This is a genomic window from Aureimonas sp. SA4125, assembly GCF_019973775.1.
Taxonomy (GTDB): domain Bacteria; phylum Pseudomonadota; class Alphaproteobacteria; order Rhizobiales; family Rhizobiaceae; genus Plantimonas.
On the sequence record NZ_AP025032.1, the window covers coordinates 3106422 to 3556764 of the forward strand.

The following is a 450343-nucleotide window of genomic DNA, read 5'->3' on the forward strand; positions in this document are numbered from 1 at the left end:
GAACGCCGGGATCCGCAACGCCTATGGTCTGAGCCACGGCGACTTCGGCGGGCTGTACATGCTGGCGACCCTTGGCAGTGCCTTGACGCTGCCCTTCCTCGGCCGCATCCTCGACCGATACCGGACGGCGACCGTCGCCGTCTGCACCCTGCTGATGCTGGCGCTGGCGACGGTGTCGATGGGCTTGTCGACCTCGATTCCCGCCCTCGTCGTCTCGCTCTACATGCTGCGCCTGTTCGGCCAGGGAATGATGACGCAGACCGCCTTCACCGCGACCGGGCGCTGGTTCTCGGCCAACCGCGGGCGGGCGGTCTCGCTGGTGACGCTTGGCCATCAGGCGGGCGAGGCGCTGCTGCCGATCCTCTTCGTGATCGTGGCCGGCGCGATCGGCTGGCGGGCATCCTGGTTCACGGCGACGGGTGCCCTCGTCCTCGTCGCGCTTCCCGTCGTGACGCTGCTCCTGCGCCGGGACCGTGTGCCGCAGAACGACCCGGAAACGATCCTCCGGGCGCCCGTCCGGCATTGGACCTTGTCGGAGGTCCTTCGCGATCCGAAATTCTACCTGATCTCGGCGGGCGTCCTCGCTCCGCCCTTCGTCGCCACGACGATCTTCTTCCACCAGGTCTACCTCACCGAGCTGCGCGGCTGGCCCCTGACGCTGTTTGCCGCGGGTTTTGCCGTCATGTCGATAGCGAACCTCGCCTTCACGCTGCTGGCGGGCTGGTTGATCGATCGCACCTCGGCGGCAAGGGTGCTGCCGCTCTTCCTGCTTCCCCTCGCGGCGGCCTCTTTCGTCGCCGCCTTCGTGACGGCGCCTTGGGCGATCTTCCTGTTCATGGCGCTGATGGGCGTCAGCAACGGTTTTTCGTCGACGCTCTCGGGCGCGATGTGGCCCGAACTCTACGGCACCGCTCATCTCGGCGCGATCCGCTCCGTCGTCGTCGCCACGATGGTGTTCGCCAGCGCCGCGGGGCCGGGGCTGACCGGGTATCTCATCGACGCCGGGGTCGACTATGACCTCCAGCTTGCAACCATGGGCCTGTACGCCGTCGCCGCGGCGGTCGGGATGTGGATCGTGTCGGCAAGCCTCGTCAGAACACGCGAACTGGACGTGTGCGAACGATCCTGAAGCCTTGTGGCTCCAATGGAAACCGATCCTGACTGCCGCGCCCCTCCGCTGTCCTGGCGTCCTGGGGCGCGACAAATTCATCCTCGAGCGCTGGCGCGAACCCAATCGCACCAGACAAATGCTGGATCGAACCGCATCGCGTCGCAGATACTCGAACCATGCGTCTTCACGATCCTCAGGAGAGTTTGAGGAGGCACAGGACCTAAAATGAAAATATCGCTCCAGACCCTCGGCACGCGCGGGGACGTCCAGCCTTTCCTGGCGTTGGCGATCGGTCTGCGGAACGCCGGCCACGAGGTCTCCCTCGCCGCTTCCAAGGAGTATGGGAACTGGATCACCGGGCACGGGATCCATCATGTGCCCCTGCTCTCGGATATCACCTCCCTTCTGCGAACCCCCGACGGAAAGGAGGCAGTGTCGGGAAGGCTTGCTTTCCTGCCGAAGGCGCGCCTCTTCCGCTCTTTCTCCGACACGTTGCCGGATCTCCTCGAGGCGCAGCGCGGGGCTGCGGCGGGCGCCGACGCCATCGTGTTTCATCCCAAGGCCCTCGGCGGAAGGCATATCGCCGAGGCTTTCGGGATCCCGGGTTTCGAGGCCCTCCCCCTGCCGGCGCTGACGCCGACCTCCGCATTCCCGACGCCCGTCGCTCCTTTCGAGAATCTCGGCCCGTTGAACCGCTTCAGCCACCGGGTCGCCGCTTCCGCTCCGGAAGTCCTCTTCGCGAAGGCGGTCCGTCGCTTCAGGAATTCGCTCGGCCTTCGGCCGGGCAGATGCACCGCACGGATCGTTCAGCTCCACGCCTACAGCGAGCACGTCGTGCCCCGTCCGGCAGACTTCGGCGACGAGGCGATCATCTGCGGCTTCTGGACGCTTGGCGAGGGGGCGGATTGGACGCCACCGGCGGATCTCGCGGAGTTCCTCGAAGCCGGGCTCGCCCCGGTCTATGTCGGCTTCGGAAGCATCCCCTCCATCGACCCCGCCCACGTCACCAGAATGGTCTGCGCGGCGCTCGAACGCACCGGTCAGCGAGGCATCATCTCGACGGGCGGAGGCGGGCTCGAGGCATGCGCCGTGTCGGATGCGATCTTGTGCATCGAGGAGGCGCCGCATGAGTGGCTGTTTCCGCGCGTGGCGGCCGTGGTTCATCACGGGGGATCGGGCACCGTCGCCGCGAGCCTTTGCGCCGGCAAGGCGAGCGTCGTTTGCCCGAAGTTCGGCGACCAACCTTTCTGGGCCCGCCGGCTGCAGGCCTTGGGCGCCGCACCCGAACCGTTGCCGTTTCGTTTGCTGTCCGCGGAAAGCCTGGCGGTCAGGCTTGAAACCGTGGCTGCGCAACCAGAATACGCGCGCCGAGCAGGCAGCATCGGCCAACTGCTGAGACGCGAGGACGGCGTCGCACGGGCGGTGTTGGAGATCGAGAGGGTTTTGGCCGATCGTTCGGCGCCGAGATAATCCCTGATCTCTCCTTGAACCGCTGCCTTCCATCCAGGCCGGGATCAATGGCAGCGACGCCATGATGGCCTGGCCCTGCCGCGTCGGTGTCCTGCCGACGCGGCCGGCCGCGCACATCCTTCCGATCGGCATCCCGCTTTACGACGACCGGTCCGACAGGTTCGGCTCCCCCGCACGAGGCCCCCGGGCACCTTGCTGCTCACCGTGGCGTCAAAGCGCTCCCGCGTCATGATCGCAGACGGCGCACGCCGGCGGACCGTTTCGCCAGTCCTGCGGCTTGGCGCATCGGGGCTATCTCACCCCCGCAAGCGGCAGGGGTCGAGCCGGAGATTACGCCTCTTGAACATTAGAAATAGCTATATGAGATATATCTCATATTAAATGGGCGGCGCATAATGGGTGAGATACAGGATTTCGAGGCAAAAGCGGCCGAAGTGGCGGCCGTCCTGAAGGCGGTCGCGAACGAACGCCGGCTCATGCTTCTGTGCAAGCTCCTCGACCTTGGGGAGGCCAGTGTCGGTTCGCTGGCAGAAGCCGTCGGCCTTTCGCAATCGGCTCTGTCGCAGCATCTGACCGTCCTGAAGGAGCAGGGAATCGTCGCCTACCGCCGCGAGAGCCAGACCCTCTACTACCGGATCGCCGACCCGCGCATCGTCGCGCTTTTCTCGACCCTGCAAGGGCTGTTCTGCCCACCCAGGAATGAAAGCCCCCCCGCGGTGGAAGCCTTGGATCACGCCGCCCCCCGGGAGACGTCGATTGACTGAGTTGGCGCCCTACTTCGAGATCAGGACGTAGCGCGACCTCGATCCCCGCCTTCTGCCGGGCGCCGCGATCTTCGGCATCGGCTACGTGGTCATACCGATCTGTCGGCTGCAGCCATAAGCTTCTTGATATGGCAAGCAAAAGCCCATGTCGCGGGGACACCCAGAACCGCACCGCCCAGCACGGACTGTACCGGCGTGAGCACCGGCCAGCCGACCCAGGATCCGATCAGTGAAGCGAAGAACAGATTGACGGCCATCGCCCCGGCCCCGAACGGATAAAGGATCAGGGTCAAGCGCCTTAACGTCATCGGCGGCTGACGAGCCATTGCACCGCGGCCAGTGAGGCGAGCATCAGGATCGAGGCGACCAAGTAGGAGAGTTCGGCCTCAGCTGTCTGTGGCTGGGGGATCGGGCGCTGGAAGGCTTCCGCCACGGCGACGGCTGGTGTGAACAGAAAAAGGAGGCAGAGGGGAAGGCGCATGTCAGGTCTCCTGTGTCAGCGAACGGTAGATATCGGGTAGAGCGCGGCCCAGCCGTGCAGGGTCGGGCAGCAGCGTGAAACCGCCACGCCCGAAGATGCGGGCGAACCAGTCCTGCCCGTCGGCATCGACGATCACGCCGTGGACGACGAGACCCGAACGGCGGTAGTGTCCGCGCTCGTGGTGGAAATTCCGACATTGAAAGGTGTGGCTGAGGCGGTCACCGGATAGGGCGGCTAAGGTGGAGTTGCGAGACTTCAACCTGACCGGAGAACCCGATGACCGAGGACAGACTACCGCTTGCCGAGCTTTTTGCGAAAGCCGGGGACGGCGATTTCCTGAGAACGATAGCCGAGAGCGTGATGCAGCTCCTTATGGAGGTCGACGTTGAAGGCATGATCGGCGCCGGGCGCCACGAACGGACGCAGGAACGGGCGACTTATCGCAATGGCTACCGCGACCGCTCGCTCGACACGCGGCTCGGCTCGTTGCAGCTTCGGATACCCAAGCTTCGGCAGGGCAGCTACTTCCCGCCGTTCCTGGAGCCGAGAAAGCTCTCGGAGAAGGCCTTGGTTGCCGTCATTCAGGAAGCTTGGATCAGCGGCGTTTCCACCCGGCGGGTCGACGATCTGGTACAGGCCATGGGGCTGTCGGGGATCGGCAAGAGCACCGTATCGAAGCTGTGCAAAGACATCGACGAACGCGTCGGCGGCTTCCTCGACCGTCCTCTCACTGGCGACTGGCCCTACCTCTGGCTGGATGCGACCTACCTGAAGCAGCGCGAGGGTGGACGCATCGTTTCGGTCGCCGCCATAATCGCCGTGGCCGTGAACACGGACGGCAAGCGCGAGATCGTCGGCCTTCACATCGGCCCCTCGGAAGCGGAGACGTTTTGGTCGAGCTTCCTCAAGAGCCTCGTGCGCCGCGGCCTGTCCGGCGTGAAGCTCGTGATCTCGGATGCTCACGAAGGGCTGAAAGCCGCCATTCGCCGGGTGTTCAGCGCCTCCTGGCAGCGCTGCCGGGTGCATTGGATGCGCAACGCCCTGTCGTATGTCCCGAAGGCGCAGCAGAGCATGGCGGCGGCCGCGCTGCGCCAAGCCTTCGCCCAGCCCGATCGTGCTAGCGCCAGCCAGGCGCTGCGCCACGTCGCCGACCAGCTTCGGGGAAAGTGTCCAAAGCTCGGGGCCTTCATCGACAACAGCGAGACCGACGTGCTGGCGCACATGGATTTTCCCAGTCAGCACCGGACCCGGATCCATTCGACGAATTCCCTGGAGCGCCTGAACAAGGAGGTGAAGCGGCGTGCCGACGTCGTCGGAATCTTCCCGAACGAGGGATCCATCATCCGGCTCATCGGCGCCGTCCTTCTCGAGGCCAACGACGAATGGCAGATCCAGAACCGCTACATGCAGACCGAACCCATGGCCGACCTCATGGCCATGGGCAACACTGCAAAACCCGAACAGATTTCCACCGAAGTCGCCTGAAACGGAGCCGCTTCAGCTACACTCAATTTCCACCACGTTGACGGACACGACCCGAACGGCGGGCTTCGCGAACGGCCATGTGGCTGTCTTCGATGCCGTGGATGCCCTCGTAGTGATCGAGGTCGTTGGGCTTTCCATCCGTCAGCACCAGCAACAGCTTGCGCGCCGATGTCTCCTTCGCCAGTTGGGCCGAGACATGCCGGATGGCTGTCCCGAGGCGCGTATAGTGGCCAGGCTGGAGACCACCGATGCGCGCGGTGACGTCGGGTGTCATACGCCCGTCAAAGCCCTTGCAGCGGGTCAGGAAGACCCGATCGCGCTTCAGCGACGAGAAGCCCCAGATCCCCAGCCGGTCGCCCGCAGCGTCGATGCCGCCCGCCAGCGCGGCCATCGCCTCGCGCATGGTGTCGATGATGCTGCGAAGGCCGACCACCGATTCGGTGGACCGTGAACAGTCCATCAGGATCGCCACCGACAGGTCGCGCTCGACATGGCGCAGGTCGCGGTAGATGCGGTCGCTGCCCTGGCCCGTCACGCGAAGCGAGACCTGCGCCTCGATCAAGGCGTCGAGATCCAGTTCCGGGCCGTCCACCTGCCGGGGCAGGAGGACGCGTCTGGGATGCAGCGTCTCGAACTGGCGACGGACGCGCGCCATCAGACGGGGATCGGGCGTGAATTCGGCGCCGGGCTTGGCATCGGCCTCCAGCACGACGCAGTGGTCCGGCATGTAGGCGCGTGAGCGGTGATTCCATTCGGGATAGGTGAAGCGGGCCGACAGACGTTCATGCTCGGCGTCCTGCGGCGCCAGATCCAGATGCAGGCGCAGCCGGGTGGCGGCACGCTTGTGGTGCTTGCTCAGCGTGATGTTGTCCTGGTCCTCGGCAGCCTTTTGAGCATTTTCGAGGTCGTCGTCGTCTGTCGCGCGGTTGAGGCCCATGCTCTCGACCCAGGACAGGATCGATTCAAACCGGTGCATGATGAAGCTGTCGGTGCGGTTGGCCTGCTCGTTGTCCTTGCGCTCGCCCTGCTTGCGCGTGGCGGTCGACAGACCCGGCGGGGCGCTGATCGCATCCTCGGCGGGACTGGCACCGTCCCCGCGGCTCGGGCCGTCGAGGCGCAGCCAGATCGGCAGCGGCAGCAGCGGGGCGTAGCCGCGCGGAGCCGGCAGGCAGATCGGCACGGTCGACGGCGGCGGCCCGCCCGCCAAACTCGCCCTGGCACGGCTCGCCACGGCACGTTCCGATGCAGACCCTGCCAGACCGCCCCAGACCGTCAACAGATGGGCGCACATTGCCGCGTGAGATTCCCGCAGACCGGGACAGAGCGCCAAGGCGCGAGCGGATGCTTCTTCCATCGCGGCCAGATGAGCAAAGTCGGCGGCCAGCAGGTCCTCATGCCTGGGAGCCGGCTTGGCGCAGGCGGCAAGTGCCGCCAGCCAGAGATAGGCCGCGCGGTTCATCGTCACGGTCGGGAATGCAGCCATGGCCGGCGGCAGGCGCAGCGTCGCGCCATCGAAACTGCCGACATGCTCAAGGATCCGCGAGTCGGCGAGCTGCGCCCCGACGCCGCGCCGATGGCGCGAAGCCGTGGCGGGGCTGGCCGCGATCTCCGTCCCCGGCGCGCCGCCGAGCGCACGAAACAGCAAGGCGACGCTCGGCCGCATGGAATCGAGCGTCACGACGCTCGCCGCATGGTCGGTCGTGGGAGCAAGGCGCAAGGCGACGCCGTGCCACAGATTGCCGACGGTCTCCTCGGGATCCATCAGATCCATCGGGTGGAGGGCCATGGATCTATCCGTAGACGCTGGCGATCATGTCGCGCAGCGCCTGCGCCACCTCGGGCTCGTCCGTCAGCGGCTCGACGACGGCCGCCTGCAGCGCACGCTCGATGGGCATTCCCGCGGCGATCAGGGTGGCGGCGTAGATCAGGAGGCGGGTCGACACTCCCTCCTCCAGATCCATGCCGGAGAGAAGACGGATATGCCCGGCGAGGCGCACCAGCGGCGCCACCCGCGCCGTATCGAGCCCGCTTTCGCGGGCCACGACCGCGGTCTCGGTCGCGGCATCGGGAAAGCCGAAACTGATCGACAGAAAGCGCTGCCGGGTCGACGGCTTCAGCCGCTTGAGGATGTTCTGGTAGCCCGGATTGTAACTCGCCACCAGCATGAAGCCCGGCGGCGCGACGAGTTCCTCGCCGGTGCGGTCGATCATCAGGGTGCGGCGGTTGTCCGTCAGAGGATGCAGAACGACCGTGACGTCCTTGCGGGCCTCGATGACCTCGTCGAGGTAGCAGATGGCCCCTTCCCGCACGGCGCGGGTCAAGGGGCCGTCGATCCATTCAGTCGCCCCGCCGCGCAACAGGTAGCGCCCGATCAGATCGGCGGCGGACAGGTCGTCATGGCAGGCGACGGTGTACAGGGGACGGCCGAGACGGGCCGCCATATGCTCCACGAAGCGCGTCTTGCCGCAGCCGGTCGGCCCCTTCAGGAGAAGGGGCAGACCTTTGGCATGGGCGGTCTCGAACAGCGCGCATTCATGCGCGACGGGTCGGTAGTAAGGAAGCGCGTTTTGCGCTTCCAGGGACAGCGCGCTCATGGGGTGTCCCCGACGAGCGGTGCGGTGTTGGGCGCGATGATCTCGCGGCGCACCACGACCTGGCTGTAGATGAACAGCACGGCGCCGAGAACCACGGCGATGCCCGCCCCGAACCGCATGACGTAGAACAGGCTGAGCTGATCCTGCACGTCCATGTAGCTGTCCCCGACGATCCGCTGCATGTGGGTCTGGATCGTGCCGGCGAAGGTCAGGACGAAGGTCATGAACGCCATGCCGCCGGTCATCAGCCAGAACGAGACCATGTTCAGCACCTGGTTGTAGGGCGCACGGCCCCGCAGCAGCGGCATCGCATAGGTGATGATCGCGAGATTCATCGCCACATAGGCGCCGTAGAACGACAGATGGCCGTGGGCCGCCGTGATCTGGGTGCCGTGGGTGTAGAAGTTCACCCCGTGGAAGGTGTGCAGGAAGCCCCAGACGCCAGCCCCGAAGAAGGCCACCGTCGCCGAGCCGAGCGCCCACAGGAGCGCCGCCTTGTTGGGATGGTTGCGCCTTCCCTTCCAGACCATGATGAAGGCGAAGGACATCATCGCAAAGAACGGCACGACCTCGAAAGCGGAGAAGATCGAGCCTGTCCACTGCCAGTAGCTCGGCAGGCCGATCCAGTAGAAGTGGTGGCCGGTGCCCAGAATGCCGGAAAACAGTGCCGTCGCGACGATGACGTAGAGCCACTTCTCGACGACTTCCCGGTCGACGCCGGTCAGCTTCAGCATCAGGAAGGCCAGGATCGCGGCCATCACCAGCTCCCAGGTGCCCTCGACCCACAGATGGACGACGAACCACCAGTACATCTTGTCCAGGCTGAGATTGTCGGGGTTGATGAAGGCGAAGATCCACAGCAGCGACAGCAGCCAAAGGCCGGTCAACAGCACGCCCGTGATGGCGGTCTTCCGTCCCGCGAGTACCGTCATCGAGATGTTGATGAGGAAGATCACCGCCGCGACGAGAATGCCGCCCTTGACCCAGAGCGGCTGCTCCAGGAATTCACGTCCGCCGTGGATGCCGACGAGGTAGCCGATCACCGCCCCGAGCGTGCCGACGACGAGAATGATCAACTGGAGATAGGCCAGCTTCACCGACCAGATTTCCCGCTCCGATTCCTCGGGCACCAGGAAATACGCCGCACCGAAGAAGCCCAGCAGAAGCCAGACGATCAGCGCGTTGGTGTGGATCATGCGAATGATGTTGAACGGCAAGACCTCGGACAAGGTATTGGGCGAAATGTAGATCCAGCCTGCCAGCAAACCGCCGGCGACCTGGATGCCGAAGAGTCCCATCGCCACCAGGAAATAGGCGTAGGCTACTTTTTGTGATTGATATTTCATGGTCTTCTCTATCCGGCGTTCGTCGGCGGCCAGCCCTGGGTATCCGTCTGATCGGCCCAGCGCAGGAACTCGGCGAGACCGCGTAATTCTTCGGGAGTAAGATTGAACTGCGGCATCTGGCGGCGACCTTCGATGCCGCTGGGTTGCGCTTCCATCCAGCCGGTCAGCACCTCGTAGGCAGCCTCCGGATCGTCGTTTACGCCCCACCGGGTCATCACATTGCCAAGCTCCGGCGCGAAATAGGCGCCTTCGCCATGCAGCGTGTGACAGTTGATGCAGCTATTGCGTTCCCAGACATGCTTGCCGAGGACGACCTCCTTCGACAGAGGCATGCCTGCTGTCGAGACATTCACGACATATTGGTGGGAATGAATGGTCATGCCGATGAACACGACGATGAAGAAGATCGAACCGCCGTAGAATATGTTCCTGGCCCGCGACTTCGTAAGTATTTCTGACATTAAGACGGTCCAGGCGATTGTTGCGGATCAAATCACCCTAGGCGGCGCCTCCGGGGCGGACTTTGTTGAAACGCAAAGACGCGACCCAATGTGACCGAGCTCCTGGCGGGATGTCGGCCTTGGGACGGGCGGCGCACCCGCCTTCATCGGAGCCCCGCCCCCCATCGAAGCGCGTGCCACGCTGAATGGTGTCCAACGGGCGGAAAGCCGTATCCTCCGGCCTCCGTCGCTGCCCATCCGCTCGCACGTTGGGCGAGACGCCTATATCGCGGGTCGTGGCTGGGACGGATGAGGGCGGGGTAGAGCAGGTGTCGTCATAAGATCGCGCGCGGCGACGACGTCGAAGTAGGGCTTTCCACGATGTCCATCCCACCGGTCTGGTTGCGGGACGCCGATGCTGGCAGCCACCCCGCCCATCACGGACAGGCGGTCGGCGTCCGTCACCACGATGCGGCAGCGCCGGCTTTCCACCAGCCCGCGCTTTTCCCAGTCACTCAGCAATCGGCTGACGGTGTGGAGCGTGGTTCCGGTCATGTCGGCAACGTTCTGCCGGGTGATCGGAAAGCCGATCTCGACGCCCCCGGCAACCGCACGTCCCGATTGGCCGATCATGCGCACCAGGGCGCAGGCGATGCGTTGTTCGACCAGCTTGGTGGACAACTCGACGAGCCGGTCGCTCATCTCGTCGGCCCGGTTCCCGAAAGGGTCGTGTCCGTCAACGTGGTGGAAATTGAGTGTAGCTGAAGCGGCTCCGTTTCAGGCGACTTCGGTGGAAATCTGTTCGGGTTTTGCAGTGTTGCCCATGGCCATGAGGTCGGCCATGGGTTCGGTCTGCATGTAGCGGTTCTGGATCTGCCATTCGTCGTTGGCCTCGAGAAGGACGGCGCCGATGAGCCGGATGATGGATCCCTCGTTCGGGAAGATTCCGACGACGTCGGCACGCCGCTTCACCTCCTTGTTCAGGCGCTCCAGGGAATTCGTCGAATGGATCCGGGTCCGGTGCTGACTGGGAAAATCCATGTGCGCCAGCACGTCGGTCTCGCTGTTGTCGATGAAGGCCCCGAGCTTTGGACACTTTCCCCGAAGCTGGTCGGCGACGTGGCGCAGCGCCTGGCTGGCGCTAGCACGATCGGGCTGGGCGAAGGCTTGGCGCAGCGCGGCCGCCGCCATGCTCTGCTGCGCCTTCGGGACATACGACAGGGCGTTGCGCATCCAATGCACCCGGCAGCGCTGCCAGGAGGCGCTGAACACCCGGCGAATGGCGGCTTTCAGCCCTTCGTGAGCATCCGAGATCACGAGCTTCACGCCGGACAGGCCGCGGCGCACGAGGCTCTTGAGGAAGCTCGACCAAAACGTCTCCGCTTCCGAGGGGCCGATGTGAAGGCCGACGATCTCGCGCTTGCCGTCCGTGTTCACGGCCACGGCGATTATGGCGGCGACCGAAACGATGCGTCCACCCTCGCGCTGCTTCAGGTAGGTCGCATCCAGCCAGAGGTAGGGCCAGTCGCCAGTGAGAGGACGGTCGAGGAAGCCGCCGACGCGTTCGTCGATGTCTTTGCACAGCTTCGATACGGTGCTCTTGCCGATCCCCGACAGCCCCATGGCCTGTACCAGATCGTCGACCCGCCGGGTGGAAACGCCGCTGATCCAAGCTTCCTGAATGACGGCAACCAAGGCCTTCTCCGAGAGCTTTCTCGGCTCCAGGAACGGCGGGAAGTAGCTGCCCTGCCGAAGCTTGGGTATCCGAAGCTGCAACGAGCCGAGCCGCGTGTCGAGCGAGCGGTCGCGGTAGCCATTGCGATAAGTCGCCCGTTCCTGCGTCCGTTCGTGGCGCCCGGCGCCGATCATGCCTTCAACGTCGACCTCCATAAGGAGCTGCATCACGCTCTCGGCTATCGTTCTCAGGAAATCGCCGTCCCCGGCTTTCGCAAAAAGCTCGGCAAGCGGTAGTCTGTCCTCGGTCATCGGGTTCTCCGGTCAGGTTGAAGTCTCGCAACTCCACCTTAGCCGCCCTATCCGGTGACCGCCTCAGCCACACCTTTCAATGTCGGAATTTCCACCACGAGCGCGGACACTACCCCCGAAAGTGCGAAACGCTTCGGCCGCAAATCCGAGATAGGTGCCGGAGAAGGTCGGCCAGAGAGCGTTGGGCCAGGACAGGACAACGGAATCGTCCGCCGCGACGGCCGTGACCTGATGGGTAATCTGCCCGAGAGCCGTCCCGATACCGAACATCTGGCCCGCGGGAATGTGCAGGACGATGATCTGGCTGCCGTCGGCCGTCAGCCTGACAAAGCGGATGCTGCCGGACAGAAGGAGATGGAAACGCCGGACCGGTTGCCCTTCGTCGAAGACGACAGCGCCGCCGCGCAAGCGTCTGACCTCGGACAGATCCAAAGTCGCTTGCAGTTGCCGCTGGTCGAGGCGGACAAAAGGCGGCGAACGGCCCAATTGGGCGATATCCAACATTTTCATCGAGGCTTCCGTTCGGTTCAGCACAACGACGCTGGTGCCTCTGATACGCCATGGCCTTGCGGTGAGAGATGATGCAGATCAGCGACGAGCGATTATCTTCATCTTGTCGGCGATCTGAAATTCCCGACGGCCAGAAAAATGCTGGCCTCAGCGCTGCAGGGTCGTCGAACACGCCGGCGGCCAAGATCGGTCATCGGGGTCAAACCCGAGACCTCTCGTCGCATTCGGCTGGAGCATTCCTGGAATGTTCGCCCGGGCCGTCTCCACCGCCTGACAACGCGACATGTCATCGACGATCATGTCTCTTTCTCCCTTTCCTGGCGTCTGTCGCAACTGGCGCGAACATCAAATCGGATACAGACGCGGCGCGGGCCAGGCGGCCCCGTTCCCGACCCGCCCGGACATTCCTCCCGGAGGAAGATGCATCAAGGCCGACCGTCTCAAAGGAAGGTGGCTGGTGCCGGGGTTTCCCAACTGCCGCCGGCAGTTCGGCTCAGAGGCGCCGACCGTAGCGGACGGACGCGCCGGTGAGGGCAACGAGATCGACGCTGATGTCCGGCCACCGCTCCACCTGCCTGCCGATCTCGTCCTCGGACATCAGACTGAAGGCCGTCGACAGGGCGTCGGCGGTCATCGCGTCGTCGGCCACCACGGTCATCCGGGCGAACCGCTCCGGCATGGCGCCATGCCGGGGGTCGAGAATGTGGCCAAAACGCTGGCCGGCATCGAAATGGAAGCCGGCGGCGCTCGATGTCGCGACGGCCCTGTCCCTGATCGTCACAACCCTATCAGGCGACGTCGCCATCTCGGTGGATGCCAGCCCGATCCGCCAGCCGCTGCCGTCGAGCCTCGCGCCGATGGCACGATTCTCACCCATGTTGACGAGGCAACTGGTGATGCCTTCGCTTCGCAAGAGATCGACGATCCGGTCGGTGACATAGCCCTGCGCGATGCCGTTCAGGGTCAGCGCCATGCCCGGCCGGGCAAAGGCGATGCGGTCGGCGTCGACGAGGACGCCGTCAAATCCGACTTGCGCCAGCACGCTCTCCAGTGCCGGTGCCAAGGGTCCGGCGGGATCGGCGGCGGGCGCGGAGAAATGCCGGGCGTAGAGGGAGAAGAGCGGCTGGATCGTCGGATCGAACAGGCCGCCGCTGGCCTCGAAGAAGATCCGGCTGGCTCCCAGCAGGGCGACGAGATCGGCCGGCGGCGCGGCGATCGCGCCGTCGCGGTTCAGGACGCTCAGCGCCGAATGGCTGCGGTAGAGGCTGAAGACGTCCTCCAGTCGGGCAATCTCGGCGACCACCTGCCGGATCAGCCGCTCTGGCTTGGTCCTGTCTTCGAGATTGAGGATGAGCGTGGCGGGCGCGCCGAGAGCCTGCCCGGTCCAGACGACGGGCGCCTCACTGGCATGCGCCTTTCCGGCAAGACCAAGGAGGGGAAGCCCGGCAGCGGCTGCCATGATGCAGATCGCCCGGCGACGATCGATGCGCTCAGCCATGGTCCGGGCCTTTCATGTCATGATTGGCCGGATCGCGGTCCGCGCCGTGGTCCATCGGCACGGCGTCGCTGCCCAGAATGTAGCTCTCGGGCATCTCGCCAAATCCGACGACCTGCCCACTGTTCTTGGCCGCGAAGGCCGCGGCGTCGTCCTTGCTGGAAAACGGCACGGCTTCCTGCACGCCCATGCCGCCGCGCAGCGCGCTGCCGATGACGTAGAAGGCGGTGCGGGCATCGATGAAGTTCTCCGGCCCGGGCTTCTCCCAGCTCGGCGCCTTGCCCATGTCCGAGACGTAGATCGCGGCGATGTTCTTGGGCTCTTCCGGCAGCATGGTGAAGGCGATGGTGTCGCGGGCCGAGGAAAACCAGATCGGCTCCGGGCTCTTGTCGAGAATGACCTGACCCTTGGGGCCTGAATGTTCCAGAACGTCCATGCCACAATAGCGGCCCATGGCTTCCGCCGTCAGCGCATAGGGCGCGGGCATGCTCGTCTGTTCTTCTCCCTGGCAGCCCGTCATCAGCAAGGCGGCAACCAGAAGGGCGGCCAGTCCAGTGTGGCTCATAGCTCTCTCCTCGAGAAAATCGCGGTGGCCAGCGCGAGCGGCGCGACGACCCAGACGGCCAGTGCCGCCAAAAGGACCGGCGGGCTGAGTGCGGTGTTGCCGGCGAGACCTCCCATGCCGGAAAGCGCGCTGGCGCCTCCGGATCCCAAATTGAGAAGCCGGTAGGCATCCGTCGGATTGACGACCAGCAAAAGGTCCAGAAGTCCGGCCGGCAGGGCCTGGCCCTGTGCCGCGACGAGCGCCCCCAGCAAGGCCATGTCGTAGATCAGCACGAAGAACAGCCAGATGCCGATGGCGATGCCGCCGGCGGTGCTGCGCTCGGCCGCGATGGTGCTGACGAGATAGCCGATGGCGATGAACACGGCGCCCAGCAGCACCGAGGAGGCGATCATGGCGGCGAAGGCGACGAGACTGGCGCCGCCGATGGCGGTTCCGGTCAAAGCCAGGGCCAGAGCCGCCGCGCCGTAGCCGAACAGGGTGGCGAAGGACAGGATGATCAGATGGCCGAGGAATTTTCCGAAGATGACCTGGCGGCGGCCGAGCGGATAGCTCAGCAGCAGGAGCATGGTGCCGCGCTCCAGCTCGCCGACGATGGCGTCGTGCGAGAGCAGGAGCGCGATCAGCGGCACCAGGAAGATGGTGAGACTGGACAGGCTGACGATGACGATATCCAGCGGGGCGACGCCGACATTTCCGGTCGGCGCGCTGCCGAGAAAGGACAGCGTCAGCGCCAGAGCCGCCAGAAGCAGGGTCGTCGCCAGCACCCAGCGGTTGCGCAGGCCCTCCTGGATTTCCTTGCGGGCCATGATCCAGATGTTGTTCATGACCGTGCCTGCTGCAGGGTTAGAAAGTGGGCGTAGAGATCGTCCAGCGTCGGCTCGATGACGACGAGGCTGGTCAGCGCCGAGGGATCGGCGGTGATCGCGTGCAGCAGGGCGATCTTGCAGTTCGCCGCCACCTCGGCCTCCATCGTGCCGTCGGGGGCCAGCCTCCATCGTGTGCCGGTCTCACTCCAGCTCGGCGCCGTGCCCTCTTTGGCCAGACGCACGCTGACGCGGGTCGGCAGGTTGGCGATGCCGCGCAGATCGGCGAGCGTGCCGTCGGCGATCTTGCGCCCGCCGGTGACGATGACGACGCGGTCGGTACGGTCCTCCAGCTCGGTGAGAGCATGCGAGGACAGAAGCACGGTGGTTCCGCCGGCGCGCAGCTCGGTGATCAGGTCGTAGAAATGCCGGCGCAGGGCCGGATCGAGGCCGCTGGTCGGCTCGTCGAGCAGCAGCACCCGCGGGTGACCCAGCAGCGCCTGGGCGAGGCCGAGGCGCTGGCGCATGCCCTTGGAATAGGTTCGCACCGGCCGATCCGCGGCTTCCGCGGCCAGTCCGACCCGCTCGAACAGATCGGCCCCACCGGCGATCTCCACCCGTTTCAGCCGGGCGTAGAAGGCCAGCGTCTCGCGCCCCGTCAGCGCCATGTGGAACGACACGCTCTCCGGCAGGTAGCCGAGCCGCTGGCGCACGGCGAAATCGCCGGTTGCCGGATCCTCGCCGAGAACGCGGACACGGCCTTCGCTCGGGCGGATCAGGCCCAGCATCAGCTTGATCAGCGTGGTCTTGCCCGCGCCGTTATGGCCGACGAGGGCAACCACTTCGCCTTCGTCGAGGGTGAGGGAGACGTCCTTGACGGCCTCGATCCTGCCGTAGCGCTTGCTGGCGCCGATGATGCTGACGGTCGCCGTCATGGCTTTGCCTCGCTCGGGCGGGGGGGCGCCATCAGCGGGTGACTGTCGACGACGCCGCCCGGCAGGAGAGCCGGAAACTGCGCCTGCGCCCAGCGAATGACCTGGACCGCCGGGCTGCTGGTCAGGACCTTGGCCTGCGGCGAGGTCCAGAGCACCCGGTCCATCAGATCGTTCGGGCGGTAGGGGCTGTCTGCGACGCCATCGCCGTTCAGGTCGAAGGCGGGATTGTCGCTCCAGTAATTGCCGCGACCGTCCGCCGACCAGTCCATGTTGCGCGTCCCGACATATTTGACCTGGTTGCGGTTGTCGATGAAAGCGTTGCCGGCCATGGCGTTGCCTTCCGATCCCGCGGTGAAGTGGATGCCGATGGCGCAGTTCTCGAACCGGTTCCGGGAAAAGCGGTTCTTGTTGGCGTTGTAGATGAAGACGCATTTCTCCGGACCGAGACGCAGCCCGCCGGCATCGCCGGGGATCGCCGCACCGTCGTCGGCTTTCGGCATATCGGGATCGCGGGCGGCGGTCGTCAGCCAGCGATCGACGGGCTGCATCAGACCGATCACGCTGTTGCCGGTGATGGTCGAGCCGTTGGCGGAGTTCAGCAGCAGGCCGTGATCGCGGTCGCCATCCGAACGGTTTCCGGTGATCGTCAACCGATTGGAAAACATGATGGCGAAACCGACGGCGTTGCCGATCGAGACGTTGTCGGCGACCTCGCTGTCGTTGGTGTACATGTAGTGTATGCCGAAGCGCAGGTCGCGGAAGCGGTTGCCGCGGAACACGTTGCGCTTGCTGGCCATGGTCGCGATGCCGTCGCGCCCGAAGCGGATGTCGTTGTCGAGCACCTTCGCGCCCGGCGCATTCCAGACAGTGACGCCGTTGCCCGCAGCGCTCCGGTGGCCATCCCTCAGCCCGGTGATGCGGTTGGCGCGGGCCAGGGAATCGACCGCGCCGTGCAGATAGATGCCGAAGAGATTGCCGGTGATGACGTTCTGCTCGACCACCGCGCCGGTGGCGGTCTTGTTGACCAGCACGCCGGAATCCAGCGTGGCGAGGTCCGAACCCGAGCCGGAAATGGCCAGATGGCTCACCGCGGCGCCCGGAGCATTGATCGTGACCACGCTGCCACGGCCGTTCCCGACGATGGCGGCGCCCGGCTTGCCCGTGAGCTTTACCGCCGTGTCGATCGTGATCGGCGCAGCGTAGGTCTCGGCATCCAGGGTGATGGTGTCGCCGGGCGAAGCGGCGTCGAGGAGGGCCTGCAGCAGGCCGCCCTCGGCCGCGGTGACACTGCGGTCGGCAGCCCGGGACGGGACCGGAATGGCCGCCCCGAGGGCGGCCATTCCAAGCATGAGGGCTGCAAGACGCAGGTGGATCATGCGGACTGCGGCTCGACGAGCATGCGGCCCTTCATTTCCATGTGCATGGCATGGCAGAACCACGAGCAGTAATACCAATACACGCCGGCCTTGGTCGCCTTGAAGGTGACGGAGGCCGTGGCCTGCGGCGCCACTTCCATGTTGATGCCGTAGTTGACGATGGCAAAGCCGTGGGTGAGGTCTTCGACCTCGTCGATATTGGTGACGTAGACCGTCACCTCCTCGCCCTGCTTGACCGTGAAGCTATCCAGACCGAAGGCGGGTGCTGCCGACGTCATGTAGACGCGCACCTTGTTGCCCTCGCGGATCACTTCCGAATCCACCATGAGATCGATGTTGTCCTTCTTGGCCTGCTCGACCGCATCGGCGAAGAACGCGTCGTCGCGGCTCCACACGTTGACCGGATTGATCTTCGAGGCGTGCACGATGGTCGCGTCATGCGGTTCGGCGAAGGTCGGGTTGTCGTGCACCAGCACCATCTGGTCGCCGGAGATATCGATGAGCTGATCGCTCTCCGGCTTCAGCGGACCGACGTTGAGATAGCGGTCCTTGGAGAACTTGTTCAGCGAGATCAGCCATTTGCCATCGGCCTCCTTGGTCTGGCCCATGGAGGTGTGGTTGTGGCCCGGCTGGTAGTGGACGTCGATCTTCTGGCGGATCGGATCGACCTTCTCGCCCGCGAAGGCCCGGACGGCGTCGTCGATGTTCCACTTGCAGATCTGGCTGTCGATGAACAGCGTCGTGTAGGCGTTGCCGCGACCGTCATAGGCAGTGTGCAGCGGCCCGAGGCCGATTTCCGGCTCGGCGACGATGGTGTCGCGGGGCTGGATCTTGTCGGCGAAGAGGTCGTCGAACTTGCGCACGTCGAACACGGTGACGGTCGGGGACAGCTTGCCGGCAACGACGACATGGATGCCGTCGGGGGCCGTGTTGCAGCCGTGCGGGCTGTTGGAGACCGGGACGTAGCGCGTGTATTTCGAGCCCTTGCGGCCGTCGAGCACGGGCACGCCGCCCATGGTCTGGAAGTCGCCGTTCTTCACCCCTTCCTCGATCCGCTTCAGATCAAAGATCACCATCCAATCCTGCTCGCTCGCCATCATCTCGGCGAGGTTCACGCCGCCTTCCGAATTGTAGCAGGTGGCGAAGGCATACTTGCCCTGGTAGTCGGCATCGACATTGTCGAGGTTGCCGTCGACGATGACCTGCCAGGCGACCTTCATCGTGTCGCCGTCGAGGGCAGTGAAGATCGCGTGGTACTGCTTGGGATCGTCGAGGATCTTGCCGTCATTGGGCAGGGGAACGCCGTCCTCGCCATTGGCGAAGACATAGCCGGTCCGGGGATACTTCTGGACGCGCAGGCCGTGGACGGTGTGCTGGTTCGGCAGTTCGGTGATCTTGTCGCATTTCATCACGTCGAGGCGGATGCGGCAGACGCGGGTATTGGCCTTGTCGTTGGCATAGAGGTAGCGGCCGTCATAGGTGCCGTCGGTGAACGACAGATGCGGGTGGTGCAGATCGCCATTGCTGTAGACGCCGCCCTTGTCGGCGAGGAATTCGATGGTCTCCGGCAGGAGACCCTCGGTCATGATCTTGCGGCTCTCGTTGGTCTGCCCCCAGCCGGTCGCGCTGCAGCGGTTGAACACCGGAATGCGCATCAGCTCGCGCATCGACGGCACGCCGACGATGCGGACTTCGCCGCTCTGGCCGCTCGAAAAGAACGTGTAGTACTCGTCGAGCTCGCCGGGCTTGACCTCGTAGTTGGCAGCGCCGGTGGCCGCCCGCGCCGTCGTGACCGCGCCGCCGGGCAGGCTCAGGACGCCCCCGACCGTCGCGGCACCGGCGGCTGCCACGAACGCCGTGGACCCCAGCATCTGGCGTCTGTTCAGGCGGCTCTGGTTTTCTTCAGACATGGTCTCTCTCCTTGGTAGGTCGCAATACCGCCGGGTCGCCCGCCGCCAATTCAGCGGATTTGAGGGGCGCACCGTTGTGGGTGATGAGGGTTTTCGGCGCTGCGGCCCGTGCGGGGACGGGCGTGGACAGGGCCGTGAATTTCTCGCGCTTCAGACGCACCTGGATCATGTGCGGACAGCGGTGATCGTCGTGGTAGAGTTCCTGGCAGTGCATGCAGTAGATGCACTCGTTGACGTTGATCTGCCCCTCGGGATGGATCGACTGCACCGGGCATTCCTTGGCGCAGCGCTGGCAGGGCGTGCCGCATTCGGGATAGCGCTTCAGCCATTCGAACATGCGGATGCGGCCGGGAATGGCGAGCGCCGCGCCGAGCGGGCAGAGATAGCGGCAATAGAAGCGCTCGACGAAGAGGCCCGCGGTCAGCAGCGTCAGCGCGAACAGCACGAAGGGCCATTCGCGCGCGAATTTGAGCACGATCGCGGTCTTGAACGGCTCGACCTCCGAAAACACCTCGGCCAGCGCTACCGAGTAGAAGGACAGGCCGAACAGGCCGAGGAAGATCACGTATTTGATCGGCCACAGGCGCTCGTGCAGCCCCCAGGGCAGGCGGATCTGCGGCACCTTCAGCCACTGCGCGACGTTGTTGGTCAGCTCCTGCAGGGCGCCGAAGGGGCACAGCCAGCCGCAGAACGGGCCGCGGCCCCAGAACAGCAGGCCTGCGGCGACCGCTGCCCAGAGAATGAAGATCAGCGGCGCGGCCAGGAAGAACTCCCAGTTGAAACCGGTGATGAGCGAGTTGACGAAGGTCAGGACGTTGACGACCGAGAGCTGGGCGTTGGCGTACCAGCCGAGCCAGACCAGCGTGAAAAGCAGGTAGCCGCGGCGGATCCAGCCGAACATGACGGGCCGTTTGACCAGCCAATCCTGGAAGAAGAAGATCGCGGTGAGAACGAGCAGCGCGGCGACGGTGATGGCGATCGACACCCGGTTCATCTGCCAGATGCTGATCCAGAGCGCCTGGTCTTCCATCGGCACCAGCGCGGCCGACGGCGATGCCGCGGACGCCGCTTCCGCGGCCGGCGCTTCCACGGCCGGCGCGGCATCGGGGATCGGCGCAAGGGCTGCGACCGGGGCCTTTTGGACCGTCACATAGGCAGGAGGCAGGCTGTAGCCGAGCGTATAGGGGATGACCGCCTTGTCGTGCGTATCGACGCTGCGTTGAACCAGCAATTGCAGCTCGAAGGGCTCGGCAACATCGAAGGCGAATTCGGCCGGCACGGTGAAGAGGGCGATGTCGCGAAGCCGCGGCGCGCCTTTGGCCGCCAGCGTCGGCAGCCGCGTGTGATTGCGGTCGCGAAAGCGCAGGCCCTGGCCGTCCTGCAGAAGCTCGATGCGGTCGAAGATGCCGCCGCGGACATAGCCCGACCCCTTGAACGAATAGGCCCCCTCGCCCGCGACGACCACGGCTGCCTGACCGGGCTTGAGGCGGCTGACCAGCCGTTCGTAGCCCGCCTCGCCAAGGAGGCTCCGGCCGATGGCCGGGACGCTGACGGGGGCGATGTAGAGATCGATGAAGCGATCGTCGGCCTGCGGCGTTTCCGGCCTGTCGGCGGCTTCGGGATGGTTGGCCTGCCGGAATCCCTCCGATACCTCGCCCACGGTCATCCGCAGGCTGCGGACCGAGCCGTCGCCGATCAGCGTTTCCCAGTCCTGGATGTCGGTCTTCGACAGGTCGACCGTCTTGACGTCGGCGGCCACGGCAACGGGAGCGTCGGCCCCGGCCGTCAGCCGGTTCGTGCGGATCAGCTTGACCGCCGAGCGGATGATGCTGTCGCCCATGACCAGCACGGTCACGGTGGCGCCGCTGACGATGTCGACCTGCGGGGGCCGCTCGGCGCCCGTCGCGACGCGCGCCATGTTCCTGTCGATGATCGAATTCAGCGCGGCGACGACCCTGGCCTGCGGGATGCCGATCAGGACGATCGGCTCCTTGTGGTCGATCAGCTTGAAGCCGCGAACCACGCCCTCGGCGTCGATGCCGACGATGATGTGGATGGGCTTGCCGGAATAGCCGACGGAGCTGGTGACGTCGGAATTGAGGTAGGCATGGCCGACCAGATCGCTGCCCCGGTAGACCGGCGCCATCGGCGGCTCACCCTCAGGCCCGCCGAAACGGTCGGCGCCCTCGAACAACTCGCCCGGGCTGACCTTCTCCAGATACTCGGTCAATTGCCCGGCGGCGAAGGCCGGGGATGCCATCGATACGGCAATCCAGACGACCGCCAGAAAGGACAGGAGCCTGCGAAGTCTCTGGAAATGCAGGTTACTGGGCATCAGGTTTCCGGGCATCAAGTTCCGTCTGTTCGGCAGATCGTTGCGATCTGGCGGACAGGTACAGAGCCAATCCCGATATCTCTTTGATGTAGAACAAAGAGCCGAGCGTTTGTGTGTGACGATGTCCATCAGCGGCCCGGCCTCTCATCGCCATCGCGCCGCTCAAAATTCAGGAGCCCCCATGCCGAAGACGACGATGGAGCCCTGGCTGGTGAAATCGATGCCGGAGTTGATCGCGCTCGCGGCAGCCATGGAACAGGACGCGGTCGACGGATATCTGGCACTGGCCGTGCGGATGCGGGCGGAAAACCGCCCGGACCTTGCGGCCGTGTTCGACTCCCTGGTGGCGGAAGAACAGGGCCATCTGGACAATGTCGACCGCTGGCGTTCCGCGAGCGGGGGCGAGATGGTCACCGTGCCCGTTCTGGTGCCCGAAGCGTCCTTCGACGACGAGGGAGCCGGCGTCGTCGCGCCCGAACGCCTGAGTGCCTACCGGGCCTTCTCCATGGCCGTCCGCAACGAGGAACGGGCCTTCGTCTTCTGGTCCTACATCGCCGCGCACGCGCCGACGCCCGAGATCCGCGTTTCGGCGGAACGGATGGCGAAGGAAGAATTGGGGCATGTCGCCACGCTGCGCCGGGAACGACGATTGGCTTTTCATGCGGAACGCCGATCCGCGTCTCGAGCGACGAAAGGCGATCTGCCGGCGCTCGAGGCCCAGCTGGCCGAGCATCTCATGCAGAGGGCGGCCGGGCCTCAGGCTGACTCTCCGGGAAGATCTCACGGGCTGGCGACCGCGGCGGGAGCGCGTGCCGATCGGATGACGGCCCTTGCATTCATCGCCACGCCGCTTCTCGAAAACCTTCCAGAGGCGGTATCCGGGCACCCGATATCGCTCAGCGAGTTCCTCCTCGACTGCTATCTCGATCTGGCCGAGCGCGAGAAGCAGGAAGAGCCGCGCCTGCGGGCTCAGGCCTTCGCCGGCGAGCTGATCGCCTGTCTGCAGGTGTTGCGCGCCTCTCCGCACGCCTGACCGGCACTTCGGCGCGCGACCGGTGCGGCGCTCCTAGAGCATGATCCCGAAAGGTGGCTTCCGGCCTTCGGAAAGAGATCATGCGGAAACAAAGAACGAAAGCGGGACCGCGATTCGAAGAAAAGCCGTCCCGCTTTAGTGCGGCAGGGCGAGGAGCAGCGGATCGGCGCCGAACAGCAGCAGATGGCCGCCCGACAGCAGCCACAGCGTCGAAAGCGCCGTCGAGACGGCGGCGGCAACCATCACCCGGTCGACCCCCAGCCGGGCGCGGCCCGAAGCGAGGGCGGCAAAGAGCACGATTGAAGTCCCCGCCGCCAGCCTTGCCCAGTCGCGCCCGAGCCGCTTGCGGCTGCGCCTTTCTGTCATCGCGATGCCGCCCGCGGCAAACAGGGCAAGGCTGCCGAACAGAACGAAGGCGCGCAGGTCGCCGTTCGGCACCATATGGCCGACCGCCCACAGCCAGAAGCCCCAGAGCACCGGATGGCGCGTCAGGGCCGTGATCGCGCCCAGGGCCCCCTCGCCCGAGCGCACCGTGATCGACAGCGGGTTGATGCTGAACAGCCCCGCCAGGACCAGGAACAGGCCGACGGGCGCCGTCACCAGGGTGACCCAGCCCTGCCAGGCGGAGGGCTCCCATAGCGCCACGAACTCCATCGTCAGCGCGGCCTGGAACATCCAGGCCAGCGCCCCCACCGACGCGAGCGAATAGCCAGCAAGATAGGTCTTGCGGCCGAGACGGGTGACCAGTTCGGCACGGATACCGGGCAAGGCCGGCACGCTGTGCAGCAGCAGGAAGACGCCAAGCGCCAGAAGAAACATGCCCATCGGTTCATCCAGGCGTTTGTACGAAGTCAGGATCCGACGCCCTGACGAGAATCCCCGCGGTTCGCCTTCCCTTCGCCGTCGACCGGCCTTTCGGGGACGGGCGCGTCGGGGTCGGCAAGGCTGCAGCGTGGCTGGAAAAGCCAGCGCTCGCGCGCCCCCGGCTATGCCGCCCGACTGTGCGTGCGTCCGGACTGGTCGAGATAGGCGTCGAAACATGCGGCGACCGCCCGGATGACGAAGCGCTGCTCCTGGCGCACGCGGATGACGCCGCCGTCGATGTCGATGACGCCGTCGTCCTCCAGCATCGAGAGCCCCACATTGCCGGCCAGCAGCAGTTCGGGGTCGAACCCGTGGCGCCGACAGAGGGCGGAGACGTCGACGGCGAAATCGCACATCAGCCGTTCGATGACCGCCGCGCGCAGCCTGTCCTCGTCGGTCAGCCTGTAGCCCTTGACGGTCGCGAGACTGCCCGAGCCGATCCGTCTGGCGTAACCGCCCGGCGCTACCTCGTTCTGCACATAGCCTTCGCGCGTGCGGCCGATGGCCGAGGCGCCGAGCCCGATCAGGGTCTCGCAGTCATCCGTCGTATAGCCCTGAAAATTGCGACGAAGCGAACCGTCCTCGAGCGCCCGGACCATGTCGTCGTCGGCCAGCGCATAGTGGTCGAGGCCGATGCGGCGGTAGCCGGCGGCCAGCAGCGTCGCGGCAATCGCCTCGGCCTGCTCGTCGCGCCCGCGGCTGTCGGCCAGCGTCGCCTCGTCGATCATCCGCTGGTGCTTCTTGAACGAGGGGATGTGGGCGTAGCCGAACACGGCAAGACGATCGGGCTTCAGCGCGATCGCCTGCTCCGCGGTGTCGATGCAGGAGGCGACGGACTGGTGCGGAAGGCCGTAGATCAGGTCGAAATTGATGCTCTGCGTGCCGGCGGCGCGCAGGTTGGCGACGGCGTCTGCCGTCTGCTCGACGCTCTGCATCCGGTTGATCGCCTTCTGCACGACGGGATCGAAGCTCTGGACGCCGAGGCTGGCCCGCTGCACGCCGCTGTCGCCGAGCGCTGCGGCCATCTCCGCCGACAGCGTGCGAGGGTCGATTTCGACCGCGATCTCGGAACGGCCGGAGAAGGCGAAGTGCTCGCGCAGAAGCCCCATCAGGCCGATGAATTCCTGTGGCTGCATGATCGTCGGCGTGCCGCCGCCGAAATGCACGTGGTCGATGGCAAGCTCCTTGCCGGCGGTGGCAGAGACGAGGCGAATCTCGGCCCGCAAGACGTCGAGATAATCGAGGATCGGCTGGTCCTGCTGGCTGATCAGGGTGTGACAGCCGCAATACCAGCACATCGAGCGGCAGAAGGGGATGTGCAGGTAGAGCGAGGCACCGGCGTCGGCAGGCGCCGCGCGCAGCCATCCGGCATAGGTCGAGGCATCCGTCTCGGCCGAGAAGCGCGGCGCGGTCGGATAGCTGGTGTAGCGCGGAAGCCGGGCTTCGCCGTATTTTTCCAGGATGGCCGTTTTCATTGAGAATCCAGATCTCTGTTGCGTTGGAAGACGTCACCCTAGACCGCGCTTCTGCCCGGCTCTTTGCGATAAGTCATGGACGACCCCCTTGGAACGCGTTCGGACATTTGTTTGCGCTTTCACAAATTGGCAGGCGCCGCTCTGCCCTAGGGTCGAATCTTCCCGGCCCCGATTTCGGCCGCGCCCCGTCGGGAATTGACGTCCTGCGGCCAGATGAGAGCTGCCATGCCCGAGACTGCCGTCCTGAACTCCGTCATCGATGTGCGGACCCTTCCGCCGCTTGAGCGCCACTCGACCATCTTCGGGAGGATCGATGGGCTCGCCCCGGGTGCCTCCCTCGTCATCGTCGTCGATCACGCCCCGCGCCCGCTGCACCATCAGCTGGAAGCCCGCCATCCCGGTCAGTTCTGGTCGTGTCCGTCAACGTGGTGGAAATTGAGTGTAGCTGAAGCGGCTCCGTTTCAGGCGACTTCGGTGGAAATCTGTTCGGGTTTTGCAGTGTTGCCCATGGCCATGAGGTCGGCCATGGGTTCGGTCTGCATGTAGCGGTTCTGGATCTGCCATTCGTCGTTGGCCTCGAGAAGGACGGCGCCGATGAGCCGGATGATGGATCCCTCGTTCGGGAAGATTCCGACGACGTCGGCACGCCGCTTCACCTCCTTGTTCAGGCGCTCCAGGGAATTCGTCGAATGGATCCGGGTCCGGTGCTGACTGGGAAAATCCATGTGCGCCAGCACGTCGGTCTCGCTGTTGTCGATGAAGGCCCCGAGCTTTGGACACTTTCCCCGAAGCTGGTCGGCGACGTGGCGCAGCGCCTGGCTGGCGCTAGCACGATCGGGCTGGGCGAAGGCTTGGCGCAGCGCGGCCGCCGCCATGCTCTGCTGCGCCTTCGGGACATACGACAGGGCGTTGCGCATCCAATGCACCCGGCAGCGCTGCCAGGAGGCGCTGAACACCCGGCGAATGGCGGCTTTCAGCCCTTCGTGAGCATCCGAGATCACGAGCTTCACGCCGGACAGGCCGCGGCGCACGAGGCTCTTGAGGAAGCTCGACCAAAACGTCTCCGCTTCCGAGGGGCCGATGTGAAGGCCGACGATCTCGCGCTTGCCGTCCGTGTTCACGGCCACGGCGATTATGGCGGCGACCGAAACGATGCGTCCACCCTCGCGCTGCTTCAGGTAGGTCGCATCCAGCCAGAGGTAGGGCCAGTCGCCAGTGAGAGGACGGTCGAGGAAGCCGCCGACGCGTTCGTCGATGTCTTTGCACAGCTTCGATACGGTGCTCTTGCCGATCCCCGACAGCCCCATGGCCTGTACCAGATCGTCGACCCGCCGGGTGGAAACGCCGCTGATCCAAGCTTCCTGAATGACGGCAACCAAGGCCTTCTCCGAGAGCTTTCTCGGCTCCAGGAACGGCGGGAAGTAGCTGCCCTGCCGAAGCTTGGGTATCCGAAGCTGCAACGAGCCGAGCCGCGTGTCGAGCGAGCGGTCGCGGTAGCCATTGCGATAAGTCGCCCGTTCCTGCGTCCGTTCGTGGCGCCCGGCGCCGATCATGCCTTCAACGTCGACCTCCATAAGGAGCTGCATCACGCTCTCGGCTATCGTTCTCAGGAAATCGCCGTCCCCGGCTTTCGCAAAAAGCTCGGCAAGCGGTAGTCTGTCCTCGGTCATCGGGTTCTCCGGTCAGGTTGAAGTCTCGCAACTCCACCTTAGCCGCCCTATCCGGTGACCGCCTCAGCCACACCTTTCAATGTCGGAATTTCCACCACGAGCGCGGACACTACCTCAGTTCTCCTGGACATACCTCGAGGAAGGCCCTGACATCTGGCGGGTGGAGATCGGCCGGCCTGTCGGCGGCACGTCCGAGGAGCATGTCTGCACCTGCGGCGGACACTGATGCCGGCGCCGATGCCGGCGCCGATGCCGGCGGGAGCAAGCTGAGGTGTCGGGCGCCACGCTTTCCCGCTGGACGATGTCCTCCTTCGCCGTCGCCCTGGCCTTCCTGGTCGGGGGACAGGCGATGATGGTGCTGGGTTTCGGCTATCCCATGGCGGCTCTGCGCGCCCCCGAAACCCTGATCCTCGTTCATACCGTCACCATCGGCTGGCTTGGCCTTTTGATGAGCGGGGCCCTGCTGCAGTTCGTGCCGGTCCTGGTGGCGCGCCCGCTTTGCGGTGGGCGTCTGGCCATGCCGGCACTGGTGATGATCATCGCCGGGCTGCTGTGCCTGCTGTCCGGATTTGCCGCCCTGGCGAGTGGAAGCGAATGGGCGGGCTATGCGCTGCCGGCCGGGGCCGTGCTCCTCAGCGCCGGTTTTTCGCTGCTGATCGCCATTGTCGCCGCAACGCTGTGGCGGGCGCGGCCCCTGCCCCTGCCGGCGCGCTTCGTCGCCGTCGGCCTCGCCTCGCTCGCCGGTACGGTGGCCCTCGGCACCAGCTTCGCCTTGACGCATTCGGGCTGGCCCCAGGGCGGCGCTGCCATGCCTCTTTTGGCGAACGGCGTTTCCCTGCATGCCAGTCTCGGTCTCGGCGGCTGGATGACGTTCACGGCGATGGGCGTCAGCTACCGTCTGCTGGCGATGTTCATGCTGTCGCCGGAAAGCGAGCACGCGACGCAGAAGCTCGTCTGGTGGTCAGGTGCTCTGGCGCTGGCAGTCGTGGCCAGTGCCGCGCCGGTCGTCGTCTTCCGCGATGCGGGCGCGCCGCAGATGCTGCTCCTGGCGGCAGCCCTCGGCATTGTCGCCATGGCCGTCTACGGCGCCGACGTGCTGCGGATCTACCGCCGGCGCAAGCGCCGGCTGATGGAGGTCAACAGCCGCGTCAGCCTCGGCGCCTTTGCCGCCCTTGCCGCCACGATCGCTCTCCTCGCCTTCGTCGCGCTGACCGGCCCCGGCGAGGCGGGCGTCGCGGCGCTGGCCTACCTGACAGTCTTCGGCTGGCTGACCGGCCTCGGCCTTGCCCAGCTCTACAAGATCGTCCCCTTCCTGACCTGGCTCGAATGCTATGGTCCGATCCTCGGGCGGGTGCCGACGCCGCGCGTCCAGGACCTCGTCGACGAGAGCAAGGCGATGCGTTGGTTCATGCTGTTCTTTGCGGCCGTCGCGGTCGCGACGACTGCGCTGCTGGCGCGTCAGCCAACGCTCTTCCGCCTGGCGGCGTTCTGCCAACTGGTGGCGACTCTTTGTCTGATCGTCGAGTTTGCCCGGGCCCGACGGCTGGCGCATGTTCCTCTTCCCTTGCGGCTGCCCGACGGCGCGCTGCGCCCGCATCTTTTCCTTCCCCCCTTTCCGACCAGGAGGTCGCCATGACGGTGCCGCCCCTCGAACTCGATGTCCGCCCGCTGTTGAAGAAAGGCGGCGAGCCCTTCCAGGCGATCATGGAAGCGGTCAGGCAACTGGAGCCCGGACAGGATCTCAGGCTGTACGCTCCGTTCTGCCCGACGCCCCTGTTCGACGTCATGGCCAATCGCGGCTTCGCCCATCAGGCACGCGAGATCGCGGGCGGCGACTGGGAAGTGGTCTTCACGCCGGCCCCGCTCGCCGACGACACCGCCGTATCCGGCAATGCGGGCGCAGCGCAGGGCTGGCCGGAGCCGGAGCGCCAGCTCGATCTCGTCGATCTCGACCCGCCGGAGCCGATGGTGCGCATCCTGGCGGCGGCGGAGAAGATGCAGCCGGGCACGGTAATGTTCGTGCTGCTGGCGCGCGAGCCGCTGTTCCTGTTTCCCGAACTGGTCAAGCGCGGGCACGAATGGGCCGGCAATTTCGACGAGGCCGGCGAAACCTTCCGGATGTTGATTCGCATCGGCACGGCGGGGGATGGGTCGCATGTCTGACGCCGGCGATCCGGCCGCCCGCGTCGAGAATCGCCTGCGGCGTGTGATCGATCCCGAATTGGGCGAGAACGTCGTCGACCTTGGTCTGATCTACGCCATTGCCGTGGCGCCGGACGGTGCGGCGCGGGTGACGATGACGACGACGATGAAGGGTTGCCCGGCCACCGTCATCCTCAGGGACGCGGTCGAAGCGTGCGTTCTCGCGGTGGAGGGCGTGACATCCGTCGATGTCGACCTGGTCTACGACCCGCCGTGGTCGCCCGGCATGATGGCGGCCGGGACGGCGGCGCGGTTCTGAACCGGCAGCGGTTCGCCCGATCGGAGCCGAGGGATCGCACCGCCCCGCGCTTGACGGAACGGCGCCGCCCGTCACCCGCGGTCGCCGTCGGGCATCGCCACCCTCGTGCGCCAGCCTCGTGGCGCCTTAGAAAGCCGCTCAGCCGGGCGCGCTGTCCCCGTGGGCGACGCGTCGTACCTTGATCAGCATCGGGCCGCATTCCCAGCAGAACAGGGAGAAGGCGAGAACCCAGGACAGGCCGGCGGCAACGATCAGCGGCTCGTAGAAATCCGGCAGCACGTTGGCCATCGGCCGCAGCACGGCGGATAGGAGGATGGCGGCATAGGAAACGGCCGCCATCGGCGAGGCCGTCAGCACGCGCCCCGTATGGCCTCGGCTGACGCGGCTCATCACGGCGATCATCATCGAGGCGACGGCACCGACCGAGAGGAGGTGAAGCACCGAGAATGCGTCGATCATGCCCAGCGCGCCGAGGGCGATGCCGAACAGGCCAAGGGCGACGAAGGCATAAGCGAGGTGCAGGATCAGCAGCAGCTTTTCAGGCCATGTGCTCCAGCCACGCCAGCGGTAAAGCCGGATCGCATGCAGCAAGCCCGCGATTGTCGCCAGGACGGCGGTAGCGGGATGCTCCGGCCTGATGACCCAGGCGCCCAGCGCGATCAATCCGCTGGCGATGGCGATCTCGTCGAAGCGGTTGTGCGGTACCGGGAAAACCTTGTGGCCGAACTTCTTCATCCAGTTGCGGGTAAAGCTCGGGATGATGCGGCCGCCGATGATCGTGATCAGCATGACATAGGCCGATATCCCCAGACGGTTGAACGCGCCCGAATGATCCTCGCCGATGACGGCATGGTGAAAGAGGATATTGGCCAGCGACAGCGCCGCCAGACCGGCCATGACCTTCAGATCGCTCCATTTCCGGCCGGCGATCACCTCGCGGGCGCAAATGAACAGCAGCGCGGGCAGAAACAGCGCATCGACGGCGGCCGCGGCCGTGACGCCGATCAGGGCCGGAGACAGCATCGCCAGCCGGCCGGCCGCCCAGATCGCGACGAGCACCATCAGCGGCGGGCCGGAGACCGGCAGCCGGCCTGTCCAGTTCGGAACCGCCGTCAGGAGGAAGCCGGCGAGGACGGCAGGCGTGAAGCCGAACAGCATTTCATGGGCGTGCCAGGCAGCCGCGCCATAGTCGCCGCCGATCGGCCAGCCGAACACCAGCGCCAGGATCCACAGCAGCATGGCAATGACGGCCCAGGATCCGCCGGCGAGAAAGAAGGGCCGGAAGCCGTAGGAAAAGACGATCGGTCCCGTGGTCGCCAGTCCACGTGGGATCGCCTTGCTCGTCCGTTTGGCGAGAGGTTCCTCAAGCTGGTTGATGGTTGGCTCGTTCTGCATCGACTTTGTATCCCCTCAAGACAGAGGGGACTACAGCCAAGTCACTGTCATCTCTTTGCGAAACCGCAAGCCCAGGCGTTCTTCCAAGACCCGGCGCAAAGGGCCATCGCGCGCAAGTTCGGGTCTGCTCCTTCCGGGGATGGCAATGGGCTGTTCCTTCGCAATCGTGCCATCCTCGAACCTCTTTGCTGCGGCGCAAAGTGGTGCCCATCGCGGCGGCCTAAACCAAGGTCATGGTCGGCAAACGTTCGACCGCTCCCTTGGAGGCAGAGATGTCCAGCCAGTTTCAGATTTCCCGTCGCACCATTCTTGCCGGTGCGGCATTTTCCGGTGCCCTGGGCGCCATCATGACAGGGAGCGCCGCGCAGGCGGAAGACACCCTGCCAAAGACCCTCGCGCCCGACGTCAGCACCCTGCCGCGCGTCAAGGTCGAACTTGCCACGCCACCCTTCGTGCACCCCCACACGCAGAAGGCCGTGGGTGGCCCGAAGATCGTCGAGTTCACCATGGTGATCGAGGAAAAGAAGCTGGTCGTCGACGGCGAGGGCACCGAGGTGCACGCCATGACCTTCAACGGATCGGTCCCCGGCCCCTTGATGGTCGTGCATCAGGGCGATTACGTGGAACTCACCCTCGTCAATCCCGCAACCAACACCCTGCAGCACAACATCGATTTCCACGCCGCGACCGGCGCGCTGGGCGGCGGTTCCTTGACCGAGGTCAATCCCGGTGAAAGCACGGTCCTGCGCTTCAAGGCGACGCGCGCCGGCGTCTTCGTCTACCATTGCGCCCCTCCCGGAATGGTCCCGTGGCATGTGGTTTCCGGCATGAACGGCGCCATCATGGTGCTGCCGCGCGAGGGATTGACCGACGGCAAGGGCAAGGAACTCGTCTACGACCGCGTCTACTATGTCGGCGAACAGGACTTCTACATTCCCAGGGACGAGAACGGCGTCTTCAAGAAATACGAGGCACCCGGCGATGCCTTCGAGGACACCGTCAAGGTCATGCGAACGCTGACCCCGACCCACATCGTCTTCAACGGCTCCGTCGGCGCGCTGACCGGCGACAACGCCCTCACCGCCGAGGTCGGCGACCGGGTGCTGATCATCCATTCGCAGGCCAATCGCGACACCCGTCCGCATCTCATCGGCGGCCACGGCGATTATGTCTGGGCTCATGGCAAGTTCAACAATCCGCCGGCCGTGGACCAGGAGACCTGGTTCATTCCGGGCGGCACGGCGGGAGCGGCCTACTACACCTTCCTGCAGCCGGGCATCTACGCCTATGTCAACCACAACCTCATCGAAGCCTTCGAGCTCGGGGCGGCCGGCCACTTCAAGGTCACCGGAGAGTGGAACGACGATCTGATGACGTCGGTCAAGGCGGCTGGCCTCATCTGAGACGGGGTCGGCTGCGCCGGTAGAAACCGTGCCGGCGCAGCCTTCACAAGCAAAAGGGAGGCGACCGTGGCGACCATTGCAGAAGAACGCAGGACTTCGGCGCTCTCCGTCGTTTTGCCGGTGATGCTTCTCGCCGGGCTCATCGGCGGACTGGCCCTGACGACGGGCCTGATCGATACGGGCGGCATCGGCGGGGCCCTTCCCGGCCCGCCGACGGTGACCGTCCCGCCACGGACTTTCACCTATCGCAGCGATGGTGATTTCGTGAGAGCCGGCATCCCCGTCGATGCGCCGCTCGAGACGGTCGCGGTCGCCTCGCCGCTTCACGTCATGAAGTTCCAGGTGACGGTGGCGGATTATGCGCTCTGTGTTGCCGACAGAGCCTGCGCCGCGGCCGAAAGTAGGCCCGCCAGCATCCAGACCGTCCCGGTGACGGGCGTCAGCTATGACGACGCCCGGGCCTATGCCGATTGGCTGTCGACGAGGACGCGTCAGGTCTGGCGGTTGCCGAGCGATGCGGAATGGGCTTTCGCGGCCGGTACGCGCTTCGCTGACGATGCGCTGGGGATCGCCCTGAACAACAAGAACCCGGCCATTCGCTGGATCGCGAACTACGAACGGGAATCGGCCCGCAAGGCGGGGAGTCTGCAGGCGGCGCAACCACAGGGGAACTTCGGCGAGAATGAATACGGCATCGCCGATATCGGCGGCAATGTCTGGGAATGGACCGGAACCTGCCACCGGCGCGTCGTGATGGACGGGGACGGCAGGATCATCAGCCAGGCGCCGGCCTGCGGGGTCTATGTGCTGGAGGGAAAGCACCGGGCGCCGATGAGCTTTTTCATCCGCGATGCCAAGGGCGGCGGCTGCTCGGTCGGCACGCCTCCCGACAATCTCGGCTTCCGCCTGGTGCGCGACAGCCGCTGGTACGCCCCGCTCATCCGCGCTTTCGAGACCAGTCGGCTCCGGCCTGCCTGATTGGTCCCGGCCCGCCGAGGCACCGACAACCGGCGCCTTCGCCGGACAGAGCGGCGGGGGTCCGGTACGATAGCACCTTGCGCTCGCGCGGGAATGCTGGTGCAACGGCCCTTGCTTCACCCTTCGAGGATCAGCCGTGGCGGGAATAGACCGGACTCTCGTCAGATCGCTCACCCTGTTCGACAAGACGAGCGACGCCGACCTGGACGCGCTGCTGGGCTCGGCCACCTCGCGCCGAGTTCCGCGCGGGGAAGCGGTCTTCGAGCAGGGCGCCTCCGCCACCCATTTCTACCTGTTGCTGCACGGCCGCCTGAAGGTGATGCAGGTCACTGCCGACGGCCAGCAGATCATCGTCCGCGTGGTTCATCCCGGCGATCTGTTCGGCTTTGCGCGAGCCCTGCAGCGGATCGACTATCCCGGCACCGCGATCGCCGCGGCCGAAAGCATCGTGCTCGTCTGGGCGACCGAGATGTGGCCGGTCTTCGTCGAGCAGAATCCGGCACTGGCGATCGGTGCCATGCAGACGATCGGACAGCGGCTGGAAGAAGCCCATACCCGCATCCGGGAGATGTCGACGGAGGAGGTCGAGCGCCGCGTCGCGCATGCCGTGCTGAGACTCATCAAGCAGGCGGGCAAGACGGAGGAAAACGGCATCCGCATCGATTTTCAGATCTCCCGCCAGGACATCGCCGAAATGACCGGCACGACGCTGCACACGGTTTCGCGCATTTTCAGTGCCTGGGAGGGCAAGGGGCTGGTCGAGGGTGGCCGGCAGAAACTGCTGGTGCTGGATCCCGAAGGTCTATCGAAGCTGGCTGACGGCAATCGCGACTGACGGCTTGAGGCCGTGCATTATCCGTGGCGCTGTTTGCGTTTTCTCAACGATCGCCCCGGCGATCGCGCCTATCTCTCCGGCAACGATCGGACAGGATCGTCTGTCCCCAAGGAGAATGACCATGACCATCGCTTCCAAGTTCCTCACGAGCATCGCGCTGCTCGCCTGCCTGAGCGCCCCTGCCCTTGCCGCCGATTTCGAAGTCCAGATGCTGAACAAGGGCGCCGATGGCATCATGGTCTTCGAGCCGGTGCTGACCAAGGTCAGTCCGGGTGACACCGTCACCTTCCTTCCGACCGACAAGAGCCACAATGCGGAAAGCGTCAAGGACATGTTTCCGGACGGCGCCGAGGCCTTCAAGGGCAAGGTCAACGAGGCGATCAAGGTGACGTTCACCGTCCCCGGCGCCTACGTCGTCAAGTGCACGCCGCATTATTCGATGGGCATGGCCGCGGTCATCGTCGTCGGCGATCCGGCCGTCAACATCGAAAAGATCAAGACGGCAAAATATCCGAAAAAGGCAAGCGAACGCGTGCTTGGAGCACTTTCGGCTCTCTAATCTGATCAATCAAAGTCAGCGAAACGACGTTACGCCCCCATCTGGGGGCGTTTTCTTATGAAAAGCGATATGCGAGCGGCGTAAGCCTGCGGCGGATGCCGCCAGCGCGCTGGTTCAGTGGATCTGGTTGCGGCTTTCGGCCAAGGCTGCTCTGCCGAGGGTCCGGGCGCCGCGCGAGTTCTGCACGGCAAGCGGCTGAACCAATTGTTGCCGATCGGGATCCGCAGGACGGAGCATGCCGGAGACTTCTCAGTGTCGCGACGGCAAAGAGACGTCCGAAAGCACGAGATGCCCCGGAGCGACCTCGCGATAGACCCGGGACGGAGCGACGTAGTCTAAGCGACGCAAAGGGCTCTTGAGCTCTTCGGTCAGGGCCAAAGGCAGGCTGCCACGGGTCGTGGGATCGGGCACCGGCACCGCCGAAAGAAGCCGGCGCGTATAGGGGTGTTGCGGGTTGCCGAAGACCGCCCGGCGCGGACCGATCTCGACGATCTCGCCGAGATACATCACCGCCACGCGGTGGCTGAGTCGTTCCACCACCGCCATGTCATGCGAGATGAACAGGAAGGCGAGGCCCATCTCCTCCTGCAAATCGAGCAGGAGGTTGGCGACCTGCGCCTTTACCGTGACGTCGAGGGCAGAGACCGCCTCGTCAGCGATGATCAGCTTCGGCTCCAGTGCAAGGGCCCGGGCGATCGAGATGCGCTGGCGCTGGCCGCCTGAGAACTCGTGCGGATGTCGATCTGAAACGGCGGCGGAGAGGCCAACCTTCTCCAGCAGGTAAGAGACGCGCTCGCGCGCTTGCCGCTTGCCCATCATCTTGTGTGCCAGGATCGGCTCGGCGATGGCTGCACCGATCGTCATGCGCGGATTGAGCGAGGCGAAGGGATCCTGGAAGATCATCTGGGCGGTTCGCCGCATTGCCCGCATGCCGCCGGCACTGGCTGACAGGACATCCTCTCCGTCGACCGTGATCGAACCCGATGTCGGCTGAATGAGCCGCATGATCGACCGCCCAGTCGTGGACTTGCCGCAACCAGACTCTCCGACGAGCGCCAGCGTTTCGCCGGGGTGAACCTGGAACGATACGTCCTCCACGGCATGAATGCGCCCGCCACCAACGGTAAAGCGCATCACCAGGTTGGAGACATCGAGCACGGGCGCGGTCGACGCCGGAAGGGGACGCGTCTGGCTTCCGTCGGTGCTGGCGCCCGTGGCCGGATCGACCGAGGGAAAGCGCCGGGGGCCCGGTGCGGTGCCCATCGTCCCGAGGCGCGGGATCGAGGCGAGCAGCGCCTTGGTGTAAGGCTGCACGGGCGACGCGAAGATGCGGTCCGTCGCACCAGTTTCGACCATGTCGCCGCGCAGCATGACCACGGTGCGGTCGGCGACCTCCGCCACGACGCCCATGTCATGGGTGATGAAGAGGACGGCCATCGTCTCTTCGCGCTGCAACTCGCGGATGAGATGCAGGATCTCGGACTGGATGGTGACGTCGAGCGCCGTCGTCGGTTCGTCGGCGATGAGGAGTTTCGGGCGGCAGGCGAGCGCCATGGCGATCATCACGCGCTGGCGCATGCCGCCGGAAAACTTGTGCGGGTATTCCTCGAGGCGCGAGCGGGCAGCGGGGATCCGCACGCGGTCCATCAGCCGAAGCGTCTCGGCCTTCGCCTGCGCCCACGACATGTCGCGGTGGAGGACAAGCGCCTCGGCGACCTGGTTGCCGATCGTGAACACTGGGTTCAGCGAGGTCATCGGCTCCTGGAAGATCATGCCGATCTGCCCGCCGCGCACCCCCCGCATCTCCTTCTCCGAAACCGTCAGCAGGTCTCGTCCATCGAGCCGGATGCGGCCTTCGCAGCGGGCCTTGCCCTCCGGCAGAAGGCGCATGATCGACAGCGCCGTGACGCTCTTGCCCGAGCCGGACTCGCCGACGACGGCGACGGTCTCACCGGCATCGACGGTGAAGGAGATGTCGCGGATGACACTCTGCCATCCTCCTTTCGTACGGAAAGCGGTGGTGAGGTTTTCGACCGCGAGAACGGGTGCGCGCACGCTTTTTGATGCTGCGTCCATGGTCAGACTTCCTTGGCGAGGCGCGGATCGACGAGGTCGCGCAGGCCGTCGCCGACCAGTTGCAGCGACAAGACGGCCAGCACGATGGCGAGGCCGGGAAACAGCATCAGCCACGAGGCGCCGTTCATGTATTCGCGTCCGGAGGCGAGCATCGTCCCCCAGGTCGGCATGTCTGTCGATACGCCAACGCCGAGGAAGGATAGGCTCGCCTCCGCAAGCATGGCGGAGGCGAAGATGAATGTCGCCTGGACGAGGATCGGCGAGGCGAGATTGATGAGGATGTGCCGTGTCAGAATCTGCCAGGTCGGCAGGCCCAGCGCGACGGCGGACTCGATATAGGGAAGCCGCACCAGCACCAGCGTCGAGCCGCGCACGATGCGGGCGAGACGCGGCGCGTAGGTGATTCCAAGCGCCAGGATGACGTTAAGGAGCGACGGCCCGAGGGCGGCGACCAACGCGATGGCGAGAAGGATGTCGGGAAAGGACATCATCGCGTCGAGCAGACGCGAGATCGGCGCGTCGAGACGCCGGAAATAGCCGGCGATGACGCCTAGGAAGATGCCGAGCACCGAGGCGATGCAGACAACGCCGAGGCTGACCAGCAACGACACCCGCCCGGCGAAGATCGCGCGGGAGAAGACGTCGCGGCCGAACTCGTCGGTGCCGAAGAGATGCTGCAGCGACGGGGGTTTCAGCTTGTTGACGATCGAGAGCTTGTTCGGCGCATAGGGCGCGATGAACGGGGCGAGCAACGCGGCGAGGACGATCAGCGTCAGGATGACCGCGCCGAAGACGATGGCACGGTTGCCGAGCAGGCGACGAAGGCCAGCGCCGCGGGTGGGGACGACGGAAACCATGCTCATGACCGCACCCGGGCATCGACGAGGAGATAGAGCATGTCGACCGCGAAGTTGATGAGGACATAGATCGCGGCAACGACGAGAAGCGCGCCCTGGATGACCGGATAGTCGCGGCGCAGCACGGCAGAGACGACAAGGTTTCCGATCCCCGGCAGGCCGAAGACCGTTTCCGTCACAACGGCGCCGGCGACGAGAAGCGCGATCGACAGGCCGATCACGGTGATGATCGGGATCAGGGCGTTCTTCAGCGCGTGCTTGAGAATGACGCGGGCGGGGCTCGCCCCCTTGGCGCGGGCGGTGCGCACATAGTCGTCGCCGAGGACGTCCAGCATGGCGGCGCGGGTGAAGCGGGTGATCAGCGCGGAGTTGACGATGCCGAGGGCCAGCGCCGGCAGGACGAGATGCCGGAGGCGCTCGAGGAAGGCGGTATCCGGTCCGCCATAGCCGGAAGCCGGAAACCAGCCGAGGCTGACGGCGAAGGTCTGGATCAGGATCAGCCCCAGCCAGAAGCTCGGCACGCTGGCCGCGATCATCGTCACGCCGACGACGACCTGGTCGAAGGCGGTTCCACGCTTGACGGCCGACAGGATGCCGACCGGCAGCGCGATTGCGACCGCAATGAGGATCGAGAACAAAGTGAGGAAGAAGGTCGGCTCGGCGCGCGCCGCCAAGGCCGTCGTCACCGGCTGGTTGAGGAAGATCGACTGGCCGAGATCGCCGCGGACGACGTCGAACAGGAACTGTCCATATTGCTGGAGAAGGGGCGCGTCCAGCCCCATTCTGGCCCTGAGATCCGCGATGTCGGCGGGCGTTGCGTCCGTTCCCAGCATCATCGCCGCGGGATCCCCCGGCGTGACGCGCACGATGACGAAGACGACCGTCACCACGAGGGCAAGCACGACGGCCATGCCGCCGAGCCGCCTGAGAAGAGCATTCAACAACCCCGACATCGCGGATCTTTCGGTTCGTGGATCAGGATTTTGGCGTGACGTTCCAGAAACGCGGCCAGTAGGCGGGCGTGTAGCCGCTGACGGCCTTCGAGATGCCGCCGAGGGCATTGAAGTTGCCGACCTTCACCAGCGGCGCGTCGTCGTAGATCACGCTCTGGATGCCTTCCCACGCCTTGAACTTCTCGTCCTGCGTGGTGGCGGCGAGGTAGACCGAGACCGCAGCGGCCTTGGCGTCCGAGACGTACCAGCCGGGATAGGTGTCGGTGATCGTGTTCAGCGTCGACGGATCACCCGGGAAGTTGGAATGGGTGATGAAGATGTCCCACTGCGCGGGATCGGCGCGGCGGGTGGTCAGCGTCGCCCAGTCCGCGACCTGCAGGTCGACCTTGAAGCCGGCCGCCTCGAGATAGGCCTTGGCCACCTCGCCGGTCTTGTAGTGGTATTCGTACTGGCGGCTGGTCAGGATCCGGATCGGCGTGCCGTCGTAGCCCGCTTCCTCCATCAGGGCCGCCGCGGCCTCGGGATCGCCCTCGCCATAGCGCGTGACGCCGGCTTCGGTGTGCCAGACGAAGCCCTTCGGGAAGAGCGCGCCGTCGACGCCGAAGAAGCGCTCGTCCGAGAAGGCGGCGAGCATCATGTCGGTCGGGTTGAGCGCCACCTGCACCGCCTGGCGGAGCGGCTTGGCGGTGAGGAGGCCCGCCTTCATGTTCATGTTGAGCGAGGTCCAGCCGGCATTCTCGTAGATCGCCGGCTTGGCGACGTCGCTCGCCTCGACCCGCTCATAGGCGCTGAACGGCAGGGAGTCGGCATAGTCGAACTGCCCGGCGATCAGGCCCTCGACGCGGGTATTGGCATCCGGCACCGGCACGAAGCGGATCTCGCCGGCGACGGCCTCGCGCTTGCCGGCATAGTTGCTGGCCTCGCCCTCGGGCGACTTGTAGCCGTCGAAGCGCACCAGCTGGGTGAACTGGTCGGGCCGGCGCTCCTTCAGGGAATAGGGACCGGTGCCGACGAATTCGGCCAGCGTATCGCCGGCCTTCTCGGACGGCAGGATGACCGACGCCTGTGAGAGCGTGGCGACGAGCGGCGAGTAGCGCGACTTCAGCTTGATGACGACGGCGTGCTCGCCGTCGTCCGCGATGCTCTCGACGACGGCGGCGACCTGCTTGCCCTTGGAGTTGATCTTCATCCAGCGGTTCAGCGAGGTGACGACGTCGGCAGCGTCGAAGGTCGTGCCGTCGTGGAAGGTCACGCCCTCGCGGAGCGCGATCTTGTATGTCAGGCCATCTTCCGAGATCTCCGGCAGCGCTGCGGCCAGAAGCGGCTGCGACTGCCATTCGGCATCGAAGGTGTAGAGCGTTTCAAAAATATGCTGGGTGATGGTGATGACGATGTCGGTCGGCGTCTGCATCTGGTCGAGCGTCGGCGGCTCGCCGATGGTTGCAACCGTAAGGACGCCGCCGGGGGCCTGCGCGAGCGCCGCGGTGGCGGTGCCGCAGAGGAGCGCCGCGATGCCGGCAGCGAGGAAACGTGAGGTCTTCATAACCGTTCTCCTTGTTGATGGGGTGCCGGTCCGGCTCGCGAGCGAGCGCGGCTCGGTGGGTCGTTCAGGCACCAAGGCCGAGTGGATCGGCGACCCGTGGCCAGAGGTTCAGGCTCGCCTTGACGTAAGGCGTCGTCGCGGGATCGGTGGGATAGGAGGTCGGCGCGGCGACGTAGACGATCTCGGATGCCACCGGCTGGAAGCCGGCATGGAAATGGTTGGTGGATTTCACCAGGAGGACGTCCTTGGCAGCAAAGTCGATGCCGAGGTTGGAGAAGATGTCGGGCTCATAGGTCTGGGTTCGGCTGGTGATGAGCACGACGTCGATTTCGGTGCCCACGAGACGCACGACGGCCGCGCGGCCGAGCGTTACCCGGCTGGCGCGAAAGCTCTGCCAACCTTCGGCGACCGTGCGCAGGACCGTCACACGGGCGTCGAAAGGCGCGCCGCCATGCCGGCTCGACTTGCCGCCGAAGCGTAGCTCGATCTCGGCGCCCTCGCCCGCCGCATGGCAGAAGGAAACGGCAATGGGATCCCAGATCGTGGCCACGGCGATCCGGTCCATGCCGCGCTCCACCATGCGGCAGAGGATGTGCGTCGCGTCCCCCGCGACGCCGCCGCCCGGATTGTCCCAGACGTCGGCAACGACGACAGGCTTGCCCGTGCCGCCGCGCACCAGCTCCGCCGCGCGGTCGAGACCGGTTTCGGTGTCGACGATCGGCATCGCCGTGGTGCCGCGCAGGGCATAGAGCTCGTGGCCGAGGGTTTCGGCCAGCCTTTCGCCCTTCTCCTTGTTGCCGTCGGTGACGACGACGATGCGCGTTCCCATCTCCGGCACGTCGCCGGCCATGAAGCCATGGATCACCGAGACCGAGAGGATCGTGTCCTTCTGCATCGCCTTGAGGCGATCGACGAAACCGCGCATCGGCTCGCGGCTTGTCGGATAGAGGCCGATCATCTTGCAGTCGAAGGTCGAGATGATCGGGCGGATCTCGCCGCGGATGGTGCGCAGCGCGAGGTCCACCACATGCTCGCCGCGCTCCTCGAAATCGGTATGCGGGAATTCGAGGAAGGTGGCGAGAATGTCGAGTTTTTCGACGCGCAGCGGCGACAGATGCGAATGCGGGTCGAACTCGGCGGCGACCGTGACGTCCGGCCCGACGATGGCGCGAACCCGGGCGAGGAAATCGCCCTCCGGATCGTCATATCCCTGCGCGACCATTGCACCATGAAGCCCCAGCACCACGCCGTGCACGGGCAGCGCGGCTTCAAGTTCCGCCAGGATCGTGTCGCGCAGCGCCTCGTAGGTCTGGCGCTGGATCAGGCCGGCTGGCTCCGCCCAGCAGGACGTGCCCTCGATCACCTCGAAGCCTTCGGCCCGACCCCGCCGCCGCAGAATCGGCACCGGGGAGGAGCAGAGCGTCGGTGTCTCCGGATGCGCGCCCGGACCTGCGTAGAAGGCGGCGCGAAAGGAATCGACATCCGTCGGCACGGGCGAAAACGTATTGGTTTCGGTAGCGAGCGACGCTGTGAAAATACGCATGGGACCCTTCAGGCTGGATCAGCCGGGTTTGGCGAAGAGGGGCGAGATCTGTGCGGCGGCCTGTTTCAGGCTGGCGAGGTAGGCGGCGTGATTGCGATAGGCGTCCTCGCGCGGCGCCACGATGCAGAGCGTCGCTTCCGCTCTGCCGAGCGCAGAGCGCACCGGTACCGCAAAGCAATGGGTGTAGCTGTCGAGGGCGCTGTCGAAGGTGAAATGCCCGACCACCCTCGCCGCCTCGACCTCGGCAAGGAAGGCGTTGCGGTCGATCGGGCGGCCGTCCGGAAGGGCGAAATCTTCCGGCGGCACGAAGGCCGCGATGCCGGCGGCATCGAGATGGCCGACCAGAAGACGACCGGAAGCCGTCCAGGTCAGGGGGACGCGGTGACCGATATTGGTGGTGATGCGGAAGGGGCGCGTGCCGTCGCGGGCGGTGGCGACGATGTACTTGTTGCCGTCGAGCCGGCAGAACTGAGCGGTCTCCTGCGTGTCTTCGACGATGCGGCCGAGGGCTGCCTCGATCGCCATCTGCCTGCTGGACAGGGCGGCATGGGCGGCGCCCAGGATATGCAGGCGGTCGCCCAGGAACAGGCGCCCGTCGCCGACTTCCTCGAGAAAGCCGCGACGGACGAGAAGCGCCGTGAGATCGTAGACGGTGGAGCGCGGCGCGCCCAGTTCCTGGGCGATCTCGTTCGGCCGCATGGCGCGGCGCGCACCGGCGAGAAAGTCGAGTATGTCGAAAGCCCGGTCGAGACCGCGCGAGCGACCGCCGCCCGCCTTGACCACACCACTCTCGGTCGCCGCGTCCGCCATCGTCACTTCTTCCGGAAGGCGACGCAGTCGATCTCGACCTTGCAGTCGACCATCATCGACGCCTGCACGCAGGCCCGCGCCGGGGGATGCGCGCCGAAATACTCGGCATAGACCCCGTTGAAGCTCCAGAAGTCGCGTGGATCGTCGAGCCATACGCCGACACGCACCACGTCCTCAAGGCCGTAGCCGGCCTCGTGAAGTATGGCGATCAGGTTTTCCATCGTCTTGCGCGTTTGGGCGACGATGCCGCCGGCGACAATCTCGCCCTTTTCCATCGCGACCTGGCCGGAAACATAGAGCCATCCATCGGCCTCGACGGCACGGGCGAAGGGTAGCCCCTGTTTCCCGGCCCCGGTCTCGCCGGCGCCATAGCGGATTAACGACATGCAGTGCTCCTCGGTCCAAAGTCATGTCCGCTATAACGGACACATATCCATGTTGCTGGATTGACCTGATAATGATCAAGATGCAATTGAAGTCAATCCAGTTCACCGACGGGACCCCCCATGGCCTCCATCCTGACCCGAGACGACATCGAAACACCCGCGGTCCTCGTCGACCTGGCAATCGCGGCGCGGAACATTCGCCGCTTTCAGGACCATGCGGATGCGGCCGGCCTGAAGGCGCGGCCACACATCAAGACGCACAAGCTACCGCACCTCGCGCGGCTGCAGATCGAGGCGGGAGCCGTTGGCATCACCTGCCAGAAGGTGAGCGAGGCTGAGGCGATGGCCGACGGCGACCCCGCGATCACCAACATCCTCATCACCTACAATATCGTCGGCACGGCCAAGCTCGCGCGGCTCCAACGGCTGGCGGAACGGGTAAAACTCGCCGTCGTCGCCGACAGCGAAGCGGTTGCGGGAGGGTTGTCTGCAGCCTTCGCCGATGCCGCAGCGCCGTTGACCGTCCTGGTTGAATGCGACACCGGCGCTCGGCGCTGCGGCGTCACAAGCCCGGAGGCGGCGCGCGATCTCGCTCTGGCCATCGATCGGCTTCCCGGCCTCGTCTTCGGCGGCCTGATGACCTACCCGCCGGCCGGCGGCGCCGCCGATGCCCACGTCTTCCTGAAGAGCGCGAAGGGATCCATCGAAGCGGCGGGCCTCGCGGTGCAGATCGTGACGTCGGGCGGCACGCCTGACATTTGGCAGGCCAAAACGGACGGCGTCGTCTCGGAGTATCGACCGGGCACCTACGTCTACAACGATCGCTCGCTCGTTGCGCGCGGCGTGGCAGGGCTCGAAGACTGCGCCCTGACGGTACTGGCCACCGTGGTATCCGTTCCGGGACCGGACCGCGCGATCGTTGACGCGGGCTCAAAGATTTTGACCTCGGATCTCCTCGGCCTCAGCGGCCACGGTACAGTGCTGGGACACCCGGAGATCATCATCGACCAGTTGTCCGAGGAACACGGACGCCTCGTGAGCAAGGGACCCATTGGCCTCTCAGTCGGCGATCGCATTTCGATCGTCCCGAACCACGCTTGCGTCGTCACCAATATGGTCGATGTCGTTCAAGTGAAAATGGAGAACGGACGATATGAACCCTGGCCGGTAGCCGCCAGGGGTTGCGTCACCTGAGTGCAGAGAGGCGTCTGCAAAAGGCGTCGTCGTCCTTCCCTCCGCCAAGCTGATCACCTGGTTCGAGAAGGAAGACGCCGGCGATGGTGCAGGAGAACACGGCTCTCCGAAGCCTCTTACAGATTCCGTTTCCGTTACCTGTCTATCAGCGCTGCTATTTGAGAGTTTTGGTGGGTGTGCACAGGTTCGAACTGTGGACCCGCTGATTAAGAGATAGCGGGTTGGCTATTAAGTAGGGAGCGCGGTGAGCGATACCGCTTAACAGAACCCCGTAATATCAGGCACTTGATGCATTATGTGTCGGCATGACTGGCCTTGTAAACTAATTTGGCCGTGACCTAGGGGTGACCTAAATGCCGGGCCGTGCTAACCGCTAGGTCACCGCCGCTCTCGCCATAGGTCACCGCATGCCAACCGAAACCCTCGACGGAAACTCGATCCGAAAGGCCACCAAGGTGGCCTCTGAGGGAGGCGACCTCATGCTCCGCGACAAGTCCGCAGCGGGACTTGCGATCCGCGTCCAAAAGGGCGGAGCGAGCTGGTACTTCATCACCCGCGAGCGGAAGATGGTCATCGGCCGGCTCGATGCCTTCGCCACCGCCGACATCCCCGAGCTTCGCAATCTGGTCACCCGTGCGCGGAGCATGCTCGCCGAGGGCAACGACCCGACTACAATGCTGAAGGCGGCCGTCGTCCATCGTTCGACCGAGGCCGCGTCCGCGCAGGCTGCCGCGACCTCCGGCTCGGTGATGCGTTGGGAGGCAATGCGCGATGCCTACCTCGCTTGGGCCAAGGGCCATCGGTCGCCGGACACCTACCGAGGCTACCGCTCCGCGCTAGGCGCCATCCCCGGATCGCCGCTGGAGGCGGACTTCAAGGCAATCGCAGGTCGGCCGCTCACGCTCATCACGACGCATGACCTTCGGCTCGTCCGGAACGCGGTTCTCGAGCGCGGCAAGATCGACGGGAAGCAGGTCTCGAACCAAGACCAGGCACGCCTCACTGTCGCGTCGCTGAAGGCGGCGTTCGGCTGGGCGGTGGAGAACACTGAGGTGACGGGCCTGACGACGAACCCGGCGACGGAACTGAAGCGGGCGCCTACGGCCTCGATCAGCCCTTACGCCGTCGACCCCGAGGAGACAGAGGACAAGCGCGCTCTTACGCTGCTCGAACTCGGCATGCTCGTCACGGGCCTCGACAAGATCGACAACCATCCCGCTCGCCTCGGCGTGATGCTACAGCTCATGACGGGGCAACGCCGCATGACCGTTGCCCGCGCCCGGCGGCGCTCGTTCGCGTCCCATCCCGAGTACGGCATGATCTGGAAGGTCGGCCCCGACAAGAGCGGGAAATATCGCGTGCTGCCGTTGCCCGACCTCGCCGCGTCGGCGGTCGAAGGCGCGCTTGCGGCCGGGCGCTCCACGGATCTTTGGCTTCTGCCGCAACAGCGCCTTCGCAGGAGCGGCGACGCAGGCGGCAGCCACATCGCCGAGCGGACGCTCTCCGACGTCCTGCTGACCCTCCGGGCACCGGGCGGGCCGCTCTCTTCGGCCCCATGGGTTGCGACCCACGATCTGCGTCGCGCGTTCGTCACGCACATGCTGCCGCGAACCAAGGCTCTCGGCCTCGACTCGGGCGCCGTGCCCATGATCACGCGCGCTGACGAGGGACGATACGGCCTCGACGAGACCGTCTACGACCAAGACCCCGCCCTGCCTGCGAAGTCGGCCATGCTCACCGAGTGGGACCGCGTCGTGAAAGAGGGCTGCATGCAGGCGGAGAGACTGCTCGACGCGGCCGGCTAGTGCTTCGTGCTGTCGAAGGCCTCGAACACGGCGATGGCCTCGGCGACCGACATGGAGGGCTGATCACGCGCCTGCTCGACCGTCTCGCGAATGCGCTTCGCGACGTCGCCGACGGGGACCCATTCGTCCCGCCGACGCTCGTGCACCGCCTCGATCCCGCGGCGCGCCGTCTCGCGACAACGCTCCAGCTTGACGAGCAGCCGGGCGCGGGCCTCCGGGCAGTCGAGCGCCAGGATCGCCGCCTCGACGCCGCGCGGCTTGCGCGCGCTGCCGCTCACGTTCCGACCTCGACTACGAGCCGCGGATCCCAGCCGCTGTATTCGTGCCGGTAGCCGCACGGATTGCAGATCACCCGCGTGTCGCCGACGCGATAGTCGCACGCGCTGTGTACGTGTCCGTGGACCCACAACGCCGGGCGCCCAGTCTCGATCGTCGATGACAGGTCGGACGCGAACGCCGGGTTCAGCACGCTCTCGCGGTACTGCGGCGCGATGCTTCCCGCGTGCGGCGCGTGGTGCGTCACCACGACCGTCGCTCCGTCGAACGGTAGCGCGAGTTCGCCCTCGATGTACGCCCTCGACCGCTGGTGCACCCGCCGAGCGTCCGACGGTGTCCACCAGCGCGCCGCCCCGTCGCTGCCGACACGGATACGAGAGTGGTCGTTGATCAGTCGCCCGGCCACCTCCATGGCATTCGCGATCTCGACGTCCGCTGCCTTCGCCGACAGGCCGCCGGCATACAGCGCGTAGTCCGTCCAGAGCGTCGCGCCGACGAAGCGCACGCCGTCGATCGTGACGGTGTCGTCATCGAGAAGATGCACGCCTGGAACCGGGGTCGCCTTCGCCAGTGCACGGGCGCGGACGAACTCGTCGCCGTAGAACTCGTGGTTGCCGGCGACGAAGACGACGGGCATGCGACGGGCCACGCGGGTGCCGAGCAGCCGCAGGGATCCGAGCAGCGGCTGATAGACATCCCCGGCGCAGACGCAGACGTCCGCGTCGGGGATGTCGAGGTCGATGTCGTCCTCGTGACGTCCGAGGTGCAGGTCGGAGATGATCCAGATCTTCACGGCGCGCCCTCCTTCTTGGAGTCCTCTGTTGATTTCCACCCGGAACTGACCCGGGACAGCGCCTGATTTCCACTGAGATTTGACCCATGTGACCTTTCCCCGAGCGCGGCGAGCGAGGGGACAATGGAGTGATCTACATGGGACTTTTGAACGTCATCCGCCGCTTGGCTTTGCGAGAGAAGCTACCGATCCGAGAGATAGCCAGGCGGACCGGGCTCTCGCGGAACACCATCAAGAAGTATCTGAAGGCCGGCACGATCGAGCCGAAGTTCTCGGTGCCGGAGCGGCCGAGCAAGCTCGACCCGTTCTCCGACAAGCTTGCAGCCTGGCTGAAGGCCGAAGCATCAAAGTCACGTAAGCAGCGCCGGCCTTTGACGCACTTGCATGCAGATCTCGTCGCTCTCGGGTTCACCGGTTCCTACAACCGTGTGGCCGCGTTCGCCCGCGAATGGCTTGCGGAGCGGCAGCGCGAGCAGCAAACGACAGGGCGCGGCATCTTCGTTCCCCTGTCTTTCCGCCCCGGCGAAGCCTTCCAGTTCGACTGGAGCGAGGACCATGCGGTGATCGGCGGCGACCGCACCAGGCTTCAGGTCGCGCATATCAAGCTGGCGCACAGCCGAGTGTTCCTCGTCCGTGCCTATCTGCTCCAGACCCACGAGATGCTGTTTGACGCTCATTGGCACGCCTTCCGCGTCTTCGGCGGCGTGCCTGAGCGCGGCATCTACGACAACATGAGAACGGCGGTAGACCGCGTCGGACGCGGCAAGGAACGCCAGATCAACCTGCGTTTCCTCGCCATGACAAACCACTATGTCTTCAAGCCGGAGTTCTGCAATCCGGCCTCTGGTTGGGAGAAAGGGCAAGTCGAGAAGAACGTGCAGGATGCGCGGCCGCGTCTGTGGCAGCCGATGCCGAACTTTCCCGATCTCGCCACGCTGAATGCCTGGCTCGAGCAGCGTTGTCTGGAGCTCTGGCGGGAGATCCCACATGGCCGTCTTGCCGGGACCGTCGCCGATGTCTGGGCCGAAGAGCAGCCCACCTTGATGTCGCTACCGCCTGCCTTCGACGGGTTCGTCGAGCAGAGCAAGCGCGTCTCGCCTACTTGCCTGATCAGCTTCGAACGCAACCGCTACAGCGTGCCGGCTTCTTTTGCGAACAGGCCCGTCAGCCTCCGTGTCTACCCGGATCGTCTGGTCATTGCGGCCGAGGGGCAAATCTTGTGCGAGCATGAACGGCGGATCGAGCGATCGCATCATCTGCCGCCGCGAACGATCTACGACTGGCATCATTATCTGGCGGTGATCCAGCGCAAGCCCGGCGCGCTGCGCAACGGTGCTCCTTTCGCTGAACTGCCGTCAGGCTTCCGGCGATTGCAGGATCAGATGTTGCGACGGCCCGGTGGCGATCGCGAGATGGTCGATATCCTTGCCCTGGTCCTGCACCATGATGAGCAGGCGGTGCTGGCCGCAGTGGAGCTGGCACTGTCAGAGGGGGTCGCCACCAAGACCCACGTGCTCAACATCCTGCACCGTCTGATCGACGGAAAGACGATCGACGGCCCGGCCATCGACACGCCGCAAACGCTGCTGCTGCGCCGAGAGCCCAAGGCCAATGTCGAGCGCTACGACGATTTGCGCGCCCGCAGGAGTGGAGGCCGCCATGCGTCATGATCCCGCCAGCGGCGCCGTCGTCATCATGCTGCGCAGCCTCAAGATGTATGGCATGGCCCAGGCCGTCACCGACCTGATTGAGCAAGGCGCGCCTGCCTTCGAAGCCGCCGTGCCGATCCTGACGCAGCTCCTCAAGGCCGAGATGGCGGAACGCGAGGTGCGCTCGATCGCCTATCACATGAAGGCAGCACGCTTCCCGGCCTACAAGGATCTGGCGGGCTTCGACTTCTCAGCCAGCGAGATCAACGAGGCCACGGTGCGCCAGCTCCATCGCTGCGAGTTCATCGAAGGAATGGAGAATGTCGTGCTGATCGGCGGGCCGGGCACGGGCAAAACCCATGTCGCGACCGCCCTTGGCGTTCAGGCCGTCGAGCATTATCGCCGGAAAGTTCGGTTCTTCTCGACCATCGAACTCGTCAACATGCTCGAACAGGAGAAAGCCAAGGGCAAAGCCGGCCAACTGGCCGAGACCCTCGTCCGTCTCGATCTCGTGATCCTGGACGAGCTTGGATACCTGCCATTCAGTGCCTCAGGCGGTGCGCTGCTCTTCCACCTGCTGAGCAAGCTCTACGAGCGCACCAGCGTCGTCATCACGACCAATCTGAGCTTCAGCGAATGGGCCACCGTCTTCGGCGATGCCAAGATGACCACCGCGCTGCTCGATCGCCTCACACATCGTTGCCACATCCTGGAGACTGGAAATGACAGCTTCCGCTTCAGAGCCAGCACCGACGCCGCCACCCGCAAGAGGAAGGAAAGCGCACATGCCTTGACCCACACATGACCCACTCAGCATAACTCAGAGCCGGGTCAATTCTCGATGGAAAACCCGGGTCAGTTCCGGGTGGAAATCAACATTCCATGACTGAGAGAACGCGCCAAGCCCTTTTGGCGCAAGGGTTTCGGGAAAGCTCGGGTCGAAGACTCAAGATGGAAGATGACTCCAGCTAGCGCGTGCGATCTCCAGGCTCCGCCGGCGGATGCCGAAGGTGGGTTTCAACGTCAGGCTCTCTATGCTGGTAAAAGCGTGACGAAAAGAAATCGTGCTCGGTAAAACCGTGACGGAGAGATGAGGGAAAACCCTTGCTCCGCAGGGGCTTTCACGTCCCGAGAGGACAAGACTCAAGATGGAAGATAACTCCGCTCGCGCGCTCGGTCGTCTCCTGCTCGCGCTGTTGGGAATCCGGACTCGCGCGAGCGGAGTCAGCGGCTAGCGCAGTGTGGATCCCGAGCCAGTTCGCCGACTCCACTCGCGCGAGCGGCCTCGACTTCAGCCGGCCCGCTTCGCGGATCTTCGCGGAGCGTGTGATGACCGCCCCGCCCCGCCCCTCCCACATCGCGCCATGCTCCGCTCGGTCGTCTCTTGAGGACGTGCTGGTGGATATCCCGTTCGTCCGTTGTCGACGCTGCCGCGAGGAGGCCTCCCGCTCCGCGAGGGGAAACCCATGGCCCGTGGCCCCGGAGGGATCCCGACAGATCTTCTGCCGACCGTCCGACAGAGGGCCTCCCACGAAGCCCGAAACCCTGTTTGGGGCAAAAGTTTTTCGTGTTTGACATGTCAAACATCGTTCTTGCGTATGGCGCGCCGGCGACCCATCATCGTAGGCGAAGGAGATGATTGACATGTCAAACACGCATTCGAACGACAAGCAGACCGAGGCCCTGGCGGCTGTCTACAAGGCCGTCGCCGCGGCGACGGCGAAGAAGCCAAAGACCGTGCGAGAGCGGTCTCCGGAGGACCGTGCGGCCTACATGCGGGAGGCAAAGCGGCGGCAGAGGGAGCGCGCTCGGGCCGCCAAGCAGGCCGGCCGTCCCGAGGCCTTGGACGAGGCGATCCGCACCGCTCTCGCCGACGCGGCTATCTTGCTGCTCGCAACTGGCGGCCCCGGCGCGGACGCCCTCCAGCGCGCCGTCTCGCTGGCCTTCCCCGGGCGGCCAGCGGTCGCGTCTACGGTCCGTGCCAGGTGTCGGGTGGGTACGCTGCGGCCTCGCGTGCTGACCGTCGAGAGTCTGTCGACGAAGGGCTGATCGTCCCTTGCAGCACCGTCCGACATCATCACGAGGTGACGGGGCATAGGGGGCGAAAGGCTATGGCAAACAAGCGAATGATCAACGTGCGGCATGCTGAGCAGATGCGCCGCTATCGTGAGCGCCTGAAGGCCAAGGCAACTCCGACGACGGAGGGGGCGGAACACTCGCGCGGCGCGCCGGAGACGAGGGTCATCGTGCAATCCTTGGCAACTGCGGTCCGGAAGATGGCGGCGGCCGTCCGGAGGAACCCGACATGCCCAGAGGCCGAGGCCTACCAGCGGCTAATGAACACGGCGAAAAAGGCGCTCCTGCGCGCCGGATATGACCGCGAGGAGTCGATCAAGCGGCTGACTTTCTACGTGCTACCGCCGGCGGCGAAGTCCAAGCGTCGCAAGGCAGATATCGAACAGAGGTATTGGGAGCAGCCGCCCGTCGCCGGCATCCCGCGCGTGACGCAGCCGGAATCCTAAAGTGGCCATACACCGCCATGACTCCGTTCTTCCGGCGATCGCCATCCAGCTCACGCGGTGTATGGAATCTTGCGCCGCCGGCGAGCCTCCTAGGTGTCATCCTAGGAGGCTCGCCCATGTTCATCCCCGCTCTCTACACCCTCGCCCTCGCAGTATGCCCTACGCCCCCGGCAACGGGGTCCGCGCCGCCCTGCATCGGCGTAGTCGTCGCGGGATTCGTATCGGACGAGTCCTGCCAGTCGGCCGCCCGCGCGATCGCCAGCGCATTCCGGCCGGCCGGCGGCGGGCAGGCATTGGGGTCCTGCACTGCCGTACCCGCGCCGCAGGAGGCATGACCATGGACACCCGCTCCGACCGCCAAATCGCCGCCGCCGCCGACCGCTCGGAGCAAGCCCGCCTCGATGCCGACCTCGCCGCGGCGCTGCGCAACGGCAGCGTGCTCGTCGTCGAGGCTCCGCGCCCCGGGTTCGCCGCGCGCCGGCGCGATCGCATGCTCCGCGTCCAGCAGACGCGGGAGGGCTGATCCGTGACATTCGAGATGCCGACCTCGCGCACCGCCGACGCGGCCAAGCTCGCCGTCCTCTGGCGCGACAAGGGCGGCGCCGGCGGCGGAGGCGGTCTCGATCGAATCCTGTTCGAGATGCTCTTCGGCGCGTTCGTCGAAATCGGCGACGGCACGAACCTCGCCAATCGCGAGACCGTTTTCAAGCAGGGCACGTCGCCGCTTTCGCTCTACACCGCGATCTTCGGCGGGGCGACCGGGGTGCAGATCATCGATGCGCTGAAGTACGGCGCGCAGAACGGCAGCGGCCTGACGTCGATCTACGGCATGATCTCCGACATCCGGTCGATCCTGGTGCCCACGGAGCCCGGCTCGCCGGGCGGCGTGCAGACGACCGAGCCGCTGAAGAACGGCACGGACCAAGAGGTGCTCATCGGCGGGTCGTTCTACAGCACCATCGTGGCGATGCAGGGGATCATCGAGGAGCAGCAGCAGGCGATCGAGGAGCTGTCCGACCGCGTGCGCGAGCTGGCGGCCGAGCGATGACCCGCCGCCTCATCGGCGCCGCCGTTCTCGCGACGTCGGCGGCCGCCCTCTTCACGGCCGGCCCCGCCGTCGCAGTCTCGATCGCTCTCTTGGCCGCCCTCCTCCGCGAGCACGCGCTGCGCACGGGCGGCGAGCGTCGCCTCCGCGCGGCCCTCGCCGAGATGGAAGGCGTCGCCCGTTCCGCCGGCGAGGTACGCTCGGTCAAGATCCATCCGGACAGCCTCGCCGACTTCCGTGACCTGATGTTCGAGGATGATGACGAGGAACCCACGATGGCGCGGGATCTCCGCGTCCTGCACTGAGGACCAACCGCATGCGCACCGTCGACCAGACCATCCGCCGGATCGAGGCGGGAGAGGACGTCTCCCCGGCCGATGTCAGGCTGGCGGTCGCAGTGCTGCATCAGGCCTATCTCGAACTCGCGCATGGCGTGGAGAAGGCCGTTGCCGAGGTCGGAACGGACGAGTGGGCAATGGCCCGGCTCGGCGGCTACGCCTACGAGAGCGACATCATGCTAAAGGACCCGGTCGGCATGTATCGCCCCGCCGGCGGCATGCTCGACGCCTTCCTCGCGCGCGAAAAATATTCCGAAGGCACCGCCTAGCCCGGTCAACGCATTTGGCCGATCCGCACCGCCGGCGGTTTGCCTCGCGCTCCGCCGGCACCCAGCATTTCAGGTGCCGGGTGTGGTGCTCCTTCCCCGCCCGGCGCTCCCCCGTCCGGTCGGCGTCGTGCCCGACCGGACACCCCGGGGCGAGCTGGCGAGGGAGGGGAACGGGGAGAGCGAAGATGGGGAATGAAATCAAGATTGGGCTTCAGGGCATCGAGGTCAACGACGAAGGCGTGACGGTCACCGTCGTTTCGGGCGACACCGAATTCACGATTTCGCGCTGCGACATCGATACCGTCGTCGGCCTCGAAGACATCGTCGAGGAGATGGTCGCGCAGGCATCGGGCCACCTTCGCGAGCTGATCGTGCGCCAGGATGCCCTCAACGAGATGGACGAGGGGCTGCGAGAGGGCGCCGTCGTCGCAGGTCCGCTCGCTGGCTTCATGTCACGCGCCGATGCGGAATCCGCGTTCGCGACATCGCCCGAGGGCTCCGTGGTGGTGCCATCGGTCGCAGAGCTGAAGCGCCGCAAGGCCTTCGCCGAGGCGGTCATCGCCGAGTGCAAGGCCGCCGAGCTGACGGGCGACACAATCCGGATCCCGAACAGCGAGTACGCCGACCTCCTCGCCGCCAAGCGCAAGGGCGAGCGCGCCGCTGAGCGTCTCGCGGCCATCGAGAATCAGTTCCCCAAACCGTTCGGTCTTTTCCTGAAGTCGGGACTCGTGAAGTTCCGCGCGACGCAGGAGGTCTACGACGAGATCGATGCCGCGTTGCCCGCCAGTGCTTTCTGGAGCCTGGCTTCCGGCGCAGGCGAGACGGCATCGGACATGTCCGACAGCGCACCCAACGGCGGCGGTCCGGTGGAGCCGGAACTCGACATCGACGGCCTCATCGTGGGGAAGGTCAAATCGTCGATCTTCAACAGCGCCGTATACAGCGCCCTCGAGGCCGAGAAGGCCGAGGCCATCGCGTCCTTCGCCGGCGACGAGTCTTTGCCGGACGACCTTCTCGCCGCCCGCCGCGAGGCCGTCGCAGCCCGCGACAAGAACGACGGCGGTCAGGTCGAGCCGGAGCTGGACATCGATGCTCTCGTTGCGGCAGCCGCACCGACGGAGAAGGGCAATACCGCCGCCTGTGACTACGTCAACGTGATGTCGTTGAGCGGCATGCCTCGCCGTTTCTACGACCCGAAGCGGTCGAGCCAGATTAGGCCCGTGAAGTGCGAGGTCACAGAATACACCGAGGGCCTTTGCGGAGACGGCGCGGCCATCCTCAAGGACGGTTCGCTGATGCGGATCACGGAGATCCTTGCGGAGTTGGCGCAAGGTGCCGAGGACCGCGATTTTATTTTTCGGTTGTGCGGTGTTGGAGACACCCCGATTGACGACGGCGGTCAGGTCGAGCCGGAGCTCAACATCGACGCCCTTGTCGCGAAGGCGGCAGCCTGATGCCCGCCCCGTCGACCATCCGCCGAGCGGCTGCCTACGCCGCGCGCTTCGGCATCCCGCCCGTACCGGCGCCGACATCTCTGCCGGTCTACCCCATCCTCGTCGACGACGAGACGCAGCGCCGGGCGGCGAGCGAGAACCTCGGGCGGCGGCTGGCGTCGCGGGACCGCACGCCGCAGGACGTCCTTGAGGCGCTGGACTTCGGAGCGGCTCGATGATCCCCGCCCAGTACACCGAGATCGTCGCCGCGCTGAACTTCGAGTTCTTCGCAGCGATCACCCCGGCGCAGGCCGAGGCCATGCGCGAGGCCTCCGCGTCGCGGGACGGGCAGCCGTTCGAGATCGCCACCGGCGTGTTTGTCCACACCTGGGCGACAGCAGACATCTTGCCGTCCATCATCACTGATCCCGGCGTGCCAGCAGACCTCGACGACGGCGACCTTGCCGAAGCCGCCGAGGAGGGCGCCTACATCCCCGGCCTCCTCGACGAGATCCGGCGCCGCGCGGCCCTGCTGACGGCCGACGAGCTTTTGTCCGTCGAGCCGTTCGAGGGCGACGACGGCGATGTCCGCGTGCTGTCGTCGAAGGTCGTGCGTGGCCGGAAAGAGCACCGAGACCACTGGTCGGGGATGCCCATTGCCGCAGGCGAGCTGCACGTCTTCCGCAAGGAACTGATGGACGGCGAGTTCCTGACGACCCGACATTCACGGGAGACGCTGTGGCTGGCGTGGGTCGGAGGGTTCGGCGCGTCGGCGCTGGCGAAGCAGGTGTCGCCATGACCATCGTCGTCATCGAACCCGGCGAGTGGATTGGCCTCGCTGACGATCCGGTTCGCGGCACGTTCGGTGACGGCCGTGGCGGCAAGTGGGACCCCGACATGTGGGATCACGTCGTGACGGCTGCCGACCCGGTCTTGCCGGACGTCGGCACAATCGCGAACGCCATCTGGCTTGCGACCCGCGACCGCGAGGACCGCAGCGACATGGCCCTCAAGGACATGCCGCGCGACTGCACTGCCTGGGTCGCGGCCCGCGCGGTTCTCAAGCTTCTGACGAAGGAACGGTCATGACGCGGACACCAACGACCACCCGCACGATATCCCACGCCGAGGCCCGCGACGCCTCATCCCGCCTCATTGCCGGCGCGTTCCGGCGCGACGGCGAGCGCCTCGAGGACGACGTCCGGCCCCGGTTCGGGATCCCGACGCGGGTAGACTACGACGACGACTGCCTCATCGTGGCGTACATCGAGCAGCGGGAGGCGGCGGACCTCGTTGCCGCCCATGAGGTGGAGGGTGCGAAGCTTGCCGTCGCCCAGCTCACGCGCGAGCTGACTTGCCGCGACGCCATGATCTCCGAGCACCTCGGGACGATCATGCGCCTGAAGAACCGGATTGAGGCATGCGCCGCTTTCCCGGACGAGCTTCCTCACGACATCGCGCAGGAAGCGGGTCAATTCTACGAGCAGGCGGCTGTGTTGCATCCCGGCCGTCGCAAGGCCGAGCCGATGCGTCATGCGTGGCGCGAGGTGATCCGTCCCCGCGTCCAGAAGCTGGAGCCGACGTCGTGAAGCGCCTCGTCCTCAACCCGGCCGGCTGGACCTGCCCGCTCGGCGAATGCCCGCCCGGCCCGCTCGTCCACGACGGCGAGCTGTTCTTCAAGGACGACTACGGCCAGCACTTTCTCGACAACGGGGACTCGTGGGCGACGGCGCGCGGCGACATCGTCGTGCAGCCCGTCGTCGCCGAATGGGAGGACTGGGAGCTATGACCCCCGAGCTGTCCAAGAAGATCGGTGACGCCCTGCGACGCGAGGCCGACACGAATGTCCGCGTCAGCCATTGCGCGGCGCCCGGTTGCCACTGGTCGACCCACGGCGACTCTGACAGCCTGCGCTGCATCCGCAAGGGTTGCCCCGGGGCGGCCGGCAAACACGTAAAGGCCAACCGCGCCATCGCCGCCGACCTCTCCTATTCCGACCCCGGCCGCGCCGCCGACGTCTGGCGCAAGCGCGCCGAGGCCCTCGCCGAGCTGGCCGACGCGCACGAGCGCAGCCTCGCCGACGCGATGTCGGCGACCATGCTGCTCGCGGATCAGGTGCTGGCGGTCCGCGGGATCGTCGCGCCGAGGGCGGTCTGATGATCCTCCCCGTCGCCGACATGCATGGCCGCCCCTTCGAGATCACGCCCGGCGTTCCGCGCGGCACGCACGAATGGCGCGTCGACTACGCCGGCGCCGTCGACCAGTGGTTCTGCCGACGTTGCGGCGAGAACTGGTGGGAGCTGTCCGAGGACAAACCCCTCACCCCATGCCGGAAGGCGGCGACATGATGTTCTACGCTGACCGCGCTTTCCCGAGCCACGACCCCGAGGTCATCAACCGCCCGGTCCACTACGGCCACGCCCGTACCCCGGAGGCGCACTGGCGCGCGATCGTGAACTCGGTTGCCGGCGCCGTCGCCGCGTTCGGCCCGACGCTCGATCTCGAACAGGCGTCCGACCTCGCCAACAAGCTGATGGGCTGCCTCGAGTGGCAGGGGCTGCACGTCGTCCCGACGAAGCCCACAAAGGAGATGGTGCAGGCGTCCCTCGCAGCGCTGCGCCGCCACAACCGCGTCATCGGCGGCGAGATGAACGTTGAGGAGAAGCATAAATGGCGGCTCGAGCAAGCGGTCGCCGCCGGGTCGGACTGGCGCGCGGCACGGGACGGCTGGAAGACGTCGCGGTCGAACGGTGCCGGCCGTGCTTGAGGTCTTCGCGCTCCTCGTCGCCGCGCATGCCGTCGCGGACTACCCGCTCCAAGGCGACTTCCTGTCCCGAGCGAAGAACCGCGTCTCCCCGGTCGTCGGCGTGCCCTGGTATCAGGCCCTCGGCGCGCATGCGGCAATCCACGCCGGCGCCGTCGGGATCGTGACGGGCAGCCTCGCGCTGGGCCTCGCCGAGTTCGTGGCCCACGCGGTGATCGACGACCTGAAGTGCAGGGGCCGGATCTCCTACATTACGGATCAGGCGCTGCACGTCGCGTGCAAGGCGGCGTGGGTCGGCGTCATGGTGGCCGCAGCCTAGCATCTTGCACGAGGAGTCTCACTCTGACGGAGACTCCTCCGTTCACGGTGTCCCCACATGCCCACCACCCCCGGCCTCGGCTTCGGCCTGTCGATCGACTACGCGGCGTTCTCCCGCGACATGAACGCGATCGCGCGCAAGGCGCTGCCCCGCGCCGCCGCCGCCGTCATGAACCGGGCGGCCCGCGAAGCGAAGGTCGCCCTCGCCGAGCACGCGGTCGAGGTCTTCGACCGCCCTAAGCCGATGACGCTCCAAGCCTTTGTCGTCCGGAAGGCCCGCGTCGGCGACGCCGGGGCCGCGACGATGTCGGTCAGCATCAAGGAGCCAACCGCCTCTTACCTTTATCGTCAGATCGTCGGCGGCGTCCGACGCACGGGCGAGGACGGCGGGTCCGGCCGTCACGACCTCTTCACATACGCGATCCGGCCGGACCGCTACGGTGGCGTCCCGCGCGGGGCGTCGCGGAAGCTGGCGGCGACGAACAAGGCGGAGAAGGCCGCGCGGAAGGCTGCTCGCGCCACGGGCAAGCGCTACGGCAAGACAGGCGGGATTTTCTTTGGGGAGATCCATGGCACCAAGGGGTACTGGCGTCGGCCGCGAGGGCGCGATGGCAGCCCGACCCTGCTGCTGAAAGTGCAGGAGACGTCCCGGTACAGGAAACAGTTCCGGTTCGAGGAAACCGTGAAGCGGAGCTACCGCAAGTTCGTCACGCAGCGCGAGTTCGGCTACGAACTCGATCGCCAGATCGCCCGTGCGCTGGCGACGAGCGGCGGCAGGCGCTGACGAGGCGCTTGCGCAGATGCGCGGCGGATGGGAGGAGTCTCCGTATGACAGAGACTCCTGCAAGACCGCCGCGTACCGCTCCCGCGCCGAAGTCCGTGGCTCCCGCCCATCGTGATGCTCTTGGTGTCATCGATGAGGCCACCGCCCTCGTCCTGCGGGCGACATGGCCGAACCGGAGCATCGAGGCTGCGGACTTCGTGCGCCTCGGGCTGGAGATCTACGGCACGGAGGAGCGCTGGAAGCGCGAGATCGCCGAGGACCTGGTTCGCTTTCGGCCGAAGGGCAAGGGGAGCATGCCCTCCAGCGGGAAGCTGGACCGCAACCTGATCCGCCGCTGGGCGTCAGGTGAGAAGCCCATCCCGCCATGGGTCGGCCCTGCCCTTCTGAAGCTGCCGTCCATTGCCATCGCCCGGATGCGTGCGCACATCGTGTTCCTTCGCTCGCAGGTGGCCGAGTTCGAGGACGGCCTCGTGATCGAGGAGCGCCGCATCGACGCCGTCTTGCGCGGCTGGGTCGCTCGGTATGCCGAGGCGCCGCCTCTCGTTGACCCGCCCCAAGCGAAGACACTCGAGGCCGGCGAATGGCCAACGGTCAATTCCGAAAATCTCGATCAAGCACATGACGATGGCAGTGGGGCGTACGATGTCGCCGCCGACCTGTCCGACGACGACGCGACTGCGCGACCGGAGCACCCGGACCTCAGGAAGGCATGGGACGCCGGATGGCGGGAGGCCAACGAGAGGCACCGCGCGGCGCATGTAAGTGTCGCGGAGCAGGCCAAGCGCTCGAAGCCCTAGGTTACTACCAGCCTCGTTCGGCCTCGTCCCGCGCTAGGGCATCGAACCCGTCACGCATCATCGCCGCGAAGTCCGTGAGGTCGTCCCAGCCGCCGAGCGCGTCGACGCATGTTGGGTGGACCACCACGCCCATGGCAACAAGCGCCTCGGGATCGTCGTCGATGACCTGCTTGCCAATGGCGTTGCCGACAAACGGCAGCCGGGCGTCCCGCCCGGTTTTCGGTGGGTCGCGGCGGGTCGCCGGGATCCAGCCGTCAACGACCCGTGCGGCGCTCATGGCGACGTAGAGCGGGTGCTTCCCGGCCAGCCTGACAGTGACTTCCGATCCATCTGGCGGCACGTAGGCGATGAGGCCGAGCGAATGCAGCCGGGCCTCGTCGATGGGCGCGGGGCCGACCATCAGCCGGCCCGATCTGTGTCGGCGAGGTCGCGCAACGCCCGTTCGCGGAGGAGCGCCGCCAGCCTGTCGATGGCGGCGGCTGGGGGCTGAAGCGCGCTCTCGCCCGAGTGACCCCAGCGGTTGACGTAGCCCAGGCTGTATCCGGTGGCGACGGCGATCTCGGGCTTCGTGAGGCGGAGACGACGGCGGAGATTTTGGTAGCGGTCGGCGTTCATGGCGGCTCCCCTTGGTCAGTTCACAATCATGCGGCGTCGCATACGCTTGTGGCAAACCTCATCTTCTTCGCCGGCGATTTGACGCCAGCGCGCCGGCGCCTCACCATTTTTGTATGCCGGATCGCATAGCGCGGTCCGCCGGGATGGAGAGATGAAGATGGTTTCGATGAATGCACTCAAGGCGGTTCTGGTTGGTCTCTTCGGAGACGATATCGAACTGAGGGCGGAAAGCTTCGCCGCCGAGCACCCGGGCAACCCCAAGTTCGCTGGCGTGCACTCGACCGAGGTCGATGGGATATCGCTGAACGTCACGGCGGAGTTGGTTCGCGGCACCCCGGTCAAGCTTCTCATGGTCACGACCGTGGAGAGCCGGGATCAGGTCGCCTACGGGCGCGTCGGGATGGCGGCACAGCGAGCCATCGAGGCTGAGGCCGAGGCCAAGCGGGTCGCCGATGAGATCGCCGCCGCCGCACTCGCTGCGCGTCGTCTGCGTTCCACTCCCGCCGAGTTCGAGATCACCTTGTCGGGGACGGCATACGACAAGAAACACCTGGATGCGGACGTTGCCACGTACATCGCAGGCGACATCGTGATTTGGGAGCATCCACGTTTCGGAACGCAGCGCTGGGTTGTCACGGGCACGGGCAAGGAGTTCGCAGCGAGGGACGGCAAGCCTCAGCAGCGCGCCTACGGGATGCCGGAAGAGGAGTTCGCGAAGCTCAACGACGCGGGCCGCGACGCCCTTCCCGCGACTGCGGAAGAGGCATCGGCGCAGCGCGTCGAGCGCGCCGCCGTGAACGCCAAGGAGACCCGGAAGGCGGCTTCCGCGCTTGGCGGCAAAGCCCTCAAGGGTACTCCGAAGCAGAAAGAGTGGGCCGAGAAGATCCGCAAGGAGTGCCTCGGCAGGGTGACGGAAGAGGTCGGCGCCAAGCTTCTGTCGGCTGCCGCCGCGCAGACATCGAAGTTCTGGATCGAGAACCGGACGGCGCTCGCCGCTGGGAAGACGGCAGGTCTCCTGTGAAGCTGCGCCCGTATCAGTCCGAACTGAGCGAGCGGGTCCGGTCGGTCCGTTCGAACGTGCTTGTGCAGGCCGACACGGGCGCCGGGAAGACCGCGATCCTCGCCGACGTCGCGAAGCGAGAACAGTACGTCGTTGCGTTGGCACACCGGAACATTCTCATCCGGCAGATGTCGTCCACGCTGGCGCGGCATGGCGTGCGCCACACGACGGTATGCTCGGACCACACCCGCCGACTCTGCCTCCTCGAGCACCGGAGGGCCGTCGGGCAGGAAATGCTCACGGGAACGAGAGCGAACAAGGTCGTCTCGTCTGTCGACCGACTTCTGTCGATGCACCGACGCTGCACGCTGCGCCTCGACAGGTCAAAGCCGTGGACGGTGCTCGTCGACGAGGCGCACCACATGCTCGACTCGAACAAGTGGGGCCGCGTCCAGGAGGTCCTGCCGAACGCAAGGTTTGTCGGGTTCACCGCGACGCCGTGCCGTGCCGACGGCGCGTCTCTCGCGCGCGGCCGCGGCGGCGTCTTCGATGAACTGATGCAGGCAGAGGAGCTGCGCGCCGACAGCGTGCGCAAGCTGATCTCGTGGGGCTATCTTTCCGACTTCGCATGCTACTCGGTCCCGGCTCCGGCCGACTTCAACGAGGACGCCCTCGTCGTCGGCGCCGACGGGGACTACACGCCGCAATCCCAGCTCGGCGCGTTCGACGGCGCGGCGTGGACGTTCGCGGGAGACGCAGTCCGGCACTACCGCCGCCTCGCCGACGGCAAGCAAGCCATCGTGTTCTGCGTCGGCATCGGGATTGCTCAGATAACGGCGAAGATGTTCCGCGACGCGGGGCACTCCGCCGCCGCGATCTCCTCGCAGATGTCGCCCGCCGAGGTCGCCCGCGTGTTCGACCTGTTCCGCTCGAAAGCCGTGAACGTCATCTGCCACGTCGACATGCTCGGCGAAGGCGTCGACGTTCCCGCGATCGAGGCGCTGATCATGCTGCGCAAGACCGCCAGCCTCGCGAACTTCCGGCAGTGGGTTGGCCGCGCCTTGCGACCCGAGCCGGGCAAGGCGCGCGCGATCATCATCGACCACGTCGGCAACGTGCTGACGCATGGCATGCCCGACGAGCACATCGCGTGGTCGCTTGAGGACCCGCCGCGTTCCGGAAAGAGCAACCTCGTCGCCTGCGCGGAATGCGCGGCTTCGTACAAGGGATGGCTATCGCGCTGCCCCGAATGCGGCGAGGCGAACCCGCTCTGGAAGCGTCGGGGTGGAGTCGCCCCCGTCACCGACGTCCGTCACCTCGACATGCAGCTCGTCGAGCGCGAGCGCGTCCGGGTCGAGAAGGAATGGCGAGAGGCGAGCGAGATCATCGTTCCCGACACCCTCGCCGGGCGCGGCGCTCTCTCGGCGGCGGCGGGCAAGCTGGCGATCTGGTTCGCGGAGAGCGTCGCTCCGAAACACGGCTTCACCGCCGTGAACGAGTTCCTCCGTTCGGAGGCCGACGACATCGACTGGTGGATCGACCGCTTCGCCGTTGCTGACATCGCGGCCGGCCGGACGGCCAAATGCGAGAAGGAGATGTCGAGATGGCTGCGGTCACGCTGATCAACGGCAACGCCGCCGACTTTCGCGGGGACGCTGACCTCATCATGACGGACCCGCCGTACGACCTCCCCGGCGCCGAGCTCGCGCGGATCCTCGGCGGCATTCGGTCCGACCACCTGGTGCTCGTCACGTCGATGCGACAGCTCATGGAGTTCGCGGCAGCCTCGGACTGGCGACTGTCCTTCGACTTCGTGTTGGACGCGGTCGTCCCGAAGGACTCGAAGGCCCGGCACATGCCGCACTACACCCACCAGACCGGGGTCTACATGACCCGCAACGGGGCAAAATCGCGCTTCGACCGCCGACGCCGGGAGCGGAGCGACACGTTCGACGGCAAGGGGTTCTGGCCGACGGTCCTGCGCAGCCCGCGCAACCGCAACCGCGAGCACGGGATGGCGAAGAACCTGACGGCGTGGACGGACATCCTCGGGTCCTTCAACGTCGCTAGCGTCGTCGACCCGTTCGCCGGGTCCGGGACGACCGGGTTCGCTGCGCTGGATCTCGGCATCGACGCGACGCTCGTGGAGATCGACAAGGCTCATTGCGACAGGATCGAGCGGAGCTTGGGTTTCGCGGGACTCCCCGTGCGCAGGGCAGCGTAGATCCTACATTGCGGTCGCACTGGCGGCTCGGTCAGCATATGGTCGGTGCAACGACTGTATGAGCAGAAGGATTTACAGTGACACGCTTTGTCATTTCAGACCCCATCGGCAAGGTTGCAGTGGGAGTGCCGTTCGAGGCGTTCCTTGACATCGTCAGGAGCAGCGCGATCCGGTCAGCCGCGACGGGCGACAACTTTTTTGAGTTCGGCACTTCTGAGAACGTCAACGTGCGCTTCGAAGCGACCGCCGACGGCGACATTCAAATCACGATGTTCTCGACGTTGAACAAGGACGACAATCCTCCCCTCCGACTTCAGATCGCGGATGGGGATGAGCCAGTTTCCGCCGCCGATGTCGAACGCCGCATCCGCTCGCTGCGACAGGCATACGCGATCGCCTACATGGTCGACGCGCGCCGCACAGTGGAGTTGGCTCGGGTCCTTGAGGAGGAGCCGGACGCCGATATCGAAGAGACCTGCTTGGCTCCGCAAGAACGTCTCTACATCGGCACGCTGACGCCAGGCTCGATGTGGCTCACGTTGCTGACCAAATCGAAGAAGGCCTACTCGGTAGCTCGGTATGGTCTTGCCCTAACGTTCGCAGAAGGTCGTATGGCTTTTCTCGATCGCTTAAAAGCCGACACCAAGCTGAAGCAGCTCGATGTCGAGGAGAGGGAGAACGAGATCCACCGCAAGCGACACGCCGGGGCGATCGACACCGTTCGGAACATCGAGAAAATCAAGGACCCGGTGGTCAAGCAGGCGATAATGAACGCCTACGTCGGGCAGATCGCTGGGGTGACGGGCACCACGCCTGAAGCGTTATCCACGGGCCTCGCGCAGATCAACGGAAAGGCGGACACGCCCGGGCTGACCGCAACACTTCCCACGCCGAAAACCTCTGTCGATTTAGGACGTCGCAATGGCGCGAAACGGTTGGCGATCACAAAGAAGGAAGCCGACTCGCCGCCGGAGTAGCGCCGTCGTCGATTTTACCCCGCTCGAGAAGCCGCGTCGTCGCGAACGAAGGGATCGCTCCCATCTGCAACCTCTACTCGATCACCAAGGGCCAGTCGGCCATCCTCCATTTCACCCGCGCCATGCATGACCGCACGGGCAACCTGCCGTCTCTGCCCGGCGTGTTCCCGGACACGATGGCGCCCATCGTGCGCAACGTCGACGGCGAACGCGAGCTGACGATGGCGCGGTGGGGCATGCCATCGCCCGCCTTCGCGCTGAAGGACCGCAAGACTGATCCCGGCGTCACCAACATCCGGAACACCAAGTCGCCGCACTGGCGCCGCTGGCTCGGGCCGGAACACCGATGCCTCGTGCCACTGACCAGCTTCTCGGAATACGACACCGTCGACGGCAAGAAAGTGCCGGCCTGGTTCGCCCTCGACGAGGACCGTCCCCTCGCCGTCTTCGCCGGCATCTGGTGCAACTGGACGTCGACGAGGAAGGTGAAGGAGGGCGAGGTGAATGCCGACCTCTACGGGTTCCTGACGACCGAGCCGAACGACGTCGTGCGCCCGATCCATCCGAAAGCCATGCCCGTCATCCTGACCGAGCCCGAAGAGATGGACGTCTGGCTGCGCGCGCCGTGGGTGGAGGCGGCGGCGCTTCAGCGGCCGCTGCCGGACGGGGTGCTGACCATCGTGGCGAGGGGGAAGCGCAGCGACGGGGGCGACGACTGATGTTCGAATGGCTGACTACAGGTTCAGCTCTTTGATGAGGTCCTCGGCGCTCATGTTCGCGCCCGGACGCATGCTGGCGATGGCCTTCCACTCGGACTCACCGGGCAACTGGGCCTCCCAGTAGTTCCAGCCGTCGAGACGAGTCTTCCCGCCGCCTTTCGTCCGCCCGACGTCGCTCGCCGCGCCCGATGGGCTGTCGTACACCTTCCCCTCGACCGCCCACCTGCCGTCGACGATCTCCCCGACGTGCTGGCGCTTGTTGTAGCTCATGCGGAGCGCTGTCGCGTGTGGCAGCGTCATGCCTTCACCAACCCACGGCCTGCCCTGCGCGGCCGGCGCGACGCGTTCGCCTTCGGAGGGAGCCGACCTTTCCGCTAGCCCGAGGAGACGGCGCAAGGCGTCGTTTGGCTTCTCCCCGAAGCTGCGTCGTTCGGTCTCAATCAGCTTGTGGACATCGAAATCGATCTCAATGGCTCGCAGGTCACTCATCGCCGTCTCCTCATCCCGGTTTTGAGTAGTAATGAGTAGTAGAGTAGCCGTCAACCTGTTTTGCGATCGCATCTCTGAGGGTTGCGAATGGACTTTGACGCCCGCTCCGCCGGCAACCACGCTTTCTCCCTAGCCCTCGGGCGCATGGGAGAAGACGCATGAGCGAGTTCGTGAAGTGGCCGTCGATCGAGGCCTTCCACACGGTCTACCGACACAACGCCAAGATGATGCTCGGGACCGAGGTCGTCGACTACCGGGCCAAGATCAAGCTGCACGGCACGAACGCCGCCATCCGGATCGACGCCGATGGCACAGTCACCGCGCAGAAGCGCTCGTCCGATGCCACGCCGGAAGCCGACAACTACGACTTCGCCGCTTGGGTGCGAGACACGGCTTGGCACTGGTCGAGCCGTGTCGGACGCCTGTTCGACCCGCAGACGATGGTCGTCTTTGGCGAATGGGCCGGGCCGGGCGTCCAGAAGCTCGTGTCGGTGTCCGACATCCCGAAGCGGTGCTTTTTCGCCTTCGCCGTCTACCTTCCGGAGCGCGACCTCTTGATCTCAGATCCGGCGACGATCCGAGCGATCACGGGTTTCCTGCTCGACCGCACTTTCGACGTGCTGCCCTACCATGGCGACGCCCACCGCATGGACTTCGGCGACGAGGTCGGCGTGCGCATGGTCGTGGAACAGATCAACGCCGACGTGTCCGCGATCGACCGCTGCGACCCGTACATCGCCGAGCTCTTCGACATCGAGGGACCGGGTGAAGGACTCGTCTTCTTCCCGGCGGCCGAGTGCACGCTCGAGCGCTTCGCCACGATGGCCTTCAAGGTGAAGGGCGGCAGCCACAAGGTGACGAAGGACGCCAAGCCAGCGCGCATCAACTCGTGGGCGACGTCCAGCCACCGCGAGTTCGTCGACCATTACATGACCGACGCGCGCCTCGAGCAGGGGCTGGCCGAGGCATGCGGCGGGGTCACCGACATGCGCCGCGCTGGGGACTTCCTGAAGTGGGTCGGCAACGACGTCCGGAAGGAGAGCGTCGCCGACCTCGATGCCTCGGGACTGGAATGGTCCGACATTGCCAAGATGGTCAACCTCCAGGCGATCACGTGGTTCAAGCAGCGTGCGCTCGGGCCGTCGGTGTTGCGCGAGGCGGCGTAGCCTGATCGTGCCGGCGGTTTGACGCCCGCGCCGCCGGCAACCACGCTTCTCTCCATGCACTTGAGGGAGAGCACCATGGCCTACACCCGCTACACGCCGACGGGCATCCGCGTCAGCCGCACGCCACCGACCGAGCCGCCACCGGCTGTCCAGCGCAAGGCGCGCAACGACGTCATTCTGCGCAACTGGTTGGCGGTGACGGGCGAGGCCCGCGCCAAGCGAATCCTCCTCGCCATCCAGCCGACGTCCGCGAAAATCGGGCGCCGCTCCCGCGAGGGCCTGCGCGCCGCCATCAGGATCATCGGCACCGACCCCGTCGACGTCCGCCACGTCGGCGGCATCCTCCGCAGTATGGGCAGCATCCCGCACCTCGGCAACGCGCGGCTCGGCTACGTCGACGACGAGGCGCTGTGGGAAGACGCGCGGGCCGCCATGGGCATCGCCGAGGTTGCGGCGACGCGTCGGCGTGCGGCGTCGCGCACGGCGGGGCTGCTGGGCCAGAGCCTAGCAGTCGTTGAAGCGCTGCTGGGGGTGCCGGAAGGCGAGCGGGCGGTGCTCATGGAAAGGGAGATGGCGTGATGGACTGGGACGACAGTCGAATTGCTGAGGTACGCGATTATCCGAACGACACCTACATGGTCCTCTTCGACAAAGCCGCGGGATGGAGATGGTCGGCCGGCGGGCTGACTGGTTCGGCAGAATGGGATGATGACCCATTCGTTGGCGTAGGCTTCGATACGCTCGGCGCCGCGATGGATCATGCCGCGCGGCAGCTCGATCTCCGCGAGGGAGCGGCCAGCGGGTGGGTTCCTGATGCCCTTCCGACACCGGAGGTCGCGTGATGGGCAACGCCTTCGGCACCACCGCCCTCACGCCGCCTGTCCTCGATTACGGTGGCCCCGTCATGACGAACACGGTCGAGGTCGCGCCCGCAGCTCCCCTCGGCATCAACCAGGTGCTCGACGAAGTCCGCGCCTTCCGGGCAGCCGAGGCAGCGGAGAGACGACGCTTCGTCCAAGCAGCCACCGATACGGTCGCAGGGCTGTTCGCGCGCGGCCAGAACGATCAGGCGATGGCGATCCTGTGGTCGCTTACCCGTCCGGAGCCGTTCTGGGCGACGCGGTACTTGCCGCCCGACAGGAGGCATTCGTGGCCGACAGCGACGTGATCCGCAAGCTTATCGCCCGCTTGCCTTCCGCGCCAACGCCGCGCGGTCACGCCCCGTACCGATGCGGTTGCCGATAAGCCCAAGGACGACAGCCCCCGCGACGAAGCCCCACACGCCGATGGCGTCGCCCCGGCCGGCGATCCCGATGCCGCCGAAGATGAAGCCTACGACCATGCCGAAGACGATGCCCGCGAGCGTCCAGTCGAGTTCGGCCCTCCGGTTCAGTGCCGTCGCCCGCACTGCGGCCTTCGCGTAAATCTCGCGCATAATTCCCCCTGCCTCTGGTCACCAGCTTCGACGTTGATTCAACGACGTGCCTTGCGAACGAGGTAGCCGTCAACGCGGGTCTCATGAACCTCGATATTCATCAGTTCAACCCGACTCTGGACACGGTTCTTAATGTCGGGTTGCATACGCGCGCCCAGCCAGACATGGCGAACGGCGCCCGGCTCATATCCTGCTTGTCCACGGCTAGTCACGAATAGCCGCCATTCCCGCTCGTAGACCCACTTCAGGCTTTTCGTAGAGAGTATCGCCCGCGCATGCTCCCCTTCGTCCCTGCCGGACACCTCCACGGTTTGGGGCTGTTCACCGTAAGCCATCCGAGCAAGCGTGGCAGTCTGGTCCTCTAGGCCATCAAGGAGACTTTCGACGTCATAGGCGATGCAGATGCCCCGGAAGCCATCCGCATAGTGCGCCCACATCAGCTCGTTATCCCAACTCTCTGAAAACGCCGCGATACCTAAACTAAGCTTCTGATGCCGAACGGATTCGACAAACCTCCGGTATTGGTGCCTTTCGTTCCCGCCGTACGCGGCATCGTACAAGCCTTCCATTGCGTCGTTCATTTCCGGATATGTTGGGCAGAAGACGTAATGCTCTTCGATGGCCCGGATCTCCATCTCGAACTTATCCGGCATTAGGTAGCAAAGACCACAAAACGCTGATTAACGGGCTGGCGACGCTCGATGTTTCTTGCCGGAGTGTCGGCCGCACCGAGGTGCGCTTGCTGTCCGCTATGGCAAGGGATACATTCTGGGCTAGTCGGCAGAGGTCACGAAAATGATGTCAGTTCACGATGCGCTGGAAGCATGGCAGCAGGGTGAGATCACTGCCTCGCGCGCGATGGCGCTATCCGGGGCCGTGGATGTCTTGGAGTTGTACGGCTTGGCCGCAGCGTGTGGGGTCGATATCAATCTAGACATGGCCGACGGCGAGCTTCGCGTCTCATCAGCCGTGACGAAGGCGGTGGAAAATGCCATTGCCAAGAACACCAGCAACGACCCGATTGCTTCGTCGGGAACTCGTGCCGCTTGAACGAGAGTCGCATTCCGGTCACGCTGGTGATCGTCGATACTGGTCCTCTCATCAGCTTGGCTGCCTGCGACCGTCTGGACTTGCTCGATCAGTTCTCGTTGCGAGTGCGCGTTACCGATGTCGTGAAGTCGGAATGCCTTCGATACCCCAATAAGGTCGGGGGTAACGTCCTTGGATCTTGGTTCGGCCAGTTCGACGGGAAGATTTGCCACGTAGTGAAAACCCCTTTCCTCGAGACTTGGCAGGATGCCGTCCGCCAAGAGGAAGCTGGAGACGAAACGCACCCTTCGAAGGGCATAGGCGACGCGTCGATCGCATGGCTTCTTCAGCGCATCAACGCGTCGCCGCCTCAAGAGGAGATCGTTCTCCTTCTTTCTGAAGATGCTCCGTTTGGCAATGGCGCTGTCTTGGCGACCCATCCCGAGGTCTACATGCTGTCGACCCGCATGTTTTTGAAGGTTTTGGAAAATTTCGAGATCATCGAGTCTGCAAGCCAGATTATATCTGATATTGCCGATGCCGGAAGGACGGTCTCCCGTTATGCTTCCGACCGCCCGGGGAAGATTGCGCCAGGGCTAAAGTCGCAGTGGACCGACCCGCTGAAGCGGACGTAAGCCGCATTCTGAAACCCTCGTTGACGGCATCGCGGGAATACGATCGACATCCGTCGGGGTTCCTGGTACGAGACCCACTATGCTCTATCGGCTCATAGCACAGCGCTGACATCCACCCGCCGCGACCCCTGTCGCGCGTCGTCATCGTTCGTCACGAGACCGACCTCCAGCCGGAGCCCGAGCATGATCCCGTCGTCCCCCATCTTCATCGAGCGCATCGTCCCGACCGTCGTCCGGAGCTGTAAAATACCGCGCCAGTCTCGCCTCGTTCCGAGGGAGGCGCTGAGCCATGGGGCAGCACTTCCTCCTCTCCCCGGACTGCCGGACGCTGACGGTCATGGACCTTGCGCGGATCACGGAGGCGAAGGCGTACGCTTGGTTCAAGCAGGCACGCTGGTTCAAGACGGAAGGCAAACCGTACTGTCCTGACTGCGGGACGCTGCGCTGCTACGGGATGACACGGTCGCGCTTCAAGTGCTCCGACGGCGCCTGCAAGAAGGTCTTCACGGTCACCTCCGGCACGGCCTTTGCCTTCCGCAAGTTGTCCTTCAAGAAGATGCTTATCGCGATCTGGTTCGCCGCGAACTCCGTGAAGGGCAAGGCCGCGCTCCAGCTCTCCCGCGAGATCGGCGTGCAGTTCAAGACGGCCTGGGTGCTCCTGATGAAGCTGCGCGAAGTCGTGGCGGCACGGCGGGAGACAATGCGCATCGACAGCGAGGTCGAGATCGACGGCAAATACATCGGCGGTCATGTGCGCAAGAAGAACAAGGCCGAGGACCGCGTCGACAGGCGCTTGAAGGAGAACCGCAGCCCAGACCGTCTCTGCGCTCTCGCCATCCGCGGCCGCGCACCAGGCAGCCCGACGTTCACGCGGGTAATCCAGAACGAGGACGGCGAGGCGGCGTGGGCGGCCGTGCGTGACCACGTGTCGAGGGATGTCACCGTCTACGCCGATGAGCATTCCAGCTACGACGACCTCCTCGGGCTCAACCGCATGAAGCGGGTGAACCATTCCGAGGCCTACGCCACGAAGGAAGGCTACAACACGAACCTCGTCGAGAGCTTCTTCAGTCGCCTCGAGCGCTCTTATGTCGGCATCCACCACCGCTTCTCGATGAAGTATCTCGACTGGTACGTTGCAGATGTCGCCTGGCGCGAGGACTTCCGAGGCCGGGCGAACGGCTTCCAGACGAAGACGCTCCTCGGTCTAGCCCTTAACCGCCCCACCTCACGGTTTCTTTGCGGCTACTGGCAGGGCAACTGCCCGCCGGACCTCATCTGGGAGAAGCCGAAGAAGGACGATCCAGAGCCATCTTAGGCTGCGATCTCCCAAAGGTTCTTGATTCCGTCCGCCGCCCGCACCTGGCGCACGCGATCGCGCTTCATCAGGCCACTGAGCGTCGCGGAGACGTTGCTGGAGAAGCGTTTCAGTGCGGGATCTGCCGGATCAACACCGTGGCGGATGCCGATGGCTTCAGCACACTCGCCCGTCGAGATCGGCCGCCCAGCCTCGCGCAGTGTCTGGAACACTGCCTCGGTTTTGTTGATCTGCTGGAGTTGAAGCGGCAATGGATGCCGAGAGATCTTTGCTTTCGGTAACGGTGCCGCTACGGCCGCCGACGGGTCGTAGAAGTGGATGATGCCGTCAAAGGACAACAGCACGCCTTCCAGCACCGAAATCCTCGAGCGCAACTCGGCAATCTCGGCCGCCACACCCGCCCTGCGGGCCTTGAGATCGTCCTCGAAACCCATTGCCCGAACTCCCGCGAATGTTGCGGATTCGTACCCGGAAACGGGATGCCGATCTTGTGGCTTTTGCTACCTAATGCCGAACTTATCTACTCTCCCCGCACTGCTATCCTTGGATGGATGCGGGGAAAGGGATCTGTAGCGATAGAGCAACTTCGGCTTAGCATGAGTTTTAATGGTGGCCACTTGGCAGCTCCCAGTCCGTGGTCAAAGCGAACGCGATCCCGTCGTTGAACGTGCCACCATGGCCTCGCAGAGGCCCCGTTAGCACCACGGGTTCCCCAAGTTTGGCCAAGGCTGCGCCAGCCCTTCGTCGATGAGCACCTGCCCGGCGTCCCTCCCGTCAGCTAGCGTCACGGTGACGAGCCGCCGCCCGTGCCTGTCCGTGCTCCCGCCCGACATCGTGTAGCCCCCCGACATCAGCGACTGGAGCCGCCGCGTGGCGCGGTCTCCTACCGTGCGCTCGGCGGCGCATTCCGGCCGGCCGACTTCAGGTGCGTCGACGCCGCCGGACCTGGTCGTCAGCCGCCACGGCTCGCCGTTCGCCACACCGGAGTCGCCGTCAGTGATGCATGTGACGCCGCCTCCCCCGCGTCGGAACTTGGGCGGGCAGAGGGGAAGGCTGCGGGCGGCGTTGGGCTTTGCCGCAGAGCCGGATGCCGTCGTGCGTTGGGCGTCGGCGCCGTCGATCGATCCGAACCAGCCCTGACCTTCGGTCGCCGCCACGACGAAGGCCACGAGGGCCATGGCGACGCCGACAGCGAGGTTTCGGATGAGCTTGCGCGGTGCCCGGGAGCGGCGGCGTGCAGGCGGGGTGCTGGCACGGTTGCTTCGGTCAAACGGCTGACGAGGTCGGGGATTAGGAGGAGGAATGTGGCGCGAGCTCACGTGGTTTCGCCTCCCCCGTCGATTCGCCCGAGAAGCCGTTCGACGAGTTGCTCCAGTCCGTCCAACCGCTGGAAGCCGCTTCCCCGCAGCCGAACGTGGTTCTTGCGATCCGGCCGCACGCCCTCCGCGGTTCGCCCGATACGCCTCGCCGGCCGATAGCCTTCAAGCGACGGCATCGGCTCTCCGGGTTCGGCGCCGAAGTACCAGTAGGCGCGAACCTCGAGTGCATCGTCGACGTCGAGATAGACGACGCAGCCGGACGGCTTGTCTGCCAGCGATGTGGCGATGTCGAAGTTGCCAGGGTTCTTGAGGCGCCCGGCCTTGAGCTGCACGTGCCGGACGACGACGCCCCAAGCGATGACAAGGTCGTAGCCGTAGCCATCGAACTCGGACCGCAGGATCTCGACGTCGGTGATCCCGGCACTCCACAGAAGCCGCCAGATGTCGGCGACGAGGGAGTGCTCTAGGATACGTTCGCGGAGGCTGGACGCCGTGGCGTGCTGGGTGCGCATATCAATCATCAACGGCTTCCTCGGCAACGGTGGGGGCTGCGTCGATGGTTCGAGGGGCAACCTCAAGCAGGAGGTACCCGAGACCGCCGCCCGACGGCGCGGCGGTCCATCTGAACTCGTAGTCCGAGCCAAGTGTGATCGCATCTCCGTACGGCATCGCAGTTTTGTAGGTCAGCGGCGTCCCGGCGCGGTAGGACGCCCCGTCGCGGAAGTCGAAGGCCTTGGTGTCGTCGCTGTAGCCGGGATGCACATGGTAGTGCGTGTGATCCGTCGCGATCAGCGAGAAGCCCACGTCGGCGACATCGGCGCACCGTTCTAACCGTGAGATGTCGGAGAAGGCGTCGTACCTGTTGTTGGGCTCGCGGTGGTTGGCTCGTTTGAAGAACTTTAGCTCGATCGCGCAACGGGCCTTGGATCCATCTCCTTTCCCGATCCGGAACCAGATGTCGATACGACCGCGCGACGTCTTTCTGCCCGAGCGTCCCGACGCGTCAATCAAGGGCTTTTCCAGCTCGATCGAGATCGTCTCCCGGCTGTCGACGAGTTCGAGGTCAGCCACCGTCGAGATGATCCGGCCAAGGTGAAGCTGGAGGGTTGCCTCGCTCTCGCAGCGGATCCGGCCGCCTGCGATCTGAGCGAAGAGCTTCTGGGTCGCCGTCGTCACGATGTGGCGGAGGCGTTCGATGTCGGCGCCCGTGGCGCGCGGGGCGTTATGCCCTTCTTCGGTGTCGACGAATGCCATGCTGCCTCCAGGTGCGCTCTCGTATCTTGCATAGCGGTCGCCGAGCGTTTCGTCAGGGTTGCCCGAGCCGGCTGAAATGGAGGCGCCCCGCCGCTGCGTGTGCAGCCCCGTCCACACTGGGGGTACAGGCAGTCTCCGCGGTATGCAGGGATGTCGAAGAGCGCGCTGGAGAGAACCGTGACCGCACCGTGCGGTCATCGTGTGTGCATGAGGGGTCGCGCTTCCGGGTGGCGACCAGCCCATCCGCCGCCGACGGGCTGCGGATGGCGAGCATGAAGCGCCCTAGGCGCAACCAGGGCGGCTTTCGAGTCGCCCTATACGTGGAGGGGTCGGCGTCCTGACGGGCGTCGGCCCCTTCTCACATTCTGAAAAGTCCGTCTGGTGGACTTTTCGGAATGTGAGGCCCGTCGCTCCTGCGTCCGTCAACGGATTGCACTAAGGGGCCGCCGCGCCGCCCGTTGTGTCCGGCTCCGCCGGCAAGCACGCTTCTAGGTCAACGATGACATGGAGCGCTGAGATGGGTGATACCCCCAAAGACACCACCGAGCCGGACGGCATCGTCGTCCTCGGGCCTTACAGCACCCGCCTCCGCGAGGTTCGCCTCGGACCCGTCGTGTCGGTTGGCGACTGGACGAGGGCGAAGAACCCGGACGCCGTCCGCACCTTCGGCGCCGGCGAAAACGACGTCGCGATGCCTCCCGTGTACGTCCTGCGGGACGGGTGGGTGGATCAGGCTGCCGAGGCCATCCTCGACGACCTGGGCAGCCGCAGCGGAATCGGAGACTCACTGGATGCGGTCGACGACGAGATCCGTGCCGAGATCATGCAGGACATCAGGCAGTCCATCATGACCGCGATGTCGGCAAAGGGCCGCGAGTTCGACACTGGCTGTCCGAAGATCGATTGGATGGCCCTCTCGCGTAAGTGGGCCAACGACGGCATCGAGGAGCCAGGCGGCATCATGGCCGGCGGATACCTCATGCGCCTGACCCCCGAGGAGCGCGCGGCCGAGATGGCGTGGCACCATCGGGTAACCAGCCTCGCGGACGCGACGCCCGAGGAGCGGCAGGCGGTCGAGAGCGAGTGGGGCAACCGGGTGAACGCGTTCAACGGCACGGACCAAGGGGCTGCGTGATGTCCGACTGGCGCAACCGCTACATCAACGAGTTCCGCACGATGGTCGGCGGGGACGAATACGTCTTCACCCGCCAGCGGCCGCCCGGGTATGCCATCCACACGTACAGCACCTGGGACGTCCGCCGCGTGGGTCGTGACACGCCTCGCGAGTTCGAAGTCTCGGCGGGCGCCGAGGAGGATCCGCACGCTCTCGCCGAGCTCGCGGCTGACAAGGCCCGAGAGCTCGACCGCGAGGAGGCCGAGGACTTCGCGGACGTGAGCGCCAAAGCGTACCGCGTGCTCCGCGCCCAACTGACGGGCGACCGGACGCACCTGTGCGAACGGGACTACATCGACGTCTACACCGCGTTGGGCGTCCCGCACTTGCTGTACCTGCTGCACTGGACTTGCCCCGGAAAAGTGGAGAGTTCTCAATGAGGCATGAGGAACTCCATGGCGAAGACACAGCGACGATTTACGAAGGAATTCGAGGAGGAAGCCGTCCGTCTGGTTGAGACGAGCGGCCGGACGCAGCGCGAGATCGCGGAGGACCTTGGCGTTGGGCTATCGACACTGCGGCGCTGGATCGACAAGCGGCGCGACGCCTTGATAGAAAGCCCGCCTCCCGACCGCGTCGAGGACATGGCTGCGGAGATGAAGCGGCTGCGGCGGGAGAATGAGATCCTTCGTCAGGAGCGTGGCATCCTGAAGAAGGCGATGGCTTTTTTCGCCCGGGAGGGAAGTCGGTGAGGTTCGAACTCATCGATGCGGCGAAAGAAGAATTCCCCGTCCAGCGTCTCTGCAAGGTCCTCGGCGTCAGCTCGAGCGGCTATTTTGCATGGAAGGATCGACCGGCCTGCCGCCGGCAGCAGCGCGACATGGTGCTTCTGGCGCATGTCCGCTCGGCGTTTCGGTTGTCGAACGGCACCTATGGGAGTCCTCGCATGCGGCATGAACTCCAGGCCGAGGGGATCGCTATCGGGCGCCGTCGGACAGCGCGCCTGATGCGCGAGAACGGCCTCAAGGCCCGGCAGAAGCGGCGGTTCAAGCGAACGACGGACAGCCTGCACGCCTTCCCGATCGCGCCGAACCTCCTTGATCAGGACTTCGCGACCGAACGCCGGGACGAGAAGTGGGGAGCCGACATCTCCTATGTTTGGACGCGAGAGGGCTGGCTGTATCTCGCCGTCGTCATCGACCTGTTCGCCCGGCGCGTCGTCGGCTGGGCCGTCAGCGATCGTCTACACAAGGAGTTGGCTCTCGAGGCGCTCCGCAAGGCCCTCGTCCTGCGCCGCCCGAAAACCGGCCTGATCCATCATTCTGACCGCGGCAGCCAATATTGCTCGATCGACTATCAGGCCGAGCTACGCAGGTACGACGTGCTGATCTCGATGTCCGGCAAGGGCAACTGCTATGATAATGCGATGGTCGAGACCTTCTTCAAGACGTTGAAATCCGAGCTGGTCTGGCGCACCGTCTTCCAGACCAGGACCGAGGCGAAGGCGGCCATCGGCCGCTACATCGACAGCTTCTACAACCCCGTCCGGCGCCATTCCGCGCTCGACTTCATCAGCCCCGTCCAGTTCGAACGACTGGCCGCCGCGTAATCAAAACGCTCTCCACTAAAAGGGGGCAAGTCCACACCCCAGGTTCGTGCGCGGAGGTGAGGCATGATGACCGAGACCGAAACGATCACCGCCCCGCTGCCCACCGTCGACCTGATCGACGACTACCTCTGGGAAGCCGTGATCACTGACCACGGCCGGCCGAAGTGGGCGCTTCAGCGGTGGGAAGAGGCGCCCAAGTCATGGGCCACCGTCGGCAGCGTCGCCTTCGATGAGTTCGGCAAGTGGTGGTCGTGGAAACCGGAGCACGTGATTCAACGCGTCTTGCCGACCGACACCCCCTTCGTCTTCGGCAAGTCAGACTGCTTCGGCAGCATCGTCGACGCAGCCGAGCACCTGGCAGTTCTCTGCGACGCGAAAGCGGGAACGTGGCACGACCAGAGGCGGCGAACGGCTGCGTGTGTCAGCAAGGCCGACAAGGCGATGCCTCGTTCGTCGATCCCGCGCCTCTACGTCCAGCACAGCGACGATCAGCAGGTCGCGCTCGAGACGGGCGAGGCCTACGACCCGAGAGGACGCTGGGAGGACTGGCTCGCCTTCGCAAAAGCCATCATCGCGGCGGAGCGCGAGACCGCCCGACTGGAGGGCAGCGTGCGCCCGGAAATCGACTGGTGGCAGCGCTTCTGTGCCATCCAGCGCAACAGCTTCATCCCCATCGAGGACGTCGTCCGACGGGTCGATGACCGATGCGGTCGGTGGATCGACCAGCATGAGGCGGCCGAGATCGTGGACGGGATGCTGGACGAGATCCAGAAGCTGCGGGCGGCGCGGGACGGCGCACCGGGATAGGCGCCGGGGTCCCTGGACGGGGGTGCCGGGTGCGGGGTTATTTGCGGCCGCACCGGGTCTCCGTCTACAAAATTTTGAAATCGATGCCAGCATCATCGCCGAGGTCCGAGAGGCTTCCGCGACGCCGCGCCATCTGTAGAGTGCCCCTCTCATGAGAGGAGTGACGAATGGGCGACGCGACCGAGCGGCTGATCGAGTTCTGGAAAGGCTTTGCGGGCGGCCCCCACTGGGTCCACCCCGCCGACGAAGAGGTCCTGTCCGCGACGCGTTACCGAGACCGCGTCCGCTGGGACGCTCCCACCAACCAAGCCGATGTCATCGCCGAACTTCGTCGTGAACGTTCCCGGCTACAAGCGTCGCTGATCCCACAGCCGTTCGTCGGCGACCTGCGCCGGGCCGACATCGTCATGTGCCTACTTAACCCCGGTCTCGATCCCGGCAACTGGCTGGACGAAGGCGACGGCACGATCGCGCGCGGCTTGAAGCTGGCCGGCCTTCGACAGGATACCGGTCGGTCGCCGTTCTGGTCCATCGATCCGGGGATCGCGAACACAGGCGCCTTTCGCTGGTGGTGGCCGAAGTTCGCCGCGCTCGCCGAAGGCCTGGTTGGCGAGGGCTGGACGTTCGACGAAGCGATGTCGTCTCTCGCGCAGCGCGTCGCTTGCGTCGAGATCGTACCGTACCACTCGCGGGCATCCGGTCTCATTACGAGCGACCTCATCAAGGCACTGCCGTCGTCGCGTCTCGCCATCGATTTCGTGTGCGAGCGGGCCGCCGAGGGCGCGCAGGTCATCTTGTTCCGCAGCCACGCCGCTTGGGGTCTCGCGGACGACGGCGGCTTGGTCCGGCTGGTGACCGACTCGATGCGGTCCATCAACGTCGGCCCCGACACCGAGGCGGGCCGGATCACCCGGCAACGGATGAACCCGGACCTGCCCGCCCTCGCCTCGTTCGCGGAGACGTTCGGGGCCGAAGGCTTCTCTTGCGGCGAGTGGGGCGGCGGCCAGCCGATGGAAAGCGGCGCGGTCCAGTTCCCGTACTTTTCGATGTCGGAACAGGCGCTAGCCTTCGTTCAAGCCGCCTACGACGGCGGCTGGGTGCTGTCGGATTTCACTTGGAGCGAGTGGCACGGCGGCGAGGAAGCGGCCCGGCTTCAGCATGATCCCGGCGCCGTGGAGGCGGCAAGCGTCCGCCAGCTCGCGAAGCTGATGACGACGCTCGTACGGGGCGATCGCTTTTCGGAAGGGAAGCTGGCGGGGGCGTTCGAGAGCGGCCTTATCCTGCGTATCGTCCGCCGCGTCGCCGAGCTGGCTGCCTTGACCGGACGGCAGCCTGTCAAGCTGCCGGATACCTGGTTCACGCTGACCCTCCACGAGGGGGCGTCCCTCGATCTGCCGGGCATCTATGAGTGGGTCATCGAGGGCATCGGCTCCTACGTCGGGCGCTACACGCGCGGCACCCGCCCGACGAAAGAGTACAGCCGCAACGTCGGCAACCTGTTGAGCGGTCGAGGATACCGTGCGGGCAACGCGGCCGGGTTCCGGCGCATCCATGTCGCGCTCGCGGACGCCGTGCGCGCCAGGCGGGGCATCGAGCTGCACATCTTGGAGAACCCGGCTGCGGCAGACGTCGGGGCACGGGAGACGGCGTTGATAGCGGAGCGCGGTACGCTGAACGGCGCCGGGAAGGCCGTCGGCGGCGTCGACTAACGGCAACCAACACTATGGGGATGCCGGAAGGCCGCATCCCGCCCCTGTCAACAATCTGCCAAACCGCCGTCCAACATCAACATTCCGGTCGTCACTTGCCGTCGAATGTTGCGCTCAAACCTGCGGGAGTCTTTGCAACAAAAGGATTCCGAACGGATGGCTAGACGGCCGAGCAAGGTTGCGGAGGTGCTGGGCGCGGGCGACGACGACGCGCCGCGTGGCAAGAACTCGTCCGTGCGCCGGATGTCGCTCGCCGCCGTCGCCGCGATGCTGAACCGCGACCGGAACACCGTCATGAAGTGGACCGAGCAAGGCTGTCCGGCGATCACGCGGGGCAACCGGGCGACGGGCACGCCATGGGAACTGGACGTCGCCGACGTCGTCGAGTGGCTCGAGAAGCGCAGCGCCGCCGCCGTGGCCGCGCGCTTCGGCGACGGCGACTCCGAGCGCATCGAGAAGGAAGAGGCGGACCGTCGGCGGGCGATCGCCCTCATGGTGCAGGACGAGGCTGACGCGGCCGAGCGCATGAAGGAGGTCGTCGCGATCTCCCTCGTGTCCCGGTCGGTCTCGCGCGACTACGCCAACGTCCGGAAGTCGCTTCTCGGTCTCGGCGCCAAGGCGGGCATGCGGTGCGTCGGGCAGCCTGCGGTAACCATCCAGGAGACGGTCGACGGCCTGATCTCGGAGTCCCTGTCGAACCTTGTCTACGACAAAGAGCTCACCGCTCTTTCGGGGGCTTGATGCTCCACGTCACGCCCGGCCGTCTCGACTTCACCGCTGGTCTCGACCTGCTTGAGGAGGAACTCCGCTTCCTCCTTGGGTCGTCGGTGCTTCAGCCACCGAAGCCCATGCGCGGCTCCGCTTGGATCAACGAGTTCGGGCGCATCTCGGCGGAGACTTCCGGGCAGCCGGGCAAGGTGACGCTGTGGGGTTACCAGCGCGAGCCGGCGGACGTCATGTGCGGCAACGGCCACGACCAGGTCACCGTCATGAAGGGGACCCGCGTCGGGTATTCCAACCTCGTCAAGCAGTGCATCGCCTTCAACTTGGTCCACGAGGCGACCAGCGTCTTCGTCGTGCAGCCGACGGACCGCGAGGCCGAGAACTTCTGGCGTCAGGAACTCGCGCCGATGTTCCGAGACATCAAGGAGCTGGCGGCCCTGCGCCGTCGCCCCGTTCGCGGCGAGCCGGCCGACACGATCTCCGACATCATGCTGTCGAACCACGGCATGCTTTACCTGCGCGGCGCCGACAGCGACGCGAACCTGCGTGGCAAGGCGGCGCGGCGTCGGTATGGCGACGAGTTCGACGCGCCCGGCTGGCGGCCGAAGGCAAAGGGCGACGGCAACAAGCTCGACCTCATGCGCGCCCGCGGCGAGGGCTTCGCCGACGGTTGCGACGTCGTCGGGTCGACGCCGCTCGATATCGACAGTTCCAACGTCTACGCCGAGTGGTTGCGCTCTGACCAACGTCACCTGAATTTCACGTGCCCCTGTTGTGGTAAGTTCCAGCGCCTCGTTTGGGGCGGACGGAAGGAAGGCCGGGGCATCTGGTACGACCTCGTGCCGGGCACCCAGCGCGTCGCGCGCGTCTACTACAAGTGCGAGCACAGCGGCTGCGAGATCGACGAGAGCAAGAAGTTCGAGATGGTCGAGGGCGGCGTGTGGGTCCCCGACCGCCCCGACGTCGAGCGGCATGCCGGGTACCACATGTGGCAGGGCATGTCCTACCACCCGAAGGCATCGTGGACGCGCATCGTCCAGCGCTGGCTCGATGCTCAGGGCGACGCGGCCAAGCTAAAGGTGTTCTGGAACAACACGCTCGGCCTCCCGTGGACCCCCATCGAAGGCAAGACTGTCTCCGCGTCGTCGCTCGTCGAGCGGTGCGAGCCGTACCCGGCCGCCTGCCCGGACGACGTCGTCGTCATCACGCTCGGGGCCGACACGCAGAAGGGCTCCGAAGACCAGTCCCTTGTCGGGGCTATGAAGGAGCGCGTCGAGATCGCCGTCTGGGGTTGGGGCCGCGGGAAGGAATGCTGGCTGCTGGGTTACTGGGTTCTCGACCAGCACGAGCCGTGGTCGGACGAGTGCGCCGCGCAGGTCGACGCGATCCTCAAGCGGCCATTCGCCAAGCGGAACGGCGCCGAGATGTTCGTGCAGGCCGCCGCCTTCGACATTCAGGGCGGCTTCGGCGACGCCGTGAAGAACTTCTGTGCCAACCGCCCCCGCCGGAACCTCTGGCCCGTGCAGGGCGCGAACATCCCGAAGGGTTTGCGGCGCGGCTTCATCTGGCCGAAGGCGGCCTCGAAGGCTGCGAAGGCGGCACGGACGCAGTGGTTCAGGCTCGACACTGGGTTGGCGAAGGACCAGCTCGAGGTCACGATGAAGCGTGGCGGACGCGGCCCCGGCACCGTCCATTTCCCGTCGTGGTGCGCGACGACCGACTTCTTCGAGGGCCTCACCGCCGAGCACAAGGTCTTCATCAAGGCGAACTCCGGCTGGCACTGGGATCACAAGAACAAGAAGGCCAACTCGGGCGAGGAATGGGACTGCTGGGTCTACGCCCTGTCAGCGCTGGAGGGCCTTCAGGTCTCCGACCGGAAGTGGACCAACTTGAATGTTGCGGCCGACAAAGCCGGAGTTGCACCATACGTGCCCCCGCACGACCCCGAGACCGGGGAAATCCTCGAGGAGCCGCTGGTGACCGTCCATGAAGTCGGACCGGACCGCTCGGCGCAGTCCGAGGAGCACCTCGACGTCGTCCAGATCGACGTCGCCCGCACCGTGGCGGCGGCAGAGCGTGCGGTGGCCGTCGCCGCGCCGAAGGCATCCCCGCCCGAAATCGCCCCGCCCCCGACCGCCGCGCTGCCGAAGCGCAAGGTCAAGCAGCCCATCCGTCGCGCCGGCGGCGGCCTCCTGAGGTCCGCATGGTAAACTCATCCCGCCCGCCCCTCCGCTACCGCTACTGGACGCGAGACGAACTCATCGCCGCCGTGCGCGGCATCGAGGAGGGCCTGTCCACGGGCGCGGCGAGCGTCGGCTACAGCGCCGCCGGCACCGTCTCGTATGTCACCCGCGACAACGCGATGGCGACGCTGCGCGACCTCTACAACCGCATCGACCAGCTCGAGGGCCTCGGGTCGGCGCCCGTCGTCCGCCGGGTGCGCATGCTCGCCGTGAAGGGCTACTGACATGGCGAAATCCCGCCGCTCGATGCCCGCCCCCGTCGCCGCCGCCGCCCCGCCCGCCACGGAACCCCGCCGGCTGACGCGGACGCTGCAACGCGCCGGCGTCGCAATGCGCTCCGCGTTCGGCCTCCGGGGGAAGTTCTCCCCGAAGTCGCAGTACGAGGCCGCGTCGCCGAGCGAGCGCGTGCAGCACGTCGCCGACACCGGGCCGAACGCCAGTGTTGGGGAGCTTGAGCGGATCCGCGCGCGGTCGCGCCATGCCGTCCGGAACAATCCGCACGCCAAACACGCATTGTGGGTCCTGATCAGCAATGTCGTCGGCTACGGCATCAAGCCGTTGACCCCGTACAAGGACCTCGGCGAGCTCTTCGAGGACTGGGCGGAGGAGACCGGGTTCTACCGCAAGCAGGCGCTCGTCTGCGGGACGTGGCTCCAGTCCGGTGAGGCGATCGCCCGCTTCCGCGCCCGGCTCGAGGGCGACCTCGACAGCGTGCCGCTGGACGTCCAGATCATGGAGCCTGACCACCTGCCGCTGCACAACAACGCGATGACGGGCGGCAACACGATCTTCGCGTCGATCGAGGAGGACCTCATCGGCCGGATTGTCGCCTACCATCTCTACCGCGACCACCCGACGGACTACGTCACCGGGCGCAGCCAGACATGGACGACCTCGCGTGTCCCGGCGAGCGAGGTGATGCACGTCTTCCTTCAGGATCGCCCCGGACAGAGGCGCGGCGTGCCTGTCTTCGCGACGGCCCTGAACACGCTAGACAACCTCTCGGTCTACGACGACGCCGAATTGGAGAGGAAGAAGGGCGCCGCGATGTTCGGCGGCTTCTACCGCAAGCCGCTCGACTCCGAGGGCTCCATCCCCGACGCCTTCGGGGAGATCGACGACGACGGCATCGTCCTCCAGCCACTCCAGCCCAACACCTGGCTCGAGCTTCCGGTCGGCTACGAGGTCGACATGGCGACGCCGCCGTCCGGCGACGCGAACTACGCGCCGTTCCGGAGAGAGCAGCTCGCCGCCGTCGCCGTGTCGCTGCACATGACGTATGAGCATTTGACCTGGAATTTCGAGAAGCTCGGCGACCGACAGTACCGGGCGGCCATGCTCGAGTTCGTGCGCTTGATCGAGATGTTCCAGTACCACGTGCTCATCGACCTCTTCTGCGGCCCGGTCTGGAAGCGTTTCGTGCAGACCGCGATCCTCTCCGGACGCTGGGTCCCGCCTGAGGGCGCTCGCCCGCGTGACTACCTCCGTGCGCAATGGACGCCGCCGGCGCGCGGGTACGTGCATCCGGTTCAGGACATTCAGGCCTACAGCGCCGCCATCCGTGCGGGCATCACGAGCCGCAAGCGCGTCGCCGGGCAGCTCGGCGAGGACGTTCGTCAGATCGATCTTGAGAACGCGCAGGATCAGGCAGCAGCCACCGAGCTGAAATTGCGCTACTCGACCTACGTCGGCCAGGACGCGGACCAGGTCGCGATGGCGGCTGCCGACACGGCGGCGTCGGAAGCGTTGGCGGCCGTGGTCGCGGCGGAGACAGAGGCGGACGTCGGGCGCTTCGCGGAGGCGGAAGCGGCATAGCCTATTTCTGATGCGAAATGCCAGCACACTGCATTTAACGCTTGCGCGGGCCGCAGGATTGTTTATGCAGGGTGCAGACATCTTGCATAGAGGACGAAATGGCAACGCTACACGAAATCAGAACTGAAGAGTTCGTCGACTCCTTCAACGGCAATCCTCCGCAGGACATGCTGCACATGATCGCCCAGACTGGAGAGTGGCTCGAGACGCTGACGGGTGAGCCACATGCGGCCAACGCGGCGATGCTCCAGCTTCTCGACAGTCTTCAGGCGCCACCGGAAGAGGCCTTCGGCAACGACCGCAACTGGCGCGAGGAATGGAACGAAGATGCCCAAAACCATGGGCACCTGATGAAGCGCGGCCAGGACATGACGGAGCTTCTGGCGTTCTCCGGCTTTGGACTTCGGCCCGACATTCGAGGTGAGCCGGACGACCTGACGGCCGCGATCGAAGAGACGGTTGCTGCCTTCCGGGCCTTTACCGACAGCATCCCCGCTCGGTGGGGTGAGATGAGGGAAGTGCATCAGGTCGCCTTGGCATCGGAGGCCCGCATCCGGCTCGACACCGGGAAATCGGTTTCGTCGGAGCAGCTCGCGGCGCTGGCGGGCATCGGACTGCGCAGCCTCCAGAACCTCCTCACAAAGAAGGGGTCGGGGCTGACGTCCGGGCCGGACGGCCGTATCGCTCCCGCGGTGGCTCTCGAGTGGCTCCGCAGCCGCGAATCCTTCAGGGAATCGATCTGGAAGGATTCCGGCCGCGAGACCGACGAGCCGGAAAGCGAAACACAGGAAGGCGATGCCGTCGGCGAGTTCCTGTTCGTCCCGGTCGCCGCTGACGGGACCGCGTTTACCCCCGACTGCCGCCGGGGTGCCGGCTACACGGTGGGCTTGAAGGGCGAGGAGCTACCGTTCGACGATTACCTTGCGGCACTCGCGCACGTGGCGGCAATGACCCGCCCCGCTTGGCGGCGCCCGAACCCGAACGGAAACTGGGGCATCGTCCGGGCCGACCGTTGGGAGCGCCGTTCCGTCGCCTCGCTTGGTCTCGAGCCGACGACATGAACGATCTTGTCGGCCTGACGAACCACGCCCGGAAGCGCCTTCAGCAACGCGCCATCCCCACGTTCATGCTCGACTACCTCGATACCTTCGGATCCTCGAAGCGGTGCGGCGGGTCCGAGCGCATGTTCTTCGACAAGGCGGCACGTCGCCGCCTTGCACATCACCTCGGGGGCGAAGCTGCCCTCAAGCCCGTCGAGCGCTGGCTCGGCGTTTATGCGGTCGTCGGTGATGACGGCTCCGTCGTCACCGTCGGCCACCGCACCAAGCGGCCTCGGCTGCACTAAGCCAAACCACCCTCCACAATCCCGCAATTCCTCACCGGAGACGCCACACCATGGCCTTCGCACGCTACCGCTCTGCCCTGCTTTCCGCCCGTGACGTCCACGACCCTGCCCTCATCATCGCCGAGGAAGGTCCCCTTGCTGTTCGGTACGCCCCGTTCGATCACGTGAACCCGGCCGCCAAGGTGGTCATCCTCGGCATCACGCCCGGCGAGGTGCAGGCGAACGAGGCGATCCGCACCGCGCGCGCCGCTCTCCAGCGCGGCCTGTCTGATGCCGAGGCCATGGATCTCGCCAAGGCAGCCGCAAGCTTCGCCGGACCGATGCGGGCCAACCTCGTTGCCATGCTCGACCAAATCGGCGTCGCCGGGGCGCTCGGCATCGCTTCTACGGCCTCGCTCTGGAGCGCGGACCTGCGGCTGGTCCAGTTCGCGTCCGCTCTTCGTCACCCGGTGTTCAAGGGCGGAAAGAACTACACGGGGAGCAATCCCGGCATCACGTCGTCGCCGCTGCTCCGTCAGCAGCTTTTGGATTTCACGGGAGCCGAGCTCGCGTCTCTTCCCGACGCGATCGTGGTGCCTCTCGGGCCTGCCGTCACGGAGGCATGCCGATGGATGGCGGCGCAGGGTTGCGTCACTCGGGACCGCCTGATCGAGGGCATGCCTCACCCGTCAGGCGCGAACGGCGAGCGCATCGCCTTCTTCCTTGGGCGCAAGGAGCGCGCCGCCCTGTCGAAGCAGACCGACCCGGCGAAGATCGACGCTGGCAGGGAGAGCGCGGTCCGGACGGTCACCGCTTGGAAGCACCGAAACCGGGCGGCTGCCTGACGCGCGCTCAAGAACCTGTGGGCGCCGTCGCGGTACGCGCTCGCAGGACTCCCGCCGGCGGTCGGCTCATGTCACCCTTCGGGTCACCCTCGAAGGATCCGTCGACATGCTTTCCGCCCCGCAGCCAGTTTCCAGCCAGCACGACGACGTCGATGCGATCATCGCGGTGTCAAACGGCGTTCAAATCTGACCCCGGATCGGCGTCCAATTTTGACCCCCTTGGCGTAAGGGCTGCGGTCGACCTGAGCGATTAAACCCGGTTCTTGAAGCGCCAGCTCTCGTTGCCGGTCTCCACGATATCGCAGTGATGCGTCAGGCGGTCGAGGAGCGCGGTGGTCATCTTGGCGTCGCCAAAGACCGAGGGCCACTCGCCGAAGGCCAGGTTGGTGGTAACGATCACCGAGGTTTGCTCGTAGAGCCGGCTCACCAGATGGAAGAGAAGTTGCCCTCCCGACTGGGCGAAGGGCAGATAGCCGAGTTCGTCGAGCACGATGAAGTCCATGCGGGTGAGGTAATCGGCCATTCGGCCCTGGCGGCCGGACCGCCCCTCCGCCTCGAGCTTGTTCACGAGATCGACGACGTTGAAGAACCGGCCGCGGGCGCCACCCCGGATGCAGGCCCTTGCGATCGCGATCGCCAAATGGGTCTTGCCCGTTCCGGTTCCGCCGATCAGCACGGCGTTGCGCTGATGGGCGATGAAGTTGCCGGAGGCGAGATCGCGCACCAGCGTCTCGTTGATCGGCGTCTCGTCGAAGACGAAGTCGTCGATGTCCCGGGCGAGAGGCAGCTTGGCAATGGTGATCTGGTACTTGATCGAGCGTGCCTGCTTCTCGGAGATCTCCGCCGACAGGAGATCGCCAACGACCCGCTGCGGTTCGTGCTGGCGCTTCACGGCGGTGGCGATGATCTCGTCGAAGGCGGCCTTCATGCCGTAGAGCTTGAGCTCGCCCATGGTGGCGAGGATCTCGGACCTTTCCATCACACTGCCCTCCTGAGGTTGTCGTAACGGGCGCAGTCGGCCGCTGGCTCATGGCGAAGGCGCAGCGCATCCGGCGTCATAATGGTGATCGTGCGCGTCGGCTCCCGGGCCCGCGCCAGGATGTTGAGAATGACATCGGCGGAGTGAACGCCTTCGCCGAGCGCTTCGGCACAGGCGGCCTCGACGGCGGGCAGTCCGTCACTCAATACCGCAGCGAGGATGCTGACCATTTGGCGGCCGCCGTCGGGCGTGGTGCCAAGCTTGCGACGCACACGCTCGAGATGGGCTGGCAGGATCCAGTCCTTGAACGGGGCACCGTTGCGAAGCGCGCCGGGCTTCCTCGCCAGCACCGGGACATAATGCCAGGGATCGTAGACCGTCTGATCACGGCCGAAGCAGCGGGGATGCTCTCCGACAATGCGCCCGTCCTGGCGCAGCTCGATCCGATCGGCATAGGCCCGGACCTCGGCAGGGCGTCCGACGGCGCTGGCGGCAACGGAGTAGCGGTTGTTGTCGAAGCGCACGAGGCAGGTCTTCGACACCGAGGCCGGCACGGCATGGAAGCCATCGAAGCGGCCGCGATAGGGCACAAGGCTTGGACGCTCTTGCTCGAACATCTCCCAGACCGTCCGGTCGCGGAACTCGGGATGGCGGTGTGCCTTGGCGAAGGCGATGGTGCGATCGAGCAGCCAGGCGTTCAGCTCCTCGTAGCTCTTGACCCGCAGCCGTGGCGTGAAGAAGCGCTCGCGTACCAGACCGACCTGGTTCTCAACCTGTCCCTTCTCCCAGCCCGACGCCGGCGTGCAGGCTACCGGGTCGACGAGGTAGTGGCCGCACATCTGGAGGAAACGCCTGTTATAGGCGCGCTCACGGCCAACGAAGATCGTCTCCACCGCCGTCTTCATGTTGTCGTAGATGCCCCGCGTGCAGGCGCCCTTGAAGAAAGCGAACGCCCGGTCGTGGGAGTCGAACACCATCTCCTGGCTCTCTCGCGGATAGGCTCGGACGAACAGCATGCGGGAATGGCAGAGCCGCACGTGGGCGACCTTCACCGTCACCGTCGTGCCATTGATCAGCACGACCTCGTGGCTCCAGTCGAACTGGTAGGCTTCGCCCGGATCGAAGCTCAGCGGCACGAAGGCCGATGCCGACAGCGAGGACTGATCGCGTTGCCAGCCCCGAGCATAGCGGCGTACGGCATCATAGCCGCCCTCGTAGCCCAGCCTACGCAACTCCTCGAACACCCGGATCAGTGTCAGGCGTTCCCGGGCCGGTCGGGCATTGTTCGTTGCCAGCATCCGGTCAAGCTCAGGCTTCCAGGCACCGAGCTTGGGTCTTGGCTGAACGGAGCGCTCATAGTCGAAGGCCGTCTCGTTCGAGCGGAGAACCTTCCGGACCGTGTTGCGAGAGACATGGAGCTCGCGGACAATCTCCTTGATCGTCCGGCCACGCACGAAAAACTCGCGCCGGATGCGCGCAACTGTATCCACGCCCTTCATCCCCCGCCCGCCCGTCTTCCAGAGGAAAACGCGGACTCTTCAGATCCATCGGATGGGGGTCAATTTTGGACGCCTATGACCCCGCCTAGGGGGTCAAAATTGCACGCCGAATGACAATCGCGGCGTTCGACGGCGACCCCCGGGCGGCGCTGCGAGCGGTCCTCGACGAGGCGGCGCGGGCACGAGCGGATCTCGGCCGGGTGCTTGAGCATGTGAGCGAGGGCTACGTGCGCGGTCGGCGCCGGGCAGTCTGAGCTGTGGACCTCATGTTCTCGCCGCAGACGATCGAGGCGCTCATCGACGTCGTGTCCGGCGGAAGTGGCATGGGCGCGAGCGACCCGTCCATCGGCATCTACAGAAGCGCGCGCGACATCGAGAGGTTTATGGGCGGGTGCGGAATCAGCATGCGCGTCGTCGGCTCCCGCCTTCCCTCGCTGGCCGACGCCCTGCGCGCCGCCAATGAACAGGGTAATGATGAGGCGCTGCGCAAGGTGGCCGAACTCTCAGCCGACCCGCGCGACTTCCGGAACGACGCGGAGCGGCATGCCACCGTCGTCGCCTATCTGAACGACTTCCTCCGGCCGGACGGGTTCGAGCTTCAGCAGCAGGGCGGCCGGATGCGCTTGGTGAAGGCCGGCACGTCGGCGTCGGTGGTGAGCGCCCTGTCGGCAGCGGCCGTTGTGCTCGACTTCGACACGGTCCGCCGGGATCTCGACCGGGCCACGGAGAACGCGGTGAACGACCCGGAGGACGCGGTGACGGCGGCATGCTCCATTGTCGAGAGCGTCTGCCGTTCGATCCTCGTCGAACTCGACGTTCCCCTGCCGGCCAAACGCGACGTGCAGAACCTTTACCGGGCGGTTCGAGATCCCCTTGGGCTGGACTTGCCCCCTTTTAGTGGAGAGCGTTTTGATTACGCGGCGGCCAGTCGTTCGAACTGGACGGGGCTGATGAAGTCGAGCGCGGAATGGCGCCGGACGGGGTTGTAGAAGCTGTCGATGTAGCGGCCGATGGCCGCCTTCGCCTCGGTCCTGGTCTGGAAGACGGTGCGCCAGACCAGCTCGGATTTCAACGTCTTGAAGAAGGTCTCGACCATCGCATTATCATAGCAGTTGCCCTTGCCGGACATCGAGATCAGCACGTCGTACCTGCGTAGCTCGGCCTGATAGTCGATCGAGCAATATTGGCTGCCGCGGTCAGAATGATGGATCAGGCCGGTTTTCGGGCGGCGCAGGACGAGGGCCTTGCGGAGCGCCTCGAGAGCCAACTCCTTGTGTAGACGATCGCTGACGGCCCAGCCGACGACGCGCCGGGCGAACAGGTCGATGACGACGGCGAGATACAGCCAGCCCTCTCGCGTCCAAACATAGGAGATGTCGGCTCCCCACTTCTCGTCCCGGCGTTCGGTCGCGAAGTCCTGATCAAGGAGGTTCGGCGCGATCGGGAAGGCGTGCAGGCTGTCCGTCGTTCGCTTGAACCGCCGCTTCTGCCGGGCCTTGAGGCCGTTCTCGCGCATCAGGCGCGCTGTCCGACGGCGCCCGATAGCGATCCCCTCGGCCTGGAGTTCATGCCGCATGCGAGGACTCCCATAGGTGCCGTTCGACAACCGAAACGCCGAGCGGACATGCGCCAGAAGCACCATGTCGCGCTGCTGCCGGCGGCAGGCCGGTCGATCCTTCCATGCAAAATAGCCGCTCGAGCTGACGCCGAGGACCTTGCAGAGACGCTGGACGGGGAATTCTTCTTTCGCCGCATCGATGAGTTCGAACCTCACCGACTTCCCTCCCGGGCGAAAAAAGCCATCGCCTTCTTCAGGATGCCACGCTCCTGACGAAGGATCTCATTCTCCCGCCGCAGCCGCTTCATCTCCGCAGCCATGTCCTCGACGCGGTCGGGAGGCGGGCTTTCTATCAAGGCGTCGCGCCGCTTGTCGATCCAGCGCCGCAGTGTCGATAGCCCAACGCCAAGGTCCTCCGCGATCTCGCGCTGCGTCCGGCCGCTCGTCTCAACCAGACGGACGGCTTCCTCCTCGAATTCCTTCGTAAATCGTCGCTGTGTCTTCGCCATGGAGTTCCTCATGCCTCATTGAGAACTCTCCACTTTTCCGGGGCAAGTCCAGGCTGGCGCCCGACAAGGTGTCGGTGCCGGACGAGATCGCCGAGGACGTTCGTGCGATCCTCGGCAACCTCGCGGCGACTGTTGGCGGCATCGGTGCGCTACGAACCCACGGCGGCGACGCTCACGGTCGAGAGCGGGGTGCCAAGAGAATCAACGCCCGCATCGCTAGGCTCGCGATCCACTCGGCCGGCGCGCTGACACTGTTCCTCATCGAGACCTGGCAGGAGAAGTACCCGCAGAAGGTGCTCCATCCGCACTGAGGAAGACGCGTATGCCGGCAACTTGAACGATTATCGGAACCTGAAGTTTCGAGGTTCAGTGGCACGGTTGGGCATCAATCGCTTCCGGAGCCTCCATGCGCGCAGCCATCCTTGCCATCGCCGTTCTCGCCACCGCCGTTCCCGCATCCGCTGCGTCCACCAAGTCGACCTACACCGACGTCTCGTCCTGCCGCTCGGTCGACTTCCAGCCCGACGAGTTCGCTCACTTCTGCCGCGGGCCGGCCGGGTTCGCGGCCGTGCTCTCGTACTTCGACGGCCGTGCCGCACCCATTTTCGGACCCGCCGCCAAGGGAAAGCGCGATGAAGTGCGTGACGGTGCCGGAGGCAGCGAGGAGGCGCTGATCATCGGTTCGGGCAAGCCTTATGGCGACAAGATCGAATGGGTGTCCATCGGCGGCGGCGCACCGTGCGCCACGGTCGTGCGCATGGACCTTGAGGCCGGAAGCCGCCTTGTGGTCACCAAGCTCGGGAAGTCGCCGGAACGCGTCGCCATCGTGAAAGGCAACAAGGAAGCGCAGGCGGCCGCGGCGAAGGCTTGCGGCGGTGCGGGCGGTGGTCAGCGTGTGGACGCGGCAGATCCATCGGAGAAGGCGGCCCCGATTGCTTATAAGCGGGTCGGTCTGGACGACCCGGTAGCGATGAAGCTTTGGGCCAACAGCATGTCCGAGATCAAGGCAATCGGCGGAAGCGCATCGGTTTACCGTGCCAGCTTCACTCGCGGCAGCGACGAGTATGTCGTCGCCCAAATCTGGTCCGGCCTTGTCTGCGGCATGCGATCCTGCGAGACGAAGCTGATGAAGAACGGCCGGGTCGTTGACCTCGGACTTCTTTGCAACGCGACGGACGCCCATATCTTGTCGGCCGACAAGAAGACGATCTCGTTTTGCGAGAACGACATTGAAGGCCAGTAGCCTGAGAAGGCGCGGTGCGTCGATTCCCCGTTAGTAGCTCGGGTGAACGAGTCGGCCAACGGAGATCACGGTCGTACAGTGATCGCCGTCGATCGCGGCTTTGTGATTGGGCTCCTGCCCGCCGGCGCCTGACGCTGTAAATGCGACAGGAGAGCGGACATGATCACGAGCACGAACACGGACAGCACCAAAATCGACATCGGACTCTTCCTCGACGGCGACGAGTTCGACGCGCACTTCGAGGAGATCGAAGATGAGTTCGCCGAGTTCACGCGCGGCGCCGAAAAGAGCCGTGACGTTCATTTCCACATCCCCGGCAACGAGGACGGGCAGACGGCCTGCAAGGCGCGGCTCGCCCATCACGGGGTGACGCTCGCCCAAGCCGACGAAGAGGCATCGGACTGGTCCGACACGCTCCGTGCTCTCCTGTTCAGCATTGTCGAGGACCTGCATGCCCGCCGCGCGTTCTCCAAGAGGTGGCAGCGCGTCGGCGAGGCGGTCACGCGGCTGCCGGCGGACGTCCGGTCGGCTCATCGGGGTTACGCGCAGGTGGCCTTCGAGGTCATGGAGTGCCACCGGAGCAAGCTGGTCGTGGAGCACCGTCGCGATCTGTACGCCCTCGGGATCTAGGATCCAAAGGCGCGGTCCAGGTCTCCGAGCGACCTCATGTCCAGCAAGGCCACTCCATTCGCTCGGGCAAGTTCATGAGCCGCGTTCGTGTATCCGCTCTTCGCGACGACGGCCGCGAAGTCTGCGGTGTAGAATCGAAGGGCGGCGCCGATCTCCTGTATGGCGGAGACTCCCGTGGGTCGGGCGGCCCACTTGCACTGTACGACGTACGTCAGGCCGTCCTTCATGGCTACGATGTCCGCGCCGTAGTCGCCAGTTCGACGCGTCTGCGCGACCTTGAAACCAGCCTCCGACAATGCCGCCGCGCAGTCGGCTTCGTAATTTGACCAGTCACCGACGCTCGGTGCGGGTGTCGCTGCCGCGCTTTCCCGTAGGAAGATGCCGACGTCGAAGGACGCCTCGTCATCGAATTCGAAGGTCGCCCGTCGCGCCGCGAGCTTGCCCAAGCTGGTCCATGCGAGATGTTCGCTGACCCTGCCAAACGAGTCGGTGACCGAGTTGCTAGCCATGAGGTTTCGGATCTCCACCTCGTTGGACGCAAAGAAGTCGTAGTTGCGACACATGCGGAACAATCGCTCCGCGCCCTTTCTCATGTAGATCTGCTGGAGTCCCCGGTTTTCGCCGTCTATGGTCCACATTCCATCGTTCAAGGCCCGCACCGACGTGTATGCCTTTGCAGCCTCCAAGGTCGTGAACAGCAAGTCCGGCCGCTCCTTGTAGAGCGAGGCGTTCGGCCCGAGAATCAACGTCATTCGGTCGTCGCCCGCACTCGCTCTGCCGATGATCATGAGTTCTTCGGCCGTCACGACCTCGATGACCGGAAAGGTCGCGCTGGACAGGTCGAGCGTTCGCGGCAGCGTAGTGCGCATCTTGGCCTGCCCCGTGTACACTCCGGTCGGATCGAAATCCGCGATCTCGATGCGGTCCGGCAACGTGTTTGTGACATCGACGAACGAGGGAACCGCGAGCGGCCGCGTGCGCAGCCATTGCCACAACGCGGCGCGCTTCTCCGCGAAGATGGCGTAGGCGATAGGTCGCAGGTCGTCGTCCTCGGTCATCCATCACTCCGTGTTGTCGAGCCACGCTGTTCATGTCCGAAGCAGGATTTGTCGGCTTCGGGCTCATTTGGGCAGAGCCTTCACCCGCTCCGGTCGATTTTGCAATAAGCGCCGTCGAATGTTGCACGCGCCCCCTGCTGACTGTCCTCACGATCCTCTCGTGAGACCTCCGCGCCGTGCCGCAGCCCACGTCCCCCACCGCCGCCATTATTTCGACCCGCGCCCTCTCGCGCGGGCCGTCGAGCGCCGTCGTGGAGGCCGGCACGTTCGAGGCCATTCTGACCTCGGAGCATCCGGTCCGCACGTGGGTCCCGTCCCCGTGTGGCGGGGATTACATCGAGGCTGACGAGGTTCTCCTGACGTCCGGCGTCGACCTCTCCCGCGCCCGCGGCATGCCGCTGCTCGACAGCCACTGTAGCTTCGGCCTTGAGCGCTACCTCGGACAGGTCGATGAGATCCGCGCCGAGCTCGTGGCGGACCTCGGCGAATGCCTCGTGATCTGCGCCCGAGTGAAGCTTAGCCACGCGGGCATCGTCGCGGAGATGGCAGAGGGTTTCCACCCGAACTTGTCGGTCGGCTATGTCGTCCACGAGTAGGAGCTCGTCGCCCGCGACGGCGACGTGCCGCTCGCCCGGGCGACCCGGTGGACGCTGCTCGAGGCGTCCCTCGTCCCCATCGGCGCCGCCCCGAACGCATCCGTCCGCTCCGGCGGCAAGGTCGCCCCCTCCCCGCCGGCCGTGCGCTTCCGCGCAGCCGACCCGGCCACCCATCCCAAGGAACCCACCGTGGATCTAGAAGCCCTCATCGCCGCGGCCGAAGCCGCTCAGACCGCAGCCGACGAGGCCATCGCGGCCATCCCGACGGACGTTCCGGCGAGCACGGATGCCGCCGTTTTGGTCCGCGCCGCTGCGTTCGCCTTCGCGCGCTCGGCGCGGCTGTCGAGCCGAAGACCGACGACGCGGATGCCGAGGCGAAGGCCAAGACAAAGACGGATGCCGAGAAGGCCAAGACTGAGGCTGACGAGAAGGCTGCGAAGGACAAGATCGACGCGGATGCCGAGGCCGAGAAGGCCAAGGTGAAGACCGAGACGGATGACGAGAAGTCCTAGCGCACCGCTTTCGCGGCAATCCGGCAAAGGCCGGCTCGGCGCGATGAGCTTGCTGGCTGGGTGCGCGACGACGGGCGGTAGCGCCTGCGACGGCTGGCGGCCCATCCGGCCGGCGGCGGCCGACGTCGCAGCGATGTCCGACGGCACGGTCGCGCAGGTGCTCCAGCACAATCGACATGGCGCCACCGTTTGCGGGTGGCGGCCCTGAAATGACAAAGGCCCCGGCGGTGATGCCGGGGCCTTTGTCATGATGGCTGACCTTTGAATGCGGATTCTACCGCCGCGACGAAGATCTCGTTGTCGGCAAGACAGGCTGCAAGCGGCACGACGCCTCCTCCGGCGAAATGGACGTCCAGATCGTTGACCTCCATGAACTGCTGGATTTCGGCTTTGTTAAACGGGTGCTCGCAAAACCACTCCGCGACTTCCCTAGCGCAGAGCGTGCCGTTCTCCGCATCGGTTGCCAGCCGACCTGAAGGGCTACCGCCATCGCACACATAGGCATCTGGGGATGCGTAGAACTCCTTGATCAGGATGATCGACAGTCCATAGATCGCCCTCGTGACGTACTCCTCGCGGGTGAGATCCGGGCGCGGCGGCATGAGGTGAGCGGACATGGCAACTCCAGTTTGCGTAGGTGATTTTGCTTGAGAACGGAGGCCCCGGCGGGCGATGCCGGGGCCTCTGTCGTTAATGTCTTGCTACCGTGCGTGATCACGCGGGCATGAGAAGCTCGAGGTCGTACTCCTCACCTTCCATCGAATGGAAGATCAGGTCGTTCGCGGCCTGCCAACGGAGGCCTTCGAGGGGCGCGGTGCTGAAGACCTCGGACCCGTGCCAGTTCAACTGAACCCACTCGGACAAGTGGTCTTGGCTTTCGAACGGCCCCTCCGCCAGCTCGACCACGAGCATCAGGAGCCAGTCATCAGCTTCCTCCAGCCATTCGTGTAGCAGCTCGAGGCGCTCGTCCTCGATCTGACGCTCTCGGTCAGGGAAGGCGCAGATTGCGTTGCCGTGTTCTTCGTTGCGCCGCGCGTCACTCTCGACGCGCGGCTTCGGATTCAGTTTCACGACTTCTGCCATCAGTCGTTCTCGAGGTCGAACGGGGGAAACCCAAGGAGCTCGTGGATGCGGTCGTCGTGCTCAAGCATCCAGTCCTCCAAGACCTCGTCGACCTGACGGCCATCCAGCCCGGCCGTCGGCATGAGCTTGCCGATGCTGGTCTGGCGGTGCTTGTCCACGATCATCTCTCGCAACTGCCGAAGCATGAGCGTGCAGGAAACCGTGGGCTTCGAGAACTTCTTGAGGATCTCGAACACCAGTCGGGTGCCGTGCTGCTCGAGGTAGCCGTACAGCTTCTCTTCGGCGATTGCCGACGGAGCGACGACGCCCTGGCAGCGGAAGGCGACCGCCGTCACGAACGGCTCGTGACGGGCGAGCGCAGAGATCACGAACGGCATCGCGTCCTTGGGGCGCTTGCTGGCGCCCGACGCCGTGATGATCTTAGGCAGGTGTTCCGCGAACGCCGTCTTCGTGCACGCCCATTCCGCGGCGTCGAAGGGCGAGAGGTGCTGGATGCAGGGGTTCTTGCTGTCCTGCTCCATCTCGGGTTCCCCGAGGAAGAGGGACGGGTCATTCACGAACTTCTCGTGGACCGCCGCGGCGACGACCGCGACCATGACGAGGTCGACCATGCGTCCGGCGCGGACCTCGATCAGTCCGTAGCCCGCCTGCGCCTTGTTCAGCGCGACGAGGTCGATGTTGTCGTTGCTGTTCTTGTAGACCATTCCGGCTTACTTTCCCTTGCGTGCGTGAGGGCGCACGTGTCCCGCGAGTCCGACGAGTTCGAGCCGCCTATGTGGCGGGTCTCGACTGCGTGCGCGGGGCGGAGGGAAAGGATGGCGGCGGCGGACATGATGGCCTCGTGGTCGTGGACGGGCTCGATCGCATGATCGCGGGCTGTCGGCCAGGGGAAGCCGTCAGGGGAGTCTACGAAACGTTAACGCCTTGTCCCCTGCGCCGCCGGCACCGAACCTCGACATCTAACCGAGGGAGATCAACACCATGCTTGCAGCCATCGCCGCAGCGCTCCGCAACGCCGCATCCGCCGTCGCCACCGGGTTCCGGTACTGCTGGTGGGCCATCGACTGGACCATCGGCCTCCCCGGCCGCCTCTTGGGCGGCGGATCCGCAGGTTCGATCCCGCACCCAACCTGTCAGCCGCCTGCCGGCGACCCTGCCGCCGAAATCGCGGACATGGTCGCCAATCGCGGCCGCACGCGCGCCGTCCGGGGCGCGCTGCCATTGGACCTTGAGCCGTCGCCAGACGGCACGGATCCGGTTTCGGCAACCGTTTATGCATACGCGCGCGCCACGCCAACCGACCGCCGGCAGGTGTCGCTGGAGGCGCTGTCGCCGGATCAGGTGTCGTGGCTCCTCCGCCTGCGGCCACACGATCTCGACCGACTCGCGGCGGCCAGCGGCCTCGTGTGCGGGCGGCTGGCGCGCGGGATGGGCGGCGGTGCGCTCGGTGTCGAGCCTTGTCGGCGTCGGGAGCCGGAGTTGTCCGAAGCCGAACTGGCCGGGCGCGAGGAGCCGTCGACCGTCGAGTCGTTCGCCGAGCGGGTGCGGCGCCGGAAGGGTGCCGTGCCCCGACTGGTGATGGGGTAACGGTCGACGGAGCTGGCTTGCTTTGAGAAAGCCAGCCGGCAAGACTGACATCACCCGGTCGGTGGCGACATTACGACGGAGCTTGCTCCCCATGCGGGATGCCGAAAGGGTCTAAACGAGGGGCAGTCCGGAGATGGACTGCCCCTTCCCATTTCAGGGCGCCGCGCTGGCGGCTGGCGGTCCGGTGGCGGCCGGAGTACGGAGGCCTCGGCGACCACTTCTCAGGACAGATGATGCTCATCGCTGGCAGCTTCCTCCTCGAATTGTTCTCCAACTGGTGGTGGCTGCCACTGCTCGGCAGCGTCGTCGGGGAGATCGCTCACCTCGCCAGCTCTCCGACTTACCGGAGGGCATCTCGCGGATGTGCCGGGCGCAAAGGTGGCGGCGGCGTTCGCGACCGGGCTGCTGACGATCCAGTGCGTCGCCGCGTACTTGGTGGGGGGCCTCATGGCGGCGGCGTTCTGAATGGGGCGCTAGGCCGCCAGTCTGGCTACCCTACCACCCGCGCTTCGTGCCCGACCTGTTCATATCCTTCCGCAGCGCGACCGCGTCCCGCAGCGCTTGGCGAGCATGCTCCAGGGTCCGTTCGGAGCGCCGGGCCAGTTCTTCCGGCGTTGCCCGGCGCGCTACGAGGTAGGTCGCCAGCCACTTCTCGGCCTCGGAGCCGAGGCTATCCACCGCCTCCTTCCGGATGTCAGCAACACGTTGTTCCGCCTGACGGGCCAGCCCCTGAGCCTTCTGCTCTTCCTGTCGGCGGACACGATCCTGCTCATCAGCGACTCGCTGAAGCCGGCGGGCGATCCCCTTCTCCATGGCCTCGTCGACGTACGGCATCCCGAGGTTCGGCGGTGCGGGGTCGGGCAGACCCTCGCGTATGCATTTCAGAATGGCAGACAGGTCGCGTTTGAGTTCGTCCCACGCAGGACCTCCGGCTTCGGCGATCGCGACGGGCGCAGAACCTCTGAACGGACTTTCCAGCCACGCGAGGTATCCGGCCTCGAAGGCTTCGGCGTCATGATCGAGCAGTTCGAGCCGGATAGCCTCCAACGATTCCACGAGGCTGACGAAACGGCGATCTCGAGCCCTCAGCTCGGAAGCCCTCGTCGCCTCGCGTGCGCCCTGCTGCTCGAGGAGGCGGTGAAACGAAGCGTCGAGAGTCCAATGGTCGCAGGAATCGTGCGCGGCGCCCGACCGCTCTAGGAACTTGAGATAGTCTTCAACCACTTCCGCCAACATTGGCAGGCCGGCGCGTTTCCCCACTTCGTAATCATCGAGCGTGCGGTCGGATAGCTTGCGGTCGACCAGCTTCTCGCTCGAAAGCGCGTCCGCGACCTCTTCGGCCGACTTCCCTCGGTGGACGCGCAGGATGGACGTCAGGATCTCCGACTTCCAACGGGCTGGGTGGACGTGGAATAGGCCGGGCGCGAGCGCGTCGAAGCCGTCGATCAGGTGCATCCAGCCGCCTTCTTCCGCCCGGCTTACGGTCGGATGCAGGTACGGGTCGTGCGACAGGGCCGCGCGCTCCGAGCGTCGGTAGGCGGCCTTAAGCTCGTCGGCTGCTTTCGTCAGGAGCCGCTCCTCCTCGGCAGCCTTCTCACGGCGATCCGCCTCCCTTTTGTCCGCGATCACAGCCTCAATCTCGGGCAGATGGCGGTTGTAGATCCAGTGCCGCGGGGCCTCGTGCAGGATCCAGTCGCCGAGCCCGGGCTGCGTGACGTCGCGTTCACCCTTCGAGAGGTCGATCTCGAGCATGGCGTGGCCGGCCGCGCGGACGGCCTCGATCTTTTCTGGCGGGCATGCGTGCGTGACGTAGACCTCGACGTGCAGGACGTTCGCCCCGGTCCACATGACTACGTCGGGCCGGATGGAGTCGACGGGCTGCTCCGAGGCGGCATGTTCGAACGTGCGGCTATGTTTCGCGAACCGCTGAATGCGCTCCTCTCCGTCGCCTGCGGCAACAACGGGTAGCGTCAGCGTCCTGCCCTCGACGAGCAGGCGCTGAGCGAACTGGTGCAGCGCCGTCATCTGCCCGGAGGCGCACGCCGGGTTCTGCTTGCCATCGCTCGGGGCGACCGCGTGGGCGAAGTGCGGACGTCGGCTGCCGGCCCTCGCGAAAACGCCACCGCCGCAGCCTGGGCAGGTGTACGGCCCGACGCCACCCTCGAGCACCCGGAGAACGTGGACGATGTCATCCGACGCGTCGCGCCCGAATGCGAGACGAACGCCGTCGGCTGCGAAAGGAGTATGTGGATCAGTGGTTCGGTTTCGTCGGGCCATGGGGTTCAGACGCGAGAGGAGCACGGTGCCGGCAGGGAGGCGAGGCACGCCCGAAGGTTGTCCACAGGTCGGGGGCGGCGGGCTGGCTGGACGCGCCAGGGTGTCGCGAGAAGCCGGAGACTCCTGCGACGCGCTCGCCCCTAAGGGATTGGCGTTCGCCTAGGAGTCTCCGCCGGACGGAGACTCCTGTAGCTCTGGACGGTGACTCGACCGAACCTCGACGCCGCATGCAGCGCAGAGTTCGATCAGCTCGGAAACTTCGCCCGCGCCGGCGAGGACCAACGCGGTCGTCGTCGGGATCTCGCCGAGTTGCCACGCTTCGAGTGCGTCGTGGACGGACATTGTCATTGAAAGTCTCTGATCCGTCGAGACTCAGTTGACGCTCTTCAGCGTCTGGCTTCCCCACGCCCATTCGGCCTCGTTCATCGCGTCCTCAGCGGTCGTGTCGAACACGGGGTAGTCGGCCAGTGCGTCTCGAGCCGCTCCGGTCTCCCGCGACCGGAGAAACTCGGCGACCTGATCCTGGGCCTCGGGCCAATCGTGCAGCGCGTCGAGGCCGTGCTTGATGAAGAGGTCGTCGGGCATCAGACGGCCAAGCTGCGGATGACATTGTCGCGCTGGTCGACGGCGCGGCGCAAGCGGGCGACCTCAGCACGAAGGGCCTCGGCCTCGTCCTGGGCATCGAGCGCGGCGCCGACGGCCGCCTTGGCGAGGTTCGTCATCTGGCCGGCGGAATGGCGTGCCTCACCGAGAGCATGGTCCCAAGCAGCCATCGCCGCGTTGTCGGCGCGCTGGGCGCGGGCGGCGCGCATGCCGTCGAGGAGGCCCATCGTGAGGTTGTGGCCGACGATAGCGGTGATGGCGCCGGTAGCGAGGAGGCTGCCGTTGACTTGGTTGGGATTGGTGAATGCCATGATCGCCTCCTCGGTTCGGGCGGCAACCTGGCGCCCGGCGGAGACGGCGTCAACGACGACCCGGGGGCGTGGCCGGCGAAGGGCTCACAGGACCAGAAGGATTTTAGATATCTGCTTCGAGATCGGTATCGCGCCAGTCGTCGTCCGGCAGCTCACCGAGGACGATGCGCTCAAGGCGGTCAAGTTCGGCTTCGATCTCGTCGTACAGGGTGTTGTCGTGCATCGGTTGGCCCTCCCACGAAACAGGAGAACTCGGCCGGCGGAATGGCGCAAGTTGGCCGGCAAGAAAGACATTTTCGGCCCGTTTTGCCGAGTTCTCCGTCCCTTGATTAAAAAGGTTAACGGATCGTTGAAGCCAGAACTGGTCCAAATTTCTACATCCATATGTTTTATGTTTGTTCTCAGTTCAAACATTTCCGAAGACCCCTTTTCTTACCCTCCAAATATCGCTCGAAGAACAGATTTAGCCAGCTACGTTGTCAACAATTACCAACGATCTCAGGCATTTGCGTCCCGCCGGCCGACATGAGACTTTCAATCAGCGCCGCACTAAACGGGCGCTGAGGAGAGAGAAATGAGCGTGAGACTGAAGACACTGTCGGTATGCAGCGGGATCTCCGCCGCGTCCTTCTCATGGAAGGAGCCGGCGTTCGAGTTCGTCGGGTTCGCCGATATCGATCCGTTTTCGGCGGAGTACTTGGCGCAGCGCAAGGGCTGCGGCCGCCCCCGGTACATGCCCGACGCGGACGAGCCGGAGATCTCCGCGAAGGAGGCAAAGGCCCGCCGCGTGGCGATCAAGGCGGTAAAGCACCTGCCCGAGATCAGCACGGCCATCAACTTTGGCGATTTCAGCCAGATCAGCGACGCCGACCTGCGCCGCCTCGGCCCGGTCGACCTCCTGGAAGGCGGGACGCCCTGCCAAGCCTTCTCGATCGCCGGCCTCCGCGCCGGCCTTAGTGACCGCCGTGGCGGCCTCATGCTCGAATTCATCAAGCTCGCGAAGCGAATGGAGAAGTGGAATGGCCTCAAGTATGTCGTCTGGGAAAACGTGCCCGGAGTCCTCAGCGACGCGGTTGCGTTCGGGAGTTTCCTGGGAGGTCTGTCCGGGGGCACCAGCGATCCGCTCGAGCCAGCAGGGCGAAGCTGGAGCGGTTGCGGTGTGGTGTATGGACCCGAAGCTTCAGTCGCGTGGAGAGTCTTGGACGCCCAATTTTTCGGCCTGGCCCAACGCCGCGCGCGTTGCTTTGCTCTCGGAGTGCTTGGAGGTGCTCCCGCTCTCGACCCTCTCGCGGTACTTGCTGAGTCCGAAGGCGTGCGGCGGGATTCTCCGCCGAGCCGCAGGGCGCGGGAAGTCTGTGCCAACGATACTGGCGAACGCGCTGCGGGCGATCGTCGGCTGATGTCGGCAAACGACCCGGTCGCCTTCGCGCAGAACAGCCGCGACGAGCTCCGGCTCATCGGCGGCGACGGCGAACTCGCCGGCGCTCTGGCGGCCCAGCCGGGGGTCAAGCAGCAGACCTACGTCACCTACGGTATCGCGGACTACAGCACGGTGTCAGAGGACGTCGCGCCGACCCTTCAGTCGCGTATGACAGCCGGCGGCCGGATGGATGCGGTGGCATATCCGGTGACCCTCACGGGCCACGCCGAGTACGTCGCCAGCAATGACAGCCTTCCGTCCCTCCGGGCATCCGGGGGCGACTGCGGTGGCGGCAGCGAGGCACTGGTCGTGACGACCCATTGCGCAGAGCGCCCCGTCGGGACCCTCCTCGCAAACGGCGCCGGGACTGCGCGCGCGGCCGGCCAAGGCAACGAATTGGACTACCTCGTCGTCCAGTCGGCGGGCTTCTCCGCCGGAAACAGCGAGAAGGCGCGCGGCATCGGCTACATCGAGGAGGCAACGCCGCCGCTGCGCGCAGGCGCCTCGGGCACCAATCAGGTGCCGACCGTCGTTGCCGGCCTCCAACACGCTGTCGAGGCGGTCCGCTGGATCGTGCGCCGTCTTACGCCGACAGAGTGCGAGCGCCTGATGGGGTTCGAAGACGGGCACACGGCCATCGTGATCCGAGGGAAGCCGGCAGCGGATGGCCCCCGATACCGGGCGCTGGGCAACTCAATGGCGACGCCTTGCATGGCCTTCATCGGCAACCGCTTGCACGCAGCGCATTCGAAAGTCTTGGCTGCGGCCAATCAGAACCGCGTGCCCTGAAGGCCACCCCGTCGCCGTTTCGGTGACCTCCAGCAGACCGCGTCGCCCCGGCAGCGCGGTCGCTTTCATTTCGGGGACCAGCCCATATGCCGGATGCCAACGAGTCTCGCCGTCGACGAGACTCGTGCTCGTCGCCTCATCCTTCGGCTCGGCGCCCGCTCTCATCGCGGGTGACCGGGCATGCGATGGGCGTCGCATCGGCTGCCCGCGTCGTCACTGCGATGGGGGCCCGGGGCGCAGGGGGATGCCGGGGTCCCTAGAGGGGGGTTCGGGGTGCGGGGTTATTTGCGGCCGCAGTCAGCCTCCGTCTGAAAATTTTGGAAATCGAAACCAGCATCATTGATCGCGAACGCCGCCTTCGAGGTCAACGCTGCGCGATCTCAAGGTGGCGGATGCCGCCTGCTTGCGACCTTCAGATCTCATCCAACGGGAAATCCACAACATACTGGCCGCACCTTTCGCCGTCTCGATCGCGCCTCGTTCATCACGTTGACAACTGAATCTTGCACCTTTTCCAGGTTCGTTTACGTTTCGTTCCGTGGTAAGCGCCGCTCGAGCGTTGCCGAGCATCTTGCTTGACGACTCGCGAATCGACGCTGGCCGTTGTTCTGTCGAATCAATTGGAGTGGTGTGCATGCGTTCAGTCGAGCTCTTTACCGGGTGCGGAGGCCTTTCGATGGGCTTGTCCCGCGCTGGGTACGAGTCGATGCGCATGGTGGAGTGGGACCGCCACTCCGTCGCCAACGTCCTCCATAACCGCGAGCTCGGCATTGAGCACGTCCGCGATTGGCCCATCCAGCAGGCCGATGTCCGGACCGTCGACTGGCGCGAGCACGCCGGAATCGACCTCGTTTCCGGTGGACCGCCATGTCAGCCCTTCTCTGTGGGCGGACGGCACAAGGGCAACGACGACAGCCGCGACATGTGGCCCGAAGCCATCCGCGCCGTTCGCGAAGCCATGCCGACGGCCTTCCTCTTCGAGAACGTGAGGGGCCTGACCCGCGTCGCGTTCGCCGACTATCTCGACTGGATCGTGCGCAGCCTATCGCGGCCACACGTCGAACGCCACGACGGGGAGACCCGCGCCGAGCACCTCGAGCGCATGCGCACCGTCGTCGACGGCCTCGAGTACCGGGTTTCCGTCCACTCGGTGAATGCGGCCGACTACGGAGCGGCGCAGAAGAGACACCGGGTCCTCTTCATGGGCGTCCGCGCCGACATCAACGCGCCGCATCCGCCGCTGCACGCGACGCACTCCCGGGAGCGCCTCCTGTTTGACCAGTGGGTCGACGGCACCTACTGGGAGAGCCATGGCATGAAGCGGCCCGCCGGGCCCGACCGCGTGGATGAGGCCGCCGTCCGTCGCCTCCGAGCGTCTGGGGAGCGTCCCGCTCTGCTGCCGTGGCGCACGCTGCGCGATGCCATCGCCGACCTCGGCGCACCCGGCACCGGCCGGTTATCCAATCACATCCTTCAGCCCGGTGCCCGCTCGTATGCCGGCCATACCGGGTCTCCGCTCGACATGCCGGCGAAGGCGCTGAAGGCGGGCGTGCATGGAGTGCCGGGCGGCGAGAACACCATCGACCTCGGGAACGGGGCCGTCCGCTACCTGACCGTCCGCGAGGCCGCGCGCCTGCAAGGCATGCCGGACGAATACGAGTTCGCGGGCTCGTGGTCGGAGAACATGAGACAGTTGGGTAACGCCGTTCCGACGCAGCTCGCCGAGGCGGCAGCGCGCGCGATGTCCGAGGTGCTGCCGGCGGCGCGGCGCCCACGGCGACGGGCGGCCTGATGCCGGAGGGCTACGCCGAGTTCGAGCTAGACATAGCGGCGATCATGAAGTCGTCGCTTCCGGCCTATTTCGCTGCCCTCGATCCCGTGCCGCTCCTTCCGGCGAACATCAATCAAATCCCTGCACAGGCGCAGGGAGCGTACATGCTGTATCTCAACGGCACGGTCATCTACATCGGCAAGACGGACGCGAAGGCGGGGTTCAGGTACAGGCTGAACAGGCATGCCAAAAACGTCCAACACCGAAAATCCCTGGATCCGGCCGAGGTGTCCTTCAAGGCGGTGAGGGTCTTCGTCTTCAACATGTTCGATCTTGAAGACATGCTCATCGACCAGTTCATCGAGACGACAGGGATGCGTCCGTTCTGGAATACGTCGGGGTTCGGATCCAACGACCCCGGACATAACCGGGAGAACCAGGAGTCGGCCGTCTTCGATCTGCGTCACCCGGTTCAGATTGACCGGGACATCACGGCCATAACGCCCGGCGCGCAGGAGATACTCCAGGTGTTCCTTCGCCTGAAGGACATGTTGCCGTACACGCTGCGCTACGAGGCTGACGGCCCCGGCAAGCAAGCATGGCGAAAGGGACACGCTGACATGCGAGGGAGCCAGGTCACGATAGCCGTAGGACCGCAGACGACACGCTCGATCCTGCAAGCATGCCTTGATGCGATGGGCCACGAGTGGCAGGCGACGGTCCTTCCAAATCGGGTCATCGTCTACAAAGAGAACACGACCTATCCCGAACAGGTGGAGGTACTCCGGGGCAACCCGTGACCGACACCGTCGACCCCGCGCGCAGCCGCCAGATGGCGCTCGTCCGGGGCAAGGATACCAAGCCCGAGATGGCCGTGCGCCGCCTCGCGCATGCTCTTGGCTACCGATTCCGGCTCCATCGCAAAGATCTCCCTGGCCGGCCGGATCTCGTCTTCCCATCGCGGCGCGCGGCCGTCCTCGTGCACGGATGCTTTTGGCATCGACACGACGATCAGGAATGTCGGCTGGCCCGTCTGCCCAAGAGCCGCCCCGAGTTTTGGATCCCGAAGCTCGAGGGCAACCGCCAGCGGGACTTCAGGAACGTCGCCGCGCTGGAGGCGGCCGGGTGGCGGGTCCTCATGGTATGGGAGTGCCAGCTTCGTGATACGGCGGCACTCGCCGATAGACTGAAGGATTTCCTCGGCCCGCCCGGAAGGAGTCTCGCTTGAACGGAGACTCCTACACGCGGTCCGGCACCTCTCGCCGCGCCGCCCATTCCCGGACGGCGTGAACGGCGTCCTCCGGAAGCGTCGGATGCGCCGCGAGGATCTCGAAATCAAGATCACCATCGCGGATGGCATCGAGCACGATCCGCGCCGGCACCGTGGTGCCCGACACGTGCGGCTCGCCGCCGAGTACGGCCGGATCCGTGAAAACGCGAGTGCTGTATCCGACCCCGGCAGCCGACGCCTCGCGGTTATCCTGCCACAGCCGGGCGAACGTCTCAGCCTGTGCATCGACGGTATCCGGCCCGGCGTACGGCACCACCTCGTCTCCCGAGTCAGGTGCGACATCGGGCACTCGCGCCAGGATCTCCAACGCCTTGGCCGGATCCCCCCTCGCCGCCCGCTCGCGGAACATCCGCGCGGCATCCCGCTCGCGCTCCAGCTCCTCGTGCTGCCGCTCGAGGATGGGGCGGAGCTCATCGAGCCCGACGGGCCGGAAGTGCCACACGTCGACGCCGACGTCGATGCTTCGCCCAAGGCCCGGCAGCGCACCGTGGGAGTGCCCGTACAGGTGCACGGCGCCGTAGTGGAGGCCGGGCCACGTCCTCATGGCGTAGTGGTCCAGCACGAGGGGCAGCGTCTCCCCCGGGTGCCGCAGAAGCAGGCGGTCGCGCGGGGCCGAGGCCCATGGCAGCGTGCGCACCTTCTCCCGGTCGTGGTTGCCGATGATGAGGTGCTTGCGGCCGTGCAGGCGGCCGAAGATCTCGGCCCCGCGCTCGGCCGACGCGCCCATGGTGAAATCCCCCAGGTGATACACGACGTCGCCTTTGCGGACGCGGGCGTTCCAACGGCGGATCAACTCCTCATCCATGTCGTCGACGGAGAGGAACGGGCGGTCGCATATCGCGATGATGCCGCGGTGGCCGAAGTGGTGGTCGCTCGTGAAGAAGATCTCAGCCACGGTCGAGGCCCTCCAGCGCTCGGGTCACGGCCTCGAGGATAGCCCGCACATGCGGTTCCGCCACGGCAACGTCCGGCGGCGCGACGGGCCCATCAAGCGCTTGGACGCGCAGCCAGTTCACGGCGCGGAAAGAAACTTTGAACGCCGAGGCGTTCGAGTAGGCCTTCGGCCAGTACGGGGCGAACTGGCGGGCCGCGTTCGCCAGCGCACTCGCGATCGCGAGACGGGCGCGCCCGCCCTCGTAGGTGTCGACCGCGAGATCCTCGGACTCGATCAATCGCAAGGCCATCTCGAGATGCCGCGCGGCGGTGCGCAGGCTCGGCTCGTAGTCGTCGGGTGGAGGTGTCTCGGGCATGGTAGTCTCGCTCTCGTGTCGGGGGTGCGCGTCGTCGCGGCCCCTGGAGAGGGCCGTCAGGCGGACGGGCGTATGAGGTGCGAGCGCGAGATCATCAGAGCCTTGTGCGGCGTCGCGGGGGTGGGCGTCAAGCCGGCGAGTGGGGGCAAACAAAAGCCCCGGCGCGGGGCCGGGGCTTGGGGGTCGTCGACGGGGTGGTTAGATCAGGCGGCGAGCAGCTCCGCTGCGCGAGTTTCGGCCTCGGCCTTCTCTCCTTCGGCCCTAGCGCGCGTCACCTCGGCCTCGTACGCGGCATCCGCCTCGTTGCAAGCCATCTCGTAGACGGCGTTCGCCTCTTCCAGCGCCTTCTGTGCTGCCCTCAGCGCCTTCTCGGCGACGATCTGCGGCTGGCGCGCCCGCCCATACGCTTCGATCCGTGCGCGATTGGCTTGGCTCACGATGTCGTGGAACACGATGCGGGCGATTTTGTCGGCGCGGATCTGGTTGGTCATTGTCTTTCTCCCTCAGTGGCGGACCCGCTCCCCAGCGGATGTCCTAAGAAGAGGGTCGTTGCCGGCGGAGCTGGCGTCAAAGGCAAGCGGGTCCGCTGGCGATCGCAACGGCGTGATCGAGCGCGGTGCCGACTTCAAAGCGGATGTCGTAGGTCATGCGTTCCACTTCCTGATCCGGGCGAGAAGCACCTCGGCCTTGGGCCATACGTCGGATGCCCAGGAATCGTGGTTGTTGCTCTCCTCGATCATGGTCTCGACGGCCTCGGTGAGCAGTCTGACCTGAAGCCGGGCGTCGTCGCGCTCGAGCAGAAGCGCCGTATGCCCGGCGGTCCTTGCGTTCTCGCGAAGAGCATCCCGGCTCATTTCGGCCGCATCGGCCCGACGACGTGCAGACGAGAGCTGGTTGGTCAGCTTGGCGTTCTCCGCCGTCAGTCTGCGGATCAGCTCCTTCAGGTTCGCGATCGCGTTCTCGTCCTCGTCGGCCATGGTGTCCTCCCTTGATGTTGAAGAACCAGCATGGGGCGCCCGGCAGCGGCGGCAAAACCGCCGGCGGACAGCGACTTGAATCTCGCAGGCACGAGGCAGACCGTCGGCGGAGACGGTGACCTAGATAGGTCACAGGACGATCCGGACGGCAGACTTGAAACGGCGTACAGGAGGTTTCGAGGCACCGCGCGGCCTCGTAAACTATTTTGACGGTGACCTAGGTGTGACCTACGCCGCCCAACGGCTAACCCCAAGGTCACCATTCACGGTTCTATGTAATTGTTTTTTCAGCGGAGAATTTGGTGGGTGTGCACAGGTTCGAACTGTGGACCCGCTGATTAAGAGTCAGCTGCTCTACCAACTGAGCTACACACCCATCCGGCGCTCGGCGCCGTCACCGCGGAGGCGACGGCTGCTTCTTAGCGAGGCTCCCCCGGGATGTCCACCCGCCATGGCACGGCGGGTCGATATTTTTATGTGCACCGTATCTTTGGTGGCGAGGACGGGACCGCCTGATCAGTTGCGCAGGCCGGACCAGGGATAATTGCGGACGATCGCCCGTGGCAGGATTTCGGCGACGATACGCTGGACATGGCCAAGGCCCTGGTCGAGCGTGTCGTGAACGACCGTGGAAGTCGCAACGGCCGGGGCCAGCGGAAAATGCGCCGCCTGCTCCTCGTCTTCCGAGACGACGTCGAGAAAGCGGATGCCGGCGAGCACGCCGCGGCGATAGACGAGGCGTGCCGGGCGCTCGGTCTTTTCGTCGCCGATCGTTATGTCGAAGGTCTTCGGCAGGTGCGCCGCCTCGTCGATCGTCAGAAGCGCGCCGGTGGACGAAATATTGCGGACGATGCAGTCGAAGGTCGAATAGCGGTTGTTGAAGAGAATCTTGGCGCGCTTCAGCGTCCGCACGCGGGGTGCGACGCGGCGTTCTGATCCGTCGGGTTCGGTTTCCGGCAGCGCGGCCATCACCTGCCTCCATAGAAAGGTTGGGTTACCCGATCATCCCACCGAAGACTTAAGCTCTTGTTAACGGATGGCCTGGGAGCGGCCGGAAAAAGCTGCGCGCAGCCCGGAGGGGCCGGCGGAATAGTCCGCCGGCCCCTTCGCCATCTGGAGTCAGTTCGAGGCCGAGATCAGTTGCGGGCCTTGTCGACCAGAGCGTTCGACTTGATCCAGGGCATCATGCCGCGAAGTTTCGCGCCGACTTCCTCGATCTGGTGGCTGTCGTTCATCCGGCGGATGCCCTTGAAGCGCGACTGGCCGGCCTTGTTCTCCATCATCCAGTCCGAAGTGAACTTGCCGGTCTGGATGTCGTGCAGCACGCGCTTCATCTCGGCCTTGGTCTCGGCGGTGATGATGCGCGGCCCGGTGACGTACTCGCCCCACTCGGCGGTGTTGGAGATCGAGTAGTTCATGTTGGCGATGCCGCCTTCATAGATCAGGTCGACGATCAGCTTGACCTCGTGCAGGCACTCGAAATAGGCCATTTCCGGGGCGTAGCCGCCCTCGACGAGGGTCTCGAAGCCGGCGCGGATGAGCTCGACGAGGCCGCCGCACAGGACGACCTGCTCGCCGAAGAGATCGGTCTCGCACTCTTCCTTGAAGGTCGTCTCGATGACGCCCGAACGCCCGCCGCCGACGCCGCAGGCGTAGGACAGGGCGAGATCCAGCGCGTTGCCGGAGGCGTCGTGGTCGATGGCGACGAGGCAGGGCACGCCGCCGCCCTTCTGGAACTCGCTGCGCACGGTGTGGCCCGGGCCCTTCGGCGCGATCATCACGACGTCGATGGTCTTCTTCGGCTCGATCAGATTGAAATGCACGTTGAGGCCGTGCGCGAAGGCGATGGCGGCGCCATCGCGGATGTTGGCCTCGATCTCGTTCTTCCAGATGTCGGCCTGCAGTTCGTCCGGGGTCGCCATCATCATCAGGTCGGCCCATTTGGCAGCGTCGGCGACGGACATGACCTTCAGGCCGTCGGCCTCGACCTTCTTGGCGGTCGCCGAGCCCGGACGCAGGGCGACGGCGAGGTCGGTGACGCCGGAATCCTTGAGGTTCAGCGCATGGGCGCGGCCCTGGCTGCCATAGCCGATGATCGCGACCTTCTTGGACTTGATGAGGTTCAGATCGGCGTCGCGATCGTAATAGACACGCATGGTGGTTTCCTTCCCTGGGGGTCGAAAGGGCCGTGGGCTTCCTGCCCCCGTTCCCGGTGAGATGAGCGCGGCATGCCGCGCCGGTGATGGGTCAGCGGCGCGCGGCCGCGGTCCCGTAGAGGACGAAAAATTGCTCCGTCGCGCGCGCCGCATCGGCGTCGACGTCGGATTGGCTCAGCACGAGCTTTTCGCCGAGCAGGAGCCGGATCTGGATATCGCGGACGACGAGACCGAAGAAGCTCTCATAGACCGTATCGACCGAATCGAAGGCCAGCAGTCCGCCCGCCCGGCCTGCCTCCAGCACCACGGACAGGCGCCGGCGCATCGCGAAAGGGCCGTTTTCGAGAACGATCGCACCGAGATCGTGCTTTTCCGAGCCGGCCTGTCCGACCGCCAGCCGGTTCAGCGCGACCGAGGTCTCGCTGGTCAGGACCGTCAGCCAGTCCCGCGCGAAGGAGCGAAGGCTCGTTGCGAGCGTCTCGCGGTCGAGACCCTCGCGCGGCAGCGCCGCCGCCCGCACCTTGGCAGCTTGCCACTGTACCGTCGCCGTCAACAGGCCATCGCGGCCACCAAACCATTTGTACAGGGTCTCCTTGGAGCAGCTGGCGCGCTGGGCGACCGCGCCCATGGTCAGCGTCTCGCCCGCCTCGACCAGCAGGGCAAGCGCCGCATCCAGCACCTCGCGCTGGCGCTCGGTCGGCGGCGCGGTTTCGGCCGGCGCCAAAGATTGAGAGCTTTCAGCCACCGATCGTCCTGACCCCGAGGAATAGTACCGTACGTTACGGTACTGCCATACGTCACCCGGCAAAGGTTTGCAAGCCACGGCGAAGTCGGAACCGTCGCCCGTCGGCGAAGGTGTGCTAGCCTTGCCCGGTCGGCACGGGGGACCGTCCCGCGCAGGCAGAGACAAAGCGACGGACGGTTTCCGCCATGCCGTATTCCAGCGCGTCGGCGGTCAGACCGTGGCCGATCGAGACCTCGGCGAGTTCCGGAATGTGGCTGACGAGGCGCGGCAGATTGGCGACGGTGAGATCATGGCCGGCATTCACGCCGAGGCCGAGTGAGGCGGCGGCACGGGCCGTCGCGCCGAGACGGGCGGCCTCCGCCTCGGCCGCCGCGGGATCGGCGAAGGTTGCGCCGTAGGGCCCGGTGTAGAGCTCGATGCGATCGCAGCCGGTGGCCGCCGCCGCCGCCATCGCACCCGGCTCGGCGTCGGCAAACAACGACACGCGGGCGCCCTGCCCCTTCAGCCGCGCCACTACATCCTTCAGAAGCGCCGCATCGGCGGAAAAATCCCAGCCATGATCGGATGTCGGCTGCGAGGGATCGTCCGGAACGAGGGTCACCTGCTCCGGACGGTGGGCGGCGACGAGGGCCAGAAACTCTTCGGTCGGGTAGCCTTCGATGTTGAATTCGGCGGCAGGAAACTCGGTATCGATCAGATGGCGGATGTCCGGCAAGTCGGAAAAGCGGATATGACGCTGGTCCGGCCGGGGATGGACGGTGAGGCCGTGGGCGCCGCTCCGGAGCGCGATCCGTCCGAAGTGGACGACATCGGGCCAGGGCAGGTCGCGGCGGTTGCGCAGCATGGCGACGGCATTGAGGTTGACGGAAAGCTCGGTCGGCATGGCACACCCGGACATTGAGAGGGTTTTTCTTTAGCCGCACAATCGGCCGAGTTCCAGTAGCCGGGCGTCCCGGCGTTTCCGCGTTTCCGGCGACGTCGAGGTTCCGGACATCGCAGCGCCGAAGCAGCGCGACATTGTCGGCGAGTTCTCTACCGGGCGTCGCCCCAAAAATGCCTGCGGTTGACATGAGGCTGCGTTGCACGTTCCCTCTGCCGATCGGCGAGGACCGATAAGGGAGAGGAATTCATGGGAAGCTCGAGGTTTTTGCCGCTGGTCGTTGCCGGCCTCATCGGACTGTTCGTCGGCTGGCTCTTCGGCCCCGATGTCGAGGATGTCACGGAGGCCGCCAATGCCCGGTTCGACCAGTTGGACACCAGGATAGCCGCGATCGAGGCACCAATCGTTTCCCTGCAACCGGCGCTCGCCGCCGTCGACCAGCGCACCAGCGCGATCGAGGCGGCGCTCCAGGCGATGGGCAATCCGGCCGAGGCCTCGACGGCGCTCCAGGCCAAGATCGATGCCGTCGCCGCGGCGGTCACGGAGAGCAAGGCTGCGACCGATGGTCTCGCTCCCGCGCTTGCGGCGCTTCAGGGCAAGCTCGACGCCTTGGCTGCAGCCCCTGCCCCCACTCCCACCGACAGCGGCGCGGCACTCGCCGGCCAGATCGGCAACACTGGCGCTATTCTGCTGCCGGGCCAGACCGCCGTCTTCGGCAGCAAGCGGCTGACGCTCGCAAGCCTTGCCGACGGCAAGGCCTCGATGGGTGCCGAAGGCGCTGCGCCGGCGGAGGTCGCGACCGGCGCGACGGTCGACCTCGGTGACGGTTGCAGCGTGGCGCTCGTCGGCGTGACCGCGTCGGCCGCCTATCTCGCGCCAACCGGCTGCGCGGCGCCGGCCGCCGCACCAGCCGCGTCTGCTGCTGACGCCGCACCGGCCGCGGACGCTCCGGCTGACGCACCTGCCGCGGCTGCACCGGCGCCGGCGGCTCCTGCCGCAGCACCTGCTGACGCCGCTCCGGCGCCTGCCGCCGCAGCACCTGCCGCTGCCCCTGCCGCTCCCGCCCCAGATGCTGCCGCCTCCTCGGACGGCCAGCCGCTGACGACGGGCCAGACCGGCACGTACGGCGACAAGCGCGCCTTCCTCTCGCGCATCTCGGCGAGCGACAACCGGGCCTTCCTGTTCGTGCCCGGCAAGGGCCAGGTTGCCGTCGGCAGCGGCGAAAAGGCCGATCTCGGCGACGGCTGCATGCTGACGCTCGCTGCCATCGACGGCACCACCGCCACGTTTACCGCCGAGGGCTGCGGTGGCACGGCGGCAGCGGCGCCAGCAGTTCCCGAAGCAGCCGCTCCGGCGTCAGAGCCTGCCGCGGCTGCTCCCGCAGCAGCAGAACCTGCGGCGCCAGAACCTGCGGCCGCAGAGCCTGCAGCGGCGGCGCCCGCTGCCGCTCCCGCCGCAGATGCTGCCGCCTCCTCGGACGGCCAGCCGCTGACCACGGGCCAGACCGGCACGTTCGGCGACAAGCGCGCCTTCCTCTCGCGCATTTCGGCGAGCGACAACCGGGTCTTCCTATTCGTCCCCGGCAAGGGCCAGGTTGCCGTCGGCAGCGGCGAAAAGGCCGATCTCGGCGATGGCTGCATGCTGACGCTCGGCGCCATCGACGGCACCACGGCTACCTTCACCTCCGAGGGCTGTGGCGGTGCCGCGGCGGCTTCCGCTCCGGCCGATGCGTCGGCTCCGGCAGCCCCGGCTGACCAGGCAACCCCGCCGGAGCCGGCGGCCGCAGCACCGGCGGCACCGGCAGCAGCACCTGCTGCCGCGCCGGCCGAGCCTGCTGCGGCGCCTGCGCCTGCAGCAGCACCCGCTCCCGCCGAACCTGCCGCACCCGCCGCGGCACCCGCTGGCGAAGCGCCCGCGCCAACGCAGGCAACGGCCGGCGGCCCTGCCCAGATCACCATCGGGCAGACTGCCATGTTCGGAGACAAGCGGGTCTTCCTCTCCCGCGTCTCTCCTGAAAAGGCCTTCGTGGTCGTCGTCGGCCAGGGCAATATGGAAGTCGCCGCCGGTGCCGCGCTCGATCTCGGCAATGGATGCAGCGCGACCTTTGACGGCCTGAACGACAAGACCGCGAGCTTCACGCCTTCGGGCTGCTAAAGCGGCGCGACACCAACGGCTCGCACCGGCGCTCCTCTGCGGAGAGCGCCGGCATTTGCTCCAATTCGCGGATGCACCAAGCGGTCGCAGTCGCCTGCCATCCTGAATCTTCAGATCGCACCAAGCTGTTGAAATACATATCAATTTTACGCCGCGCCGGACAGGATTACTCCATCCCCGTCGAGGCTCGGCTGCCTTCCCTTACGTCGTCGGCGGCCGCGCCAAAGCAGTGCTTGAGATGTCAGGCCAACATCCTATGAAATTGATTCAGTCCTGTGTCGATTCCGGCTTGCGCCGCAGAGCGGCCGAATGTCGGCAGGTCAACATCTTATCATTTTGATTCACATGACCTCGCCGCACGACGATGGCGGGTCGATCTCGATGAATTTCAAAGCAAGACCGCCTCGCGAATGCAGGGCAATACCAAACGAGCGATACGGAGCGAATAGGCGGAGACGTCAGGTCGGCCTCTTCGCGATCGCAGCCCGCCAAAGACGGCACGGGATCTGCCGAAAGACTTTCAGGGTGCATCGGTGGTCTCCGGCGACAAAGACCCGCGGCGGCAGTCCTGCCGCCTATTTGACGATCGTCAGCCGCTCCGCCGCCCGCGTGATCGCGGTGTAGAGCCAGCGTTCCCGCGAGTCCTTGAAGGCCCAGCTCTCGTCGAACAGCATCACGTCGTTCCACTGCGAACCCTGCGCCTTGTGCACGGTCAGGGCGTAGCCGTAGTCGAAATCGTCGTAGCGCTTCTTCGTCGCCCAGGCGATCTCCTCGTCCGGCGCCTCGAAGGCCGATTTCAGGAGCTTGATCTTCGCCGCACCCTGATCGACGTCGTCGTCATCGGGCCGCACGAGCAGGCTGATCCCGGGCTTCACCGTCTCGGGCGAGGCCGTCATCACCTGCCAGAGCGAACCGTTGAGAAGGCCCTTGGCCGGGTCGTTGCGCAGACACACCAGCTTGTCGCCGGCATAGGGCAGCGACCCCTGAAAACCTTTCAGCTCGCGCAGCCGGGCATTGTAGCGCCGCCGCGTGCGGTTGGTGCCGACGAGCACCTGGTCGGCGGCCAGCACCTTCTCGCGGTCGACGTCGTTCTTGGTGATGATCTGTGCCGCACCGTAGTCTCCCAGCATCAGCTGGCGTCCTTCGCGCACGTCCATAGCGAGCTTGATGATCGGGTTGTCGCGCGCCTGGCGATGGATCTCCGTCAGGAGAAAGTCCGGCTCGGCCTCGGTGAAGAAGCCCCCGCCCGAGACCGGCGGCAACTGGCCGGGATCGCCGAGGACGAGGACAGGCGTGCCGAAGGACAGGAGGTCGCGACCCAGCGCCTCGTCGACCATCGAGCACTCGTCGACGACGATGAGCTTGGCCTTGGCGACGGGGCTTTGCCGATTCAGCGAAAAGGTCGGCGCGATTCGCGACGTGCCGACGGTATCCCCGTCCACAGCTTCCTCGCCGCGGGGCCGGTAGATCAGAGAATGCAGGGTGCGCGCGTTCTTCGCGCCTTTCGAGCGCAGCACCTGCGCCGCCTTGCCGGTGAAGGCGGCGAACTGCACCTGGCCGTCGATGCCTTCGGCAAAGTGCTTGGCGAGCGTGGTCTTTCCCGTCCCGGCATAGCCGAAGAGACGGAAGATCGGCTGGCTGCCGTCGGCGAGCCATTCGGCCACGGCCTGCAGTGCCTGGTCCTGCTGGGGCGAGAATTTCATGGAGCCGACAGACAGGATTCTGGTGAACAGGGCAAGCGGCTGGCGATGGTTTATGCGGCGCCGGGCGCATGGGGATGCACGGACGCACCATGCGGCAAAACGCCGGGATCGTTTTCCAGCAGAATCGGTCGCCCGTGCGGCGTCGCATGGGCGGCGCGGTGCCAAGCCTCGGTGGTGGCGGCGATCACCCCGGGCGTGGCGACACCCTTTTCGACCAGCATTGCTTCCAGCGCCCTCACCCAGCCGACATAGTACTGGCTGCCGTCGGAGGCTTCCGGCGGAAGCCGCGCGAGCTCGGCGGAGAGCGTCGCCGCCCATTCCGGCCAGGTGAACAGGCCGGAAGCGTGGAGGCTGACCACCATGGCGAAGGCCTCGGCCTGCCAGGGCTCGGCGAAGACCGGGGCGTCGCCCTCGCCGAAGGGCAGGAAGTCAGGCGGGCTCAAGATAGCTCTCCCAGGCGTCGATGCTGATGCTGAGCGTGGGGTCGCCATCCCGCCCCCACAGCTCGGCCGCGGTGAAGACGACGGTGTAGACGCATTGAGGATTTTCGCCGGCGCCATGTGCGTTGCTGTCGGGAAAGACAAAGCCGCCGCGCACGGCCTCGACGACGCCGGTCTTGCCGACGGCATAGCGCGGCAGGCGCGTATGGCCGGCCGGATGGGCGACGATAGTGCGAACCGCATCGCCCACGGCAAAGCGCGGCGCGGCGGCCAGCGTCCGATCGCAGGGGGACCCTTTCGCCAGCATGGCCGGGACCGCGTCGGCTGCGACCACCCGCTTCGGGGTCGTGCCGTCGGAGAGCAGCTGGCCGACCGCAAGCTCCTCCTCCGTCACGAAACCATGGCGCTCAAGCAGCACCTCCAGCGCCTTGATCCAGATCTCGTAATAGCTCGAGCCGTAATAGTCCGCAGGGTGCAGGCTTTCGCGCGCGTGCCGGCTCTCGTCGATCGTCCAATGCCCCATCGCGCCGGAGAGGAGCGTCAGCGCCAGCGCGTGTTCTTCCCAGGCAGCATGGAACAGCGGCTCGTCCACCTCTGGCGCGACCGGCCCGAAACCCATCTGCCCGCCGAGATCCTGGGGACCGTTCATGGGCGCTTCACCCCGGCAAGTCCCGTGCCGATCATCGAATCGCGCGTGACGAGCGCAGCAAGTTCGTCTTCGCCAAGCCGCTCGGTGCCCTCCGGACGCTGCGGCACGACGAGGTAGCGCAGTTCCGCCGTGGAATCCCAGACCCGGATCGCCGTCTCCGGCGGCAGATCCAGACCGAACTCGCGCAGCACGCCGCGCGGATCGATCACCACGCGCGAGCGGTAGGCCGGCGCCTTGTACCAGACAGGCGGCAGGCCGAGCACGGACCAGGGATAGCAGGAGCACAGCGTGCAGACGACGAGGTTATGCGCGCGGTCCGTATTGAACACCGCCTGCATGTGCTTGCCCTGCCGCCCGGTGAAGCCGAGCGAGGCGATCGCCGCCGTCGCGTCCTCGCGCAGCCAATCGGCGAAGGCCGGGTCGCTCCAGGCCCTGGCCACCACGGCCGCCCCGTTGCGGGGTCCAACCTTGGTCTCGTAGGTGTCGACGATGACGCCGATCGCCTGGGGATCGATCAGCCCCTTGCCGACGAGGATCGTCTCCAATGCGCGCACCCGCGCCGCCATGGGATCGAGTTCACTGTCATGGGCGTGATCGTGACCATGGTCGTGTCCGTGCGTCATGAAATCCCTGGAACTAGAGTTGATCGGCCGCCCTGCTTGTCGTGGCTTTCGGCCACGGCACCATCAGGCCGTACCGTCGAGCCTCGACGCTGAGAAAAGATAGGTGACATCGCCGAAACCGTCGACCGGGAAGACGTAGAGGAATCGCGCCCGTGCGTCCGCGACGTTTCGAGCGCCGTGTTCGGCCATGCCGGGAATGAAGAGGCAGTCGCCTTGGGCGATATCGCGGTCGCTCCCGTCGATCGTCACCCGCATCTTTCCTTCGAGGACGAAATAGATCTCGACGGGCGCGTGTCGATGCGGCGCCAGGAAGCCGCCGGGCTCGAGCGTCGCGATGCCGCCCGTCAGGCCCGCGGACGGCGTCAGTCCGGCCGAGATGAGCGTCTGCCAGCCGATGACGCCGCGGCCGTCGGGCTCGTTCCACCCTTCGGGGCAGGCACCGCTGTCGGCGACGACGCAGGGCTCGATGCGCGCGATCTCATGGCTCATATCCGCTTCCCCCGGTCCGTGCACAGCGGCTCGATCTAGCCACAGATCGGGCCTGGAAGCGACGGCCCACCGATACGCCCGTCCGGGCAAACCCGCTGCCGTCGACCAGCCAGTCACATCAGCAAAGGCACCAGCGTCAGTGCCAGCAGCACGCCCATCGCCCGGTTGAACCAACGAAGCCGCTCCGGGTCCGACAGAAACTGCCGGAGCATCACGCCGAAGGCCGCCCAGACGGAGACGCTCGGCCAGTTGACGAGGGCGAAGGCGACCGCGACGAGAAGAACGGACAGAAAGGGCGCGGCCGGATCGGTATAGATCGCCATTGCCGTCACCGCGAGCACCCAGGCCTTGGGATTGACCCACTGGAACGCCGCGGCCTGGAGGAAGGTCAGCGGTTTCTCGCCGCCCTCCCGGTCCGACAGCGTCGTCGCGGTGGCGATCTTGTAGGCGAGATAGAGGAGATAGGTGCCGCCGGCGACCTTCAGCGCCAGATGCAGCGGCGGGTAGGCGACGAGCATCGCCCCGAGCCCGAAGCCGACGGCCAGCAGCAGGATGAAAAACCCGCCGGCAATGCCGAACATGTGCGGCAGCGTCCGCCGGAAGCCGAAATTCACACCCGAGGCGAGCAGCATGAAATTGTTCGGGCCCGGCGTCACCGACGAGACGAAGGCGAAGGCCAGCAAGGCAAGGAAAACGTCAGTCGTCATCGAACGGCTCCGACGGAAGGCCGCAAGTGACGGCGCCCGCAGAAAATGATCCCGCCAGGAGTGGCGAGCGTTTCGGCTACATGCCGTCCTTGCCGCGCGACAGCGCCGCGACGCCGGTGCGGCAGACCTCGACGAGGCCGAGCGGCGCCATCAGGCCGATGAACTGGTCGACCTCCCAGACCCGGCCGGTGATTTCGAAGACGAAGTGGCCGACCGAGGCGTCGACGATCGTCGCGCGGAGCGCGTCGGCAAGGCGCAGCGCCTCGGCCCGCTCGTCGCCGGAACAGGCGACCTTGACGATCGCGAGCTCCCGCTCGATCGGGCTGTCGAGCTGGCCGTTGCGGCCGAGAAGCGTGAGGTCGACGACGCGGTGCACCGGCACGATGCGATCGAGCTGGCTCTTCAGCTGCTCGATGACATGCGGCGCGCCGCGCGTCACGACGGTGATGCGCGACAGGTGCTTGTCATGCTCGGTTTCCGAGACGGTGAGGCTCTCGATGTTGTAGCCTCGGCCGGAGAAGAGGCCGATGACGCGGGCGAGAACGCCCGGCTCGTTGTCGACCAGGAGCGCCAGGGTACGCGTCTCGGACGTCTCCTTTTCCTCGGTGATGAAGTAGGCCGAGGCTGGTGGCTGGACTGCTTTGTTCATGTCGCTCTCGCTTCGGAAAAAGTGCTGGCGGCCATCGCCGTCATGGGTATGGAGGGACGGGGAGCCGGCTTCGATGGCACCCGTTCTGCCCGGTTTGCATTGAGTCTTGGCGCGGCTCGGGCCAAAGTGCCGCCCGACACACCGCACCGCCGTTCACCTGAGGAGCCGGTCGACATGGCCAACCCGATCAAACTCATGCTGGTGGCGAGCCTTGCCGTCCTCATGCCCTCCTCCGTCGTCGGCGCGCAAGAGGCCTGCAGCGGCGCCGAGGAGGGCATAGTCTTCGGCGAGGTTGTTCCCGTCGGCGGCGGCAAGGCCACGCTCGAGCTGCTTTGCCGGGACGGCCAGCTGACGGCGGTCCCCATCGACGCGCCTTCAGGCAGCGCCGGGATCGATCGCGGCGGTCCGCCGATCTCGCTCGACGGGACGTCGCCCGAGGCTGGAAGTGTCGAGGAGATTCCGGAGGGAAGCGAGAGCGCCGAGGCTCCTGCCGATCCCGACGCGACCGGGCGCCACGCCGCCGGCGTCGCCGGGCAGGCACCGACGGAGTCGATCACGCAGTCGCCGGCCGAACCGGCGATGGCACCCTCCACCCTGCCGCCTGTCGGCGAGCGCGGCGATGAGAACGCCAACAAGCCGGGCGTTTCGGCCGATGCCGCGGATGGCGGCCGCAAGCCCGGGGAGGCCAAGAGCGACGCCCGCATTGCGCCTGCGGACACGGGCGAACCTGCAGCAAGCGCCGCGTCACCCGCCACGTCGCCGGAAATGGTGCGGGTGCCTGGCGCCATTGCCAGTGCCGCGCGCAGCGTGGTTCCCGGTATCACCTTCAAGAACGTCGTCCTTTCCCGGGACGGCCCGTCGACCGTCTATGGCCTGGCCGGTGAAAATCAGTCCGGCCGCGGCGTCGCGGTCGACGTCGATCAGGCCGGCACGGTGCTTCGCGTCGATCGGCAGATCGGCATGAGCGAAATTCCGCCGGAGATCCTGCGGCTGTCCGAGGCGGTGCTGCCGGACGCCAGGACCGAGAAGGCGATGATGTCGCTGCGGCCGAACTTCCAGAGCTTCTTCGTCCTGTCGGGGCAGACCGCCCGGAACGAAGATTTCGCCCTCGAGATCCGCGCCGACGGTCGCAGCCTCAGCTTTCTCGACGAGCGCTAAAACCTCGGCGGCCCGCCCCGCCTTTCCCGGCAGGGCGGGCCAAGATCCTACACCAGTGCCGCGCCCTTGGCGTCGATCGCCTTGGAGACGGCATCGTCCGTCGCCTCGTCCGGCAGCATCATCTCGTTATGCGCCTTGCCCGAGGGGATCATCGGGAAGCAGTTGGCGAGATTGGCGACGCGACAATCGAAGATCACCGGGCCGGGCGTGTCGATCATCTGCAGGATCGCGGCGTCCAGATCCTCCGGGTTCTCGCAGCGCAGGCCGGTGCCGCCATAGGCTTCGGCAAGCTTCACGAAGTCCGGCAGCGCCTCCGAATAGGAGTTCGACAGGCGGTTGCCGTGCAGCAGCTGCTGCCACTGGCGCACCATGCCCATGTATTGGTTGTTCAGGATGAAGATCTTGATCGGTGCACCGTGCTGGATGGCGGTCGACATTTCCTGCATCATCATCTGGATCGAAGCGTCGCCGGCGATGTCGATGACGAGCGCATCCGGATGCGCGATCTGGACGCCCAGCGCCGCCGGCAGGCCGTAGCCCATGGTGCCGAGGCCGCCCGACGTCATCCAGCGGTTCGGCTCCTCGAAGCGGTAGAACTGCGCCGCCCACATCTGGTGCTGGCCGACCTCGGTGGTGATGTAGGTGTCGCGGTCCTTCGTCAGCACGTAGAGCCGCTGGATGGCGTATTGCGGCATGATCACCTTGTCGCCCTGGGCATAGGCCAGGCAGTCACGACCGCGCCAGGCGTCGATCCGCTCCCACCAGGCGCGCAGCGGCTCGGCATTGGGCTTGCGTCCCTCGGCCTTCCACAGCCGGACCATGTCGGACAGGACATGCGCGACGTCGCCGACGATCGGCAGTTGGACGTGCACGGTCTTGTTGATCGACGAGCGGTCGATGTCGATGTGGATCTTCGTCGAGTTCGGTGAGAAGGCGTCGAGCCGTCCGGTGATGCGGTCGTCGAAGCGCGCACCGATGCACAGCATGACGTCGCAGTCGTGCATGGCGAGATTGGCCTCGTAGGTCCCGTGCATGCCGAGCATGCCGAGCCAGTTGTCGCCCGAAGCCGGATAGGCGCCGAGACCGAGCAGCGTCGAGGTGATCGGCGCATTGGTCAGCGCGACGAGTTCGCGCAGCAGCCGGCTCGCCTCGGGCCCGGAATTGATGACGCCGCCGCCGGAGTAGATCACCGGACGCTTGGCATTGGCCATCAGCTCGATGGCCGCGCGAACGCGCCCTTCCTCGGCGTCGAGTTGCGGCCGATAGCTCTCGTGGCTCTGGATCGCCGCTGGCGGCGTATAGGTGCCGGTGGCGAACTGCACGTCCTTCGGCACGTCGACGACGACGGGGCCCGGACGGCCCGTGGTGGCGACATGGAATGCCTCGTGCAGGACGCGGGAGAGGTCCTCGACGTCCTTCACGAGCCAGTTGTGCTTCGTGCAGGGCCGCGTGATGCCGACGGTGTCGCATTCCTGGAAGGCGTCTGAGCCGATCAGCATGGTCGGCGCCTGGCCGGTGATGCAGACGAGCGGGATCGAGTCGGACAGGGCGTCCTGCAGCGGCGTGACCATGTTCGTCGCGCCGGGACCGGACGTGACGAGCACGACGCCGGGCTTGCCGGTCGAGCGGGCATAGCCTTCCGCGGCATGGCCGGCGCCCTGCTCGTGCCGAACGAGGATGTGCTTGATGGCGTCCTGCTGGAACAGCACGTCATAGATCGGCAGAACGGCGCCACCGGGATAGCCGAACAGGTGCTCGACGCCGTGATCGCGCATCGCCTGAACGACCATCTGGGCGCCCGTCATTTTGCGTGGTCCGTCAGTCCGTGGTCCGTCAGTCATCGTGTTACACCGCTCTGGAAGCCTCACCGCTGCTTCCGATCTTTCGGAAGGCTGCATGCGGATCGCTGATTATTCTGGAAGGAGCCCGAAATCCGGGCAATAAAAAAGGCCCCTGAAGGGCCTTGAGAAGCGTACACGTGGCTTTCGCCGGCCGGCCCTCAGACCGTCTCGCGTGTACGCCAACCTACTACAATAAGATTCTTGCTCATGAGCGAAAGACTATTCCGACTTCGCCCGCGCGTCAACGCAGAAACAGGAACACCTGTGCTGCACTGCGTCATCCGGTCAGGTCGGTGTTGATGCGCCGGTACCGCGCCTGCGCCAGCGCATAGAGACCGAAGGCCGCAAGACCCAGCCCCGTCGCGGCCAGGTAGACCCATCCGTAGCTCCACCCCGCCAGAGCGTCGAGAGCCGTCGCAAGCCCCGGCTTGTCCCCCTCGGCATAGGACGCTGCACCGGTGACGAGCAGGAAGGCGAGCAGCAGGAATGTCAGCCCGCGGGCGATCAAGCCGGCCTGGAAGACGGTCTTCATCCAGCGTTTGTCCTGGGGAAGTTGCATGTATTTCTCGAAGCCAGCCGTCACGCCCTTGGCGACGTGCGCCGCGCCGACGCCGGTCATCAGCGCCGCGATGGCATAGGTGGCGATCTGCCCGTAGCCGGCCGCGTAGGTCCTGGCGAGAGCCTCGTCGAGGAAGCCACCGCCCTCGGACCTGCTGCCGACGAGGAGAAGGGCGGCGAAGAGCGCGAGGGTACCGTAGGAGAATGCGCTGCCGACAAGCCCCGCCCGGACGGCCAGCCCCTTGGCGCCCGTGCCGTGATGGTCGAGATCGAACCCCGCCTGGAGAAGCCTCCAGACGACGAAGGCGACCAAGGCGGCGACGAGGACCAGGAGCAGGATGGACCCGCCGGTGGTGCCGAACACCGTCCGCACCGCATCCTTCGAATCCATCGTCCGCCCGGTCGCATAGGCCGCCTTGAAGGCGAAATAGCCGATCACGAGATAGACAAGCCCGCGCGCCGTATAGCCGATGCGCGCGGCGCCTTCGAGGAAGCCGCTGGCCCGATCGATCACCTGTTCGCCCATCATCGCACCTGCTCTCCGCGTCCGGCTCGATCGACCGAGCGACGTACAAGATGAGCAATAGGGCAGCGCTCCGGATTTGGCACCCCGGCGGTCGCGAGATCACGCGTGGATGCGATTGCGACCGGCTTGTTTGGCATTGTAGAGATTGACGTCGGCGCGCTTCAGCAGGTCCGCAGGATCGAAGGTTCCCCCGCCCTGCGCGATGGCGAGGCCGACCGACATGGTGATGCGGAGGCGGACATTGCCGACGTCCAGCCCGAGGCGCTCGACGGCCAATCGCAGGCGCTCGGCAAACGCCCAGAGCGCTTCCCGTTCCATGTTCGGAACGATCACGGCAAATTCCTCGCCACCAAGACGCGCCACGAAGTCATGGTGGCGCGTGTATTCGAGCAGGCACCGCGACACGGCGCGCAAAACCTCGTCGCCGACATCGTGACCATAGGTATCGTTGATGCTCTTGAAGTGGTCGAGATCGATGATCATCAGACCGACGGGCCGGCCAATTCGCGAAAACTCATCGAGATACTGCGCAAACGCCTCATCGAAATACCGCCGATTGTTGAGGCCGGTCATGCCATCGGTCAGTGCGGCGAGTTCCATCTCCGAAGATCGGCGACGCAAGTCGTCCGTCAGCATGTGAAGTTCGCCCTTTTCGCGCGACTGCGCCCGGATCATTGGGAGGACCAGAAACAGGCAGATCGCCACGGCCACGGCGAGCATCAACTCGGCACCAAGGCATAGCCTCTGGACGAAATCGGCGATCAGCAGATCCTCCGGGGAAGCGCCTGGCGGCATCTCGGAGAACTGGCTGAGGAGGACATAGACAAGCGCGACCGCGCCGGAGATCGGCAGCAGCAGCGCAAGAACCGCGATTTCTGCCTTCCTCGAACTCATGGGTTCCATTCGCCTGCCGCACTGGGAGTCAGCGTAGGCCAGTGAGCGTTTAACCAGCCTTAAGGCTCTCAATCAAATCTCGGCGATCTCTGTCGGAAAGTGCGGTCATTCTCAGCCAGTCGTCACCCAGTTGGTGCCGGAACCAGGTGTCCTGCCGCTTGGCATATTGCCGGCTTCGCGTGACGGCCCGATCCCGGGCTTGCGCGAGCGACATCTCGCCCCTCAGATGCGCGTTCAGTTCGGCGACGCCGATTGCCTTGCCGGCGGTCCCGGCAAGCGCATCGGGAATGGAAGCCAACGCCCTCGCCTCCTCGATGGCGCCTGCCGCGAGCATCATGTCGAAGCGCAGGGCAATGCTCTCGCGCAGCAAGGGGCGCGGCGGCGTCAAAAGGATCTTCATTGACTTCGTGGTGTCCAAAAGCGGCCGGCCGGCGCCCCGCTGCAGATCGGCCAGGCGACCACCAGACGCCTGTCCGATCTCGAGGGCCCTGAGAACGCGCTGCGAATCTCCCGGCCTGATCCGCTCCGCCGCCGCCGGATCGCGCCGCGCGAGGTCCTCGTGCAGACGTTCCGGGCCGACGTCGACGAGACGCTGGCGCCAGGCGGCGCGAATGGAAGGCGGAACGACCGGCATGTCGTCGATGCCCCCGAGAAGGGCACGAAAGTAGAGCCCGGTGCCACCGCAGACGATGGGCGTGCGCCCGGAACGGCGGAGATCGCAGAGGAGATCAGCCGCATCCCGTGCCCAGGCGCCGACGCTGTAGTTGGTGTCGGGATCGACATGGCCGTAGAGCCGGTGGTCTGCGTCCGCGCGGTCTTCTGCCGTCGGCTGCGCGCTGAGAATGGGGAGACCGGCATAGACCTGCATCGAATCGGCGTTGACCACGACGCCGTCGACAGCGCGGGCCAGATCGAGCGCCAGGCGCGACTTGCCGCTGGCGGTCGGCCCGGCTATCAGGACCGACTGTATTTCACCGCTTGCCAGAGACATTTGCCGCCATGGTCGTCGCTACGCTCATTTCCGCCCGTCGCGAGGCCTGCCTTAGCGAAAGCTTTGCCCGCCAGACCGCGACCCGCCTCGGCGGAGACCTGATCTGGCTGGAGCGCGGTGTCGCCTGCGACATCCACCTCGCCGTCCCGCCCGGCGAGTTCGCCCTCCGCGATCTCGAGGACAGCGCCCGCGAGGCTCGGGTCGACTGCGTCGTGCAGGAGGCAGTCGGACGGCGCAAGCGCTTTCTGATCGCCGACATGGATTCGACGATGATCGGCGAAGAATGCATCGACGAGCTCGCCGACGTCATCGGCCTGAAGGACACGGTGGCGGAGATCACCGCGCGGGCGATGAACGGCGAGATCGCCTTCGAACCGGCCCTGCGCGAGCGCGTCGCGCTTCTGGCCGGGTTGCCCGAGCGGATCATCGCCGAGGTCATCGACAGCCGCATCACTCTTGCCGAGGGCGGGCGCGAGCTGGTCGCGACCATGCGTGCGAACGGCGCCTACACGGCGCTCGTTTCGGGCGGGTTCACAGCCTTCACGAAGGTCGTCGCCGCCCGGCTCGGCTTCGACGAGACCCGCGCCAACCGTCTGGTGATCGAGGACGGACATCTCACCGGCACGGTCGCCGAGCCGATCCTCGGCCGGGAAGCGAAGATCGAAGCCCTCCGCGAGATCGCCGCGGCGCGCGGCCTCGGCGTGCGCGATGCGCTGGCGGTTGGCGACGGAGCCAACGATCTGGGAATGATCGGCATCGCCGGAACCGGCGTCGCGATCCACGCCAAGCCGAGCGTCGCGGCCGCGGCACCCTTCCGCATCGACCACGGCGACCTCACCGCGCTCCTGTTCATGCAAGGCTACGGCACCGCCGACATCGTCAGATGATCTTCCAGACCGCGAACAGGAACCTGCTCGTCCTTGGCTGACAGCCCCCGCAGGGGATGGCTGTGCCGAGGCGATCGGCGCCGATCACCGGCGTGACCGGATTGGAAAACTCAGCCGAGCGTCCCCCTTCCGACGATCGTCCTCAGTCGGAAGATCGTCCTCAGTCGATCGGGACGACGACGAATCGCAGCTCGCCGCCGGACGAGGCCAGAAGCAGGAGAGCGTTCTTGCGCCCGGCCGATTTCAGCTCGGCGATCTTCTTCTCGACGTCCGCGGCCTTGCCGACCTTTTCCTGCGCGACTTCCTTGATGACCGTGCCGGGCTCGATGCCCTTCTCGGCAGCGCCCGAAACCGGATTGACCGCGGTGACGACGACGCCGGCGACGTCTGCGCCGAGGGAATACGTGGTCCTTGCCTCCGCGTCGATATCGGCGATCGTCATCCCGAGAGTCTCGATGCCGGCGACCTTGGCGGCTCCGGGCTGCTCCGGCGTGGTCGGCGCTTCTTCCGACTCGGTCATCAGCTTCTCGCCGTCCTCCAGCCGCCCGAGCGTCACGTCGACATCGACCTCCTGCGTCGGATCGGTGGTCTTTGCTTCCTTGCGCAGCAGCTTGACCGCCACCTTCTTGCCGACCGGCGTCTCGGCGACGATGCGCGGCAGATCGCGCGACGTGGCGATCTCCTGGCCATCGAAGCTGACGATCACGTCCCCGACGCGCAGCAACCCGTTGTCGGACGGACCGCCCGGAACGACGCCCATGACCAGTGCGCCCTTGGCCGCGGGAAGACCGAGGCCCTCGGCGATCTCCTCGCTGACTTCCTGAAGCCGTATGCCCAGCCAGCCGCGGCGCGTCTCGCCGAATTCGCGCAGTTGATCGATGACGTTGGTCGCAATCTCGGACGGAATGGAAAAGCCGATGCCGATCGAGCCGCCGGTCGGCGAGATGATCGCCGTGTTGATGCCGACGACGTCGCCGTTCATGTCGAACAGCGGGCCGCCTGAATTGCCGCGATTGATGGCCGCGTCGGTCTGGATGAAATTGTCGTAGGGTCCGGCATTGATGTTGCGGCCACGCGCCGAGACGATGCCGACGGTGACCGAGCCGCCGAGGCCGAACGGATTGCCGATGGCCATGACCCAGTCGCCGATGCGCAGCTTTTCGGACTCGCCGAACTTTACCGACTTCAGCGGTGTTTTCGGCTCGACCTTGAGGACGGCGATATCCGTCTTCGTATCGACGCCGACGAGCTCGGCGGTCAACTTCGATCCATCGGCGAAATTGGCGGTGATCTCGTCGGCATCGGCGATGACGTGGTTGTTGGTGATGATGAAGCCGGCGGGGTCGATGACGAAGCCCGAACCCAGCGACTGCACCTTTCGAGACCCCGAACCGTTGTCGTCCTTCAGGAGATCGTCGAAGAAGTCCTGGAGAGGCGAGCCTTCCGGCGCCTCCAGCGGCGGGATCCCGCGCCCCGCAGCCTCGATCGTCTGCGAAGTCGAGATGTTCACGACCGCGTCGAGCAGGCCTTCGGCGACGTCGGCAACCGATGCCGGTCCGCGGGACGTCGGCCCGGATATCGCAGGCACGCCCGGCGCAGTCGGATCGACGGTCGTCGCCGGCGGAACCTGCGGCGCGATGACCTGGCCTTCCGGCGGCGGTTCGATCACCCCCTGGGCGGCGGCGGAGACAATCCCCATGAGGAGCATGCCACCGGCGACAGCGACGGACGACATTCGGCGGCGCGGAGCGGACATCATATTTTCCCGTGACTGAACGCCCGCGCAAACCGTGCGGGCAAGATGCCGTCGATCACGTCCCGGCTCCGCCAAGGCAAACCGAAAGCTGAGCCGAAATCAAGCAGATTGCGTTGCGCTGATGCGAAGGTGATCGCAACGCACAACAAAAAGGAGCACCGGCTTTCACCGGTGCTCCTCGATCGTGGCCTCTTTGTGCCGCGGGCCGAAAACGGCTTTACTGCGTTGGCGCGGGCACCGCGGCAGGTGTTTCCACCGGCGCGGCAGGCGCGGGTTCGGCGGTCGCCTCGGGCAGACCCGCGGGAGCGGCGGTGTCAGGCGTTGCCGGAGTCACCTCCTCCGCGGCGTCAGCCGGCGCAGGGGCTGCATCGGGTGCCGCGTCAGGCGCGGCAGGGGCCGCATCGACAGGCGTGGGCGATGCCACCGATGCCATGGCGCCGGCGGCTCCGTCGTTCTTGAAGTACTGGAAGAACTCCGAGTCCGGGCTCACCACCATCGTCGGCCCGCTTGCACCGAGCGCATTCTTGTAGGCCTGCATCGAGCGGAAGAACTCGAAGAACTCGCTGTTCCGGCCGTAGGAATTGGCCAGCGTCGCATTGCGTTCGGCCTGGCCCTCGCCCTGCAGCACCGCCGCATCGCGGCGCGCTCCGGCGACGAGTTCGGAAGCCTCGCGCTCGGTTGCCGCGCGGATCTGCCGCGCCGCGACCTGACCGTCGGCACGCAGTCTCTCCGCTTCGGTCAGACGCTCGGCGGCCATGCGCCGATAGGTATTCTCGGACACTTCCGACGTGAGATCCGTCCGGCTGATCCGAATATCTTCCAGACTGATGCCGAGAGCAGAGGCTTCCGGCCGCACCTGGTCACGGATCTCCACCATCATTTCCGCACGCGCCGCCGACAGCGCCGCATCGAAGCTGCGCTGGCCGTAGGTCGCACGAATGGCCGAGTTGAAGCGCGTCAGGAGACGCTGTTCAGCGACCTCGAGGCTGCCGCCCTGGACGCCATTCCGGAACTTCCGGGCGTCCTCGATGCGGTAGACCATGAAGGCATCGACCACATAGCGCGCGCCGCCCGAGACCTGGACTTCCAGATCGATGATGTCGGAACGCAGCAGCCGGTCCGGCAGCATCTGCACCGAATCGGCATTGGCGAAGGTGAAGGGCAGCTTCACGTAGAGGCCGGGCTCGGTCACCACGCGCTGGATCTGTCCGAACCTCAGCACCACGGCCTGTTCGCGTTCGTTGACGACGAAAAGCGAGTTCCAGATGAAGAACAGGGCGGCGACGGCGATGATTAGCACCGCATAGAAACGCTGGCTCATCAGTTGGTCCCCTGGTCTGCGGTGGGCGTCGTGACGGTGCGACCGGTCTGGTCGGCAGCACGGTTGGTAGCCGCGGTCGCGTTGGCGGCGGGCTGGCCCTGAAGGCTGCCGAGCGGCAGGTAGGGAACCACGCCCTGCTGACTGACGGCGCCGTCCACCAGAACCTTCTTGGAGTCGCCGTAGACACCTTCCATCGTCTCGAGGAAGAGTCGGCGACGGGTGATCTCGGGTGCCTTCTCGTACTCGTCGAGGATGTCGGCGAAGCGACGCGATTCACCCTCGGCGTCCTGGATCAGGCGGTTCTTCTCCGCCGCTGCGTCTTCGCGAATCTGCAGAGCCTCACCACGCGCCTGGCCGAGCTGCTGATTGCGGTAGAGGCTGGCTTCCTCGACGAACCGGATCTGGTCCTGTCCCGCACGCTGCACTTCCTCGAAGGCCGTCGCGACCTGCTCCGGCGGCGCCGCATCCTCGATCGAAACGCCGGAAATCCGGATGCCCGCGCCGTAGCGATCGAGCGCGTCCTGGATGATCGCCCGCACCGATTCGGCAATGCCGGCGCGGTTGTCGCGGAACACCTCGTCGACGGGACGACGACCGACGACCTCGCGCATGGCGCTCTCGGAGACCTGCCGCAGCATGCCCTGGGGGTCGTCGACGTTGAAGAGATAGTCCTGCGGCCGGTCGATGCGGTAGAGCACCGAGAACTGCACGTTGACGATGTTCTGGTCGCCCGAGAGCATCAGGCCGGCGGCGTTGCTTCCGCCAGCTTCACCGCCCGCGCGGCCGATGGCGAGCTGGTTTTCCACCGCCGGGACGGTGGCGAAGGTTTCGAGCGGCCAGAGGGTGAAGTTCAGTCCCTCGCTGGCCAGCTGCTCGCGCGGCTTGCCGAGAAATATCTTCACGCCGTATTCGCCGGGTTGTACCATATGGATGGCGTTGAAGGCCCAGATCACGGCCAGAAGAATAAGGACAAGTCCGCCGAGGGCAAAGCCGCCGCCGCTGCCCCCGCTGCCGGGACCACCGCGGCCGCCGCCGCCGCCCCCGCCTGGAATAGCCCGGCGCAGACGATCCTGGCCGCGCCTGAGGATTTCCTCCAGATCGGGTGACGTGTTGCCGCCGGGACGCGGGCCTTGTGGTCCTTGTCCCCAAGGCCCGCCGCCATTCCCGCCGCCGCCGCTTTTCCAGCCACCGCCGCCACCCGTCTGATTACTCCAGGGCATGCATGTCCTCTCGCCTGATATCATGAAGCGGGAAAGCGGCCACGTGTCGCGCTCGGTCCCCTAGGGTCCTCTTATAGGAATTGGGTTTCCGGCTTTCAACGCGTGCCAGGCAATTAGGCGCATCGCCGTCACATCTGCGGCGAATTTGCGCGGCTATGGATAAAATCCAGCCTCCGCGACGGCGCAACCGACGTTTTCTTTACGGCGTGCTGCGCCGGTCATAGGTGACGAAGCGGCTGGCTACGCTGTCGCGCTCCCCCGCCGGAACGGCCTGCGCGGCAACGACCTCCCAATCGGCGGGATCGATCGCCGGAAACCGGGCGTCGCCCAAGGGTTCACAGGCGGCATGCGTCACGTAGAGACGGTCGGTGCAGGGCAGGAACAGCGCATAGATTTCGGCACCGCCGGCAATCACGATTTCGGCGGCGCCCCGTGCTTCGGCAAAGTGGGTTGCCAGCGCCAACGCTTCCTGCGGCGACGACACGCGATGGGCGCCTGGCAGAGGCAGGGCGCTCGCGCGGGTCAAGACGATGGAATCGCGCCCGTCGAGAGCGCGCCCGATCGATTCGAACGTCTTGCGCCCCATGATCATCGGCTTACCCATGGTCAGCCGGCGATAGCGCCCGAGATCGGTCGACAGCGACCAGGGCATGGCGCCGTCCCGCCCGATTACCCGGTTCTCGGCCATGGCGACGACGCAGACCAGCCGCGTCACGAAGCGTGTCCGCGGCTCGAACGCCGGCAGGCTATCCCTCGTCTCCGCATTCTCGTGGTCGGACGAGCGTGCAAAAGACGATGCTGAACGGTTTTCGGATGCCGCATTCTGCTCCAGACGTCACACCGATGCACACCCTCACGGCATCACTCCCCATCCCATTTGTGCGATAGTCGGTCGCACAAGGAGGTCGCCGCAGAGGAACGTAAGGCGTGCGGATGTCAGGGGCAATGTTGCGAGAAGGCGGGCCAATCTGTCATCCGCTGCCATTCGTGCCCGAGTTTTCACGGCTTTTCTGTCGCTCGACCGAGCCGGTGATGCGCGGGCAGCCCTGCCCTCAACGATTGGATCGTCTGGCGCGGGCGAAGCGCGTACCCTTACAGGCGCTGCAGCGTAACGGGTGCGCGCAACCTGGCATGATTGACGCTGCGAGAATCTCTTCATTGCCGCTGCGGCTTTGCCGCGATGTCGGCCCCGCCCGCTTCCTCGGAAGGCTTGATTGCCGTAGAGAGCGGCGGCGGACATCTGCTCGCACACGCCCAGGGAGACAGCGCAATTGGATAGGTTCACTAGCGAGCAGCTCGCCGAGATCGAGGCCCTCCGCTCCATTCGGAACGCGACGTCCCGACCCGTTTCGGACGGCCTGGAAGAGGTCCTGCACACACCGTTCCCTGTCCTCGACCATGGGTTCGTGCGGGTCGTCGACTACATGGGCAACGACGACGCGGTCGTGCAGGCGGCTCGGGTCTCCTACGGTCGCGGCACGAAGCGGGTTTCCGAAGACCGCGGCCTCATCAACTACCTGCTCCGCCACTGGCACACGACGCCGTTCGAGATGGCCGAGATCAAGCTCCACGTGAAGCTGCCGATCTTCGTCGCGCGTCAGTGGATCCGCCACCGCATGGCGAGCGTGAACGAGTATTCCGCCCGCTACTCGGTCATGGACAGGGAATTCTACGTTCCCGAACGCGAGCACTTGGCGGCGCAGTCGTCCGTCAACAGGCAGGGACGCGGCGACGTTCTCGAAGGCGCCGAGGCCGACGAGGTCCTGGATCTGCTCCGGCGGGATGCAGAGCGGAACTACGATCACTACGCCGTGATGTTGAACGAGGAGGATGCCGGAACGCATCGGGCCGACCGGGCGGGCCTTGCTCGCGAGCTCGCGCGGATGAACCTCACGCTGAATTTCTATACCCAGTGGTACTGGAAGGCCGACCTGCACAACTTCATGAATTTCCTGCGCCTTCGTGCAGACCCGCACGCCCAGTACGAAATCAGAGCCTATGCGGACGTCATGCTGGGCATCATGGCCCGGTGGGTCCCGATCACCCATGAGGCCTTCCTCGAACACCGCATGGGCGCGGCGACCCTTTCAGCGTCGGCAGTTGCCTTGGTTCGCCGGATGATCGCCGGCGAACGGATCGATCAGTCCAACAGCGGCCTCAGCAAGCGGGAATGGGGCGAACTGGCATCTGTCCTGGGGTTTGACGCCTCGTAAAAGGTCACGCGATCCTGGCGATAGTCGCGATGGAGACGTTTCCTGATGCCCAGTGCGTTTGGGGCCGCGGATCCCGCGTCCGGTGAAGTCCACAGTGCCAGGGGATCGACGACCGCCGCCCAGTGACACGGTCGCCAATCACGAAAGCTGCGCGAGACTGAGAGTTGCAAATTCGAATCCGGCCAGCAATTAGGGAGGAAACGTTCTGGCATCATTCGCCCGGACCCCGCGTACGGAGATGAGATGACCAAGACCGCGACCGTGCCACCTATGTCCTCGGGCATCCCGGGCCTGGACGAAATTCTCCGCGGAGGACTGCCGCCGTCCAACCTGTACATGCTCCAGGGCGCCCCTGGAGCAGGCAAGACGACCGCCGCTCTCCAGTTCCTGCGCGCCGGCGTCGAAGCGGGCGAAAAATGCATCTATGTGAGCCTCTCGCAGACAAAGGCGGAGCTGGAGAGCATCGCCATCTCGCACGGATGGACACTCAAGGGCATCAGGGTCGAGGAGCTGTCCGCTTCGGACACGGTGAGCGGGGCCTCGGACCAGACGATCTTCCAGACGGCGGAACTGCGGCTCGACGAGACGAGGCAGGCGATCGAGCGAGCCATCGAGGAGCACAAGCCACGCCGCCTGGTCTATGATTCCCTGCTCGAGATCCGGCTGATTACGGGCGATTCACCGCGGTTCCGGCGCGAGCTGATCGGCTTCAAGGCTTTTCTTGCCAAGCGCAACGTGGTCGCGCTGCTTCTCGATACGCAGAACGGGGAGGCGATGAACGGCGAGGAGGTCGAGGGCATTGCCCACGGCGTCATCCGCTTCCACAAGTCGCTGGAGGATTACGGCGCCGTCCGGCGGCGCATCGAGGTCAGCAAGATGCGGGGCGTACCGATCGCCGACGGGTACCACGACATGGCGATTCGCGAGGGACACGGCGTCGTCGTCTTCCCGCGCATCATTCCCGGTTCGGCCATCGAGGAGTCCAAGCCGGAGCTCATCAAGTCCGGCGTTGCGATGCTTGATGACATGTTCGGTGGGGGGCAGGAGTCGGGAACCATCACGCTTGTGATCGGCCAATCCGGCACCGGCAAATCCACAATGGCCTCGCTGTATTCGAAGGCGGCCCTGGAACGAGGAGAGAGTGTCGCGCTCTTTCTGTTCGAGGAGCGCCTGGAGACTTTCTTCAGGAGATCCGAGGGCCTCGGCATGAGCCTGCGCCCCTTCCACGAAAGTGGAAAGCTGATCATCCGCGACTTCAATCCGAACGAGATTTCGCCGGGCGAATTCGCACAGGTCGTGCAGGGCATCGTGTCATCCGAAAAGTGCCGCGTGGTCGTGATCGACAGCTTCACCGGGTATCTAAACTCGCTTCCGAACCGCGAGAAGGCGGTGCGGGATATCCAGTCCCTGTTGAAGTATCTGGCGCGGGCCGGCGTTCTCACGATGCTCATCGTCGCCCAGCACGGCCTGTTGGGGCAGAATGTCGCGATCGACGTTGATGTCAGCTTCCTCGGTGACACCGTTTTGCTGTTGCGCATCGCCGAGCACGACGGACGGTTGCGCCGCAATATCACCGTCGTCAAAAAGCGACACGGCCCCCACGACCTCGACGTCCACGAGCTCTTCATCAAGAGCTCCGGCATCAGCGTCGTCCCATACAATCCGCTTCCGGAAACGTGAACGCTCCGGAAAGCGATGACGCTTCGGCGCTGGACCATGTTTTGGTCCTGGCGCCGTATCGCAGCGATTCGGCCTACCTCGCGACGATGCTCCGTGAGCACGACATTCGGGTCGAAACCGCTTCGGGGACCGGGGATCTGGCCAGTCGCCTCTCCGCGTCGCCCGGTGTCCTTCTCCTGACACACGAGGCTCTGACCCCCGCAGTGCTGGCAACCGTTGCCGCCCATCTGGGCAACCAGCAGGCCTGGTCCGAGATGCCGATCATCGTCCTCCTCGATCGCGGCTCGCCTGATACTCGGATCAAGGCCGAGCTCAGCCACGCATGGCCGAAGACGCGCCAGATGTTCTACAAGCGCCCGGTCATGACCGTCGAACTGGTCAGCGGCGTCCAGGCGGCGCTCCTTGCGCGACTCCGCCAGCGCGACGTCCGCGATCACATCTCGCGCGAGATCGAACTGCGGCGCGAACTGAACCACCGCGTCAAGAACATCTTGGCGAGCGTCGCATCGATCTTCGAGATGACCCGCCGCGGCGCCACGTCTCTGGAGGGATTTGCCGAGGATTTTCGCGGGCGGCTGGGGGCCCTGGACAAGGTTCATTCGGCCGTGTTTCACGCCGACGGCGAAGTCGTGTCGATCTCCGAAGTCGCCGACCTGACCTTCGATCCCTACCGCCACGGGGGACTCGATCGGATCGTGACGCGGGGGCCTGCTGTCCTGCTGAGCCGGGAGGCGGGAACCACCCTGGCCCTCTGCCTTCATGAGCTGGCGACGAACGCCATCAAGTATGGGGCGCTCTCGCAGCCCGGAGGCCAGGTCACGTTCGAGTGGTCCGTCACGGCGTACGAACCGCGCGAGCTCTGCATGACCTGGACCGAGAGCGGAGGACCGCCGGTAAAGGAACCCGGCCGCGCCGGTTACGGCACGCGCTATCTGAAAGCGGCGTTGAAGGGCATGCTGGGACAGAACCCGGACATCATTTTCGACCGCGAGGGTCTACGCTGCCGGGCCTGCGGCGCTCTTTCGCGCGTCGGAGGCAACCCGTGACCGCCGGATGCGTTGCCGTCACATGAACAACCTCCCCTCCCCGTCGACCGTCCCGCTGCGCATCCTTTACGTGGAGGACAACCCGCTGATTGTGTTTCACGTCGAACAGATGGTCGAGGACCTTGGCCATGTGTTCGTCGGCTCGTTCGACAGCTTCCAAGCTCTCAGGGCCGACAGCGAAGACCTGGCATTCGATGGCGCGTTGGTGGACATCGATCTGACGGACGGGCGAACCGGTCCCCTCGCGGCCGAGTGGCTGCAGGAACGCGGCATACCGTCCATCTTTCTGACAGGTCAGGCGGAGGTTGCAGCCAACTACAAGCACGTCGTTGTCGCCACCCTGGCGAAGCCGATCGAGATGCAGAGACTGCGAGAGGCTTTGGAACTGTTCCGCCTCAAGACGGAGGCTCCCCTCCACGATCCAGTCAATTGACGCCGGCCCGGCCTCTCCGTCCGTCACCCGCGGACATTGGGATGGCTGGCACAGCCACCCGCCCGATTTCAGGCGCGGACATCGCGCCGTCCCAGCGAAGCTCCCGCGACCTGCCCGGATGATCCCGTGACACGCAGAACAGTCTCTCTGTCCGTTCTGTGCGCGACATTTGCCCTGCTGCTTTGGCTCGCACCGACCGTGCTGCTGGTGGTGTTTGCGGGCATTCTCATGGCCGTGTTCCTGCGTGGCGGAGGAGAGTGGATCGCGGGGAAGCTCGGGCTGAAGGCAGGCTATGGCGTCGCCATCTTCTGCGTCGGCCTGACGGTCTGCGCTGTCGTGTTCCTGGGGCTGGCAGGGGCGGCTCTCGCAGACCAGGTGCAACAGCTCTGGGACAGGCTTCCCGAAGCCGTCAGGACCCTGCGCGGATACGTCGAAGACCACGCCTGGATCAATCAGGCGCTCGACAAGGTCGATCCCGGCGCCGTTGCCCCCTCTGGATCCGGCGCAGCATCTGCCTTGTCCTCAACGTTTGGCGCGTTCGGCAATCTGGTGATCATCGCGTTTGTCGGTATCTACGGCGCCGCCGCCCCATCGACCTACACCCGCGGCCTTGCGCTGCTCGTCGCGCCTTCGGCCCGGCCGAAAGCGCAGTCGATGCTGCGCGAGTCAGGCATCGCGCTTCGCGGCTGGTTGAAGGCGCAGTTCGTGTCGATGGCGGTGGTCGGCATCCTGACGGGGCTCGGCCTCTGGTTTCTCGGGGTGTCTCTGGCGCCGATCCTGGCAATCCTCGCCGCACTCCTCACTTTCATTCCCAATATCGGACCGGTGCTGGCGCTCGTCCCGGCCGTCCTGCTCGGGCTTGCAGACGGTGTTTCGACGGCGCTCTGGATTGTCGGTCTCTACGTGACGGTACAGGCCATCGAGAGCTACCTCGTCACCCCCCGGGTCCAGGAAAGCGCCGTTTCGCTCCCTCCCGCGCTGACCATCGCCGTTCAGCTTCTTTTCGGCGTTCTCTTCGGAATCCTCGGTCTGGCGCTGGCCACGCCCCTTGCGGCCGTCCTCCTGCGTGTCGGGCGCAGGTTCTACGTCGAGGACTATCTCGACAAGGAGGCACCGATTTTGGCAACCCTTCGATGAGCCTTGCGCATCGTTGAAGTGCGCTGGAGCGGCAGGAACGCCGAACTCCGCATCAGCGCCGCGAGCGGCGTCATCGCCAGCATCACCGCAGGGCGCCAGCGCTCTGGCGGCCGGCGACTGTCGCTGCGGCCGCTGTGACGGCGTTTGAGCGACGTCCGCGGCTGCCGCAAGCGAGCCGTCGCCTGCCCGAGCGTTCTGGCGCCGCAGGCCGCCGGGATGCCGGGGTCGACTGTCAGGGTCCCGGCGAAGGATGCACAGTTGCACAAGGGCGCCCCCCTGTCCGGGCCTTGGCAATAGACAGCCGCAGCCGCACGTCTCGACTGATGAACGGGACCGATGGATTGCCCTGGGCAAGTACCTACCAGAACAGACTGACAACTGCGTCGGCGGACGAAGTCTATGCCACGTGCTGGTCGGCCGTGCTCATCGCCAGCCCGAACTTGGCCGCAAAGGCCGCGGCTGGCATCGGCTTCCCGAACAGATAGCCCTGCCCCTCCTGGCAGTGAGACCGCATGAGGTCCGCCTGGCACGCGGTCTCGATGCCCTCCGCAATGACCTCCAGGCCGAAGCCTTGTGCAAGCCGTGCAATCGCCTCCACGATCAGCCGGTCGCCGTGGCCGCAGTCGGGCCCGCTGACGAAGGAGCGGTCGATTTTCAGACGCGTCACCGGAAAATCCTTCAGCATCGTCAGGGACGCGTATCCCGTGCCGAAATCGTCGAAGGCAATGCCCACGCCGATGTCACGCAAGTCCCGCAGTGCAGCGTCGATGCGCAGCTCATTGCGCAGGATCGTGTTCTCCGTGATCTCCAGCTCGAGCCCGTCGGGAGCGAGCCCCGTTTCGCGCAGGACGCTTTCGACCACGCTGGGCAGATCGCCGGACCTGAACTGCGCCGAGAAGAGGTTCACGCCGACCCGGAAGTCCGGCAGGCCGGCCGCGCGCCACTCGACCGCCTGGCGGCAGGCGGTGCGCAGAATCCATTCGGAGGCCGGAACGGCAAGAAGGCTCGTCTCGAGCGTCGACAGGAAGGCTGCCGGCGCCAGCACTCCCCGCTCCGGGTGGTTCCAGCGGATCAAGGCTTCCGCCCCGACCAGGGCGCCGTCGGCCAGACGGACCTGCGGTTGGTAGTAGAGCTCGAACTGTGTCCGCTCCCAGGCGCTTCGGATACCCGAGCTGACGGAGATGCGGGTCTGTGCCATCGGCCAGAGGTCATGGGTGAAGAGGCGCACCCGGCCCTTTCCGTCTGCCTTGGCACGATAGAGGGCAAGGTCCGCCTGCTCGAGCGGCAGGTCCACGTTCCATCCCGTCCCGGCCACAGTCGAGATGCCCGCGCTGGCCCCGACGTAGACGGATTGTTCCTCCACCTCCATCGGTCGCTCGATCGTCGCCACGATGCGTCTTGCCAGATCGACGGATGAAAGCGGGTCCGCCTCGTCCTCCAGCAGGACCACGAACTCATCGCCGCCCAATCGACAGGCAAGGCCGCCGTCTTCGACGATATCGCGCAGGCGTCCGGCAACCACCTTCAGGACCTCGTCGCCGACCGCGTGCCCAAGGCTGTCGTTAACGTCCTTGAAGCCGTCAAGGTCGACGAGCAACAGGGAAACGCTTCGACCCTCGGCGCACGCCGCCGCCAGATGGCGGCTGAGAACGGTGCGGTTGGCAAGGTTGGTCAGCGAGTCGTATTCGGCTGCGTGTTTCAGCTTCGCTTCCGCGTCCAGCCGTTCGGTGATGTCGCGGGCGATGGCGCCGAAGCGGTGTTCCCCGCCCTCGGCCCAATGGGAAAGCGAGAGTTCGATGGGGAATTCCGTCCCGTCACGCCGGAGAGCTGGAACGGTCACCAAGGAGCCGACGAGCTTGGTCTTCACTCCTGCCGCCGCTCGCTGCAAGCCCATCTGGTGGCTGTGCCGAAACCGCGGTGGCACGATGATGCTCAGGAGCTGGCCGATCGCCTCATCCGCGGTGTAGCCGAACATCCTCTCGGCGGCGCTGTTCCACGACAGGATCCGGTTATCTCCATTGGCGCAGACGATCGCGTCCACCGACGATCCCGCGACGGCTTCGAAGCGACGGCGACCGTCCTGTTCGACCTGAGACAGGCGTCTTGCGGTGAGCTTGTCCATAACCAGCTCGGCGAGGTCGGCAAGAGACTGCCGTTCGTCCGCAGACAATCCCTTCGGTCGCGGCACGACATCCTTGATGCAGAGGGCACCGATCACGAAACCGTCCGGCGTGATGAGCGGGGCGCCGGCGTAGAAGCGTACCCCCAGCTTGCCCGTTACGAGTTCGGAGTGCTTGAAACGCTCGTCGAGCGCCGCGTCCGGTACGACGATCACCTCCCGCCCCATGATGGCGTAAGTGCAAAATGAACCCTCACGCGCGAGTTCACAAAGGTCCAACCCGACATGCGCCTTGAAGAACTGCCGGTCTTCGGCGACGAAGGAGACAAGCGCGATCGGAACGTTGAAGATCCGGCGGGCATGACGGACTACTGTGTCGAACGCCTGCTCAGGGGCAGTGTCTAGGACCTCGTAGGAGACGAGCGAAACCAGTCGTTCGGACTCGTTTTCGCCGACGGGATAGGAAGAATGCTTCGCCATATGCTGAACCCTTCCGAACATGGCGTCCCGTACGCCTCCTGTCCGTTCTTTCGTCGTCCTGCGTCTTGCTCGTCTTCGATCGACGGACGATGACACTCAGACGTTACCGAGGTGTTCAAGGAAGAACTGGGATTTCTCTTCCCGGCGTCGGCCATGCCGCCGCGCTTCCAACAACGTCGACATCTGACGATGGGAGGCAAACCCTTGCCCCGTCACGTCTGACGCCATGTGCAGCAGCGCTGCCAGAGATATGGGATGCCCGCGGAACGATGGTGCGGATATCCCTATCCCGCTGCACCAGCGCCGCGGACGAGAGCGATGGGCACATCGAAGAGATGGGCAGCGAAGTCGAAGATGACATCGAGCGTCTGCTCCGGCGATGTGTTGATGATCGCCATCGAGGCGAGGGCCTCGAGCCGCGCTTGCTCGTCATAGGGTATCGGATAGGAAGCACGTTGGGTCATCGGATTGCTCGCATTGGCGTCCACCCCAATACCACTTTGAAGAGTGCTCGTACGGTGATCCACGTCGTTTCGTCCGACTTCCGCGCGCCGTCGTCAGCGAACAATTAAACCCATCGAGACAGTTTGCCGCGACGACCGCCTTCGGGCTGCCGATCGCACGACATCCGAACGGTTGGACGGCCCGTGTTCCCGATGCGTGTTCTTTGTTCATCGGAGTCCCGGCAGAGCTTCTGTTGAGTGGAGCGAAGCCGCCGCCTCGATTCCTGGCGGTTGACCAGGAGGGTTGGAAAAAGGACCCCCATCAGTCGTTGCGAGAACCCTTGGACAGGCGTTCTCCTCAACGTCGCGGGACTGCCGCCTGCTTCTCCGCTCGGGGCCTCGGCGTGCGCTTTTTGGCGCCTGGGCGTGACGCCGGATGGAGAAGCTTGCGGAAGTTCGGGCACTCGAGATGCGTCGGTGCCGGGCAGTCGGCAATATGCCGAAGCACATCCCGCAGCAGTCGCAGCTCGGCCATCTGCCGCTGCAAGGCGTCGGCCCTGGCGTGCAGCTCGGCACGCGGGAGCGCGAGCTGACCATCCTGTCCGAACACTCCCGCCACCTCGCCGAGGGTGAAACCCGCGGACTGACCGAGGCGGATCAGCGAGAGTTTCAGGAGAATGTCGGCGTCGAACTGTCGGCGCAGCCCATGCCGCCGCACCGAGCGGATCAACCCGATCTCTTCGTAATAGCGCAGTGTCGACGGCGGAATGCCGGAACGTTCGGCAACTTCGCCGATATCGAGAACATTCATGCTTGACCTCAAGTTGGCTTGAAGTGGCACACTTCGCGACGTCACCATTTTCCGCAAGAGGAACGGCCATGGAATTCTCAGAAAACACCGGAAGAAAATCCGTTTGGCGGGATCGACGTGCCATCGCGCTTCTCATGGCCGCCATGCTGACGACCATGGCGAACGCAACGATCAGTCCAGCGCTGCCAGGACTCCAGCGACTGTTCTCGGAGGATCCGTGGGCAGCAACGCTGACGCCCCTGCTCGTGGTCGCGCCGTCGCTTAGCGTTGCGATTTTCGCTCCGTTTGCCGGCCTCTGGGCTGATCGGTTCGGACGACGCCGATTGCTGCTCCTGGGGGTTGCCCTGTTCGCGATCGCCGGATCGGCTGGCCTCGTCCTGCCCTCCCTCTCGACGATTTTTGCCAGCCGTCTCGTTCTCGGCTTCGCCGTCGCTCTCGTCATGACGGCGCAAACCGCATTGATCGGAGACTACTTCTCCGGGAGTGACCGATCCGCGCTGACGGGTTTGCAGATCTCCGCGCGAAACTTCGGGGGCCTTCTGTTCATCTCGCTTGCCGGCTGGCTGGCAGCCGTCTCGCCGCGCTTCCCCTTCGCGATCTACGCCCTGGCTCTCGTGTTCCTGCCGCTGATGTACAAGGTCATCATCGACAGACCTCGTCCGATCCCGACACGGGAGCGAAGTGCTGTTGGTGCAGCAGCCGGACCCTCTGCATGGCGGTTGCCCTTCGCAGCGCTGGCGACTCTTCAGGCGCTGACGAACATGCTCTTCTTCGTCGTGCCGACGCAGTTGCCCTTCTTTCTCGACGCGCGGGGCTATGACAGCGCCGTCATGACCGGATCGGCGCTCGCTCTGCTGATGCTGACCGGAGGCTGTCTTGCACTCGTTTACGCAAGGATTCGCCCTGCGATCGGCTATGGCGGCATCTTTACCCTCGGCTACGGAGCCATGGCGCTGGGCTTTGCGCTCCTGGTCGCGGCAACAGCGGCACCCATGTTCTTTGCCGCAGCCGCCTTGATCGGTGCAGGCTACGCACTGGTCTCGCCGGCCTTTGTCGCCTTGGTGCTCGATGGCGTACCGGTCAGCCGTCGGGGAACAGCCGGCGGGATCCTCACCGCTTCGGTGTTCATCGGACAGTTCGGCTCGCCGTTTCTCAGCACGCCGACCATCTCGGCGTTCGGCTACGAAGGCCTCTATGGCGGCGTGGCCCTGCTTCTGTCAGCCATGGCCCTTGTTGCCGCCGGGATCGGCAGCGTCAACCGACTGCGCCTGGCGGCGTGATCGTCACGGACGATGATTGCGTGCACCCCGGCTGTCACCGTCATGCCGTTCGCAGATCCAGAGACATTCGTCAGGGGCGGTTGGCATCTCTGTGTCGGCATGGACGTCAAGTCTATGCGCGAGCCGCTGACATCGTGCCTTGCCGAGGTCTAGCCGCTCCCTGCGCCCAGACGCCATCATCGAAGAGGCGGCGCTCAGGGAAGATCCCGGGCTGCCCTTTCCGGCGCTTCTTGCCCAGACTGACGATCACGAGTGCGTGTAGATCCTGTGACGGGGCCGATCTTGGGCGACCGAGGTGTTGTAGCCATGGCCATGGCGGTTAATGAAAAGCGCAGAACCTAAGTCCTTGGCAGAGAATGATAGTGACCGTGTCGCAGGTCAGAGTATTCTGATCGCGGAGGGTGAACCGAGCATCGCGATGGCCGTGGGCGCGGCCGGAAGCACGGTCCTGCGGCTCGTGCCAGGCATCCAGGCCGCCTTGGACTCGACCGGGGGAGACGGCCGGTGCGGACCCTGGGCGGCGACCGGACACTGCGCCGCGCATGCGCCGCGAAGCCCATCGACACCGCGGGGCAGGTCGATCGCGCCTGCGGCACGTCCCGCTGTCGCACGCACGGGACGAAACGGCGCTTCCCCTCACATTTTGAAGGCCGCGACCGTTGCCTTTCCCCGCCGCTGCTCGACTTCCGGCTTATGACGAGGTTCGACGACATGAACGAGCTTGCACCCTTTCTGCGCGACGGCGGCGAGATGGGGGCGCGAATGCGGGACCACGACTGGTCGAATTCGCCTCTGGGTTTCCCCGGAGACTGGCCCCAGTGCCTGCGCTCGGTCGTCGGGGTGATGCTCGGCTCCAAGTTCCCGATGTTCCTGGCTTGGGGACCGGATCTCGGCCTGCTCTACAACGACGCCTATGCCGAGATCCTCGGCACCAAGCATCCGGAGGCGCTGGGCCGTCTCTTTCAAGATGTTTGGGGTGAGATCTGGAGCGACATCCTGCCCTTCATCGAGACGGCGCTGAGCGGCCATGCGACATGGCTCGAAAACCTGCCGCTTCGAATGAACCGCCGCGGTTACGTGGAGGACACGTTCTTCACGTTCTCCTACTCGCCCGCTTCCGACGACGAGGGGCACATCGTTGGCATGTTCTGTGTCTGCACCGAGACCACCGCGCAGGTTCTCGCCGAGCGGCGGCGCGAGGCGCTTCTCCAGCTTGACGCGCGCCTGCGCGCCTCATCCGGCACGTCCGACCTTTCGTTTGCGGCCTCTGAACTGCTCGGGGAGACCCTCGGTGCCTCCCGTGTGGGCTACGGGGTCTTCGATTCCGAGGTAGTGTCCGCGCTCGTGGTGGAAATTCCGACATTGAAAGGTGTGGCTGAGGCGGTCACCGGATAGGGCGGCTAAGGTGGAGTTGCGAGACTTCAACCTGACCGGAGAACCCGATGACCGAGGACAGACTACCGCTTGCCGAGCTTTTTGCGAAAGCCGGGGACGGCGATTTCCTGAGAACGATAGCCGAGAGCGTGATGCAGCTCCTTATGGAGGTCGACGTTGAAGGCATGATCGGCGCCGGGCGCCACGAACGGACGCAGGAACGGGCGACTTATCGCAATGGCTACCGCGACCGCTCGCTCGACACGCGGCTCGGCTCGTTGCAGCTTCGGATACCCAAGCTTCGGCAGGGCAGCTACTTCCCGCCGTTCCTGGAGCCGAGAAAGCTCTCGGAGAAGGCCTTGGTTGCCGTCATTCAGGAAGCTTGGATCAGCGGCGTTTCCACCCGGCGGGTCGACGATCTGGTACAGGCCATGGGGCTGTCGGGGATCGGCAAGAGCACCGTATCGAAGCTGTGCAAAGACATCGACGAACGCGTCGGCGGCTTCCTCGACCGTCCTCTCACTGGCGACTGGCCCTACCTCTGGCTGGATGCGACCTACCTGAAGCAGCGCGAGGGTGGACGCATCGTTTCGGTCGCCGCCATAATCGCCGTGGCCGTGAACACGGACGGCAAGCGCGAGATCGTCGGCCTTCACATCGGCCCCTCGGAAGCGGAGACGTTTTGGTCGAGCTTCCTCAAGAGCCTCGTGCGCCGCGGCCTGTCCGGCGTGAAGCTCGTGATCTCGGATGCTCACGAAGGGCTGAAAGCCGCCATTCGCCGGGTGTTCAGCGCCTCCTGGCAGCGCTGCCGGGTGCATTGGATGCGCAACGCCCTGTCGTATGTCCCGAAGGCGCAGCAGAGCATGGCGGCGGCCGCGCTGCGCCAAGCCTTCGCCCAGCCCGATCGTGCTAGCGCCAGCCAGGCGCTGCGCCACGTCGCCGACCAGCTTCGGGGAAAGTGTCCAAAGCTCGGGGCCTTCATCGACAACAGCGAGACCGACGTGCTGGCGCACATGGATTTTCCCAGTCAGCACCGGACCCGGATCCATTCGACGAATTCCCTGGAGCGCCTGAACAAGGAGGTGAAGCGGCGTGCCGACGTCGTCGGAATCTTCCCGAACGAGGGATCCATCATCCGGCTCATCGGCGCCGTCCTTCTCGAGGCCAACGACGAATGGCAGATCCAGAACCGCTACATGCAGACCGAACCCATGGCCGACCTCATGGCCATGGGCAACACTGCAAAACCCGAACAGATTTCCACCGAAGTCGCCTGAAACGGAGCCGCTTCAGCTACACTCAATTTCCACCACGTTGACGGACACGACCGATTCCGAGGCCGGCACCGTCACGATAGAGCGCAACTGGAGTGCGTCAGGGCTCGACAATCTCGCGGGCGTCCACCGCTTCAGCGACTACGGTTCCTACATCGACGACCTGCGACGGGGTGTTGCCGTGGCGATCATGGACGTGGAGATTGATCCGAGAACCGCCGACAACCTCGCATCCATGAGAGCCATCGGCGTGCGCGCCTTCCTCGACGTCCCGTTGGTCGATCAGGGGCAGACAGTCGCCCAGTTCTTCGTCCATTCAGCCCATCCGCGCGTCTGGACCGACGGAGAGATCGGATTTGTGCGCGATTTTGCAGAGCGGACGCGGGCTGCCATCGCAAGGCGGGTGGCGGAACAGGAACTGCGCGAGAGCAAGGCGCGCTTGGCAACCGCGATCGACGTCGCAAGAATCGGAACGTTCGAATGGGACTTCGCGAGCGATGCGGTCGTCCTCGGCGATCGCGCGCGCGAGATTCTCGGCTTTGGCGCCGATGAACGTGTCTCGGGACGGAGCGTGTTCGAGCGCATCGATCCGCTGGATCTGGCGCGGGTACAGGCGGCCGTGGGTGAGTCCAGGAAGGTGGCGGGTCGCCTTCAACTGGAGTTTCGAGTGAAGCTGGCGGACGGGACGAGGCGCTCGGTCGTCAGCATCAGCGACGGGGTGGTGGGCCTGGACGGCAGGGTCGTCCGCAAGGTCGGCGTCTTGGACGACGTCACGGCCCGCCGCAGTGCGGAGGTCCGGCGGGAGGCTCTGGTCGAGCTGGGCGACGCGATCCGCGACTTCGAGAACGCCGCCGAACTCAGTTTTGCCGCTGCGCAGATCCTCGGCCGGACGCTGGGCGTCAGCCGCGTCGGCTACGGCACGGTCGACCATGACGGCGAGACCTTGCATGTCGAGCGCGACTGGACTGCTCCCGGGGTTGTTTCGATGGCGGGAACGATACCGCTCAGGCGGTACGGATCCTTCGTCGCCGATCTCAAGCACGGCGTGACGACGGTGGTCCGGGATGCGCGCAGCGACGGCCGAACGATGGTTTCGACCGAGGAGCTCGAAGCTTTGAGTGGCATCTCGTTCGTCACCGTTCCGGTGATGGAGCACGGACGGCTCGTGGCGCTTCTCTACGCCAACAGCGCGCAACGCCGATTCTGGCACAAGGAGGATGTCGATCTCGTCCACGAATTCGCCGAGCGCCTTCGCGTCGCCATGGAGCGCGGACGAACCGCGGCGGCGTTGCGGGCCAGCGAAGCCAGGTTGCGGGAGCTGAACGAGACGCTGGAGAACCAGGTCGCGGAGCGTACCGCCGACCGCGACCGCATGTGGCGCCTGTCGACCGATCTCATGCTCGTGGCGCGCTTCGACGCCACGATAACCGCCGTGAACCCCGCCTGGACCAGCCTGCTCGGCTGGTCCGCGGATGAACTGGCGGGACGACAGTTCATGGACATGGTCCATCCGGACGACGTTGCGCCGACCCTGGAAGCCGTCGGGGACCTGTCGCACGGTCGAACCATCCTGCGCTTCGTGAACCGCTATCGGGGAAAGGACGGCACTCACTACTGGATCTCGTGGACGGCGGTGCCGGACTCCGGTTTCATCCATGCGGTCGGGCGCGACGTCTCCGCCGAGACCATGGCGGGGAAGGAACTCGAACGCGCCCACGAAGCGCTCCGCCAGAGCCAGAAAATGGAAGCGGTCGGCCAGCTCACGGGGGGCATCGCGCACGACTTCAACAACCTTCTGGCGGGCATCTCCGGCAGCCTTGAACTGTTGCAGACGCGAATGGCTCAGGGCCGCGTCAACGAGGTCGGCAAGTACATCGTCGGCGCTCAGGGAGCCGCCAAGCGCGCGGCCGCGCTCACCCATCGGCTGCTCGCCTTCTCACGTCGCCAGACGCTCGATCCGAAGCCAACCGACGTGAACCGTCTCGTGCGGGACATGGAGGAGCTTCTCAGCCGAACGGTCGGCCCGTCAATCCGGGTCGAGACGGTCGCAGAGGAAGATCTGTGGTCCACGCTGGTCGATCCGAACCAGCTCGAGAACGCGCTGTTGAACCTTTGCATCAACGCCCGCGACGCTATGCCGGAAGGTGGTGTCCTGACGATCGGGACAAGCAACAGATGGCTCGATGAACGAGCGGCACGCGAACGCGATCTCCCCCCCGGCCAGTACGTCTCGATGTGCGTCTCCGACAACGGGACGGGCATGACACCGGGTGTCGTCGAGCGTGCCTTCGATCCCTTCTTCACTACCAAGCCCATCGGCTCCGGGACCGGCCTCGGGCTTTCCATGATCTACGGGTTCGCGCGCCAGTCGGGAGGCCAGGTCCGCATCGATTCCGAAGTGCGGGTGGGCACCACGGTGTGCATCTACCTTCCCCGGCATCATCTGGCGGTCGAGGTGGAGAAGGAAGCACCCGGCCCCGTGGAGGCCCCGCGTGCCCAGCCGGGTGAAACCGTTCTCGTGATCGACGACGAGCCACTGGTCCGAATGCTGGTCGTGGATGTCCTGGAGGAGCTTGGCTACACCGCTCTCGAAGCAGGTGACGGCCCGGAGGGATTGGCGATCCTTCGGACGAACGTTCACCTTGACCTTCTGGTCACCGATGTCGGCCTTCCCAACGGCATGAACGGTCGCCATGTCGCAGAAGCCGCCCGGCAGATCCGGCCAAGGTTGAAGATCCTGTTCATCACCGGATATGCCGAGAACGCGGTGCTGAGCCATGGGCAACTCGATACCGGCATGCAGGTGATCCCCAAACCGTTCGACATGGTCCAACTCGCCCAGCGGATCCGGTCCATGGTCGAGAGAGAGCCTCGGAACGGCTGAGGCGTTTTGCCAGGCGCACCTTGTCGCCGGCCATAACCGTCAGCGCCGCCAGTATGAATGTCCAGGGCCCGCCGCGACGCTTCGGGACCCCGCGTGGCGACAGGCACCGGGTTGTCCGCGGGATCATGCGCACGAAAAAGGCGGGACCCTTTCGGATCCCGCCTTCCCGCGACTGTCGTCAGGCCACTTCAGAGGTTGCGATGGGCTGAGTCGGATACCTTGTCCGCCGCGTCCTTCACGGCGGACTTCGTCTCGCCGATTGCCTGCTGAGTCTCGCCTTTCAGCTCCTGCGCCTTGCCTTCAGCCTGCAGCCGCTCGTTGCCGGCGACCTTGCCGGCCGCCTGCTTGACATTGCCGGCGGCTTCGTTGGCGAGGCCCGAAACCTTGTCGGAAGTGCTTCCCATCGATCTTCTCCACTGAATGCGGACATTGATGTCCTCGACAGCATGAACGCAGTGCGATCCGTATTGTTCAGCCGCGCAAGGTGTTTTTGCGATTGCCCGCATGAGGCCGGTGCGCGGGGCCGACACAAGGCCGCGGATCCGTCGGTGCGCGGAGAAGGGGAACTGAAGAGACCGCGGGAGAGCGGCTTAGGCGACGATGGACGCCGCACGGTCATCCGCCGTGATGCTTCCGGTGCGCTGACCGAGGGAAAAACCGGGCTCTCTGACGCAAGACCGCTTTCCGGCCTTTTCAGATGACAGGGAACTGCCTATATTCCGATTTGCTGGCGCAAGCCGGCTATGGCGATAAACCGCCGATGAAATAAGCCATTCGGACCCGGGGGCGGTACCCGGCGCCTCCACCTGAACCCTTCCCGCGAAGGGCTGAGGCGGGGGCGAAATAGGATCGACGAGGGTGTAAAGATCGGAACTTTGCTCGGCATTGTACCACCGTTATCGGGCTGTATCAGTAGTTGCCAATGACAACTATGCGGAAGCCCGTCTCGCAGCCTAAGGCTGTGCGATAGCTTCAAATCAAGTCCTGAGGGTTCGCACTCTCGGGCGGGGTCCGGAGGCACCTGGCAACAGAAGCCTCCAACCAATCTTTCCCGACCGGCGTGTCGGGCCAATGCGGAAAGCAGTCAGAGACCTCACGATGGGCCAAGATTTAATCCGCTACGACATTCTCGCCCAGGACGCGCTGCGCGGCGTCATCCGCAAGGTGCTGAACGAGGTCATCAAGACCGGCCTTCCCGGCGAACATCATTTCTTCATCACCTTTTTGACCTCGGCGCCGGGCGTCCGGATCTCGTCACGGCTACGGGAGAAATATCCTGAGTTGATGACGATCGTGATCCAGCATCAGTATTGGGATCTTGCCGTGACCGACACGACCTTCGAGGTCGGGCTCTCCTTTTCCGACATTCCCGAGCGTCTGCTGATCCCCTTCGCGGCGATCCGTGGATTCTATGATCCCGCCGTGAATTTCGAGCTGGAATTTGACGTTCGGGACGTCGAGGCGGCCAATGGATCGGCCGAGGATGCGGCACTGCCGGTCGCTCCACAGTCGCTTCAGCAGGTGCCCAAGCCCCAGCGCGCGCCTGCGCCGTCGAAGCTGCCGGCCAAGCCGCGCGGCAAGGACAAGGCGGACGATGCCGCAGATGAGGGCGACAAGCCGGCGGCAACCGAGAAGAAGCCGGCGGATGTCGTCTCGCTGGACGCGTTCCGCAAGAAGACCTGAGTTTTGGCCGAGATCGTCAACCTCCGCATGGCCCGCAAGCGCGCCGTGCGACAGGCTGTGGAGGCGAAAGCCGAAGCGAACCGGACGGCTTTTGGACTGCCAAAGGCCGTTCGGATGGCCGCAAGATCAGCGCAAAGCCAGTCCGATCGCAAGCTCGACGGGCTGCGGCTCGAGCCGAATGCCACCGGCGGTGAGCCGGATGCCGGCTCGCCTGTGCCCTCCCCCGATCCTTCCTGATGCAAAGTCAGATGCGAGTGCGCCGAGCGGTGCGCTCGTGAGTTCCGGCGTCGTTCGCCCATGATCGTCAAGCGATCGATCACCATTCGCGGCCACCGAACGTCGATCAGCATCGAAGACGCTTTCTGGACGCGACTTCATGCCATCGCCGAAGCACGCGCACAGTCGATCGCGGGCCTCGTGGCGGTGATCGACTCCGGCCGGGAGCCAGGATCGAATCTCTCCTCGGCAATCCGCCTTTTCGTGCTCGACGAGGCGCTCAGCCGGCGTTCCTGAGACGCTGTCCGCGTCTGCAACAGACGTGAAGAGAACTGGCCCCCGCGCCAATGACCTGTGTGTCGCGTCGATCCGGCAACGCCCCGCATGGGCAAGGCGCAGCCCCTTCGACGTCAGAAGTCGAGGGGGTTGTTCACGCCCGGAAGTGACGGAAAATCCTGCGAGGGTCTGGGTGCGGCAGGCGCGACGGGCTGTTCCAGGCGGTAGGGCGGAGGACTGGGCGGCGACGGGGCTGTTTCCGCAGCGCGCCGATCCGCCTCTGCCGCCCCGCGCAGACGCAAGGCTTCCTGATCCTGGCGGGCGCGTGTCGTCTCAGCTTCGCGTGCCGACTCTTCCGCTCGGGCTTCCTCTGCCCTGGCCGCCTGCGCTGCGGCGGCTTCCCGTGCGGCTGCGGCACGGGCCTCGGCCTGGCGGGCCGCCTCCTTTGCGGCCGCGGCTGCTTGCGCGTCGCGCGCCGCCTGTTCCTGTCGCGCTGCTTCCGCCTCGCGGGCACGTGTCGCCTCTGCCGCAGCGGCGGCGGCCTCTGCGGCGGTGCGCTCTGCCTCACGCCTCAGACGGTCGAGACGCAACAACTCGGCGGCGTCCGTCGCAGCCCTTGTCGTTTCAGTCTCCACCCGCTCGGCCTCGCGCCAGCGATAGTAGCGGGCCTCGCGCCGCAGCCGCAGCCTCTCCTGCAGCGCCTCCTGCATCGCCTCCACCCGCGCCTGCTCGCGCTCGAACGCGCGGACGGACAGATAGCTGGCCAGAGGCTGCACGTCGGACGACAGGACCGGATCGGCCAGGGGCCCCGCCAGGGTGTAGAGGATCGACGGCTCGGCGCCCTCGACCGACTCGTCGCCGGGTTCGAGGTCAAGCCGAAGGCTGGCGTCGATGCCAAGTCGTTTCAGGTCGATGGCGGCCTCGCCGCTGAGCGTTTCGCCGGTTCCGGCCAGCCGCAGGCCGGCGAAACGGGCGGTGCCGCCGGCAACCGTAAACTCCGCCCGAACATTCGAGACGGGGTAGCGCGCCTCCCTGCCGAGCCCGGCGACGAGGCTTTCCGTCGCCGCCGTATCGGGCGAGAAGCCCTCGGCATCGGCAGCCTCCAGGATGGGTCCGAACATGCCCGGTCTGATCCCTGCAAAGCTGCCGTCCTCGATGCTGACCTCCCCTGCCCCGGTGAGCGACGACACGAGCGCGGCATAGGACTGGCCCGTCCCGTCCAGCGACAGGCTGGCATCCATGGTTCCGACGATACCCGGCGAGTCGTCGCGCTCCTGCGCCGCGTCGCCCTGTCCGGCGAGGGCCAGCGTGCCGAGGTCGAGGCCGCTGAACCTCGCCGCCAGGGCCAGGCCGCCGACACCGTTGGCGTTGCGCAACGCCGCCGATCCCGCGACGAAGCCTCCGGAATAAGTACCCTGGATCGACGACAGCTGCAGGCTGCCGTCGGCCACATCGATGGCGGACGTAAAATCTCCGACGGCCTGGCGGTTGCCAAGGCGAAGGATGTCGGCACTGACCTGCAAGGCCAGATCGACCGGTGGCAGCAGCGCGGGCCCAAAGCCATCGCTCGGCCAGTCTGCCCCAGGCTCGGCCGCCCGCCCATAGACGAGCGTCGCCAGCCAGGGAAGCGACAGGTCGGAGACATAGACCTCCCCCGTCAGCGGACCGGATGCCTGGCGCTGCAGTTCTGCCTCGACCGTGGCACCGGCAAGCGTGCCGTTGAAATTGCGCAGATCGAGCGTGTCGCCGGCGAAGGCGACGTGGCCGCCGAGATCGAACGGCAGGACGTCCAGCGCCGATTGGCCGAGAGCGACACCGGCCGTCATCAGGAGGGGGCTGATGTCGTCGCTCCTGGCCGTCACGCCGAAATCGCCCGCCGTGATGCCCGTCGCCGCGACCTCGAAGGTCCCCTCCGCGGTGATATCGGTGCCGGGCGCGCTGACGGCGGCACTGGCCGCGACGGACCCGGTGGCGCCGGCCGAGAGCGACACGCTCACCGACAGTGGCGACGGCGACGGGAGCGGTAGTGTGTCGACGCCGAGCTGCGCCAGGAGCGCCGCGGGATCCGGGCTCGTCAATCCAAGGTCGAGCCCGAAACGACCGCTGGTCCCTCGCGCATAGATGCCGTTGCCGAGCGCCAGATCCAGTTTGATGGCCGTCGCAGCGGCGTTGCCGGCGAGCTGGAGCGCCAGCGTCGGCTTTTCCCCCGGCCTTTCGACCACCGTCTTCAAGTTTCCGGCGAGCGCCAGGGGACCGAGCGTCGGGGCTTGCGCCCGGAGCGCGTCCAGCGCCGGGCTGGGCGGCACCTGCCCGGCCAGAAACTCGATCGCTTGCGCCGGATCGGCGGCGGCGAACTCGACAGCGACACTGCCCTCGACAGCGCTCACACCGCTGCCGAAGCCGCCGAGATTGCCCGAGAGCTTGACGTTGGCGCCGGCGAGATTGCCGAGATCGAGCCGCGCGATCCGCACACCGCTGCCGTCGTAATCGAGATCGGCATCGATCCGCTCGGCGGCGACACCGCGATAGGTCACCGGTCCGGCAGAAATCTTGACCGCCATCGTGCTGGCTTCCGCGATCGAATCGTCCTCGCCGGTGAAAAGCTTCGACAGGGCCAACAGCGCGTCGAGATCGACCCTGCCTGCATCGAGTGAGGTGCTGAGCGCCCGTGCATCGCGCGGTCCGGACCGCTGCAGGTGGCCCCTCAGCGTGTCGCCTGCGATGTTGACCTCGAGATCGCCGAACAGCTGCACGTCCGGCGTCAGCTCCACTTTCGCCGAGAAGCCGGCCTGCGGCAGCGTGCGGATGGCGGGGTCGACCGAGCCCGTCAGCCAGCCGGCAAAACCCGAGGGCTGGCGTGAGGCGACGAGAAGGTCGCCCTTGAAGCCGATCGAGGGGGCGAGCGTCACGACGCCCGACGCCTCCATGCTGGTGCGCCCCGGCAGTTCCGCCGCGAAACGCTCCAGCGACCAGCCCGTATCCGTCGGCGAGGCGGTAAAGGAGACGTCGCGGATCGTCGTGTCGCCCGCAACGACCACCGGCAGGGCGATCGTCACGCTTCCCGGCATGGCAGGCTTCGGCACCGCGGAGAGGACGGCCTGCATCGCCGTCAGCCGTTGCTCGAAGGTGACGGGCTGCGCCGGCGGCGCGGCTTCGCCCGTCGCCAGGCTGTCGACGTCGACCTGCTCGCCCTCGAGGGTCAGGGTGAAATGAGGCAAGCGCGCCAGGTTCATCGCGCCGGACCCGGTCAGAATGTAGGGCGTCTGTCCCGCACCGGCCGCGACCCGGATGTCGGTGAGTTCGATCGATCCGGGCGCGGCGACGAGCTTGCTGGTGGCATCCAGCGCAGGCAGCAGCCCTGCCGTCGCCTCGGCGGTCGCCGCAGTCGGATCTCGATCCGGCGCTTCGGCGCTGCTCGCCGCGGTTCTCGGCAGCGGACTGACGAGGCGCATCGACCCGGTGAAGCTGGGCAGGCTCTCGGCGACGACGGCCGAACCTTCGAAGAGAAGCTTGGCGTCGAGATAGGGCGCGTCGACGGTCAGCGTGAAGGGCAGGCCCGTCGTCTCCTGCAACGGTCCGCTGGAGAGTTGAAATCCGAGGGTCTGGCCGTCGGCGACGAGCGTGCCCATCCCGGCGAAGGGGCCTTGCAGCGAACGCGCCGACATCTTGGCCGTGATGTCCGTCAGCTCCTGCACGCGCCCGGTGATGCCGTTCTCGACCGTGATCGACCCGCCGCGGATGTCCACGTCGTCAAGAACGATCGTCGCATCGGTCGGCAACGCCGCCTTGGCACCAACGAAGGTCAACGCGCCCTCGGTCGTCAGCGGGATACGGACATGCGGCCGGTCGAGCTGCATCGAGAATATCTGGATGACGCCGGAGAGATAGGGCGCAAGTTCCGCGTCCATGCGAAAGCCGGCAACGGTCATCAGCGGCTTTTCGGAATTCGCCGCGTCCTCGACCACGACATCGGTGAAGGTCACCGAAGGAAAGGGCAGGATCCGCGCCGACGCCGTGCCGCGCACGACGACCTTGTGCCCGACGATGGCCGAGGCCTCGCGTTCGAAATCGGCGCGATAGGCGCTCCAGTCGATGAAATACGGGGCGATCAGCACGCCAAGCAGCGCGACGACCAAAAGTCCGCCGATCGCGACGAAGCCTCTGACCAGGGTACTCTCCTCTTCCTCTTGCGGGTCACTCCTCGCCGAACCGTCGCAACCCGATCCAGCCGAAGGCTGCTTTCATCGGAAGCAAAACGCTGGCGAGCTTAGCGCACTGCAGTAGGGATAGGCCAGAACATGGCGGTTTTGTCGATGCCGGCGGCGCATCCCGGGACCGCCCTATCAGGCCGGCATGAAGATTTTGCCGGGATTGAGGATGTTCTTCGGGTCGAGCACCTGCTTGATCTGGCGCATGACACCGAGCGCCTCGCCGAGTTCGTCTTCGAGATAGCCGCGCTTGCCCTGGCCGACGCCGTGCTCGCCCGTGCAGGTGCCGTCGAAGCGCAAGGCCCGCAGCGACAGCCGCGCGATGAAGGCCTCGGCCCGCTCGACCTCCTCCTCGTTGTCCTGGTCGAGCAGCAGCGTCACGTGGAAATTGCCATCGCCGACATGGCCGACGATCGGGCCGATCAGCCCGTTCTCGGCGATGTCGGCCTGCGTCTCGGCGATGCAGTCGGACAGCGACGACACGGGCACGCAGACATCCGTCGCGATCGCCTGGGCGCCCGGACGCAGCGTCAGGCTCGCCCAGTAGAAGTCGTGCCGCGCCTTCCAGAGTTTCGCCCGCTCCTCCGTCCGGGTCGAGCCGGCGAAGGGGCCGCCGCCATTCTCCTCGGCGATCGCGGCGAAGAACTCGGCCTGCTCGGCGACGGAGGCGGCCGAGCCGTGAAGTTCGACGAAGAGGCAGGGCGAGCGCGGCAGGTCGATCTTGGAATAGGCGATCGAGGCCTCGATCGCCTCGGCGTCGAGGAGCTCGATCCGCGCCACCGGAATGCCCGATTGCACCGTCTGGATCACCGCGTCGCAGGCTTGGCGCACGTCCGGAAACGGGCAGACGCCGGAGAGGATGGTGTCGGGAATGCCGTAGAGTTTCAGATTCAGCCGGGTGATGATGCCGAGCGTGCCTTCCGAGCCGACGAGGAGACGCGTCAGGTCGTAACCGGCGGAGGTCTTCTTGGCCCGGCGCGCGGTGCGGATGATCCGCCCGTCGGCCATGACGGCGGTGACGCCGATGACATTGTCGCGCATGGTGCCGTAGCGAACGGCGCTGGTGCCGCTCGCCCGCGTCGCCGCCATGCCGCCGAGGCTGGCATTGGCGCCGGGATCGATCGGGAAGAAAAGGCCGGTATCGCGCAACTGCGCGTTCAGCGCCTCGCGGGTGATTCCCGGCTCGACCGTGACATCGAAATCCTCCGCGTTCAGCTGCAGGATCCTGTCCATGCGGGAGAGGTCGAGCGACAGTCCGCCGGAGGGTGCGTTGACATGGCCTTCCAGCGAGGAGCCGACGCCGAAGGCGATGATCGGGCAGCCGTGCTCGTGGCAGACGAGGACGACGTCGCGGACCTCCTCCTCGGTCTCGGCGAAGAAGACGGCATCGGGCATCTGGTTCGGGATGTAGGTGCGGGTGTGACCGTGGGCGCGCCGTACGTCCTCCCCCGTCACCAGCCGCTCGCCGAAACGCTGCTTCAGAAGCGCGACCGCCGTCGCCGTCCCCGGCCGCGGCGCGGAAATCTCCCGCCTGATGTCCGCCAGCGTCATGGCTCGTCTCCCCGATGGCTTTTCCGTTCGACCGCAATGCCATAGACCGGCCGGGTTCCGCCAGTACCAACAGCTGAGGCCCGCCATGACCCAGAACCCGCCGCACCGATCTTCGCCGCTTCAGGTCAAGGCGGAATGGATCGACTTCAACGGCCACATGAACCTCGCCTACTATCACGTCCTCTTCGACCAGGGCGTCGACGAGGAATTCGCCGCGCTCGGTCTCGGTGCGGCCTATGCCAAGAGTCGCGGCATGACGACCTACGTTGCCGAAAATCACGTCTGCTACATCCGGGAAGTATTCGCCGGAGACATCGTTACCATCACCGGCCGGATCATCGACTTCGACGAAAAGCGGCTGCATGTCTTCCAGGAAATGCGCCATTGCGACGGCTGGCTCGCGGCGACACTGGAGGGTCTCGTGCTGTCGATCGACATGAGCGGCCCCAAAGTCGCGCCCTGGCCGGCGGACATCCTGGCCAACATCTCGGCCGCGGCGCAGAGCGACGCCGCGCTGCCGCGCCCGGACCAACTGGGCAGGTCGATCGGGATTGCCCGAAAATCCACCTGACAGACGTTCCGGATGCTGCCGAGCAGGGGAGCGCTGGGGCTGCAGGATCGCCTTGCCTTACGGATTACCGCGCCGGCCACCAGGCCGACAGGCGTCCTGGTCTTTCGCCGCTGAGCGGGTCGATATCGGGTACCGCCAGGGCGTCGATCGCACGGGACGCGGCTTCCACCGTCATGGCCCCGGCCCGCACGATCGTTCCATTCTGACCGGGGGGATAGGCGCCGACGACTTGGAAATCCGGCGAACCGGACAGGCGTCGATGCGCCACGCCGGCCGGAATGATGACGGCGTCGCCCGGCTCCATGGTCACCGCCGTGCCGCGGTCGCCGCCAAAGCCGATGCTGGCCTTGCCGGCGATGCACACGAGCACCTCGAACCCCGTGACGTGGAAGTGCCAGAAGTCGTAGACCGTGTAGGTCCACGTTCCCTGCCACCCGTTTTCCCGCAGCAGGAAGTGCACCGACGCCGCGGGCGTCGCCGGATCCAGGACTCCTGCCGCGACAAGGAGCGGCAGGGCATTGTTTGGAATTCCGGCCGCCGCGTCAGGCTGGAGAAAGACCTGCCGCGAGGTCCGGCCCGTCACGCGAGCTTGGTCCTCAGGAAGTCGACGGTCCGCTGCCATGCGAGATCGGCGGCCGCCTTGTCGTAGCGCGCGGCCGAGGTGTCGTTGTTGAAGGCGTGGTTGACGCCGTCATAGACATGGATCTGGTGCTCGACGCCTTCCTTCTCCAACGCCGTCTTGTAGGCGTCGATGCCGGCATTGATGCGGGTGTCGAGACCGGCATAGTGCAGCATCATCGCCGCCTTGATCTTGCCGACGTCTGCCTCCTTGGGTTGCCGGCCGTAATAGGCGACGCCGGCCTTGAGATCGGGACCGGCGATGGCGAGCTCGCTGACGAGCGCGCCGCCCCAGCAAAAGCCGATGGCGCCGACCTTTCCGTTCACGCCGTCAGCCTGCCGCAGCCAGACCTCGCTGCCGACGGCGAGCGCGACGGTCTTTGCCGGATCCAGGCCGCCGATCAGTTCGCGCGCCTTGTCCTCGTCGGGCGGCGTTCCGCCTTCGGTCGAGAGAAAGTCCGGTGCCAGCGCCACGAAGCCTTCCTTGGCGAGCCGCCGCGTGACGTCCTGGATGTGGCCGTTGAGGCCCCGGTTCTCGTGGATCACGATGACACCGGGAAAGGGACCATCCCCTTTGGCGGGCTTCACCAGATAGGACTTCATCTCCGTGCCGTCGGCGTTGTAGGTCGCCCAGACTGCCGTGATATCGGGATCGTCCGGGGCGACGACCGCCGCCTTCGCGCCGGAGGCCGCCAGCAACGGTGCCACCGCCGCAGCCGCAGCCGCCGAGCCGGCGAGCCCGCTCAGCTTCTGCATGAAGCCGCGGCGGTCGAGCGTCAGATGCGTATATTCGTCGTAGGCGTCGATCATCGCTTGGGTGATCTCCGTCTGGCTCATCCTGTCCTCCTTCATGATTGACCTTCCTGACGCCGAACGACGATGCCGCCGCGGCACGGTGGTCCGGCGAACATATTATTGCTTCGGTGCGCGGCGGTGGCTTGTGCCGCTGGGCATGCTCGGCTCGACCAGGACGAGCCATGCTGTGGGTCGCCGCGTTCCCCTAGTGTTCCCGCGGATATCGATTAGATAGGAAGCCATGAGCGATTCCAATGATCCGAGCCGGCGCGAGTCGAAAGAGGCAGTGCCACGCGGCGGCGGCATTGCCGCCCGAGCCCTCGCAGCCCGCGGCCAGCGCGCGCCAGACTATCTCGAGGGCCTCAACGCCGAGCAGCGCGCCGCCGTCGAGGCGACGGAGGGTCCGGTGCTCGTGCTCGCCGGCGCCGGCACCGGCAAGACGCGGGTGCTGACGACGCGAATCGCGCATATCCTGTCGACCGGCAAAGCCTATCCGAGCCAGATCCTTGCCGTCACCTTCACCAACCGCGCGGCGCGCGAGATGAAGACGCGCATCGCCCTCCTCGTCGGCGAACAGGTCGAGGGCATGCCCTGGCTCGGCACCTTCCACTCCATCGGCGTGAAGATCCTGCGCCGGCATGCCGAGCTCGTCGGCCTCAAATCCAACTTCACCATTCTCGACACCGACGACCAGATCCGCCTGATCAAGCAGCTGATCCAGGCCGCCAATCTCGACGACAAGCGCTGGCCGGCGCGCGCCTTCGCCGGCCTTGTCGACGGCTGGAAGAACAAGGGCCTGACGCCGAAGGACATCCCGGAGGGCGATGCGCGAGCGTTTGCCGACGGCAAGGGACGGATGCTCTACCAAGCCTATCAGGACCGGCTGGTCAGCCTCAACGCCACCGATTTCGGCGATCTGCTGATGCATCCGATCGCCATTTTCCGCGCCCATCCGGACGTGCTGGCCGAATACCACCGCCGCTTCCGCTACATCCTCGTCGACGAGTACCAGGACACCAATGTCGCGCAATATCTCTGGCTGCGGCTTCTGGCGCAGCGGCCGAAGGCACGGGCCCAACAAGCACAGCCGCATCCGGCACATCCGATCTCCCCCCTTGAGGGGAAGATGCCTGGCAAGGCAGAGGGGGGTGAGCGGGCCTCGATTTATTCCGGCGAGGACGGCGGCAGTTCGCCCCCCTCTGGCCTGCCGGCCATCTCCCCCTCGAGGGGGGAGATCGATGCGTCGGCCTTCGACGACCTTGTCGACGACGGCGAGAACATCCCGCCGCCTTGGGGCGACCCTACTTCAGACGGGCCAGTTGCCATCCCCGAGACCCCATCGCCCCGCCCCGCCCCGTCCTCCCGCGAACCCGCCGCCGATACCGTCAACATCTGCTGCGTCGGCGACGACGACCAGTCGATCTATGGCTGGCGCGGCGCCGAGGTCGACAACATCCTGCGCTTCGACAAGGATTTTCCCGGCGCCACCGTGATCCGGCTGGAGCGCAACTACCGCTCGACCGCGCACATCCTCGGCGCGGCGTCGCAGCTCATCGCGCATAACGAGGACCGGCTCGGTAAGACGCTGTTCACCGACCATGTCGACCCCAGCCACGACAAGGTCGAGGTCAATGCCGGTTGGGATTCGGAGGAGGAGGCGCGCGGCGTCGGCGAGGAGATCGAGCAGCTGCAGCGCAAGGGCCATCTCCTCAACGACATGGCGATCCTGGTGCGCGCCTCGTTCCAGATGCGCGAGTTCGAAGACCGCTTCGTCACCATGGGTCTGAACTACCGCGTCATCGGCGGCCCGCGCTTCTACGAGCGGCAGGAGATCCGCGACGCGCTCGCCTATTTCCGCTGCGTCGTGCAGCCGGCCGACGACCTCGCCTTCGAGCGCATCGTCAACACGCCGAAGCGCGGCCTCGGCGACGCGGCGCTTCGGATGCTGCACGACTATGCCCGCGCCAAGGGCATCCCGCTGATGGCGGCGGCGGAAGCGATCAGTGCCACCGAGGAGCTGAAGCCGAAGCCGCGGACGGCGCTGCGCACCGTCGTCGCCAATTTCCAGCGCTGGGCCGGGCTCGTCGCCACGATGAAGCACACCGATCTCGGCGAGATGATCCTGGAGGAGTCCGGCTATACCGAGATGTGGCAGAACGACCGCTCGGCCGAGGCGCCGGGACGGCTCGACAATCTGAAGGAGCTGATCCGCTCCATGGATCTCTACGACAACCTGCCCGGCTTTCTCGAGCATGTGTCGCTGGTCATGGATGTCGAGCAGAACGCGGCCATGGATGCCGTGTCGATCATGACGCTGCATTCGGCCAAGGGCCTGGAATTCGAGACGGTGTTCCTGCCCGGCTGGGAGGAAGGCCTCTTCCCGCACCAGCGCTCGCTCGACGAGGGCGGCCGCTCCGGCCTCGAGGAGGAGCGCCGGCTCGCCTATGTCGGCATCACCCGCGGCAAGAAGCGGGTGAAGATCTGGTTCGTCTCCAACCGGCGAATCCACGGGCTCTGGCAGTCGACCATCCCCTCGCGCTTTCTCGACGAACTGCCGGAGGCGCATGTCGAGGTGAAGGAGCCGTCGACCTCCTATGGCGGCTATGGCGGAACCCGCGGCTATGGCGCATCGCGCTGGGATGCCGACGCGTTTTCCACGACGAGCTACCAGACGCCCGGCTGGAAACGCGCCCAGGCCGCGCGTGCCGGGGAAGCAGGCGGCGGGGGCCGCGACACCGCCTGGGGCTCGCGCTCCGGGCCAAAAGATCACGGCATGCGCTATGGCGAGGGCGGCGTCAGCGGCCCCAATCCGCGCGCGCGCTCCGACGTCTCCGCCAAGGCCGACCGCTATGCCGCCGAAAGCGCCCGCAAGGCCGGCATGGACGAGTATTCGCAAATCCCCCCCGACGAGGACGCCTACGACACCCCGGCCCGCGACAACCCTGCCCGCGACAATCCGCGCGACGGCTTCGGCGGCCGCATGGACCGCAGCCACAACCAGGCCCCGCGCCGCGGCGCCGGCCTCTATTCCTCGGCCAAATCAGGCGGCCCGCGCGAGATCCAGGGCGAGCTCGTCGCCAAATCGGTGATGACGGAGGAAAGCCGCTTCGCCGTCGGCGACCGCGTCTTCCACCTCAAGTTCGGCCCGGGCTCCGTCGTCGCCGTCGAGGGCAACAAGCTGACAGTGGATTTCGACAAGGCCGGGCAGAAGCGCGTGCTGGAGGGGTTTTTGCAGGCGGCGTGAGGTCGTGGTGCGGGAGGGCCGCGTTTCAGCCGGAGCTGCGAGATTGAAAGCTCAACTCGGCACGAACAATCCTGTCTCAAGGGCTCTCAGGGTTTCTCGAGCGTCGGCATCGTAAGGTGGGTACCCCCAGTCTCGCAGTTGCTCCAAGACACGTCGCGCTTGAAGTGGAGCCACGGCCAAGGTCGCCATCGCGGCATTGAGCCGAACCCTGAGATTCTGATGCTCGTAGAGACTGGTCAGCAAAGCTCGATGGTCGCCCGGCCTGTTGCGCAGCAGATCGACGACGGCAATTTTTTGTTTAAACAGCTGATTGAAGGTAATTACCCACCCCCGCATTCCGTAGAATGTCAGGCGCCTACCGTCTCGAGAATTGTGTTGAAGACGTTGCCCCCTTGGCGCAGCCGGGCGGTATCGACGACGGTTCGGATGTCAGCTTCGCCTTCGGCGGCCCACATGGATCGATAGCCGTTGGTGACCTTGCGCTGGATCACGGCCGGTCGCAGGGCGCGCTCGCAGCCGTTGTTGGTGGCCTCGACCATCCCGGTCCAGAGAGTGAAGGTCAGGAGCTGGTCGCGCGCTCGCCTGAACTTGTGCTGGACCACTCGAGCGAAAGGGCAGGAGGTCGGTGCGGCGAGGATCTCGGAAAGACTTCGCTCCAGTGCACGGCGCTTGGCGACGATGGTCGATGCGGCGAAGGTCGTGATGCCGCTGGCCAAAGCGAAAGCCTTGGACAGCCAGATCCGCAGCCGCGACGGCAGCAGATCCTCGCCCGCCTGTTCGGCGTAGGCGACGTCGCGGGCCAGATGAGCCAGACAGGTCTGATGGGCGTCGGCATGTCCCTGCTGGGCAGAGTAGCGATCGGAACACCAGACCTTTGGCCGGTGCCCGTCCATCAGGGTCCTGACCACGATGGCACCACGGGTCGGAGCGGCACGATGGACGACTGCGTCATCGCAGCGAAACACCCATTGGAAGGCGTTGCTGCCTTCGATGCGAACGCCGGTCTCGTCCGAGGCCACCACCTTGGAGCGGCGCAGGGCGGCAATGGCGAGATCGCGGTCGGCGACGAAGGTGCCCTGCGCCCGGCGCAGCATGTTCATCAGCCCGCCCTGGCTGATCTGCAAGCCGAAGAGATCGGCCAGAGCTTTCTGAAGCCGTTCATAGGACAGGGCCTGGAAGGTCTTAAGATAGGTCGCCACCGCATGCAGCCGCGGCCCGAACGGCGTCCCCCTTGCCGCATCGGGCAATCCCGCTGAGACAAGCGTGCCGCAGGAAGGACAACAAACCGAAAGCCGGCGATGACGCGTCACGAACGGCTTGATCTCCGGCAGATCGACCGTCTCGTACGTGCCGCCGATCTCCGCGGGAAGGCTATCGGCCAGGGCTGCCTGGCAGCAGGAGCATTGCTCGGGACGGTGATCGACGAGCCGATCGAAATCCTCACCCATCGCTCGGCTGTGGCCTTCGTGACCGGGCTTGGCGCCGCCAGGTCTTGCCTGCTCACGGCGCTCCTTGCGGTCACTAGACGGAGGCTTCGAGGATGTGCGTGACGTCTTCTCCGGACGCTGAATCTTCAGCACCAGATCGATCAACTCTTCCTTCGTCAGACGCTGCAAATCACCGCGATCCATCCGTCCATGGATTCAGGGAATTCGGCCCGTGACAAGGGGGTGGGTAATTACGATTGAAGCGCATAGTGTTACTTTCGATTTCGGCTTGGTCTTGACTAATCGCAATTTCAACGAACCTCTCAACCAAATCGTCATCCGCCCAATCATCGGAAATTCGAGCGATCACTTTAGCACCCTCCTATCGCGTAGCCTCTGGAGGCCGACCTCGTAACGTTCCTGCCAGCTAGCACCCCAAAAATACTGGCGCGGCGTTATAAATCCGAAATTTTCATTAAGGCTATTGTACCACGCGGTAATCTCATGATGCTTGAATTTCGGTATCCGCACCAGATTCTCCGGTGACTCGATCATCGATTTGGGAAAGCCATCCTTGGCGGCAGATGTTTTCTCGACGATGTGGTGGATTTCGTAACCGGGCTGCGGATCCCGCACCAGGCGCTGCAGTTCGTCCAAAGATTTCAGCGCGTCAGAATAGCTCTGAATATCCGGGTAGATTTCATCGAGCCAGCCAATGACCTCCACGGCATCCAACAAGAGCCCGAGCGGCCCCGAGGCACGACGCGCAGCGGCCTTCACGACCCAGCGGGCAATCGCTTTGGCCACCTGATTTCGCTGTGGCGTTGTAGGAGGTCGCTCTGTTGAGAGCGCTGGCGGATTCTCCATAGGAGGCCCACCATTGTCGCCGATCCCCCGCTTCGGATGGGATTGCGGCGGCCTGAGCCGGGGACCTTTCCTGCCATTCGGAGAACGAGGAGGGATATCGACGTTTATCGCGACACGTCGGTCTGTCCAACGGCCACTCTCTTTACCATTGGCCCTCGGCGTGCGCGGCTGGTTCGGGTTAAAACCCGCTCGCAGGGTGAGATTCCGAAGATGAAGGGCCGCAGCAACAACCCGGAGACTTCTCAGATGAGCCCGGCGATCCAGGATATCAGACAGAGTGTCTTGCCGCGGATAGACTGGGAAAAAATTTCTGTGCATCGCGGCTCCTCCCTCGAGGAACCGATTTTAGTTGGGAGCACCACGGCGGGGATTAGATCCCGGATAATTCTTCTGCAAATGCATGACAGTCTATTATATATTTCAGAATCAATACAAAATTTTCCGTTCCATATCCTGCCGCTCCCGCCATGAAGATCCCAAGAGAAGATTTCTGCAGCCCTCCACACCATAGGACGCGCACGGGCCCGTCTCTTCCGCGCCGGCGCAATCCTGAACGCTGCGTCGCAGCAATAGTGACTGACCGCGGCGGCACATCGCGCTAAGTCGGGCTGACGAAGCTTCCACTGCCCCGTACCGGTGCCCCTCTCCGATCATGCGAGCCAGCCATGCCTGACACCGCCGCCGCCGCCCCGCGGCTTCGCCACGCCGTCGACGGCGCGGGCCTCGGGGCCGGGCTGACCGTGCTCTTCGCCTTCACCTGCGGGGCGCTGGCGGCCAATCTCTATTATGCGCAGCCGCTGGTCGGGCTGATCGGCGACAGCGTCGGGCTGGGTCCTTCGGCCGAGAGCTGGATCGTCACGGCCTCGCAGATCGGCTACTGCGCCGGGCTGATCGCGCTGGTGCCGCTCGGCGACGTCTTCGTCAGCCGCAGGGTGATCCTCGCCACCATGACGGCCAACGTCGCGAGCCTTCTCGGCCTTGCCCTCGCGCCCGGCCTGTTCGCGCTTTTCGCGCTGACGCTCATCGTCGGCATCACCTCCACGGCGGCGCAGATGCTGGTGCCGCTGGCCGCCTCCATGGCGCCGCCCGAGCGCCGCGGCTCCGTCGTCGGCAATGTCACGAGCGGGCTTCTCGGCGGCATCCTCCTGGCCCGGCCGCTGTCGAGCTTTCTTGCCGAATACATCGGCTGGCGCGGCGTCTTCGGCGCCTCCGCGGCGGTGATATCGATGCTGCTCGTCGCGGCCTTCTTCCTATTGCCCGAGCGAAGGCCGACGGCGACGAAATCCTACAGTGCGCTGATCGCCTCGCTCGGCCGGCTGTTCGTCGACCAGCCGCTGCTGCGGCGCCGGGCCCTGTATCATGCCGCGATGTTCGCCAGCTTCTCGCTGTTCTGGACCGGGGCGCCGCTGATTCTCCTCGCCGAACCCTACGGCTTCAGCCCGGGCGGCGTGGCGTTGTTCGCCCTGTCGGGCGTTCTCGGCGTCTTCGCGGCGCCCGTCGCCGGGCAGCTGGCCGACCGCGGTCACAGCCGCGTCGGCACGATCGGGGCGATGCTGGCGGCGATCGTCGGCTTCGGCCTCGCGCTGTTCGGCGAGACGTCTCTGGCCGCGCTCGTCGCCGCCGGCATCCTCGTCGATCTCGGCGTCCAGGCCAATCTCGTCATCGGCCAGCGCGAGATCTTTGCGCTCGACGAAAACATTCGCAGCCGGCTGAACGCCGTCTACATGGCGACCTTCTTCACCGGCGGGGCGATCGGCTCGGCACTCACCAGTCCGGTCCTGCACGCCTTTGGCTGGAAGGGCGTCTGCGTCCTCGGCCTCGGCTTTCCCGCTTTCGCGCTCGGCTACTTCCTTCTGGGCGAGCGTCGCCCGGCTTGAGTCGGCGCGGCTGGTGCAAGTTGCCGTCGGCGACTATGATCTGCTTATGGCGCGCCGCAACATACATCTTCCTTCCGCCCTTCCCGTCGTTGGCGCCCTGCTCGCCCTCGGTGCGGTGATGGCGCTGGCCGTCGCCGGCTGGTCGGCACAGGGCGAGGCGATCTTCGTGTCGATGCTCGAGGCCGGCTGGCGCAACTGCTTCTGACACCGATCGCCGCAGGCGCCGGCCGGGCGGGCATCAGGCTTTGCGTCGCGCCGACGGCTGTTGTATCGCCTGTCGCACCCCTCGCCAGAGACGCCCCTTCCAGCTGCGAACGGGCAGGAGAACGATAGCATGCGTGGCATGACGATATTTCGAATCGGCCTCTGGGCGGTGATCGCGCTGTGCGCGGGCGCGGCTGTTTCGCTTTATCTCGGCCGGGGTCTCGGCCCGGACGGCGAGCAGGCGGCGTACGGCACGCCGTTCAAGCTGACGGACCAGAACGGCGCCGAGATCACCGAGGCGGCCTTTCTCGGCAAGCCGTCGGCGGTCTTCTTCGGCTATACCCATTGCCCCGACGTCTGCCCGACGACCATGGCCGAGCTCGGCGGCTTTCAGAGCCAGCTGGCCGCCGAGGGCAAGCCGCTCAACGTCGTCTTCGTGACCGTCGATCCCGAGCGCGACACGGCCCCGCTCCTGAAGGACTACGTCGAAGCCGTCTCCCCCGCCGTCATCGCCATCACCGGCGATCCCGCGGGCATCGCGGCCATGCTGAAGGGCTGGGGCGTCTATGCCAAGCGGGTCGGCGAGGGACCGGACTATCTGATGGACCACACCGCGACGACCTTTCTCCTCGACTCCAAGGGCCGCTTTTCCGGCACCATCGCCTATGGCGAGGACCCGAAGACCGCCAAAGAGAAGCTCGACCGCCTCGCCGCCCTCTGACACCGGAAGTCCCTTGACCCAGACCCGCTATCACCTGCGCACGGCCAAGGCCGAGGCGAGCCGCATCTTCGCCGCCTGGGATCAGGCCTTCGAGGACGAGGACGCCCCCGTCGGCGTTGCCGAGATCGACGAGGCAGCCGACATCCACGAGGTTTCGGTCTATTTCGACAACGATGCGGGTGGCGCCACGCGGCTCGACGCGGTGACGGCAGCTCTGGCGGGAATGACGCATCCCGAAATCGAGGTCGAGACGATCCCCGACACCGACTGGATGAAGCAGGTTCTGGCGGAACTGAAGCCGGTGCGGGCCGGACGCTTCATCGTGCACGGGGCGCATGACCGCGCCATCATCCGCGCCAACGAGCTGTCGATCGAGATCGAGGCCGGCCAGGCTTTCGGCACGGGCCATCACGGCACGACGGCCGGCTGCCTGTCGATGATCGACGTTCTCGTGCGGCGCCGGCGGCCACAGAACGCGCTCGACCTCGGCACCGGCAGCGCCGTGCTCGCCATCGGCATCGCCAAGCTCGCGCGCATTCCGGTACTGGCGACGGACGTCGATCCGGTCGCCGTCGAGGTGGCGCAGGAGAACATCGAGAAGAACGGCGTGTCGGGCCTTGTGAAGACGGCCGTCGCGCTCGGCATGCAGTCGCCCGCCATCCGGCGCGCGGGACCCTACGAGCTCATCGTCGCCAATATCCTGGCGCGGCCGCTGATGGACCTCGCGCCCGCGGTCGAGGGACAACTCGCCGACGGCGGTGACATCGTCCTGTCGGGCATCCTGGAGAGACAGAGGCAGGCGGTGCTGGCAGCCTACCGCACCCAAGGGCTGTTCCATCGCCAGACGCTGAGGCGAGGCGACTGGGTGACCCTGCACCTCACGCGGTAGAGCTGACGCCACGGCATAGAGGCTTGGCGCACAGTGCCGACCTTCGCCCGGCCGGCGGGACCGCGATGGAGAAGAGCTGAATGCGCTCGCCCGGGCGGAGCGACAGGTCGCTCAGTTGCGCTCTGGCGCTGCAGCTTCGAACAGGGACCGGCGATTGATGTCGGCAAGATCGAGGCGGCCGATGCCCTGCGAGGAGACATTCGAAATGTAGCGTCTTGCCTGGAGATGGCGGGCTTCGATCAACCGGTCGAAGGCGCTGCGCAAGATGCCCTTGACATGCTGGCGTGGCAGGCTGGCCTGGCTGATGGCGACGGACGTCATGGTCTTAAACTCCTGGATCGGCTGCGAATCGAACCTCCTGATCGCAATATGGTCGCTGCGCGGATCCGCCGGTATCCCCGCATCCGCATAGGTCCCCCGCGTATGCTGCAATGCAATAATCCAGCTCCGGTCATATTTCCTTCATTTCCAGATCTTTCGCCCTCTGCTTTGCCGCTCGTCGGCAGATCGCTCGGACTGGCTGACCGGAAGGGCCCCGTTTATGGTCCCCCACCTGTCGAAGCGCCGAACTCTTTGCGGACGATGACGAACCGGAGACGCTATGTTCCAGAATTTCGATGACGTCGTGGATTTCAGCCAAAGTGCAGGGCGCGTCGAGCGGCTGCGGAGAATCCTTGCAGACCAAGGCCTCGACGGCTTCGTCGTGCCGCGGGCCGACGAACACCAGGGAGAGTACATCCCGGACTCGGCCGCGCGACTGGCCTGGTTGACCGGCTTTGCCGGCTCGGCGGGCCAGGCGCTGGTGCTGGCCGACAAGGCCTATGTCTTTGTCGATGGCCGCTACACGCTGCAGGTTCGTGACCAGGTCGATCTCTGCGTTTTCGAACCGGTCTCCTCGGTCGAAACGCCTCTGGCGGCCTTCCTCGCAAAGTTGGCCGGCCCTCTCAAGATCGGCATCGACCCGTGGCTGCATACGCTCGGCGACGCAAAGGCGCTGAGGGAGACGCTCGAGGCCAAGGGCGGCTCGCTAATCGCGCTTGCCGCCAATCCGATCGACCGGATCTGGAACGACCGGCCGATGCCGCCGAAAGGCACCGTGTCGCGGCATCCCGACAGTCTTGCAGGGCAGACGGCCGAGGCGAAGCTTGCGGCCATCGCAAGCACTCTTGCCGAGCAGGTCGCCGATGCGGTCGTCCTGACCGATCCGTCTTCCGTCGCCTGGACGTTCAATATTCGCGGGGCCGACGTTGCGCACACGCCCCTCCCCCTCTCCTTCGCCATCCTCCATCGCGCTGCGCGGCCGCAGCTTTTCATCGACCCGGACAAGCTGTCGCCGGCGACTGCCAGCTATCTCGGCGGGCTGGCAGATCTGCGCGACCCCGGAGATTTCGAGGCGAGCGTGTCGTCCCTCGGCGGAAGCGTGGTGATGCTCGATCCGACGCTTGCCGCCGCGCGGATCGCCACCCTGGTCGAGGAGGCCGGCGGCACGGTCAAGCAGCGCCCCGATCCCGCCCGCCTGCCCCGCGCCATCAAGAATGAAGCCGAAATCGCCGGCAGCCGGGCTGCCCATCGGCGCGACGGGGCGGCGATCGTCGCTTTCCTCAAATGGCTGGACGGCCGGACGCCCGGCACGGTCACGGAGATCGCCGCCGCCGAGAAGCTGGCCGCCATTCGCGCCGATGTCGGCCGGGCCGACGGAATGGACCTGCGCGACATCTCCTTCGACACGATCGCGGGCTCGGGTCCGAATGGCGCGATCGTGCACTACCGCGTCAACCGTGACAGCGACCGGCTGCTCGGCGAGGGAGAACTGTTCCTCCTCGATTCCGGCGCGCAGTACCAGGACGGCACGACGGACATCACCCGGACCGTCCCGATCGGCACCCCGACCGAGGATATGCGCCATAAATTCACGCTGGTGCTGAAGGGGATGATCGCGATCTCGGTAGCGCGTTTTCCCAAGGGGACACGTGGCGTCGACCTCGACCCGCTCGCCCGCATCGCTTTGTGGAAGGCCGGTGCCGACTATGCCCACGGCACGGGCCACGGCGTCGGCTCCTACCTCGCGGTGCATGAAGGCCCCCAGTCGATCTCGCGTCGCGGCATGGCCGTGCTGGAGCCGGGGATGATCCTCTCGAACGAGCCCGGATACTATCGCGAGGGAGAATTCGGCATCCGCATCGAGAACCTGGTTCTGGTCGAACCGGCCACGGAGATTGCGGGCGGCGACCTCAAGATGATGTCCTTCGAGACGCTGACCTTCGCGCCGATCGACCGGCGCCTGATCGTGCCGACCCTGCTCGGACGGGAGGAGATCGACTGGTTGAACGCCTACCACGCCTGGACGTTCGACATTCTCTCGCCCCTCCTCGATCCGGAGGCGTCTTCCTGGCTCGCGAAGGCGACATCGCCCCTCGCACTGCCTCCCGCAGGCTGAGCGGGGAATTCAGATCCTGATGAATTCCGCATGAAAAAGGGGATGGAGCACCGGCCCCATCCCCTTGAATTCCAGCACCGTCGCGATCAGCGGCAGAGGCGACGCGGGCCGTTGTAAGGCTGGTATGTCCCGCTGCGTGGATCGAACGACCGGTAGCGCGCCTCGCAGTAGCGATACCATGCCGGGCTGCGGAAAGCGTAGCCGTAGGAAGGCTCGCGATAATAGCGCGGGCCGGAATTGGCGATGGCAGCGCCGACACCGAGACCGATGATGGCCGCGCCGATCCCGATGCCGCTATCGCGGTAGCGACGGCCATAGTAGCGGCTACCATAGTGCCTGTTGCCGTAGTACCGGCTGCCATGATGACGTCCGTAGTGGCGCGCGTGCGATCGCCCGCCATAATAGGGCCCGCGCACATGTCGCCCGCCGCCGTAGAAGCCGCCGCGATGCCCGCCACCGCGATAGAACCGCGGCCCGTGGTCGCGCGCCTCGGCTTTGGTCACGCCGACGAACGGTACAGTCGACGGAATGGCGGCGGGCACGATGGTTATCGCCACAGCCAATGCCAAAACGCGGCATCGCAAAGACTTGAAAAACTGCATTGCTGCCTCCTCTCGCTATGTCCCTCTAACTGAAACGTCACATTGCGGGAATCGATGCCACCGTCAGGAGATAACGATTCCGTGAGCAATTTTACCGCGTGCTTGCGGCCACGGTCAGGGGCGTTCCCGGCTCCGATCCCGATCCCGATCCCGATTCAGGGGAAGGCGAGATCACTGGCTCAGTGGCGCGAGGCTTTCGGTCAGAGCCCCTACGAAAGAACTGCAGGAGCGGCCGCTCGATCAGCCTGTGAACCACGATGCCGACGGCCAGCGACGAACCGACGGCGAGAACCATGAAAAGGGTCTCGTACGCCGTGGTCGCCGGCAGCCCTAGGGTGTTCCAGAGTTTTGCCAGTACCGGCAGGACCAGGACGTGACAGAGGTAGATCGAATAGGACGCATCACCCAGTAGCATGGGCAGGCGAAACGCCGGCAAAGGCCGGCCGCGCTCGAAGAAGACCGCACCGCCCACGATCATCGCGGCCGGAATGCCGGAGGCGACGCTGCGCCAGATGCCCGTCCCGGCCATTGCCAGCAAGGCTGTCCAGCCGACGACGAAGGCAAGCGCCGCGATGGGCCGAGGCACGTTCAGGCCCGCGGCGTACAGCCTGGCGATGACGACGCCGGCGCCGAATTCGAGGATCAGCGGCATTGTGTAGAAGGCGGTGACGATACGATAGGGAATGAACTCGCGCAGCGCGACGGCGATGACGAGCACGGCCAGAACGGCGGGAATCTGGACCTTTTTGGGCAGAAACAGCGACAGAGCGAAGACGAGGTAGAACGCCATTTCGTAGTTCAGCGTCCAGCCGGGGATAAGGACCGGCAGCGTCCCCTCGATGACGGGATGGTCGATGGGCCAGAACAGTAGCGACGCTAGGAGATGTCCGCCGTCGTAGACGGTGCTGCTGAGAAGATCGGGGCGCAACAGCGCAACGGCTGCGACGAACAGTGTCAGAATCCAATATAGCGGAACGATCCGGAGAATCCGTTTCCAGATGAAGCCGAGCGGCGAGATCGTCCCCCGGGCACTCGACCAGGTGATGACGAAACCGGAAATGACGAAGAAGACGTCGACGCCGGCGACGCCGGCCGTGAAGGGGAAGCCGACCGGGCTGTTGCTGACCCGCGACATGTATTCGGCGGCATGGAAAGCGACCACCAGCATCGCAGCCACGCCCCGAAGATATTGCAGCGAATTGATCACGACGGCGCGCCTCGTAGCAGGCAGGACGAAAGTCCCTTTGAGCCATCCTGCATGGCCCCGCCTAAAGTACGCGGTTTCTTCCAGATCGATGCACTGAGCGAGTGCCTCGAGGCACAAAAGTTATCAATTGGTTAATCCTGACCGGGCCCCGGCCCCCGAAGCCAAGCCGAAACGGGAGGGCAAAACCTCCGCCGGCATGGTGATGCCGCGATCAGGAGACACCGCGGCAGGCGCGTCCCGGCGACTGCCGACAGCCACCGACGACCGCGCATCATCCATCCCCTGCAGGAAGGCCAAGCCGCCGCCGGCTACTTCGTGCAAGTCTCGAACACTTCGGGGATCGGCGTATCGATGGAGCAGAGGATGCCGCCCCATTGGTAGCCGGTCTTGCTGCCGTCATAGGTGATCTTCATCCAGGGAAAGCCGTTCTCTCTCGCCCCGGCGTCTTGAAGGAGCGTGACGCGGGCTCCCTCGGGCAGGGACGTCAGGCGCTTGTACTCCCGGCCGGGACCGCTGCGCACCACGCCGCCCCAGGAACCGGCATCGCGCGGGAAACTGTCGTCGTCGTCGGCGGCAGGCGCTGCCTCGGCCTTGTCACCGCTCTGGCAGACAGCCTCGGCCTTGAAGGATTCCTGCATCCACGCATCGCCCCGGGGATACTCGTGGATGAAGGTGGTGAGATCTTCGCTGTAGGTCCGGGCGAGGAAGTCCAGCGCGTCGCGCTTCAGGCTCCGCTCTTCGAATTCGTCCGCCATGCACGCGCAATAGGCTTCCGCTCGCGCGGCGGGCACCTCGGCCGAATTGCCCTGGCCGATATAGGTGGTGCAACTCTCGTCGAAGCGGGGGTTCGACGAGACGAGGATCACGCCCACTGACGCCGGCCAATCGCCGGCGATCCGGGTTCCGGCCTGCGCCGGCGCGCAGCAGAGGGCCGGTGCCAGCAGCCATACGGTCAAACGAGGCATCATGCCGCAAACTCCCAGCAGGCGTCAGGCTTAGTGAACATGACGCCTCGGCAAAGTCGACGAAATTTGCGGTGCCAGTTGGCGCTGCCCCTGGTCCCTAAGTTCGGCATCGGACGCTCGAACCAAACCTCGGCTGCCGCCCTTGCCCTCCCCGGCGCAGCCTCTATCCTGCCGGCATCATACGAAGGGGCGTCAGCATGCGGTTTGCCGGGACTGAGGATTATGTCGCTGGCAAGGACCTGATGGTCGCCGTCAACGCCGCCATCGCACTGGAGCGGCCGTTGCTGGTGAAGGGCGAGCCCGGCACCGGAAAGACCGAGCTCGCCTTCCAGGTTTCCGCCGCCCTTGGCCTGAGGCTCATCCAGTGGAACGTCAAGTCGACGACGCGCGCCGCGCAAGGCCTCTACGAATACGACGCCGTCTCGCGCCTGCGCGACAGCCAGCTCGGCGATCCCCGCGTCAACGACATCGCCAACTACATCCGCCGCGGCAAGCTGTGGGAGGCGTTCGCGGCGGACGAGAAGGTCGTTCTCCTCATCGACGAGATCGACAAGGCCGACATCGAATTCCCGAACGATCTCCTGCAGGAGCTCGATAAGATGGAGTTCTACGTCTACGAGACCGACGAGACCGTCCGCGCGCGCCACCGCCCGATCGTCATCATCACCTCCAACAACGAGAAGGAGCTGCCGGACGCCTTCCTGCGCCGCTGCTTCTTCCACTATATCCGCTTCCCCGAGCCCGAGACGCTGGCAGCCATTGTCGAGGTGCACCATCCCGGCATCAAGCAGGACCTCCTGCGCGCCGCGCTGACGCAGTTCTACGAGATCCGCGAACAGCCCGGCGTGAAGAAGAAGCCCTCGACCTCCGAGGCGCTCGACTGGATCCGCCTGCTCCTGGTCGAGGACGTCGAGGCCAAGGACCTGCGCGAGAGCTCGTCCAAGGTGCTGCCGAAACTCCACGGCGCGCTGTTGAAGAACGAGCAGGACGTGCACCTGTTCGAGCGGCTGGCGTTTCTGGCACGGGGGCGAGGTTGATGGCCGTCACCATCCGCCCCCTCGCCGCCTCGGACAAAGCCGAATGGCGCCGGCTGTGGACCGGCTATCTCGCCTTCTACGAGACGAGCGTCTCGGAAGAAGTCTATGCCACGACCTTCGCCCGCCTCCTCTCCGGCGCGGACAACGAATATCGCGGCCTGATCGCGGAGGCAGACGGCAAACCCATCGGCCTCGTGCATTTCCTCTTCCACCGCCATTGCTGGCGGGTCGAGAATGTCTGCTATCTCCAGGATCTCTATGCCGATCCGGCGGTGCGCGGCACCGGCGTCGGGCGAAAGCTGATCGAGGCGGTCTATGCCGCGGCAGACGAGGCGGGCTGTCCCAGCGTCTACTGGATGACGCAGGCGTTCAACACGACGGCCCGCACGCTCTACGACCGCATCGCGGCGGAAACGCCGTTCATCAAATACCAGCGAAAGCTCTGACATGACGACGCTCCCGATCTACCAGATCGACGCCTTCACAACCGCCGTCTTCGCCGGCAACCCGGCCGCCGTCGTGCCGCTCGACGCCTTCCTTCCCGACGCGCTCATGCAGAAGATTGCTCTGGAGAACAACCTGTCGGAGACGGCCTACATCGTCCCGGCCGGCGCCGACCGCTGGGAACTGCGCTGGTTCACGCCGACGATCGAGGTGCCGCTCTGCGGTCATGCGACGCTGGCGAGCGCCTTTTTGCTGGCCGACATTCTCGGTCAGGCCGGCGAGACGATGACCTTCGTCACCCGCGAGGCCGGCGATCTCGTGGTGACGCGGGAGAAGGACGGCGGCTTCGCCATGCGCTTGCCGCGCCGCAACGCCGATGGGACGGGCGACATCGACGCCGTGGCGGCAGTACTCGGTGCCAGGCCGCAGGAAGTCCACGTCATCCCGGCCACCGACGACGTGACGCTCCTCGCCATATTCGCGACCGAGGCCGAAGTGGCCACGCTGACGCCGGACTTTGCCGCCATGACGGGGCTACCCGCTCGCAACGTCATTGCCACGGCACCGGGCGATCACGTCGACTTCGTCTCGCGCATGTTCGCGCCGAGGGCGGGCATCGACGAGGATCCCGTCACGGGCTCGGCCCATTGCAGCCTTGCGCCCTACTGGTGCGGCCGCCTCGGCAAGTCGGACTTCGTCGCCCGCCAGATCTCCGCGCGCGGCGGCGACCTCACCTGCCGGCTGGAGGAAGACGCCGTCATCGTCGCCGGCCATGCCGTGCTGTATCTCAAGGGCGAGATCGTCGTGCCGGGCTGAGGGTCACAGCGGATCTTCAGTTCACCAGATCCGGCACCTCAGCAAGGCGGCTGGCATCGATGGCTGACATCACGAGGTGGGGCTGCTGCGCCAGCACGCCAAGAAGAACGCGCGCCGGACCGGTTGGATAGCGCCGCCCCTGCTCCCAATTGCGCACGGTCGCGACCGGGACGCCAATCTTGGCCGCGAAGTCGGGCTGCGTGAGTTTCAGCTTGCGGCGAATCTTGGCGACGTCGGGCACCGCGATCGTATAGCGATGCACGGTGACGTGGGTATCATCCCCCTCGAACCATTTCAGTGCCTGCTCCAGCGATTCCGCCAGATGCTCGGCTTCCTCTTCGGGGGTCTTCTTCGACTTCATCGCCTTCATCCTCAAATACCAAACAGGCGTTTGATCGCGTTGACGCGGTCAATCGTAGATAGGATCCGTTCGATCATCTTGCCCGGTACCTCGACATGCGGTCGCAGCTCCAAAAGCACCAGTTTCGAAAAGTCGCCGCTGATCGCGTAGATCACGTCATACCCTGCGTGCTGCCATGACCAAAGCGCGACATTGTCGACATACGGATGGCCCACTGCCGGATCTGCGACTAAAATTTCACGGGCTCGCAGAAGGGCTTCTTCAGTGAGACCATACAGCGCGCAATCCAGCTCGAAACGTCGAGTCATTGCGATCTGTAGGGTTAGGGTCGGCAACACAGCTCCACCCTTTTTGTACGCCATTGGCGTATTTCGATCAAGCACCCACATACGCTTGTCGGAGAAGAGTATTCTGCGAACGAAAGGGCTGACAAGCCGGGCAGATCGACTATCCTCCCTCCCATGTTCCTCTCCTTCTTCCTCCAGCTGAAAGCCGCGGGCGTCCCCGTCACGCTGCGCGAGCATCTCGGTTTTCTCGACGCCATGGCCGCCGATCTCGTCACCTTCGACGTCGAGGCCTTCTACTTCCTGGCGCGTGCCAGTCTGGTGAAGGACGAGCGCTTCATCGATCGCTTCGACCGGGTTTTTGCCGCGGTGTTCAAGGGCGTCGAGGCAGTCTCGGGCGAGACCGGCGTGAACGCCCGCGACCTGCCGGAGGAGTGGCTGCGGCGGCTGGCCGAAAAGCACCTGACGGACGAGGAAAAGCAGCTCGTCGAAAGCCTCGGCGGTTTCGACAGACTGATGGAGACGCTGAAGCAACGGCTGGAGGAGCAGAAGGGTCGGCACCAGGGCGGATCGAAGTGGATCGGCACCGGAGGGACCTCACCCTTCGGCGCGTACGGCTACAATCCCGAGGGCGTGCGCATCGGCCAGGCGGAAAGCCGCCACCGCCGTGCGGCAAAAGTCTGGGACAAGCGCGAGTTCCAGAACTTTGACGACGGCGTCGAGCTCGGCACGCGCACGATCAAGATCGCCCTGAAGCGCCTGCGACGCTGGGTGCGCGAGGGGGCGGCCGAAGAGTTCGACCTGTCCGGCACGATCCGCGCGACCGCCGAGCACGGCTATCTCGACGTGAAGACGCGGCCGGAGCGGCGAAACGCCGTGAAGCTGCTGCTCTTCCTCGACAGCGGCGGCTCGATGGACGACCACGTCCGCGACGTCGAGGAGCTGTTTTCGGCGGCGCGCGCCGAACTCCGACACCTCGAGATCTTCTATTTCCACAACTGCCCCTATGAACGGCTCTGGCGCGACAACCGTCGCCGCCACCAGGAAACGGTCCCGACCGTGGATGTCCTCAACACCTACGGTTCCGACTACAAGGCGATCTTCGTCGGCGATGCCTCGATGAGCCCCTACGAGATCGCTGTCCCCGGTGGCTCGGTCGAGCATTGGAACGTCGAGGCGGGTTCTGTGTGGCTGCACCGGCTGATGTCGAAATGGCCGAAATCGGCATGGCTCAATCCGGTTTCCCGGCGGGATTGGGATTTCGTGCAGTCGATTGGCATGGTGCGGGAGGCCGCCGGCGACCGGATGTTCCCGTTGACGCTGCAGGGCATCGACGCGGCAACGCGCATCCTGGCGCGATAAATTCAGATTTTTTCGATAAAAGACCGGCGGCGGCGCTGACATCCGGCTTTCGCCTCCCCACATGCTTTGGAAATACGTCGCAGCGAGGAAACAGATCATGCCCTTCAACCGAAATTTCCGGCTTGCCAGCCTCTTCACCATTGCCGTGATGGGCTTTTCATTGCTCGCGGTCGACTATGCCGACGCCCGCAGGGCTGGCGGCGGTGGCGGCTTCGGCAGCCGTGGCGCCCGCACCTACCAGTCGGCGCCCGCGACCGCGACGTCTCCGACATCGGCCGCCCCCGTGCAGCGCTCGATGACGCCGAATTCTCCGGCAGCGGGCGCCACGACTGGCGCGGCGGCACAGCGCGGCGGCGGCATGTTCGGCGGCTTCGCCGGATCAATGCTCGGCGGCCTCGCCCTTGGCGGCCTCTTCGGCATGATGCTCGGCAGCGGGTTTGGCGGCATGGGCGGTATGCTGAGCCTTCTCTTCCAGGTTCTCCTGATCGGCGGCGCCATCATGCTGGCCATGCGCTTCTTTCGCCGGTCCACGCCGGCCGGTGCGACGGCGGGCGCGGCACCCCGCATGAACACCGCGCCGGGGATGAACGGGGCGAATGCGAACAGCACCGCCTATCAAGCTGAAAAGCCGAACCTGCGCTCGATTCCCGGCATCGGCGCCGCGCTCGGCGGTGGCAATGCCGCACGTGCCGGCGGATCGCGCCGCACCGGCAATCCGGATGAGCTTGGCATTTCCGGCGATGATCTCTCGACCTTCGAGCGGATGCTCTCCGAGATCCAGGGCGCCTATGGCCGCGAGGACTATGCTGCGCTTCGTCGCCTGTCGACCCCGGAGATGGTCTCCTACTTTTCCGAGGAGCTTGGGCAGAATGCTTCCAACGGGCTGAAGAACGAGGTTTCCGACGTCCGTCTCCTCCAGGGCGACGTGGCGGAGAGCTGGCGCGAGGGCAACCGCGAATACGCGACCGTCGACATGCGCTACTCCTCGATCGACGCAACGGTCGAGCGCGCTACCGGAAAGGTCGTCGAGGGCGACAACACCGTTCCGAGCGAGAGCACGGAAACCTGGACGTTTACGCGCGAGCGCGGTGGCTCCTGGCTCCTGTCGGCCATTCAGGACGCCTAAATCCCCACTCTTTGACAAGCGATGCTGCTGCGGGCGCCGAAAGGCGCCCGCAGTCGTTTTGGGCCTGAGATCAGAGGCCCATGACGCGGGAGAGAGCGACCAGGGCCACGCCGATGGCGACCGTGGCGATCACCGGAAGTCTGAGGCAAAGAAACGCGCAGATGACGATGACGACGCGCTCGGGCCAGTCGCCGGTGACGAGGACGGGTGCGACGATGGTGGCGAGGACAGCCGCCGGCACCGCATCGAGCGCCGCCTCGACCCGCGGCGGAATGCGCTCGATCCGCGTCAGCACGACGTGGCCGGCAAAGCGCGTAACATAGGTCAGGACCGCGCCGAGAAGGATGATCTGCCAGACGTCGCTCACCGGTCGACCCCCCCGCCATCGGGCTCGGCAGTGGCACCGTTCGCCTTTGCCGGCCTCGCGAGAACGGCATAGAGAATACCGCCAAGCGCGCCGAGGGTGACATTCCAGGGTGGACCGAGGGTCATCAGCAGGACCAGCGAGGCAAGCCCGCTCGCCAATGCCACTGGCAGAAAATTCGTCCGACGGCGAAAATCCATCATCAGCGTCAGGAAATAGACCGGCAGGATGAAGTCGAGCGCCAGCGTCGCGGGGTCGCCGAGGAGGCTGCCGAAGACGGCGCCGGCGAGCGAGGACAGGAGCCAGCTGGCATAGAGGACGAGCGCATAGGCGAAGTAGAAGCGCTTCGTGATCCGCCCTTGCGCCGCGCGCAACTCGGCCTCGCCGAAAACGGGATCAACGAGGAAGAAGAAGGCCATGGCCTTCTGCAGGGGTGAGAAGCGCCTGAGATTGCGGCCGACCGAGGCCGAATAGAGGACGTGCCGGAAGTTCAGCGCGAAGATGGCGACGGCCACCGCCATGACCGGCGAGCCGAGCCCGATCATCTCCAGCGCCACGAACTGGCTGGCGCCGGCATAGACCAGGGCCGAAAAGCCCATGATCTCTGCCGTCGTCAGTCCTGCCTCATGCGCCACGGCGCCATAGACGAGACCGAAGGGAATGACTGCGGCAAGAACCGGAAAGACACGGCTGAGGCCGTCGCGGACTTCGGTGGCGGGGGACAATCAGAGACTCACGGCGGGAGCGTTCGGCCCCCCCTTCTAGAGCGCCGCGCGCGCTTACGCACGCGCAAAGGCCCGCTCTGGAGATTGACGTCCATGGTGATCGCCGGCTGCGCCGATTGGTCGAGACAGGCTCTCGCGAAGCGCCTTGTGACTTTCAAGTCGGCGGTCGTTCCGGTGTGACGGTGTTCATGTCCCATCCGGCGTAGAGGCTGACCGATCGACGGTCCTTGTCCCCGGTGCCGTGGTTAGAGATCGCACGCGAATGCACGGGGGCGCGCCATGAGACCCCCGCGGCGCCGCCGTCGGGCAGTCGTTCAGGCCGCGAAAAGCGCCGCGATCTTCCTGGCATCCTTGCGGTTGTCGGAGAGAAGGTCGGCGAGATTGCCAGCCTTCAACTGCTTCACGTGCCGGCACTCCACCCGAAACCGCGCGCCGACGCAGGAGCACAGGAGCTCGGCTGCCCTGCCCGGCTTCATGCGCAACCGGATCTCGTAGGGCGTGCCGCGCGAGCCGCGGACGACGAAGAGCGAGGCGTCGGCCGGCTGCGGCGTCAGCACCGTGTTCAGCGCCGCCAGCGCCCGCGCCGCGATCCCGTCCTGCACCAGCCCCGGCAGCGCCGCGTGGCTTTTCACCAGCTCGTAGCGCCGCGCGAGCGCATGGACATCCCTCGCCTTCGCGGCCCGGACGGCTTCCAGCGCGATATGGGCGCAGGCATAGGCGTCCTCGCCGGCATGATGGTGCTGGAAGCGCAGTCCGAAGCGGTTCGCCAGGGACGAAAGCTTGTGGTTCGGCTCGGCCGGCCAGATCCGGCGCGCCAGAGCAAGCGTACAGCTCGTCTCCAACGCCGGCCGCGGCAGACCGTAGGACTGGAGGCAGGCATTCAGCACCGAGAGATCGAAACTCGCATTGTGCGCCAGCACCAGCGCGCCGTCGATCGCGCCGACAAATTCCCGGAACACGGCCGGAAAGGTCGGCTGATCGCGCACATCCCTCTCCGTGATGCTGTGCACGCGGACATTGCCAGGATCGAAGCGAAGCTCGCGCGGACGGATCAGGCGATATTCCCGCCGTGTCACCTCGCCCGCTTCGATCCAGGCAAGGCCGATGGCGCAGGCGCTGTCGCGCCGGGACGTCGCCGTCTCGAAATCGATGGCGATGATCGTCATGCCGGATCTTTTGGGTCAGCTTCGGCTGCCGGAACCCCCGGCGCCTGGTCCGAAGGCGGCTCGGCCGCGGTTTGCGTCGGCGCCGCGTCGCGGCCGATGCGCACGAACCAGCCGGCCTCGTCGATCACCTCGACGCCGAGCGTTGTCGCCTGCTTCAGCTTCGACCCCGCACCGGGGCCGGCGACGACGAGATCGGTCTTCTTCGATACCGAGCCGGACACCTTGGCCCCGAGCGCCTCGGCCATCGCCTTCGCCTCGTCGCGCGTCATCTGTTCGAGCGTGCCGGTGAAGACCACCGTCTTGCCGGCGACTGGCGAGGAGGCGTCGACGACGGCTACCTCGTCGAGCACGGTGACCTGGTCGAGGAGGGCGGCCAGGGCCTCGCGGTTGTGTGCCTCGGCGAAGAACTCGACGACGGCTTCGGCGACGACGCCGCCGATGCCGTCGATGTCGTTCATCGCCTGCCAGGCCTCGTTGCCCCTGTCCTTCTTCTCCACCGGCAACACCGCGGTGGCCGCATCCGCGGCGAAGGCGGAGAGGCTGCCATAGTGCCGGGCGAAACGCTTGGCATTCGTCTCGCCAACATGGCGGATGCCGAGCGCAAAAAGGAAGCGCGAGAGCGGCACCGTGCGTCGTTCCTCGATCGCCGCGAAGAGCTTTGCCACCGAGACCGGGCCGAAACCGTCGATATTCTCGAGCTTCTTCAAGGTCGAGCGTGACTGGCGCTCCTTGAGGGTGAAAATGTCGGCGGGGCTGCGCACCTGCAGCGCATCGTCCTCGGCCTTGAAGAAGAACTCGACCTGCTTCTCGCCGAGTCCCTCGATGTCGAAGGCGTTGCGCGAGACGAAATGGCGGATGCGCTCGACCGCCTGCGCCGGGCAGATCAGGCCGCCGGTACAGCGCGTGACGACGCCGTCATCCTCGCGCACGGCATGGCTGTCGCAGATCGGGCAGCGCGCCGGAAAGAGGTAAGGCCCTGCATCGGCCGGCCGCTTGTCGAGGAGAACGTCCACCACCTGCGGAATGACGTCGCCGGCCCGCTGGACGATGACGGTATCGCCGATGCGGATGTCTCGGCCCTCGCGCAAGGTCACGCCGCCCTGCCCGACGCCCTTGATGTAGTCGGCATTGTGCAGCGTCGCATTGGAGACGACGACGCCGCCGACCGTCACGGGCGCGAGCTTGGCGACAGGCGTCAGCGCACCCGTGCGGCCGACCTGGATCTCGATGTCGCGCAGGACCGTCGTCGCCTGCTCGGCGGCGAACTTGTGCGCGATGGCCCAGCGGGGCGACCGGGAGACGAAGCCGAGCCGCTTCTGCAAGGCGAGATCGTCGACCTTGTAGACGACGCCGTCGATGTCGTAGCCGAGCGCCGAGCGCTGCTCCTCGATCGCATGATAATGCGCGACGAGGCCCGCGACATCGGAGAAGCGCTGCATGAGCGCGTTGACCTTGAAGCCGTAGCGGGCGATCGCGGCGACCACCTCCGTCTGCGTCTCGCCCGGCACCACGCTCGCCTCGCCCCAGGCATAGGCGAAGAAATGCAAGGGCCGGGATTTGGTGATCCGGGAGTCCAGCTGGCGCAGCGATCCCGCAGCTGCATTGCGCGGATTGGCAAAGAGCGGCTTGCCGGCCGCCAGCTGCCGCTCGTTCATGGCGGCGAAGTCGGCATGCGTCATGTAGACCTCGCCGCGCACCTCGAACACATCCGGCGCATCTCCCTTCAGCGTCCCCGGGATATCCTTGATCGTACGGGCGTTGCGGGTAACGTCTTCGCCGGTCGTGCCGTCGCCGCGTGTCGCCGCCGACACGAGCTTGCCGCCCTCGTAGCGCAGCGACAGCGACAGGCCGTCGATTTTCGGTTCGGCCGTGATGGCGAGCGGCGCCTCCTCCCCGAGCTTCAGGAAGCGGCGCAGGCGCGCGGCGAAATCCTCCACGTCCGCATCGGAAAAGGCGTTGTCGAGGGAGAGTATCGGCAAGGCATGGGTGATCTTGGCGAATTTCTCCGAGACCTCCGTGCCGACCTTGAGGGAGGGCGAGTCCGGCCGGACGAGATCGGGAAAGCGCTCCTCGATCGCGCGATTGCGTTGGCGCAGGGCATCGTATGCGGCGTCGGAGATCTCCGGCGCATCGTCCTGGTAATAGCGCCGGTCGTGCTCCGCCATCTCCCGCGCCAGCCGCTCCAGCTCGGCGGCGGCTTCGTCGAGGGTGAGGTCTTCGATCTCGGTCATGGGTCGGGCCGTTGCAAACTGAGGTCGAGAGATGAGGGGACGGAGCGATCGGCTTGGAGGCGTAGGGTTTTCCCAGGCGTGCCTCATCCTCTCCGCCGCGTCCTCCCGGATTTGACCCGGGATCCATGCCAAAACCTTGGCGGGGTCAAGCGCGACCCTTCGAGCCCCGCTCCTCCTCCCCCGATTTCGTAGCGAAACTGCTTCGGCATGGATCCCGGGTCAAGCCCGGGATGACGAAGCTGGGGGCACCGCTCGGAACGGGAATGTCCGCAACCCCACATGCCTTTCGCCCCGAGCGACACTTCCCTGGCCCTCACCCTTAGCCTGTCGAAGGGCGAGGGCAACGCACACGCCTTGATGCGGTGCCGATCCCTCGTGCTTCGACAGGCTCAGCATGAGGGATGACGCGCGCGCCTTCAGCGTCCAGCCCTAAACCGCTCCGATGAGCCTTGCAGCCGCGGCGCGGGCTTCCGCCGTGATGCTCTCGCCGGCGAGCATGCGCGCGATCTCCTCGGTACGGTGCTCGCCCTCGATCGCCTCGACGCGGGTGGCGAGGCGCTCGTCGTCGGGCCGGCTCTGGGCCTTGGAGATGAGGAGATGCGTCGTCGCTCGCGCCGCGACCTGGGGCGCATGGGTGACCGAGAGCACCTGGACCCGGCCGGCAAGGCGCGCGAGGCGGCGGCCGATGGCGTCGGCGACGGCCCCGCCGACGCCGGTGTCGATCTCGTCGAAGACCAGAGTCGGGGCCGAGCCCTTGTCGGCAAGCGCCACCTTCAGCGCCAGGAGAAAGCGCGAGAGCTCGCCGCCCGAGGCGACCTTCATCATCGGCCCTGCGCGGGTACCGGGGTTGGTGCGGACCCAGAACTCGACCGTGTCGATGCCGGCAGCGGTCGGGTTCGCCGGATCCTGCGCCATCTCCGTCAGGAAGGCGGCGCGCTCGAGCTTCATGTCCGGCAGTTCCGCCATGACGGCGCCTTCCAGAAGCGTGGCGGCGGCAATGCGCTTCATCGAGAGATCGGCCGCCAGCGCGTCGAGACAGGCGCGCTTCTCGCGCACCTCGACCTCGAGCCGCGCCAGCCGCTCCTCGCCGGCATCGACATCGGCGAGATCGCCGATCATCGCAGCCATGAGATCGGGCAGAGTGTCGACCGGGCGCGAAAATTTGCGGCCGGCGGCACGCAGCGCGAAAAGGCGCTCCTCCGCCTCCTCCAGGGCACGCGGGTCGAATTCGAGGCCGCGCAGTGCCGCCTGCAGGCTCATCTGCGCGTCCGACAGCGCGTCGAGGGCGGTGTCGAGCCGCTCCAGCGTATCGTCGAGAAGCCCCGGCACCTCGTCCTTGCGCCTGTCGAGCCGCTTCAGGAGGCCGGCGAGGCCGGGGATCGGCGAGGAGTGCCCGGAAAGTTCGTCATGCGCTTCGGCGACGTCGCTCGCGATCTTCTCCGACTTCATCATCAACTGGCGTCGAGCCGCCAGTTCCTCCTCCTCGCCCACGACCGGCGCCAGTTCCGAGAGTTCAGCGACCGCGGCACGCAGATAGTCGGCCTCGCGCGCGGCGGCCTCGATCTTGGCCCGGTGACGCAGCAGATCGCCTTCCGCCCGCTTCCAGTCGGCATGGGCCCGGGCAGTCGCCTCCGCCTCCGTACGCAGTCCGCCATAGTCGTCGAGGAGCAGCCGGTGCGCCTCGGGATCGACGAGCGCCCGGTCATCGTGCTGGCCGTGGATCTCGACGAGGCCGGCGCCGATCTCGCGCATCAGGGAGACGCTCGACGGCCGGTCGTTGATGAAGACGCGCGTGCGCCCGTCGGCACTCTGGATGCGTCGTAGGATCAGGTCGCCGTCGTCGTCGAAGCCGTTCTCCGTCAGGACGAGACGGGAGGGATGGCCGGCGGGCAGGTCGAACACCGCGGTGATCTCGCCATGCTTGGCGCCATGGCGCACCAGTGAGCCGTCGCCGCGTCCGCCGAGCGCCAGCGCCAAGGCGTCGAGAAGGATCGACTTGCCAGCACCCGTCTCGCCCGTGAGCACGGACAGGCCCTCGCCCAATGCGAGATCGAGGCGTTCGATGAGGACGATGTCGCGGATCGAAAGGTGAACAAGCATGCCGTCAGTCGCTAATCGCTGTCCGGCGGAATGGCAACCGGCGTGGCCAAGATATGGCTTTCTGCCGGAAGTCCAAGGACCGCCCGGCCGAAACATGAAAAAGGCCGGGACGCATCCGTCCCGGCCTTGTCGTCTCCGCAAAATCGACCGCTGCGCTCAGGAAGAGGCGCCGGTGATTGCCGCTGTCGCCTTGCCAAACCAGGAACTGCCGGAGCCGGCGCGCGGCTCGAGACCCTTGGATTGCAGCAGCGAGTAGGAATCCTTGTACCACTGCGATTCCGGGAAATTCTGCCCGAGCACCGAGGCGGCCGCCTGGGCCTCCTGCACCAGCCCCATCGCGTAATACGCCTCCGTCAGGCGTGCCAGCGCTTCCTCGACATGGCGCGTCTGCGGAAAGGCGTCGACGACGCGCTTGAACCGGTTGATCGCGGCGATGTACTCGCGGCGCTCGAGATAATAGCGGCCGACCTGCATCTCCTTGCCGGCAAGCTGGTCGCGCGAGAAGCGGATCTTCGTGCGGGCATCCTCGGCATATTCCGATTCCGGATAGCGATCGATCACCTCCTGCATAGCGGCAGCAGCGCGGGCCGAAGCCTTCTGGTCGCGCGTGACGTCCGGGATCTGGCGGTAGTAGGCAAGGCCGATGATGTACTGGGCGTAGGCCGCTTCGCTCGTACCGGGATAGGTATTGAGATAGCGCCGCGACGACGTGACGGCCTCCTCGTAGGCGCCGCTTCGATAGCTCGTGAAGGCGCTCATCACCAACGCCTTGCGGGCCCATTCCGAGTACGGGTACTGGCGATCGATGGCGTTGAACTTGGCCGAGGCTTCCTTCAGGCGGCCGCCCTCGAGATTGGCGAGGCCCTGATTGTAGAGAACGTCCGCAGGCTCGGTTTCGGCGGCAAGCGCCAGGACGTCGATATCGTTGTCCTTGCCGGACATGCAGCCCGGAAGCGCGAGAGCGGAAGCGCCGAGGACCAGGAGGACCGACATTCGTGCCAGCGAGGATCTCGCTCGCGTCGCGCGCGATGGCGTCATGGTGCGCATCTGTCGAATTCCCCTGGATTAACCCGAAGCCCAGCGTTGTCTAGATCAGACATCGGCTGCCAGCAACGTTTGAAGGCGATCCATCCCGCCTTTTTTAAGGCGTGAACCGGGATGGCGAGGCCGGATACCCCCCTGCGAAAGGTCGCTGCGAGTGGCTTGCGGCAGCGCCGCAGCTCCCGAAACTTCCCCGATGCCAAGCAGATTCGCCGCAGCGACGCCGCCAGCGGGCCCCCTGCAGGGGATCAGAGTGTCTGCGGTCCATGGGCGGGCGCCGCGACTGCAGCTGCGATCAGCGGCGAATGGCGGACGATGTCGCGGCGACGCTCCGGCATCTCGACGATCTCGTGCGCGGTTTCATCTGCCAGAAGCGCCTGCAGGGCCATTGCGTTCAGCTTGTGGCCGCCGCGATAGGACCGGTAGCAGCCGAGGATCCGGCCACCGGCAAGCGCCTGGTCACCGACGGCATCCAGCGCTTTGTGACGGACGAATTCGTCGACGAAGCGCAGCCCGTCCGGATTGATGATGCGGTCGTCGTCGCCGATGACCACTGAGTTGTCGAGCGACGAGCCCAGCGCATGGCCGGAGGCCCAGAGACGCTCGACATCCTTCATGAAGCCGAAGGTGCGGGCGCGAGCGAGTTCGTCGCGGAAGAGACCAGGTGTGAGGTCGGCCGCAAACGTCTGGCGGCCGATGGCCGGCGTCGGAAAATCGATCTCGATCTCAAAACGCGTGCCGGGATGGGGCAGGTACTCGGCGACGCAAGCGCCCATCTCGACGCGCACCGGCTTCAGAACGCGGATGTAGCGGCGGCGTGCCACCTGGCTGCGCAGGCCGACGGACTCAATCGCCGCGACGAAGGCCGCCGAACAACCATCCATGATGGGAATTTCGTTGCCATGGATCTCGATGGCGACGTTGTCGACGCCCATGGCATAAAGCGCGGCCATCAGGTGCTCGATCGTGGCGACGTGCTGGCCGGACGGGTCGCCGACGATGGTCGACAGGTCCGTGGCCGGAACGTTGGACGAGAGCGCCTTGATGCTGCGAAGGGTGGTGCCGTCGGCGTCGACGAGATGGAAGACGATGCCGCTATGGGCCTTGGCGGGGAGAAGCGTCAGTCGGACGGAAGTCCCAGCATGAACGCCGACGCCGTCGAAATCGATCCGCGCGTCGATCGTGTGCTGATGAATGATCACGTAAGAAAGCCCTTTCAGCCATCCGGCGCTTGCGTGAAGAACCCCCTCACACGCCAGAGAGACTTCTTCGTTGGGCGCCAAGTCTTCCTCCCCAGAAAGACGGCAACGTCGAAAAGTCCCATAAATTCCAAGGTCAACCTAGTGGTCGGCGCCGTCTGCGCCAAATCACGGATTCTTACCCTTTGTTACCATCAATTCTTTACCGGCCTGAAAACACGCAGCCAAATCAGTTAGATACAAAAACGGCCCGCCTCTGATGAAGGCGGGCCGTGTGGTCTCAGGGCAACGTCGTGCCGGTCAGTTCGACTGGCGGCGCAGGAAGGCCGGAATTTCCAGCTGCTCATCGTCGCTGATCGGCCGCTGGGCGGAGACCGGACGGGCTGCCGTTTCGGCCGCCTGGCGCCGCGGGGCGTAAGGGTTCGGCTCGACGGCGCGGCGCGGCTCGACCCGGGCCTGGCGCGCGGCCTCGGCGGTCGCTTCCTCGTCGCTGTGACGCGACAGGCCGGTCGTCAGGCGACGCAGAAGACCCATCGGACCCTTGTCGTCGGCCGATTCGGGGGCGGTCTTGCTCGAGTATTCGGCCTGAACCATCGGCGGGAAATCTTCGACCCGCGGCATGCGCAGCGCTGTCATCGGAGCCTCGCGGCGCTGATCGGCGACCGGCGCATGGACGGCGACTTCAGCGATCTCGGCCTGCAGCGCGGCGGTGAAGTCGTCCTCGATGTCGAGGCTCTCCAGGACCGGCTCTTCCTGATAGACGGGCGCCGGAGCCCGCGTCTCGGCCACCATCGGCATCGCCGGGACGGGTGCCGGCTGGTGCATCTGCGGGGCCGGCGCTGGCGCGGCGACGGGGCGCGGCATCATCGGCGCATGGCGGATTTCGATCGGACGGTCATAGGCTTCCTGCGCCGTCTTATCGATGCCGGTGGCGACGACCGAAACGCGGATGACACCTTCCAGGTTCTCGTCGAAGGTGGCGCCGAGGATGATGTTGGCGTCGGAATCGACTTCCTCGCGAATGCGGGTCGCCGCTTCGTCGACTTCGAAGAGGGTCAGATCGCGACCGCCGGTGATGGAGATCAGGAGGCCCTTGGCGCCCTTCATCGACGTCTCGTCGAGCAGCGGGTTGGCGATCGCAGCCTCGGCAGCGGCCATCGCACGGCCTTCGCCCGAGGCTTCGCCCGTGCCCATCATCGCCTTGCCCATCTCGCGCATGACCGACCGGACGTCGGCGAAGTCGAGGTTGATCAGGCCTTCCTTGACCATCAGGTCGGTGATGCAGGCGACGCCCGAGTAGAGCACCTGGTCGGCCATGCCGAAGGCGTCGGCGAAAGTGGTCTTGTCGTTGGCGATGCGGAAGAGGTTCTGGTTCGGAATGACGATCAGCGTGTCGACGTTCTTCTGCAGATCCTCGATGCCCTGCTCGGCGATGCGCAGGCGGCGCTGGCCTTCGAAGTGGAACGGCTTGGTGACGACGCCGACGGTCAGGATGCCCTTTTCGCGTGCCGCACGGGCGACGACGGGGGCAGCTCCGGTGCCGGTGCCGCCGCCCATGCCGGCGGTGACGAAGCACATGTGCGAGCCGAGGAGATGATCGCAGATCTCGTCGAGCGATTCTTCGGCGGCGGCGCGGCCGACTTCCGGCTGCGAGCCGGCGCCGAGGCCTTCGGTGACGGCGACACCCATCTGGATGACCCGCTCGGCGCGCGAGGAACGAAGCGCCTGGGCATCGGTGTTGGCGATGACGAACTCAACGCCCTCGAGACCGGCATTGATCATGTTGTTGACCGCGTTGCAGCCACCGCCGCCGACACCGAACACGGTGATCCGGGGCTTCAGTTCGGTGATGTCGGGCTTGGCGAGGTTGATAGACATGTCCTGGTTCCTCTTTCGCGATGGGGGCCGTATCGCCGCGTCGGCCTGATGGTCGGTGTGGTCTCAAGACGCGCGGCGCGCGACGTGAAGCTGCCGGCGGGACGTCCCGCCGGAATGTCAGAAACTCTTTCGCAACCAGGAGCCGAGGCGCCCGACGCGGGTCGTCTCGTCGAAAGCGAAACTGGTGGCCGAGGTGTCGGGAAAATGCTCCATCGTCGACACCTGCGGATAGATCAGAAGGCCGACCGCCGTTGCGAAGGCGGGGCTCTTGTTGGCCGCGGTCAGGCCGGCGACCCCGACGGGCCGCCCGAGCCGGACATTGCGCTGCATGATGATACGGGCCGTGTCGCTGAGACCGGCGAGCTGGCTGGCGCCGCCGGTGAGGACGACGCGCTTGCCGATGACATGGCCGAGGCCCGAGGCGGCGAGCCGGTCGCGAATGAGTTCCAGCGTCTCCTCGACGCGCGGCCGGATGATGCGGGCGACGAGCGAGCGAGCCACGTTGATCGGCGCCTCGAAGCCGTCCTCGCCCAGCGGCGCAACCTCGACCGTGTCGGAATCGGCCATCAGCTCGCTCATCGCCGAACCATGCATGACTTTCAGCCGCTCGGCGTCGTCGGGCCGGATCGACAGGCCGCGGGCAAGATCCATGGTGATGTGCTGACCGCCGAGGGCCACCGAATCGGCATAGACGAAACGGCCGTTCTGGAAGATGGCGATGGTCGTCGCGCCGCCGCCCATGTCGATGCAGGCCGAGCCCATCTCCGCCTCGTCGTCGACGAGCGAGGCGAGACCCGAAGCAAAGGGCGTCGCAACGAAAGCTTCGACGACGAGCCGGGCGCGGTTGATCGCCGCCTCGAGATTGCGCAGCGGCGTCTCTTCGGCGGTGAGGATGTGCATGTCGGCGCCAAGCCGCTGGCCGATCATGCCCTGCGGGTTCTCAAGACCGGTCTCGCCGTCGAGCGAGATGTCGAAGGGCACCGAATGCAGGGCCAGGCGCCCCGCCTCGATCGGCGCGCGGGCGGCCAGGTTGAGAACGCGCTTCAGGTCGGCGGGCGAGACTTCGGCGCCATGCGTTGAAATCCCGGCCGAGCCGCGCACGCTCTTCAGCCGTCCCGCGGTGAGCGAGACGATCAGGGAATCGATGGTGAGGCCCGCCATCCGCTCGGCCGCGTCGACGCAGTAGCGGATGGCCTTCTCGGCCGCATCGAGGTCGACGACGACGCCGGACTTGATGCCGTGCGAGCGCTGATGGCCGATGCCGATGACTTCGACTTCGTGGGTACGGCCGGGCAGGATCTCGCTCTCCTGCCGCGGCTTCAGCCGGGCGATCAGGCAGGTGACCTTGGTGGTGCCCACGTCGAGAATGGAAATGATGCGGGTGCGACGGCCAGGAAGGGCGCGCATGCGCGGCAGGTCGCGGGAGTTCCGGGACAGAAACGTCATACCGGCTTCGCCTTCTGGCTGCGTTTGATATTCTTCATGCGTTCTTTCATGGCCGCATCGCGGCGCACGAGGGCGTCAGGCGTCAGGCGAACGACCACCCGATCCTCGATACGCATGTCGACAACAAGGATGTCACGCGACAGCAAGCCCAGTTCCCTATCCATGCGGCTGACATCCGCCGCGGCCTCGATCGCGCCCTCTTCGGGCAGGCGGACCGTCATGCCGTTCTCGAGGCGAAGATCCCAACGCCTGTCCCCGACGCGAATGTATGCCTTCACCCTTGCGCGAAGCTCTGGCAGGACCTCCATCGCCTCGACGAATTCAGCCCCGTGCAAGGCGGCACCGGTTCCGACGACGAAAGGCAGGCCGGAGAAACGGCCGACGACGTAAGGCACGATCTCGCGGCCGTCGCGGTCGACGACGAAGAGCTCGCGTCCCTTCTGCCAGAGGGCAAAGGGCTTGCGCTCGGTCAGCGTGATCGCGACCCGGTCGGGATAGGTCTTGGCAACCGAGGCCTTCTCGATCCACGGCATGCCTTCGAGCGTCTGGCGCGCCGCGTCGGGATCGAGCGAGGGAAGGCTCTGCGCGCCGGTCTGCCAGAGGGCCTGCAGCACGTCGATCTCCGAGGTCTCGCTGTTGCCGGAGACGTCGATCTTGTCGATCGAGAAGCCGAGCGGCTGCGACACCGCGTCGATGACGGTCGTGGTATGCTGGCCAAGCGACATGCCGTAGAGGCCGGTGGAAGTCAGGAGCACCGTCGCGATGACCCCGAAGCGTGGCGCCGGGAAGTGCGACAGCCGCTCGCCGAGAGCCGCGAGGCGGCGCCCGGCGACCGACAGGCGAAAACCGAGCCGCGACGACGGGACGGCCACGGGGCGTCTTTCCGCATTCAGCGATCGCATGACGCGTCTCCCACGAGCCAGCTGAGCAGTTCGCCGAAAGAGTGCCCTGCGGCCTGGCCGATATCGGGCACCAGCGAGGTCGGCGTCATACCGGGCTGGGTATTGATCTCCAGCCAGATCAGCTCGCCGCCTTCGCCGAAACGGTCGTCATAGCGGAAATCCGACCGGCTGACGCCGCGGCAGCCGACGGCGGCATGGGCGGCCAGTGAATATTCCTGCACCCGGCGCGTGACATGCGCCGGAATCTGCGCCGGGATCACGTGCTGCGACCCACCCGGCAGGTATTTGGATTCGTAGTTGTAGAAGGCATGGCCCTCGGTGGTGATTTCGCAGACGCCGAGCGCGACATCGCCCATGACGGCGCAGGTCAGCTCGCGACCGTGCACGAAGCGCTCGACCATCACCATGTCGCCGAACGCCCATTCGGCGTCGAAGAGCTGCTGCGGCGGATGCGCCTGATCCTCGCGCACGATGAGGACGCCGAAACTCGACCCCTCCGCGATGGGCTTGACGACATAGGGCGTCGCCATCACGTGCTTCTCGGCGACGACGCGCCGGTCGAGCACCTTCGCCTCGGCCACCGGAATGCCGGCGGCCTTGGCAAGGATCTTGGCCTTGACCTTGTCCATCGCCAGCGCCGAGGCGAGGACGCCCGAATGCGTGTAGGGAATCTCGAGATATTCGAGGACGCCCTGGATCTTGCCGTCCTCGCCGAAAGGGCCGTGAAGGGCGTTGAAGGCAACGTCCGGTCTGAGATCGGCAAGCACCGTCATGATGTCGCGACCGACATCGACGCGCGTGACGCGGAAGCCCTCGGCCTCGAGCGCGTCGGCGCAGGCATTGCCCGAGGAGAGGCTGACCGGCCTCTCGCTCGAAAAACCGCCCATCAACACCGCCACATGCTTCGTCATGAAACCCTGATCCTCGCGCCGAAACGGCGTGTGGACCATTCATCGCCCGCCGATGGTTAAGCAGGCGTTAAGGCGCCGTGACCAATGCAACAAAATCGTAACGGCGTTGAAAAGAACGCGAAAACCAAGACTTGAGTGATGCAAGTCTGCACCGCCCCGCGATCGCGCTCGGACCCGCTTTCGCGAAAGCGGTCTCTGGAAAGGATTTGATTGGATCTGGCCGGCTCGATGCGGGAGACCACGCCCCCTCCGCGGCCGGCGGGCGCGGGGGCATCCGACAAATTCGGCGCAGCCGTCCGCAGGCGAAAGGGCGGTTGGGCCGGATCCAGCGTCTACGAAAGCCGGGACCCTCAGGGTGAGAAGGGTTCTACCACGCGATCCGGCAAGAAAGCGCCGATCCGCTTGATCTCCCAATGGAGATCGATGCCCGACGTCGCGAACACGCGCTCGCGCACGGTCTCGCCGAGAGTCTCCAGGTCGAAGCCGGTGGCCGAGCCGGTATTGATCATGAAGTTGCAGTGGAGTTCCGACATCTGCGCCCCGCCGACCGTCAGGCCACGGCAGCCGGCCCGGTCGATCTCCTTCCAGGCCGAGCTACCCTCGGGATTCTTGAAGGTCGAACCACCGGTCTTCTCGCGCACCGGCTGCACCGTCTCGCGGTGATGCCGGACCTCGTCCATTCGCGTGCGGATCTCGTCGCGGGATGCGGGCTCGCCCTCGAGTTCGACCGCGGTGAAGATCAAGTCGGCGGCAGCACCGGAATGGCGGTAGGCATAGCGCATCTCGGCGTTCGACAGCAGATGCAGTCGCCCCTGCCGGTCGACAGCGCGCACTTCGCGGACGCGCTCGCGCGTCTCGGCGCCGTTGGCACCGGCATTCATGCGCAGCGCGCCACCCATCGAGCCGGGGATGCCGTGGTAGAAATGGAAGCCGCCGATCCCCGCTTCCAGCGCGACAGCCGCAACCCGCTTGTCGGGCGCGGCCGCGCCGGCGCGGATGGTCGCCGGCCCCGAAGCTTCGGCCTGCCCGAAGCCCTTTGCCGACAGCCGGATGACGACGCCGGCGATGCCGCCGTCGCGCACCAGGAGATTGGAGCCGATGCCGACGGGGGTGACCGGAATATCTTCCGGCAGCGCCTGCAGGAAGGCGGAGAGGTCTTCCTCGTCGGCTGGCTGAAACAGGATCTCCGCCGCCCCTCCGGCACGAAACCAGGTGATCTTGTCCATGCCGGCATCGGCCGTCAGCCGGCCCCGGATGCCGGAAAACCGATCGCCCAGACGGGCGAGGAGGCCCGCGCCATCGATGGATCGCGTGCGCGCCGTCATCCCGTGTGCTTGGCCTGCAGCGCCGCCAGTTCCTTCGGCAGGGCATAGGCCCATTGCGTGATCGAGCCGGCGCCGAGGAAGACGACCATGTCGCCCGGCCGCGCCAGCTGGTCGATCAGCGGCGCGATCTCGGCCGGTCCGTCGATGAGGCGGGCATCGCGATGGCCGCCGAGCTTCATGCGCTCGACCAGCATTTCGGAATTGACGAACTCGATCGGCTCCTCGCCAGCGGCATAGACCGGGGCGAGGATGACGGTGTCGGCGTCGTTGAAGCAGGCGGCAAAGTCTGCAAACAGGCTCTGCAGCCGGGTGAAACGGTGTGGCTGCACGACGGCGACGACGCGGCCGCTCGTCGAGGACCGCGCGGCCGCGAGGACGGCCTTGATTTCCACGGGATGGTGGCCGTAGTCGTCATAGATGTCGACGCCGCCGACCGAACCGGTATGGGTGAACCGCCGCTTCACGCCGCCGAAGGCGGCAAGACCCGTCTTGATGGCCTCGGCCGGGATGCCGATGCGATAGGCGACGGCGACCGCAGCGGTGGCGTTGGACACGTTGTGCCGCCCCGGCATGGGCAGGACGAGGTCGCGGATCTGCGTGGTCGTTCCGGTGACGCGGTCGCGCAGCGTGACGTCGAAGACCGACCGTGGCCCCTCGACGCGCAGGTTCTCGAAGCGAACGTCGGCCTGCGGATTCTCGCCATAGGTAATGATGCGCCGGTCCTCGATCTTGGCGACGAGGGCCTGCACTTCCGGGTGATCGAGGCACATCACGGCAAAGCCGTAGAACGGCACGTTCTCGACGAACGCGCGGAAAGCCTCGCGCACCTTGTCGAAAGTGCCGTAGTGGTCGAGGTGCTCGGGGTCGATATTGGTGACGACGGCGATGTCGGCCGGCAGGCGCAGGAAGGTGCCGTCGGATTCGTCGGCCTCGACGACCATCCACGGGCCCTCGCCCATCCTCGCATTGGTGCCGTAGGCGTTGATGATGCCGCCGTTGACGACCGTCGGGTCGAGACCGCCGGCATCGAGGAGCGTCGCGACCATCGACGTGGTCGTCGTCTTGCCGTGCGTGCCGCCGATGGCGATGGCATGGCGGAAGCGCATCAGTTCGGCGAGCATCTCGGCGCGGCGCACGACCGGCAGCAGGCGCTCGCGCGCGGCGGCGAGTTCCGGGTTGCTGCGGCGAATGGCGGTCGACACGACGACGACTTCGGCGAGACCGAGATTGTCGGCATGGTGGCCGATGTGAACGGTGACGCCCTTCTCGCGCAGCCGCTGGACGTTGGCGTTCTCGCTCTGGTCGGATCCCTGCACCGTGTAGCCGAGCGTGACGAGCACCTCAGCGATTCCCGACATGCCGATGCCGCCGATGCCGATGAAATGCACCGGGCCGATATTGGGCGGCATCTTCATGAGGGTCTCCGTTCGCAAAAGTCAGTTGCTGTTGGCTGTGCCGGACATAGACTCCACGACATCGGCAAGCAACCGCGCCGCATGGGGAATCCCCGTCGATCGCGCGGCAGCGGCCATCGCCGTCGCGCGGCCCTGATCGGCGGCAAGCCCTGCGATCAGGCCGGCGAGACGCTCCGGCGACAGGTCAGCCTGCGGAACGACCAGGGCGCCTCCCGCAGCCTCGATCAGGGCCGCATTCGCCGCCTGGTCGTGGTCGAGCGCATAGGGGTAGGGCACCAGGATCGCCGGGCGGCCGATCACCGCGATCTCCGAGACGGTCGAAGCACCGGAGCGGCTGACGACGAGCTGCGCTCGCCCGATGCGCTTGGCCATGTCGGTGAAGAAGGGTGAGACATCGGCCTCGATGCCCTCGGCGGCGTAGAAGGTGCGCACCCGCTCTTCCTGCTCGGGGCGCGCCTGCTGCGTGACGTGCAGCTGACGGCGCAGGTCCGCCGGCAGGGCCCGGATCGTCTCCGGCATGACGTCGGCGAAGAACTGCGCCCCCTGGCTGCCGCCGAAAACGACGAGGCGAAAACGCCCGTCAGAATCGCGCGCCTTGTAGTCGTAGCCCGCGGCTTCCAGAATCGCCGGTCGCACCGGATTGCCGGTGACGGTGATCTTCCCGGCATAGGCCTTGTCGGCATGCTCCTGCGGAATGCCGGCGGCGATCCTCGTCACCCGCGGCGCGAGAAACTTGTTGGCGCGGCCCATGACGGCGTTCTGCTCGTGGATCAGCGTCGGCCGTCCGGCACGCGTCGCCGCCATCATCGGCGGCACCGTGGGATAGCCGCCGAAGCCGACGACCACGGCGGGCCGGATCGTGCGAACCACCTGGCTCGCCACCCTGAAGCCGCGCCAGAGCGTCATCAACGACGACGCGACATGCAGCGGGTTCTTGGAGCCGAAGGTCGCGGACGGCACGACATGGATGCTCTCGACCGGAAACCGCTCGGCGTAGCGCCCTGCCCGCTCGTCCGTCGCCAGATGCACGGTGAAGCCGCGCGCGACGAGTTCGTGCGCCAGCGCCTCGGCCGGAAAGAGATGCCCGCCGGTACCGCCGGCGGAGAGAAGGATGGGTCCGTTCATGCGTGTCGCCCCGTCAGCCGGTGAGTGTGCGTGGCGCCTGTTATCACGAGAGGGCGCCCGCCAGTTACCCCGACAGACGACGAAAGAACGAAATCAGGTCGATGTCATTCAGCCTTGGCGATTGTCTGCCAACCGGCGGCGCCGGCTCTGCTCGATGTCGCGGTCGAGACTCCTGCCGACATAGCGCGTAACGAGGATCGCGCCGATGAGCAAAGTCAGGGCAGCAAGCACATAGAAAATGATCTCAATCGTGCATCCAGTCCTCGCAAGCGTCGCCGGGCATGAAGGTGAATATCGGGGCTAAGAACTAAGCTGCAAAGGCTCAGGACTGCGGCGACACCGTTGAAGTAGCCCGCCGTCAGCTTGATCTGTTGCTTTTCCGCCTCGCTGAGTTTCCGGTTGTCCGATGGGATGTCCTGCTCCGACATATCGGCCTCACATCGCCCCGAGCGCCATCGTCCGATCCATCAGCCGGTCGGTCTGCGAAGCGTTTTCCGGCTTGCGGCGGGTCAGGGCGAGGACGAAGCCGGCGGCGATCGCCACCGCCATCATCGACGAGCCGCCATAGGAGATGAAGGGCAGCGTCATGCCCTTGGCCGGCATCAGTTGCAGATTCACCGCCATGTTGATGATCGACTGCAGCCCGAACAGGAAGACGAGGCCGGAGATCGCCAGCCGCGTGAACGCGTCGCGCTGCGCCAAGGCGACGCTGAGGCCGCGGATGACGATGAAGCAGAACAGCGAGGCGAGAAGCATGCATGCGACGATGCCGAACTCCTCGGCGATGACCGAGAAGGCGAAGTCGGTGTGGCTGTCGGGCAGCATCCGCTTGACCGTACCCTCGCCCGGCCCCCGTCCGAGCCAGCCGCCGTGTAGAATCGCCTCGCGCGCCGTGTCGATCTGGAAGGTGTCGCCCTCGCCGGTGACGAAGCGGTCGATGCGGCTCGCCACGTGCGGAAAGAAGGAATAGGCGGCGAAGAAGCCACCGGCGGCGATACCGCCGAGCCCGACGATCCAGAGCCAGGGCATGCCGGCCATGAAGAACAGCCCACCCCAGGCGCCCGCCGTCAAGATGGTCTGGCCGAGATCGGGCTGAGCGACGAGAAGGGCGCAGACGATGAAGAGGAGAATGATCGCGAAGAGGTTGCCGGGAATGTCGGCGCGCCGCGCCTTTTCGGCAAAGAGCCAGGCGCAGATGACGACGAAGGCCGGCTTCATGAACTCCGAGGGCTGCAGCGACAGCGGGCCGATGTCGACCCAGCGCCGCGCGCCCTTGACCTCGGTGCCGAAGAACAGCGCGACGATCATCAGCGCGATCGAGGCGCCGAGCATGATCACCGCGGTCCGCCTAATGCCGCGGGGGGAGAGCATCGAGGTGAGGAGCATCACGAGGATGGAGGGGATCAGGAAGACCCCGTGCCGCTTGACGAAGTGGAACGGCTCCAGACCGATCTTCTCGGCCACGGGCGGACTGGCCGCGAAGGACAGGACGAGACCGCCGACCATGAGGATCAGGAAGGCGGCGAGGAACCATCGATCGACGCCCCACCACCAGTCCGCCATCGTTCCTCGCTTGACGCGGTTGGACATCGATCAGCCCTTCTCGATCAATTGGATTCCCGGAAGGCGCCCGACCGCCTCGCGGAATGTATCGCCCCGAACCTCGAAATTGCGGAACTGGTCGAAGCTCGCGCAGGCGGGCGACAGCAGCACGACTTCCGGCTGACCGGTGGCGGCGGCATCGCGCGCCGCATGGGCGACGGCGTTTTCCAGCGTTCCGAATATCTCGTAGGCAATGCCTTCGCCGAGCGTCGCGGCGAAGGCCGGTGCCGCCTCGCCGATCAGATAGGCCTTGGCGATGCGCGAAAAGAACGGGGCGAGCTTGGCGATGCCGCCATCCTTGGCCAGGCCGCCGGCGATCCAGTGGATCCGCTCGAAGGCGGCGAGCGCCGGCGCCGCAGCCTCGGCATTGGTCGCCTTGGAATCGTTGACGAAGAGAACCGCGCCGTCCCGGCCGATCTCCTCCATGCGGTGGGCAAGGCCTGGAAAGGAACCGAGCCCCATCGAGATCTCCGCCGGGGTCAGGCCGCTCGCCGCAAGGGCAGCGACCGCCGCAGCCGCGTTCTGGCCATTATGGCGCCCGCGCAACGAGCCGATGGTGGTGAGGTCGAAGCGCGCGACTTCCGTGCCGCGATGCATCTGAACGACGCTGCCGCCGTCGAAATAGGCGCCGTGCGAAACCAGCTGGTGGTGCGAGATGCGCTGGGAATTGCGTCCCTTGGCTGCGAGATCGTCGGCGATGCTGCGCCCATCCCATTCATCGATCCCGACGATCGCGGTATTGGCGTCGGCAAGGAGCCGCGCCTTGACCGCGGCGTAGTTCTGCATCGTACCGTGCCGGTCGAGGTGATCGGGCGTCAGGTTGAGGAGAATGGCTACCGAGGGCGCGATCCCCGGTGAGAGGTCGATCTGGTACGACGAACACTCGACGACGTAGAAGCGGTCCGGCGTCGGCGGGTCGAGGGTCAGGATGGCGACGCCGATATTGCCGCCGAGCTGCGTGTCGCGCCCGGCGGCGCGCAGGCAGTGCGCGATCAGCGCCGTGGTGGTCGACTTGCCGTTCGTGCCGGTGATCGCGATGAAGGGCGCCGTCGGCGCGTGCCGGGCGCGCTCACGGCTGAAGATCTCGATGTCGCCGATGACCTCGATGCCGGCGGTCCGCGCGAGTTCCACGGTCCAGTGGGGCTTCGGATGGGTCAGCGGCACGCCGGGAGACAGGATCAGAGCCGAAAAGTCGCTCCAGTCGGCGGTGCGAAGGTCCGCACAGAAGATGCCGTCCTTCTCGGCCGCCGCGACGCTGGCGGGGTTGTCGTCGTAGGCCAGGACCTCGGCGCCGCCCGCCAGCAACGACAGCGCCGTCGCCCGGCCGGATCCGCCAAGGCCGAAGAGCGCAACCCGCTTGCCGTCGAAGGTGGTGGCCGGGATCATCTCGCCCCCTACCGCAGCTTCAGGGTGGACAGGCCGACGAAGGCCAGCATGAAGGCGATGATCCAGAAGCGCACGACGACCTGGCTCTCGGTCCAGCCGAGCTTCTCGAAGTGGTGGTGGATCGGGGCCATGAGGAAGACGCGCTTGCCGGTCAGCTTGAAGCTCGCCACCTGGATGATGACGCTCATCGCCTCGATGACGAAGAGGCCGCCGATGATCGCCAGCACCAGCTCATGTTTGGTCGCGACCGCGATGGTGCCGACCATGCCGCCCAGCGCCAGCGAGCCTGTGTCGCCCATGAAGATCGCCGCGGGCGGCGCGTTGAACCAGAGAAAGCCGAGGCCTGCGCCAATGACGGCGCCGCAGACCACGGCGAGCTCGCCCGTGCCGAAGACGTAGTGAATCTGCAGGTAATTGGCGAAGTTCACATTGCCCGAGAGATAGGCAATGAGGCCAAAGGCGCCACAGGCGATCATGATCGGAACGATGGCCAGGCCATCGAGCCCGTCGGTCAGATTCACCGCGTTGCCGGCGCCGACGACGACGAAGGCGGCGAAGACGATGTAGAACATGCCGAGATCGAGGAGCAGCGACTTGACGAAGGGAAAGGCCAGCGAAGTGGCGAAGCTGCCGGTGCCGGCATAGGCGATCAGCGTGCAGGCGATGCCGGCGATCAGGAATTCCAGGCCGAGCCGCGCCTTGCCGGAAAAGCCCTTGTGCGACTGTTTCGTCACCTTGAGATAATCGTCGTAGAAGCCGATGGCGCCGAAGCCTACAGTCACGAGGAGCACGGTCCAGACGTAGATATTGCTGAGGTCGGCCCAGAGCAGGGTCGCGCCGATGATGCCCGAGAGGATCATCAGGCCGCCCATGGTCGGCGTGCCCGCCTTCTTGAAATGCGTCTGCGGCCCGTCCGCGCGGATCGGCTGGCCGCGCCCCTGGCGAATCTTCAGGGCGGCGATGATCGCCGGTCCGAACAGGAACACCATGATGAAGGACGTGATCATCGCGCTTCCGGTCCGGAAGGTGATGTATCGAAAGACGTTGAACGCCGCGATGTCCTCAGAGAAATGACCGAGATATTCCAGCATCGATCAGTTTTCCTGCGAGGTCGCTGCGTCGACGCCGTCTGGCGCCGTCAAGGGGGGATGGCCGGCCAGAAGGCCGGATACGATCGTGGAGAGACCGATGCTGTTGGATGCCTTGACAATGACGACGTCGCCGGAGTGAAGCTGACGCATCAGGCTTGCCCGAAGCTCATCTGCGCTGGCGTGCCATTCGCAGGCGAGGTCCCCGTCCAGCGCTTCGTCGAGGGACTTCATGGCCTCGCCGACGAGGAAGACCTTGTCCGCGGACGCGGACCGCAGGTCGTCGGCGAGGGCCGAATGCATCGCCGCCGCATGGGCACCGAGTTCCAGCATGTCGCCGAGCACGGCAATTCGCCGACCACCGTCACCAGGCGGCGTCGCGGACAGAACCGCGATGGCGGCGCGCATCGAGGTCGGATTGGCGTTGTAGCTCTCGTCGATCAGGACGATCTTGCCACCGCCCTGCACGTCGAGAAAATGGCGTTCGCCGCGGCCCTTGCCAGCGTGCCAGCTGGCGAGCGACGCGGCGCAGGCAGCGACATCGGCGCCGACAAGCGAGGCGGCCCCGAGAACGGCGACGAGATTTTCCGCGATGTGGCGGCCGGATGCGGCGAGAGCGAGATCGATCTCGGTGCCGGCGATCCGCGCCTCGACCCGCGCGCCCTCGGCGGACGGAGCATAATCGATCAGCCGGTAGTCGCAGTCGGGCCCTGCGCCGAATGTCTTGATCTCGGTCACGCCGGCGGCGCGCGCCATTTCGGAGAGAGGCCCGCATTGCGGGTCGTCGGCGTTCAGGAGGGCGACGCCGTCCGCCACCAGTCCCTCGAAGATCTCCGCCTTGGCGACGGCGATTTCGTCGAGATCGCGGAAATGACCGAGATGGGCGGGGGCGATGAGCGTGACGATGGCGACATGCGGGCGCACGAGCTTGACGAGCGGCCGGATTTCGCCGGGATGGTTCATGCCGATCTCGAAAATGCCGAAGCGCGTCTCGGCCGGCATCCGCGCGAGGCTCAGCGGCACGCCCCAGTGATTGTTGAACGAGGCCGCGGACGCATGCACGGAGCCGCAGGCCGCCAGCGCATGGCGGAGTGCCTCCTTCGTCGTCGTCTTGCCGACGCTGCCGGTGACAGCAACGATGCGCGCCTTCGAACGGGCCCGCGACGCCTCGGCAAGGCGTTCCAGCGCCTTGAGGACGTCGTCGACGACGATGATCTGGGCCTGCACGCGCCCGAGGGCCGGGAGTTTGTGCTTGGCGACGACGAGCACCCCCGCCCCGGCGGCAACGGCTGCGGTCAGGAAGTTGTGGCCATCGAAATTCTCACCCTTGATGGCGAAGAAAGCCTCGCCCGGCTGAAGGGTGCGGGTGTCGATCGAAATGCCGGTGATGCCGTCGGGCATGGCGCCGATCGGACGACCACCGGTGGCCTCGACGAGGGCGTCGATCTCCCATAGGAAATCGGTCATTGTCCGGCCTCCCGGATCGCGGCGCGCACTTCCTGATGGTCGCTGAACGGGAACACGGTGGTTCCGACCGTCTGGCCGGTCTCGTGGCCCTTGCCGGCGATCACGACGGTGTCGCCGGCATCGGCCGCCGCCACGGCATGCCGGATGGCGGCGTGGCGGTCGGCGATCTCCTCGGCACCGGGCGCCGCGGCGAGGATCTCGCCACGGATGCTGGCCGGCACTTCGGAGCGCGGGTTGTCGTCGGTGACGATGGCGATGTCGGCAAGGCGCGCGGCGATCTCGCCCATGATCGGCCGCTTGCCACGGTCGCGGTCGCCACCACAGCCGAAGACGACGATGACACGCCCGGTGGTGAAGGGCCGGACGGCCCACAGGACGTTCTCCAGTGCCTCAGGCTTGTGCGCATAGTCGACGAAGACCGGCGCGCCGCTTGCCGTGGTGCCTGCAAGCTCCAGTCGGCCGGGCGCGCCCTTCAGGTCCTCGAGGCTCTGCAGCGCCTGTCCGGACTCGACGCCGGTGGCGATCGCAAGTCCTGCGGCCACCAGCGCGTTGGCCATCTGGAACTCGCCCGCAAGCGGCAGCACGACGCGATGGATGCGGCCCTCGGCTTCGATCTCCGCGATCTGGCGGTGGCGCTCGTGTTCGAGGCGCTTGAGGGCGAGGAACGTGCCCTTGCGACCGACGGTCAACACATTGGCGCCGGACTGCAAAGCGGTTGCCCTCGCCCGGTCGGACCAAATGTCGTCGGCGAAGATGACCGCCGGCGCACCGGTCGGCAGGAGCGTATCGAACAGGCGCATCTTGGCGGCGAAATAGGCCTCGACGGTCGGATGATAATCGAGATGATCGCGGCCGAGATTGATGAAGGCCGCGGCAGACAGGTGCACGCCGTCGAGCCGGCGCTGGTCGAGGCCGTGGCTGGACGCTTCCATGGCCGCGTGCGTGACGCCTTCGGCAGCAAGTTCGGCCATCAGGCGCGCCAGCGCGATCGGGTCGGGCGTCGTCAGCGAGCCGTACTCGTCACGTCCCGGCGCGGTGACGCCGGTCGTGCCGATCGAGGCGGCGGGATGGCCGGCGGCGCTCCAGATCTGCCGCGTGAAGGCGGCGATCGATGTCTTGCCGCTGGTTCCGGTCACCGCGACGATCGTGGGCGGCTGCGCGCCGAAGAAGCGTGCCGCCAGCAGAGCCAGGGCGCGGCGCGAATCCTCCGCACGAAGGACGGGAAGGTCGGTGGCGAGATCAGTCCCGGCTTCGACCAGGATCGCGACGGCACCTTTCGCCTCCGCCTCGCGCACGAAGCTCGCCCCGTCGGCTTTCGAGCCGGAGAGCGCGGCGAACAGCGATCCCGGCTGGATGGCGCGCGAATCCGAGGACAGTCCGGTCACCGCGATGGTCCGGCCCTCCCCGCCCCCGGCGATCCCCTGCGCAAGCTCCGATAAATTCATTAACCATAACCCGCGTTAAGCTGGAAAGCCGGCGGTTGCCCGCCGGCCCGGAAGGCCCATCCTGGCCCCCAACCCGTTCTAGCCGTTAGTAGGAGACGAGCAAGGACTTTCCCCGATCGCCGAAATCGGGCTTCACGCCGAGCAGCGCCGCGGAGCGGCGGATGATCGCGCCGGCCGCCGGTGCCGCGTTCGAGGCAGCCGTGGCGCCCTGTCCGGAGCCCGGGACGGGCTGCGGCTCGTCAATCACGACGAGCGTGACATAGCGCGGCGCGTCGATCGGGAAGGCAGCGAGATAACCGTTGAAGCGCTTGTTGCCGATGTAGCGGCCGTTGACCACCTTTTCAGCCGTGCCCGTCTTTCCGCCGACACGGTATCCCGGCACCAGGGCCTGGCGGCCGGAGCCGTGCTCGCCGTTCAGCTCGAACATGTAGCGCATCTCGTCGCTGGTCTGCTTGCTGATCACCGGCACGGCCAGCTTCTGCGCTTCCTCGACGCTGCGGGGAAGGAAGGTCGGCGGGATCAGGTAACCGCCGTTCATCAGCGCCGCGGCGGCGACGGCCGTCTGCAGCGGTGTCGTCGAAATGCCATGGCCGTAGGAGATCGTCATCGAATTGATCTTCTTCCACTGCTTGGGCTGGGTCGGCGTCGCCACTTCCGGCAGTTCCGTCTGTATCCGCGACAGGAGGCCCATCTTGGTCAGGAAGGCCTTGTGACCTTCGATGCCGACGATGTCGGCCTCTCGGGCCGAGCCGACATTGGACGAGTACTGGAAGATTTCCGGCACGGTCAGTGGCCGGTGCTTGCTGTGGAATTCCTTGATGGTGAAGCCGGAGACGCGGAAGGGCTCGGTGCTGAAGACGTCGGTGATCTTTACCAGACCCGAATCGAGGGCCATCGCCGTGGTGAAGCTCTTGAAGGTCGAGCCCATTTCGAACAGGCCCGCCGACATGCGGTTCAGATTTTCCTTCTTCAGCGCTTCGACCGGATTGTTCGGGTCGAAATCCGGCATCGACACCATGGCGACGACTTCGCCGGTGGTCACATCGAGGATGATCCCCGCGGCTGCGATCGCCCGGTAGCGCACGATCGCGGCCGCCAGTTCGTCGCGCATGATGTGCTGGACGCGCAGGTCGATCGACAGTTTCACCGGCTCGAGTTCGCTGCTCGCGGCCAGACCGAGGTTCTGGATCTCGCGCAGTCCCTGGTCGTCGACATACTTCTCCATGCCGGCAATGCCCTGGTTGTCGACATTGACGGCACCGACGATGTGCGAAGCCGTGTTGCCGCCGGGGTAGAAGCGGCGCTTTTCGGTACGGAATCCGATGCCGGGAATACCGAGAGCAAAGATCTCCTGCTGCTGGCGCGGCGTCAGCTCGCGACGCAGCCAGACGAAGCCGGCGTCGCTGGCCAGCCGCGTGTGCAGGTATTTGGCGTCGAGATCGGGCAGGACGGAGCGCAGGAGTTCGCCGGCCTCGTCCGGATCGACGATGCGGCGCGGCTCGGCAAACAGCGAGGCCGTCTTGATATCGGTGGCCAGCACCTGGCCATTGCGGTCGACGAGGTCAGGTCGGGCCGCGACGACCTGCGCCCTGGCCTGATAGGCGCCCCCGTCGTTCGGCAGACTGCCCCACATCACCAACCGACCGCCGATGATCGCGTAGACGGAGCAGAACAGGCCGATGGCGATGATGAAGCGTTGCCGGTTGCGGGGCGCCTCGATCGGCCGGCGCCGGGAGAAGCTACGGCCCTGCGGGGTCGCCTGTGCAGGCGCGGCGTCGCCTGAGCCGAGAGAAGAGAGGCGGCGGGGGAGCTTGGGAAGCTTGATCATTACCGTACCAGGCTCTTGGAATTGTCGGCGTAGCCACCGAGGGTGTCGGTCCCGTTCGGGACAAGATTGATTGGCTCGGCAGGAAGTTCATCGGGCTCGACGATCTGTTCGGGCCGTAGCGGCTCCAGCGCCAGATCGGCCTTGAAGGCCTCGGCGAGCTGTTGCAGCCGGTCCGGCTGGTTCAGCAGGCTCCAGTCGGCCTCCAGAAGCGCGATGGTCTCGCGCTCGAGAGACGCTTTCCTCTCGACGACGTGGACCTGATCCTCGATCAGCTCGGCTTCGTGCTTGATCTTGAAGGTCCAGGCGGCGGCCGAGATCATGATGGCGATGAGAACGATGTCGATCGTCTTCAGCATCTCTCAGGCTCCTGTATCGGGTAGGTCGGCAAGCGACGGCAGATCGGCAAAGAGGCTTGCTGAGCGGACGTCGCGCGGGGCGGCGTCCGTTCGCGTGCCGGCGCGCAGCTTGGCCGAGCGCGAGCGCGGATTGCCCTCGATCTCGGCATCGTCGGCCGTGACCGGCTTGTTGCGCGAAACGAATGTAAGAGGCTTGGCAGCCATGTCGGGCAGATGCCGCGAGCCCGAATCCTGCTCGGAGCGCTCGCGGAAGAAGCGCTTGACCAGCCGGTCCTCGAGCGAATGGAAGGTCACGACCGCCAGCCGCCCGCCGGGCTTCAACACGTTCTCGGCAGCGATGAGCGCCCGCACGAGTTCGCCGAGTTCGTCATTGACGAAGATCCGCAGCGCCTGGAAGGTGCGCGTCGCCGGATCGATGCGATCCTTCGGCGCGCGCCCGATGACCTTGAGGACGAGACCGGCAAGATCGAGCGTCCGCTCGAACGGCCGCTCGGCGCGCCGCGCCTCGATCGCCCGTGCGATCCGGCCGGCCTGGCGCTCTTCGCCAAGGAAGTTCAGCACCCGGGCGAGGTCACCGACCTTCAGCCGGTTGACGACGTCGGCAGCGCTCGGACCAGAACGGCTCATGCGCATGTCGAGCGGGCCGTCCTTCTGGAAAGAGAACCCCCTGTCCGCCTCGTCGATCTGCATGGAGGAGACGCCGATATCGAGAACCACGCCGTCCACGAGCCCGCCCGCCTGCTCGCGGGCGATCTCGTCGAGATCGCCGAACCGGCCGTGCACGGGCTTGAGCAGACCAGCCGAGGCCTCTGCCATGACGGTCGCCGTCTCGATGGCGCCGGGATCGCGGTCGATGCCGATGACGCCGGCTCCCCGGGCCAGCAAAGCGCGTGAATAACCGCCGGCGCCAAAGGTGCCGTCGACGATCCACTGGCCGGGCGCAGGGTCAAGCGCGGCGACGACGGCGTCGAGAAGCACCGGAATGTGGCGCAAGGGTCCGCCCTCGCCGTGGAGTTCTCCCTCGCCGACGTGCACCATCATTCCGGCGCCGCCTTCGACGCGGACGCACTGCCCCGCATCGCCAGCAGACGGGCGCGCGCCTCGGTCCTGTGCGCTTCGAACTGCGCCGGCTCCCAGAGCTGAAAGAACGTGTTGCGACCGACGAAGGTCACCTTGTCGGTGATGCCGGTATGGGCGCGGACGAAGTCGTTCACCGTGATCCGCCCTTCCTGGTCGAATTTCAGGAAGGCGCCGTCCCCGTAGGTGAAGAGCGACATGTCGGCATAGGCTTCGCTGAACGGGTCTTCCGCTTCCAGTCGCTGTTCGTATCGCTGCAGCAGGTCCATGCCGCCGACGTCGATCGCCGGACTGCCGAGCGACTGCATGGCGTAAAGCTCCTTGAAGCCGCGCTGCGCAAGAATCTGGCGGAAGGCGGCGGGTACCGACACCCTGCCCTTGGCGTCGATATTGTTGACGCTGTTGGACAGGAACCTGTCCATCACGCCATTCGTCCGCCAGCAACCATGTCATCTCGGCCCCCGCCGGTCCGGCCTAACGCCGACAAAAATTAACCATCCGCCACGCGCGTCTCTGCGTGTGGCGCACCCTCCGATCTCTTCGGAGTTGCATCGATAAGGACGTGATAAGGGCGCGAAAGAGCGCTGTTCTGACGGGTCGAGGGATAACATGGGACCATATGGGCGTCAATGGGATTGGGCCACACCAGGCATGGGATGGAGCACCTGATAATCATGGCCTGATAACCTTAACGGCCTATTAATATTCGGATATTTGGATTGGCGCACCCCTTGCGCCTGCCCGATCGACCGGAGCGTGCACTGCACTCGTCCGCGGGTGAGACCGTAAGTAGAACATCCGGAATCGCTTCGATAAAACAAGGAGGTGCCGCTGGCGTGCCGTTCACATGCGTGAACAGTCCCTGCAATTGAAGGTTGAAGATCGTAAGGGATGGCTGCAAATTATTTTGCCAGCCAAAGGCATCTGGACCCGCGTCCGACGAACAGGGGAGCGAAGGACAAAGGGAGATGCCAGTCGGCCTGTAAGCCGGGTTCTGTCGGCAGCGAACTGCCGGGCGACCATTCCTCTGGGACAGCGCTTGCGCGCCGCCTCGAGCAACCCACCCGGACGACCGGCCCGGAGAAAGGCTGGCGGTTTCCCGCCACGTCGTCCCTATTCGGTCTTGCTCCCGGTGGGGTTTGCCCTGCCACCCCTGTTGCCAGGGGTGCGGTGGGCTCTTACCCCACCGTTTCACCCTTACCCCGCCAGCGCTTCGCTCCTCTCCCATGTCAGCCCATGCGGGCGTCCGATGGCGGCGAGCGAACCGCAGGCGGGGCGGTTTATTTTCTGTGGCACTTTCCCTAGGGTCACCCCCGCCGGGCGTTACCCGGCACCGTTTCTCCGTGGAGCCCGGACTTTCCTCCCCCGTCGTCTTTCGACATGTGACGGCAGCGGTCGCCCAGCCGACTGGCGCGCGTTACCTGGGCGGGGGGGCCGGCGAAGTCAAGCCGTACGGATCGCGCCGCGACTGCCGCCCTGTGCCGCAAGCGGTGAGGAGGCGAGCGCACCCAGCAGCCTGTAAAGGGTGGTGATCGTCGACATGTCGGCGATCCCGTCGACCTTGCACGGCCTGAAGTGCTGCTGGAAGGCGATCGTGACCGCCCGCGTGCGCTCGTCGAAATCCCCTGTCGGGTCGATGCCGTAGCCGTAGGCGGCCAGCATCGACTGGAAGGCTGCGACGGGCTCGCCGGAGTCGCCGCGGCCAAAGAAACGACCGCCGCTCAGCCTCTCCGGCCGGACGAAATGGCCAAGGCCTGCGGCCGCAAGGTCCGCCCAGGGAAAGAGTTCGCCTGGATCCTGCTTGCGGCCCGGCGCGACGTCGGAATGGCCCAGCACGTTCTCGGGCGGGATCGCATGGCGCCCGACGATGTCCAGGCCGAGTGCGAGGACAGATGCCACCTGCGCCGGCGGATAGGCCCGGTACCCATGCTCATGACCGGGATTGACGATCTCGATGCCAATCGATCGGGAATTGATGTCGTCCCGGCCCCGCCAGTCGCCGGCTCCGGCGTGCCAGGCCCGATCGGCCTCGCAGACCAGTTGGACGACCCCCCCGTCCTCCTGGATGAGATAGTGGCTGGATACCTGGCTCCGTTCCATGCACATCCAGCGCAGCGCGCTTTCGCCGTCGGCCATGCCCGTATAATGCATGATCAGCATTTCTGGCCGGGAATGCCCGCGCCTCTCGCCGAAGTTCGGCGACGGGCGCAGTCCATCGACAAGCCCGCTATCGGCGATCATGGCGCGCGGCCCTTCGCGACGATGGCATAGGCAGCGTTGATCGCCTTCATCCGCTCGATGCCGATCGCCATGAATTCGTCGGGGACACCCCGCGCGGCAAGGCGGTCCGGATGATTTTCCTTGACGAGTTCTAGATAGCGGGCCCGCACCCGCTCCGTCCCCTCGCCCGGATCGAGACCCAGAACCGCGAACGGTCCGTCACTGCCGGTCGCGACATGGCGGTAGCGGATGGACGCGAACTCCGCTTCCGTCAGTCCGAAGACGACGGCGATCTGGCGAAGGAACGCCAACTCGCGCGGATGCACCATGCCGTCGGCCTTGGCGATATGGAAGAGACCGTCGAGCACGTCCGCCAGCAACGCGCAGCTCCGCTCGCCCTCGTCGCAGAGCGCCGCCATCTTCGCCGCATAGGCCTCGTAACCCGCGATATCACGCCTCGCGAGATCGTAGAGGCGGAAGACGTTGCGCATTTCGTCGGCGGGGATCGAAAAAATCTGCTGGAACGCCGCAATTTCGGCCTGACTGACGACGCCATCGGCCTTGGCCATCTTCGCCGACAAGGCGATCATGGCAACGGAAAACGCAACCTGACGCCGCTTTTCCTTGTCTGAGTCAAACAATGCGTGAATGCGTTCCAGGAGAGCATCCAGCGTCTGCATGCCCTGCGACGGCAGGGCCTGCACCAGCGCACCGAGACTCCATACGATCTGCATTGCGTCTTCCACGGCGCTACCCTACCCGGCCTTCTCGTGCCTAGAGACCGAAATCGACCAAAAGGTGATTCCGCCACTTTGCTGAAGGTTGGGCCCGCCTTGCGAAAAACGCGCCACATCGTCAAGCGACGCCCATAGTCGGGAGGCGATCGCCAAAAAGCAAGGCGCAGCGACGCGCGAGATCGTCGCGCGTCGGAGATCGCGCCTTAGTTGGCGGGTGCGGTCGTTGTGTCGGTGGCGGGCGGGGTGGTTGCCGGCGCCATGGTGTCGGTGGCAGGCGCGGTCGTTGTCGCCGGCGGCGGCGTGGTCGCGGCATTGTCGTCCGAACCGGAGCAGGCCGAGAGCGCGAGAACGACGCCAGCGAAGCTGACGAGCAGAAGCTTGTTCATGGATACACCTCGATTTGGGCCAAGTGGGCGGCAGACGGCGCCTTCGAGCGCCTTGCCAAAACAAATATAAGGCGCGCTCCGCCACGCCGCCCGTCGGGGCGATGACAAATTGTTGCGCAGCTGCATCATATGAGAGCCCTCATCTTCAGCAGCCGCCGCTTGGCAAGGCGGTGAAACTCGTTAACCATCCCGTGCAAGGCTGCCGCCACTCCAAGACAGTCCGCCACTCGACAGGTGCCGATTTTGACGATGTTTCCTATGCCAGCGCCGACCGATCCCCTGTCCGCCTCCCGCAGGCGGTCTTTCGCCGGCATGTGGGCAATCCCGTTGATCCTCCTGGTCGGCCTTGCCCTGGGTGGATGCACGTCGGCGAGCCTCGACGGACCGGATCTCGGCCTCTCCGACCCGACGGATCCCGACCCGCGGCGCTATCCGGTGCACGGCATCGATGTCTCCAAGTATCAGGGCGAGATCGACTGGGACGCAGCGGTGAAGGGCGGCGTCGCCTTTGCCTATATCAAGGCGACCGAGGGGGGCGACCGCGTCGATTCCAAGTTTGCGGCGAACTGGCGGGCGGCGAGTTCCGCCGGCATGCCCCGCGGCGCCTATCATTTCTTTTACCACTGCCGCAGCGGCGCCGAACAGGCGCGCTGGTTCATCGCCAACGTCCCGCGCGACCCCGAGGCGCTGCCGCCGGTGCTCGATGTCGAATGGACACCCGATTCGCCGACCTGCACCAAACGCCCGCCCCGCGAGGATCTCGTCGCAGAGATGAAGGACTTTCTCGACACGGTCGAAAACCACTACGGCGTTCGCCCGGTCATCTACGCCCCCATCGACGTGCACCGTGATCGCCTTGTCGGCACCTTCGCGGGCCACGAATTCTGGCTGCGCGCCGTCAAGGATTTCCCGGGCAATGTCTATACCGACCGCCCCTTCCGCTTCTGGCAGTACACGGCGACGGGGTCGGTGCCAGGCGTTCGCGGCGAGGTCGACCGCAACGCCTTCTCAGGGTCGCGGGCCGATTGGGCGAAATGGGTCAAGGCCCGCCGGCCGCGGGGGCGTTGATCGCGCCGGACACGCTCGCGTTCTTCAAACCGCCATCTTGTCTGGAGATAAGATCGCGCGATTTCCAACGACCGCCGTTCCCGAAGGACCGACCGCCCATGCCGTTTCCACGCCGCGCCGCCGCTGCCCTCGCACTGACCCTTGCCGTTCCCTCGCTCGCCTCCGCCCAGACCGCGGGCTGCGGGGGTGATTTCGGAAACTTTCTGGCGGGAGTCCAGCAGGAGGCTTTGGGTTCAGGCATCTCCGAGGACGCGGTGCGGCGCTCGATGGCGCGCATCGGCTCCGCGCCGGATGCAAAGGTTCTGAGCCGGGACCGGTCGCAGGGCGTCTTCAGCCAGACCTGGGGCGAATTTTCGGGCCGCATGGCCAACGCCTCGCGCCTGAAGCAGGGCAAGGCCAATCTGCAGAAATACGCCTCGACCTTCACCCGCATCGAGGCAGAGACGGGCGTCCCCGGCCCCGCCATCGCCGCCTTCTGGGGCCTTGAGACCGACTATGGCGCCGTCCTTGGCGACTTCAACACGTTGTCGGCGCTCGCGACCCTTGCCCATGACTGCCGCCGTCCGGAGCTTTTCCGGCCGCATCTCATCGCCGCGATGCGCGTCGTCGATGCCGGCTATCTCGCTCCCGAGCAGATGAAGGGTGCCTGGGCCGGCGAACTCGGCCAGACGCAGATCCTGCCCGAGGAATATCTGAAGTTTGGCACCGATGCCGACAACAACGGGACCGTCGATCTCCTCTCCGATACGCCCGACGTCTTGGCCACGACGGCGAAGTTCATGCAGTCACTCGGCTGGCGCGCCGGCGAGCCCTGGCTCGAAGCGGTGACGGTGCCGGAGAATTTCCCCTGGGAGCGCGCCGCTCTTGTCAACAAGGAGCCGCGCAGCGAATTCGCCGCGCTGGGGGTCACCAAGGCGGATGGCAGCGCGCTGGAGAGCGACGCCCTCCCGGCCGCGCTGGTGCTGCCGATGGGTCGCGGCGGGCCGGCCTTCCTCGCCTTCCCCAACTTCGACGTCTACCTCGCCTGGAACAACTCGCTCGTCTACTCGCTGACCGCCGGATACTTCTCGACCCGCCTCGCCGGCGCGCCGCCGGTCGACATGGGCTCGCCGCAGCCTGGCCTCTCCGTCGACGAGATGAAGGCGCTGCAGTCGAAACTTGCCGGGCGCGGCTACGAGGTCGGCAAGGTCGACGGCATTCTCGGCGGCAACACCCGCAATGCCGTCCGGCAGGAACAGATCCGGCTCGGCATGCCTGCCGATGGCTGGCCGACGGCCGACCTGCTGGCGGCCATCTAGTCTGACATCTGCCGCGTCAAGGTACGAGCGGACCGGCTGCGTTGTCTGCCGCCGGGGCCGGGGCGCCGATGCTGGTCCGGCACGGCCTCGGACCGCCGAGGCTGACGCCTCTCGATGACCCCACCACACCGTGATCGGCATCTGGATTGCGCCCCGCCCGCCGGGCGCCTACGCCCGTCCGGCGAACGGCAAGGAGACAATCGTCATGCGTTTGATTCTGGCAGCAATCATCGGCTCCGCGCTCTATATGGCCCCGGCTTGCGCCGCGGACCTCGCCCTCACCATCGAGGGCGCCCGCAGCACCGATGGTACGGTGGCGATCTGCCTCTGGTCGGACGGCCAGAACTTTCCCGACTGCGCCAAGTCGCGCACCGCGGAACGCCGCGAGATCCCCGCAGGTGCACTCGGCCGCTCGATCGTCTTCGAGGGGCTTAAGCCCGGCACCTTCGCCATCACCGCGCTTCACGACGAGAACGACAATGGCCGGCTCGACACGAACCTGATCGGTATCCCGAAGGAGGGTATCGCCGTTTCCAACGATGCCATGCCGAAATTCTCCGCGCCGCGCTTCGCCGAGACGTCCTTCGCGCTGACCGGCGATGCGAGCCAGCGCATCACTCTCGTCTACCGCTAGCGTTTCGGGCAATTTTCGGGGATCGCGCGAAACGTTGGCTCTCAAATTGCCGCGCCGGATACTGCGAAAAACCGATTCCCACTTCTTCGCCCGGCGCTCTGGGCAGGACTACGACCACTCGAAGCCGAGCGGCGCCTCCCTGAAGGCGAAGCGATCGAGATGCGTCGCGACGACCCCCTTCATGCGCTCCAGGACGGGCCGGATCGTCTGCCGTGATGCCGACCACCAGGGCCTCCGGCTCTGCCCGCATGACCCCAACGGCTTCTGGGAAGCGCACGGTACCTTCGTCCGGCGTGAGGGTGACATCGAGCTTGTCCGCCCAGTGCTTGCAGAGTTGCTGCAGGTATCGGCTGGCATTTGCGGTCGGAACGCGCGCGGCGGATTCGGCCATGGTCAAAGCCTCTCGATCTTGCGCGCGACCTCGTCGATCATGGCAGCGATGTCGAAGGCAATCTCCTTGTCGGCGCTCGCCGTTGCAAGCCGCTGCTGCAATGCCATTTTGAGGTTCTGCATCGCGCGGCGGATCGGCGCGGAATCGGTCCTTTCGCTGAACTGCGCGAGCGCCGCCAGCCGTGCCATGGCGACGTCGACCGCATCGCGGTTGTCCGCGAGATGCTGGCGCCCCTCCCCGGTGATGGCGAGCAGCTTTCGCGCGCCGTCCGACTTCTGCTCCTCGACCAGGCCCATATCGCCGAGCAGAGTGAGGGTCGGATAGACGACGCCGGGGCTGGGTGCATAGGCCTTGCCGCTGCGGGCCTCGATCTCGCGAATGAGATCGTAGCCATGCCGGGGCTGCTCCTCGATCAGCTTCAGCAGCACGAGCCGAAGCTCGCCGCCGTCGAAGACACGCTGACGGCGCCCCTCTCGACCAAATCCGCGCGGCGGCTCGTCCGCGCCCCGGCGGGGGCCATGAGGGCCGGCGTGCCGATCATCCCGGCAACCGCGGCTGAGGGGAGAATGGGAGTGATGATGATATCCAAACATGTACGATCGCTCCAATGTATCTTGGAGCTCTAAGATATATCTTAGATAGGGCGCGTCAAGTCCGCTTCCTGTCGATGCTGTTCCCGGTCTTCGGTCTATTCCGGCACCGTCACGACAACAGGTCCGGGGTCCGGGCGCCGCGCTCGCCGACATGTCGAGGCCATGTTTCGGCGTGCGCCGCCGGCTCCTTTGGCAAGGCCTCGCCTCGCCCGTCCATCGCGGACCGGCCGGCAGCCCGTCTCAGCCGCTGGCGGCGCCGTGCCCGCTTGATCGCCCGAACCCGCAGCCGCAGCCATTGCCAGACGTCCTCGGCGGCATCCCTGCCCCGCCCCATCTGGGACCGCGGGGCGGCGTAGACTTCGGCCAGCGCCTTGCGAAACTCGGTGATTCCGTAACGGGCCTCGCCCTCGATCCGCCGCATGATGAACATCCATGCCGGCGAGACCAGAAGCGTCACCGCCGTCACTGCGATGGCAAGGCGGTAGACGTCGTCGCCGATCGCCCCGGAAGCGAAGGCGGCGGCCGCGAGAATGAATGAGAACTCGCCGATCTGCGCCATCGCCAGCCCCGCCTCCACCGCCGTCTTGTGCGGTAGGCCGGCCAGCCTGATGAGGGCGATGTTGAACACCGTCTTGGCGACGACCACGAACAGCGAGGCGATCAGGACGAGGCGCCAGTTCTCGGCAATGAAGGTCAGATCGATCAGGAGGCCGATCGACAGGAAGAAGACGACGAGAAGAACGCTCTGGATCGGTTCGATCACCGGGATGACCCTGCCGCGCAGCGTCGACGAGCCGATCACGAGGCCTGCGATGAAGGCGCCATAGGCCGGCGACAGGCCAAGGACGCCCGAGATGGACGCGGCGGCAAAGCAGAAGGCGATAGAGCCGAGCGCCAGGATCTCGACATTGTTTTCGACCGCCGCGGCGAACGACCATCGCAACTTGGGGCGGCGCCCGAGATACCAGAGCAGCACCGCCAAGAGGCCGACGGCCACCGCGATCTTGACGACGATGCCGAGCCAGCTGGCCTCGCTGCTCCCGCCCAGAGACGTCGCCAGGATCAGCATCGGAACCACCGCGATGTCCTGCGCGATGAGGACGCCGACGGTGATCCGGCCGACATCGGTTCTCAGCTCGCCGATCTCCTCCAGCACCTTCATGGCCACCACCGTCGACGACAGAGCGATGATGAACCCGAGGATGATGGCCTCGGGATAGGTCGCGGAAGAGACGGCCTTCAGGCCGAAGGAGATCGCCATCGCCGCCAGAAGCTGGCCGCCCGCGATCTTCATCGCCGGCTTCAGCGTCTGCACGAAAGCTTTCAGCGACAACTCCATGCCGATGAAGAACAAGAGCATCAGGACGCCCATTTCGGCCAGGGCCGATACATTGGCGGAATCGCCGATCACGCCGAGACCCGTCGGCCCGAGAGCGACGCCTGCGAGAATGAAGCCGACCATCGGCGGCTGCTTCAGGCGCATCAGAAACAGCCCGGCCGTCACCGCGACGACGATGACGAAGGCCACCTGGACCAGACCTGTGCCGTGCGCCGCCGCTTCTTCCAAGACGCATCTCCCCGTAGCGGCCGACAGCCCCTGCCCCCGCAGCGAGGGTTAGGAACCAACACTGCGGCTCCATCATGGTGCGTTGCGGGATAAGGATTGGTTGCGTACGGCAGGAAGCGGAGAATGAACCTTCCAATCCCCGGCGAGTTGCATAACGCAAGCCAGGAGCAACAGATGATCGACAGGACCATGCCGAAGGACGACTTTGCAGATCTCGACCGGGAGGGGCGGCTGCGGAGGCTTCGACGCATCGCGAGGATCGCCCGGCTGATGGACACCGCGGTCGGCATTCCCTTCACCCGCATGCGCTTCGGACTGGATTCGGTGCTCGGCCTTGTTCCCGGTATCGGCGACGCCGCGGGCGGTCTGGTCGGCCTCTACATGATCAACGAGGCGCGCCGCCTGGGCCTGCCCACGCACAAGCTTCTCGCGATGGCAGGCAATGTCGGCGTCGACACGATCGTCGGCTCTGTGCCGCTTCTCGGCGACATCTTCGACGTCTACTTCAAATCGCACCGGCGCAATGCCAATCTCATCCTCGACCATTTTGGCGACGACGGCGCCGATCTCGGCCCGCGAGAGATGAAAGACATCACGCCCAAGCGCTGAACGTCAGGCGGTTAGGGAGAGGGCCGGCGTTCGCATGACGGGAGGCTCGCAGGGCGCGGGCTCGAGCTGTTCGGTAACCCGCACGAGAGCGAGATAGCAGAGGGGATCGATGGATGTGCCGATCTCCCGCGCCATGATCCCAAGAGCCGTCGATAAAGGGATCGCGGCGCGGTACGGCCGCTCCGCGGTCAAGGCATCGAAAATGTCGGCCGCAGTGACAATGCGCGTCTCGATCGAGATGTCCTCGCCTTTCAATCCCCGCGGATAGCCGCTCCCGTCGAGCTTCTCGTGGTGGCTGCCCGCAATCGAGGCCATCCCCGAGAAGACGGCGATGCGCGACAGAATTGCTTCGCCACGCGCCGAATGGTCCTTCATCAGCACCCACTCCTCGTCATCGAGCTTGGCTGGCTTGTCGAGGATCTCGTTGGAGACGCCGAGCTTGCCGATATCGTGCAGCAGGGCTGCGCGCACCAGCCAGCGACGGCGCGCGTCGGGCATATCCATCTCGCGGGCGATCAGATCCGTGAACAGCGCCACGCGCTTGCTGTGGCCACTGGTAAAGGGGCTCTTGGCGTCGATGACCTGGGCGAAACCGTCGGCGATGTCGTCAAGAAGATCATCGTCTACCGTCCGCATCTCGCCGCTCGGCTCCAGATCGTAGACACGTGCCTCGATATCGGGACTGCCGAGGGTCTCCCAGAAGGACGACCTGTCGCCCAACGATTGCAGCACGGCGACGAGCGCGGGGTCGAACCATGTTCCCGACCGCCGGGAAACTTCGCGCAGGGCCGCCTTCGCCCCAGCAGCGGTATGGAAGACGTCGACGACCTGTGCTAGAAGGGCAATTCGTGCCAGCAGCGAGATCCTGTCACCGGCAAGGCCGAGTGGCTGGCCGCCGCCGTTCCAGTGCTCGTCGAGAGCAAGGATCGCCTGCGAGACGGCGGCAGAGAACCCCATCTGGCGGGCGATGTCGGCGCCGCGGTGGCACCGCGTCTCGATCAGCTCGTGCTCGATGCCGCCGCCGTTCATCGCGAGGTTGAGAATGGTCTTCAACCGTGTCGCGAGCCCCGACTTCACCGCGGTGTTTGACACGACAAAGCGCAGGATCTGCGGCAGGCTGTCGTCGATGAGCTTGACGTTGCGCTTGAAGGTCTGGTCGTTGGAGACGTAGAGCTGGCATATCCGCGCGGCATTGCTGCTACAGCCCAGATCCTTGAGCAACAGCGCATAGTAGAGATCGGACAGGTCCGTAACGGTGAGGCCGAGGGCCTCGCCGACATGCATGCCGATCCAGCAGCAGCGCACGCTATGGCCCGCCGGCTGCCCGTCCGTCATATCCAGGGCGTGGCTGAGAGCACTGATGATCTCGGCCAGGCGGAGGGTCGAATCCCCCTGTTCGATCGTGTTCGCCGTTCGTCGCAAGGTGTCGTTCATGTCGCTAGCATTAGCATCCAATTGCTGACGTGCGGCTTACGCTAAGCCATCCCGGAACGGCCACTTCGCTGGTAGGGTTAACCGATTGACTTCATGCCTCCATTGCAGGCGACACGAAACACACCGCCCGCCAATGCACCTAGTCAACAAAACAAATATTAAAATTATCTTATCAATTCCTCCATTTGACGGCCAATGCTTCGTATTTATACTTTTAACTTCGCGCAGGAGTTTGCATGACCGACAATCGAAGCGTGATCGATCTCGGCTCAAGGGACGTGCTTGAGGCTAAAAAGCGGCTTGAGGCGATTGTCTCCAGTGCAATGGATGCCATCATTACTGTCGACGAGCGGCTGGAGATCATCCTGTTCAATCCGGCAGCGGAACTGATGTTCGGCATTGCGAGCAACAAGGCGGTCGGTCTGCCGATCTCGACCTTTATCCCACTCAGATTCCGCGACGGCCATGACCAGCATATCCGTCGCTTCCAAGACACCGGTGTCACCGGGCGGCGCATGGGTGCCCTCGGCGCGATCAGCGGGATGCGCTCGAACGGCGAAGAGTTTCGAGTGGAGGCGTCGATCTCGCAGATCGATGTCAGCGGCGAGCGGCTCTCGACTGTCATCCTGCGCGACATTACCGAGCGGCTCGCCAACGAGGAGGCGCGTATCCTCCTCGCCCGCGAGGTCGACCATCGCGCCAAGAACGCTCTTGCCGTCGTCCAGGCGATCATCGCCCTGACCACTGCAGACACCAAGGAGGAGTTCATCGCCGCCATCAGCGGACGCATGGACGCGCTCGCCCGCGCCCACAGTCTCCTGGCGCAGAACAGCTGGAAGGGCGGCGACCTGGTGAAGATCGTCGCCGACGAGACGGAGGCCTATCACAGGCCGGGTCAGATCGTCTTTCGCGGCGGCAACGTCGTCGTCACCGCCAATGCGGTCCAGCCGATCAGCCTTCTCGTCCACGAACTGGCGACCAATGCAGTGAAATACGGTGCCCTTTCGAGAGTTTCGGGCAGGGTCGAGGTCGCCTGGAACGTGATGCCGGGAGGAGACCTTGAAATGCGCTGGACCGAGTCGGGCGGTCCGGCTGTCAAGCGATCGGCGTCGACCGGTTTCGGCACGACGCTGATCAAGACCGTGCTGCGTCAGCTCGAAGGCGAGGTCAATACCGAGTGGTCCGAACAGGGCATCCTGGTTCGGATCCGTCTGCCCAAGGCGGTCTTCAAGCTTCTTCGCAAGGAGCCCGTGACGCAGCGGGACGATCCGGAAAACGGGGCGGACCCATCGAAACAGCTGCCGCAACTGATGATCGTCGAGGATGAACTGCTTGTCGCCATGGGCATGGCGACGGGACTGCGCTCTCAGGGCTGGGACATCATCGGCCCCGCAGGTTCGCTCGACGAAGCCTATCGCCTGCTCTCCGGCGAGATCCAACCCGACGTCGCCATGCTGGATATCAACCTCAATGGCACGCCCGTCTATCCCCTCGCCGGTCTCCTGCAGACGCGCGGCATCCCTTTCCTGTTCTGCAGCGGCTACGAGACTCCCGATCGCGAGCCGCGCTTCCAGCACTGCCCGCTCGTGCGCAAGCCTGCAAACCTGCGCATCCTGGACCAGGAATTGCGGCATCTCGTCAGCAACCATGCTGGCAGCAGAAGCGACATGGCGATTTAAGACGCGCTTACGGCGCCGATGGGTTGACGGTCGCGGCGCCTACTCGCCCATCGTCTCGAGGCTTGCATAGCCCTCCGGCTTGCCGCCGGCATCGAAGGGCGTCGTCACCTCGACGAAGGTGTCGGGATAGAAGCCGTTGAAGCGCGTGCGCAGCGACATCGAATAGGCGCCGATATGGCCGATCTCGATCCAGTCGCCGGTATCGACCGTCTCCGGCAGCCAGAACGGCCGTGACAGGATGTCGACGGAATCGCAGGTGGCGCCGCAGACGCGAAATGGCGCGATCACCTTGGCGTCGCCATTGCGGCGGGTGCGGGCCGGGTCGGGGATGAAGCGCGCCGGCAAGGTGATCTTGCCCGTCCAGGAATCCGACAGCGAGGCCCAGATGCCATCGTTGATGTAGAGCCGCCGCCCCTTGCGCAGGAGCACCCGGACGATCAGCGAAAAGGCGCGTGCCACGACGACGCGCCCCGGCTCGGCGACGAGCGGCGTTTCGGAAAAGCCCCAGCCGTCGATGTCGCCGCGCAGCCGCGACATGATCTGACCGATGCCGGGCATATCAGGCTTCTTCGATTTCGGATCATGGCCGTATTCGGCGGGAAACCCGCCGCCGACATCGAGACCGGCAAGCGGCACGCCGGCCCGCGAGCGCACCCAATGCGCCGAGCCGAGCGCCCGCTCATAGGTTTCGGGATCCTGGATCTGCGACCCCACATGGAAGCAGATGCCGACCTTGAAGCCGATCCTGTGGCAGCGCTGCAGGAGTTCGACAGCGTGCGCGGGCGCGGCGCCGAACTTCTTCGACAGCTCGTAGGCCGCGCTGCCCTTGGTCTGGATGCGGATGAAGAGGGTGATCGTCGCGGGATCGAGATCCAGCGCATGGACGATCCGGAGGATCTTGGCGACCTCGTCCTCGTGGTCGAGCGCCATCACGCGAATACCATAGGTCTCGAGCGCCAGGCGAATATCGGACTGCGCCTTGACCGGGTGCATGTAGAGCATCTCGGCATCCGGTGCGACGGCGCGCACGGCCGCGAACTCTCCGGGCGAGGCGACGTCGAAAATCTTCACGCCGGCCTTGGCGAGGGTCTCCAGCACCATCGGTTCGCCATTGGTCTTCACCGCATAGGCGGTGTCGCCGGGAAAGGCCGCCATGAAGCCGGTGACGTCCTCGACGAGCACGTCGGGCCGAAAACAATAAACCGGGACGTCCGGGCGCATGGACAGCGCCGCCGCCTTGGCGTTCTCGAATTTCTGCATGGCGGATCTCCCTGGCTGCCCCCGGTTTTCCCGGAAATTTCCGAGTCGCGCCGCCGGCCGTTTTCCGTGCGCGGAAACGGGTGGCATGCGAGGCCGTCATCTGCAACACCTCTGGCTCTCCCGAGGAAAGTCAGACCGTGGCCACCACACCCCCGCTCCCGTCACGCGCCGCAACGACCGCCAACCTTCCGGTACTGGCGATGAATGGCCGCCTCTGGACGCTGCTCCTGCTGCTCGGGCTTCTCTGGGGCGGCTCGTTCTTCTTCACGCAGATCGTCCTGCGCGAGATCCCCCCTCTGTCGCTGGTGGCCCTTCGGGTCGGGCTTGCGGCCCTTGCGCTGCTCGGCTTTCTTGCGCTGCGTCGCATAAAGCTGGCGCCCCTGCGGGAGCGGGCGGGCGCCTTCCTTCTGCTCGGGCTCCTCAACAACGCGATCCCTTTCCTGCTGCTCGCGATCGGCCAGAAGGCGATCGGTGCCGGGCTTGCCTCGATCCTGAACGCGACGACGCCACTCTGGACGATCCTCGTTGCCGGCATGGCGCTAAGCGACGAGCGGCTGGACGGGCGGAAACTTGCCGGCATCGTCCTCGGCATTCTCGGCGTCGCCGTCCTTGTCGGACCGGAAGCGTTCGGTGCCGGCCATCTGGCGCCGTTGCCGGCCATATCAGCGGTTCTCGGCGCGACCTTTTCCTATGCGCTGGCGGCCGTCTTCGCCCGGCGCTTTCGCGGCGTACCGCCGACGGTGGTGGCCACCGGCCAGCTTTGCGGCTCGAGCCTCGTCATGATCCCCCTTGCCCTCCTTCTCGGCGAATCGTCGGCCGCCGGCGGTCTCGGCCTCGGCGCGATGACGCCGGCCGGCATCGCCGCCATGCTGGCACTGGCGCTCGTCTCGACCGCCTTCGCCTACATCCTCTATTTCGAGATCGTGGCCCGGGCCGGCGCGACCAACGCTTCGCTGGTGACATTTCTCGTGCCGGCCGCGGCGATACTCCTCGGCATCCTGTTTCTGGGCGAGACCCTGACCTGGCGGGAAGTGGGCGGCTTCGGCTGCATCCTGGCCGGTCTTGCCGCCGTCGACGGACGCATCGCCGCAAATATCGCCAAGACGGCGCGATCACGCTAGATATCTCGGCATGAAGCCCATCCGTCTGACCCACCTCCTCGCCGGCCTCGATAGCGCCGCCCTGACACCAGAAGCCTCGATCGCGATCGCCCGCGAGGCGATCGCGGCAGGCGACGGGACTATCGGCGCCTTCGTGCGCCTGGCCCCCGCTTCGAGCCACGCCGAGGCCTTGGCCGCCACCGGACCGCTGAGGGGCGTGCCGCTCGGCGTCAAGGACATCTACGACACGGCGGACATGGCGACCGAATATGGCTCGCCGATCTACGCCGGGCATCGTCCCCGAGCCGACGCGGCGCTGGTGACGATGGCGCGGCGGCGCGGTGCCTATATCGCCGGCAAGACGGCAACGACGGAATTCGCGCACATGCAGCCCGCGGCAACGCGCAATCCGCGCGACCTGGCGCATACGCCCGGCGGCTCCTCCTCCGGCTCGGCCGCCGCCGTCGCCGCCGGGATGGTCGCGGGCGCCTTCGGCTCGCAGACCGCCGGCTCGATCATCCGCCCTGCCGCCTTCTGCGGCGTTGCCGGCTACAAGCCGAGCTTTCGCCTGCTGCCGACGGTCGGCATGAAGACCTTCGCCTGGTCGCTGGATACCGCCGGCCTCTTTGCTGCGGGCGTCGCCGACGTTGCGCTCCTCGCCGCGCTCTTGACCGGACGGGACCTCGCCGTCCCGGCCACCCCGCTCGGCAGTCTGAGGATCGGGCTCTACCGCTCGACCGCCGACGCAGGGCTGGCGCCCGATATGCGCAGCGCGGTGGCAACGGCGGCGGGGCGCCTGGAAGCGGCCGGTGCCGCCCTCGTCGACATGCCTGAACCAGACGCGCTCGCCGAGGCGCGCGATGCACAGAGGATGCTGCAGGATTTCGAGGCCGCGCTGGCGCTGGGTCACGAGCACGAGGCCCATGCCGACGCCCTCAGCCCCGGCCTGCGCGCCGCGCTCGATGCCGGGGCAGCGATCACGCCCGATGCCTATGATGCGGCCCGGCGAGTGGCGCGCCATGGACGAAAGGCCGCGACCGCACTGTTCGACGGGGTCGATGCCCTGCTCGTTCCCTCGGCCCTGGGCGCGGCGCCCCGCTCGCTGGAGACGACCGGCGACCCCGCGATGAACAGGCTATGGACGCTGACAGGAAACCCTTGCGTCAATGTTCCGGGTCTTGTCACCACGGCCGGAATGCCTTTGGGCCTGACGATCGTCACCCGGTTCGGACGTGATCGCGACGCTCTTGCCATCGGCGCCCATCTGGAAGAGCTGCTTGCCTGACTGCCAGCCTCACGAATTTATCCAGATTTTGTGGAAAATTTTTCTGAAAAGGTCTGTGCGTTCGCGGAGCCTGGGAAATTTTTTGCAGGCCAGCCGCGCCTGTAACGCCTTCGCTGCATACACTTTTTGCTTCAGTCTGAAAAACCTGTGCGCTGCCGCATCGATTCGGCCTTTACGATCGTCACGATAGGGTTAACTCTTCCGATCAAGTGGCCAGTGGAGGACGTCCAATGAACATGACGCGTTCGCTCAATCTCCTGATGATCTCGGCTGCCTTCGTTTTCGTCGGAGCCATGATTTTCGGAGTCATGCCTTAGTCTCGAACAGACCGGCTCGGCCGGCCACCCGATATGGCCAGCCGATACGAAAATGCTGAAAAGCCGGGGCGACGTCGCTCCGGCTTTTTTCGTTTCTGGATGTCATGGCGGCCCGGAGCAGGGGTCAGGCAGAGGCCACCGCTGGGTGAGCCGATGCCCCCGCGACGGGTCCGCCACGCAGGCCGAGAATATGGCAGATCGAATAGACGAGATCTGCCCGGTTCATCGTATAGAAGTGGAAATCGGACAGCCCACGCTGCACGAGGTCGAGGACCTGCTCGGCGCAGACGGCCGCAGCGACATGGCTGCGGGTCTGTGCGTCCTCCTCCAGCCCCTCGAAGCGCTGCGCGAGCCAGGCGGGAATGGTGGCGCCGGTCGCGGCGGAGAACCGGGCGATCTTGACGAAGTCGTGGATCGGCACGATGCCGGGGACGATCGGGATATAGATCCCGGCGCGGCGGACCCGCTCGACGTAACGTTCGAACAGGTCGTTATCGAAGAAGAACTGGGTGATCGCCCGCGTCGCGCCGTTGTCGACCTTGCGCTTCAGGAGGTCGATGTCGGTCGCGAAATCCGGGCTTTCCGGATGCTTTTCAGGATAGGCCGAGACGGAAATCTCGAAATCGTCGATCCGCTTCAGGCCCTCGACCAGTTCCGCACCGTTGCGGTAGCCGCCCGGATGCGGCTCGTAGCGGCCGCCGACGCCCGCCTGGCTGTCGCCGCGCAGCGCCACGAAATGCCTGACACCCGTGTCACGGTACTGCCGGATGACCTCGTCGACCTCCGCCGTCGTCGCATCGACGCAGGTAAGGTGGGCGGCGGGCGCGAGGTCTGTCTCCTCGATCAGCCGCTTCACGGTGTGGTGCGTACGCTCGCGGGTCGAACCGCCGGCGCCGTAAGTCACGGAAACGAAGCTCGGCGAAAGCGGCGCCAGGCGCGTCACCGCCGCCCAGAGCGACTCCTCCATCTTGTCGGACTTCGGCGGGAAGAACTCGAAAGAGACGTTGATCTTGCTGGTCGGCGAGGCGGTATTTGGCATGGGATGTTCTCCAGAAGGCGTCGGGGTCGGCGGGAGCCGGCGCCCCCGAGAAGTCGGGCGATGTCGAAGCAGCGGCATGTTCACGGCAGGTATGCCGTCAGTCCTCGAGAGCGGTCATTGCCGGCGCTCGGGCGGAAGCGCGAACGCGCCGCACCGGGCGTCGGTCCTGGGCAAGCCAGATCGAGACGGTGAGTTGGTCGATACCCTTGCCGGCGGGGCCGAGAACCTCGATGTCGACCACGTCGAGCCCCGCGTCGACGAGGTAACCGGCGACCGTCTCACGCTCGAAGCCGAGCCGCAGATGCGCCTGCTCCTCGCGCAGGAACTCCAGCCTGTGCGGAGCGAAGTCGACCACCACCAGCCGGCCCCCGGGCTGCAGCGTCGCGGCGGCCTCGCGGATGGCCGCGGCGGGATCGTCGAGAAAATGCAGCACCTGGTGGAGCATCACCAGATCGAAGGAGTCGCGCGGCACCGGCAGGCGATAACAGTCGCCTTGCCGAACCTGGGCATTGGACAGCCCCGCCGCGTCGAGCTTGGCGCGGGCGACCTGAAGCATCTCGCGCGAGGCGTCGACGCCGACGGCCCGCTTGGCGCGGCTGGCAAAAAGCTCGATCATTCGCCCCGTCCCCGTGCCGATGTCGAGAAAGCTGCCGAGCGGCGCCGTGCCGACGGCCGCCAGCAGAGCCTTTTCGACATCCGCATCGGGTACATGAAGCAGCCGGATCTTGTCCCAGTGTCCTGCATTTTCGGCGAAATAGCCCGCTGCACGCTCGGCCCGCGCGACACGCACCGCTTCCAGCCGCTCGTCGTCGCGCATCAGCGACGGCTCGCCCGTGGCGATCGTCGCCAGAACCGAGCGGACGAAGCGGGCGATGGTGGTGCTCTCCGTCAGTCGAAAATAGGCCCAGGCGCCCTCCTGATATCGGGTCAGGATCTGCGACTCGACCAGAAGCTTCAGATGGCGAGAGATCCGGGGCTGCGACTGGCCGAGGATCGTCGTCATGTCCGTCACCGTCAGGTCGTTGCGGGACAGGAGACGAACAAGGCGCAGGCGGGTCGGTTCGCCCAGCGCCTTGAGTGCGACGATCGTGGTGTCGAAGGAAAGGGTTGCGGCCGGCGGGCGGACGGAAACATTGCTGGACATAAAGATATGCTTATGTGGTTTTTTCAATGTCCGCAAGCGGTGATAGGGCCCACGGCGCGTTGACGCCACGCTTGCCGGCAAGGCTAATCGGGCCATGGAAAAGTCCGACACGATTCGCCCCGGCGAACAGACCCTCGCCATCGATCCGGCGACCCTCGCCGACGCGCAATTGGCCTTCATCGGCCAGATTGCTTCGCCCTGGTCGCGCCGTGAAGATTGCCCGAAGAACATGCGTGAAGCGCGGTTGCGCGCCCGTCCTGCCGCCATTCTCATCGCGGCGCCTTTCCGCCCAGCGCTCGCGGGGCTTGCCGCCGGCCAGTTTCTGCATGTCCTGACCTGGCTCGGCCAGGCGCGCCGCGACCTCGCACTCCAGATGCCGCGCCATGCCAGCCAGCCACGCGGGACCTTTGCGCTGCGCTCGCCGGTCCGGCCGAACCCGATCGGACTTCACCTCGTGCGCATCCTCGCGATCGATTCGGCGGAAGGCCGGATCGACATCGACGGCATCGACGTCCTCGACGCCACTGCCGTCGTCGACCTCAAGCCGTTCTTCGAGACCGCCGACATTCCGCCCGCCGGGCCCTTCTTCGGCGGTTCTCCGGGAGGCGAAGACGCTTAATGGCGACCGATCGGCAGAAGGCGATTGCCCGCGCGCTGACGCTGACCATCCCCGGAGCGCCCTATCTCGACGCGGAGGCGATCCGCGAGGCGGCGCGGGCGCGCCACATGCGCAGTCTCCCCCCGAGCACGGCGCTGTGGCTCGCGGCCGTTGCCCACATCCGGCACGTCCATACCGATTACGACGTCCTGTTGGGGGAAGGCTATGGCCGTGACGCCGCCCGCTTCTTCGTCCTTGACGCCATCAACGCGGTGCTCGACCGCTGGGGCGCCACCCGCCTTCTCGACCCCGACGCGACCGACGAAGAAGGCCCTGCCGAAGAATCCGCCGACGACACGCATTGAGACATCCCGGCCAGAGCGAAGCGTTAAACAAGCGCGCGTCCTTCGCCGGCTGTGAAATGATGCGCCGCCGCGCCTTGTGTTTCCAGCTCCAGCGCATACCTCCGCCTTGGGAGCCGCTGCAGCGGTGGCGGCAGGACAGGATGGCTGAATGAGCGAGCGCGGCCGGGAAACCTCCAGACGGGCGCTCCTGCTCCTCAACACCAAGGCCAGAAGCGGCGGATCGCCGATCTCGACGACGCTCGACATCCTCCGTCGGGGGGGCGTCGAGCTCATCGAGCCGGATGCCGGCGACCGGCCTTTTTCCGAGATCATCGCCGAGCATGCGGCGGCGGTCGACCTCGTCATCCTGGGCGGCGGGGACGGCACGTTGAATGCGGCCGCCTCGGCACTGGTGGAGGCGCAGCTGCCGCTCGGCATCCTGCCGCTCGGCACGGCGAACGACCTCGCGCGGACGCTCGGCATCCCACCGGTGGCGGACGAGGGGGCGAAGATCATCATCGCCGGCCATCGGCGCACCCTCGATCTCGGCGACGTGAACGGCCGGCTCTTCTTCAACGTGGCCAGCATCGGCTTTTCGGCAAAGCTCGCCAAGCATCTGACCTCGGAGGCAAAAAAGCGCTGGGGCAAGCTCGGCTACGCCATTGCCGCTTTCAACCTCCTGCGCCAGAGCCGTCCCTTCTCGGTCGACATCGATCATGACGGCATCGTGGAGCGTGTGAGAACGGTTCAGATTGCCGTCGGCAACGGTCGCTTCTACGGCGGCGGCATGGCGGTTTCGGCCGATGCCGAACCCGACGATGGCATGCTCGACATCTACAGCCTCGAGGTCGAGCACTGGTGGGAACTGCTGGCGCTTGTCCCGGCTCTGCGACAGGGCACGCAGGGTCGTTGGAAGAAGGTCCGCACGTTCAGGTCCACCAACCTGTCGCTGACGACCCGACGAGAGCACGACGTCAACACCGATGGTGATCTGTCGACAGTGACCCCGGCGCATTTCCGTATCCACAAGGAAGCGCTTCAGGTCTTCGCACCGCCGGCCGGGCGCGACGACCAGCCGGCCGGGCCGGCCAGATCCTAACCTCTGGCGTTCTTCCCCGGAAATCACCGCTCGGCGTCACCCAGCATGCCGCCATCGCAGGCCTCTCGAGCCTGATCGAGACGACGCGGCCGCCGGGTCAGTTGCCTTGCCGTCAGATCTCTAGGCTCAACGATCCAGGCTCTCGATATAGGCGATAATGGCCGACGCCTGCTCGGATGTCGCGATGAACTGCGGCATGTCCGGATGGCCCGTCATGATCCCCTCCACCAGGGCTTCCTGCAGGTCGGAGACGGGATAGCGATCCGACAGGCTGCGGAATGGCGGGGCTTCGGGATGCGAACTGGCGCCTTGCGTCTCGATGGAATGGCAGGCCGCGCAATTGGCCTCCACCAGGTGCCGTCCGCGGGCGAGCAGCGCGGCGTCCGAGGCGCTGGCCTCGTTCGCCATCAGGCACAGGAGCCCGATCAGGAAAAGCCGTCGATAATCCATCCGCATTTCCCCGCTGCCTGCCCCTTATCCCTACCGCGATGGGCTGCCCGGACACTTGATCTCGATCAATCGCCGGATCCCGATACAGTGCGATGGTCCGCCAGTTCACGCGGCGATGCGATCACGTCAATTCGCGCTGCGGCAAACGACGACGCGCTCGCGCCGCCGCCGCCGTGACGGTGTTCACCCCGGGGATGATGGCGGATGACGGCGACGATGATGGGGCGGAAAGCCACAGGCGGCAAGGCCGGCTCGTCCGCATCGATCGGGAACGGCCCGGCCTGCGTCTCCGCCGACTGCCGCGCCGAGATCACCGGGGCATGAGCCTTGCCGGGGACAATCCGTGATTCCGGATCAGGAACTCATCCTTCGTTTCGGGACGGCCGCCGCCATCGGCCTGATCGTCGGCATTGAGCGCGGCTGGCGCGAGAGGGACGCCGCTGCGGGCTCGAGAACCGCCGGCATCAGGACCTATGCCCTCGCAAGCCTCCTCGGCGCTGTCGTGGCGGCATTGAGCCAGTCGCTGTCGAGCCCTCTGGTACTGGCAGCCGGACTTGTCGTCTACGCCGGCATTTTTGCCGGCTTCAGCTTCGCCGAGGCCCGCGAGGAGGGAACGTTCAGCGTGACAGGGGCCGTGGCCGGGGTGACGGTCTTCTGTCTCGGCGCGCTCTGCGTGACAGGCAGCGTCACAGCCGCAGCCGCCGCCGGCGTCGGCATGGCAGGTCTCCTGGCCAGCCGGGAACGACTACATGGGCTGCTTTCCCGGCTGACTTGGCGGGAACTGCGCTCGGCCCTCCTCCTTCTGACGATGTCGGTCATCATCCTGCCCTTGCTTCCCGATCGCACCCTGGACCCTTTCGGTTCGGTCAATCCGCGCGAGATCTGGGTCTTCACCGTGCTGACGGGAGCGCTTTCCTATGCCGGCTACATCGCCATTCGGCTCGCGGGACCCGCCAGGGGCCTTGCCATCAGCAGTCTGGCGGGCGGGCTCATTTCGTCCACGGCGATCACCGTTGCGCTGGCGAGGCGAGCGACAGCTGACGCGCGTTCCGGCCCGCTCGCCGGAGGCGCAGCACTCGCTGGAATGGTATCGGCTCTGCGCGGGCTGACACTGGCGACGGTCGTTGCGCCCTCCCTCTTCGCTCAGCTGGCTGTGCCGGTACTGGTCGGGGCAACCATTTTCGGCGGCAGCGGCGCCTACCTTCTGTCCCGCTCGAAAGAGCACACGGGCTCCGGCGTTTCGGATCCCGGCAATCCCTTCGATCTTCTGCCGCTCCTGCTGTTTGCTGCCTTCCTCGCCGTCGTCGCCTTCCTTGGCGGGTGGATGACGTCGCAGTTTGGATCCGGCAGCATCTTCGCTACCGCCGCGGTCTTCGGTCTGGCCGATATCGACGTCGCCGTCCTGACGACGGCCCGGCTCGTCGGCGGTACGCTGACTTTAGACGACGGCGCCAAAGCGGTTCTGCTGTCGCTCGGCGTCAACGCTGCCGCACGATCCGTCTATTCTTTCGCCCTGGGATCTCGCGGCTTCGCCCTCCGTCTGGGGGGGATCACCCTTGCGGCAGTCGCCGCGGCAGCCCTTGCGGCGCTGCCCCTGCTCGCCACTTAGGACCGGTCTGGCCGACGCCCCCGCTCCTGGCCGCGTCGTCGCGGCGAACACCCGGCAACGCCCGCGTCAGTACAGCCACTGCTCCGGCAAGCGCGCCTCGAAGGCTTCGCCGGCTGCGATCCGGCCGGGCTTTTCGACCCAGGCAACGAGCCCCCGTCGATGGCGTGCCGCCTTGACGAAGCCGAGCTCGATGTCATCGCGCCCTACAACGTGCTGGGCGATGCTCCATCCGGCCGAGCGGCAAGGCAGATTGTCGCCGTCGACCTTGAGCGTCACGCCCCCTTTGAAGAAGAGAAGGGTTCGCGGCGGCAACCAGGAGAGGTCGGCAAGGCCCTCCACGAGGAGATTGCCACCGATCCATTCCGGCCGGATTTCGGGAATGCCGAGGGTGTCCGCCACGCTCTGCAACTCGTCCGGTGCCAGAAGCGACAATTGCCGCTCGTTGCGCATCTCGGTACGGCGCGGATACCAAGGCTCCCGCCCGCCCGACAGCCGGGTCGCTCCGCCATGGCGGTCACCCTCGATACCATCGAAGCCGAGGTCCAGCGTCTCGACGGCCGTGGTGGCGAAACCCTCGTCGAGGGTCCGGTAGAGGCCGGCGACGCGCCCCTTGATCCGCCGCGCCGGCAGGCGCCTTCGCTGCGACGGGAAGAGATCAGTCATGCCGGTGTGGCGCCTCGTCGGAACGAAGGTTGGCCGGCGGCGCCCCGGGGGGACGGCGGAAGGTGATGACGCGGTAGAGATAGATGAGGACGGCAAGGACGATGACCGCGTTCGAGACCGGACCGATATAGCCTTCGATCGAACTGAAATTGCGCCCGAGATAATAGCCGGCGAGCGCCAGGCCTGCCGTCCAGACGACGGTGCCGACGGCCGAGACGGCAAGAAACAGCCAGAAGGGCATGCGCGCCAGACCGGCCGGAACCGAGATCAGCGTCCTGACCGTCGGAACCAGGCGCCCGAACGAGACGGCCCAATAGCCGTAGCGACAGAACCAGCGATCGGCGGCGACGACGTCCTCCGGCGTCATCGTCAGCCAGCGGCCGTAGCGCTCGGCGAGCCACAAGACGCGCTTTTCGCCGAAGACGTAGCCGAGATAGTACCAGGGCACGATGCCGAGAAGCGATCCGATCGATCCGGCGACGATGACCGCGACGATCGACATCTCGCCGCTCTCGGCGCGATAGCCGGCGAGCGGCATGATGACTTCCGAGGGAATGGGCGGGAAGATGTTCTCCAGGAACATCAGCAGCGCGATCCCCGAGACGCCGAAGTTTTCCATCAGGCTTTGGACGAAGTGATCCATCGGTGTTCCGTTCGATTGGCGGCTCGAGAGAGGCAGGAAAAGGCAGGCTGCGGGAGGCCGCGGCAGCGATCGTCGATCGCAGACGTCATTCGTCTCCTGCCGTTGCAGGAGCCCGGCAGCAGTGTCAACCTGCCGGGATGGCGACCGGATTGTTGACCTTCGATTCCTTTTCCTGGGCGAGCCTCCTTGCCAAGCGCGAGGCGCTGGTGATCGACCGCCTGCGACCGCGCGGCATGGCTCTTACCGCGGCGCTGGAGGAAGCCGGCGCCGTCGTCACGCTTGCCCCCGGCCAAAGCATCGCCGCCGACCGGCTGGGCGAACGGAAATATTCGCTCATCGTTCTCTCCCTGTCCGTCGGCGAGCCGGTTCTGGATCGGATGGCCCCGTCCCTGGCGGCGGCCGGCGCCCCGCAAGTGGTGGTGCTCGTCGAGCCGCCGCGCCACGCGGAAATTCGCGCGATATGCCCGCATGCGCGGATCGGCGACCATCGGATGTCGGACCGTGAACTCGTCATGTTCATCATCGGCACGCCCGACGAATGAACCGGCTGGCTCGGCGACACGGCCGAACCGCTCCCGCCACGTCACCCGCCTCCGATCGTTGGCCGGGGCAATCGCGCCAGGCTCGCGTAGTCCCCCTTCGAGACCGCGCCTGCCCCTGCCGCCCGGATCCCGCCCCCGGCGGTGTCAGGACCGGGTCGCTCCTTCGCGGGCCAGGCCGACGGCGCTGGCGATCTGTTCCATCGTGTACGGCTTCTGGACGACCTCGCAGGACTGCCATGCCGCATCGACGCCGGCCCGGCCGTAGCCGGTGGCGAACACGATCGGCACATTGCGCTGCCGCAGTCTCTCGGCCACCGGATAGACCTTGTCGCCGCCGAGATTGACGTCGAGGATCGCGACGTCGATGGCGGCGATGACGTCCAGCATGTCGAGGGCACGGCTGAGCTTCATGGCGAGGCCGACACAGTCGCAGCCGAGATCCGCCACCATGTCCTCCGGTTGCATGGCGACAAGGCTCTCGTCCTCGACGAGGAAGACTTTCAGTCCGGGGGGAAGCATCGGCTCAAGCATGCGAGGATTCGACGCTCTCGACAGCGTCCGCGGCCACCTCGAGGCGACAGATCAGCCCGTTTGGATCGAGGTCCAGATCGAGGCGACCGTCCAGTTCTCCCTCGACGATGCGCTTCAACATTCGCATGCCCATCCCCTTTCGCAACGGCTGCGGCGGCGAACCGACACCCGTTTCGGTCCATTGCAAAGCCAGGAACGGCTTGTCGCCGGCGCCGGCCCGGCTCCAGGAAATTTGCAGCGAGCCGGCGACCAGTGACAGTGCGCCGAACTTTGCCGCATTGGTCGCCAACTCGTGGAACACCATGGCGAACGCGATGGCCGCCTTGGGGCTGAGATCGATATCGGGTCCCGACAGGGCGATGCGGGAGGGCTCGAAAGCAGCCAGTTCCTGCTCCAAAAGAACAGACAACTTCACCGTTTCCCAGTGCCGCTCGCTAAGAACATTGTGAGCTTTCGACAGGGCCATGATGCGGGCCTCGAAGGCCCGGCGGGCCGCCTCGGTCTCGGTGTCGCGAAAACTCTGCCGCGCGATCGACTGCACCGTTGCCAGCGTGTTCTTGACCCGGTGGTTGAGCTCGTCGACCAGAAGCCGCTGGCGCTGCAACGCGACGAAATGTCCGGTCCGGTCAGTCCCCTGGACGAGAATACCGGTGACGGCCCCCTGCACGTTTTGGATCGGATGGGCGGCGAAATCGAAATAAGCCTCGCGGACCCCCTCGCCGCCCGGCGCTGCCAGCACGATGCGCTTGTCCTCGGCATTGTGGGCGACGCCGTCGGCGAAGACGGCGTCCAGCATTTCGTAGAAGCCCTGCTCGCCGATATCGGGAAAGGCGGTGCGGACATCGCGCCCGATCAGCGGACGGTCCCCGACAAAGCGTTGAAAGGCGTCATTGGCGAAACTGAAAATGTGGAACGGGCCGTCCAATATGGCAACCATCGCCGGCGCTCGCTGAAACAGGCGCTTGAAATCGGCGCTGTCGGACATGCTGGAGCGATACGCGTCCTCGGCTTCGCGCGCACGTTGCAGCAGTTCGGTCTCGCCGCTCAGGGTGCGGAAGGGCAAGGCCGCGGTCGGCGGACGCTGCGCCAGTTCGGTCACGTCGACGGTATTCTGCATGACGTAGGCGACATTTCCGTCTTCGTCGAAGAGCGGAATGTGGACCGCCGACCAGAAGCGGGTTTCGAGGCCGCCCCCGTCGCGCTCGGGCCGAGGTATGTCGTAGCGGAGGTAGGCGATCGTATCGGCCTCGCCGTTCGAGAAGACCCGCAACAGCGAAGCGTGGACCCGCTTGCCGCTGTCGCCCTCATTGGGAAACAGCGCGAAGAGGTTGTGCCCGAGGAGTTCCTCTTTCGTGCGCCCGACGACCGCCTCGTAGGCGGCGTTCGTCGCGACATAGTCGAATCGTCGGTCGAGCACCATGTGGGGGCTCGGCAGCGCGGCGAAGAGACTTTGATAGTCGATCGGTTTCATTCAGCCTGCTGCACACTCATTCCATCGTCGGTGCGAATTCGGTCCCGCAATCGGTATAGGTCGCGGGGCTGAATTAACACCATCGAGCCGAATTTATCAGCCGAAGTGATTACTTTCTCCGGCAGGGATGGAGCGACAGTTCGGCCGGGTGCCCGAGGGCAAATCCCTCGGGAGCCTTTCCCCGGACGGGGCGACGGCGTCTGTTCTTCGATGGAGCGCCGCCGGTGAAGCGATCAGCGCGTCAGCCGCTTGTAGGTCGGGCGCTTGGGATTGACCGAGTCCGGGCCGAGGCGGCGGATCTTGTCCTGCTCGTAGTCCTCGAAGTTGCCCTCGAACCATTCGACATGGCTGTCGCCCTCGAAGGCGAGGATGTGCGTCGCGAGCCTATCGAGGAACATGCGGTCATGGCTGATGACGACGGCGCAGCCGGCGTATTCCTCCAGCGCATCCTCCAGCGCCGTCAACGTCTCGGTATCGAGATCGTTGGTCGGTTCGTCGAGGAGGATGACGTTGGAGCTCGACTTCAGCATCTTGGCGAGATGCACCCGGTTGCGCTGGCCGCCGGAGAGCGTGCCGACCTTCTGCTGCTGGTCGGTGCCCTTGAAATTGAAGTTGCCGACATAGGCTCGCGAGTTCATCTCGAACTTGCCGAGCTTCAGGATGTCGCTGCCGCCGGAGATTTCCTCCCAGACGTTCTTGTTGCCGTCGAGGCTGTCGCGGCTCTGGTCGACATAGCCGAGCTTGACCGTGTCGCCGATCTGGATCGAGCCGGAATCGGGCTGCTCCTGGCCGGTGATCATGCGGAACAGCGTCGTCTTGCCGGCGCCGTTCGGCCCGATGATGCCGACGATGCCGCCGGCCGGCAGCTTGAAGGAGAGGTTCTCGATCAGGACGCGGTCGCCATAGCTCTTGGTGACGCCGTCGAGTTCGATGACGCGGTTGCCGAGGCGCTCGCCGGCCGGAATGACGATCCGGCCATCGGCCGGCTTGCGGTTCTCCGACAGTTCGACGAGATCGGAATAGGCCTTGATGCGGGCCTTCGACTTCGTCTGGCGGGCTTTCGCGCCCTGCTGGATCCACTCGCGCTCGCGGGCGAGCGCCCGGGAGCGCGCGTCGTCCTCGCGTCCTTCCTGGATCATCCGCTTCTGCTTCTTCTCCAGATAGGTCGAATAGTTGCCCTCGTAGGGAACGCCGCGGCCACGGTCGAGCTCGAGGATCCAGCCGGTGACGTTGTCGAGGAAGTATCGATCATGCGTCACCATCAGCACGGAGCCGGTGTATTCGCGCAGGTGCTTTTCCAGCCAGTTGATGGTTTCGGCGTCGAGATGGTTGGTCGGCTCGTCGAGGAGGAGGATGTCGGGCTTCGACAGGAGCAGCTGGCAAAGCGCGACGCGGCGCTTCTCGCCACCCGACAGCGCCACGACATTGGCGTCGCCCGGCGGGCAGCGCAGCGCTTCCATCGCCATCTCGACCTGCGGCTCGAGATCCCAGAGGTTCTGCGCGTCGATCTCGTCCTGGAGACGGGCGCCCTCGTCGGCGGTCTCGTCGGAATAGTTCATCATCAGTTCGTTGTAGCGGTCGAGGATCGCCTGCTTTTCGGCAACGCCCAGCATGACGTTCTCGAACACAGTCTTCGTCTCGTCGAGATGCGGCTCCTGCGGGAGATAGCCGACCTTGGCACCCTCGGCCGCCCAGGCCTCACCGGTATAGTCGGTGTCGGTCCCGGCCATGATCTTCAGGAGCGTCGACTTGCCCGAACCGTTCGGCCCGAGGATGCCGATCTTGGCATCGGGGTAGAAGGACAGGTGGATGTCCTCGAGCACCTTCTTGTTGCCGTAGGACTTCTTCAGGCCGGACATGTGATAGATGAACTGGCGTGCCATGAGGGACGCGTCTCCGTCGTAAGATGGATAAAGAGGTTGCGCCGTCTCTAAGCCATCGGGCGCCGCGGAGCAACGCTGGTGAACCGGCGACGGCCCGTTCTTCGCCTCCGGGCGCTTGCCTCGACGCGCCCCCCTATGCCCTCGAAGTCGCGCCGGCGATCATTTCCCGCGGGCTCGGACGGGAGGCCGATCTCGGGGGATGGCCCCGGCCGCGATCAGGCCGTCGAGGGCACCGTTCCTATCCCGTCCATCGCTGCCACCGCCTCGTCCGTCGGCGCGCCCTCGGCGAGATCGTGACGGCGAAGCCGGACGGCCCGCACCGATGCTCGCGCCGTTATGGCTGGCATTGTCCGGCCCCTCCCCCTTCCCTGAGAGCTACTTCTTGCCGCTCCTTTGCGGGCCATCCGGAATTTCATCGCCGCGCAGCGGGAAGAGCGAGCGAAGCCCTCACTGCAGTCCGACCGCATCGACCACCCCGTCGGTACAGCCGCCGTCGGTCGGGGGCGCCGCGAGGATCAGCGCGCCGATATCAGCGTCGGGCGTGATTTCGCCGACAAGGCCAATGGTGATTTCGCCGATGAGGCGGCGGGAGCCGTCCTTGCTGCAGGCGATGCGGATACGCTCCCCGGCGCCGGCGCCAAAACCGTCGTCGAAGGCGGCACGGACCTCGTCGAGCGTGACGCTCTCGCCGATCCGGCCGGCGAACAGTGCGCTGACCGGCGAGGCGGCAATCGCCTCGACCAGCCGCACCGAATCGGCGAAGTAGGCTTCCGCCGATCCGTAGCAGGTGCCGTGGCGGATCCATTCGTGCCGGTCCAGCATGGACTGCGTCCCCGGCATCACCTTCTCGAGCGCCGCACGGGTGGGGGCACTGACCTCAGGGGCCGGCAACTCGTCCCAGTCCGATGCCTTGTCCGTCGCCTTGTCGGCCGCGCTGACGCCGCAGTATTCCTTGCCGCGCGGCTGCGGCCAGAGACCGTGCAGGGCGAAATGGGTGGCGTCGAAGCGGTCCGCCGTCTGGTTGCGGCACTCGGTCTTGTTCGAGCGCCCCTCGCAGAAGGCCGGCTGCCAGCTGATCGCCAGGAGATTGCGGGTCGAAGCCTTGCCTCCCGCCACCGATTGCGGCTCGCCCGGCGTAGCGGGCTCGTCGACGACCGGCACGTCGTCCACTGTCACGACGCGCGTGCCGCAGTCGATCTTCACCCAGCGCCGCTCCGGCGTCGCCCCGTCGACCCCGATCCAGTAATGCGTTCCCGGCACCTTGTTCTGCGCGAACAGGCGATAGGCACGGCCGACGTCGAGGCGGACATCGCCCGGATTGTCGGGCTTGCGGATCGCCGGTGTCGCTTCGCAGGCGCTCCTGGCGATGAAGAACCCGTCGATCGCCGGCTGTGCCCGCGCCGCGACGGGATGAAAAGCGGCGGCCATGAAAACGGAGAGAATGGCGACGCCGCAGAGACCGAACCGCATGCGCATGTCGATTTCCTTCCAGAAGCCGTAAGCAGCAGCTCCGTTCAGCATCGCCCATCGCATGCGGCACGACAAGATGGATCCCCTGCGGACAGGCAGTCTCATCGACTGTCGCCGCCTTCCGCCCAAGGGCGATCCGTGGGAAGTATGGCGTCCTTGGTCGCCTTCGCTCGCGCGGGCGCGTCCTGCCTGCAACGAGGTGTTCGCCTGTTCGACGAGAACTTCAGCCTGGAAAGCCCGACGGGAGCGCTGCTCAACGTCTACCATGCGCGGGCGCGCACGGTACCGCGCGGGTCCCTTCTCGTCCTGCACGGCCTGGCCGAGCATGCCGGCCGTTACGCCCGCTTTGCCGGCGAAATGGCCGAGCAGGGGTTTCATGTCTACGCCCACGATCATCGCGGCCATGGCTCGACCAGCGCACCGGACGCGCCGCTGAAGCGCTTTGCCAGTTCACGAGGCGGGCCGAAGCTCGTGGCCGACGCCTTCGCCGTTCAGGATCACGCCGACATCGAACATCACGGCCTCCCGGTGCTCGTCCTCGGCCATTCCATGGGCGGCCTCGTCGCCGTCAACTATGCCGCCGCGCATGGCCGCGACCTCGCGGGCCTTGCCGTCTGGAACAGCAACCTGACCCTCGGACTGGAGGAGCGTGTCGCGGTTCTCGCGCTCAAGGTGGAAAAGGCGCTGAAAGGCTCCGATGTGCCGAGTGCGCTGTTCATGCGGGCCACTATCGACGCCTGGAGCCAGGCGATAGAGCCGCGGCGCACGCCGTCGGACTGGCTGACCCACGACGCCGACGCGGTCGACCGCTACATCGCCGATCCGCTCTGCGGCTGGGCGCCGACCGTGTCGATGGCCGAGGATCTCGTCGCCCTGGTGAAGATCGGCAACCGCGCCGTCAACACGTCGGCACTGCCGCCGGCGCTGCCCGTGCACCTTCTCGGCGGCACCGCCGATCCCGCCACCGCAAACGGCGCAGCGCTCGAAACGCTCGCGGCCTTGCTGCGCGTTGCCGGCAGCCGCGACGTGACGACGACCATCGTTCCCGGCGCACGCCACGAGACACTGCATGAAACCGAGCCCTACCGGTCTCAGGGCCTTGCGAGTTTCCACGCCTGGGTCGACCGGATCTTGCCGCGGTAACGGGCATCGGTGTGCGCCCGAACAGAGGCGCGCAAGGGTGGCACCGAACGCCCTGAAGGGTGATGTCGCGTCGGCAATGCCCGAAGGACCGGCACGCAACGGCCGTCGGCAAATGCCGTAGGCGGCTGGACTGGATCAGCCCGCCGTGGACCGCGCGGCGACGGTCGACAGGCTCTGCAGCATCGACGGGGGCATCGGCGGCCCAAACGGCTCCGGGGTCACCATGGCATAGGTTCTGAGGTCTTCCGGCGTCAGCACGTAGAGCGCTTCCGGCGGCGTCTTCATCGCCTTGATCCAGACCTCGGGCTTCACGCCCATCTCGACGAGCAGTTCCTGGCATTCGGCGATGATCGCCTGGATGTCGGCGATCGAGACGTCGAGGTCGCGCGGCTGCGGCACGCCCGGCGTGTCGACCGCGAAGACCTGGTGCAGCCCGATCCAGGCGCTCGCCCCGGCGACACGCTCGACCCCGCCGGCAAACAGCAGCGGGCAGGCCGAGGCGCAGTAGCCATCCGGCGGAACCTCTGTGTCGATCCCCTTCTCGCGCACGAGCCGCGCCATCTTGATGGCGTCGACGACGGAGCCGCCGGGCGAATGCAGCACCAGTTCGCGCACCGTCGTTCCCGGCGTATCGAGCAGCGCCTGGAATTCGCCGGCCGTGCCGGCCTCGATGCGGCCGATCGCCGTCATCCGCCCGTCCCCGGCGGCGACGAAGCGCATCGGCGCAGCCATCGCCTCGCCGTCGACCGGGCCGTCATAGCCGGGCAGTTTCGGCTCGCCGCGGTCCGGCCCGACGGGGATGGCTTTCGGCAGATAGGGACGGATCTGGTCCCCGGGCGTCGGCGGCGCGACGCGCAGCGGCTCCGTGCGGCTCATCCGCTCGGCCGTCGCCCGTTCTTTCGACATCGACAGATAGTCGAGCCCGACGACGGCGACCGCCATGGTGAGGAGCGCGACGAAGACGCAGCGCAGGACCGCCCCCTCCGGAATGGAGCGGAACATCCGGTCGAACCGACCCGGCGAATACTCGGCACCGATCATCGCAGCCCCCTCACCTCAACGCGGTCTTCGGGAAAGGCCCCATCGGCCGGTTCTGCTGAACGATGTCGTCGTCCTCCGCCACCAGCACCTCGCCGTCCTCGGTCGCGCGCAGGCTTCTCTGGATGCGCAGGGCCCGCATCAGCTCGCCCGTGCTCATCTCGCCATGTTCCAACTCGTCGCCCTCCTCGCGGCGGATCACGTCCTGGACGATGCAGAGGATGAAGATCAACACGGCGGGCAGGAGGTCGATGGCGATCGCTCCAGCCCAGGACGGCAGAAAATCGCCGGCATAGCGGATGACGGCTTCGGGCGACGAAAGCGGCGTGAAGCGCAGCGGTTCGACGAGCGGGCGGGCCAGGATCTCGTCGGCGGCGCTGGCGAGCGCAAGACTCTGGGCCTGCACGGCCGTCTCGACCCGCCCGACGACCTCGCTCTGGCGGTTCTGCAGGTCGACATTGGCGCCGCCGGCGACGGGCGCGATGAAGCTCTTGCCGAGATCCTCGGCGGCCCGCTTCACCGATGGCGCGACCGAGGTCTGCTGCAGGGCCGAGATCAGGCCGGAAAGCTGCACCGCCTCCTCGGCATAGGCATTGGCCCGCTCGTCGATCGGCCCGCCCGACGAGACGAGCTCGCGCATGGCGGCGAGGCGCTTGCCGCCCTCGGCAAAAAGCGCATCGACGGCCGTGCGGGAATTGGTGACCTCGCCCTGGAGGCCGGACAGCTGCGCCGACATCTGCGACAGGAGCTGCACGACCGTGCCCGAACCCGACGTGCCGGTGAGCCCGCCGCTCTGGCGCTCGAGATCGGCAAGGCCTGAGAAGCGCTGCGCGGCAAGCTGGATGTCCGGCAGGAGGCTCTGGGCGGCGAGCGCGTTCTCGTTCGCCGCATTGAACTTCTGCTGGTACTCTTCGGTGGTGTTCGACAGGTGCTGTTCGAGGGCGGCGGAGCCCGCCAGCGCCGACGCATTCAGCCACGACGACATCGCCATGATCATCGCCGCGCCGATCAGCATGGCAAGATAGAGCATGCCGCGGCTGCCGGCCTGGCGCACATGCGGCATGAAGCGCATGAGGTAGGACCAGAAGGCGAAGATCGCGACCGACACGGCGGCGGAATAGATGATCGCACCGAGAAAGACGGTCGTCGCCGAGCCGTCGAGGAGTTGGCGCACACCCAGATAGGTGAAGACGCCACTGCCGAGCGCCAGCACCGCGAGCGTCACCTGCGTCGTCGTCTCCAGGCGGTTGATCTGCCCGCGCAGCGTGTAGGAATGCGATGCGCTCATCGGTCTCTCTCAACCCTTGCCGCCGGGCGAAAGCCCCGATCCGGCCGCGATGCCGGTCCGGCAGCGTTAAGAAGAGATTAAGGCTTTCGATAGGCTTGGCGATAGCCCGGAGAGCGCCCCAGGGCGCCCGCGAGAGGCGAAAGCTGGAATCGCGGTTAATTCCCGAAAGGCGATGCCATGCCGGTCGGGGCCTCCTCGGCCGGTCCCCTGGCGAGATCGGCTCGGACGCGCAGAACCGTCGCGGCGATACGCGTCAGCGATGATCCGGCGACGTCAGCCGTTTCCCGGCCGAACAATCCGGCATCGAGGCGGGCGATCGCCTCGGCAACCGCAGGCTCGCCCAGCCAGGCGCGGCCGGCCGTCCCGTCTTCGCGCGCCAGGCGGTAGATCGCCACGCGGAGCGCGGTTGCCTCTCCGCGCCAGGCTGCCGAGCGGACCGCAAGGGTCCGCCGGAAACCGTTCCAGGCCGGGACGAGCCGGCCCACCACCGGTTCGCGGTCGCGCTGCCCGGGCACGAGCAGCAGGGCGATTCCGAAGAGGAAGGCCATCGCACCGGCGAGGAGCCCTGCCAGCGCCGGCGAAAATCCCGTCGCGGCTGGGCTGTCGGTCAAAGGCGTGCCGGGAATGACCATCCCCTCGCCGACATTGGCACCCGGCACGATCGCCTGGCGCATCGCCCGCGAAGCCGTGTCGAACCAAGGCACCAGCACTTCGCGCAGGATCACGGGATCGCCGGTGTGCGGCCGGATGTCGTAGGTGTAGGCGGCATGGGCGACGGGCAGGCCGTCGACGATCTCGGTCCGCCGTTCGACGGGTCCGGGAAAGACCACGAGCCCCGGCGACTGCGTGTCGATCATCGGCGGCAATTGTTCGGCGAGTGTGCCGACCGCGGTGACGTCCACCCGCCGCCGGGTCGTCTCGCCGGCCTTCAGCGCCGTCGGATCGACCGTCCAGCTGTCCTTGATCTCGACCGATCGCGCCGGCAGCCACCAGACGTCCTCGTCCTCGGGCCCGTCCGTCTTGCCGGTCCATTTGCGGATTTCAAGCTGCACCGGCTTCGAGACGGCATCGACCTTCCAGCGTACGCCCTCCGCGTCGATCAGGGTGACATGATGGGTAAAGGGCGGAATGTCGTAGGTCTTGGCCTCGGGCGCGAAGACGGCGATGCGGCGGGTGACGCCGAACCAGTTGGCGGTGCCGATCTTCGTCGGCGCCCAAGTGTCGCGGCCGAGCTGCACCCAGCCGAGCTTTTCGAGCTTCGGCTGTTCCATCTGCTCGGTCGTCGCCCGCGTCTTGAAATAGAAGCGGACCACCATGGTGATCATTTCCTGCGCATAGGCGCCGCCTTCCGGCATCTCGAAACTGACCTCGCCGAAGGCCTCGGGTGGCCTGTCGCCCGCATGGGCCGACGCGGCGCCGAGGCCGACGCCCGCGACGACAGAAAGCCCGAACAGAACCCGGCGGAGCTTCTTCATCGCGCTCACCAGGTGTCTGCCAGCGGGTCGAGGGCGAGCCCCTCACGCTTGCGCCGCTCCATCTCGGCGACGAGCTGCAGTTTCAAAAAGGCGCCGGGATCGTCGGTCAGTGTCTTCAGCCACTGCTTCGTGGCCGGCACCGAGCGCTCCTCGGCGCGCTTCTGCACGTTGCGCTGCATCTCGGCCATGGTGATCACGGCCGCGCTCGCCTGCCCGCCGGAACGGCCGGCACCGCCCGCATCGCCAGCCGAGCCGCGCGCGTCGCCGACGCCGGAGCCGTCGCCCTCGCGCGATTTGCCGAGTCGGGCGACACGGCTGCCGCCGGGCGCCTTGGCCTGCGAATCCGATTCCTTGTCGCCGGCGCGGCCGGCGCCAGAGGTCGCCGTCTCCGAGCCGCCGTCGTTCGGATCGCCGCTCGACCGATCCTTTTCGCCGAAGGCCGCAGCATTCGTCGAGGCGTGCCCGCCGCCCTGCAGGTCGAGCGAGGCCAAAGCGAGGAGGAGCTGCCGGTTGGCGCCGGCATCGGCGACGAGCGAGCGCGTGACATGGTGCGAGGCGAGCGTCCGGTCGTAGGACTCCAGCGCCGCCCCGACATCGCCGAGCCGCGCCAGCGCCTCGCCGCGATTGTAGGTGGAGACCGGGTCCTGCAGCTCGGCAAGCAACTGGGCCGCCCCGACGTAGTCGCCGGCCTGCAGAAGCGCGTAGCCGGCAAAAGCGGGCTGATGGCTGAGGCTTGCCGCGATCCCCGGCATTCCCGCCGCGAGGAAGAGGCGCGCGACGCTCTCGCGGCCCTCCCCCGCAAAAGCGAAGACGGCGGAACAGAGGGCGATCGCCAGGACGAGAAGCATCCGCATCACAGCGCCCTCCGGAACAGCATCAGCGCCGGGAACAGCGCCAGCACCAGCAGCAGCGGCCCGAGATCGAGCCAGGCCAGCGCCTGGAACTCGCTCTCGCCGATCCGCCGCGCGGCATTGTCGGCGAGCGCGGCGGCGAGAGCGTCCGGAGTCTCGGCATCGCCCGAGACGCCGCCGGTCAGGGCCGCCAGCGCCGCGAGCTCGCCCGGATTGCCGTCGCGACCGACGGCCGACGGAGCGGCCAGCGTGTCGATGCGGAAGCCCGCATCGCGGATGCGCAAGGCCGAAGCCCGCGTCTCCTCGCCGAAATGACCGCCGTCGGAGACGAGCAGGATGTCGCCGGCGACGACGCCGGCCCCTTGCAGGAGATCGAGCGCCAGATCGAGCGCCAACGCAGGGCGCGAGCCGGCGACCGGCACGGTCTTGGCATCGAGGCCGAAGATCGTGCGCGACAGCGCAGCGTGGTCCGAGGTGAAGGGACTGCCGAGAAAGGCCTCGCCGGCATAGACGACGAGCGCCGCTTGACGCGTGCCGGAGTTGGCGAGCGCCGTCTGCGCGGCACTGCGCACCGTCTCGAAACCCGCCGCCTCCGCCACCGATTTCGACAGGTCGAAAACCACGACCGTGCCGTCGAGATTGCGAAAACTGTCGATCGCAGGCCGCTCGACGGCGGGGCCGATCAGCGCCACCGCGATCAGCGCGCCCAGCGCCGCCAGCGTCAGGCTGCGCCGTCCCCGCCCGGCGACGACGGCGCCACGCGCCGCGATGGCGTCGAACAATGCGGGGTCGATCACCTTCGTCCAGCCGCCGAGCGCGGCAACCCGCCGGGCCGCGAGGCCCGCCAGGACGAGGACCAGCGGCAGAGCCAGAAACCAGAACGGCCGGAGCAGGCCGAATTCGCCGACCGCGATCATCGCCGTCCTCTCCGGCCGAGCATCATCAGCCCGGAGATGCCGAGCGCCAGCGCGCCGGGATAGGGCCAGAGGCTGGCATGGACGATCGTCGCGGGCGCGTCGCTTGGGCTTGTCTCCAGCGCATCGATCGAGGCCATGACCTCGGTCAGCTGCTCGGTGGTGCGCACGCGGTAGGCGGTGCCCCCCGCCTCGGCCGCGATGCCCGACAGCGTCGCGACGTCGACGCCCTCGTCGCCGCGCTGGCCCTGTCCGAGATCGATCGGCCCCATGGCGATGGTGTCGACGCGGATGCCGAGCGTTCTGGCCAGTTCCGCCGCCGAGCCCGGCTGCACGGTCCCGGCATTCTGAGCGCCGTCGGACAGAAGGATCACGATCTTCGACCGCGCATCGCTGTCGGAGAGCTTCTTCAAGGCGAGACCCAGCCCTTCGCCGATGGCGGTAGAGCGGCCGGCAAGGCCGACATCGAGGCTGTCGACGATCTTCGCCACCGCCGCGACGTCGAAGCTCAGGGGCGCGGCGACATAGGCCCGCTCGCCGAAGATCACGAGACCGATACGGTCCCCGGCGCGGCCGAGGACGAAGGTCCGCGCCAGGGTTTTCAACACGTCCATGCGCCGGCGTTTCTCGCCGGCCACCTCGAAGTCCGGCCGCTCCATGGAGCCGGAGACGTCGAGCGAGAGCACGATGTCGCGGCCGGAAGCGGGCGCGGCGGGCGCGGCCGTCACCGTGCGTGGACCGGCGATGGCGAGGACCAGCAGGATCCACAGCAGCCAGGACAGAACGAGGCGCCGCTTCTGCGAGGAGAGGACCGCCTGCCCGTCGGCGAAATCGGCGACGAGCGTCTCCGGCACACGCAGCGCGCCGCCCGCCTCGCCCGAGGGCGACAGAAAGCGCATGGCGAGAAACGGCAGCGGCAGCAGCAGAAAGGCCAGCGGCCAGGCGAAGTCGAAGGCGGAGGGCGCGACCATCGTCAGGCCCTGATGCCGCGGAAGAGGCTTTCCAGCCCCGCGCCGATGTCCTCGGCTTCCGATGCGCCGCCCGGCGCATAGAGCGCCGTGGTCAACCGGCGTCCCGGACCCGCGGTGAAAAAGTCGGTGCCGAACTGCCGGTCGCAGGCGGTGGCGAAGTCGGGCCCGGCGAGAGCGGCGGCCGTCCCGTCCCGCGCCACCACCATCTTGCGCAGGAGCCGCGCCTCGGCCACCACCGCCGCCTCCGGCGGCAGCGACCGCGCGGCGGCGAGTTCGGCGAGGACGTTCATCCGAACCCGGCGCCGACCCTTGATCCGTGTCGGCCAGAGAAGCGCCACCACCAGCGCCAGCAGAAGGCCGAGCGCGATGGGCAAAGCGAGGTCGCCGAGCGTCAGCGCGCTGGCGGCCGGCGGCAGATGCGGCGGCCGGAGCGCGGCGAGGATCTTATCGGCGTCTTGCATCGAAGCCCTCGATCAGACCGGCGAGATCCAGCGGCGGCAGCGCGGCGTCGACGAGGAGCGCGCGGGCGCCGAGAAGCTCCAGCCGCCGGAGCCGCCGGTCGACGTCGCGCGTCGAGGGGAGCCCGCGGATCTCGCCCATTTCGCGCCGGCCGTCCGCCGAGAGATAGGGATAGCTGCCCTCCGGCGTCTCGATCTCGAAGGCATCGGCGACCAGAAGGACGTCGATGGCGGCCTTGTGCGCGATATCGCGCATGACCGCGTCGAACTCGGCACCCGGATGATCGAGCGCGGTGGCGACGAGCAGCGTACCGTCATGCGGCAGGGCGCGGGCGGCGGATTCGAGGATCGCGGCGAGCGGCGGATCCTCGACGGGACCGGGCGCGGCCAGCGCGGCAGCATGGGCCGCAGCGAGCCGCCCGGCAACGGCCTTCATCGCGCGGTCGCCGGCGCCGGGCCGGTGGAAGAAGCTCTGGCGCCCCGTTCCGGCGAAGACGCCGACACGGCCGCCCTGCCCCGCGACGCGCCAGCCGGCAAGCGTCAGGGCCTCCGCCGCCGCCACCGAGCGAAAGGCGCGTTTGGTGCCAAAGAGCATGGACGGCCGAAAATCGGCCACGAGCAGAACCGAGCGCTCGCGCTCGTCGCGAAAGGTGCGCACATGCAGCCGGCCGGTGCGCGCCGTGGTGTTGCGGTCGATGTGGCGGACGTCGTCGCCATACATGAAGGGACGGATGTCGTCGGTCTCCAGCCCTCGGCCACGCCGGCGCGTGACGATGCCGCCCGGCAGCATCATCGTGCGTGCCCCCGACCCGGCCTCGCCGGCCTCGATGAGGTGGCGCATCCACAACAGGTGCTCGGTCGCAAGGCTGGTTCCGGAAGGGCCAGGTCCCATCCCTCCGGGCCCCGCCCCGCTCGCGCTGTCCACGGCGCGGCCCTCAGAGCGGCCTGACATGGTCGAGCAGCATGGCGATCACCCCGCGCGGCGTCGCGCCATCGGCGCTGGCGCGCCAGGTCAGCAGCGTGCGGTGCGCCAGGATGTCGGGCGCCAGTTCCGACACGTCCTCGGGCATGACGTAGTCACGACCCTGGAGATAGGCCCGCGCCTTGGCGGCGGCGGCGAGCGCCAGCGTGCCGCGCGGCGAGGCCGGGTGCTCGATCGCCTTGCCGATGTCGGAATCCTTCGGCGCGCTGCGGGGCGCGGTGACGAGGCGGACGATGAAATCCTTGATCGCCGGCGAAAGGTGCACCGCCATCGCCGCCTCGCGCGCCGCGCGCACCTCGGCCAGCGTCAGCTTCATCGCCATGGCGCCGGAATGCATGACCGTCTCCGCCTCGACGAGATCGAGAATGCGCCGCTCGGCGGCGGCATCGGGCAGGCCGACGACGACATGCATGAGAAACCGGTCGAGCTGCGCCTCGGGCAGCGGAAACGTGCCTTCCTGGTCGATCGGATTTTGCGTGGCGACGACCATGAACGGGTCGGGCAGCCGGTGCGTCTCGCCGCCCGCGGTCACCTGGCCCTCCGCCATGGCCTCCAGCAGCGCCGACTGCACTTTCGGCGGCGCGCGGTTGATCTCGTCGACGAGAACGAGGGAGGCGAAGACGGGGCCCGGCGCGAACTCGAAGCCGCCGCGGTCGGGCTGCCAGATCGGCGTTCCCGTGATGTCGGCCGGCATCAGGTCGGGCGTGCACTGGATGCGGTGGAAGGTGCTTTCGAGGCCCTCGGCCAGGCGCTTGACGGCGCGTGTCTTGGCAAGACCCGGCATGCCTTCGACGAGGAGATGGCCACCGGAGAGAAGCCCGATCAGGAGGCGCTCGACCAGCGCCTCGCAGCCGATCAACCCGTCCTGCAGGCCGTTCTTGAGCGCTGCGATGCGATCGCGGGTCATATCCGCGCCGCCCTCGGGCCGCGCGATCAAAGTCTGCGAATTCAATGCCTCGCCTCCTCCCGGGTGCCCAGTCCGGAGCTCTGGCTTACGAAGGGAATCGACGGTCGTCAACCTGAAGCAAAACGTCTCGCGCGATCGTCATGCCGGGCTGCGGCGACGCGGCCCGTGTGCGCTCGCGTGGGATGTTAGTCCGTCATGACGCCGACAAGGAGCCTCGCTAAGGTCCGCCGCATCAGCAGAATCGGAGCATGCATGGGACAGACCGCCTTCACCAATCCCGGGCAATTCTATAGGGGCAACATCCATACCCATTCGACCGCCTCGGACGGCGTGCGCACACCGGAAGAGGTTTGCCGTACCTATCGCGAGGCGGGCTACGACTTCCTCTGCCTCTCCGATCACTTCATGGAGCGCTTCGGCTTCCCCGTCGTCGACACCACGGCCTATCGAACCGCGGACTTCACCACGATCTTCGGCGCGGAGATCCACGCGCTTCAGAACAGCCATGGCGAGCTCTGGCATCTCCTGGCCTGCGGCCTGCCCCTGGACTTCGAAAAGCTCGGTGATGGCGAGGATGCGGTGTCTCTCGCCAAGCGGGCGGTCGCGGCCGGCGCCTTTCTCGGCATCGCCCATCCGCAGTGGTCGCAGCTGACCATCGAGGACGGTCGGCAGATGGCCGGCATTGCCCATTCCGTCGAGGTCTACAATACCGGCTGCCATCTCGAATGCGACCGGCCCGACGGCACGGCCCTTCTCGACGCGCTCCTGTCGGAAGGTCATCGCCTGACCGGTTACGCCGCCGACGACGCGCATTTCAAGAGCCATGACTATCTCGGCGGCTGGATGATGGTGAAGGCGGAAGCCAACGAGCCGGAAGCGCTGCTTTCGGCGATGAAGGCCGGCGCCTTCTACTCCTCGCGCGGCCCGGTGATCGAGAACATCGTCGTCGCCGGCAAGATGATCAGCGTCGACTGCGCGCCCGCCGCCGGCGTCGCCATCGTCGGCCGCGGCAGCCGCGCCGAGTACGTCGGCGGCGAGGCGCTCACCCATGCCGACCTGCCGATCGAGCGCTTCACCGGCGACTGGTGCCGCGTCGTGGTGATGGACGAGGCCGGCAAGCAGGCCTGGTCGAACCCGATCTGGCTGTAGGTCAATCTCGAAGGGAATAGGCTGACGAGCGGGTCTATCCGCGGACGTCAGGCGGCTTCCTGGCGCGACCCTCGCAGGCTCGTCAGCCCGGCCTTGAGCCGGGCCTCATGCCGAGGCACTCTCCCAATCCTTCGGTTCAGGAGGGGGTCGACGGCGCTCGACCCGGCTCGGAAATTTCGACTTCATCCCGGTTCAAGCCCGGGAGGACGGAGGCACATGAGGAATTCGTCTCTGTCACGAAGCCCGCAGCACCCTCAGTCCAGCATCCAGAACACCGCTCCCAGCACGATCGCGAACACCGCAATCGAGCCGATCATGCGCACGGTGCCATCGGTCATGTTGGCATCGAAGATATAGTCCATGAACGGCGGCCACGGCTTGCCGATGCGCTGGTTGGGTTCGTCCGGCAGCTTTTCCATCGTTGCTCCTTGCATTTCCGGCTGGTCACGAGTCGTAAGATCCTGTCGCGGTGCCGTTCAGCCGAACATCCCCGGCCGACGAAGGGTTCCTGCCGATGCCGCCGTCCGGGCACCTGGCACGATCTCCGCCTGGGTGTTCCGCACCGAGGACGGGCGGACGCTCAGGTCCGGAACACCATCTCGATCCGGTCCGCCAGGAATCGCGCACGCGAAAACTGGATCGGCTGGTGCTCCGTGTCGAGATTGACCGAGTCGGTGACCAGCACCACGGCGTCCGCGGGACAGGCGAGATGCTCGGCGTCGCGGGCCGAGACCCTGGCGGCGGAGACTCGGGTTTCCTTGCGTCGGTAGTCGTCGACACCTTCGGCCGCGAGCGCCCTTGTGATCGAGCCGGTCTCGGCATAGGCGGCGATGATGCCGGGAAAGCGCTCGGCCGGAAACCAGGACGTGGCGATCGACATCGGCAGGCCGTCGGCGACGTTCAGCGTTTCCAGCCGGTGCAGCGGCGCGCCGGGCTTCAGCCCCAGCTCCCCGGCGATCGCTGCCGTCGCCGGCTCGCGTCCCGAGGAGATCAGCCGGCCGGCGGGCTGGCGCGACTGGCTGGTGATGTTCTCCGAGAACCGCGTCCGCGCGCCGACGGGATAGGCGATTCGCGCCGGCCGGCGCTCGACGAAGGTGCCGCGACCGCGCTCGGCCCGCACGATGCCTTCGGCCTGCAGGACCGCGATCGCCCGCCGCACCGTGTGGCGGTTGACCTGGAACCGATCGGCCAGCACCGCCTCGACCGGTAGCTGGTCCATCGCCCCCTCGCTGTCGGCGATCATGGCCCGGATCGCGTCCGCCACCTTGCGCCAACGGGCAATGCCCTCATCCCCTGCGATCACTGGCCTGTCCCTCTCTCGTCCGCGAAATTCCGTGAAATGCAGCGAGTGTCATTGTGCTGTCACGGCTTTGCCGGTAGATACCAGACATCAGATGTAGATGTCTATACAAATAGACAAATAGGGACAGACATGGCAGATGCTTCTCCCGGCCAGCAGACGCTAGACATCGCAAGGCGACGGCGCGCCATGGCGGCCTTCGCGATCGCCGACACCGCCGTCCTCGCCGCCGGCTGGCGGGCCATTGGCGGCAGCATGCGGGCGACGGCGTTGCGCGGGCCCGAAGCCGGTCTGGTGATGCTGCGCGGGCGCATCGGTGGCGGTGGCGCGCCGTTCAATCTCGGCGAGGCGAGCGTCACCCGGGCAACGGTGCGGCTCGGCTCCGGCGAAGTCGGCCACGCCATGGTGCTCGGCCGCGACCTGGCGCGGGCGGAACTGGCCGCGATCCTCGATGCCGCCTTCCAGCGGCCGGAATGGCGCGAGCGCATCGGCGCCGAGATCGTCGAGCCGGTCCTGGCGGCGCAAGCCCAGGACGACCGGCAGCGTGCCGAGGAGACGCAGGCGACGCGCGTCGACTTCTTCACCGTCGTCAGAGGAGAAGACTGATGAGCACGTCCGAGAGTAATGGCAACGACCGCGCCTCTTCGCGCAGCGGCGTCGATGGCGGCTTCACCAATCCGGTCTTCGATTCCCAGGCGATATTCGCGGGCGTGATGCAGGCGATGTCGCGACCCGGCACCCCGGTCGATCTCGGGTCCCGCGTCCGGGCGCCGCATGTCCTGGCGCCGGCGGCCGCCAGCATTCTCGCCGCGCTCGCCGACTACGACACGCCGGTCTGGCTCGACGAGGGCCTGCGCCACGACGGCGAGGCGGGTCGCTGGGTCTCCTTCCAGACCGGCGCGATTCTCGTCGCCGATCCTGCCAGGGCCCGCTTTGCCGTCTGTTCGGCTCGGGCAGACGTACCGAATCTCAGCACATTCGCGATCGGCACCCCGGACTATCCCGATCGCTCGGCGACCCTCATCGTGATGCTGGAATCGCTCGACGGCGGGCCGGCGCTGCGGCTTTCCGGTCCCGGCATCGAGACATCAGCGCGCATCGCGCCAAAGTCGCTGTCCCCCGTCTTCTTCGCCGACTGGGCGATCAACAACGCCCTCTTTCCCCGCGGCGTCGACGTCCTCCTCGTCGCCGGCAGCCAGGTCATCGGCCTGCCGCGCACGACGAAAATCCGGAGCGCCTGAGATGTACGTCGCCGTCAAGGGTGGCGAGGCCGCCATCGCCAATGCCCATCAGCTGCTCGCCGACCGGCGCCGCGGCGACCGCACCGTTCCGGCGCTGTCGCTGGAGCAGATCGCCGGACAGTTCTCGCTGGGAATCGACCGGGTGATGGCCGAGGGCTCGCTCTACGACGTCGAACTCGCCGCCATGGCCGTGCGCCAGTCGCGCGGCGATCTCATCGAGGCGATCTTCCTCCTGCGCGCCTATCGCACGACACTGCCGCGCTTCGGCGCCGCCGTCCCGCTCGACACCGGCAAGATGGCGATCGAGCGGCGCATCTCGGCGACCTACAAGGATCTGCCGGGCGGGCAGCTGCTGGGGCCCACCTTCGATTACACCCACCGCCTGATCGATCCGGCCATGGCCGGCGACGATCCGGTCGAGGCCGGCCTTCGCCGTCCCCTCCAACCGGGCGACGCCCCTTGCCCGAGGGTCACCGACCTTCTCGGCGACGAGGGCCTGATCGAGCCGGATGCCGCGGCGGAGGGCCCCGAGCCCGGCGACCTGACACGCGAGCCACTGGAATTTCCCGCCGGGCGCGACCTGCGCCTGCAGGCCCTCGCCCGCGGCGACGAGGGGTTCCTCCTGTCGCTCGCCTATTCGACCCAGCGCGGCTACGCCCGCACCCATCCCTTCGTCGGCGAGATCCGCATCGGCCTCGTCGAGGTCGAGGTCGACATGCCCGAGCTCGGCTTTGCCGTGCCGATCGGGCGCGTGCGCCTCACCGAATGCCAGATGGTCAACCAGTTCAAGGGCTCGGCCAGGGAGCCGCCGCAGTTCACCCGCGGCTACGGCCTCGTCTTCGGGCAGTCCGAGCGCAAGGCGATGGCGATGAGCCTCGTCGACCGGGCGCTGAGGGCGGACGAGTTCGGCGAGGAGCGAACCGCCCCGGCGCAGGACGAGGAGTTCGTCATCGCCCATTCCGACAACGTCCAGGCGACCGGCTTCGTCGAGCACCTGAAGCTGCCGCACTACGTCGACTTCCAGGCCGAGCTCGACCTCGTCCGCCGGATGCGCGCCGAGCATGCCGCAGCCGCAGATGATCTCAAGGATGCAGCGGAATGAATGGTCAAGAACGGGTCGAGAAATCGACGAGGTCAGGCGGCGATTGTCTCGATCACCACGCGCCGGCCGAGCAAGACAAGCGTTGTCTCCAACATGGCGAGCTTGGTCGGATGGTCCGGGTCGAGAATTCGGCGCACCAGCTTCTCGTCCTTGCCAAGCCGCCGCGCCAGTTCAGCCTGGCTGATGCCGCTGTCCCGGAATGCTTCGCAGACGGCAAGTTTCATCGCGTCGCTTGCCCCGACGGGGATGGCGAAGTCGCCTCCGGCATCGGAAGCGGCCGGCAGGTTTCGGCCGTCGCGCAACGCCCACCGCAAGGCAATGCCGAGAACTTCGCTCGCTCCGGCAATCGCCGCGTCACGCGTGGCCGCGCCGCTGATCGCCTCCGGCACATCAGGAAAGGTCACGACGAAACCGCCTTCAGGATCAGCTTCCAGTCGGGCGGGATAGATCAGGCGCATGGCGTTTCCTTCTCTCTCGATGCCAAGCTGGCGCTTGATCGTTCTGACATGCAGCGGGCCGAGGTCGCCGGACTGAATGATCGTCCGCCTTTCGCCGAGGGTCACGCGATAGTGGCTTCCTTTGCCAAGCTTGGTGTCGACCTCGAACTTCAGCTAGTGCGCTCGGGCAAAGGCGCGCAATTCCCGCAACAAGGCTTCGCGCGTCATCGCGTCACTTCCCGACAGGGCCCGCCCTCCGGACATTATTGTACGGATCAGCCTGACGAGCAAATATTCTCTGGACGGCGATGCGGCCCCCTAGCGGTCTCCTCGCTTCAGAAAATACCAGGCCGCGGCGAAACCGCAGAGGACCACGGCCAATTCGCCGAGGGCGATCCAGCTGCCTTCCATTCTCGTCTTCCTTCGCGCTTCGCCGCGGCTTCGATCCTGACAGAAGGCCCGGTACGATGACGGCGGCGCTTCCCACCTACAACTTCGCCTATCTCGACGAGCAGACCAAGCGGATGATCCGCCGCGCGATCCTGAAGGCGATCGCCATTCCCGGCTACCAGGTACCGTTTGCCGCGCGCGAAATGCCGATGCCCTATGGCTGGGGCACCGGCGGCGTGCAGGTGACGGCGGCCATCCTCGGGCCGGACGACGTCCTGAAGGTGATCGACCAGGGCGCCGACGACACCACCAACGCCGTCTCGATCCGCGCCTTCTTCGAAAAGACCGCTGGTGTCGCGACGACGACGAGGACGGGCGATGCCACCATCATCCAGACCCGCCACCGCATTCCGGAGATGCCGCTGAAGGAGGGCCAGACGCTCGTCTACCAGGTGCCGATCCCCGAACCCCTGCGCTTTCTCGAGCCGCGCGAGACCGAGACGCGGATGATGCATGCGCTCGAGGAATACGGGCTGATGCATGTGAAGCTCTATGAGGACATCGCCCGCCACGGCCACATCGCCACGACCTACGCCTATCCCGTCAAGATCGAGGGTCGCTACGTCATGGACCCCTCGCCGATCCCGAAATTCGACAATCCGAAGATGCACAGGAGCCCCGCCTTGCAGCTCTTCGGCGCGGGCCGCGAAAAGCGCATCTACGCCCTTCCACCTTTCACCAACGTCGTCAGCCTCGACTTCGAGGACCACCCCTTCGAGATCCAGCATTTCGAGAAACCCTGCGCGCTCTGCGCGGCCCGCGGCGTCTATCTCGACGAGGTGATCACCGACGACCGGGGCGGACGCATGTTCGTCTGCTCCGACACCGATCATTGTGAGACGCGGCGGGCCGAGGGGCATGCCGGCGATGGCGGGCCGGACAGTTATGAGGAGGCGGCGGAGTGAAGTCGCACTCAGCTCTTATATGCCAGTCGCTCCCGCGCGGCCGATGCCAGGAAGCCCGACCGCGTCTCACCGAGTGCCCTGGCGCGCCGGTCGATGCGGTCGACCAGCGTCTCGTCCATCGAAATATTCAGGCGGACCGACCGACCTGGCAGATCGACATCAACAAGGGCCACCGCGGCCGCATCGCCAAAATCCTCGGCAAAGGCCGGATCGGCCTGCAGAACGTCGAGTGTCCGCAAGACGGGCATGGACCGAGTCTCCTCGACCATTGCCTCGATGTGGCTCGCCAGCGCTTCGCGGCCCCGCTCCATCACCTCGGCCATAGTCTCGCCCAGCGAACTCGCGCCCGGAAAGTCCGGAAAGGAGATCCCGTAGGTGCCAGGTTCTCCATGCACCAGTGCGACAACCACACTCATCCCGCGTTTCCTTCGTTCTCCGCTGCTCGGCTCCGCCACCCCCACCGAGCCGATGCGAACGGATCACCACTTCCAGCCGGCGGCGCGATAGATCGCCCGCAACGTGCCGATCGGGATTTCTCGCTTGCCTATATCAAGCGTCACGATCGGCGAACCGGTCTTGACGAAGTTTACATGGTCGCCCCTGCCCGGCCGCCGCACATAACCTTCCATCAGAAGCCGTTTCGCAATGTCACGCGGGCTTTCGACCGCCCGTTTCGCACTCATCGCGCCCCCAGTTGTTATGCACTTAATACACAATATTCAGCTGGTGTCGAGAGTCCGACTTGCTTCAGATTCGATCGGACCGACGCTCGGTCCATCCATTTCACGCGCCACACTCTGGAGTCCGGCGGATGACCAGCTCTTTCAAAGAAACTCCCATCCTCTCCGTCCGCCACCTCACCAAAACCTACGGCGGACGCATCGGCTGCGAGGACATCTCGCTTGACGTCTGGCCGGGCGAGGTGCTGGCGATCGTCGGCGAGAGCGGGTCGGGCAAGACGACGCTGCTCAACTGCATCTCGGCCCGGCTGCCGCGCACCTCGGGCGCCGTGCTCTACCGCATGCGCGACGGCGAAACGCGCGATCTCGATGCGCTGACCGAGGCCGAGCGGCGGTTTCTCGCCCGCACCGACTGGGGTTTCGTGCATCAGAACCCGGCGGACGGGCTGCGCATGCGCGTCTCGGCCGGGGCCAATGTCGGCGAGCGACTGATGGCGGTGGGCGAGCGGCATTACGGCCAGATCCGCGAGACCGCGACCGACTGGCTCGGCCGCGTCGAGATCGCCGGCGACCGCATCGACGACCAGCCGGTCGCCTTTTCCGGCGGCATGCGCCAGCGGCTGCAGATCGCCCGCAACCTCGTCACCCGGCCGCGCCTCGTCTTCATGGACGAGCCGACCGGCGGCCTCGACGTTTCGGTGCAGGCCCGTCTCCTCGATCTCCTGCGCCAGCTCGTCGCCGATCTCGGCCTGGCGGTGGTGATCGTCACCCACGACCTCGCCGTGGCGCGGCTCCTGTCGCAGCGGATGATCGTCATGAAGGACGGGCACGTCATCGAGTCCGGTCTCACCGACCGCGTGCTCGACGATCCCCAGCACGCCTATACGCAACTCCTCGTCGCCTCGATCCCGGAGAGCTGAGATGACCGACACCGTTTACCGGACCATCGAAGCCGGTCGGGAAGCCGCTTTCCCGGGCGGCCCCGTCCTCTCGGTCGAGAACGTTAGAAAATCCTTCACCGTGCACCTGCGCGGCGGCATCACCCTGCCCGTCGTCGAGAACGTCTCCTTTGCGCTTCATCCGGGTGAATGCGCCGTGCTCGGCGGTCCCTCGGGCGTCGGCAAGTCGTCGATCCTGCGAATGGTCTACGGCAACTATGCCGTCGACGGCGGCCGTATCCTCGTCGTCGACGGCGAGGACCGGATGGCCGATCTCGCCTCGGGCGATCCGCGCCTCGTGATGCGACTTCGGCGCGAGAGCATCGGCTATGTCAGCCAGTTCCTGCGCGCGGTGCCGCGCGTGCCGGCGCTCGACGTCGTCGCCGAGCCGCTCTTTGCCCGCGGCGTCGATGCCGGGGCAGCCCGCGAGCGGGCCGGCGACCTCCTGGCGCGGCTGAACCTGCCGAAGGCGCTGTTCGACCTGCCGCCCGCGACCTTTTCCGGGGGCGAGAAGCAGCGGGTGAACATTGCCCGCGGCTTCATCACCGATCACCGCATCCTCCTCCTCGACGAACCGACGGCCTCGCTCGATGCCGCCAACCGCGACGTCGTCGCCGCGATGATCGAGGACAAGCTCGCCCGGGGCGTCGCGATCCTCGGCATCTTTCACGACAGGGAAGTGCGCGCCCGCGTCGCGACGCGCGTGATCGACGTCACCGGCTTTTCCGTCAGAAAGGCCGCGTGATGGCCCGCCTCTCGGCCGACACCCCGCACATCCACCCGACCGCCGCGGTCGAAACCACCGTTCTCGGCCGCTATGTCGAGATCGGCGAGCGCTGCCGCGTCGCCGAGACGACGCTCGGCGACTATTCCTACCTGATGGAGGATTGCGCCGTCTGGGGCACGGTGATCGGCAAGTTCGCCAACATCGCCGCCTCGGTACGCCTCAACGCCACGCACCATCCGATGAACAGGGCGACGCTGCATCACTTCACCTACCGCGCCGGCGACTATTTCGACGATGCCGAGAACGAGGTGGATTTCTTCGCCGCGCGGCGGGCGCGGGAAGTGCGGATCGGCCACGACGTCTGGATCGGCCATGGCGCGACCGTCCTGCCGGGCGTCTCGATCGGCAATGGCGCGGTCGTCGGCTCCGGCGCCGTCGTAACGAAGGACGTCGCGCCCTACACCATTGTCGGCGGTGTTCCGGCCAGGCTCATACGGCCACGCTTCGCACCGGGGATCGCCGTGCGGATGGATCGGCTCGCGTGGTGGGACTGGCCGCATGAGCGGCTGCGCGAAACGCTCGACGATTTTCGCAGCCTCGACGCAGCGAGATTTCTCGACCGTTACGAGAACTGAGACGCCGCCGTCGCCTCGGCAATCGACCGCCACCCCAGGCAACAGGCCAGCCAATCCGGCCTCCCTGTCATCTTCGCAAAACCAGCGTGCCGCGCCCCGCGCAGCCGCACCGCATCCTTGCGTTTATCTCTTGATATAACTGCCTATTTCGACGTCATCGAACGGTCATCGGGTTGTCATCCCGCTCACATGGAAGAGGTCTAGGCCTAAGCCAACGCAGCGGCGGAAGTGCCACTGACGTCGTTCTGGAATGGCGTCAGAGATGCTCCTCCGAACGGTGGCGGACGAAGAATGCCGACAGGCTGGAGAACACCCATGAATGCGATCCGCGTCGAAAAGGTCTCGAAGCGCTTTGGCCAGAAACAGGCTCTATCCTCGGTCGACATCTCGATCTCGGCCGGCGAGATGGTCGCGCTGATCGGCGCCTCGGGTTCGGGCAAGTCGACCCTGATGCGCATCATCGCCGGCCTGGAGCACAACGAGCGCGACGCCGGGCGCGTCGAGATCTTCGGCAGGCCGCTGCAGGTCGGTGGCAGGCTGGACGGGAATGCCCGCCAGATGCGCCGCGAGATCGGCGTCATCTTCCAGCAGTTCAACCTCGTCGGCCGCCTGCCGGTCCTGACCAATGTGCTGACGGGCCTCCTCGGGCGCATCCCGTCCTGGCGTGGCACGCTCGGCCTCTTCTCCCGCGCCGAGAAGGCGCTGGCGCGCGAAGCGCTCGGCCGGGTCGGCATCCCGGAAGTCGCCTGGCAGCGGGCCTCGACGCTTTCCGGCGGCCAGCAGCAGCGCGCCGCCATCGCCCGCACGCTGGTGCAGAAGGCGAAGATCCTTCTCGCCGACGAGCCGATCGCCTCGCTCGATCCTTCCTCGGCACGGCGCGTGATGGACCTCATCGCCGAGATCAACCGGACCGACGGCATCACCGCCGTCGTGTCACTCCACCAGGTCGAATACGCCCGCCGCTATTGCGCCCGCACCATCGCCATGCGCGACGGCGTGGTCGTCTTCGACGGCCCCTCGCTCGCGCTCACCAACGATTTCCTGCGCGAGCTCTACGGCACCTCCTCGGAGGAGTTGATCCTGCCGGACGCGGAGCCTGCCCGCGACCTGAAACCGACGCGCGACATCGCCGCCGAGATGCGCGCCCTGTCCTCTGCCTGGCACACCGCCTGACGCCTTCCCCTGAACCCTACGGAGACGATCATGAACCCTATCATCAAGGGCATCGCCGCCCTCGCGCTCGCTGCGGGTCTTACGACCTCGGCGCTCGCCGAAGAGATCAACTTCGGCATCATCTCGACCGAATCCCAGTCGAACCTGCGGACCGTCTGGGAGCCCTTCCTGGCCGACATGTCCAAGCAGACCGGCCTCGACATCAAGCCCTTCTTCGCCTCCGACTATGCCGGGGTCATCGAAGGCATGCGCTTCGACAAGGTCCAGGTGGCCTGGCACGGCAACAAGTCCGCCATGGAAGCCGTCGACCGCGCCGAAGGCGAGGTCTTCGTCCAGACCGTCGCCGCCAATGGCGACGCTGGCTACTACAGCCTGATCCTCGCCCCGTCCGACAGCAAGCTCAACAGCGTCGACGATCTCCTGACCTGCGACAAGTCGCTCAATTTCGGCATCGGCGATCCGAACTCCACCTCCGGCTTCCTCGTGCCGATGACCTTCATCTTCGCCGCAAAGGGCATCGACCCGAAGGAGTGCTTCAAGAACGTCACGAATGCCAACCATGAGACCAATGCGATGGCTGTCGCCAATCGCCAGGTCGACGCCGCGGCCAACAACACGGAAAGCCTGGCGCTGATCGAGAAGAACCAGCCGGAAGCCTTCAAGAACCTCAAGGTCATCTGGAAGTCGCCGCTGATCCCGTCCGATCCGATCGTCTGGCGCAAGGATCTTCCGGACACGACCAAGGAGAAGCTGAAGGCCTTCTTCCTCGACTACGGCACCGAGCGCTCGAAGGGCGACGTCGAGGCCGAAAAGAAGGTGCTGGCCGGCCTTGCGTGGGCACCGTTCCGCGCTTCCAGCGATGCCCAGCTGCTGCCGATCCGCGTCATGGAAGTGACCAAGAAGATCGCCGGCATCGAGGCCGACAAGACGCTGACGGACGACGCCAAGAAAGCCGAGATCGACAAGCTGACCGCCGAGAGGGCGAAGTTCGAAGCCGAGATCGCCAAGGGCGCGTAAGCCCGAAACCGATGCTGCGCGCGGCCGGCGACGGCCGCGCGCTCTGCTGCCGAGACCCACTCTGCCGGCACCGAGGCGCGCACACCACAGGCTCGTCATCCCGGCCGTGAGCCGGGATCCATGCCGAGGCCGTGTCACTGCCAAGTCGGTCCAGAACAAGTCGGTCCAGAATGGAAGGCCGGCCGTCCTCGATCTCGTTCGACGGTTTGAAATGGATCCCGGATCAAGTCCGGGATGACGAAGTTTCGGGTGTCTGGCGCCCCTCTTCACACGGGAGCATCACCTCCTGCCAGCCACACCACTAACCCTCACCCTCACCCAGAAAGCCTCCATGTCCGAGACCGCCCTTCCCCAAGCCAAGCCGATGATCGAGCGTCGCTGGTCCGAAACGGCCTGGACCTACGTCACCTGGGGGGCGCTGGCGATCGCCCTCGTCTGGAGCTGGGGGCCGGCGGAGATGGGTCGCTGGACCTATCTCTTCACCGATGCCGACAACATGGCGCAATACGCCTCCGGCTTCCTGTCGCCAGACTTCAAGGACTGGAACTACTATGTCGGCGAGATGATCGTCACGGTGCAGATCGCGCTGTGGGGAACCGTGCTGGCGACCATTCTCGCCGTGCCCTTCGGCATCCTGTCGGCGAGCAACATGACCCCCTGGTACATAAGGCAGCCGACGCGGCGCCTCATGGACATGTTTCGCGCCATCCACGAGGTGGTCTTCGCCGTCCTCTTCGTCGTCGCCGTCGGGCTCGGGCCCTTTGCCGGCGTCATGGCGCTTTTCATCCACACCACGGGCATTCTGGCCAAACTGTTCTCGGAGGCGGTCGAGGCGATCGACCCACGGCCCGTCGAGGCGATCCGCGCCACTGGCGCCTCCAAGCTGCAGGAAGTCGTGTACGGCGTCATTCCGCAGGTTCTGCCGCTGTGGATGTCCTATACGCTGTACCGGTTCGAATCGAATGTCCGGGCCGCGACCATCCTCGGCCTCATCGGCGCCGGCGGCATCGGCCAGGTGATGTTCGAGACGATCCGCGGCTTCTACTATTCGCAGGCGGCCGCGGTCCTCATTCTGGTGGTGCTGACCGTGATCCTGACCGATCTTCTCTCCCAGCAGCTGCGCAAGCGGGTGACGTAGGCCTTGCGCGTTGCGATCTACTTCACGCCGCCGGCCGCGGCCCCACTGGCGCGCGCGGCCGGCGAATGGCTCGGCCGCGACGCTTTTCACGGCGCCGCGACCCGGCCCGCCGATCCCGTCATCGACCCGCTCGTTGCCGGGCCCGCCCGCTACGGCTTTCACGCGACGATGCGCGCGCCCTTCACGCTGGCCAAAGGGTTCGACCTCGCGGAATTGGACGAGAGTCTGGCCGGCTTTGCCGCCGCGCGACAGGCTGTTCGCCTGCCCGCGATCCAGCTGGCGCGGCTCGGCCGGTTCTTCGCCCTGGTGCCTTCCGCACCGAGCCTCGACCTTGCCGAACTGGAAGCCGACACGGTGCGGACGTTCGAACCCTTTCGCCGCGCGGCGACCGACGCCGAGATCGCCAAGCGCCGGCCGCAGGATCTCAGCGAACGCCAGCGCACGCACCTCCGGGATTTCGGCTACCCCTTTGTCTTCGAGGATTTCCGCTTCCACATGACCTTGACCGGTCCCGTCGACGAGGCGCAGACAGAGACCGTCCATGCCCTGCTGACCGATCGCTTCGCCGCCTTCGAAGGCGCCGCCCTGTTGGTCGACGGCCTCGCGCTGTTCGTCGAACCGGCTCCCGGCGAGCCTTTTCGCGTCCATTCGCTTCATCCCTTCGACGCGCGTTGAGCGTCCTCTGCCAGAGCTTTTTCGATGTCCCATGAGACCGTACTTTCCAACGCCCGCATCGTCCTCTCCGACCGCGTCGTCGACGGCCATCTCGTCCTGCGCGACGGTCTGATCACGGCCATCGGCGAGGGCCCGGCGACGGGCGAGGACATGGGCGGCGACACGCTCGTTCCCGGCCTCGTGGAACTTCACACGGACCACATCGAAGGCCACTATCTGCCGCGGCCGAAGGTGCGCTGGAACAAGCTCGCAGCGATCCAGGCGCATGACGCGCAGATCGCCTCCTCCGGTATCACCACCGTCTTCGACGCGCTGCGCGTCGGCATGGACGAGAATGCCGACATCGGCGCCCGCGACATGCGCGACATGGCCGACTCCATCGCGCGCTCTGTCGCCGAGGACCGGCTGCGCGCCGATCACTTCATCCATCTGCGCTGCGAGGTTTCGGCCGCGGACGTCGTCGAGGGCTTCGAGGCGATGATGGGCAACGAACTGGTGAAGCTGGCCTCGCTGATGGATCACGCGCCCGGCCAGCGCCAGTTCGTCGACATCGAGACCTACCGTGCCTACTACCAGGGCAAGATGAAGCTGTCGGATGCCGAGTTCGACACTTTCTGCCGCCGCCGAATCGAGGAATCCGAGGCCAATGCGCCGGCGAGCCGCATCCACATTGCGGGCCGCTGCCGCGAGGAAGGCATCGCGCTGGCCTCGCACGACGACGCGACGCTTGCCCATGTCGCCGAAGCGATCAGCTTCGGCATCGCGCTGGCCGAATTCCCGACGACCATGGAGGCCGCGCGCGCCTCGCACGAGGCGGGGCTGAAGGTGCTGATGGGCGCGCCGAATGTCGTGCGCGGCGGCTCGCATTCGGGCAACATCTCGGCCTTCGACCTTGGCAAGGCCGGCGTCCTCGACATTCTCTCCTCCGACTATGTGCCGTTCAGCCTGATCCAGGCGGCGTTCCAGCTCGGCGCAAACGAGGCCGACCTGCCGGCGGCGATCCGCCTGGTGACGAAGAACCCGGCCGACGCGGTGGGGCTCACCGATCGCGGCGAGATCGCCGTCGGCAAGCGCGCCGATCTCGTGCGCGTCCGGCCGGTGGCATCCGAGGCGCCGGTGGTGCGCGCCGTCCTCCGCGAGGGCCGCCGCGTTGCCTGACGCTGTCGATGGTCGGATCCACGGTCCGTTCATCGCCGTGGTCGGACCGAGCGGCGCCGGCAAGGACACGATCCTGGCACTGGCGCGGCCGCATCTGCGGCAAGACATCCGCTTTGCCCGCCGGGTGATTACCCGGGTCTCGCAGGTCGAGGCGGAGGACCATGACTGTCTCGACGAAACAGCCTTCGAGGCCGCCGAGCGCGACGGTGCCTTCTGCCTCAGCTGGGCGGCCCATGGCCTGCGCTATGGCCTGCCCAGCTCGCTCGTCGCCCACTGCGAAGGCGGAAACGCCGTCGTCGCGAATGTCTCGCGCCGCGCGCTGGGCCCCGCTGCCGCGCGCTTTGCCGCGTTGCATGTCATCGAGATCACGGCGCCGCGGGCACTCCTCGTCCAGCGGATCGCCGCGCGTGGCCGTGAAAGCGCCGGAGAAATCGAGGCGCGGCTGGCCCGGAACGTCGATCTCGACATCCCCGCGGGTGCCCACGGGCCGCACCGTATCGACAATTCGGGACGGGTCGAGGACGCTGCTGCCGATTTCGTCCGCCTCGTCGAAAGCCTCGCGCGCGACGCTGCGGCAGCGGTCTGAGGCTCTTCTCTCTTCAGGCGCGAAAACTGTCGAAGAGACCGTCCATCAGGGGCGTTGCCGTCGCGAGCAGGTCGAACTCCTGCTCCAACCGCAACCATTCCGAAAACAGGCCGACAATCGCGCAGAAATAGGCGTTGGCTGCCAGTGCCGGCGTCCAGGCCCGTCCGAGCCGACCGAGCAGCGCCGCCCGCTCGAAGACTTCGATGAGAACGCGCTTCATCCGGTCGTCGTCGGCCCGGCGGCTGACCAGCGCCTCGCGCATCTCGCCGACATACTCGCATCGCAATAAAATGATGGTGTAGACGCGTTGCGCCCGCGCGTCCGTGGCAAAGCCCCTGATCGCGTCGAGCGTCGTGGTGTAAAGAAGATCAAGGCAACTGTCCGAGTGGGTCATCTCGCCGGAGTGGAAAAACGTCTCCTGCGGCAGCCGCGCCCTGTCCTGCATGGCCTTGAAGAGGTCGACCTTGCCGGAGAAGTGCCAGTAGATGGCGCCGCGCGTCACCTTGGCGGCCGCTGCGATCTGGGCCAGCGACGTCTGGCCGACGCCGCGTTCGAAGAACACGGCTTCGGCCGCGTCGAGGATCGCGGCGCGGGTTTCGAGGGCTTCTTCCTTGGTACGGCGCACGGGGCCTCCTTGCTTACATGCATCTATGAATGTAATGATGCTGCATTGCAATAGGCCGCATTGCCGTCCGACTCGGGTTCCGTCATGAAATTGCTTGGTTTTTCGACACTCCGTGCGGCGCTGCTTCTGGCCGCGCTGGCGCCCGCCGCGGCCCATGGCCAGGCTCCCGGCGGGGCTGCCCCGCCGCCCCCCGTCGTGACGGTCGAGACGATCGCGACAAAGACGCTGCCGATTTCCTACGAATATGCCGGGCGCGTTGCCGCCTCGCGGGAAGTCGAGGTTCGCGCACGCGTGGCGGGCATTCTCCTCGACCGCGCCTTCGTCGAAGGTGCGCGCGTCGCGCCGAACCAGGTGCTGTTCCGGATCGACCCGCGCGAATTCGAGGCGCAGGTCGCGCTCGCCCAGGCGCAGTTGCAGCAGCAGCAGGCGACTCTCGGCCAGGCGCAACGGACCGAGGAACGCCAGCGCGCCCTGACCTCCCGCGGCGCCGCGTCCACCGCGACGCTCGACGACGCGACATCGAGCCGGGAACTTGCCGAAGCGCAGGTCGCGGCGGCCGAGGCCAGCCTCCAGACTGCAAGACTGTCTCTCGCCTATGCGACCGTCACCGCCCCCGCCGGCGGCGTCACGACCCTCGACCAGGTTCCGGAGGGCAGCCTGATCACGGTCAATTCCCTGCTCACCAAGATCTCCCAGCTCGACCCGATCTACGTGAACTTTTCCGCGGCCGACACCGAGGCGATCGCCATCCGGCAGCTCGTCGAAAATGGCGCGGGCAACCGCAACGACCTCAGCGTCGAGGTCTCCTTCGGCGATGGCGGCGTCTACGCACAGAAGGGCACGATCGACTTCACCGCATCCAGCATCGATACGGAGACGGGCACGATCCTGTCGCGCGCCGTCCTCCCGAACCCCGACACCCGGCTCATCCCGGGTCAGTTCGTCCGGGTGAACATCTCCGGCCTGAAGCTCGAAGACGCCGTTACCATCCCGACGGAAGCCCTGATGCAGGGACCGCAGGGGCCGTTCGTCTTCACTGTCGACGACAAGAACGTGGTTGGGGTCCGTCCGATCAAGATTGGCCGGGAACTGGATGGCGAGATCCTCGTCACCGAGGGTCTCGACAATGGCGACCGCATCATTACCGAGGGCGTCGTGAAGGCGCGGCCGGGCTCGCCGGTCAATCCGGGCGACGGCGGCGCGACCCCGGCTGCCGGTGCACCCGCAGCGAGCGCGCCGGCATCTGCAGGCGAAGCCGACGCAGCCGAGGCCTCGACCGGGGCGGCCGAGACGGCACCGGCTGCCGCTTCCGAAAATGCCGCGCCGGCCGCGGGCGGGACACCCGCAGCCGCCGAAGCGGGCGAACCCGGCAAGGCCGATGGTGCCGCCGCACCGGCGACGGAGACCGCGCAGTGAATTCCCGCTTCTTCGTCGACCATCCGGTCTTTGCCTCCGTCATCTCCATCGTCATCGTGCTCGCCGGCGTCATGGCCCTGCGATCCCTTCCGATCGAGCAGTACCCGCAGCTCGTGCCGCCCGAAGTGGTGGTGACGGCAAGCTATCCCGGCGCCAGCGCCGAGACTCTCGCCCAGACCGTCGCCGCTCCGCTCGAGCAGCAGATCAACGGCGTCGAGGGCATGATCTACATGAAGTCGACGAATTCCTCGTCGGGCTCGTCCTCGGTCACCGTCACCTTCGCCAGCGGCACCGATCCCGACCAGGCGACGATCAACGTCAACAACCGCGTGCAGCAGGCGGTTTCGTCGCTGCCGACGGAGGTGCAGCGTCTCGGCGTGACGGTCGTCAAACGGTCCTCGTCGATCCTCGCCGTCCTCACCATGACCTCGCAGGATCCGCGCTACGACGCGACCTACGTCTCCAACTATGCCCTTCTCTACATCCTCGACGAGCTGAAGCGGTTGCCGGGCATCGGCGAGGCGCAGCTTTTCGGCCAGCGCAACTATTCCATGCGCATCTGGCTGCGGCCGGACCAGCTTGCCCAGTACGACCTGACGCCGACGAATGTCGCCGACGCGATCCGCGAGCAGAACGCGCAGTTCGCTGCAGGCCAGTTCGGCGCCGAGCCGAATGCCGGCCCGCTGGCCTTCACCTATTCGGTCACCACGGCCGGACGACTGCCCGATGTGCAGGCGTTCGAGAACATCATCCTGAAGTCCAACGCGAACGCCTCCTCGCTTCTCCTGAAGGATGTGGCGCGGGTCGAACTCGGCGCCCAGGACTACGGCTTCAACGCCACCTACAACGGCGATTCCACCGTGCCGATCGGCATCTATCTCCAGCCCGGCGCCAATGCCCTGGACACGCTGGCCGGCGTGCGCACCCGCATGGACGAGCTCAGTCAGTCGTTCCCGGACGGCGTCCAGTACGCGATCCCCTACGACACGACGAAATTCATCTCCGCATCGATCGAGGAGGTGATCATCACCTTCATCGAGGCGATGGTCCTGGTCTTCATCGTGGTCTTCGTCTTTCTGCAGAGCTTCCGCGCGACGCTGATCCCGATGATCGCGGTGCCGGTGTCGATCATCGGCACTTTCGGCATGCTCCTGGTGCTCGGCTTCTCTATCAACCTGCTGACGCTGTTTGCGCTGGTGCTGGCCATCGGCATCGTCGTCGACGACGCCATCGTCGTTCTCGAGAACGTCGAGCGCATCATGACCAGCGAGGGCCTGCCGCCGAAGGAGGCGACGGCCAAGGCGATGAGCGAGGTGACGAGCCCGGTCATCGCGATCGTTCTGGTGCTTTGCGCGGTGTTCATCCCGGTCGCGTTCCTGGGCGGGCTCGCCGGCACGATGTACCGCCAGTTCGCGGTGACCATCGCCGTCTCGGTGACGATCTCCGGCATCGTGGCGCTGACGCTGACGCCCGCCCTTTGCGGCCTGATCTTGAAGCAGACGCACGGCAAGCCCTGGGCGCCGTTCCGCTGGTTCAACACCGGCTTCGGCAAGCTCACCGACGGCTACGGCGCCGTCGTCGGCTTCCTGATGCGCCACGCGATCCTCGCTTTGGTGCTCGTCGCCGCCATGTCCGGCGGCACCTATTACCTGTTCACGACCCTCCCCGGCTCGCTCGTCCCCGACGAGGACCAGGGATCGAACTTCGTCGTCGGCATCCTGCCGCCGGCGGCCTCGCTGGCCAGAACCACCGCCGCCATGGCCGATGTCAGCCGGAACATCCGCGCCAACCCCGCGGTCGCCGACGTCGTCGCCTTTGCCGGCTTCGATCTTCTCGCCGGATCGCAGAAGACCAGCGCCGGCGTCGCCTTCGTCACCTTGAAGGACTGGTCCGAGCGCACCGACCCGTCCGAGGATGGGCGCAACCTGCCGGGCGCCTTCATGGGCGCCAATGCCGGCATCAAGGACGCGATGGTGCTCGCCTTCAACCCGCCGCCGATCCAGGGGCTGTCGACCACCGGCGGCTTCGATCTCTATGTCCAGGATCGCGGCGGCGCCGGCGCCAACGCGCTGATCCAGGCGACCGACGCCATGGTCGCCGCCGCCGCCAAGCGGCCGGAACTTGCCGGCGTTCGCTCCAGCTTCAGCGCCAGCGTTCCGCAGTACAGGATCGATGTCGACCGCGAGAAGGCCAAGGCCCTCGACGTGCCGATCGCTCAGATCTTCACCACCATGCAGGCGACCTTCGGCAGTCTCTATGTCAACGACTTCACGCTTCTGGGCCGCAACTACCAGGTCTCGCTGCAGTCGGAAGCGAAGTTTCGCGAGCGCCCGGAGGATCTGAAATACGTTTTCGTGCAGGCCAATTCCGGTGCGATGATCCCCCTCGACACGCTGCTGAAGGTCGAGCGCGTCGTCGGCCCGGACCTCATCGAGCGCTACAACGCCTTCACGTCGGCCAAGGTCAGCGGCGGACCCGCCCCCGGCTTTTCCTCGGGACAGGCCCTCGAGGCGATGCAGCAGCTGGCGGCGGACCTGCCGGACGGCTTCGACATCGCCTGGACGGGATCGGCCTACCAGGAGATCTCGACGAGCGGGACCGGCGGCATCGCGATCGGCTTCGGCATCCTGATGGTTTTCCTGATCCTGGCGGCGCAGTACGAGAAATGGTCGCTGCCGATCGCCGTGATCCTCGCCGTTCCCTTCGCCATGTTCGGCGCCTTGCTGGCGATCTACCTTCGCGGCCTCGAGAACGACGTCTATTTCCAGATCGGCCTGGTGACGCTGGTCGGCCTCGCGGCGAAGAACGCGATCCTGATCGTCGAATTCGCGGTCCTGAAGCGGGACGAAGGCCTCAGCGCCTACGACGCCGCGCTGCAGGGCGCCAAGCTGCGCTTCCGCCCGATCATCATGACCTCGCTCGCCTTCATCCTCGGCGTCGTGCCGCTGGCGATCTCGACCGGGGCAGGCTCCGCCAGCCGGCATTCGATCGGCACCGGCGTCATCGGGGGCATGCTGTTTGCGACCTTCGTCGCGATCTTCTTCATCCCGCTGTTCTACAAGCTGCTGGCGGGCAAGCAGCCGGCACCCAAGGCAGCATCGGGCGAGGGACCGAAACAGGAGCATGCGCCGGCGGCCGTCTGAGCCTCCCTTTCGCGGTGTCCTGTCGCGGCAGAGAGATTGCCACCGCTCCGATGCGATCGAATGGTCACAGCGGCCGCGGCTCTCTCCGCATGCGCGGCCTGCAGGCAAGCTTGAGGGTTGCGCTGCACCCAGACTACGACTAGCAAGCACCCCAAACGCCGAACCGGCGACTCCTTCCCTTGGTCATTCGATGCTATGACCTGCTCGAAGCGTCAAAGGTCCGCCCTTCTCGGGGCGCCGTGATGCCGGAGAACGATGCTTGGCCACTGATACCGAAATGGGGCATGCCGCACGCGAGCCGGCCCATCCGCGCGAATTCAGGACCTTGCTGCTCGGATGTATCGGCGTCGTCTACGGCGACATAGGTACCAGCCCGCTCTACGCCCTGCGCGAAGCCTTGGTGCATGCGAGCGGCGACGGTCTCGTCGATCAGGAGGTGATCGGCGTCGTCTCGATGCTGATCTGGTCGCTGACACTGATCGTCACCATCAAATACGTGCTTCTCATCCTGAATGCCGACAACAATGGCGAGGGTGGCATCCTGTCCTTGATCGCCTTGGCGATGAAGGCGATGGGGCGGCGCACCTTCCTCATCGTCATCGGCATCATCGGCGCCTCGCTCTTCTACGGCGACGCGGTGATCACGCCGGCGATTTCGGTGATGTCGGCGATCGAAGGCCTGAAGCTGATAACGCCGCGCTTCGACGGCTGGGTCCTGCCGATCACGACCGTCATCCTCTGCCTTCTCTTCTTCGTCCAGAGCCGCGGGACCGGCAAGATCGCGACCTATTTCGGCCCGATCACGCTGGTCTGGTTCGTGGTGATGGGCATTCTCGGGCTCATCCACATCGGCGACCAACCGGATATCCTGGCGGCTCTCAACCCGATGCGGGCCGTCACCATGATCATCGACCACGGCTGGCTGTCGCTCATCATCCTGGGCTCGGTCTTCCTGGCCATTACCGGCGCGGAAGCGCTGTACACCGACATGGGGCATTTCGGCCGCAAGCCCATTCGCTTTGCGTGGTTCGGCCTGGTGTTTCCCGCCCTGTTGCTGAACTATCTCGGCCAGGGCGCGCTGATCATGTCGAAGCCGCAGTCTCTGGAAAATCCCTTCTTCCTGCTGGCGCCGGATTGGGCCCTGTTGCCGCTGGTAATTCTCGCGACCGTCGCCACCGTCATCGCCAGCCAGGCGGTCATCACCGGTGCCTTCTCGCTGACCCAGCAGGCGATCCAGCTCGGCTTCCTGCCACGGCTCGAGATCCGGCACACCTCGGAGGAGCAGTTCGGGCAGATCTATATTCCGAAGGTCAACGCATTCCTGTTCATCGGCGTGATGATCCTCGTCTGGACCTTCCAGTCTTCCGGCGCGCTGGCCAATGCCTATGGCATCGCCGTCACGGGCGACATGGTCGTGACCTCGATCCTCGGCTTCCTCGTCTTCTGGAAATGCTGGAAATGGTCGCCCTGGCTCGCGGCCGCCGTGATGGTGCCGCTTCTGTCGCTCGAACTCATCTTCCTGTCCTCCAACATGTTGAAGATCCTCGATGGCGGCTACGCGCCCCTGGGGCTCGCGGTGATCCTGTCGCTGATCATGTGGACATGGATCCGCGGCACGCGCATCGCCTACGGCAAGGCACACCGCGAGAGCATAGCCCTCAGCGACCTGACGCGGATGCTGGAGAAATCGAAACCGATGCGCGCGCGCGGAACCGCCGTGTTCCTCACCTCCGACACCGAGCTGGCGCCCAGCGCGTTGATGCACAATCTCAAGCACAACGGCGTCATTCACGAGCGCAACATCATCATGACCATCAAGGTCGAGAACGTTCCGCGCATCCGGCTCGAGGACCGCGTACAGATCGAGGAGGTCTCGGAACTCTTCACCCGCGTCTTCCTCACCTACGGCTACATGGAGGAGCCGAACGTGCCGAAGGCGCTGTCGCTCGCCAAGAAGAAAGGGCTGAAGTTCGAGATCATGTCGACCTCGTTCTTCCTCTCCCGGCGCGCCTTCCGGGCGACCTCGCAGGACGGAATGCCGCTCTGGCAGGACCGGCTCTACATCTCCATGGCGCTTTCCGCCGCCGACACCTCGGGCTTTTATTGCCTCCCCACCAATCGGGTCGTCGAGATGGGACAACAATTCACAATTTAGAGTCATGCTTGTGTTCTAAAGCTCAGGCCGTAGGGATCCTGGAATGCACGTGATCGATCGAGCAGAGGCTGGCGAACGCGCCGGGACGGGCCTCGACGGCGCCGATCACGGGGATGACGGCTGCCTGCGGGAGGCCGTCGTGGGCCACCCTGTGCAAAACGATGCCGATGTGGCGACGCCTCTTGAGACGGAAAGCGCACCCGCCGCTTTGGAGAGCCTGGCGCTCAGCAAGCGCAAGCTTGCCGAAATCCTGGTCGACATCGCCGAAGATACCACGCGCGAACGCGTCTCCGTTGCCGACCTTCTTCTCGCCATGCAGGACCGCGCCTTCGGTGCGCTGATGCTCATCTTCGCGATGCCGAATGCCTTGCCGACACCGCCCGGCACCTCGGCCATCCTCGGCGCGCCGCTGGTCTTTCTCGCGGCCCAGCTGATGTTCGGTCGAAAACCCTGGCTTCCCAAGGTGATCGCCAATCGCTCGATGTCGCGGACGGACTTTGCCGCGATGATCGGCAAGGTCGCACCCTGGATCACACGCGCCGAAAAGCTTTTGAGACCCCGGCTTGTCGTCGTGGCACGTCCGCCGGCGGAATATCTGATCGGCGCGCTGTGCCTGTTGATGGCGACGATCCTGATTCTTCCCATTCCGCTCGGCAACATGCTTCCAGCTTTCACCATCTGCCTTTTTTCGCTCGGGCTGCTCGAGCGCGACGGCATTTGGATCCTTGCCGGCGCAGCGACATCCATCGTCTCCGTGGTGCTCGTTTCCGGCGTCCTGTTCGCGCTGTTCAAGGGCGCCGTCTTCGTCTTCACCAACGCCTTCCTGTAGGTCCGGCCGTACCCTTCCGCGCGACGCGTCTGCCACTATGCAGGCCCTGAAGCTTTCCGCATGCACGGGTGCCGCTTGCTGTTTCCCAGGCGGTGACGCTAGGGTCCCGGCCGTTACCCATCGCATGCGCATTCACGGAGATCCGATTGACCAAGTTCGTCCAACTGGGGCCGGAAAGTCGGATGCATACTCGGCTGTCGAAGATCATCGACCTTTCGGTCGATGATCGGCAGGCCCTCGCGGAACTCCCCGTCATCGTCCGGGACTATGCGGCCGACCAGGACATCGTTCGCGACGGTGACCACCCGCAGCATTGCTGCATCGTGCTCGAAGGCTTCACCTGCCGCTACAAGGTCATCAGCGATGGGCGGCGGCAGATCCTCGCCTTCAACATCCCCGGGGACATTCCCGATCTGCAGAGCCTGCATCTGCGGGTGATGGACCACAGCCTGGCCACGCTCGTGCCGAGCCGGCTCGGCTTCGTCGCCCACCAACATATGCGCGAGCTGTGCGAGCGGCGGCCCGGCATCGCCGCCGCGATGTGGCGCGAGACCTTGATCGATGGCGCCGCCTTCCGGGCCTGGATCACCGGCATGGGCCGGCTTTCCGCGCGGGCGCGGCTGGCCCACCTCCTTTGCGAACTGCTGCTTCGGCTCGATGCCGTCGGGCTTGCCGACGGCTTCCGCTACAAGCTTCCCCTCACCCAGGCGGAACTGGGCGACGCGCTCGGCCTCAGCGTCGTCCACGTCAATCGGATCCTGCAAGACCTCAGGGCCGAGGACATCATCGCGATCGATCGCCGTGCCGTGAACATTCTCGACTGGAACGGGTTGCGCAGCATCGGCCAGTTCGAACCGGCCTATCTCCACCTCAAATACGGCTCGACCGAGCTCGATTGAGGCGGTCGCTGCCGCTCGGTCGCCTACTTCGGCGGCTGGTAGTGACGCAAGATCGTCCGAAGATCTGGCTCGTCCACAAGGTCGGCGGCGTCCGCCTGGTCGAACCACTGGCGGGCGCGCTCGGAGGCTTCGGGCCAATCCTTGTCGAGATAATGAACTTCGAGCGGATAGACCGTGACCGTGCAGCGCAGCGTAGAGCCGTCGTCCGCGAGCTTGTCGTAGGCGTACGCACCGATCGGCTGTTTGCGGGACTTGCCGATCACACCGGCCTCTTCGAAGGCTTCCTGTGCCGCCGCCTTGGGTAGTGTCCGCGCTCGTGGTGGAAATTCCGACATTGAAAGGTGTGGCTGAGGCGGTCACCGGATAGGGCGGCTAAGGTGGAGTTGCGAGACTTCAACCTGACCGGAGAACCCGATGACCGAGGACAGACTACCGCTTGCCGAGCTTTTTGCGAAAGCCGGGGACGGCGATTTCCTGAGAACGATAGCCGAGAGCGTGATGCAGCTCCTTATGGAGGTCGACGTTGAAGGCATGATCGGCGCCGGGCGCCACGAACGGACGCAGGAACGGGCGACTTATCGCAATGGCTACCGCGACCGCTCGCTCGACACGCGGCTCGGCTCGTTGCAGCTTCGGATACCCAAGCTTCGGCAGGGCAGCTACTTCCCGCCGTTCCTGGAGCCGAGAAAGCTCTCGGAGAAGGCCTTGGTTGCCGTCATTCAGGAAGCTTGGATCAGCGGCGTTTCCACCCGGCGGGTCGACGATCTGGTACAGGCCATGGGGCTGTCGGGGATCGGCAAGAGCACCGTATCGAAGCTGTGCAAAGACATCGACGAACGCGTCGGCGGCTTCCTCGACCGTCCTCTCACTGGCGACTGGCCCTACCTCTGGCTGGATGCGACCTACCTGAAGCAGCGCGAGGGTGGACGCATCGTTTCGGTCGCCGCCATAATCGCCGTGGCCGTGAACACGGACGGCAAGCGCGAGATCGTCGGCCTTCACATCGGCCCCTCGGAAGCGGAGACGTTTTGGTCGAGCTTCCTCAAGAGCCTCGTGCGCCGCGGCCTGTCCGGCGTGAAGCTCGTGATCTCGGATGCTCACGAAGGGCTGAAAGCCGCCATTCGCCGGGTGTTCAGCGCCTCCTGGCAGCGCTGCCGGGTGCATTGGATGCGCAACGCCCTGTCGTATGTCCCGAAGGCGCAGCAGAGCATGGCGGCGGCCGCGCTGCGCCAAGCCTTCGCCCAGCCCGATCGTGCTAGCGCCAGCCAGGCGCTGCGCCACGTCGCCGACCAGCTTCGGGGAAAGTGTCCAAAGCTCGGGGCCTTCATCGACAACAGCGAGACCGACGTGCTGGCGCACATGGATTTTCCCAGTCAGCACCGGACCCGGATCCATTCGACGAATTCCCTGGAGCGCCTGAACAAGGAGGTGAAGCGGCGTGCCGACGTCGTCGGAATCTTCCCGAACGAGGGATCCATCATCCGGCTCATCGGCGCCGTCCTTCTCGAGGCCAACGACGAATGGCAGATCCAGAACCGCTACATGCAGACCGAACCCATGGCCGACCTCATGGCCATGGGCAACACTGCAAAACCCGAACAGATTTCCACCGAAGTCGCCTGAAACGGAGCCGCTTCAGCTACACTCAATTTCCACCACGTTGACGGACACGACCCCGCCTTGTGCGGGCTGCGAAGTTTCATCGGCCATCCCTTGGGAATGATCCAGCGCCGCGAACCGCGTGAGGTGACGAGCAGGATGCGCAGGCCTCCATCCGGCCCGAGGGCGTATGGCAGCGCGCCATACTGCACGTTCCCTTTATTTTGCGCCAATGCTCTCTCCAGTTCCCAGGACCTCCACCGCTTGGTTTAGATTGGTCTTCCCGGCTATTGGTATTTCGAATGCGACAACGTCGGGAAAGTCCCCATGAAAGACGCTGACCCTGTGACGTCTTGGTGATGCGCCGTGGCTATGGATTGGCTGCGAAAGCGCCAAGAATGACATGTACATGTTTTCCTACAAGAAATCATGTCGAGACGCCGGGCGGCGACGGGCTCGGTCGACGCCTTTAACGCTCGGAAGATTGCCGGCAGGCTCGGGGAACGAGGGAGGACCGAAAACGATCCCTTGCCTCGTTCGCCGGCGATCCCGACACTCGCTAAACGTTTCGTTACAAATCGCCCGCGCCTTGCCATCAAACGCAACGCGAAGGCCGGAAAAGCGCCACCCCGCCTGTCGATCCTCCCGGGATATCAACGGAGTCGACAAGCATGACGATCAGCATGACGAAACGCGCGGCGAAGATTGGCCAGCGCGTCCTTGCCCAAATGGCGATGTCAGCGACGGTAATGACCACTTTGCACTTCGCCTCTGTCTCCGAATTTCTGCCGGCGACATGGGTGTTCGGTCCATCGGGCGGCGAGTCGGCACCTGTTACGGCGACCGGAGCACCGCTGCCAGGCGCCGCGTCTCCCGTTCGAATCGTCCCGCTGCCGATCGCGTCAGTGCCTACAGTCGTCAAACACGCTTCCGTGGAGGTTGCCGGGCAGACGCCGAAGGCGGCTGGGAACCCTGTGTCCGATCGTGTTTCTGCGCCGGCCAGGATGCCGGGCGCGTGTGCGGATGGCTGCAGGACGGCGCCTCCTCGCGTCGTCGCGCGGCCGACGCCCCGCCCCGCCATCCCGATGCCGGCCGACATGCCGGACCCGTGGGAAGCGCCCGTGCGCTTGGCCGCGAACCCTCCGGCCCGTCAATCGACGGGCATCGAGGCGCTGCCGGAGCCCGATGCCGTCCCCTATCCCGAACTGGCGTCAGGCTTCGTCCTCGCCGATCTGATCCCCGGGCGCCATTCCGTGATGGACGGCGTTTCCTTCATCGGCGGGCAAGCCCGCGCCGTCGTCACCGGCGCTGCCAGCGGTGCGCTGGATTTCGTGCGTCACTAGTTTGCCGCGCCGGCTGCTGCAAATCCGGATCCCAGTCTTTCGTCCGCGCTCTTCAGAACGTCGGCAGGCTGAGCCTGCCATCCTGGCATTCCCGGCCGGCTTAGCCGGGCTTCGCCAAGGGCAGCGTCACGGTCTGGCGCAACCCGCCCTGAGGGCGGTTCTCGACGCGGATCGTGCCGCCGGCCTGGTCGAGGATTTCCTTTGCGATGGCCAGACCGAGCCCCGCGCCGGGGCGCGACTTGCGTCGACCGGCATCGACCCGGAAGAAGGGCTCGAACACCCGGGCGAGAAGCGCCTCGGGAATGCCGGGCCCCTCGTCGTCTATCTCGATCACGGCCGAATTGCCCTCAGTGCGCATGCGGACGTTCGCGCCGCCCCCGTGTGTCGCGGCATTGTCGACGAGATTGCGCAGCGCCCGCTTGAGGGCGAGTGGACGCCCCGCGACAAGGATGCCCGGGCTCACCTCCCAGTCGACGCCAAGACCGAGTTCGCGCAGTTCGGCGCCGATCTCCGCCAGGAGCGGAGCGAGCGCCACGCCGTCTTCTGCCGGCTGGTCTGCGACTTCCTCGCGCACCAGACGAATGGCGCTGTCGGCGATCCGGTCGAGTTCCTCCAGATCCTTCAGCCAGGTTTCCTGTTCCTCGAGCGGCAGGAACTCGGCCCTCAGACGCATCCGCGTCATCGGCGTCCGGAGGTCGTGCCCGGCGGCCGCGACGAGACGCATCCGGCTCTCCATCGCCACCTTCAACCGCGAGGAGAGCCGGTTCAGCGCCCGGGCCGTCGCCCGCACCTCCACCGGCCCCCTCTCGTCGATCCGAAGCATCTCGCCGTCCGGCCCGACGGAGGCGATGGCCGTCTCCAGCATCCGCAGCGGGCTGACGATCTTGTTGGCGGCCAGAATCGCGATGGCGACCGAGCCGAGCACGACGATCATGAGATAGGCCGCCAGCGGGCGGATGGCGCTTTCGGGAAGCGCGGGAAAGGGCACATAGGCCCAGATATCGTGCTGAAGCGGGATGGCGAGATAGGCGCTGGTGTCAACGGTGGCCACGATCACCTCCAAGCCCTCGCCGAAGCCAGCCAGAGCTCCGTTGACGCCGTCCGTCTGCTGATGCCGGATCTCGTCGGCCCGAGGCGCCGGGCCGGTTTTCAACCCGAAGCTCGCCGCCTTCTCCGCCGATCCGGCGAGGAGGGCCGAGACGAGGCGTGCCTCCTGGGCAAAGGCGAGATCGAAGGTCTGACGCCGCGGCGGATCGACGATGGAGTAGGTGACGAAGGCCGCAAGCACCGCGACGGCGGTGACGGCAACCATCAGAAGGAGAGTCAGGCGCGCGTGAAGCGAGTTCATTGCGGCGTCTCCAGCCGCTCGACGCGGGCGGCGAATTGGTAGCCGCCATTGCGCACGGTCTTGAACAGCCGGAACACGCCGCTATCGCCGAGCTTTCGCCGGAGACGGCTCATCGTCACATCGATGGAGCGGTCGAACGGGTCGATGTTGCGGCCATGCAGGAGGTCGAGGAGGATTTCGCGCGACAGAACCCTCCCCGGCCGCTCCAGAAAGATCTGCAGAAGGTCGAATTCGGCGCCGGTCAGTTCGATCTCGGCGCCCTCGGCATCGCGCAGGCTCCGCCGTTCGGGATCGGCGGTGTAGCCGTCGAAACGGTAGCTCGCGGCCGGTGGCGGCGTCGCTTCGCCCGAACGCTCGCTGCCGCCGCGGCGCAGGACCGCGCGGATCCGGGCCGAGAGCTCGCGCGGGTTGAACGGCTTGCCGAGATAATCGTCGGCCCCGAGCTCGAGCCCGACGATGCGGTCGACATCCTCCTTCAGCGCGGTGAGAAGGATGATCGACAGATCGGGACGGCGGTCGCGCAGCTCGCGGCAGAGGTCGAGACCCGACCCGTCCGGCAGCATGACGTCGAGCACCACCAGATCGACGGCCGTATCGACGAGCTTCTGCTCGCATTCGCGCCGACTGCCGGCGAGCGCCGTCTGGAACCCCTGGCCATCGAGATATTTGCCGAGCAGTCGCCGGATTTCGGGGTCGTCGTCGACGACCAGCACCCTGATCCTATTTTCCATCGCGCGGCTCCCGACTGTATCCTTCGTCTATGTGCCATTGCCGCGCCGGCCGCGACCGGATTTTTGTTGCGGAACGTATCGGCGGTCGTCCGCCGAACCTTCTGGCAATTGTGGTTGTCCCGGGCGCGATACGTTTCGTAACAGATTGATATTTCTGTCGCATGGAAGCGCAAGGAGAAGCGACTACCTATGTTGGCGGAATGCAGTCGATCGGCGGAAGCCGGCAGGCTGCTGAGACCGCAGCGTCATCCCCCCTCTGACGCTGCGGTCGAGCCGGAACACCGCGCGCGATGTTCCGGCTCCCAGCTCTGCGCCCTCCCTGAAGCTTGCGAGACCTCGATGTCGAAGCCGTTGATCCTCCTTGTCCTCCTGACCCTCGCCGCGACGGGTCCGGCAGCAGCACAGGTATCGGCGAGCCCCGCAGCCGCGAGCCTGACCGTGACCACCGACGCCGTTCGCAAGGAGAGCGTCGCCACGCAGATTTCCGCCACCGGCCTCGTCATCGCCGCCGAAGAAGCCACCGTCAGCGCTACCGCCGGAGGCCTGATCCTGACCGAGGTGCTGGTCACGGAGGGCGGCCACGTGACGGCCGGGCAGATCGTTGCGCGTCTCGACGGTGCGCTGATCGAGGCGCAGATCGTCGAGCAGCAGGCGGCCATCGCCAGTGCCGAGGCGAGCTTCGCCACCGCCCAGTCGGCAAACGAGCGTGGCCAGCGTCTTGCCAAGACCGGCGCCCTCTCCGCCAAAGTGGCGGAGGAGCGGCAGACGACGGTAAAGACGACCGAGGCGGCACTCGCTCAGGCCCGTGCCGCCTTGGGAACGCTGCAGGTGCAGCTCGATCGGACGGTCGTGCGCGCGCCTTTCGCCGGCATCGTCTCGGCCAAGCCCGCGACGCTCGGCATCACGGTTCAGACCGGCACCGAAATCACGAAGGTCCAGCGCGACGGCGCCCTGCGCGCCGCCATCGACGTTCCCGAGCAATACCTCGCGGGCCTGTCGCCCGGCGACAAGGCCGAGGTGGCGGGGCCGTCCGGCGAAAAGATTGGCGGGACGATCGCCCTCATCGGCGAGACCGTGGACAGCGCCACGCATATGGGCCGGGTCGAGATCGGCCTGCCGCAGGATACCGGCCTCAAGGCCGGCATGTTCGTCCGCGCGACCATCTCGGCCGGCGGCAGCCAGGCGATGACCGTTGCCGAAAGCGCCCTGACCTGGCGCGACGGCAAGACGGCGGTCTTCGTCGTCGCCGAGAACAACGCCGTCGCGCTGAAAGCGGTCGATGCGGGAACGCGGCAGGACGGGCGCGTTGCCGTCGTCGGCGATCTGTCCGAGGGCGACCGCGTCGTCACCGCCGGCGCCGGCTTCCTCAACGATGGCAACACGGTCCGCGTCGTGACCGAGCAGGCCGCCACCGGGGAGACGGTCCAGTGAAGAACATCTCCGCCTGGTCCATCAAGAACCCGATCCCGACGATCGTCCTTTTCCTGACGCTGGCGTTTGCCGGCGTCTGGGGTTTCAGCCAGCTGCGCATCAACAACATGCCCGACATCGATTTTCCGATGGTCACGGTCACGGTCATCCAGACCGGGGCTTCGCCGACGGAGATCGAGACCCAGGTCACCGAGATCGTCGAGAACGCCGTCACCACGCTGTCGGGCGTCGAGAGCGTGACGTCGACGGTGTCGGAAGGCTCGTCCGTCACCGCCATCGAATTTGCGCTCGACACCGATCTGACGCAGGCGACCGACGACGTCCGCAATGCGGTGACCTCGGTCCAGTCGGACCTGCCGACGGCCGCCGAAACGCCGCTGGTCGCCCGCGTCAATGTCGGCGACAATTCGGTGCTGACCTACGTCGTCGACGCGCCGACGATGAACCCCGACGCGCTCTCCTGGTACATCGACAACGACGTCTCCAAGGCGCTCCTGAGGCTCGACGGCGTGTCGAAGATCACGCGGTCGGGCGGCGTCAACCGCGCGGTTCTCGTGAAGCTCGATCCCGACCGGCTGGCGGCGCTCGGCGTCACCGTCCAGGACATCTCGCAGGCGCTCGCCGCCCAGAACGCCAACCGCTCCGGCGGGCGCACCCTCGTCGGCGCGAGCGAGCAGTCGGTCAGGACGCTCGGCCGCGTCGACTCGATCGCCGCTCTCGGCGACACCCGCATCGCGCTGTCCGACGGCAAGTCGATGCGGCTGGCCGATTTCGGCACGATCGACGACAGCTGGGAGGAGCCGCGGTCGCGGGCTCGTCTGAACGGCAAGGAAGTCGTCGCCTTTTCCGTCTTCAGCGCCAAGGGGTCGAGCGAGATCGGCGTCACCAATGCCGTTCGTGCGGCCGTCACCGCGTTCGACGCGGCCGACGACACGGCTGCGTTCACCGAGGTCACCTCGTCCTCGACCTTCGTGCAGGAAAGCTATGACGCGGCGCTCGAGGCGCTGTGGATCGGCGCCCTCCTCGCCATCGTCGTCGTCTTCCTGTTCCTGCGCGACATCCGAGCGACGCTCGTCGCGGCGACCGCGCTGCCGCTGTCGCTGATCCCGACCTTCGCCATCATGGCCTGGCTCGACCTCTCGCTGAACAACATCACTCTGCTGGCGCTGTCGCTCGTCGTCGGCATCCTCGTCGACGACGCCATCGTCGAGATCGAGAACATCGTCCGGCACATGCGCCAGAGCGGAAAGACCGCCTACCAGGCGGCGATCGAGGCCGCCGACGAGATCGGTCTTGCCGTCGTCGCCACCACCATGACGATCGTCGCGGTCTTCGTCCCCGTCGCCTTCATGCCCGGCATTCCCGGCAAGCTCTTCGTGAGCTTCGCCATCGCTGTCTGCGTCTCCGTCCTCTTCTCGCTGCTCGTCGCCCGGACGCTGACGCCGCTGATGGGCGCCTATTTCGTCAAGGCGGCCGGCGGCGACAGCCATGACGATACGCCGAAATGGGTCTTCGGCTATGTCAGGGTGCTGAAGCAGGCACTGCGCTTCCGCTGGTTGACCGTGCTTCTCGGCATCGCCTTCTTCGCCGGCTCGATGATGCTCGCCATGAAGCTGCCGACGGAGTTCATGACCGCCTCCGACCGTGGCCGCTCGCTCGTCTCGGTCGAGATGCAGCCGGGCTCGACCCTGGCGGAGACGGACGCCGTCGCGCAGGCGGTTTCCGCCAAGCTTGCGGCCGAGCCCGAGGTCGCCTCGGTCTTCGCCTCCGTCGGCGCGGCGACCGAGGGCGGCGGCGGTCCGCAGCGCGGCTCGACCGCCAGCGTCACCTCGGCGACGGTCACCGCGAACCTCAAGGAACGCGCCGACCGCGACGTCAGCCAGCAGGAGTTCGAGAAGCGCTCGGCCCACCTCTTCGACGACATTCCCGGCGCCCGCATCCAGTTCGGCGCCGACGGCCAGTCAGGCTCGAAGGTCTCGGTCACGCTCGTCGGCGCCAATGGCGACCTCCTGGCCGAAACCGCGTCGCAACTCGCGGTCGAGATGCGCGGCATCGAGGGCGTCAACAACCCGATCTCCAGCGCCGCGGCGGCCAAGCCCGAACTCGTGATCACGCCCGACAAGGCGAAGATGGCCAGCCTCGGCGTGACGTCGCAGCAGATCGCGACGCTGGTGAACGTCGCCACCCTCGGCGACGGCGACAGCGCGCTGGCGAAGTACAATCTCGGCGACCGGCAGGTCTACATCATCCCGACGCTGACCGACGCCGCGCGCGGCGATCTCGCCCAGATCAAGTCGCTGATGATCCGCGGCACCAGCGCCACGGTGCCGCTCGATTCCGTCGCGAGCTTCTCCTTCGGCGCCGGCCCGACCAGCATTTCGCATGTCGACGGCGACCGCACCGTGGCGGTCGAGGCCGAACTTTCCGGCCTCACCCTCGGCCAGGCGCAGACGGCGATCGGGACTTTGCCGGTGATGCAGAACCTGCCGGCCGGCATCGCGCAACGGGCCGAAGGCGATGCCAAACGCATGGCGGAGCTGTTCTCGGGCTTCGTCATGGCGATTGCCGTCGGCATCCTCCTGATGTTCGGCACGCTGGTGCTCCTGTTCAACTCCTTCCTGCAGCCAATCACCATCCTCACCGCCCTCCCCCTGTCGATCGGCGGCGCCTTCGGCTTTCTCTACGTCACGGGCGCCTCGATCGCGGTCTCGGTGCTGATCGGCGTGCTGCTCCTGATGGGCATCGCGGCGAAGAACTCGATCCTCCTCGTCGAATATGCCATCATCGCCCGGCGCGGCGGCATGGAGCGTGGCCAGGCGCTGCTCGAGGCGGCGACGAAGCGCGCGCGGCCGATCGTCATGACCTCGATCGCCATGGGCGCCGGCATGGCGCCGATCGCGCTCGGCATCGGCGCCGACGCCGAAAGCCGCGCGCCGATGGCGATCGCCGTCATCGGCGGACTGATCTCCTCGACCGTACTCAGCCTCGTCTACGTGCCCGTGGTCTATACGGTGATGGACGATCTCGAGCGCTTCGCCGGACGCTGGCTGTCAAAACTGCTGCCGCGACAGGCCAAGGTCTTGCCGGCGGAGTGAGTCCGCGCGCGCGACGCCGGAAACGAGGCGATGACGAAGCTGTCAGGACGATGTCAGAAGCTGGCGCCGCGATAAGCGTTGAGTGACGGTTGTGCCGGGTCGTCGGGGATCTCATCTAGTTCCCACCGGCGCATGACGCCGCGACGATCACGATCAACGGGAGCCAAGGACGATGGACACCAGAGACCGCGAGGCGATCGAGGGCCTCTTTTCCAAGCTCGGCGATGTCGAGCGCCAGGCCGGGCCGCGCGACGCCGAGGCCGAGCGGTTCATCGCCGACAGCCTGACCCGCCAGCCCGGCGCGCCCTACTACATGGCGCAGACCATCGTCATGCAGGAAATGGCCATCGCCAATCAGCAAAAGCGCATCGAGGAGATGGAGCGGGCCGCGCAGACGGCCGCGCCCTCGTCCGCGGCGGCCGATCAGCGGGAGCCCGAAGGTGGCATGCTGTCGCGCATCTTCGGCAGCGGCCCGGCCCGCTCGGTCCCCAATGTCGGCAGCGGCGCGCATGCAGGCGCCGCCCGTTCCGGCAGCGCCTGGGGCAATGCCGCCGGTCAGGCTCGCAACGCGGGCCAGAATGCGCAGGCCGGCGCCCCGCAGCGGGGCCGCGGCTTTGGTGGTGGAATGGGCGGCGGCGGCTTCCTTGCCGGCGCCGCGCAGACGGCGATGGGCGTCGCCGGCGGCGTTCTCCTCGGCAACGCGCTCGGCAACATGTTCGGCGGCAACGAGGCGCAGGCGGCAGATGCGACACCGGCAACCGAACCCGCGGACACCCAGGCCGCGGACACCGATGCCGGCAACGAGCCCGACATCCAGGACGCCTCGGCCGACGACGGCGGCTGGTTCGGCGGCGACGATGGCGGTGGCTTCGACGACATCTGATCTGATCGCGGCGGGAGACGGCAAGCCGTCTCCCGCCTTTCACCTGCCTGCGAGTATTCCCGCCCATGCTGTCACCTGACGACCGGCGTTCCAGCCCGGCAGCCCTGCGCAATCGCGATCCGATCCTCGGTGCCTTGCGCAACGTCCTTCCCGCGAAGGGCACCGTCCTCGAAATCGCCAGCGGCACGGGCGAGCATATCCTGCATTTCGCCGGGCAGCTGCCGGAGCTGACATGGCAGCCCTCCGATGCCTCGCCGGAGGCGCGGGCATCGATCGCCGCGTGGATGACCTGTGAGAACCGGGCGAACCTCCTGCCGCCCCTCGACATCGACGCGGCGGGCCCCGAATGGCCGATCCGGCACGCCGATGCCATTCTCGCCATCAACCTGATCCACATCAGTCCCTGGGCCGCCACCCTCGGCCTGATGCGCCATGCCGGCGAGATCCTGCCGCGCGGCGCGCCTTTGCTGCTCTACGGCCCCTTCCGTCGCGGCGGCGCGGCGCTGGAGCCGAGCAATGCGGCCTTCGACGAAGACCTTCGCCTTCGGGATCCGGCCTGGGGCATTCGCGACCTGGACGCGGTTGCCGCCGTCGCCGAGGCGCAGGGGCTGATCCTCGGCCCGGTTCGCGCGATGCCCGCAAACAATCTGACGGTGATCTTCACGCGGGCCTGAGCCTCTTCTTGCAACGGACCGGATCGGCAGGAGCGCGCCCTTCCCTGCCGACAGCAGCGTGGTAGGTATCGCGCCAATCCACGGGCGACGGTTCGCGCCGCGGGCCTCGTCCCTTCAGAAGGAGCCTTCCCATGCATCTGGGTCTCGAAGGTCGCACCGCGATCGTCTGCGCATCGAGCCGCGGTCTCGGCCGGGCCTGCGCCATGGAACTCGCGCGCGCCGGTTGCCGCGTGGTGATCAACGGGCGGGACGGCGAAACGCTGGCGCGGACGGCCGAGGAGATCCGGGCGGAGACCGGCGCCGACGTGATCGCCGTCGTCGCCGACGTCGGCACCCGGGAGGGCCAGGATGCGCTACTCGCCGCCGTGCCCCACGTCGACATCCTCGTCAACAACAATGGCGGGCCGCCGCTCCGCGATTTCCGCGAGATCGACCGGGCGGCAATGCTCGCCGGCGTCACCGCCAACATGGTCGCGCCGATCGAACTGGTGCAGCGGGTGATCGACGGCATGGTCGCGCGCCGTTTTGGCCGGATCGTCAACATCACCTCGGCCTCGGTAAAGATGCCGCTTTCCGGGCTCGACCTGTCGAGCGGCGCCCGCATCGGCCTCACCGGCTTTCTCGCCGGCGTCGCGCGCCAGGTTGCGCACGCCAACGTCACCATCAATTTCCTGCTGCCGGGCGCCTTCGACACGCGGCGGCTGCAATCAGGCCAGGAAGCGGCCTCGCAGCGCCGCGGCGTCGACATCGAGACAATCCGCGCCGAGCGGCGCACGGAAATTCCGGCAAAGCGTTTCGGCGAGCCGGCGGAGTTCGGCGCGGCCTGCGCGTATCTCTGCTCGGCGCAGGCCGGCTACATCACCGGCCAGAGCCTGCTCATCGACGGCGGGTCCTATCCCGGCGTCCTGTAGCGCACGGCAGAGACGCGCCCACTTCTCCCCCCGGGGAGAAGGGCCCGGCAGGGCGATGAGGGGAGCACCTTGGACGGACAGACCCGACCGCGGCTGCCGCGCCCCCTCTATCGAGGATTGTATTCCGTCTCAAGGCCAGGGTGACGCAGCGCGGGGGTTGGCGTCACGAAGGGCCGCCAAAACGCAACTGCCCCTATTCCGCCGCTTCCGCGACCTGCGTCGGGACATAGTTGAGGATCGGCCCGAGCCAGCGCTCGACCTCCGCCACGGGCATCTTCTTGCGCGCGGCATAGTCCAGCACCTGGTCCCGCTCGACCTTGGCGACGCCGAAATAATGCGATTCCGGATGCGAGAGGTAGAGGCCGGAGACCGAGGAACCCGGCCACATGGCAAAGCTCTCGGTCAGCTTCACGCCGATCGCCGCATCGGCATCGAGCAGCCCGAACAGCGTCGCCTTCTCGGTGTGGTCGGGCTGGGCGGGATAGCCGGGCGCCGGGCGGATGCCGGAATAGGGCTCGCCGGCGAGTTCGTCCGGGCCAAACGTCTCGTCCGCGGCATAGCCCCAGAGCTCCTTGCGCACGCGCTCGTGCATCGCCTCGGCAAAGGCCTCGGCGAAACGGTCGGCGAGCGCCTTGACCATGATCGAGGCGTAGTCGTCATTGGCCCGGGCGAAGCGTTCGGAGATCGCCTCCTCCTCGATGCCGGCCGTGACGACAAAGCCGCCGACATAATCCGGCCTTCCCGAAGCGACGGGGGAGACGAAGTCGGACAGCGCCATGTTCGGCCGTCCGTCACGCTTCGACAGCTGCTGGCGGAGGGTGAAGAAGGTCGCGAGTTCCCCGGTGCGGCTGTCGTCCGTGAACAGGCGGATGTCCTCGCCGACGGCACCGGCCGGCCAGAAGCCGACGACGGCCTTCGGCTTGAACCAACCCTCATCGATGACCTGCTTCAGCATCGCCTGCGCATCCGCGAAGAGCGACCGCGCGACCTCGCCCTGGGCTTCGTCCTGCAGGATCTGCGGGTAGCGGCCCTTCAGCTCCCAGGTCTGGAAGAACGGCGTCCAGTCGATGTATTTCGCCAGCGTCGCGAGATCGTAGTCTTCGAAGACGCGCGTGCCGAGGAAGCTTGGCCTCGGCGGCGTGTAGCTGTCCCAATCGATCTGCATGGCGTTCTCGCGGGCGCGATCGAGCGGCAGGCGCTTCTTCTCAAGCTCGCTGCGGGCGTGATTGGCGGCGACCTTCTCGTATTCCGCCCGGATGCCCTCGACATAGCCGCCGCGCGTCTCCGCCGAGAGGAGGTTCGAGACGACGCCGACGGCGCGGCTGGCATCGGTGACGTAGATGGTCTGGCCGGCATTGTAGCGCGGGTCGATCTTCACCGCTGTATGGACGCGGCTCGTCGTCGCCCCGCCGATCAGGAGCGGGATGGTGAAACCCTCGCGTTCCATCTCGGCGGCGACATGCACCATTTCGTCGAGCGAGGGCGTGATCAGGCCCGACAGGCCGATGACGTCGACATTGTGCTTCCTGGCTTCCTCGAGAATGCGGGTCGCCGGCACCATGACGCCGAGATCGATGATCTCGTAGTTGTTGCAGGCGAGGACGACGCCGACGATGTTCTTGCCGATGTCGTGGACATCGCCCTTCACCGTCGCCATCAGCACCTTGCCGGCGGCCGAGCGCTCGCCGCCGCCATTGGCGAGCTTCTCCGCCTCCATGTAGGGAAGCAGGATCGCCACCGACTGCTTCATGACGCGGGCCGACTTCACCACTTGCGGCAGGAACATCTTGCCGGCGCCGAAGAGGTCGCCGACGACGTTCATGCCGGCCATCAGCGGGCCCTCGATGACGTGGAGCGGACGGGCCGCGGCAAGGCGCGCTTCCTCGGTGTCGACGTCGATGTACTCGGTGATGCCGTTGACGAGGGCGTGCGCCAGACGCTTGTCGACCGGCCATTCGCGCCAGGCGAGATCCTGGACGCGGGCCTCCTTGCCGGCGGTGCCGCGGTATTTCTCAGCCTGCTCCAGCAACAGGTCCGTGGCGTTGCCCTCGCCCTTCGGCGTGCGGTTGAGGACGACGTCCTCGCAGGCCTCGCGCAAGTCCGCGTCGATCGACTCGTAGACCGCGAGCTGGCCGGCATTGACGATGCCCATGTCCATGCCCGCCTGGATGGCGTGGTAGAGGAACACCGCGTGCATCGCCTCGCGCACGGGCTCGTTGCCGCGGAAGGAGAAGGAGAGGTTCGACACGCCGCCGGAAATGTGGACATGCGGCAGGGTCTTGATGATCTCGCGCGTCGCCTCGATGAAGTCGACGCCGTAATTGTTGTGCTCCTCGATGCCGGTCGCCACGGCAAAGACGTTCGGGTCGAAGACGATGTCCTCGGGCGGGAAGCCGACCTTTTCGGTCAGGAGCTTGTAGGCGCGCGTGCAGATCTCGACCTTCCGCGCCATGGTGTCGGCCTGGCCCTCTTCGTCGAAGGCCATGACGACGACGGCGGCGCCATAGGCCCGCACGAGGCGGGCTTGCTTGAGAAAGGCTTCCTCGCCCTCCTTCATCGAGATCGAGTTGACCAGTGGCTTGCCCTGGACGCATTTCAGCCCGGCTTCGATGATCGACCATTTGGACGAGTCGATCATGACCGGCACGCGGGCGATGTCCGGCTCCGCGGCGATGAGGTTGAGGAACTCGACCATCGCCTTCTCGGAGTCGATCAGGCCCTCGTCCATGTTGATGTCGATGATCTGCGCACCGTTCTCGACCTGGTCGAGCGCGACGACGAGCGCGGCGTTGAAGTCGCCGGCGGTGATCAGCTTGCGGAATTTGGCCGAGCCGGTGACGTTCGTCCGCTCGCCGACATTGACGAAGGGGATGTCCTTGGTGAGCGTGAACGGCTCGAGGCCGGACAGACGCATCAGCGGCACGTGTTCGGGGATCACGCGCGGCTTCTTGCCGGCGACGGCCTTGGCGATGGCGCGGATATGGTCGGGGGTCGAGCCGCAGCAGCCGCCGACGATGTTCAAGAGGCCCTCGTCGGCAAAGCCCGCGATCTGGGCGGCCATGTCCTCCGGGCTCTCGTCATACTGGCCGAACTCGTTGGGAAGGCCGGCATTGGGATAGGCGCAGACGAAGGTGTCGGCGACGCCGGAGATCTCGGCCAGATGCTCGCGCATGGCGGCAGCGCCAAGCGCGCAGTTGAGGCCGATGGTGAAGGGCTTTGCGTGCCGGACCGAGTGCCAGAAGGCGGTCGGCGTCTGGCCGGACAGCGTGCGGCCGGACAGGTCGGTGATCGTGCCGGAGATCATCACCGGCAGGTCGACGCCCTTTTCCAGAAAAATCTCGTTGCAGGCGAAGATCGCCGCCTTGGCGTTCAGCGTGTCGAAGATCGTCTCGATCAGGATGAGGTCGGCGCCACCGTCGATGAGACCGCGCAGCTGCTCGCCATAGGCGAGGCGCAGCTCGTCAAAGGAGGTGGCGCGAAAGCCGGGATTGTTGACGTCGGGCGAGATCGAGGCGGTGCGGTTGGTCGGCCCCAGCGCGCCGGCGACGAAGCGGCGCTTGCCGTCCTCCTGCTCGGCGCGGATGCAGGCGCGGCGCACGAGGCGCGCGCCGTCGCGGTTGAGCTCGTAGACCTGGTCCTCCATGCCGTAATCGGCCTGGGCGATCGAGGTGGAGGAGAAGGTGTTGGTTTCGATGATGTCGGCGCCGGCGATCGCATAGGCGTAGTGGATCTCCTCGATCGCCTTCGGCTGGGTGAGGATCAGGAGATCGTTGTTGCCCTGCAGATGGCAGGCGCAGCCCTCGAAGCGGTCGCCGCGGAAATGGCTCTCCTCGTAGCCGAGGCCCTGGATCTGCGTGCCCATCGCGCCGTCGAGAATGAGGATGCGCTCGCTCGCGGCCTTGACCAGCGCCGTGCGCGCGTCTTCGCGGGAGGTGTCCGGCGCGGAGGCGAAGAGGGCGTCGCTGATGTCGGTCATGGATCACCTGAAGATGCGGCTGGGCAGGGGAATTTCATATAAACACATCCTTATATCAATATAAGGCCTGTGGCGAGCCTCGGCGATATTCCCTATATCGGGCAGACACAAGGCAGACCCGCAGGAAGCGCATGCTCAACAAAGCTTTCTTTGCCCGCCATGCCGCCCTCGTCGCCCCGGAGTTGATCGGCGTGGTTCTGACGATCGGCGACGCCGGCGGCATCATCGTCGAGACCGAGGCCTATGACGAGGCGGATCCTGCCTCGCACACCTTCAACGGCCCGACGCCGCGCAACCTCGCGATGTTCGGCCCCCCGGGCCATGCCTATGTCTACCGTTCATACGGCATCCACTGGTGCCTGAACTTCGTCTGCGGCGTCGAAGGCGTCGGCGAAGCCGTGCTCATTCGCGCCATCGAGCCGACGCGGGGGCTCGATGTGATGCGCGAGCGCCGCGGCGGGATCGCCGACATCCACAAGCTCTGCTCGGGTCCCGGACGACTCTGCCAGGCGCTGGGCGTCGACAGGGAATTCGACCGCCTGCCGCTCGACACCCTGCCGTTCCGCCTCGCGGCGGGCGCTCGGCCGCCGGCGGTGGCGACGGGCGTGCGCGTCGGCCTGACCAAGGGAGCCGAGACCGCATGGCGCTTCGGCTGGCCCGGATCGCGCTTCTTGAGCCGGCGCTTTCCTCCTGTCCCCGTGACTTCGGTGCCTTCCGCCGCGAGGACCGCGCTCCGATAGAGGCCCCGCAAGGGCTGCCTTGGCTACGGCCGAAGATATTTCCGGCGGCTTTGCGAAGCGGCGAAGCTCGGTCTAGGATCGGCCCATCGAAGCCTTGGAAAGCCTTTCCCCATGTCGAAACCCCTGCCCAATTCCATCTACGCCCGCGACGTCGAATATCTGCTGCACGCGGTGACCAATGCGCGAAAGCACGAGGAGACCGGGCCGATCGTGATCGATCGCGGTGAGGGCATTCATGTCTTCGACGACCAGGGCAACAAGTATGTCGAGGCCATGGCCGGCCTCTGGAGCGTTGCCGTCGGCTTCGGCGAAAAGCGCCTCGCCGATGCCGCCTATCAGCAGATGCTGAAGCTGCCCTACTACCACTCGTTCTCGTCGAAATCGAACGAGCCGGCGATCCTCCTCGCCGAGCGCCTCGTCAAGATGAGCCCGGAGAAGCTGACGAAGGTCTTCTTCACCAATTCCGGCTCCGAGGCGAACGACACCGTCGTCAAGATGGTCTGGTACTTCAACAATGCGCGCGGCAAGCCCGGCAAGAAGACGTTCCTGGCCCGCGTCAACGGCTATCACGGCATCACCATGGCGTCGGGCTCGTTGACCGGCCTGCCCGTCAACCACCGCGACTTCGACCTTCCGATCATCCCGGTGAAGCACCTGACCTGCCCGCATTTCTGGCGTTTCGGCCTGCCCGGCGAGACGGAGGCCGAGTTCACCGACCGCCTCGCCGCCGAACTCGAGCAGGTGATCCTGGAGGCCGGCCCCGAGACGATCGCCGCCTTCATCGGCGAACCGCTGATGGGCGCCGGCGGGGTGCTGCCGCCGCCGGCCGGTTACTGGACGAAGGTGCAGGAGATCTGCCGCAAGTACGATATCCTCATCGTCGCGGACGAGGTGATCAACGGCTTCGGCCGTCTCGGCACCATGTTCGCCTGCGACTATTACGGCATCGAGCCGGACATGCTGGTGGTCTCCAAGCAGATCACCTCGTCCTACCAGCCGCTCGCCGCGATCCTCTTCTCCGACGAGATCTTCCAGGGCATCGCCGACAACACGGCGAAGATCGGCACCTTCGGACACGGCTTCACCGCCGGCGCGCACCCCGTCGCCACGGCCGTCGGCAACGAGAACCTCGATATCATCGAGGAACGCGGCCTCGTCGCCCATGCCGGAGAAATGGGAGAAATCCTGCAGCGCGAATTGCGCAGCCGCTTTGCCGACCATCCGCTGGTGGGCGAAGTGCGCGGCGTCGGTCTCATCGCCGCTGTCGAGCTCTCGGCCGACAAGGCGACGAAGCAGCGCTTCGATCCGCCGGGCAAGGCGGGCGCCTATCTCTTCGCCAGGGGCCACGAGCATGGCTTGATCATTCGCGCCATCGGCGACCAGATCGCCTTCTGCCCGCCGCTGATCATCACAGAGGGGGAGATCATGGACATGCTCGACCGCTTCGCGCGGGCTCTGGACGAGACCTGGGCCTTCGTTCAGGCAGGCTGAGGCAACATTCGAGAGGGCGTCAGAGGCCCCCATTCCGCTGCCGATGGCATGCTGTCAGCGGACCCGCGTCGATCCGGTTGCCGAGTTCGGCAAACTGACGAAGCTGCGGATCGGCGCCAGAGCCGCAGATCTCCGGCGAGCCCTCGTGAAGAGCCCGAACCGCTGCCGCGACGACCCGCCGTGCCGCCGAACGGGTGACCCGTTCGGTGGCGCGAGCACGTGCTTCGTAGGAAAATGGGTCATCTGGCTGGTAGTTCGTCATGCCAGCACGAACCGCATTCGGGCCGATCCGTTCCAGCTTGCGACATAGACCTTTTGTGACCGGAGATCCCTGGATTCAGCCCCTCGCCCGTCTGAGTCGGAGACATTTTTTTAACGTTTTTGGCACAGCGCGCCGGGGAGGAGCGCACGGTCGCAAGGCATTGGCCGAGCCTTTCGCGACCTCCGCAATTTCGCCCCTGTCACCGTGCTCTAGCCCTGTGCGAGGATGGCTGCGCGCCGCCCGCCAAGCCAGAAACAGGAACGCCGATGCACATCAGAGCCTGCCAACTCGATGCCGAAACCGGCGACGCCCGTGCGCGGATGGCGGCGGTCCGCTGGCTGACCGCGGATTCGGCTTCCGACGGCGCCGATGTCGTGGTTTTTCCCGAACTCGCTCTGACAGGCTATGGCGCGGGCGACGATATTCGCGACCTTGCCGAGACCATCGACGGCCCGGCCGTGACCGAGCTGCAGCGTCTGGCGGACGAGCACGCGGTCACCGTCATCACCGGCCTCGCCCTGCGGCAGGAAGGCGGTGTCGTCAACGCCGCGCTGGTTGCCCGGCCGCGCCAGAAGCCGATCGTCTATGCCAAGCAGCATCTTTACGGTGACTACGAGAAGGCTCTTTTCACGCCCGGCCGGAGCCCGAGCGACCTGTTCGAGATCGCCGGCATGAAGGCGGCCGTTCTCGTCTGCTTCGACGTCGAATTCCCCGAGCGCGTGCGCGAACTCGCCATCGCCGGCGCCGAGATCGTCTTCGTGCCGACCGCCCTTCCGGCCAGCGAGGGCGCGCGTTTCGTGGCCGAGAAGATCGTGCCGGTACGCGCCTTCGAGAACCAGATCTTCATCGTCTATGTCGACCATGTCGGCGCCGACGCGCGTTTCGCCTATCAGGGCCTGTCCTGCATCGCAGCGCCCGACGGCAGCCGCATCACATCGGCCCCCGACGACGGCTTCGCCATCCTCAGCGCCAGCATCGACCGCTCGGACTATGCCGAAAGCCTGCTGCAGAACCCCTATCTCGTCGAACTTGCCGCGCATGTCGAGCGCCGAGCGACGCCGCAACCAGGCCGCAAGGAGGCTGCCGCGAGCGGCGATTGACTTCGGGCGTCCTCGCCGGCAACCCTTCTCTCGAATAGTCAGGACTGGTGAGAATGAGCCCCATCGCCGGCATCCTCTTCGACAAGGACGGAACGCTTCTCGATTTCGTGGCGACCTGGGGACCGGCGACCGCCGCCGTGCTCGAGGCGCTCGGCGATGGCAACCGTTCCAGCATCGCCGACATGGCAGCCTCGGCTGGCTTCCTGCCGGAAAGCGGCGGATTTGCCGAGGATTCGCCGATCATCGCCGGTGCCACCGACGAATTCGCGCCGGCCTGGGCCGCGCGGCTCGGGCTGGAATACGACGCTTCCTTTGCTGCCCGGGTCAACGCGCTGTACCGGGCGCATAGTCTCCGCTCGCTCGTCGGCTATGCCGATGTCGGGCCGATGCTGTCCGTTCTTGCGTCGAAGGGCATCGCGATCGGCCTGGCAACCAACGATTCCGAGCGCACGGCCCGCGCTCATCTCTCCGCCATGGGTGTCGAGGCATCCTTCAGCTTTATCGCAGGCTATGATTCCGGATACGGCTCAAAACCCGGACCGGGTATGGTTCTGGCCTTTGCCGAGCATCTCGGCGTCGCCCCCGCGGCCATCGCCCTCGTCGGCGACTCCGCCCACGACATGGAGGCGGCCCGCACCGCCGGCGCCGCCGCCATCGGCATCGCCCGCACCGAGGCGGCCAGTCTGGCGCTCGGAACACTGCCGGACGCCGTCGTCGCCGACCTCGGCGGGCTGAACGAATGGCTGCAGCGGCGATGCTCCGTTTCGGCAGGCGCTGCCCTCTAGCGCTTGCGCCCCGAGAGATCCGGCCCGGCGAAGCGACGGGCTGCAGGCACCGGGCTCGGCAGAGCCCCAGAAGCCTCGCGCCGAGACCCGTCGCCGTCCACAGCCGCGCCGAGCGACGCCTCGGACCGGGATTGACGAGCGCGCCAAAGCGCCGCACAGTAGCGGTCAGATGGTCAGGCCAATACGCAGCAAATGCGAGGGTGTGATCACGGGGGGAACATCCGCGCATGCCGATCACGGCCATCCAGCCGCGCAGGCTCTATCAGCAGATCGCCGACCAGCTGCGCGCCCTCATCGAGAGCGGCGAGTTCCGGCCGGGTGACCGCCTGCCGGCCGAGCGCGACCTTGCCGAACAGTTCGGCATTTCGCGGCCGACCGTGCGCGAGGCGCTGATCGTTCTCGAGGTCGAGGGCCGCATCCGCATCCGGGTCGGTGCAGGCGTTTTCGTCACCGGACGGGTCCCGGCGTCCACCCCGCGCAACACCGCGATCGAAGGTCCCTTCGAACTTCTCAGGGCGCGTGAACTGGTGGAAGGCGCCGTCGCCGCGCAGGCCGCTCTGCAGGTGACGCCCGCCCATGTGGCGACGCTCGACCGGCTCATCGGGGCCATGCAGGCGGCAACCCATCCCTCCTGCGAAACACTCGCACTCGACCGCGACTTCCACACCGCCATCGCCGACATCCTCGGCAATGCGGTCATCGTCCGCTTCGTCGGCGAGCTCTTCGACGAGCGCATCAACCCTTACTTCGAGCGGCTGTCGGGCTACTTCGAAAATGCCCTGACCTGGAACACCGCGCTGCAGGAACACCGCGTCATCCGCGATGCGATCGCCGCTGGCGATCCCGAACGGGCGACCCGCGCCATGCGCCACCATCTGCAGCAGTCGCAGATGCGCTTTTCGCCGACCTTCGGCGAAGAGGCCGAACCCGGCGGGGAGACCGGGACGGCCTGATCGGAACGGGGCAAGGTCCCCGCCGTCATCACCATCATCATCAACGGGAGGAAACCACCATGAAGATCGCACTGACCAGCCTTTTGACCGTCGCAACATTTGCTCTGGGCGCCACCGACGCCTTGGCGCAGACCACGCTGAAATGGGCGCATGTCTACGAGACGTCCGAGCCCTTCCACACCGAATCTGTATGGGCTGCCGAAGAAATCGCCAAGCGCACCGAGGGGCGCTACAAGATCGACGTCTTCCCGGCCTCGCAGCTCGGCAAGGAAACCGACATCAACCAGGGCCTGAAGCTCGGCACCGTCGACATCATCATCTCCGGTTCGAGCTTCGCCGCGCGCGAATACGCGCCGATCGGCGTCACCTACTACCCCTACGCCTTCCGCGATGCCGACCATCTCATCGCCTACACCAAGAGCGATGTCTTCCAGCGGCTGGCCAAGGGCTACGAGGATGCCTCCGGCAACCACATCACGGCGGTCAGCTATTACGGCACGCGCCACACCACGGCGAACCGCGCGATCGAGAAATGCGCCGACATGCAGGGCCTGAAGATCCGCGTTCCGGACGTTCCGGCCTATCTCGCCATGCCGCGCGCCTGCGGCGCCAACACCGCGCCGATCGCCTTCGCCGAAGTCTATCTCGCTCTGCAGAACGGCACCGTCGAGGCCCAGGAAAATCCGCTGACCACCATCGAGGCCAAGAAGTTCTTCGAGGTGCAGAAGAACATCGCGCTGACCGGCCACATCGTCGACCATCTCAACACCGTCCTTGCCGGTCCGGTATGGGCGGCTATCAGCGACGCCGACAAGGCCGTCTTCACCGAGGTGATGCAGGAAGCCTCCGCCCGGACGGCAAAGATCATCGTCGAGCGCGAGTCCGCTCTCGTCCAGGGCTTTCGTGACCGCGGCCTGACCGTCACCGAGGTCGACAAGGCGGACTTCGAGAAGACCGTCAACGAAACGACCAAGCCCGAGGACTTCGGCTACGTCTCCGCCGACCTCGACGCGATCCGCGCCATCCGCTGAGTCGATCCACTCAAGCCCCGGCCTTCCCGGCCGGGGCGACCCTGTCCAGCCGGAGACGGACGAACGATGCAGCAGAAGCCCCCTTCCCCCGGGACCGCCGAGGAACTGGCGCACGCCTTCGAAGACGATGCGGCCGCCGTCGCCGACCTGTCGCCCTATGCGGTCGAGGACTGGCTGACGCAGGCCGTGTTCTGGGGCATGGCGATCTGCGTCTTCCTGCAGTTCTTCACCCGCTACGTCCTCAACAACAGTCTCGCCTGGACCGAGGAAATCGCCATCAACTGCCTCGTCGTGGTGGTCTTCCTGGGCGCGGTGATGTGCGTCCGCCGCTCGCGGCACATCCAGGTCGACGTCCTCTACCACTACCTGCCGAAGGGCGCCGCGCGGCCCCTGGCATTGTTGGTCGACATCGTGCGGATCGCCTTCTTCGCCTACGCCACCCTTCTGTTCTGGCGCTATGTCGGCATCGTCCACGCAGAACGCATGGTGACCATCGATCTGCCGCGCAGCATCGTCTTCTACGCCGTCTTCGCTGCCTTCGCGCTGATGCTGCTGCGGGCGGTGCAGGTCTTCGTGCAGAACCTCAAGCGCGGTTATTCCGTGCTCGAACGACCGGAACTCTTCGACGGAATGGGTGACTGAGAATGCTGCTCCTGCTCGGATCCTTCATCGGCTTCATGCTGATCGGCCTGCCGGTCGCGATCTCCATGGCCGTCGCATCGGTGCTCTACCTCGTCTTCTACGGCGTCGCTCCCGACATCATCGTCGCGCAGCGGATGATCGCCGGCGTCGAGAGCTTTCCCCTGCTGGCGGTTCCCTTCTTCATCCTTGCCGGCAATCTGATGAACATCGCCGGCGTCACCGGCCGCATCTACGCCTTTGCGGTTTCGCTCGTCGGCTGGATGCGCGGCGGCCTGGCCCAGGTCAACATCGTCGGCTCGGTGATCTTCTCCGGCATGTCGGGCACGGCGCTGGCCGACGCCGCCGGCATCGGCACGATCGAGATCAAGGCGATGCGCGACCACGGCTATCCCGTCGAAGCCGCCGTCGGCGTCACCGCCGCGTCGGCGACGCTCGGGCCGATCTTTCCGCCGTCCCTGCCCTTCGTCATCTACGGCATGATGGCCAATGTCTCGATCGGCGCGCTGTTCATGGCCGGCATTCTGCCGGGCCTCGTGATGACCGCGCTGATGATGGTGACGGTGGCGATCTTCGCCCATCGCTATGGCTGGGGCTCGGACGCCCCGTTCGAGGTGCGCAAGCTCTTTGCGGCCTCCCTCGAAATTCTCATCGTCCTGGCCTTCCCGCTGGCCATCTATGGGCTGACCTATGCCGGCCTGTCCCTGAACATTGCCGTCGGCCTTGCCCTCGTGATGCTGATCGCTCTCGACTGGCGCTTCGACTTCTCGGCGGTGATGGCGCTGATGACGCCGATGATCCTCATCGGCGGCATGACGCTCGGCTGGTTCACGCCGACCGAGGCCGCGGTCGCCGCGGTGATCTGGTCGCTCTTCCTCGGTCTCGTGCGCTACCGCTCGATGACGTTCCGATCGCTGGCCAAGGCGGGATTCGACACCATCGAGACCACCGCCTCGGTGCTTTTCATCGTCACCGCCGCATCGGTCTTCGCCTGGCTCCTGACCGTCAGCCAGGCCGCGCAGATGATGTCGGACGCCATGCTCTCGATCACCGACAACAAGTGGGTGTTCCTGATCCTCGTCAATCTCCTGGTGCTCTTCGTCGGCTGTTTCCTCGACACCATCGCCGCGATCACCATTCTCGTGCCGATCCTGTTGCCGATCGTCCTCAGGCTCGAAATCGACCCGGTGCAGTTCGGCCTGATTCTGACCCTCAATCTGATGATCGGCCTCTTGCATCCGCCGCTCGGCATGGTTCTGTTCGTTTTGTCGCGGGTGGCGAAACTCTCGGTCGAACGCACTACGATGGCGATCCTTCCCTGGCTCGTGCCCTTGTTCATCGCCCTGATGGTCATCACCTTCGTGCCGGCGGTCAGCCTCTGGCTGCCGACGAAAATGGGTCTCATCCGCTAAAGCGGTATGGCTTTTCTTCGAATCGCCGACCCGCTTTAGGTTCTTGTCTTCGCATAGTCTTTTCCGAAAGCCGGAACCCACCTTTCGGGATCATGCTCTAACGAGAACGCCAGCGGATGCCGGCGGCTTGCGCGGAACGCCTTCGGCCTGCACTACCCATGCGGCGGCGGGCGACGTAAGGTCCGCCGATACCGAGCGAGCCGGAACCGCGAATGAATTCGATACCATCCGACCCGACTGACGCGGGCATGCGGCCCGACGAACTTCTGGTCGACGCGGTCGATTCCGTCGGTCTCATCATGCTCGATCCGCAGGCGCGCGTCCTGCGCTGGAACGCCGGGGCCGAACGCCTCAGCGGATGGTTGCGCGAGGATGTCCTCGGACGCCCGATGACGGCCCTCTATACGGCGGCAGAAGCGGCCGCGGGACTGCCCGCCCGCCATCTTGGCACCGCCCTCCAGAACGGGCGCGACGAGGCCAAAGAGACCCGTGTGCGCAAAGACGGCTCGAGCTTTGCCGCGCACATCGTCTGGCGCGCGGTCCAGCATCATGGTGAGCCGGCAGGCACCGCGATCGTCGTCCACGACATGTCGGAGACCGTTGCCTCGGAGGAAAAGCTGCGCGCGCGCGAGGCGCACGTCACCTCCATTCTCGAAACCGTGCCGGACGCGATGATCGTCATCGACAGCCAGGCGTTGATCCAGTCTTTCAGCAAGGCTGCCGAGCGCCTGTTCGGCTACACCGCCGCCGAGGCGATCGGCCTCAACATCCGTGGCCTCATGCCGGAGCCTTACCGCTCGCACCATGACGGCTATCTCAAACGCTATTTTGCCTCGGGCGAGCGGCGGATCATCGGTATCGGCCGCGTCGTCGTCGGCCAGCGCAAGGACGGCTCGACCTTTCCGATGGAGTTGTCGGTCGGCGAGGTGCGCTCGGGCGCGGCGCGCTTCTTCACAGGGTTCATCCGCGACCTCACCGAACGCCAGGCGACCGAAGGCCGGCTGCAGGAACTGCAGAGCGAACTCGTCCACATGTCGCGCTTCACGACACTCGGCGAAATGGCCTCGACGCTGGCGCACGAGATCAACCAGCCGCTGACGGCGATCGCAAATTATCTGAAGGGCTGCCGGCGTATTCTTGACCGCATGCAGGGCACCGAGGTGGGAGTGCTGCGTGACGCCGTCGAAAAGGCCGGCAACCAGGCACTCCGTGCGGGCGAGGTCATCCGCCATCTGCGCGATTTCATCTCGCGTGGCGAGAGCGAGCGCCATCTGGCGAGCTTGCCGAAGCTGATCGAGGAAGCCAGCGCCCTGGGGCTCGTCGGGGCAAGAGAGATGGGTGTGCGGGTATCCTATCGGTTCGACGAGAAGGCGCCGCTGGTCATGGTCGATCGCATCCAGATCCAGCAAGTGCTTTTGAATCTCATCCGCAACGCCATCGAATCGATGGCGGACACCACGCGCCGCGACCTCGTGATCGCCACGGCCCGACAGCACGATCTGGTCGAGATCAGCGTCAGCGATACCGGCAGCGGCATAGCCCCCGACATGATGGCGCGCCTGTTTCATCCCTTCGTCACGACGAAGTCGCAAGGCATGGGGGTCGGGCTGTCGATCTGCCGTACCATCGTGGAATCACATGGCGGCCGGATCTGGGCCGAGCCCGGTCAGGCCGGCGGCACGGTATTCCGCTTCACGATCCGCGCGATAGACGATGAGGAACTGGGTCATGCTGAATGAGACGATGGTGCACGTCGTCGACGACGATCTGGCGGTCCGCGATTCGCTGGCCTTCATGCTCGCCTCCGACGGCCTGCCGGTCTGCCTCTACGAATCGGCCTCGAGCTTTCTCGATACGGTCACGCAGGCGAGCGGCTGCATCGTGACGGACGTGCGCATGCCAGGCGTCGACGGCATCGAGTTCCTTCGCCAGTTGAAGCGACGCGGCATGAACGTGCCGGTGATCGTGATGACGGGCCATGCCGACGTGCCCCTGGCTGTCGAGGCGATGAAGGAAGGGGCGGTCGACTTCATCGAAAAACCCTTCGACGACGAGCTGTTCCTGACCGCTGTGCGCACGGCGCTCGATCGCCAGGCGCGCGGCGTGGCGGCAGATGCCGTCATCCTGGAGATCCGCCAGCGTATCGCCTCGCTGTCACAGCGCGAGCACCAGGTGATGGACGGTATCGTCGCCGGCAAGGCCAACAAGATCGTCGCCTACGAACTTGGCATCAGTTCGCGGACCGTCGAGATCTACCGGGCAAACGTCATGACCAAGATGAAGGCGGGCAGCCTCTCGGCACTGGTGCGCATGTCGCTTCTGGCGGCCGGACTCTGACGTCGGCTGCCGCTCCGGTCGCGCCGACGGTGGCCGACGGGTGCGGCCCACAATGTCTCGGCAACGCAAGCGGCCTATCGGCGCATACGGGGTTTTCCTGAGTTTCCCCGCGCGACAATGACGCGTCATCGTCGCCGCTTCCGCCGGACCAGCCCGCGGACAGCGGAGGAGGCGTGGTGGACAGACATGTTGCGGTCTTGCTCGTCGACGACGACGCGGCGGTTCGTGGCTCGCTGGTCTTTGCGCTCGAGCTCGAGGGCCTGGCCGTGCGCGCCTATGCCGATCCGAACGAGTTCATCTCGACGGGCGACTTCTCGGCGTCCGCCTGCCTGGTGATCGACTATGTCCTGCCGGGGATGGACGGCATTGCGCTCCTGGATACCCTGCGCCGCCGCGGCGTCGCCCTCCCCGCGATCCTGATCGCCGGCCGCATGACGGACGGCATGCGAAGCCGCGCGCTCGGCGTCGGCTTTGCCGCGATCCTGGAAAAGCCTCTCGAGGACAACGCTCTTCTCGATGCCATCCGCGCCTCGCTCGCCTCGCCGCTGCCGGCATCGGGCATCCGTGAAACCCCTTAGGGGAAGCATCTGAATGTCGGCGGCCGGCTGCCGAAGTTAATCATCATGGCAGCTTCCGAGCCGAGGAGAGAGAGATGCCATTCATGATCGCCGCCGCCTCCCGTGCCCTTCCCCCCGCTGCTGCGGGCAAGTCCGCTCCCCTGCGTCTGCCGGACGGCGGCTCGATCGGCGCCATCCGGAGCCTGTCGAAGGACCAGTCGCTCTACGCCGAGGGCGACAGTGCCGCCTCGTTCTACAAGGTGGTGTCGGGGGTCGTGCGCACCTGCCGCCTGTTGCGCGACGGACGGCGCCAGATTGCCGCGTTCCAGCTGCCCGGCGACATTTTCGGGATCGAGCATGGCAATCGGCACCGCTTCGCCGCCGAGGCCGTCGGCGACGTCACCGTGATCGCCTACCGCCGCGGCCGGCTCGACACGCCCATGTCCAGCGACGACGGCCTGGCGCGCGAGGCGATGGACGCCGTCGTCGCGGCGCTCGAAAGGGCGGAACGCCACATGCTGCTCCTCGGCCGCAAGGGCGCGATGGAAAAGGTCGCGACCTTCCTCCTCGACATGGCCGGCCGCGTGCACGGCAGCGTCATCGAGCTGCCGATGTCGCGCATCGATATCGCCGATCACCTCGGCCTCACGATCGAAACCGTGTCGCGTTCGCTGACCCATCTCGAGCGCGACGGGACCATCGCCCTTCCCGCGACGCGCCGGACCGTGGTGATTCGCCAGATGGCCGCCTTGCGCCGCCTGGAAGGCCTCTGAGCGCAGAAAAGCGCTTCGTCAGGACAGCCCGGGTGGCCGAAATCGCGGGCTTCCGGTGCCGAAGCTCGCGTGGGCGACGCTGAACGGCTCCCGGCTGAATGCACGCCGCGATATGCGGCACCGCAAGGCATGATTGAACGACCAGCTCGGGCGAATGCACGCTCGAATCGGCAAGGGCACTTGTCAGTCGGCTTCATGAGTCGGCTGCATCGCTTGCCCGGCCCGCAGGTTCGGCACCTCGGCTGAGATGCGTTCGGCTCGATGCCGTCATCCGCCATCGTCCACCGGAAAGCCTTCGCTGCAACAGCCACCGCTCCTTGCAGCAAATTCGCTTGAATGTCAGATCCCCGTCAGATCCCGTTGGGCGCTGTTCACTTCGTCTTCTGAAGATGATCGCGCCCACGCGCATTTGTCCAAATGATCAGCAGACATAGCCTAGCTCAAGGCCTGATGAACAAGTTTAATCATTGCAACTGACAGTCGTCCTTGATTTCGCCGGAACATGACCCATTTCAGGTCATATACCCGTAATCAGCATGCCAGAGACGCGTCGGGACTCCTGTTGTCTTTCTGGATATGTTAGGGGCTCGATGCGCTCTGCACGCGGCTCGCGGATCGACAGCACCTTTGAGCAAGGAATCACCGAATGGCACTAACCAGTGAATTTTACCTGGCCAGAGCAAGTGAATGCGCCAAGGAGGCTGAAGATAGTAAGCTTTCCAACGTACGCGACCGTTCTCGCCGTGCCGAAGCAGCTTGGCTCGTCATGGCTGAGCAGTCCGCACAGCGTGAGGTAGAGCGCGATAGCCAGTTGGCCGAAAAAGCTGCGAAGGCCGAGGCATTGGCTGAGGACGCTTGCGTCTAGTTACAATTGCTTTTGTAAGATAAATTTCTATTTATATTCCGATCAACGCAGAATCTGAAGTACGGACGATGGAAATGACAACCGAAAATACTGGAGTTCCGATGGAACTCGTCGTCAGGATTGTTGCGGCGTATGTCGGCAACAATCATGTCGGGCGAGACGACCTCGGCAGTCTGATTCAGCTGGTACATGGCGCGCTGAATCTGACACCCGAAGCGAGCGAGCCCCCTGTCGAGGTGGTGCCGCTGAAGCCTGCGGTGTCGATCAAGAAGTCGATTACGCCCGATTACATCATCTGTCTCGAAGACGGGAAAAGCTTCAAGTCGCTGAAGCGGCACCTGGCATCCCACTACGATCTGACACCGGACGAGTATCGCCGGAAATGGGGCCTGCCGAGCGATTATCCGATGGTCGCTGCAAACTATTCGGCACAGCGCTCGCAGTTGGCCAAGAGCCTCGGCCTCGGTCGCAAGGCTGCCAGCGAGCCGGAGCCCGTCGACGAAGCGCCGAAGCGCCGTGCGCCCCGCAAGTCTAAGGCTGCGGCCGAAGGCTGAGACCGCGATCCGCTCCAGGGTCGATGCGATAGCGCGTCGACCCTGCGTTCAGGATGGACTACCGCAAAGGCGCACTTCGGTGCGCCTTTCGGCGTTTATGGTCTTCTCGATTCCGGCGGACTCTGACCGAATTACGGCACGGATGGAATCGCAATCCGATCCCTGGACGCGATCGGTCGTCCGCTTTGATGACCTCATCGTTCAGCCGGCGGCTCGGTCAGTCCGCGAGGATATCGGCCAAAGGCGGCATCACCGCCCCTGGGCGGCCCGACGGCCAATTAGGGCTGCGGTCCTTGTCGATGACGGCGGCCCTGACACCTTCGTAGAAATCTTCGGTTCTCAGACAGAAGGCAGCGGCGCGAAGTTCGCGCGCGAGACACGTCTCCAATGTCGCGGCTTCCGCGCCGAGGCGCAGCAGGTCCGAAGTCAACGCAAGGGAGAGCGGCGAGCGGCTTTTCATGACGGCGATGCAGTCTGCTGCGAAGACGGCCCCCGAGCCTTCCACCGCCTGCAAGGCGGCGATGACGGCGGCGGCGTCCGGTTCGGCAAAGGACGTGGCGATGGTCTCGCCGTGCAGGGCAAAGAGATCGGGAGTCGATTCCAGCGCAAAGCCCGAGATGAAGACCCTGACGTCGCCGTCGTCGATGGGCCCGGCAAGGGCCACGAGCTCGCGGCGGAGCGACGGCAGAACCTCCGACGTGACGAGGTGATCGGCCAGACCTGAGAAGATCACGTCACCCGGCCCTATGTTCTGGCCGGTGAGTGCGAGGTAGCGGCCACAGGATCGCTGGAGGCGCGGCAGCAGGAATGTCGCACCGACATCGGGGATGAAGCCGATGCCGACTTCCGGCATGGCAAAGCGCACCCTTTCGGTGATCACGCGATGCTTCAGATGCATGGCAAGCCCGGCCCCGCCCCCCATGACGAGGCCATCCATCAGGCAGACCACGGGCTTCGGGCTGTGGACGAGCGCGGAAATCAGCGCGTATTCCTCGCGCCAGAAGATTTTGGCCTCGCCGTCTAGCGCCCTGCCGCTGTCGAAGACAGCGCGGATGTCTCCCCCGGCGCAGAAGGCGCGCCCTTCGGCTGCTTCAAGCAGGATCAGCGTGACCGCGGGGTCGCCGAGAAACCCGTCAAGACCGGCACGCAGGAGCCGGATCATCTCCAGCGTCAAGGCATTCAGCGCCTTCGGCCGGTTGAGGCAAAGGACGCCGACGGCGCCCTCGCGGCCGGTGACGACGGGAGGCGCTGGGGTCTGTTCGGGCATTGTTGGCATCCCCTGGAGCGTCGAGCCGGTCACGCGGCGAGGATCATGGCGGCCGCCTTTTCGGCGATCATGATCGTCGGCGAATTCGTGTTGCCGGAAACGATGGTCGGCATGATGGAGGCGTCGGCGATGCGCAGCCCCCGCACGCCGCGCACCCGAAGATCCGGATCGACGACGCTGGCAGGATCGGCGCCCATCCGGCAGGTGCCGACAGGGTGGAAGATCGTCGTGCCGATGGCACCGGCCGCGGCAACGAGCTCCTCCTCGCTCTGATAGGCCGGTCCCGGCTTGAACTCCTCCGGCCGATAGGGCTGCAACGCCTTCTGCCCGACGATGGCGCGGGTGATGCGGATGGAATCGGCGGCAACGCGGCGGTCGGCGGGACTGGCGAGATAGTTCGGCCGGATCTGCGGCTGCCGGCGATGGTCGGGGCTGTCGACGTGGATCGAACCGCGGCTTTGCGGGCGCAGATTGCAGACACTGGCCGTGAAAGCGGGAAAGGCGTGCACGGCCTCGCCGAACCTTTCGAGGCTCAGCGGCTGCACATGATATTGCAGATTGGCGGTCTCGAAGGAGGGATCGGAGCGCGTGAAGACGCCGAGCTGGCTCGGCGCCATCGACATCGGCCCGGTACGCCGCGCCAGATATTCCAGCCCGATCATCGCCTTGCCCCAGAGCTTCGAGGCCTTCTCGTTGAGGGTCGCGATGCCGGTGACACGGTAGGCGCAGCGCAGCTGCAGGTGGTCCTGCAGATTCTCGCCGACGGACGGGCGGTCGACCCGGCAGTCGATCCCGGCGGCGGCAAGCACTCCGGCACCGCCGATGCCCGACAGTTCCAGGATCTGCGGCGAGCCGACCGCACCGGCCGACAGCACGACCTCGCGGCGGCAGCGCACGCTGTGGACCGTTCCGCCCTGGTCGAATTCGACCCCCGTGACGCGCGGGCCAGAATCCCCGGCCGATTCCTCGACGAGGAGGCGGCGGACATGCGCCGACGTCGCCACCGTCAGGTTCGGCCGCCCCCGCGCCGGCCGCAGGAAGGCCTTGACGGTGTTCCAGCGAAAACCGTTGCGCTGGTTCACCTTGAAATAGGACGAACCCTCGTTGTCGCCCCGGTTGAAATCATCGCTGCGCGGGATGCCGTATTCCTCGGCGGCCGTGCGGAAGGCTTCGAGAATGTCCCAGCGCAGACGCTGCGGCTCGACCCGCCATTCGCCGCCGGCGCCGTGCATCGCGTCGGCGCCGGCAAAGTAATCCTCGGACTTCTTGAAGAGCGGCAGCACCTCGTCCCAGCCCCAGCCGGTGCAGCCGGCCTGGCGCCAGAGGTCGTAGTCGCGCGCCTGGCCGCGCATGTAGATCATGCCGTTGATCGACGAACAGCCGCCCAGCACCTTGCCGCGGGGATAGCCGAGCGAACGCCCGCCGAGCCCGGCCTCGGGCGCGGTGGAAAAGCACCAGTCGGTGCGCGGATTGCCGATGCAGTAGAGATAGCCGACCGGGATGTGGATCCAGGGATGGTTGTCGCGCCCGCCGGCTTCCAGAAGCAGCACGTCGTTGCGACCGTCCGCCGACAGCCGGTTTGCCAGCGTGCAGCCGGCCGTGCCACCGCCGACGACGATGTAGTCGTATTCGCCCTTCACGCATTTCCTCCCTGCGGGACCCGGGCGTGTTGCACCCGTCGTCCCGTTCACCGCTTGCCGTTCGGCGGTATGAGCTGCAGCCGAACGCCCCTCATCTTGGCATGGAAGAAGACTGGCCGCATCCCGCCCGAGGCCGACGTGGAGCGAGAAACGACCGCGGACTGCCGTCTGCTCCCTAAGCTCCCTACGCACCATCGGCGCGGCCCGGGCTTGTCGCGCAAGTCACCGACAGCGGTCCGGTCCGGACATGCAGGCACGGCAGGCCTGCCCTGCAGCTGCCCATCTGCCGCCAATATTCAGATTCTGCCATGGTGTCTTCAGCAAGAAAGGAAACCACCATGTCCACGAATGAAAGCAACCCCCGGTCCAGCGACAGTTTTGTCGGCCGTCTCTGGAACAAGATCGTCGAGGCCCGCACCCGGCAGGCCGAGCAGCAGTTCCGGCACTACAATCGCCATCGGCGATAGACGAGAAAGCCGTTCCGGGCGGCGGGACCCCCGGTTCCCCGCCCTGACGTGACCGCGACGCGACGGGCTTGTCAGGGAAGGCGGGCGTGGCACGCCCTACCCGTGTGCGGCACGACAAAAGGCAGACCGTCGCGGGGATAGGACGCCAGGGCGATGCCGAAGATCTCGGCGAGGCGAGGATCGGTCAGCACCGCGGCCGGCTCGGCGTCGAGGACAAGGCGGCCCGCGTCGAGCGCGATGTAGCGATCGGCGAAGACGGCGGCGAGATTGAGGTCGTGCAGCACGGCGAAGACGAGGCCGCCGCCATCGGCGAACTCACGCCCGATCTTCAGCACTTCGACCTGATGCTTGATGTCGAGGCTGGCCGTCGGCTCGTCGAGAAAGAGCGCGCGCGGGACGCCGTCCACCACGGGCTGGCCGATCTGGCACAGCACCCGCGCCAGATGCACGCGCTGCTGCTCGCCGCCCGAGAGCTCCTGCACGTTGCGGCCGCCGAAGCCAGCAAGGCCGACGCGGTCGAGCGCGTCGAGGATCTGGCGCCGGCGCTGGCTGGCCGTCTCGCCGCGTCGACTTTCCTGGCCGAGCGCCACGACCTCGAGCACGGTGAAGGGAAAGGCGAGGACGGATGCCTGCGGCAGCACCGCGCGCCGGCGAGCCAGCGCGCCGATCGCGACGGCGCCCAGTGGCTCCCCGTCCAGACAGGCCATGCCGCGGCTCGGCGCGAGCTCTCCCGTCAGCACCTTCAAGAGGGTCGATTTTCCCGCCCCGTTCGGGCCGACGAGCACGGTGAGCGTGCCGGCTTCCAGCCGCAGGTCTACCGATTTCAGGATATCGCGACCGCCAAGGCGCATGCCGACGTCGGATAGATCGAACATAGCTGACCTCACAGATCGAGATGGCTGCGGCGACGCAGCAGCATCCACAGGAAGAACGGTGCGCCGATGGCGGCAGTGAGAATTCCGATCGGCAGCTCGGCCGGAGCGGCGATGGTGCGGGCGACCATGTCGGCGACGACGATGAGGACGGCGCCGAGGAGAGCCGCACCGGGCAGCAGGAAACGGTGATCGGCGCCGAGGACGAGGCGCAGGAGATGCGGCACGAGGATGCCGACAAATCCGATGACGCCGCTCGTGGCCACCGCGGCGCCCGTGACGGCGGCGACGAGGAAGATCGCCCAGCGCTTCAGCCGCTGCACCGAAACGCCGAGATGAAAGGCCTCGGCCTCGCCGAGGACGAGCGCGTTCAGCCCGCGCCCGAGCAGGAACGAGAGCAGGATGCCGGCCAGCATCAGCGGACCGGAGACGGCGAGCTTCTGCCAGCTGGCGCCACCCAGACCGCCGAGGCTCCAAAAGGTGATGTCGCGCAATTGCCGGTCGTCGCTGAGGAAGACGAAGAAGCCGGTGAGCGCGTTTGCCAGGGCCGCCAGGGCGATGCCGGCGAGCAGCATGGTGGCGACCGAGGTCCGGCCCTGCCGCGTGGCGATGGCGTAGAGGGCGATCGTCGCGGCCAGTCCGCCGGCAAAGGCTGCCGCCGGAATGAGGAAGACGCCGAGAAGGCCGGCGATGCCGGCCGAGAGAAGGCGTTCGCCGACGACGATGGTCGCGACCACGGCCAGCGCCGAGCCGGACGAGACGCCGACGATCCCGGGATCGGCCAGCGGATTGCGGAACAGCCCCTGCATCAGCGCCCCCGCCACCGCGAGCGAGGCACCGACAAGCGCGCCGAGCAGCACGCGCGGCATCCGGATCTGCCAGACGATGACCGAGGCGCCCGGATCGGCCGCCGCGACGGCGCCGGGCCCTTGCACGAGCACCTCGACCACCCGCGCCGGCGCCATGCCGGAGGGGCCGACGCCGAGCGACACGACGAGCGTCGCGGCGAGAACGAGAGCCAGGACGGCAAGGCCGACAAGCGCCCGCGGCGACCTGTCGCCGGCGTCGCGGCGCGCCGCCGCCCCGTGCCGGGCGTTCCCGCCGAGCGAGCCCAGAACCCCCGTCACTGCGCGGCCAGCTTCAGTTCCGGATAGAGCCGCGCGGCGAGATCCCGGGCAGCGGTCGGCGTGCGCGGTCCGAAGCCGAGAAGATACTGCGCGTCCATCTTGATCAGCGCGCCGTTGCGGCCGGCGGGCGTCGCCGCCAAAGCCGGCTGCGACAGGATCGCGTCGACATCGTGCGAGGACCCGGCCCGCACCATGGACAAGACGACGTCCGGCTGCAGCGCGGTCACCGCCTCCCAGGACAGCGCCTTGTAGCCCGTCATCCCGGACAGGACATTGTCGCCGCCGGCCAGGGCGATCATCGCATCGGCTGCGGTGCCGGCCCCCGCCGCCATCGGCCGACCATCCACCAGCGACAGGACGAAGAGCACGCGCTGGCGGCGTCCGACGCCGGCAAGGTCCGTCTTCAATGCCGCAAGCTCCGTCTCGATCGTTCGGGCAAGCCGGATGCCCTCGCTCTCCTCGCCGACGGCCCGCGCCACGGCCTCGATCTTCGCCGGCAGACCGGCCGCGTCGTAGCCCGAGGGCACATGCACGACGCGCACCCCGGCCTGGTCGAGCAGCGACACGGCCTCCGGCGGCCCTGCCCCCTCCTCCAGAAGGATGAGATCGGGTGACAGCGCCAACACGCCCTCCGCCGAGAGCGCCCGGATATAGCCGACATTGGGATGGGCGGTCGCCGCAGTGGGATAGATGCTGGTCGAATCCACCGCGGCGATCTCGTCGCTCTTGCCCAGTTCGTACAGCACCTCCGTCACCGCCCCGCCGACGGAGACGATGCGCTCGGCCTCGGCGGCATCCGCGTCGACGGTCTCGCCCAGCGCCATGACCAGCATCATGCCCAGAAGCGAGCGCGTCACCACCCGGCAGGCCATTGCATCACGATCAATCATGGTCAGATTCCTCATTTTGTCAGGATCAACTTGCCCGATCGGGTCAATCTCAGCCGGTACAGCGCGCCATCATGCACAAGCCCCACCTCCCGTTGATCACCCAGCAGTTCAGATGCCTGGAAGAGTCGCAGAGGATAGTGCTGCGACGGCTCGCCGATGGCGTCCAGGTCTTTCAGCGGCGACCGATCGATGGGATCACTCATTAGAACTATTCCGATTTAGAAGAATTCCGAAGTAAGTCCTGACTTCTTCTTTAATGTTGACTCTCATATTCATGTTTGGATAGGACCGTCAACAGCGGCGCGGAACATCCTCGACAGAGCAAGTTTCCGCCGCGGCAAAGCCAGCCATTCCGCCGAACCGGCGCCAGCCAGCCATGCCTGTCTCACTTCGAAAACAGGAGAATCTCCATGGCTTGCCGCGGGCGCCTTTTGGCCGGACTTGGGTCCAGCCTCATGATTTCATGCGCCTTCATCGCGCCTGTCCTGGCGCAGGACGCTCAAAGCGACGCCATCGTGCTGCAGCCGGTGACGCTCGTCGGCGGCACCAAGCCCGCGACCGCGACGACCGCCGAGACGCCGCTGACGACGCGCGTCACCCGCGAAGAGCTGGACGCCGCGCAGATCGAGGACGCCGACGACATCGGACGGCTCGATCCGGCGATCTCGTTCAGCGAGGGCTCGCAGAGCTTCAACATCCGCGGCCTCGACAGGAGCCGCACGTTGACGACGATCGACGGCATCCGCGTGCCCTGGATCGAGGACGGGGCCCGCGGCGTAACGGGCGGCGTCTCCGCCTTCGACTTCGACACCCTCTCCACCCTCGACATCGTCAAGGGCGCCGATTCCAGCATCTACGGTGCCGGCGCGCTCGGCGGCGTCGTCAACCTGCGGACGCTGAATCCAGAAGATCTTCTGCCGGGCAACAAGACGTTCGGCGGGCTGTCCAAGGGCAGCTTCGACTCGAAGGATCAGAGCTGGAGCGTCGACCAGGCCATCGCCGCGCGCATCGACCAGACCTTCATGCTGCTTCAGGGTGGTTATCGCGACGGCCGCGAGATCGAGAACCAGGGCGACATCGGCGGCATCGGCCCGACGCGCAGCGAAAAGCTGCCGCTCGACTACGACAATACCAACGTCCTGGCGAAGATCCGCCAGCATGTCGAGGGCGGCCACGTCATCGGCATCACCGGAGAATCCTACGACCGCGACGATGACATCGAAGCCCTGACGGAATCGTCCGCGACCTACGACTACACGGCCAGAACCCCGACCCGCGACAAGAGCAACAAACGCGAGCGCCTTTCGGCCAATTACGAGTATGCGCCAGAAGAAACCGACGGCACGATCAAGGCGGCGGAGGCGATCATCTACTGGCAGCGCCAGTCGATCGACGATGATTTCTCGGCCTATCGGCTGAGCACGCCGGCGGGCGATTACCGACGCAACAGCCAGCGGGAGGAGACGACCTACGGCATCAATGGCAGCCTGCTCGCCGGCTTCGACACAGGCAGCATCTCCCACGGCGTCAGCATCGGCGGCGAGATTTTCGGCAGCGAGGCGTCGCAGTTCTCGAGCGGCGAAGACACGTGCCCTGCACCACCTTATCCGCCGCGCTTCTTCACCTGCAATTTCCTGCATACCAACCAGGCCGACATGCCGGAGACCGACGGGGCAACGGTCGGCCTTTTCATCCAGGACGAGATCGCCCTCCTGGACAGCAAGGTCCGCGTGACGCCGGGGCTGCGTTACGACTGGTATCGCCAGACGCCTCAGGAGACCGACGGCTTTCTCGCCAACGCGACCTATACGGGACTGCCGGAGGAATCCAGCGACTCTGCCCTGTCGCCGAAACTGCGGGCCGAATGGGACGCGGCCGATGCGGTGACCCTCTTCGCCCAATGGGCGCAAGGGTTCCGCGCGCCAACCGCGACGGAGCTCTACCTCAGCTATGGTGGCCCCGGAACCTATCTCTCGCTCGGCAATGCCAGCCTCGAGCCGGAAACGAGCAACGGCTTCGAGATCGGCGCCAAGCTCGGTGACGAGACCTTCGGCGGCTCGGTCAACGCCTTCTACAACCGCTATGAGAACTTCATCGACACTGTCTCGGTCTCCCCCGCCAGTGTCGGCCTTCCCGCCGGCCTCTATCCCTTCGGCATCACCGGCTACGTCAACCGCGCCAATGTCGAGATCTACGGCGCCGAGGCCTCGGCCCATTTCCGGCTGGAATCGGGCTGGCATGCCTCGGCCTCGCTCGCCGCCTATGTCGGTCGCGACCGCGACACCGACGAGCATCTCAACTCGATTCCGGCGGTGAAGGGCATTCTCGGCCTCGGCTATGCCACCGACATCTACGGCGCGGACGTGATCCTCACCGCCGCCGCCAAGCGCGACAAGGCCGAGAACGACTTGTCGAAGACGCCGGCCTACGGCATCGTCGACGTCACCGGCTGGTGGGCACCCGACCAGCTTGCCGGCGCCAAGGTCAAGGCTGGAGTCTACAACCTGTTCGACGAAACGTATTACGACGCGCTCGACATTCCGGACTCGACCACGCTGCCGAAGGAATACTTCACCGAGGCGGGCCGCACGTTCAAGGCGACCGTCAGCTTCCAGTTCTAGCGGGCCGGCCCCAGGCCAGACATTCCCGCCGAGACCACATACCCTAAGGGAGAACACCCATGTTCATCGCCATGAACCGCTTCAAGGTCGCCAAGGACTCGACCGAGGCCTTCGAGAAGATCTGGCTGGAGCGCGAGAGCCATCTGCAGGGCCTGCCGGGTTTTGCCGAATTCCACATGCTGCGCGGCCCGGACCGCGAGGAATACGTGCTCTACGCCTCGCACACGCTCTGGCACACCAAGGCGGATTTCGAGGCCTGGACGAAGTCGGAAGCGTTCCGCGCGGCCCACGCGCGCGGCAACACGCGCGATCGCGCGCCGACATACATCGGCCATCCCGAGTTCGAGGGTTTCGAGGTGTTCCAGCACATCGTCGCCAAGCCGGCCGCCGACGCGGCCTGATCGACGGCACTGTCAGCGCAAGCGGCGGCGGGGGTCGGCCCCGCCGCCGCTTTGTCATGAGGGTGCGCGATACAAACGCTCGCGTCGCCGGCGCCCGCCTGACCCCACCGGGCGGGAAGCCCTGCCCGCCGGCCTATCCCCGGGCGCGCGATTTCAGCCAGCGGTCGAAGGCGACGGCACCGATGAGGATGAGGCCGATCACCACCTGCTGCGTGTAGGACGAGACGTTGTTGAGGACGAGCCCGTTGACGAGGACGCCGATCAGCGCGGCACCGATCACCGTGCCGCCGACGCTGCCGATGCCCCCGAAAAGGCTGGTGCCGCCGATGACAACGGCCGAAATCACCGTCAGTTCATAGCCGATACCGGCGACTGCCTCGGCGGAATTGAGACGGGCGGCCAGGACGAAGGCGGCCAGGCCGCTGAAGAAGCCGACGATCAGATAGACCGAGACGAGAATGGCATCGACGCGCAGGCCCGACAGCCGCGCCGCCTCGGCATTGCCGCCGACGGCGTAGACCGCCCGGCCGTAGCGCGTATAGCGCAGCACCAGATGGCAGAGCACGGCGGCGAGCGCGAAGATGATCACCGGCACCGGCACCGGGCCGATCATGCCATTGCCGAACCACCGCATCGAGGCATCGAAGCCCGAGATCGGCCCGCCATTCGAGAGCGTCAGTGTCAGTCCGCGGAAGATGGTGAGGCCGCCGAGCGTCACGACGAAGGGCGGCACTTTCAGCCGCGTGATGACGAGACCCTGCACACCGCCGGCGAGCGTGCCGACGAGAAGCGCCGCCAGGAGCGCCGCGAACCACCCAAAACCCTGTCCGGCGCTGGCGCCGAGCGACAGCGTGTTGGCTGTGCCGCCCTTGGCGACGATGGCAGCGACCATGCCGGAAAAGGCGACGAGCGAGCCGACGGAGAGGTCGATGCCCGCCGTCAGGATGACGAAGGTCATGCCGAGCGCGATCAGACCGGTGATCGAAATCTGCCGCATGACGTTGAACAGGTTGACCGGATTGAGAAAATTCGGGTTGAGGAGGGCAAAGACCAGCATCAGCGCAAAGAGGAACATCAGCGGCCCGAACCGCATCAGGATCTTGAAGAAGTTCGGGCCCGTCTGCCGCCGAAGGCCGCTAGTGGAGCTCATGATGCCGTCCCTTTCTGCCGTCCAGCGCCATCAGCGCCATCAGTCGGTCCTCGCTCGCCTCGGCTGCCGCCATCTCGCCGGTGATCTTGCCCGCCCGCATGGTGACGATGCGGTCGCTGACGGCGAGGATCTCCGGCAGTTCCGAGGAGATCACCATCACCGCGATGCCGCGCGCGGCGAGCTGGACGAGGATCTGGTGGACCTCGGCCTTGGCGCCGACATCGACCCCGCGCGTCGGCTCGTCGACGATCAAAACCTTCGGATCGCGCGCCAGCCAGCGGGCCAGGATCACCTTCTGCTGGTTGCCGCCGGAGAGGCCGTCGATGCGTTGGCCGGCATGGGCCATCCGGATGTTGAGGAGCTTGCGGTAGCTGCCGAGCTCATCCTGCTCGCGCCTTTCCGCCATGACGCCCATCCAGTTCGAATAGGCGTTCAGCGACGCGACGGAGAAATTGGCCAGAATGCCGAGGGCGGGAAAGATCGCCTGGTGCTTGCGGTCTTCCGGCACGAGACCGATGCCGAGCGCGATCGCATCGGCCGGGGACCGCGGCGTGATCGCCTCGCCGTCGAGCCGGAGCGTGCCGGCGGCGATGGCGTCGGCGCCGAAGATGGCGCGCGCGAGCTCCGTCCGCCCGGAACCGACGAGGCCGGCGATGCCGAGGATCTCGCCGGCGCGCAGGTCGAGGTCGACGCCGTCGAGAACGATGGCGTGCGGCGCTTCGGGGTCGCGCACGGTCTTCAGGCCGCGGACCTCGAGCCGCACCGCGCCCGCCGCGCTGCGCTGTGCCGGCCGGGCATAGAGTTCGGACGCCGCCCGCCCGACCATCTTCTCGATGATCGCCGGCAGCGGAATCGGCGCGCCGTCCCGCACGAGTTCGCCGGCAAGGCGTCCGTCTCGCAACACCGTCATCCGGTCGCAGATGGTGGACGCCTCCTCCAGCCGGTGCGTCACGAACATGATCGCGACGCCCTCGCCGCGCAGCCGGTCCATGATGGAGAGAAGCCGCGTGACTTCGCTTTCCGACAGCGCCGAGGTCGGCTCGTCCATGACGATGATGCGCGAGGACAAGGACAGCGCCCGGGCGATCTCCACCATCTGCTGCTCGGCGACGGAGAGGGCCGAGACCGGGGTCTGGGGGTCCAGCGTGAGGCCGACGCGCGCGATGATGTCGCGGGCGTCGGCGCGCATGGCGCGCCAGTCGACCAGTCCCAGCCGTCCGAGCGGCGCGCGGCCGATGAAGATGTTCTCGGCGACCGAGAGCGTCGGAATCAGGCTGAGCTCCTGGTAGATCGTGACGATGCCGAGCCGCCGCGCCGCCTGGGGGCTTTCGATCTCGACCGGCTGGCCGTCCATCAGGATGGTGCCGCTCGACGGCGGCTGCACGCCGGAAAGGATCTTCAGAAGCGTCGACTTGCCGGCGCCGTTCTCGCCCATCAGGCCGAGGATCTCGCCACCGTTCAGGGTCAACGAGACGTCGTCGAGCGCGGTGACGCCGGAAAAGTGCTTGGCAATGCCGCGCATCTCGAGCAGCGGCCGATCCGGCCGGACGGCCAAAGGCACCGCCGTGGCGGGTGAAGTCATGGGCGAAAGCCTCGATGGAGCCGCAGGGGGGCGCGCCGAAAGGCGGCGCGCCCGGCAGGCCAGGCTGCGGCTAGGTCGTCTCGCCGATGCGCTCGGCCTTGTCGAGATTGTCCTTGCCGATCACGATCGGGGTGAGGAGAATCACCGCTTCCGCCGGCTTCGTGCCGGACTTGGCGAAGTCGACGGCGATGCGCAGCGCCTGGCGCGACTGTTCGCCCGGAAACTGCTCGACCGTGCCGGCAAGCTTGCCGTCGCGGACCGCCACGAGTGCCTCGGGCAACGCGTCGAAGCCGTAGATCTTGATGTCGGTGAAGCCGGCGCTCGCCGCCGCTTCCATCGCGCCGAGCGCCATGTCGTCATTGGCGCAGACGATGACGTCGGGCTTGCCATTGGCCGCCAGCCCCGCCTCGGTCACCGACAACGCCTCGGCGCGGGCGAAATTGGCGGTCTGCTCGAAGACGATCTTGTACTTGTCCTGGCCGTCGAGGATGGCATGGACGCCCTTGTTGCGGTCGATGGCGGGGCCTGCCCCCGGCTGCCCCTGCAAGTGGAAGATCGTCGCCCCGTCCGGGAAGGCCGCCATGATGGCTTGCGCCTGCGCCTCGCCGCCCTTGGCGTTGTCGGCACCCACATGGGCGAGGATGCCCTCGACGCCGTCGACGCGCCGGTCGATGGTGACGACCGGGATGCCGGCGGCGACCGCCTGCTCGACCGCTGGCGCCAGCGAGTTGACGTCGAGCGGCGAGATGACGATGGCGCCGACCTTCTGGACGATGGCCGCCTCGACGTCGCCGGTCTGCTTGGGCGCGGAATTCTGGCCGTCGCTCTCGATCAGGTTGATGCCACCGATCGAGGTCGCCTCGACCTTGATCTGGTTCAGCATGTGGACGAAGAACGGAAAGCTGAGGCTCGGCACGGAAGCCAAAACGCTCAGTTCACCGTCGGCGGCATGGGCGACGGCGCCGGTTGCGGCGAGAGCGCCGACGGCAACCGAAGACAGCAGGAATGTACGCCTGTTCAACATGGATTTTCCTCCCCTGATGGACCGGGGCGCGCTCTTCGGCGGGCCTCTCATGTCCTTTCGGAAGGTTATCGGGGGGCGAAGACCTCGGCAAGTGCAGCCTGGAGCGAGAGCCGGGACCGGCACGACAACCTGCGATTTTGCTGCCTTGTCGAAATCCCGGACGCTGTCGGCTTTCACTGTGTATCCCGCTCCTGAGTATTTACGAAATCATTGCGCAGTTCATGCGCACCGCCTGCCCCAAAGCAATCACCGTGCCCATGCCGCAGGCGGAGGTTCCTGAATTTGTGTTGGCTGCGGCTGATCACCTGCGGAAATGCTGATTTGCCGCCGACCGGCCATTGCGGATGATTACTGATGGTATATAAATTTTCTTCGGATGAATGTCGCGGCGGCCGGCGGCCCGGTTTTCTCGCTCCATCGGCACCGCGGGCGACTGCGCAGGATTCATGTGGCGTTGCAACAATGTGGATTTCGCAACGGGTTTCTGAAGACAATACTGCGGGTTCAGTAAAAAGCCGGCAATTGAGGAGATTGAAGACTACCGACACGGGAATGAACGTCAGTTTGCACCATGGGGAAATCTGGTATGTCGAGCATCTGCAAGTCTCTGAAACTCTCTCTTGGCGCTCTGGGGTTTGCTGCCGCCATGAGCCATGGCCCGGCGCAGGCGCAGGTGCCGGAGTCCCCCGATCCGATCAAGATCGCGCTGTTCGACTGGACCAGCGTCAACCTCAACGCCAAGATCATGGGCGGCATCCTGGAAAAGCTCGGCTATAGCGTCGAATATCCGACCGCCGACTACCTCTCGAGCCTCACCACGGGCCTCACCAACGGCGACCTGACGCTCGGCGCCGAGTTCTGGGCGACCACCGCCGGCGAGGCGATGGCCGCCTCCGACGCGACCGGCGAAACCGAGAATCTCGGGCCTCTCGGCCCGAAGGCCAAGGAAGAGTGGTGGTTTCCCGAATACATGAAGGAGAAATGCCCTGGCCTGCCGAACTGGGAAGCGCTGAAGGACCCGGCCTGCGCGGAGGCCTTCTCCACCGCCGAGACCGCACCGAAGGGCCGCTATCTCGGCGGGCCCGTGACCTGGGAAGGGTTCGACGACGAGCGCGTCGTCTCGCTCGACCTGCCCTTTACCGTCATCCACGCCGGTACGGACGCCGCGATGTTCGCCGAGCTCGACTCGGCCTATCAACGGAAGGCGCCGATCATGCTCTGGGTCTACTCGCCGCACTGGGCGCCGGCCAAGTACAAGGGCGAGTGGGTTGATTTTCCCGAATACACCAAGGAATGCTACACCGACCCGAAATGGGGCAGCAATCCCGACGCCCAGTATGATTGCGGCAAGCCGTCCGGCGATATCTACAAGTATGCCTGGGCGGGCATGAAGGAAAAGTGGCCGGTCGCCTACAAGGTCGCCAAGGCCTATACTGTCGACACCGACACGCTGAACAGGATGAGCGGCGAGATCGACCTCGACGGCAAGGCGCCGGAAGACGTCGCGGCCGAATGGATCGCGGCCAACGAGGCCACATGGAAGGCCTGGGCGCAATAGCGTCCGCAAGGTCGCCGGCCTCTTGCGGAGACCGGCGGCCAGAGCAGCATCCGCCCCTCCCGGCCATCCCTTCCGGAAAGCGAGATCCGCGTGTGACCGTCATGATCGATCAGTCCCGCCTTGAGGAATCGCCGACGGCCGCCGTGCGCCCGGTCAAGCTCGCCTGCCGAAATGTCTGGAAGCTCTACGGCGAGACGGACGGCAAGGCGTTTCTCGCCGCGCGCGACGGCACCGCGAGCGCCGCCGATCTTGCCGAGGCCAAGCTGATCGGCGCCGTGCGCAAGGTCGACCTCGAGATTCGCGAGGGCGAGATCTTCATCATCATGGGCCTCTCGGGATCGGGAAAATCAACCCTCGTGCGCTGCATGTCGCGCCTGATCGAGCCGAGTTTCGGAAAGGTCGAGTTCGAGGGCCGCGACCTGATGACGATTTCGCCGGCCGAACTGATCGAGATGCGCCGCCACCGCATGGGCATGGTCTTCCAGAACTTCGCTCTTCTGCCGCATCTTACCGTTCTCGAGAACATCGCCTTTCCCCTGGCGATGCAGGGCGTGTCCCGCTCGACCCGCCTGGCGCGGGCCCGCGAAATGATCCAGATGGTCAGTCTCGGCGGGCGCGAGAATTTCTACCCGCGCGAGCTCTCCGGCGGCCAGCAGCAGCGCGTCGGCATCGCCCGGAGCCTCGCCACCAATCCCGAGATCTGGTTCCTCGACGAGCCCTTCTCCGCCCTCGATCCGCTGATCCGGCGCGAGATGCAGGACGAGCTGCTGCGGCTGCAGGCGATCCTGCGCAAGACCATCGTCTTCATCACCCATGATTTCGACGAGGCGATCCGCATCGCCGACCGCATCGCCATCATGAAGGACGGTGAGATCATCCAGATCGGCACGCCCGAGGAACTGGTCGTGCGCCCCGCCACCGACTATGTCGCCGCCTTCACCCGCGACGTGCAGCGCGCCAAGGTCGTGTCGGCCCGCCATCTGATGCAGCCGTGCAGCGGCGTCGCCCATGCCGGCACCGTCACGCCCGAGGCGCGCATCGCCAGCTTCTCGGCCGGCATCGTCGCGGCCGGCTCCCCCTTCGCCATCGTGGATGCCGGCGGCACGCGCCTCGGCGAAGTGACGCCGCAGGCGGTGATCTCCCTCCTCGCCGGCATCGAGGGCGCCCCGGCATGACGGTGATGGCCGGCAGCCCGAGCGTTTCGTGGCGACCGGCCCCGCCCTGGCCGGTCGTCTGGATCCTGGCTCTCCTTTCCGTGGCGGGGCTCCACCTCGCTCGCGACCACCTCCCCTTCGCCACCGCCTATCCCGCCGACGCGATCGTCCCCCTGGCCGAGTGGATCGGCGCCGTCATGGCCTGGCTGAAGACGAACCTGACCTGGCTGACGCGCGGGCTGACCGCCGTTCTCGGCGTGCCGCTCGACGCCGCGCTCGATCTCCTCGCGAAGAACGTCAAGATCGGCCAGGGCCCGACCGCGACGACGCTGCCGCGCCTCTCCTGGGTCGGCGTCGTCGCAGCCGCCTTCCTCGCGGGCCGTGCCTATGGCGGCAACCGTCTCGGCTGCCTCGTCGGCGGCTGTTTTCTCTACATCGCGCTGTTCGGCAAATGGACGAGCGCCATGCTGACTCTCGGGCTCATCGCCATCGCCGTGCCCTTCTGCATCGCCACCGGCGTGCTCGTCGGAATCTGGGCCTTTCGCCACCCTGCTGCCCAGCGCACCGTCGTCGCGCCGGCGCTCGACCTGATGCAGACGATCCCGACCTTCGCCTACCTCATCCCGATGCTCCTCCTCTTCGGCAACAGCCCGGTCTCGGCGATGATCGCCACCGCGATCTTCGCGACGCCGCCGATGGTGCGCGCGACCATGCTCGGGCTTTCGCGCGTGCCTGCCGAGATCGGCGACTTCAGCGACATGGCCGGCTGCACGCCGCGCCAGAAACTCTGGCGCGTGCTTCTTCCCTCGGCGCAGCCGACGCTGATGCTGGGCGTCAACCAGGTGATCATGCTGGCCCTCAACATGGTGATCATCGCCTCGATGATCGGTGCCGGCGGGCTTGGCTACGACGTGCTGCTGGCACTCCGGGCGCTGAAGGTCGGCGCGGCGATGGAGGCGGGCCTCGCCATCGTCGCGCTCGCCGTCGCGCTCGACCGGTTGAGCCAGGCGATGGCCGCCCAGAACGCCCGTGGCCATGTGCACCAGAGCGAGTCCGGCCTTTTCGGCCTGCGGTCTCCGAACCTCGTCGCCGCGATCGTCATCCTTGCCGTCACCACGGGCGCGAGCCTTTTCATCCCCGCCTTCGCCGCCGTGCCGAAGGCGCTGACGCTCACCACCGCTCCGCTCTGGACCGGCGCGGTGAACTGGATCACCGTCAATTTCTTCGACGCCATCGAGGTTTTTCGCGTCACCCTGATCCTCAACGTCCTCAACCCGCTGCGCGCTTTCTGCGAGGGGTTTCCGTGGCTTGGCGCCGTCTCGCTTCTCGGCCTTGCCGGCTACCAGCTCGGCGGCTTCAGGCTGGCCGCAACCGTCGCCCTGCTCACCTCCTTCTGCGCCGTCACCGGCCTTTGGGACAAGACCATGGCAACGGTTTATCTCTGCGGCATCTCGGCCCTCGTCGCCTGCCTCATCGGCATTCCAATCGGCCTCTGGGCGTCGCGCAGCGACAGGGTGGCGCGCGTGGTCACGCCCGTCATCGACACGCTGCAGGTGATGCCGTCCTTCTGCTTCATCATTCCAGTGGTGATGCTGTTTCGCGTCGGCGACGTCACCGCGATGATCGCGACCATCGGCTTCGCCGTCGTGCCGGCGGTGCGCTATACGAACCACGGCCTCAGGAACATCCCGCCGGCACTACTGGAGGCCGCCGTCGTCTCCGGCTGCACCCCGCGCCAGACCTTCTGGCGCGTGCAGCTGCCGATGGCGCTGCCCGAGATCATGCTGGGCGTCAGCCAGACCATTTTGATGGCGCTCGCGATGATCATCATCTGCGCCATGATCGGCACGCGCGATCTCGGCCAGGAAGTGTTCATCGCCTTGTCCAAGGCCGATGCGGGTCGCGGCATCGTCGCGGGTCTGGCCATCGCCTTCATCGGCATCATCGCCGACCGCCTGTTCGGCGCCTGGAGCGCAAAGGCAAGAGCCCGCGTCAGCGCATAGCGACCGGAGCGCAAGCGGCCGGCTATAGCCATTCCTTTGTCGTGGAACACCCGCATGGGCAGTTACCGCGCGGCTGCGGGCTGCGAGCCTCAACCACCAATCTGCTTTTCACCCCAGCAGCATACGCACATGCTCGTTGAGAAACCGCCCTTTCGGATCGAGCTTTCGGCGCAGCGCGCGAAAATCATCGGCGCGGGGGTAGAGCGTCGTCACGTCCTCGGTGTCGAGAAAGTGCAGCTTGCCCCAATGCGGGCGGGAGTGGAACTGGCGCAGGATCGCATCGACGTCGCGCAGAAAGTCCCAGTAGTCGAAGCCGGGATGGCCGGAGACCGAGACCGTGACTGAATCCTGCCGGTAGAAGGGGCTGAGCCAGGCGGCGTCGCCCGCGGTGAAGCGGTATTCGATCGGGAAGATGCACTTGGTGTGCTTGGTCAGCATCAGCTCGCGCACGGCCCGCACCGCCGCCTTGCCGTGCTCGACCGGCACTGCGTATTCGAGCTCGTGGAAGTTCGGCACGTATTCGATGGGATAGATGTCGGAGGAGTAGGCGATCTTCTCGAAGGGCGACTGCATTTCCGGCTGCTCGGTGATGTCCATCACCTTCATCTCGCAGACGTCGGCCGTGTTCGTCGTCGTCGTCAGCGGCGCGTCCGCGGTATCGCCGAGGCAGTAGAGATACCGGCTTTCCGGCATGGGGCACCAGAAGAAGCCGAAATGCCGGTGGGTCGCGGCGAGTTCGTCGTGCCGCTCCATGCAGGTCTCGAAATCGTCGCGCCACAGCTTTTCGTGCAGGTTGTAGGCCGGCATCGTCTCCAGCGTCATCTCGGAGATGACCCCGAGCGTGCCGAGCGAGACCTGGGCGGCGGCGAGCAGTTCCGGGTCCGAGCCGTCGACGACGAGGATGCTGCCATCCGCCTGGACCAACCGCATGCCTGAAACCTGCGAGGCGAGGCAACCGAGTGTCGCGCCGGTGCCGTGCGTGCCGGTGGAGAAGGCGCCGGCGACGGCCTGCGTGTCGATGTCGCCCTGGTTGGCGAGCGACAGGCCCATCCCCTTCAGCGCCCTGCCGATGTCGCCGATCCGGGTCCCCGCGGCGACCGTGACGCGGTTGCCCTCGCGGCCGAGGATGCCGCTCATGCCGGCGAGCGACAGGCGCAGTCCGCCGGTGCCGACGACGGGGGTGAACGAGTGGCCGGAGCCGGCGACGCGGATCGGCAGATCCAGCGCATCGGCCTCGCGCACCATCGCGACGAGCTGTTCCTCGCTCGTGGGCGCCGCCTTGTAGCGCGAGATGCAGGACTGGTTGCCGACCCAGTTGCGCCAGTGGCCGCCCTTTTCGAACTCCATGCTTGTCCCCTCAAACTGCCGTGAAGCCATTGTCGACGAAAAGATGCGTGCCGTTGATGAAGCTTGCGGCATCGCTGAGCAGGAAGAGCGCGGCCTCGGCGACTTCCTCGGGTCGGCACATGCGCCCCTGGGCTGCCGCGATGGCGGCGTCGGAGACGTCGACGCCCAGGCGCGAAAGCGCCTCGACCTCGCGATTGCCGTGCGCGGTCTGGATAAAGCCGGGGCACACCGCATTGCAGCGGATGTTGCGGTCGCGGAACTCGACGGCGATGGCGCGCGCGAACATGTGCACCGCGCCTTTCGTCGTGGCGTAGAGGACTTCCATGGGTGTTGCCGCGACGGCCGAGATCGAGGAGGTGCAGACGATGCGCCCGCCGCCCTGCGCCAGCATGCCCGGCAGCACCGCGCGCGTCATCAGGAACATCGACCGGACGTTCACGTCCATCAGCCCGTCATAGTCCTCATCGGTGGTCTCGAGAAAGGGTTTCACGACGATCGTGCCGGCGTGGTTGAAGAGGAGCGTCGGCGGCCCAAAGGCTTCGCTCGCCTGCGCCACGGCCGCCTCGACCTCCGCCCGCTGCGAGACGTCGGCGCGCGCAAACCGCGCCTGACCTCCCGCGGCGACGATCGCGTCGGCCAGTGCCGCACCCGCCTCATCCTGCCGGTCGACGATGGTCACGCGCGCGCCCTCGGCGGCGAACAGCCGGGCCGCTGCGCCGCCGCAGCCGGTCGCGCCGCCGGAAATCAGGGCGCTGCGCCCGTCCAGTCGTCCGGGCATCAGAGCTTCCCTCGCAAGATGACGAAGCGCTACTCTGACGGGATTGTGACCGGACTTCAACCGAGGTCACGGGTCTGCGGCATCGGGACGTGCAGCGTTTGCGTGATCGCGATCTGCCGCCCAATGCGCGGCAAGCTATGCGCTTCGACCGAAGACGAGGACCGAGAGCGACGTCGGCCTCTGGACGCCAGGCCTGCTGCAGGGAATAGTCGCCCTCCCCAGACCGGCGCCATGGGCGCCGACCCGTGGCACACCAGCACAGGCAGATTCACATTGACCCCAAATGACATTCTTCCCCACGACGCCAGCCAGGCCGTTCTCGTCGGCCGCCTCTACGACCCGGAAGTGCAGGGCCCGAGCGTCGTCGTTCTCAAGGGCGACCGGCTCGTCGACATGTCCGCGCTCGCGGCCACGATGGCCGACCTCCTGGAGGCGGGCGATCCCGTCGCGCTTCTGAGGGATGCGACGGGCGGCAAGAGCTGGGATCTCGCCACCGTTCTTGCAGCGACGCCATCGGACCTGTCGGCCCCGCATCTGCTGGCCCCTTGCGACCTGCAGGCGGTGAAGGCCTGCGGCGTCACCTTTGCCCGCTCCATGATCGAGCGCGTCATCGAAGAGCGCGCCAAGGGCGACTCGGCCAGGGCCAATGAAATCCGCGAGGAGATCGGCCGGATCATCGGCGGCGCGCTGTCCGACATCAAGGCCGGCTCGCCCGAGGCGGCCAAGGCCAAGGAAGTGCTGATCAAGGGCGGCTACTGGTCGCAATACCTGGAGGTCGGCATCGGGCCGGATGCTGAGGTCTTCACCAAGGCGCCGGTTCTCGCCTCCGTCGGTCATGGCGCCGAAATCGGCATCCTGCCCTCCTCGGCCTGGAACAATCCGGAGCCGGAGGTCGTGCTGGCGGTGGATTCCACGGGCCGCGTCCGCGGCGCGACGCTCGGCAACGACGTGAACCTGCGCGATGTCGAGGGTCGCAGCGCCCTCCTCCTCGGCAAGGCCAAGGACAACAACGCGTCCTCCTCGATCGGGCCGTTCATCCGCCTCTTCGACGAGACCTTTACCATCGATGACGTGCGCACCGCCGAATTGACGCTGACGGTGACCGGTCCCGAAGGGTATGTGCTGGAGGGCCGCAGCTCGATGAAGGAAATCAGCCGCGATCCGCTCGATCTCGTCGGCCAGACGCTGAGCCGTCACCATCAGTATCCCGACGGATTCTTGCTCTTCCTCGGCACGCTGTTTGCCCCGACCGAGGACCGCGACGTCAAGGGCCAGGGTTTCACCCACCGGATCGGCGACGTCGTCGAAATCGCCAGCCCCAAGCTCGGCCGCCTCGTCAACACGGTGACGCACAGCGACAAGGCTCCGGAATGGCGTTTCGGCATCCGCGACCTCATGCGCAATCTTGCGGGCCGCGGTCTCCTGAGCCGGTAGGACGGGACGCCATCCCTGTCTCAGGCGAAGGAAGGGCCGGCCAAACGCGCACCCCACGCCCCCCGGCGCACGTAGCCGGCACCTTGGAGGGCGGCGGCTTCGGCGTGATCGAGGACGGCGTCGTCCTCATCGGCTGGGTTGGTCTGCAGGGCGGAGGTACTGCCGCGCGTCCCGGGCTGAGGCTGACGCTCTGCGACAACGGCTTCCTCTCCCCGGCGGGGAGAAGAAGCCGGCCTTCCCGCCTCAGATCTTCCCGTCGAGACCCATCTGGTGGTAGCGGTGCATGATCTTGTCCTGGTTCTCGAGAAGCCAGTCGATCGAGGGCTCGTTCATCATCGCCTTGCGGATCGCCTCGGTGGTGCCGCGGCGGTGGAGGTCGAAGAGGATCTTGTGGTCGAGCGCGTCGTCGTCGACGACACTGGGCGCGAGCCAGACCGAGCAGATGATGCCGAGCTCGTTCGCCTGCTCCTTCGGGATGTAGCCCGCGCGCACCGCGTCGAGAACGCCGTTGGCGATGGCGAACTGCACCGTGCCCATCAGGATGTTCGTGTAGCGCAGGCTGGTGACGGTGACCTTCGAGACGCAGAGCGTCACCGGGCGGACCATGATGTCGGTGTTGAGGAGCGCGAAGACGCGGGTGTGGCCGGCGACCTGGTCGCCCGTCAACGTCGCCAGCGCGATGCCGACCGGGCCGTCGAGCGCGCCGATGACGATTTCGGGCTCGGCCGCCGTGCCGGGAGGGCCGCCGGCGACGAGGGCTTCGCCGGTCCGCATGACAATACGCTCGCTCATGGATGTTCCTTTCGAGACATGACGCTCATGGCTACGCGCTCAGGAACGCCGGGCCAAGCCTGATTGCGCCCTATCGCTGCGCATCGCCGTTCCATGCCGTCGGCAGACCCGGCGCCCGTCGCGGCAAGACCGCGCCGCAGCTTGCCAGCCCGGCGGCCTCCGCGTATTTCATGGCGATGAAATGCACCCCTCAGAAAGGCTGCGCCGCCCTCCTCGGAGATCCCTGCGCACAGGCTTCGGCCCCATGAGCGAAAGCGGCGATGACACCGCTCTCCTCTTGTCGGCCAGCGCAATCTCGCGCCCCGAAGACGGCGAAGATCCCGTTGCCGCGCTCGGGCCGCTGATCCGCGAGCGGCGCAAGGAGCAGGGCCTGACGCTCGCGGAGGTCGCCCTGCGCACCGGCCTCTCCGTCGGCCACCTCTCCCAGGTCGAGCGCGGCCTGTCGACGCCGACGATCCGGCAGCTGCAGCAGATCGCCGAGACCATGGGCGTCACCATCGGCTGGTTCTTTCGCGCCGATGCGCCGGCTGCCGCCGACGACGAGAACCGCGTCGTCGTGCGCGCCGGCCAGCGCCGCAAGATGGCGATGTCGCAGGCCGGCATCGTCGACGAACTGCTGGTGCCGAGCCTCGACGGCGCGCTGGAACTCCTGTTCTGCACGCTGCAGCCGGGTGCCGGGGCGGGTCCCGAGCCCTATGCCCATGCCGGTGAGGAAGCGGGCCTGGTGCTCGCGGGCGAGATGGAGCTCTGGGTCGAGGACGAGCGCTACCATCTGCGCACCGGCGACAGTTTTGCCTTCGCCAGCACCCGCCCGCACCGCTACCGCAACCCCGGCAGCACCGAGCTGAAACTCGTCTGGGCGATCACGCCGCCGAGCTATTGATTCCTGTTTTGATTGAAGGGTGTTCGGCTGTTCACCCCCCTCTGCCCTGCCGGGCATCTCCCCCTCAAGGGGGGAGATCGGCAGCTGCGACGCCGGCGAGGATCGATCTTCCCCCCTTGAGGGGGAGATGGGCGGCAGCCCAGAGGGGGCGAGCTGCCCCGGCCTTTGAACAAGGCCCTCTGGAAAGCAGACTACTCAGCCGCGACCCTATGCGTCTCCGGCGCCGGATCGGCCAGCGCCTCGCGCACCATGGTTTGAAAAGCCAGCACCCCGTGCTCGTATTTCGGCGAGATCGGCCCGCGCGTGTAGATTCCGGCCTCGAGATTGCGCTGGACGCCGAGGATGATGTCGATGTCCTCTGAGACGATCTGCGCCGACCATTCCGCCGACTGCCGGTTCGCCTCCGCCTTTTCCGGGCTGACGTCGGTGAAGAAGTACCAGTTGATGTGGCGGATCTTGCCCGGCCCGATCGGTTCGACCGTGGCGATCGAGGAGCCCCAGTCGTAAAGGTTCAGCATCAGGACGGGGAAGCGATAGAAGTAAAGGCCGCGCGTCAGGCCCCCTTCCCGCGCCGGCGCATGCAGGTGGAAGAATTTCTCCTCGGCATGGACGTCGACCCGGTACCGGTCGATGTCCATCGAGGCGCACAGGCCGGGATGCATGGTCTGGCAGTGATAGCATTCCAGATAGTTGTCGCCATAGGTCTTCCAGTCGACGGCGACGTCCCGGTCCTTGGACATGAAATAGTGCTGGTCCTCCAGCGGATAGTCGGCGGCCATGGCGTCGATGGCGCCGAGCCACTCGCGCAGCGTCTCGCCGCCGCGCTCGATCTTCAGGAAGACGAATCCGCGCCATTCCTCGGCGTCGACCGGATGCAGGCCCCATCCGGCCGGATCGAACGTCTGCGACCCGCCGAAATCGCGGGCGCGCTGCAGGAGGCCGGCGCGGTCGTAGCCCCAGGAGTGATAGGGGCAGACGAGGAGCTTGCCGCAATGGCCGCTCTCCTCGCCGACCATTTCCGCGCCGCGGTGCCGGCAGACATTGTGAAAGGCGCGCACCTTTCCGTCGTCGCCGCGGATGGCGAAGACGGAATAGCCGGCGACCGTCCCGCGAACATAGTCGCCGGGGTTCGGGATCTTCGCCGACCAGGAGAACAGCATCCAGTTCCGGGTGAAAATGGTCGCGCGCTCGCGGCGAAAGATCTCCTCGCTCGCATACCACTCGGCTGGCAGCGTCCAGGCGTGTCCGCCACCCGACGCGTCGCCCCCGTCACACCCCGGATCCCGGGCCGAAGGAGGGGCGGCGGAGACGGCGGTGACGGTCATGGCGGTGCCCTCAGTGCTGGTAGGACGGATCGATGCGGTCGAGCAGTCTGAGATGCGCCGCCCATTCGAGCAGGAGGTCGCCGTCGTCGAAGGCCATCTGGTCGAACTGCTCGGTCACCCGCCGGCCGATGGCGTCGGGAACGGCGACGAGCGGCCGGCCCATCGACAGGGTCGCGACCTGGATCTCGCAGGCGGCGTTGAGATAGAACATGGTGTTGAACATCTCGGCCGCCGACCGGCCGACGCCGATCAGTCCGTGATTGCGCAGGACGAGCGCCGGGAAATCGCCGAGATCGGCGACGATGCGCGACCGCTCTGAAGGATCGAGCGCGATGCCCTCGAAGTCGTGATAGCCGACGCGGCCGTAGAACTGCAGCGCGATCTGGTTCAGCGGCAGGAGGCCCTCCTCCAGCGCCGAGACGGCGACGCCGGCGCGGGTATGGGTGTGCATCACCCAGGCGGCATCGTGGCGGGCGGCATGGACCGCGCTGTGGATGGTAAAGCCGGCCGGGTTCACCCGCGCCGCCGAGCCGTCGATCTTGTTGCCGTCGACGTCGATCTTCACCAGCGACGACGCCGTGATCTCCTCCCAGCGAAAACCGTAGGGATTGATCAGGAACTGCCCCTCGGCACCCGGCACGCGGGCGGTGATGTGGGTGTAGATGAGGTCGGTCATCCTGAAATGCGCGGCGAGGCGATAGCAGGCGGCCAGTTCCACCCGCGTCTGCCATTCTGCAGCGGACTGGTCCGCATGGGGGACCTGCAACGTCACGGGGCACCTCCACTTCATCAGCGTGAAATTAGTTCATCATGTTCTGCGGAGCGCAGCAAGGGCCGGATTTCGTGAAATCCCTTCCTTTGCTGCGGACTATGAGCGCCGTGCCAACATGAGAGCGTTCTGCGGCCGATGTCGCCTGCAGGGCTCCGACGATCTTGCGTCGCCGCGCGGCCGGTGGCTTACTGTTCACGCTGATGAAATCAGTGCGACGATCATACACGCTGCGCCGGAGGAGAAGACCGATGCCGAAAGTCTACGACGCCATCGTCATCGGTGCCGGGCACAACGGCCTCGTCTGCGCCAACTATCTGGCCAAGGCCGGACTGTCGGTGCTGGTGCTGGAGCGGCGCAAGGTCGTCGGCGGGGCGGCGGTGACCGAGGAGATCTGCCCGGGCTTCAGGGCCTCGACCTATTCCTACCTGATGAGCCTCCTCCACCCGCGCATCATCCGCGACTTCGACCTGAAGCGCCACGGGCTGGAAGTGCTGCCCTGTTCCAACATGATCTCGCCGGTCGGCGGCGACGACTACATTCTCTTCTCCGACGACACGAAGAAGACGCAAGCCTCCTTCGGCAAGTTCTCGAAAAAGGATGCCGCCGCCTATCCCGAATTCGACAGGTATCTGATGGAATCGACCGACATTGTGCGAAAGCTCCTGTGGGAGACGCCGGTCGATCCGTCGAAGGGTGACTGGAAATCGTTCAGGGACAGCGCGCAGCTGCTCTGGAAATACCGCAAGGTCGGCGACAAGATGCACCGCATCGTCGACCTGATGACCATGAGCGCCTACGATTTCCTGAAGGAATGGTTCGAGGACGACCGCATCATGGCCGTGCTCGCCTATTATGCCTCGATCGGCACCTTCGCCGGGCCGAAGACGCCGGGCTCGGCCTATGTGATCATGCACCATGTGATGGGGGAGCACGAAGGCGCCGGCGGCTGGGGCTTCATCAAGGGCGGCATGGGCATGATCACCCAGTCGCTGGCCTCGGCCGGCAAATCGCTCGGCGTCGAGATCGTGCTCGAGGCCGACATCAGGGAGATCCGCGTCTCCGGCAACGAGGTCACGTCGGTCGTCACCGCCAAGGGCGACACCTATTCGGCGAAGACCATCGCTTCGAACGCCAATGCCAAAGTGGTCTACCAGCAGATGCTGGATCCCGCTCTGGTGCCCGGCGGCGTGAAGCGCGAGATCGACAACTACCGGACTTTTTCGACCGCCTTCAAGATGAACATCGCCTGCGAGCGGCCGCCGCAATATACGATCCTCGACAAGGTCAGGCGCGATGGTTCGCTCGGGAAATTCCCCTATCCGACCTACATGCACATCGCCCCGGATATCGACTATCTCGAGCGGGCCTATGACGACGCGAAATATGGCGGCTATTCTCGCCGGCCCTTCATTACGCCCGTCGTGCCGACCATCGTCGACGACACGCTGGCGCCCCCCGGCAAGCACGTCGTCAACCTCTTCGGCGGCCATGCGCCCTACGAGCTGAAGGGCAAGGACTGGGCGGACGAGAAGGAGAATTTCAAGAAGGTCGTCCTCGACACCATCGAGGAATGGGCGCCGGGCTTCAGCGCCGACGTCATCCAGGCGAACCTCATCATCGCGCCGGATATCGAGAACGTCGTGAACATGCCGCAGGGCCATATCTTCCACGGCGAACTGTCGGCCGACCAGCTGTTCTTCCAGCGGCCGGTCTCCGGCTATGCCGACTACCGCACGCCGATCAAGGGCCTCTACATCTGCGGCTCGTCCATGCATCCGGGCGGCGGCGTCTCCGGCATTCCCGGTGCCAACGCCGCGCGCGAAATCCTCAGGGATTTGAAGCACAAGCCGAAGCGGCAGAAGGAGCGGGAGCCGGCCTGACGGCGCCTCGCCTGGGATCGTCGGCACGTCTTGGCGTCACGCGGCGCAGTGCGCCGGCCGCGTGTGGCCGACGTCGCGCGGGCGAGCGACATTGCCCGACTGTGTCAGCCTTGGCCGTGCTGCCCGTCGCGCCAGGAAAGCGCCGCGGCGACGCCGCGCAGTTCGGCAAGCCCCTTCAGCCGGCCGATCATCGAATAGCCCGGATGGAAGGGGCGGCCGATGTCGCCGAGGAGTTCGTGGCCATGGTCCGGGCGCATCGGGATCGCCCTGCCCCCGGTCGCCAGGCGCTTCGCTTCGGCGTCGAGAAGGGCGGCGGTGACGGCGACCATGTCGGTGTCGCCGCCAAGATGCGCCGCCTCCTGGAAACTGCCGTCCGGCTCCTTGGCGACATTGCGCAGATGGGCGAAATGGATGCGGCCCGCAAAGCGCCGGGCGATGGCGACGACGTCGTTGTCGGGACTGGAACCGAGCGAGCCCGAGCAGAGCGTCAGGCCATTGGCCGGCGAAGGCACGCGCTCGAAGATATCGGCGAAGTCGGCCTCGGTCGACACCACGCGCGGCAGGCCGAAGACGGGCCGTGGCGGATCGTCGGGATGGATGGCGAGGGATATGCCGCACGCTTCGGCCGTCGGGCAGACGGCGTCGAGAAAGCGGACGAGATTGGTGCGGAGCTGTCCCGGCTCCACCGCGCCGAACCGGGCGATGAGCGGGCGCAGTCGCTCGACGCTATAGCGCTCGTAGGCACCGGGAAGCCCCGCCATGATGCTGGAGAGAAGACGGTCGCGGTCGGCCTCCGTCGAGGCGTCGTGCCAGGCCCTTGCCCGGGTCAGGACGTCGTCGCTGTAGTCGGCCTCCGCACCGGGGCGCTGCAGCATGAAGCAGTCGAAGGCGGCATGTTTCTCGATGGCGAAACGCACGGTGCGCCCGCCGCCCGGCAGGACCACCGCCAGATCGGTGCGGATCCAGTCGAGAAGCGGCATGAAGTTGTAGCAGATCGTGGTGACGCCCGCGGCGGCGAGGTTGCGCATGGAAATGCGGTAGTTCTCGAACAGGGGTTCGAGATCGCCGTCGCCGAGCTTGATCCGCTCGTGCACGGGCAGGCTCTCGGCGACATTCCAGGCGAGGAGGCCGGCCGAACCCGCGTCGATCAGGCGACAGCGCTCGGCAATCGCCTCGGGCATCCAGACCTCGCCATAGGCGACGTCATGAAGGGCCGTGACGACGCCCGTCGCACCGGCCTGGACGATATCGGGAAGCGTGACAAGGTCACCGGGACCGAACCAGCGAAAGCTTTCTTGCACGTCGCCTCACATCAGAAGAGTGGGAAGGAAGAGCACCGGACCCGGCGTGAGGGCGAAGATGGCGAAAAAAATCCGTCTGTTGAAGTCCTGGTGGACCGTGAACAGTGTCTTTCTTTCATCTTCCATGAGGCGAGCCGTAACCAGCCGGGTTGCACCCGCAGCGCCCCTCCAGGAACGGTTGCCGTGACGATCACGTGATGCCCGCCGTCGCAGCCGATGGCATGCGGCTTGGCATTCCGCCCCAAAGAGCGAAGGGTCCGGCGGCGGCTCTGACGCAAATCGGCGTTCGATCGTTGTGGTCCCGCCGCCGGTCCTGCATGGCCGCCCCCGTCACGATGCCCGCCGGCTGCCCTATCCGGCAACCACCACTCGCGCCCGCGGTCCGGCATGCCGTAACCGAGGACCTGATAAACCGCGCAAGGGTCGAAAAGGGGATGCAAAGCGGGTCGCCGCCACGACAGGCGGCAACGACGCCTGCCCATCCGGCCTCGTCAGCCCGCTTCAGTTCGAGAGACTGATCGCATAGGCTGAAACGCTCTCCACTTTATCGGAGCAAACGCGACAGCAAAGCCAATGAGGGACGGAGCAATGTCGGCAGGAGCGAGAGGGCCTGGCAAGGCGCAGGTTACGGCATCCGTTGGGATCGATCGTCGGACGCTTCTGGGCGGGCTCGCAGTTTTGCCTCTGATGGCACCGGCCATCGTCTCCGCCGCTCCACGGGCGAGCCTCGCTTTCGGCCTGACCCCGGTTTTCCGAAACTCCGACCTCGCCCTTCTCGAACGTCTTCAGGCCTATCTCGAGGCCTCGACCGGCAGGCCGGTCGAATTGGTGACGCGCCGCACCTATCAGGAGATCTCGGCGCTCGTCGTCTCGGGGCAGGTCGACGCCGCCTGGATCTGCGGCTATCCCTTCGTGCAGTACCGCCGTGAACTGGCACTGGTGGCGGTCCCGCTCTGGCGGGGAACCCCGAGATACCAAGCCTACATCATCGTCGATCGCGATCGGCCGGGCGATGACTGGCACCGGCTGGGCGGGGACATCCACGCCTTCTCCGATCCCGATTCCAACTCCGGCTATCTCGCGACCACCGCGCTGCTCGCGGCGGAAGGCCTGTCCGCGTCCTCCTTCTTCCAGAGCAGCTTCTACACCTACGGCCACCGCAATGTGGTGCGCGCGGTCGCCTCCGGCCTTGCCCAGTCCGGCAGTGTCGACGGCTATGTCTGGGAGGTGATGGCCGAGCTCGAGCCGGCCTTGACGGACCGCACGCGGATCCTTCGCGCATCGGAATGGCTGGGCTTTCCGCCGATCGCCTGCGCCCGCCGATCGGCGGACAGCCCGGAGACATCGCTGCTGCGGGAAGCCCTGTTGGGGATGTCCACCGATCCAGTCGGGCGCGAAGTCCTCGCCATGCTTCGTCTGGACGGCTTTGCGGTGGAGGATGAAGGGCTTTTCGACACGATCGCGGCCAAGATCGACATCGTCAGGCGATCGACATGAGGCGCGCGCTCTCCGTCGCTTCCTGGCCTCTGACGGTCCAGATCCCCCTCCTCGTCGTGATTCTCATGGTGGCTCTGAGCCTCACCGTTTCGCAGCAGGTCCTCGGGCGTTTGCAGGCGACGCAGGAACGCCATCTCCAGGAACTCGGCAATGCCTATCTCGACGGCCTGTCCTCCTCGCTGATCCCCGCCGTTCTCAGGCGCGATGTCTGGGAGACCTTCGATACCGTCGATCGGGCCAAGGGGATGTACCGGGGCCTCGCGGCGGCGGGCACCATCGTTCTGGATCCTGCTGGCCGGGTTCTCGCGGCATCCGACCCCCGGATGTTCCCGACGGGGAGCAACCTGCCGCCGGACGTGACGTCGAAATTTGCCAAGGGCGGAGGGTTCCGGACCGAGGAAGGCGGAACGCTGGCCTTTCTCAGCCGCGATCTCGTCTATGAGGATCGCAAGCTCGGATCGGTCTATGCGAGCTTCGACACCACGCATCTGGCGGCCGAGAGACAGGAAGTGCTGATGACCCTCGTCGCGACCAACATCGCGATCACCATCGTCCTGGCAGGCCTCGGCTATTTCGCCGTCGGCCGCATGGTTCGCCCCATCCGGCTCCTGACCGATCATCTCCAGCAAAGCGCCAAGGCGGAGGTCATGCCGCTATCGCCGGAGTTTCGTTCGGCCGTCGGGGAAACCGGGCGGCTCTTCCGCTCCTATGGGCGGCTGGTCGACGCCGTGCGCGACCGCGAGAACCTCGCCCGCCGGCTGGCGGAAGAGGAGAGGCTCGCCAGCCTCGGGCGTCTGGCCTCCGGTATGGCGCACGAGATCAACAATCCGCTCGGCGGCCTCTTCAACAGCCTCGACACCCTGAAGCGCCACGGCGACAAGCCGCTGGCCCGCAAGGCGTCGATCGACCTCCTGGAACGAGGCCTGGCGGGCATCCGCGACGTCGTCAAGACGGCACTCGTCAGCTACCGGTCGGGCGGAGAAGCCCGCGCGCTCCACCCGGCCGACATTGCCGACCTCAGGCTTCTCCTGCATCCCGAGGCCGAGCGGCGGTCTCTGACGATCGCCTGGACGAGCGCCATCGGCGGCGACATACCGGTCGATGCGACCATGGCCCGCCAGATCCTGTTGAATCTTCTCCTCAATGCCTGCGCGGCGTCGCCGCCCGGATCGGTCGTCACCTTTTCCGCGCGGCGATCGGGAGAGACCTTTGTCGTGACGATCGACGATAGCGGGACCGGCATGCCCGAGGAGGCGGCCGCCTATCTCCGGTCGAGAGACGTGCTGACGACGTTGTACGAACCGAACGCCGGCCTCGGGCTCTGGCTCGTGCGGCGACTGCTGATCGAACTCGGCGCGGCCGCGGCGATCGAACCAAGCGCCCTCGGCGGCACCCGCATCGTCGTCACCTTTCCCTTCAATCACGAGGAGGCATTCGCCGATGTCGCTTGAGCACCGTCGCATCGCCATCGTCGAGGACGATCCCATCATGGGCGAATCGCTCTTCCAGCGTCTTTCCATCGAGGGCGGGACGGTACGTTGGTGGAAAGACGGCGCTTCCATCTCGGACGAGGTGGCCCGTTTCGATCCCGACATCGTCGTCTGCGACATCCGCCTGCCCGATTGCTCCGGCGAGGACGTCTTCCGCGACACCACGGACAAGACGGCGGCGCCCTTCCTCTTCATCACCGGCCATGGCGACGTCGACCAGGCGGTCCGGCTGATGCGGGCGGGCGCGGGCGACTATCTCACCAAGCCTTTCCAGATGGACACCTTCCTCGCTCGCCTCGACGGTCTGCTGCGGCCGGCCCAGCAGAAGGCGGGCGGCGTTCTCGGTCTTTCACAGGGTATGCAGGGCATCGAGACCTTGCTGCTGCGGCTGGCGGACCGTCCGGCCCCCGTGCTGCTCACGGGTGAGACGGGGGTGGGCAAGGAGGTCTGCGCCCGCTTCCTTCATGCCCAGTCAGCCAATGCCCAAGAGCCTTTCGTCGCGGTGAATTGCGCGGCCATCCCCGACGACCTCCTCGAGAGCGAGATCTTCGGTCACGAGCGCGGCGCCTTTTCCGGCGCCGTCGGCAGGCACCTTGGCTATGCCGAGCGAGCCGAAGGCGGAACGCTCTTCCTCGACGAGATCGGTGAGATGCCCCTGAAGCTGCAAGGCAAGCTGCTGCGCCTTCTGGAAAATCGGGAAATCGACCGGGTCGGGGGCGTCGCGCCTGTGCCGTTCCGGGCCCGCGTCGTGACGGCGACCAATCAGGCCTTGCCAAAGGCCGTCGCGGAAGGCCGGTTCCGCGAGGACCTTTTGTACCGCATCAATGTCGTGTCGGTCGAGGTTCCGCCGCTGCGCGATCGGCCGGAGGATATTCCCTGGCTGATGCACCGCTTCTTCGACGCGCTGACGCAAGACGGGACCTCCCTTCGGGGGATCAGCTCGCTTGCCGAGGAGGCCGCCATCTCTCACCCTTGGCCGGGCAATGTCCGGGAGCTGCGCAATCGGGTGGAGCGGGCCGTGGCGCTTGCCGATGGCCACTGGATTGCCCCGGTCGATCTGTTCCCGGAGCATCAGGTCGCGGCAGGTGCGGCTCCTGCTTTCGTCGCCTCGCTGGCAACGGCAAGGGATGCCGCGGAACGCCGCGAAATCCTGCGCGCGCTGGATGCCACACGTGGTCAGATCGGGGACGCCGCAAAGTTGCTTCTGGTCTCGCGGACCACCCTCTGGGAGAAAATGCGCCGGTTCGGCCTTGGGACCTAGGGGCAGGCAAAGCTTCGCGCGTTCGGATTTCCGAACCGACGGCGGCGCAGCATGTTCGGCATTCCGGACGCCACGCGCTTTTGGGTACAACGACTTACCGGTTTTGGAGATTTTCTAAACTGGCACACGGCGTGCATGGGCCACTCACTACCAAGGGGAGGATTTCCATGCAGAGATGTGACAAGAAGGTCGATATCGGCCGCCGCCAGTTCTTGCGCGGAAGCGCCGTCGCTGCCGCAGGCGCAGCCGCGACGGCTGCCATGCCGGCGCAGGCCCAGACTGCGATACCCGCCCAGCTCGCGCGGGTGTCCTATCCGTCGAACCGACTCGGCAATATCAGCGATCTCCAGGCCAACGATCCGCTCTATGTCGCCTATCCCGACGACGATGCGCCGGGCGTGCTGCTGAAGCTCGGCAAGGCGGTCCCCGGCGGCGCGGGGCCGGACGGGGATATCGTCGGCTTCACCACGAGCTGCCCGCACCAGGGCTTTCCCCTGTCCTACAGCGCCGACGCCCGCACCTTCAATTGTCCCGGCCACTACTCGGTCTTCGATCCCGAACAGGGCGGCATGCAGGTCTGGGGACAGGCGACGCAGAACCTGCCGCAATACGTACTGCGCGTCGACGACAAGGGCGACATCTACGCCGAGGGCGTCGATGAGCTGCTCTACGGTCGTCTGTCCAACGTTCTTTAGAGGGAGGGTCTCATGGCTTACAAACGACAGATCGATCGCCTGCCGATCATCCCCGCGGACGCCAAGGTGCAGACCGTGGTCTGCCACTACTGCATCGTCGGCTGCGGCTACAAGGCCTATAGCTGGGACATCAACCGCCAGGGCGGCGTCGCCGCCGCCGACAACGCTTTTGGCGAGGACCTCTCGGTGCAGCAGCCGCCGCAGTCGGCCGCCTGGTATTCGCCCTCGATGTACAACATCGTCAAGCAGGACGGCCGCGACGTGCATCTGGTCGTCAAGCCCGATCACGACTGCGTGGTGAACTCCGGCCTCGGCTCGCCGCGCGGCACGCGCATCGCCGAGATGAGCTACAGCCGCGCCCGCCAGACGCAGATGCAGCGCCTCACCGATCCGCTGGTGTGGCGCTATGGGCAGCTGCAGCCGACGAGCTGGGACGACGCGCTCGACCTCGTCGCCCGCGTCACCGCGCGGATCGTCAAGGACCGCGGCGAGGACGCGCTGGTCGTCTCGGCCGCCGACCATGGCGGCGCCGGCGGTGGCTACGAATTCACCTGGGGCACGGGCAAGCTGTATTTCGAGGCGATGAAGGTGCGCAACATCCGCATCCACAACCGTCCCGCCTACAATTCCGAGGTTCACGCCACCCGCGACATGGGCGTCGGGGAACTGAACAATTGCTACGAAGACGCCGAGCTCGCCGACACCATCTTCGTCGTCGGTGCCAATCCTCTGGAGGCGCAGACCAACTACTTCCTGAACCACTGGATCCCGAATCTTCGCGGCACCTCCGCCAGCCTCAAGGACAGCGAGACCCCCGGCGAAGAGCACCCCCAAGCGCGCATCGTCTTCGTCGACCCGCGGCGCACGGTCAGCGTCAATGCCTGCGAAGTCGAGGCGGGGCCGGACAACGTCCTTCACCTTCCGGTCAAGGCGGGCACCGACATGGTGCTCCTCAACGCCCTCTTCACCCACATCGCCGAACAAGGCTGGGTCGACCAGGACTTCATCGACAATCACACCGCCGTGGCCGGCACCCATTCGGGCGCCGACCAGTCCCAGATGCTGCCGCGAAAGCCTTCCAACAAGGGCCAGCCGGCGCCGCTGACGACCTTCGCCGACGCCGTCGAGGCCAACCGGACCAGCCTGGAAAAGGCGGCGGAGATCACCGGCCTCTCCATCGAGGACATCCGCAAGGCGGCCGAGTGGATCGCCCAGCCCAAGGGCGACGGCAAGCGCCGGCGCACGATGTTCGCCTACGAGAAGGGCCTGATCTGGGGCAATGACAACTACCGCACCAACGGCGCGCTGGTGAACTTGGCGCTGGCGACCGGGAATGTCGGTCGGCCCGGCGGCGGCGTCGTCCGTCTCGGCGGCCACCAGGAAGGCTATGTCCGGCCCGGCGACGGCCATATCGGCCGTCCGGCGCCCTATGTCGATCAGCTTCTGATCAACGGCGAAGGCGCGGTCCACCACATCTGGGGCTGCGACAACTACAAGACGACGCTCAACGCCATGCAGTTCAAGCGCACCTACAAGGAGCGCAGCGACAAGGTGAAGGACGCGATCAATTCAGTCCCCTACGGCGACCGCGAGGCGCTGGTGAACGCCATCGTCGCGGCCATCGATGATGGCGGGCTGTTCGTTGTCGATGTCGACATCGTCCCGACCAGCATCGGCGAGGCCGCGCACGTCATCCTGCCTGCCGCCACCGCCGGCGAGATCAACCTGACCTCGATGAACGGCGAGCGCCGGATGCGCATCACCGAACGATACATGGACCCTCCGGGCCAGGCGATGGGCGATGCGATCATCGCCGCGCGGCTGGCCAACAACATGGAACGGGTGCTGCGCGAGATGGGCGACGAGGCCTATGCCGACAAGTTCAAGGGTTTCGACTGGCAGACCGAGGAAGACGTGTTCGAGGACGGCTACCGCAAGAACGCTTCCGGCGGCGAGCACGTCACCTACGAGCGTCTGCGGGCCATGGGCACCAACGGCTTCCAGGAGCCGGCGACAGGCTTCGAGGACGGCAAGATCGTCGGCACCAAGCGGCTTTACGAAGACGGCAAGTTCGGCACGGAGGACGGCCGCGCGCTGTTCCTCGTCGCCGAATGGAACGGGCTTCAGGCCGAGGGCAAGGAAGCACAGCGCGAGCGCTTCCCCTTCCTGATCAACAACGGCCGGGCCAATCTGGTCTGGCAGTCGGCCTATCTCGACAAGGAGAACGAGTTGGTCATGGATCGCTGGCCCTACCCGTTCATCGACATGCATCCCGACGACATGGCGAAGCTCTCGGTCGCCGAGGGGGATCTGGTGGAGATTTGGAACGATGTCGGATCGACCCAGGCGATGGTCTATCCGACTCCGTCGGCACGTCCCGGCGAGACTTTCATGCTGTTCGGCTATCCGAGCGGCGTGCAGGGCAACGTCGTCAATGCCGGCGTCAACGAGCTGATCATCCCGAACTACAAGAACACCTGGGCAAACATCCGCAAGCTGGCGGACAAGCCGGCATCGGTGAACCATCTCACCTTCAAATCGAAGGAGTACCGGGCCTGACGAACGTCCGGCGCGGGCGGTTTCAGCGGCCCGCGCCGATCTCCGCGGCATCGAACGAGGATACAGGGGACATGTCTGATCTGCGGCAGGTCGGTGATTGCTTCACCGCTCGCGGCCTGTTGACCCCGGCCGCGGCCGCGGCCTTGGTGACCGAGGGCCTCGCAGCCATCCAGGGAACGGAGGTCGTCACGCTGGATGCGGCCGCGGGGCGGATCCTTGCAGAAGCAGTCGTCGCCCCGCGCAGCCTCCCGCCCTTCGATCATTCCGCCGTGGACGGCTATGCTCTGGCCCTCAGGCCCTCCGCCGAGCAGGCGGACCGGTTCAAGGTGGTCGGCCGCGTGCCTGCCGGTCGCCCGATGCAGAGCGAGGTCGCGCCGGGGAACGCCGTCCGCATCTTCACGGGCGCCGCCCTCCCCGCAGGCTGCGACACGGTGGTGATGCAGGAACATGCGGAAGTCGCCGACGGCTTTGTCGTGCCGCGGCGCTCCTACCGGGCCGGAGACAATATCCGGCTCGCCGGCGAGGATGTCGCCGCGGGGGTGACGATCCTTCCGGAAGGGCTGCTTCTCGATGCCCGCCACCTGGCGCTTCTGGCGGCATCGGGGCTCTCGTCCGTCGTCGTCCGGCGGCGCCTGAGGATCGCCGTGATCTCGACGGGAACCGAGCTGCGGGCGCCGGGGGAAGATCTTTGCGAGGGCGCGATCTACGATTCCAACAGGATCATGCTTCTCGCTCTTTTGCGCCACCCCGCCGTCGATCTCGTCGATGGCGGAATCATCGCCGACGAGGGTGCCGCGATCGTCGCCGCGATCGATCGAGCGGCGCGCTCGGCAGACCTCGTCGTGACATCGGGCGGGGTCTCGGTCGGCGAGGAGGACCTTGTCCGATCCTCGGTGGAGGCCGCCGGAGGCTCGCTTCTCGCACTGAGGATCGGCATGAAACCCGGCAAGCCACTCGCCTTCGGACGGTTGGGCCGAGCGGCGATCCTCGGCCTGCCGGGCAACCCGCTCGCCGCCATGATCGGCTTCCTCGTCGTCGCCAAGCCGCTTGTTTCAAGGCTCGTGGGCCTGAGTCCGACCGGCCTGCGCATCCGATCAGCGGTTGCCGGCTTCGACCGTGACGTCACGCCGGGCCGCATGGAGTTTGCCCCGGCGTCGATCATCCGCAACCCGTCCCCGGATCGCCCGGTCGTCGACACGCTCGGTCGCGGCGGCTCGGCACGGCTTTTGCCGCTCTCGATGGCCGACGGGTTCTGCGTGATCCCCGCGGATGTGCAGACGGTACGACAGGGCGATGCCGTCGGCTTCGTGCCGATCGGCGATCTCGATCTGTTTCGCTAGAGTATGATCCCGGAAGGTGGGTTCCGGCTTTCGGAAAAGATCATGCGAGGACAAGGACCTAAAGCGGGTCGGCGATTCGAAGAAAAGCCATCCCGCTTTAACGGGCGATCGGCCCGTCGAACACACTTTGGAAGAAGATCGTCGTATCCACGGTCGAAGCGACGGCCGTCCGGCGGGCCGTCGCCCACAGGAATGCACAGGCGAAAATCACGTCAACCGGGGCGCACGGATCCTCGTGGACACGGTCCAAAGCCCCTCCCGGCCGAGGACATCGCGCTCTTCGCGCGTCGTCCCGGCTCGGAGCCCGCGACCGCGCTCCGCCTGCCGGACCCAGCCGCGCGGTGTCTCCGCATTGCACCCGATCTTCGGCTCAATCGAGCCGATTATCCTCCCCCGCGGGGCGGGCTCGCCCGACGTTGAAGGACGGCCCGCCCTGCGCGTTCGCGGACCTCGGGAGAGCACTTCCTGGTCTTCCTGATCGTCTTGGCTCCATGCTCTCGGGAGTGAAAGCCTCCGGCGAACCCGGCGCGGCTCCCCTCTCGGCGAATGCGAGCATTCACCGACAGGGCAAGGGGAGCTCGACCGTCCGCTCAAACCATGAAGAGTTTCCTTGACGACCCTGGCAGGATCAACCGGGTCGAGCCGATCTGCGAAGGGGCGCCGATCGCCCCGTCGACCGATCACGAGCATGCCGCTCGGCAAGTCGATCCCGGGCGGAAGCCCGACCGCGAACGCCGTGACGTTGGTCTTTACAAAGACATCCACCGGCTGCAACGCGATTGCTGCGTTGCATTATTGATTATACTGCAATGCAAAAAAACAATGCTTTCAATGTTTCGATATCATCGTTGATTCAGCGAGTCGCAACGCCTCCTGAAGCCGTCGTTCGCTTTGATCAGTGGCTGTTGACTTGGGCAGCAATGCAAAAAAACGCGTATACGGTACAATATTCCACGGAGCCACGCATTGGCACTGATGTCACTTGCGTATCCAGCCCACATGCTGAATGATCTGGGCAAGTCCACCGATCAATGGATGGATATAGGGGAGGAAGCTGCCGTGACGGATAAGGGATTCTCGCGTCGATCGTTTCTGAAGAACACCGCCCTGGCGGGAGGGGCGACCGCGGGGGCGGCTCTTTATGCGCCGGCCGTGCTGGCGCAGGCGCCGCTGGTCATGAAGATGCAGACGTCCTGGCCGGCCTCGGATGTCTGGATGGACATGGCGCGGCAGTATACCGAGCGTGTCGAGAAGATGTCGGGCGGCCGCCTGAAAGTGGACCTTCTTCCGGCCGGCGCCGTGGTCGGCGCCTTCCAGGTCATGGATGCGGTCAATGACGGCGTGCTCGACGCTGCGCATTCGGTCTCGGCCTACTGGTACGGCAAGAACAAGGCGGCCTCGCTGTTCGGCACCGGTCCTGTCTTCGGCGGCAATCCGACCACCATGCTCTCCTGGTTCTATCAGGGCGGCGGCCGCGAGCTCTATCGCGAGCTGACGCAGGACATGATGGGCCTCAAGGTCGTCGGACTCCTCGGCTTTCCAATGCCTGCCCAGCCGCTCGGCTGGTTCAAGAACGAGGTGAAGACCGTCGCCGACATGAAGGGGCTGAAGTACCGCACCGTCGGCCTCGCCGCCGACCTGATGCAGTCGATGGGCATGTCGGTCGCCCAGCTTCCCGGCGGCGAAATCGTCCCGGCGATGGAGCGCGGCGTCATCGACGCCTTCGAGTTCAACAACCCGTCGTCCGACCGCCGTTTCGGCGCCCAGGACGTCGCCAAGAACTATTATCTCGGCTCCTACCACCAGGCGAGCGAGGCCTTCGAGTTCCTGTTCAACAGCGATTTCCTGGAGGATCTCGAGCCCGATCTGCGCGCCATCGTCGAGACCGCCGTCGAGGCGGCGTCGACCGTCAACACGGCGCTTGGTCTCGACCAGTACTCCGCCGACCTGCAAAAGCTGCAGAACGAGGACGGCGTCAACATCCGCCGCACGCCGCAGGACATCCTTTCGGCCGAGCTCGAAGCCTGGAGCACGATGATCGTCGAGCTGGAGAAGGATCCCTTCATCAAGAAGGTTCTGGACAGCCAGCGGAGCTGGGTCGAGCGTGTCACCTACTACGAACTTTTGAACGCCCCGGACTATGCGCTCGCCTACGAACACTTCTTCCCAGGCAAGCTGAAGATGTAACTTCGGCATCCGCGTCCTGGTGCAGATCCCGGCGGTGCAAGCCGCCGGGATCCCCATGTCCATAGTCCTGGAGCCTTGCCGGCAATGCTTGCCATCATCCATTTTGCCGACTCGCTCTCCGCCTGGTTCGGCAGGGCCTTCGCCTGGCTCATCATCCTGATGACCTTCGGAACCGCCTACGAGGTGTTCGTCCGATACGTCCTCAACAGCCCGACACCCTGGGCACTCGACGTCTCCTTCATCATGTACGGGACCCTGTTCATGATGGGGGGCGCCTACACGCTGTCGCGCGGCGGACATGTGCGCGGCGACTTCATCTACCGGCTTTGGCGCCCGCAGACGCAGGCGATGGTGGACCTCGTCCTCTACGTCATCTTCTTCTTTCCGGGCGTCACCGCACTGATATTCGCCGGCTGGAAATATGCGGCGCGGTCGTGGACCTACCAGGAGGTCAGCATCAACTCGCCCGCCGGCATCCCGATCTTCCAGTTCAAGATGATCGTCGTGGCCGCCGGCATCCTGTTGTTCATCCAGGGCATCGCCGAGATCTGCCGCTGCCTTGTCTGCATCAGGACGGGTGCCTGGCCGCGGCCGGAAGATGACGTGCAGGAGACCGAGGACCTGCTCATTCAAGAGGCCAACAAGGCCGAGACCGGAGCCGCAGCGTGACCGACCCGCAACTTGCGCTGACGATGCTTGGCCTCTTCATCTTCCTCGTCTTCCTCGGCTTTCCCATCGCCTTCACGCTCATGGCGATGGGCATCGGCTTTGGCTACTACGCCTATTTCGACGCCGGGCGGATGTGGCGATCGCTGTTCAGGCTGGACGAGACCGCCAGCACCTGGGATACGCTGTCGCTGTCCGTCGAGGGCTTCTTCAACAACCGCATCTTCGACCTGTTCATCAACCAGACCTTCACGGTCATGTCGAACGAGGTGCTGACGGCGGTGCCGCTGTTCCTGTTCATGGGCTATGTCGTCGAGCGCGCCAACATCGTCGACCGGCTGTTCACGACGCTGAACATCGCGTCCAAGAACGTGCCGGGCTCGATGGGCGTCGCCGCCCTCATCACCTGCGCGCTGTTTGCCACCGCCACCGGCATTGTCGGCGCGGTGGTGACGCTGATGGGGCTGCTGGCCCTGCCGGCCATGCTCAAGGCGCGCTACGACAATTCCTTTGCGGCCGGCATCATCTGCGCCGGCGGCACGCTCGGCATTCTCATCCCGCCGTCGATCATGCTGATCGTCTATGCCGCATCCTCCGGCGTCTCGATCGTCAGGCTCTATGCCGGCGCCCTCCTGCCCGGCTTCCTGCTCGTCGGCCTCTATCTCGTCTACATCGTCGGTCGCTCGATCCTGCAGCCCTCGATCGCGCCGCGACCGACGCAGGAAGAGGTGCCGGACGTGCCGATGGGCAGGCTGCTCTTCATGATCGCCACCTCCTTCTTCCCGCTCGCCGTCCTCATCCTGTCGGTGCTGGGCTCGATCCTGTTCGGCCTGGCGACCCCGACGGAAGCGGCTGCGATCGGCGCGCTGGGTGGATTGGTCCTCGCCGTCGCCTACCGGGCCCTGACCTTCCAGCGCCTGCGCGAATCCGTCTATCTGACGATGCGCACCACAGCGATGGTGTGCTGGCTGTTCGTCGGCTCCTATACCTTCTCCTCCGTGTTTTCCTATCTCGGCGGCGAGCAGGTGATCGGCGAATTCGTCATGAGCCTCGACCTGACGCCGCTGCAGTTCCTGATCCTCGCCCAGGTGATCATCTTCCTTCTGGGATGGCCGCTCGAATGGTCGGAGATCATCATCATCTTCGTGCCCATCTTCCTGCCGCTGCTCGCCATCTTCGACATCGACCCGCTGTTCTTCGGCATTCTGGTGGCACTGAACCTGCAGACCTCCTTCCTGACGCCGCCCATGGCGATGTCGGCCTACTATCTGAAGGGAATCGCGCCGCCGGAGGTGCAGCTGACGCAGATCTTCAAGGGGGTGATGCCGTTCCTGGGAATGGTCTTCATCGCCATGGCCATCGTCTACGTCTTCCCGGCCATCGTCTACTTCCTGCCGAATGCCTTCTATGGCAACTGACAGACTGGCCGGTCTCGGGGCCGGACTCCTCGGCGAGCGGATCGCCACGGGTGGGTTGCGCAGCGCCGACATGGCCGCAAGAGCGGTCGGCCGCATCGCGGCTTGCCACGAAGCCGCCGCGGGGTTTGCCTGGTTCGATGCGGCCTATGTCACGCGGCAGGCGGAGGCGCTGGATCGCTACCGCGGCACCGGCCGCGCGATCGGACCGCTGCATGGCCTGCCCGTCGCCATCGGCGACCTGATCGACACGCGCGGCATTCCGACCGGGCTCGGCACGGCCCAGGAAGCCGGCCGTGTTCCCGAGCGCGACGCCTTTCTCGCCGAGCGCCTGCGCGCGGCCGGCGCGGTGCTCGTTGGCAAGACGGCCGTGGCCGAACTCGGCGTCACCCTCGGCGAACCCACGCGCCCGGCCGCTGGAGCCGACGCCCGCTCGTCCCATTTCTCCGCGGCCGCGGCCGCCGTCGCGACCGACCTCGTGCCGCTGGCGGTCGAGGCCGACACGGCCGGTGTCAGCATCCGGGCTGCGGCCGAGGCCGGTGTGGTCGGCTATCTCCCGAGCCGCGGCAGCTTCTCGCGGCGCGGCTGCTTCTCCCCCTCGCCCACGCTCGCCGGCATTGCATTTTTCGCCCGCAGCGTCGCCGATGTGGCCCTGCTGGGTGACGCCCTCCACGGCGATGACGACACCGAGCGGTCGCCTGTACCGCCGCCCCGGCTACGCGCCACGGCCACATCCGCGCCGCCGTCACGGCCGATCTTTGCCCTGGTGCGCACGCCCTTCTGGGATGCGGCCAGCGCCGATACGCAAGGCGCCTTCGAGGAATTTGCCGCGCTCGCCGGCGATGCCGGTTTCCCCGCCGACCTGCCGCCGCCGTTCGCCGAGGCGCTGGCGATCACCGAGACGATCCGGCTCGCCGAGCTGTCGAAAACTCTTTTCCCCTATGCCCGCCGTGGCGGCCTCTCGGACGGACTCACCGCGACCATCGCGACGGGCGAACTCATTCTCGCCCGCGACTATCTCGCCGCGCTCGACTGGCCGATGGTCCTGGGTGCCGGGCTCGACGCCCTCTTCGCCCGCTGCGACGCCGTCGCCACGCCAGCCGCGCCGGGCGCCGTCGACGACACGCCAGAGGCCCGCGGCTTCAACAGCCTGTGGTCTCTGCTAGGACTGCCGACGATTACGCTCCCTGCCTTCGAAGACCGGCATGGCAATCCCATCGGCTTGCAACTTGTCACCCGGCGTGGCGACGACGCACGTCTTTTGCGCAACGCGCACTGGCTCGAGCGCCAACTCGCCGACCCACACAGGGAGGAATGACGCATGTTCGACAAGATTCTCGCCGCTTTCGCCTTCGCCACTCTGGTCGGATTTCTTGGCATCCTGCTCCTCTGGGTGCCACGCCTCGATCTCGGCCTCGTGATCGGAGCGACGGTGCTCCTCGCCTTCATCGACCTGTTCCTGCTTCGGCCCCAGCTGAAATCTGCCGACCCGCGAAAATAGGACGGCGAGGGGCGGCCTGCCGCCAATCGTTTGTGTCACCTTGCCACGCGGGCTGATTCGGGCGACCGACAGGGTCGGTGTGTCGCCATCGCGGCAGTTGCGCCGCATCCCGCGCGCCGATCGCTTTGCGCGTAGCCCTGTCAAACCGCTCAAGCCCCACGCTGCATTCGAGGGCGCCGCGGCGGAAAGAGAACGCCGCCGCAGGCATCGTTCTGCCAGACCGTAGTCGTGCTCATGGGCGGATGCCTATGCCAGCTGTGTCACCCGTCGGGTCAAACGGGGTGCGCTCCAGCCTCCAACTCGCCGACGAAGGCGAGCGAGGACGCCAGGGCCCGGCGCAACTGCGGCAGATCCAGGGGCTCCCGCCGACGGACCGGGTCGCACCGCCCGGGCCGTTCGAGGCGGAGAGGCAGCTCGATTCCGACCGGGCAATCCTTCGGGAGAACTTCCCAAACCGCGGCATAGTCGATGGCCCCCTCCCCGATCGACGTGAAGCGCCAGCCTTCTGTGGACGAGGCAATGTCCTTCACATGCACGTGCACGATCGCGCCGGAGTCGCCGGCAAGATCGTCCTCGGGCCGAATGGCCTCGCCGCTGTAGGTGACGACATTGCCGATGTCGTAGTTCAGCCGCACGAAGGGCGAGCCGATCCGCGCGATGAGCGCGGACCCGGCAGCGCGACCGGGCAGGAGGTCGCCCGCACCGTGACCTGGATTTTCAAGCGCAACCGTGATGCCAAGGGCCTCGCAATCGGGAAGCACGGCTTCGAGACAGTCGAGCACCGCGGCACGGCCACTGGCCGGTCCGGCATTGCTGATCACGATGGGCGCGCCGATCTCGGCGGCGAACGCGATCCGCCGCCTCAGCATCGCCCGCGCGTCGGCACCGGACAGATCCATATGGGCCGAGACCGCCTGTGCCCGGAGCCCGTTCGCCTCGATCATCCGGCGGAGCGTTCGGGCACTGTCCACCGCGAAGTCGCTCTCGTCGAAGTCGACATAGCCCTTGATGAAGGCGGGTTCGACGGCATGGGCGCCGGCGCGGGCGATCTCGTCCATGGCCGTCGCCATGTCGTATCCGTCGAAGAGAGCGGTGGAGACCGACAGGGGATGCATCGGGCGATCAGGCGCCCTTGCCGTAGACGATCAACTCGGAGGCCTCCTTCACCTTCTGCGGCGATAGCGCCTCGCGCCAGTCCTCGCGTACGACCACGCCCTTGGCAAAGCGCATCAGACGCAAGGCGGCATCTGACGGCACCTTCGGAGAAAAGCCGAACCACATGGCGATCTCCACATTGAGATGGCCGATCAGAAAGTCCATCGCCGCGCCGCGGGGGATGCCGTACTTCGCCACGCATTCCTCCACCGCCTCGACCATCGTATCGACGAACGGCATGGCGACCATTTCCGACAGCCCGGGCTCGAGAATGGCGAGTTGCTCCAGCGTCACGCGATAGGCCTCGATGATCGGCGACCACATCGCCCGGCAGATCTCCTCCCCGAGCGCATAGTGCTCTTCCGGCCCCTGCATCAGGGCGCAGACGATCGACTGGCGCGCGATTCCGCCGTGATAGTCGCGGCGCGCGTCCCAGTCCGTCTCGTCGTTGAACAGCGGCGGGTGGCATGGGTGGCCGACGAAATAGGTGAGGTCCGGCCGGTCGTCGGGCAGCGCGGCGGCATAGGGGGCGGCCGCGTCGAGGATCAGCACCATGGTGCCGGCGCCGAGCATCGGCGAAAGCTGGCGCATCACGTCCCCGATGATGTTGTCGGGCAGCGCCAGAACGACGACCGACGCGCCGGCGACCCCCGCCTCCACCGAGATCGGCGCGATGCCGGCCTCGGCAAGCCGCGCCCGGCCGACGTCCCCGATCTCCACCGCACGCACGTCGTAACCGGCCTCGATCAGCTTCTTCGTGACGCGAAACCCCATCTTGCCGCCGGATCCCAGCACTGCCACCGGTTTCGTCATGTTCAGTCCTCCCTTTTGTTCTTGTCTGGCTGCCCGTCAGCCGAAGGTTTCCAGCGCCTGGGCAAGCGCCGGGTGATCGAGGGCGTATTGCTTGGCGGAAATGCCGGCCGCGGCCGCATCCCAAGCCTCCCGGACGCTGGCGACGCCGGCGGCGATGCCGCCCGGATGGGTGATGATGCCTCCGCCGCAGCAGTAGATCAGATCGTTCGATCCAAGCCTGCGATAGGTTTCGGCTGCCTGCACCGCCGTCTGCGCGGAGGAGAAAACCGGCATGACGGTGTCAGGCCGCGCCGCATCCTCGAACATCGGTGTCAGGCAGGCGCGGGCCGAGGCGATGACGCTGTCGTCCTCCTCGCAGAACTTGTTGGAAAGCCCGTTGACATGGAGATGGTCGACGCCGATCAGGCGCCAGAACTTCTGGTACGCGACGTAGCTCATGCCCAACATCGGGGAGCGGCCATAGAGGCCCCACCCTGCGCGGTGGCCGTGTAGGGCGACGCCCGAGAGGCGCCGGACCTCTGCGACACCGGCAAGACCGACGGAGTTCAAGACAAGCATGGCGCATGTGCCGCCGCGCTTCTCGACGATGTCGAGCTGACGGCGCATGGCATCGATCTCGCCGGAAATATTGACCGCATACATCGCCTTGCGGCCGGAACGGTCGGCATGGCGGTCGACCACCTGCATGACAGCCTCGAAACGCTCGGCGAACGGCGAATGCGGCGGGTCGCCCATCAGCTCGTCGTCTTTGATGAAGTCGAGCCCGGCTTCGATCAGGGTATCGACAAGTTCGGCGGTCGCCACCGGCGTCAGGCCTACGCTTGGCTTGACGATGGTGCCGATGACCGGGCGGCCGAAAACGCCAGTCAGCGTGCGCGTCCCTTCCACTGCAAAAGCGGGACCGGGATAAGCCTGCGTGAAAACCTCGGGAAAGTGGATGTCGATGAGCTTCAGACCGGAAAAGTGGTGCAGCTCGAACAGGTTGCCGAGAACAGTCGACCAGACGGTGGGAAGGCTGATCCCGGTGTTGCCGACGGCCCACGATATCTGGACCTCGGCCTGGCGGATCGGCATCCCAGGCGGCGACGGTGAACGAGCGCCGGGCAAAGAAGGGATCGCAACCTCACCAATCTCCCGGAGCGACTCGACCCTCGCACCGTACTGACGCAGCAGTTCCGGAGTTTCACCCGGCGTCGCCCGAAAGGTTCCGCTCGACTGTTCTCCGGCCAGAGCGGCAACGGCAACCTCCAGGGGATAGGCCGTCTCGACCAAGTAATGCGCGACAATCCGGTCCGACAATGCGGTGACTCCCCAAAGATGACCAAGCGCGTAGCATCTTCAGTCAGTCATGTCATCATATGAGTTGGTGAACTTAAACCGCCTTCGGAAACTCGCTGTCCCGCTGCAGCTGGACGTAGAGGCCGTTGGCCCGCGTAATATGCTCGGTCATGGCGGCGGACGCCGCTTCCGCGTCGCCATTGGCAATCGCCTTGTAGATCCGTTCGTGCTCCAGAATGGTGACCCGCTCAGCGCCGGGTACAGAGACCAGATCGCGCTTGAACCGGGACAGCCATTCCAAGATTCCCTTGGTCACCGCAGCTATCAGCGAATTGCCGCTCATCTCCGCGATAACGCCGTGAAAAGCCATGTCGGTGGCGACAAAGGCGGCATGATCGCCTCGCGCCTCGTGCAGAGCGCGAATGCATTCCTCCAGGCGCAGCAGGTCCTTCTCGGTGGCCTTGCGGGTGGCCATGCTCACCAGCGCCGACTCCAGTAAGAGCCGCGCCTCCTTGAGTTCTTCCATGCCGCGGACATTCGTTGCCAGCATCATGATCATCGCACTCGAGATCTGGTCGACGATCACGTCCGGCGTCGGGTTGATCACGCGCGCCCGTTCACCGTGCGAGATGAGGATGAGGCCCTTCTGATGCAGCGACTGCATCGCCTCGCGGATCGCAGGCCGGCCGACCCCGATCATTGCCATCAGCTCACGCTCGGAGGGCAGCTTCGAACCCGGCGGAAACTCGTTGGACGAGATCGCCCCAATCAGTCGATCAAGCACTTCCTGATAAAGCTTCCGCTTTCGCACCGGCTCCATGGCCTCATTCCAGTCTGAAACAGAGTGACAAGCACCGTCCCTAACAAGTCCGCCCGAGGATCGCGACCCGCCGCGGCGACGCTTGACGATACTTATATGATGACATACCGTCTCTTGGCATCGGCCTTCAAGAAATTGATCGGCACCCTCGAAAAGAGGGGCTTTCGCACGATCGACGTTGCGCCGCGGGCATTGGGGAGGACGGAAAACATGGCATTGAACAGGCGTGAATTCACCATTTCGACGCTGATGGCACTCGCCGCCACCGGCGGGCTGACAGTCGCGGCACGGACACAGGGGACAAAAACCATCGCCGTGCTGTTTGACGGTCTCTATTCCGAGTTCTGGGTGGCCGGTATCGAGATTATCCGCGAGAACCTGAAAAACCGCGGCTTCGAGATCTTCGAGGCGATCTCGGATCAGGACGACAACAAGCAGTTTGAGCAGGTGCGCGCTGCCATCGCCCGCAAGGTCGACGGCATCATCATCGTGCAGACCGATTCCAACGCCGTCATTCCGGCGATCAAGGCCGCCAACGAGGCCAAAATCCCGATGGTTCACTTCAACCGCCCACCGGCGCCCTCGGAAGCTTTCTCGGTCGCGATCCAGGCGGACAACCAGAAGATCGCGCGGGAAACCGTCACCTATGTCTGCGAGGTAGCGAAAGCCTCCGGCAAGAAGCATCAGGCGGCGATCATGATCGGCGACCTCGGGGATCCCAACGCGATCCAGCGCCGCGACGGCTTCCAGGAAGCGATCGACCAGTTCAAGGACTCGGTCGAACTCGTCGCCTCGATCCCGACCGAATGGAACGCCGACACAGCCTTTGCCGGCCTCACCAACGCGCTGCAGGCCAACCCGGACATCTCGCTGTTGTTCACGTCATCGGACTTCCTCCTGCCGCAGATCACCCAGGCGCTGAAATCGGCCGACAAATGGGGCAAGATCGGCGAGGAGAACCACGTCATCCTCGCAGGCTTCGATGGCGCTGCGCCTGCCTACGCCCTAATGCACGAAAGCTACATGGATGCCTGCGGGGTGCAGAACCTATTCTACGAGGCCGAAATCGCCATTCAGGCGATCGTCGACCTTCAGGACGGCAAGAAGGTGGAGAAGCTGCTCCTCGACCCCGGCTTTGCCATCACCCAGGCGAACATGAAGGAAAAGCAGGCCGAGATGTGGGGCTACGTCCTGTGGGCGAAGGACAACCCACAGTAAGGGCTCGGACCCGTCCGGGCCACGCGGCCCGGACCTCCCGCCCATGGCCACCTTTTTGGCTCCCCATTACCTTCATTTGGAGTCGCTTATGACGGCCGTTCCTCCAGCCGACATCAACCAGCGACCGTCGGGTGCCGGCAGCCTCGGCCTGTTGCGGCTGGTGCTGTCGGAATATTTCGTCCTTGTCCTCTGCGTTGTATATCTCGCGGCAATCTACCCTTTCGTACCGGAAATGCTGTCGCTGGAAGTGGCGTCGAACATTCTCGGGGACATGATGCCGTTGCTCGTCGTGGCGATCGGCCAGACCTTCGTCCTGATCATTGCCGGCATCGACCTCTCGGTGACAGCGATCATTTCCTTTGCCGCCGTCGTCGGGGCCTCGGTGATGACCGGCTCGGGCGGCTATCTCGAAGGCAGCAATCTCGCTGTGCCCGGCGCGGTTCTGGCGATGCTCGCCGCCGGCCTCTTCATCGGCCTCGTCAACGGTCTGTCGGTGACGCGGTTGAACATGCCGTCCTTCATCGTCACGCTGGCGACGCGGATGTTTTTCGCCGGCGCGGCGATATGGTACGTCACCTTCCACTCGCCCTCCTCCTCCATCGCAAACCTGCCAACGGGCTTCACCGACTTTTCCACGACATCGATGGGCGGAATCCCGTTGACGGTGATCGTCGCCACGGCGATCGGCCTTGCCGCGCACTTCCTTCTGTCGCGCACTGAATTCGGACGCTGGATCTACGCCGTCGGCGCCAATCCGCAGGCGGCGCGGATTTCCGGCATTCCGGTCTCTCGTACCATCCTGATGGCCTTTCTGATCAGCGGTGGCTGCGCCGCGATCGGGTCGATGATGTATGTGGCGCGGATGCAGACGGGATCGCCGATCCTTGGCGAGAACATCCTGCTCGACGTCATCGGCGCGGTGGTGATCGGCGGCACCAGCCTGTTCGGCGGCAAAGGCAAGATCGTCTGGACGGTATTCGGCGTCCTGTTCCTGATGCTGATCGACACCTCGATGAAAATGCTGGGGTCGTCGCTCTTCACCATTTTTATCATCAAAGGCAGCGTCATCCTTCTGGCCGCGACGGTGGACACGCTCCGCCACCGCTACTTCGGACGGGGCTGACCGTGGCCGCTCCCCTGATCGAGATCGACGGCCTGACCAAGAGCTTCTTCGGCGTGAGGGTGCTGCACGGAGTTGGCCTGACACTGCAGCGGGGCCAGGTGCTCGGCCTCGTCGGAGAGAACGGCTCCGGCAAGTCGACGACGATGAACATCCTTGGCGGCGTCCACCAGCCGGATGCCGGCACGATGCGGCTGGACGGCAAGCCCTACGCGCCAGTGGCGCCGGAGGCAGCGATCCGTGCCGGCATTGCCTTCATTCACCAGGAACTGAACCTCTTTCCCAACCTCACGATCGAAGAAAATCTCTTCGTCGATGCCTTCCCCCGCCGCAGCCGGCTGTTGCCGTTCATCGATCGGGCAGAGATCCGGGCACGGACGACGGAGTTGCTGCGCGAGGTCGATCTCGAATTGAAGCCCTCGACGCCGGTGTCGCGGCTCAGCCAGGGCGAGCGGCAACTGGTCGAGATTGCCAAGGCTCTGTCGCGCAAAGCGCGGATCATCATCTTCGACGAGCCGACGACCTCCCTGACCAGGCCAGAAGTAACCCGGCTTTTCGCGATCATCGCGAGGCTGAAGGATCGCGGCATCGGCATCATTTACATCAGCCACGCCCTGGAAGACGTGATGGCGGTGTGTGACAGCATCACCATCCTGCGCGATGGAGTCGTTGCCGGTGCAGGTCCCCGCACGGAGATGACGGTCTCGCGCGTCGTCTCCATGATGGTTGGCCGCTCGATCGACACGATCTTTCCCGCCCGCACCGCCAGTCCGGGCCGCCCGCCCGTGCTGCAGATCGATCGCCTCAGTCAGCCTGGCGTCGCGCACGAAATAACGCTTGTTGTTCATGCCGGCGAGATACTTGGCCTTGCCGGCCTGATGGGCTCGGGCCGGTCCGAACTCGCCCGAATGATCTTCGGTCTCGACCGCTTCGCCACCGGCACGATCCGCATCGATGAAGCGATGCTGAAAAGGCCGACCCCTGGTGCAGCAATGGATGCCGGCATTGCCTTTCTCACCGAGGACCGGCGCGGCGAAGGGCTGCTGATGGATTTCAGCATCGCCGACAACGTCGTGCTCGCCTCGCTGCGCGACTTCGCCGGCGCGTTCGGTGTACTCGACAATGGCCGGATCGAACGCGAGGCGGCGGCGACCGGGCGCGCGGTGCACCTGTCGACCACGCGGGTCGCCGAGACCAAGGTGAAGCACCTCTCGGGGGGCAACCAGCAGAAGGTGGTGATCGGCAAGTGGCTGCGTCGCGAGCCGAGGCTCTTCATTCTCGACGAGCCGACTCGCGGCATCGACGTCGGCGCCAAGCAGGAGGTCTACCGCATCATCAACGGACTGACCGAGCGCGGCAGCGCAGTGCTGTTGATCTCCTCCGAGATCGAGGAACTGATCGGACTGTCCGACCGCATCCTCACCATCCATCGCGGCGAACTGACAGGCGAATTTGCCCGCGAGAGTTTTGACCGTGAGGTCATCATGACGGCGGCCACCGGCACCACTTCCGTTCCAAGGGAGCTCGTCGCTCGATGAAGATTGGCAGCCGCGTCCTCCTCACCATCCTGCAGAACGCCCCTTACCTCTTGTTCGCCGTGCTGCTCCTGACCTTCGGGCTGATGTCTGACCGGTTCCTGGCCATCGCCAACTTCCGCAACATCATCATTCAGGCGGCGCCGATTGCCATTCTCGCCATCGGCATGACCTTCGTGCTCCTGACCGCCGAGATCGACCTTTCGATCGGCGCCAGCATGTACCTGACGGCCAGCATTCTGGCACTGTACCTGCCCGATGTGGCCTGGCCGGTCGGCTTCCTGGCGGTGCTGCTGCTGGCTGCGCTGATCGGGGCGGTGAACGGGCTGATCGTCACCCGGCTGGGGGTCGCCTCCTTCATTGTCACGTTGTCGACGCTGTTCATCCTGCGTGGCATTGCAATGTTCCTGTCGAACACCCGCACGCTGATGTTCCCGGATTCGATCACCACGCTGAACCGGGCAAGTGTCTTCGGCATCCCCTCGGCGATCGTCATCTTCCTCCTCGTCTTCGCCATCGCCGCGGTCATCCTCCACCAGACGCCGTTCGGCCGGCAGGTCTATGCCGTCGGCGGCGATCCCGATGCGGCGCGAAAGGCAGGCCTGCCGGTGCAGCGCATCAAGCTGATGTGCTTCGTGCTGGCGGGTGCCTGCGCTGGCATTGGCGGCTTCGTCTCGATCACCCAGATCGGCGCGGCCGGCCCGAAATACGGCGACGGCATCGAGTTCGCGGCGATCGCCGCCTCGGTGCTCGGCGGTGTCTCGCTGTTCGGCGGCCGCGGCAGCGTCGCCGGCACGGTGTTCGGCGCGATCCTGATCAAGACCGTCCAGAACGGCCTCAACGTCATCAATGCCGACCCGTATGTCTACCCGCTGGTAACGGCTGCGATCATCTTCCTCGCGGTGGCGATCGACGGCATCCGCACCCGCATCATCGAGCGTCTGGAGCGGCGGACGATCCGTCCGCTCGAAGTCGTGTGAGCTTCTGCAACAGCCTTCAAGGACGCATGCCATGACCACAATCGCTCTCGTCGGTGCTGGCGGCAAGATGGGTTACCGTCTGGCCGGGAAGCTCAAGGAGTCGCGGTTCACTACCCGCTATGTCGAGGTAAGCGAGGCCGGTCGCGAGCGCCTGAAGACGGGTCTCGGGATCGACTGTAGCTCAGTCGAGGAGGCGGTCGCGGGAGCCGAAGTGGTGGTGCTGGCGGTGCCCGACACGGCGATCGGCAAGGTCGCCGCCGACATCGAACCGAGTCTCAGGCCGGGCACCCTCATCGTCGTGCTGGATGCCGCAGCGCCCTTCGCCGGCCACCTCCCCAACCGACCCGACCTCACCTACTTCGTCACCCATCCCTGCCATCCGCCGATCTTCAATGATGAGACCGACATCGAGGCAAAGCGCGACTTCTTCGGTGGCGTTGCGGCCAAGCAGCACATCGTCTCCTCGCTGATGCAGGGACCGGAGGAACACTATGCTCTCGGCGAGGAGGTGGCGCAGATCATCTGGGCGCCGGTGATGCGCTCGCACCGGATCAGCGTCGAGCAGATGGCGCTGCTTGAGCCGGGCCTGTCGGAAACCGTCTGCGCCAGTCTCCTCGACGTGATGCGCGAGGCGATGGACGAGGTGGTGCGGCGGGGCGTGCCGCGGGAAGCGGCACGCGATTTCCTGCTCGGCCACATGAACGTCTTGGGCGCGGTGATTTTCGAGGAGACGCCGGGCGTGTTTTCCGACGCCTGCAACAAGGCGATCGAGTTCGGCAAGCCGATGCTGATGCGCGACGACTGGAAGCGGGTATTCGAGCCGCAGGAACTCGCCGCCTCCATCCGGCGGATCACTTGAGGAAACATGCAATGGCACAGCTTCAAGGCGGCCTGATCGGCTGCGGATTTTTTGCACTGAACCATCTCAATGCTTGGCGGGACCTGTCGCGCGCGCCGGAGGGTGCCGCCATTGTCGCGCTCTGCGACCAAGACCCGGACCGGCTGGCGAAGGTCGCGGCCGACTTCGGCATCACGCGGACCTATACCGACGCGGCGGAAATGTTCGCGGCCGAAAAGCTCGATTTCGTCGACATTGTCACCACCGCGCCGAGCCACCGGGCGCTCGTTGAACTTGCCGCGAGCCATGCCGTCGCGGTGATCTGCCAGAAGCCGATGGCGCCGAGCATCGCCGACGGTCGCGCCATGGTCGAGGCCTGCGAGGCCGCGGGTGTCCCGATGATGGTGCACGAGAATTTTCGCTGGCAGAAGCCGGTCCTCGCCGTGCGCGACGTGCTTCAGTCCGGCGTCATCGGCCGGCCGTTCTGGGGTCGGGTCTCGTTCCGCTCGGGCTATGATGTGATCGCCGGCCAGCCGTACCTTGCCAAGGGAAAGCGCTTCATCATCGAGGATCTCGGCGTCCACGTGCTCGACACCGCCCGCTTCCTGTTTGGCGAGGTCTCGCGCCTCACCGCGTCGATCGCGACGGTGAACCCGAACATTGCCGGCGAGGACGTCGCCACCATGCTTCTCGTCCATGCGGGCGGCGTGACCTCGACCGTCGACTGCAGCTACTCCAGCCGAAGGGCCCGCGAATTGTTTCCCGAGGTGCTGGTCGACGTCGAGGGAACGGAGGGGTCGGTGCAGCTCGACGCCGGTTACGCGCTGACGGTGACGTCGCCGGGCGGCATCGAGCGGCGCGACGTGTCGCCGACCCTCCTCGGCTGGGCACAGAAGCCATGGCACGGGGTGCAGGAGAGTGTGCTCAACATCCAGCGCCACTTCGTCGAGACGCTCCGGGCCGGCACGTCGCCGGCGACTTCCGGCCAGGACAATCTGAAAACCTTCGCCCTCGTCGAGGCAGCCTATGGCAGCGCCGATAGCGGCAAGACGGTCGATCCGGAACGGTATGCATGATCGCCGGCCGCGCCACCCTGCTGTTTGGAACAGAGGAGGTGCCGCCGCCGATGCGACTGCTGCGCGCCGGCCCTCTGTCGGCCGAACTCGTCGGCGGCAATCTCGCGAAGATCCGATGGGGCGAGAGCGAAATCCTGCGCGCAATCGCCTTCCTCGTCCGTGACGAGAACTGGGGCAATTGCCCCGTGGAGATCGACACCCTCTCCGTCGAGGAGACGGCGGAACGCTTCACCGTATCCTATCGAGCTGTCTTTCGCGCGCCGGACGGGGCCGAGCTGCGATGCGACGCGTCGATCGAGGGAACCCCATCAGCCGGCCTCGTCTTCGAGGTTGTCGCGACGCCGACCGCGGCTTTCGCCACCAATCGCTGCGGGTTCTGCGTCCTGCATCCGGTCCTCGGCCTTTCCGGCACCCCTGTCCGGATCGAGCACACCGACGGCGTCATCCAGACCGCTGCGCTGCCGGAGCTGATCGCGCCGGCGCAGCCGTTCAAGGATATCCGCGCCATCAGCCATGCCGTCGCGCCGGGCGTCACGGCCACCTGCCGGATGGAGGGTGACGCCTTCGAGATGGAGGACCAGCGCGCCTGGACCGATGCCTCCTACAAGACCTACGTCCGGCCGCTGGCTCTGCCGTGGCCTTACACCCTTCCACCAGGCGTCCCTGAGCGCCAACGGGTGGCGCTGACGATCGAGGGCGGGCGCGGTGCCGTGGCAGCCGAACCTCGGCCGACAGCGGTGACGGTCACGCTTGGCGAGGCAGCCGGCGTTGTGCCGGATTTCGGACTGGGCATTGCGCCGGAGGATATCGCGGCGACGCTCGGGGCGATCGACGCGCTGCGCTTCGTCCGCCCGCAGCGTCTCGTCCTCCATTTCGATCCGCGCGCGGGGCACGGCCGCGAGGCCCTTGCGGGATTTGCGGCAATTCTTGCCGCCTGCCCCGCCAAGGCGACGCTCGAATGCGTCGTGCCGTGCGTCAGGGATCCGGCGGTGGAACTGCGCGAGATCGCGAACCTCGTCGACGAAACGGGCCTATCGCTGACCGACATCATGGTCAGTCCGGCACCCGACCTGAAGTCGACACCGCCCGGCAGCCGCTGGCCCGATTGCCCGCCGCTCGAGACCGTCTACACCGCAGCCCGCGCTGCCTTTCCCGACCTGCCGATTGGCGGCGGCATGATCAGCAGCTTCACGGAACTCAACCGCAAACGGCCGCCGGCCGGTCTGCTCGACGTCGTCAGTCACACCACGGCGGCGATCGTTCATGCCGCGGATGACCGCAGCGTGATGGAGACGCTGCAAAGCCTTCCCTTCGTCACCCGCTCCGTTCGCGCAATGATCGGGCGGGCGCGCTACCGCATCGGGCCGGCAGCCATCGGCATGCGCGACAACCCTTACGGCCCGTCCCTCTCCCCCAATCCCGGCGGCGCGCGGATCACCATGACCGATGCGGATCCGCGCCAGCGCGGTCTCTTCGCCGCCGCGTGGATGATCGGCTATGCTGCAGCGGTCGCCGACGCCGGTCTCGACGCGCTGACGCTCGGCGCCTTCGCCGGACCTTTCGGACTCGTCGATCCGGATGGCCGGAGGCGCCCCGCCATCCACGCGGCGCGGATGCTCGGCCAGTTGGCCGGACAGGCGGCGCGCCCGGCGAGATCAAGCGAGCCGGCAGCGGTTCTGGCCGTCTGCGGCGGCGATACCGTGCTCGTGGCCAACCTCACCGGGGAGCGCCAGGCTTGCCGCCTCCCCGGACTCGTCGCGATCGAGCGGCTGGACGAAGCGGCGCTGTCGCCGCTCCTCGACGGCGAACCGCTGCCGGTCGAACGGGGACCGGTCGAACGGGGAGCAGCCGACGGCTTCGAGCTCGGCGCTTTTGCCATCGCCATCGCGACGGTCGGGGCCACGCGATGACTTCTCCCCTCCTCCTGTCCTACTACGGCGACGACCTGACCGGCTCGACCGACGTCATGGAGGCGATGGAACTCCACGGCATCGAGACGGTCCTGTTCATGGACCTGCCGACGTCGGCGCAACGCGAGCGCTTCTCGACCTGCCGCGTCGTCGGGCTGGCCGGCACGAGCCGCAGCCAGACGCCGGACTGGATGGACGCGCACCTGCCGGCGGCTTTCCACTGGCTGCGCGAGATCGGCGCGCCGATCTGCCATTACAAGGTCTGCTCCACCTTCGATTCCGCGCCCGGCATCGGCAGCATCGGCCGCGCGATCGACATCGGTGCGGCGGTATTCGGCCAGGAGGCGACACTCCTGGTGGTCGGTGCGCCGGAGCTCAAGCGCTACACCGCGTTCGGCGAGCTCTTCGCCGGCTTTCGCGGCGTCAATTATCGCATCGACCGGCATCCCGTCATGCGCCAGCATCCGGTGACGCCAATGGACGAGGCGGATCTGACGCGCCATCTCGGCCGCCAGACCGACAAGCGCATCGGCCTTGTCGATCTCGTCGCCTTGAAGCGTGCCGATGGCGCCGACGCGATCGAAGCGGCCATCGCCGAGAGCGCCGTGGTGATGCTCGACGTGCTCGACACCGAAACGCAGGCGGCGGTTGGTGGCCACCTCTGGCGGCTGCGCGACCGCATGCCTTTCGTCGCCGGATCGTCGGGAGTCGAGTATGCGCTGGTCGCCCCGGAATCTGGAACCCCGCTCGCGGGGGCGCGCTTGCATTTCCCGCCTCCAGGCGCGCGCGGCGCCATCGCCGCCGTCTCGGGCAGCGTCTCCCCGACAACCGAGCGCCAGATCGCCCATGCCTGCGAGCACGGCTTTGGCGCCGTCGCGCTCGACCCTCTGGCCCTTACCGGAGGCTCGGCGGCCGCCGCGATCGCCGCCGCGGTGGAGGCCGGTTCACGGGTGCTCGAGGAAAGACGAAGCGTCGTTCTCTACACGGCCACGGGATCGCGCGATGTCGCGGCGGCAGCGATCGATGGGCACCGCCTGGGCGCGGCACTCGGCACGATCCTCCACAGCCTGGTGCGGCGGCACGGCCTTCGGCGCGCCTGCGTTTCCGGCGGCGACACGTCCAGCCACGCCATCCGCGCCCTCGGGCTCTACGCCCTCCAATGCGTCTACCCGCTGCCGAACTCGCCAGGATCGCCCCTATGCCGTGGCTTCAGCGAGGATGCGGCCATCGACGGGCTGGAGATCGCCTTCAAGGGCGGCCAGGTCGGCACCGATTCTTATTTCTGCCAGGTCCGCGACGGCTAGGACCGGCGGAAGGGTCGTGAAGAGCCTTACGGGGCCTGACATCTCGGAGGAAGCGATCGTCTCCGCCTCGTTCGAAGTCCTTTCGGAAGATAAGGGCGAGAGCCCGTCGGTCAGGCGCAGCGCCCTCAACGTGCTTTTCCGCGCCATCCCCTTCGTCAGCCTTGTCCTCGTCTTTTCGGTCATGGCCGGTATCAACCCGCGCGTCGCATCGAGTTTCGGGCTGGAACTGCTGCTCGCGCAGGCGGTGACGCTGGTGCTCGTGGCCCTCGCCCAGATGTTCGTGGTCGGCGGATCGGAGATCGATCTCGGCGTCGGGGCCTTTGCCGGCCTCGTCAACGTCGTCAGCTCGACCTTGCTGGTCACAACGCCGGCCTTCGGACTGCTCGCGCTCGTCGCCGGTCTCCTTGGCTACGTCGTCATCGGCCTGCTGATCCAGGCACGCGCCATCCCCGCCATCGTCGTGACGCTCGGCACCTCGTTCATTTTCGCCGGCATCGGCCAGACGCTGCAACCCTCGCCGGGCGGCGCCAGTCCCGAATGGCTGAGCAGTCTCTATGCGCTTGCCGTTCCCGGCATTCCGACGCCGCTTCTCCTGATCGGCCTTGCGACCGCTGTCGCCGTGGCGATCGACAGATCACCGACCGGGACCATCCTGCGTGCCTTCGGCAGTGCACCTTTGGCGCTCACCCGCAGCGGCTGGTCGCCGGTCCGCTACGCCGTCCTGCGCTACGTCATCGCCGGCGCTTTCGCGACCGCCGCCGGCCTATTCCTCACGGCCAGCAACGGCGCCAGCGACATCAATGCCGGCTCCTCCCTCACCCTGCTCGCCATCGCCGCGGTGGTGATCGGCGGCTGTCAGCTCGTCGGCGGAACGATCTCCCCCCTAGGGATGGTCGCGGGCGCGGTGACGCTGTCGCTGATCGGTGCGCTTCTGGCGTCGCTCGGCGTCAGCACCGATTTCAACGCCGCGGTTCAAGGCGGCCTGCTGATCGCCATGCTCAGCCTGCAGACGCTGGCCGCCTGGAGCCGCCGCCGTGCGTGAGGCGATCGGAACGCTCACCCGGCGGCGGCGCTGGATATGGCCGCTTCTCGGCATCCTTCTGCTCTGGGCGGCGCTGGTGGTGTTGACCGACCGTTTCAGCGTCTACAGCCTGTCCGGCGTCGCGACGTCCGCTGCCTTTCTGCTGTTGCCGGCGCTTGGGCAGATGCTGGTGATCACCACGGGGCGCGGCAATATCGACCTGTCCCTGCCGAGTGTCGTGACGCTCAGTGCCTATCTGACGATCGCCGTATCGGGCGGTCGCGACGCTGGCGTGCTGCCGGCATTTGCGGCGGTGCTGGCCTGTGGCCTTGTCGTCGGCACCTGCAATGCGCTGACGGTGCTGGTGCTGCGGATCCCGGCGATGATCGCCACCCTGGCCAGCGGATACATTCTCGCCACCGCGACGCTCGTCCTCAACGGCGTGATCCGGGCCGCCGGATCAGCCCCAAGTCTCGTATCTGCTACCAGCGGCCGACTGGGCCCGTTGCCCTACATCGCGATCGGCGCCGTTCTGGTCGCAGCGGCCTGCGCCGTCATGCTGTCGTTCAGCAGTTGGGGGCGAAAGCTTGCCGCCGTCGGACAAAACCCGGAGGCCGCGAGGCTGTCGGGCATCAAGACACGGCGCGTCGATGCCTCTGCCTTCATCGCCAGTTCCATTCTCGCAAGCCTGACAGGCTTCCTCCTGTCCGGTTATGCCGGCGACGCGTTCTTGGAAATGGGAGCGCCCTATCTGCTGCAGTCCGTCGGGGCGGTCGTTCTGGGTGGCACGCTGATTTCCGGCGGCGCCGCGACGACCCTTGGAACCGCCATGGGCGCGTTCCTGCTGGTGATGATCGTCACCACGATGCAGATCGCGGGCCTGCCGGTACAGGATATCCTGCAGGGCACAGCCATCATCGCTGTCCTGAGCCTTGCAGGCAACCGCACGCAACTGAGAGGGCGGTGAGACGCCGTCGATTGACCCATATCGGGTCGGCCTCCAATTTGAAAATCGTCGTCCCCCACACCAACCGACAAAGCCTAGACGTTATTGACCTGCGCAAGTCATTGGATATAGTTCAATTCGATATAAAAATACTGCACTGCAATATTCAACGCGAGAACGCGCTCTTTTAACTTGAGATGAACGCGTCCGATTGGGGGGAACGGAATGACTTTGCGATATCTGAGTGGTACGGCCGCCGCACTGCTACTCGGCGTCAGCATTGGTGTCGCAGGTTGGGCCGCGCCAGCCGTCGCGCAGACCAAACTGGTCGGCGCCAGCCAATTCGACGAGAACCACGCCTTCACCAAGACGATGCGCAAATTCGAGGAATTGGTATCAGCCTGCTACACTGAAGAGCCGATTGTTTTCGAGATGCACCTCAACTCCGAGCTCGGGCTGGAGAAGGACTACGTTGCATACATGAATCAGGGCCTTTCGGTGGACTATGCGGTGGCTTCGCCCGCCCATATGTCGACCTTTTCGAAGATGGCGCCACTGATGGACATGCCGTTCCTGTTCCGGGACGAGGATCACTGGAAGAAGGTGCTCGAGGCGGACGCGCTGAAGCCGATTGCCGACGACATTCTGGCAAAGGCCGACATCCGGCTTCTGGGCTATGCGGGCGGCGGCACGCGCAACATCTTCGCGACGCGGCCGGTCACCAACATGGAAGAGATGAAGGGACTGTCGATCCGCATGCAGGGCGCCCCGATCTGGACCAGTGTCTTCGGTGCGCTCGGCGCGGCGCCGACCGTGATCGCCTACAACGAAGTCTACAACGCCATCCAGACCGGCGTCATCGAGGCCGCCGAGAACGAGGCTGCCGGCGTCGAGCAGATGAAGTTCTTCGAAGTGGGGCCGGAACTCTCGCTGACAAAGCACGCCATCACCATCCGGCCGCTGATGATGTCCAACAAGATCTATCAGGGCCTGCCGGAAGCCCTGCAGAAGTGCATCGACGAAGCCGGTCCCAAAGCGGGCCAGCATGGTCGCGACATCGAAAGCAGCGAGGACGGCAAGAAGGTCGACGCCATGGTCGAAAAGGGCTGGATCAAGACGCACGAATTCACCGACCGCGACGCGATGCTCTCAGCCGCCAGTCCGGTGCTCGAGGCCTATGCCGAGGAACTCGGCGCAGCCGAAGTTCTGAAGAACATCCAGGCGATCCGGTAGGACGCCGCTGCGCCGGGGCGGCCCCGCCGCCCCGGCGCTTCACAATGCCTCCGCATTTCCCGCACTTTCGGTAGAATCCATGCATCGCATTCTCGACGCAGTCCACCTGGTCCTCAAGGTGGCGCTCGGCCTGCTTGTTGCCGGCCTCATCATACCCGTGACCATGCAGGTGCTGTCACGCTCCGACTACATTCCGCGCTTTATCTGGACCGAGGAAGTGGCCCGATTCTGCTTCGTCTGGATGATCATGATCGGCGCGATGTGCGCGGTGCGCGATGGCACACATTTCGACCTCGAAATTCTGCCGGAGTCCAGCAATCCCAAGGTTGAGCGGGCGAAACGCATCTTTGTTCATCTGATGATCTCGCTCGTTGCACTCATCTTCGTCTGGTACGGCTGGCAGTTTCTCCTCTTCGGCTGGTACCAGACCTCGGAGATCGCCTCGCTGCCGATGAACTGGATATTCGTCGCCTGGCCGCTGATGGGCGTCGTCACGCTACTCTTCATGGCCGAGAAGATCATGCTCGAACTTCGCCGCCCCGCGGGGGAAGCGGCATGACCCCCGGTTTCGTCGCCGCGCTGCTTTTCGGGCTGTTCCTGCTGTTCATCATCTTGCGGGTGCCGGTCGCCTTCGCGCTCGCGCTCGCCTGCATCCCAGTGTTCTTCCTAGAGCCCCGGCTGACGCCGATTCTGCTGCTCCAGGAGATGTTTCGCTCCTACAATTCCTTCGTCCTTCTTGCGGTGCCGTTCTTCCTGCTCGCCGCCAATCTGATGAACGCGGCGGGAATCACCGACCGGCTGATACGATTATCGCGGGCGCTGGTCGGGCACCTTCCAGGTGGTCTCGGCCACGTCAATGTCGTCGTGTCGATGTTCTTCGCCGGGATATCGGGTAGCTCGACCGCGGACGCGGCCGGCATCGGATCGCTGCTGATCCCGCAGATGAGGAAGGAGGGATTCTCGGCATCCTTCTCCGTCGCCGTGACTGCCTGTTCCTCTGTCATGGGTGTGATCATCCCGCCGTCCATCCTGATGGTCGTCTGGGGCGGGCTGATGTCGGTCTCGATCGGTGGACTGTTCCTTGCCGGCATCATTCCGGGCATCCTGATTGCGGCGGCGCAGATGATTACCGTTTACGTCTATGCCAGGCGCAAAGGCATGGGGCTGCACAGCCGGGCAACGCTGCGCGAACTGGCTGGCGCCGTTCTCGGCGCCGCGCTGGCGCTGTTGACGCCGATCATTATCGTCGGCGGCATCGTCGGTGGCTTCTTCACGCCCACCGAAGCCTCGGTGATCGCCGCGCTTTATGCGCTCTTCCTCGGCATGGTCGTTTATCGCACGATTGGCCTGCGTCTGTTGACGCAGGTCCTCTACGACACAGGCCGCTTTGCCTCGATCGCCCTGTTCTGCATCGGCACAGCCAGTGCCTTCGGCTGGATCCTAGCCTATTTCAAGGTGCCGGCTGCGCTGGTTGCCTATGTGCAGGCGATGGATCTGGGCGTCACCGAGATGGGTTTTGCCGTCGCGATCGCGTTCCTCATCATCGGCTGCTTCATCGACGCGATCCCGGCCATCATCATCCTTGGCACGGTGCTGTGGCCGGTCACCCAGTCGGTCGGGATGCATCCGATCCATTTTGCCATGATTGGCGTCATCAGCCTTGCCTTTGGCCTGGTGACGCCGCCCTACGGCCTGTGCCTGCTGATCTCCTGCTCGGTCGCGGGCATTTCGGTGAAACGTGTGCTGCGGGATGTCTCGATCATCCTCGCTCCAATGCTGCTCATCCTTGCGCTGGTGATCATCTTTCCCTCGATCAGCCTGTGGTTGCCACGGCTGCTGATGCCGCAATTCGTCAACTGACGGATCGGTTATGAGGTGGCGCGGCGTCCAGCAGCTGTGCGCTGCGCCGGCAGCTTGGCGGAGCCGCGATCGGAGAGAGAGGCGCATGATAGGCAATGATCAGCGGCCTGATCGCTGGCTCCATGGCGAAGCGATGCCGTTCTGGATCACGACGGCGCGGGACCGGCAGCATGGCGGCTTCTTCGACCGATTGTCTGCCGAGGGCCGACCCTACGCGGATGACCAGAAGACGACGCTGACGCAAGCGCGGATGCTGTTTTCTTGCGCCCATGCGCGGCTGCATGGCGGCGGCGTCGAATGCCGAGAGGGCGCCGAGGCCGCACTGACCTTCCTTGCCGACCATTTGCGAGATGGCGCCGATGGCGGTTTCCATCGCGCGGTCGGCCGCGACGGTGACCCGGCAGGCCCCGGCGCAAATCGGATCAAGGACGCCTACGACCACAGCTTCGTGCTGCTCGGGCTCGCCGCCTGGCTGCGGCTGGGGCCCTCGGCCAGCGCGCGGAGCATGCTCGACGAGACCTTCGACTGGTTTCACCGCACACTCTTCGACCCGTCAACCGGCAGCTATCATGAGGACGACCGCATCACGCGGCCGTCCGAGCCCTATCCGCTACCGCGCCGCCAGAATCCGCACATGCATCTCTTCGAGGCGCTGCTGGCTTTGTACGAGGCGACGGGCGAGCCGCGCTGGCTTGAGCATTCGCGCCGCATCCTCGATGTCTTCGAAACACATTTCTACGATACCCAGACCGGGTCGCTGCGCGAATTCCTCGACCGCAATCTCGGCGAGGCTCCGCCTCCCGCCGGCCACATTCGTGAACCCGGCCACCAGTTCGAATGGGTCTGGCTGCTGCACCGCTATGCGGCCCTATCCGGCGACAGGCACTTCGACAGCCATGCCGCCTCTCTCTACCGGTTTGGCTGGAATCACGGCACCCATCGCGGCGGCGGCCTTGACGGCGGTGTCTATGACGAGATCGCCCCGACGGGCGCGCCGATCTCAAGGTCAATGCTGTTATGGCCGCAGACGGAAGGCATCAAAGCGCATCTGGCTCGGGCGGAATTCGCTGGCAATCGGGCGGGCCTGGCGCGGGCGCGACAATTGTCGACGCTGATGTTCAGGAGTCATATCGCTGCCGACCGCCCGATCTGGCGTAACCAGATCGATCTCGAAGGCAAGACGCTGCAGGCGGACGCTCCAACGCGGCTGCTCTACCACGTCGCGATGGCGATCATCGAAGGCCAGCGGCTGGGCGCATGGGAACCGCAATAGAGCGGAACGGCCATTCTTCGAACTGCTCCGCTCCGTTTCTCTGTTCCGCTTGACCTTTCTCGAAGTCGGCATTGAGCTTTCAAGATCATGCTCCAGCGGCACCGAAGCGTTTTGCCCTGGTTTGTCATGCCCGCGACCGCTGCGTTGGAGATTTTTGCGGGCAGTTCCCTCAGGCCTGGTCGGCGGCAACCGCGACCTTTTCCCCTGAACGGCCAGCCTCGATCAGCGCGTCGATCAAGCGATGCACCTTCAACGCCTCGCGTCCTGAAATGCGCGGCGGGCGTTTCTCGTCCAGTGCATTGAGGAAGTCGGCGATGGCGCTGCGATGCCAGTCATGGGGGAAATCCATCGGGTTGGCGCCGGTGCCAGCGGCGGTCTCGACCGGCGCGACCCGCTCCGTGTGCCCGTCATGGAAGGTCACGTCGAGGCCGGTACCGGCCAGCACGGCGGTTCCGTTTCGGCAGATAACCTCGATACGCTCGGCAAAGCCTGGATAAGCGGCCGTCGTGGCGTCGACCGTGCCAAGGGCGCCGTTTTCGAAGCGGATGCCGGCGGCGACCATGTCCTCGGTTTCCATGGCATGCAGCGGACTGGTGGTGGCGAAACCGCGAACCTCTGCCGCGCGGCCGGCGAGGCTGAGCATCAGGTCGAGCGTGTGGATGCCTTGGGTGAGGAGTACGCCGCCGCCGTCGCGCGCCAGGCTACCCCGGCCGGGTTCATCGTAGTATTTCTGGGGGCGCCACAGGCGAATAACGGTCGAGCAGCCGGCGATTTCGCCATTTCGCCGCCGGCCAGCATCCGGGCGAGCGCTTCGCCGGCAGGGCGGAAGCGATGCTGCAACACGATGCCGAGCGTGATGGCCGCCGCCTCACAGGCCTCGACCAGCCGCGTGGCGCGTTCGGTCGTGATTTCGACTGGCTTTTCAAGGAGCACGTTCTTGCCGGCCGCAGCGCAGCGACTGACGATGTCGAGATGTGTGTTGGGCGGCGTCAGCACGATGACGCTGTCGACGCTGGGATCCTCAAGGATGGTCTCGAGCCGTTCGCAAGTCGGGAACGGGAACCTTGCCGCGAAGGCCTCGCGCCGAGCCGCTGTCGGGCTGTAAGCGTAAGCCAGTTCGACGCGGTCGGCGAGGTCGATGACGCTGCGGGCATGGGCGCCCACCACCATGCCGAGCCCGACGAGTGCGACCCGTCTTTTCTGGACTGTCAAATTCCTCTCCTCCCCGATGGCGCGGTCAATCTTCCCTTTCGACTGTCGGCGAGATGACAGGGGATGCCAAGGCCCGTGGGTTCCCGGGCGGAGCCAAGTCGCTGATCCCGTGAATTCCGCCCGCCCAAAAAACGGCTATCACCTTGCTATCCTGGAACGTGACGACGGATGGTTGACGATGAGACCCGTGGCGCGGACGCTTCACGTCGCTCGTTCCCCCCATCAACGAGCGACGCGGCAGGACGGTGAAGCTGCGGGGGCCGTATCGCAAAGTCGAGGATGCCGAGTTCCTGGCGCCGATCCGTGCCATCGTCGACGCCCGCCCGACCCATGGCTATTCCGCTCGCCCCGCGAGTTCATCCGGTTCAGTGCCTATACCCGACCGCCGTCTGTCCGGCGAAATGGGGTCCGGTGCTTCGTCCATCCGCTGCAGCAGCCGCAGCCTGATGTTGAAGACACGTCGATGGTCTCGGCCGCCAAATGACATGATGCCCTCCAGGCACGGACGGCGAAGCCCGCGTCTGACTAAAGCGGGATGGCTTTTCTTCGAATCGCCGACCCGCCTTAGGTCCTTGTCCTCGCATGGTCTTTTCCGAAAGCCGGAACCCACCTTTCGTGATCATGCTCTAATGCAGGGCTTCGAGAAAATGGCGCAGTACGACGCCGGCCGTTCCAATGTCGGCAGGGCTCACGGATTCGTCAGGATGATGGCTGACACCGTCCTTGCAGCGGACAAACAGCATCGCCATCGGAAAGAGCGCAGCGAGCGCCAGACCATCGTGGCCGGCGCTGCTTTGGATTTCGATGGGATCGAGCCCCAGTCGGGACAAGGTAGCCGCCAGCCCCGCCTTCAAGGCCCTGTCGCAGACGGTCGTCGGCTGATCGTAGAAAACCTCGTGGTGCAGTTCGAGACCGCGTCGTCCTGCGATGGCGTCGCAGCGTTCCAGAATTTCGCCGAGCACGCGCCGTCGTTCGGCGTCGCGGAAGGTTCGCAGGTCCAGCGTGAAAGCCACTTTGCCCGGGACGACGTTCACCGCTCCCGGTTCCGCCACGAGTCGGCCGACCGTCGCGACCACCTGCTCGCAGCCGCGGGCGACATCCTCGATCGCGAGCACCATTTCCGCGGCCCCGCAAAGCGCGTCGCGGCGGTCCGGCATGGTCAGCGTTCCGGCATGGCCGCTGACGCCCTCGACAGTGACGCCGAGACGCGTCGCCCCGCTGATCCCGGACACAAGCCCCACCGCCTGGTTAGCATGTTCCAACACCCGCCCCTGCTCGATGTGAACCTCGATATAGCCAAGGACGTCCTGCGGCCGACGAGCGGCCGCGGCGATCGCGGCGGGATCGCTGCCGAAGGCCCGCAAGGCATCGGCGAGAGAGATGCCATCAGCGTCGCGGTCGGCCAGGGTCGAGAGGTCGAAGCTTCCGGCGATCGCCCGGGACCCCGCCAGCGTGGAAGGGAACCGGATCCCCTCCTCGTCGCCGAAAGCGAGGATCTCGATCGCGAAAGGCAGACGCCGGTTTCGACGGGCGAGGTTTGCCACGACGGCCAGTGCCACTGCGACGCCGAGCGCTCCGTCGAAACGCCCGGCGTCGCGAACCGTGTCGATGTGCGAGCCGAGAAGAAGCGCCGGCATGCCGGGCCGGCTCCCCTCATAACGCCCCACGACCGTGCCGGCGGCGTCGATCGAGGTGGCAAGACCCATCTCGATCATCTGCGCGCGCACGTGGTCGGCGGCACGGCGATGGGACGCCGACAGATACAGCCGCGTCAACCGCCCGGGCTCGTCCGAGATCGCGGCGAGATCCTCGATCAGCGCCATCGCCTCGGCGGCCATGGCCGCGGCATCCCCATGCATTTCGGCGCGCGGTGCGGCGCTCATCGTGCCGAGGATGGCGCGTAGAAGGGCGTGCGCGTCTCGCCATCGAGATAGCCGTCGTAGAAGGCCTTCACGTGCGGGAAGACGTCCTGGCCCATCTGCCGGCGCGCCGTCTCTTCGGCCGTTCGCGGCTGGGCGTAATGACGGGAGATCTCCTCCAGGATGGCGTCGCGGTCGACATGGGTGAAGCGGCCGTTCTGATAGATCACCGCCCCGTTCACGATGACCGCGTCCACCGCGTTCTGTTTGGCCCGCTGCATCACCGCGTCCAGCATCGGGATGTCGGGGTCCTGGAACGGGTAGGTGGCGGTCTTCCAGTTGATCAAAACGGCGTCCATGCGCCGACCGGGATCGAGCCGGCCGATCTCGCGGCCGAAGGCCGTGGTGTTGGCGCCGCCTTCCGTCGCCATGCGCAGGACCTGCGGGCAGCTCGGCACGTCCGCGTCCTCCATGCCGGGCACCCGATGGGCCCGCAGGACGAGACGCAGCTCCTGCAGCATGTCGCGATCGTCGTTGATGCCGGCCTCATCGAGGCCCATGCCGACGTTCAGCCCATGCTTCTCGAAGGCGTTCAGCGGCGCGACGCCGGAGCGCAGGCGGAAATTCGACGAACAGTTGTGGCAGATGCAGGTGCCGGTATCGGCGGCGATTTCGATGTCTTCCTGGTTCAGCCAGACGCCGTGGCCAAGCGTCATGCGCGGCGACAGGACCCCGAGATCGTAGAGGTGGCGGACCGCCGTCTTACCCGTGCGCCGCCGGGCATACTCCTTCTGATACGCCGTCTCGAGCAGGTGCATGTGCATCGGCACGCCGTGGCGAACCGAGCGGGCATTCATCTCCACGAGGCTCTCGTCGCTAACCCAATGGAGATTGGCCGGCGCGAGCTGGATGCGGGTCAGGGCCTGCCCTGCGTTTTCCGCCGTCAGCTGGTCGAAGAGCGCCATGTGCTCGCCGAAGGACAGGACCTGGGACTTGAGATAGGCGGCGACATGGCCGGCGAGCGGCTGCGGCAGGCGGGCGCAGAAATCCTCGTCCGCCTCGTAGACGAGGCGGTTCTGCTCACGCAGGGCATAGGAGTAGGAAGCGCGCATGCCGATCGTGCGATAGGCGTCCAGCACCTTCGTCGCCGCACCATGGACAGCCTCGTAGCCGCCGCTCATCCAGCCATGGATATGGGCGACCGTCGTGACGCCCGAGGCGATCATCTCGAAAGCGGAGTAGAGCGTATCGAGATAGAGATCGAGCTTGCGACCCGGAATACGGCTGGCGAACCAGAGCTCAAGCGCATGGTCGGGGGAGCCGAGCTGCAGCGGCGTCATGCCGACATGGTGGTGAGAGTTGACGAAGCCCGGCAGCATGACGTGGTCCGGATAGGCTGTTTCGGCGGCACCCGGCGACAGGCGCCGCATGTCTTCCATCGATCCGACCGCAACGATCTCGCCGTCCCTCGACAGAACGGCGCCGTCATCGACGATCAGCGGTGTGTGGCGGTCTTGGATACCGGTGACGACCCAGCGTGCGCTCGTGATGTGGTCGCTCATGCAAATGCCCTTTCTGATGCCTGGTGGTTCAGGCGGAGTGTTCGATGGGTGGGGTTGTGTTGGCGGGCTGCAGCAAGGCGCCCCGGTTCGATGTCGAGGAGGACCGTGCGCCCATCGGCGGGCAGTTCCCCGCCATCCGGGCCGAAGGCGACCGTCTCGCCGGCATGGCGCTGAAGCCGTCCCGTGACTTCTTCATTTCCGAAGCGGCAGGCGGCCAAGGCATAGAGCGCGTTGGCGCGCGCATGGGTGCGCAGCTCGGCTTCGAAGAGACCGGGCGGGTCGGCGGTCGGCCCCCCGACGAGCACCAGCACCATGTCGGCGCCGTCGCGGCCGGCCGATCGCCAGCATTCGGGATAGCGCCGGTCGTAGCAGACCAAGGGGCAGAAGCGGGCGCCGCGATAGTCGAAGCAGTGCAGGGCCGCCGGCCCTTGCGCGAAGTGATCGGTCTCGCCGAAAGGCTCGCCTGCCGCGGGCGCGAGGTGGATCTTTCGCTGCACGACCATCGGGGTTTGGCCCGGTGCGGCGAGAACCACCGCATTGGCCGGTCGCGCGCCGGCCGCATCGGCCAGCGCCATGCCGAAGACGATCGCGGTTTGCGTCTCCGCGGCCAGGCGGCGCGCCCAGCTGCAGGTCGCCCCTTCGAGATCCTCGGCGGCTTCGCCCCAGCGAAGCGGATCGTCGGCAGCGTAGAACGGCAGCGCGAAGAGCTCCGGCAGCAGGATGAGCGCCGCGCCCTCTGCGCAGAGCCTCCGGATGCCGCGCTCGGCCTCGTCCAGAAGCTCCTCCGAACTGTTCTGATAAGCGCCGACACCAAGTGCTGCGACCCGCAACAAAGGCGCCGTCATGACTGGCCTTCCTGCTCGGCGAAGGCGCGGTCCACTTCGTCGGCCAGGAGATCGGTGAACATGTCGCGATAGGCGTGATAGCGCGGATCGCGCGGCGGGCGCGGCCGCTCCATCTCGATCGGAATGATGGCCTTGACCTTGCCGGGACGGGCGGTGAACACCACGACCCGGTCGGCCAGCGAGATGGCCTCGTCGATCGAATGGGTGACGAGGATGATGGAGGCCCGGCTCTCGCGCCACAGGGTGAGCAGAAAGTCCTGCATCTTGGTGCGGGTCTGCACGTCGAGCGCGGCGAAGGGCTCGTCCATCATCAGGATCTTCGGGCGCACCGCGAGAGCCCGGGCGCAGGCCGCCCGCTGGCGCATTCCACCGGACAGCTCGTCCGGCCGCTTGTCACCCATGCCGGCGAGGCCAACGGAACGCAGCAGGTTCTCCGCCGTGCTCTGGCGCTCGGCGGGCGAGACCCCGCGCAACGACAGGCCGAAAGTGACATTGTCGGAGATGCTCAACCAGGGGAACAGAGACGCGTCCTGGAAGATCAGTCCCCGATCGAAGGAGGGCCCGGAAATGGGCAGTCCGTCGTCGAGAATCGCGCCGCCGGTCGTCTCCTCCAGGCCGGCGATCATGTAGAGGAGCGTGGACTTGCCGCAGCCCGAGGGGCCGAGGAAGACGACGAACTCCTCCTTGGCGACCTCCAGGTCGAAGTCTTCGAGGGCCCGCACCGGCGCGCGGCCCTCGCTCTGCCAGACTTTCGACACGGACTTCAGAGAGAGCGCCGGCACCTTCATCGTGCGCCTCCCGTCGAGGGCGCGACCCACCAGAGCATGCGGCGCTGCACCGTGCGCAGGGCCCAGTCGAAGCCGAAGCCGATGACGCCGATCAGGGCCATGGTGAAGAAGGTGAGCTGGGCGTTGAAGGTCGATCGCGCGACGGCGGTGATCTGGCCGAGCCCGGATCCGACGCCCACCGCCTCGGCGATCAGAACCACCATCCAGGCCGCGAAGAGGTTGAGGCGCAAGGTCATGAAGAGGCCGGGAAGGATGGCCGGAAACACCACGCGCCAGAAGATCTGGTGTCCGCTCGCGCCCATGATGCGCGCGACGTTCAGATAGGACTTGCTGACACCCTCCAATTGCGCGGTCGTCGAGAGGATGATGGCGAAGAAGATGGTGATGAAGACGAGAAAGATGGCCGGCGTGTTGCCGATGCCGAACAAGAAGATCGAGACCGGAAGCCAGGCGACCGGGGAGATCGGCGTCAGGAGAAGCAGGGTCGGCATCAGGAGGTTGCGGGCCAGTTTGACGTAGTGGACCAGAGCCCCGACCGCGACACCGGCGACGAGGCCGAGGGCAAGCCCCGCCACGACCCGAAGAATCGTATAGAGCGAGGTCGCCAGGAGGCCGACCAGACCGCCATGCGAGGCGTCGGCCCCGATGCGGTTGGCATTGCTGAAATAGGACAGCGTGCGGTCCCAGTCGCTGAGGAAGAGATGCGGCGGTGGCAGCAGGAGCGGGTTGGCCCATCCCATCGCCCAGGACAGTTCCCAGAGACCGGCGAAGAGGCCGATCGAGAGAATTGTCCAGCCGGCCGAAAGGACGAGCGCGGGCGGGCGGCGCAGACTGATCCGCGCCTCGCCGGAGCGAAGTGAGGCAAAGGGAAGGGCGACCATCAAGCGGCCTTTCGTTGACAGGAGAGCATCGGCCCGGCCGATAGATCGGCCGGGCATGGAGACGCGGCGGGAAAAGCTCAGGCCGACTTGCGCTGCAGCGAGGCGTAGAGGTCCGGGTTCTCCGCGATCGCCGCTTCCAGGAAGCTCCAGTCGAAGGCGCCCTGATCCGGCAGGTTCTGCACGTAGCCGAGCTCCTTCATCGAGAGACCACGATCGATGATGAACTGGGTCTGGTTGCGCTGGTCGACGACGATCGGCTGCTTGGCGGACGCGTTGCGGGCCGCTTCCATCGTGGTCTTGTAGTAGGTGCCCACGGTGTCGGTCAGGGCAGCCTCGATGTCGGCCTCGGCCTGCGCCTGCGCCTGCATCAGCGCCTTGATGATCGCCTTCACCGCATCCGGATTGCTTTCCAGGAGCGGCGTGCGGGCGGCGAGCACGCAGTCGGAATAGCCGGGACCGTAGAGATCGGTACCGTCGGAGAGCACGGTGGCCCCCTCCCGGCTCTGCACGCACTGGGTCGCATAGGGCTCGATGTGACAGATCGCGTCGATCGCGCCGACCATGAAGGCCTGGGCGAGTTCGGGCGAGGTGTTCATGTAGCGGATGTCGACGTCGGCAAACGTCATTCCGGCGGCCTTCAGATAGTCGTAGGGCAGCACTTCCAGCGTGTCGGCCTGGAAGGTGCCGAAGGTCTTGCCGCGCAGATCCTCGGCGGTCTTGATGCCCTCGCCCGCCACGATGATGCAGCCCTGCACGCCGCCGCCGGCAACGATCTTCACCGGCGCGCCCGCATCGTAGAGCGTCATGAAGTTGGAGTAGGGAATCATCGAGATGTCGACGAGGCCGGCACCGAACATCGTGGTGATCTCGGCATTGGACGGGGTGATGACGAATTCGAGATCGACGCCGTCGGCCGTGGCCAGCCCGCGCTCCTTGGCAAGGAAAATGCCCATGTTGCAGAAGCCGGTGCCATGGGTCGCCTTGATCGTGGTTCCGGCGGCATGAGCCTCGCCGACAAGCCCCGCCAGATGCGGCGGCAAGGCCACCATCGCCGCACCGGCGGCCGTGGTCTTCAGGAAATTGCGGCGTGAAAAGTTCGCGTAGAAGTGGCCGTTACGTTCGCACATGTTCGTCTCCAAGAGTGAGATTCGGCCAAACCGCCTGGGCTCGAGCCGCATTCGCGAGGGGCACGCCAACCCGGAAGAAGCATCGCTGCTCTGCGCTTCACGTCGTCTGCCGCTTGTGCCGGAGCGACCGGCAAGGCCATGCTTTAGTGCGTGAGCGTCCCTCCTCTTGCTGATCGGCTTAGTGCCGCCTCGATGCCCGCTGCGAGCGTGAGGAGATCGTCATCGGCATGGAGCTGCCCGCAAATCTGCAGGCCGGCCGCCAGACCGGCCGCACCAAAACCGATGGGCAAGGACAGCGCGGGATGCCCGCCATGATTGATGAAGGGCGTGAAGGCCGCGTGCGCCCGTGGGCCGACAGTCCGGCCGGCGATATGGGCGGGACCCAGTTCGGTCGCCGGCCACGCAAAGCATGGAACCGTCGGTGACAGCAGCGCGTCGACGCCCCGAAGGGTCGCGTCGAGGCTTATCGTGATGGCATTCGACAGCCGAAGCGCCCTCGACACGGCGCGAGCGTCGAGCCGCAGTCCGGCGTCGATCTGGACGGCGATGTCGGGATCGAAAAGGTCTGGGTCGCGCTCGAATGCGTCGCCATAAAGATCTGCCAGCATGGCGTATTGCAGTGCCATGAGGTCGGCAGGCACGGCGCCGTCCGGCCAGGTCGGGTCGCGCCGCTCGACGGCAAAGCCGGCCTCGCGAAGTGTGGCCAGGGCTGCCTGCAGCATCGCCTCGATTTCCGGATCGACGGGCACGTCGAGGCCAAAACTCGGGGTGAAGGCGAGGCGCCGCGCAGCGGAGGGTCCCTTGGTCGAAGGGGCCCGCCGACCCGACATCGCCTCGAACAGCAGGCGGATGTCGGCGACGCTGCCGGCCATCGGGCACAGGCATTCGAGACCGATGTCGAGCGTCGGAAAGCCCGGTCCGTTCGGCACGGCGCCTCTGCTCGGCTTGAAGCCGACACAGCCGACATGGGCGGCGGGCCGGCGACTGGACCCGCCGGAATCCGTCCCGATGGCCGCCGCCACGAGCCCGCCCGCGATGGCGCTCGCACAGCCGCCGGATGATCCGCCGGGGGTCAGAGCCGGATCGAGCGGATGCCGGGTCACCCCATGCAGGGGATTGGCGGTGACGCCCTTGCAGCCGAACTCGGAACTGTTGGCGATGCCGACGACGACCGCGCCGGCCCGTTTCAGCCGGGCAACGACCTGCGCATCCTGCGGGGCGACGAAATCGGCGAAGAGCCGCGAGCCCTGCGTCACCCGCCGGCCCTCGACCCAGATAAGGTCCTTGACCACGAGCGCCACGCCGGCCAGCGGCAGTCGCCCTTCTCCCGCCCCCAGGCGCCGGTCGACCGTCTCCGCCTCCTGCAGACTCATGACCGCATCCACCGCGACGATCGCATTGAGGTCGCGTCCCGCCTCGATGCGCTCCAGCGCCTGCTCGCATTCGGCGCGCGCGCTGGAGCGCCCCGCATTGACGGCATCGGCGGTCGAGGCGAGGCTTTCACGCGTCTGCATGGGCGATCCGTGCTGCCAGCGCGGCGGGCAGGCCCTGCGATGTCTTGGCGACCGGGCGGCGAAGCAAAGCGCCTGACATCGGTACGAGGCGCACCAGAGTCTCGGCTTGTGCGATACCCGCGGCGACCTGTTCGACGAGGGGAACCGGCACTTTTTGGGCAAGCTGTCCGGCAAGGCCGGCCAGCGGCGCACCGGCAAGGATCACGACGTCGGCGCCATCCTCGCGCACGGTTGCATCGCAGAGCTTCACCAGCGCTTCCGCCTTTTCCTCCGCCACCATGTCGACCGAGCCGAAGCCGGAGGTGAGTGATCGGATGGCCGCGAGGCGGCTCGAGAGGCCGCTCGCCGCGACGCAATCTTGGTACCAATGGCCCAGCGCCGGCGCGAAGGTGACGATCGAGAAGCGCTGACCCAGCATTGCCGCCGTGTGCATCGCCGCTTCCGCCATGCCGACGACGGGCAGGTCGAACAGTTCCCGCGCCGCCCAGAGGCCGGGATCGCCAAAGGCCGCGATGAGCGCCGCGTCGTGGCCCGGGCCGTGTTCCGCCAGCATTTCGAGGACGACCGCGCCGGCCAGTTGCGCTTCCGCCCGGCCGGAAATGTAGGGAACGCCCCGGGGGGCGGTGATCGCGGTGATCTGCGTGCCGGGGGCCGCGGCACTGCGCGCGACCTGCGCCAGGCGCTCGGTGATCGAGACGGAGATGTTGGGATTGAGGAGGAGGATGCGCATCGCCCGCTCCTCAGAACTGCGCCATGCGGCGGATGCCGACAAGGCGGTCCCCCACGATCATGGCGAGCGTCGCCAAGAGGATCAGGCCGGTCGAGATCGCCGCGATCGTTGGATCGGGCCGCTCCTCGACATATTGCAGCATCTGGATCGGCAAGGTCTTCGTCCAGGCGTCGCTGAAGAAGATCGAGACCGGATAATTGTCCATCGAGGCCAGGAAGGCGAACATTCCCGACGTCATGAAAGCCGGCCCGAGGACCGGGATCAGCACCTTGCGAACGGCGCCCACATAGGAGCAGCCGAGGGTGCGGGCGGCATCGATCAGCGTGAAGTCGAACAGCGACAGCGCGCCGATCACCGTGCGCGCGACATAGGGCAGCGTGATCACGACATGCGCGAGCAGGAGGCTGACCCAGGCGTCGCGCAGGCCGAACTCGCGGAAGAACTGCAGGAGCGCGATGCCGATCACCAGGCCCGGCAGCATCAGCGGCGAGATCAGGAAGGAGATGATCGCCTCCGACCCCGGCACCCGTCCGCGGGTGAGGCCGATCGCGCACATCGTGCCGAGAACGAGGGAAATCGCGGTCGACAGCGTGGCGATCTGCACGGAGGTGACAAGAGCGGGCAGAAGACCGCGCAAGGAGCCGAGACGCTCGTACCAGCGCAGCGACCACTCCGGGGGTGGCAGCGTGAAGACCGAGGCCGAGCCGAAGGACGCCGCGACGGTGACGATCAGTGGCGTCACCATGAACAGCACCGCAAAGGCGGCGATGGCATAGACGAGGCCCGTGACGAGACGCTCGAACGCGGTCATCGCACGCCTCCCACACGCCGGGCGAGCGAACTGGCCGACAGGATGATGGCCACGGAGATGGCCAGCAGCAGCACCGCCGTCGTCGAACCCACCTGTTCGTTGCGCATGAAGAGGAAGGACCGGCCGGTGAGCGTCGCGAGCGTCTGGAAACGGTCGCCGATCAGGAGGCTCGGGATGACGTACATCGATATGGACATGGAGAAGACGAAGGCCGCTCCCGCGACGATTCCGGGCAGCGTCAGCGGCAAGGTCACCTTGATGAAGCGGTAGAGCGGCGAGGCTCCGAGGGTCGCCGCCGCCTCGGGCAGGCGGGGATCCATGAGGCCGAGCACCGAGTAGATCGGCAGGATCATGAAGGGCAGGAAGACGTTGGCCGCCCCGAGGACGAGACCGGCTTCCGTGAAGAGAAGCTGCGGCGCCTGTTCGAACAGTCCGGTAGCGACGAGGATCTGCCCGACGAGCCCGTTGCGCGCCAAGACGATCTGCCAGGCGAAGGCCTTGACGACGACCCCGACCGAGAGCGGCAGGATGATGCTGGTCAGGAGCACGATCTGCCAGATGCCGCGGGCTTTGGACAAGGCGATCGCTGCGGGATAACCGATGACGAAGGCGACGAGGGTGACGAGGGCCCCGACCCGCAGCGTGTTGCCAATCACCTGCCAGGTGAATGGGTCGGAGAGCAGGTCGATGTAAGGCTGGATCGTCGGGCCGACCGGACCCATGAAGCTGCGCGTGAAGAGCCAGACGAGCGGCACCAGGTAGAAGAGCGAAAGATAGGCCAGCGCCGGCGCGGTCAGCGCGGCAGCAGGCGGAAGCGAACGCAGGCGGGTGGCGATGTTCATGCGGCCTCGCTCAGCGCTTCGGCCGGATAGATCAGCGTATCCTCGATCGAGAACGACATCTCCACGACGTCGCCGGGCCGCAATCCCATGGGAACGTCGAGCGCCTCCACGATCACCCGGTCGTCGTGCCTGGCGACGAAGTGCAACTGTGCCTTGGCTCCCTGAAAGATCGCTTCAGAGAGCCGGGCCCTGAGACGGTTCTCATGCCGTGTGTCGAGCGCGATGCGCTCGGGACGGATGCCGATCGTCACGGCGGAGCCGGCCCGATAGGCTGCGGGCGCCGTCAGTGTGCCGAAGGCGGTCTCGACACGCGATTGCGCGCTCTGGCTATCCAGCACACGCCCCGACACGCGCGTGGACAGACCGACGAAGTCGAGCGTGAACGGTGTCGCCGGGCGGCGATAGATGTCCTGCGGGACGCCCAGATGCTCGATACGGCCGCGGTTCATCACCGCGATCCGGTCGGACATGACCAGCGCCTCGTCCTGATCGTGCGTGACGAAGATCGCGGTCGTCCCCACTTCGCGCAGGATGCGCCGCAACTCGATCTGCATGACCTCGCGCAGCTTGCGATCGAGCGCCGAGAAGGGCTCGTCGAGGAGCATGAGTTTCGGCCCCGGCGCCAGCGCCCGCGCAACCGCGACCCGTTGCTGCTGCCCGCCGGACAGACCGCGCACCGAGCGGTCCGCCATCGCCGAGAGCCCGACGAGGCCGAGCAGGCGCGTGACCGTTTCTGCCACGACTTCCTTTGGGGCGCCGCGGGCGTTCAGCCCGAAAGCGACGTTCTCGGCAACCGTCAGATGCGGGAACAGAGCATAGTTCTGGAAAACCACGCCGACGTCGCGGCGATGCGGGGCGACAGTGGTGATATCGATCCCGTCGAGACTGACCTTGCCGCAATCGGCCTTGAGGAGACCCGCCACGATGCGCAGCAGCGTGGTCTTGCCGCAACCGGAGGGCCCCAGCAGCGATACGAATTCGCCGCGGGCCGTCGACAGGTCGACACCGTCCAGTACCGGGGTCGCCCCGAAGGATTTGCCGGCACCCGATATCTGCAGGAAGGGTCCGCCAAGGCCCGCGCCGAGATTGCTCTGCATCAGATCGCCATCTCGCGATCCCAACGTTCGACCCAGCTGTTCCGGTTCTGCGCCACGGCGGCCCAGTCGATCGCGATGACGTCGATGTTCTGGGGAAGGTCCGCCGGCGCCGCCACCGACCGGTTGGTGGGAAGCGAGAAGGTCGGGCCGACGATCTGCGACTGGATCTCGGGGCTGAGGAGGTCGTTGACCCAGGCCCGCGCGAGCTCCGGATGAGGGCCACCCTTGACGATGCACACACCCGACGGGCTGGCGAAGGCACCCTCTTTCGGGACGGCCAGGCCGACCGGGGCGCCCTCGGCCTGACGCGGCATGGTGAAGGAGGAGAGCGCGCCGGCGATCGCCCAGGCTTCGCCCGTCTCCAGAAGATTGAAGGCCTGCGGCATCTGGGTGTAGATCGTCAGGATATTCGGCTTCAACTCGACGAGCTTCTTGAAGCCGGCGTCGATGTCGTACTGCGCCTCGCGCACCGGCTTGCCGGAGGCGAGCGCCGCGGCCATGAAGAGCGGAAAGACGCCTTCCGTGTTCTGCAGCGACGGAATGACCACCCGCCCCGCCATCGACGGGCTCCAGAGATCCTCCCAGGACGCGACGCCATCGGGCAGCGCGTCCTTGTTGTAGGCGATGGCCTGGAAGGGCTGGAGGTAGTTCACCCACGCGCCGTCGCGGTGGATCGTGTTGTCCTTCAGTTCGGCCATATTCGGCACGTCGCTTTGCGTGACGGCCTCCAGCAGGCCGGCATCGTCGGCGAGGATCATCACGGGGTCGTCCATCTGGACAACCGACAGGTAAGGCTTATCGGCGTTCTGCTGCATCTTTTCCAGATTCACCAGCGACCGGGTCCCCTCGAACAGGACCCGGCAATCATGCTTGGCCTCGAAGGCGGGAATGACGATCGTTTCCACCCAGTCGCGATGGCTGGCGGCGCCTCCCACAACCATCTCCCGCGTCTGGGCGCGCAAGACCGACGGCATCGCGAGAACGCCGGCGATCCCGGTGGCTCCGGCGAGAAAGCGGCGACGATTGGTGCGGAAAGTAGGGAAGTGTTGGGTCATCGACGTGCTCCAAGGTGTTCCGCAAAGGCACTGCAAGCGCCATGCCAAACCTCGAAAACCGACAGCGCAGGCCAAGGGAGAAGCGCTGAGGCGTGTTGGCCTCAAAAATGTGCAGCAAAAAAAGAAATTGTGCACAACATATCCGCCCTCTCCTTGTGGCGCCCGCGTTATGTCCCGTCCTATGATCGCGCACACACATAAGAGAGCCTTCGCGCCGATGGACGACCAGAGAGTTCACGAGATCCTCACCCGCATCCTGGCCTCCGGAGTCGTCGCGCCCGGCACAAAGTTGGGCGAGCGGCAGCTGGCCGAGCAGTTCGACATCTCGCGGGACCGGATGCGCCGCATCCTTCAAAGGCTCGGCTACGAGGGCAAGCTCGAGCTCGTCCCGAACCGCGGGGCCCGCTCGATTGACCCCGGTCTCGCCGATGCCCGCGTGATCTACGAGGCGCGCCGCGTCCTCGAGGGGGGCATCGCGCTGTCCGTCACCGAGCGGCTTCGCGTCAGCGATCTCGATGCGCTGTTCGCGCAGCATGAGCTCGAACGCGAGGCGATCGTCGGCGAAAACCCCGACGCGGCGCTGGCGCTGGGCGGCGCGCTCCACATGCGGCTTGGCGAACTGACGGAGAATGCGCTGATCGTCGAGACGCTGCGTTCGATGGTCGACCGGACCTCCACGCTTCTCTCCTTCTTTGGACCGAACGACGGTCCTGCCTGCAGTTGCCGCGAGCATGGGGGCATCCTAGAGGCGTTGGCGTCGCGGAATCCGCTACGGGCGCGGGAGGCGATGTGCTCGCACCTTTCGCTCGTCGAGACGCGCCTTCGCATGCGGCCGCGCTGCGAAGCGGTCGAGATCGAGACCTTGGTACGCAAGGAGCTGGCCCGGCAGGCGCCGACAGCCCACGGATCCGGCCCCGGCCGCACGGCTGCCGCGTCGACCAATTATCTGTCTGAAAGGGATATTGCATGACCGAAATCGTTGTCGAGATCGACGGGGAGAGCTTCCCTGCCCGTCTGGAGACGGCGCGCGCCCCGAAGACAGTTGCGGCGTTCCTGAAGGTCCTGCCCTATTCGGAACGCATCATTCACGTGCGCTGGAGCGGCGAGGCCTGCTGGATCCCGCTGGGCGACACGGATTTCGGCCTTGGTTACGAGAATGCGACGAGCCACCCCGCCATCGGCGAGGTCATTCTCTATCCGGGCGGCGTTTCGGAAACCGAGATCCTGCTCGCCTATGGCCCGACCGCCTTCGCCTCCAAGGCCGGGCCGCTGGCCGGCAACCATTTCCTGACGATCTCCGACAGGCCCGATCGGCTCGCCGAGCTGGGACGCGACACGCTGTGGTCCGGCGCGAAGGCGATCCGCTTCCGGCTGGCCTGACGGGGCCGACGGATGACGGCACCGGGAGCGGATCGTGATTTCGCCGGCTATCGCGGGCGCATGCCGGCGCTACGCTGGCCGGACGATGCGCGCCTGGCGGTGTCGGTCGTCGTCAACATCGAAGAGGGCGCCGAGCTTTCGGTCGGCATGGGCGACGAGGCCAACGAGGCGATCTACGAGGCTGTCGAGGGCGTCGAGGGCACGCGCGACCTCTGCATGGAGAGCCATTTCGAGTATGGCACCCGCGCCGGATGGCCGCGAATTCGGGAGGTGCTTCGCCAGCGCGGCATTACGGCAACGCTAAATGCCAATGGCCGCTCGCTCGCACTCTCGCCCTGGATCGCGCAGGAGGCCGTCGCGGACGGTCACGAGATCGCATCCCATGGTTGGCGCTGGGAGCGCCATGTCCACATGAGCGAGGCCACCGAAAGACAGGCGATCGCCCGCTCGGTGGCCGCGATTTCGGCCGCCGGCGGCACAGCGCCTGTGGGATTCCACACACGCTCCGCCCCCAGCGAACGCACGCGGGCGCTGCTCGTGGAACATGGCGGCTTCCTCTACGATTCCAACGCCTACAACGACGACCTGCCCTATGTCGTCGGGTTCGACGGGCATGCGCATGTCGTCCTGCCCTACGCCTTCGACACCAATGACATGCGCTTCTTCAATCGCGGCGGCTTCACCTTCGCGGAGGACTTCTCGCGCTACTGCATCGCTGCCTTCGACCGGCTCTACGCGGAGGGCGTGAGCGCGCCGCGCATGCTCTCGATCGGCTTGCACCTGCGCATCATCGGCCGTCCCGCCCGGATCTCGGGCCTCGAGCAGTTTCTCGACCATGCGCTCTCTCGCCCGGGCGTCTGGTTCGCGCGCCGCGATGCGATCGCCCATCACTGGCGCGCGGGCATGAAGCTCCCGCGGTGGTCGCCGCGACAGACGCCAGCCGGGTGGGAATGCGCGGTGTCATGACGCCTCCCCGCGCGATGCGCCGCCTTGTTCTTCTCAACCCCAACACGGACCCGGTCGTCACGGAGCTCATGCTGTCCATGGCGCGCTCCTATCTGCCAGCGGAGGTCTCGCTGATAGGCATGACGGCGCCGTTCGGATCGCCGCTGATCCTGGACGACGCCGCCCTGGCGACGGCCTCGCGTGCAATGCTCTCCCTTGTGACGGATCTGCGGCAGAGCGGCTGCGACGGGATCGTGGTCGCAGCGTTCGGAGATCCTGCCTTGGACGAACTGCGCAGGGTCCTTGATTGCCCTGTCACGGGTCTTGCCGAAGCGTCCATGGCCAGGGCGGCCCGAAATGGTCGGCGCTTCTGCGTCGTGACGACAACTCCGCACCTTGCATCGGCGATCTCGGGAGCAGTCGAACGATATGGCTACGGACCCTCTTTTGCAGGTACCTTCTGCACCCACGGCGACCCCATAGGCCTGATGCGCGACCCGACTCGCCTAGAAGACGCACTCCTACGCGTCTGCGAAGAGGTCGCGGCGCGCGAGGCGGTCGAGGCCATCGTCATCGGGGGCGGTCCGCTGGCCGCAGCGGCCAGGGCCTTGGCCGGACGAGTTTCCGTGCCGCTGGTTGAGCCGGTCCGGGAAGCTGTCCTCCTGGCGATCGAGCGCCTGGCCGTACCGGCCTAGAAACCCGAGATCGAAGCGCCATGAAGGCGCTGGTAGGCCCGGAGGGACTCGAACCCCCAACCAAGCGGTTATGAGCCGCCGGCTCTAACCAATTGAGCTACAGGCCCGCCGAAGGGAACAGGTAGCGGAAAGGACGGATTGCCTCAAGACGATACATGAAGTGCGCGTACGTCTTGAGCCAAGATTGCCGACCGGATCGCGAACTCTGCGTATTTGGCCACAATCGGGTGGGAAGCAGGGCGGCCTCGGACTTTGGAGTGTTCCCTTATGAATATGCGCGCCCCTTCTCTCACCCTATTGCTGCTGTGCCTTTCGGTCTCGCCGTCGGCTGCCGACGAGCCGAAGGCGCAGCGCCAGATCGCCGTCACCGGCATCGGCGAGGCCAGTGCCAAGCCGGACATCGCCGTGACCGAGCTTACCGTTCTGCGGACCGCCGAGACCGCGCGCGCCGCTCTCGATCAGGCCAATGCCGCCATGGCCGAGGTCATCGCGGCCATGAAGACGATGTCGATCGAGAGCCGCGACCTGCGCACCTCCAATTTTGCCATCACGCCGCAATACCGCTACGAGAACCGTCCCGATGGAACGCAGCTGCCGCCGGTTCTGACCGGCTACGAGGTTCGCAACACGCTGTCGGTGCGCATGCGCGATATCGCTGCGGTGGGAGCCATTCTGGACAAGGCGGTCGGCCTCGGCGTGAATCAGGGCGGCGGCCTCTCCTTCACACTCTCCGACCCTGCGCCGATCCGGGCGACGGCCCGGCGCGAGGCGGTGGCCGATGCGGTGGCGACCGCGAAGACGCTCGCCGAGGCTGCCGGCGTCAGCCTCGGTCCCGTCGTGTCGATCTCCGCAGGTGAGGACGCCGGCCCGATCTCGCCGCTCTCCATGGACCGCATGGCGCTGGCCGCAGTCCAGATGGAAAAGAGCGTTCCCGTTGAAGCAGGCGAGAACACCGTGCGCGAGAGCGTGCGGATGGTCTTCGACATCACCGGCGGCTGAACCGCCACGTGGCATCCCCTTCGGTGTGAAAAAACCGGCGCGGGGATCCGCACCGGTTTCAGGGTCTTTGCCCGGCCCCGGCGCTCCTTTCCAGGAAGCGCCGGGGCCGGGGCGATGGCCGTCAGCGAATGCGAAGCACCGGGCAGCCGCGGGCCTGCGCAAAGCGCACAGTCACGACGCGCCCACGCTTGCGCCCATCCACGACGACGACGTTGCGATTGTCCCGCACGATCACGGGCCGGTTGAGGCCCAGCCGATAGGCCTTGCGCAGCGCCCGTCGCGGCTCGCAGCCACGCCCGCGCTCGTAACGCTGCGCCAGAAGCATGGTCCCCGGAGCGGTTGCGACGGCGGCAGCAGGGCCGGAAGGGGCGGCAGTCGCCTGGCCGGCGCCGAAGCCGAAACCTGCCAAAGCGGCGGCGGCCAGCGCCAGCCGAACAAATTTCATCACCATTGGTCTTCTCCACTCATTCGTGTCGTTGGCGCCGGGCGAATCCTCCAACTCGGCGATACCGATCCAATCTGCGCCAGCCGGAATGAACGGTAGGAGAAGGCATCGTTCATTCGGCGTTCAGCCGGCTCCCCGCCGCTCGACTGCCGTGGCGCAACCCCCGATAAGTACAGCCGTGAAGTTGCACGGACAATACTTGCACGCCGTGCGCCTATGCATGGAAAATCCTCAGTGAGGGTGACGAAGTTAGTGGTTTGTTAGGTGCGGCCAGACAAAACGAGACCGAGTTGGCGCACGAGAGGACCACAGGCGTGAACGCACTCGGCAAGAATCCGCGACAGGTGATGCGTCTCAGCTATGCCCTGGTCATGGTGTGTCTGCTGGCCAGCCTCGGGCTCGCGGTAGCAAATTTCGCCTTCCCTCTGCCCAAGGGAGAGACGCGCTCCCTCCTGGCCTTCGGCCTTGCCGGGCTGGCTCTCCTCCTCTTGATGCGCCTGCACCGGCAGGTCCTGCGCCTGTTTGCCGACATTGCCCGCCTCGGCAGCCAGCGGAACGCCGAGATGATCGAGGACGAAATCACCGGTGCCCTGACACGGCGGGCCTTCCTGTCGATCTGCGGCGAAGAGATGCGGCGCATCGGCCCGGGCAGGACCTACGCCTTTCTCGCAATCGACATGGATTATCTGAAGACGCTGAACGACAGTCTCGGGCACACGACCGGCGACTTCGCGCTTCGCCATCTCGTCAAGGTTATTCGGCGCAGCTTCCCCGGCGCCATCGTCGGACGTCTCGGGGGCGACGAGTTCGGTGTCTTCACCCCGATGGCGGGCCCCGAAGAGGCGGAGGCCGCATGCCGGCGGTGTCTGGAAAACCTGCGGCAGACCGAGTTCTTCGACGGTCGGCCGATGAGCCTCTCGGCGTCCATCGGAATCGCGATCACGCCGACTCACAGCCCGTTCTTCAGCGAGTTGATGGAATGCGCCGATCTTGCGCTCTACGAAAGCAAGCGGTCGGGCCGAAGCCAGGCGCGCCTCTTCGACGAGTCCTTTTTGCGCGGCCAGCGGCAGCAACGCTTCATCGAGCGCGAACTGCGCGCGGCCATCCTCCTCGACGAACTCCACCTCGTCTACCAGCCGCTCGTCGATCTCACCGGCGCGGTCCAGGGCTACGAGGCGCTGGTACGCTGGCGCCATTCCAGTCGCGGCGAAATTCCGCCGGGCGACTTCATTCCGGTCGCCGAACGGTCGCTGCTGATCGACCTCCTGGGACAATGGGTCTTTCGCCGCGCGCTGACGGACGCCCAGGAGTTCGGTGACCGACCCGTCTGGCTCAACCTCTCGCCGAGCCAGCTCAAGCGTGACGACCTGGTCGAGATGGTCGTTCGGACCCTTGCCGAAACGGGTGTTGCTGCCGAGCGAATCGTCCTCGAACTGACCGAATCCGTCGCGATGAACGCCACGCCCGACATGCTGCGGCGGCTGGTCGCCCTGCGCGATCTCGGGCTGAGGATCGCGCTGGATGATTTCGGCACCGGCTTCTGCGGCTTCGGCTACCTGCGCACCCATCCGATCGAAATCATCAAGGTCGACCGCAGCTATATCGCGCGGCTCGGCGAGAGCCGCGCCGACGACGTTCTGGTCATGGCGCTGGCCAGCGTCGGCTCTGCCATGAACCTCGATATCGTCGCCGAGGGGATCGAGACCGAGGCGCAGTTTCTCCTCGCCAAAGCCGCTGGCTGCCGGTTGTTCCAGGGCTTCTGGATCGCCAGACCCATGTGCAAGGCAGACCTGTTGGCATGGGGTCAGAAGAGACTGCTGGCGGCGTAAACCCCTCGCAGATCAGCGGTCGGGTGAGCGCCCTCGCTTTTCAGCGACCAAGCGATGCAACTCGACTCGGCCGGGGACTCGAACTGTCAGGCGTCGGGTTTGAACAACTCGCCGCAGCGCGAGAAGCTGAGGCCTTCTCCATCGGTATCGCCCGTGGCGCCGATGAAACGGATGATGCCATCCTTATCCGCGGTGATTTGCGCTTCGCAGAAAAGTTCTTCGCTGCGCGGTGGGGCGGTCATGACGCGAAGCGGCTCCTCGGTGCGCGACCGCGTCTCCACGACACTGCGGCCGCTGGAGTCGGTGACGACGCGCGTCGTCTTGCGCTCCCGGCCTTCGCCGACAGTGGCAAACTGGGCAGGAACAAAGCGCCGGGTTTCGCCACCGCGCCAGGAGTAGATGGTTCCGCCGTCCTGGCGGTCGTAGCTCTGATAGGGCGGGCCATAGGCGGAGAAGAAGTCGTCGCTGCTGCGGCCAATCCAGTCGGTCCGCATGGCGACGTTCGCTTCTTCGGTCGTCGTACAGCCAGTCACCATCAATACCGCGGCCAACGCCACAGGAAATCGCGTGTGCATCAGATCGTCCCCCCGGCCAATGATTCGGCCGGGAGAGCTTTGCGAACAAGAGGGTAAGCCGGCAACCGTCTTCACACCGGCTGACGATTTTCCGCTGGCTCAGCTGGGCGCGCTCTGAATACGACCGCGGATCAACTGTCGAGGAAGGACCGCAGCTTGCGCGAACGCGACGGGTGCTTGAGCTTCCTCAGCGCCTTCGCCTCGATCTGGCGAATACGTTCGCGCGTCACCGAGAACTGCTGGCCGACTTCTTCCAGCGTGTGGTCGGTGTTCATGCCGATGCCAAAGCGCATGCGCAGCACGCGCTCCTCGCGCGGGGTCAGCGAGGCCAGAACACGCGTGGTCGTTTCCCGCAGGTTCGCCTGGATCGCCGCGTCGATCGGCAGGATGGCGTTCTTGTCCTCGATGAAGTCGCCGAGATGCGAATCCTCTTCGTCGCCGACGGGAGTCTCGAGCGAGATCGGCTCCTTGGCGATCTTCAGGACCTTGCGCACCTTTTCCAGCGGCATGGCGAGCTTTTCGGCCAGCTCCTCCGGGGTCGGCTCGCGGCCGATCTCGTGCAGCATCTGGCGCGACGTGCGGACGATCTTGTTGATCGTCTCGATCATGTGCACCGGGATGCGGATGGTGCGCGCCTGGTCGGCGATCGACCGGGTGATCGCCTGCCGGATCCACCAGGTGGCATAGGTCGAGAACTTGTATCCGCGGCGATACTCGAATTTGTCGACGGCCTTCATCAGGCCGATATTGCCTTCCTGGATGAGGTCCAGGAACTGCAGGCCGCGATTGGTGTATTTCTTGGCGATGGAGATGACGAGGCGCAGGTTTGCCTCGACCATTTCCTTCTTCGCCTGCCGTGCCTCGCGCTCGCCCTTCTGCACCATGTGGACGATGCGGCGGAACTCGGTAATCTCGAGGCCGGTCTCGGACGCCAGATTCTGGATATCCTGGCGCAGGGCGCGGATGCCGTCCTTCTCGCTCTGGACGAATTTCAGCCATCCCTTGCCGGAGAGATTGGCGATGTGCCGGGTCCAGTTCGGATCGAGCTCCGAGCCCTGGTAGCTCTTCAGGAACTCCTCGCGCTTCACGCCGTAGCTTTCGGCCAGGCGCATGAGCTTGCCCTCGTTGCCGACGAGCCGCTTGTTGATGTCGTAGAGCTGGGCGACCAGCGCGTCGATGCGGTTCTGGTTGAGCGACAGGCCCTTGACGGCCGTGATCAGCTCTTCCTTCAGCTTCTTGTAGCTGCGCTCCTGGCTCGGCGACAGCGTGCCGGTCGCGGCCAGGCGATTTTCGACCTGTTGGTCCTGCAGCTTGCGCAGGCGCTTGTAGGAATCGGCAATGATGTCGAAGGTCTCGATGACCTGCGGGCGGATTTCCGCCTCCATGGCGGCCAGAGACAGCGAATTCTCGAACTCGTCGTCGTCTTCGTCATCGTCGTCGCTGCGCTCGCCGGGCAGTCCCGCGACGGGGACCTCAGGCGCAGACCCGTCCAGCGCCACCGCCGGAACATCCGGCAGCTTCGCCTCGGGCCCGGCATAGGTCGCCTCGAGGTCGACGACCTCGCGCAGCATGATGTTGCCTTCGTTCAGCTCGTCGCGCCAGATGATGATGGCCTGGAAGGTCAGCGGGCTCTCGCAGAGGCCTGCGATCATCGTCTCGCGGCCGGCCTCGATGCGCTTGGCGATGGCGATCTCGCCCTCGCGCGACAACAGCTCGACCGAGCCCATTTCGCGCAGATACATGCGGACGGGATCGTCGGTGCGGTCGGTCGCTTCCTTCTTGGTCGTGGTCGCGACAGCCGAAGGGCCGGCTTCCATGACTTCGGTGGAGCCCTCCTTTTCCTCCGACTCCTTCTCCTCGGCGTCGTCGCTCTCCTCTTCCTCGACGACGTTGATGCCCATGTCGTTCAGCATGGCCATCGTGTCCTCGATCTGCTCGGAGGTCACGTCTTCGGCGGTGAGGACGGAATTCAGCTTGTCCATGGTCACGAAGCCGCGCTTCTTGGCGGCCTTGATCATCTTCTTGACGGCATCATCGGACAGATCGAGCAGAGGACCGTCTTGCGTCTCCGGACGCTCTTCGACGACCGCTTCGCTTTCTTTGGCCTTGGTTGCCATGCCTTCTTCTCCAATTCGCGCGCCGTGCCTGGCATGATCGGAACGGATCGCACTCTGGCGGTGTCGTTCCTTACCCTAAAGGGAGACCGTTAACGTGCGCTTAACCCTGTTCGCGAGCGATCGTGACGCAGGCACTTGCGATCCCGTGTAAAGGGCGCAGCATGTTTCAATTTCAAGTTCACAGCCGACAAAACCGGACAAAATCGGGAACTTGGTGTACCGCTGGCGAAAGAAGCGCCGCCAGCCCGCATCCATATTCCGATTATGCCGCTGAATCGTCTCGCCCATAGCGGATTCTCGGCGGCAAGGCGATTCTTAAATGGGCCGCCGTCAGTAGGACTTCGCCCCCCGCCCCGACAGAATGCCGAAACCGTCGATCAAGGCCTCGGTCCCGGCGAGCGCCTCGATCTCCCGCTTCACTTCGACCACATGAGCGTAGGCGGTTTCCGACGGCTGCTGCCCAAGGATCTCTTCGGCGCTGCGGAGTTCCCTATTTAGGGAGCGGAATCGGTGATGCAAGTGGAGCGCCTGCCGCACGGCCTCGCGCGCATCCTCCGGAGCGGCGTCCTCGAGGAAGGTCCAGAGCCTGAGTTCGCGCAGCCGCTGCTGGAAGCCCTCGTAGACCGCCCTCGCCCCGTCGGGAGCAAGATGGCGCAGAAGTTCCTCGCGCGACCCCGGGTGATGCTCGGCATAGATGTCGAGGACGGCCGAGCGCAGCTGCGACAAGCCGCCCTGCGGCAGTTCCAGTTCGGCGAAGTAGTCGAAGGCCTCGTGAAACAGGAGCGGATGGTTGATGAAGCCGACGACGATGGCCACCTCCCGCAGCGACGATTCCTGGACGCTTGCCCGCTTCATCAGACTGGAACGGGCGAGGCGATCGGAGACGACCGCGCGCTGCTGCCCGGCTGCCGACTTGCCGCGCCGTCCGTCCTCGCCGTCGCGGCGGCTGCCATAGGGCGGACGTCCGCCCTCGTTTCGCCGCGGCTGCGCCTTTCCGGCGCCGAAGAAGCTCTTGAGCCTTCCGTCGACGTCCTGCAGATAGTGTCGGCGGACATTCTCGTCGCCGATCTGCCGCGTCATCGCCTTCAGCCGGTGTTCGAGATCGGCGCGGCGCTCGGGCGTATCGAACTGGCCGCCGGCGGTCTCGCGCATCCACAGGAGATCGGCGAGCGGGCGGGCCGCGGCCAGGACTTCGCGAAAGGCTTCCGGACCGCTGTCGCGCACGAGATCGTCCGGGTCCTTCCCCTCGGGCAGAAGCGCAAATCGCAGCGAGCGGCCGGGCTTCAGAAGGGGCAGTGCGAGGTCCGCCGCGCGGTTCGCGGCCTTGAGGCCCGCGGCGTCGCCGTCGAAGCACAGGATCGGCTCGTCGGCATTGCGCCAGAGAAGTTCGAGTTGCCGGTCGGTCAGCGCCGTGCCGAGCGGCGCCACGACATGGCCGAAGCCCGCCTGGAAGAGGGCGATCGTGTCCATATAGCCCTCGACGACGACGAGCGTTCCCGCCGCCTTGGCGGCGCGCCGCGCCTTGGCAAGGTTGAACAGCGTCGCGCCCTTGTGGAAGACGTCGGTCTCCGGCGAGTTGAGATATTTTGCTGAGACCTCGGCGGACAGGGCCCTGCCCCCGAAAGCGATGATGCGCTCCTGGGCATCCTGGATCGGAAACATGATCCGGTCGCGAAACCGGTCGTAGGACACGGCGATGCCCTCGCCGTGGACGACCATTCCCGAGGCTTCGATCTCGGCCTTGCCGACGCCCTTCGCGACGAGACACTCCTTCAGCCGGTTGCGGCTGTCGGGCCCGTAGCCCAGGCCGAACGTCTTCTGCGTCACCGGGTTCAGCCCGCGATCGCGCAGATAGGCGCGCGCCTTGGCGCCTTCGGCCTCCTGCAACAGACCGGAAAAGAACTCGGCCGACAGCTTCAGCGCGTCGAGGATGGTCGCGCGCTGCTCGTCCCGGCGCTCGGCATCGGCATCGCGTGCGGGTAGCGCCAGCCCCGCCTCCGCCGCCAGCCGCTCGACCGCCTCGGGAAAGGACAGCCCTTCCGCCTCGACGAGGAAGCGGAAATGATCGCCGGAGACCCCGCAGCCAAAGCAGTGGTAGCGCCCCTTCTGGTCCTCGCAGTGGAAGGACGGCGATTTCTCGCCATGGAAAGGACAGCAGGCCCAGAAATCGCCCTTGGCCGTCTGCGACTTCTTGCGATCCCAGGTGACGCGCCGCCCGATCACATCGGAAATCGGCACCCTGTCGCGGATATCGTCGAGGAAGCTCGGGGAAAAGCGCATGGGACTTTCACGGGGTCGCAGAACCGACAGAACTAGCACAGGCTGTGGCGGAAAGGGGGGCGACGGGACATGTGTCACCGTCATTCACAGGGCCGGACTGTCAGGATCCAGTGATGCTCGAAGGATCGACCTTTCGTCGCCCGTGCAGGACGCGCAGCACTTCCACCTCTTCGTTTCTGACGCGATAGAAGGCCAAGTATTGGCCGGAGACCAGACGCCTGATGCCCGGGCCGATGTCGTCGCACAGATATCCCGAATGGGGGTAGCGTGTAAGCTGCGTCAGGCGCTGCTCGATGGCATCGAGGACGTTGAGCGCCCCTCGGGGATTGTCCTCTGCGATATGGAGAACGATGGCTTCGATATCAGCGGCCGCGAGAGGGGTGACCCGGAGCGTCACGGACGGACCGGGATGCCGGTACGCACCTTCTCGCGTATGCCCGTGAAGACCTCGGCCGCATCGAGCGCTGGCCCGCTGGCGATGCCGGCGTCGACGAGAGCGCGCAACTCCTCCACGGTGTAGCCGAGCAGATCGCGACGTTCCTGCCATTCCCGCACGGCTTCGCGGATGGCTTCACTGGCCGACGCGTATTGGCCTGCTCCGACGACATCGCGAACATATCCTGCCATTTCCGCAGTCAGTGCGATGGTGATTTTTTCGACCGCTGGCATTGGGTCCTCCGTCATCCGTTTTCAGAGTATGCGTTTGGCATACCGGACGCAACGCCGTCCAGTGTATGGGGCGATACCTTCCGGACGCCTCAGCGACCTTCCATTGACGACGATCGACGGCGTAACGTCGCGCTCCAGTTTGCCGTCGTACAGGACCGCCCATGCTCCCTGCCCTCACCGCCATCTTCGCCTGCCAGCTTGCCGGCGAGGCGATCACCGCCTGGCTCGGTCTGCCGCTGCCCGGCCCGGTGATTGGCATGGCCCTGCTGTTCGCCGCGCTGATGCTGAAGGGCGCGGTGCCCGATGAGATCGGGCGCGTCGGCGATGGGCTGCTGCAGCACTTGTCGCTGCTGTTCGTCCCGGCGGGTGCCGGCATCATGATGCACTTTCATCGCCTGGAGGTTGACGCGCTGGGGCTCGGCACGGCGCTGGTCGTCTCGACCCTTGCCACCATTGCCGTCACGGGCCTTGCCATGCGTTTCCTGACGCGCCGCGGGGGCGACGCCGATGCCGGCTGAATCCCTGCGCGAGGTCTGGGTCTATCTCGCCGCTTCGCCGCTCCTGTCCCTGACGCTGACGCTCGTCCTCTACCAGTTGGCGTTCGCGCTCTACCGCCGCGCCCGCTTTCTGGCGCTGCTCAATCCCGTCCTCCTGACGGTGGCGCTGGTCGTCACGCTGCTGACGCTGACCGGCACGTCCTACGACACCTATTTCGAGGGCGCGCAGTTCATTCATTTCCTGCTCGGCCCGGCGACGGTGGCGCTTGCCATCCCGCTCTACCGGCAATTCGACAAGGTGCGGCGGCATGCAGGCGCGCTGGCCGTCAGCCTCGCCACGGGATCGCTGACCGCCATGGCCACGGCGATCGGCATCGGCGCGCTGTTCGGCGTCGACCGTGCGGGCCTTATCGCCCTGGCGCCGAAGTCGGTGACCGCGCCGGTCGCCATGGGAATCGCCGAAAAGCTCGGCGGCGTGCCGTCGCTCACCGCCGTCCTCGTCATCGCCACCGGCATTCTTGGCGCCTCGCTCGGGCCGGCCGTGCTCGACCTCTGCGGCATCCACGGCAAGGCGGCCCGCGGCTTTGCCATGGGCACCGCCGCGCACGGCATCGGCACCGCGAGGGCGCTGCAGGAAAGCGAGATCGCCGGCGCCTTTTCGGGCCTTGCCATGGGCCTCAACGCGCTGGCGACAGCCATCGCCTTGCCCCTGCTGTGGTCGTTGCTGTTTTGAGGGGTGCCTGATGTCAGACGGTAAGAGAGTATCGCCTAAGCGCGTCTGCTCCTCGGAATAGTCATGCTCGGGCTTGACCCGAGCACCCATGCCGCGAGCGCATCGCTGCCAAGCCGGATCAGGAAAGTCGACCGTTCTCGACCTCGTTCGCCGATCTTGGCATGGGTCCCGGATCAAGCCCGGGATGACTGAAGCTGGGTCGTCGCGGCTGCGATTGGGGGCTTTGCGGCTGGCAATGGTTGCCTCACCAGGAAGGCGCCTCGCCGAAAACGAGCAGCAGCATTCGCGCCACCCCTCACCCCGCGCTCAGCATCCGCTTCACGACGCCGTTCGCCTTGCCGAAATCCATCTGGCCGGCATGGCGCTCCTTGAGGGCCGTCATCACCTTGCCCATGTCCTTCATGCCCGCGGCGCCGAGGTCGGTGATGGTGGCGGCCACAGTGGCTTCCATGCCGGCCTCGTCCATCTGGGTCGGCAGGAAGCCGGCGATGATCGCGATCTCCTCGCGTTCCTTGGCGGCGAGCTCGGGACGGGCGTTCTCCGCGTAGATCTTCGCCGATTCCTCGCGCTGCTTGGTCATCTTGCCGAGGATCTGGACGATCTCGTCGTCGCTGGCCGCGTCGCGACCGGAGCCGCGGTTGAGGATGTCCTTGTCCTTGATGGCCGCATTGACGAGACGGAGCGTCGAGGTCCGGGTCTTGTCGCCGGCCTTCATGGCGTCCTTCAGGGCATCGGTGATCGCAGCACGCATCGGGGCCTCCTCGGCTTCTTATGGGGTCACGGCTCGCCTGCCACGCGCCCGGTTGCGCCGCGTGTCCGCGCCGCCATCGTCGAGCGGCACAGGCTGTCGTTCACCGCGGCATGTAAAGCTGCGGGGAAAGCCGTGCAAGAGACTTGCAGTTCCGGGCGTAAGGGTCGATATCCCCTCCAATGCACACTTTCCCTGGCGCCTGACCCGCGCGTTCCCTCCGCGCCTCCGGATGCGGGGGAGCGCCAGCGAGGGCGAAGGGCGACCGCTCGAAAGGCACCCCATGACCGCAGGCTGGACGACACGCAAACCGACCGCACTCCTGGTGCTCGCCGACGGGACCGTCATCGAGGGCGACGGCATCGGCGCCGTCGGCGAGACGACCGGCGAGGTCTGCTTCAACACCGCCTTGACCGGCTATCAGGAGATCCTGACCGATCCCTCCTACGCCAAGCAGATCGTGACCTTCACCTTTCCGCACATCGGCAATGTCGGCGCCAACGACGAAGACACTGAAGACCTCGTCCCGGCCAATGCCCATGGCGCGGTCGGCGCGATCTTCCGGGCCGAAGTCTCGGCACCGTCGAACTACCGCTCCTCTGGCCATCTCGACGCCTGGCTGAAGCAGCGCGGCATCATCGCGCTGTCGGGCATCGACACCCGCGCCCTCACCGCCCACATCCGCGAGCACGGCATGCCCAACGCCGTCATCGCGCACAATCCGGACGGCGTCTTCGACGTCGAGGCGCTGAAGGCGAAGGCGAAGGCCTGGTCCGGCCTCGAAGGCCTCGACCTCGCCAAGGATGTCGCCACGCTGCAGTCGGTGGTCTGGGACGAAAAACCCTGGGCCTGGAATGCCGGCTATGGCACCGAGAGCGAGCCGCGCTACACCGTCGTGGCCCTCGATTACGGCACCAAGCGCAACATCCTGCGTCTGATGACCGGCCGCGGCGCCCGCGTCGTGCTGATGCCGCCGACGGCGACGGCCGAGGAGGTCATGGCGCACAATCCCGACGGCATCTTCCTGTCCAATGGTCCGGGCGATCCGGCGGCAACCGGCGTCTATGCCGTGCCGACCATCCAGAAACTGATCGAGACGGGCGTGCCGATGTTCGGCATCTGCCTCGGCCACCAGATGCTGGCGTTGGCGCTGGGCGGCAAGACGACGAAGATGCACCAGGGCCATCACGGCGCCAATCATCCGGTCAAGGACTTCACCACCGGCAAGGTCGAGATCGTCTCGATGAACCACGGTTTCGCGGTGGAATCGGGAACCCTTCCGGCGGAAGTCGAGGAGACCCATGTCTCGCTGTTCGACCAATCGAACTGCGGCCTGAAGATGAAGGACGCCCCGGTCTTTTCGGTGCAGCATCATCCCGAGGCGTCGCCCGGCCCGCAGGACTCGCATTATCTGTTCGACCGCTTCTTCGACCTCATCGAAAGCCACAGGAAGCCGCAAGCCGCATGAGCCCGGGGCATCGGCTGATCGCCTGAAACGAAGAAGGCGCCGGGGATACCCTCGGCGCCTTCAAGTTTTCTGCCCTGCCTTTTCAGCCGTCACACGCGGAAAATCCGCGTGAGCCGACGAAAGAGCCGCCGGACGCCGCAGGAGAAAGTGGCATGGCGGTGAAGGTCGTCGCGATCGCGATCGCCTCCGTAGTTGCTTCTGGCGATGATGATATCGGCGAGCATTTGATGCCAATCCTTTCCGGAACGATGATGAAAGTCTCAAGACCGTCGGCGATTCCCGACAAATCCCGACCGGGCGGAGCAAAGCCTCCCGGCAGTCTGTAAGATGTGCACTGAGTGCGCTATAGTCAACTGCCGGTTGGCGCACCTGGTGCATTTATTGCATGCCCCGCCTGTGCGAGGCTTGCCAGACGCGCCGGCATCTGGAATGGCAAGGACCGTAAGTCCGGCAGTGTACTTCCGGACCCTGCGCCTCGCACCCGCCCGGCCTCTGGAGTGAACCATGCAGCCCGACGATTTCCGCAGCTGGCGCAAGGCCCTTGGCTGGAAGCAGAAGGACGCTGCCGAGAAGCTCGGCCTGAAAAAACGCGTCATCCAGTATTACGAAAAGGGCGACCGCGACGGAAAGCCGATCGAGATCCCGAAGACCGTGGAGCTTGCCTGCTTGGCATTGACCCTCGGCTTCGAATCCTATGACGGCCAGCACATGCCACGCGCCAAGAATGCCCCGGCCCTGCGCACGGCAGCCCCTGCCGAAGAGGAGGCGCCGCCCAAGCGCCAGGCCAGGACGGCAAAATCTGCCGAGTGATCGGTGGAATTGGCTGGGACAAGAGCGTTTCTGCTCTTTCGCCCGGCCGAGCTTTTGCCTATAAGCCGGCCCTAGCCTGAAGAAGTTTTGAGCCCGAACCGGTCACGCCCGCAGCGCGACCGGATTTTTGGCGCGCTAACGAATAGCGTCTGTGAAAGAAGAGCCATGCCGAAACGGACCGATATCCGCTCCATCCTGATCATCGGTGCCGGACCGATCATCATCGGTCAGGCGTGCGAGTTCGACTATTCGGGCACGCAGGCCTGCAAGGCGCTGAAGGAGGAGGGATACAGGATCATCCTGATCAACTCCAATCCGGCGACGATCATGACCGATCCCGGCCTCGCCGACGCGACCTATATCGAGCCGATCACGCCGGAAGTGGTCGCCAAGATCATCGAGAAGGAACGCCCGGACGCCCTGCTGCCGACCATGGGCGGCCAGACCGCGCTGAACACGGCGCTGTCGCTGCGCCGGATGGGGGTCCTCGACAAATACAATGTCGAGATGATCGGCGCCGATGCCGCAGCCATCGACAAGGCCGAGGACCGCGCGCTCTTCCGCGAGGCGATGAAGAAGATCGGGCTCGAGACCCCCCGCTCGCTGCTCGCCAACGCCACCGAGGCCAAGAGCGCCGACAAGGCCGCCTTCGAGGCGAAGACCGCCCTCATTCGCGACACCGTCACCGATCCGAAGGCTCAGGCCGACGCGCTCGCCGCCCTCGACGCGGAGTGGGTCGCCGGCCGCTCCGACCGCAAGCAGCGCTACATGACGCGCGCGCTCGCCGCGGCGGCCGAGGCGCTGGAGCAGATCGGCCTTCCCGCCATCATCCGCCCGTCCTTCACCATGGGCGGCACAGGCGGCGGCATCGCCTACAACCGCTCGGAGTTCTTCGAGATCGCCGAGGGCGGCCTCGACGCCTCGCCGACGACCGAGGTTCTGATCGAGGAAAGCGTCCTCGGCTGGAAGGAGTACGAGATGGAGGTCGTCCGCGACAAGGCGGACAACTGCATCATCGTCTGCTCGATCGAGAACATCGATCCGATGGGCGTCCACACCGGTGATTCGATTACCGTCGCGCCCGCCCTCACCTTGACCGACAAGGAATACCAGGTGATGCGCAACGCCTCGATCGCGGTGCTGCGTGAGATCGGCGTCGAGACCGGTGGATCGAACGTGCAGTTCGCGGTCAATCCCGAGGACGGCCGCCTCGTCGTCATCGAGATGAACCCGCGCGTCTCGCGCTCCTCGGCGCTGGCCTCCAAGGCGACGGGTTTCCCCATTGCCAAGATCGCGGCCAAGCTCGCCGTCGGCTATACGCTCGACGAACTCGACAACGACATCACCGGGGGGGCGACGCCCGCCTCGTTCGAGCCGTCGATCGACTACGTCGTCACCAAGATCCCGCGCTTTGCCTTCGAGAAGTTTCCCGGCGCCGAACCGATCCTGACCACCGCGATGAAGTCGGTCGGCGAGGTCATGGCGATCGGCCGGACTTTCGAGGAATCGCTGCAGAAGGCGCTGCGCGGCCTCGAGACCGGTCTCGACGGGCTCGACGAGATCAAGATCCCTGGCATCGGCGAAGGCGACGACAAGAACGCGATCCGCGCCGCCTTGGGCAAGCCGACGCCTGACCGTCTCCTGATGGTGGCGCAGGCGCTGCGCATGGGCACATCCGAGGAGCAGGTTCACCAGTCGTGCAAGATCGACCCCTGGTTCATCGCCCGGATCAAGGCGATCATCGATCTGGAGGCACGCGTCAGCGAGCACGGCCTGCCGGACGACGCGGAGAACTTCCGCTTCCTGAAATCCGCGGGCTTTTCCGACGCACGGCTGGCCAAACTCATCGGCAGCGACGAGGAGAGCGTCGCCGCGGCGCGCGAGAAACTCGACGTGCACCCGGTGTTCAAGCGCATCGACACCTGCGCGGCCGAGTTCGCCTCGCCGACGCCCTACATGTACTCGACCTATGAGCGCCCCTTCGCCGGGTCCCTGCGCTCCGAGGACGAGGTCTCCGACCGCAAGAAGGTCGTCATCCTCGGCGGCGGGCCGAATCGCATCGGTCAGGGTATCGAGTTCGACTATTGCTGCTGTCATGCCGCCTTCGCGGTGAAGGACGCCGGCTACGAGGCGATCATGATCAACTGCAACCCGGAAACCGTCTCGACCGACTACGACACGTCCGACCGTCTGTATTTCGAGCCGCTGACCGGCGAGGACGTGCTCGCCATCCTGCGCGTCGAGCAAACCAAAGGCACGCTCCACGGCGTCATCGTCCAGCTCGGCGGGCAGACGCCGCTGAAGCTTGCCGAGACGCTGGAAAAGGCCGGCATCCCGATCCTCGGCACCTCGCCCGACGCGATCGACCTTGCCGAGGATCGCGACCGCTTCCAGCATTTCCTCAACGAGATGAAGCTGCGCCAGCCCAACAACGGCATCGCCCGCTCGGTCGACGAGGCGCGGATCATCGTCGAGCGCATCGGCTATCCCGTCGTCATTCGCCCGTCCTACGTGCTGGGCGGCCGCGCCATGGAGATCGTGCGCAACGGCCCGCAGTTCGAGCGCTACATCACCGAGGCGGTGGTCGTCTCCGGCAAGTCGCCGGTCCTCATCGACAGCTACCTCTCTGACGCGATCGAGGTCGACGTCGACTGCCTCTCCGACGGCAAGGAGACCTTCATCGCCGGCATCCTCGAGCATATCGAGGAAGCCGGGATCCATTCCGGCGACAGCGCCTGCTCGCTGCCGGTGCACTCGCTCTCGGATGCCATCGTCGACGAACTCGAGCGCCAGACGCGCGTGATGGCGCTCGGCCTCAACGTCGTCGGCCTGATGAACGTCCAGTTCGCCATCAAGGGGGAGGACATCTATGTCCTCGAGGTCAATCCGCGGGCCTCGCGCACCGTGCCCTTCGTCGCCAAGACCATCGGGGTTCCGATCGCCAAGATCGCCGCGCGGATCATGGCCGGCGAGACCCTGGACGAGGCCTTCGCCGACTATGGGGCGAAGCCGAACTGGCGGACGCTGAAGCACATCGCCGTCAAGGAAGCGGTTTTCCCCTTTGCTCGCTTCCCTGGCGTCGACACCCTGCTCGGCCCGGAAATGCGGTCGACAGGCGAGGTCATGGGCCTCGACACGAGCTTTGCCGTCGCCTTCGCCAAGTCGCAGCTCGGCTCCTCGATCGACCTGCCGACGGCCGGCAGCGTCTTCGTTTCGGTGCGCGACGGCGACAAGGAGCGCGCCCTGCCGGCGATCCGCAAGCTCCACGATCTGGGCTTCAAGATCATCGCCACTGGCGGCACGCAGCGTTTCCTCAGCGAAGAGGGCATTCCGGCCGAGAAGATCAACAAGGTGCTGGAAGGCCGGCCGCATATCGAGGATGCCATCCGCAACCGACAGGTGCAGCTGGTACTGAACACCACGGAGGGCGCCAAGGCCTTGTCCGACTCGCGGTCGCTGCGACGCGCGGCGCTGATCCACAAGGTTCCCTACTACACGACGCTCTCCGGCATGGCGGCTGCGGCCGAAGCCATCGAAGCCTTGAAGCGCGGTGGCCTTGAAGTCCGGTCCCTGCAATCCTACTTCACGGCCGCGTGAACGGGACGGACCGGCGACAGGGGTCAAGTCGCGGGAACCCGAAAGGCAGATGGGGACGGGGAAAACTTTCAACCGGCGCGTGACGATAGACGCCGTTTGACAGCACAATTTTACCGCAGCATCATCGGTCGCCCCCGGTCCCTGGGACGCGGGCAGAGAATGGTTTGCTGGTTCCGGTCGGATTTCCGTCCGGAGCCGGTTTGGTTTATGCGCCGGCATCATCCGGCGGGAACGAAACGACTTTCGGCCATCTGGCCGACGGTCTGGAAAGGTTGAGGGCATGGACAAGGTCCCAATGACAAGCGCCGGGTTCGAGACACTCAAGGAAGAGCTGCGCCGGCGCCAGCAGGAGGAGCGTCCGCGCATCATCGCGGCGATCTCGGAAGCACGGGCGCATGGCGACCTTTCGGAGAACGCCGAGTATCACGCCGCCAAGGAGTCGCAGAGCCTCAACGAGGGCCGCATCTCCGAACTCGAGGACTATACCGCCCGCGCCGAAGTGATCGACGTGTCCAAGCTGTCGGGCGAGAAGGTGAAGTTCGGCGCGACCGTCAAGCTCATCGACGAGGATACCGAGGAGGAGAAGGTCTATCAGATCGTCGGCGACCAGGAAGCCGACGTGAAGCAGGGCCGCATCTCGATCTCCTCGCCCATCGCCCGCGCGCTGATCGGCAAGGAAGAGGGCGACACGGTCGAGGTCGCCGCTCCCGGCGGCGCAAGGTCCTATGAGATCATCGAGCTGCGCTGGGGCTGAGACGCCAGAGACGAGCGGTTTGCCTGCTCGTCGCAAGCGCCTCTGACGGACGGCAACGCCGCCTGTGAGAGGCCGCGCCGTCTCCATGGCCCCTTATAATGAGCCTGTCTTGGGCCGGCGGGCCACGCGTTGCGGCCGTGTCGCATCGCGTGGTTCGCCGGCCCGGGGCGAAAGCGGAGATGGGTGCCCTTCTTTCGGGTCCCCTTGACCGAACCGATGCCCATCACCCCGCGAAAGACCGCCATGCCTGTCCGCGACGTCGAGGTGATCGCGCCAAATTTCAAGCGCCGCCTCTCCGGCGTCACCTCGACGATCATCCAGCTCGTGCCCCTGCAGGCCGGGACGCTTGGCATCGCCGCGCTCGGTCCCGGCCTTCCCGGTCACCTGCCGAAACTGCGCTGGCGCCAAATCCTCGGCCTGTGGACCAGACCCGCACGGCGCCCCTTCCGCATCTGGCACGCCCGCCGCAACACCGAAATGCTGGCCGGACTGGTCCTTCGGGATGTCCTGCGCATGCGGCTGAAGCTCGTCTTCACCTCCGCCGCGCAGCGCCGGCACACCGCCTGGACGCGCTTTCTCATTCGCCGCATGGATGCCGTCATCGCCACCAGCCGGCGCAGCGCCGCCTTTCTCGAAGTGCCGGCGACCGTCATCCTGCATGGCATCGACCTCGACGCCTTCTCGCCCGAGCGCACCAGCACGCCCTCCCCGGCCATGCAGGCGCTGGCGGGCCAGAAGATCGTGGGCTGCTCCGGCCGCATCCGGCACCAGAAGGGCACCGACCTCTTCGTCGCCGCGATGATCGATCTTCTGCCGCACCGTCCCGCGTGGAGCGCCGTGATCACCGGCCGCACCACCGGCGAACATGCGCCCTTCGAGCGGGACTTGCGCGAGAGGATCGCGGCGGCGGGCCTTTCCGACCGGATCCTCTTTCTCGGCGAGGTCGACGACATCGCCGCCTGGTTCCGCCGCTTCGACCTCTATGTCGCCCCGCCCCGCAACGAGGGGTTCGGCCTGACCCCGCTGGAAGCCATGGCCTCCGGCCGGCCCGTCGTGGCCAGCGATGCCGGCGCCTTTGCCGAAATGATCGTCGAGGGCGTCACGGGAAAGGTCGTGCCGGTCGACGACGTTTCGGCGCTGGCCGCCGCGATCGAGCCCTATCTCGGCGACGACGCGGGCCGGCAGGCGGCGGGCACGGCCGCGCTCGACCATGTGCGCCGACATTTTCCCTTGGCGCGCGAGGCCGCCGAGATCGGCGCCGTCTACGAGCGGCTCTGGGACACGGGCGGAAAGTCCGACGGATCGACTCGCACCTCGCGATAGTCCATGCCGCCGAGCCGGGTGAGATGATGCGGCAGCAGCCGGACCTGGGTCATGGCGCGCCGGGCGAAGAAATGCCAGTGGCGCGGCACCGGACTGAGGCGCCGGCGCGGCACCTGGATCGACGTCGGCGGCACGTCGCCATGCGACGGGTCGCGGCGCGCCAGGACCTCCGCCTGGATCGCGAGCGCCGGCTGGCATTGCCAGGCGACGAGCCCGCGCGAGGAGTGGATGAAGGCGTCGGCCGGGGCGGCACCCTCGCGTTCGGCCTTGGCCAGCAGCTTTCGCGCGCCATCCGGCCACAGCACATAGGCTGCCGCTCCCGCCTTGTCGCGGGAGACGCGCAGCCGCTCCAGGTCGCCGACCAGCGGCTGGAGGACGCGCGCGACGAAGCGGCGCCGGCCAAAATCCTCGAGGTTCAGGAGATCCATGTCGGTTGCCGCCTCGATCGTCGGCGACGAACACAGGCCGGCCAGCCGCGGCGACAGCCGCACGTCATCCTCGAGGATCAACATCGGCCGCCCGGTCTCGGCGACGCGGCGCCACAGCGCCTGATGCGAAAGAAAGCAGGCCAGCTCCGCCTTGGACAGCGGCCGCTCCCAGCTTCGGCCGAACCCGCCCGCCTCGGCATCGCTGACGGCATCGACCGAGACCGCCGCAAATCGCTCGAAGGCGAGGCCGAGCCGCCCGGCCTCGGCTTCCATCTGCTGCCGCCGGAGCGTCGCGCGGTCGAGATTGATGTAGCAAATCGCCATCATCGCCCCTCTTACGGCGAAGCCGGAGCCGAGGCCAGCCGTCTTCCCGCAATGCCCGGGACGGCCGGCGGCACGGCCTCGCACCGTGTTGTCAGCCTGCCGTCGGTCCGGTATGCAGGACGCCACTTCGCCTTGAAAATTCGACGCCGCGCCGCCACCTGCAGAGTGCCGGCAACCCGCCTCCGTCCGCCACGAGCGAGCTCTCCGATGACCGAATCCCAGAACGTTCGCCATGCCCCCGTGCTGATCATCGGCTCCGGCCCCGCCGGTTATACCGCCGCGATCTACGCGGCGCGGGCGATGCTGAAGCCGCTTCTGGTCGCCGGCCTGCAGGAGGGCGGACAGCTCACCATCACGACCGACGTCGAGAATTTTCCGGGCTTTGCCGATCCCATCCAGGGACCCTGGTTGATGGAGCAGATGAAGGCGCAGGCGCTGCACGTCGGCACCGAATTCGCCAGCGACCTCATCGTCGAGGCCGACCTCTCGTCGCGACCGTTCCGGCTCCGCGGCGACAGCGGCACGGTCTACAGCTGCGATGCGCTGATCGTCGCCACCGGCGCCCAGGCGAAATGGCTGGGCCTCGAGTCCGAGCAGCATTTTCAAGGCTTTGGGGTCTCGGCCTGCGCCACCTGCGACGGCTTCTTCTATCGTGGCAAGGACGTGGTCGTCGTCGGCGGCGGCAACACCGCGGTCGAAGAGGCGCTGTACCTCGCACACATCGCCAAATCGGTGACGGTCGTGCACCGCCGTGACGCCTTCCGCGCCGAGCGCATCCTGCGCGAGCGCCTCGCGGCCAAGGAGAATGTCCGGGTGATCTGGAACGCGGAGGTCGAGGAAATCCTCGGACCCTCCAAGCCGATGAAGTCGGTCACCGGCATTCGCCTGCGCGACCGCGTCACCGGCGAGACGAGCGAGCATGCGACCGACGGCGTCTTCGTCGCCATCGGCCACGCGCCGGCCGTCCAGCTCTTTGAAGGCAAGCTGCGCCAGAAGCCGTCGGGCTATCTCTGGGTCGAGCCCGGGACGACGCAGACCTCGATTCCCGGCGTGTTCGCTGCCGGCGACGTCGCCGACGACGTCTACCGTCAGGCGGTGACGGCCGCGGGGCTTGGCTGCATGGCCGCGCTCGAGGCCGAAAAATGGTTGGCGACCGTCGAGGCCGAGGAGGTCCGTCAGGCAGCCGAATAGGATCGGCTGCCAACGGACGCTGCGGGCGTGCGAGAACTGTTGACGCAAGCGTCGATTGCCGACGATGCGGTTTACGTAGACACACCGATCTGTGCAACACTGATGCGGGAACGTGGCGCAGGGGCGCCAATCGCTCGGCAGCCGGGCAGATCGTCGGGCTGGCGAAGCAGAGCGCAACTCGGGACGGACACTCCCCTGAGCGTCGGGCGGGCAACGGAATCTGGCAGCGCCGGTCGTATCGGGTTGGTCACGGTTTGGGAAAACGGCAGGCAGGGGATTAGGCATGGCGCTCGACTGGGACAAGCTGCGGATCTTTCACGCCGCGGCCGAGGCCGGCTCGTTCACCCATGCCGCCGACGTCCTCAACCTCAGCCAGTCCGCGATCTCGCGCCAGGTCGCCTCGCTCGAGCAGGAGATCGGTGCACCGCTGTTCCACCGGCATGCTCGCGGCCTCGTCCTGTCGGAGCAGGGCGAACTCCTCTTCCAGACCGCCAGCGACGTCCTGAAGCGCCTCGAAATGGTGCGCATGCAGCTGACCGAGACGCGCGAGAAGCCGACGGGCAAGCTGCGCGTCACTACCACGGTGGGCCTTGGCTCCGGCTGGCTGACGGAGCGCGCCAAGGAGTTTCTCGAGCTCTATCCCGACCTCGAACTGCAGCTCGTCCTCGACAATGAGGAAATCGACCTCACCATGCGCAAGGCAGATGCGGCGATCCGCCTGCGCCAGCCGCAGCAGCCGGACCTGATCCAGCGCCGACTGTTCACCGTGCATCTTCACGTCTATGCCGCGCCGAGCTACCTCCAGCGCTTCGGCACGCCGGAAACCATCCAGGACCTCGACCAGCACCGGATCATCACCTTCGGCGAGCCGGCTCCGCCCTACCTGCGCAACCTCAACACGCTGGAGACGGTCGGCCTGGCCGATGGCCAGACGCGGCCGACGATCCTGCAGATCAACAATCTGATGTCGATCAAGGCCGCGATCGAGCGCGGCATCGGCCTTGGCCTGCTGCCGGACTACATGATCGACAAGAATTCCAAGCTCGTGCAGGTCCTGCCGGAAATGGAGATGCCGACCTTCGACACCTATCTCTGCTACCCCGAGCAGCTGCGCAATTCGGCCAAGCTGAAGGTCTTTCGCGACTTCCTGATCTCCAAGGCGCGGACCTGGTCGTACTGAGCCCTTCCGACGCGAAAAGGCCGAGCGCGAACGCCCAGCCTCTGCAGGATCGAAAGGAGCGATCGCGGCTTGCGGATCAGTCCGTCAGTTCGGCCGGCACGCGGCCGCCGTTTTCGGCGAGCTTGCGCATCAACTCCTTGTGCAGCCAGACGTTCATGGTGGCGCTGTCGCTCTTGTCGCCCGTATAGGCGAACTCGTCGGCGAGCTCCTTACGCGCTTCGAGGCTGCTGTCGAGATCGAGCGCCTTCATCATGTCGACGATCGACTTGCGCCAGTTGAGGTCCGTTCCGTGCTTGCTCACGGCAGCGTCCATGACCGCGGCGACATCGACGGGGGCGCCGGTCGCGGCGGGGGGCGAGACCGGAGCGGCCGCCTGCGCGGTAGGCGCGACCTGGGCAGAATGGGGCGCCGAAGCCGCCGGTCCGCCCTGCGCAGGTGTCAGTGAAGGCTGCTGCATGGGCGCAGCCGTCGGTGCAGGCGCGGCGGAGCTCGCCACCGTCGCCGTCGGCTGCGCCGCCGTCGGGGGGACAGCTGCCGGACGGGTCGCCGCCTCGGCGCGCGTGCCGAACAAGGCTGACTTTATCTTGTCGAAGATGCTCATTGCAGTAATTCCTAAAGTGAATATTAAATTTCAGTCGACAAACGCCACTGAAATACTTTTGTTCCGGAATTTTTAGGACTGAATGCGCCCCCAGCGGCTTTGCGCCGGCATCCGCGCTGCACGCCCTGAAGCACGAGGTCCTTCTGCCTAAGAACTATGCAATAGTTGCAGGGCAGCCATGCGAAATTGGCAATGGTGCGCGCGCTGTCGCGGAGTACTCTCACTACAGCCGGATCGCGGGACGACACCTCCTCCCATCGTTTCGTACCGGCTGTTTCCTCCCAAGGATTTTTTTCGCCGGGCTCTCATGGGCCCGGCGTTTTTTTTCGCTGTCGACGGCGTTGAAACAACGGTCGGGCAGAACGAAAAACGGCGACCCGAGGGCCGCCGCTGATTCTCTGTCGGTGTCTCCGATCAGGCTGTCGGTCAGCTCTTCAGGCTGGCGCAAAAGCGCTGGATGCGCGAACAGGCGTCTTCCAGCAGTTTCTCCGACGTCGCATAGGAGATGCGGAAATTCGGCCCCAAGCCAAAGGCCGAGCCCTGGACGACCGCGACGCCTTCGGCCTCCAGCAGTTCCGTGACGAAATCGACATCCGTCTCGATCACCTTGCCGGCCGGCGTCTTCTTGCCGATCAGCCCCTTACAGGAGGGGTAGACATAGAACGCCCCCTCCGGCGAAGGGCATTCGAGGCCGGTCGCCTGGTTCAGCATCGACACGACGAGATCGCGGCGCGCCTCGAAGATCCTGCGGTTCTCCGGGATGAAGTCCTGCGTGCCGTTCAGTGCCTCGACGGCGGCCCATTGCGCGATCGAGCAGGCGCCCGAGGTTTGCTGGCCCTGGATCATGTCCATCGCCTTGATCAGCGGCAGGGGACCGGCCGCATAGCCGATGCGCCAGCCGGTCATGGCATAGGCCTTGGAGACGCCGTTCATCGTCAGCGTCCGCTCGTAGAGACCCGGTTCCACCTCGGCCGGCGTCGAGAAGACGAAGTCGCCATAGACGAGGTGCTCGTACATGTCGTCGGTCAGCACCCAGACATGGTCGTGGCGCATCAAAACGTCGGTCAGCGCCTTCAACTCGGCGCGGCTGTAGGCGGCGCCCGAGGGGTTCGACGGCGAATTGAACAGGAACCACTTCGTCTTCGGCGTGATCGCCGCTTCCAGCGCTTCGGGCGTCAGCTTGAAGTTCGTCTCGATCCCCGCTGTCACGAACACCGGCGTGCCGCCGCAGATCGCGACCATCTCGGGATAGCTGACCCAGTAGGGCGCCGGGATGATCACCTCGTCGCCGGGGTTCAGCGTCGCCATGAAGGCGTTGAACAGGATCTGCTTGCCGCCGGTGCCGACGATCGTCTGCGCGGCGGTGTAGTCGAGGTTGTTCTCGCGCTTGAATTTCTTGGCGATCGCCTCGCGCAGTTCCGGAATGCCCGAGACCGGCGTGTACTTCGTCTCGCCGCGGTTGATGGCGTCGATCGCCGCCGCCTTGATGTTGTCGGGCGTGTCGAAGTCGGGCTCGCCGGCGCCGAGGCCGATGACATCCATCCCCTGCGCCTTGAGCTCCCGCGCCTTCTGCGAGACGGCAATGGTGGCGGAAGGCTTCACGCGGTCGAGAACGGCGGCAAGGAATGCCATGGGACGGGCTCCGGCTGTCATGGGTTCGAATAACGGGTGATGAGCGGCCTCTGCCGACCGGATCCAGCCTGCAAAAACCGGCGGACCGTATAATCGGCAGGGCGGGGGCGCAAGCGGTTCGGCGCCGCGTCCATCAATATCGCCGGGGGAAATATGGCGTCTCCGTGAAATGGATGCAGCGCTCGGCATGATGGAGCTGCAGATTGGACGCTCGCGCTGTCTCGGGGGCGCCCGGTCGACCCTTGCCGACGGCTCTCTCTGTGCCGTCATGCGCTGCGCCGAAGACCACGGCCTTGGTCGTTCAGCGTCAACCACCGTCGGGCACTGCCTCGCATTGATCGAGGTCCTCGCCGTTTCAGCCGATGCCCTGAGTTCCCGCCCCTTGCCCGACCGGGCAGGACCGGTATCTTCTTATCACGAAGCGGCAGTTGGCACAGGTCGGAACTTTTTGCGGAAGCATGCGTCGATGAATGAGGCCGCGGGACAGCGGAGGCGAAGCGCTTGACGACCTCCCGCCGCATCGTGCTTGCTCTCTGTGGGCTGCTTGGCCTCGGCGGCGTCTGGTTTCTGGCTGTCGGTTCCGAACAGGTATGGACCTGGTATGCCGGCTCCGCCGATCAGGACGGCGTGGACAATCTGGGCACCGAGCGGCGGCGCACGCCGACAGACAGCCTTGCCTGCAGCCCGGCGACATGCTCGGCCCGCGTCGACATCGCCCTTCCCGACTACCGTGAGCCTCCAGCCGTCCTGATGCAGCGCCTCGACAGGATCGTCCTGGCCGATCGTCGCAACCTTCTTCGCGTCGACGATCGATCCCGGCCGGACTATCGGCGCTATGTCGCCAGAACGCCTGTGCTGCGCTTTCCCGATACGATCGAGTCACTGGCCGCCCCCAGGGGAAGCGGCAGCGCGCTCGTCATCTACGGGCGTTCGCTGGTGGGTGAAAACGACTGGGGCGTGAACCATGCGCGCTTGGCGCTGTGGGCAGCCGAACTCGAAGACGCCAAGGTCGGCGAGACGGCTCCGTCCCTCTGAAAACCGGCGACGGGCCCGGCGCGACGCGCCGAAGACGGCTGCGGAGTGCCGGCAGACGGCCATGGCTCGATCTCTGCCGAGTGTCACCTCTTGCCGTGCTGCTTTCCGGCCTCTAGGCAAGCCCGACCCCGTTCTCGCCGTCGGATGATCCCATGACCCGCTCCCGCGCCAATCTCCTGCTGCTTCTGGCTGGCGCGATCTGGGGCATGGGCTTCGTCGCCCAGTCGAGCGCCATGGCGCATGTCGGGCCCTGGGCGTTCAATGCGGTGAAGTTCGCGCTGGCTGCGCTGGCCGTCCTGCCCTTCGCCTGGAACGAGGCGCGCCAGGCGAAGACGCCCATGGCCCGTGGCGACCTTCCAGGCTTCACCTTCATCGGCGTACTGCTGTTTGCCGCCGCGATCCTGCAGCAGATCGGCATCGTCACGACCTCGGTGACGAATACCGGCTTCCTCACCGGTCTCTACGTCGTCTTCACGCCCTTCTTCGGCGTCCTCCTCATGGGCAGCCGGCCGCACTGGATCGTCTGGCCGGCCGCGCTCCTGGCGTTTTCCGGCATCGTCCTCGTCGGCGGCGGCTCGCTCGGCAGCCTTCGCTCGGGCGATTTCCTGGTGATCGGCTCGGCCGTCTTCTGGTCGCTGCAGGTCGTCTACGTCACCCGCTTCGTGCAGGGCAGCGGGCGGCCGCTGATGCTCTCGCTCGTTCAGTTCTGCGTCGCCACGCTGCTGTCGGGCGTGGGCGCGCTCACGCTGGAGACCACGACGCTGGCGAGCCTTGGCAATGTCTGGGTGGAACTCGTCTATGGCGGCGTCTTCTCGATCGGGCTCGCCTTCTCGCTGCAGACGATCGGCCAGCGCTATACCACGGCGCCGCAGGCGGCGATCTTCCTGTCGTCGGAAGCACTGTTTGCCGCGCTGTTTGCCGCGATCTTCGTCGGGGAGAGAATCCCGGCCCTCGGCTTCGTCGGCTGCGCCTGCATCTTCGCGGCGATGCTGGCGGTCGAACTCGTCCCGCTGCTTCGCGGGCGTCGCTCGGCACTGCCTGATGCACCCTGACGCCAGCGGGGCACGCGACTTTTCCAGCCGCCATGGATTTGGTAACTCAAGCCTCGTCCAGCCTCGGAGAAAACCGATATGCCCGATGACGTGCCGACAGGCGAACTGACCATGCGCGTGCCGGCCATGCCGGCCGACGCCAACGCCGCCGGCGACGTCTTCGGCGGCTGGGTGATCGCGCAGATGGACCTTGCTGCGGGCCTTCGCGGCGCCGACCGCGCGGCCGGCCGCGTTGCCACCGTCGCGGTCAATGCGCTCGTCTTCAAGAAGCCGGTGAAGATCGGCGACACGTTGTCGGTCTATTCGACGATCCAGAAGGTCGGCCGCACCTCGATCACCATCCTGATCGAAGCCTGGGCTCAGCGCCACCTGACCCGCGAGGTGGTGAAGGTCACCGAGGGGATCTTCGTCATGGTCGCCCTCGACAGGTCGGGGCAGCCCGTGGCGATCCCGGCGGAGTAGCAGCCCGGGGAGCATGCCCCTTCCGCGCCGTCACAGCGCGGCGGCGATCGCCCTTCCGATTGCGGCGATGGTGGCGTTGCGCTCGTCAAGATCGGCTTCGGTTTGCGTGATGTAGACCGCGATGAAGAGGGGCTGCCGGCCGATCGGCCAGATGACGGCAATATCGTTCGCCGTGCCGTAGTCGCCCGTTCCGGTCTTGTCGCCGATGCGCCATTCCTTGGGCATTCCTGCGCGAAGCCTGGAATCGCCGGTCTTGCTGGCCACCATCCAGGCGGCCAGTTGCTGCCGCGACGCTGCGGAAAGGGTCCCGCCGGCAAGAAGCGCATGCAGGCTTGTCACCATGCCGGCCGGCGTCGTCGTGTCGCGGGGGTCGCCCGGCGTTGCTTCGTTCAGTTCGGTTTCGATGCGATCGAGCCGCGTGCCGGCGTCGCCAAGGCTGCGCGCGAAATCCGTGACGCCGGCCGGCCCGCCGATGCTGCCGAGGATCAGATTGCCAGCCGTGTTGTCGCTGAGTGTCAGGGCGGCGGCACAGATGTCGGAGAGGGTCATTCCCTCGCCGCCGACATGGTTCTTCGTCACGGGCGAATAAGAGACGAGATCGTCGGACTGGAAGCGGATCCGCCGGCTGAGATCCTCCATGCCCGCATCGACACGGGCAAGCAGCGCGCCACAGGCGACGACCTTGAACGTGCTGCACATCGGAAAGCGCTCATCGGCCCGGTGCTGCCACCGCCTCCCGGTCTGGCTGTCGAGAGCACAGACTCCCAGCCGGGCCTGAAGAGACCGCTCTGCCTCGGCGAGCATGGCGGCGATGTCGCCGTCGCCGCCCGTGGCGGCCAAAGCACGCGGGGGTCCGCAAAGCGCCGTCCCGGCCAGCGAGGTCGCCATCAGCGTGGAGAATTCGCGTCGTGTCAGCATTGTCCGGCCTTCCTGCACAGGCCCGACTGGCGGATTTCCGCAGGGGCCAAATATTTCTATTGGATCGAGGCGTGCGCTCCCGTCCAGGGCCCGCCACATGACACAGGCGAGACGATTTTCTGAAGCATTTTCAATTGCTTCTTCTCGCTGCCATGAGAACTTAGAGGGATTGGACGAGGCCCACAAACGACGTTATCTCGCGGGAGATACAAATTGAGCTGGGGCATCATGGTCCGACCTTACCTTCCGCTAAATGCGCTGAGAGCGTTCGAGGCCTCCGCCCGTCATCTCAGCTTCACCCGCGCCGCGATCGAGCTTCGTGTCACGCAGGCCGCCGTCAGCCATCAGGTGAAGGCGCTCGAGCAAAGGCTCGGCACCGTCCTGTTCAAGCGCCTGCCGCGCGGGCTGATGATCACCGCGGAGGGCGAGGCCGTCCTGCCGGAGATCCGCGATGCCTTCGACCGGATGGCCGGCGCCCTCGGTCGCTTCGATGGCGGTCATCGAAGCGAGGTCTTGATGCTGGGCGCCGTCGGCACCATTGCCGTCGGCTGGTTGCTGCCCCGCCTTGGCGGCTTTCGCGCGCAGCATCCGCATGTCGATTTGCGGCTTTCCACCAACAACAATCGCGTCGACCTGGCCGCGGAAGGTCTCGACTATGCCATCCGCTTCGGCAACGGCGCCTGGCAGGGCACGGACGCGACGCCCCTGTTCGAGGCGCCGCTGTCGGTCCTCTGCCAGCCATCCATCGGGGCAACCCTGCACCGGCCGGAGGACGTGCTGCGCCAGACGCTGCTGCGATCCTATCGCGCCGAGGAGTGGGCGAACTGGCTTGCCGCCGCCGGCGTCGCCGGGCCTGTGCCCGTCGTCGGCACGCTCACATTCGACTCCTCGCTGGCGATGATGGAGGCGGCCCTTCAGGGTGCCGGCCTCGCTCTTTGCCCCCCGAAAATGTTCGCAAGGCAGATCGCGCTGGGCCTGCTGGCCCAGCCTTTCGACATCACGACATCCATGGGCAGCTACTGGCTGACCCGCCTCCAGTCGCGCGAAGAGACACCAGCGATGTCAGCCTTCCGGAACTGGCTCATGGCGGAGGTCACATCGGAGTTCTCGCAGGCGGGCGCTGAAACCTCGGCCAATTGAGGCACCCAACGCGCAAGCCCGCAAGGCGAGGGTTTCCCGCGGCGCCGCGGTCCTGGCGGGCATGCTCGGGCAACCGGCGGCAGCCGGACCCGGCTACTTGCAGACCGAGCGACGCCTTTTGCGCGTGTCGAGATGCAGATGGTCGGCGTGGTCCTCGTTGTAGCCCGGGCCGAGCACGGTACCGAAATAGCGGCAGGCGCTTTCGCGAACCTTCTTCTGGAAGGCCTTCTCGCTGAACTCGAAGAAGCCTTTCTTCTCGATCTCCACCGTCTTGCCGCCGGCGAAAGCGAAGCCATGCACGTCGAGGGCGCTGCCGGTGGCATGCTCGCTGATCGAACCGGAGCCGGCGATGCGCGAACAGCGGTAGGACGACGCGTTGATCAGCGCCGTCGGCTTGCGGAGCAGCTTCCAGCGCGCCGCCGGCGTCACCTCTTCCTTCATCCACTGCGCCACGCGCAGCGCCGTCATGCAGTTCAGCGTCGCGGCAGGGCGCATGGCGACACCCGGCGAGATGCCCGAGACCTTGACGGGATAGTCGATGCCGCAGCGGCGGCTGGAGCGCACCGACGTCGCGTCGACGAAGCGGACGCCGAGCTTCTGCAGGGCGCGCCGGCACATCGTCTCGGACTGCGGCATCGCCTGGTAGCCGCTCGGCGTGTCGTCCTCCAACGCTCCGCGGCCGATCGGCGTGTCGCCGTCCTCGGCCGAGCGACGGCGGGACAGTCCCGCCGGCTCAAGCGCGGCATAGGTCGTGCGCGGCCGCGTCTCCCTGCGCGGCGGCGGAACTGCGCCCGGCGTCACGACCTTCAACCCGTCCCACGGATCCGGACCGACCTCCCCCGCCGCGCCAAAGCGTGCGGCGTCGGGCGTCGATGGCTCGGCCTCGATATCGACCGGATCGGCCAGCGGTGGCAGTTCAGCACCGTCGGGCGGCGTATCGACCCACATCGCCTCTTCCGGATCGGCTGCGGGCGGCAGGTCCGCTCCATGGGGTTGCCCATCGACGGGCACGATCGGTTCCGGATCGGAGGCGTCGACGGGCCTGTAGAGCTGGCGGGCAGGACGCTCCGAGCCATCCTCCATGGGCGCCGGTGCGGCGCTCTCGATCGGGTTCGACGCGATGGCCTCCTCGTGTCCGGCATGCGGCTCCGGGGCTTCGGTCGCGCTCGGCATCGGCGCATCGTCGTCGTTCGACATCCCCGTACCACCTGCATCCGGAAGTGTCGGCTCGATCGCTTCGGGATACGGTCGCGTCGGCGGGCTCGACGCCGGCTGGTACGGGTCCTCGACCGGGGCATAGCCGGTCGGTGCCGGCCTTTGGTGATCGACGACGGAGGGGCTCGGCACGTAGACCGGCACCTCGCCGGGGCGCGGCTCGACAGGAACGGGACCGCCCCACATCAGCCGCGGCGCGACGCCGCCCGTCGTGAACGGGATGTCGGCAGGGGGCAACGGCTCGTTGCGCCAGTCATTCGCCCAGGCCGCCGACATGGCGCCGGCCACCACACACACGGCTGCGGGCGCAATGAGGCGCCATCCGACACTAAGCATACCCATGGTCGGCCTCTGATGGTCCGCGACACGCAGGCGGACGAAGCCCAGAATAGGCATGCGGTGGTAAGCGATTGCTGAAGATCGGCACCCGTCAGGGTAAAGGTATCGTCTTGCGCCCTGCTGTCCCGCGACTGCGCGGAACGCCCGCCTCCGCGGTGCGACGAGCTCGGCAAGGGGGAAGAAACCGCCGGCCAGACACGCGTTCCGGCCCACCCTGCCGTCACCAGTCGTGTCGGACAGTGGTCCCGTCAGGCACACGTCCAGCCATGCGCCGCTCCGTCCAAGGCCTCGTCCAAGGCCCCCGGCCAGAAACATGGCGCGGAAATCAAGGGCGGCAGTCAGCCGCTCGTGCCCGCGCCCCTCGAAGCGCCAAGCCGAGCGTCGCCATCACCCCTTGCCGAAGACCATTATCTCCTGCCGAAGCCATTATCCCCTGCCGAAGCCATTATCCCCTGCCGAAGCCATTACCTCCTGCCGAAGACAGGGAGCCGGCGAAGAACTCGTCCCAGTTGCTTTCTTGCCCCGGACAGCAGTTTCCCTCGACGTCCAGGCGTCGGCGCTGCCGGTGGAAAGCGCCGTCGCAAGGGCACCGGGCGGGGTGGCGATGCGAACGGCCCCAGTCTGCCGACAGCCGCCCGCACGGGCGGCCGTTGCTTGTTCGGGCTCGCGCCTTAGGCTGCGGCAGAGGCCCGCGGCTTGGCCGCGACAGCCAGTCCGATGGCCTGCGACAGATAGCCGAGCAACGAGCCGACGATCATCGACACCGCAACATTGAGAAACGGATTGTCGACGAGGGTCACGGCGTAGAGCGTTCCGAGCTTTCCGGCGAGCAGCGCATAGGCGGCGACACAGGCAAAGCCGTAAACGGTCGAGGGAATGGACGCGAACAGCGGCAGATTGGCCGCCAGGACCATGATCGCCGCGCCGATGCCGACGCAAAGTCCCGCCGCCACGGGAACACCGAGACCGTTCGCCAGCGAGGTGGTGCCGACCAGCGCCAGCCAGCCGACGAAAGCGCCGAGAAGGTGTGCCGGGATATTGGTCTTCAAGGCGGCGCTCGTCCCGCCGGAGTGATAGAAGGCCGCCCATGCGACGAAGGCGGCCCAGATCTGCAATGCGAGCCCCGCGGCAGGGCCCACGAAGGCCCATGTGGCCAAGCCTCCGAGGATTCCGATGCTGAGGGCGAGTGCTGTCAGAATTGGCATGTCATTTTCCTCCCTAACGCCTCCGTTGGCGGAAAAATGGTGCCCTGCCCGCCGCGACACGCCGCGGGCAATTCTTCCAGTCGAGGCTGCACTAACTCTACACTGATTTCGGCAGGAACAACAGATAAACCGCGATAGAAATGCTTTACCAAAGGTGTAATATGCGCTTGACACATTCACCTATTCTTTTGCATTGCACAAAATCGGCGAAAAACTCCGCAGCGTAAGAAGGAGATATACGGGGATCTGCATGAACAGTGGCAGCCCCTTGTCGCCGGCGGTTGGAGGCAGGCGCTCCCCGGACGCCGTCATCGGAAGACGCGGCTGGCCGGTTTCACCGCGCCTTCTCGCCCAATTTGGAACCCCCCAGGACATCACGGCCATCGAGCAGCTCTATGGCGCTCATCCCAGGCGGACGGGTCCTCAGGCCATCCTGCAGACGAAACACTCCGTACGACTGCGCGAGCCGGCCGGCCCAGAGGGCCAAGGCTCGCATCGTCGATGTACCACCCCGCTCGGCGAGAGTGGCATTCTTGCAGTTTTCGATCGTCGTCATTGTCTTGCTCCGGCCTCGTGAGGCAGAAGGATCCAAGCCCGTTTCGGCCCGCCGTTCCAATCGAACCTTGATCACCATGCATAAGGCAGCTCAATGTCTCGAAATCTCCCTCCGCTGGCGGCCGTCAGGGTTTTCGAAGCCGCGGCGCGGCACGGCAATTTCACCCGCGCTGCCAGCGAGCTCGGGATGACGCAGGCCTCGGTCAGCTATCAGATCAAGATCCTGGAGGAACGCGTCGGGGCGCCCCTGTTCGTCCGCCGGCCGCGCGATGTGGTGCTGACAGGAGCCGGGCATCTCCTGGCACAGGCCGCCGGCGAGGCCCTCGACCAACTGGCGGCGGCCTTTGCCGACGCGAAGGGGCAGACCTCGGGCGTGCTGTCGCTCAGCGTCTTCCAGACTTTTGCCTCGGCCTGGCTGGTCGAACGGATCGGCGGCTTCCAAGTCGAGCATCCCGGCCTCGCCGTCCGACTCGACACCAGCGTTGCCGTCGTCGACCTCGCACGCGAGGACGTCGACATCGCCGTCCGGGCCGGCAAGGGAGACTGGCCGGGACTTACCTGCCATCTGCTCGTCCCCGGCCAGTTCACGCCGATGATGAGCCCCGCCCTCGCCGCCCGGCTCGACCGGGACGCCGGACCCGGCGACCTCTTGCGCCTGCCACTGATCAGCCCGGCCTATCGCTGGTGGGACAGCTGGTTTGCGGCCGCGGGCGTCAGCCGCCCGCACGCGGACAGCGGCATCGCCAGCGATCTCGGCGCCCAGGATCTGGAGGCACGCGTCGCCCTCGCCGGCCAGGGGGTCGCCATGCTGAACCCGATCTTCTTCGCCGCGGAACTCGCTTCCGGGGATCTGGTGCAGCCCTTTGATCTCGTCTGCAAAGACAGCCACGACTATTGGCTCTGCTACCGCACGGCCCGCCGGACCGTTCCGAAGATCCAGGCATTTCGCAACTGGATCCTGCGCGAGATCGCCGCGGCCCCGGAAAGCTGAACGCGGCTCCGCCGGTCCGTTGCCGGCGTGCGGAACATTCCGGCAACCCCTTCTCGAATCCCCCGGCTTTCCCCATATTGGGGCCATGGCCGATCCCAAGCAGAAATCCCCGCGGCGCTCGCCGATCCTCGACTTCTCCGACGCCTCCGAGCGTCTCGCCCCCGGCTTCGGCGAGGCGCCGCAGGCGGAATTCGACGGGGCGCCGCTCGGCGGGCCCATCTCCGGCTGGGCCGACGAGATCGCCCGCCAGGCGGAGGTCGAATCCGAGCGCGCCGCCGACAGCGGCACCGTCTCTGCCGAGATCCGTCCGCAGGAGGACAGACCGGCCAGGAAACCCCGTGCCGCGAAGACGGAAAAGCCCGGCAAGGCGGACGGCGCGGCCAAACCCGGCCGCTCGTCCCGCGGCACCTCGATGGGCGGCACCACCGACCCCAAGCGCCGCGCCGCCGCGGGCCTCAATCCCGTCGCCGGCATGGATATCAGCCTGGAGGATGCCGCCGCGCTGCCGGAGGGCGGCGTTACCGCCACCGTCGAGGCGCTGTCGCGGCTGATCTCCGAGGGCAACCCGCTGATCAAGAACGGCGAGGTCTGGCTGCCGCACCGGCCGGCCCGGCCCGAGAAGTCGGAAGGCGGCGTGCCGTTCCGGATCAAGTCCGACTTCGAGCCCGCCGGCGACCAGCCGACGGCGATCGCCGACCTCGTCTCCGGCATCAGGGAGCACGACCAGACGCAGGTCCTCCTCGGCGTCACCGGTTCCGGCAAGACCTTCACCGTCGCCAAGGTGATCGAGGCGACGCAGCGCCCGGCGCTGATCCTCGCGCCGAACAAGACGCTCGCCGCCCAGCTCTACGGCGAGTTCAAGAACTTCTTCCCCGACAACGCGGTGGAGTATTTCGTCTCCTATTACGACTACTACCAGCCCGAGGCCTATGTGCCGCGTTCGGACACCTTCATCGAGAAGGAATCCTCGATCAACGAGCAGATCGACCGGATGCGCCACGCCGCCACCCGCTCGCTGCTCGAGCGCGACGACGTCATCATCGTCGCCTCGGTGTCCTGCATCTACGGTATCGGCTCGGTCGAGACCTATACGGCGATGACCTTCCAGATGGCGGTGGGCGACCGGCTCGACCAGCGCCAGCTGCTCGCCGACCTCGTCGCCCAGCAGTACAAGCGACGCGACATGGATTTCGTCCGCGGCTCGTTCCGGGTGCGCGGCGACACGATCGAGATCTTTCCGGCGCATCTGGAGGACCGGGCCTGGCGCATCTCGATGTTCGGCGACGAAATCGAGACCATCCAGGAATTCGACCCGCTCACAGGCGCCAAGACCGACGACCTGAAGAGCGTCAAGATCTACGCCTCCTCGCACTACGTCACCCCCAGGCCGACGCTGCAGCAGGCAGTGAAGCTGATCAAGATCGAGCTGAAGCAGCGGCTGGAGGAGCTGCAGCGCGCCGGCCGTCTGCTCGAGGCGCAGCGGCTGGAGCAGCGCGTCACCTTCGACGTCGAGATGATCGAGGCGACAGGCTCCTGCGCCGGCATCGAGAACTATTCGCGCTACCTTACCGGCCGCCAGCCCGGCCACCCGCCGCCGACGCTGTTCGAATACCTGCCCGACAACGCCCTCGTCTTCATCGACGAGAGCCATGTCACCATCCCCCAGATCGGGGCCATGTACCGCGGCGACTTCAGGCGCAAGGCGACGCTGGCGGAATACGGGTTCCGCCTGCCCTCCTGCATGGACAACCGGCCGCTGCGCTTCGAGGAGTGGAACGCCATGCGGCCGCAGACCGTCGCCGTCTCGGCGACGCCGGGCGCCTGGGAGATGGAGGATGCCGGCGGCGTCTTCGCCGAGCAGGTGATCCGCCCGACCGGCCTCACCGATCCGCCGATCGAGATCCGCCCGGCGCGCAGCCAGGTCGACGACCTCCTCGGCGAGATCCGCGAGACCGTCGCCAAGGGCTATCGCGTCCTCGTCACGGTGCTGACCAAGCGCATGGCCGAGGATCTGACCGAATACCTGCATGAGCACGGCGTGCGCGTGCGCTACATGCATTCCGACATCGAGACGCTGGAGCGGATCGAGATCATCCGCGACCTCCGCCTTGGCGCCTTCGACGTGCTCGTCGGCATCAACCTCCTGCGCGAGGGCCTCGACATCCCGGAATGCGGCCTCGTCGCCATTCTCGACGCCGACAAGGAAGGCTTCCTGCGTTCGGAGACCTCGCTGATCCAGACCATCGGCCGCGCCGCGCGCAATGTCGACGGCAAGGTGATCCTCTATGCCGACCGCACCACCGGCTCGATGGAGCGGGCGATCGCCGAGACCAACCGGCGCCGCGACAAGCAGGAGGCCTACAACACCGAGCACGGCATCACGCCGGCGAGCGTCAAGGCGCACATCGCCGACATTCTCGACAGCTATTACGAGAAGGACCATGTCCGCGTGCCCACCGGCGGCCTTGTCGCCGAAGGCGCCATGGTCGGCAACAATCTCAAGAGCCACCTCGAATACCTGCAGAAGGAAATGCGCGACGCCGCCGCCAATCTCGACTTCGAGACCGCCGCGCGCCTGCGCGACGAGGTCAAGCGGCTGCAGGCGACGGAGCTCGCCATCGGCAACGACCCACTTGCCCGCGATCTCGAACTCGAAGGCCCGTCCTCGGGGCGCACCAAGCATGGCGGCAAGCTGAAGGGCCCGCAGGGCCCGGCGCTCGCGCCCGGCTCCGTCGGCACATTCGAGCGCACCGGCCCGTCGCTGATCAAGGCCGCCAAGGCGAAGGAGGCCGAGGTAAAGCCCTCCTACTTCCAGAAGCCGGGGATCGACGACATGGGACCGGGCACCGACACGGCCATCCCCTTGCGCGATCCCCTGTTCCGCAAGAACAGCCTCGACGAGATGACCGTCGGCCGCACCGAGAAGCCGCTGCCAAAAGGCCCCTTGCCGAAGAAGCCGGTGCACGCCTCGCAGACAGCGCCCGACTCCCCCGCCCCGATCCGGCGGGAGAAGATCGGCATCGGCTCGTATGAGGATCCGGGCGATGCCAAGCGCAAGGGCGGACGGAGAACGGGGAAGACGGGACGGCCGGGGCGGTGAGGCCCCGCCGTCATTGATCCATAGAAATTGGGGGAGCGGCAAACGGGATTGGGCGGCACTTCCGGAGAACTATTGGGTGCCGAAGGATGTCCTCATATCGGCTGCAAGGTCACCGTTGGAATGCGACCTTGCCGTTTGGGCAGCGCCTTGGACTGCAGCGACGAACGCTGCCGCTATCTTTGCAGCCTCCGCCGACTGGCCTACTCCGCGCCCATCGGATTGCTCGTCGCCTCGGCTTTCTCACGCCAGGAATCGTTTGGCTGGATCGGCTTGTTGATCTCGGTCAGACAGCTCGAGAGCAGCAGCGAGGACAGAATGACGAGGAGGAGTTTCATGATGGGTCCTTCGGCAATAGCGTGATCGGCATCTCGGTGCAGGAGCACGGGCGCCGCGGCGAATGTAAGATGCGTCTTACACCGAAGCGATCCGGCCTGCGAGAATGCCAGGATCCCTTGACTCCAATCTCCTCACAAATGCGCCGTCGGCTAATCCTTCACCGGCATCACGTCGCCTTTGTTCAGCGCCTGCACCAGCGCGGCGATGCGGGCCGCGCCGTCGGCCGCCGTCGTGCAGACGACGACGTTCATCGCGCCCTTTTCCATCCACAGCGCCAACGGCACCTCGCCGGCGGCGCCGGTGTCGTAGCGTTTTTCGACGTATTTTCGGTCGGCGGCGAGTTTTGCCGCCTCGGCGATGGTCCAGGTCTTCGGCGTCACCTTGCCGGCGAGGTCCGGCTTCAGCATCACGAGCTTCTGGCCGAGCCAGGCCTCGATCTCCTTCCACGGCATGCCTTTCCGCCGCAGCAGGTCGGAGGTCGGGACGACGCGCTTCCCCTGCATGTGAGGCGCTGCGGCGTGGAGGCAGGAGAGGCCTTCCGGCGGGCAGGCGGTGCCGGCGCAGTCGAAACGGCGGCCCTTGTCCATGGTCGCATCGGCCGGGGGGCCGGATGTCCAGCCCGGGATGATCTCCTGCGCGTTGGCCGGCGAGAGCATGAGAGCGAGGGTAAGGCCGAGGGCGAAGTTTCGAAACATGGGGTCACTCCAGTAGCGCTTTTCGCCTTCTAGCGCAGCGGGCTCGCCCAAGGCTGGAACGATGTGGGGAGAATGCAGCGCTCCTTCTGGCCCGGACAACAAAAAGCCTCCCCGCCCGAAAGCGGAGAGGCTCGATCGCGGCCCGGACGGGGCCGATCTGTCTTACTTGGCCATGTCGGCGCCGGCACCCGTGCCCTGGCCGCCCGTCGTCGTCGAGTCGACACCGCCGACCGAAGTCGTCGCGGAAGCGTTCGCGCCAGCCGTGGCTGCATCCTTCGGCATATCCGGGGTCATGCTGCCCGTGGCCATGTTGTCGTCCGAAGTGCCCTCGGGAAGGATAACGGCGCCACTGGCGTTCGCGCCGGCTCCGGTGCCCTGACCACCGATCGTGGTCGAATCGACGCCATTCGGCGAGGTCGTCTCGGAAGCGTTGGCACCCGTGGTGGCGCCCTGGGTCGTCGTGGCTTGAGCGAAGGCGACGGTGCTGATCAGCGAAAAGCCGGCGGCGAGAATGATCTTCTTCATAATGAAATCCTTGACTGTTGCCGGCTCCCGGCCGGCTCGGCTCCGTTGTGCGGAGTATGAAAGCACAACAGGTCGAGCCCGCATCCGTTCCGCAAAAACGGCCCGAGCCGGCCCATAGGCCGTGACATCATCGTGATGAATAAATTGAGGGATTCCCGGTTGCGTGACAGTGGCGCGGCACCATGCGCGTCTACGCGTAGTATTGATTGGTTGCAGTGCGGCAAAGCTCGCCCGGCCGTTGCTCTTGCGTCGGCGCTTTGGCTGTCCTAAAAAATACATGTTCGGGCATTTGCTGACCCGGAGACTGGTTAGACGTTCCTTGCCGTGGGTGTCCCCGCGGACCAGCCGAATTCGGTTTACCGCATCCGGCCACTGCACGACTTCGACCCTTTCGCCGATACGACGTGAACTTCCGAAACCGCCGACGCCCTCTTCCGAGGACGTCAATTTTGTTCGGAAGATGCCATCAGGCCGTCTTTCGAGTCGATCGGGAGGCCTGAGTGCCGCCACGATCGTACACTGAAAGGGTAATCCCATGAGCCAGACCGGCACCGTCAAGTTTTTCAACGCCTCCAAGGGCTTCGGCTTCGTCACGCCGGAAGGCGGCGCGAAGGACGTGTTCCTTCACGTGACCGCGCTCGAGCGCGCGGGCATGTCCTCCATCGAGGACGGCGCGAAGATCACTTTTGACGTCGAGCCCGACACCCGCGGCAAGGGCCCGAAGGCCGTCAACGTCCAGCGCGCCTGAGGCAGGGTGCCGGAGGGTCATACCTCCGAGGCACGTTCGCTCATGATATTGGAAAGGGCTCGCCTTGCGGCGGGCCCTTTTTGCTTCGCGGCTTTGGCCGCCTCCATCGGTGGCCGCCTCCATCGGTCGGGCCCTTCGACGAAGCATGGACGAAGCATGGACGAAGCGCGCCTCGGCGCCGATTGAGGCCGGGTTCCCGCATGGGAGCGGCGTGCCCCTATTCGGCTCAGCTACCATCCCGGGTGCGGGCTTCCCCGGGGAGCATTGCTACGGCCTCCGGCAGGCGAGCCGAGGGCTCTGAAAGGCTCGCACACAGCGCCAATGCCGCCTGGAACAGGGTTTCCTCCGCTATCGTGTGGCAGAACTCCGGCATCGCACTCTTGGCCCGGTAGGCGTCGATGACTGCGTCGGTGAGCGGGGCATGGATGAGGCCATAGTGCTCGACCATGAGATCGGCCGCGCTGTGGCAGAGATGGTAGAGGATGTCGTTGCAGAGATAGCGACCCGCGTCGCGCGAGAATTCGAAATCGATCCCCGCGGCGCGCAACGCGGCCGTCATGCGCGTCAGCGGCAGCTTTGCCTCCAGCGTTTCCGGCCCTTCGGCGACCGACGGCCCGGAGGGGAAACCGCCGACGGCATCGACCCGTCCGAGTTCGCGGCCATTGTGCCCGGTCAGTTCGAACCGCAGGCGCCCCGCGCCGGAATGCAACCCGAAGACGAGAACACCATGCGGTCGGTGCGCGCCGATGGCCTCCCGCAATGTCGGCCATGCCCGCTCCCAGTCGACGGGAATGAGGCAGGGCACGATTTGCTCGCCAGCCGCGGTCATACATCCCTCGAGAGCCCGCACAAGGCCTTCCGTGGGATTGATCGGGGCATGGGGAAAGGCGGCAAAGCCGGCGACCAGAACTGTCATGGGGTATCCGATCATCCTCGTCGCGAGGGCATGCGGTAGACGCAGCAAGGCTCCGCTGGCGTCTTACGTAACGAAATGTGAAGCCTTCCGCAAAACTTTCACTTGCAATTCTAAGCAGCCGATAGCATGGAAAAATTGTAGGGGCAATTTCGTAGACATAGTGTGACTGGACGGATGGCGGATCGGGGACGCGCACTCCCGAGCGGCTTTGACGAGATCAGACCCGCGATATTTCCATTCCTTGCAGTTCATTCCTTGCAGTTCGAGACTTGCCTGTCACAGACTACCCGGCGCATCGAACCGCCAAGGAACAGGGAACCGCAATGGCACAGACTGGCACCGTCAAGTTCTTCAACACCGAAAAAGGTTTTGGCTTCATCAAGCCCGACAACGGGGGCGCCGACATCTTCGTTCATATCTCGGCAGTCCAGGCTTCCGGGCTGAACGGGCTGGTGGAGAACCAGAAGGTCTCCTACGAAACCGAGCCGGACAAGCGCGGCAAGGGCCCGAAGGCGGTCAATCTCGAAGCCGCGGACTGAGACGCCGGACCGTTCCCGCCGACCAGATCGAGGACAGGCGCCAAGTCGGCGCGCCAGGTCCCGTATGGGCGAGCCTTCCATCTACGAGGCTCCCTTTTGCGAGGCTGGGCTCATCCAAGGCCGGGGCTCATGCGAGGCCGGGCTCCTGCGAGGCCGGGCTCGTGCAAGGCTGGGCTCGACTGCCACGAATGCGGCACGGCGCGCGCGAAGGCGCGTCAAACCTGTGCGCCCTCGGGCTCTTTACCACTTCTTAAGAGACAACTTGGAATCGATGCTGCAACGGTGTTTGTTCGGACTTCGCCAGCGACACCGGAGACAAAAGATGCGACAGCGCAATTTCAGATGCATCGCCATCCTTCTGGCCGCAAGCCTCTTCGGTCTCATCGGCGGCTATGTCAACGAAGCCTTCGCCCGCGATTCCGGGATGCGCAGTGGAGACCGTGGCCGCGGTCAAGCCGTCGAGATCGTCAGAAAGCGGCACTCCTCGTTTTCCCATGATCGGGGCCCGTCATTCCGTCGGGATCACCACGGGCGCGGCTTCGACCGCGACAGGCACTACGGGCGAAACCGCGACAGACCCAGCAGCGGTTCGTACCGAAGTGACGAGCGCGACTACGGCCGATATGGGTCTGCCGACCGGAACAGAGGCTGGCGCGAACGCCAGAGGCGGTTCGACGATCACGACCGGCGTCGCAGCCATTTCGACCGCGAGCACCGCCACGACCGCAAACGCGACTGGGGTGGCCACCGGGATGAACCCCGCGCCCGGCGTCCCCTGCCCCGCTACAATCACCAGTATGGCACCGAGATCGCTCCCGCCGACCGGTCCTGGATATCCCGGGACGATGATGATCGCGTCGTCTATTACGGCGGCGCCGCCCCCTACGGACTGCCTCCCGGGTCGGCGGCCGGCATCTATCCGTCCGGTGCCCGATGGATCGATGTCGGAGCCGAGCGTCTCGACCGCCGGCCCGTCGGCACCAAGGGGATCGATGTCGCCTATGCCGGCGGCGGCAAGATCATCCGGCTGGGTCGTGGCTTTTCGGCCCGCGGCAATCGCAGCCAACGCGAGGATCTGCAGCCCTGGTCGAGCGGATGGCTGCGCCACTGCACCGCCACCTACCGCAGCTTCGATCCGTCACTCGGCACCTATGTCGGCACGGACGGCCGCGCACGTTTCTGCGCGGCGCGTTAGAACCGGCGGTTAAGGGCCTCGCCCCGGCGCCTGTCGGGTCAAAGCGCCCGACAGCACGACTCCCTTCGACGGAACAGCGGAGGGATTGTCGAAAGGCTCCCTAACGCAGATAGGGATTGTGGAGCCGTTCCTCGCCGAGCGTGCTGCCCGGACCATGGCCGCAGATGAAGGTCACGTCGTCGCCGAGCGGCAGGAGCTTGTCCTTGATCGAGGCGATCAGCGCGGCATGGTCGCCGCCCGGAAGATCCGTGCGGCCGATCGACCCCTGGAAGAGAACGTCCCCGGCATGCAGGAACCGCGTCGCGCGGTTGAAGAACACGACATGGCCGGGTGCGTGCCCGGGACAATGCAGGACCTCGAAGCGATGCGAGCCGAAGGACAGCGTGTCGCCATCGCCGAGCCAGGTATCGGGATAGGCGTTCCGAAAACCGCCCCCGACGCCGTACATCGCCGCCTGCCGCTCGATGTTCTCGAGCAGCGCCCGGTCGGCGATATGCGGCCCGGAGATCGCGACCCCCAGCCTCTCCTTCAACGCCATGGCGCCGCCGGCGTGGTCGAGATGGCCATGCGTCAGCCAGATCGCCTCGACGGTGATCCCCGTCAGCGTGATGGCTTCGAGGATACGATCGACATCGCCGCCGGGGTCGACCACGACCCCGGTGAGGCTGTCTTCGTCAAACAGGAGGCAGCAGTTCTGCTGGAACGGGGTCACGGTGACGATCTGGATCGCCAGCGCGCTTTCGCCTCCCGCGCCTCCCTTGCCCGGCTGTGCGGACGGATCGGCCGGCCCGCTCACTCGGCGGCCGCCCGCTTCGGCTGCACCTCTGCCGCATAGTCGGCAATCAGCTGCCGGCTGATCTCGCCGGGCACGAAGGTGTGAGGGCCGATCTCGGCGACGGGCGTCACTTCCGCCGCCGTGCCGCACAGGAAGCACTCGGTCAGGTCGTCCAGTTCTTCCGGAAGGATCGTCCGCTCGCGCACCTCGAGGCCGCGCCGCTTGGCCAGCTCGATGACGGTGCGCCGGGTGATGCCGTCGAGAAAACAGTCCGCCGTCGGCGTATGGATGACGCCGTCCTTCACGAAGAAGACGTTGGCGCCGGTCGCCTCGGCGACATGGCCGCGCCAGTCGAGCATGAGCGCATCGGCATAGCCCTTCGCCTCGGCCGCGTGCTTTGAAATGGTACAGATCATGTAGAGGCCGCTCGCCTTGGCTTTCGACGGCGCGGTGCGCGGGTCGGGGCGACGATATTCGGCCAGGTCGAGGCGAATGCCCTTCATCCGCTGTTCCGGATTGAAGTAGCTCGGCCACTGCCAGATCGCGATCGCGACATTGATGCGGTTGTTCTGCGCCGAGACGCCCATCATCTCGCTGCCACGCCACGCGATCGGGCGGACATAGGCGTCGGCAAAGCCCTGGCGCCGCAGGAGCTCGATGCATGCCGCGTCGATCTCCTCGGCGCTGTACGGCACCTTGAAGCCGAGCAGACGGCCAGACTCGATCAATCGGTCCGTGTGGGCGCGAAGCTTGAAGATCTCGCCCCCATAGGCGCGCTCGCCCTCGAAGACGGCGCTGGCATAGTGAAGGCCATGGGTCAGGACGTGAACCTTGGCGTCGCGCCAGGGCACGAACTCGCCGTTGAACCAGATCTGGCCGTCCATTTGATCGAAGGGAACTGTGCTCATTTTCTCTCGGCGCCGTCGGCGCCCCTCCTCTAAAGTCAAACCTGCCAGCTGCGCCGACGCCCTGCACTTCGCGATGACCGAACCCGCGAGCCGATCGTTTCCCATGTCGGCGATCCAGATGGCCGTCTTCAGCATCCCGAAGACATCAAGGACAGTCTTCGGCTGGATGGCAACTGCAGACATGCCTTGGATCATGGACGCGGGAGGAACGACCCGTCCCGATCGCCCTGTTCCCTCGACGCAAGAGAGGTGTAACAATAGAGCGAAATTACGTCAACGGTGCTGACCTATTTTCGCAGGATATGCCATTGTGATGGATCTGACCGTGCTTGATCGCCACGCTTTGCCAGCCCTTTCCGATGCGCCCGCGGCAGAAGGGCTCGTGACGCAGGCTCTCGAGACGAATGGCGAGCTTGATTTTCGCATCATCGAACTCTTCTTCTTCGCCTATCGCGAATTCACGGCCGATGCCGATCTGGTGCTGGAGCGATACGGCTTTGGCCGGGCGCATCACCGGGTCCTGCATTTCGTCAACCGGGCGCCGGGAATGACCATTGCCGATCTGCTCGATCTCCTGCAGATCACCAAGCAATCGCTGTCGCGGGTCCTGCGGCAACTGGTCGACGGTGGCTTCATCCAGCAGATCCCAGGCGAGGAAGACCGTCGCCAGCGCCGGCTCTATCCCACGCCGTCCGGCCGCCACCTGACGCTGGAGCTGTCGCGCGCGCAGGCCGCCCGGATCGAGGCGGCCCTGGCCACGGCCGGCAGCACAGATCCACGACCTGTCATCGCCTTCCTGCGCGAGATGGCCGGCGATCGCGGTACCACCACGGCCTGGTTCCGCAAGCAGGGCATCGTCGAGGAGACCAGGGATGATTGAGGGCCAGACGACGACGAAAGCGCCTTTCCTCGACGATGACGCGCCGCATCTTCTGATCGTCGACGATGACCGCCGCATCCGCAGCCTGTTGTCGCGCTTCCTGTCCGAGCGGGGTTTTCGCGTCTCCATGGCCGCCGATGCCGCCGAAGCGCGCAAGATTCTGCACGGGCTCGATTTCGATCTTCTGGTGGTCGACGTGATGATGCCCGGCGAAAGCGGCCTCGATCTCGTGCGCGCCATCTCCCGGATCCGCGACACGCCGGTGCTGATGCTGACGGCCCGGTCGGAGACCGAGCAGCGTATCGAGGGACTGGAAGCGGGCGCCGACGACTATCTGACCAAGCCCTTCGATCCGCGGGAACTCCTCCTGCGGATCAACAATATCCTGAAGCGCGGCACGCCGTCGCCGATCCTGAAAGTCGAGAACGTCCGCTTCGGGCCCTTCAGCTTCTCCCTGGCGCGCAAGGAACTGAAGCGCGGCGCCGACATGATCCGGCTGACCGAGCGCGAACAGGAGATTATGGCGCAGTTCGCGCTGAAGGCTGGCGAGACGATCCAGCGGCAGGAACTGCTCGGCGACGAGGCCGATGTCGGCGAACGGACGGTCGACGTGCAGATCAACCGGCTGCGCCGCAAGATCGAAAGCGATCCCGCCAATCCGCTCTGGCTGCAGACAGTCCGCGGCGTCGGCTACCGCCTGAACGTCGATTGAGCGCCGCGGCGCCATGACCCTGTTCGAGCGCATTCGTCCAGGAGCCGGGACCCGAAAGGCGCTGGCGCGTCTCGCCCCGCCGCCGCTTCCAGGCTGGGCGCGGCGGTTGCACCCCGCGACCCTGCCAAAGCTCGACATCTGGCGTGGTCCGCTGCGGCATGTGCCGCGCTGGGTTTCCCGGCACATGCCGAAGGGGCTCTACCCCCGCTCGCTGATCATCATCATCGCCCCGATGGTGCTCCTGCAGTCGGTCGTCGCCTTCGTCTTCATGGAGCGTCACTGGCAGACGGTGACGCAGCGGCTGTCGACCGCCGTCGTGCGGGACATCGCCGGCATCATCGACGTCATCGAGAGCTATCCGCAGGACCCGGACTTTGCCACCGTGACCCGGATGGCGCGCGAAAAACTCGACCTCAACATCGCCGTCCTGCCACCCGAGCCGCTGCCTGCTCCCGCACCGAAGCCCTTCTTCAACATCCTCGACGGGATCCTCAGCGACGAGATCACCGAGCAGATCAACCGCCCGTTCTGGATCGACACGGTCGGCAATTCGCGGCTCGTCGAAATCCGCATCCAGCTCGATCAGCATCTGTTGCGCGTCTTCGCCCGGCGGAGTTCGGCCTATGCCTCCAACACCCACATCTTCCTCCTGTGGATGGTGGGCACGTCGCTGGTGCTGCTGCTCATCGCCATCCTCTTCCTGCGCAACCAGATCCGCCCGATCCAGGCGCTGGCGGAGGCGGCCGACGGCTTTGGCCGGGGCCAGCCGATGCCGCAGGATTTTCGCCCGCGCGGCGCCTCCGAAGTGCGCCGCGCCTCGCTCGCCTTCGTCCAGATGCGCGACCGCATCGAAAGGCAGATCGAGCAGCGCACGCAGATGCTGAACGGCGTCAGCCACGACCTCCGGACCATCCTCACGCGCTTCCGGCTGCAACTCGCCCTCCTCGGCGAGGGCGAGGATCAGGACGAGCTGAACTCGGACGTCGACGAGATGCAGCGCATGCTGGAGGGCTATCTCGCCTTCGCCAAGGGCGAACAGGGCGAGGATGTCGCCGAACTCGATCTCGAACCCGTCTTCGCCAAATTCGCTAACGAGGCCCGGCTGAAGGGCAAGAAGATCGAGGCCGAGGTGATCGGCGATCCGCGCATCCTGGTGCGACCGGATTCCTTCACGAGACTGATCACCAATCTCGTTTCAAACGCACTGCGCCATGCCAGCCGCGTGCGCATCGTCGGCCGGCACGAGGGGCGCTGGCTGACGGTGACGGTGGAGGACGACGGGCCGGGCATCCCCGCCGACCAACGCGAAGAGGTGTTCAAGCCCTTCGTGCGCCTCGACACCGCCCGCAACATCGACGCCGGCGGCACCGGCCTCGGCCTCGCCATCGCCCGCGACATCGCCCGCAGCCACGGCGGCGACATTCTGCTCACCGACAGCAAGCTTGGCGGCCTGAGGGCGATGATCCGGATCCCGGCGTAGACCTCAGGGACAACAATTATTCAGTTTTTGTCGGGTCAACGACGAGCACTGGAACACATTTATTGCCAGACGCAAGATCATTTATATAGTCCAAAACACCATTTTGCATATTCTCCTTGTACTCCCATCCTACCGGGGCGTATCCGCCACGAAATATCTCCAAGGCGGGAATATTGAAATTCAACTTGATAGAGATTTGAAATAGTAAATCTGCCAAGAGCCTTTCTTTGGTGTCAACCCATGACAATCCATCGTCCGAGGAGGTATTTAAATGTTTTTTGTAAGCTCGCCATGCCTCCTCGACGGACTTCATTCCAAAAAAATCCACCTCAACAAGATTTAACGCCCTAACATGCTCAGGCGATATTCCGGTACGCCGTGTGGACATGAGTGTTCGAAAGACGTCAAGGCGACGTGCGTACTTTTCCCTTCGCTCCTCCCGCCAGACTGTGATTGCAACAGCGGCGATGGGTCCGAGCGCAGTCGCTAATACAACTGCCCAAGTGTCAATATTCATGCATCCACGCCCCAGAGATTTAGTCTCTATATGATGTCATGCTATCGGACATCCGTATAGTTGCCCCCGGACAAACCGATTGATTCCAGATGCTAAACGGCGACATCTGGCCTGGATTGATGATAGATCTTCGTAAACACCGCACAACAATTACAGAATCAAATTCTGACAGTACCGATCAGAACAGCCGCCCGCCGTTCGGTACGCTCCGGCTCGGCGCCAGCAGCACCACTTCGCCCACCTCGTCCGGCACGCCCAGCGTCAGGACTTCCGACCGCATCGGGCCGATCTGGCGCGGCGGGAAGTTGACGACGGCGACGACCTGCCGGCCGACCAGCGTCTCCGGCGTGTAGTGCACGGTGATCTGCGCCGAGGATTTTTTCACCCCGATCTCCGGCCCGAAATCGATCTTCAGGCGGAAGGCGGGCTTGCGCGCCTCGGGAAAGGGCTCGGCCTCGATGATCGTGCCGACACGGATATCGACCTTCAGGAAATCGCCGAAGGCGATCTCAGCGCTGGGCGCAGCGTCGGCCATCGCTCAGTCCTTCGAGAGGGCGCGCGCACGATCGCGCGCCGCGGTGACGGCGCGCAGCATCAGCGCCCCGAGCCCATCGTCCCCGGCCATCAGGACGTCGAGGGCCGCCTGGGTGGTGCCGTTCGGCGAGGTGACGTTGCGGCGCAGCTGCGCTGGAGCGTCGTCGGACTGGATCATCAGTTCACCCGCGCCGGCCACGGTGTGGCGCGCGAGTTTCATCGCCAGATCCGGCGCCAGCCCGAGCGCCTCCCCGGCCGCGGCCAGCGCTTCGGTGAGATGGAAGACATAGGCCGGACCGCTGCCGGAGACCGCCGTCACCGCATCGATGTCGTCCTCGGCGTCGACCCAGACGACCGGCCCGCTCGCCGACAGAAGCGCATCCGCCTTTTCGCGCAGCTCGGACGTCACGAGCGTATTGGCAAAGCAGCCGGTGATGCCGCGACCGATGAGAGCGGGCGTGTTGGGCATGGCCCGCACGATCGGCCGCTCGCCGAGCGCCGCAGCGATGAAGGCGACCGTCTTGCCGGCGGCGACCGAGATCACCAGCGTCTTCGGCGAAAGCGCCGGCGCCAGTGTCGGCAGCACGACCCCCATCACCTGCGGCTTGACCGCGAGCACGACGACGTCGAAGGGCGATGTCGGCACATCGGACGAATGACGCAGCCGCCCGTCCGCGACGAGGGCGCGCAGCGCCTCGCCTGGCTGCGGATCGACGACATGGAGATCGTCGGCGGGCAGGCCGAAATCCACCCAGCCGCGCAGCATCGCGCCGCCCATGTTGCCGCCACCGACCAGCAACAGCCGGCCCGGGCCCGCGTCGAGGGCGCTCACGCGCTGCCTGCCGTCTCGAACAGGCTGCAGGCGAGCGCGTCGTCGGCGTCCTTTGAGGCCCAGACGACGAACTGGAAGGCCTGATAGAAACGCTCGCAGTTCTCCAGCGCGCAGGTCAGCAACCGCTCGGCCTGCTGGCTCGTCGGATCGGCACCGCCCGACAGGAGCAGCGCGTGCCGGAACATCACCGCGCCCTCTGCCGACCAGAGATCGAAATGACCGACGAGAAGCTGCGGGTTGATCTTGGCCAGAAGCCTCAGCACCTCGACCTCGCGATGTGCGGGAACCTTCATGTCGAAGGCGCATCCCAGATGCAGCGCCTCGTTGTCCGGCATCCAGGAGAAGGAAACGGCGTACTCGGTCCAGACGCCCGCGACCGACATGGCGATTTCGTCTTCGCAGGGACGCTCGAACGACCAGTCGCGGCTCGCCGCGACCAGCTCGATCACGTCGACCGGATTGAACTGGCGCTCCAGTTCCACTTCGCCGAAAGTCATTTCCACCCCAAATCCCTCGCAACCTGCCATCAGGCGCCGTCCGGCCGCATCCGGTGCGCCGCAAAGGCCCCCGAGGGCCTCTGCCAGGTGCTGTTTTCGCAACGAATCACCCTTATGAATCAGTGTATAGAGCGCGATTCACGGGCTTAAGGGGGTAGAGGAAATATTAACCAATTTGAGCGAGGCGGCGCCCATAGAAGAGCTGCCCGCCAGACTTAAGCGACTCTCGCAAATGAGCTTTCGAGTCCGGATCAAATAGGGGAAAAGCTGTTGACGAGCTGTGGATAAACCCTCAGCGATCGCCAGCGACGGGTGCGATGGGCATTCTCGCTTCGAGATCGGCGATGCGTTTCTTCAACGCCTCGTTCTCGAGCCGCGCCTTGGCGGCCATGTCGCGCACCGCTTCGAACTCTTCGCGCTGAACGAGGTCCATGCCGTTGATCAGGCGCTCGCCCTGTGTCCGGAACGCGGTCTCCACTTCCCGGCGAACGCCCTGCGCCGCGCCGGCAGCGTCCGTCATCATCCGGGCGAATTCGTCCAGCATGCGGTTGGGGGCACGATTGGTCATGGAAGCATCTCCAGCAGGTGATATGTCACTCCGGAACTAGGGAGCCGGACCCGGCTTGGCAATCCCGGCCCGCACCGCACCGCTCGGACAGGCCGATCGCCGGCTTGACCCATTCCACCGCCGCGACCAAGGTCGCCCGGCACAAAGCCCGACGCAACGGAGCCGTTCCCTTCCGATGATGACCCTGTCCACGCTCGGCGTGCTGACCTTTCCCAATATCGATCCCGTGTTCTTCGAGGTCGGGCCGGTTGCGCTGCGCTGGTACGGTCTCGCCTATGTCGCCGGCATATTGTGTGGCTGGCTCTACGGCCGCGCGCTCGTCTCCAACGCCAAGCTATGGCCGAACGGCGTCTCGCCGATCACGGTCCTGCAGATCGACGACTTCATCCTGTGGATCACCGCGGGCATCATCCTCGGCGGCCGGATCGGCTCCATCCTGTTCTACGATTTTCACCGCTACAGCGTGGATCCCTTCGCGATGCTGCGGATCTGGGAAGGCGGCATGTCCTTCCATGGCGGCCTCATCGGCGTCGTGATCGCGACAGCGATCTTCACCCGGCGCCAGAAGATCCCGCTGTGGAGCCTGATCGACGTCGTCGCCGCGTCGGTTCCCTTCGGCCTCCTGTTCGGCCGGATCGCCAACTTCATCAATTCCGAGCTCTGGGGGGCGCCGACGACCGTCCCCTGGGCCTTCGTCTTTCCCAATGGCGGGCCTGAGCCGCGCCATCCGAGCCAGCTCTACGAGGGCCTGCTCGAAGGCGTCGTCCTCTGGTGCGTCCTGCGCCTCCTGACGCACCACTTCAAGATGTTCAAGCGCCCGCGCTTCGTCGGCGGCGTCTTCATCGGCGGCTATGGCCTCGCCCGCATCTTTGTCGAGTTCTTTCGCGTCCCCGACGTCCAGATCGGCTATCTCTACGGCGGCTGGCTGACGATGGGCATGGTGCTCTCGCTCCCGATGCTGCTCGTCTCGCTCTGGGCGATGCTGTCGGCAAAGCCGACCGTCTATGCCCCGCGCATCGAGCCCGAAGCCGCAGCATCCGGCAGCATCGCCAAGCGGTGACCAAGACAGCCCTTCCCGTCGCCGGCAATCCGCTGCACCGACTGATCGCCGAGGTGATCGACCGCGACGGTCCGATCAGCATCGAGCGTTACTGGGACCTCGCGCTGTTTCATCCCGATCACGGCTATTACACCAGCCGCGATCCCTTCGGCGCACGCGGTGACTTCATCACGGCACCCGAGATCAGCCAGATGTTCGGCGAACTCGTCGCCGCCTGGCTGGTCGCCGCCTGGCGCGCGCAGGGCGCCCCCGCGCCGTTCGTGCTGGCGGAGATCGGCCCGGGCCGTGGCACGCTCATGGCCGACATCATCAGGACGGCGAAGCGCCTCGACCGCTCCTTCCTTGCCGCGGCACGGGTGACGCTGGTCGAGACCAGCGAACGACTCGCCCGGATCCAGGCCGAACGGCTGGCGCCCTTCGACCTGCCGATCCGCCACCGCAGGCGCCTCGCCGACATCGAGCCCGGCCCGCTCTTTCTCGTCGCCAACGAACTCTTCGACGCCCTTGCCATCCGCCAGTACGTCTTCGCCCCGGACGGTTGGCGAGAAAAGCGGGTGGGCAAGACGCCGGACGGCCGGCTTGCTTTCGGAACCATGCCCGTGCCGCAGGGCGCCCTCGGGATGACCGACGGACTGCCACCGCCGCAATCGGGCGACATCATCGAACTCTCCCCGCAGCGCACCGCCCTCGCCGCCGCCCTCGGCCAGCGTCTTGCCGCCTCCGGCGGCCTGGCACTTCTCTTCGACTACGGTCATGCCCGCAGCGCTTACGGCGACACGCTGCAGGCGCTGCGGGCGCATGGCTTCGTCGATCCGCTGGCCGATCCCGGCACTGCGGACATCACCAGCCATGTCGATTTTGCTGCTCTCGGCCGCGAATTCGGACGCTCCGGGCTCGCCGTGTCACCGCTCATGGACCAGGGAGAATTCCTGCTGCGCCTCGGCCTTGCCGAGCGCGCCGGGATGCTCGGCCGAGCCGGGAACGACGAGGGAAAAGCGGCGATTGCTGCGGCAGCGCATCGGCTCGCGGGCACTGGACAGGCCGGAATGGGTCGTCTTTTCAAGGTGTTGGCAGCATCTTCCACGCCGCTGCGGCTGCCGCCTTTTGACACCGAGATCGCCGATTGACTTCGCCTTGCGGGTCCACCAACATCCCGCGCAATGTCAAATCACCAGCCTGACCCCGCCTCGCCGCTACCGGCTTCAGGCGTCCTGAGAGCCCCGAGCCTTGGCGACGCTCCCGGCGTCCGCCATGCTTTCTTCACGCGCTGGGGCGGAGTGTCGACCGGCCTCTATGCCGGCCTGAACATGGGCATCGGCTCAAGCGACGATCCCTCAGCCGTCCGCGAAAACCGGCGAAAGGCGGCCGACTTCCTCGGACTGCCGGACGCAGACATCACGACGCCCTGGCAGATCCACTCGGCCGAGGCGGTGATCGTCACGGAGCCGATCACAGCCGACCGTCCCCGGGCCGACGGCGTCGTGACGAAGACGCCGGGCCTTGCCATCGGCGTCGTCACCGCCGACTGCGGGCCGATCCTCTTTGCCGACAGCAAGGCCGGCGTGGTCGGCGCCGCTCATGCGGGCTGGCGGGGAGCGGCTGGCGGCGTCATCGAGGCGACGATCGCCCGGATGGAGGAATGCGGCGCGCGGCGCGAGAACATCGTCGCGGTTCTCGGCCCGACGATCACGCAGGCGAATTACGAGGTCGGGACCGGGATGCGCGCCGAGGTGCTCGACGGAACGCCCGATGCCGCGCGATTCTTCGTGCCGGGCATCGCCGACGACAAGGCGCAGTTCGACCTGCCGGGCTTCATTCTCGCCCGCCTCGCCAGGGCCGGCGTTGCCGGCAGCTTCATCGGCCGCTGCACCTATGCAGAGGAAGACCTCTTCTTTTCCTTCCGACGGGCGACACATCGTGGCGAAGCCGACTACGGCCGGCAGCTCGCGGCGATCGCCATCGACCGATAGGATCTTCCATGTTGCATTTCTCAAGCGACGAGTTCTCCACCCGCCGCGATCGGCTTCTGGCGGAGATGGCCGAACGCAAGCTCGACGCCGTCCTGCTGTTTGCGCAGGACTCGATGTACTGGCTGACCGGATACGACACGTTCGGCTTCTGCTTCTTCCAGTGCCTTGCCGTCAAAGCCGACGGCGAAATGCGCCTCCTGACGCGCTCGGCCGACCTTCGGCAGGCGCGCCAGACCTCGATCCTCGAGTCGATCACCGTCTGGCGCGATCGCGGCGCCGCCGACCCGACCATCGACCTGCGCGACATGCTGGACAACATGGGGCTTCTCGGATCCAAGCTCGGTGTCGAATGGGCGACGCACGGCCTGACGGCCGCCAATGGCCGCCTTGTCGAAGGCAAGCTCGGCTCCTTCGCCGCGCTGAAGGACGTGTCCGACCTCGTTCCGGCACTGCGCCTGGTCAAGAGCCCGGCCGAGATCGCCTATGTCCGCGAAGCCGCCCGCCTTGCCGACAAGGCCTATGAGGACATGCTGCCGCTGGTTGCGCCGGGTGCCAGCGAAGCGGACCTCCTCCACGCGCTGCAGGGTTCGGTGCTGAAGGCCGGCGGCGACTATCCCGCCAATCCCTTCATCATCGGCTCGGGCGCCGACGCCCTGCTCTGCCGCTACAAGTCGGGTCGCCGCACGCTTGACGCCGACGACCAGCTGACGCTGGAATGGGCCGGCGTGTCGGCGCAGTACCACGCAGCGCTGATGCGCACCGTCATCATCGGCACGCCGACGCAGCGGCACCGCGAACTTTTCGAGGCCGCTCGCGAGGCCCTTGCCGCGGTCGAACTGGCGATGCGCCCGGGCAAGACCTTCGGCGACGTCTTCGACGCGCATGCCGGGGTGATGGAAACGCATGAGCTCGTTCGCCACCGTCTCAGCGCCTGCGGCTATTCGCTCGGTGCGCGCTATGCCCCTTCGTGGATGGAGCCGCAGATGTTCGTCTCCGGCAATGCCGAGCCCATTCTTCCCGGCATGACGCTGTTCGCCCACATGATCATCATGGATTCCGACAGCGGCACGGCGATGACCCTTGGCCGTACCTATCTCACGACGGAGGATGCGCCGGAATCGCTGTCGCGCCTGCCGCTCGACCTCACGGTGGTGGGCTGATGTCCGCGCGCTCGCTCCGGAAGCCTCGCCGGATAACCGGCGCCGTCTTCGGATCCCTTCTGCTGGCGGGCTGCAGCGCCTCGGGCAATCCCGATTTCGGCTTGACGCCGCCCGGCTCGATCGGGGGTGCCCCTGGACAGAGCACGTTGCAGCCGGCACCGCCCATTTCGCAATCGGCACCGCCGGAAGAGAGCGCTGCGACGACCACGATGGGCGCGGTGCAGTTCCTGCCGCTTGTCGGCGCGCCGCCCGAGACGGTGGCAGCCCTGTCGCAGGCGCTGGCCGAGAGCGCGGCGCGCAGCGGCGTTACCATCCTGCCCTCCAGCGACGCGGCCCCGCCATTGCGTCTGAAAGGCTATCTCTCGGCGATGTCGGAAGGGTCCGGGACCGTCGTCATCTATGTCTGGGACATCGTCGATCCCGCCGGCATGCGGGTCAGCCGCATCCAGGGACAGGAACGCATTGACGCCGCGGGCGGCGATCCCTGGTCTGTCGTCGGCAAGGAAGCCCTTGCCCGGATCGCCGAAACGACCTTCCGTGAACTGCGCCAGCAGGGCGCCGCCCGTGGCTGAGGGATGCGACCCGTTTACCGCAATGCACACTAATCGGCAGTTTCGCTGCCTTGCTGGCCAAGTCCGGTTTGACTCCTGACCCTATGTTGCTAATCACCGCCTGCAGGAACGCATCGATTTTGGCGCCATGACGCTTGGGTCCGGTGACTATCGCCGGGGCCAGGCATCGGAATTGTGACAGGCAAGCAACGATGAAACTCTTTGTCGGCAATTCCAATCGTCAACTTGCGGAAGCCATTGGAAAATATCTTGAACTCCCGCTTGGACTAGCCTCGGTCAGGCGCTTCGCCGACCAGGAGGTCTTTGTCGAGATCCAGGAAAACGTGCGCGGCGAGGACTGCTTCGTCATCCAGTCGACCTCCTACCCCGCCAACGATCACCTGATGGAACTCCTCATCATGATCGACGCGTTGCGGAGGGCCTCGGCCAAGCGCATCACCGCCGTGCTCCCCTATTTCGGCTATGCCAGACAGGATCGGAAGGCCGGTGGCCGTACGCCGATTTCGGCCAAGCTCGTCGCCAACCTGATCACGGAAGCGGGCGCCGACAGGGTCATGACCCTCGACCTGCATGCCGGCCAGATCCAGGGCTTCTTCGACATCCCGACCGACAACCTCTTCGCCATCCCGCTGATGTCGCGCGACATCAAGGAACATCAAGACCTGTCCAACACCGTCGTCGTCTCGCCCGACGTCGGCGGCGTCGTCCGCGCCCGCTCGCTGGCCAAGCGCATCGATGCGCAACTCGCCATCGTCGACAAGCGGCGCGAGCGGCCGGGCGAATCGGAGGTGATGAACGTCATCGGCGATGTCGCCGGCCGTGACTGCATCCTCATCGACGACATCATCGACTCCGGTGGCACGCTCTGCAACGCGGCCGAGGCGTTGCTCAGGATCGGCGCCAAGAGCGTGAAGGCCTACATCACGCACGGCGTCCTCTCCGGCGGCGCGGTTGCCCGCATTGGCGCCTCGATGCTGGAAGAGCTCGTCATCACCGATTCGATCCAGCCGACGGCCGCCATCCGCAACGCGCCGAATATCCGCGTGGTCACGACGGCCAATCTTCTTGGCGAGGCGATCGCCCGCACCACCACCGAGCAATCGGTCTCCAGCCTGTTCGACTGAGCCGCAACAAGCACGCGGCCGAGACCGCAGCGCGCTTGACGCCGGGCGCCGCGGTCGGCTTGCATTGCGCATTCGGGCTGTGCCCGTGATCGCGGAGCCCCGATGACCGTCGTTGCAGCCTATGTCTATTCCGAGGGAAGACGCACGCGGCCGGTGTCGCTGGACGATGCCGGCGATCTCGCCCTGGCCCCCGGTGAATTCGTCTGGATCGGCATCGTCGACCCTGACGACGCGGAACTGGAAAAGCTCCAGCGCCACTTCAATCTCCACCCGATCGCGGTGCGCAATGCGCACAAGCCTTATGTGCTGCCGAAGATCGAAATCTACGACGAGGAGATCTTCGTCGTCGCCCGCACCGCGCAGCTGGTCGGCGAGGAAATCGCCTACGGCAAGACAGCGATTCTCGTCGGCAACAACCACATCATCACCATGCGCACGGGCTCGCAGCGCCAGCACACCGACCTGCGTGCCCAGCTCGAGGCGTCGCCGCATCTTCTCAAGCACGGGGTCGACTATGTCCTGCATGGCGTGCTCGACTTCATCGTCGACGGCTACGGGCCGATCGTCGAGGCGATCGAGGACCGCATCGCGGACATGGAGCGGCGCGCGCTCGACACCTTTCTCAGCCGCGCCGAGATCAGCCGCATCTTCGGCATGCGCCGCGAATTGATCCGCTTCCGTCGCATCATGGGGCCGACCGAGGAGGTCCTGAGCCGCCTCAGCCACCTCGAGGTCGACTGCATCGACGCTCAGATCCAGCCCTATTTCCGCGACGTCACGAACCGTGTTCGCCGCATCGCCAGCATGATCGAAGGCCTGCGCGAAATCCTGTCCTCGGTGCTCGAGGCCTCGAGCCTCCTCGAACAGCAGCGCCAGGGCACGATCACCCGCCAGCTCGCCGCCTGGGCCGCGATCCTCGCCGTCCCCACCGCCATTGCCGGCATCTACGGCATGAACTTCCAGTACATGCCCGAGCTCGGCTGGAAATATGGCTACCACCTCACCGTCGCCGTCATCCTCTCGGCCGCCGGCTTCCTCTACTGGCGTTTCAGGCGCTCGGGCTGGCTGTAGGCCGCCGCCGTGCCGGTTCGGCCTCGTCTTGCGAATTCGACCCCCTCACGCTATAGAGCCCTCGTCCGCGCGGACACCCTTGGAGGCAGCGCGGAGTTGAGCGGCCGCATGGCCGCTTTTCGTCGTTTCGGTCCGGTTGCCGGATACCGTTGCGATAACCTCTGAACGAACAAAGGAAATAGCCATGAGCGAGACCTTCACGGTCAAGGCCGAGGCGCGCGAGCAGGTCGGCAAGGGGGCCGCCAGACATCTTCGCCGCAACAAGATGGTACCGGCCGTCATCTACGGCGACAAGCAGCCTCCGCTGTCGATCGCCATCCCCTACAAGGAAACCTTCCTGAAGCTCCACGCCGGTGGCTTCAAGACGACGATCATGACGATCGACGTCGGTGGCAAGCAGATCCGCGTCCTCCCCAAGGACTACCAGCTCGACCCGGTCAAGGACTTCCTGATCCATGTCGACTTCCTGCGGGTCTCCAGCCGCACCGTCGTCGCGGTCGAGATTCCCGTGCATTTCGAGAACGAGGAAGCGGCCCCCGGCATCAAGGTGCAGGGCGGCATGCTAAACATCGCGCATCACAGCGTCGCAGTGCATTGCCCGGCCGAGAGCATTCCGGAAGCCTTCACGGTCGACCTGACCGGCATGGAGATCGGCGCGGCGATCCACGCTTCCGACCTGAAGCTGCCGAAGGGCGTGACCCTCGACGACGAGCACGACTTCGTCGTGGCGACCATCGTCCCGCCGATGGCTGAAGAGCTCGACGAGATCGAGGAAGCGCCGGAGACGGAAGTCACCGCTCAGGGCGACGAGACCGCAGAGTCCGACGAGAAGTAATTCTCGAAAACTCGCGACAGGACAAAGGAGGCCGGGCGCATGCTGCTCATCGCAGGATTGGGCAATCCCGGCCCCCAATATGCTGGCAACAGGCACAATATCGGCTTCATGGCCGTCGACGCGATCCACCGAGATCCGTCCTTTCGCCCCTGGACGAAGAAGTTCAAGGGCGAGATTTCGGAAGGCCAGATCGGGACCGAGAAGGTCCTCCTCCTGAAGCCTCTCACCTTCATGAACGATTCCGGCGCCTCGGTCGCCGATGCGGCCCGCTTCTACAAGCTGGAGCCCGGCCAGGTCGTCGTCCTCCACGACGAACTCGACCTCGCGCCCGGCAAGATCCGGGTGAAGACCGGGGGCGGCAATGGCGGCCACAACGGCCTGCGCTCGATCGACGCCCATCTCGGCAAGGACTATCGCCGCGTGCGCCTCGGCATCGGCCATCCCGGCTCGAAGGAGCGTGTGCACGGGCATGTCCTCTCCGATTTCCACAAGGTCGACCGCGAATGGCTGGAGCCATTGCTCGAGGCGATCGCGGGCAACATCGGCATGCTGGTCGACGGCGACGACGCGCGCTTCATGAACCGCCTTGCCATGGCGCTCTCCTCCGACGAGCCGCCTTCCGCCAAGGGCTCGTCCGGCGGCGCGGCGATGCGCGAGGGCAACAAGGGTGAGACCCCGAAGGGCGTGAGCCATGTCCGGCAGGCGCGGCCGGAACCGGCGAAGGCCGAGCCGGCCGGCGTGATGGCGGACATGCTGAAGCGGCTGTTCGGAAAGGGCTGAGAGGCAGCGCAACCGTCACAGGCGCGGTTCTGCCACCCCCGCCTGTCGGTGTGCCATCAGCGGGCGTTCACGACCCATCGTTTCTCCTCGGTCGGGCAGCACCGGGGATCGTTCGGACCCTGGACGCTGGTGGTCACCTCGATGCGGCCCCGCGAGAACCGGGCGTCGCGCGGCGTGACGCCGAAGATTTCGACCGTGCCGTCCGACTCGAACTGACGCCGCGCGGTCTGGCGAAGTTTATGGACCTCGAGGAAGACCCCGTTGCCTCCGGGAGGGCTGAAATAGAGGAAAGCGAGGCCGTCATTTCTCCCGTCGCCGGAATAGTCGCCGTAGAGGATGCAGGCACCCTCGTTGTTTCCGTCGATCTTGGCATAAAGCCTGGAGATCGCCTTGGCGGCATTGCCCGTCGGCGTTTCGCATTCGTCCGCAAGGGCAGAAACGGGGCTGAGCAAGAACAGAAATATCCCCGCTCCAAGGAAGGGCATTCGCATGGCAGCACCTCTCTTCCTGCCAGGATTGTCGTTCCATTCAACCACAGCTCGAAGGCGAGGGCGAGATCGCCATTGACCCTCCGGGCCCGAAGCTCCAAACAGCGACGAACATAGTTTTGCGGCGCCCAGGCGCCGTCTCACGGACCTAAAGGAAGCGAGACCCATGGGTTTCAGATGCGGTATCGTCGGCCTGCCGAATGTCGGCAAGTCGACCCTCTTCAACGCGCTCACCAAGACGGCGGCGGCACAGGCGGCCAATTATCCGTTCTGCACCATCGAGCCGAACACCGGCGATGTCGGCGTGCCCGATCCGCGCATGGCCGTGATCGCCAAGATCGGCAAGTCGGCGCAGATCGTGCCGACGCGCATCACCTTCGTCGACATCGCCGGCCTGGTGCGCGGCGCCTCGAAGGGTGAAGGTCTCGGCAACCAGTTCCTCGCCAACATCCGCGAAGTCGACGCGATCGTCCACGTCCTGCGCTGCTTCGTCGACGACGACATCACGCATGTCGAGGGCAAGATCGACCCGGTGGCGGACGCCGACACGGTCGAGACCGAGCTGATGCTCTCCGACCTCGAAAGCCTCGAGCGCCGCATCGTCGGCATCCGCAAGCGCGCCTCGACGAAGGACAAGGAGTCGCTGGCCATGTTGCCGGTGATGGAAGCGGCGCTGGCAAAGCTCACCGCCGGCGAGCCCGTGCGCGTACTGCTGAAGGGCATGGCGCCGGACGAACTGGCGATCCTGCAGGGCCTCAACCTCCTGACGTCGAAGCCCGTGCTCTATGTCTGCAACGTCGCCGAAAGCGACGCCTCGACGGGCAACGCCTACTCCGAGGCCGTGGCCGAGATGGCCAAGCGCCAAGGCGCCGGCTCGGTGATCATCTCGGCCGCCATCGAAGCGGAGATCGCCCAGCTGCCGGAAGCCGACGTGCCGGAATATATGGAGGCCGTCGGCCTCACCGAACCCGGCCTCGACCGCCTGATCCGTGCCGGCTACGATCTCCTCGACCTCATCACCTACTTCACCGTCGGTCCGAAGGAGACGCGGGCCTGGACGATCGACAAGGGCACCAAGGCACCTCAGGCTGCCGGCGTCATCCATACCGACTTCGAGAAGGGCTTCATCCGCGCCCAGACCATCGCCTACAACGACTTTGTCTCCCTCGGCGGCGAAGTCGCGGCGAAGGAAGCCGGCAAGGCACGCGACGAAGGCAAGGAATACGTCGTCCAGGACGGCGACATCCTGATGTTCAAGTTCAACAACTGAGTCCCGCACGGCGCTGACGGGCATTCTTCTCCCCGCCGGGGAGAAGTGGCCGGCAGGCCGAAGAGGGGAAAGCCGGTGGGAGATTGATCGCCGGCGGCAGGACTGACAGCGTGCCCCCGCTGCCGCGACCTTCTCCCCGGCGGGGAGAAGAAGCAGCTCGACCGTCGTGTTCTCTTCAGTGCGCAGACGATCGCACCGGGTGCCGCGAGCGGTCCTGCCCCTGGTGTCAGGCCTCTGGCCATCAGGCCCTTGGCCGTCACGCCTCGACCACGACCTCGGCAGAGTGCCCGACCTCAAAATTCACCGAGTTAGCGATGAAGCAAAGGGAATGCGCCTCCCCGTGCAACGCCAATGCTTGGTCGGCATCCGCTCCTGCGGCGAGCGTCACCCGCGGCCGCAACGTGACACCGACGAAGCGACCACCGCCATCGCTGCCCTCCACCTTTCGCCCTCAGCCTTGTCCTCATACGCCGTGACAACGATCCCGTCGCGGGCGCACAGATGCAGATACCAGAGCTGATGACAGGCGGAGAGCGAGGCGAGCAGCAGCTCTTCCGGGTTCCAGCGGTCGGGGTCGCCGCGGAAGGCCGGATCGGAAGAGCCTGGAATGACCGGTTTGCCTGCCGCCGCGATCTCATGCGCGCGGCCATAGGCGGTATAGCTGCTGGTGCCGGAACCGCGATTGCCGGTCCAGCGAACATGCGAGGCATAGCGGTGGATCTTGTAACTCATGGCATCCTCCTTCGACTCGGCGCAATGCCGGCCCCACCAACCCTCTAACGGCGATATATAAAGGGACAAGAACCGTTGGAGGATGGCATGCAGAGCTTCGAGGATTTTCCGGTCGGCGCGACCCGCGCGCTCGGCCCCTACCCGGTCGACCATCACGCGGTGATCGCCTTTGCCCGGGAGTTCGACCCGCAGCCGATGCATCTCGACGCCGCGGCGGGCGAGGCGGGCATGCTGGGCGGTCTGTCGGCCTCGGGCTGGCACACCTGCGCGATGATGATGCGGATGATGGCGGACGCCTTCCTGCTCGACTCGACCTCACAGGGCTCGCCCGGTGTCGACTACGTCAAGTGGAAGCGACCGGTACGGCCGGGCGATGTGCTGTCGGGGACGATGACCGTGCGCACGGCCCGCCTGTCCGCCAGCCGGCCGACCCTCGGCATCGCGCAGCTTCACAACGACATCGTCAACCAGCACGGCGAGAGCGTGCTGGAGACCGAGTACACGCTGCTTCTCCTCACCCGCGAAGGAGCTTCCGCATGACTCTCTGGGACGCCATCGAGATCGGCGAGGTCGCAGACCTCGGCGAGCATCACTTCACCGAAGAGGAGATCGTGCGCTTCGCCGAGAAGTTCGACCCGCAGCCGTTCCACCTCAATGCGGAAAAGGCCAAGGCGAGTGTCCTTGGCGGGCTCTGCGCCTCGGGGTGGCACACCGCCGCTGTCTGCATGCGGCTGAACGTCGACCACCAGACCAGCCGGATCGCCGCCTGGATGACGGCTGGCAACCCCGCCCCGCGGATCGGCCCCTCCCCCGGCGTGACCAATCTCAGATGGCCAAGGCCGGTCTTTGCCGGCGACAGCGTCAGCTTCCGCCAGACGGTGACGGGCAAACGCCTGTCGGCCAGCCGCCCCGGCTGGGGCGTGGTCGAATTTTCGACGCTCGGGCTGAACCGGGCGGACACGCCGGTCTTCTCCTTCGCCGCCGCAGCTTTCATCGGGACCGACTGACGCGTCCGATGCCTCTTCCCCAGGGGCTGCCTTCTCCGGTCGATCGCGGCGCATGGTCTTGCGGCCGACAGAGAGGGACCGCGGGACCCAGCGTTGATGCCCGTCGCCTGCGTCAATGGCCGGAAAAGCTGACCAGCGTGCGCACTTCGACGCCCAGCGCCTCGAGCCGCTTGCGGCCGCCGAGATCGGGCAGGTCGATGACGAAGCATGCGGCAACGATCTCGGCGCCGAGCTGGCGCAACAGCGTCACCGCCGCTTCCGCGGTTCCACCGGTGGCGATGAGGTCGTCCGTGAGAAGCACCCGCTCGCCCGGCTCGACCGAATCGCGGTGCATCTCCATCTCGTCGAGACCGTACTCCAGCGAATAGGCGACGCGGACGGTCGCATGCGGCAGCTTGCCGGCCTTGCGGACCGGCACGAAGCCCGCGCCGAGCTGATGTGCCATGGCGCCGCCGAGGATGAAGCCACGCGCCTCGATGCCGGCGACCTTGGCGATGCCCGCGCCCGCCAGCGGCGCGACCAAGCGATCGACGCAGTCCCGGAAGGCTCCGGGATCGGCAAGCAGCGTGGTGATGTCGCGGAACTGGATACCGGGCTTGGGATAATCCGCGATGGTGCGGATGTGCGCGGCAAGAGCGAAGGGGTCGGACATGGCGAGTTTTCCTGGACATGAAAAAGGGGCCGACAGGGCCCCTTTCTCGTCAGTTTCGAAGGATTGCGATCAATGCGGCGTATTAGCCCAGACACGGCGCTTGATGACGTAGGTCAGCGAAGCCAGGACGATCAGGAACACCAGAACGACCAGGCCCGTCTGCTTGCGCGTCACGAGATGCGGCTCGGCCGCCCACATCATAAAGGCCGAGACGTCGCGCGAATACTGATCGACCGTCTGCGGTGCGCCGTCGTCGTAAGTGACCACATCGTCCGACAGCGGCGGCGGCATGGCCAGCGCCGGGCCGGCGATGAAGGCGGGGTTGTAGTAAGTGCCGTCCTGGACGGTGATGCCCTCCGGTGCCTCGTCCTCGTAGCTGGTGAGAAGAGCGTGGACGTAGTCCGGCCCGCCCTCGGCATACTGGATCCAGGGCAGCACGTCGAAGACGAACTGCGGGAAGCCGCGCTCGACCGCGCGAGCCTTGGCCATCAGCGACAGATCCGGCGGCGCAGCACCGTTGTTGGCGGCAGCGGCTGCCTCGTGGTTGGGATAGGGCGAGGGGAAATAGTCGGATCCGACGCCCGGCCGCTCGACCATCTCGCCATCGGCGTTCGGGTTCGGGTCCTGAACGGTGTACTCGGCGGCGAATGCCTTCACCTGCTCCTCGTTGTAGCCGAGCGAGGACAGATTGCGAAACGCGACGAGGCTGAGCCCGTGGCAGGCCGCGCAGACTTCCTTGTAGACCTTCAGGCCGCGCTGCAGCTGGCCGATGTCCCAGTGCCCGCCCATGCCGGCAAAGGTCCAGTCCATTTCCTCGGGCTTCTTCAGCGGGTAGTGCGGCGTCGCATGCTCGCCGCCGGCCTCCTCATGCTGGTCGCCGGTCGTCCCCAGACCGGTCCCGCTGTCAGGCGCTGCACCTGGCGCGGAGCCCTCGCCGGCCTGCGGCGTCTCGGTGCTGGGCTGCGGCGCGGCTGTCGTCGAGTCGGCCGGAACCGCCTCCTGTGCATGGGCGACCGGCGCGAAATAGACGCCGGCAGCCAGCACGGCGGTCAGAAGCTTGATCATCGTGGTCTTTCCTGACGTCACCGTTCAGCCCTTCTTCTCGGGCGATGCCGCAGCACCGGCCGGCAGCGCCGTCGCGCCATGCTTGGCGAGCACGGCTTCGGTGATCGACGCCGGCAACTTCTTCGGGGTCTCGATGAGGCCGAGGAGCGGCAGCAGCAGCAGGAAGTGAGCGAAGTAATAGATCGTGCCGATGAGCGCGAGGATCGGATAGATCCCCTCTGCCGGACGCGAGCCGAGCCAGCCCAGGATGATCGCGTTGACCACGAAGATCCAGAAGAAGATGCGGTACATCGGACGGTAGGAAGTCGACCGCACGCGGCTGGTATCGAGCCATGGCACGAAGAACAGCACGATGATCGACCCGAACATCACGAGCACGCCGCCGAGCTTGGAATCGATCGGACCGATGTTGAAGGTGATCGCGCGAAGCATGGCGTAGAACGGCAGGAAGTACCATTCCGGCACGATGTGCGCCGGCGTCTTCAGCGAGTTCGCCTCGATGTAGTTGTCGGGGTGACCCATGTAGTTGGGAAGATAGAAGACGAAGTAGACGAAGATGGCGAGGAACACCAACATGGCGAACCCGTCCTTGATCGTCGCATGCGGCGTGAACGGCACGGTGTCCTGCGAGGTCTTCACCTCGACGCCGGTCGGGTTGGTCTGGCCGGAAACATGCAGCGCCCAGACGTGCAGGATCACCACGCCGAAGATCATGAACGGCAGGAGATAGTGCAGCGAGAAGAAGCGGTTCAGGGTCGCATTGTCGACGGCGAAGCCGCCGAGGAGCAGCTGCTGGATCGGCTCGCCGATGCCGGGGAAGGCGGTGAAGAAGCCGGTGATGACGGTCGCACCCCAGAAGCTCATCTGACCCCAGGGCAGGACGTAGCCCATGAAGGCGGTCGCCATCATCAGGAGGAAGATGATGACGCCGAGGATCCACAGCACCTCGCGCGGCTCCTTGTAGGAACCGTAGTACAGGCCGCGGAAGATGTGGATGTAGACGGCGATGAAGAAGAAGGAGGCGCCGTTGGCATGCATGTAGCGCAGCATCCAGCCCCAGTTCACGTCACGCACGATGTGCTCGACGGAAGCGAAGGCGAGGCTTGCATTGGCGGCGTAGTGCATCGCCAGGACGACGCCCGTCAGGATCTGCAGCACCAGGAACAGGCCGAGAATGCCGCCGAAAGTGTAGGCATAGTTCAGATTGCGCGGCACCGGATAGGCGACGAAGGAGTCGTAGACCATGCGCGGCAACGGCAGGCGGGCGTCGAGCCAGCGCATGAAGCCGTTTTCGGGCACGTAGGAGGATTGGCCACTCATTGAAACACGTTGCTCCTTGGTCAGCCGATCCGCACGGTCGTGTCGGATGTGAATTCGAAAGGCGGGATCTCCATGTTGGTTGGAGCAGGTCCCTGACGGATACGTCCGGCCGTATCGTAGTGCGAGCCGTGGCAGGGGCAGAACCAGCCGTCATAGTCGCCGGACTGACCAAGCGGGATGCAGCCGAGATGGGTGCAGACGCCGACCATCACGAGCCAGGCTTCCTTGCCGACCGCGGCGCGGTTGGCGTCGGTCGCGGCGGCATCGCCAGCCAGATTCGCGTTGCGGGCCAGGGGATCCTTGAGGTCGACGAGCTGGACGCTCTTGCCCTCTTCCATCTCCTTGGCCGTGCGCTGGCGGATGAACACCGGCTTGCCGCGCCACTTGGCGGTGATGGACTGGCCTTCGGCGACCTGGGTGACGTCAACCTCGATCGAGGACAGCGCCAGCGTGCCGGCATCCGGATTCATCTGGTCGATAAACGGCCATACTGCCAAGCCGGCGCCGACGGCGGCAACCGCGCCTGTGGCGATATAGAGGAAGTCCCGCCGGGTCGGCTCGGCTGTATCGTTGACGCTCACGGACAGGCGCTCCTTGCACTGGATATCGACAGAGGGCCGCGTTTCCCCCTGCTGCTTTCTTGCGGAATCTCTTCCGCGCGACAAGAGGCGAGCGGGCGCAAATCGCCAGCGGCCACGTTCCACCCCTTGAATTGGAGCGGTTCTAGGCACGTGGCCGGAAATTGTCCAGCCGCCTGTGGCCTCAGGGTCAACGTGTCGCTGTCAGGAAGCCACAATGGGAGGCGGTCCGCGCAACATCTCCACAGTGATTCGCGCGATCAGGCGTCGTTCTGCTCGCGCATGCCGTGGTGCTGTTCCGTTTCCACCCGCCACAGGGTTATTCGGCAGCCTCGCTATCGATGAAGCCGCCGGACTGCCGGGCCCAGAGCTGCGCGTAGAGCCCGCCGCGGTGTATGAGTTCGGCGTGGCTCCCCTCCTCGACGATATGCCCCGCATCGATGACGATCAGCCGGTCGAGCGCGGCGATGGTCGACAGTCGGTGGGCGATCGCGATCACCGTCTTCCCCTGCATCATCGCCGAGAGATTTTCCTGGATCGCCGCCTCGACCTCGGAATCAAGCGCCGAGGTGGCCTCGTCGAGGACCAGGATCGGCGCATTCTTGAGAAGCACCCGCGCGATGGCGATTCGTTGGCGCTGGCCGCCGGAAAGCTTGATGCCGCGCTCGCCGACATGCGCGTCGTAGCCGGAACGCCCGGCAGGATCGCGCAAGCCGGGGATGAAGCCTTCGGCATTGGCGCGCTCGGCCGCCAGGATCACCTCGTCCTCGCCTGCGTCCGGCCGGCCGAAGGCGATGTTGTCGCGGATGGAGCGGTGCAGCAGCGAGGTGTCCTGCGTCACGACGCCGATCTCACCGCGCAACGAGGCCTGGGTCACATCGGCGATGTCGACGCCGTCGATGAGGATGCGTCCGCCCTCGAGGTCGTAGAGGCGCAACAGGAGGTTGACGAGCGTCGTCTTGCCCGCCCCGGAACGGCCGACGAGGCCGACCTTCTCGCCTGGCCGGATCGTCAGTGACAGCCCGTCGATAACGCCGGCGCCCTTGCCGTAGTGGAAGACGATGTTGTCGAATCTGATTTCGCCTCGGGGGACGTTCAGGTCGGTGGCATCGGGGCGATCGAGCAGCGTCGGCAGCACGGTGACGGTCGCGACCGCATCCTGGATGGTGCCGTAGTTGCGAACGAGGCCGTTGATGTTGAACATCATCCAGCCCGACATCTGGTTAAGGCGCAGCACGAGTCCGAGCGCCGTCGCGACGCCGCCGGTGGAGACGCTGCCAGCCTGCCAGCCGATCACCGCCAGGATGCCGACCGCCGTCATCATGACGCCGTTCAGCACGGCGACGGCGGTGCGCACAGAAGTCAGCGCGCGCGTCAGCTGCCGCACCTTGCCGACGTAGGAGGCGAACCCGTCCCTGACGAACTCGTCGACCTTGCGCGAGGGGTCGAAGAGCTTGACCGACAGGATGTTGGTGAAACTGTCGACCACCCGGCCCGAGACGACCGAGCGTGCGTCGGCCGTCGCCCGGCCATAGATCCGGATCTTCGGCAGGAGAACCCTCACGATCCAGACATAGCCGACCGACCAGACGAGGAGGACCGCCGCCATCTTCCAGTCGAGCGCGCCGAGAATGGTCACGGCAAGCAGGATGAAGGTGATGAAGGACCAGAAGGTCTGCAGCGTGGTGACGATGAAGTCGCCCGTCGCCTCGCCGACCTGCTGCACCTTCTGCGCGATCCGGCCGGCAAAATCGTTCTGGAAGAAGGTGTAGGGCTGCTCCATCAGGCGCCGATAGGCCTGCCAACGCACGCGGTTGTAGAAGGAGGGCGAGATCACCTGCTCTTCCAGAACCGAGGCGGCAAACAGCACGACCGTGCGTCCGACAAGCGTGAGAAGCGCGAGGCCGAGCAGCAGCCAGAAATGGTTGGCCATCAGCGTCGCCGGGGTGGACTGCTCCAGCGCGTCGATGATCATGCCGACGCCAGTGAAAAGAACCGCCTCGACGCCGCCGGTCAGCCCGCCGGTGACGAGAAGGCCGATCAGCGGCCATTTGGCCTGCTTGGCGAAATGCCAGATGAAGCGGTTGGCATCCCGGGGCAGCGGGTCGAGATAGCCGACCCGCCGGGTGCGCGCTTCTTCCGCGTCGTCGCTGTCGGCGAAAGGCGCGATGACGTTTTCGAAACGCTGCAGGAACCGGTCCATCATTCCGCCGCCCTCACCGTGCCGGGCGCCGGCGCGGCTGCCGTGTTCCCGCCGTCCGTATCGATCCCGTCGTCTTCGTCTGCATTGATGAAGCCGCCGACCTGGCGGCTCCAGAGCTGGGCATAAATCCCCCCGCGCGCGATGAGTTCGGCATGCGTGCCCTCTTCGGCGATGCGGCCGCGGTCGAGGACGATCAGCCGGTCGAGCGCAGCGATGGTCGACAGGCGATGGGCGACGGCGATGACGGTCTTGCCCTGCATCAAAGTGTAGAGATTCTCCGCGATCGCCGCCTCCACCTCCGAATCCAACGCCGATGTCGCCTCGTCGAGGAGCAGGATTGGCGCGTCCTTCAGCATCACGCGGGCGATGGCGATGCGCTGGCGCTGGCCTCCCGACAGCTTCACGCCGCGCTCGCCGACCTCGGCGTCGAGCCCGTGCCGCCCGTCGATGTCGGAGAGGTCGTCGATGAAGCCTGTCGACTGTGCCCGCTCGACCGCCCGTCGCACGTCCGCTTCGCTCGCATCGGGGCGTCCGTAGAGGATGTTCTCGCGGATGGATCGATGCAGCAGCGAGGTGTCCTGCGTCACCATGCCGATCTGGCCGCGCAGCGATTCCTGCGTGACGCGGGCGATGTCCTGCCCGTCGATGAGGATGCGTCCGGTGTGGACGTCGTAGAAGCGCAGGAGAAGGTTCAGGAGCGTCGTCTTGCCGGCGCCCGAGCGGCCGACGAGGCCGATCTTCTCGCCCGGCCGGATCGTCAGGGTCAGATTTTCGACCACGGCGCCGGCCTGTCGGTGAGGCTTTTCCGTGCCGTAGCCGAAACCGACATTCTCGAACCGAACCTCGCCGGTCGTCACCACGAGAGGCTTCGCGCCGGGTACATCGTTGAGGGTCACCGGCAGGGTGAAGGTGGCGATGCCGTCCCGGATCGTGCCGATGTTCTCGAACAGCGCCGAGACCTCCCACATGATCCATTGCGACATGCCGTTGAGCCGCAGCACGAGCCCGACGGCGACGGCGACGGCGCCAACCGAAACGAGATCGCCCTGCCAGAGCCAGATCCCCAGAGCACCCACGGCCACGAGCAGAGCCGAGTTGAGGAGGGTGAGACTGGTGTAGAAGCCGTTGATCAGGCGGGCCTGGCCGTAGACGGGCTGCAGGAAGGATGCCATCGACCGGCGCGAATGCTCGGCCTCACGCCGCGTATGCGCAAACAGCTTCACCGTGCCGATATTGGCATAGGCGTCGACGATCCTTCCGGTCATCTGCGCCCGCGAGTCTGCCTGGCGCTCGGCCACGATCATCAGGCGCGGAATGAAATGGCGCAGGAGGACGAAGTACAGCGCCAGCCAGCCCGCGAAGGGCAGAACGAGCCGCCAGTCGGCCGAGGCGACCAGGAAGACGATGCCGCCGAAATAGACGGCGACATACAGCATCACGTCGATCGACTTGGTGATGGTCTCGCGCAGCGCCAGCGCCGTCTGCATGAGCTTGGTGGATATCCGGCCGGCGAATTCGTCCTGAAAGAAGCCGAGCGACTGCTCGAGCAGCCAGTTGTGAATGCTCCAGCGAAAACGCATCGGAAAATTGCCGAAGATCGCCTGGAAGCCGATCAGCGCTTCGGCGAAGACGAGGCTCGGCAGCACGACGAGGATGACGACGACCATCGCCCCCAGCATCCAGCCCTGGTCCTGGAAGAAGGTCTCGCGCGAGCTTGCCGACAGCCAGTCGACGATCTGCCCGAGAAAGCCGAACAGCGACACTTCGACCAGCGAGACCAGCGCGTTCAGGACGGCCATCACCGCCAGTAGCGGCCAGATCGGCCGGGCGAAGTACCAGATGAAGCGCCAGAGCGTCTTGGGCGGGCTGCCGAGCCGCCCCTGCGGGAACGGATCGACCAACCGCTCGAAGTAGGAGAACATGCAATTCTTTCCTGGTCGGCCCGTCACGCCCCGGGGAGACGGACGGTTCGGCGCAACCTTGCGGGTTGACGGCCGGGCTATGTCTCAGCTTTGGGGCTGATATAGGTCTGCAGACCACTGCAGGCCATGGCGTCACCACCGCCGGTCTCCGCGCCTCCCGCTCCTCTAGCCCCGCGAAGCTGTCAGCCCATGCCGATGCGACCGACGATCGCCCTCTACCAGCCCGACATCGCCGGCAATACCGGAACGATCCTGCGGCTCGGCGCCTGCCTCGGTCTCGGCGTCGCCATCATCGAGCCGGCCGGCTTCGACATGTCGGACCGGGCACTGAAGCGCGCGGGCATGGACTATGTCGAGATGGCGAACCTCACCCGTCACCTCTCCTTCGCCGCCTTCGAGGCCTGGCGCGCCGCGACGGGTCGTCGCCTCGTCCTGTTCACCACCGCCGCGACGCAAGGCTACACGGACTTCGCCTATCGGCCGGACGACATCCTGCTCTTTGGCCGCGAAAGCGCCGGCGTGCCGCAGGCGGTGCACGACGTTGCCGACGCACGGGTGACGATCGCCATGATCGCCGGCGCCCGCTCGCTCAATCTTGCCGTCGCCGCCGGCATGGCGGCCGGCGAGGCGCTGCGCCAGCTCGAATGGCAGCCATCGGCCCCGGATTGATCCAGGAGAGGCTTTTCACCGGCTCGCAGACTGACATCAAACTGTCAGCGACCGGGTGCTAGGCCGGAGGAAGAGCGCGAATCGGCGCCATCTCACGACTTCCGCGAGGGTGCATGATGCGACGCCAGGCGACGGACATCGAGGCTGCATTCAGCGAGTTGGGCAGCGACCTTGGCAGCGCGCTTGCATCGCCCGGCCGCGAGCGCCGGCCCTCCACTCGGCTGAGGCAAGCCGTGCACAGGAGGGGCCTCTGGTCACGCGAGGGCTTTCTGGAGCGCGCCTTCACCACCATATTCAGCGGCCTCGTCTACCCCCAGATCTGGGAGGACCCGGTCGTCGATCTCGAGGCGCTGGAGCTCGGGCCGGACAAGCGGCTGATCACCATCGCCTCCGGCGGCTGCAACGTGATGAGCTACCTGACCGCCGACCCGAAGGAGATCATCGCCGTCGACCTCAATGCCCATCACGTGGCGCTGACCCGGCTGAAGCTTGCCGGCGCACGGCGTTTCCCGAACTACGCGACCTTCTTCCGCTTCTTCGGCCGCGCCGACGAGGCCGCCAATATCGGCGCCTACCGGACCTTCGTGCAGGCCGCCCTCGACCCCGAAACTGCCGCTTACTGGGACCGCCGCGATCTGGCGCGGCGACCGCGCGTCAGGCTGTTCACGCAGAACATCTACCGGCACGGCGTTCTCGGTCGCTTCATCAAGCTCAGCCATGTCGGCGCGCGCCTCGCCGGCGTGCCGCTGCAGCCCCTGACCGAGATGCGCGGCATCGCCGAGCAGCAGGCCTATTTCGACAAGGTGATCGCGCCCTTCTTCGATCGCCCGACGGTCAGATGGCTGACATCGCTGAAGGCCTCGCTCTTCGGCCTCGGCATTCCCCCGGCGCAGTATGAAGCGCTGGCCGGTGACGCCGTGATGGCCGACGTCCTGAAACAGCGGCTGGAAAAGCTGATCTGCGGCTTTCCGATGGACGAGAACTATTTCACCCATCAGGCGCTCGGCCGGGCCTATGCGCCGGGCGATGCGGGGCCGCTGCCGCTTTATCTGCAGAGCGCCCACTTTGCCGACATCGCCGCGCGGGCGCACCGGGTCTCGGTGATCCGGCAGTCCTTCACCGAGCGGCTGCAGGCGGAAGCGGACGGAAGCCTCGACGGCTACGTCCTTCTGGACGCGCAGGACTGGATGACCGACAGCCAGCTCAACGATCTCTGGCGCGAGATCACCCGCACCGCCCGGCCCGGCGCCCGCGTGATCTTCCGCACCGCCGGCGAGGCGACGATCCTGCCGGGCCGCGTCGAGGACGCCGTCCTTGCCCGGTGGGACTATCGGCGCGAACAGTCGGAAGACCTCTGCCGCCGCGACCGCTCGGCCATCTATGGCGGCTTCCATCTCTACGTCCGGCAGGCATGACCGCCGAGCCGCCCAGCATGCCGGCGAATCTCGGGCATCCCGGCCATTCCGGGCTGATGGACGCGGTCTACGGACGCCAGCGCCACATCTACGACGTCACGCGCAAGTTCTATCTGCTCGGCCGCGACCGGCTGATCGCCGACCTCGCGCCGTCCCCCGGCGACACCGTGCTCGAGATCGGCTGCGGCACCGGTCGCAACCTGATCCTCACCGCGCGGCGCTACCCGCAGGCCCGCCTCTTCGGCATCGACATCTCCGAGGCGATGCTGGAAACAGCCCGCGCCAACATCGCCAAAGCGGGTCTTGCCGGCCAGATCACGCTGGCGCGCGCCGACGCGACGGCGTTTTCGCCGGACGCCCTGTTCGGCCTGCCTGCCTTCGACCGCGTCTTCATTTCCTATGCCGTGTCGATGATCCCGGCCTGGCAGGCGGCGATCGCCGCCGCCGCCGGCGTCCTTGCTCCGGCAGGAAGTCTGCACATCGTCGATTTCGGCCAACAGGAGCGCCTGCCGCCCGTGGCCCGCCGCCTGCTGCAGGCCTGGCTCCGCCGCTTCCATGTCACCCCCCGCGCCGACCTGGCCGCCGTGCTCGGCGATCTGGCCGCGCGGCACCAAGGGCGGCTCGCCGAGCAGAGGCTCCATCGCGGCTATGCCTGGCTGTTTGCCCTGCGCCTCGGCTGAAGCAAGCGCTGCCCGCAACCATGGCGTATCGGGCGGGTACCGCGCCGGGAGCGCATCACCGCCACGATAAATATGTCACACATGCCTGGCAGCACGGCGACCCCTCCCGATTTCGCGCCGTTACTTGATCTCGCGCAAAGCCGAGGCGTCACGGAGCTGTGATCGGTGCCCCCAGGCACGAAGCCGGTTGCATTGCGAGGGAACATCA

The 450343-nt window shown here is 66.0% G+C and carries 441 protein-coding genes, 2 tRNA genes, 2 other RNA genes, 6 pseudogenes and 1 other annotated feature (1 of these 452 running past the window's edge); of the genes and pseudogenes, 230 read left to right on the top strand and 221 right to left on the bottom strand.

Annotation, left to right across the window (positions count from 1 at the left end; translation table 11 throughout):
- The 4 genes and pseudogenes from Sa4125_RS14605 to Sa4125_RS14620 all read left to right on the top strand — a co-directional run.
- Nucleotides 1–1129: the 3' portion of an MFS transporter gene (locus Sa4125_RS14605; RefSeq protein WP_223998896.1), read on the top strand. It extends 107 nt beyond the left edge of the window; 1129 of the gene's 1236 nt are visible here — the last part of the coding sequence; its start codon lies off the left edge, out of view; it ends in the stop codon at nucleotides 1127–1129.
- Between the two features lie 207 nt (nucleotides 1130–1336).
- Nucleotides 1337–1726: pseudogene (locus Sa4125_RS14610) on the top strand (glycosyltransferase); the annotation flags it as partial.
- Nucleotides 1727–1798: 72 nt separating this feature from the next.
- Complete coding sequence (locus Sa4125_RS14615; protein ID WP_224007835.1) at nucleotides 1799–2581, top strand: glycosyltransferase; 783 nt, start codon at nucleotides 1799–1801, stop codon at nucleotides 2579–2581.
- A gap of 395 nt (nucleotides 2582–2976) precedes the next feature.
- Nucleotides 2977–3345, top strand: coding sequence for a metalloregulator ArsR/SmtB family transcription factor (locus tag Sa4125_RS14620; protein WP_223998897.1), 369 nt, complete (start codon nucleotides 2977–2979; stop codon nucleotides 3343–3345).
- A gap of 89 nt (nucleotides 3346–3434) precedes the next feature.
- On the opposite strand, the gene Sa4125_RS14625 is transcribed toward Sa4125_RS14620, so the two are convergent.
- Genes Sa4125_RS14625 through Sa4125_RS14635 form a run of 3 tightly spaced genes read right to left on the bottom strand, consistent with a single transcriptional unit; the run spans nucleotide 3435 to nucleotide 4085 of the window.
- Nucleotides 3435–3638 carry an NnrT protein gene (locus tag Sa4125_RS14625; RefSeq protein WP_223998898.1) on the bottom strand — a complete coding sequence of 68 codons (204 nt, stop codon included), beginning with the start codon at nucleotides 3636–3638 and terminating at the stop codon, nucleotides 3435–3437.
- Nucleotides 3639–3649: 11 nt separating this feature from the next.
- A complete protein-coding gene (locus tag Sa4125_RS14630) occupies nucleotides 3650–3826 on the bottom strand; it encodes a hypothetical protein (protein WP_223998899.1) in 177 nt (58 codons plus the stop codon).
- A gap of 1 nt (nucleotide 3827) precedes the next feature.
- On the bottom strand, nucleotides 3828–4085 hold the full coding sequence (locus tag Sa4125_RS14635) for a hypothetical protein (protein ID WP_223998900.1): 258 nt from the start codon (nucleotides 4083–4085) through the stop codon (nucleotides 3828–3830).
- A gap of 17 nt (nucleotides 4086–4102) precedes the next feature.
- Between Sa4125_RS14635 and Sa4125_RS14640 the strand changes: the two genes are divergently transcribed.
- Nucleotides 4103–5311, top strand: coding sequence for an IS256 family transposase (locus Sa4125_RS14640; RefSeq protein WP_223998301.1), 1209 nt, complete (start codon nucleotides 4103–4105; stop codon nucleotides 5309–5311).
- A 22-nt stretch (nucleotides 5312–5333) separates the two neighbouring features.
- Here the strand turns inward: Sa4125_RS14640 and Sa4125_RS14645 are convergent, their stop codons facing one another.
- From Sa4125_RS14645 to Sa4125_RS14710, 14 genes are all read right to left on the bottom strand, one after another.
- Nucleotides 5334–7097, bottom strand: coding sequence for a VWA domain-containing protein (locus Sa4125_RS14645; RefSeq protein ID WP_223998902.1), 1764 nt, complete (start codon nucleotides 7095–7097; stop codon nucleotides 5334–5336).
- A gap of 4 nt (nucleotides 7098–7101) precedes the next feature.
- Nucleotides 7102–7905 carry a CbbQ/NirQ/NorQ/GpvN family protein gene (locus Sa4125_RS14650; protein ID WP_223998903.1) on the bottom strand — a complete coding sequence of 268 codons (804 nt, stop codon included), beginning with the start codon at nucleotides 7903–7905 and terminating at the stop codon, nucleotides 7102–7104.
- Nucleotides 7902–9251, bottom strand: a complete 1350-nt coding sequence (locus Sa4125_RS14655; RefSeq protein ID WP_223998904.1) for a cbb3-type cytochrome c oxidase subunit I — start codon at nucleotides 9249–9251, stop codon at nucleotides 7902–7904. The genes Sa4125_RS14650 and Sa4125_RS14655 overlap by 4 nt, the downstream gene beginning before the upstream one ends.
- An 8-nt stretch (nucleotides 9252–9259) precedes the next feature.
- Nucleotides 9260–9712 carry a cytochrome c gene (locus tag Sa4125_RS14660; RefSeq protein ID WP_223998905.1) on the bottom strand — a complete coding sequence of 151 codons (453 nt, stop codon included), beginning with the start codon at nucleotides 9710–9712 and terminating at the stop codon, nucleotides 9260–9262.
- Between the two features lie 261 nt (nucleotides 9713–9973).
- Nucleotides 9974–10393 carry a Crp/Fnr family transcriptional regulator gene (locus Sa4125_RS24320; protein WP_345944278.1) on the bottom strand — a complete coding sequence of 140 codons (420 nt, stop codon included), beginning with the start codon at nucleotides 10391–10393 and terminating at the stop codon, nucleotides 9974–9976.
- Between the two features lie 75 nt (nucleotides 10394–10468).
- Nucleotides 10469–11677: an IS256 family transposase gene (locus Sa4125_RS14670; RefSeq protein WP_223998301.1), complete on the bottom strand. Its 1209-nt coding sequence runs from the start codon at nucleotides 11675–11677 to the stop codon at nucleotides 10469–10471.
- Between the two features lie 63 nt (nucleotides 11678–11740).
- Nucleotides 11741–12187, bottom strand: coding sequence for a Crp/Fnr family transcriptional regulator (locus Sa4125_RS14675; RefSeq protein WP_223998906.1), 447 nt, complete (start codon nucleotides 12185–12187; stop codon nucleotides 11741–11743).
- A gap of 493 nt (nucleotides 12188–12680) precedes the next feature.
- Nucleotides 12681–13685, bottom strand: coding sequence for an FAD:protein FMN transferase (locus tag Sa4125_RS14680; protein WP_223998912.1), 1005 nt, complete (start codon nucleotides 13683–13685; stop codon nucleotides 12681–12683).
- The gene (locus Sa4125_RS14685; protein WP_223998916.1) at nucleotides 13678–14247 is read right to left on the bottom strand and encodes a nitrous oxide reductase accessory protein NosL; all 570 of its coding nucleotides are present in this window, start codon (nucleotides 14245–14247) and stop codon (nucleotides 13678–13680) included. Before Sa4125_RS14685 ends, Sa4125_RS14680 begins: the two co-directional genes overlap by 8 nt.
- Nucleotides 14244–15071: an ABC transporter permease subunit gene (locus Sa4125_RS14690; protein ID WP_223998918.1), complete on the bottom strand. Its 828-nt coding sequence runs from the start codon at nucleotides 15069–15071 to the stop codon at nucleotides 14244–14246. The genes Sa4125_RS14685 and Sa4125_RS14690 overlap by 4 nt, the downstream gene beginning before the upstream one ends.
- Nucleotides 15068–15985 carry an ABC transporter ATP-binding protein gene (locus Sa4125_RS14695; RefSeq protein ID WP_223998920.1) on the bottom strand — a complete coding sequence of 306 codons (918 nt, stop codon included), beginning with the start codon at nucleotides 15983–15985 and terminating at the stop codon, nucleotides 15068–15070. Before Sa4125_RS14695 ends, Sa4125_RS14690 begins: the two co-directional genes overlap by 4 nt.
- Entirely contained in the window at nucleotides 15982–17361 is a 1380-nt protein-coding gene (locus Sa4125_RS14700; protein WP_223998922.1) for a nitrous oxide reductase family maturation protein NosD, read from the bottom strand. The genes Sa4125_RS14695 and Sa4125_RS14700 overlap by 4 nt, the downstream gene beginning before the upstream one ends.
- Nucleotides 17358–19271, bottom strand: coding sequence for a TAT-dependent nitrous-oxide reductase (nosZ, locus tag Sa4125_RS14705; protein ID WP_223998926.1), 1914 nt, complete (start codon nucleotides 19269–19271; stop codon nucleotides 17358–17360). Before nosZ ends, Sa4125_RS14700 begins: the two co-directional genes overlap by 4 nt.
- A complete protein-coding gene (locus Sa4125_RS14710; protein WP_223998928.1) occupies nucleotides 19264–21606 on the bottom strand; it encodes a NosR/NirI family protein in 2343 nt (780 codons plus the stop codon). The genes nosZ and Sa4125_RS14710 overlap by 8 nt, the downstream gene beginning before the upstream one ends.
- A gap of 181 nt (nucleotides 21607–21787) precedes the next feature.
- Between Sa4125_RS14710 and Sa4125_RS14715 the strand changes: the two genes are divergently transcribed.
- Nucleotides 21788–22639 (top strand): ferritin family protein, encoded by an 852-nt coding sequence (locus Sa4125_RS14715; protein WP_223998930.1) that lies wholly within the window; start codon nucleotides 21788–21790, stop codon nucleotides 22637–22639.
- Nucleotides 22640–22774: 135 nt separating this feature from the next.
- On the opposite strand, the gene Sa4125_RS14720 is transcribed toward Sa4125_RS14715, so the two are convergent.
- Nucleotides 22775–23464 (bottom strand): NnrU family protein, encoded by a 690-nt coding sequence (locus tag Sa4125_RS14720; protein WP_223998931.1) that lies wholly within the window; start codon nucleotides 23462–23464, stop codon nucleotides 22775–22777.
- A gap of 161 nt (nucleotides 23465–23625) precedes the next feature.
- Nucleotides 23626–24978, bottom strand: a complete 1353-nt coding sequence (gene hemN, locus Sa4125_RS14725) for an oxygen-independent coproporphyrinogen III oxidase (RefSeq protein ID WP_223998933.1) — start codon at nucleotides 24976–24978, stop codon at nucleotides 23626–23628.
- A 225-nt stretch (nucleotides 24979–25203) separates the two neighbouring features.
- Here hemN and Sa4125_RS24325 point away from each other — a divergent pair.
- Nucleotides 25204–25389, top strand: a pseudogene (locus tag Sa4125_RS24325) (DUF2249 domain-containing protein); the annotation flags it as partial.
- Nucleotides 25390–25439: 50 nt separating this feature from the next.
- Here Sa4125_RS24325 and Sa4125_RS14735 read toward each other — a convergent pair.
- The gene (locus Sa4125_RS14735) at nucleotides 25440–26648 is read right to left on the bottom strand and encodes an IS256 family transposase (RefSeq protein ID WP_223998301.1); all 1209 of its coding nucleotides are present in this window, start codon (nucleotides 26646–26648) and stop codon (nucleotides 25440–25442) included.
- 271 nt (nucleotides 26649–26919) lie between these two features.
- On the opposite strand from Sa4125_RS14735, the gene Sa4125_RS14740 reads away from it, so the two are divergent.
- Genes Sa4125_RS14740 through Sa4125_RS14750 form a run of 3 tightly spaced genes read left to right on the top strand, consistent with a single transcriptional unit; the run spans nucleotide 26920 to nucleotide 29109 of the window.
- Nucleotides 26920–28284 carry a hypothetical protein gene (locus Sa4125_RS14740; protein WP_223998936.1) on the top strand — a complete coding sequence of 455 codons (1365 nt, stop codon included), beginning with the start codon at nucleotides 26920–26922 and terminating at the stop codon, nucleotides 28282–28284.
- Entirely contained in the window at nucleotides 28281–28811 is a 531-nt protein-coding gene (locus Sa4125_RS14745; protein WP_223998937.1) for a DUF2249 domain-containing protein, read from the top strand. The genes Sa4125_RS14740 and Sa4125_RS14745 overlap by 4 nt, the downstream gene beginning before the upstream one ends.
- Nucleotides 28804–29109, top strand: coding sequence for a metal-sulfur cluster assembly factor (locus Sa4125_RS14750; RefSeq protein ID WP_223998938.1), 306 nt, complete (start codon nucleotides 28804–28806; stop codon nucleotides 29107–29109). The genes Sa4125_RS14745 and Sa4125_RS14750 overlap by 8 nt, the downstream gene beginning before the upstream one ends.
- A 138-nt stretch (nucleotides 29110–29247) precedes the next feature.
- Here Sa4125_RS14750 and Sa4125_RS14755 read toward each other — a convergent pair whose 3' ends face one another.
- Nucleotides 29248–30504, bottom strand: a complete 1257-nt coding sequence (locus tag Sa4125_RS14755) for an NnrS family protein (protein WP_223998941.1) — start codon at nucleotides 30502–30504, stop codon at nucleotides 29248–29250.
- A 272-nt stretch (nucleotides 30505–30776) separates the two neighbouring features.
- Here Sa4125_RS14755 and nirK point away from each other — a divergent pair, with 272 nt between their 5' ends.
- The 4 genes from nirK (at nucleotide 30777) to Sa4125_RS14775 (ending at nucleotide 34279) form a co-directional block, all read left to right on the top strand.
- A complete protein-coding gene (nirK, locus tag Sa4125_RS14760; protein WP_223998943.1) occupies nucleotides 30777–31907 on the top strand; it encodes a copper-containing nitrite reductase in 1131 nt (376 codons plus the stop codon).
- A gap of 66 nt (nucleotides 31908–31973) precedes the next feature.
- Entirely contained in the window at nucleotides 31974–32885 is a 912-nt protein-coding gene (locus tag Sa4125_RS14765; RefSeq protein WP_223998945.1) for a formylglycine-generating enzyme family protein, read from the top strand.
- A gap of 136 nt (nucleotides 32886–33021) precedes the next feature.
- The gene (locus tag Sa4125_RS14770) at nucleotides 33022–33720 is read left to right on the top strand and encodes a Crp/Fnr family transcriptional regulator (RefSeq protein WP_223998947.1); all 699 of its coding nucleotides are present in this window, start codon (nucleotides 33022–33024) and stop codon (nucleotides 33718–33720) included.
- A 121-nt stretch (nucleotides 33721–33841) separates the two neighbouring features.
- Nucleotides 33842–34279: a pseudoazurin gene (locus Sa4125_RS14775; protein WP_223998949.1), complete on the top strand. Its 438-nt coding sequence runs from the start codon at nucleotides 33842–33844 to the stop codon at nucleotides 34277–34279.
- Nucleotides 34280–34393: 114 nt separating this feature from the next.
- Here the strand turns inward: Sa4125_RS14775 and Sa4125_RS24220 are convergent, their stop codons facing one another.
- From Sa4125_RS24220 to Sa4125_RS14810, 8 genes are all read right to left on the bottom strand, one after another.
- A complete protein-coding gene (locus tag Sa4125_RS24220; RefSeq protein ID WP_267461334.1) occupies nucleotides 34394–34516 on the bottom strand; it encodes a hypothetical protein in 123 nt (40 codons plus the stop codon).
- Nucleotides 34517–34528: 12 nt separating this feature from the next.
- The gene (locus tag Sa4125_RS14780) at nucleotides 34529–36355 is read right to left on the bottom strand and encodes an ABC transporter ATP-binding protein (protein ID WP_223998951.1); all 1827 of its coding nucleotides are present in this window, start codon (nucleotides 36353–36355) and stop codon (nucleotides 34529–34531) included.
- 2 nt (nucleotides 36356–36357) lie between these two features.
- Complete coding sequence (locus Sa4125_RS14785; protein WP_223998953.1) at nucleotides 36358–37218, bottom strand: ABC transporter permease; 861 nt, start codon at nucleotides 37216–37218, stop codon at nucleotides 36358–36360.
- On the bottom strand, nucleotides 37215–38156 hold the full coding sequence (locus tag Sa4125_RS14790; RefSeq protein ID WP_267461379.1) for an ABC transporter permease: 942 nt from the start codon (nucleotides 38154–38156) through the stop codon (nucleotides 37215–37217). The genes Sa4125_RS14785 and Sa4125_RS14790 overlap by 4 nt, the downstream gene beginning before the upstream one ends.
- 31 nt (nucleotides 38157–38187) lie before the next feature.
- A complete protein-coding gene (locus tag Sa4125_RS14795; protein ID WP_223998957.1) occupies nucleotides 38188–39708 on the bottom strand; it encodes an ABC transporter substrate-binding protein in 1521 nt (506 codons plus the stop codon).
- Between the two features lie 64 nt (nucleotides 39709–39772).
- Nucleotides 39773–41251: a M81 family metallopeptidase gene (locus Sa4125_RS14800; protein ID WP_223998959.1), complete on the bottom strand. Its 1479-nt coding sequence runs from the start codon at nucleotides 41249–41251 to the stop codon at nucleotides 39773–39775.
- 18 nt (nucleotides 41252–41269) lie between these two features.
- Nucleotides 41270–42061 carry an IclR family transcriptional regulator gene (locus Sa4125_RS14805; protein WP_223998961.1) on the bottom strand — a complete coding sequence of 264 codons (792 nt, stop codon included), beginning with the start codon at nucleotides 42059–42061 and terminating at the stop codon, nucleotides 41270–41272.
- 2 nt (nucleotides 42062–42063) lie between these two features.
- Nucleotides 42064–42447 carry a RidA family protein gene (locus tag Sa4125_RS14810; protein WP_223998963.1) on the bottom strand — a complete coding sequence of 128 codons (384 nt, stop codon included), beginning with the start codon at nucleotides 42445–42447 and terminating at the stop codon, nucleotides 42064–42066.
- A 120-nt stretch (nucleotides 42448–42567) separates the two neighbouring features.
- Here Sa4125_RS14810 and Sa4125_RS14815 point away from each other — a divergent pair, with 120 nt between their 5' ends.
- Together Sa4125_RS14815 and Sa4125_RS14820 are read left to right on the top strand one after the other, a co-directional pair.
- The gene (locus tag Sa4125_RS14815; RefSeq protein ID WP_223998965.1) at nucleotides 42568–43641 is read left to right on the top strand and encodes an alanine racemase; all 1074 of its coding nucleotides are present in this window, start codon (nucleotides 42568–42570) and stop codon (nucleotides 43639–43641) included.
- Nucleotides 43642–44048: 407 nt separating this feature from the next.
- Nucleotides 44049–45446 (top strand): integrase arm-type DNA-binding domain-containing protein, encoded by a 1398-nt coding sequence (locus Sa4125_RS14820; RefSeq protein WP_345944279.1) that lies wholly within the window; start codon nucleotides 44049–44051, stop codon nucleotides 45444–45446.
- Here the strand turns inward: Sa4125_RS14820 and Sa4125_RS14825 are convergent.
- Nucleotides 45443–45724, bottom strand: coding sequence for a hypothetical protein (locus Sa4125_RS14825; RefSeq protein WP_223998969.1), 282 nt, complete (start codon nucleotides 45722–45724; stop codon nucleotides 45443–45445). The genes Sa4125_RS14820 and Sa4125_RS14825 overlap by 4 nt on opposite strands.
- A complete protein-coding gene (locus Sa4125_RS14830) occupies nucleotides 45721–46515 on the bottom strand; it encodes a metallophosphoesterase (protein ID WP_223998971.1) in 795 nt (264 codons plus the stop codon). Before Sa4125_RS14830 ends, Sa4125_RS14825 begins: the two co-directional genes overlap by 4 nt.
- 137 nt (nucleotides 46516–46652) lie before the next feature.
- Here Sa4125_RS14830 and istA (Sa4125_RS14835) point away from each other — a divergent pair, with 137 nt between their 5' ends.
- The 20 genes from istA (Sa4125_RS14835) to Sa4125_RS14930 all read left to right on the top strand — a co-directional run bounded on the left by istA (Sa4125_RS14835) (nucleotide 46653) and on the right by Sa4125_RS14930 (nucleotide 58434).
- On the top strand, nucleotides 46653–48185 hold the full coding sequence (istA, locus tag Sa4125_RS14835; protein ID WP_223998973.1) for an IS21 family transposase: 1533 nt from the start codon (nucleotides 46653–46655) through the stop codon (nucleotides 48183–48185).
- Nucleotides 48175–48969, top strand: a complete 795-nt coding sequence (gene istB / locus Sa4125_RS14840; RefSeq protein WP_223998982.1) for an IS21-like element helper ATPase IstB — start codon at nucleotides 48175–48177, stop codon at nucleotides 48967–48969. Before istA (Sa4125_RS14835) ends, istB (Sa4125_RS14840) begins: the two co-directional genes overlap by 11 nt.
- Nucleotides 48970–49808: 839 nt before the next feature.
- Nucleotides 49809–50213, top strand: a complete 405-nt coding sequence (locus Sa4125_RS14845; RefSeq protein WP_223998984.1) for a hypothetical protein — start codon at nucleotides 49809–49811, stop codon at nucleotides 50211–50213.
- Nucleotides 50214–50290: 77 nt separating this feature from the next.
- Entirely contained in the window at nucleotides 50291–50686 is a 396-nt protein-coding gene (locus tag Sa4125_RS14850) for a hypothetical protein (RefSeq protein WP_223998986.1), read from the top strand.
- 331 nt (nucleotides 50687–51017) lie between these two features.
- Nucleotides 51018–51209: a hypothetical protein gene (locus tag Sa4125_RS14855; RefSeq protein WP_223998988.1), complete on the top strand. Its 192-nt coding sequence runs from the start codon at nucleotides 51018–51020 to the stop codon at nucleotides 51207–51209.
- 3 nt (nucleotides 51210–51212) lie between these two features.
- Entirely contained in the window at nucleotides 51213–51734 is a 522-nt protein-coding gene (locus Sa4125_RS14860; RefSeq protein WP_223998990.1) for a hypothetical protein, read from the top strand.
- The gene (locus Sa4125_RS14865; protein ID WP_223998992.1) at nucleotides 51731–52036 is read left to right on the top strand and encodes a hypothetical protein; all 306 of its coding nucleotides are present in this window, start codon (nucleotides 51731–51733) and stop codon (nucleotides 52034–52036) included. Before Sa4125_RS14860 ends, Sa4125_RS14865 begins: the two co-directional genes overlap by 4 nt.
- 11 nt (nucleotides 52037–52047) lie before the next feature.
- Nucleotides 52048–52338, top strand: a complete 291-nt coding sequence (locus Sa4125_RS14870) for a hypothetical protein (RefSeq protein WP_223998994.1) — start codon at nucleotides 52048–52050, stop codon at nucleotides 52336–52338.
- Between the two features lie 185 nt (nucleotides 52339–52523).
- On the top strand, nucleotides 52524–53792 hold the full coding sequence (locus tag Sa4125_RS14875; protein WP_223998997.1) for a hypothetical protein: 1269 nt from the start codon (nucleotides 52524–52526) through the stop codon (nucleotides 53790–53792).
- On the top strand, nucleotides 53792–54010 hold the full coding sequence (locus tag Sa4125_RS14880; RefSeq protein WP_223998999.1) for a hypothetical protein: 219 nt from the start codon (nucleotides 53792–53794) through the stop codon (nucleotides 54008–54010). Before Sa4125_RS14875 ends, Sa4125_RS14880 begins: the two co-directional genes overlap by 1 nt.
- Nucleotides 54007–54570: a hypothetical protein gene (locus Sa4125_RS14885; RefSeq protein ID WP_223999001.1), complete on the top strand. Its 564-nt coding sequence runs from the start codon at nucleotides 54007–54009 to the stop codon at nucleotides 54568–54570. Before Sa4125_RS14880 ends, Sa4125_RS14885 begins: the two co-directional genes overlap by 4 nt.
- Nucleotides 54567–54860 (top strand): hypothetical protein, encoded by a 294-nt coding sequence (locus tag Sa4125_RS14890; RefSeq protein WP_223999003.1) that lies wholly within the window; start codon nucleotides 54567–54569, stop codon nucleotides 54858–54860. Before Sa4125_RS14885 ends, Sa4125_RS14890 begins: the two co-directional genes overlap by 4 nt.
- On the top strand, nucleotides 54857–55360 hold the full coding sequence (locus tag Sa4125_RS14895; protein ID WP_223999005.1) for a hypothetical protein: 504 nt from the start codon (nucleotides 54857–54859) through the stop codon (nucleotides 55358–55360). The genes Sa4125_RS14890 and Sa4125_RS14895 overlap by 4 nt, the downstream gene beginning before the upstream one ends.
- Nucleotides 55357–55560, top strand: a complete 204-nt coding sequence (locus Sa4125_RS14900) for a hypothetical protein (protein WP_223999007.1) — start codon at nucleotides 55357–55359, stop codon at nucleotides 55558–55560. Before Sa4125_RS14895 ends, Sa4125_RS14900 begins: the two co-directional genes overlap by 4 nt.
- Nucleotides 55557–55928, top strand: coding sequence for a hypothetical protein (locus Sa4125_RS14905; protein ID WP_223999009.1), 372 nt, complete (start codon nucleotides 55557–55559; stop codon nucleotides 55926–55928). The genes Sa4125_RS14900 and Sa4125_RS14905 overlap by 4 nt, the downstream gene beginning before the upstream one ends.
- A complete protein-coding gene (locus Sa4125_RS14910; RefSeq protein ID WP_223999011.1) occupies nucleotides 55928–56119 on the top strand; it encodes a hypothetical protein in 192 nt (63 codons plus the stop codon). The genes Sa4125_RS14905 and Sa4125_RS14910 overlap by 1 nt, the downstream gene beginning before the upstream one ends.
- Nucleotides 56116–56538, top strand: a complete 423-nt coding sequence (locus tag Sa4125_RS14915; protein ID WP_223999013.1) for a hypothetical protein — start codon at nucleotides 56116–56118, stop codon at nucleotides 56536–56538. The genes Sa4125_RS14910 and Sa4125_RS14915 overlap by 4 nt, the downstream gene beginning before the upstream one ends.
- Nucleotides 56531–56854, top strand: a complete 324-nt coding sequence (locus tag Sa4125_RS14920) for a DUF3307 domain-containing protein (RefSeq protein WP_223999015.1) — start codon at nucleotides 56531–56533, stop codon at nucleotides 56852–56854. Before Sa4125_RS14915 ends, Sa4125_RS14920 begins: the two co-directional genes overlap by 8 nt.
- Before the next feature lie 120 nt (nucleotides 56855–56974).
- Entirely contained in the window at nucleotides 56975–57637 is a 663-nt protein-coding gene (locus tag Sa4125_RS14925; RefSeq protein WP_223999024.1) for a hypothetical protein, read from the top strand.
- Between the two features lie 197 nt (nucleotides 57638–57834).
- On the top strand, nucleotides 57835–58434 hold the full coding sequence (locus Sa4125_RS14930) for a hypothetical protein (protein WP_223999025.1): 600 nt from the start codon (nucleotides 57835–57837) through the stop codon (nucleotides 58432–58434).
- A 4-nt stretch (nucleotides 58435–58438) separates the two neighbouring features.
- On the opposite strand, the gene Sa4125_RS14935 is transcribed toward Sa4125_RS14930, so the two are convergent.
- Both Sa4125_RS14935 and Sa4125_RS14940 read right to left on the bottom strand, forming a co-directional pair.
- The gene (locus tag Sa4125_RS14935; RefSeq protein ID WP_223999026.1) at nucleotides 58439–58834 is read right to left on the bottom strand and encodes a hypothetical protein; all 396 of its coding nucleotides are present in this window, start codon (nucleotides 58832–58834) and stop codon (nucleotides 58439–58441) included.
- Nucleotides 58834–59049 carry a hypothetical protein gene (locus tag Sa4125_RS14940; RefSeq protein ID WP_223999027.1) on the bottom strand — a complete coding sequence of 72 codons (216 nt, stop codon included), beginning with the start codon at nucleotides 59047–59049 and terminating at the stop codon, nucleotides 58834–58836. The genes Sa4125_RS14935 and Sa4125_RS14940 overlap by 1 nt, the downstream gene beginning before the upstream one ends.
- Before the next feature lie 151 nt (nucleotides 59050–59200).
- Here Sa4125_RS14940 and Sa4125_RS14945 point away from each other — a divergent pair, with 151 nt between their 5' ends.
- The 5 genes from Sa4125_RS14945 (at nucleotide 59201) to Sa4125_RS14965 (ending at nucleotide 63969) form a co-directional block, all read left to right on the top strand.
- Nucleotides 59201–60070, top strand: a complete 870-nt coding sequence (locus tag Sa4125_RS14945; RefSeq protein ID WP_223999028.1) for a hypothetical protein — start codon at nucleotides 59201–59203, stop codon at nucleotides 60068–60070.
- Nucleotides 60067–61671 (top strand): DEAD/DEAH box helicase family protein, encoded by a 1605-nt coding sequence (locus tag Sa4125_RS14950; RefSeq protein ID WP_223999029.1) that lies wholly within the window; start codon nucleotides 60067–60069, stop codon nucleotides 61669–61671. Before Sa4125_RS14945 ends, Sa4125_RS14950 begins: the two co-directional genes overlap by 4 nt.
- Nucleotides 61653–62273: a DNA methyltransferase gene (locus Sa4125_RS14955; protein ID WP_223999030.1), complete on the top strand. Its 621-nt coding sequence runs from the start codon at nucleotides 61653–61655 to the stop codon at nucleotides 62271–62273. Before Sa4125_RS14950 ends, Sa4125_RS14955 begins: the two co-directional genes overlap by 19 nt.
- A 77-nt stretch (nucleotides 62274–62350) precedes the next feature.
- Complete coding sequence (locus tag Sa4125_RS14960; protein ID WP_223999032.1) at nucleotides 62351–63250, top strand: hypothetical protein; 900 nt, start codon at nucleotides 62351–62353, stop codon at nucleotides 63248–63250.
- A 62-nt stretch (nucleotides 63251–63312) separates the two neighbouring features.
- Complete coding sequence (locus Sa4125_RS14965) at nucleotides 63313–63969, top strand: SOS response-associated peptidase (protein WP_224007838.1); 657 nt, start codon at nucleotides 63313–63315, stop codon at nucleotides 63967–63969.
- 15 nt (nucleotides 63970–63984) lie between these two features.
- Here the strand turns inward: Sa4125_RS14965 and Sa4125_RS14970 are convergent, their stop codons facing one another.
- A complete protein-coding gene (locus Sa4125_RS14970) occupies nucleotides 63985–64458 on the bottom strand; it encodes a hypothetical protein (RefSeq protein ID WP_223999035.1) in 474 nt (157 codons plus the stop codon).
- A 158-nt stretch (nucleotides 64459–64616) separates the two neighbouring features.
- Here Sa4125_RS14970 and Sa4125_RS14975 point away from each other — a divergent pair, with 158 nt between their 5' ends.
- From Sa4125_RS14975 to Sa4125_RS14990, 4 genes are all read left to right on the top strand, one after another.
- Entirely contained in the window at nucleotides 64617–65624 is a 1008-nt protein-coding gene (locus Sa4125_RS14975; protein ID WP_223999042.1) for an RNA ligase family protein, read from the top strand.
- 75 nt (nucleotides 65625–65699) lie between these two features.
- The gene (locus Sa4125_RS14980) at nucleotides 65700–66203 is read left to right on the top strand and encodes a hypothetical protein (protein ID WP_223999043.1); all 504 of its coding nucleotides are present in this window, start codon (nucleotides 65700–65702) and stop codon (nucleotides 66201–66203) included.
- Complete coding sequence (locus Sa4125_RS14985) at nucleotides 66203–66466, top strand: hypothetical protein (protein ID WP_223999044.1); 264 nt, start codon at nucleotides 66203–66205, stop codon at nucleotides 66464–66466. Before Sa4125_RS14980 ends, Sa4125_RS14985 begins: the two co-directional genes overlap by 1 nt.
- Nucleotides 66466–66792 (top strand): hypothetical protein, encoded by a 327-nt coding sequence (locus Sa4125_RS14990; protein ID WP_223999045.1) that lies wholly within the window; start codon nucleotides 66466–66468, stop codon nucleotides 66790–66792. The genes Sa4125_RS14985 and Sa4125_RS14990 overlap by 1 nt, the downstream gene beginning before the upstream one ends.
- 9 nt (nucleotides 66793–66801) lie before the next feature.
- Here Sa4125_RS14990 and Sa4125_RS14995 read toward each other — a convergent pair whose 3' ends face one another.
- Both Sa4125_RS14995 and Sa4125_RS15000 read right to left on the bottom strand, forming a co-directional pair.
- The gene (locus tag Sa4125_RS14995) at nucleotides 66802–67059 is read right to left on the bottom strand and encodes a hypothetical protein (protein WP_223999046.1); all 258 of its coding nucleotides are present in this window, start codon (nucleotides 67057–67059) and stop codon (nucleotides 66802–66804) included.
- Nucleotides 67060–67097: 38 nt separating this feature from the next.
- Nucleotides 67098–67694 (bottom strand): DUF2971 domain-containing protein, encoded by a 597-nt coding sequence (locus Sa4125_RS15000; RefSeq protein WP_223999047.1) that lies wholly within the window; start codon nucleotides 67692–67694, stop codon nucleotides 67098–67100.
- 160 nt (nucleotides 67695–67854) lie between these two features.
- On the opposite strand from Sa4125_RS15000, the gene Sa4125_RS15005 reads away from it, so the two are divergent.
- The 3 genes from Sa4125_RS15005 (at nucleotide 67855) to Sa4125_RS15015 (ending at nucleotide 70041) form a co-directional block, all read left to right on the top strand.
- On the top strand, nucleotides 67855–68109 hold the full coding sequence (locus tag Sa4125_RS15005; protein ID WP_223999049.1) for a hypothetical protein: 255 nt from the start codon (nucleotides 67855–67857) through the stop codon (nucleotides 68107–68109).
- The gene (locus tag Sa4125_RS15010; RefSeq protein ID WP_223999051.1) at nucleotides 68106–68723 is read left to right on the top strand and encodes a hypothetical protein; all 618 of its coding nucleotides are present in this window, start codon (nucleotides 68106–68108) and stop codon (nucleotides 68721–68723) included. The genes Sa4125_RS15005 and Sa4125_RS15010 overlap by 4 nt, the downstream gene beginning before the upstream one ends.
- Nucleotides 68724–69012: 289 nt before the next feature.
- Nucleotides 69013–70041: an IS1595 family transposase gene (locus Sa4125_RS15015; RefSeq protein WP_223999053.1), complete on the top strand. Its 1029-nt coding sequence runs from the start codon at nucleotides 69013–69015 to the stop codon at nucleotides 70039–70041.
- On the opposite strand, the gene Sa4125_RS15020 is transcribed toward Sa4125_RS15015, so the two are convergent.
- The 4 genes from Sa4125_RS15020 to Sa4125_RS15035 form a co-directional block, all read right to left on the bottom strand.
- On the bottom strand, nucleotides 70038–70475 hold the full coding sequence (locus Sa4125_RS15020) for a hypothetical protein (RefSeq protein ID WP_223999055.1): 438 nt from the start codon (nucleotides 70473–70475) through the stop codon (nucleotides 70038–70040). The two genes, Sa4125_RS15015 and Sa4125_RS15020, sit on opposite strands and share 4 nt — an antisense overlap.
- Before the next feature lie 261 nt (nucleotides 70476–70736).
- The gene (locus tag Sa4125_RS15025; RefSeq protein WP_223999057.1) at nucleotides 70737–71219 is read right to left on the bottom strand and encodes a thermonuclease family protein; all 483 of its coding nucleotides are present in this window, start codon (nucleotides 71217–71219) and stop codon (nucleotides 70737–70739) included.
- A 137-nt stretch (nucleotides 71220–71356) separates the two neighbouring features.
- Nucleotides 71357–71881, bottom strand: a complete 525-nt coding sequence (locus tag Sa4125_RS15030; protein ID WP_223999058.1) for a hypothetical protein — start codon at nucleotides 71879–71881, stop codon at nucleotides 71357–71359.
- Nucleotides 71874–72614: a hypothetical protein gene (locus tag Sa4125_RS15035; RefSeq protein ID WP_223999059.1), complete on the bottom strand. Its 741-nt coding sequence runs from the start codon at nucleotides 72612–72614 to the stop codon at nucleotides 71874–71876. Before Sa4125_RS15035 ends, Sa4125_RS15030 begins: the two co-directional genes overlap by 8 nt.
- 517 nt (nucleotides 72615–73131) lie before the next feature.
- On the opposite strand from Sa4125_RS15035, the gene Sa4125_RS15040 reads away from it, so the two are divergent.
- The 12 genes from Sa4125_RS15040 (at nucleotide 73132) to Sa4125_RS15095 (ending at nucleotide 84803) form a co-directional block, all read left to right on the top strand.
- Nucleotides 73132–73749 carry a hypothetical protein gene (locus Sa4125_RS15040; RefSeq protein ID WP_223999060.1) on the top strand — a complete coding sequence of 206 codons (618 nt, stop codon included), beginning with the start codon at nucleotides 73132–73134 and terminating at the stop codon, nucleotides 73747–73749.
- Nucleotides 73749–74168: a hypothetical protein gene (locus Sa4125_RS15045; protein ID WP_223999061.1), complete on the top strand. Its 420-nt coding sequence runs from the start codon at nucleotides 73749–73751 to the stop codon at nucleotides 74166–74168. The genes Sa4125_RS15040 and Sa4125_RS15045 overlap by 1 nt, the downstream gene beginning before the upstream one ends.
- 15 nt (nucleotides 74169–74183) lie before the next feature.
- Nucleotides 74184–75337 (top strand): IS3 family transposase gene (locus tag Sa4125_RS15050; RefSeq protein ID WP_223999062.1). Its coding sequence is split into 2 segments (ribosomal slippage): nucleotides 74184–74448 and nucleotides 74448–75337, totalling 1155 coding nucleotides; the frame shifts between segments, so codons are not numbered across the junction.
- Between the two features lie 63 nt (nucleotides 75338–75400).
- Nucleotides 75401–76144 carry a hypothetical protein gene (locus tag Sa4125_RS15055; RefSeq protein WP_223999064.1) on the top strand — a complete coding sequence of 248 codons (744 nt, stop codon included), beginning with the start codon at nucleotides 75401–75403 and terminating at the stop codon, nucleotides 76142–76144.
- Nucleotides 76145–76311: 167 nt separating this feature from the next.
- Nucleotides 76312–77853, top strand: a complete 1542-nt coding sequence (locus tag Sa4125_RS15060; RefSeq protein ID WP_223999066.1) for a DUF6508 domain-containing protein — start codon at nucleotides 76312–76314, stop codon at nucleotides 77851–77853.
- A gap of 156 nt (nucleotides 77854–78009) precedes the next feature.
- A complete protein-coding gene (locus Sa4125_RS15065; RefSeq protein ID WP_223999068.1) occupies nucleotides 78010–78594 on the top strand; it encodes a terminase small subunit in 585 nt (194 codons plus the stop codon).
- Nucleotides 78594–80786 carry a terminase gpA endonuclease subunit gene (locus Sa4125_RS15070; RefSeq protein WP_223999070.1) on the top strand — a complete coding sequence of 731 codons (2193 nt, stop codon included), beginning with the start codon at nucleotides 78594–78596 and terminating at the stop codon, nucleotides 80784–80786. Before Sa4125_RS15065 ends, Sa4125_RS15070 begins: the two co-directional genes overlap by 1 nt.
- Nucleotides 80780–81043: a hypothetical protein gene (locus Sa4125_RS15075; protein ID WP_223999072.1), complete on the top strand. Its 264-nt coding sequence runs from the start codon at nucleotides 80780–80782 to the stop codon at nucleotides 81041–81043. Before Sa4125_RS15070 ends, Sa4125_RS15075 begins: the two co-directional genes overlap by 7 nt.
- Before the next feature lies 1 nt (nucleotide 81044).
- The gene (locus tag Sa4125_RS15080; RefSeq protein ID WP_223999074.1) at nucleotides 81045–82634 is read left to right on the top strand and encodes a phage portal protein; all 1590 of its coding nucleotides are present in this window, start codon (nucleotides 81045–81047) and stop codon (nucleotides 82632–82634) included.
- A gap of 41 nt (nucleotides 82635–82675) precedes the next feature.
- Entirely contained in the window at nucleotides 82676–83695 is a 1020-nt protein-coding gene (locus tag Sa4125_RS15085) for a hypothetical protein (protein ID WP_223999076.1), read from the top strand.
- Nucleotides 83692–83979: a hypothetical protein gene (locus Sa4125_RS15090; RefSeq protein WP_223999078.1), complete on the top strand. Its 288-nt coding sequence runs from the start codon at nucleotides 83692–83694 to the stop codon at nucleotides 83977–83979. The genes Sa4125_RS15085 and Sa4125_RS15090 overlap by 4 nt, the downstream gene beginning before the upstream one ends.
- A gap of 50 nt (nucleotides 83980–84029) precedes the next feature.
- Complete coding sequence (locus Sa4125_RS15095; RefSeq protein ID WP_223999080.1) at nucleotides 84030–84803, top strand: hypothetical protein; 774 nt, start codon at nucleotides 84030–84032, stop codon at nucleotides 84801–84803.
- Between the two features lie 250 nt (nucleotides 84804–85053).
- Here Sa4125_RS15095 and istB (Sa4125_RS15100) read toward each other — a convergent pair whose 3' ends face one another.
- The gene (istB, locus tag Sa4125_RS15100; protein WP_223999088.1) at nucleotides 85054–85782 is read right to left on the bottom strand and encodes an IS21-like element helper ATPase IstB; all 729 of its coding nucleotides are present in this window, start codon (nucleotides 85780–85782) and stop codon (nucleotides 85054–85056) included.
- Nucleotides 85782–87281: an IS21 family transposase gene (gene istA, locus Sa4125_RS15105; RefSeq protein WP_223999090.1), complete on the bottom strand. Its 1500-nt coding sequence runs from the start codon at nucleotides 87279–87281 to the stop codon at nucleotides 85782–85784. The genes istB (Sa4125_RS15100) and istA (Sa4125_RS15105) overlap by 1 nt, the downstream gene beginning before the upstream one ends.
- Before the next feature lie 110 nt (nucleotides 87282–87391).
- Between istA (Sa4125_RS15105) and Sa4125_RS15110 the strand changes: the two genes are divergently transcribed.
- Nucleotides 87392–87535 (top strand): hypothetical protein, encoded by a 144-nt coding sequence (locus Sa4125_RS15110; protein ID WP_223999092.1) that lies wholly within the window; start codon nucleotides 87392–87394, stop codon nucleotides 87533–87535.
- A gap of 12 nt (nucleotides 87536–87547) precedes the next feature.
- Nucleotides 87548–88270 carry a hypothetical protein gene (locus Sa4125_RS15115; protein ID WP_223999094.1) on the top strand — a complete coding sequence of 241 codons (723 nt, stop codon included), beginning with the start codon at nucleotides 87548–87550 and terminating at the stop codon, nucleotides 88268–88270.
- Here the strand turns inward: Sa4125_RS15115 and Sa4125_RS15120 are convergent.
- Nucleotides 88195–89348, bottom strand: a protein-coding gene (locus Sa4125_RS15120) for an IS3 family transposase (protein WP_223999062.1) whose coding sequence is annotated in 2 segments (ribosomal slippage) — nucleotides 88195–89084 and nucleotides 89084–89348 — 1155 coding nt in all. Because the reading frame shifts where the segments join, the coding sequence is not laid out codon by codon here. The genes Sa4125_RS15115 and Sa4125_RS15120 overlap by 76 nt on opposite strands.
- A 53-nt stretch (nucleotides 89349–89401) precedes the next feature.
- Between Sa4125_RS15120 and Sa4125_RS15125 the strand changes: the two are divergent.
- The 3 genes and pseudogenes from Sa4125_RS15125 to Sa4125_RS15135 all read left to right on the top strand — a co-directional run.
- Nucleotides 89402–89659: pseudogene (locus Sa4125_RS15125) on the top strand (abortive infection family protein); the annotation flags it as partial.
- Nucleotides 89660–89754: 95 nt separating this feature from the next.
- Nucleotides 89755–90591 carry a hypothetical protein gene (locus Sa4125_RS15130; protein ID WP_223999097.1) on the top strand — a complete coding sequence of 279 codons (837 nt, stop codon included), beginning with the start codon at nucleotides 89755–89757 and terminating at the stop codon, nucleotides 90589–90591.
- 159 nt (nucleotides 90592–90750) lie between these two features.
- Nucleotides 90751–91221 (top strand): hypothetical protein, encoded by a 471-nt coding sequence (locus Sa4125_RS15135; protein ID WP_223999098.1) that lies wholly within the window; start codon nucleotides 90751–90753, stop codon nucleotides 91219–91221.
- On the opposite strand, the gene Sa4125_RS15140 is transcribed toward Sa4125_RS15135, so the two are convergent.
- Nucleotides 91218–92279: a restriction endonuclease gene (locus tag Sa4125_RS15140; RefSeq protein ID WP_223999099.1), complete on the bottom strand. Its 1062-nt coding sequence runs from the start codon at nucleotides 92277–92279 to the stop codon at nucleotides 91218–91220. The two genes, Sa4125_RS15135 and Sa4125_RS15140, sit on opposite strands and share 4 nt — an antisense overlap.
- Before the next feature lie 176 nt (nucleotides 92280–92455).
- On the opposite strand from Sa4125_RS15140, the gene Sa4125_RS15145 reads away from it, so the two are divergent.
- A complete protein-coding gene (locus Sa4125_RS15145; RefSeq protein ID WP_223999100.1) occupies nucleotides 92456–92875 on the top strand; it encodes a hypothetical protein in 420 nt (139 codons plus the stop codon).
- Nucleotides 92876–93102: 227 nt separating this feature from the next.
- On the opposite strand, the gene Sa4125_RS15150 is transcribed toward Sa4125_RS15145, so the two are convergent.
- The 4 genes from Sa4125_RS15150 to Sa4125_RS15165 all read right to left on the bottom strand — a co-directional run bounded on the left by Sa4125_RS15150 (nucleotide 93103) and on the right by Sa4125_RS15165 (nucleotide 95174).
- Nucleotides 93103–93534, bottom strand: a complete 432-nt coding sequence (locus Sa4125_RS15150) for a hypothetical protein (RefSeq protein ID WP_223999101.1) — start codon at nucleotides 93532–93534, stop codon at nucleotides 93103–93105.
- Between the two features lie 98 nt (nucleotides 93535–93632).
- Nucleotides 93633–94004, bottom strand: a complete 372-nt coding sequence (locus Sa4125_RS15155; protein ID WP_223999102.1) for a hypothetical protein — start codon at nucleotides 94002–94004, stop codon at nucleotides 93633–93635.
- Between the two features lie 97 nt (nucleotides 94005–94101).
- Nucleotides 94102–94470, bottom strand: a complete 369-nt coding sequence (locus Sa4125_RS15160) for a hypothetical protein (protein ID WP_223999103.1) — start codon at nucleotides 94468–94470, stop codon at nucleotides 94102–94104.
- Nucleotides 94470–95174 carry a hypothetical protein gene (locus Sa4125_RS15165; RefSeq protein ID WP_223999105.1) on the bottom strand — a complete coding sequence of 235 codons (705 nt, stop codon included), beginning with the start codon at nucleotides 95172–95174 and terminating at the stop codon, nucleotides 94470–94472. Before Sa4125_RS15165 ends, Sa4125_RS15160 begins: the two co-directional genes overlap by 1 nt.
- A 277-nt stretch (nucleotides 95175–95451) precedes the next feature.
- Here Sa4125_RS15165 and Sa4125_RS15170 point away from each other — a divergent pair, with 277 nt between their 5' ends.
- Complete coding sequence (locus Sa4125_RS15170; RefSeq protein ID WP_223999107.1) at nucleotides 95452–96057, top strand: hypothetical protein; 606 nt, start codon at nucleotides 95452–95454, stop codon at nucleotides 96055–96057.
- A gap of 495 nt (nucleotides 96058–96552) precedes the next feature.
- On the opposite strand, the gene Sa4125_RS15175 is transcribed toward Sa4125_RS15170, so the two are convergent.
- From Sa4125_RS15175 to Sa4125_RS15185, 3 genes are all read right to left on the bottom strand, one after another.
- A complete protein-coding gene (locus Sa4125_RS15175) occupies nucleotides 96553–98334 on the bottom strand; it encodes a hypothetical protein (RefSeq protein WP_223999109.1) in 1782 nt (593 codons plus the stop codon).
- Nucleotides 98335–98706: 372 nt separating this feature from the next.
- Nucleotides 98707–98919, bottom strand: coding sequence for a hypothetical protein (locus Sa4125_RS15180; RefSeq protein ID WP_223999111.1), 213 nt, complete (start codon nucleotides 98917–98919; stop codon nucleotides 98707–98709).
- A complete protein-coding gene (locus Sa4125_RS15185) occupies nucleotides 98919–99248 on the bottom strand; it encodes a hypothetical protein (RefSeq protein WP_223999113.1) in 330 nt (109 codons plus the stop codon). Before Sa4125_RS15185 ends, Sa4125_RS15180 begins: the two co-directional genes overlap by 1 nt.
- A 574-nt stretch (nucleotides 99249–99822) precedes the next feature.
- Between Sa4125_RS15185 and Sa4125_RS15190 the strand changes: the two genes are divergently transcribed.
- From Sa4125_RS15190 to vsr, 4 genes are all read left to right on the top strand, one after another.
- Nucleotides 99823–101457: a DNA cytosine methyltransferase gene (locus Sa4125_RS15190; RefSeq protein ID WP_223999114.1), complete on the top strand. Its 1635-nt coding sequence runs from the start codon at nucleotides 99823–99825 to the stop codon at nucleotides 101455–101457.
- 634 nt (nucleotides 101458–102091) lie between these two features.
- Nucleotides 102092–103249: a DNA (cytosine-5-)-methyltransferase gene (gene dcm / locus Sa4125_RS15195; RefSeq protein WP_223999115.1), complete on the top strand. Its 1158-nt coding sequence runs from the start codon at nucleotides 102092–102094 to the stop codon at nucleotides 103247–103249.
- Nucleotides 103249–104028, top strand: a complete 780-nt coding sequence (locus Sa4125_RS15200) for an Eco29kI family restriction endonuclease (protein WP_223999116.1) — start codon at nucleotides 103249–103251, stop codon at nucleotides 104026–104028. Before dcm ends, Sa4125_RS15200 begins: the two co-directional genes overlap by 1 nt.
- A complete protein-coding gene (gene vsr, locus Sa4125_RS15205) occupies nucleotides 104025–104456 on the top strand; it encodes a DNA mismatch endonuclease Vsr (protein WP_223999117.1) in 432 nt (143 codons plus the stop codon). Before Sa4125_RS15200 ends, vsr begins: the two co-directional genes overlap by 4 nt.
- Before the next feature lie 10 nt (nucleotides 104457–104466).
- Here vsr and Sa4125_RS15210 read toward each other — a convergent pair whose 3' ends face one another.
- From Sa4125_RS15210 to Sa4125_RS15250, 9 genes are all read right to left on the bottom strand, one after another.
- Nucleotides 104467–105414, bottom strand: coding sequence for a DUF433 domain-containing protein (locus Sa4125_RS15210; RefSeq protein WP_223999118.1), 948 nt, complete (start codon nucleotides 105412–105414; stop codon nucleotides 104467–104469).
- A complete protein-coding gene (locus tag Sa4125_RS15215; protein ID WP_223999119.1) occupies nucleotides 105407–105769 on the bottom strand; it encodes a hypothetical protein in 363 nt (120 codons plus the stop codon). The genes Sa4125_RS15210 and Sa4125_RS15215 overlap by 8 nt, the downstream gene beginning before the upstream one ends.
- 203 nt (nucleotides 105770–105972) lie before the next feature.
- A complete protein-coding gene (locus Sa4125_RS15220; RefSeq protein ID WP_223999121.1) occupies nucleotides 105973–106260 on the bottom strand; it encodes a hypothetical protein in 288 nt (95 codons plus the stop codon).
- A gap of 153 nt (nucleotides 106261–106413) precedes the next feature.
- Nucleotides 106414–106746, bottom strand: a complete 333-nt coding sequence (locus Sa4125_RS15225; protein WP_223999123.1) for a hypothetical protein — start codon at nucleotides 106744–106746, stop codon at nucleotides 106414–106416.
- Between the two features lie 300 nt (nucleotides 106747–107046).
- A tRNA-Lys gene (locus tag Sa4125_RS15230) sits at nucleotides 107047–107122 on the bottom strand.
- Between the two features lie 140 nt (nucleotides 107123–107262).
- A complete protein-coding gene (locus Sa4125_RS15235; RefSeq protein ID WP_223999124.1) occupies nucleotides 107263–107715 on the bottom strand; it encodes a PilZ domain-containing protein in 453 nt (150 codons plus the stop codon).
- Between the two features lie 167 nt (nucleotides 107716–107882).
- Nucleotides 107883–108902: a ketol-acid reductoisomerase gene (ilvC, locus tag Sa4125_RS15240; protein WP_223999125.1), complete on the bottom strand. Its 1020-nt coding sequence runs from the start codon at nucleotides 108900–108902 to the stop codon at nucleotides 107883–107885.
- Between the two features lie 91 nt (nucleotides 108903–108993).
- Complete coding sequence (locus tag Sa4125_RS15245) at nucleotides 108994–109647, bottom strand: TetR/AcrR family transcriptional regulator C-terminal domain-containing protein (RefSeq protein WP_223999126.1); 654 nt, start codon at nucleotides 109645–109647, stop codon at nucleotides 108994–108996.
- Between the two features lie 115 nt (nucleotides 109648–109762).
- A complete protein-coding gene (locus Sa4125_RS15250; protein WP_223999127.1) occupies nucleotides 109763–110530 on the bottom strand; it encodes a pyridoxine 5'-phosphate synthase in 768 nt (255 codons plus the stop codon).
- Between the two features lie 246 nt (nucleotides 110531–110776).
- On the opposite strand from Sa4125_RS15250, the gene Sa4125_RS15255 reads away from it, so the two are divergent.
- The gene (locus Sa4125_RS15255; RefSeq protein WP_223999128.1) at nucleotides 110777–112681 is read left to right on the top strand and encodes a hypothetical protein; all 1905 of its coding nucleotides are present in this window, start codon (nucleotides 110777–110779) and stop codon (nucleotides 112679–112681) included.
- Nucleotides 112682–113256: 575 nt separating this feature from the next.
- On the opposite strand, the gene Sa4125_RS15260 is transcribed toward Sa4125_RS15255, so the two are convergent.
- From Sa4125_RS15260 to ilvN, 7 genes are all read right to left on the bottom strand, one after another.
- Complete coding sequence (locus Sa4125_RS15260; RefSeq protein ID WP_223999130.1) at nucleotides 113257–114384, bottom strand: ATP-dependent RecD-like DNA helicase; 1128 nt, start codon at nucleotides 114382–114384, stop codon at nucleotides 113257–113259.
- A gap of 50 nt (nucleotides 114385–114434) precedes the next feature.
- Nucleotides 114435–114827: a nitrile hydratase accessory protein gene (locus Sa4125_RS15265; protein WP_223999132.1), complete on the bottom strand. Its 393-nt coding sequence runs from the start codon at nucleotides 114825–114827 to the stop codon at nucleotides 114435–114437.
- Nucleotides 114814–115473 carry a nitrile hydratase subunit beta gene (gene nthB / locus Sa4125_RS15270; RefSeq protein WP_223999134.1) on the bottom strand — a complete coding sequence of 220 codons (660 nt, stop codon included), beginning with the start codon at nucleotides 115471–115473 and terminating at the stop codon, nucleotides 114814–114816. The genes Sa4125_RS15265 and nthB overlap by 14 nt, the downstream gene beginning before the upstream one ends.
- Complete coding sequence (gene nthA, locus Sa4125_RS15275; protein ID WP_223999136.1) at nucleotides 115470–116096, bottom strand: nitrile hydratase subunit alpha; 627 nt, start codon at nucleotides 116094–116096, stop codon at nucleotides 115470–115472. The genes nthB and nthA overlap by 4 nt, the downstream gene beginning before the upstream one ends.
- Nucleotides 116097–116159: 63 nt before the next feature.
- Nucleotides 116160–116585, bottom strand: coding sequence for a cupin domain-containing protein (locus Sa4125_RS15280; protein ID WP_223999137.1), 426 nt, complete (start codon nucleotides 116583–116585; stop codon nucleotides 116160–116162).
- Nucleotides 116586–116698: 113 nt separating this feature from the next.
- Nucleotides 116699–117292 (bottom strand): LysE family translocator, encoded by a 594-nt coding sequence (locus Sa4125_RS15285; RefSeq protein ID WP_223999138.1) that lies wholly within the window; start codon nucleotides 117290–117292, stop codon nucleotides 116699–116701.
- A 76-nt stretch (nucleotides 117293–117368) separates the two neighbouring features.
- Nucleotides 117369–117941, bottom strand: a complete 573-nt coding sequence (ilvN, locus tag Sa4125_RS15290) for an acetolactate synthase small subunit (protein ID WP_223999140.1) — start codon at nucleotides 117939–117941, stop codon at nucleotides 117369–117371.
- A gap of 174 nt (nucleotides 117942–118115) precedes the next feature.
- Between ilvN and Sa4125_RS15295 the strand changes: the two genes are divergently transcribed.
- The gene (locus Sa4125_RS15295; RefSeq protein ID WP_223999141.1) at nucleotides 118116–119099 is read left to right on the top strand and encodes a hypothetical protein; all 984 of its coding nucleotides are present in this window, start codon (nucleotides 118116–118118) and stop codon (nucleotides 119097–119099) included.
- A gap of 47 nt (nucleotides 119100–119146) precedes the next feature.
- Here Sa4125_RS15295 and Sa4125_RS15300 read toward each other — a convergent pair whose 3' ends face one another.
- The 4 genes from Sa4125_RS15300 to miaA all read right to left on the bottom strand — a co-directional run bounded on the left by Sa4125_RS15300 (nucleotide 119147) and on the right by miaA (nucleotide 123909).
- Nucleotides 119147–120940 carry an acetolactate synthase 3 large subunit gene (locus Sa4125_RS15300; protein ID WP_223999142.1) on the bottom strand — a complete coding sequence of 598 codons (1794 nt, stop codon included), beginning with the start codon at nucleotides 120938–120940 and terminating at the stop codon, nucleotides 119147–119149.
- Nucleotides 120941–121217: 277 nt separating this feature from the next.
- Nucleotides 121218–122027: a DUF1206 domain-containing protein gene (locus Sa4125_RS15305; protein ID WP_223999143.1), complete on the bottom strand. Its 810-nt coding sequence runs from the start codon at nucleotides 122025–122027 to the stop codon at nucleotides 121218–121220.
- Nucleotides 122028–122123: 96 nt separating this feature from the next.
- On the bottom strand, nucleotides 122124–122918 hold the full coding sequence (locus tag Sa4125_RS15310; protein ID WP_223999145.1) for a GGDEF domain-containing protein: 795 nt from the start codon (nucleotides 122916–122918) through the stop codon (nucleotides 122124–122126).
- Nucleotides 122919–122967: 49 nt separating this feature from the next.
- A complete protein-coding gene (gene miaA / locus Sa4125_RS15315; protein ID WP_223999147.1) occupies nucleotides 122968–123909 on the bottom strand; it encodes a tRNA (adenosine(37)-N6)-dimethylallyltransferase MiaA in 942 nt (313 codons plus the stop codon).
- Between miaA and serB the strand changes: the two genes are divergently transcribed.
- Nucleotides 123897–124796 carry a phosphoserine phosphatase SerB gene (gene serB, locus Sa4125_RS15320; protein WP_223999149.1) on the top strand — a complete coding sequence of 300 codons (900 nt, stop codon included), beginning with the start codon at nucleotides 123897–123899 and terminating at the stop codon, nucleotides 124794–124796. The two genes, miaA and serB, sit on opposite strands and share 13 nt — an antisense overlap.
- Before the next feature lie 160 nt (nucleotides 124797–124956).
- Here the strand turns inward: serB and Sa4125_RS15325 are convergent, their stop codons facing one another.
- From Sa4125_RS15325 to Sa4125_RS15340, 4 genes are all read right to left on the bottom strand, one after another.
- Nucleotides 124957–126552: a Do family serine endopeptidase gene (locus Sa4125_RS15325; RefSeq protein ID WP_223999151.1), complete on the bottom strand. Its 1596-nt coding sequence runs from the start codon at nucleotides 126550–126552 to the stop codon at nucleotides 124957–124959.
- A 217-nt stretch (nucleotides 126553–126769) separates the two neighbouring features.
- Nucleotides 126770–127873: a protease modulator HflC gene (locus tag Sa4125_RS15330; protein WP_223999152.1), complete on the bottom strand. Its 1104-nt coding sequence runs from the start codon at nucleotides 127871–127873 to the stop codon at nucleotides 126770–126772.
- The gene (hflK, locus tag Sa4125_RS15335) at nucleotides 127873–129093 is read right to left on the bottom strand and encodes an FtsH protease activity modulator HflK (RefSeq protein WP_223999153.1); all 1221 of its coding nucleotides are present in this window, start codon (nucleotides 129091–129093) and stop codon (nucleotides 127873–127875) included. Before hflK ends, Sa4125_RS15330 begins: the two co-directional genes overlap by 1 nt.
- A gap of 199 nt (nucleotides 129094–129292) precedes the next feature.
- Entirely contained in the window at nucleotides 129293–129808 is a 516-nt protein-coding gene (locus Sa4125_RS15340) for a dihydrofolate reductase (protein WP_223999154.1), read from the bottom strand.
- Nucleotides 129809–130364: 556 nt separating this feature from the next.
- Between Sa4125_RS15340 and thyX the strand changes: the two genes are divergently transcribed.
- From thyX to Sa4125_RS24225, 6 genes are all read left to right on the top strand, one after another.
- Nucleotides 130365–131306, top strand: a complete 942-nt coding sequence (gene thyX / locus Sa4125_RS15345; RefSeq protein ID WP_223999155.1) for an FAD-dependent thymidylate synthase — start codon at nucleotides 130365–130367, stop codon at nucleotides 131304–131306.
- Between the two features lie 243 nt (nucleotides 131307–131549).
- Entirely contained in the window at nucleotides 131550–132986 is a 1437-nt protein-coding gene (locus Sa4125_RS15350) for an ATPase domain-containing protein (protein ID WP_223999157.1), read from the top strand.
- 86 nt (nucleotides 132987–133072) lie between these two features.
- A complete protein-coding gene (locus Sa4125_RS15355; protein WP_223999159.1) occupies nucleotides 133073–134032 on the top strand; it encodes a sensor histidine kinase in 960 nt (319 codons plus the stop codon).
- A 22-nt stretch (nucleotides 134033–134054) separates the two neighbouring features.
- Nucleotides 134055–134465, top strand: a complete 411-nt coding sequence (locus Sa4125_RS15360; RefSeq protein WP_223999167.1) for a response regulator — start codon at nucleotides 134055–134057, stop codon at nucleotides 134463–134465.
- A gap of 126 nt (nucleotides 134466–134591) precedes the next feature.
- Nucleotides 134592–135602: an AI-2E family transporter gene (locus Sa4125_RS15365; RefSeq protein ID WP_223999169.1), complete on the top strand. Its 1011-nt coding sequence runs from the start codon at nucleotides 134592–134594 to the stop codon at nucleotides 135600–135602.
- A gap of 3 nt (nucleotides 135603–135605) precedes the next feature.
- Nucleotides 135606–135740: a hypothetical protein gene (locus tag Sa4125_RS24225; RefSeq protein WP_267461336.1), complete on the top strand. Its 135-nt coding sequence runs from the start codon at nucleotides 135606–135608 to the stop codon at nucleotides 135738–135740.
- Nucleotides 135741–135999: 259 nt separating this feature from the next.
- Here the strand turns inward: Sa4125_RS24225 and Sa4125_RS15370 are convergent, their stop codons facing one another.
- The 3 genes from Sa4125_RS15370 to Sa4125_RS15380 all read right to left on the bottom strand — a co-directional run bounded on the left by Sa4125_RS15370 (nucleotide 136000) and on the right by Sa4125_RS15380 (nucleotide 139503).
- Nucleotides 136000–138201, bottom strand: coding sequence for an EAL domain-containing protein (locus tag Sa4125_RS15370; protein WP_223999172.1), 2202 nt, complete (start codon nucleotides 138199–138201; stop codon nucleotides 136000–136002).
- A gap of 284 nt (nucleotides 138202–138485) precedes the next feature.
- Nucleotides 138486–138665, bottom strand: coding sequence for a hypothetical protein (locus Sa4125_RS15375; protein ID WP_223999174.1), 180 nt, complete (start codon nucleotides 138663–138665; stop codon nucleotides 138486–138488).
- A 337-nt stretch (nucleotides 138666–139002) separates the two neighbouring features.
- Complete coding sequence (locus Sa4125_RS15380) at nucleotides 139003–139503, bottom strand: helix-turn-helix domain-containing protein (RefSeq protein ID WP_345944280.1); 501 nt, start codon at nucleotides 139501–139503, stop codon at nucleotides 139003–139005.
- On the opposite strand from Sa4125_RS15380, the gene Sa4125_RS15385 reads away from it, so the two are divergent.
- From Sa4125_RS15385 to Sa4125_RS15400, 4 genes and pseudogenes are all read left to right on the top strand, one after another.
- Nucleotides 139398–140735, top strand: a complete 1338-nt coding sequence (locus Sa4125_RS15385) for an MFS transporter (protein WP_223999176.1) — start codon at nucleotides 139398–139400, stop codon at nucleotides 140733–140735. The genes Sa4125_RS15380 and Sa4125_RS15385 overlap by 106 nt on opposite strands.
- A gap of 711 nt (nucleotides 140736–141446) precedes the next feature.
- Nucleotides 141447–141968 (top strand): annotated as a pseudogene (locus Sa4125_RS15390) (PAS domain-containing protein); the annotation flags it as partial.
- 209 nt (nucleotides 141969–142177) lie between these two features.
- Nucleotides 142178–143386 (top strand): IS256 family transposase, encoded by a 1209-nt coding sequence (locus Sa4125_RS15395; protein WP_223998301.1) that lies wholly within the window; start codon nucleotides 142178–142180, stop codon nucleotides 143384–143386.
- A 37-nt stretch (nucleotides 143387–143423) separates the two neighbouring features.
- Nucleotides 143424–146267 carry a GAF domain-containing protein gene (locus tag Sa4125_RS15400; protein WP_223999177.1) on the top strand — a complete coding sequence of 948 codons (2844 nt, stop codon included), beginning with the start codon at nucleotides 143424–143426 and terminating at the stop codon, nucleotides 146265–146267.
- A gap of 188 nt (nucleotides 146268–146455) precedes the next feature.
- Here the strand turns inward: Sa4125_RS15400 and Sa4125_RS15405 are convergent, their stop codons facing one another.
- Nucleotides 146456–146671: a CsbD family protein gene (locus tag Sa4125_RS15405; protein WP_223999178.1), complete on the bottom strand. Its 216-nt coding sequence runs from the start codon at nucleotides 146669–146671 to the stop codon at nucleotides 146456–146458.
- 282 nt (nucleotides 146672–146953) lie between these two features.
- Between Sa4125_RS15405 and ssrA the strand changes: the two genes are divergently transcribed.
- The 4 genes from ssrA to Sa4125_RS15425 all read left to right on the top strand — a co-directional run bounded on the left by ssrA (nucleotide 146954) and on the right by Sa4125_RS15425 (nucleotide 148463).
- Nucleotides 146954–147310: a transfer-messenger RNA gene (gene ssrA, locus Sa4125_RS15410) on the top strand.
- A gap of 55 nt (nucleotides 147311–147365) precedes the next feature.
- Nucleotides 147366–147950 carry an SspB family protein gene (locus Sa4125_RS15415; RefSeq protein ID WP_223999184.1) on the top strand — a complete coding sequence of 195 codons (585 nt, stop codon included), beginning with the start codon at nucleotides 147366–147368 and terminating at the stop codon, nucleotides 147948–147950.
- Nucleotides 147951–147953: 3 nt separating this feature from the next.
- Complete coding sequence (locus Sa4125_RS15420) at nucleotides 147954–148187, top strand: DUF4169 family protein (RefSeq protein ID WP_223999186.1); 234 nt, start codon at nucleotides 147954–147956, stop codon at nucleotides 148185–148187.
- 60 nt (nucleotides 148188–148247) lie between these two features.
- Nucleotides 148248–148463 carry a ribbon-helix-helix domain-containing protein gene (locus Sa4125_RS15425; protein ID WP_223999196.1) on the top strand — a complete coding sequence of 72 codons (216 nt, stop codon included), beginning with the start codon at nucleotides 148248–148250 and terminating at the stop codon, nucleotides 148461–148463.
- 113 nt (nucleotides 148464–148576) lie between these two features.
- On the opposite strand, the gene Sa4125_RS15430 is transcribed toward Sa4125_RS15425, so the two are convergent.
- Both Sa4125_RS15430 and Sa4125_RS15435 read right to left on the bottom strand, forming a co-directional pair.
- The gene (locus Sa4125_RS15430) at nucleotides 148577–152578 is read right to left on the bottom strand and encodes an AsmA-like C-terminal region-containing protein (protein ID WP_223999198.1); all 4002 of its coding nucleotides are present in this window, start codon (nucleotides 152576–152578) and stop codon (nucleotides 148577–148579) included.
- A 207-nt stretch (nucleotides 152579–152785) separates the two neighbouring features.
- A complete protein-coding gene (locus tag Sa4125_RS15435; RefSeq protein WP_223999200.1) occupies nucleotides 152786–154201 on the bottom strand; it encodes an FAD-linked oxidase C-terminal domain-containing protein in 1416 nt (471 codons plus the stop codon).
- An 85-nt stretch (nucleotides 154202–154286) separates the two neighbouring features.
- Here Sa4125_RS15435 and Sa4125_RS15440 point away from each other — a divergent pair, with 85 nt between their 5' ends.
- Nucleotides 154287–154772 (top strand): thioesterase family protein, encoded by a 486-nt coding sequence (locus Sa4125_RS15440; protein WP_223999202.1) that lies wholly within the window; start codon nucleotides 154287–154289, stop codon nucleotides 154770–154772.
- Nucleotides 154773–154836: 64 nt separating this feature from the next.
- Here Sa4125_RS15440 and Sa4125_RS15445 read toward each other — a convergent pair whose 3' ends face one another.
- Nucleotides 154837–155355, bottom strand: coding sequence for a hypothetical protein (locus Sa4125_RS15445; protein ID WP_223999204.1), 519 nt, complete (start codon nucleotides 155353–155355; stop codon nucleotides 154837–154839).
- Complete coding sequence (locus Sa4125_RS15450) at nucleotides 155352–156227, bottom strand: dienelactone hydrolase family protein (RefSeq protein ID WP_224007841.1); 876 nt, start codon at nucleotides 156225–156227, stop codon at nucleotides 155352–155354. Before Sa4125_RS15450 ends, Sa4125_RS15445 begins: the two co-directional genes overlap by 4 nt.
- Before the next feature lie 199 nt (nucleotides 156228–156426).
- On the opposite strand from Sa4125_RS15450, the gene Sa4125_RS15455 reads away from it, so the two are divergent.
- A complete protein-coding gene (locus Sa4125_RS15455; protein WP_223999206.1) occupies nucleotides 156427–159429 on the top strand; it encodes a UvrD-helicase domain-containing protein in 3003 nt (1000 codons plus the stop codon).
- Between the two features lie 347 nt (nucleotides 159430–159776).
- Here Sa4125_RS15455 and Sa4125_RS15465 read toward each other — a convergent pair whose 3' ends face one another.
- Together Sa4125_RS15465 and Sa4125_RS15470 are read right to left on the bottom strand one after the other, a co-directional pair.
- Nucleotides 159777–161060, bottom strand: a complete 1284-nt coding sequence (locus Sa4125_RS15465; protein ID WP_223998294.1) for an IS66 family transposase — start codon at nucleotides 161058–161060, stop codon at nucleotides 159777–159779.
- A gap of 162 nt (nucleotides 161061–161222) precedes the next feature.
- Nucleotides 161223–161663 (bottom strand): hypothetical protein, encoded by a 441-nt coding sequence (locus Sa4125_RS15470; RefSeq protein ID WP_223999211.1) that lies wholly within the window; start codon nucleotides 161661–161663, stop codon nucleotides 161223–161225.
- Nucleotides 161664–162388: 725 nt separating this feature from the next.
- On the opposite strand from Sa4125_RS15470, the gene Sa4125_RS15475 reads away from it, so the two are divergent.
- From Sa4125_RS15475 to Sa4125_RS15490, 4 genes are all read left to right on the top strand, one after another.
- The gene (locus Sa4125_RS15475) at nucleotides 162389–163600 is read left to right on the top strand and encodes an MFS transporter (RefSeq protein WP_223999212.1); all 1212 of its coding nucleotides are present in this window, start codon (nucleotides 162389–162391) and stop codon (nucleotides 163598–163600) included.
- Nucleotides 163601–163613: 13 nt separating this feature from the next.
- Entirely contained in the window at nucleotides 163614–163805 is a 192-nt protein-coding gene (locus Sa4125_RS15480; RefSeq protein ID WP_223999213.1) for a hypothetical protein, read from the top strand.
- 138 nt (nucleotides 163806–163943) lie between these two features.
- Nucleotides 163944–164525 carry an SCO family protein gene (locus tag Sa4125_RS15485; RefSeq protein WP_223999214.1) on the top strand — a complete coding sequence of 194 codons (582 nt, stop codon included), beginning with the start codon at nucleotides 163944–163946 and terminating at the stop codon, nucleotides 164523–164525.
- Between the two features lie 13 nt (nucleotides 164526–164538).
- Entirely contained in the window at nucleotides 164539–165414 is an 876-nt protein-coding gene (locus Sa4125_RS15490) for a 50S ribosomal protein L11 methyltransferase (protein WP_223999215.1), read from the top strand.
- A gap of 111 nt (nucleotides 165415–165525) precedes the next feature.
- Here Sa4125_RS15490 and Sa4125_RS15495 read toward each other — a convergent pair whose 3' ends face one another.
- The gene (locus tag Sa4125_RS15495) at nucleotides 165526–165735 is read right to left on the bottom strand and encodes a hypothetical protein (RefSeq protein WP_223999216.1); all 210 of its coding nucleotides are present in this window, start codon (nucleotides 165733–165735) and stop codon (nucleotides 165526–165528) included.
- Between the two features lie 280 nt (nucleotides 165736–166015).
- Between Sa4125_RS15495 and Sa4125_RS15500 the strand changes: the two genes are divergently transcribed.
- Complete coding sequence (locus Sa4125_RS15500; RefSeq protein WP_223999218.1) at nucleotides 166016–167851, top strand: aminopeptidase P family protein; 1836 nt, start codon at nucleotides 166016–166018, stop codon at nucleotides 167849–167851.
- 86 nt (nucleotides 167852–167937) lie between these two features.
- Here the strand turns inward: Sa4125_RS15500 and Sa4125_RS15505 are convergent, their stop codons facing one another.
- From Sa4125_RS15505 to Sa4125_RS15515, 3 genes are all read right to left on the bottom strand, one after another.
- On the bottom strand, nucleotides 167938–168453 hold the full coding sequence (locus tag Sa4125_RS15505) for a BA14K family protein (RefSeq protein ID WP_223999220.1): 516 nt from the start codon (nucleotides 168451–168453) through the stop codon (nucleotides 167938–167940).
- A 91-nt stretch (nucleotides 168454–168544) separates the two neighbouring features.
- Nucleotides 168545–169660: an acyltransferase gene (locus Sa4125_RS15510; RefSeq protein WP_223999225.1), complete on the bottom strand. Its 1116-nt coding sequence runs from the start codon at nucleotides 169658–169660 to the stop codon at nucleotides 168545–168547.
- Nucleotides 169661–169968: 308 nt separating this feature from the next.
- The gene (locus tag Sa4125_RS15515) at nucleotides 169969–170628 is read right to left on the bottom strand and encodes an SH3 domain-containing protein (RefSeq protein ID WP_223999226.1); all 660 of its coding nucleotides are present in this window, start codon (nucleotides 170626–170628) and stop codon (nucleotides 169969–169971) included.
- A 194-nt stretch (nucleotides 170629–170822) separates the two neighbouring features.
- Here Sa4125_RS15515 and Sa4125_RS15520 point away from each other — a divergent pair, with 194 nt between their 5' ends.
- From Sa4125_RS15520 to Sa4125_RS15530, 3 genes are read left to right on the top strand one after another with little or no spacing between them, the layout of a single operon-like run.
- Nucleotides 170823–171662, top strand: coding sequence for a MoxR family ATPase (locus tag Sa4125_RS15520; RefSeq protein ID WP_223999227.1), 840 nt, complete (start codon nucleotides 170823–170825; stop codon nucleotides 171660–171662).
- Nucleotides 171662–172108, top strand: a complete 447-nt coding sequence (locus Sa4125_RS15525; protein ID WP_223999228.1) for a GNAT family N-acetyltransferase — start codon at nucleotides 171662–171664, stop codon at nucleotides 172106–172108. The genes Sa4125_RS15520 and Sa4125_RS15525 overlap by 1 nt, the downstream gene beginning before the upstream one ends.
- A gap of 1 nt (nucleotide 172109) precedes the next feature.
- Entirely contained in the window at nucleotides 172110–172922 is an 813-nt protein-coding gene (locus Sa4125_RS15530) for a PhzF family phenazine biosynthesis protein (RefSeq protein WP_223999230.1), read from the top strand.
- Between the two features lie 16 nt (nucleotides 172923–172938).
- Here the strand turns inward: Sa4125_RS15530 and Sa4125_RS15535 are convergent, their stop codons facing one another.
- Nucleotides 172939–173283: a helix-turn-helix domain-containing protein gene (locus Sa4125_RS15535; RefSeq protein ID WP_223999239.1), complete on the bottom strand. Its 345-nt coding sequence runs from the start codon at nucleotides 173281–173283 to the stop codon at nucleotides 172939–172941.
- A gap of 11 nt (nucleotides 173284–173294) precedes the next feature.
- Nucleotides 173295–173645: a hypothetical protein gene (locus Sa4125_RS15540; protein WP_223999247.1), complete on the bottom strand. Its 351-nt coding sequence runs from the start codon at nucleotides 173643–173645 to the stop codon at nucleotides 173295–173297.
- 99 nt (nucleotides 173646–173744) lie between these two features.
- On the opposite strand from Sa4125_RS15540, the gene Sa4125_RS15545 reads away from it, so the two are divergent.
- A complete protein-coding gene (locus tag Sa4125_RS15545; protein ID WP_223999249.1) occupies nucleotides 173745–174929 on the top strand; it encodes a VWA domain-containing protein in 1185 nt (394 codons plus the stop codon).
- A 97-nt stretch (nucleotides 174930–175026) separates the two neighbouring features.
- On the top strand, nucleotides 175027–176055 hold the full coding sequence (locus Sa4125_RS15550) for a Tim44 domain-containing protein (RefSeq protein ID WP_223999251.1): 1029 nt from the start codon (nucleotides 175027–175029) through the stop codon (nucleotides 176053–176055).
- A gap of 70 nt (nucleotides 176056–176125) precedes the next feature.
- Here Sa4125_RS15550 and Sa4125_RS15555 read toward each other — a convergent pair whose 3' ends face one another.
- The 27 genes from Sa4125_RS15555 to Sa4125_RS15685 form a co-directional block, all read right to left on the bottom strand.
- Nucleotides 176126–176422: an AzlD domain-containing protein gene (locus Sa4125_RS15555; protein ID WP_223999253.1), complete on the bottom strand. Its 297-nt coding sequence runs from the start codon at nucleotides 176420–176422 to the stop codon at nucleotides 176126–176128.
- The gene (locus tag Sa4125_RS15560; RefSeq protein ID WP_223999255.1) at nucleotides 176419–177144 is read right to left on the bottom strand and encodes an AzlC family ABC transporter permease; all 726 of its coding nucleotides are present in this window, start codon (nucleotides 177142–177144) and stop codon (nucleotides 176419–176421) included. The genes Sa4125_RS15555 and Sa4125_RS15560 overlap by 4 nt, the downstream gene beginning before the upstream one ends.
- A 314-nt stretch (nucleotides 177145–177458) precedes the next feature.
- Nucleotides 177459–178310 (bottom strand): 3'-5' exonuclease, encoded by an 852-nt coding sequence (locus Sa4125_RS15565; protein ID WP_223999256.1) that lies wholly within the window; start codon nucleotides 178308–178310, stop codon nucleotides 177459–177461.
- On the bottom strand, nucleotides 178307–180541 hold the full coding sequence (ligA, locus tag Sa4125_RS15570; protein WP_223999258.1) for an NAD-dependent DNA ligase LigA: 2235 nt from the start codon (nucleotides 180539–180541) through the stop codon (nucleotides 178307–178309). The genes Sa4125_RS15565 and ligA overlap by 4 nt, the downstream gene beginning before the upstream one ends.
- Nucleotides 180542–180970: 429 nt before the next feature.
- The gene (gene recN / locus Sa4125_RS15575) at nucleotides 180971–182641 is read right to left on the bottom strand and encodes a DNA repair protein RecN (RefSeq protein WP_223999259.1); all 1671 of its coding nucleotides are present in this window, start codon (nucleotides 182639–182641) and stop codon (nucleotides 180971–180973) included.
- Nucleotides 182642–182797: 156 nt separating this feature from the next.
- A complete protein-coding gene (locus Sa4125_RS15580; RefSeq protein WP_224007844.1) occupies nucleotides 182798–183679 on the bottom strand; it encodes an outer membrane protein assembly factor BamD in 882 nt (293 codons plus the stop codon).
- Between the two features lie 251 nt (nucleotides 183680–183930).
- The gene (lpxC, locus tag Sa4125_RS15585) at nucleotides 183931–184884 is read right to left on the bottom strand and encodes a UDP-3-O-acyl-N-acetylglucosamine deacetylase (RefSeq protein WP_223999260.1); all 954 of its coding nucleotides are present in this window, start codon (nucleotides 184882–184884) and stop codon (nucleotides 183931–183933) included.
- Nucleotides 184885–185181: 297 nt separating this feature from the next.
- Complete coding sequence (ftsZ, locus tag Sa4125_RS15590) at nucleotides 185182–186759, bottom strand: cell division protein FtsZ (protein WP_223999261.1); 1578 nt, start codon at nucleotides 186757–186759, stop codon at nucleotides 185182–185184.
- 117 nt (nucleotides 186760–186876) lie between these two features.
- Nucleotides 186877–188205, bottom strand: a complete 1329-nt coding sequence (gene ftsA / locus Sa4125_RS15595; protein ID WP_223999262.1) for a cell division protein FtsA — start codon at nucleotides 188203–188205, stop codon at nucleotides 186877–186879.
- Nucleotides 188202–189107 carry a cell division protein FtsQ/DivIB gene (locus Sa4125_RS15600; protein ID WP_223999263.1) on the bottom strand — a complete coding sequence of 302 codons (906 nt, stop codon included), beginning with the start codon at nucleotides 189105–189107 and terminating at the stop codon, nucleotides 188202–188204. Before Sa4125_RS15600 ends, ftsA begins: the two co-directional genes overlap by 4 nt.
- Nucleotides 189095–190018: a D-alanine--D-alanine ligase gene (locus Sa4125_RS15605; RefSeq protein WP_223999264.1), complete on the bottom strand. Its 924-nt coding sequence runs from the start codon at nucleotides 190016–190018 to the stop codon at nucleotides 189095–189097. Before Sa4125_RS15605 ends, Sa4125_RS15600 begins: the two co-directional genes overlap by 13 nt.
- Nucleotides 190019–190368: 350 nt before the next feature.
- A complete protein-coding gene (gene murB / locus Sa4125_RS15610) occupies nucleotides 190369–191343 on the bottom strand; it encodes a UDP-N-acetylmuramate dehydrogenase (RefSeq protein ID WP_223999265.1) in 975 nt (324 codons plus the stop codon).
- Complete coding sequence (gene murC, locus Sa4125_RS15615; RefSeq protein ID WP_223999267.1) at nucleotides 191340–192758, bottom strand: UDP-N-acetylmuramate--L-alanine ligase; 1419 nt, start codon at nucleotides 192756–192758, stop codon at nucleotides 191340–191342. The genes murB and murC overlap by 4 nt, the downstream gene beginning before the upstream one ends.
- 21 nt (nucleotides 192759–192779) lie before the next feature.
- The gene (murG, locus tag Sa4125_RS15620) at nucleotides 192780–193883 is read right to left on the bottom strand and encodes an undecaprenyldiphospho-muramoylpentapeptide beta-N-acetylglucosaminyltransferase (protein WP_223999268.1); all 1104 of its coding nucleotides are present in this window, start codon (nucleotides 193881–193883) and stop codon (nucleotides 192780–192782) included.
- Nucleotides 193884–194318: 435 nt separating this feature from the next.
- A complete protein-coding gene (gene ftsW, locus Sa4125_RS15625; protein ID WP_223999269.1) occupies nucleotides 194319–195473 on the bottom strand; it encodes a putative lipid II flippase FtsW in 1155 nt (384 codons plus the stop codon).
- Nucleotides 195474–195476: 3 nt separating this feature from the next.
- The gene (gene murD, locus Sa4125_RS15630; protein WP_223999271.1) at nucleotides 195477–196871 is read right to left on the bottom strand and encodes a UDP-N-acetylmuramoyl-L-alanine--D-glutamate ligase; all 1395 of its coding nucleotides are present in this window, start codon (nucleotides 196869–196871) and stop codon (nucleotides 195477–195479) included.
- A gap of 8 nt (nucleotides 196872–196879) precedes the next feature.
- Entirely contained in the window at nucleotides 196880–197962 is a 1083-nt protein-coding gene (gene mraY, locus Sa4125_RS15635; protein WP_223999273.1) for a phospho-N-acetylmuramoyl-pentapeptide-transferase, read from the bottom strand.
- A gap of 3 nt (nucleotides 197963–197965) precedes the next feature.
- Complete coding sequence (locus Sa4125_RS15640) at nucleotides 197966–199426, bottom strand: UDP-N-acetylmuramoylalanyl-D-glutamyl-2,6-diaminopimelate--D-alanyl-D-alanine ligase (RefSeq protein WP_223999275.1); 1461 nt, start codon at nucleotides 199424–199426, stop codon at nucleotides 197966–197968.
- A complete protein-coding gene (locus Sa4125_RS15645) occupies nucleotides 199423–200871 on the bottom strand; it encodes a UDP-N-acetylmuramoyl-L-alanyl-D-glutamate--2,6-diaminopimelate ligase (protein ID WP_223999277.1) in 1449 nt (482 codons plus the stop codon). The genes Sa4125_RS15640 and Sa4125_RS15645 overlap by 4 nt, the downstream gene beginning before the upstream one ends.
- Nucleotides 200872–200956: 85 nt before the next feature.
- On the bottom strand, nucleotides 200957–202699 hold the full coding sequence (locus Sa4125_RS15650; RefSeq protein WP_223999279.1) for a penicillin-binding protein 2: 1743 nt from the start codon (nucleotides 202697–202699) through the stop codon (nucleotides 200957–200959).
- Nucleotides 202699–203055, bottom strand: coding sequence for a hypothetical protein (locus Sa4125_RS15655; RefSeq protein ID WP_223999281.1), 357 nt, complete (start codon nucleotides 203053–203055; stop codon nucleotides 202699–202701). The genes Sa4125_RS15650 and Sa4125_RS15655 overlap by 1 nt, the downstream gene beginning before the upstream one ends.
- Before the next feature lie 3 nt (nucleotides 203056–203058).
- Nucleotides 203059–204096: a 16S rRNA (cytosine(1402)-N(4))-methyltransferase RsmH gene (gene rsmH / locus Sa4125_RS15660; protein WP_223999282.1), complete on the bottom strand. Its 1038-nt coding sequence runs from the start codon at nucleotides 204094–204096 to the stop codon at nucleotides 203059–203061.
- Nucleotides 204093–204554 carry a division/cell wall cluster transcriptional repressor MraZ gene (gene mraZ / locus Sa4125_RS15665; RefSeq protein WP_224007847.1) on the bottom strand — a complete coding sequence of 154 codons (462 nt, stop codon included), beginning with the start codon at nucleotides 204552–204554 and terminating at the stop codon, nucleotides 204093–204095. The genes rsmH and mraZ overlap by 4 nt, the downstream gene beginning before the upstream one ends.
- A 545-nt stretch (nucleotides 204555–205099) precedes the next feature.
- Nucleotides 205100–205543: RNase P RNA component class A (gene rnpB / locus Sa4125_RS15670), an RNA gene on the bottom strand.
- A gap of 32 nt (nucleotides 205544–205575) precedes the next feature.
- Nucleotides 205576–206373, bottom strand: coding sequence for an N-acetylmuramoyl-L-alanine amidase (locus tag Sa4125_RS15675; protein WP_223999283.1), 798 nt, complete (start codon nucleotides 206371–206373; stop codon nucleotides 205576–205578).
- Nucleotides 206370–207086 (bottom strand): DnaJ family molecular chaperone, encoded by a 717-nt coding sequence (locus Sa4125_RS15680; protein ID WP_223999284.1) that lies wholly within the window; start codon nucleotides 207084–207086, stop codon nucleotides 206370–206372. Before Sa4125_RS15680 ends, Sa4125_RS15675 begins: the two co-directional genes overlap by 4 nt.
- A 206-nt stretch (nucleotides 207087–207292) precedes the next feature.
- Complete coding sequence (locus Sa4125_RS15685) at nucleotides 207293–207475, bottom strand: hypothetical protein (protein ID WP_223999285.1); 183 nt, start codon at nucleotides 207473–207475, stop codon at nucleotides 207293–207295.
- A gap of 327 nt (nucleotides 207476–207802) precedes the next feature.
- On the opposite strand from Sa4125_RS15685, the gene Sa4125_RS15690 reads away from it, so the two are divergent.
- The 3 genes from Sa4125_RS15690 (at nucleotide 207803) to Sa4125_RS15700 (ending at nucleotide 210475) form a co-directional block, all read left to right on the top strand.
- Nucleotides 207803–208543, top strand: a complete 741-nt coding sequence (locus Sa4125_RS15690; protein WP_345944282.1) for a GH25 family lysozyme — start codon at nucleotides 207803–207805, stop codon at nucleotides 208541–208543.
- A 98-nt stretch (nucleotides 208544–208641) separates the two neighbouring features.
- Complete coding sequence (locus Sa4125_RS15695) at nucleotides 208642–209841, top strand: lytic murein transglycosylase (RefSeq protein WP_223999286.1); 1200 nt, start codon at nucleotides 208642–208644, stop codon at nucleotides 209839–209841.
- Between the two features lie 205 nt (nucleotides 209842–210046).
- Nucleotides 210047–210475 (top strand): DUF2141 domain-containing protein, encoded by a 429-nt coding sequence (locus Sa4125_RS15700; RefSeq protein WP_223999287.1) that lies wholly within the window; start codon nucleotides 210047–210049, stop codon nucleotides 210473–210475.
- 108 nt (nucleotides 210476–210583) lie between these two features.
- Here Sa4125_RS15700 and Sa4125_RS15705 read toward each other — a convergent pair whose 3' ends face one another.
- The 4 genes and pseudogenes from Sa4125_RS15705 to Sa4125_RS15715 all read right to left on the bottom strand — a co-directional run bounded on the left by Sa4125_RS15705 (nucleotide 210584) and on the right by Sa4125_RS15715 (nucleotide 213026).
- Nucleotides 210584–210781: a DUF2218 domain-containing protein gene (locus Sa4125_RS15705; RefSeq protein WP_345944342.1), complete on the bottom strand. Its 198-nt coding sequence runs from the start codon at nucleotides 210779–210781 to the stop codon at nucleotides 210584–210586.
- A pseudogene (locus Sa4125_RS24330) lies at nucleotides 210729–210866 on the bottom strand (DUF2218 domain-containing protein); the annotation flags it as partial. The pseudogene Sa4125_RS24330 and the gene Sa4125_RS15705, both read right to left, overlap by 53 nt.
- A gap of 2 nt (nucleotides 210867–210868) precedes the next feature.
- On the bottom strand, nucleotides 210869–211294 hold the full coding sequence (locus tag Sa4125_RS15710; protein WP_223999288.1) for a PadR family transcriptional regulator: 426 nt from the start codon (nucleotides 211292–211294) through the stop codon (nucleotides 210869–210871).
- Nucleotides 211295–211568: 274 nt separating this feature from the next.
- Nucleotides 211569–213026 (bottom strand): cation:proton antiporter, encoded by a 1458-nt coding sequence (locus Sa4125_RS15715; protein ID WP_223999290.1) that lies wholly within the window; start codon nucleotides 213024–213026, stop codon nucleotides 211569–211571.
- A gap of 174 nt (nucleotides 213027–213200) precedes the next feature.
- On the opposite strand from Sa4125_RS15715, the gene Sa4125_RS15720 reads away from it, so the two are divergent.
- Nucleotides 213201–213635, top strand: a complete 435-nt coding sequence (locus Sa4125_RS15720; protein ID WP_223999292.1) for a DUF4112 domain-containing protein — start codon at nucleotides 213201–213203, stop codon at nucleotides 213633–213635.
- Nucleotides 213636–213638: 3 nt separating this feature from the next.
- Here Sa4125_RS15720 and Sa4125_RS15725 read toward each other — a convergent pair whose 3' ends face one another.
- A complete protein-coding gene (locus tag Sa4125_RS15725; protein WP_223999293.1) occupies nucleotides 213639–215069 on the bottom strand; it encodes an HD-GYP domain-containing protein in 1431 nt (476 codons plus the stop codon).
- A 236-nt stretch (nucleotides 215070–215305) separates the two neighbouring features.
- On the opposite strand from Sa4125_RS15725, the gene Sa4125_RS15730 reads away from it, so the two are divergent.
- Complete coding sequence (locus Sa4125_RS15730) at nucleotides 215306–216748, top strand: HWE histidine kinase domain-containing protein (RefSeq protein WP_223999294.1); 1443 nt, start codon at nucleotides 215306–215308, stop codon at nucleotides 216746–216748.
- Between the two features lie 39 nt (nucleotides 216749–216787).
- On the opposite strand, the gene Sa4125_RS15735 is transcribed toward Sa4125_RS15730, so the two are convergent.
- Nucleotides 216788–218008, bottom strand: coding sequence for an ornithine decarboxylase (locus tag Sa4125_RS15735; RefSeq protein ID WP_223999295.1), 1221 nt, complete (start codon nucleotides 218006–218008; stop codon nucleotides 216788–216790).
- 137 nt (nucleotides 218009–218145) lie between these two features.
- Between Sa4125_RS15735 and Sa4125_RS15740 the strand changes: the two genes are divergently transcribed.
- Nucleotides 218146–219129 (top strand): DMT family transporter, encoded by a 984-nt coding sequence (locus Sa4125_RS15740; RefSeq protein ID WP_345944283.1) that lies wholly within the window; start codon nucleotides 218146–218148, stop codon nucleotides 219127–219129.
- A gap of 10 nt (nucleotides 219130–219139) precedes the next feature.
- Nucleotides 219140–220393, top strand: a complete 1254-nt coding sequence (locus Sa4125_RS15745; protein WP_223999296.1) for an amidase — start codon at nucleotides 219140–219142, stop codon at nucleotides 220391–220393.
- Nucleotides 220394–220834: 441 nt separating this feature from the next.
- Here the strand turns inward: Sa4125_RS15745 and metF are convergent, their stop codons facing one another.
- Both metF and Sa4125_RS15755 read right to left on the bottom strand, forming a co-directional pair.
- A complete protein-coding gene (gene metF, locus Sa4125_RS15750; RefSeq protein ID WP_223999297.1) occupies nucleotides 220835–221749 on the bottom strand; it encodes a methylenetetrahydrofolate reductase [NAD(P)H] in 915 nt (304 codons plus the stop codon).
- Between the two features lie 97 nt (nucleotides 221750–221846).
- Nucleotides 221847–222893 (bottom strand): metalloregulator ArsR/SmtB family transcription factor, encoded by a 1047-nt coding sequence (locus Sa4125_RS15755; RefSeq protein WP_223999298.1) that lies wholly within the window; start codon nucleotides 222891–222893, stop codon nucleotides 221847–221849.
- Nucleotides 222894–222987: 94 nt separating this feature from the next.
- On the opposite strand from Sa4125_RS15755, the gene Sa4125_RS15760 reads away from it, so the two are divergent.
- The 3 genes from Sa4125_RS15760 (at nucleotide 222988) to Sa4125_RS15770 (ending at nucleotide 224934) form a co-directional block, all read left to right on the top strand.
- Entirely contained in the window at nucleotides 222988–223512 is a 525-nt protein-coding gene (locus Sa4125_RS15760; protein WP_223999299.1) for an SAM-dependent methyltransferase, read from the top strand.
- Nucleotides 223512–223856, top strand: a complete 345-nt coding sequence (locus Sa4125_RS15765; protein ID WP_223999301.1) for a DUF2293 domain-containing protein — start codon at nucleotides 223512–223514, stop codon at nucleotides 223854–223856. The genes Sa4125_RS15760 and Sa4125_RS15765 overlap by 1 nt, the downstream gene beginning before the upstream one ends.
- A gap of 148 nt (nucleotides 223857–224004) precedes the next feature.
- On the top strand, nucleotides 224005–224934 hold the full coding sequence (locus tag Sa4125_RS15770; RefSeq protein WP_223999303.1) for a lipid kinase: 930 nt from the start codon (nucleotides 224005–224007) through the stop codon (nucleotides 224932–224934).
- A 126-nt stretch (nucleotides 224935–225060) separates the two neighbouring features.
- On the opposite strand, the gene Sa4125_RS15775 is transcribed toward Sa4125_RS15770, so the two are convergent.
- Both Sa4125_RS15775 and Sa4125_RS15780 read right to left on the bottom strand, forming a co-directional pair.
- Nucleotides 225061–225384: a cytochrome c gene (locus Sa4125_RS15775; protein ID WP_223999305.1), complete on the bottom strand. Its 324-nt coding sequence runs from the start codon at nucleotides 225382–225384 to the stop codon at nucleotides 225061–225063.
- Nucleotides 225385–225449: 65 nt separating this feature from the next.
- The gene (locus Sa4125_RS15780) at nucleotides 225450–225698 is read right to left on the bottom strand and encodes a hypothetical protein (protein WP_223999307.1); all 249 of its coding nucleotides are present in this window, start codon (nucleotides 225696–225698) and stop codon (nucleotides 225450–225452) included.
- 29 nt (nucleotides 225699–225727) lie between these two features.
- Here Sa4125_RS15780 and Sa4125_RS15785 point away from each other — a divergent pair, with 29 nt between their 5' ends.
- Nucleotides 225728–226993, top strand: a complete 1266-nt coding sequence (locus Sa4125_RS15785) for a DUF4010 domain-containing protein (RefSeq protein ID WP_223999310.1) — start codon at nucleotides 225728–225730, stop codon at nucleotides 226991–226993.
- A gap of 66 nt (nucleotides 226994–227059) precedes the next feature.
- On the opposite strand, the gene Sa4125_RS15790 is transcribed toward Sa4125_RS15785, so the two are convergent.
- On the bottom strand, nucleotides 227060–227656 hold the full coding sequence (locus Sa4125_RS15790; protein ID WP_223999312.1) for a molybdenum cofactor sulfurase: 597 nt from the start codon (nucleotides 227654–227656) through the stop codon (nucleotides 227060–227062).
- Nucleotides 227649–228299 carry a DedA family protein gene (locus Sa4125_RS15795; RefSeq protein WP_223999314.1) on the bottom strand — a complete coding sequence of 217 codons (651 nt, stop codon included), beginning with the start codon at nucleotides 228297–228299 and terminating at the stop codon, nucleotides 227649–227651. The genes Sa4125_RS15790 and Sa4125_RS15795 overlap by 8 nt, the downstream gene beginning before the upstream one ends.
- Before the next feature lie 152 nt (nucleotides 228300–228451).
- Between Sa4125_RS15795 and Sa4125_RS15800 the strand changes: the two genes are divergently transcribed.
- Entirely contained in the window at nucleotides 228452–228841 is a 390-nt protein-coding gene (locus Sa4125_RS15800; protein ID WP_223999323.1) for a hypothetical protein, read from the top strand.
- A 144-nt stretch (nucleotides 228842–228985) separates the two neighbouring features.
- Here Sa4125_RS15800 and Sa4125_RS15805 read toward each other — a convergent pair whose 3' ends face one another.
- The 4 genes from Sa4125_RS15805 to Sa4125_RS15820 all read right to left on the bottom strand — a co-directional run bounded on the left by Sa4125_RS15805 (nucleotide 228986) and on the right by Sa4125_RS15820 (nucleotide 234202).
- A complete protein-coding gene (locus Sa4125_RS15805; RefSeq protein ID WP_223999325.1) occupies nucleotides 228986–229372 on the bottom strand; it encodes a response regulator in 387 nt (128 codons plus the stop codon).
- Nucleotides 229365–230843: an HWE histidine kinase domain-containing protein gene (locus Sa4125_RS15810; protein ID WP_223999326.1), complete on the bottom strand. Its 1479-nt coding sequence runs from the start codon at nucleotides 230841–230843 to the stop codon at nucleotides 229365–229367. The genes Sa4125_RS15805 and Sa4125_RS15810 overlap by 8 nt, the downstream gene beginning before the upstream one ends.
- 233 nt (nucleotides 230844–231076) lie before the next feature.
- Nucleotides 231077–232726, bottom strand: a complete 1650-nt coding sequence (ettA, locus tag Sa4125_RS15815) for an energy-dependent translational throttle protein EttA (RefSeq protein ID WP_223999327.1) — start codon at nucleotides 232724–232726, stop codon at nucleotides 231077–231079.
- Between the two features lie 447 nt (nucleotides 232727–233173).
- A complete protein-coding gene (locus Sa4125_RS15820; RefSeq protein WP_345944284.1) occupies nucleotides 233174–234202 on the bottom strand; it encodes a ribonuclease in 1029 nt (342 codons plus the stop codon).
- A 150-nt stretch (nucleotides 234203–234352) separates the two neighbouring features.
- Between Sa4125_RS15820 and Sa4125_RS15825 the strand changes: the two genes are divergently transcribed.
- A complete protein-coding gene (locus Sa4125_RS15825) occupies nucleotides 234353–235339 on the top strand; it encodes an alpha/beta hydrolase (RefSeq protein WP_223999328.1) in 987 nt (328 codons plus the stop codon).
- Nucleotides 235340–235474: 135 nt separating this feature from the next.
- Here Sa4125_RS15825 and Sa4125_RS15830 read toward each other — a convergent pair whose 3' ends face one another.
- The 9 genes from Sa4125_RS15830 to Sa4125_RS15870 all read right to left on the bottom strand — a co-directional run bounded on the left by Sa4125_RS15830 (nucleotide 235475) and on the right by Sa4125_RS15870 (nucleotide 244223).
- Complete coding sequence (locus Sa4125_RS15830) at nucleotides 235475–236380, bottom strand: hypothetical protein (protein ID WP_223999331.1); 906 nt, start codon at nucleotides 236378–236380, stop codon at nucleotides 235475–235477.
- A gap of 10 nt (nucleotides 236381–236390) precedes the next feature.
- Nucleotides 236391–237665: a hypothetical protein gene (locus Sa4125_RS15835; RefSeq protein ID WP_223999332.1), complete on the bottom strand. Its 1275-nt coding sequence runs from the start codon at nucleotides 237663–237665 to the stop codon at nucleotides 236391–236393.
- A 155-nt stretch (nucleotides 237666–237820) separates the two neighbouring features.
- A complete protein-coding gene (locus Sa4125_RS15840; RefSeq protein WP_223999333.1) occupies nucleotides 237821–239149 on the bottom strand; it encodes a BatD family protein in 1329 nt (442 codons plus the stop codon).
- Entirely contained in the window at nucleotides 239146–239994 is an 849-nt protein-coding gene (locus tag Sa4125_RS15845; protein ID WP_223999334.1) for a hypothetical protein, read from the bottom strand. The genes Sa4125_RS15840 and Sa4125_RS15845 overlap by 4 nt, the downstream gene beginning before the upstream one ends.
- Nucleotides 239994–240908 (bottom strand): VWA domain-containing protein, encoded by a 915-nt coding sequence (locus tag Sa4125_RS15850; RefSeq protein ID WP_223999335.1) that lies wholly within the window; start codon nucleotides 240906–240908, stop codon nucleotides 239994–239996. Before Sa4125_RS15850 ends, Sa4125_RS15845 begins: the two co-directional genes overlap by 1 nt.
- Nucleotides 240905–241876 carry a VWA domain-containing protein gene (locus Sa4125_RS15855; RefSeq protein WP_223999342.1) on the bottom strand — a complete coding sequence of 324 codons (972 nt, stop codon included), beginning with the start codon at nucleotides 241874–241876 and terminating at the stop codon, nucleotides 240905–240907. The genes Sa4125_RS15850 and Sa4125_RS15855 overlap by 4 nt, the downstream gene beginning before the upstream one ends.
- Before the next feature lie 2 nt (nucleotides 241877–241878).
- A complete protein-coding gene (locus Sa4125_RS15860) occupies nucleotides 241879–242337 on the bottom strand; it encodes a DUF4381 family protein (RefSeq protein ID WP_223999344.1) in 459 nt (152 codons plus the stop codon).
- Nucleotides 242321–243226: a DUF58 domain-containing protein gene (locus tag Sa4125_RS15865; RefSeq protein WP_223999346.1), complete on the bottom strand. Its 906-nt coding sequence runs from the start codon at nucleotides 243224–243226 to the stop codon at nucleotides 242321–242323. Before Sa4125_RS15865 ends, Sa4125_RS15860 begins: the two co-directional genes overlap by 17 nt.
- A gap of 43 nt (nucleotides 243227–243269) precedes the next feature.
- Nucleotides 243270–244223, bottom strand: coding sequence for an AAA family ATPase (locus Sa4125_RS15870; RefSeq protein ID WP_223999347.1), 954 nt, complete (start codon nucleotides 244221–244223; stop codon nucleotides 243270–243272).
- Nucleotides 244224–244475: 252 nt separating this feature from the next.
- Between Sa4125_RS15870 and Sa4125_RS15875 the strand changes: the two genes are divergently transcribed.
- Nucleotides 244476–245372 carry a CehA/McbA family metallohydrolase gene (locus Sa4125_RS15875; protein ID WP_223999355.1) on the top strand — a complete coding sequence of 299 codons (897 nt, stop codon included), beginning with the start codon at nucleotides 244476–244478 and terminating at the stop codon, nucleotides 245370–245372.
- Between the two features lie 254 nt (nucleotides 245373–245626).
- Here Sa4125_RS15875 and Sa4125_RS15880 read toward each other — a convergent pair whose 3' ends face one another.
- Both Sa4125_RS15880 and phnF read right to left on the bottom strand, forming a co-directional pair.
- Nucleotides 245627–245791 (bottom strand): hypothetical protein, encoded by a 165-nt coding sequence (locus Sa4125_RS15880; RefSeq protein ID WP_223999357.1) that lies wholly within the window; start codon nucleotides 245789–245791, stop codon nucleotides 245627–245629.
- A 161-nt stretch (nucleotides 245792–245952) separates the two neighbouring features.
- Nucleotides 245953–246675 carry a phosphonate metabolism transcriptional regulator PhnF gene (gene phnF / locus Sa4125_RS15885; RefSeq protein ID WP_223999359.1) on the bottom strand — a complete coding sequence of 241 codons (723 nt, stop codon included), beginning with the start codon at nucleotides 246673–246675 and terminating at the stop codon, nucleotides 245953–245955.
- Nucleotides 246676–246804: 129 nt separating this feature from the next.
- Between phnF and phnG the strand changes: the two genes are divergently transcribed.
- Genes phnG through Sa4125_RS15900 form a run of 3 tightly spaced genes read left to right on the top strand, consistent with a single transcriptional unit; the run spans nucleotide 246805 to nucleotide 249015 of the window.
- Nucleotides 246805–247278: a phosphonate C-P lyase system protein PhnG gene (gene phnG, locus Sa4125_RS15890; RefSeq protein WP_223999361.1), complete on the top strand. Its 474-nt coding sequence runs from the start codon at nucleotides 246805–246807 to the stop codon at nucleotides 247276–247278.
- A complete protein-coding gene (gene phnH, locus Sa4125_RS15895) occupies nucleotides 247278–247913 on the top strand; it encodes a phosphonate C-P lyase system protein PhnH (protein ID WP_223999365.1) in 636 nt (211 codons plus the stop codon). The genes phnG and phnH overlap by 1 nt, the downstream gene beginning before the upstream one ends.
- 1 nt (nucleotide 247914) lies before the next feature.
- A complete protein-coding gene (locus Sa4125_RS15900; protein ID WP_223999367.1) occupies nucleotides 247915–249015 on the top strand; it encodes a carbon-phosphorus lyase complex subunit PhnI in 1101 nt (366 codons plus the stop codon).
- A gap of 32 nt (nucleotides 249016–249047) precedes the next feature.
- Here Sa4125_RS15900 and Sa4125_RS15905 read toward each other — a convergent pair whose 3' ends face one another.
- Nucleotides 249048–249473: a type II toxin-antitoxin system HicB family antitoxin gene (locus tag Sa4125_RS15905; RefSeq protein ID WP_224007859.1), complete on the bottom strand. Its 426-nt coding sequence runs from the start codon at nucleotides 249471–249473 to the stop codon at nucleotides 249048–249050.
- Nucleotides 249474–249919: 446 nt separating this feature from the next.
- On the opposite strand from Sa4125_RS15905, the gene Sa4125_RS15915 reads away from it, so the two are divergent.
- Nucleotides 249920–250807, top strand: a complete 888-nt coding sequence (locus Sa4125_RS15915; protein WP_223999369.1) for an alpha-D-ribose 1-methylphosphonate 5-phosphate C-P-lyase PhnJ — start codon at nucleotides 249920–249922, stop codon at nucleotides 250805–250807.
- Nucleotides 250808–250815: 8 nt separating this feature from the next.
- On the opposite strand, the gene Sa4125_RS15920 is transcribed toward Sa4125_RS15915, so the two are convergent.
- Together Sa4125_RS15920 and Sa4125_RS15925 are read right to left on the bottom strand one after the other, a co-directional pair.
- Complete coding sequence (locus tag Sa4125_RS15920) at nucleotides 250816–251223, bottom strand: type II toxin-antitoxin system HicB family antitoxin (protein WP_223999371.1); 408 nt, start codon at nucleotides 251221–251223, stop codon at nucleotides 250816–250818.
- A gap of 63 nt (nucleotides 251224–251286) precedes the next feature.
- Nucleotides 251287–251490 carry a type II toxin-antitoxin system HicA family toxin gene (locus Sa4125_RS15925; protein ID WP_223999373.1) on the bottom strand — a complete coding sequence of 68 codons (204 nt, stop codon included), beginning with the start codon at nucleotides 251488–251490 and terminating at the stop codon, nucleotides 251287–251289.
- A 128-nt stretch (nucleotides 251491–251618) separates the two neighbouring features.
- On the opposite strand from Sa4125_RS15925, the gene phnK reads away from it, so the two are divergent.
- The 9 genes from phnK to phnN all read left to right on the top strand — a co-directional run bounded on the left by phnK (nucleotide 251619) and on the right by phnN (nucleotide 259534).
- Nucleotides 251619–252407: a phosphonate C-P lyase system protein PhnK gene (phnK, locus tag Sa4125_RS15930; RefSeq protein WP_223999381.1), complete on the top strand. Its 789-nt coding sequence runs from the start codon at nucleotides 251619–251621 to the stop codon at nucleotides 252405–252407.
- 1 nt (nucleotide 252408) lies between these two features.
- Nucleotides 252409–253170 carry a phosphonate C-P lyase system protein PhnL gene (phnL, locus tag Sa4125_RS15935; protein WP_223999383.1) on the top strand — a complete coding sequence of 254 codons (762 nt, stop codon included), beginning with the start codon at nucleotides 252409–252411 and terminating at the stop codon, nucleotides 253168–253170.
- A complete protein-coding gene (locus Sa4125_RS15940) occupies nucleotides 253170–253787 on the top strand; it encodes a DapH/DapD/GlmU-related protein (protein WP_223999385.1) in 618 nt (205 codons plus the stop codon). The genes phnL and Sa4125_RS15940 overlap by 1 nt, the downstream gene beginning before the upstream one ends.
- Before the next feature lie 315 nt (nucleotides 253788–254102).
- Complete coding sequence (gene phnC / locus Sa4125_RS15945) at nucleotides 254103–254960, top strand: phosphonate ABC transporter ATP-binding protein (protein ID WP_223999387.1); 858 nt, start codon at nucleotides 254103–254105, stop codon at nucleotides 254958–254960.
- A gap of 30 nt (nucleotides 254961–254990) precedes the next feature.
- The gene (gene phnD / locus Sa4125_RS15950) at nucleotides 254991–255977 is read left to right on the top strand and encodes a phosphonate ABC transporter substrate-binding protein (protein ID WP_223999388.1); all 987 of its coding nucleotides are present in this window, start codon (nucleotides 254991–254993) and stop codon (nucleotides 255975–255977) included.
- Nucleotides 255978–256308: 331 nt separating this feature from the next.
- On the top strand, nucleotides 256309–257115 hold the full coding sequence (gene phnE, locus Sa4125_RS15955; RefSeq protein ID WP_223999390.1) for a phosphonate ABC transporter, permease protein PhnE: 807 nt from the start codon (nucleotides 256309–256311) through the stop codon (nucleotides 257113–257115).
- Between the two features lie 3 nt (nucleotides 257116–257118).
- The gene (locus Sa4125_RS15960) at nucleotides 257119–257790 is read left to right on the top strand and encodes a DUF1045 domain-containing protein (protein WP_223999392.1); all 672 of its coding nucleotides are present in this window, start codon (nucleotides 257119–257121) and stop codon (nucleotides 257788–257790) included.
- A gap of 24 nt (nucleotides 257791–257814) precedes the next feature.
- Nucleotides 257815–258948: an alpha-D-ribose 1-methylphosphonate 5-triphosphate diphosphatase gene (locus Sa4125_RS15965; RefSeq protein ID WP_223999395.1), complete on the top strand. Its 1134-nt coding sequence runs from the start codon at nucleotides 257815–257817 to the stop codon at nucleotides 258946–258948.
- On the top strand, nucleotides 258941–259534 hold the full coding sequence (gene phnN / locus Sa4125_RS15970) for a phosphonate metabolism protein/1,5-bisphosphokinase (PRPP-forming) PhnN (protein WP_223999397.1): 594 nt from the start codon (nucleotides 258941–258943) through the stop codon (nucleotides 259532–259534). Before Sa4125_RS15965 ends, phnN begins: the two co-directional genes overlap by 8 nt.
- Nucleotides 259535–259547: 13 nt before the next feature.
- Here phnN and Sa4125_RS15975 read toward each other — a convergent pair whose 3' ends face one another.
- Entirely contained in the window at nucleotides 259548–260159 is a 612-nt protein-coding gene (locus Sa4125_RS15975) for a TetR family transcriptional regulator (protein ID WP_223999401.1), read from the bottom strand.
- Between the two features lie 84 nt (nucleotides 260160–260243).
- On the opposite strand from Sa4125_RS15975, the gene Sa4125_RS15980 reads away from it, so the two are divergent.
- The 5 genes from Sa4125_RS15980 to Sa4125_RS16000 all read left to right on the top strand — a co-directional run bounded on the left by Sa4125_RS15980 (nucleotide 260244) and on the right by Sa4125_RS16000 (nucleotide 268601).
- Nucleotides 260244–261575 carry an efflux RND transporter periplasmic adaptor subunit gene (locus Sa4125_RS15980; RefSeq protein WP_223999403.1) on the top strand — a complete coding sequence of 444 codons (1332 nt, stop codon included), beginning with the start codon at nucleotides 260244–260246 and terminating at the stop codon, nucleotides 261573–261575.
- Complete coding sequence (locus Sa4125_RS15985) at nucleotides 261572–264718, top strand: multidrug efflux RND transporter permease subunit (RefSeq protein WP_223999412.1); 3147 nt, start codon at nucleotides 261572–261574, stop codon at nucleotides 264716–264718. The genes Sa4125_RS15980 and Sa4125_RS15985 overlap by 4 nt, the downstream gene beginning before the upstream one ends.
- 259 nt (nucleotides 264719–264977) lie before the next feature.
- The gene (locus Sa4125_RS15990) at nucleotides 264978–266873 is read left to right on the top strand and encodes a potassium transporter Kup (RefSeq protein ID WP_223999414.1); all 1896 of its coding nucleotides are present in this window, start codon (nucleotides 264978–264980) and stop codon (nucleotides 266871–266873) included.
- Nucleotides 266874–266916: 43 nt separating this feature from the next.
- Nucleotides 266917–267702: an exopolysaccharide biosynthesis protein gene (locus Sa4125_RS15995; RefSeq protein ID WP_223999416.1), complete on the top strand. Its 786-nt coding sequence runs from the start codon at nucleotides 266917–266919 to the stop codon at nucleotides 267700–267702.
- A 182-nt stretch (nucleotides 267703–267884) separates the two neighbouring features.
- Entirely contained in the window at nucleotides 267885–268601 is a 717-nt protein-coding gene (locus tag Sa4125_RS16000; RefSeq protein ID WP_223999418.1) for a Crp/Fnr family transcriptional regulator, read from the top strand.
- A gap of 23 nt (nucleotides 268602–268624) precedes the next feature.
- Here Sa4125_RS16000 and Sa4125_RS16005 read toward each other — a convergent pair whose 3' ends face one another.
- Nucleotides 268625–268936: an NUDIX hydrolase gene (locus tag Sa4125_RS16005; protein WP_223999420.1), complete on the bottom strand. Its 312-nt coding sequence runs from the start codon at nucleotides 268934–268936 to the stop codon at nucleotides 268625–268627.
- Between the two features lie 79 nt (nucleotides 268937–269015).
- Between Sa4125_RS16005 and Sa4125_RS16010 the strand changes: the two genes are divergently transcribed.
- Together Sa4125_RS16010 and Sa4125_RS16015 are read left to right on the top strand one after the other, a co-directional pair.
- Nucleotides 269016–270224 carry an IS256 family transposase gene (locus tag Sa4125_RS16010; protein ID WP_223998301.1) on the top strand — a complete coding sequence of 403 codons (1209 nt, stop codon included), beginning with the start codon at nucleotides 269016–269018 and terminating at the stop codon, nucleotides 270222–270224.
- A 1097-nt stretch (nucleotides 270225–271321) separates the two neighbouring features.
- Nucleotides 271322–271543 (top strand): hypothetical protein, encoded by a 222-nt coding sequence (locus Sa4125_RS16015; RefSeq protein ID WP_223999422.1) that lies wholly within the window; start codon nucleotides 271322–271324, stop codon nucleotides 271541–271543.
- Nucleotides 271544–271643: 100 nt separating this feature from the next.
- Here the strand turns inward: Sa4125_RS16015 and Sa4125_RS16020 are convergent, their stop codons facing one another.
- Together Sa4125_RS16020 and Sa4125_RS16025 are read right to left on the bottom strand one after the other, a co-directional pair.
- Complete coding sequence (locus Sa4125_RS16020; protein WP_223999424.1) at nucleotides 271644–272891, bottom strand: ATP-binding protein; 1248 nt, start codon at nucleotides 272889–272891, stop codon at nucleotides 271644–271646.
- On the bottom strand, nucleotides 272888–273622 hold the full coding sequence (locus Sa4125_RS16025) for a response regulator transcription factor (RefSeq protein WP_223999426.1): 735 nt from the start codon (nucleotides 273620–273622) through the stop codon (nucleotides 272888–272890). The genes Sa4125_RS16020 and Sa4125_RS16025 overlap by 4 nt, the downstream gene beginning before the upstream one ends.
- Before the next feature lie 339 nt (nucleotides 273623–273961).
- Between Sa4125_RS16025 and Sa4125_RS16030 the strand changes: the two genes are divergently transcribed.
- The 5 genes from Sa4125_RS16030 (at nucleotide 273962) to Sa4125_RS16050 (ending at nucleotide 280616) form a co-directional block, all read left to right on the top strand.
- Nucleotides 273962–275053, top strand: coding sequence for an efflux RND transporter periplasmic adaptor subunit (locus tag Sa4125_RS16030; protein WP_223999428.1), 1092 nt, complete (start codon nucleotides 273962–273964; stop codon nucleotides 275051–275053).
- Entirely contained in the window at nucleotides 275050–278148 is a 3099-nt protein-coding gene (locus Sa4125_RS16035; RefSeq protein ID WP_223999429.1) for an efflux RND transporter permease subunit, read from the top strand. The genes Sa4125_RS16030 and Sa4125_RS16035 overlap by 4 nt, the downstream gene beginning before the upstream one ends.
- A 172-nt stretch (nucleotides 278149–278320) precedes the next feature.
- A complete protein-coding gene (locus Sa4125_RS16040; protein ID WP_223999430.1) occupies nucleotides 278321–279031 on the top strand; it encodes a DUF2076 domain-containing protein in 711 nt (236 codons plus the stop codon).
- Nucleotides 279032–279096: 65 nt separating this feature from the next.
- The gene (locus Sa4125_RS16045; RefSeq protein WP_223999435.1) at nucleotides 279097–279705 is read left to right on the top strand and encodes a DUF938 domain-containing protein; all 609 of its coding nucleotides are present in this window, start codon (nucleotides 279097–279099) and stop codon (nucleotides 279703–279705) included.
- Between the two features lie 131 nt (nucleotides 279706–279836).
- Complete coding sequence (locus tag Sa4125_RS16050) at nucleotides 279837–280616, top strand: SDR family oxidoreductase (protein ID WP_223999437.1); 780 nt, start codon at nucleotides 279837–279839, stop codon at nucleotides 280614–280616.
- Between the two features lie 193 nt (nucleotides 280617–280809).
- On the opposite strand, the gene metH is transcribed toward Sa4125_RS16050, so the two are convergent.
- Entirely contained in the window at nucleotides 280810–284592 is a 3783-nt protein-coding gene (gene metH, locus Sa4125_RS16055) for a methionine synthase (RefSeq protein WP_223999439.1), read from the bottom strand.
- Between the two features lie 131 nt (nucleotides 284593–284723).
- On the opposite strand from metH, the gene Sa4125_RS16060 reads away from it, so the two are divergent.
- The 14 genes from Sa4125_RS16060 (at nucleotide 284724) to Sa4125_RS16125 (ending at nucleotide 298091) form a co-directional block, all read left to right on the top strand.
- A complete protein-coding gene (locus Sa4125_RS16060) occupies nucleotides 284724–285332 on the top strand; it encodes a DNA-3-methyladenine glycosylase (protein ID WP_223999441.1) in 609 nt (202 codons plus the stop codon).
- 111 nt (nucleotides 285333–285443) lie between these two features.
- Nucleotides 285444–286823, top strand: coding sequence for an aspartate aminotransferase family protein (locus Sa4125_RS16065; protein WP_223999442.1), 1380 nt, complete (start codon nucleotides 285444–285446; stop codon nucleotides 286821–286823).
- A gap of 528 nt (nucleotides 286824–287351) precedes the next feature.
- Nucleotides 287352–288185 carry a nitrilase-related carbon-nitrogen hydrolase gene (locus tag Sa4125_RS16070; protein ID WP_223999443.1) on the top strand — a complete coding sequence of 278 codons (834 nt, stop codon included), beginning with the start codon at nucleotides 287352–287354 and terminating at the stop codon, nucleotides 288183–288185.
- Between the two features lie 53 nt (nucleotides 288186–288238).
- Nucleotides 288239–288970: an HAD-IA family hydrolase gene (locus Sa4125_RS16075; protein WP_223999444.1), complete on the top strand. Its 732-nt coding sequence runs from the start codon at nucleotides 288239–288241 to the stop codon at nucleotides 288968–288970.
- Nucleotides 288971–289197: 227 nt separating this feature from the next.
- Nucleotides 289198–289923, top strand: a complete 726-nt coding sequence (locus tag Sa4125_RS16080; RefSeq protein WP_223999445.1) for a FadR/GntR family transcriptional regulator — start codon at nucleotides 289198–289200, stop codon at nucleotides 289921–289923.
- 59 nt (nucleotides 289924–289982) lie between these two features.
- Nucleotides 289983–290954 (top strand): sialic acid TRAP transporter substrate-binding protein SiaP, encoded by a 972-nt coding sequence (locus Sa4125_RS16085; RefSeq protein ID WP_223999446.1) that lies wholly within the window; start codon nucleotides 289983–289985, stop codon nucleotides 290952–290954.
- Nucleotides 290955–291020: 66 nt separating this feature from the next.
- On the top strand, nucleotides 291021–291596 hold the full coding sequence (locus Sa4125_RS16090; RefSeq protein ID WP_223999447.1) for a TRAP transporter small permease: 576 nt from the start codon (nucleotides 291021–291023) through the stop codon (nucleotides 291594–291596).
- Between the two features lie 2 nt (nucleotides 291597–291598).
- The gene (locus tag Sa4125_RS16095; RefSeq protein WP_223999448.1) at nucleotides 291599–293005 is read left to right on the top strand and encodes a TRAP transporter large permease; all 1407 of its coding nucleotides are present in this window, start codon (nucleotides 291599–291601) and stop codon (nucleotides 293003–293005) included.
- 248 nt (nucleotides 293006–293253) lie between these two features.
- A complete protein-coding gene (locus tag Sa4125_RS16100; protein WP_223999450.1) occupies nucleotides 293254–294744 on the top strand; it encodes a PAS domain S-box protein in 1491 nt (496 codons plus the stop codon).
- Entirely contained in the window at nucleotides 294734–295342 is a 609-nt protein-coding gene (gene fixJ / locus Sa4125_RS16105; RefSeq protein ID WP_223999452.1) for a response regulator FixJ, read from the top strand. The genes Sa4125_RS16100 and fixJ overlap by 11 nt, the downstream gene beginning before the upstream one ends.
- A gap of 176 nt (nucleotides 295343–295518) precedes the next feature.
- Nucleotides 295519–295920 (top strand): response regulator, encoded by a 402-nt coding sequence (locus Sa4125_RS16110; RefSeq protein WP_223999454.1) that lies wholly within the window; start codon nucleotides 295519–295521, stop codon nucleotides 295918–295920.
- Nucleotides 295921–295994: 74 nt separating this feature from the next.
- Nucleotides 295995–296672 (top strand): helix-turn-helix domain-containing protein, encoded by a 678-nt coding sequence (locus tag Sa4125_RS16115; RefSeq protein ID WP_223999456.1) that lies wholly within the window; start codon nucleotides 295995–295997, stop codon nucleotides 296670–296672.
- 646 nt (nucleotides 296673–297318) lie between these two features.
- The gene (locus Sa4125_RS16120) at nucleotides 297319–297537 is read left to right on the top strand and encodes a hypothetical protein (RefSeq protein WP_223999458.1); all 219 of its coding nucleotides are present in this window, start codon (nucleotides 297319–297321) and stop codon (nucleotides 297535–297537) included.
- 68 nt (nucleotides 297538–297605) lie between these two features.
- Nucleotides 297606–298091 carry a MucR family transcriptional regulator gene (locus tag Sa4125_RS16125; protein WP_345944285.1) on the top strand — a complete coding sequence of 162 codons (486 nt, stop codon included), beginning with the start codon at nucleotides 297606–297608 and terminating at the stop codon, nucleotides 298089–298091.
- 217 nt (nucleotides 298092–298308) lie between these two features.
- Here Sa4125_RS16125 and Sa4125_RS16130 read toward each other — a convergent pair whose 3' ends face one another.
- Nucleotides 298309–299358, bottom strand: coding sequence for a 3-hydroxyisobutyryl-CoA hydrolase (locus Sa4125_RS16130; RefSeq protein WP_223999460.1), 1050 nt, complete (start codon nucleotides 299356–299358; stop codon nucleotides 298309–298311).
- A 29-nt stretch (nucleotides 299359–299387) separates the two neighbouring features.
- Nucleotides 299388–300998 (bottom strand): GMC family oxidoreductase N-terminal domain-containing protein, encoded by a 1611-nt coding sequence (locus Sa4125_RS16135; protein WP_223999461.1) that lies wholly within the window; start codon nucleotides 300996–300998, stop codon nucleotides 299388–299390.
- A gap of 338 nt (nucleotides 300999–301336) precedes the next feature.
- Here Sa4125_RS16135 and Sa4125_RS24230 point away from each other — a divergent pair, with 338 nt between their 5' ends.
- Nucleotides 301337–301465, top strand: coding sequence for a hypothetical protein (locus Sa4125_RS24230; protein ID WP_267461337.1), 129 nt, complete (start codon nucleotides 301337–301339; stop codon nucleotides 301463–301465).
- A 71-nt stretch (nucleotides 301466–301536) separates the two neighbouring features.
- On the opposite strand, the gene Sa4125_RS16140 is transcribed toward Sa4125_RS24230, so the two are convergent.
- From Sa4125_RS16140 to Sa4125_RS16155, 4 genes are read right to left on the bottom strand one after another with little or no spacing between them, the layout of a single operon-like run.
- Complete coding sequence (locus tag Sa4125_RS16140; protein WP_223999463.1) at nucleotides 301537–302340, bottom strand: heme ABC transporter ATP-binding protein; 804 nt, start codon at nucleotides 302338–302340, stop codon at nucleotides 301537–301539.
- An 8-nt stretch (nucleotides 302341–302348) separates the two neighbouring features.
- Entirely contained in the window at nucleotides 302349–303464 is a 1116-nt protein-coding gene (locus Sa4125_RS16145; RefSeq protein WP_223999465.1) for an iron ABC transporter permease, read from the bottom strand.
- Nucleotides 303461–304354: an ABC transporter substrate-binding protein gene (locus Sa4125_RS16150; protein WP_223999467.1), complete on the bottom strand. Its 894-nt coding sequence runs from the start codon at nucleotides 304352–304354 to the stop codon at nucleotides 303461–303463. Before Sa4125_RS16150 ends, Sa4125_RS16145 begins: the two co-directional genes overlap by 4 nt.
- An 11-nt stretch (nucleotides 304355–304365) precedes the next feature.
- Nucleotides 304366–304557, bottom strand: coding sequence for a hemin uptake protein HemP (locus Sa4125_RS16155; protein ID WP_223999479.1), 192 nt, complete (start codon nucleotides 304555–304557; stop codon nucleotides 304366–304368).
- 207 nt (nucleotides 304558–304764) lie between these two features.
- On the opposite strand from Sa4125_RS16155, the gene Sa4125_RS16160 reads away from it, so the two are divergent.
- Nucleotides 304765–306975: a TonB-dependent hemoglobin/transferrin/lactoferrin family receptor gene (locus Sa4125_RS16160; protein WP_223999480.1), complete on the top strand. Its 2211-nt coding sequence runs from the start codon at nucleotides 304765–304767 to the stop codon at nucleotides 306973–306975.
- A 59-nt stretch (nucleotides 306976–307034) separates the two neighbouring features.
- A complete protein-coding gene (locus Sa4125_RS16165; protein ID WP_223999481.1) occupies nucleotides 307035–307376 on the top strand; it encodes an antibiotic biosynthesis monooxygenase in 342 nt (113 codons plus the stop codon).
- 133 nt (nucleotides 307377–307509) lie between these two features.
- Here Sa4125_RS16165 and Sa4125_RS16170 read toward each other — a convergent pair whose 3' ends face one another.
- The 4 genes from Sa4125_RS16170 to Sa4125_RS16185 all read right to left on the bottom strand — a co-directional run bounded on the left by Sa4125_RS16170 (nucleotide 307510) and on the right by Sa4125_RS16185 (nucleotide 311680).
- Entirely contained in the window at nucleotides 307510–308526 is a 1017-nt protein-coding gene (locus Sa4125_RS16170) for an ABC transporter permease (protein ID WP_223999482.1), read from the bottom strand.
- Nucleotides 308513–310108, bottom strand: coding sequence for a sugar ABC transporter ATP-binding protein (locus Sa4125_RS16175; RefSeq protein WP_223999483.1), 1596 nt, complete (start codon nucleotides 310106–310108; stop codon nucleotides 308513–308515). The genes Sa4125_RS16170 and Sa4125_RS16175 overlap by 14 nt, the downstream gene beginning before the upstream one ends.
- Nucleotides 310109–310178: 70 nt before the next feature.
- On the bottom strand, nucleotides 310179–311132 hold the full coding sequence (locus Sa4125_RS16180; protein ID WP_223999485.1) for a substrate-binding domain-containing protein: 954 nt from the start codon (nucleotides 311130–311132) through the stop codon (nucleotides 310179–310181).
- Between the two features lie 173 nt (nucleotides 311133–311305).
- Nucleotides 311306–311680, bottom strand: coding sequence for a hypothetical protein (locus tag Sa4125_RS16185; protein WP_223999487.1), 375 nt, complete (start codon nucleotides 311678–311680; stop codon nucleotides 311306–311308).
- Between the two features lie 38 nt (nucleotides 311681–311718).
- Here Sa4125_RS16185 and Sa4125_RS16190 point away from each other — a divergent pair, with 38 nt between their 5' ends.
- The 3 genes from Sa4125_RS16190 (at nucleotide 311719) to Sa4125_RS16200 (ending at nucleotide 315847) form a co-directional block, all read left to right on the top strand.
- A complete protein-coding gene (locus Sa4125_RS16190; RefSeq protein ID WP_223999489.1) occupies nucleotides 311719–312690 on the top strand; it encodes an ABC transporter substrate-binding protein in 972 nt (323 codons plus the stop codon).
- A 101-nt stretch (nucleotides 312691–312791) separates the two neighbouring features.
- Nucleotides 312792–313865, top strand: coding sequence for a betaine/proline/choline family ABC transporter ATP-binding protein (locus Sa4125_RS16195; RefSeq protein ID WP_223999491.1), 1074 nt, complete (start codon nucleotides 312792–312794; stop codon nucleotides 313863–313865).
- A complete protein-coding gene (locus tag Sa4125_RS16200; RefSeq protein ID WP_223999493.1) occupies nucleotides 313862–315847 on the top strand; it encodes an ABC transporter permease subunit in 1986 nt (661 codons plus the stop codon). The genes Sa4125_RS16195 and Sa4125_RS16200 overlap by 4 nt, the downstream gene beginning before the upstream one ends.
- Nucleotides 315848–315955: 108 nt before the next feature.
- Here Sa4125_RS16200 and Sa4125_RS16205 read toward each other — a convergent pair whose 3' ends face one another.
- Nucleotides 315956–317194 carry a D-arabinono-1,4-lactone oxidase gene (locus Sa4125_RS16205; protein ID WP_223999495.1) on the bottom strand — a complete coding sequence of 413 codons (1239 nt, stop codon included), beginning with the start codon at nucleotides 317192–317194 and terminating at the stop codon, nucleotides 315956–315958.
- A gap of 10 nt (nucleotides 317195–317204) precedes the next feature.
- Nucleotides 317205–317972 carry an SDR family oxidoreductase gene (locus Sa4125_RS16210; protein WP_223999497.1) on the bottom strand — a complete coding sequence of 256 codons (768 nt, stop codon included), beginning with the start codon at nucleotides 317970–317972 and terminating at the stop codon, nucleotides 317205–317207.
- Nucleotides 317973–318245: 273 nt separating this feature from the next.
- Here Sa4125_RS16210 and Sa4125_RS16215 point away from each other — a divergent pair, with 273 nt between their 5' ends.
- A complete protein-coding gene (locus Sa4125_RS16215; protein ID WP_223999499.1) occupies nucleotides 318246–319406 on the top strand; it encodes a fumarylacetoacetate hydrolase family protein in 1161 nt (386 codons plus the stop codon).
- A 243-nt stretch (nucleotides 319407–319649) separates the two neighbouring features.
- On the opposite strand, the gene Sa4125_RS16220 is transcribed toward Sa4125_RS16215, so the two are convergent.
- Nucleotides 319650–320198 carry a formaldehyde-activating enzyme gene (locus tag Sa4125_RS16220; RefSeq protein ID WP_223999501.1) on the bottom strand — a complete coding sequence of 183 codons (549 nt, stop codon included), beginning with the start codon at nucleotides 320196–320198 and terminating at the stop codon, nucleotides 319650–319652.
- A 244-nt stretch (nucleotides 320199–320442) separates the two neighbouring features.
- Between Sa4125_RS16220 and Sa4125_RS16225 the strand changes: the two genes are divergently transcribed.
- Nucleotides 320443–321081: a cupin domain-containing protein gene (locus Sa4125_RS16225; RefSeq protein WP_223999503.1), complete on the top strand. Its 639-nt coding sequence runs from the start codon at nucleotides 320443–320445 to the stop codon at nucleotides 321079–321081.
- A 191-nt stretch (nucleotides 321082–321272) separates the two neighbouring features.
- Here the strand turns inward: Sa4125_RS16225 and Sa4125_RS16230 are convergent, their stop codons facing one another.
- A complete protein-coding gene (locus Sa4125_RS16230; protein WP_223999505.1) occupies nucleotides 321273–322406 on the bottom strand; it encodes an aromatic ring-hydroxylating dioxygenase subunit alpha in 1134 nt (377 codons plus the stop codon).
- Between the two features lie 10 nt (nucleotides 322407–322416).
- The gene (locus Sa4125_RS16235; protein ID WP_223999506.1) at nucleotides 322417–323178 is read right to left on the bottom strand and encodes a class II aldolase/adducin family protein; all 762 of its coding nucleotides are present in this window, start codon (nucleotides 323176–323178) and stop codon (nucleotides 322417–322419) included.
- Nucleotides 323179–323426: 248 nt separating this feature from the next.
- On the opposite strand from Sa4125_RS16235, the gene Sa4125_RS16240 reads away from it, so the two are divergent.
- Nucleotides 323427–325058, top strand: coding sequence for an NAD(P)/FAD-dependent oxidoreductase (locus tag Sa4125_RS16240; RefSeq protein WP_223999508.1), 1632 nt, complete (start codon nucleotides 323427–323429; stop codon nucleotides 325056–325058).
- Between the two features lie 104 nt (nucleotides 325059–325162).
- Here the strand turns inward: Sa4125_RS16240 and uxuA are convergent, their stop codons facing one another.
- Nucleotides 325163–326359, bottom strand: coding sequence for a mannonate dehydratase (uxuA, locus tag Sa4125_RS16245; RefSeq protein WP_223999510.1), 1197 nt, complete (start codon nucleotides 326357–326359; stop codon nucleotides 325163–325165).
- A 687-nt stretch (nucleotides 326360–327046) separates the two neighbouring features.
- Between uxuA and Sa4125_RS16250 the strand changes: the two genes are divergently transcribed.
- From Sa4125_RS16250 to Sa4125_RS16300, 11 genes are all read left to right on the top strand, one after another.
- Nucleotides 327047–327856 carry a PhnD/SsuA/transferrin family substrate-binding protein gene (locus tag Sa4125_RS16250; protein ID WP_223999513.1) on the top strand — a complete coding sequence of 270 codons (810 nt, stop codon included), beginning with the start codon at nucleotides 327047–327049 and terminating at the stop codon, nucleotides 327854–327856.
- A complete protein-coding gene (locus tag Sa4125_RS16255) occupies nucleotides 327853–329307 on the top strand; it encodes a HAMP domain-containing sensor histidine kinase (protein ID WP_223999515.1) in 1455 nt (484 codons plus the stop codon). Before Sa4125_RS16250 ends, Sa4125_RS16255 begins: the two co-directional genes overlap by 4 nt.
- Nucleotides 329297–330607, top strand: a complete 1311-nt coding sequence (locus Sa4125_RS16260; RefSeq protein ID WP_223999517.1) for a sigma-54 dependent transcriptional regulator — start codon at nucleotides 329297–329299, stop codon at nucleotides 330605–330607. The genes Sa4125_RS16255 and Sa4125_RS16260 overlap by 11 nt, the downstream gene beginning before the upstream one ends.
- Before the next feature lie 167 nt (nucleotides 330608–330774).
- Nucleotides 330775–331302, top strand: a complete 528-nt coding sequence (locus Sa4125_RS16265; protein ID WP_223999519.1) for an arsenate reductase (azurin) small subunit — start codon at nucleotides 330775–330777, stop codon at nucleotides 331300–331302.
- A gap of 12 nt (nucleotides 331303–331314) precedes the next feature.
- Entirely contained in the window at nucleotides 331315–333861 is a 2547-nt protein-coding gene (locus Sa4125_RS16270) for an arsenate reductase (azurin) large subunit (RefSeq protein ID WP_223999521.1), read from the top strand.
- 71 nt (nucleotides 333862–333932) lie between these two features.
- Nucleotides 333933–335201 (top strand): gephyrin-like molybdotransferase Glp, encoded by a 1269-nt coding sequence (gene glp / locus Sa4125_RS16275; RefSeq protein WP_223999523.1) that lies wholly within the window; start codon nucleotides 333933–333935, stop codon nucleotides 335199–335201.
- 551 nt (nucleotides 335202–335752) lie between these two features.
- Nucleotides 335753–335873 (top strand) — a sequence feature (AL1L pseudoknot).
- 363 nt (nucleotides 335874–336236) lie between these two features.
- A complete protein-coding gene (locus Sa4125_RS16280; RefSeq protein ID WP_224007865.1) occupies nucleotides 336237–337388 on the top strand; it encodes a TRAP transporter substrate-binding protein in 1152 nt (383 codons plus the stop codon).
- Nucleotides 337389–337472: 84 nt separating this feature from the next.
- Nucleotides 337473–338057 (top strand): TRAP transporter small permease subunit, encoded by a 585-nt coding sequence (locus Sa4125_RS16285; RefSeq protein ID WP_223999524.1) that lies wholly within the window; start codon nucleotides 337473–337475, stop codon nucleotides 338055–338057.
- Nucleotides 338054–339472, top strand: a complete 1419-nt coding sequence (locus Sa4125_RS16290) for a TRAP transporter large permease subunit (protein WP_223999525.1) — start codon at nucleotides 338054–338056, stop codon at nucleotides 339470–339472. Before Sa4125_RS16285 ends, Sa4125_RS16290 begins: the two co-directional genes overlap by 4 nt.
- Nucleotides 339462–340787 (top strand): amidase family protein, encoded by a 1326-nt coding sequence (locus tag Sa4125_RS16295; protein ID WP_223999526.1) that lies wholly within the window; start codon nucleotides 339462–339464, stop codon nucleotides 340785–340787. The genes Sa4125_RS16290 and Sa4125_RS16295 overlap by 11 nt, the downstream gene beginning before the upstream one ends.
- A gap of 3 nt (nucleotides 340788–340790) precedes the next feature.
- The gene (locus tag Sa4125_RS16300; protein WP_223999527.1) at nucleotides 340791–340970 is read left to right on the top strand and encodes a hypothetical protein; all 180 of its coding nucleotides are present in this window, start codon (nucleotides 340791–340793) and stop codon (nucleotides 340968–340970) included.
- Nucleotides 340971–341242: 272 nt separating this feature from the next.
- Here Sa4125_RS16300 and Sa4125_RS16305 read toward each other — a convergent pair whose 3' ends face one another.
- The 4 genes from Sa4125_RS16305 to nanR form a co-directional block, all read right to left on the bottom strand.
- On the bottom strand, nucleotides 341243–342085 hold the full coding sequence (locus tag Sa4125_RS16305; protein ID WP_223999528.1) for a sugar phosphate isomerase/epimerase family protein: 843 nt from the start codon (nucleotides 342083–342085) through the stop codon (nucleotides 341243–341245).
- 7 nt (nucleotides 342086–342092) lie between these two features.
- Nucleotides 342093–342938, bottom strand: coding sequence for a phosphogluconate dehydrogenase C-terminal domain-containing protein (locus Sa4125_RS16310; RefSeq protein ID WP_223999529.1), 846 nt, complete (start codon nucleotides 342936–342938; stop codon nucleotides 342093–342095).
- Nucleotides 342939–342974: 36 nt separating this feature from the next.
- Nucleotides 342975–344237, bottom strand: coding sequence for a ribulose-bisphosphate carboxylase large subunit family protein (locus Sa4125_RS16315; protein ID WP_223999531.1), 1263 nt, complete (start codon nucleotides 344235–344237; stop codon nucleotides 342975–342977).
- A gap of 73 nt (nucleotides 344238–344310) precedes the next feature.
- Complete coding sequence (gene nanR / locus Sa4125_RS16320; protein WP_223999533.1) at nucleotides 344311–345036, bottom strand: transcriptional regulator NanR; 726 nt, start codon at nucleotides 345034–345036, stop codon at nucleotides 344311–344313.
- A gap of 210 nt (nucleotides 345037–345246) precedes the next feature.
- Between nanR and Sa4125_RS16325 the strand changes: the two genes are divergently transcribed.
- The 14 genes from Sa4125_RS16325 (at nucleotide 345247) to Sa4125_RS16390 (ending at nucleotide 361350) form a co-directional block, all read left to right on the top strand.
- Nucleotides 345247–346254, top strand: coding sequence for a sugar ABC transporter substrate-binding protein (locus Sa4125_RS16325; protein ID WP_223999535.1), 1008 nt, complete (start codon nucleotides 345247–345249; stop codon nucleotides 346252–346254).
- Between the two features lie 88 nt (nucleotides 346255–346342).
- Complete coding sequence (locus Sa4125_RS16330; RefSeq protein WP_223999537.1) at nucleotides 346343–347377, top strand: ABC transporter permease; 1035 nt, start codon at nucleotides 346343–346345, stop codon at nucleotides 347375–347377.
- 2 nt (nucleotides 347378–347379) lie between these two features.
- Nucleotides 347380–348912, top strand: a complete 1533-nt coding sequence (locus tag Sa4125_RS16335) for a sugar ABC transporter ATP-binding protein (RefSeq protein ID WP_223999539.1) — start codon at nucleotides 347380–347382, stop codon at nucleotides 348910–348912.
- A complete protein-coding gene (locus tag Sa4125_RS16340) occupies nucleotides 348909–349889 on the top strand; it encodes an ABC transporter permease (RefSeq protein ID WP_223999541.1) in 981 nt (326 codons plus the stop codon). The genes Sa4125_RS16335 and Sa4125_RS16340 overlap by 4 nt, the downstream gene beginning before the upstream one ends.
- Nucleotides 349890–349893: 4 nt before the next feature.
- The gene (locus Sa4125_RS16345; RefSeq protein WP_224007868.1) at nucleotides 349894–350748 is read left to right on the top strand and encodes a phosphogluconate dehydrogenase C-terminal domain-containing protein; all 855 of its coding nucleotides are present in this window, start codon (nucleotides 349894–349896) and stop codon (nucleotides 350746–350748) included.
- Nucleotides 350749–350759: 11 nt separating this feature from the next.
- Entirely contained in the window at nucleotides 350760–351803 is a 1044-nt protein-coding gene (locus Sa4125_RS16350) for a Gfo/Idh/MocA family oxidoreductase (protein WP_223999543.1), read from the top strand.
- Complete coding sequence (locus tag Sa4125_RS16355) at nucleotides 351800–353713, top strand: hypothetical protein (protein WP_223999545.1); 1914 nt, start codon at nucleotides 351800–351802, stop codon at nucleotides 353711–353713. Before Sa4125_RS16350 ends, Sa4125_RS16355 begins: the two co-directional genes overlap by 4 nt.
- On the top strand, nucleotides 353710–355017 hold the full coding sequence (locus Sa4125_RS16360) for a four-carbon acid sugar kinase family protein (protein ID WP_223999547.1): 1308 nt from the start codon (nucleotides 353710–353712) through the stop codon (nucleotides 355015–355017). The genes Sa4125_RS16355 and Sa4125_RS16360 overlap by 4 nt, the downstream gene beginning before the upstream one ends.
- Nucleotides 355018–355033: 16 nt before the next feature.
- On the top strand, nucleotides 355034–356059 hold the full coding sequence (locus tag Sa4125_RS16365) for an ABC transporter permease (RefSeq protein WP_223999549.1): 1026 nt from the start codon (nucleotides 355034–355036) through the stop codon (nucleotides 356057–356059).
- Nucleotides 356052–357005: an ABC transporter permease gene (locus Sa4125_RS16370; RefSeq protein WP_223999551.1), complete on the top strand. Its 954-nt coding sequence runs from the start codon at nucleotides 356052–356054 to the stop codon at nucleotides 357003–357005. Before Sa4125_RS16365 ends, Sa4125_RS16370 begins: the two co-directional genes overlap by 8 nt.
- Before the next feature lie 204 nt (nucleotides 357006–357209).
- Complete coding sequence (locus Sa4125_RS16375) at nucleotides 357210–358217, top strand: TRAP transporter substrate-binding protein (RefSeq protein WP_223999553.1); 1008 nt, start codon at nucleotides 357210–357212, stop codon at nucleotides 358215–358217.
- A 79-nt stretch (nucleotides 358218–358296) separates the two neighbouring features.
- Nucleotides 358297–358776 (top strand): TRAP transporter small permease, encoded by a 480-nt coding sequence (locus Sa4125_RS16380; RefSeq protein ID WP_223999554.1) that lies wholly within the window; start codon nucleotides 358297–358299, stop codon nucleotides 358774–358776.
- Nucleotides 358773–360077 carry a TRAP transporter large permease gene (locus Sa4125_RS16385; RefSeq protein WP_223999555.1) on the top strand — a complete coding sequence of 435 codons (1305 nt, stop codon included), beginning with the start codon at nucleotides 358773–358775 and terminating at the stop codon, nucleotides 360075–360077. Before Sa4125_RS16380 ends, Sa4125_RS16385 begins: the two co-directional genes overlap by 4 nt.
- Before the next feature lie 10 nt (nucleotides 360078–360087).
- Entirely contained in the window at nucleotides 360088–361350 is a 1263-nt protein-coding gene (locus tag Sa4125_RS16390; RefSeq protein WP_223999556.1) for an AGE family epimerase/isomerase, read from the top strand.
- Between the two features lie 169 nt (nucleotides 361351–361519).
- Here Sa4125_RS16390 and Sa4125_RS24335 read toward each other — a convergent pair whose 3' ends face one another.
- The 14 genes from Sa4125_RS24335 to Sa4125_RS16455 all read right to left on the bottom strand — a co-directional run bounded on the left by Sa4125_RS24335 (nucleotide 361520) and on the right by Sa4125_RS16455 (nucleotide 375673).
- The gene (locus tag Sa4125_RS24335; protein ID WP_345944343.1) at nucleotides 361520–362101 is read right to left on the bottom strand and encodes a Gfo/Idh/MocA family oxidoreductase; all 582 of its coding nucleotides are present in this window, start codon (nucleotides 362099–362101) and stop codon (nucleotides 361520–361522) included.
- Nucleotides 361993–362562: a Gfo/Idh/MocA family oxidoreductase gene (locus Sa4125_RS24340; protein ID WP_345944287.1), complete on the bottom strand. Its 570-nt coding sequence runs from the start codon at nucleotides 362560–362562 to the stop codon at nucleotides 361993–361995. Before Sa4125_RS24340 ends, Sa4125_RS24335 begins: the two co-directional genes overlap by 109 nt.
- A gap of 626 nt (nucleotides 362563–363188) precedes the next feature.
- Nucleotides 363189–364445 carry an allantoate amidohydrolase gene (locus Sa4125_RS16400; protein WP_223999557.1) on the bottom strand — a complete coding sequence of 419 codons (1257 nt, stop codon included), beginning with the start codon at nucleotides 364443–364445 and terminating at the stop codon, nucleotides 363189–363191.
- Nucleotides 364442–365983, bottom strand: coding sequence for an amidohydrolase family protein (locus tag Sa4125_RS16405; RefSeq protein WP_223999558.1), 1542 nt, complete (start codon nucleotides 365981–365983; stop codon nucleotides 364442–364444). The genes Sa4125_RS16400 and Sa4125_RS16405 overlap by 4 nt, the downstream gene beginning before the upstream one ends.
- Entirely contained in the window at nucleotides 365980–366828 is an 849-nt protein-coding gene (locus Sa4125_RS16410; RefSeq protein WP_223999559.1) for a carbon-nitrogen hydrolase family protein, read from the bottom strand. The genes Sa4125_RS16405 and Sa4125_RS16410 overlap by 4 nt, the downstream gene beginning before the upstream one ends.
- Entirely contained in the window at nucleotides 366825–367616 is a 792-nt protein-coding gene (locus tag Sa4125_RS16415) for an ABC transporter ATP-binding protein (protein ID WP_223999560.1), read from the bottom strand. Before Sa4125_RS16415 ends, Sa4125_RS16410 begins: the two co-directional genes overlap by 4 nt.
- On the bottom strand, nucleotides 367613–368497 hold the full coding sequence (locus tag Sa4125_RS16420) for an ABC transporter permease subunit (protein WP_223999562.1): 885 nt from the start codon (nucleotides 368495–368497) through the stop codon (nucleotides 367613–367615). The genes Sa4125_RS16415 and Sa4125_RS16420 overlap by 4 nt, the downstream gene beginning before the upstream one ends.
- Nucleotides 368498–368574: 77 nt before the next feature.
- On the bottom strand, nucleotides 368575–369624 hold the full coding sequence (locus Sa4125_RS16425) for a substrate-binding domain-containing protein (protein WP_223999564.1): 1050 nt from the start codon (nucleotides 369622–369624) through the stop codon (nucleotides 368575–368577).
- Between the two features lie 143 nt (nucleotides 369625–369767).
- A complete protein-coding gene (locus tag Sa4125_RS16430) occupies nucleotides 369768–371138 on the bottom strand; it encodes an amidase (RefSeq protein ID WP_223999566.1) in 1371 nt (456 codons plus the stop codon).
- Nucleotides 371125–371868, bottom strand: a complete 744-nt coding sequence (locus tag Sa4125_RS16435; protein ID WP_223999574.1) for an aspartate/glutamate racemase family protein — start codon at nucleotides 371866–371868, stop codon at nucleotides 371125–371127. The genes Sa4125_RS16430 and Sa4125_RS16435 overlap by 14 nt, the downstream gene beginning before the upstream one ends.
- Before the next feature lie 10 nt (nucleotides 371869–371878).
- Nucleotides 371879–372679, bottom strand: a complete 801-nt coding sequence (locus Sa4125_RS16440) for an ABC transporter permease (protein WP_223999576.1) — start codon at nucleotides 372677–372679, stop codon at nucleotides 371879–371881.
- Entirely contained in the window at nucleotides 372676–373521 is an 846-nt protein-coding gene (locus Sa4125_RS16445) for an ABC transporter permease (RefSeq protein WP_223999578.1), read from the bottom strand. The genes Sa4125_RS16440 and Sa4125_RS16445 overlap by 4 nt, the downstream gene beginning before the upstream one ends.
- Complete coding sequence (locus Sa4125_RS16450) at nucleotides 373518–374618, bottom strand: ABC transporter ATP-binding protein (protein WP_223999580.1); 1101 nt, start codon at nucleotides 374616–374618, stop codon at nucleotides 373518–373520. The genes Sa4125_RS16445 and Sa4125_RS16450 overlap by 4 nt, the downstream gene beginning before the upstream one ends.
- A complete protein-coding gene (locus Sa4125_RS16455) occupies nucleotides 374618–375673 on the bottom strand; it encodes an ABC transporter substrate-binding protein (RefSeq protein ID WP_223999582.1) in 1056 nt (351 codons plus the stop codon). The genes Sa4125_RS16450 and Sa4125_RS16455 overlap by 1 nt, the downstream gene beginning before the upstream one ends.
- Nucleotides 375674–375890: 217 nt before the next feature.
- Between Sa4125_RS16455 and Sa4125_RS16460 the strand changes: the two genes are divergently transcribed.
- From Sa4125_RS16460 to Sa4125_RS16475, 4 genes are read left to right on the top strand one after another with little or no spacing between them, the layout of a single operon-like run.
- Entirely contained in the window at nucleotides 375891–376643 is a 753-nt protein-coding gene (locus Sa4125_RS16460) for a GntR family transcriptional regulator (protein WP_223999583.1), read from the top strand.
- Nucleotides 376640–377053: a DUF3830 family protein gene (locus Sa4125_RS16465; RefSeq protein WP_223999585.1), complete on the top strand. Its 414-nt coding sequence runs from the start codon at nucleotides 376640–376642 to the stop codon at nucleotides 377051–377053. The genes Sa4125_RS16460 and Sa4125_RS16465 overlap by 4 nt, the downstream gene beginning before the upstream one ends.
- A gap of 12 nt (nucleotides 377054–377065) precedes the next feature.
- Complete coding sequence (locus tag Sa4125_RS16470) at nucleotides 377066–378019, top strand: polysaccharide deacetylase family protein (protein ID WP_223999587.1); 954 nt, start codon at nucleotides 377066–377068, stop codon at nucleotides 378017–378019.
- Complete coding sequence (locus Sa4125_RS16475; RefSeq protein WP_223999589.1) at nucleotides 378016–378693, top strand: aspartate/glutamate racemase family protein; 678 nt, start codon at nucleotides 378016–378018, stop codon at nucleotides 378691–378693. Before Sa4125_RS16470 ends, Sa4125_RS16475 begins: the two co-directional genes overlap by 4 nt.
- A 30-nt stretch (nucleotides 378694–378723) precedes the next feature.
- Here the strand turns inward: Sa4125_RS16475 and Sa4125_RS16480 are convergent.
- Nucleotides 378724–378800, bottom strand: a tRNA-Ile gene (locus tag Sa4125_RS16480).
- A gap of 166 nt (nucleotides 378801–378966) precedes the next feature.
- On the opposite strand from Sa4125_RS16480, the gene Sa4125_RS16485 reads away from it, so the two are divergent.
- The gene (locus tag Sa4125_RS16485) at nucleotides 378967–379692 is read left to right on the top strand and encodes an SIMPL domain-containing protein (RefSeq protein WP_223999592.1); all 726 of its coding nucleotides are present in this window, start codon (nucleotides 378967–378969) and stop codon (nucleotides 379690–379692) included.
- Nucleotides 379693–379813: 121 nt separating this feature from the next.
- On the opposite strand, the gene Sa4125_RS16490 is transcribed toward Sa4125_RS16485, so the two are convergent.
- A complete protein-coding gene (locus tag Sa4125_RS16490; protein WP_223999594.1) occupies nucleotides 379814–380143 on the bottom strand; it encodes a hypothetical protein in 330 nt (109 codons plus the stop codon).
- A 308-nt stretch (nucleotides 380144–380451) separates the two neighbouring features.
- Here Sa4125_RS16490 and Sa4125_RS16495 point away from each other — a divergent pair, with 308 nt between their 5' ends.
- Nucleotides 380452–381966 (top strand): bifunctional diguanylate cyclase/phosphodiesterase, encoded by a 1515-nt coding sequence (locus tag Sa4125_RS16495; protein WP_223999596.1) that lies wholly within the window; start codon nucleotides 380452–380454, stop codon nucleotides 381964–381966.
- Nucleotides 381967–382052: 86 nt separating this feature from the next.
- Here the strand turns inward: Sa4125_RS16495 and Sa4125_RS16500 are convergent, their stop codons facing one another.
- The 5 genes from Sa4125_RS16500 to Sa4125_RS16520 all read right to left on the bottom strand — a co-directional run bounded on the left by Sa4125_RS16500 (nucleotide 382053) and on the right by Sa4125_RS16520 (nucleotide 387607).
- A complete protein-coding gene (locus Sa4125_RS16500) occupies nucleotides 382053–382541 on the bottom strand; it encodes a hypothetical protein (protein WP_223999598.1) in 489 nt (162 codons plus the stop codon).
- Between the two features lie 131 nt (nucleotides 382542–382672).
- Entirely contained in the window at nucleotides 382673–384658 is a 1986-nt protein-coding gene (rpoD, locus tag Sa4125_RS16505; protein ID WP_223999600.1) for an RNA polymerase sigma factor RpoD, read from the bottom strand.
- A 330-nt stretch (nucleotides 384659–384988) separates the two neighbouring features.
- Nucleotides 384989–386938, bottom strand: coding sequence for a DNA primase (gene dnaG, locus Sa4125_RS16510; RefSeq protein ID WP_223999601.1), 1950 nt, complete (start codon nucleotides 386936–386938; stop codon nucleotides 384989–384991).
- A gap of 100 nt (nucleotides 386939–387038) precedes the next feature.
- A complete protein-coding gene (locus tag Sa4125_RS16515; RefSeq protein WP_223999602.1) occupies nucleotides 387039–387335 on the bottom strand; it encodes a type II toxin-antitoxin system RelE/ParE family toxin in 297 nt (98 codons plus the stop codon).
- Entirely contained in the window at nucleotides 387332–387607 is a 276-nt protein-coding gene (locus Sa4125_RS16520; protein ID WP_223999603.1) for a type II toxin-antitoxin system ParD family antitoxin, read from the bottom strand. The genes Sa4125_RS16515 and Sa4125_RS16520 overlap by 4 nt, the downstream gene beginning before the upstream one ends.
- A gap of 161 nt (nucleotides 387608–387768) precedes the next feature.
- Here Sa4125_RS16520 and Sa4125_RS16525 point away from each other — a divergent pair, with 161 nt between their 5' ends.
- Nucleotides 387769–388125, top strand: a complete 357-nt coding sequence (locus Sa4125_RS16525) for a CidA/LrgA family protein (RefSeq protein WP_223999604.1) — start codon at nucleotides 387769–387771, stop codon at nucleotides 388123–388125.
- Nucleotides 388115–388837, top strand: a complete 723-nt coding sequence (locus Sa4125_RS16530; RefSeq protein WP_223999605.1) for an LrgB family protein — start codon at nucleotides 388115–388117, stop codon at nucleotides 388835–388837. Before Sa4125_RS16525 ends, Sa4125_RS16530 begins: the two co-directional genes overlap by 11 nt.
- A 295-nt stretch (nucleotides 388838–389132) precedes the next feature.
- Here the strand turns inward: Sa4125_RS16530 and Sa4125_RS16535 are convergent, their stop codons facing one another.
- A complete protein-coding gene (locus Sa4125_RS16535) occupies nucleotides 389133–389588 on the bottom strand; it encodes a GatB/YqeY domain-containing protein (RefSeq protein ID WP_223999609.1) in 456 nt (151 codons plus the stop codon).
- Between the two features lie 280 nt (nucleotides 389589–389868).
- On the opposite strand from Sa4125_RS16535, the gene carA reads away from it, so the two are divergent.
- The 6 genes from carA (at nucleotide 389869) to Sa4125_RS16565 (ending at nucleotide 397537) form a co-directional block, all read left to right on the top strand.
- Nucleotides 389869–391053: a glutamine-hydrolyzing carbamoyl-phosphate synthase small subunit gene (carA, locus tag Sa4125_RS16540; RefSeq protein ID WP_223999611.1), complete on the top strand. Its 1185-nt coding sequence runs from the start codon at nucleotides 389869–389871 to the stop codon at nucleotides 391051–391053.
- 152 nt (nucleotides 391054–391205) lie between these two features.
- Nucleotides 391206–391379: a hypothetical protein gene (locus Sa4125_RS16545; protein ID WP_223999614.1), complete on the top strand. Its 174-nt coding sequence runs from the start codon at nucleotides 391206–391208 to the stop codon at nucleotides 391377–391379.
- Nucleotides 391380–391557: 178 nt separating this feature from the next.
- On the top strand, nucleotides 391558–391863 hold the full coding sequence (locus Sa4125_RS16550; protein WP_223999616.1) for a helix-turn-helix transcriptional regulator: 306 nt from the start codon (nucleotides 391558–391560) through the stop codon (nucleotides 391861–391863).
- A 165-nt stretch (nucleotides 391864–392028) separates the two neighbouring features.
- Nucleotides 392029–395460: a carbamoyl-phosphate synthase large subunit gene (carB, locus tag Sa4125_RS16555; protein WP_223999620.1), complete on the top strand. Its 3432-nt coding sequence runs from the start codon at nucleotides 392029–392031 to the stop codon at nucleotides 395458–395460.
- A 280-nt stretch (nucleotides 395461–395740) separates the two neighbouring features.
- On the top strand, nucleotides 395741–396214 hold the full coding sequence (greA, locus tag Sa4125_RS16560; RefSeq protein ID WP_223999622.1) for a transcription elongation factor GreA: 474 nt from the start codon (nucleotides 395741–395743) through the stop codon (nucleotides 396212–396214).
- 243 nt (nucleotides 396215–396457) lie between these two features.
- Nucleotides 396458–397537 (top strand): glycosyltransferase family 4 protein, encoded by a 1080-nt coding sequence (locus tag Sa4125_RS16565; RefSeq protein WP_223999624.1) that lies wholly within the window; start codon nucleotides 396458–396460, stop codon nucleotides 397535–397537.
- Here the strand turns inward: Sa4125_RS16565 and Sa4125_RS16570 are convergent.
- Complete coding sequence (locus Sa4125_RS16570) at nucleotides 397477–398289, bottom strand: glycosyltransferase family 25 protein (RefSeq protein WP_223999625.1); 813 nt, start codon at nucleotides 398287–398289, stop codon at nucleotides 397477–397479. The genes Sa4125_RS16565 and Sa4125_RS16570 overlap by 61 nt on opposite strands.
- Nucleotides 398290–398496: 207 nt before the next feature.
- Between Sa4125_RS16570 and trxB the strand changes: the two genes are divergently transcribed.
- Entirely contained in the window at nucleotides 398497–399480 is a 984-nt protein-coding gene (gene trxB, locus Sa4125_RS16575) for a thioredoxin-disulfide reductase (RefSeq protein ID WP_223999627.1), read from the top strand.
- Nucleotides 399481–399763: 283 nt separating this feature from the next.
- Nucleotides 399764–400660 (top strand): LysR family transcriptional regulator, encoded by an 897-nt coding sequence (locus Sa4125_RS16580; protein ID WP_223999629.1) that lies wholly within the window; start codon nucleotides 399764–399766, stop codon nucleotides 400658–400660.
- Nucleotides 400661–400736: 76 nt separating this feature from the next.
- Here Sa4125_RS16580 and Sa4125_RS16585 read toward each other — a convergent pair whose 3' ends face one another.
- Together Sa4125_RS16585 and Sa4125_RS16595 are read right to left on the bottom strand one after the other, a co-directional pair.
- Nucleotides 400737–401261: a DUF3597 domain-containing protein gene (locus Sa4125_RS16585; RefSeq protein WP_345944289.1), complete on the bottom strand. Its 525-nt coding sequence runs from the start codon at nucleotides 401259–401261 to the stop codon at nucleotides 400737–400739.
- A 426-nt stretch (nucleotides 401262–401687) separates the two neighbouring features.
- The gene (locus tag Sa4125_RS16595; protein WP_223999635.1) at nucleotides 401688–402893 is read right to left on the bottom strand and encodes a pyridoxal phosphate-dependent aminotransferase; all 1206 of its coding nucleotides are present in this window, start codon (nucleotides 402891–402893) and stop codon (nucleotides 401688–401690) included.
- 501 nt (nucleotides 402894–403394) lie between these two features.
- Here Sa4125_RS16595 and Sa4125_RS16600 point away from each other — a divergent pair.
- The 3 genes from Sa4125_RS16600 to Sa4125_RS16610 all read left to right on the top strand — a co-directional run bounded on the left by Sa4125_RS16600 (nucleotide 403395) and on the right by Sa4125_RS16610 (nucleotide 405442).
- Nucleotides 403395–403928: a DUF1499 domain-containing protein gene (locus Sa4125_RS16600; protein ID WP_223999636.1), complete on the top strand. Its 534-nt coding sequence runs from the start codon at nucleotides 403395–403397 to the stop codon at nucleotides 403926–403928.
- Between the two features lie 152 nt (nucleotides 403929–404080).
- Nucleotides 404081–404980 carry a DMT family transporter gene (locus Sa4125_RS16605; protein ID WP_223999637.1) on the top strand — a complete coding sequence of 300 codons (900 nt, stop codon included), beginning with the start codon at nucleotides 404081–404083 and terminating at the stop codon, nucleotides 404978–404980.
- Between the two features lie 78 nt (nucleotides 404981–405058).
- Nucleotides 405059–405442 (top strand): acyl-CoA thioesterase, encoded by a 384-nt coding sequence (locus Sa4125_RS16610; RefSeq protein WP_223999646.1) that lies wholly within the window; start codon nucleotides 405059–405061, stop codon nucleotides 405440–405442.
- Between the two features lie 30 nt (nucleotides 405443–405472).
- On the opposite strand, the gene bla is transcribed toward Sa4125_RS16610, so the two are convergent.
- Nucleotides 405473–406360 carry a class A beta-lactamase gene (bla, locus tag Sa4125_RS16615; protein WP_223999647.1) on the bottom strand — a complete coding sequence of 296 codons (888 nt, stop codon included), beginning with the start codon at nucleotides 406358–406360 and terminating at the stop codon, nucleotides 405473–405475.
- A 228-nt stretch (nucleotides 406361–406588) separates the two neighbouring features.
- Between bla and Sa4125_RS16620 the strand changes: the two genes are divergently transcribed.
- Nucleotides 406589–407500, top strand: a complete 912-nt coding sequence (locus tag Sa4125_RS16620; protein ID WP_224007871.1) for a LysR family transcriptional regulator — start codon at nucleotides 406589–406591, stop codon at nucleotides 407498–407500.
- 93 nt (nucleotides 407501–407593) lie between these two features.
- Here the strand turns inward: Sa4125_RS16620 and Sa4125_RS16625 are convergent, their stop codons facing one another.
- The 3 genes from Sa4125_RS16625 to Sa4125_RS16635 form a co-directional block, all read right to left on the bottom strand.
- The gene (locus Sa4125_RS16625) at nucleotides 407594–409057 is read right to left on the bottom strand and encodes an extensin family protein (protein WP_223999650.1); all 1464 of its coding nucleotides are present in this window, start codon (nucleotides 409055–409057) and stop codon (nucleotides 407594–407596) included.
- 668 nt (nucleotides 409058–409725) lie between these two features.
- On the bottom strand, nucleotides 409726–410259 hold the full coding sequence (locus tag Sa4125_RS16630; RefSeq protein WP_223999651.1) for a DUF1097 domain-containing protein: 534 nt from the start codon (nucleotides 410257–410259) through the stop codon (nucleotides 409726–409728).
- A 334-nt stretch (nucleotides 410260–410593) separates the two neighbouring features.
- Complete coding sequence (locus tag Sa4125_RS16635; RefSeq protein ID WP_223999652.1) at nucleotides 410594–410815, bottom strand: hypothetical protein; 222 nt, start codon at nucleotides 410813–410815, stop codon at nucleotides 410594–410596.
- A gap of 93 nt (nucleotides 410816–410908) precedes the next feature.
- Between Sa4125_RS16635 and Sa4125_RS16640 the strand changes: the two genes are divergently transcribed.
- Nucleotides 410909–411805 (top strand): LysR substrate-binding domain-containing protein, encoded by an 897-nt coding sequence (locus tag Sa4125_RS16640; protein ID WP_223999653.1) that lies wholly within the window; start codon nucleotides 410909–410911, stop codon nucleotides 411803–411805.
- A gap of 85 nt (nucleotides 411806–411890) precedes the next feature.
- Complete coding sequence (uvrB, locus tag Sa4125_RS16645) at nucleotides 411891–414905, top strand: excinuclease ABC subunit UvrB (RefSeq protein WP_223999654.1); 3015 nt, start codon at nucleotides 411891–411893, stop codon at nucleotides 414903–414905.
- A gap of 200 nt (nucleotides 414906–415105) precedes the next feature.
- On the opposite strand, the gene Sa4125_RS24235 is transcribed toward uvrB, so the two are convergent.
- From Sa4125_RS24235 to Sa4125_RS16655, 3 genes are all read right to left on the bottom strand, one after another.
- Nucleotides 415106–415240 carry a hypothetical protein gene (locus Sa4125_RS24235; protein ID WP_267461339.1) on the bottom strand — a complete coding sequence of 45 codons (135 nt, stop codon included), beginning with the start codon at nucleotides 415238–415240 and terminating at the stop codon, nucleotides 415106–415108.
- 150 nt (nucleotides 415241–415390) lie between these two features.
- Entirely contained in the window at nucleotides 415391–415936 is a 546-nt protein-coding gene (locus Sa4125_RS16650; protein WP_223999655.1) for a hypothetical protein, read from the bottom strand.
- Between the two features lie 162 nt (nucleotides 415937–416098).
- Nucleotides 416099–416461: a hypothetical protein gene (locus Sa4125_RS16655; RefSeq protein WP_223999656.1), complete on the bottom strand. Its 363-nt coding sequence runs from the start codon at nucleotides 416459–416461 to the stop codon at nucleotides 416099–416101.
- A gap of 535 nt (nucleotides 416462–416996) precedes the next feature.
- On the opposite strand from Sa4125_RS16655, the gene Sa4125_RS16660 reads away from it, so the two are divergent.
- Nucleotides 416997–417209 carry a cold-shock protein gene (locus tag Sa4125_RS16660; protein ID WP_056507579.1) on the top strand — a complete coding sequence of 71 codons (213 nt, stop codon included), beginning with the start codon at nucleotides 416997–416999 and terminating at the stop codon, nucleotides 417207–417209.
- 226 nt (nucleotides 417210–417435) lie between these two features.
- Here the strand turns inward: Sa4125_RS16660 and Sa4125_RS16665 are convergent, their stop codons facing one another.
- Entirely contained in the window at nucleotides 417436–418125 is a 690-nt protein-coding gene (locus Sa4125_RS16665) for a hypothetical protein (protein ID WP_223999658.1), read from the bottom strand.
- Between the two features lie 323 nt (nucleotides 418126–418448).
- Between Sa4125_RS16665 and Sa4125_RS16670 the strand changes: the two genes are divergently transcribed.
- A complete protein-coding gene (locus Sa4125_RS16670; RefSeq protein WP_188853002.1) occupies nucleotides 418449–418664 on the top strand; it encodes a cold-shock protein in 216 nt (71 codons plus the stop codon).
- A 322-nt stretch (nucleotides 418665–418986) separates the two neighbouring features.
- Nucleotides 418987–419859 carry a BA14K family protein gene (locus tag Sa4125_RS16675; RefSeq protein WP_223999660.1) on the top strand — a complete coding sequence of 291 codons (873 nt, stop codon included), beginning with the start codon at nucleotides 418987–418989 and terminating at the stop codon, nucleotides 419857–419859.
- A gap of 100 nt (nucleotides 419860–419959) precedes the next feature.
- On the opposite strand, the gene Sa4125_RS16680 is transcribed toward Sa4125_RS16675, so the two are convergent.
- Together Sa4125_RS16680 and Sa4125_RS16685 are read right to left on the bottom strand one after the other, a co-directional pair.
- The gene (locus tag Sa4125_RS16680) at nucleotides 419960–420592 is read right to left on the bottom strand and encodes an MBL fold metallo-hydrolase (protein ID WP_224007874.1); all 633 of its coding nucleotides are present in this window, start codon (nucleotides 420590–420592) and stop codon (nucleotides 419960–419962) included.
- A gap of 59 nt (nucleotides 420593–420651) precedes the next feature.
- Nucleotides 420652–421542, bottom strand: a complete 891-nt coding sequence (locus tag Sa4125_RS16685) for a branched-chain amino acid aminotransferase (protein ID WP_223999662.1) — start codon at nucleotides 421540–421542, stop codon at nucleotides 420652–420654.
- Between the two features lie 313 nt (nucleotides 421543–421855).
- Here Sa4125_RS16685 and Sa4125_RS16690 point away from each other — a divergent pair, with 313 nt between their 5' ends.
- The 3 genes from Sa4125_RS16690 (at nucleotide 421856) to Sa4125_RS16700 (ending at nucleotide 424614) form a co-directional block, all read left to right on the top strand.
- Entirely contained in the window at nucleotides 421856–422422 is a 567-nt protein-coding gene (locus tag Sa4125_RS16690; RefSeq protein WP_223999664.1) for a MarR family transcriptional regulator, read from the top strand.
- Nucleotides 422415–423134: a response regulator transcription factor gene (locus Sa4125_RS16695; RefSeq protein ID WP_223999666.1), complete on the top strand. Its 720-nt coding sequence runs from the start codon at nucleotides 422415–422417 to the stop codon at nucleotides 423132–423134. Before Sa4125_RS16690 ends, Sa4125_RS16695 begins: the two co-directional genes overlap by 8 nt.
- Before the next feature lie 184 nt (nucleotides 423135–423318).
- A complete protein-coding gene (locus tag Sa4125_RS16700) occupies nucleotides 423319–424614 on the top strand; it encodes an ATP-binding protein (protein ID WP_224007877.1) in 1296 nt (431 codons plus the stop codon).
- 16 nt (nucleotides 424615–424630) lie between these two features.
- On the opposite strand, the gene Sa4125_RS16705 is transcribed toward Sa4125_RS16700, so the two are convergent.
- The 5 genes from Sa4125_RS16705 to Sa4125_RS16725 form a co-directional block, all read right to left on the bottom strand.
- On the bottom strand, nucleotides 424631–425131 hold the full coding sequence (locus Sa4125_RS16705) for a DUF6680 family protein (RefSeq protein ID WP_223999668.1): 501 nt from the start codon (nucleotides 425129–425131) through the stop codon (nucleotides 424631–424633).
- Between the two features lie 178 nt (nucleotides 425132–425309).
- Complete coding sequence (locus tag Sa4125_RS16710; protein ID WP_223999670.1) at nucleotides 425310–425666, bottom strand: tRNA-binding protein; 357 nt, start codon at nucleotides 425664–425666, stop codon at nucleotides 425310–425312.
- A 3-nt stretch (nucleotides 425667–425669) separates the two neighbouring features.
- Nucleotides 425670–426497 carry a pyrroline-5-carboxylate reductase gene (gene proC / locus Sa4125_RS16715; RefSeq protein ID WP_223999672.1) on the bottom strand — a complete coding sequence of 276 codons (828 nt, stop codon included), beginning with the start codon at nucleotides 426495–426497 and terminating at the stop codon, nucleotides 425670–425672.
- Nucleotides 426494–426994, bottom strand: coding sequence for a YbjN domain-containing protein (locus tag Sa4125_RS16720; protein WP_224007880.1), 501 nt, complete (start codon nucleotides 426992–426994; stop codon nucleotides 426494–426496). The genes proC and Sa4125_RS16720 overlap by 4 nt, the downstream gene beginning before the upstream one ends.
- Nucleotides 426995–427286: 292 nt before the next feature.
- The gene (locus Sa4125_RS16725) at nucleotides 427287–427562 is read right to left on the bottom strand and encodes an accessory factor UbiK family protein (RefSeq protein ID WP_223999674.1); all 276 of its coding nucleotides are present in this window, start codon (nucleotides 427560–427562) and stop codon (nucleotides 427287–427289) included.
- Nucleotides 427563–427737: 175 nt separating this feature from the next.
- Here Sa4125_RS16725 and lgt point away from each other — a divergent pair, with 175 nt between their 5' ends.
- The 9 genes from lgt to pth all read left to right on the top strand — a co-directional run bounded on the left by lgt (nucleotide 427738) and on the right by pth (nucleotide 436134).
- Entirely contained in the window at nucleotides 427738–428622 is an 885-nt protein-coding gene (gene lgt / locus Sa4125_RS16730; RefSeq protein WP_223999675.1) for a prolipoprotein diacylglyceryl transferase, read from the top strand.
- Nucleotides 428619–429749: an SAM-dependent methyltransferase gene (locus Sa4125_RS16735; protein ID WP_223999676.1), complete on the top strand. Its 1131-nt coding sequence runs from the start codon at nucleotides 428619–428621 to the stop codon at nucleotides 429747–429749. Before lgt ends, Sa4125_RS16735 begins: the two co-directional genes overlap by 4 nt.
- Nucleotides 429750–429782: 33 nt before the next feature.
- On the top strand, nucleotides 429783–430592 hold the full coding sequence (pgeF, locus tag Sa4125_RS16740; protein ID WP_223999677.1) for a peptidoglycan editing factor PgeF: 810 nt from the start codon (nucleotides 429783–429785) through the stop codon (nucleotides 430590–430592).
- Between the two features lie 8 nt (nucleotides 430593–430600).
- Entirely contained in the window at nucleotides 430601–431752 is a 1152-nt protein-coding gene (locus tag Sa4125_RS16745; RefSeq protein WP_223999679.1) for a Xaa-Pro peptidase family protein, read from the top strand.
- Nucleotides 431752–432324, top strand: coding sequence for a hypothetical protein (locus tag Sa4125_RS16750; protein WP_223999681.1), 573 nt, complete (start codon nucleotides 431752–431754; stop codon nucleotides 432322–432324). Before Sa4125_RS16745 ends, Sa4125_RS16750 begins: the two co-directional genes overlap by 1 nt.
- 191 nt (nucleotides 432325–432515) lie before the next feature.
- On the top strand, nucleotides 432516–433448 hold the full coding sequence (locus Sa4125_RS16755; RefSeq protein WP_223999683.1) for a ribose-phosphate pyrophosphokinase: 933 nt from the start codon (nucleotides 432516–432518) through the stop codon (nucleotides 433446–433448).
- Between the two features lie 102 nt (nucleotides 433449–433550).
- Entirely contained in the window at nucleotides 433551–434519 is a 969-nt protein-coding gene (locus Sa4125_RS16760; RefSeq protein ID WP_223999685.1) for a magnesium and cobalt transport protein CorA, read from the top strand.
- 184 nt (nucleotides 434520–434703) lie between these two features.
- Nucleotides 434704–435354: a 50S ribosomal protein L25/general stress protein Ctc gene (locus Sa4125_RS16765; RefSeq protein WP_223999687.1), complete on the top strand. Its 651-nt coding sequence runs from the start codon at nucleotides 434704–434706 to the stop codon at nucleotides 435352–435354.
- A 39-nt stretch (nucleotides 435355–435393) separates the two neighbouring features.
- Nucleotides 435394–436134, top strand: coding sequence for an aminoacyl-tRNA hydrolase (gene pth / locus Sa4125_RS16770; protein WP_223999689.1), 741 nt, complete (start codon nucleotides 435394–435396; stop codon nucleotides 436132–436134).
- Between the two features lie 56 nt (nucleotides 436135–436190).
- Here the strand turns inward: pth and Sa4125_RS16775 are convergent, their stop codons facing one another.
- Nucleotides 436191–436586: a hypothetical protein gene (locus Sa4125_RS16775; RefSeq protein WP_223999691.1), complete on the bottom strand. Its 396-nt coding sequence runs from the start codon at nucleotides 436584–436586 to the stop codon at nucleotides 436191–436193.
- A 202-nt stretch (nucleotides 436587–436788) separates the two neighbouring features.
- Between Sa4125_RS16775 and ychF the strand changes: the two genes are divergently transcribed.
- On the top strand, nucleotides 436789–437892 hold the full coding sequence (gene ychF / locus Sa4125_RS16780) for a redox-regulated ATPase YchF (RefSeq protein WP_223999695.1): 1104 nt from the start codon (nucleotides 436789–436791) through the stop codon (nucleotides 437890–437892).
- 256 nt (nucleotides 437893–438148) lie between these two features.
- Here ychF and Sa4125_RS16785 read toward each other — a convergent pair.
- Nucleotides 438149–438624 (bottom strand): annotated as a pseudogene (locus Sa4125_RS16785) (OsmC family protein).
- Between the two features lie 87 nt (nucleotides 438625–438711).
- Between Sa4125_RS16785 and Sa4125_RS16790 the strand changes: the two are divergent.
- A complete protein-coding gene (locus Sa4125_RS16790) occupies nucleotides 438712–439164 on the top strand; it encodes a MaoC family dehydratase (RefSeq protein WP_223999697.1) in 453 nt (150 codons plus the stop codon).
- Nucleotides 439161–439631, top strand: coding sequence for a MaoC family dehydratase (locus Sa4125_RS16795; RefSeq protein ID WP_223999699.1), 471 nt, complete (start codon nucleotides 439161–439163; stop codon nucleotides 439629–439631). The genes Sa4125_RS16790 and Sa4125_RS16795 overlap by 4 nt, the downstream gene beginning before the upstream one ends.
- Before the next feature lie 112 nt (nucleotides 439632–439743).
- On the opposite strand, the gene Sa4125_RS16800 is transcribed toward Sa4125_RS16795, so the two are convergent.
- From Sa4125_RS16800 to Sa4125_RS16825, 6 genes are all read right to left on the bottom strand, one after another.
- Complete coding sequence (locus tag Sa4125_RS16800; protein ID WP_223999701.1) at nucleotides 439744–440283, bottom strand: adenine phosphoribosyltransferase; 540 nt, start codon at nucleotides 440281–440283, stop codon at nucleotides 439744–439746.
- Nucleotides 440284–440352: 69 nt separating this feature from the next.
- Nucleotides 440353–441348 carry a cytochrome c1 gene (locus Sa4125_RS16805; protein WP_223999703.1) on the bottom strand — a complete coding sequence of 332 codons (996 nt, stop codon included), beginning with the start codon at nucleotides 441346–441348 and terminating at the stop codon, nucleotides 440353–440355.
- A 24-nt stretch (nucleotides 441349–441372) separates the two neighbouring features.
- Nucleotides 441373–442668, bottom strand: a complete 1296-nt coding sequence (locus Sa4125_RS16810; protein ID WP_223999705.1) for a cytochrome b N-terminal domain-containing protein — start codon at nucleotides 442666–442668, stop codon at nucleotides 441373–441375.
- A gap of 20 nt (nucleotides 442669–442688) precedes the next feature.
- Nucleotides 442689–443249, bottom strand: coding sequence for a ubiquinol-cytochrome c reductase iron-sulfur subunit (gene petA / locus Sa4125_RS16815; RefSeq protein WP_223999711.1), 561 nt, complete (start codon nucleotides 443247–443249; stop codon nucleotides 442689–442691).
- Nucleotides 443250–443565: 316 nt separating this feature from the next.
- Complete coding sequence (locus Sa4125_RS16820; protein WP_223999713.1) at nucleotides 443566–445452, bottom strand: ABC transporter ATP-binding protein; 1887 nt, start codon at nucleotides 445450–445452, stop codon at nucleotides 443566–443568.
- Nucleotides 445449–447371, bottom strand: a complete 1923-nt coding sequence (locus tag Sa4125_RS16825; RefSeq protein WP_223999715.1) for an ABC transporter ATP-binding protein — start codon at nucleotides 447369–447371, stop codon at nucleotides 445449–445451. Before Sa4125_RS16825 ends, Sa4125_RS16820 begins: the two co-directional genes overlap by 4 nt.
- Nucleotides 447372–447566: 195 nt before the next feature.
- Here Sa4125_RS16825 and Sa4125_RS16830 point away from each other — a divergent pair, with 195 nt between their 5' ends.
- From Sa4125_RS16830 to Sa4125_RS16840, 3 genes are all read left to right on the top strand, one after another.
- Nucleotides 447567–448040: a tRNA (cytidine(34)-2'-O)-methyltransferase gene (locus Sa4125_RS16830; RefSeq protein WP_224007883.1), complete on the top strand. Its 474-nt coding sequence runs from the start codon at nucleotides 447567–447569 to the stop codon at nucleotides 448038–448040.
- Between the two features lie 233 nt (nucleotides 448041–448273).
- Nucleotides 448274–449455 (top strand): DUF3419 family protein, encoded by a 1182-nt coding sequence (locus tag Sa4125_RS16835; protein WP_223999718.1) that lies wholly within the window; start codon nucleotides 448274–448276, stop codon nucleotides 449453–449455.
- Between the two features lie 17 nt (nucleotides 449456–449472).
- Nucleotides 449473–450135, top strand: a complete 663-nt coding sequence (locus Sa4125_RS16840) for a class I SAM-dependent methyltransferase (protein ID WP_223999720.1) — start codon at nucleotides 449473–449475, stop codon at nucleotides 450133–450135.
- Nucleotides 450136–450343: the final 208 nt, after the last annotated feature.

Bases quoted from the DNA above. Each gene is read 5' to 3' on its own strand.
- Sa4125_RS15860 (WP_223999344.1), bottom strand. From the start codon at position 242,337: ATGCAAGACGCCGATAAGATCCTCGCCGCGCTCCGGCCGCCGCATCTG.
- Sa4125_RS15355 (WP_223999159.1), top strand. From the start codon at position 133,073: ATGCTCCGTGAGCACGACATTCGGGTCGAAACCGCTTCGGGGACCGGG.
- Sa4125_RS16825 (WP_223999715.1), bottom strand. From the start codon at position 447,371: ATGTTCTCCTACTTCGAGCGGTTGGTCGATCCGTTCCCGCAGGGGCGG.
- nosZ (WP_223998926.1), bottom strand. From the start codon at position 19,271: ATGTCTGAAGAAAACCAGAGCCGCCTGAACAGACGCCAGATGCTGGGG.
- Sa4125_RS16630 (WP_223999651.1), bottom strand. From the start codon at position 410,259: ATGCCAATTCTGACAGCACTCGCCCTCAGCATCGGAATCCTCGGAGGC.
- Sa4125_RS15170 (WP_223999107.1), top strand. From the start codon at position 95,452: ATGCTTGCAGCCATCGCCGCAGCGCTCCGCAACGCCGCATCCGCCGTC.
- Sa4125_RS16485 (WP_223999592.1), top strand. From the start codon at position 378,967: ATGCGCGCCCCTTCTCTCACCCTATTGCTGCTGTGCCTTTCGGTCTCG.
- Sa4125_RS16720 (WP_224007880.1), bottom strand. From the start codon at position 426,994: ATGACTTTCGGCGAAGTGGAACTGGAGCGCCAGTTCAATCCGGTCGAC.
- Sa4125_RS16660 (WP_056507579.1), top strand. From the start codon at position 416,997: ATGAGCCAGACCGGCACCGTCAAGTTTTTCAACGCCTCCAAGGGCTTC.
- ligA (WP_223999258.1), bottom strand. From the start codon at position 180,541: ATGACCGAGATCGAAGACCTCACCCTCGACGAAGCCGCCGCCGAGCTG.
- Sa4125_RS16165 (WP_223999481.1), top strand. From the start codon at position 307,035: ATGTTCATCGCCATGAACCGCTTCAAGGTCGCCAAGGACTCGACCGAG.
- Sa4125_RS16565 (WP_223999624.1), top strand. From the start codon at position 396,458: ATGCCTGTCCGCGACGTCGAGGTGATCGCGCCAAATTTCAAGCGCCGC.
- Sa4125_RS16810 (WP_223999705.1), bottom strand. From the start codon at position 442,668: ATGAGTGGCCAATCCTCCTACGTGCCCGAAAACGGCTTCATGCGCTGG.
- Sa4125_RS14845 (WP_223998984.1), top strand. From the start codon at position 49,809: ATGTCAAACACGCATTCGAACGACAAGCAGACCGAGGCCCTGGCGGCT.
- Sa4125_RS15695 (WP_223999286.1), top strand. From the start codon at position 208,642: ATGCCGTTTCCACGCCGCGCCGCCGCTGCCCTCGCACTGACCCTTGCC.
- Sa4125_RS15175 (WP_223999109.1), bottom strand. From the start codon at position 98,334: ATGGCCCGACGAAACCGAACCACTGATCCACATACTCCTTTCGCAGCC.
- Sa4125_RS14750 (WP_223998938.1), top strand. From the start codon at position 28,804: ATGTCTGACGCCGGCGATCCGGCCGCCCGCGTCGAGAATCGCCTGCGG.
- Sa4125_RS15730 (WP_223999294.1), top strand. From the start codon at position 215,306: ATGACCGACAATCGAAGCGTGATCGATCTCGGCTCAAGGGACGTGCTT.
- Sa4125_RS14800 (WP_223998959.1), bottom strand. From the start codon at position 41,251: ATGCGTATTTTCACAGCGTCGCTCGCTACCGAAACCAATACGTTTTCG.
- greA (WP_223999622.1), top strand. From the start codon at position 395,741: ATGGACAAGGTCCCAATGACAAGCGCCGGGTTCGAGACACTCAAGGAA.
- Sa4125_RS16700 (WP_224007877.1), top strand. From the start codon at position 423,319: ATGCCGAAGGGGCTCTACCCCCGCTCGCTGATCATCATCATCGCCCCG.
- Sa4125_RS15905 (WP_224007859.1), bottom strand. From the start codon at position 249,473: ATGCGCCTGATCTATCCCGCCCGACTGGAAGCTGATCCTGAAGGCGGT.
- Sa4125_RS16500 (WP_223999598.1), bottom strand. From the start codon at position 382,541: ATGCACACGCGATTTCCTGTGGCGTTGGCCGCGGTATTGATGGTGACT.
- Sa4125_RS16130 (WP_223999460.1), bottom strand. From the start codon at position 299,358: ATGCCCGAACAGACCCCAGCGCCTCCCGTCGTCACCGGCCGCGAGGGC.
- Sa4125_RS16655 (WP_223999656.1), bottom strand. From the start codon at position 416,461: ATGAAGAAGATCATTCTCGCCGCCGGCTTTTCGCTGATCAGCACCGTC.
- Sa4125_RS16325 (WP_223999535.1), top strand. From the start codon at position 345,247: ATGGCATTGAACAGGCGTGAATTCACCATTTCGACGCTGATGGCACTC.
- Sa4125_RS14655 (WP_223998904.1), bottom strand. From the start codon at position 9,251: ATGAAATATCAATCACAAAAAGTAGCCTACGCCTATTTCCTGGTGGCG.
- murG (WP_223999268.1), bottom strand. From the start codon at position 193,883: ATGAACGGACCCATCCTTCTCTCCGCCGGCGGTACCGGCGGGCATCTC.
- Sa4125_RS15965 (WP_223999395.1), top strand. From the start codon at position 257,815: ATGTCCCATGAGACCGTACTTTCCAACGCCCGCATCGTCCTCTCCGAC.
- Sa4125_RS15940 (WP_223999385.1), top strand. From the start codon at position 253,170: ATGGCCCGCCTCTCGGCCGACACCCCGCACATCCACCCGACCGCCGCG.
- Sa4125_RS15605 (WP_223999264.1), bottom strand. From the start codon at position 190,018: ATGACGAAGCATGTGGCGGTGTTGATGGGCGGTTTTTCGAGCGAGAGG.
- Sa4125_RS15820 (WP_345944284.1), bottom strand. From the start codon at position 234,202: ATGCGCATGCGGTTCGGTCTCTGCGGCGTCGCCATTCTCTCCGTTTTC.
- Sa4125_RS14850 (WP_223998986.1), top strand. From the start codon at position 50,291: ATGATCAACGTGCGGCATGCTGAGCAGATGCGCCGCTATCGTGAGCGC.
- Sa4125_RS16095 (WP_223999448.1), top strand. From the start codon at position 291,599: ATGCTGCTCCTGCTCGGATCCTTCATCGGCTTCATGCTGATCGGCCTG.
- Sa4125_RS16260 (WP_223999517.1), top strand. From the start codon at position 329,297: ATGTCGCTTGAGCACCGTCGCATCGCCATCGTCGAGGACGATCCCATC.
- metF (WP_223999297.1), bottom strand. From the start codon at position 221,749: ATGCCAAATACCGCCTCGCCGACCAGCAAGATCAACGTCTCTTTCGAG.
- Sa4125_RS15600 (WP_223999263.1), bottom strand. From the start codon at position 189,107: ATGCGATCGCTGAATGCGGAAAGACGCCCCGTGGCCGTCCCGTCGTCG.
- Sa4125_RS16650 (WP_223999655.1), bottom strand. From the start codon at position 415,936: ATGTTTCGAAACTTCGCCCTCGGCCTTACCCTCGCTCTCATGCTCTCG.
- Sa4125_RS15495 (WP_223999216.1), bottom strand. From the start codon at position 165,735: ATGACGTCCGTCGCCATCAGCCAGGCCAGCCTGCCACGCCAGCATGTC.
- Sa4125_RS16300 (WP_223999527.1), top strand. From the start codon at position 340,791: ATGTTCGACAAGATTCTCGCCGCTTTCGCCTTCGCCACTCTGGTCGGA.
- carA (WP_223999611.1), top strand. From the start codon at position 389,869: ATGACCGCAGGCTGGACGACACGCAAACCGACCGCACTCCTGGTGCTC.
- Sa4125_RS16545 (WP_223999614.1), top strand. From the start codon at position 391,206: ATGGCGGTGAAGGTCGTCGCGATCGCGATCGCCTCCGTAGTTGCTTCT.
- Sa4125_RS15330 (WP_223999152.1), bottom strand. From the start codon at position 127,873: ATGAGCCAGCGTTTCTATGCGGTGCTAATCATCGCCGTCGCCGCCCTG.
- Sa4125_RS15760 (WP_223999299.1), top strand. From the start codon at position 222,988: ATGGAAAAGTCCGACACGATTCGCCCCGGCGAACAGACCCTCGCCATC.
- Sa4125_RS16595 (WP_223999635.1), bottom strand. From the start codon at position 402,893: ATGGCATTCCTTGCCGCCGTTCTCGACCGCGTGAAGCCTTCCGCCACC.
- glp (WP_223999523.1), top strand. From the start codon at position 333,933: ATGTCTGATCTGCGGCAGGTCGGTGATTGCTTCACCGCTCGCGGCCTG.
- Sa4125_RS15870 (WP_223999347.1), bottom strand. From the start codon at position 244,223: ATGACCCGCGATCGCATCGCAGCGCTCAAGAACGGCCTGCAGGACGGG.
- Sa4125_RS15765 (WP_223999301.1), top strand. From the start codon at position 223,512: ATGGCGACCGATCGGCAGAAGGCGATTGCCCGCGCGCTGACGCTGACC.
- Sa4125_RS15250 (WP_223999127.1), bottom strand. From the start codon at position 110,530: ATGCCGACCGAGCTTTCCGTCAACCTCAATGCCGTCGCCATGCTGCGC.
- ftsA (WP_223999262.1), bottom strand. From the start codon at position 188,205: ATGACGTTTCTGTCCCGGAACTCCCGCGACCTGCCGCGCATGCGCGCC.
- Sa4125_RS15435 (WP_223999200.1), bottom strand. From the start codon at position 154,201: ATGACGCTGGCGGACATCAGGCGGGAGATTTCCGCGCCGCGGCCGGGG.
- Sa4125_RS15220 (WP_223999121.1), bottom strand. From the start codon at position 106,260: ATGACCAACCAGATCCGCGCCGACAAAATCGCCCGCATCGTGTTCCAC.
- Sa4125_RS16230 (WP_223999505.1), bottom strand. From the start codon at position 322,406: ATGACCGTCACCGCCGTCTCCGCCGCCCCTCCTTCGGCCCGGGATCCG.
- Sa4125_RS14685 (WP_223998916.1), bottom strand. From the start codon at position 14,247: ATGAGCCACACTGGACTGGCCGCCCTTCTGGTTGCCGCCTTGCTGATG.
- Sa4125_RS15360 (WP_223999167.1), top strand. From the start codon at position 134,055: ATGAACAACCTCCCCTCCCCGTCGACCGTCCCGCTGCGCATCCTTTAC.
- Sa4125_RS24235 (WP_267461339.1), bottom strand. From the start codon at position 415,240: ATGAAACTCCTCCTCGTCATTCTGTCCTCGCTGCTGCTCTCGAGCTGT.
- phnC (WP_223999387.1), top strand. From the start codon at position 254,103: ATGAATGCGATCCGCGTCGAAAAGGTCTCGAAGCGCTTTGGCCAGAAA.
- Sa4125_RS16675 (WP_223999660.1), top strand. From the start codon at position 418,987: ATGCGACAGCGCAATTTCAGATGCATCGCCATCCTTCTGGCCGCAAGC.
- rpoD (WP_223999600.1), bottom strand. From the start codon at position 384,658: ATGGCAACCAAGGCCAAAGAAAGCGAAGCGGTCGTCGAAGAGCGTCCG.
- Sa4125_RS16025 (WP_223999426.1), bottom strand. From the start codon at position 273,622: ATGGAAAATAGGATCAGGGTGCTGGTCGTCGACGACGACCCCGAAATC.
- Sa4125_RS14650 (WP_223998903.1), bottom strand. From the start codon at position 7,905: ATGAGCGCGCTGTCCCTGGAAGCGCAAAACGCGCTTCCTTACTACCGA.
- ftsZ (WP_223999261.1), bottom strand. From the start codon at position 186,759: ATGTCTATCAACCTCGCCAAGCCCGACATCACCGAACTGAAGCCCCGG.
- Sa4125_RS15115 (WP_223999094.1), top strand. From the start codon at position 87,548: ATGTTCTCGCCGCAGACGATCGAGGCGCTCATCGACGTCGTGTCCGGC.
- istB (WP_223998982.1), top strand. From the start codon at position 48,175: ATGCGTCATGATCCCGCCAGCGGCGCCGTCGTCATCATGCTGCGCAGC.
- Sa4125_RS14735 (WP_223998301.1), bottom strand. From the start codon at position 26,648: ATGACCGAGGACAGACTACCGCTTGCCGAGCTTTTTGCGAAAGCCGGG.
- Sa4125_RS16270 (WP_223999521.1), top strand. From the start codon at position 331,315: ATGGCTTACAAACGACAGATCGATCGCCTGCCGATCATCCCCGCGGAC.
- murC (WP_223999267.1), bottom strand. From the start codon at position 192,758: ATGAAGATGCCGCCCAATATCGGCCCGGTGCATTTCATCGGCATCGGC.
- Sa4125_RS15565 (WP_223999256.1), bottom strand. From the start codon at position 178,310: ATGACGATCATCGCCATCGATTTCGAGACGGCGACGTCCCGGCGCGAC.
- Sa4125_RS14680 (WP_223998912.1), bottom strand. From the start codon at position 13,685: ATGGCTGAGCGCATCGATCGTCGCCGGGCGATCTGCATCATGGCAGCC.
- Sa4125_RS15190 (WP_223999114.1), top strand. From the start codon at position 99,823: ATGAGCGTGAGACTGAAGACACTGTCGGTATGCAGCGGGATCTCCGCC.
- Sa4125_RS15395 (WP_223998301.1), top strand. From the start codon at position 142,178: ATGACCGAGGACAGACTACCGCTTGCCGAGCTTTTTGCGAAAGCCGGG.
- Sa4125_RS15705 (WP_345944342.1), bottom strand. From the start codon at position 210,781: ATGTCACCCTCACGCCGGACGAAGGTACCGTGCGCTTCCCAGAAGCCG.
- Sa4125_RS15280 (WP_223999137.1), bottom strand. From the start codon at position 116,585: ATGAGCCATGAGATCGCGCGCATCGAGCCCTGCGTCGTCGCCGACAGC.
- Sa4125_RS15915 (WP_223999369.1), top strand. From the start codon at position 249,920: ATGACGGCGGCGCTTCCCACCTACAACTTCGCCTATCTCGACGAGCAG.
- Sa4125_RS16180 (WP_223999485.1), bottom strand. From the start codon at position 311,132: ATGTTGAACAGGCGTACATTCCTGCTGTCTTCGGTTGCCGTCGGCGCT.
- Sa4125_RS16380 (WP_223999554.1), top strand. From the start codon at position 358,297: ATGCATCGCATTCTCGACGCAGTCCACCTGGTCCTCAAGGTGGCGCTC.
- Sa4125_RS14865 (WP_223998992.1), top strand. From the start codon at position 51,731: ATGACCCGCCGCCTCATCGGCGCCGCCGTTCTCGCGACGTCGGCGGCC.
- Sa4125_RS15055 (WP_223999064.1), top strand. From the start codon at position 75,401: ATGATGACCGAGACCGAAACGATCACCGCCCCGCTGCCCACCGTCGAC.
- Sa4125_RS15015 (WP_223999053.1), top strand. From the start codon at position 69,013: ATGGGGCAGCACTTCCTCCTCTCCCCGGACTGCCGGACGCTGACGGTC.
- Sa4125_RS16640 (WP_223999653.1), top strand. From the start codon at position 410,909: ATGTCTCGAAATCTCCCTCCGCTGGCGGCCGTCAGGGTTTTCGAAGCC.
- Sa4125_RS16255 (WP_223999515.1), top strand. From the start codon at position 327,853: ATGAGGCGCGCGCTCTCCGTCGCTTCCTGGCCTCTGACGGTCCAGATC.
- Sa4125_RS16570 (WP_223999625.1), bottom strand. From the start codon at position 398,289: ATGGCGATTTGCTACATCAATCTCGACCGCGCGACGCTCCGGCGGCAG.
- nthA (WP_223999136.1), bottom strand. From the start codon at position 116,096: ATGACGCACGGACACGACCATGGTCACGATCACGCCCATGACAGTGAA.
- Sa4125_RS16390 (WP_223999556.1), top strand. From the start codon at position 360,088: ATGAGGTGGCGCGGCGTCCAGCAGCTGTGCGCTGCGCCGGCAGCTTGG.
- Sa4125_RS16455 (WP_223999582.1), bottom strand. From the start codon at position 375,673: ATGACCCAACACTTCCCTACTTTCCGCACCAATCGTCGCCGCTTTCTC.
- Sa4125_RS16210 (WP_223999497.1), bottom strand. From the start codon at position 317,972: ATGCCCGGACGACTGGACGGGCGCAGCGCCCTGATTTCCGGCGGCGCG.
- phnL (WP_223999383.1), top strand. From the start codon at position 252,409: ATGACCGACACCGTTTACCGGACCATCGAAGCCGGTCGGGAAGCCGCT.
- Sa4125_RS15515 (WP_223999226.1), bottom strand. From the start codon at position 170,628: ATGATGCCTCGTTTGACCGTATGGCTGCTGGCACCGGCCCTCTGCTGC.
- Sa4125_RS14690 (WP_223998918.1), bottom strand. From the start codon at position 15,071: ATGAACAACATCTGGATCATGGCCCGCAAGGAAATCCAGGAGGGCCTG.
- Sa4125_RS15455 (WP_223999206.1), top strand. From the start codon at position 156,427: ATGAGCGATTCCAATGATCCGAGCCGGCGCGAGTCGAAAGAGGCAGTG.
- Sa4125_RS15185 (WP_223999113.1), bottom strand. From the start codon at position 99,248: ATGGCATTCACCAATCCCAACCAAGTCAACGGCAGCCTCCTCGCTACC.
- Sa4125_RS15310 (WP_223999145.1), bottom strand. From the start codon at position 122,918: ATGAGTTCGAGGAAGGCAGAAATCGCGGTTCTTGCGCTGCTGCTGCCG.
- ychF (WP_223999695.1), top strand. From the start codon at position 436,789: ATGGGTTTCAGATGCGGTATCGTCGGCCTGCCGAATGTCGGCAAGTCG.
- Sa4125_RS16150 (WP_223999467.1), bottom strand. From the start codon at position 304,354: ATGATTGATCGTGATGCAATGGCCTGCCGGGTGGTGACGCGCTCGCTT.
- hflK (WP_223999153.1), bottom strand. From the start codon at position 129,093: ATGCCCTGGAGTAATCAGACGGGTGGCGGCGGTGGCTGGAAAAGCGGC.
- Sa4125_RS16265 (WP_223999519.1), top strand. From the start codon at position 330,775: ATGCAGAGATGTGACAAGAAGGTCGATATCGGCCGCCGCCAGTTCTTG.
- Sa4125_RS14630 (WP_223998899.1), bottom strand. From the start codon at position 3,826: ATGCGCCTTCCCCTCTGCCTCCTTTTTCTGTTCACACCAGCCGTCGCC.
- Sa4125_RS15140 (WP_223999099.1), bottom strand. From the start codon at position 92,279: ATGACCGAGGACGACGACCTGCGACCTATCGCCTACGCCATCTTCGCG.
- Sa4125_RS15875 (WP_223999355.1), top strand. From the start codon at position 244,476: ATGGGACAGACCGCCTTCACCAATCCCGGGCAATTCTATAGGGGCAAC.
- Sa4125_RS16790 (WP_223999697.1), top strand. From the start codon at position 438,712: ATGCAGAGCTTCGAGGATTTTCCGGTCGGCGCGACCCGCGCGCTCGGC.
- Sa4125_RS16205 (WP_223999495.1), bottom strand. From the start codon at position 317,194: ATGGAGTTCGAAAAGGGCGGCCACTGGCGCAACTGGGTCGGCAACCAG.
- pgeF (WP_223999677.1), top strand. From the start codon at position 429,783: ATGTCAAATCACCAGCCTGACCCCGCCTCGCCGCTACCGGCTTCAGGC.
- Sa4125_RS16585 (WP_345944289.1), bottom strand. From the start codon at position 401,261: ATGAGCATCTTCGACAAGATAAAGTCAGCCTTGTTCGGCACGCGCGCC.
- mraZ (WP_224007847.1), bottom strand. From the start codon at position 204,554: ATGGACAGGTTCCTGTCCAACAGCGTCAACAATATCGACGCCAAGGGC.
- Sa4125_RS14870 (WP_223998994.1), top strand. From the start codon at position 52,048: ATGCGCACCGTCGACCAGACCATCCGCCGGATCGAGGCGGGAGAGGAC.
- Sa4125_RS16100 (WP_223999450.1), top strand. From the start codon at position 293,254: ATGCGGCCCGACGAACTTCTGGTCGACGCGGTCGATTCCGTCGGTCTC.
- Sa4125_RS15255 (WP_223999128.1), top strand. From the start codon at position 110,777: ATGGGAAGCTCGAGGTTTTTGCCGCTGGTCGTTGCCGGCCTCATCGGA.
- Sa4125_RS15165 (WP_223999105.1), bottom strand. From the start codon at position 95,174: ATGGTCTACAAGAACAGCAACGACAACATCGACCTCGTCGCGCTGAAC.
- ftsW (WP_223999269.1), bottom strand. From the start codon at position 195,473: ATGTCCAACCGCGTCAAGCGAGGAACGATGGCGGACTGGTGGTGGGGC.
- Sa4125_RS14855 (WP_223998988.1), top strand. From the start codon at position 51,018: ATGACCATGGACACCCGCTCCGACCGCCAAATCGCCGCCGCCGCCGAC.
- metH (WP_223999439.1), bottom strand. From the start codon at position 284,592: ATGACCGACATCAGCGACGCCCTCTTCGCCTCCGCGCCGGACACCTCC.
- carB (WP_223999620.1), top strand. From the start codon at position 392,029: ATGCCGAAACGGACCGATATCCGCTCCATCCTGATCATCGGTGCCGGA.
- phnG (WP_223999361.1), top strand. From the start codon at position 246,805: ATGGCAGATGCTTCTCCCGGCCAGCAGACGCTAGACATCGCAAGGCGA.
- Sa4125_RS16080 (WP_223999445.1), top strand. From the start codon at position 289,198: ATGCCGATCACGGCCATCCAGCCGCGCAGGCTCTATCAGCAGATCGCC.
- Sa4125_RS16175 (WP_223999483.1), bottom strand. From the start codon at position 310,108: ATGACTTCACCCGCCACGGCGGTGCCTTTGGCCGTCCGGCCGGATCGG.
- Sa4125_RS16670 (WP_188853002.1), top strand. From the start codon at position 418,449: ATGGCACAGACTGGCACCGTCAAGTTCTTCAACACCGAAAAAGGTTTT.
- Sa4125_RS14785 (WP_223998953.1), bottom strand. From the start codon at position 37,218: ATGAGCATGGTTTCCGTCGTCCCCACCCGCGGCGCTGGCCTTCGTCGC.
- Sa4125_RS14745 (WP_223998937.1), top strand. From the start codon at position 28,281: ATGACGGTGCCGCCCCTCGAACTCGATGTCCGCCCGCTGTTGAAGAAA.
- fixJ (WP_223999452.1), top strand. From the start codon at position 294,734: ATGCTGAATGAGACGATGGTGCACGTCGTCGACGACGATCTGGCGGTC.
- Sa4125_RS15415 (WP_223999184.1), top strand. From the start codon at position 147,366: ATGGGCCAAGATTTAATCCGCTACGACATTCTCGCCCAGGACGCGCTG.
- Sa4125_RS16820 (WP_223999713.1), bottom strand. From the start codon at position 445,452: ATGATGGACCGGTTCCTGCAGCGTTTCGAAAACGTCATCGCGCCTTTC.
- Sa4125_RS16830 (WP_224007883.1), top strand. From the start codon at position 447,567: ATGCGACCGACGATCGCCCTCTACCAGCCCGACATCGCCGGCAATACC.
- Sa4125_RS15680 (WP_223999284.1), bottom strand. From the start codon at position 207,086: ATGCAGATCGTATGGAGTCTCGGTGCGCTGGTGCAGGCCCTGCCGTCG.
- Sa4125_RS16340 (WP_223999541.1), top strand. From the start codon at position 348,909: ATGAAGATTGGCAGCCGCGTCCTCCTCACCATCCTGCAGAACGCCCCT.
- Sa4125_RS16250 (WP_223999513.1), top strand. From the start codon at position 327,047: ATGGCACCGGCCATCGTCTCCGCCGCTCCACGGGCGAGCCTCGCTTTC.
- istA (WP_223998973.1), top strand. From the start codon at position 46,653: ATGGGACTTTTGAACGTCATCCGCCGCTTGGCTTTGCGAGAGAAGCTA.
- Sa4125_RS16085 (WP_223999446.1), top strand. From the start codon at position 289,983: ATGAAGATCGCACTGACCAGCCTTTTGACCGTCGCAACATTTGCTCTG.
- Sa4125_RS15040 (WP_223999060.1), top strand. From the start codon at position 73,132: ATGGGTGATACCCCCAAAGACACCACCGAGCCGGACGGCATCGTCGTC.
- Sa4125_RS15655 (WP_223999281.1), bottom strand. From the start codon at position 203,055: ATGCTGAAGACGATCGACATCGTTCTCATCGCCATCATGATCTCGGCC.
- Sa4125_RS15995 (WP_223999416.1), top strand. From the start codon at position 266,917: ATGCACGTGATCGATCGAGCAGAGGCTGGCGAACGCGCCGGGACGGGC.
- Sa4125_RS14875 (WP_223998997.1), top strand. From the start codon at position 52,524: ATGGGGAATGAAATCAAGATTGGGCTTCAGGGCATCGAGGTCAACGAC.
- Sa4125_RS15920 (WP_223999371.1), bottom strand. From the start codon at position 251,223: ATGAGTGTGGTTGTCGCACTGGTGCATGGAGAACCTGGCACCTACGGG.
- rsmH (WP_223999282.1), bottom strand. From the start codon at position 204,096: ATGATGGTGCACGTCGGCGAGGGAGAACTCCACGGCGAGGGCGGACCC.
- Sa4125_RS16445 (WP_223999578.1), bottom strand. From the start codon at position 373,521: ATGAACATCGCCACCCGCCTGCGTTCGCTTCCGCCTGCTGCCGCGCTG.
- pth (WP_223999689.1), top strand. From the start codon at position 435,394: ATGCTGCTCATCGCAGGATTGGGCAATCCCGGCCCCCAATATGCTGGC.
- Sa4125_RS15110 (WP_223999092.1), top strand. From the start codon at position 87,392: ATGACAATCGCGGCGTTCGACGGCGACCCCCGGGCGGCGCTGCGAGCG.
- Sa4125_RS16045 (WP_223999435.1), top strand. From the start codon at position 279,097: ATGCTGTCACCTGACGACCGGCGTTCCAGCCCGGCAGCCCTGCGCAAT.
- Sa4125_RS14890 (WP_223999003.1), top strand. From the start codon at position 54,567: ATGACCATCGTCGTCATCGAACCCGGCGAGTGGATTGGCCTCGCTGAC.
- Sa4125_RS24220 (WP_267461334.1), bottom strand. From the start codon at position 34,516: ATGCTCCGTCCTGCGGATCCCGATCGGCAACAATTGGTTCAGCCGCTT.
- Sa4125_RS15735 (WP_223999295.1), bottom strand. From the start codon at position 218,008: ATGCAGAAATTCGAGAACGCCAAGGCGGCGGCGCTGTCCATGCGCCCG.
- Sa4125_RS16465 (WP_223999585.1), top strand. From the start codon at position 376,640: ATGACCGAAATCGTTGTCGAGATCGACGGGGAGAGCTTCCCTGCCCGT.
- Sa4125_RS16420 (WP_223999562.1), bottom strand. From the start codon at position 368,497: ATGGTCGCCCTTCCCTTTGCCTCACTTCGCTCCGGCGAGGCGCGGATC.
- Sa4125_RS15295 (WP_223999141.1), top strand. From the start codon at position 118,116: ATGGCCAACCCGATCAAACTCATGCTGGTGGCGAGCCTTGCCGTCCTC.
- Sa4125_RS16800 (WP_223999701.1), bottom strand. From the start codon at position 440,283: ATGTCCGACCCCTTCGCTCTTGCCGCGCACATCCGCACCATCGCGGAT.
- trxB (WP_223999627.1), top strand. From the start codon at position 398,497: ATGACCGAATCCCAGAACGTTCGCCATGCCCCCGTGCTGATCATCGGC.
- Sa4125_RS15795 (WP_223999314.1), bottom strand. From the start codon at position 228,299: ATGGATCACTTCGTCCAAAGCCTGATGGAAAACTTCGGCGTCTCGGGG.
- Sa4125_RS15060 (WP_223999066.1), top strand. From the start codon at position 76,312: ATGGGCGACGCGACCGAGCGGCTGATCGAGTTCTGGAAAGGCTTTGCG.
- Sa4125_RS14820 (WP_345944279.1), top strand. From the start codon at position 44,049: ATGCCAACCGAAACCCTCGACGGAAACTCGATCCGAAAGGCCACCAAG.
- Sa4125_RS15035 (WP_223999059.1), bottom strand. From the start codon at position 72,614: ATGGCATTCGTCGACACCGAAGAAGGGCATAACGCCCCGCGCGCCACG.
- Sa4125_RS16000 (WP_223999418.1), top strand. From the start codon at position 267,885: ATGCATACTCGGCTGTCGAAGATCATCGACCTTTCGGTCGATGATCGG.
- nanR (WP_223999533.1), bottom strand. From the start codon at position 345,036: ATGGAGCCGGTGCGAAAGCGGAAGCTTTATCAGGAAGTGCTTGATCGA.
- Sa4125_RS16750 (WP_223999681.1), top strand. From the start codon at position 431,752: ATGTCCGCGCGCTCGCTCCGGAAGCCTCGCCGGATAACCGGCGCCGTC.
- Sa4125_RS16460 (WP_223999583.1), top strand. From the start codon at position 375,891: ATGGACGACCAGAGAGTTCACGAGATCCTCACCCGCATCCTGGCCTCC.
- Sa4125_RS16840 (WP_223999720.1), top strand. From the start codon at position 449,473: ATGCCGGCGAATCTCGGGCATCCCGGCCATTCCGGGCTGATGGACGCG.
- Sa4125_RS16010 (WP_223998301.1), top strand. From the start codon at position 269,016: ATGACCGAGGACAGACTACCGCTTGCCGAGCTTTTTGCGAAAGCCGGG.
- Sa4125_RS14940 (WP_223999027.1), bottom strand. From the start codon at position 59,049: ATGAACGCCGACCGCTACCAAAATCTCCGCCGTCGTCTCCGCCTCACG.
- Sa4125_RS16580 (WP_223999629.1), top strand. From the start codon at position 399,764: ATGGCGCTCGACTGGGACAAGCTGCGGATCTTTCACGCCGCGGCCGAG.
- Sa4125_RS16425 (WP_223999564.1), bottom strand. From the start codon at position 369,624: ATGTGCGAACGTAACGGCCACTTCTACGCGAACTTTTCACGCCGCAAT.
- Sa4125_RS14935 (WP_223999026.1), bottom strand. From the start codon at position 58,834: ATGGTCGGCCCCGCGCCCATCGACGAGGCCCGGCTGCATTCGCTCGGC.
- Sa4125_RS16620 (WP_224007871.1), top strand. From the start codon at position 406,589: ATGGTCCGACCTTACCTTCCGCTAAATGCGCTGAGAGCGTTCGAGGCC.
- istB (WP_223999088.1), bottom strand. From the start codon at position 85,782: ATGGAAAGGTCCGAGATCCTCGCCACCATGGGCGAGCTCAAGCTCTAC.
- Sa4125_RS16285 (WP_223999524.1), top strand. From the start codon at position 337,473: ATGCTTGCCATCATCCATTTTGCCGACTCGCTCTCCGCCTGGTTCGGC.
- Sa4125_RS14645 (WP_223998902.1), bottom strand. From the start codon at position 7,097: ATGGCCCTCCACCCGATGGATCTGATGGATCCCGAGGAGACCGTCGGC.
- Sa4125_RS14810 (WP_223998963.1), bottom strand. From the start codon at position 42,447: ATGTCGTTAATCCGCTATGGCGCCGGCGAGACCGGGGCCGGGAAACAG.
- phnE (WP_223999390.1), top strand. From the start codon at position 256,309: ATGTCCGAGACCGCCCTTCCCCAAGCCAAGCCGATGATCGAGCGTCGC.
- Sa4125_RS16385 (WP_223999555.1), top strand. From the start codon at position 358,773: ATGACCCCCGGTTTCGTCGCCGCGCTGCTTTTCGGGCTGTTCCTGCTG.
- nirK (WP_223998943.1), top strand. From the start codon at position 30,777: ATGTCCAGCCAGTTTCAGATTTCCCGTCGCACCATTCTTGCCGGTGCG.
- Sa4125_RS16050 (WP_223999437.1), top strand. From the start codon at position 279,837: ATGCATCTGGGTCTCGAAGGTCGCACCGCGATCGTCTGCGCATCGAGC.
- Sa4125_RS16225 (WP_223999503.1), top strand. From the start codon at position 320,443: ATGAGCGAAAGCGGCGATGACACCGCTCTCCTCTTGTCGGCCAGCGCA.
- Sa4125_RS14885 (WP_223999001.1), top strand. From the start codon at position 54,007: ATGATCCCCGCCCAGTACACCGAGATCGTCGCCGCGCTGAACTTCGAG.
- Sa4125_RS15865 (WP_223999346.1), bottom strand. From the start codon at position 243,226: ATGGGACCTGGCCCTTCCGGAACCAGCCTTGCGACCGAGCACCTGTTG.
- Sa4125_RS16190 (WP_223999489.1), top strand. From the start codon at position 311,719: ATGTCGAGCATCTGCAAGTCTCTGAAACTCTCTCTTGGCGCTCTGGGG.
- Sa4125_RS16745 (WP_223999679.1), top strand. From the start codon at position 430,601: ATGTTGCATTTCTCAAGCGACGAGTTCTCCACCCGCCGCGATCGGCTT.
- Sa4125_RS14710 (WP_223998928.1), bottom strand. From the start codon at position 21,606: ATGCCCAGTAACCTGCATTTCCAGAGACTTCGCAGGCTCCTGTCCTTT.
- Sa4125_RS15380 (WP_345944280.1), bottom strand. From the start codon at position 139,503: ATGGTGACGTCGCGAAGTGTGCCACTTCAAGCCAACTTGAGGTCAAGC.
- Sa4125_RS15700 (WP_223999287.1), top strand. From the start codon at position 210,047: ATGCGTTTGATTCTGGCAGCAATCATCGGCTCCGCGCTCTATATGGCC.
- Sa4125_RS16430 (WP_223999566.1), bottom strand. From the start codon at position 371,138: ATGCAGACGCGTGAAAGCCTCGCCTCGACCGCCGATGCCGTCAATGCG.
- Sa4125_RS16490 (WP_223999594.1), bottom strand. From the start codon at position 380,143: ATGGTGATGAAATTTGTTCGGCTGGCGCTGGCCGCCGCCGCTTTGGCA.
- Sa4125_RS15130 (WP_223999097.1), top strand. From the start codon at position 89,755: ATGCGCGCAGCCATCCTTGCCATCGCCGTTCTCGCCACCGCCGTTCCC.
- istA (WP_223999090.1), bottom strand. From the start codon at position 87,281: ATGAAGGGCGTGGATACAGTTGCGCGCATCCGGCGCGAGTTTTTCGTG.
- Sa4125_RS15525 (WP_223999228.1), top strand. From the start codon at position 171,662: ATGGCCGTCACCATCCGCCCCCTCGCCGCCTCGGACAAAGCCGAATGG.
- Sa4125_RS15900 (WP_223999367.1), top strand. From the start codon at position 247,915: ATGTACGTCGCCGTCAAGGGTGGCGAGGCCGCCATCGCCAATGCCCAT.
- Sa4125_RS15500 (WP_223999218.1), top strand. From the start codon at position 166,016: ATGTTCCAGAATTTCGATGACGTCGTGGATTTCAGCCAAAGTGCAGGG.
- Sa4125_RS15810 (WP_223999326.1), bottom strand. From the start codon at position 230,843: ATGAAACCGATCGACTATCAAAGTCTCTTCGCCGCGCTGCCGAGCCCC.
- Sa4125_RS16295 (WP_223999526.1), top strand. From the start codon at position 339,462: ATGGCAACTGACAGACTGGCCGGTCTCGGGGCCGGACTCCTCGGCGAG.
- Sa4125_RS15675 (WP_223999283.1), bottom strand. From the start codon at position 206,373: ATGATCGCCGATAGCGGGCTTGTCGATGGACTGCGCCCGTCGCCGAAC.
- Sa4125_RS16520 (WP_223999603.1), bottom strand. From the start codon at position 387,607: ATGCCAGCGGTCGAAAAAATCACCATCGCACTGACTGCGGAAATGGCA.
- Sa4125_RS15685 (WP_223999285.1), bottom strand. From the start codon at position 207,475: ATGAACAAGCTTCTGCTCGTCAGCTTCGCTGGCGTCGTTCTCGCGCTC.
- Sa4125_RS14910 (WP_223999011.1), top strand. From the start codon at position 55,928: ATGATCCTCCCCGTCGCCGACATGCATGGCCGCCCCTTCGAGATCACG.
- Sa4125_RS16705 (WP_223999668.1), bottom strand. From the start codon at position 425,131: ATGAATATTGACACTTGGGCAGTTGTATTAGCGACTGCGCTCGGACCC.
- Sa4125_RS14925 (WP_223999024.1), top strand. From the start codon at position 56,975: ATGAACGCGATCGCGCGCAAGGCGCTGCCCCGCGCCGCCGCCGCCGTC.
- Sa4125_RS16030 (WP_223999428.1), top strand. From the start codon at position 273,962: ATGTCGAAGCCGTTGATCCTCCTTGTCCTCCTGACCCTCGCCGCGACG.
- hemN (WP_223998933.1), bottom strand. From the start codon at position 24,978: ATGAAAACGGCCATCCTGGAAAAATACGGCGAAGCCCGGCTTCCGCGC.
- Sa4125_RS14700 (WP_223998922.1), bottom strand. From the start codon at position 17,361: ATGATCCACCTGCGTCTTGCAGCCCTCATGCTTGGAATGGCCGCCCTC.
- Sa4125_RS15880 (WP_223999357.1), bottom strand. From the start codon at position 245,791: ATGGAAAAGCTGCCGGACGAACCCAACCAGCGCATCGGCAAGCCGTGG.
- Sa4125_RS15485 (WP_223999214.1), top strand. From the start codon at position 163,944: ATGACGATATTTCGAATCGGCCTCTGGGCGGTGATCGCGCTGTGCGCG.
- Sa4125_RS16125 (WP_345944285.1), top strand. From the start codon at position 297,606: ATGGAAATGACAACCGAAAATACTGGAGTTCCGATGGAACTCGTCGTC.
- Sa4125_RS15180 (WP_223999111.1), bottom strand. From the start codon at position 98,919: ATGCCCGACGACCTCTTCATCAAGCACGGCCTCGACGCGCTGCACGAT.
- Sa4125_RS16280 (WP_224007865.1), top strand. From the start codon at position 336,237: ATGGATATAGGGGAGGAAGCTGCCGTGACGGATAAGGGATTCTCGCGT.
- nthB (WP_223999134.1), bottom strand. From the start codon at position 115,473: ATGAACGGTCCCCAGGATCTCGGCGGGCAGATGGGTTTCGGGCCGGTC.
- Sa4125_RS14755 (WP_223998941.1), bottom strand. From the start codon at position 30,504: ATGCAGAACGAGCCAACCATCAACCAGCTTGAGGAACCTCTCGCCAAA.
- Sa4125_RS16070 (WP_223999443.1), top strand. From the start codon at position 287,352: ATGCACATCAGAGCCTGCCAACTCGATGCCGAAACCGGCGACGCCCGT.
- Sa4125_RS16240 (WP_223999508.1), top strand. From the start codon at position 323,427: ATGCCGAAAGTCTACGACGCCATCGTCATCGGTGCCGGGCACAACGGC.
- Sa4125_RS16605 (WP_223999637.1), top strand. From the start codon at position 404,081: ATGACCCGCTCCCGCGCCAATCTCCTGCTGCTTCTGGCTGGCGCGATC.
- Sa4125_RS15075 (WP_223999072.1), top strand. From the start codon at position 80,780: ATGGTAAACTCATCCCGCCCGCCCCTCCGCTACCGCTACTGGACGCGA.
- Sa4125_RS16535 (WP_223999609.1), bottom strand. From the start codon at position 389,588: ATGCGTGCTGCGATCACCGATGCCCTGAAGGACGCCATGAAGGCCGGC.
- Sa4125_RS15350 (WP_223999157.1), top strand. From the start codon at position 131,550: ATGACCAAGACCGCGACCGTGCCACCTATGTCCTCGGGCATCCCGGGC.
- mraY (WP_223999273.1), bottom strand. From the start codon at position 197,962: ATGCTGGAATATCTCGGTCATTTCTCTGAGGACATCGCGGCGTTCAAC.
- murB (WP_223999265.1), bottom strand. From the start codon at position 191,343: ATGACGGCGCGCACGCGATCCATCGATGGCGCGGGCCTCCTCGCCCGT.
- Sa4125_RS15505 (WP_223999220.1), bottom strand. From the start codon at position 168,453: ATGCAGTTTTTCAAGTCTTTGCGATGCCGCGTTTTGGCATTGGCTGTG.
- Sa4125_RS14675 (WP_223998906.1), bottom strand. From the start codon at position 12,187: ATGAAAATGTTGGATATCGCCCAATTGGGCCGTTCGCCGCCTTTTGTC.
- Sa4125_RS14905 (WP_223999009.1), top strand. From the start codon at position 55,557: ATGACCCCCGAGCTGTCCAAGAAGATCGGTGACGCCCTGCGACGCGAG.
- Sa4125_RS16525 (WP_223999604.1), top strand. From the start codon at position 387,769: ATGCTCCCTGCCCTCACCGCCATCTTCGCCTGCCAGCTTGCCGGCGAG.
- Sa4125_RS15530 (WP_223999230.1), top strand. From the start codon at position 172,110: ATGACGACGCTCCCGATCTACCAGATCGACGCCTTCACAACCGCCGTC.
- Sa4125_RS16060 (WP_223999441.1), top strand. From the start codon at position 284,724: ATGCTCAACAAAGCTTTCTTTGCCCGCCATGCCGCCCTCGTCGCCCCG.
- recN (WP_223999259.1), bottom strand. From the start codon at position 182,641: ATGCTTGTTCACCTTTCGATCCGCGACATCGTCCTCATCGAACGCCTC.
- Sa4125_RS16625 (WP_223999650.1), bottom strand. From the start codon at position 409,057: ATGGGTATGCTTAGTGTCGGATGGCGCCTCATTGCGCCCGCAGCCGTG.
- Sa4125_RS15370 (WP_223999172.1), bottom strand. From the start codon at position 138,201: ATGGCGAAGCATTCTTCCTATCCCGTCGGCGAAAACGAGTCCGAACGA.
- Sa4125_RS15850 (WP_223999335.1), bottom strand. From the start codon at position 240,908: ATGATCGCGGTCGGCGAATTCGGCCTGCTCCGGCCGTTCTGGTTTCTG.
- Sa4125_RS16450 (WP_223999580.1), bottom strand. From the start codon at position 374,618: ATGCAGAGCAATCTCGGCGCGGGCCTTGGCGGACCCTTCCTGCAGATA.
- Sa4125_RS16610 (WP_223999646.1), top strand. From the start codon at position 405,059: ATGCCCGATGACGTGCCGACAGGCGAACTGACCATGCGCGTGCCGGCC.
- Sa4125_RS16350 (WP_223999543.1), top strand. From the start codon at position 350,760: ATGGCACAGCTTCAAGGCGGCCTGATCGGCTGCGGATTTTTTGCACTG.
- Sa4125_RS14880 (WP_223998999.1), top strand. From the start codon at position 53,792: ATGCCCGCCCCGTCGACCATCCGCCGAGCGGCTGCCTACGCCGCGCGC.
- ettA (WP_223999327.1), bottom strand. From the start codon at position 232,726: ATGGCACGCCAGTTCATCTATCACATGTCCGGCCTGAAGAAGTCCTAC.
- Sa4125_RS16690 (WP_223999664.1), top strand. From the start codon at position 421,856: ATGGATCTGACCGTGCTTGATCGCCACGCTTTGCCAGCCCTTTCCGAT.
- Sa4125_RS14640 (WP_223998301.1), top strand. From the start codon at position 4,103: ATGACCGAGGACAGACTACCGCTTGCCGAGCTTTTTGCGAAAGCCGGG.
- Sa4125_RS16305 (WP_223999528.1), bottom strand. From the start codon at position 342,085: ATGCATCCCCTGTCGGTCTCCACCGCTCTCTTCGACGGATACGACATG.
- Sa4125_RS15305 (WP_223999143.1), bottom strand. From the start codon at position 122,027: ATGATGGGCGAACAGGTGATCGATCGGGCCAGCGGCTTCCTCGAAGGC.
- Sa4125_RS16725 (WP_223999674.1), bottom strand. From the start codon at position 427,562: ATGACCAATCGTGCCCCCAACCGCATGCTGGACGAATTCGCCCGGATG.
- Sa4125_RS16710 (WP_223999670.1), bottom strand. From the start codon at position 425,666: ATGGCCGACGCTGCGCCCAGCGCTGAGATCGCCTTCGGCGATTTCCTG.
- Sa4125_RS14915 (WP_223999013.1), top strand. From the start codon at position 56,116: ATGATGTTCTACGCTGACCGCGCTTTCCCGAGCCACGACCCCGAGGTC.
- Sa4125_RS15645 (WP_223999277.1), bottom strand. From the start codon at position 200,871: ATGAATTTATCGGAGCTTGCGCAGGGGATCGCCGGGGGCGGGGAGGGC.
- phnD (WP_223999388.1), top strand. From the start codon at position 254,991: ATGAACCCTATCATCAAGGGCATCGCCGCCCTCGCGCTCGCTGCGGGT.
- Sa4125_RS15745 (WP_223999296.1), top strand. From the start codon at position 219,140: ATGAAGCCCATCCGTCTGACCCACCTCCTCGCCGGCCTCGATAGCGCC.
- Sa4125_RS16330 (WP_223999537.1), top strand. From the start codon at position 346,343: ATGACGGCCGTTCCTCCAGCCGACATCAACCAGCGACCGTCGGGTGCC.
- Sa4125_RS15325 (WP_223999151.1), bottom strand. From the start codon at position 126,552: ATGTCCGCTCCGCGCCGCCGAATGTCGTCCGTCGCTGTCGCCGGTGGC.
- miaA (WP_223999147.1), bottom strand. From the start codon at position 123,909: ATGTCTCTGGCAAGCGGTGAAATACAGTCGGTCCTGATAGCCGGGCCG.
- Sa4125_RS16405 (WP_223999558.1), bottom strand. From the start codon at position 365,983: ATGAGCGACCACATCACGAGCGCACGCTGGGTCGTCACCGGTATCCAA.
- Sa4125_RS16005 (WP_223999420.1), bottom strand. From the start codon at position 268,936: ATGTCGGAATTTCCACCACGAGCGCGGACACTACCCAAGGCGGCGGCA.
- dcm (WP_223999115.1), top strand. From the start codon at position 102,092: ATGCGTTCAGTCGAGCTCTTTACCGGGTGCGGAGGCCTTTCGATGGGC.
- Sa4125_RS15260 (WP_223999130.1), bottom strand. From the start codon at position 114,384: ATGAAATTCTCGCCCCAGCAGGACCAGGCACTGCAGGCCGTGGCCGAA.
- Sa4125_RS16765 (WP_223999687.1), top strand. From the start codon at position 434,704: ATGAGCGAGACCTTCACGGTCAAGGCCGAGGCGCGCGAGCAGGTCGGC.
- Sa4125_RS16685 (WP_223999662.1), bottom strand. From the start codon at position 421,542: ATGAGCACAGTTCCCTTCGATCAAATGGACGGCCAGATCTGGTTCAAC.
- Sa4125_RS16415 (WP_223999560.1), bottom strand. From the start codon at position 367,616: ATGAAGGTGCCGGCGCTCTCTCTGAAGTCCGTGTCGAAAGTCTGGCAG.
- Sa4125_RS15580 (WP_224007844.1), bottom strand. From the start codon at position 183,679: ATGACGCCATCGCGCGCGACGCGAGCGAGATCCTCGCTGGCACGAATG.
- Sa4125_RS15155 (WP_223999102.1), bottom strand. From the start codon at position 94,004: ATGTCCGCTCACCTCATGCCGCCGCGCCCGGATCTCACCCGCGAGGAG.
- Sa4125_RS16090 (WP_223999447.1), top strand. From the start codon at position 291,021: ATGCAGCAGAAGCCCCCTTCCCCCGGGACCGCCGAGGAACTGGCGCAC.
- Sa4125_RS16310 (WP_223999529.1), bottom strand. From the start codon at position 342,938: ATGACGAAACCGGTGGCAGTGCTGGGATCCGGCGGCAAGATGGGGTTT.
- Sa4125_RS16475 (WP_223999589.1), top strand. From the start codon at position 378,016: ATGACGCCTCCCCGCGCGATGCGCCGCCTTGTTCTTCTCAACCCCAAC.
- Sa4125_RS14990 (WP_223999045.1), top strand. From the start codon at position 66,466: ATGGGCAACGCCTTCGGCACCACCGCCCTCACGCCGCCTGTCCTCGAT.
- Sa4125_RS15720 (WP_223999292.1), top strand. From the start codon at position 213,201: ATGATCGACAGGACCATGCCGAAGGACGACTTTGCAGATCTCGACCGG.
- Sa4125_RS15235 (WP_223999124.1), bottom strand. From the start codon at position 107,715: ATGGCCGCGCTGCCGGAAACCGAACCCGACGGATCAGAACGCCGCGTC.
- lgt (WP_223999675.1), top strand. From the start codon at position 427,738: ATGATGACCCTGTCCACGCTCGGCGTGCTGACCTTTCCCAATATCGAT.
- Sa4125_RS14975 (WP_223999042.1), top strand. From the start codon at position 64,617: ATGAGCGAGTTCGTGAAGTGGCCGTCGATCGAGGCCTTCCACACGGTC.
- Sa4125_RS15070 (WP_223999070.1), top strand. From the start codon at position 78,594: ATGCTCCACGTCACGCCCGGCCGTCTCGACTTCACCGCTGGTCTCGAC.
- Sa4125_RS16075 (WP_223999444.1), top strand. From the start codon at position 288,239: ATGAGCCCCATCGCCGGCATCCTCTTCGACAAGGACGGAACGCTTCTC.
- Sa4125_RS15285 (WP_223999138.1), bottom strand. From the start codon at position 117,292: ATGACGACTGACGTTTTCCTTGCCTTGCTGGCCTTCGCCTTCGTCTCG.
- Sa4125_RS15200 (WP_223999116.1), top strand. From the start codon at position 103,249: ATGCCGGAGGGCTACGCCGAGTTCGAGCTAGACATAGCGGCGATCATG.
- Sa4125_RS14775 (WP_223998949.1), top strand. From the start codon at position 33,842: ATGACCATCGCTTCCAAGTTCCTCACGAGCATCGCGCTGCTCGCCTGC.
- uvrB (WP_223999654.1), top strand. From the start codon at position 411,891: ATGGCCGATCCCAAGCAGAAATCCCCGCGGCGCTCGCCGATCCTCGAC.
- Sa4125_RS14715 (WP_223998930.1), top strand. From the start codon at position 21,788: ATGCCGAAGACGACGATGGAGCCCTGGCTGGTGAAATCGATGCCGGAG.
- Sa4125_RS15725 (WP_223999293.1), bottom strand. From the start codon at position 215,069: ATGAACGACACCTTGCGACGAACGGCGAACACGATCGAACAGGGGGAT.
- Sa4125_RS15065 (WP_223999068.1), top strand. From the start codon at position 78,010: ATGGCTAGACGGCCGAGCAAGGTTGCGGAGGTGCTGGGCGCGGGCGAC.
- Sa4125_RS15000 (WP_223999047.1), bottom strand. From the start codon at position 67,694: ATGGAGATCCGGGCCATCGAAGAGCATTACGTCTTCTGCCCAACATAT.
- Sa4125_RS16410 (WP_223999559.1), bottom strand. From the start codon at position 366,828: ATGACGGCGCCTTTGTTGCGGGTCGCAGCACTTGGTGTCGGCGCTTAT.
- Sa4125_RS16115 (WP_223999456.1), top strand. From the start codon at position 295,995: ATGCCATTCATGATCGCCGCCGCCTCCCGTGCCCTTCCCCCCGCTGCT.
- Sa4125_RS16795 (WP_223999699.1), top strand. From the start codon at position 439,161: ATGACTCTCTGGGACGCCATCGAGATCGGCGAGGTCGCAGACCTCGGC.
- Sa4125_RS15440 (WP_223999202.1), top strand. From the start codon at position 154,287: ATGACCCAGAACCCGCCGCACCGATCTTCGCCGCTTCAGGTCAAGGCG.
- Sa4125_RS16065 (WP_223999442.1), top strand. From the start codon at position 285,444: ATGTCGAAACCCCTGCCCAATTCCATCTACGCCCGCGACGTCGAATAT.
- Sa4125_RS16040 (WP_223999430.1), top strand. From the start codon at position 278,321: ATGGACACCAGAGACCGCGAGGCGATCGAGGGCCTCTTTTCCAAGCTC.
- Sa4125_RS15475 (WP_223999212.1), top strand. From the start codon at position 162,389: ATGCCTGACACCGCCGCCGCCGCCCCGCGGCTTCGCCACGCCGTCGAC.
- Sa4125_RS16550 (WP_223999616.1), top strand. From the start codon at position 391,558: ATGCAGCCCGACGATTTCCGCAGCTGGCGCAAGGCCCTTGGCTGGAAG.
- Sa4125_RS15980 (WP_223999403.1), top strand. From the start codon at position 260,244: ATGAAATTGCTTGGTTTTTCGACACTCCGTGCGGCGCTGCTTCTGGCC.
- Sa4125_RS15835 (WP_223999332.1), bottom strand. From the start codon at position 237,665: ATGAGCGCATCGCATTCCTACACGCTGCGCGGGCAGATCAACCGCCTG.
- dnaG (WP_223999601.1), bottom strand. From the start codon at position 386,938: ATGCGCTTTTCCCCGAGCTTCCTCGACGATATCCGCGACAGGGTGCCG.
- Sa4125_RS14780 (WP_223998951.1), bottom strand. From the start codon at position 36,355: ATGGACGCAGCATCAAAAAGCGTGCGCGCACCCGTTCTCGCGGTCGAA.
- Sa4125_RS15845 (WP_223999334.1), bottom strand. From the start codon at position 239,994: ATGCGGATGCTTCTCGTCCTGGCGATCGCCCTCTGTTCCGCCGTCTTC.
- Sa4125_RS15090 (WP_223999078.1), top strand. From the start codon at position 83,692: ATGAACGATCTTGTCGGCCTGACGAACCACGCCCGGAAGCGCCTTCAG.
- Sa4125_RS14815 (WP_223998965.1), top strand. From the start codon at position 42,568: ATGGCCTCCATCCTGACCCGAGACGACATCGAAACACCCGCGGTCCTC.
- Sa4125_RS14945 (WP_223999028.1), top strand. From the start codon at position 59,201: ATGAAGATGGTTTCGATGAATGCACTCAAGGCGGTTCTGGTTGGTCTC.
- Sa4125_RS15520 (WP_223999227.1), top strand. From the start codon at position 170,823: ATGCGGTTTGCCGGGACTGAGGATTATGTCGCTGGCAAGGACCTGATG.
- Sa4125_RS15805 (WP_223999325.1), bottom strand. From the start codon at position 229,372: ATGCTTGAGCCGATGCTTCCCCCCGGACTGAAAGTCTTCCTCGTCGAG.
- Sa4125_RS15425 (WP_223999196.1), top strand. From the start codon at position 148,248: ATGATCGTCAAGCGATCGATCACCATTCGCGGCCACCGAACGTCGATC.
- Sa4125_RS14985 (WP_223999044.1), top strand. From the start codon at position 66,203: ATGGACTGGGACGACAGTCGAATTGCTGAGGTACGCGATTATCCGAAC.
- Sa4125_RS14695 (WP_223998920.1), bottom strand. From the start codon at position 15,985: ATGACGGCGACCGTCAGCATCATCGGCGCCAGCAAGCGCTACGGCAGG.
- Sa4125_RS15160 (WP_223999103.1), bottom strand. From the start codon at position 94,470: ATGGCAGAAGTCGTGAAACTGAATCCGAAGCCGCGCGTCGAGAGTGAC.
- Sa4125_RS15215 (WP_223999119.1), bottom strand. From the start codon at position 105,769: ATGCCCGAGACACCTCCACCCGACGACTACGAGCCGAGCCTGCGCACC.
- Sa4125_RS16120 (WP_223999458.1), top strand. From the start codon at position 297,319: ATGGCACTAACCAGTGAATTTTACCTGGCCAGAGCAAGTGAATGCGCC.
- Sa4125_RS15535 (WP_223999239.1), bottom strand. From the start codon at position 173,283: ATGAAGTCGAAGAAGACCCCCGAAGAGGAAGCCGAGCATCTGGCGGAA.
- Sa4125_RS16020 (WP_223999424.1), bottom strand. From the start codon at position 272,891: ATGAACTCGCTTCACGCGCGCCTGACTCTCCTTCTGATGGTTGCCGTC.
- Sa4125_RS15135 (WP_223999098.1), top strand. From the start codon at position 90,751: ATGATCACGAGCACGAACACGGACAGCACCAAAATCGACATCGGACTC.
- Sa4125_RS14795 (WP_223998957.1), bottom strand. From the start codon at position 39,708: ATGAAGACCTCACGTTTCCTCGCTGCCGGCATCGCGGCGCTCCTCTGC.
- Sa4125_RS14660 (WP_223998905.1), bottom strand. From the start codon at position 9,712: ATGTCAGAAATACTTACGAAGTCGCGGGCCAGGAACATATTCTACGGC.
- phnH (WP_223999365.1), top strand. From the start codon at position 247,278: ATGAGCACGTCCGAGAGTAATGGCAACGACCGCGCCTCTTCGCGCAGC.
- Sa4125_RS14670 (WP_223998301.1), bottom strand. From the start codon at position 11,677: ATGACCGAGGACAGACTACCGCTTGCCGAGCTTTTTGCGAAAGCCGGG.
- bla (WP_223999647.1), bottom strand. From the start codon at position 406,360: ATGCTGACACGACGCGAATTCTCCACGCTGATGGCGACCTCGCTGGCC.
- Sa4125_RS16435 (WP_223999574.1), bottom strand. From the start codon at position 371,868: ATGCGCATCCTCCTCCTCAATCCCAACATCTCCGTCTCGATCACCGAG.
- Sa4125_RS15030 (WP_223999058.1), bottom strand. From the start codon at position 71,881: ATGATTGATATGCGCACCCAGCACGCCACGGCGTCCAGCCTCCGCGAA.
- Sa4125_RS15450 (WP_224007841.1), bottom strand. From the start codon at position 156,227: ATGAGCCAGACGGAGATCACCCAAGCGATGATCGACGCCTACGACGAA.
- Sa4125_RS16695 (WP_223999666.1), top strand. From the start codon at position 422,415: ATGATTGAGGGCCAGACGACGACGAAAGCGCCTTTCCTCGACGATGAC.
- Sa4125_RS15465 (WP_223998294.1), bottom strand. From the start codon at position 161,060: ATGGATCGCGGTGATTTGCAGCGTCTGACGAAGGAAGAGTTGATCGAT.
- Sa4125_RS15095 (WP_223999080.1), top strand. From the start codon at position 84,030: ATGGCCTTCGCACGCTACCGCTCTGCCCTGCTTTCCGCCCGTGACGTC.
- Sa4125_RS15775 (WP_223999305.1), bottom strand. From the start codon at position 225,384: ATGGATTATCGACGGCTTTTCCTGATCGGGCTCCTGTGCCTGATGGCG.
- Sa4125_RS15925 (WP_223999373.1), bottom strand. From the start codon at position 251,490: ATGAGTGCGAAACGGGCGGTCGAAAGCCCGCGTGACATTGCGAAACGG.
- Sa4125_RS16755 (WP_223999683.1), top strand. From the start codon at position 432,516: ATGAAACTCTTTGTCGGCAATTCCAATCGTCAACTTGCGGAAGCCATT.
- Sa4125_RS15770 (WP_223999303.1), top strand. From the start codon at position 224,005: ATGAGCGAGCGCGGCCGGGAAACCTCCAGACGGGCGCTCCTGCTCCTC.
- Sa4125_RS14995 (WP_223999046.1), bottom strand. From the start codon at position 67,059: ATGCGCGAGATTTACGCGAAGGCCGCAGTGCGGGCGACGGCACTGAAC.
- Sa4125_RS15375 (WP_223999174.1), bottom strand. From the start codon at position 138,665: ATGACCCAACGTGCTTCCTATCCGATACCCTATGACGAGCAAGCGCGG.
- Sa4125_RS15650 (WP_223999279.1), bottom strand. From the start codon at position 202,699: ATGATCAAGCTTCCCAAGCTCCCCCGCCGCCTCTCTTCTCTCGGCTCA.
- Sa4125_RS16805 (WP_223999703.1), bottom strand. From the start codon at position 441,348: ATGATCAAGCTTCTGACCGCCGTGCTGGCTGCCGGCGTCTATTTCGCG.
- Sa4125_RS14620 (WP_223998897.1), top strand. From the start codon at position 2,977: ATGGGTGAGATACAGGATTTCGAGGCAAAAGCGGCCGAAGTGGCGGCC.
- Sa4125_RS16220 (WP_223999501.1), bottom strand. From the start codon at position 320,198: ATGAGCGAGCGTATTGTCATGCGGACCGGCGAAGCCCTCGTCGCCGGC.
- Sa4125_RS14805 (WP_223998961.1), bottom strand. From the start codon at position 42,061: ATGGCGGACGCGGCGACCGAGAGTGGTGTGGTCAAGGCGGGCGGCGGT.
- Sa4125_RS14955 (WP_223999030.1), top strand. From the start codon at position 61,653: ATGGCTGCGGTCACGCTGATCAACGGCAACGCCGCCGACTTTCGCGGG.
- Sa4125_RS15855 (WP_223999342.1), bottom strand. From the start codon at position 241,876: ATGGTCGCGCCCTCCGCCTTCGACTTCGCCTGGCCGCTGGCCTTTCTG.
- Sa4125_RS15005 (WP_223999049.1), top strand. From the start codon at position 67,855: ATGATGTCAGTTCACGATGCGCTGGAAGCATGGCAGCAGGGTGAGATC.
- Sa4125_RS15300 (WP_223999142.1), bottom strand. From the start codon at position 120,940: ATGACTGACGGACCACGGACTGACGGACCACGCAAAATGACGGGCGCC.
- Sa4125_RS14980 (WP_223999043.1), top strand. From the start codon at position 65,700: ATGGCCTACACCCGCTACACGCCGACGGGCATCCGCGTCAGCCGCACG.
- Sa4125_RS14720 (WP_223998931.1), bottom strand. From the start codon at position 23,464: ATGGGCATGTTTCTTCTGGCGCTTGGCGTCTTCCTGCTGCTGCACAGC.
- Sa4125_RS16760 (WP_223999685.1), top strand. From the start codon at position 433,551: ATGACCGTCGTTGCAGCCTATGTCTATTCCGAGGGAAGACGCACGCGG.
- Sa4125_RS16530 (WP_223999605.1), top strand. From the start codon at position 388,115: ATGCCGGCTGAATCCCTGCGCGAGGTCTGGGTCTATCTCGCCGCTTCG.
- Sa4125_RS24230 (WP_267461337.1), top strand. From the start codon at position 301,337: ATGTCCACGAATGAAAGCAACCCCCGGTCCAGCGACAGTTTTGTCGGC.
- ilvN (WP_223999140.1), bottom strand. From the start codon at position 117,941: ATGAACAAAGCAGTCCAGCCACCAGCCTCGGCCTACTTCATCACCGAG.
- murD (WP_223999271.1), bottom strand. From the start codon at position 196,871: ATGATCCCGGCCACCACCTTCGACGGCAAGCGGGTTGCGCTCTTCGGC.
- Sa4125_RS15225 (WP_223999123.1), bottom strand. From the start codon at position 106,746: ATGGCCGACGAGGACGAGAACGCGATCGCGAACCTGAAGGAGCTGATC.
- phnK (WP_223999381.1), top strand. From the start codon at position 251,619: ATGACCAGCTCTTTCAAAGAAACTCCCATCCTCTCCGTCCGCCACCTC.
- Sa4125_RS15545 (WP_223999249.1), top strand. From the start codon at position 173,745: ATGTTCCTCTCCTTCTTCCTCCAGCTGAAAGCCGCGGGCGTCCCCGTC.
- Sa4125_RS16195 (WP_223999491.1), top strand. From the start codon at position 312,792: ATGATCGATCAGTCCCGCCTTGAGGAATCGCCGACGGCCGCCGTGCGC.
- Sa4125_RS15550 (WP_223999251.1), top strand. From the start codon at position 175,027: ATGCCCTTCAACCGAAATTTCCGGCTTGCCAGCCTCTTCACCATTGCC.
- Sa4125_RS16170 (WP_223999482.1), bottom strand. From the start codon at position 308,526: ATGAGCTCCACTAGCGGCCTTCGGCGGCAGACGGGCCCGAACTTCTTC.
- Sa4125_RS16360 (WP_223999547.1), top strand. From the start codon at position 353,710: ATGACTTCTCCCCTCCTCCTGTCCTACTACGGCGACGACCTGACCGGC.
- Sa4125_RS14970 (WP_223999035.1), bottom strand. From the start codon at position 64,458: ATGAGTGACCTGCGAGCCATTGAGATCGATTTCGATGTCCACAAGCTG.
- Sa4125_RS15540 (WP_223999247.1), bottom strand. From the start codon at position 173,645: ATGGCGTACAAAAAGGGTGGAGCTGTGTTGCCGACCCTAACCCTACAG.
- Sa4125_RS15045 (WP_223999061.1), top strand. From the start codon at position 73,749: ATGTCCGACTGGCGCAACCGCTACATCAACGAGTTCCGCACGATGGTC.
- Sa4125_RS14895 (WP_223999005.1), top strand. From the start codon at position 54,857: ATGACGCGGACACCAACGACCACCCGCACGATATCCCACGCCGAGGCC.
- Sa4125_RS24320 (WP_345944278.1), bottom strand. From the start codon at position 10,393: ATGAGCGACCGGCTCGTCGAGTTGTCCACCAAGCTGGTCGAACAACGC.
- Sa4125_RS16665 (WP_223999658.1), bottom strand. From the start codon at position 418,125: ATGACAGTTCTGGTCGCCGGCTTTGCCGCCTTTCCCCATGCCCCGATC.
- Sa4125_RS15830 (WP_223999331.1), bottom strand. From the start codon at position 236,380: ATGATCGGTGCCGAGTATTCGCCGGGTCGGTTCGACCGGATGTTCCGC.
- Sa4125_RS16400 (WP_223999557.1), bottom strand. From the start codon at position 364,445: ATGAGCGCCGCACCGCGCGCCGAAATGCATGGGGATGCCGCGGCCATG.
- Sa4125_RS16155 (WP_223999479.1), bottom strand. From the start codon at position 304,557: ATGAGTGATCCCATCGATCGGTCGCCGCTGAAAGACCTGGACGCCATC.
- Sa4125_RS15020 (WP_223999055.1), bottom strand. From the start codon at position 70,475: ATGGGTTTCGAGGACGATCTCAAGGCCCGCAGGGCGGGTGTGGCGGCC.
- Sa4125_RS16635 (WP_223999652.1), bottom strand. From the start codon at position 410,815: ATGACGACGATCGAAAACTGCAAGAATGCCACTCTCGCCGAGCGGGGT.
- Sa4125_RS16160 (WP_223999480.1), top strand. From the start codon at position 304,765: ATGGCTTGCCGCGGGCGCCTTTTGGCCGGACTTGGGTCCAGCCTCATG.
- Sa4125_RS15640 (WP_223999275.1), bottom strand. From the start codon at position 199,426: ATGACCGATTTCCTATGGGAGATCGACGCCCTCGTCGAGGCCACCGGT.
- ilvC (WP_223999125.1), bottom strand. From the start codon at position 108,902: ATGCGTGTCTATTACGATCGCGACGCCGATCTGAACCTCATCAAGTCC.
- Sa4125_RS16375 (WP_223999553.1), top strand. From the start codon at position 357,210: ATGACTTTGCGATATCTGAGTGGTACGGCCGCCGCACTGCTACTCGGC.
- Sa4125_RS16200 (WP_223999493.1), top strand. From the start codon at position 313,862: ATGACGGTGATGGCCGGCAGCCCGAGCGTTTCGTGGCGACCGGCCCCG.
- Sa4125_RS15790 (WP_223999312.1), bottom strand. From the start codon at position 227,656: ATGACTGATCTCTTCCCGTCGCAGCGAAGGCGCCTGCCGGCGCGGCGG.
- Sa4125_RS15025 (WP_223999057.1), bottom strand. From the start codon at position 71,219: ATGGCCCTCGTGGCCTTCGTCGTGGCGGCGACCGAAGGTCAGGGCTGG.
- Sa4125_RS16140 (WP_223999463.1), bottom strand. From the start codon at position 302,340: ATGTTCGATCTATCCGACGTCGGCATGCGCCTTGGCGGTCGCGATATC.
- Sa4125_RS15405 (WP_223999178.1), bottom strand. From the start codon at position 146,671: ATGGGAAGCACTTCCGACAAGGTTTCGGGCCTCGCCAACGAAGCCGCC.
- Sa4125_RS15080 (WP_223999074.1), top strand. From the start codon at position 81,045: ATGGCGAAATCCCGCCGCTCGATGCCCGCCCCCGTCGCCGCCGCCGCC.
- Sa4125_RS15755 (WP_223999298.1), bottom strand. From the start codon at position 222,893: ATGTCCAGCAATGTTTCCGTCCGCCCGCCGGCCGCAACCCTTTCCTTC.
- Sa4125_RS16470 (WP_223999587.1), top strand. From the start codon at position 377,066: ATGACGGCACCGGGAGCGGATCGTGATTTCGCCGGCTATCGCGGGCGC.
- Sa4125_RS16355 (WP_223999545.1), top strand. From the start codon at position 351,800: ATGATCGCCGGCCGCGCCACCCTGCTGTTTGGAACAGAGGAGGTGCCG.
- Sa4125_RS16440 (WP_223999576.1), bottom strand. From the start codon at position 372,679: ATGACCGCGTTCGAGCGTCTCGTCACGGGCCTCGTCTATGCCATCGCC.